Annotated in this window: 371 protein-coding genes, 28 tRNA genes, 20 rRNA genes, 5 pseudogenes and 2 riboswitches (1 of these 426 cut by a window edge); of the genes and pseudogenes, 227 read left to right on the forward strand and 197 right to left on the reverse strand. The window is 46.1% G+C overall.

All coding sequences use genetic code 11. The features are described 5' to 3' along the window. The 7 genes from BSZ04_RS22490 to BSZ04_RS22520 form a co-directional block, all read right to left on the reverse strand. Window positions 1-73, reverse strand: partial view of a type II secretion system protein gene (locus tag BSZ04_RS22490; protein WP_088881421.1) — the start only. It extends 434 nt beyond the left edge of the window; 73 of the gene's 507 nt are visible here — the first part of the coding sequence; the start codon lies at window positions 71-73; the stop codon falls past the left edge of the window. 3 nt (window positions 74-76) lie between these two features. After that, window positions 77-1,270 (reverse strand): type II secretion system F family protein, encoded by a 1,194-nt coding sequence (locus BSZ04_RS22495; RefSeq protein ID WP_088881422.1) that lies wholly within the window; start codon window positions 1,268-1,270, stop codon window positions 77-79. Beyond that, window positions 1,270-2,958, reverse strand: coding sequence for a GspE/PulE family protein (locus tag BSZ04_RS22500; RefSeq protein WP_088881423.1), 1,689 nt, complete (start codon window positions 2,956-2,958; stop codon window positions 1,270-1,272). Before BSZ04_RS22500 ends, BSZ04_RS22495 begins: the two co-directional genes overlap by 1 nt. 131 nt (window positions 2,959-3,089) lie before the next feature. Continuing rightward, entirely contained in the window at window positions 3,090-3,494 is a 405-nt protein-coding gene (gspG, locus tag BSZ04_RS22505) for a type II secretion system major pseudopilin GspG (protein ID WP_088881424.1), read from the reverse strand. Between the two features lie 9 nt (window positions 3,495-3,503). After that, window positions 3,504-4,481, reverse strand: a complete 978-nt coding sequence (locus BSZ04_RS22510) for a Wzz/FepE/Etk N-terminal domain-containing protein (protein WP_231896310.1) — start codon at window positions 4,479-4,481, stop codon at window positions 3,504-3,506. A gap of 109 nt (window positions 4,482-4,590) precedes the next feature. Beyond that, window positions 4,591-7,413, reverse strand: coding sequence for an SLBB domain-containing protein (locus BSZ04_RS22515; RefSeq protein WP_088881425.1), 2,823 nt, complete (start codon window positions 7,411-7,413; stop codon window positions 4,591-4,593). A gap of 15 nt (window positions 7,414-7,428) precedes the next feature. Beyond that, on the reverse strand, window positions 7,429-7,944 hold the full coding sequence (locus BSZ04_RS22520) for a porin family protein (RefSeq protein ID WP_231896311.1): 516 nt from the start codon (window positions 7,942-7,944) through the stop codon (window positions 7,429-7,431). Window positions 7,945-8,303: 359 nt separating this feature from the next. On the opposite strand from BSZ04_RS22520, the gene BSZ04_RS22525 reads away from it, so the two are divergent. From BSZ04_RS22525 to BSZ04_RS22575, 11 genes and pseudogenes are all read left to right on the forward strand, one after another. Continuing rightward, a complete protein-coding gene (locus tag BSZ04_RS22525) occupies window positions 8,304-8,528 on the forward strand; it encodes a hypothetical protein (RefSeq protein WP_088881427.1) in 225 nt (74 codons plus the stop codon). A gap of 93 nt (window positions 8,529-8,621) precedes the next feature. Continuing rightward, window positions 8,622-9,308: a YjbF family lipoprotein gene (locus BSZ04_RS22530; RefSeq protein WP_088881428.1), complete on the forward strand. Its 687-nt coding sequence runs from the start codon at window positions 8,622-8,624 to the stop codon at window positions 9,306-9,308. Beyond that, on the forward strand, window positions 9,305-10,036 hold the full coding sequence (locus BSZ04_RS22535; protein ID WP_088881429.1) for a capsule biosynthesis GfcC family protein: 732 nt from the start codon (window positions 9,305-9,307) through the stop codon (window positions 10,034-10,036). Before BSZ04_RS22530 ends, BSZ04_RS22535 begins: the two co-directional genes overlap by 4 nt. Continuing rightward, window positions 10,036-12,240: a YjbH domain-containing protein gene (locus tag BSZ04_RS22540; protein ID WP_088881430.1), complete on the forward strand. Its 2,205-nt coding sequence runs from the start codon at window positions 10,036-10,038 to the stop codon at window positions 12,238-12,240. The genes BSZ04_RS22535 and BSZ04_RS22540 overlap by 1 nt, the downstream gene beginning before the upstream one ends. A 109-nt stretch (window positions 12,241-12,349) precedes the next feature. Continuing rightward, entirely contained in the window at window positions 12,350-13,291 is a 942-nt protein-coding gene (gene rfaD / locus BSZ04_RS22545) for an ADP-glyceromanno-heptose 6-epimerase (RefSeq protein WP_088881431.1), read from the forward strand. Window positions 13,292-13,380: 89 nt separating this feature from the next. Beyond that, window positions 13,381-14,126, forward strand: a pseudogene (locus BSZ04_RS22550) (LpxL/LpxP family acyltransferase). After that, on the forward strand, window positions 14,123-14,842 hold the full coding sequence (locus BSZ04_RS22555; protein WP_088881432.1) for a glycosyltransferase family 25 protein: 720 nt from the start codon (window positions 14,123-14,125) through the stop codon (window positions 14,840-14,842). Before BSZ04_RS22550 ends, BSZ04_RS22555 begins: the two are co-directional and overlap by 4 nt. Before the next feature lie 3 nt (window positions 14,843-14,845). Beyond that, window positions 14,846-15,388, forward strand: a pseudogene (waaF, locus tag BSZ04_RS22560) (lipopolysaccharide heptosyltransferase II); the annotation flags it as partial. Between the two features lie 15 nt (window positions 15,389-15,403). Then, a pseudogene (gene waaF / locus BSZ04_RS22565) lies at window positions 15,404-16,170 on the forward strand (lipopolysaccharide heptosyltransferase II); the annotation flags it as partial. Continuing rightward, on the forward strand, window positions 16,164-17,450 hold the full coding sequence (gene waaA / locus BSZ04_RS22570) for a lipid IV(A) 3-deoxy-D-manno-octulosonic acid transferase (protein WP_088881433.1): 1,287 nt from the start codon (window positions 16,164-16,166) through the stop codon (window positions 17,448-17,450). The pseudogene waaF (BSZ04_RS22565) and the gene waaA, both read left to right, overlap by 7 nt. Before the next feature lie 31 nt (window positions 17,451-17,481). Continuing rightward, window positions 17,482-17,646 (forward strand): glycosyltransferase family 25 protein, encoded by a 165-nt coding sequence (locus BSZ04_RS22575; RefSeq protein WP_231896312.1) that lies wholly within the window; start codon window positions 17,482-17,484, stop codon window positions 17,644-17,646. Window positions 17,647-17,663: 17 nt separating this feature from the next. Here the strand turns inward: BSZ04_RS22575 and tnpC are convergent. After that, window positions 17,664-19,059, reverse strand: a pseudogene (gene tnpC, locus BSZ04_RS25495) (IS66 family transposase). Between the two features lie 90 nt (window positions 19,060-19,149). Between tnpC and BSZ04_RS25330 the strand changes: the two are divergent. Beyond that, entirely contained in the window at window positions 19,150-19,371 is a 222-nt protein-coding gene (locus BSZ04_RS25330; RefSeq protein WP_231896313.1) for a hypothetical protein, read from the forward strand. A 221-nt stretch (window positions 19,372-19,592) separates the two neighbouring features. Here the strand turns inward: BSZ04_RS25330 and BSZ04_RS22590 are convergent, their stop codons facing one another. From BSZ04_RS22590 to BSZ04_RS22635, 10 genes are all read right to left on the reverse strand, one after another. After that, window positions 19,593-20,432, reverse strand: a complete 840-nt coding sequence (locus BSZ04_RS22590) for a polysaccharide pyruvyl transferase family protein (protein WP_088881435.1) — start codon at window positions 20,430-20,432, stop codon at window positions 19,593-19,595. 8 nt (window positions 20,433-20,440) lie between these two features. Beyond that, the gene (locus tag BSZ04_RS22595; protein ID WP_088881436.1) at window positions 20,441-21,289 is read right to left on the reverse strand and encodes a glycosyltransferase family 2 protein; all 849 of its coding nucleotides are present in this window, start codon (window positions 21,287-21,289) and stop codon (window positions 20,441-20,443) included. A 45-nt stretch (window positions 21,290-21,334) separates the two neighbouring features. Next, entirely contained in the window at window positions 21,335-22,156 is an 822-nt protein-coding gene (locus BSZ04_RS22600) for a formyl transferase (protein WP_088881437.1), read from the reverse strand. Next, window positions 22,149-23,114 carry a hypothetical protein gene (locus BSZ04_RS22605; protein ID WP_088881438.1) on the reverse strand — a complete coding sequence of 322 codons (966 nt, stop codon included), beginning with the start codon at window positions 23,112-23,114 and terminating at the stop codon, window positions 22,149-22,151. Before BSZ04_RS22605 ends, BSZ04_RS22600 begins: the two co-directional genes overlap by 8 nt. Then, the gene (locus tag BSZ04_RS22610) at window positions 23,111-23,800 is read right to left on the reverse strand and encodes a WbqC family protein (protein WP_088881439.1); all 690 of its coding nucleotides are present in this window, start codon (window positions 23,798-23,800) and stop codon (window positions 23,111-23,113) included. Before BSZ04_RS22610 ends, BSZ04_RS22605 begins: the two co-directional genes overlap by 4 nt. 21 nt (window positions 23,801-23,821) lie before the next feature. Then, complete coding sequence (locus BSZ04_RS22615; RefSeq protein WP_088881440.1) at window positions 23,822-24,904, reverse strand: DegT/DnrJ/EryC1/StrS aminotransferase family protein; 1,083 nt, start codon at window positions 24,902-24,904, stop codon at window positions 23,822-23,824. Beyond that, a complete protein-coding gene (gene rfbA, locus BSZ04_RS22620; protein ID WP_088881441.1) occupies window positions 24,894-25,778 on the reverse strand; it encodes a glucose-1-phosphate thymidylyltransferase RfbA in 885 nt (294 codons plus the stop codon). Before rfbA ends, BSZ04_RS22615 begins: the two co-directional genes overlap by 11 nt. Continuing rightward, the gene (gene rfbB, locus BSZ04_RS22625) at window positions 25,778-26,842 is read right to left on the reverse strand and encodes a dTDP-glucose 4,6-dehydratase (protein WP_088881442.1); all 1,065 of its coding nucleotides are present in this window, start codon (window positions 26,840-26,842) and stop codon (window positions 25,778-25,780) included. The genes rfbA and rfbB overlap by 1 nt, the downstream gene beginning before the upstream one ends. An 80-nt stretch (window positions 26,843-26,922) precedes the next feature. Next, complete coding sequence (locus BSZ04_RS22630; RefSeq protein WP_088881443.1) at window positions 26,923-27,636, reverse strand: 3-deoxy-D-manno-octulosonic acid kinase; 714 nt, start codon at window positions 27,634-27,636, stop codon at window positions 26,923-26,925. 10 nt (window positions 27,637-27,646) lie between these two features. Next, window positions 27,647-28,027, reverse strand: coding sequence for a diacylglycerol kinase (locus BSZ04_RS22635; RefSeq protein WP_025547167.1), 381 nt, complete (start codon window positions 28,025-28,027; stop codon window positions 27,647-27,649). Between the two features lie 127 nt (window positions 28,028-28,154). On the opposite strand from BSZ04_RS22635, the gene BSZ04_RS22640 reads away from it, so the two are divergent. The 3 genes from BSZ04_RS22640 to BSZ04_RS22650 are packed head-to-tail and all read left to right on the forward strand — an operon-like array spanning window position 28,155 to window position 30,799. Continuing rightward, window positions 28,155-29,210 carry a glycosyltransferase family 9 protein gene (locus BSZ04_RS22640; protein WP_088881444.1) on the forward strand — a complete coding sequence of 352 codons (1,056 nt, stop codon included), beginning with the start codon at window positions 28,155-28,157 and terminating at the stop codon, window positions 29,208-29,210. 36 nt (window positions 29,211-29,246) lie between these two features. After that, window positions 29,247-30,014, forward strand: coding sequence for a glycosyltransferase family 2 protein (locus tag BSZ04_RS22645; RefSeq protein ID WP_088881445.1), 768 nt, complete (start codon window positions 29,247-29,249; stop codon window positions 30,012-30,014). Further along, entirely contained in the window at window positions 30,011-30,799 is a 789-nt protein-coding gene (locus tag BSZ04_RS22650; RefSeq protein WP_088881446.1) for a glycosyltransferase family 2 protein, read from the forward strand. Before BSZ04_RS22645 ends, BSZ04_RS22650 begins: the two co-directional genes overlap by 4 nt. A 41-nt stretch (window positions 30,800-30,840) precedes the next feature. On the opposite strand, the gene BSZ04_RS22655 is transcribed toward BSZ04_RS22650, so the two are convergent. The 10 genes from BSZ04_RS22655 to BSZ04_RS22700 form a co-directional block, all read right to left on the reverse strand. Continuing rightward, a complete protein-coding gene (locus tag BSZ04_RS22655) occupies window positions 30,841-31,776 on the reverse strand; it encodes a glycosyl transferase family 90 (RefSeq protein ID WP_088881447.1) in 936 nt (311 codons plus the stop codon). Then, window positions 31,763-32,245 (reverse strand): pantetheine-phosphate adenylyltransferase, encoded by a 483-nt coding sequence (coaD, locus tag BSZ04_RS22660; RefSeq protein WP_029388862.1) that lies wholly within the window; start codon window positions 32,243-32,245, stop codon window positions 31,763-31,765. Before coaD ends, BSZ04_RS22655 begins: the two co-directional genes overlap by 14 nt. 9 nt (window positions 32,246-32,254) lie before the next feature. Beyond that, window positions 32,255-33,007: a glycosyltransferase family 25 protein gene (locus tag BSZ04_RS22665; protein ID WP_088881448.1), complete on the reverse strand. Its 753-nt coding sequence runs from the start codon at window positions 33,005-33,007 to the stop codon at window positions 32,255-32,257. A gap of 22 nt (window positions 33,008-33,029) precedes the next feature. Next, on the reverse strand, window positions 33,030-33,839 hold the full coding sequence (gene mutM, locus BSZ04_RS22670; RefSeq protein WP_088881449.1) for a bifunctional DNA-formamidopyrimidine glycosylase/DNA-(apurinic or apyrimidinic site) lyase: 810 nt from the start codon (window positions 33,837-33,839) through the stop codon (window positions 33,030-33,032). A 105-nt stretch (window positions 33,840-33,944) separates the two neighbouring features. After that, window positions 33,945-34,421, reverse strand: a complete 477-nt coding sequence (locus BSZ04_RS22675) for a hypothetical protein (protein ID WP_088881450.1) — start codon at window positions 34,419-34,421, stop codon at window positions 33,945-33,947. Between the two features lie 81 nt (window positions 34,422-34,502). Beyond that, on the reverse strand, window positions 34,503-36,035 hold the full coding sequence (locus BSZ04_RS22680; RefSeq protein WP_088881451.1) for a phosphoethanolamine transferase: 1,533 nt from the start codon (window positions 36,033-36,035) through the stop codon (window positions 34,503-34,505). Between the two features lie 88 nt (window positions 36,036-36,123). Next, window positions 36,124-36,294 (reverse strand): 50S ribosomal protein L33, encoded by a 171-nt coding sequence (rpmG, locus tag BSZ04_RS22685; protein ID WP_004410866.1) that lies wholly within the window; start codon window positions 36,292-36,294, stop codon window positions 36,124-36,126. A gap of 13 nt (window positions 36,295-36,307) precedes the next feature. Further along, the gene (gene rpmB / locus BSZ04_RS22690; RefSeq protein WP_005467944.1) at window positions 36,308-36,544 is read right to left on the reverse strand and encodes a 50S ribosomal protein L28; all 237 of its coding nucleotides are present in this window, start codon (window positions 36,542-36,544) and stop codon (window positions 36,308-36,310) included. 303 nt (window positions 36,545-36,847) lie between these two features. Next, on the reverse strand, window positions 36,848-37,522 hold the full coding sequence (radC, locus tag BSZ04_RS22695; RefSeq protein ID WP_088881452.1) for a RadC family protein: 675 nt from the start codon (window positions 37,520-37,522) through the stop codon (window positions 36,848-36,850). A gap of 113 nt (window positions 37,523-37,635) precedes the next feature. Beyond that, window positions 37,636-39,309, reverse strand: coding sequence for a methyl-accepting chemotaxis protein (locus tag BSZ04_RS22700; RefSeq protein WP_088881453.1), 1,674 nt, complete (start codon window positions 39,307-39,309; stop codon window positions 37,636-37,638). A gap of 207 nt (window positions 39,310-39,516) precedes the next feature. Here BSZ04_RS22700 and coaBC point away from each other — a divergent pair, with 207 nt between their 5' ends. From coaBC to BSZ04_RS22715, 3 genes are all read left to right on the forward strand, one after another. Further along, entirely contained in the window at window positions 39,517-40,719 is a 1,203-nt protein-coding gene (gene coaBC, locus BSZ04_RS22705; protein ID WP_088881454.1) for a bifunctional phosphopantothenoylcysteine decarboxylase/phosphopantothenate--cysteine ligase CoaBC, read from the forward strand. 169 nt (window positions 40,720-40,888) lie between these two features. After that, the gene (gene slmA / locus BSZ04_RS22710; protein WP_043046348.1) at window positions 40,889-41,479 is read left to right on the forward strand and encodes a nucleoid occlusion factor SlmA; all 591 of its coding nucleotides are present in this window, start codon (window positions 40,889-40,891) and stop codon (window positions 41,477-41,479) included. 5 nt (window positions 41,480-41,484) lie between these two features. After that, window positions 41,485-42,435, forward strand: coding sequence for a Kdo(2)-lipid IV(A) acyltransferase (locus BSZ04_RS22715; RefSeq protein WP_088881455.1), 951 nt, complete (start codon window positions 41,485-41,487; stop codon window positions 42,433-42,435). Between the two features lie 188 nt (window positions 42,436-42,623). On the opposite strand, the gene pyrE is transcribed toward BSZ04_RS22715, so the two are convergent. Next, window positions 42,624-43,265 carry an orotate phosphoribosyltransferase gene (pyrE, locus tag BSZ04_RS22720; protein ID WP_005379384.1) on the reverse strand — a complete coding sequence of 214 codons (642 nt, stop codon included), beginning with the start codon at window positions 43,263-43,265 and terminating at the stop codon, window positions 42,624-42,626. A gap of 104 nt (window positions 43,266-43,369) precedes the next feature. Continuing rightward, the gene (gene rph, locus BSZ04_RS22725) at window positions 43,370-44,086 is read right to left on the reverse strand and encodes a ribonuclease PH (RefSeq protein ID WP_038883426.1); all 717 of its coding nucleotides are present in this window, start codon (window positions 44,084-44,086) and stop codon (window positions 43,370-43,372) included. A gap of 174 nt (window positions 44,087-44,260) precedes the next feature. Here rph and BSZ04_RS22730 point away from each other — a divergent pair, with 174 nt between their 5' ends. After that, window positions 44,261-45,127 (forward strand): YicC/YloC family endoribonuclease, encoded by an 867-nt coding sequence (locus BSZ04_RS22730; RefSeq protein WP_088881456.1) that lies wholly within the window; start codon window positions 44,261-44,263, stop codon window positions 45,125-45,127. Window positions 45,128-45,193: 66 nt separating this feature from the next. Here BSZ04_RS22730 and BSZ04_RS22735 read toward each other — a convergent pair whose 3' ends face one another. The 8 genes from BSZ04_RS22735 to BSZ04_RS22770 form a co-directional block, all read right to left on the reverse strand. Then, entirely contained in the window at window positions 45,194-46,147 is a 954-nt protein-coding gene (locus BSZ04_RS22735; RefSeq protein ID WP_088881457.1) for a DMT family transporter, read from the reverse strand. A 198-nt stretch (window positions 46,148-46,345) separates the two neighbouring features. Continuing rightward, window positions 46,346-46,717: a hypothetical protein gene (locus tag BSZ04_RS22740; RefSeq protein ID WP_050910382.1), complete on the reverse strand. Its 372-nt coding sequence runs from the start codon at window positions 46,715-46,717 to the stop codon at window positions 46,346-46,348. 170 nt (window positions 46,718-46,887) lie between these two features. Further along, entirely contained in the window at window positions 46,888-47,313 is a 426-nt protein-coding gene (locus BSZ04_RS22745) for a phosphate-starvation-inducible protein PsiE (protein ID WP_010445065.1), read from the reverse strand. Between the two features lie 162 nt (window positions 47,314-47,475). Then, window positions 47,476-48,315 carry an ABC transporter ATP-binding protein gene (locus BSZ04_RS22750; RefSeq protein WP_010445064.1) on the reverse strand — a complete coding sequence of 280 codons (840 nt, stop codon included), beginning with the start codon at window positions 48,313-48,315 and terminating at the stop codon, window positions 47,476-47,478. A 36-nt stretch (window positions 48,316-48,351) separates the two neighbouring features. After that, window positions 48,352-49,209 (reverse strand): ABC transporter ATP-binding protein, encoded by an 858-nt coding sequence (locus BSZ04_RS22755; protein WP_010445063.1) that lies wholly within the window; start codon window positions 49,207-49,209, stop codon window positions 48,352-48,354. Window positions 49,210-49,218: 9 nt separating this feature from the next. After that, window positions 49,219-51,048 carry an extracellular solute-binding protein gene (locus BSZ04_RS22760; RefSeq protein ID WP_088881458.1) on the reverse strand — a complete coding sequence of 610 codons (1,830 nt, stop codon included), beginning with the start codon at window positions 51,046-51,048 and terminating at the stop codon, window positions 49,219-49,221. A gap of 38 nt (window positions 51,049-51,086) precedes the next feature. Beyond that, window positions 51,087-52,130: an ABC transporter permease gene (locus BSZ04_RS22765; RefSeq protein ID WP_010445061.1), complete on the reverse strand. Its 1,044-nt coding sequence runs from the start codon at window positions 52,128-52,130 to the stop codon at window positions 51,087-51,089. Window position 52,131: 1 nt separating this feature from the next. Further along, a complete protein-coding gene (locus BSZ04_RS22770; RefSeq protein WP_010445060.1) occupies window positions 52,132-53,157 on the reverse strand; it encodes an ABC transporter permease subunit in 1,026 nt (341 codons plus the stop codon). An 826-nt stretch (window positions 53,158-53,983) separates the two neighbouring features. Here BSZ04_RS22770 and BSZ04_RS22775 point away from each other — a divergent pair. The 13 genes from BSZ04_RS22775 to BSZ04_RS22835 all read left to right on the forward strand — a co-directional run bounded on the left by BSZ04_RS22775 (window position 53,984) and on the right by BSZ04_RS22835 (window position 69,785). Next, a complete protein-coding gene (locus BSZ04_RS22775) occupies window positions 53,984-56,584 on the forward strand; it encodes a TonB-dependent receptor plug domain-containing protein (RefSeq protein WP_088881459.1) in 2,601 nt (866 codons plus the stop codon). Window positions 56,585-56,656: 72 nt separating this feature from the next. Next, a complete protein-coding gene (locus BSZ04_RS22780) occupies window positions 56,657-57,421 on the forward strand; it encodes a DUF3450 domain-containing protein (protein ID WP_088881460.1) in 765 nt (254 codons plus the stop codon). 3 nt (window positions 57,422-57,424) lie between these two features. After that, window positions 57,425-58,786, forward strand: a complete 1,362-nt coding sequence (locus BSZ04_RS22785; RefSeq protein WP_088881461.1) for a MotA/TolQ/ExbB proton channel family protein — start codon at window positions 57,425-57,427, stop codon at window positions 58,784-58,786. A gap of 9 nt (window positions 58,787-58,795) precedes the next feature. After that, window positions 58,796-59,323 carry a MotA/TolQ/ExbB proton channel family protein gene (locus tag BSZ04_RS22790; RefSeq protein ID WP_005430146.1) on the forward strand — a complete coding sequence of 176 codons (528 nt, stop codon included), beginning with the start codon at window positions 58,796-58,798 and terminating at the stop codon, window positions 59,321-59,323. 25 nt (window positions 59,324-59,348) lie between these two features. Beyond that, window positions 59,349-59,756, forward strand: a complete 408-nt coding sequence (locus BSZ04_RS22795; protein ID WP_010445055.1) for an ExbD/TolR family protein — start codon at window positions 59,349-59,351, stop codon at window positions 59,754-59,756. A 4-nt stretch (window positions 59,757-59,760) separates the two neighbouring features. Further along, on the forward strand, window positions 59,761-60,393 hold the full coding sequence (locus tag BSZ04_RS22800) for an energy transducer TonB (protein WP_088881462.1): 633 nt from the start codon (window positions 59,761-59,763) through the stop codon (window positions 60,391-60,393). An 11-nt stretch (window positions 60,394-60,404) separates the two neighbouring features. Then, window positions 60,405-61,619, forward strand: coding sequence for a tetratricopeptide repeat protein (locus tag BSZ04_RS22805; RefSeq protein ID WP_088881463.1), 1,215 nt, complete (start codon window positions 60,405-60,407; stop codon window positions 61,617-61,619). Window positions 61,620-61,937: 318 nt separating this feature from the next. Continuing rightward, complete coding sequence (gmk, locus tag BSZ04_RS22810) at window positions 61,938-62,561, forward strand: guanylate kinase (protein WP_071234844.1); 624 nt, start codon at window positions 61,938-61,940, stop codon at window positions 62,559-62,561. A gap of 215 nt (window positions 62,562-62,776) precedes the next feature. Next, window positions 62,777-63,049, forward strand: coding sequence for a DNA-directed RNA polymerase subunit omega (gene rpoZ / locus BSZ04_RS22815; RefSeq protein ID WP_005379346.1), 273 nt, complete (start codon window positions 62,777-62,779; stop codon window positions 63,047-63,049). Between the two features lie 39 nt (window positions 63,050-63,088). Next, window positions 63,089-65,209 (forward strand): bifunctional GTP diphosphokinase/guanosine-3',5'-bis pyrophosphate 3'-pyrophosphohydrolase, encoded by a 2,121-nt coding sequence (gene spoT / locus BSZ04_RS22820; protein ID WP_038883414.1) that lies wholly within the window; start codon window positions 63,089-63,091, stop codon window positions 65,207-65,209. Between the two features lie 53 nt (window positions 65,210-65,262). Next, window positions 65,263-65,946 carry a tRNA (guanosine(18)-2'-O)-methyltransferase TrmH gene (gene trmH / locus BSZ04_RS22825; RefSeq protein ID WP_088881464.1) on the forward strand — a complete coding sequence of 228 codons (684 nt, stop codon included), beginning with the start codon at window positions 65,263-65,265 and terminating at the stop codon, window positions 65,944-65,946. A 131-nt stretch (window positions 65,947-66,077) separates the two neighbouring features. After that, complete coding sequence (gene recG / locus BSZ04_RS22830) at window positions 66,078-68,159, forward strand: ATP-dependent DNA helicase RecG (protein WP_088881465.1); 2,082 nt, start codon at window positions 66,078-66,080, stop codon at window positions 68,157-68,159. 234 nt (window positions 68,160-68,393) lie between these two features. Beyond that, the gene (locus BSZ04_RS22835; protein WP_009698969.1) at window positions 68,394-69,785 is read left to right on the forward strand and encodes a uracil-xanthine permease family protein; all 1,392 of its coding nucleotides are present in this window, start codon (window positions 68,394-68,396) and stop codon (window positions 69,783-69,785) included. A gap of 78 nt (window positions 69,786-69,863) precedes the next feature. On the opposite strand, the gene envZ is transcribed toward BSZ04_RS22835, so the two are convergent. Together envZ and ompR are read right to left on the reverse strand one after the other, a co-directional pair. After that, window positions 69,864-71,156, reverse strand: a complete 1,293-nt coding sequence (gene envZ, locus BSZ04_RS22840) for a two-component system sensor histidine kinase EnvZ (protein WP_005448471.1) — start codon at window positions 71,154-71,156, stop codon at window positions 69,864-69,866. Window positions 71,157-71,281: 125 nt separating this feature from the next. After that, entirely contained in the window at window positions 71,282-72,001 is a 720-nt protein-coding gene (gene ompR, locus BSZ04_RS22845) for an osmolarity response regulator transcription factor OmpR (RefSeq protein WP_005430151.1), read from the reverse strand. Between the two features lie 524 nt (window positions 72,002-72,525). Between ompR and greB the strand changes: the two genes are divergently transcribed. After that, window positions 72,526-73,011 (forward strand): transcription elongation factor GreB, encoded by a 486-nt coding sequence (gene greB / locus BSZ04_RS22850; RefSeq protein WP_009698970.1) that lies wholly within the window; start codon window positions 72,526-72,528, stop codon window positions 73,009-73,011. 71 nt (window positions 73,012-73,082) lie between these two features. On the opposite strand, the gene BSZ04_RS22855 is transcribed toward greB, so the two are convergent. Beyond that, window positions 73,083-74,963, reverse strand: coding sequence for a putative ATP-dependent zinc protease (locus tag BSZ04_RS22855; protein WP_162531084.1), 1,881 nt, complete (start codon window positions 74,961-74,963; stop codon window positions 73,083-73,085). A gap of 212 nt (window positions 74,964-75,175) precedes the next feature. Here BSZ04_RS22855 and BSZ04_RS22860 point away from each other — a divergent pair, with 212 nt between their 5' ends. Continuing rightward, complete coding sequence (locus tag BSZ04_RS22860; RefSeq protein WP_088881467.1) at window positions 75,176-77,494, forward strand: Tex family protein; 2,319 nt, start codon at window positions 75,176-75,178, stop codon at window positions 77,492-77,494. 87 nt (window positions 77,495-77,581) lie between these two features. Here the strand turns inward: BSZ04_RS22860 and BSZ04_RS22865 are convergent, their stop codons facing one another. Beyond that, window positions 77,582-78,046 carry an ATP-dependent Lon protease gene (locus BSZ04_RS22865; RefSeq protein ID WP_088881468.1) on the reverse strand — a complete coding sequence of 155 codons (465 nt, stop codon included), beginning with the start codon at window positions 78,044-78,046 and terminating at the stop codon, window positions 77,582-77,584. 126 nt (window positions 78,047-78,172) lie between these two features. Then, window positions 78,173-78,943: a pimeloyl-ACP methyl ester esterase BioH gene (gene bioH, locus BSZ04_RS22870; protein ID WP_038883400.1), complete on the reverse strand. Its 771-nt coding sequence runs from the start codon at window positions 78,941-78,943 to the stop codon at window positions 78,173-78,175. A gap of 79 nt (window positions 78,944-79,022) precedes the next feature. Here bioH and BSZ04_RS22875 point away from each other — a divergent pair, with 79 nt between their 5' ends. From BSZ04_RS22875 to BSZ04_RS22895, 5 genes are all read left to right on the forward strand, one after another. Continuing rightward, a complete protein-coding gene (locus BSZ04_RS22875) occupies window positions 79,023-79,745 on the forward strand; it encodes an amidophosphoribosyltransferase (protein ID WP_038883398.1) in 723 nt (240 codons plus the stop codon). A gap of 97 nt (window positions 79,746-79,842) precedes the next feature. After that, window positions 79,843-80,427 carry a Fe-S biogenesis protein NfuA gene (nfuA, locus tag BSZ04_RS22880; RefSeq protein WP_010445007.1) on the forward strand — a complete coding sequence of 195 codons (585 nt, stop codon included), beginning with the start codon at window positions 79,843-79,845 and terminating at the stop codon, window positions 80,425-80,427. Window positions 80,428-80,578: 151 nt separating this feature from the next. After that, window positions 80,579-81,148, forward strand: coding sequence for an ADP compounds hydrolase NudE (gene nudE / locus BSZ04_RS22885; RefSeq protein ID WP_088881469.1), 570 nt, complete (start codon window positions 80,579-80,581; stop codon window positions 81,146-81,148). Window positions 81,149-81,191: 43 nt separating this feature from the next. Further along, window positions 81,192-82,019, forward strand: a complete 828-nt coding sequence (gene cysQ, locus BSZ04_RS22890; RefSeq protein ID WP_045386207.1) for a 3'(2'),5'-bisphosphate nucleotidase CysQ — start codon at window positions 81,192-81,194, stop codon at window positions 82,017-82,019. A 486-nt stretch (window positions 82,020-82,505) separates the two neighbouring features. Then, window positions 82,506-84,704: a DUF7151 family protein gene (locus tag BSZ04_RS22895; protein WP_231896314.1), complete on the forward strand. Its 2,199-nt coding sequence runs from the start codon at window positions 82,506-82,508 to the stop codon at window positions 84,702-84,704. 53 nt (window positions 84,705-84,757) lie between these two features. Here BSZ04_RS22895 and BSZ04_RS22900 read toward each other — a convergent pair whose 3' ends face one another. From BSZ04_RS22900 to gspC, 12 genes are read right to left on the reverse strand one after another with little or no spacing between them, the layout of a single operon-like run. Continuing rightward, the gene (locus tag BSZ04_RS22900) at window positions 84,758-85,519 is read right to left on the reverse strand and encodes a type II secretion system protein N (protein ID WP_088881471.1); all 762 of its coding nucleotides are present in this window, start codon (window positions 85,517-85,519) and stop codon (window positions 84,758-84,760) included. 1 nt (window position 85,520) lies between these two features. Then, window positions 85,521-86,012 (reverse strand): type II secretion system protein M, encoded by a 492-nt coding sequence (locus BSZ04_RS22905; protein WP_045386204.1) that lies wholly within the window; start codon window positions 86,010-86,012, stop codon window positions 85,521-85,523. A gap of 7 nt (window positions 86,013-86,019) precedes the next feature. Beyond that, window positions 86,020-87,219 carry a type II secretion system protein GspL gene (gene gspL, locus BSZ04_RS22910; RefSeq protein ID WP_162531085.1) on the reverse strand — a complete coding sequence of 400 codons (1,200 nt, stop codon included), beginning with the start codon at window positions 87,217-87,219 and terminating at the stop codon, window positions 86,020-86,022. After that, window positions 87,188-88,198, reverse strand: a complete 1,011-nt coding sequence (gene gspK, locus BSZ04_RS22915; RefSeq protein ID WP_010444994.1) for a type II secretion system minor pseudopilin GspK — start codon at window positions 88,196-88,198, stop codon at window positions 87,188-87,190. The genes gspL and gspK overlap by 32 nt, the downstream gene beginning before the upstream one ends. Beyond that, complete coding sequence (gene gspJ / locus BSZ04_RS22920) at window positions 88,191-88,868, reverse strand: type II secretion system minor pseudopilin GspJ (RefSeq protein ID WP_045386201.1); 678 nt, start codon at window positions 88,866-88,868, stop codon at window positions 88,191-88,193. Before gspJ ends, gspK begins: the two co-directional genes overlap by 8 nt. Beyond that, window positions 88,855-89,250 (reverse strand): type II secretion system minor pseudopilin GspI, encoded by a 396-nt coding sequence (gene gspI / locus BSZ04_RS22925; RefSeq protein WP_161493764.1) that lies wholly within the window; start codon window positions 89,248-89,250, stop codon window positions 88,855-88,857. The genes gspJ and gspI overlap by 14 nt, the downstream gene beginning before the upstream one ends. After that, window positions 89,231-89,830: a GspH/FimT family pseudopilin gene (locus tag BSZ04_RS22930; protein WP_088881473.1), complete on the reverse strand. Its 600-nt coding sequence runs from the start codon at window positions 89,828-89,830 to the stop codon at window positions 89,231-89,233. The genes gspI and BSZ04_RS22930 overlap by 20 nt, the downstream gene beginning before the upstream one ends. 31 nt (window positions 89,831-89,861) lie before the next feature. Continuing rightward, window positions 89,862-90,305 carry a type II secretion system major pseudopilin GspG gene (gspG, locus tag BSZ04_RS22935; RefSeq protein ID WP_010444986.1) on the reverse strand — a complete coding sequence of 148 codons (444 nt, stop codon included), beginning with the start codon at window positions 90,303-90,305 and terminating at the stop codon, window positions 89,862-89,864. A gap of 60 nt (window positions 90,306-90,365) precedes the next feature. Next, the gene (gene gspF / locus BSZ04_RS22940) at window positions 90,366-91,586 is read right to left on the reverse strand and encodes a type II secretion system inner membrane protein GspF (protein ID WP_010444985.1); all 1,221 of its coding nucleotides are present in this window, start codon (window positions 91,584-91,586) and stop codon (window positions 90,366-90,368) included. Continuing rightward, window positions 91,586-93,085, reverse strand: a complete 1,500-nt coding sequence (gene gspE, locus BSZ04_RS22945) for a type II secretion system ATPase GspE (RefSeq protein ID WP_010444984.1) — start codon at window positions 93,083-93,085, stop codon at window positions 91,586-91,588. Before gspE ends, gspF begins: the two co-directional genes overlap by 1 nt. Continuing rightward, window positions 93,085-95,109 (reverse strand): type II secretion system secretin GspD, encoded by a 2,025-nt coding sequence (gene gspD, locus BSZ04_RS22950; RefSeq protein ID WP_088881474.1) that lies wholly within the window; start codon window positions 95,107-95,109, stop codon window positions 93,085-93,087. Before gspD ends, gspE begins: the two co-directional genes overlap by 1 nt. A 36-nt stretch (window positions 95,110-95,145) precedes the next feature. Then, entirely contained in the window at window positions 95,146-96,069 is a 924-nt protein-coding gene (gene gspC, locus BSZ04_RS22955; protein WP_038884241.1) for a type II secretion system protein GspC, read from the reverse strand. 250 nt (window positions 96,070-96,319) lie between these two features. Here gspC and hslR point away from each other — a divergent pair, with 250 nt between their 5' ends. The 4 genes from hslR (at window position 96,320) to BSZ04_RS22975 (ending at window position 101,882) form a co-directional block, all read left to right on the forward strand. Then, complete coding sequence (gene hslR / locus BSZ04_RS22960; protein WP_029560895.1) at window positions 96,320-96,706, forward strand: ribosome-associated heat shock protein Hsp15; 387 nt, start codon at window positions 96,320-96,322, stop codon at window positions 96,704-96,706. A gap of 31 nt (window positions 96,707-96,737) precedes the next feature. Next, complete coding sequence (hslO, locus tag BSZ04_RS22965) at window positions 96,738-97,613, forward strand: Hsp33 family molecular chaperone HslO (RefSeq protein WP_010444980.1); 876 nt, start codon at window positions 96,738-96,740, stop codon at window positions 97,611-97,613. Window positions 97,614-97,949: 336 nt separating this feature from the next. Beyond that, complete coding sequence (gene pckA / locus BSZ04_RS22970) at window positions 97,950-99,578, forward strand: phosphoenolpyruvate carboxykinase (ATP) (protein WP_010444979.1); 1,629 nt, start codon at window positions 97,950-97,952, stop codon at window positions 99,576-99,578. A gap of 120 nt (window positions 99,579-99,698) precedes the next feature. Beyond that, window positions 99,699-101,882 (forward strand): AsmA family protein, encoded by a 2,184-nt coding sequence (locus tag BSZ04_RS22975; RefSeq protein ID WP_088881475.1) that lies wholly within the window; start codon window positions 99,699-99,701, stop codon window positions 101,880-101,882. Here the strand turns inward: BSZ04_RS22975 and BSZ04_RS22980 are convergent. The 3 genes from BSZ04_RS22980 to BSZ04_RS22990 all read right to left on the reverse strand — a co-directional run bounded on the left by BSZ04_RS22980 (window position 101,868) and on the right by BSZ04_RS22990 (window position 104,244). Continuing rightward, entirely contained in the window at window positions 101,868-102,785 is a 918-nt protein-coding gene (locus tag BSZ04_RS22980; protein WP_038884236.1) for a bifunctional GNAT family N-acetyltransferase/hotdog fold thioesterase, read from the reverse strand. The two genes, BSZ04_RS22975 and BSZ04_RS22980, sit on opposite strands and share 15 nt — an antisense overlap. Before the next feature lie 108 nt (window positions 102,786-102,893). After that, on the reverse strand, window positions 102,894-103,328 hold the full coding sequence (gene dtd / locus BSZ04_RS22985; RefSeq protein ID WP_038884235.1) for a D-aminoacyl-tRNA deacylase: 435 nt from the start codon (window positions 103,326-103,328) through the stop codon (window positions 102,894-102,896). Continuing rightward, complete coding sequence (locus BSZ04_RS22990; protein ID WP_010444975.1) at window positions 103,300-104,244, reverse strand: virulence factor BrkB family protein; 945 nt, start codon at window positions 104,242-104,244, stop codon at window positions 103,300-103,302. The genes dtd and BSZ04_RS22990 overlap by 29 nt, the downstream gene beginning before the upstream one ends. Before the next feature lie 35 nt (window positions 104,245-104,279). On the opposite strand from BSZ04_RS22990, the gene BSZ04_RS22995 reads away from it, so the two are divergent. Next, on the forward strand, window positions 104,280-104,921 hold the full coding sequence (locus BSZ04_RS22995; RefSeq protein WP_005448522.1) for a DUF2959 domain-containing protein: 642 nt from the start codon (window positions 104,280-104,282) through the stop codon (window positions 104,919-104,921). A gap of 95 nt (window positions 104,922-105,016) precedes the next feature. Here the strand turns inward: BSZ04_RS22995 and BSZ04_RS23000 are convergent, their stop codons facing one another. Together BSZ04_RS23000 and typA are read right to left on the reverse strand one after the other, a co-directional pair. Beyond that, a complete protein-coding gene (locus tag BSZ04_RS23000; RefSeq protein ID WP_088881476.1) occupies window positions 105,017-105,568 on the reverse strand; it encodes an AAA family ATPase in 552 nt (183 codons plus the stop codon). Window positions 105,569-105,643: 75 nt separating this feature from the next. Beyond that, window positions 105,644-107,473, reverse strand: a complete 1,830-nt coding sequence (gene typA / locus BSZ04_RS23005; RefSeq protein ID WP_010444969.1) for a translational GTPase TypA — start codon at window positions 107,471-107,473, stop codon at window positions 105,644-105,646. Window positions 107,474-108,003: 530 nt separating this feature from the next. Here typA and glnA point away from each other — a divergent pair. From glnA to add, 6 genes are all read left to right on the forward strand, one after another. Continuing rightward, window positions 108,004-109,413 carry a glutamate--ammonia ligase gene (gene glnA / locus BSZ04_RS23015; protein ID WP_010444964.1) on the forward strand — a complete coding sequence of 470 codons (1,410 nt, stop codon included), beginning with the start codon at window positions 108,004-108,006 and terminating at the stop codon, window positions 109,411-109,413. 197 nt (window positions 109,414-109,610) lie between these two features. Further along, entirely contained in the window at window positions 109,611-110,198 is a 588-nt protein-coding gene (locus BSZ04_RS23020; RefSeq protein ID WP_088881477.1) for a DUF4124 domain-containing protein, read from the forward strand. A gap of 157 nt (window positions 110,199-110,355) precedes the next feature. Further along, complete coding sequence (gene glnL, locus BSZ04_RS23025) at window positions 110,356-111,366, forward strand: nitrogen regulation protein NR(II) (RefSeq protein WP_216604290.1); 1,011 nt, start codon at window positions 110,356-110,358, stop codon at window positions 111,364-111,366. A gap of 60 nt (window positions 111,367-111,426) precedes the next feature. After that, a complete protein-coding gene (gene glnG, locus BSZ04_RS23030; protein ID WP_088881478.1) occupies window positions 111,427-112,830 on the forward strand; it encodes a nitrogen regulation protein NR(I) in 1,404 nt (467 codons plus the stop codon). Window positions 112,831-112,927: 97 nt separating this feature from the next. Continuing rightward, window positions 112,928-115,474, forward strand: coding sequence for a phosphodiesterase GepA (gene gepA / locus BSZ04_RS23035; RefSeq protein WP_088881479.1), 2,547 nt, complete (start codon window positions 112,928-112,930; stop codon window positions 115,472-115,474). A 112-nt stretch (window positions 115,475-115,586) separates the two neighbouring features. Beyond that, the gene (add, locus tag BSZ04_RS23040) at window positions 115,587-116,591 is read left to right on the forward strand and encodes an adenosine deaminase (protein WP_010444953.1); all 1,005 of its coding nucleotides are present in this window, start codon (window positions 115,587-115,589) and stop codon (window positions 116,589-116,591) included. 66 nt (window positions 116,592-116,657) lie between these two features. Here add and hemN read toward each other — a convergent pair whose 3' ends face one another. The 5 genes from hemN to BSZ04_RS23065 all read right to left on the reverse strand — a co-directional run bounded on the left by hemN (window position 116,658) and on the right by BSZ04_RS23065 (window position 121,270). Next, on the reverse strand, window positions 116,658-118,049 hold the full coding sequence (gene hemN, locus BSZ04_RS23045; RefSeq protein WP_010444951.1) for an oxygen-independent coproporphyrinogen III oxidase: 1,392 nt from the start codon (window positions 118,047-118,049) through the stop codon (window positions 116,658-116,660). A 183-nt stretch (window positions 118,050-118,232) separates the two neighbouring features. Further along, a complete protein-coding gene (locus tag BSZ04_RS23050) occupies window positions 118,233-118,721 on the reverse strand; it encodes a DUF2489 domain-containing protein (protein ID WP_010444949.1) in 489 nt (162 codons plus the stop codon). Window positions 118,722-118,728: 7 nt separating this feature from the next. Next, entirely contained in the window at window positions 118,729-119,271 is a 543-nt protein-coding gene (yihI, locus tag BSZ04_RS23055; protein WP_010444947.1) for a Der GTPase-activating protein YihI, read from the reverse strand. Further along, entirely contained in the window at window positions 119,271-119,909 is a 639-nt protein-coding gene (locus tag BSZ04_RS23060; protein ID WP_038884225.1) for a class I SAM-dependent methyltransferase, read from the reverse strand. Before BSZ04_RS23060 ends, yihI begins: the two co-directional genes overlap by 1 nt. Window positions 119,910-120,652: 743 nt before the next feature. Continuing rightward, entirely contained in the window at window positions 120,653-121,270 is a 618-nt protein-coding gene (locus BSZ04_RS23065) for a c-type cytochrome (protein WP_010444943.1), read from the reverse strand. 159 nt (window positions 121,271-121,429) lie between these two features. Between BSZ04_RS23065 and yihA the strand changes: the two genes are divergently transcribed. Continuing rightward, window positions 121,430-122,089 carry a ribosome biogenesis GTP-binding protein YihA/YsxC gene (gene yihA, locus BSZ04_RS23070; protein ID WP_010444941.1) on the forward strand — a complete coding sequence of 220 codons (660 nt, stop codon included), beginning with the start codon at window positions 121,430-121,432 and terminating at the stop codon, window positions 122,087-122,089. Window positions 122,090-122,605: 516 nt separating this feature from the next. On the opposite strand, the gene spfP is transcribed toward yihA, so the two are convergent. The 4 genes from spfP to hemB all read right to left on the reverse strand — a co-directional run bounded on the left by spfP (window position 122,606) and on the right by hemB (window position 127,865). Further along, window positions 122,606-122,653 (reverse strand): small protein SpfP, encoded by a 48-nt coding sequence (spfP, locus tag BSZ04_RS25500; RefSeq protein WP_438356636.1) that lies wholly within the window; start codon window positions 122,651-122,653, stop codon window positions 122,606-122,608. A 193-nt stretch (window positions 122,654-122,846) separates the two neighbouring features. Beyond that, window positions 122,847-125,639, reverse strand: coding sequence for a DNA polymerase I (polA, locus tag BSZ04_RS23080; protein ID WP_088881481.1), 2,793 nt, complete (start codon window positions 125,637-125,639; stop codon window positions 122,847-122,849). A 604-nt stretch (window positions 125,640-126,243) separates the two neighbouring features. After that, a complete protein-coding gene (locus BSZ04_RS23090) occupies window positions 126,244-126,678 on the reverse strand; it encodes a GNAT family N-acetyltransferase (RefSeq protein ID WP_162531086.1) in 435 nt (144 codons plus the stop codon). A gap of 125 nt (window positions 126,679-126,803) precedes the next feature. Next, entirely contained in the window at window positions 126,804-127,865 is a 1,062-nt protein-coding gene (gene hemB, locus BSZ04_RS23095; protein ID WP_010444934.1) for a porphobilinogen synthase, read from the reverse strand. A 186-nt stretch (window positions 127,866-128,051) separates the two neighbouring features. On the opposite strand from hemB, the gene BSZ04_RS23105 reads away from it, so the two are divergent. Continuing rightward, a complete protein-coding gene (locus BSZ04_RS23105; RefSeq protein WP_088881482.1) occupies window positions 128,052-128,813 on the forward strand; it encodes a TatD family hydrolase in 762 nt (253 codons plus the stop codon). A 57-nt stretch (window positions 128,814-128,870) separates the two neighbouring features. On the opposite strand, the gene tatC is transcribed toward BSZ04_RS23105, so the two are convergent. The 7 genes from tatC to rmuC form a co-directional block, all read right to left on the reverse strand. Continuing rightward, complete coding sequence (gene tatC, locus BSZ04_RS23110) at window positions 128,871-129,620, reverse strand: twin-arginine translocase subunit TatC (RefSeq protein WP_005429982.1); 750 nt, start codon at window positions 129,618-129,620, stop codon at window positions 128,871-128,873. Window positions 129,621-129,688: 68 nt separating this feature from the next. After that, the gene (gene tatB, locus BSZ04_RS23115; RefSeq protein ID WP_005430029.1) at window positions 129,689-130,087 is read right to left on the reverse strand and encodes a Sec-independent protein translocase protein TatB; all 399 of its coding nucleotides are present in this window, start codon (window positions 130,085-130,087) and stop codon (window positions 129,689-129,691) included. A 3-nt stretch (window positions 130,088-130,090) separates the two neighbouring features. Next, window positions 130,091-130,339 (reverse strand): Sec-independent protein translocase subunit TatA, encoded by a 249-nt coding sequence (gene tatA / locus BSZ04_RS23120; protein WP_005429959.1) that lies wholly within the window; start codon window positions 130,337-130,339, stop codon window positions 130,091-130,093. A 48-nt stretch (window positions 130,340-130,387) separates the two neighbouring features. Beyond that, window positions 130,388-132,022 carry a ubiquinone biosynthesis regulatory protein kinase UbiB gene (gene ubiB / locus BSZ04_RS23125; RefSeq protein WP_010444921.1) on the reverse strand — a complete coding sequence of 545 codons (1,635 nt, stop codon included), beginning with the start codon at window positions 132,020-132,022 and terminating at the stop codon, window positions 130,388-130,390. Then, entirely contained in the window at window positions 132,019-132,654 is a 636-nt protein-coding gene (locus BSZ04_RS23130; RefSeq protein ID WP_010444919.1) for a ubiquinone biosynthesis accessory factor UbiJ, read from the reverse strand. The genes ubiB and BSZ04_RS23130 overlap by 4 nt, the downstream gene beginning before the upstream one ends. Before the next feature lie 11 nt (window positions 132,655-132,665). Then, window positions 132,666-133,445, reverse strand: a complete 780-nt coding sequence (gene ubiE / locus BSZ04_RS23135) for a bifunctional demethylmenaquinone methyltransferase/2-methoxy-6-polyprenyl-1,4-benzoquinol methylase UbiE (protein WP_010444918.1) — start codon at window positions 133,443-133,445, stop codon at window positions 132,666-132,668. 78 nt (window positions 133,446-133,523) lie between these two features. Further along, the gene (rmuC, locus tag BSZ04_RS23140) at window positions 133,524-135,056 is read right to left on the reverse strand and encodes a DNA recombination protein RmuC (RefSeq protein WP_088881483.1); all 1,533 of its coding nucleotides are present in this window, start codon (window positions 135,054-135,056) and stop codon (window positions 133,524-133,526) included. A 169-nt stretch (window positions 135,057-135,225) separates the two neighbouring features. On the opposite strand from rmuC, the gene BSZ04_RS23145 reads away from it, so the two are divergent. Both BSZ04_RS23145 and BSZ04_RS23150 read left to right on the forward strand, forming a co-directional pair. Continuing rightward, on the forward strand, window positions 135,226-136,131 hold the full coding sequence (locus tag BSZ04_RS23145; RefSeq protein ID WP_010444912.1) for a DMT family transporter: 906 nt from the start codon (window positions 135,226-135,228) through the stop codon (window positions 136,129-136,131). 199 nt (window positions 136,132-136,330) lie between these two features. Beyond that, a complete protein-coding gene (locus BSZ04_RS23150) occupies window positions 136,331-138,778 on the forward strand; it encodes a sensor domain-containing protein (protein ID WP_088881484.1) in 2,448 nt (815 codons plus the stop codon). A 42-nt stretch (window positions 138,779-138,820) separates the two neighbouring features. Here the strand turns inward: BSZ04_RS23150 and BSZ04_RS23155 are convergent, their stop codons facing one another. The 3 genes from BSZ04_RS23155 to ftnA form a co-directional block, all read right to left on the reverse strand. Next, window positions 138,821-140,014: a BaiN/RdsA family NAD(P)/FAD-dependent oxidoreductase gene (locus tag BSZ04_RS23155; protein WP_088881485.1), complete on the reverse strand. Its 1,194-nt coding sequence runs from the start codon at window positions 140,012-140,014 to the stop codon at window positions 138,821-138,823. Window positions 140,015-140,216: 202 nt separating this feature from the next. After that, window positions 140,217-140,540 carry a universal stress protein UspB gene (gene uspB, locus BSZ04_RS23160; protein ID WP_010444905.1) on the reverse strand — a complete coding sequence of 108 codons (324 nt, stop codon included), beginning with the start codon at window positions 140,538-140,540 and terminating at the stop codon, window positions 140,217-140,219. A gap of 90 nt (window positions 140,541-140,630) precedes the next feature. Then, on the reverse strand, window positions 140,631-141,158 hold the full coding sequence (ftnA, locus tag BSZ04_RS23165) for a non-heme ferritin (RefSeq protein ID WP_010444903.1): 528 nt from the start codon (window positions 141,156-141,158) through the stop codon (window positions 140,631-140,633). 210 nt (window positions 141,159-141,368) lie between these two features. Here ftnA and uspA point away from each other — a divergent pair, with 210 nt between their 5' ends. Both uspA and BSZ04_RS23175 read left to right on the forward strand, forming a co-directional pair. Then, window positions 141,369-141,794, forward strand: coding sequence for a universal stress protein UspA (uspA, locus tag BSZ04_RS23170; RefSeq protein WP_010444901.1), 426 nt, complete (start codon window positions 141,369-141,371; stop codon window positions 141,792-141,794). A 70-nt stretch (window positions 141,795-141,864) separates the two neighbouring features. Continuing rightward, window positions 141,865-142,743 (forward strand): carboxylate/amino acid/amine transporter, encoded by an 879-nt coding sequence (locus BSZ04_RS23175; protein WP_088881486.1) that lies wholly within the window; start codon window positions 141,865-141,867, stop codon window positions 142,741-142,743. Window positions 142,744-142,816: 73 nt separating this feature from the next. Here BSZ04_RS23175 and BSZ04_RS23180 read toward each other — a convergent pair whose 3' ends face one another. The 3 genes from BSZ04_RS23180 to BSZ04_RS23190 all read right to left on the reverse strand — a co-directional run bounded on the left by BSZ04_RS23180 (window position 142,817) and on the right by BSZ04_RS23190 (window position 147,625). Next, on the reverse strand, window positions 142,817-143,416 hold the full coding sequence (locus BSZ04_RS23180) for a hypothetical protein (protein WP_088881487.1): 600 nt from the start codon (window positions 143,414-143,416) through the stop codon (window positions 142,817-142,819). 207 nt (window positions 143,417-143,623) lie between these two features. Beyond that, entirely contained in the window at window positions 143,624-144,403 is a 780-nt protein-coding gene (locus BSZ04_RS23185; protein ID WP_088881488.1) for a class I SAM-dependent methyltransferase, read from the reverse strand. A gap of 96 nt (window positions 144,404-144,499) precedes the next feature. After that, window positions 144,500-147,625, reverse strand: a complete 3,126-nt coding sequence (locus BSZ04_RS23190) for an ABC transporter substrate binding protein (protein ID WP_088881489.1) — start codon at window positions 147,623-147,625, stop codon at window positions 144,500-144,502. Window positions 147,626-147,741: 116 nt separating this feature from the next. Here BSZ04_RS23190 and asnC point away from each other — a divergent pair, with 116 nt between their 5' ends. Then, the gene (gene asnC, locus BSZ04_RS23195; RefSeq protein ID WP_010444891.1) at window positions 147,742-148,206 is read left to right on the forward strand and encodes a transcriptional regulator AsnC; all 465 of its coding nucleotides are present in this window, start codon (window positions 147,742-147,744) and stop codon (window positions 148,204-148,206) included. Window positions 148,207-148,288: 82 nt separating this feature from the next. Here asnC and prlC read toward each other — a convergent pair whose 3' ends face one another. Then, entirely contained in the window at window positions 148,289-150,331 is a 2,043-nt protein-coding gene (gene prlC / locus BSZ04_RS23200; protein ID WP_088881490.1) for an oligopeptidase A, read from the reverse strand. A 403-nt stretch (window positions 150,332-150,734) separates the two neighbouring features. On the opposite strand from prlC, the gene BSZ04_RS23210 reads away from it, so the two are divergent. The 3 genes and pseudogenes from BSZ04_RS23210 to gorA all read left to right on the forward strand — a co-directional run bounded on the left by BSZ04_RS23210 (window position 150,735) and on the right by gorA (window position 154,043). After that, window positions 150,735-151,574, forward strand: a complete 840-nt coding sequence (locus tag BSZ04_RS23210; RefSeq protein WP_010444885.1) for a 23S rRNA (adenine(2030)-N(6))-methyltransferase RlmJ — start codon at window positions 150,735-150,737, stop codon at window positions 151,572-151,574. Window positions 151,575-151,726: 152 nt separating this feature from the next. Next, window positions 151,727-152,414 (forward strand): annotated as a pseudogene (locus tag BSZ04_RS23215) (glutathione S-transferase family protein). 273 nt (window positions 152,415-152,687) lie between these two features. Then, window positions 152,688-154,043 (forward strand): glutathione-disulfide reductase, encoded by a 1,356-nt coding sequence (gorA, locus tag BSZ04_RS23220; protein ID WP_010444881.1) that lies wholly within the window; start codon window positions 152,688-152,690, stop codon window positions 154,041-154,043. A gap of 120 nt (window positions 154,044-154,163) precedes the next feature. On the opposite strand, the gene BSZ04_RS23225 is transcribed toward gorA, so the two are convergent. Next, window positions 154,164-154,775, reverse strand: coding sequence for a bifunctional 4-hydroxy-2-oxoglutarate aldolase/2-dehydro-3-deoxy-phosphogluconate aldolase (locus tag BSZ04_RS23225; RefSeq protein ID WP_042600482.1), 612 nt, complete (start codon window positions 154,773-154,775; stop codon window positions 154,164-154,166). A 9-nt stretch (window positions 154,776-154,784) separates the two neighbouring features. After that, window positions 154,785-156,161 carry a GntP family permease gene (locus BSZ04_RS23230; RefSeq protein ID WP_071234810.1) on the reverse strand — a complete coding sequence of 459 codons (1,377 nt, stop codon included), beginning with the start codon at window positions 156,159-156,161 and terminating at the stop codon, window positions 154,785-154,787. 152 nt (window positions 156,162-156,313) lie between these two features. Between BSZ04_RS23230 and BSZ04_RS23235 the strand changes: the two genes are divergently transcribed. Together BSZ04_RS23235 and edd are read left to right on the forward strand one after the other, a co-directional pair. Then, window positions 156,314-156,835: a gluconokinase gene (locus BSZ04_RS23235; protein WP_010444873.1), complete on the forward strand. Its 522-nt coding sequence runs from the start codon at window positions 156,314-156,316 to the stop codon at window positions 156,833-156,835. Then, the gene (gene edd, locus BSZ04_RS23240) at window positions 156,832-158,628 is read left to right on the forward strand and encodes a phosphogluconate dehydratase (protein ID WP_088881491.1); all 1,797 of its coding nucleotides are present in this window, start codon (window positions 156,832-156,834) and stop codon (window positions 158,626-158,628) included. Before BSZ04_RS23235 ends, edd begins: the two co-directional genes overlap by 4 nt. A gap of 298 nt (window positions 158,629-158,926) precedes the next feature. On the opposite strand, the gene BSZ04_RS23245 is transcribed toward edd, so the two are convergent. The 9 genes from BSZ04_RS23245 to BSZ04_RS23285 all read right to left on the reverse strand — a co-directional run bounded on the left by BSZ04_RS23245 (window position 158,927) and on the right by BSZ04_RS23285 (window position 168,479). Next, on the reverse strand, window positions 158,927-159,256 hold the full coding sequence (locus BSZ04_RS23245; RefSeq protein ID WP_010444869.1) for an SMR family transporter: 330 nt from the start codon (window positions 159,254-159,256) through the stop codon (window positions 158,927-158,929). Window positions 159,257-159,258: 2 nt separating this feature from the next. Next, on the reverse strand, window positions 159,259-159,636 hold the full coding sequence (locus BSZ04_RS23250; protein ID WP_010444867.1) for an SMR family transporter: 378 nt from the start codon (window positions 159,634-159,636) through the stop codon (window positions 159,259-159,261). Window positions 159,637-159,839: 203 nt separating this feature from the next. Further along, complete coding sequence (locus tag BSZ04_RS23255) at window positions 159,840-160,766, reverse strand: LysR family transcriptional regulator (RefSeq protein ID WP_010444865.1); 927 nt, start codon at window positions 160,764-160,766, stop codon at window positions 159,840-159,842. A gap of 39 nt (window positions 160,767-160,805) precedes the next feature. Then, a complete protein-coding gene (locus BSZ04_RS23260; protein WP_088881492.1) occupies window positions 160,806-161,813 on the reverse strand; it encodes a substrate-binding domain-containing protein in 1,008 nt (335 codons plus the stop codon). A gap of 133 nt (window positions 161,814-161,946) precedes the next feature. Continuing rightward, complete coding sequence (locus BSZ04_RS23265) at window positions 161,947-162,873, reverse strand: SPOR domain-containing protein (RefSeq protein ID WP_088881493.1); 927 nt, start codon at window positions 162,871-162,873, stop codon at window positions 161,947-161,949. Window positions 162,874-163,021: 148 nt separating this feature from the next. Further along, window positions 163,022-163,978: an ABC transporter permease gene (locus BSZ04_RS23270; RefSeq protein WP_010444859.1), complete on the reverse strand. Its 957-nt coding sequence runs from the start codon at window positions 163,976-163,978 to the stop codon at window positions 163,022-163,024. Window positions 163,979-163,980: 2 nt separating this feature from the next. Then, complete coding sequence (locus tag BSZ04_RS23275; protein ID WP_010444857.1) at window positions 163,981-164,958, reverse strand: ABC transporter permease; 978 nt, start codon at window positions 164,956-164,958, stop codon at window positions 163,981-163,983. Window positions 164,959-165,104: 146 nt separating this feature from the next. Beyond that, on the reverse strand, window positions 165,105-166,658 hold the full coding sequence (locus tag BSZ04_RS23280) for an ABC transporter substrate-binding protein (RefSeq protein ID WP_038887253.1): 1,554 nt from the start codon (window positions 166,656-166,658) through the stop codon (window positions 165,105-165,107). 105 nt (window positions 166,659-166,763) lie between these two features. After that, window positions 166,764-168,479 carry an ABC transporter ATP-binding protein gene (locus BSZ04_RS23285; RefSeq protein WP_005434636.1) on the reverse strand — a complete coding sequence of 572 codons (1,716 nt, stop codon included), beginning with the start codon at window positions 168,477-168,479 and terminating at the stop codon, window positions 166,764-166,766. A 686-nt stretch (window positions 168,480-169,165) separates the two neighbouring features. Between BSZ04_RS23285 and BSZ04_RS23295 the strand changes: the two genes are divergently transcribed. Then, the gene (locus BSZ04_RS23295; protein ID WP_088881494.1) at window positions 169,166-169,891 is read left to right on the forward strand and encodes an HAD family hydrolase; all 726 of its coding nucleotides are present in this window, start codon (window positions 169,166-169,168) and stop codon (window positions 169,889-169,891) included. A 338-nt stretch (window positions 169,892-170,229) separates the two neighbouring features. On the opposite strand, the gene BSZ04_RS23300 is transcribed toward BSZ04_RS23295, so the two are convergent. From BSZ04_RS23300 to BSZ04_RS23320, 5 genes are all read right to left on the reverse strand, one after another. After that, window positions 170,230-170,306, reverse strand: a tRNA-Pro gene (locus BSZ04_RS23300). Window positions 170,307-170,370: 64 nt separating this feature from the next. After that, window positions 170,371-170,446 (reverse strand) — tRNA-His (locus BSZ04_RS23305). A 48-nt stretch (window positions 170,447-170,494) separates the two neighbouring features. Then, window positions 170,495-170,571 (reverse strand) — tRNA-Pro (locus BSZ04_RS23310). Between the two features lie 76 nt (window positions 170,572-170,647). Further along, a tRNA-His gene (locus BSZ04_RS23315) sits at window positions 170,648-170,723 on the reverse strand. A 33-nt stretch (window positions 170,724-170,756) separates the two neighbouring features. Then, a tRNA-Arg gene (locus BSZ04_RS23320) sits at window positions 170,757-170,833 on the reverse strand. Between the two features lie 361 nt (window positions 170,834-171,194). On the opposite strand from BSZ04_RS23320, the gene BSZ04_RS23325 reads away from it, so the two are divergent. After that, the gene (locus BSZ04_RS23325) at window positions 171,195-171,608 is read left to right on the forward strand and encodes a c-type cytochrome (RefSeq protein WP_010444846.1); all 414 of its coding nucleotides are present in this window, start codon (window positions 171,195-171,197) and stop codon (window positions 171,606-171,608) included. Between the two features lie 72 nt (window positions 171,609-171,680). Here BSZ04_RS23325 and rep read toward each other — a convergent pair whose 3' ends face one another. Then, window positions 171,681-173,696: a DNA helicase Rep gene (rep, locus tag BSZ04_RS23330; protein ID WP_088881495.1), complete on the reverse strand. Its 2,016-nt coding sequence runs from the start codon at window positions 173,694-173,696 to the stop codon at window positions 171,681-171,683. Between the two features lie 170 nt (window positions 173,697-173,866). On the opposite strand from rep, the gene BSZ04_RS23335 reads away from it, so the two are divergent. The 4 genes from BSZ04_RS23335 to ubiK all read left to right on the forward strand — a co-directional run bounded on the left by BSZ04_RS23335 (window position 173,867) and on the right by ubiK (window position 179,090). After that, window positions 173,867-174,448 carry a TetR/AcrR family transcriptional regulator gene (locus BSZ04_RS23335; RefSeq protein ID WP_010444841.1) on the forward strand — a complete coding sequence of 194 codons (582 nt, stop codon included), beginning with the start codon at window positions 173,867-173,869 and terminating at the stop codon, window positions 174,446-174,448. A gap of 18 nt (window positions 174,449-174,466) precedes the next feature. Next, on the forward strand, window positions 174,467-175,573 hold the full coding sequence (gene vmeC, locus BSZ04_RS23340; protein WP_010444839.1) for a multidrug efflux RND transporter periplasmic adaptor subunit VmeC: 1,107 nt from the start codon (window positions 174,467-174,469) through the stop codon (window positions 175,571-175,573). A gap of 11 nt (window positions 175,574-175,584) precedes the next feature. Further along, window positions 175,585-178,707, forward strand: a complete 3,123-nt coding sequence (vmeD, locus tag BSZ04_RS23345) for a multidrug efflux RND transporter permease subunit VmeD (RefSeq protein ID WP_038887247.1) — start codon at window positions 175,585-175,587, stop codon at window positions 178,705-178,707. Window positions 178,708-178,838: 131 nt separating this feature from the next. After that, complete coding sequence (gene ubiK / locus BSZ04_RS23355) at window positions 178,839-179,090, forward strand: ubiquinone biosynthesis accessory factor UbiK (protein ID WP_005427244.1); 252 nt, start codon at window positions 178,839-178,841, stop codon at window positions 179,088-179,090. A 468-nt stretch (window positions 179,091-179,558) separates the two neighbouring features. On the opposite strand, the gene ilvC is transcribed toward ubiK, so the two are convergent. After that, the gene (gene ilvC, locus BSZ04_RS23360; RefSeq protein WP_071236557.1) at window positions 179,559-181,043 is read right to left on the reverse strand and encodes a ketol-acid reductoisomerase; all 1,485 of its coding nucleotides are present in this window, start codon (window positions 181,041-181,043) and stop codon (window positions 179,559-179,561) included. 142 nt (window positions 181,044-181,185) lie between these two features. Between ilvC and ilvY the strand changes: the two genes are divergently transcribed. Further along, window positions 181,186-182,076: an HTH-type transcriptional activator IlvY gene (gene ilvY, locus BSZ04_RS23365; RefSeq protein ID WP_010444829.1), complete on the forward strand. Its 891-nt coding sequence runs from the start codon at window positions 181,186-181,188 to the stop codon at window positions 182,074-182,076. A gap of 203 nt (window positions 182,077-182,279) precedes the next feature. On the opposite strand, the gene BSZ04_RS23370 is transcribed toward ilvY, so the two are convergent. The 12 genes from BSZ04_RS23370 to BSZ04_RS23435 form a co-directional block, all read right to left on the reverse strand. Continuing rightward, a tRNA-Trp gene (locus tag BSZ04_RS23370) sits at window positions 182,280-182,356 on the reverse strand. Between the two features lie 68 nt (window positions 182,357-182,424). Then, window positions 182,425-182,501, reverse strand: a tRNA-Asp gene (locus BSZ04_RS23375). Between the two features lie 32 nt (window positions 182,502-182,533). After that, window positions 182,534-182,650, reverse strand: a 5S ribosomal RNA gene (gene rrf, locus BSZ04_RS23380). Window positions 182,651-182,737: 87 nt separating this feature from the next. After that, window positions 182,738-185,627 (reverse strand): 23S ribosomal RNA (locus BSZ04_RS23385). 296 nt (window positions 185,628-185,923) lie between these two features. Continuing rightward, window positions 185,924-185,999, reverse strand: a tRNA-Val gene (locus BSZ04_RS23395). Window positions 186,000-186,037: 38 nt separating this feature from the next. Further along, window positions 186,038-186,113: transfer RNA gene (locus BSZ04_RS23400), tRNA-Ala, on the reverse strand. Window positions 186,114-186,122: 9 nt separating this feature from the next. Then, window positions 186,123-186,198: transfer RNA gene (locus tag BSZ04_RS23405), tRNA-Lys, on the reverse strand. A 2-nt stretch (window positions 186,199-186,200) separates the two neighbouring features. Beyond that, window positions 186,201-186,276: transfer RNA gene (locus BSZ04_RS23410), tRNA-Glu, on the reverse strand. An 89-nt stretch (window positions 186,277-186,365) separates the two neighbouring features. Beyond that, window positions 186,366-187,918, reverse strand: a 16S ribosomal RNA gene (locus tag BSZ04_RS23415). 450 nt (window positions 187,919-188,368) lie between these two features. Continuing rightward, the gene (gene hemG / locus BSZ04_RS23425) at window positions 188,369-188,896 is read right to left on the reverse strand and encodes a menaquinone-dependent protoporphyrinogen IX dehydrogenase (RefSeq protein WP_038885257.1); all 528 of its coding nucleotides are present in this window, start codon (window positions 188,894-188,896) and stop codon (window positions 188,369-188,371) included. A gap of 9 nt (window positions 188,897-188,905) precedes the next feature. After that, complete coding sequence (locus BSZ04_RS23430; protein WP_038885256.1) at window positions 188,906-190,363, reverse strand: TrkH family potassium uptake protein; 1,458 nt, start codon at window positions 190,361-190,363, stop codon at window positions 188,906-188,908. 46 nt (window positions 190,364-190,409) lie between these two features. Next, entirely contained in the window at window positions 190,410-191,033 is a 624-nt protein-coding gene (locus BSZ04_RS23435; RefSeq protein ID WP_038885255.1) for a YigZ family protein, read from the reverse strand. A gap of 268 nt (window positions 191,034-191,301) precedes the next feature. On the opposite strand from BSZ04_RS23435, the gene fadB reads away from it, so the two are divergent. The 3 genes from fadB to acuI all read left to right on the forward strand — a co-directional run bounded on the left by fadB (window position 191,302) and on the right by acuI (window position 195,910). After that, a complete protein-coding gene (gene fadB, locus BSZ04_RS23440; RefSeq protein ID WP_088881498.1) occupies window positions 191,302-193,473 on the forward strand; it encodes a fatty acid oxidation complex subunit alpha FadB in 2,172 nt (723 codons plus the stop codon). Between the two features lie 14 nt (window positions 193,474-193,487). Beyond that, window positions 193,488-194,663 carry an acetyl-CoA C-acyltransferase FadA gene (gene fadA / locus BSZ04_RS23445; RefSeq protein ID WP_005426042.1) on the forward strand — a complete coding sequence of 392 codons (1,176 nt, stop codon included), beginning with the start codon at window positions 193,488-193,490 and terminating at the stop codon, window positions 194,661-194,663. Between the two features lie 266 nt (window positions 194,664-194,929). Further along, complete coding sequence (gene acuI / locus BSZ04_RS23450) at window positions 194,930-195,910, forward strand: acrylyl-CoA reductase (NADPH) (protein WP_010444809.1); 981 nt, start codon at window positions 194,930-194,932, stop codon at window positions 195,908-195,910. 73 nt (window positions 195,911-195,983) lie between these two features. Here the strand turns inward: acuI and BSZ04_RS23455 are convergent, their stop codons facing one another. Beyond that, window positions 195,984-196,925, reverse strand: a complete 942-nt coding sequence (locus BSZ04_RS23455) for a LysR family transcriptional regulator (protein ID WP_088881499.1) — start codon at window positions 196,923-196,925, stop codon at window positions 195,984-195,986. A 167-nt stretch (window positions 196,926-197,092) separates the two neighbouring features. Continuing rightward, entirely contained in the window at window positions 197,093-197,275 is a 183-nt protein-coding gene (locus tag BSZ04_RS23460) for a hypothetical protein (protein ID WP_045386113.1), read from the reverse strand. 132 nt (window positions 197,276-197,407) lie between these two features. Here BSZ04_RS23460 and tusA point away from each other — a divergent pair, with 132 nt between their 5' ends. Further along, window positions 197,408-197,656 carry a sulfurtransferase TusA gene (tusA, locus tag BSZ04_RS23465; protein ID WP_010444805.1) on the forward strand — a complete coding sequence of 83 codons (249 nt, stop codon included), beginning with the start codon at window positions 197,408-197,410 and terminating at the stop codon, window positions 197,654-197,656. A gap of 43 nt (window positions 197,657-197,699) precedes the next feature. Here tusA and BSZ04_RS23470 read toward each other — a convergent pair whose 3' ends face one another. Both BSZ04_RS23470 and BSZ04_RS23475 read right to left on the reverse strand, forming a co-directional pair. After that, window positions 197,700-197,960 (reverse strand): hypothetical protein, encoded by a 261-nt coding sequence (locus BSZ04_RS23470; protein WP_088881500.1) that lies wholly within the window; start codon window positions 197,958-197,960, stop codon window positions 197,700-197,702. 160 nt (window positions 197,961-198,120) lie between these two features. Next, entirely contained in the window at window positions 198,121-198,675 is a 555-nt protein-coding gene (locus BSZ04_RS23475; protein ID WP_010444803.1) for a TMEM165/GDT1 family protein, read from the reverse strand. A gap of 483 nt (window positions 198,676-199,158) precedes the next feature. Between BSZ04_RS23475 and glyQ the strand changes: the two genes are divergently transcribed. The 5 genes from glyQ (at window position 199,159) to BSZ04_RS23500 (ending at window position 206,642) form a co-directional block, all read left to right on the forward strand. Further along, window positions 199,159-200,076 carry a glycine--tRNA ligase subunit alpha gene (gene glyQ, locus BSZ04_RS23480; RefSeq protein WP_038885249.1) on the forward strand — a complete coding sequence of 306 codons (918 nt, stop codon included), beginning with the start codon at window positions 199,159-199,161 and terminating at the stop codon, window positions 200,074-200,076. Between the two features lie 13 nt (window positions 200,077-200,089). Next, on the forward strand, window positions 200,090-202,156 hold the full coding sequence (gene glyS / locus BSZ04_RS23485) for a glycine--tRNA ligase subunit beta (RefSeq protein ID WP_088881501.1): 2,067 nt from the start codon (window positions 200,090-200,092) through the stop codon (window positions 202,154-202,156). A gap of 217 nt (window positions 202,157-202,373) precedes the next feature. Beyond that, window positions 202,374-204,458 carry an alpha-amylase gene (locus BSZ04_RS23490; RefSeq protein WP_088881502.1) on the forward strand — a complete coding sequence of 695 codons (2,085 nt, stop codon included), beginning with the start codon at window positions 202,374-202,376 and terminating at the stop codon, window positions 204,456-204,458. A gap of 117 nt (window positions 204,459-204,575) precedes the next feature. Continuing rightward, window positions 204,576-205,256: a response regulator transcription factor gene (locus BSZ04_RS23495; RefSeq protein WP_088881503.1), complete on the forward strand. Its 681-nt coding sequence runs from the start codon at window positions 204,576-204,578 to the stop codon at window positions 205,254-205,256. A gap of 3 nt (window positions 205,257-205,259) precedes the next feature. Beyond that, window positions 205,260-206,642, forward strand: a complete 1,383-nt coding sequence (locus BSZ04_RS23500; protein WP_088881504.1) for an ATP-binding protein — start codon at window positions 205,260-205,262, stop codon at window positions 206,640-206,642. Here the strand turns inward: BSZ04_RS23500 and BSZ04_RS23505 are convergent. The 14 genes from BSZ04_RS23505 to BSZ04_RS23570 are packed head-to-tail and all read right to left on the reverse strand — an operon-like array spanning window position 206,639 to window position 218,026. After that, window positions 206,639-207,274, reverse strand: a complete 636-nt coding sequence (locus BSZ04_RS23505; RefSeq protein ID WP_052439726.1) for an OmpA family protein — start codon at window positions 207,272-207,274, stop codon at window positions 206,639-206,641. The genes BSZ04_RS23500 and BSZ04_RS23505 overlap by 4 nt on opposite strands. Before the next feature lie 11 nt (window positions 207,275-207,285). Further along, window positions 207,286-208,614, reverse strand: a complete 1,329-nt coding sequence (locus BSZ04_RS23510) for a pilus assembly protein TadG-related protein (RefSeq protein ID WP_161493765.1) — start codon at window positions 208,612-208,614, stop codon at window positions 207,286-207,288. 1 nt (window position 208,615) lies between these two features. Next, window positions 208,616-209,185 carry a tight adherence pilus pseudopilin TadF gene (gene tadF, locus BSZ04_RS23515; RefSeq protein WP_045380178.1) on the reverse strand — a complete coding sequence of 190 codons (570 nt, stop codon included), beginning with the start codon at window positions 209,183-209,185 and terminating at the stop codon, window positions 208,616-208,618. After that, complete coding sequence (locus BSZ04_RS23520) at window positions 209,160-209,645, reverse strand: TadE/TadG family type IV pilus assembly protein (protein WP_045371880.1); 486 nt, start codon at window positions 209,643-209,645, stop codon at window positions 209,160-209,162. Before BSZ04_RS23520 ends, tadF begins: the two co-directional genes overlap by 26 nt. Next, entirely contained in the window at window positions 209,635-210,399 is a 765-nt protein-coding gene (locus BSZ04_RS23525; RefSeq protein WP_088881505.1) for a tetratricopeptide repeat protein, read from the reverse strand. Before BSZ04_RS23525 ends, BSZ04_RS23520 begins: the two co-directional genes overlap by 11 nt. Further along, complete coding sequence (locus BSZ04_RS23530; RefSeq protein WP_088881506.1) at window positions 210,392-211,279, reverse strand: type II secretion system F family protein; 888 nt, start codon at window positions 211,277-211,279, stop codon at window positions 210,392-210,394. Before BSZ04_RS23530 ends, BSZ04_RS23525 begins: the two co-directional genes overlap by 8 nt. Next, on the reverse strand, window positions 211,279-212,196 hold the full coding sequence (locus BSZ04_RS23535) for a type II secretion system F family protein (RefSeq protein WP_088881507.1): 918 nt from the start codon (window positions 212,194-212,196) through the stop codon (window positions 211,279-211,281). The genes BSZ04_RS23530 and BSZ04_RS23535 overlap by 1 nt, the downstream gene beginning before the upstream one ends. 3 nt (window positions 212,197-212,199) lie before the next feature. Further along, window positions 212,200-213,483 (reverse strand): TadA family conjugal transfer-associated ATPase, encoded by a 1,284-nt coding sequence (locus tag BSZ04_RS23540; RefSeq protein ID WP_088881508.1) that lies wholly within the window; start codon window positions 213,481-213,483, stop codon window positions 212,200-212,202. Between the two features lie 11 nt (window positions 213,484-213,494). Further along, window positions 213,495-214,718 (reverse strand): CpaE/TadZ family protein, encoded by a 1,224-nt coding sequence (locus tag BSZ04_RS23545; protein ID WP_088881509.1) that lies wholly within the window; start codon window positions 214,716-214,718, stop codon window positions 213,495-213,497. 18 nt (window positions 214,719-214,736) lie between these two features. Continuing rightward, a complete protein-coding gene (locus tag BSZ04_RS23550) occupies window positions 214,737-215,207 on the reverse strand; it encodes a hypothetical protein (RefSeq protein ID WP_045380197.1) in 471 nt (156 codons plus the stop codon). Continuing rightward, window positions 215,204-216,532: a type II and III secretion system protein family protein gene (locus BSZ04_RS23555; RefSeq protein ID WP_088881510.1), complete on the reverse strand. Its 1,329-nt coding sequence runs from the start codon at window positions 216,530-216,532 to the stop codon at window positions 215,204-215,206. The genes BSZ04_RS23550 and BSZ04_RS23555 overlap by 4 nt, the downstream gene beginning before the upstream one ends. Before the next feature lie 8 nt (window positions 216,533-216,540). Continuing rightward, window positions 216,541-217,347 (reverse strand): Flp pilus assembly protein CpaB, encoded by an 807-nt coding sequence (cpaB, locus tag BSZ04_RS23560; RefSeq protein ID WP_088881511.1) that lies wholly within the window; start codon window positions 217,345-217,347, stop codon window positions 216,541-216,543. A gap of 7 nt (window positions 217,348-217,354) precedes the next feature. Continuing rightward, entirely contained in the window at window positions 217,355-217,792 is a 438-nt protein-coding gene (locus BSZ04_RS23565) for an A24 family peptidase (protein WP_167381317.1), read from the reverse strand. A gap of 9 nt (window positions 217,793-217,801) precedes the next feature. Further along, on the reverse strand, window positions 217,802-218,026 hold the full coding sequence (locus BSZ04_RS23570; protein ID WP_088881512.1) for a Flp family type IVb pilin: 225 nt from the start codon (window positions 218,024-218,026) through the stop codon (window positions 217,802-217,804). Between the two features lie 327 nt (window positions 218,027-218,353). Between BSZ04_RS23570 and BSZ04_RS23575 the strand changes: the two genes are divergently transcribed. Then, window positions 218,354-219,607, forward strand: coding sequence for a valine--pyruvate transaminase (locus BSZ04_RS23575; protein ID WP_088881513.1), 1,254 nt, complete (start codon window positions 218,354-218,356; stop codon window positions 219,605-219,607). A gap of 141 nt (window positions 219,608-219,748) precedes the next feature. Here BSZ04_RS23575 and BSZ04_RS23580 read toward each other — a convergent pair whose 3' ends face one another. The 5 genes from BSZ04_RS23580 to dnaA all read right to left on the reverse strand — a co-directional run bounded on the left by BSZ04_RS23580 (window position 219,749) and on the right by dnaA (window position 226,744). Next, window positions 219,749-220,186 (reverse strand): Hsp20 family protein, encoded by a 438-nt coding sequence (locus BSZ04_RS23580; RefSeq protein WP_005426066.1) that lies wholly within the window; start codon window positions 220,184-220,186, stop codon window positions 219,749-219,751. Window positions 220,187-220,653: 467 nt separating this feature from the next. Beyond that, on the reverse strand, window positions 220,654-223,071 hold the full coding sequence (gene gyrB, locus BSZ04_RS23585) for a DNA topoisomerase (ATP-hydrolyzing) subunit B (RefSeq protein ID WP_010444796.1): 2,418 nt from the start codon (window positions 223,069-223,071) through the stop codon (window positions 220,654-220,656). Between the two features lie 13 nt (window positions 223,072-223,084). After that, window positions 223,085-224,164: a DNA replication/repair protein RecF gene (gene recF / locus BSZ04_RS23590; protein WP_088881514.1), complete on the reverse strand. Its 1,080-nt coding sequence runs from the start codon at window positions 224,162-224,164 to the stop codon at window positions 223,085-223,087. 9 nt (window positions 224,165-224,173) lie between these two features. After that, on the reverse strand, window positions 224,174-225,274 hold the full coding sequence (gene dnaN, locus BSZ04_RS23595; protein WP_010444792.1) for a DNA polymerase III subunit beta: 1,101 nt from the start codon (window positions 225,272-225,274) through the stop codon (window positions 224,174-224,176). A 63-nt stretch (window positions 225,275-225,337) separates the two neighbouring features. Then, window positions 225,338-226,744, reverse strand: a complete 1,407-nt coding sequence (gene dnaA, locus BSZ04_RS23600) for a chromosomal replication initiator protein DnaA (RefSeq protein ID WP_010444790.1) — start codon at window positions 226,742-226,744, stop codon at window positions 225,338-225,340. Between the two features lie 430 nt (window positions 226,745-227,174). Here dnaA and BSZ04_RS23610 point away from each other — a divergent pair, with 430 nt between their 5' ends. From BSZ04_RS23610 to glmU, 23 genes are all read left to right on the forward strand, one after another. After that, on the forward strand, window positions 227,175-227,936 hold the full coding sequence (locus BSZ04_RS23610) for an amino acid ABC transporter substrate-binding protein (protein WP_088881515.1): 762 nt from the start codon (window positions 227,175-227,177) through the stop codon (window positions 227,934-227,936). A 105-nt stretch (window positions 227,937-228,041) separates the two neighbouring features. Then, window positions 228,042-228,713 carry an amino acid ABC transporter permease gene (locus BSZ04_RS23615; protein ID WP_010444786.1) on the forward strand — a complete coding sequence of 224 codons (672 nt, stop codon included), beginning with the start codon at window positions 228,042-228,044 and terminating at the stop codon, window positions 228,711-228,713. After that, window positions 228,710-229,447: an amino acid ABC transporter ATP-binding protein gene (locus tag BSZ04_RS23620; RefSeq protein WP_010444784.1), complete on the forward strand. Its 738-nt coding sequence runs from the start codon at window positions 228,710-228,712 to the stop codon at window positions 229,445-229,447. The genes BSZ04_RS23615 and BSZ04_RS23620 overlap by 4 nt, the downstream gene beginning before the upstream one ends. Before the next feature lie 243 nt (window positions 229,448-229,690). Continuing rightward, window positions 229,691-229,825, forward strand: coding sequence for a 50S ribosomal protein L34 (gene rpmH, locus BSZ04_RS23625; RefSeq protein WP_005378825.1), 135 nt, complete (start codon window positions 229,691-229,693; stop codon window positions 229,823-229,825). Between the two features lie 46 nt (window positions 229,826-229,871). Next, the gene (gene rnpA / locus BSZ04_RS23630; RefSeq protein WP_009699098.1) at window positions 229,872-230,195 is read left to right on the forward strand and encodes a ribonuclease P protein component; all 324 of its coding nucleotides are present in this window, start codon (window positions 229,872-229,874) and stop codon (window positions 230,193-230,195) included. Then, window positions 230,162-230,419, forward strand: coding sequence for a membrane protein insertion efficiency factor YidD (yidD, locus tag BSZ04_RS23635; protein ID WP_005451046.1), 258 nt, complete (start codon window positions 230,162-230,164; stop codon window positions 230,417-230,419). Before rnpA ends, yidD begins: the two co-directional genes overlap by 34 nt. 2 nt (window positions 230,420-230,421) lie before the next feature. After that, window positions 230,422-232,044, forward strand: a complete 1,623-nt coding sequence (yidC, locus tag BSZ04_RS23640; protein ID WP_088881516.1) for a membrane protein insertase YidC — start codon at window positions 230,422-230,424, stop codon at window positions 232,042-232,044. A gap of 132 nt (window positions 232,045-232,176) precedes the next feature. Then, window positions 232,177-233,538: a tRNA uridine-5-carboxymethylaminomethyl(34) synthesis GTPase MnmE gene (gene mnmE / locus BSZ04_RS23645; RefSeq protein WP_038885239.1), complete on the forward strand. Its 1,362-nt coding sequence runs from the start codon at window positions 232,177-232,179 to the stop codon at window positions 233,536-233,538. A gap of 101 nt (window positions 233,539-233,639) precedes the next feature. Beyond that, window positions 233,640-234,080, forward strand: coding sequence for an FMN-binding protein MioC (mioC, locus tag BSZ04_RS23650; RefSeq protein ID WP_010444763.1), 441 nt, complete (start codon window positions 233,640-233,642; stop codon window positions 234,078-234,080). A gap of 469 nt (window positions 234,081-234,549) precedes the next feature. After that, on the forward strand, window positions 234,550-236,445 hold the full coding sequence (gene mnmG / locus BSZ04_RS23655) for a tRNA uridine-5-carboxymethylaminomethyl(34) synthesis enzyme MnmG (protein WP_088881517.1): 1,896 nt from the start codon (window positions 234,550-234,552) through the stop codon (window positions 236,443-236,445). Further along, window positions 236,445-237,080, forward strand: a complete 636-nt coding sequence (rsmG, locus tag BSZ04_RS23660) for a 16S rRNA (guanine(527)-N(7))-methyltransferase RsmG (protein WP_010444760.1) — start codon at window positions 236,445-236,447, stop codon at window positions 237,078-237,080. Before mnmG ends, rsmG begins: the two co-directional genes overlap by 1 nt. Window positions 237,081-237,090: 10 nt before the next feature. Beyond that, window positions 237,091-237,864, forward strand: a complete 774-nt coding sequence (locus BSZ04_RS23665; RefSeq protein WP_010444758.1) for a ParA family protein — start codon at window positions 237,091-237,093, stop codon at window positions 237,862-237,864. A 23-nt stretch (window positions 237,865-237,887) separates the two neighbouring features. Further along, window positions 237,888-238,769, forward strand: coding sequence for a ParB/RepB/Spo0J family partition protein (locus tag BSZ04_RS23670; RefSeq protein ID WP_010444756.1), 882 nt, complete (start codon window positions 237,888-237,890; stop codon window positions 238,767-238,769). A 189-nt stretch (window positions 238,770-238,958) separates the two neighbouring features. Next, window positions 238,959-239,348, forward strand: coding sequence for a F0F1 ATP synthase subunit I (locus BSZ04_RS23675; RefSeq protein WP_010444753.1), 390 nt, complete (start codon window positions 238,959-238,961; stop codon window positions 239,346-239,348). An 8-nt stretch (window positions 239,349-239,356) separates the two neighbouring features. After that, window positions 239,357-240,169: a F0F1 ATP synthase subunit A gene (atpB, locus tag BSZ04_RS23680; protein WP_010444751.1), complete on the forward strand. Its 813-nt coding sequence runs from the start codon at window positions 239,357-239,359 to the stop codon at window positions 240,167-240,169. Window positions 240,170-240,224: 55 nt separating this feature from the next. Beyond that, on the forward strand, window positions 240,225-240,479 hold the full coding sequence (gene atpE, locus BSZ04_RS23685) for a F0F1 ATP synthase subunit C (protein WP_002540812.1): 255 nt from the start codon (window positions 240,225-240,227) through the stop codon (window positions 240,477-240,479). A 71-nt stretch (window positions 240,480-240,550) separates the two neighbouring features. Continuing rightward, a complete protein-coding gene (gene atpF, locus BSZ04_RS23690; RefSeq protein ID WP_005451032.1) occupies window positions 240,551-241,021 on the forward strand; it encodes a F0F1 ATP synthase subunit B in 471 nt (156 codons plus the stop codon). A gap of 14 nt (window positions 241,022-241,035) precedes the next feature. Further along, window positions 241,036-241,569: a F0F1 ATP synthase subunit delta gene (gene atpH / locus BSZ04_RS23695; protein ID WP_010444722.1), complete on the forward strand. Its 534-nt coding sequence runs from the start codon at window positions 241,036-241,038 to the stop codon at window positions 241,567-241,569. Window positions 241,570-241,582: 13 nt separating this feature from the next. Further along, window positions 241,583-243,124 (forward strand): F0F1 ATP synthase subunit alpha, encoded by a 1,542-nt coding sequence (gene atpA / locus BSZ04_RS23700; protein ID WP_005451027.1) that lies wholly within the window; start codon window positions 241,583-241,585, stop codon window positions 243,122-243,124. A 44-nt stretch (window positions 243,125-243,168) separates the two neighbouring features. Next, entirely contained in the window at window positions 243,169-244,035 is an 867-nt protein-coding gene (gene atpG, locus BSZ04_RS23705) for a F0F1 ATP synthase subunit gamma (protein ID WP_010444718.1), read from the forward strand. A gap of 35 nt (window positions 244,036-244,070) precedes the next feature. Then, on the forward strand, window positions 244,071-245,474 hold the full coding sequence (gene atpD / locus BSZ04_RS23710) for a F0F1 ATP synthase subunit beta (protein ID WP_010444716.1): 1,404 nt from the start codon (window positions 244,071-244,073) through the stop codon (window positions 245,472-245,474). A gap of 18 nt (window positions 245,475-245,492) precedes the next feature. Beyond that, on the forward strand, window positions 245,493-245,915 hold the full coding sequence (locus BSZ04_RS23715; RefSeq protein ID WP_005429758.1) for a F0F1 ATP synthase subunit epsilon: 423 nt from the start codon (window positions 245,493-245,495) through the stop codon (window positions 245,913-245,915). Window positions 245,916-246,062: 147 nt separating this feature from the next. Beyond that, complete coding sequence (gene glmU / locus BSZ04_RS23720; RefSeq protein ID WP_010444711.1) at window positions 246,063-247,424, forward strand: bifunctional UDP-N-acetylglucosamine diphosphorylase/glucosamine-1-phosphate N-acetyltransferase GlmU; 1,362 nt, start codon at window positions 246,063-246,065, stop codon at window positions 247,422-247,424. 85 nt (window positions 247,425-247,509) lie between these two features. On the opposite strand, the gene BSZ04_RS23725 is transcribed toward glmU, so the two are convergent. Next, window positions 247,510-248,250, reverse strand: a complete 741-nt coding sequence (locus BSZ04_RS23725) for an amino acid ABC transporter permease (RefSeq protein WP_045386089.1) — start codon at window positions 248,248-248,250, stop codon at window positions 247,510-247,512. A gap of 102 nt (window positions 248,251-248,352) precedes the next feature. On the opposite strand from BSZ04_RS23725, the gene BSZ04_RS23730 reads away from it, so the two are divergent. Then, the gene (locus BSZ04_RS23730; protein ID WP_088881518.1) at window positions 248,353-249,129 is read left to right on the forward strand and encodes a transporter substrate-binding domain-containing protein; all 777 of its coding nucleotides are present in this window, start codon (window positions 248,353-248,355) and stop codon (window positions 249,127-249,129) included. A gap of 83 nt (window positions 249,130-249,212) precedes the next feature. Here BSZ04_RS23730 and punC read toward each other — a convergent pair whose 3' ends face one another. Then, on the reverse strand, window positions 249,213-250,418 hold the full coding sequence (punC, locus tag BSZ04_RS23735; RefSeq protein WP_010444706.1) for a purine nucleoside transporter PunC: 1,206 nt from the start codon (window positions 250,416-250,418) through the stop codon (window positions 249,213-249,215). Between the two features lie 153 nt (window positions 250,419-250,571). On the opposite strand from punC, the gene punR reads away from it, so the two are divergent. Next, on the forward strand, window positions 250,572-251,474 hold the full coding sequence (gene punR, locus BSZ04_RS23740; protein ID WP_010444705.1) for a DNA-binding transcriptional activator PunR: 903 nt from the start codon (window positions 250,572-250,574) through the stop codon (window positions 251,472-251,474). Window positions 251,475-251,512: 38 nt separating this feature from the next. Here the strand turns inward: punR and ilvA are convergent, their stop codons facing one another. Genes ilvA through ilvG form a run of 5 tightly spaced genes read right to left on the reverse strand, consistent with a single transcriptional unit; the run spans window position 251,513 to window position 257,794 of the window. Continuing rightward, the gene (gene ilvA / locus BSZ04_RS23745) at window positions 251,513-253,042 is read right to left on the reverse strand and encodes a threonine ammonia-lyase, biosynthetic (RefSeq protein ID WP_010444704.1); all 1,530 of its coding nucleotides are present in this window, start codon (window positions 253,040-253,042) and stop codon (window positions 251,513-251,515) included. A gap of 3 nt (window positions 253,043-253,045) precedes the next feature. Then, a complete protein-coding gene (gene ilvD / locus BSZ04_RS23750) occupies window positions 253,046-254,887 on the reverse strand; it encodes a dihydroxy-acid dehydratase (protein WP_010444703.1) in 1,842 nt (613 codons plus the stop codon). Window positions 254,888-254,900: 13 nt separating this feature from the next. Continuing rightward, window positions 254,901-255,839, reverse strand: coding sequence for a branched-chain-amino-acid transaminase (gene ilvE / locus BSZ04_RS23755; protein WP_005429790.1), 939 nt, complete (start codon window positions 255,837-255,839; stop codon window positions 254,901-254,903). 12 nt (window positions 255,840-255,851) lie between these two features. After that, window positions 255,852-256,136, reverse strand: coding sequence for an acetolactate synthase 2 small subunit (gene ilvM, locus BSZ04_RS23760; protein WP_005429819.1), 285 nt, complete (start codon window positions 256,134-256,136; stop codon window positions 255,852-255,854). An 11-nt stretch (window positions 256,137-256,147) separates the two neighbouring features. Next, the gene (gene ilvG / locus BSZ04_RS23765) at window positions 256,148-257,794 is read right to left on the reverse strand and encodes an acetolactate synthase 2 catalytic subunit (protein ID WP_088881519.1); all 1,647 of its coding nucleotides are present in this window, start codon (window positions 257,792-257,794) and stop codon (window positions 256,148-256,150) included. 462 nt (window positions 257,795-258,256) lie between these two features. Here ilvG and BSZ04_RS23770 point away from each other — a divergent pair, with 462 nt between their 5' ends. Beyond that, window positions 258,257-259,780: a YifB family Mg chelatase-like AAA ATPase gene (locus BSZ04_RS23770; RefSeq protein ID WP_071236256.1), complete on the forward strand. Its 1,524-nt coding sequence runs from the start codon at window positions 258,257-258,259 to the stop codon at window positions 259,778-259,780. 49 nt (window positions 259,781-259,829) lie between these two features. Here the strand turns inward: BSZ04_RS23770 and BSZ04_RS23775 are convergent, their stop codons facing one another. Then, entirely contained in the window at window positions 259,830-260,780 is a 951-nt protein-coding gene (locus tag BSZ04_RS23775) for a DUF2860 domain-containing protein (protein ID WP_088881520.1), read from the reverse strand. 164 nt (window positions 260,781-260,944) lie between these two features. On the opposite strand from BSZ04_RS23775, the gene BSZ04_RS23780 reads away from it, so the two are divergent. Next, the gene (locus BSZ04_RS23780; protein WP_071236254.1) at window positions 260,945-261,823 is read left to right on the forward strand and encodes an acyltransferase; all 879 of its coding nucleotides are present in this window, start codon (window positions 260,945-260,947) and stop codon (window positions 261,821-261,823) included. Window positions 261,824-261,864: 41 nt separating this feature from the next. On the opposite strand, the gene BSZ04_RS23785 is transcribed toward BSZ04_RS23780, so the two are convergent. The 5 genes from BSZ04_RS23785 to BSZ04_RS25115 all read right to left on the reverse strand — a co-directional run bounded on the left by BSZ04_RS23785 (window position 261,865) and on the right by BSZ04_RS25115 (window position 265,825). Beyond that, entirely contained in the window at window positions 261,865-262,467 is a 603-nt protein-coding gene (locus tag BSZ04_RS23785; RefSeq protein WP_071236253.1) for a thiol:disulfide interchange protein DsbA/DsbL, read from the reverse strand. Window positions 262,468-262,504: 37 nt separating this feature from the next. Beyond that, window positions 262,505-263,488: a serine/threonine protein kinase gene (locus BSZ04_RS23790; protein WP_088881653.1), complete on the reverse strand. Its 984-nt coding sequence runs from the start codon at window positions 263,486-263,488 to the stop codon at window positions 262,505-262,507. Window positions 263,489-263,536: 48 nt separating this feature from the next. Continuing rightward, on the reverse strand, window positions 263,537-264,958 hold the full coding sequence (gene ccoG, locus BSZ04_RS23795) for a cytochrome c oxidase accessory protein CcoG (protein WP_071236252.1): 1,422 nt from the start codon (window positions 264,956-264,958) through the stop codon (window positions 263,537-263,539). A gap of 310 nt (window positions 264,959-265,268) precedes the next feature. Beyond that, the gene (locus BSZ04_RS23800) at window positions 265,269-265,535 is read right to left on the reverse strand and encodes a YihD family protein (protein ID WP_005429763.1); all 267 of its coding nucleotides are present in this window, start codon (window positions 265,533-265,535) and stop codon (window positions 265,269-265,271) included. A 122-nt stretch (window positions 265,536-265,657) separates the two neighbouring features. After that, a complete protein-coding gene (locus BSZ04_RS25115) occupies window positions 265,658-265,825 on the reverse strand; it encodes a hypothetical protein (RefSeq protein ID WP_010444690.1) in 168 nt (55 codons plus the stop codon). 295 nt (window positions 265,826-266,120) lie between these two features. On the opposite strand from BSZ04_RS25115, the gene BSZ04_RS23810 reads away from it, so the two are divergent. Continuing rightward, a complete protein-coding gene (locus tag BSZ04_RS23810; protein ID WP_010444688.1) occupies window positions 266,121-266,927 on the forward strand; it encodes a sporulation protein in 807 nt (268 codons plus the stop codon). A gap of 71 nt (window positions 266,928-266,998) precedes the next feature. Then, window positions 266,999-267,652 (forward strand): PAQR family membrane homeostasis protein TrhA, encoded by a 654-nt coding sequence (trhA, locus tag BSZ04_RS23815; RefSeq protein WP_010444687.1) that lies wholly within the window; start codon window positions 266,999-267,001, stop codon window positions 267,650-267,652. Window positions 267,653-267,690: 38 nt separating this feature from the next. Here trhA and BSZ04_RS23820 read toward each other — a convergent pair whose 3' ends face one another. The 6 genes from BSZ04_RS23820 to def all read right to left on the reverse strand — a co-directional run bounded on the left by BSZ04_RS23820 (window position 267,691) and on the right by def (window position 274,115). Next, window positions 267,691-268,329, reverse strand: coding sequence for a DUF3157 family protein (locus BSZ04_RS23820; protein WP_010444686.1), 639 nt, complete (start codon window positions 268,327-268,329; stop codon window positions 267,691-267,693). A 25-nt stretch (window positions 268,330-268,354) separates the two neighbouring features. Then, window positions 268,355-269,800, reverse strand: coding sequence for a TrkH family potassium uptake protein (locus BSZ04_RS23825; RefSeq protein ID WP_088881521.1), 1,446 nt, complete (start codon window positions 269,798-269,800; stop codon window positions 268,355-268,357). A 9-nt stretch (window positions 269,801-269,809) separates the two neighbouring features. Beyond that, window positions 269,810-271,186 carry a Trk system potassium transporter TrkA gene (gene trkA / locus BSZ04_RS23830; RefSeq protein ID WP_010444684.1) on the reverse strand — a complete coding sequence of 459 codons (1,377 nt, stop codon included), beginning with the start codon at window positions 271,184-271,186 and terminating at the stop codon, window positions 269,810-269,812. A 64-nt stretch (window positions 271,187-271,250) separates the two neighbouring features. Further along, on the reverse strand, window positions 271,251-272,534 hold the full coding sequence (gene rsmB / locus BSZ04_RS23835) for a 16S rRNA (cytosine(967)-C(5))-methyltransferase RsmB (protein ID WP_088881522.1): 1,284 nt from the start codon (window positions 272,532-272,534) through the stop codon (window positions 271,251-271,253). Window positions 272,535-272,615: 81 nt separating this feature from the next. Next, window positions 272,616-273,563, reverse strand: coding sequence for a methionyl-tRNA formyltransferase (gene fmt, locus BSZ04_RS23840; RefSeq protein WP_038882824.1), 948 nt, complete (start codon window positions 273,561-273,563; stop codon window positions 272,616-272,618). Window positions 273,564-273,596: 33 nt separating this feature from the next. Next, window positions 273,597-274,115: a peptide deformylase gene (def, locus tag BSZ04_RS23845; RefSeq protein ID WP_038882825.1), complete on the reverse strand. Its 519-nt coding sequence runs from the start codon at window positions 274,113-274,115 to the stop codon at window positions 273,597-273,599. 138 nt (window positions 274,116-274,253) lie between these two features. On the opposite strand from def, the gene BSZ04_RS23850 reads away from it, so the two are divergent. From BSZ04_RS23850 to BSZ04_RS23865, 4 genes are read left to right on the forward strand one after another with little or no spacing between them, the layout of a single operon-like run. Beyond that, complete coding sequence (locus BSZ04_RS23850) at window positions 274,254-275,348, forward strand: LysM peptidoglycan-binding domain-containing protein (RefSeq protein ID WP_088881523.1); 1,095 nt, start codon at window positions 274,254-274,256, stop codon at window positions 275,346-275,348. Next, window positions 275,332-276,441 carry a DNA-processing protein DprA gene (gene dprA, locus BSZ04_RS23855; RefSeq protein ID WP_088881524.1) on the forward strand — a complete coding sequence of 370 codons (1,110 nt, stop codon included), beginning with the start codon at window positions 275,332-275,334 and terminating at the stop codon, window positions 276,439-276,441. The genes BSZ04_RS23850 and dprA overlap by 17 nt, the downstream gene beginning before the upstream one ends. A 2-nt stretch (window positions 276,442-276,443) precedes the next feature. Further along, window positions 276,444-276,923, forward strand: a complete 480-nt coding sequence (locus tag BSZ04_RS23860; protein ID WP_005429833.1) for a DUF494 family protein — start codon at window positions 276,444-276,446, stop codon at window positions 276,921-276,923. A 22-nt stretch (window positions 276,924-276,945) separates the two neighbouring features. Beyond that, window positions 276,946-277,515 (forward strand): DNA topoisomerase family protein, encoded by a 570-nt coding sequence (locus BSZ04_RS23865; RefSeq protein WP_005535498.1) that lies wholly within the window; start codon window positions 276,946-276,948, stop codon window positions 277,513-277,515. Window positions 277,516-277,579: 64 nt separating this feature from the next. On the opposite strand, the gene BSZ04_RS23870 is transcribed toward BSZ04_RS23865, so the two are convergent. Further along, window positions 277,580-278,713 (reverse strand): 5-(carboxyamino)imidazole ribonucleotide synthase, encoded by a 1,134-nt coding sequence (locus BSZ04_RS23870; RefSeq protein WP_088881525.1) that lies wholly within the window; start codon window positions 278,711-278,713, stop codon window positions 277,580-277,582. A 4-nt stretch (window positions 278,714-278,717) separates the two neighbouring features. Next, window positions 278,718-279,203, reverse strand: coding sequence for a 5-(carboxyamino)imidazole ribonucleotide mutase (gene purE / locus BSZ04_RS23875; RefSeq protein ID WP_005440742.1), 486 nt, complete (start codon window positions 279,201-279,203; stop codon window positions 278,718-278,720). A gap of 199 nt (window positions 279,204-279,402) precedes the next feature. Here purE and tsaC point away from each other — a divergent pair, with 199 nt between their 5' ends. From tsaC to BSZ04_RS23895, 4 genes are all read left to right on the forward strand, one after another. Further along, a complete protein-coding gene (tsaC, locus tag BSZ04_RS23880; protein ID WP_005429817.1) occupies window positions 279,403-279,960 on the forward strand; it encodes an L-threonylcarbamoyladenylate synthase type 1 TsaC in 558 nt (185 codons plus the stop codon). 34 nt (window positions 279,961-279,994) lie between these two features. After that, window positions 279,995-280,912 carry an oxygen-dependent coproporphyrinogen oxidase gene (hemF, locus tag BSZ04_RS23885; protein WP_051119340.1) on the forward strand — a complete coding sequence of 306 codons (918 nt, stop codon included), beginning with the start codon at window positions 279,995-279,997 and terminating at the stop codon, window positions 280,910-280,912. Window positions 280,913-280,998: 86 nt separating this feature from the next. Then, window positions 280,999-281,832, forward strand: a complete 834-nt coding sequence (aroE, locus tag BSZ04_RS23890) for a shikimate dehydrogenase (protein ID WP_088881526.1) — start codon at window positions 280,999-281,001, stop codon at window positions 281,830-281,832. A 3-nt stretch (window positions 281,833-281,835) separates the two neighbouring features. Further along, window positions 281,836-282,099, forward strand: a complete 264-nt coding sequence (locus tag BSZ04_RS23895) for a DUF1488 family protein (protein WP_010444662.1) — start codon at window positions 281,836-281,838, stop codon at window positions 282,097-282,099. Window positions 282,100-282,113: 14 nt separating this feature from the next. On the opposite strand, the gene BSZ04_RS23900 is transcribed toward BSZ04_RS23895, so the two are convergent. Then, window positions 282,114-282,665, reverse strand: a complete 552-nt coding sequence (locus BSZ04_RS23900; RefSeq protein ID WP_088881527.1) for a gamma carbonic anhydrase family protein — start codon at window positions 282,663-282,665, stop codon at window positions 282,114-282,116. A gap of 507 nt (window positions 282,666-283,172) precedes the next feature. On the opposite strand from BSZ04_RS23900, the gene BSZ04_RS23905 reads away from it, so the two are divergent. The 15 genes from BSZ04_RS23905 to thiH all read left to right on the forward strand — a co-directional run bounded on the left by BSZ04_RS23905 (window position 283,173) and on the right by thiH (window position 297,401). Continuing rightward, a 16S ribosomal RNA gene (locus tag BSZ04_RS23905) occupies window positions 283,173-284,725 on the forward strand. Between the two features lie 89 nt (window positions 284,726-284,814). Beyond that, window positions 284,815-284,890 (forward strand) — tRNA-Glu (locus tag BSZ04_RS23910). Window positions 284,891-284,892: 2 nt separating this feature from the next. Next, window positions 284,893-284,968, forward strand: a tRNA-Lys gene (locus BSZ04_RS23915). 30 nt (window positions 284,969-284,998) lie between these two features. Beyond that, a tRNA-Val gene (locus BSZ04_RS23920) sits at window positions 284,999-285,074 on the forward strand. 319 nt (window positions 285,075-285,393) lie between these two features. Beyond that, window positions 285,394-288,283: ribosomal RNA gene (locus BSZ04_RS23930) — 23S ribosomal RNA — on the forward strand. Window positions 288,284-288,370: 87 nt separating this feature from the next. Further along, window positions 288,371-288,487 (forward strand): 5S ribosomal RNA (gene rrf, locus BSZ04_RS23935). Between the two features lie 32 nt (window positions 288,488-288,519). Next, window positions 288,520-288,596 (forward strand) — tRNA-Asp (locus tag BSZ04_RS23940). A gap of 261 nt (window positions 288,597-288,857) precedes the next feature. After that, entirely contained in the window at window positions 288,858-290,240 is a 1,383-nt protein-coding gene (locus BSZ04_RS23945; protein WP_088881528.1) for a multicopper oxidase family protein, read from the forward strand. A 124-nt stretch (window positions 290,241-290,364) separates the two neighbouring features. After that, window positions 290,365-290,748 (forward strand): fluoride efflux transporter CrcB, encoded by a 384-nt coding sequence (gene crcB, locus BSZ04_RS23950; RefSeq protein ID WP_005535872.1) that lies wholly within the window; start codon window positions 290,365-290,367, stop codon window positions 290,746-290,748. Window positions 290,749-290,809: 61 nt separating this feature from the next. Beyond that, a riboswitch (TPP riboswitch) is annotated at window positions 290,810-290,908 on the forward strand. Window positions 290,909-291,072: 164 nt separating this feature from the next. Beyond that, entirely contained in the window at window positions 291,073-293,013 is a 1,941-nt protein-coding gene (gene thiC, locus BSZ04_RS23955; protein ID WP_088881529.1) for a phosphomethylpyrimidine synthase ThiC, read from the forward strand. After that, window positions 293,013-294,428, forward strand: coding sequence for a thiamine phosphate synthase (locus BSZ04_RS23960; RefSeq protein WP_088881530.1), 1,416 nt, complete (start codon window positions 293,013-293,015; stop codon window positions 294,426-294,428). Before thiC ends, BSZ04_RS23960 begins: the two co-directional genes overlap by 1 nt. Continuing rightward, window positions 294,415-295,188, forward strand: a complete 774-nt coding sequence (locus tag BSZ04_RS23965; RefSeq protein WP_088881531.1) for a HesA/MoeB/ThiF family protein — start codon at window positions 294,415-294,417, stop codon at window positions 295,186-295,188. The genes BSZ04_RS23960 and BSZ04_RS23965 overlap by 14 nt, the downstream gene beginning before the upstream one ends. Before the next feature lie 38 nt (window positions 295,189-295,226). Next, window positions 295,227-295,481: a sulfur carrier protein ThiS gene (gene thiS, locus BSZ04_RS23970; protein ID WP_005447251.1), complete on the forward strand. Its 255-nt coding sequence runs from the start codon at window positions 295,227-295,229 to the stop codon at window positions 295,479-295,481. 5 nt (window positions 295,482-295,486) lie between these two features. Continuing rightward, window positions 295,487-296,254 (forward strand): thiazole synthase, encoded by a 768-nt coding sequence (locus BSZ04_RS23975; RefSeq protein WP_005397059.1) that lies wholly within the window; start codon window positions 295,487-295,489, stop codon window positions 296,252-296,254. Between the two features lie 34 nt (window positions 296,255-296,288). Further along, window positions 296,289-297,401: a 2-iminoacetate synthase ThiH gene (gene thiH, locus BSZ04_RS23980; protein WP_088881532.1), complete on the forward strand. Its 1,113-nt coding sequence runs from the start codon at window positions 296,289-296,291 to the stop codon at window positions 297,399-297,401. A 140-nt stretch (window positions 297,402-297,541) separates the two neighbouring features. Here thiH and BSZ04_RS23985 read toward each other — a convergent pair whose 3' ends face one another. Both BSZ04_RS23985 and BSZ04_RS23990 read right to left on the reverse strand, forming a co-directional pair. Next, entirely contained in the window at window positions 297,542-299,332 is a 1,791-nt protein-coding gene (locus tag BSZ04_RS23985; RefSeq protein WP_088881533.1) for an aminopeptidase P family protein, read from the reverse strand. Window positions 299,333-299,535: 203 nt separating this feature from the next. Further along, on the reverse strand, window positions 299,536-300,477 hold the full coding sequence (locus tag BSZ04_RS23990) for a LysR substrate-binding domain-containing protein (protein ID WP_088881655.1): 942 nt from the start codon (window positions 300,475-300,477) through the stop codon (window positions 299,536-299,538). 107 nt (window positions 300,478-300,584) lie between these two features. On the opposite strand from BSZ04_RS23990, the gene BSZ04_RS23995 reads away from it, so the two are divergent. Then, window positions 300,585-301,778 carry a multidrug effflux MFS transporter gene (locus tag BSZ04_RS23995; RefSeq protein WP_197697131.1) on the forward strand — a complete coding sequence of 398 codons (1,194 nt, stop codon included), beginning with the start codon at window positions 300,585-300,587 and terminating at the stop codon, window positions 301,776-301,778. A 91-nt stretch (window positions 301,779-301,869) separates the two neighbouring features. Next, window positions 301,870-302,151, forward strand: a complete 282-nt coding sequence (gene tsrA, locus BSZ04_RS24000) for an H-NS-like global regulator TsrA (protein ID WP_010444595.1) — start codon at window positions 301,870-301,872, stop codon at window positions 302,149-302,151. Window positions 302,152-302,182: 31 nt separating this feature from the next. Here tsrA and BSZ04_RS24005 read toward each other — a convergent pair whose 3' ends face one another. The 4 genes from BSZ04_RS24005 to BSZ04_RS24020 form a co-directional block, all read right to left on the reverse strand. Continuing rightward, the gene (locus BSZ04_RS24005; protein ID WP_088881534.1) at window positions 302,183-302,638 is read right to left on the reverse strand and encodes a DoxX family protein; all 456 of its coding nucleotides are present in this window, start codon (window positions 302,636-302,638) and stop codon (window positions 302,183-302,185) included. A gap of 10 nt (window positions 302,639-302,648) precedes the next feature. Then, on the reverse strand, window positions 302,649-303,407 hold the full coding sequence (locus BSZ04_RS24010) for an HvfC/BufC N-terminal domain-containing protein (protein WP_088881535.1): 759 nt from the start codon (window positions 303,405-303,407) through the stop codon (window positions 302,649-302,651). Then, window positions 303,404-304,276 (reverse strand): MNIO family bufferin maturase, encoded by an 873-nt coding sequence (gene bufB, locus BSZ04_RS24015; protein ID WP_088881536.1) that lies wholly within the window; start codon window positions 304,274-304,276, stop codon window positions 303,404-303,406. Before bufB ends, BSZ04_RS24010 begins: the two co-directional genes overlap by 4 nt. An 85-nt stretch (window positions 304,277-304,361) precedes the next feature. Continuing rightward, a complete protein-coding gene (locus BSZ04_RS24020; RefSeq protein ID WP_010444586.1) occupies window positions 304,362-304,622 on the reverse strand; it encodes a BufA1 family periplasmic bufferin-type metallophore in 261 nt (86 codons plus the stop codon). 280 nt (window positions 304,623-304,902) lie between these two features. On the opposite strand from BSZ04_RS24020, the gene uvrD reads away from it, so the two are divergent. Next, window positions 304,903-307,077: a DNA helicase II gene (gene uvrD / locus BSZ04_RS24025; RefSeq protein WP_088881537.1), complete on the forward strand. Its 2,175-nt coding sequence runs from the start codon at window positions 304,903-304,905 to the stop codon at window positions 307,075-307,077. Between the two features lie 743 nt (window positions 307,078-307,820). On the opposite strand, the gene ggt is transcribed toward uvrD, so the two are convergent. From ggt to rarD, 4 genes are all read right to left on the reverse strand, one after another. Continuing rightward, window positions 307,821-309,587, reverse strand: coding sequence for a gamma-glutamyltransferase (ggt, locus tag BSZ04_RS24030; RefSeq protein ID WP_088881538.1), 1,767 nt, complete (start codon window positions 309,585-309,587; stop codon window positions 307,821-307,823). 111 nt (window positions 309,588-309,698) lie between these two features. Then, on the reverse strand, window positions 309,699-310,358 hold the full coding sequence (locus BSZ04_RS24035; RefSeq protein ID WP_088881539.1) for a LysE family translocator: 660 nt from the start codon (window positions 310,356-310,358) through the stop codon (window positions 309,699-309,701). 91 nt (window positions 310,359-310,449) lie between these two features. After that, window positions 310,450-311,247, reverse strand: a complete 798-nt coding sequence (locus tag BSZ04_RS24040; protein ID WP_088881540.1) for an AraC family transcriptional regulator — start codon at window positions 311,245-311,247, stop codon at window positions 310,450-310,452. A gap of 73 nt (window positions 311,248-311,320) precedes the next feature. Beyond that, a complete protein-coding gene (gene rarD / locus BSZ04_RS24045) occupies window positions 311,321-312,235 on the reverse strand; it encodes an EamA family transporter RarD (protein ID WP_005440031.1) in 915 nt (304 codons plus the stop codon). Window positions 312,236-312,411: 176 nt separating this feature from the next. Here rarD and recQ point away from each other — a divergent pair, with 176 nt between their 5' ends. From recQ to BSZ04_RS24060, 3 genes are all read left to right on the forward strand, one after another. Next, complete coding sequence (gene recQ, locus BSZ04_RS24050; RefSeq protein WP_088881541.1) at window positions 312,412-314,247, forward strand: ATP-dependent DNA helicase RecQ; 1,836 nt, start codon at window positions 312,412-312,414, stop codon at window positions 314,245-314,247. Window positions 314,248-314,256: 9 nt separating this feature from the next. Further along, window positions 314,257-314,562: a DUF3630 family protein gene (locus tag BSZ04_RS24055; RefSeq protein ID WP_010444574.1), complete on the forward strand. Its 306-nt coding sequence runs from the start codon at window positions 314,257-314,259 to the stop codon at window positions 314,560-314,562. Between the two features lie 234 nt (window positions 314,563-314,796). Next, window positions 314,797-315,471, forward strand: coding sequence for a 7-cyano-7-deazaguanine/7-aminomethyl-7-deazaguanine transporter (locus tag BSZ04_RS24060; protein WP_038868584.1), 675 nt, complete (start codon window positions 314,797-314,799; stop codon window positions 315,469-315,471). Window positions 315,472-315,675: 204 nt separating this feature from the next. Here BSZ04_RS24060 and gppA read toward each other — a convergent pair whose 3' ends face one another. Next, complete coding sequence (gene gppA / locus BSZ04_RS24065; protein ID WP_071236525.1) at window positions 315,676-317,169, reverse strand: guanosine-5'-triphosphate,3'-diphosphate diphosphatase; 1,494 nt, start codon at window positions 317,167-317,169, stop codon at window positions 315,676-315,678. A gap of 19 nt (window positions 317,170-317,188) precedes the next feature. Then, window positions 317,189-318,502 (reverse strand): ATP-dependent RNA helicase RhlB, encoded by a 1,314-nt coding sequence (gene rhlB, locus BSZ04_RS24070; protein WP_088881542.1) that lies wholly within the window; start codon window positions 318,500-318,502, stop codon window positions 317,189-317,191. A 111-nt stretch (window positions 318,503-318,613) separates the two neighbouring features. Between rhlB and trxA the strand changes: the two genes are divergently transcribed. The 12 genes from trxA to BSZ04_RS24135 all read left to right on the forward strand — a co-directional run bounded on the left by trxA (window position 318,614) and on the right by BSZ04_RS24135 (window position 330,303). Further along, a complete protein-coding gene (gene trxA, locus BSZ04_RS24075; RefSeq protein WP_005458583.1) occupies window positions 318,614-318,940 on the forward strand; it encodes a thioredoxin TrxA in 327 nt (108 codons plus the stop codon). Between the two features lie 196 nt (window positions 318,941-319,136). After that, complete coding sequence (gene rho, locus BSZ04_RS24080) at window positions 319,137-320,396, forward strand: transcription termination factor Rho (RefSeq protein WP_005440042.1); 1,260 nt, start codon at window positions 319,137-319,139, stop codon at window positions 320,394-320,396. Window positions 320,397-320,501: 105 nt separating this feature from the next. Further along, window positions 320,502-321,494 carry a hypothetical protein gene (locus BSZ04_RS24085; protein ID WP_088881543.1) on the forward strand — a complete coding sequence of 331 codons (993 nt, stop codon included), beginning with the start codon at window positions 320,502-320,504 and terminating at the stop codon, window positions 321,492-321,494. 136 nt (window positions 321,495-321,630) lie between these two features. Beyond that, entirely contained in the window at window positions 321,631-323,484 is a 1,854-nt protein-coding gene (gene ubiD, locus BSZ04_RS24090) for a 4-hydroxy-3-polyprenylbenzoate decarboxylase (protein WP_088881544.1), read from the forward strand. Continuing rightward, a complete protein-coding gene (locus BSZ04_RS24095; RefSeq protein ID WP_009696789.1) occupies window positions 323,481-323,750 on the forward strand; it encodes a 2Fe-2S iron-sulfur cluster-binding protein in 270 nt (89 codons plus the stop codon). The genes ubiD and BSZ04_RS24095 overlap by 4 nt, the downstream gene beginning before the upstream one ends. 14 nt (window positions 323,751-323,764) lie before the next feature. Further along, window positions 323,765-324,478 (forward strand): NAD(P)H-flavin reductase, encoded by a 714-nt coding sequence (gene fre / locus BSZ04_RS24100; RefSeq protein ID WP_010444558.1) that lies wholly within the window; start codon window positions 323,765-323,767, stop codon window positions 324,476-324,478. Between the two features lie 485 nt (window positions 324,479-324,963). Beyond that, window positions 324,964-326,515, forward strand: a 16S ribosomal RNA gene (locus tag BSZ04_RS24105). Window positions 326,516-326,583: 68 nt separating this feature from the next. Continuing rightward, window positions 326,584-326,660, forward strand: a tRNA-Ile gene (locus BSZ04_RS24110). A gap of 39 nt (window positions 326,661-326,699) precedes the next feature. After that, window positions 326,700-326,775: transfer RNA gene (locus BSZ04_RS24115), tRNA-Ala, on the forward strand. Between the two features lie 259 nt (window positions 326,776-327,034). Then, a 23S ribosomal RNA gene (locus BSZ04_RS24125) occupies window positions 327,035-329,924 on the forward strand. 87 nt (window positions 329,925-330,011) lie between these two features. Beyond that, window positions 330,012-330,128, forward strand: a 5S ribosomal RNA gene (rrf, locus tag BSZ04_RS24130). Window positions 330,129-330,212: 84 nt separating this feature from the next. Then, window positions 330,213-330,303 (forward strand) — tRNA-Ser (locus BSZ04_RS24135). A gap of 708 nt (window positions 330,304-331,011) precedes the next feature. On the opposite strand, the gene BSZ04_RS24140 is transcribed toward BSZ04_RS24135, so the two are convergent. From BSZ04_RS24140 to hemC, 4 genes are read right to left on the reverse strand one after another with little or no spacing between them, the layout of a single operon-like run. Continuing rightward, window positions 331,012-332,193, reverse strand: a complete 1,182-nt coding sequence (locus BSZ04_RS24140; RefSeq protein ID WP_088881545.1) for a heme biosynthesis protein HemY — start codon at window positions 332,191-332,193, stop codon at window positions 331,012-331,014. Then, a complete protein-coding gene (locus tag BSZ04_RS24145; protein ID WP_010444547.1) occupies window positions 332,193-333,404 on the reverse strand; it encodes a uroporphyrinogen-III C-methyltransferase in 1,212 nt (403 codons plus the stop codon). The genes BSZ04_RS24140 and BSZ04_RS24145 overlap by 1 nt, the downstream gene beginning before the upstream one ends. 17 nt (window positions 333,405-333,421) lie before the next feature. Continuing rightward, a complete protein-coding gene (locus BSZ04_RS24150; protein WP_029560890.1) occupies window positions 333,422-334,150 on the reverse strand; it encodes a uroporphyrinogen-III synthase in 729 nt (242 codons plus the stop codon). Window positions 334,151-334,152: 2 nt separating this feature from the next. Then, window positions 334,153-335,091 carry a hydroxymethylbilane synthase gene (gene hemC / locus BSZ04_RS24155; protein ID WP_045393314.1) on the reverse strand — a complete coding sequence of 313 codons (939 nt, stop codon included), beginning with the start codon at window positions 335,089-335,091 and terminating at the stop codon, window positions 334,153-334,155. A gap of 347 nt (window positions 335,092-335,438) precedes the next feature. Between hemC and BSZ04_RS24160 the strand changes: the two genes are divergently transcribed. Continuing rightward, complete coding sequence (locus tag BSZ04_RS24160; RefSeq protein ID WP_088881546.1) at window positions 335,439-337,967, forward strand: class I adenylate cyclase; 2,529 nt, start codon at window positions 335,439-335,441, stop codon at window positions 337,965-337,967. Between the two features lie 59 nt (window positions 337,968-338,026). Here the strand turns inward: BSZ04_RS24160 and cyaY are convergent, their stop codons facing one another. After that, window positions 338,027-338,341 carry an iron donor protein CyaY gene (cyaY, locus tag BSZ04_RS24165; protein WP_010444537.1) on the reverse strand — a complete coding sequence of 105 codons (315 nt, stop codon included), beginning with the start codon at window positions 338,339-338,341 and terminating at the stop codon, window positions 338,027-338,029. A 74-nt stretch (window positions 338,342-338,415) separates the two neighbouring features. Between cyaY and lptM the strand changes: the two genes are divergently transcribed. The 7 genes from lptM to BSZ04_RS24200 all read left to right on the forward strand — a co-directional run bounded on the left by lptM (window position 338,416) and on the right by BSZ04_RS24200 (window position 345,677). Further along, window positions 338,416-338,532, forward strand: a complete 117-nt coding sequence (gene lptM / locus BSZ04_RS25485; RefSeq protein WP_010444536.1) for an LPS translocon maturation chaperone LptM — start codon at window positions 338,416-338,418, stop codon at window positions 338,530-338,532. 60 nt (window positions 338,533-338,592) lie between these two features. Continuing rightward, complete coding sequence (gene lysA, locus BSZ04_RS24175; protein ID WP_038887316.1) at window positions 338,593-339,846, forward strand: diaminopimelate decarboxylase; 1,254 nt, start codon at window positions 338,593-338,595, stop codon at window positions 339,844-339,846. Window positions 339,847-339,856: 10 nt separating this feature from the next. After that, window positions 339,857-340,687: a diaminopimelate epimerase gene (gene dapF, locus BSZ04_RS24180; RefSeq protein WP_010444534.1), complete on the forward strand. Its 831-nt coding sequence runs from the start codon at window positions 339,857-339,859 to the stop codon at window positions 340,685-340,687. Between the two features lie 20 nt (window positions 340,688-340,707). Then, a complete protein-coding gene (locus BSZ04_RS24185; RefSeq protein ID WP_038887323.1) occupies window positions 340,708-341,412 on the forward strand; it encodes a DUF484 family protein in 705 nt (234 codons plus the stop codon). Next, window positions 341,378-342,319 carry a tyrosine recombinase XerC gene (gene xerC / locus BSZ04_RS24190; protein ID WP_071236457.1) on the forward strand — a complete coding sequence of 314 codons (942 nt, stop codon included), beginning with the start codon at window positions 341,378-341,380 and terminating at the stop codon, window positions 342,317-342,319. Before BSZ04_RS24185 ends, xerC begins: the two co-directional genes overlap by 35 nt. 14 nt (window positions 342,320-342,333) lie before the next feature. Beyond that, complete coding sequence (gene yigB / locus BSZ04_RS24195; protein WP_088881547.1) at window positions 342,334-343,050, forward strand: 5-amino-6-(5-phospho-D-ribitylamino)uracil phosphatase YigB; 717 nt, start codon at window positions 342,334-342,336, stop codon at window positions 343,048-343,050. A gap of 140 nt (window positions 343,051-343,190) precedes the next feature. Beyond that, on the forward strand, window positions 343,191-345,677 hold the full coding sequence (locus BSZ04_RS24200; protein WP_088881548.1) for a bifunctional diguanylate cyclase/phosphodiesterase: 2,487 nt from the start codon (window positions 343,191-343,193) through the stop codon (window positions 345,675-345,677). Window positions 345,678-345,757: 80 nt separating this feature from the next. On the opposite strand, the gene BSZ04_RS24205 is transcribed toward BSZ04_RS24200, so the two are convergent. Beyond that, window positions 345,758-346,354 carry a tRNA-uridine aminocarboxypropyltransferase gene (locus BSZ04_RS24205; protein WP_088881549.1) on the reverse strand — a complete coding sequence of 199 codons (597 nt, stop codon included), beginning with the start codon at window positions 346,352-346,354 and terminating at the stop codon, window positions 345,758-345,760. Next, window positions 346,354-347,904 carry a COG3650 family protein gene (locus tag BSZ04_RS24210; protein ID WP_088881550.1) on the reverse strand — a complete coding sequence of 517 codons (1,551 nt, stop codon included), beginning with the start codon at window positions 347,902-347,904 and terminating at the stop codon, window positions 346,354-346,356. The genes BSZ04_RS24205 and BSZ04_RS24210 overlap by 1 nt, the downstream gene beginning before the upstream one ends. Before the next feature lie 41 nt (window positions 347,905-347,945). On the opposite strand from BSZ04_RS24210, the gene BSZ04_RS24215 reads away from it, so the two are divergent. Continuing rightward, window positions 347,946-348,416, forward strand: coding sequence for an EVE domain-containing protein (locus BSZ04_RS24215; RefSeq protein ID WP_088881551.1), 471 nt, complete (start codon window positions 347,946-347,948; stop codon window positions 348,414-348,416). Window positions 348,417-348,486: 70 nt separating this feature from the next. Here the strand turns inward: BSZ04_RS24215 and BSZ04_RS24220 are convergent, their stop codons facing one another. Both BSZ04_RS24220 and BSZ04_RS24225 read right to left on the reverse strand, forming a co-directional pair. After that, window positions 348,487-349,311, reverse strand: a complete 825-nt coding sequence (locus BSZ04_RS24220) for a Cof-type HAD-IIB family hydrolase (protein WP_010444517.1) — start codon at window positions 349,309-349,311, stop codon at window positions 348,487-348,489. A 173-nt stretch (window positions 349,312-349,484) separates the two neighbouring features. Beyond that, window positions 349,485-350,474 (reverse strand): alpha/beta fold hydrolase, encoded by a 990-nt coding sequence (locus BSZ04_RS24225; RefSeq protein WP_088881552.1) that lies wholly within the window; start codon window positions 350,472-350,474, stop codon window positions 349,485-349,487. 65 nt (window positions 350,475-350,539) lie between these two features. Between BSZ04_RS24225 and rhtB the strand changes: the two genes are divergently transcribed. The 6 genes from rhtB to arsJ all read left to right on the forward strand — a co-directional run bounded on the left by rhtB (window position 350,540) and on the right by arsJ (window position 355,871). Then, window positions 350,540-351,157, forward strand: coding sequence for a homoserine/homoserine lactone efflux protein (gene rhtB / locus BSZ04_RS24230; RefSeq protein WP_088881553.1), 618 nt, complete (start codon window positions 350,540-350,542; stop codon window positions 351,155-351,157). A 25-nt stretch (window positions 351,158-351,182) separates the two neighbouring features. Further along, window positions 351,183-352,406, forward strand: a complete 1,224-nt coding sequence (locus tag BSZ04_RS24235) for an EAL and HDOD domain-containing protein (RefSeq protein WP_088881554.1) — start codon at window positions 351,183-351,185, stop codon at window positions 352,404-352,406. A gap of 102 nt (window positions 352,407-352,508) precedes the next feature. Then, window positions 352,509-352,844 carry a metalloregulator ArsR/SmtB family transcription factor gene (locus tag BSZ04_RS24240; RefSeq protein WP_045393339.1) on the forward strand — a complete coding sequence of 112 codons (336 nt, stop codon included), beginning with the start codon at window positions 352,509-352,511 and terminating at the stop codon, window positions 352,842-352,844. 43 nt (window positions 352,845-352,887) lie between these two features. Further along, window positions 352,888-353,889: an ArsJ-associated glyceraldehyde-3-phosphate dehydrogenase gene (locus BSZ04_RS24245; protein ID WP_071236451.1), complete on the forward strand. Its 1,002-nt coding sequence runs from the start codon at window positions 352,888-352,890 to the stop codon at window positions 353,887-353,889. Between the two features lie 11 nt (window positions 353,890-353,900). After that, window positions 353,901-354,395, forward strand: a complete 495-nt coding sequence (locus tag BSZ04_RS24250; protein WP_088881555.1) for a cyclin-dependent kinase inhibitor 3 family protein — start codon at window positions 353,901-353,903, stop codon at window positions 354,393-354,395. A gap of 258 nt (window positions 354,396-354,653) precedes the next feature. Beyond that, window positions 354,654-355,871, forward strand: coding sequence for an organoarsenical effux MFS transporter ArsJ (gene arsJ / locus BSZ04_RS24255; RefSeq protein ID WP_088881556.1), 1,218 nt, complete (start codon window positions 354,654-354,656; stop codon window positions 355,869-355,871). 89 nt (window positions 355,872-355,960) lie between these two features. Here arsJ and BSZ04_RS24260 read toward each other — a convergent pair whose 3' ends face one another. Continuing rightward, window positions 355,961-356,341, reverse strand: coding sequence for a cystatin domain-containing protein (locus BSZ04_RS24260; protein ID WP_088881557.1), 381 nt, complete (start codon window positions 356,339-356,341; stop codon window positions 355,961-355,963). Between the two features lie 249 nt (window positions 356,342-356,590). On the opposite strand from BSZ04_RS24260, the gene BSZ04_RS24265 reads away from it, so the two are divergent. Then, a complete protein-coding gene (locus tag BSZ04_RS24265) occupies window positions 356,591-357,604 on the forward strand; it encodes an acyltransferase (RefSeq protein WP_088881558.1) in 1,014 nt (337 codons plus the stop codon). Between the two features lies 1 nt (window position 357,605). On the opposite strand, the gene BSZ04_RS24270 is transcribed toward BSZ04_RS24265, so the two are convergent. Then, a complete protein-coding gene (locus tag BSZ04_RS24270; RefSeq protein WP_010444499.1) occupies window positions 357,606-357,935 on the reverse strand; it encodes a DUF2500 domain-containing protein in 330 nt (109 codons plus the stop codon). 241 nt (window positions 357,936-358,176) lie between these two features. On the opposite strand from BSZ04_RS24270, the gene BSZ04_RS24275 reads away from it, so the two are divergent. The 4 genes from BSZ04_RS24275 (at window position 358,177) to BSZ04_RS24295 (ending at window position 361,144) form a co-directional block, all read left to right on the forward strand. Further along, entirely contained in the window at window positions 358,177-358,542 is a 366-nt protein-coding gene (locus tag BSZ04_RS24275; RefSeq protein WP_010444498.1) for a hypothetical protein, read from the forward strand. Window positions 358,543-359,535: 993 nt separating this feature from the next. Next, window positions 359,536-360,156, forward strand: a complete 621-nt coding sequence (locus BSZ04_RS24285) for a lysoplasmalogenase (RefSeq protein ID WP_045393357.1) — start codon at window positions 359,536-359,538, stop codon at window positions 360,154-360,156. A 69-nt stretch (window positions 360,157-360,225) separates the two neighbouring features. Further along, window positions 360,226-360,447, forward strand: a complete 222-nt coding sequence (locus BSZ04_RS24290; protein ID WP_010444493.1) for a YecH family metal-binding protein — start codon at window positions 360,226-360,228, stop codon at window positions 360,445-360,447. A gap of 112 nt (window positions 360,448-360,559) precedes the next feature. After that, the gene (locus tag BSZ04_RS24295; RefSeq protein ID WP_010444492.1) at window positions 360,560-361,144 is read left to right on the forward strand and encodes a YhgN family NAAT transporter; all 585 of its coding nucleotides are present in this window, start codon (window positions 360,560-360,562) and stop codon (window positions 361,142-361,144) included. 66 nt (window positions 361,145-361,210) lie between these two features. Here the strand turns inward: BSZ04_RS24295 and BSZ04_RS24300 are convergent, their stop codons facing one another. Then, window positions 361,211-361,477: a DUF1145 domain-containing protein gene (locus BSZ04_RS24300; protein ID WP_010444482.1), complete on the reverse strand. Its 267-nt coding sequence runs from the start codon at window positions 361,475-361,477 to the stop codon at window positions 361,211-361,213. 25 nt (window positions 361,478-361,502) lie between these two features. Further along, entirely contained in the window at window positions 361,503-362,102 is a 600-nt protein-coding gene (rsmD, locus tag BSZ04_RS24305) for a 16S rRNA (guanine(966)-N(2))-methyltransferase RsmD (protein WP_010444480.1), read from the reverse strand. 223 nt (window positions 362,103-362,325) lie between these two features. Here rsmD and ftsY point away from each other — a divergent pair, with 223 nt between their 5' ends. The 6 genes from ftsY (at window position 362,326) to glpG (ending at window position 367,835) form a co-directional block, all read left to right on the forward strand. After that, complete coding sequence (gene ftsY / locus BSZ04_RS24310) at window positions 362,326-363,579, forward strand: signal recognition particle-docking protein FtsY (RefSeq protein WP_088881559.1); 1,254 nt, start codon at window positions 362,326-362,328, stop codon at window positions 363,577-363,579. Between the two features lie 22 nt (window positions 363,580-363,601). After that, window positions 363,602-364,276, forward strand: a complete 675-nt coding sequence (gene ftsE / locus BSZ04_RS24315; protein WP_010444476.1) for a cell division ATP-binding protein FtsE — start codon at window positions 363,602-363,604, stop codon at window positions 364,274-364,276. Further along, a complete protein-coding gene (gene ftsX / locus BSZ04_RS24320; protein ID WP_010444474.1) occupies window positions 364,266-365,228 on the forward strand; it encodes a permease-like cell division protein FtsX in 963 nt (320 codons plus the stop codon). The genes ftsE and ftsX overlap by 11 nt, the downstream gene beginning before the upstream one ends. A gap of 175 nt (window positions 365,229-365,403) precedes the next feature. Further along, window positions 365,404-366,261: an RNA polymerase sigma factor RpoH gene (gene rpoH / locus BSZ04_RS24325; protein ID WP_038884842.1), complete on the forward strand. Its 858-nt coding sequence runs from the start codon at window positions 365,404-365,406 to the stop codon at window positions 366,259-366,261. A gap of 411 nt (window positions 366,262-366,672) precedes the next feature. Then, window positions 366,673-366,993, forward strand: coding sequence for a thiosulfate sulfurtransferase GlpE (gene glpE, locus BSZ04_RS24335; protein WP_038884844.1), 321 nt, complete (start codon window positions 366,673-366,675; stop codon window positions 366,991-366,993). Then, a complete protein-coding gene (glpG, locus tag BSZ04_RS24340; RefSeq protein WP_088881560.1) occupies window positions 366,993-367,835 on the forward strand; it encodes a rhomboid family intramembrane serine protease GlpG in 843 nt (280 codons plus the stop codon). Before glpE ends, glpG begins: the two co-directional genes overlap by 1 nt. 68 nt (window positions 367,836-367,903) lie before the next feature. Here glpG and BSZ04_RS24345 read toward each other — a convergent pair whose 3' ends face one another. Continuing rightward, window positions 367,904-368,314 carry a flagellar basal body-associated protein FliL gene (locus tag BSZ04_RS24345; protein WP_010444471.1) on the reverse strand — a complete coding sequence of 137 codons (411 nt, stop codon included), beginning with the start codon at window positions 368,312-368,314 and terminating at the stop codon, window positions 367,904-367,906. Window positions 368,315-368,467: 153 nt separating this feature from the next. Here BSZ04_RS24345 and BSZ04_RS24350 point away from each other — a divergent pair, with 153 nt between their 5' ends. Then, entirely contained in the window at window positions 368,468-369,007 is a 540-nt protein-coding gene (locus BSZ04_RS24350) for a chorismate lyase (protein ID WP_162531087.1), read from the forward strand. Beyond that, window positions 369,008-369,862 carry a 4-hydroxybenzoate octaprenyltransferase gene (gene ubiA / locus BSZ04_RS24355; protein WP_071236443.1) on the forward strand — a complete coding sequence of 285 codons (855 nt, stop codon included), beginning with the start codon at window positions 369,008-369,010 and terminating at the stop codon, window positions 369,860-369,862. It abuts the gene before it with no gap. Between the two features lie 89 nt (window positions 369,863-369,951). Here the strand turns inward: ubiA and plsB are convergent, their stop codons facing one another. Beyond that, on the reverse strand, window positions 369,952-372,378 hold the full coding sequence (gene plsB, locus BSZ04_RS24360; RefSeq protein ID WP_088881562.1) for a glycerol-3-phosphate 1-O-acyltransferase PlsB: 2,427 nt from the start codon (window positions 372,376-372,378) through the stop codon (window positions 369,952-369,954). Window positions 372,379-372,746: 368 nt separating this feature from the next. Here plsB and lexA point away from each other — a divergent pair, with 368 nt between their 5' ends. From lexA to dinF, 3 genes are all read left to right on the forward strand, one after another. Continuing rightward, a complete protein-coding gene (lexA, locus tag BSZ04_RS24370) occupies window positions 372,747-373,367 on the forward strand; it encodes a transcriptional repressor LexA (RefSeq protein WP_005438488.1) in 621 nt (206 codons plus the stop codon). 211 nt (window positions 373,368-373,578) lie between these two features. Continuing rightward, window positions 373,579-374,373, forward strand: coding sequence for a class I SAM-dependent methyltransferase (locus BSZ04_RS24375; RefSeq protein WP_010444461.1), 795 nt, complete (start codon window positions 373,579-373,581; stop codon window positions 374,371-374,373). Between the two features lie 307 nt (window positions 374,374-374,680). Next, window positions 374,681-376,024 (forward strand): MATE family efflux transporter DinF, encoded by a 1,344-nt coding sequence (gene dinF, locus BSZ04_RS24380; RefSeq protein WP_162531088.1) that lies wholly within the window; start codon window positions 374,681-374,683, stop codon window positions 376,022-376,024. Between the two features lie 68 nt (window positions 376,025-376,092). Here dinF and sthA read toward each other — a convergent pair whose 3' ends face one another. Then, a complete protein-coding gene (gene sthA / locus BSZ04_RS24385) occupies window positions 376,093-377,523 on the reverse strand; it encodes a Si-specific NAD(P)(+) transhydrogenase (RefSeq protein WP_259346561.1) in 1,431 nt (476 codons plus the stop codon). Between the two features lie 264 nt (window positions 377,524-377,787). On the opposite strand from sthA, the gene fabR reads away from it, so the two are divergent. Further along, window positions 377,788-378,429 carry an HTH-type transcriptional repressor FabR gene (fabR, locus tag BSZ04_RS24390; RefSeq protein ID WP_010444457.1) on the forward strand — a complete coding sequence of 214 codons (642 nt, stop codon included), beginning with the start codon at window positions 377,788-377,790 and terminating at the stop codon, window positions 378,427-378,429. Further along, entirely contained in the window at window positions 378,429-378,794 is a 366-nt protein-coding gene (locus tag BSZ04_RS24395) for a YijD family membrane protein (RefSeq protein ID WP_038884856.1), read from the forward strand. Before fabR ends, BSZ04_RS24395 begins: the two co-directional genes overlap by 1 nt. Before the next feature lie 68 nt (window positions 378,795-378,862). Here the strand turns inward: BSZ04_RS24395 and trmA are convergent, their stop codons facing one another. Further along, complete coding sequence (trmA, locus tag BSZ04_RS24400; RefSeq protein ID WP_088881565.1) at window positions 378,863-379,972, reverse strand: tRNA (uridine(54)-C5)-methyltransferase TrmA; 1,110 nt, start codon at window positions 379,970-379,972, stop codon at window positions 378,863-378,865. A gap of 184 nt (window positions 379,973-380,156) precedes the next feature. After that, a riboswitch (cobalamin riboswitch) is annotated at window positions 380,157-380,357 on the forward strand. Window positions 380,358-380,415: 58 nt separating this feature from the next. Here trmA and BSZ04_RS24405 point away from each other — a divergent pair. The 3 genes from BSZ04_RS24405 (at window position 380,416) to murI (ending at window position 383,904) form a co-directional block, all read left to right on the forward strand. Further along, window positions 380,416-382,290 carry a TonB-dependent receptor domain-containing protein gene (locus BSZ04_RS24405; RefSeq protein ID WP_088881566.1) on the forward strand — a complete coding sequence of 625 codons (1,875 nt, stop codon included), beginning with the start codon at window positions 380,416-380,418 and terminating at the stop codon, window positions 382,288-382,290. A gap of 83 nt (window positions 382,291-382,373) precedes the next feature. Further along, complete coding sequence (locus BSZ04_RS24410; RefSeq protein ID WP_088881567.1) at window positions 382,374-383,057, forward strand: Dph6-related ATP pyrophosphatase; 684 nt, start codon at window positions 382,374-382,376, stop codon at window positions 383,055-383,057. A 40-nt stretch (window positions 383,058-383,097) separates the two neighbouring features. Further along, window positions 383,098-383,904: a glutamate racemase gene (gene murI / locus BSZ04_RS24415; RefSeq protein ID WP_088881568.1), complete on the forward strand. Its 807-nt coding sequence runs from the start codon at window positions 383,098-383,100 to the stop codon at window positions 383,902-383,904. Here the strand turns inward: murI and BSZ04_RS24420 are convergent. Then, window positions 383,867-384,322, reverse strand: a complete 456-nt coding sequence (locus BSZ04_RS24420) for an RNA-binding protein (RefSeq protein WP_010444441.1) — start codon at window positions 384,320-384,322, stop codon at window positions 383,867-383,869. The two genes, murI and BSZ04_RS24420, sit on opposite strands and share 38 nt — an antisense overlap. Before the next feature lie 552 nt (window positions 384,323-384,874). On the opposite strand from BSZ04_RS24420, the gene BSZ04_RS24430 reads away from it, so the two are divergent. The 15 genes from BSZ04_RS24430 to BSZ04_RS24505 all read left to right on the forward strand — a co-directional run bounded on the left by BSZ04_RS24430 (window position 384,875) and on the right by BSZ04_RS24505 (window position 401,069). Further along, window positions 384,875-386,427: ribosomal RNA gene (locus BSZ04_RS24430) — 16S ribosomal RNA — on the forward strand. Between the two features lie 277 nt (window positions 386,428-386,704). After that, a 23S ribosomal RNA gene (locus BSZ04_RS24435) occupies window positions 386,705-389,593 on the forward strand. 87 nt (window positions 389,594-389,680) lie between these two features. After that, window positions 389,681-389,797 (forward strand): 5S ribosomal RNA (rrf, locus tag BSZ04_RS24440). Window positions 389,798-390,112: 315 nt separating this feature from the next. After that, window positions 390,113-391,665 (forward strand): 16S ribosomal RNA (locus BSZ04_RS24445). Between the two features lie 90 nt (window positions 391,666-391,755). Then, window positions 391,756-391,831 (forward strand) — tRNA-Glu (locus tag BSZ04_RS24450). Window positions 391,832-391,833: 2 nt separating this feature from the next. Next, window positions 391,834-391,909, forward strand: a tRNA-Lys gene (locus tag BSZ04_RS24455). A gap of 30 nt (window positions 391,910-391,939) precedes the next feature. Further along, a tRNA-Val gene (locus tag BSZ04_RS24460) sits at window positions 391,940-392,015 on the forward strand. Window positions 392,016-392,333: 318 nt separating this feature from the next. Next, window positions 392,334-395,223: ribosomal RNA gene (locus BSZ04_RS24465) — 23S ribosomal RNA — on the forward strand. Between the two features lie 87 nt (window positions 395,224-395,310). Continuing rightward, window positions 395,311-395,427, forward strand: a 5S ribosomal RNA gene (rrf, locus tag BSZ04_RS24470). Between the two features lie 330 nt (window positions 395,428-395,757). After that, window positions 395,758-397,310, forward strand: a 16S ribosomal RNA gene (locus BSZ04_RS24475). A 68-nt stretch (window positions 397,311-397,378) separates the two neighbouring features. Next, window positions 397,379-397,455 (forward strand) — tRNA-Ile (locus tag BSZ04_RS24480). A 39-nt stretch (window positions 397,456-397,494) separates the two neighbouring features. Continuing rightward, window positions 397,495-397,570 (forward strand) — tRNA-Ala (locus BSZ04_RS24485). Between the two features lie 259 nt (window positions 397,571-397,829). Beyond that, a 23S ribosomal RNA gene (locus BSZ04_RS24495) occupies window positions 397,830-400,719 on the forward strand. Between the two features lie 87 nt (window positions 400,720-400,806). Next, window positions 400,807-400,923: ribosomal RNA gene (gene rrf / locus BSZ04_RS24500) — 5S ribosomal RNA — on the forward strand. Between the two features lie 69 nt (window positions 400,924-400,992). After that, a tRNA-Asp gene (locus BSZ04_RS24505) sits at window positions 400,993-401,069 on the forward strand. 571 nt (window positions 401,070-401,640) lie between these two features. Here BSZ04_RS24505 and pssA read toward each other — a convergent pair. Continuing rightward, entirely contained in the window at window positions 401,641-402,981 is a 1,341-nt protein-coding gene (pssA, locus tag BSZ04_RS24510; RefSeq protein ID WP_088881570.1) for a CDP-diacylglycerol--serine O-phosphatidyltransferase, read from the reverse strand. A 71-nt stretch (window positions 402,982-403,052) separates the two neighbouring features. Beyond that, window positions 403,053-403,484 carry a GNAT family N-acetyltransferase gene (locus BSZ04_RS24515; protein ID WP_162531099.1) on the reverse strand — a complete coding sequence of 144 codons (432 nt, stop codon included), beginning with the start codon at window positions 403,482-403,484 and terminating at the stop codon, window positions 403,053-403,055. A gap of 101 nt (window positions 403,485-403,585) precedes the next feature. Between BSZ04_RS24515 and murB the strand changes: the two genes are divergently transcribed. Together murB and birA are read left to right on the forward strand one after the other, a co-directional pair. Beyond that, window positions 403,586-404,629: a UDP-N-acetylmuramate dehydrogenase gene (gene murB / locus BSZ04_RS24520; RefSeq protein ID WP_088881572.1), complete on the forward strand. Its 1,044-nt coding sequence runs from the start codon at window positions 403,586-403,588 to the stop codon at window positions 404,627-404,629. Further along, entirely contained in the window at window positions 404,626-405,591 is a 966-nt protein-coding gene (birA, locus tag BSZ04_RS24525; RefSeq protein ID WP_088881573.1) for a bifunctional biotin--[acetyl-CoA-carboxylase] ligase/biotin operon repressor BirA, read from the forward strand. Before murB ends, birA begins: the two co-directional genes overlap by 4 nt. Before the next feature lie 16 nt (window positions 405,592-405,607). On the opposite strand, the gene coaA is transcribed toward birA, so the two are convergent. Continuing rightward, complete coding sequence (gene coaA, locus BSZ04_RS24530; RefSeq protein WP_038887814.1) at window positions 405,608-406,531, reverse strand: type I pantothenate kinase; 924 nt, start codon at window positions 406,529-406,531, stop codon at window positions 405,608-405,610. Between the two features lie 206 nt (window positions 406,532-406,737). On the opposite strand from coaA, the gene BSZ04_RS24535 reads away from it, so the two are divergent. The 13 genes from BSZ04_RS24535 to rpoC all read left to right on the forward strand — a co-directional run bounded on the left by BSZ04_RS24535 (window position 406,738) and on the right by rpoC (window position 420,695). Next, window positions 406,738-406,813 (forward strand) — tRNA-Thr (locus tag BSZ04_RS24535). A 36-nt stretch (window positions 406,814-406,849) separates the two neighbouring features. Further along, window positions 406,850-406,934, forward strand: a tRNA-Tyr gene (locus BSZ04_RS24540). A gap of 35 nt (window positions 406,935-406,969) precedes the next feature. After that, window positions 406,970-407,044: transfer RNA gene (locus BSZ04_RS24545), tRNA-Gly, on the forward strand. Window positions 407,045-407,057: 13 nt separating this feature from the next. Next, window positions 407,058-407,133, forward strand: a tRNA-Thr gene (locus BSZ04_RS24550). A 101-nt stretch (window positions 407,134-407,234) separates the two neighbouring features. Next, entirely contained in the window at window positions 407,235-408,419 is a 1,185-nt protein-coding gene (tuf, locus tag BSZ04_RS24555; protein ID WP_088880292.1) for an elongation factor Tu, read from the forward strand. Window positions 408,420-408,685: 266 nt separating this feature from the next. Then, a complete protein-coding gene (gene secE / locus BSZ04_RS24565) occupies window positions 408,686-409,066 on the forward strand; it encodes a preprotein translocase subunit SecE (RefSeq protein WP_005451121.1) in 381 nt (126 codons plus the stop codon). Between the two features lie 13 nt (window positions 409,067-409,079). After that, window positions 409,080-409,628, forward strand: a complete 549-nt coding sequence (gene nusG / locus BSZ04_RS24570; protein ID WP_005451123.1) for a transcription termination/antitermination protein NusG — start codon at window positions 409,080-409,082, stop codon at window positions 409,626-409,628. A 142-nt stretch (window positions 409,629-409,770) separates the two neighbouring features. Further along, on the forward strand, window positions 409,771-410,199 hold the full coding sequence (rplK, locus tag BSZ04_RS24575) for a 50S ribosomal protein L11 (protein ID WP_005451125.1): 429 nt from the start codon (window positions 409,771-409,773) through the stop codon (window positions 410,197-410,199). A gap of 4 nt (window positions 410,200-410,203) precedes the next feature. After that, the gene (gene rplA / locus BSZ04_RS24580) at window positions 410,204-410,905 is read left to right on the forward strand and encodes a 50S ribosomal protein L1 (RefSeq protein ID WP_010444406.1); all 702 of its coding nucleotides are present in this window, start codon (window positions 410,204-410,206) and stop codon (window positions 410,903-410,905) included. Window positions 410,906-411,185: 280 nt separating this feature from the next. Next, the gene (gene rplJ, locus BSZ04_RS24585) at window positions 411,186-411,680 is read left to right on the forward strand and encodes a 50S ribosomal protein L10 (protein ID WP_010444404.1); all 495 of its coding nucleotides are present in this window, start codon (window positions 411,186-411,188) and stop codon (window positions 411,678-411,680) included. A gap of 57 nt (window positions 411,681-411,737) precedes the next feature. Then, entirely contained in the window at window positions 411,738-412,106 is a 369-nt protein-coding gene (rplL, locus tag BSZ04_RS24590; RefSeq protein ID WP_010444402.1) for a 50S ribosomal protein L7/L12, read from the forward strand. Between the two features lie 251 nt (window positions 412,107-412,357). Further along, complete coding sequence (rpoB, locus tag BSZ04_RS24595) at window positions 412,358-416,386, forward strand: DNA-directed RNA polymerase subunit beta (RefSeq protein WP_010444401.1); 4,029 nt, start codon at window positions 412,358-412,360, stop codon at window positions 416,384-416,386. A 106-nt stretch (window positions 416,387-416,492) separates the two neighbouring features. Beyond that, window positions 416,493-420,695 (forward strand): DNA-directed RNA polymerase subunit beta', encoded by a 4,203-nt coding sequence (gene rpoC / locus BSZ04_RS24600; protein WP_045390538.1) that lies wholly within the window; start codon window positions 416,493-416,495, stop codon window positions 420,693-420,695. 299 nt (window positions 420,696-420,994) lie between these two features. Here the strand turns inward: rpoC and BSZ04_RS24605 are convergent, their stop codons facing one another. Further along, window positions 420,995-421,486, reverse strand: a complete 492-nt coding sequence (locus BSZ04_RS24605) for an Rsd/AlgQ family anti-sigma factor (protein WP_010444396.1) — start codon at window positions 421,484-421,486, stop codon at window positions 420,995-420,997. Window positions 421,487-421,664: 178 nt separating this feature from the next. Here BSZ04_RS24605 and nudC point away from each other — a divergent pair, with 178 nt between their 5' ends. Next, complete coding sequence (nudC, locus tag BSZ04_RS24610; RefSeq protein ID WP_088881574.1) at window positions 421,665-422,447, forward strand: NAD(+) diphosphatase; 783 nt, start codon at window positions 421,665-421,667, stop codon at window positions 422,445-422,447. A 262-nt stretch (window positions 422,448-422,709) separates the two neighbouring features. After that, window positions 422,710-423,777, forward strand: coding sequence for a uroporphyrinogen decarboxylase (gene hemE, locus BSZ04_RS24615; protein ID WP_005433634.1), 1,068 nt, complete (start codon window positions 422,710-422,712; stop codon window positions 423,775-423,777). A 239-nt stretch (window positions 423,778-424,016) separates the two neighbouring features. Here hemE and BSZ04_RS24620 read toward each other — a convergent pair whose 3' ends face one another. Continuing rightward, window positions 424,017-424,589 (reverse strand): uracil-DNA glycosylase family protein, encoded by a 573-nt coding sequence (locus tag BSZ04_RS24620; protein WP_012126541.1) that lies wholly within the window; start codon window positions 424,587-424,589, stop codon window positions 424,017-424,019. Window positions 424,590-424,596: 7 nt separating this feature from the next. Beyond that, window positions 424,597-425,520 carry a D-2-hydroxyacid dehydrogenase gene (locus BSZ04_RS24625; RefSeq protein ID WP_088881575.1) on the reverse strand — a complete coding sequence of 308 codons (924 nt, stop codon included), beginning with the start codon at window positions 425,518-425,520 and terminating at the stop codon, window positions 424,597-424,599. A 66-nt stretch (window positions 425,521-425,586) separates the two neighbouring features. Between BSZ04_RS24625 and BSZ04_RS24630 the strand changes: the two genes are divergently transcribed. Next, window positions 425,587-426,174 carry a YjaG family protein gene (locus BSZ04_RS24630; RefSeq protein ID WP_010444388.1) on the forward strand — a complete coding sequence of 196 codons (588 nt, stop codon included), beginning with the start codon at window positions 425,587-425,589 and terminating at the stop codon, window positions 426,172-426,174. Between the two features lie 80 nt (window positions 426,175-426,254). Here the strand turns inward: BSZ04_RS24630 and BSZ04_RS24635 are convergent, their stop codons facing one another. Then, window positions 426,255-427,388 carry a CNNM domain-containing protein gene (locus BSZ04_RS24635; protein WP_010444386.1) on the reverse strand — a complete coding sequence of 378 codons (1,134 nt, stop codon included), beginning with the start codon at window positions 427,386-427,388 and terminating at the stop codon, window positions 426,255-426,257. Between the two features lie 253 nt (window positions 427,389-427,641). Between BSZ04_RS24635 and hupA the strand changes: the two genes are divergently transcribed. Then, complete coding sequence (hupA, locus tag BSZ04_RS24640) at window positions 427,642-427,914, forward strand: nucleoid-associated protein HU-alpha (RefSeq protein ID WP_005433627.1); 273 nt, start codon at window positions 427,642-427,644, stop codon at window positions 427,912-427,914. A gap of 39 nt (window positions 427,915-427,953) precedes the next feature. Continuing rightward, window positions 427,954-428,652, forward strand: a complete 699-nt coding sequence (locus tag BSZ04_RS24645) for a DUF1481 domain-containing protein (protein ID WP_162531089.1) — start codon at window positions 427,954-427,956, stop codon at window positions 428,650-428,652. A gap of 84 nt (window positions 428,653-428,736) precedes the next feature. Here the strand turns inward: BSZ04_RS24645 and purD are convergent, their stop codons facing one another. Further along, the gene (purD, locus tag BSZ04_RS24650; protein ID WP_088881577.1) at window positions 428,737-430,026 is read right to left on the reverse strand and encodes a phosphoribosylamine--glycine ligase; all 1,290 of its coding nucleotides are present in this window, start codon (window positions 430,024-430,026) and stop codon (window positions 428,737-428,739) included. Window positions 430,027-430,145: 119 nt separating this feature from the next. Beyond that, entirely contained in the window at window positions 430,146-431,738 is a 1,593-nt protein-coding gene (gene purH, locus BSZ04_RS24655) for a bifunctional phosphoribosylaminoimidazolecarboxamide formyltransferase/IMP cyclohydrolase (protein ID WP_088881578.1), read from the reverse strand. A gap of 33 nt (window positions 431,739-431,771) precedes the next feature. On the opposite strand from purH, the gene BSZ04_RS24980 reads away from it, so the two are divergent. The 7 genes from BSZ04_RS24980 (at window position 431,772) to BSZ04_RS24700 (ending at window position 444,090) form a co-directional block, all read left to right on the forward strand. Beyond that, window positions 431,772-431,948: a hypothetical protein gene (locus BSZ04_RS24980; protein WP_005533821.1), complete on the forward strand. Its 177-nt coding sequence runs from the start codon at window positions 431,772-431,774 to the stop codon at window positions 431,946-431,948. A gap of 57 nt (window positions 431,949-432,005) precedes the next feature. Then, window positions 432,006-432,404 carry a Zn(2+)-responsive transcriptional regulator gene (gene zntR, locus BSZ04_RS24665; protein WP_088881579.1) on the forward strand — a complete coding sequence of 133 codons (399 nt, stop codon included), beginning with the start codon at window positions 432,006-432,008 and terminating at the stop codon, window positions 432,402-432,404. 156 nt (window positions 432,405-432,560) lie between these two features. Further along, window positions 432,561-434,132 carry a lysine decarboxylation/transport transcriptional activator CadC gene (gene cadC / locus BSZ04_RS24670; RefSeq protein ID WP_088881580.1) on the forward strand — a complete coding sequence of 524 codons (1,572 nt, stop codon included), beginning with the start codon at window positions 432,561-432,563 and terminating at the stop codon, window positions 434,130-434,132. A gap of 812 nt (window positions 434,133-434,944) precedes the next feature. Beyond that, a complete protein-coding gene (gene cadB / locus BSZ04_RS24685; protein ID WP_010444364.1) occupies window positions 434,945-436,291 on the forward strand; it encodes a cadaverine/lysine antiporter in 1,347 nt (448 codons plus the stop codon). Between the two features lie 117 nt (window positions 436,292-436,408). Beyond that, window positions 436,409-438,544 (forward strand): lysine decarboxylase CadA, encoded by a 2,136-nt coding sequence (locus BSZ04_RS24690; protein ID WP_038887659.1) that lies wholly within the window; start codon window positions 436,409-436,411, stop codon window positions 438,542-438,544. 833 nt (window positions 438,545-439,377) lie between these two features. Next, window positions 439,378-440,930, forward strand: a 16S ribosomal RNA gene (locus tag BSZ04_RS24695). Between the two features lie 277 nt (window positions 440,931-441,207). Further along, a 23S ribosomal RNA gene (locus BSZ04_RS24700) occupies window positions 441,208-444,090 on the forward strand. Window positions 444,091-444,203: the final 113 nt, after the last annotated feature.

The following is a 444,203-nucleotide window of genomic DNA, read 5'->3' on the forward strand; positions in this document are numbered from 1 at the left end:
TCAGCACTAATAACTCCAACTCAATATCTGACGTCTGGCTATTGGATGCTTGTATATTGTTCACCAATTGCATGGGTTAGCCAAAATCGTTAATCGATACAATGCTCAGTAGCATAATGATTACAACAGAGCCAACAATACCAGCCATTGCTAGGATCAGCATTGGTTCTAATAAATTGGTTACTTTGGTTGTCCAACCTTCAAACTCACTCTTTGAGCGATTTGCTATTTCATCAAAAGCAATAGCCATGTTGCCACTCTCTTCTGCAACTTCCAGCAATGAGATAAAAAAATCAGGATAAACCGATGACTTTGATAATGTTTCGGTCAGTTTTGCGCCCTGACGAATTTGCTTTTGAATAGTCAATAACTCACTACGGATCTGCCCGTTTTTAACACTTTCAGCAGCAAGCAATAGGGCTCGGTCAATCTGCACGCCGGACGATACCATCATCGCCATGGATGAATTGAATCGGATCCGTTCTAACAAAAGTACCATTTTACTGCTCACTGGCATTTTTAGCAGCAAACGCTCTAGGGCGAGCTTAGAGGCTGGCTGAGCTAAAGCTTGCTTAAAACCGAGAGCAACAGCGATTAGCACAAATGGAAAGAAGATCTGGTACTGAATAAAGAAATTGCTGGTTGAAAGCAGAATTTGAGTATAAACAGGTAACTCTTTTGCACTTTCAAATAAAGTAGATAACTGTGGTACGATAAAATTGAACACGAACACAATACACGCCACGCAGACAAATAGAATCACTGATGGGTACGTAAGTGCTTGCTGAGTTTTTCGTTTGAGGTCTTTTCTAAATTTGAGGTCATTCGCGAGACGGCGGAATACACTCGCAAGCGTGCCAGTCTCTTCACCTATTTTTACTAGGTTGATATAAAGAGCATCAAAGTGTTGTGGGTATTTTTCAAGCGAGCTTGATAGAGCAACCCCTTGCTTTAAATCGCCTTCCAGCTCTTTGAGCAGTTGGCGCAATGCACTATTGCTTTTACTTTTAGCAATGATACCAATGCCACGATCGATCTTCACTCCACTCTCCAGTAATAAGGAGATCTCTGCGGTGAAGAATTCGATGTCGTCAACAGAGACTCGCGCATTAAATAGGCTGACCGCCAAGCCCTCTGCAGAAGAGAGCTTAGTAGGGTTAATGCCTTTTTCTGACAATAAGCGCTGAGCTTCTGCTTGATCATTGGCTTCGATCTCGCCTGAGCAGAAGTGACCATCGTGGTCATATGCTTGATATTTGTAGAGTGTCACTAGCCTGCTACCCTTGCCACTTCTTCAATCGTTGTCTGTCCACGTAAAACCTTATAGATACCATCTTCAAACAGTGTTCTAAATCCTTTACTTGCGTTGTGTTTGCGAGCTTGCTCTAAGAAGGTATCATTCTTTGGTAAGTTGGCAATCGTGGCGTCACACGCTAGGTACTCGATAATCGCCATTCGGCCTCGGTAACCCGTATTCGCACAATGTGGGCAACCGACTGCTTTTTTGAAATTGACATTTTGAATGTCATAACGCGGATCTTGCAAGTTAATGTGGTAACGCTGCACCGCTTGCGCTTCCTCATCAGCAGACATAGGCTGAGCACAATGACATAGTTTACGTACCAAACGCTGTGCCATGACAGAGACAACTGCAGCATTAAGCAGGAACTCTTCTACACCAAGATCTATCATACGAGTGAACGCACTTGGTGCATCATTGGTATGCACGGTACTAAATACCAAGTGACCAGTTAAAGCTGATTGCAAAGCGATCGTCGCGGTTTCTTGGTCACGGATTTCACCAAGCATGATGACATCTGGATCTTGACGAACAATGCTCCGTAGACCCGCAGCAAAGTCAAAATTGATGTCTGAGTTAATTTGTACCTGGTTAATACCTTCAAGTTGGTATTCTACTGGGTCTTCTAATGAGATAATTTTAACTTTTTCATCATTCAACTCATTGAGCATAGTGTAAAGCGTCGTCGTTTTACCTGAACCAGTCGGTCCTGTGATGAGGATGACACCGGAGGTTTTCTTAATGTCGCTCATCATTGCATTCATTACATCATCAGATACACCAAGCACATCCATGTCGTAGCGAATTGAATCTTTACGTAACAAACGTAACACCACACTTTCCCCTTCGTTGAGAGGGAGTGCTGATACACGTACATCGAGTTCTTGACCTGAAATTTTCGTTTCAATTTTGCCATCTTGCGGGCGGCGTTTCTCTGCGATATCCATCCCTGATAAAATTTTGATACGTGAAATCAATGGCAATTGTAGGCCTTTTACTATGGTGTCAGCTTCGGAAAGCACCCCATCGACACGAAAACGAACACGATAGCTGCCTTTTACAGGCTCGAAGTGAATATCTGATGCACCACCGTTGAGCGCTTTACCGAGAATTGAGTTAAACAGGTTAACAACCGGTGCCTCACTGGCTAACTCTCTAAGTTTCGATTCTTCTAGGTGGTCGAATGACTCAGACAACAGTTGGTCACTGGATTGTTTTGACGCGAGTAACGAAATCAGGTTGTCTATACGTGAGCGGCCAGCAAGGTATACCACATATGGCTGTTTTAGCTCAGATAAACGCTGAAAGGCATCAAGAGATAGTGGGTTGTCCGTGACAAAGCATAATTTATCTTCGTCATGTGCCAGAGCAAGCCACCGATGTTCAGCCAAGGATTGAATGTTAAATTGATCCAAATGACTTACTAGATGTTCTTCTCGGATGTCCAGCTCTGGAAGTAGGGCATAACCCAGTGTTTGATGATAAATAGTTGGCAAAGCTTCTTCTGAGAGACTACCAAGATTCACAAGTACCAGTTCTAAGCGGCCACCAAATTTGCTTTGGTAATTTTTGGCTTTTTGAATGTCACTGTGAGCAACGCCCTGCTGTTGCAAGGCGTTTTCTAATGTTTCTAGATATTTGTTGGTATTTTCTATCATCGGTGCGCTTTGTATGCTTTGTTATTCCAAGATCAGTTGGTGCTCACTCTGTCGCTTGTATGGCAAAGCGACAGAGTCATACTAATCACGGTTTCTAGGGGCTACTCTCGGCATTCGCCCCTAAGAACATGTTATTGATAAATAATGTCTTCCGCCTCGTCATTCCCACCGGCTTGACCATCAGAACCAAAGCTCATCAGACTATACGGCGCCCCATCTTTACCTGGCACCGTGTAGATGTAGTCGTTATTCCAAGGGTCTTTTGGAATTTCGCGCGGTAGATATGGGCCATCCCATCCTGGTGCTGTCGAGCTGCGTAGCTCTTGAAGATTCTCAGGGTAACGGCCAATGTCGAGTCGATATGTATCTAACGAAGTCGATAACATTTGCATTTGTGCCATGGCAGTTTTTTGTTTTGATGAACCAACTTTTGAGAACATAGTCGGTGCAACCAGAGACATAAGTAAGCCCATAATCACGATAACAATGAGTAGCTCAATGAGCGTGAAACCATATCGTTTTTTTGTATTTTTCATTTTTACTACCTAACGCTTCAGTGCAAAGCGAGCTAAAAGAAATAGAGTGGATAATATACCACCAATGAATACTGCAAGTATGCATATTAGCGGACGACTTGGTCCGGCTTTTTCTTCAGGTACCACCGCAGGATCGATCGTTTTAAAAAGATACTCTTTCTCAGCATTGGCTAGCATCAGCTTTTTCGTCTGCTCTTCAATTAGTTGATAAAACACCGTTTGCATCTCTGCCAATGGTGTATTTTCTAACTCTTGATTTAAAAACGCAATGTTGTGCTCAGCTTCTGATTTGGCTTTTAATCGCATCCACTCATTTAGATCATCTACGATCGCCTGCCCCCATTCTTTCACCAACTTAGGAGAAAGATGAGTAATCGTAATCGTAATTAACCCTGTTGACTTGTCCTCGCTATACTGAACAAGATCTTGGTAGTATTTATATGCTTCCCAATCTGTTGGAATAATAGACATACCTGGGTCTACTTTTCTTACCCATTGTTGGCTTGTTTCGTCATATAGTTCTGGATCGATGAGCAGTGTATCCGTGTCTCTATCCCATTTTTCTGATGCCATGAGAGGCACTAACGCTTGATGCTTCTCAATAAAATAGCGAGCAAAAACACGTGACTGCAATGTTGCTAAGGCGAGTGTTTTTTCATCCGAAGCTCCACTTCCTCCTAGGTTAATACCCGCTAATGAAGCGATACCACCAAACTGAGAAGCCATCCCCGCTAGGCCTGCCCCCCCTTCTTTATTCTGTGGGGCTACCACTACGTTTGCTTTATAGTAGTTTGGTTGAGATAAAGCGACCATCACACCAATAACAGCAAAAACGATACAGGTTGCGATGACTAACCATCGACCGCGCCATACTGCGTTTGCCCACTCTTTGAAATCGATTCGTTCTTCCTCCTGGTAAGGACTATATGGTGATGGTGTCATTGTCATAGGCGGTTCAACGGGTTGGCTTGGTTTATCTTGTTCCATTCTCTTTTTCTTTAAGTCAGCCCAAGCAAGGAACTCAGTGCCCTTAAAACTTGGTAGTAAAGGGGCGATTGCCCCTTTTATGTGTTTTAACTTGTAGTACTCAATTCGATTACTTGATTGCGCTCCACGCAACACCTGCTTGGTAGAGAATTTGCGTTGCTGCCGACCATGTACTCAGTGCGTCACGGAAGTCCGTATCAACAGGAACTACGATCGTGTCACCAGGCTTCAGCTTTTGTTCATCTCGACCAAACCAATAGCTTGAGCTCGGTTTAAATACTGAACCATCAGCACGAACAACAAAGATACGATCTTCATCCGCTTGCTTCTTCAGGCCACCCGCTTTGTTTAGGTAATCTTCGACATCTAGCTTTTGGTCTAAAAGATAAGTAATGGATACCTGAACTTCCCCCATAATGGATACGGTATTTCGGAATGTTGGTATAAAGAGGAAATCGCCATCTTCTAATACAAAGTCTGCAGAACTCTCTTTCGCTAAGATCTTTTGCAACTGCACGACCATTCGACCTAACGCTTTACTCTTACTCGCCTCTTCAACAAAGCTTAGTGTTTTCTCCGGATCCGAGATCATTGAGCTAATGTTGCCATCTGAACGGAAGGTTTTCTTCGCGGCTTCTTTGCGAATGTCCGCGGCGTAATCATTGAGCAGTTTTTGCTCTTGTAGTCGCAGAGCTTCACGCGTAAATACAGCACCTTCCGGGTGAGCAAACTCAGTGAGACCACCTGCCCGAGTAATCAGCTCACTCATGGTTTCACCTGGTTTAATGGTATACGTACCAGGGAATAGAACCTCACCTTGCAGCACGACCGTGCTTTGCTGCTTGGCACTTGGCTTCTCAAAAATGTTGAGTCGATCTCTTGGTTGAATTGCTAAGTTATGTTGAGCATCCCCTATCAACGCATCGCGTAAGTTAATTCGACGAATTTGCGTTTGCGCTCGCTCATCTCTTTTATTCACTGCACTTCTCGCCAATTCTGCATTGATCGAATATGCATCATAAGTAAGACCACCTGCAGCCGTGATTAGGCTTTCTACGTTCGCTGTTTCGTCAATCGGATAACGACCAGGGTAACGCACCTCTCCAAAGACTTCTGCTATTTGAGGCGCTAAACCCAAACGAGCCTGACGCTGTAAACGTATAAGTACTGGAGCCAGCAGCTCACGACGAGTGTTACTCTTGATTTCATCGTATTCTTCTCGCGTAATCTCACGCCCTTGAAAAATAACGTTCTCCTGAGGAAGAGATGGTAACTGAGCCATATTGAGCATCGCCGGATCTACCATGCCCTGACTATGGGTCATTTGAGCATTATTAGAGTTCGAAGGTGATTGCCCTTGTTGCTGGTTGTTCGTATACGACTGAGAGTTAGTCATTAGGATTGACTGATTTGGCTCTTGCTCCGGACTAACCAAAGCAGACTCTTGCTTAAGGCGTTCGCTTAAGGCTTGTTGCTGAGCTTGCTCTAATGATTTGGCTTTCTGATTACGATCGCTATCCGCGATGGAATCAAATTCAGCTTGGCTAAATCGATTAAAGACGATGACGCGATCTTTAGAATGAAGAAGAATATTATCAGCACCGTTTGGGGCTAAGATCGCTTTTGCCAGGCTAATTTGTTTTACCGTAATATCTCGGCGTGCGTTGATTTCACGAACAACAACCGCGTAATCGATATCGGCAGTTGGATTGAACGATGTATCCAGAGACTTAAATAGGTCTGCGACACGTAAGCCTTTACGCCATTGCTGATAACCTGGATGACGGACATCACCTTCCACCTCAACATAAGTATCAAGTAACTCACTCTTTTTAAGTATTACGATGTCGTCGCCACCCTTAGCTTTCTGCTGACGTTGCTTTGCATCATGCATATTGATGGTTCGTACAATCCTACGACCATCATTCGTATAGTGTTTCACTTCTACACGTTCTTCCAAGCCACTAGATGCCAGACCACCTGCAATTTTTAGAATGTCTTCGTAGCTTTCACCTTGGCGTAGCTCATAAATAGCTGGACGATTTATCTCACCGTCGATAGTAATGGTGTCGCCGACGGCACCAATCAGAACAACGTCATCCGGTATCAAGCGAATATCATCACTGGCATCACCTTTTAGGAGTAAATCATAAAGATCGAGGTGACGAATGATTTTACCATTGCGCTTTAATTGTATATTTCTTAACGCTCCGTTTTCTGCAAAACCACCACTGTAGTATATAGCTTGAGAGATGGTAGTTAAGGCACTTACACTGTACGCGCCTGGCTTGTAAGCATCACCCATTACAAAAATTTGCATTGAACGCATTTTTCCAAGTGTAATGTCGGCCTTTACACCAATCATTTGCGATTCAACTCTGTGAGTTAATGATTCTCTCAATTGCGCAAATGTTGAGCCTGCCACTTGAATAGGGCCAAGCGAAGGGAAGTTAATACTTCCTTCTCCGCTAACTACTAGGTTGTACGTTGCATTGTTTTTCCCATACAGTTGTACAACTAATTCATCTCCGATTCCAATAGTGTAATCCGCTGGTACCGGTACGTTATTAATTGGTGCAAATGTCGTTGGTGAGCCTTCAAACAGATCGAGACCAAAACGCTTAAGAGGCTTATCTTCTTGTTGCGTTAAATTTTCACCAGCTGCTAGCTTTTTTTGCATTTCGATGAGTTCAGCAGACATGCGTGGAATTACAACATTCTTATCAGTAAATTGCTGAATAGTACCTGCACCACTGTTATTTAGACCTGTAGGAAGAGTAATGCCATATTTGCTAGCCAGTGCTTGCTGCTGCTCTGGTGGCAAGCTTTGAAACATTTGAAGTTGCTCGGGCGTTGGATTCATGGCATGTGCACTTGTAGCCACCATTGCCACTGCCTGAAGCGTTGCTAAGAGTGTTTTCCTGTTAAACATATTTTCTGTTTGCCACTATTCGAATCGATGTTGAAAGCCAATTGAGAACGTACTTAAATTGATGTCATCGCTGTTTACATTGTTAGAAAACTCCAAAGTAATCGCATTGCTACTACTCAGAGCATAATGAAAGCCGACACCAAAACTAAAGCTCCCTTGTTTAGCATCGGAAACGTTCTTCACATCAACTTTGGTATGGGAGTAGCCAGCAAGTCCATACATTGCAATGCGCTCGGTTACTGGGACATTGCCTTTGATGTAACCACTCACTAAACTATCAACCGCTAAATCCCCATCACGTTGCACACTTGTACCGTAGCGACCTTCTAACGCAATATAATCATTAATGAAATATCCCAGTTGAGCCTGTACAAGATAAGGGTTGGCAGTATTAGTCTGAGTATTGATTTGGTATTCTGTATCTGCGTAGCTTGCGATAAAACCAGCGTACATATCAGCGGAAGCTGTGAAGGGGCTAAGGCCTAAGAGCAAAACGCTGAATGCTGGTAGGGATTTACTGTTGAGTGTCACGGTTATCGTCCTGAAATTAATACGTTGGATCGTTCTTCTGCTAATTAAATACAGATAAGCGTTGGTCGCACCTGACAAGCACAAGCAATAAGTTCTTAAACCGTGCCATGTCATTGGAGTAAAGAGGCAAGATTATGCACGCTAATTGCCGAATCAGCAACCAGACTTATCCCTTTACCCTAAGGCCTTTTTGAGCATAAAAAGTTCCACTTTCCTTTGCATTTCTAGCGTTTGGAAGGGTTTCTTCGCTATTGTTTAAATAAGAAACTATTTACAGTTAGGTAGGTTATTATCTAGAATAACGACGAAGTCTAGGCTTCAACATCGATGTTTTAATTCCGGATATGTAAGGATTTACAATGAAAAACACAGCACTAGCAATCTTGATGGCACTTAGTGCATCAACTGCTTTCGCTTCAACTGAAGCTGGCTCTGCTGGCGCAGCAGCTTCTACTGCAACAGGTACGACAGCGGTAGCTGTTGGTGCTGCTGCAGCCGTAACTGTAATTGCCGTTGCAGCTAGCGATAGCGACTCTTCATCTACTACTACTTCTACTTCTACTTCTACTTCTACTTCTAAGTAAGTATTTGTTTGTAAAGTATGTATTAAATCGCCCTGAATTTTTCAGGGCGATTTTGTTTGTCCACTTACATTACCCGAGCTAAGGAATAGATGGATGTTCAAGGCACTTAGTATAGGCAAGGCTTTTCTGCTTTTTTTATTGTTATTTCAAGTTGGGTGTACACAAAAGTTTCAAGACGTCTCTGATACCGTCGCTGCAGCCTACGACAGCTATGTTGATGTTGAACTCTCAAAACAAGATATTTTAGCTATTCCTTACGCAAGCTCTTATCTCAGACTCGGTAATCAAAAACAAATTGTTGTTGTTTTAGCTTTCGCTGACGATATGACTTTTATTAATAACAAAAAAACAAAGCACAAACAGCTTAAGTGGGTCAGTGCCGATCGAGCAATGACAGTGACAGAACAAGGCCGACTGACTAAAACTTTAAACTTTCCTTACAATAATTTAAACCGAGTTTCCGGAGATGTCCCAGCATTCGATCTAAATCAGAACGCACCAATGACCTTTACTCTTACCTATGATTGGGAAAAACATTACCGCTACGGATTTTCAGCAACGGTAACACGCACCAAGCTAACCAATGAGACTGTTGTTACACCACTCGCAACGACCCAAACCACACTGTTTGTTGAAAGAGTTGAGTTTCCGACGTTAAGCAGCACATTTGATAACTACTTTTGGGTTGATAAAGATGGCAATACCATTAAATCTATCCAACACTTGGGCCCAAATATGATGCCTGTAGAGCTGACAACCTTACAAGGGTATTCATCATGAACAAAATCAAACACTTTTTAGCTCTTTCTTTTCTCCCTGCGCTACTTTGGTCTCAAATGGTGCATGCATCAACGTCCCCAGAGCGTCCTTTAACAGTATCAATCAAGAATGAAGAAATATTATTGCAGTTTAAACAACCTGTTAGATTGAACGATGTCATAATCAACGCGGAGGCTAACGGCGTCGTAATTTCATACCCTCTTGCGTCTTCTTTGGTAGATGAATCGGATAGCACCAGAAGCAAATTAAACCAGTTAAAAGTGTCAGTTCTAAATCGTATGATGCAAAAGAACTTAACTTCATCACTGTTTTATAAATTCATTAAGAAAAGTCGCTTTGATAAAAAGGTAATCCCTGCCATAGATTTCGATAAAGTAAGACTTGAAGATAAAAATAACCCGCTTCTCAATGGTCAATATGGTTTAGTTACCCCCCGCAGAGATGAGCACGTTTTTTTTCTTGGTGATATTGATACATCAGCCTTGGTTGTCAACACATCATCAAAACCTTTAAGCGCTATGCTTGAAAGCCTAGAGACTGAGCTTGGCGAAAAAACGCCTGACCCAATATTGATTTACCCGGATGGTAATGTGGTTACGCCAAAACTTGGGATCTGGAGCACTTCTCGCTATTACCTTCCTCCATTGACCATGGTTTACTTTCCGTTTGATGATTCTGAACTCGATAACGATATTATCCAACTGCTGACTCAAGTAAGGTTTGATTAATGAATTACAAAGCCTTTAATGTTCTTGCCTTGGCTGCTTTCTCAGCTACAACATTTGCTGAAGACGTACCGTTCGAACCACCAATACTTGAGCCATCTCAAATGGATTTTGGTGGTGTCGGCCTTATCCAGATGCCCACTGGCCGTATGGCCAAAGAAGGTGAGTTTAATTTTAGTGTCACAGCGAGCAGTGAATACCACTTCTACAACGCTTCTCTTCAGGTACTGCCATGGTTAGAAACAACGATTCGATATACCATCGTTAATGACCTTCGCTACGGAGAAGAAGCATTAGCAGGTGACAACGAATATACCGACAAAGGCATTGATTTTAAGTTTCGCCTTTTAGAAGAAAGTGAATGGCTACCAGAGTTATCTTTGGGTGTTCGCGATTTTGCTGGTACTGGCCTGTTTGACGCAGAGTTTTTTGCAGCGACTAAACGCTTCGCTTATCGCGACCTGGGAACCTTTGATGTGACTTTGGGCTTGGGTTGGGGGTACTTGGGAACAAGGGGAAATATCACTAATCCGGCTTGTAAAGTGTCTGACAAATATTGCGATCGTCCGTCGGACTACTTAAACACGGGTGGGACAGTCGAGTTTGAGCGAATGTTCAAAGGGGATGCTGCTCTGTTTGGTGGTATTGAATACCAAACGCTTCATAAGCCATTGCGCCTAAAACTTGAGTATGACGGCAATGACTACAGCCAAGACTTCCCTGTGATGTTTGGTGAAGTTGATATGACGCCAAAACACCCTTGGAACTTCGGCATACTATATCGCTTAGGAGACATGGCTGATCTACGATTAAGCTATGAGCGAGGTGATACGTTAGTCGCTGGTGTAAGTCTATACACTAATTTCAATGAAATGCCATCGGTATGGCTAGACTCAGACAAGAGCTCTGCTGAAGCTATTGAATCAACAGTACAGATTTCTAATGATGATTGGCAACGAGTAACGGAAGAGCTTGAAAAAGTAGCAGGTTATGAATCTAACCAAATCTATATGAACGACAGCACTATTACCGTTGTTGGCGAACAAAAGAAATACCGTGATCGTGACATTGCACTTGAAAAGGGAGCATCGGTTCTGAATGCAACACTTCCAAAAGAAATTGATACTTTCGACTTTAAAGAGAGAAGTTCAGGCTTAACAGAAAGCACTATCAGCATAAGCCGCCAAGAGTACCTAGATGTTGCCAACTACAATTATATTGACCCACATATTTCGGACGCCATTGTAAATACGGAAGATGCATCTCCAGACAAGTCAGAACTAGTCTATGATGGCTTTGAACGATTTGACTGGGGGTTCGCTCCTAAGCTAGCACAAACCTTTGGTAGCCCAGAAGCCTTCTATTTATTCAGTGTTGGACTAAATGCGAAGGCTTCATACTGGTTTACAGAGCAGCTTGAATTGAGTGGTGTTGCTTATTGGGATTGGTATAACAACTACGACCAGTTTAACTATATTACTCCTCCTGATGGTACCTCAGTACCACGAGTGAGAACTATGTTTCGTGCCTATACCAACGAACATGATATCACGATGACAAACCTCCAGCTAACCTGGTTCCATGAATACTCCAAAACACTCGATCAGCAAATTTATGCTGGTTATTTAGAGAGTATGTTTGCTGGAATTGGTACAGAATTTATCTATCGCCCTGATAACTCCAATTGGGCATTTGGATTTGACGTCAATGCCATTGCACAACGCGACCCTCAAAGCTACTTCGGAGTTTATAATGACAGTTGGCAAGACATTAAAGAATACGGCCGTCCTTTTGAAGTAATAGATCGAGGCGTGACTGGCTTTGTATCAGGTTACTATTACCCACAGTGGGAATTTCTATCCGACATGATGATTCAAGTCGATGTAGGCCAGTTTCTAGCTGGTGATGTGGGTACACAAATCAATATTTCAAAACAGTTCAAAAGTGGTGTGATTGCTGGAGCGTTTGCATCATTTACTGATCTATCGGCGGAAGAGTTTGGGGAAGGCAGTTTTACCAAAGGGTTCTACATATCCATTCCGTATGACATTATGACCGTCAAACCAAGTACCAACCGTGCCAACTTTAGCTGGCAACCTCTTACAAGAGATGGTGGCCAAAAGCTTGGTAAAAAGTACAACCTGATTGAATTAACTGATCAGCGCAATCCTTGGTATCAACGACCAAATACTTCGGACGAAAAATAATCAAAAGGGAGCACATGCTCCCTTTTTTGTTTATCAGGGTAACTCTGGCGTCTAAAGGCCTAACTCTGCTAAACTTCTGGAGAAAATTTTAACCTATGGTGGAAGTTCTATGATCATCGTAACTGGTGGTGCTGGCATGATCGGCAGCAACATTGTGAAAGCGCTAAACGAAGCGGGTCTCAACGATATTTTGGTTGTCGACAACCTTAAAAATGGTAAGAAGTTTAAAAACTTAGTTGACCTAGACATCACTGATTACATGGACCGCGATGATTTCCTTACCCAAATCATGGCTGGTGATGACTTCGGCCCTATCGAAGCTATTTTCCATGAAGGCGCCTGCTCTGCGACCACTGAGTGGGACGGCAAGTACATGATGCTAAACAACTATGAGTACTCAAAAGAGCTTCTACATTACTGTTTAGATCGTGAGATTCCATTCCTATACGCTTCATCAGCTGCTACGTACGGCGAAACAGAGACGTTTATCGAAGAGCGTGAGTACGAAGGTGCATTAAACGTATACGGTTACTCGAAGCAACAATTCGATAACTATGTACGCCGTCTATGGCAAGATGCCCAAGAGCACGGTGAAACACTGTCTCAAATCACTGGTTTCCGTTACTTTAACGTATACGGTCCACGTGAAGATCACAAAGGCAGCATGGCGTCGGTTGCGTTCCATCTAAACAACCAAATCAAGGCAGGTGAAAACCCTAAGTTGTTTGCTGGTAGCGAGTCGTTCAGACGTGATTTCGTCTACGTAGGTGACGTATCTAAAGTGAACCTTTGGTTCCTAGAAAATGGCGTATCAGGTATTTTCAACTGTGGTACTGGCCGTGCAGAGTCTTTTGAAGAAGTAGCGAAGGCTGTGATCACTCATCATGGCAAAGGCGAAATTCAAACTATTCCTTTCCCTGAACACCTACAAGGTGCTTACCAGGAATTTACCCAAGCCGATCTGACCAAGCTTCGTGCTGCTGGCTGTGATGTCGAATTTAAGACTGTTGCAGAAGGCGTTGCTGAATATCTAGCAATCCAAAACCAGTAACCTGTCTCGTTAGCCTCTGGCCCTTTGCTAGAGGCTAACTTTCTATAGGCGTATCGCAACGACTTAACACCGAAGAATTGAGCTCATTAATGACTATTCAACGAGACGATTACGACCCTAAAGCATACAATCCCGAATTCGCACGCCACTTCTTGGCGCCTAAATACTGGGGCTCTTGGTTAGGTGTCATTCTATTTCTGCCTCTTTCCCTTCTTCCTTTTGGCCTGCAAAAATGGCTGGCTAAAACACTGGCAGCAAAATTAGCAAAATCACATAAAGGCCCTGCTCATCGCGCAAGGGTAAACTTTGAGCTTTGCTTTCCAGAAAAAAGCTTCGAAGAAAGAGAACAGATGATCGAGAAGACACTGTTCACAGCAGCCATCTTCTTTATCCGCTTTGGCTTACTGAGCCTTCGCTCCTCTAAGTGGTTGCAAAACAACTGTGAAATTCGCGGCTTAAATATTTTAAAAAATCATATCGATAACGGTGAAAATGTCATTCTCATGGTGCCTCACTCTTGGGCTATTGATGTTCCTGCGATTTTACTGGCTTCAATGGGCATGCCAGTATCTGCGATGGCGAAGAAACAGAAAAATGAAGTCACAGACTGGTTGATGCACAAACAACGTGTTCAGTACGGTGGTCGAGTTTATGAACGCTCTGGTGGTATCAAGAGCAAGACGCGAGAACATGTAACCAAGCGATTGAATACTTTGCAAAAGATAAGCCAGAACAGTACATGTGGGTGTTGCAGCTACTGCATTCGCAAGAAAATGGCGATAACTACTACAACTTATTCAAGACCCGATACAACGACGATTGGAAAATACAGTGAAAGTGATTGTTATTAGTTTGAAGCGCTCTATTGAACGTCGAGAGCGAATTAAGGAGCAACTCGACCAAGCGGGAATTGAATTTTCCTTCTTAGATGCAGTTGATGCAAAAGAAACTAATTTCCCATATTCGGAGCGAAGAAACGATCGTTTAACAAGGAAACGATTTGGTTATAAGTTGGTTGATAGCGAAGTGGCATGCTTTGCGAGTCACTTTAAGGCTTGGAGCGCGGCTTTAGAATTGAATGAGCCTCTACTTGTTTTAGAGGATAACTGTGACCTTTCCACAGAATTTTTTGAATATTACCAACATCTCCCAGAGATCGCAGCTGGGTTTGATTTCTTGAAGCTATGCGCGACAAGCCCTAAGAAGTTCAAGAACATCAAGGAGGTTGATTCAAAAGTAAAAATCATCCGTTATTACCGACGAACGTGTGGAATTATGGGCTATATCATTTCACCAAAAGCAGCACAGTCATTCATTCAAAATGCAACTCAGTTTATCGAACCTGTCGATGACTATATGGAAAAACCATATAAACACGGTATTTTCACATACTGCCTCAAACCAGATTTAGTTACTCGAGCAAAAATAGATTCAACTATTGGCAGCTCAAGGAAGAACAAACAAGGTATAACTCTTGTCGACAAGCTTTATATTGAGTCTTTTAGGCTTTATGAACAAATAAAAGACTTTTCTATGAGAGCACCGGATTAAACAATGAAAATACTCATTATCGGCCCTTCATGGGTTGGCGATATGGTGATGTCACAGTCACTGTACAAAGTCATTAAACAGCAACACCCAAACTGCACTATCGATGTTATTGCGCCGGGTTGGTGTAAACCGATTCTTGAGCGAATGCCAGAGATTAACCAAGCGATTGATATGCCGATCGGCCATGGTGAATTAAACTTGTTAGGCCGCCGTGAAATCGGTAAGTCGCTGCGAGAGAAGCAATACGATCATGCTTATATTTTGCCAAAATCTGCGAAGTCTGCCTTAATTCCGTGGTTTGCTAATATCCCGCTAAGAACTGGCTGGAAAGGCGAGATGCGCTTTGGGCTGTTGAACGACTTACGCCCAAATATGAAGTCTTTTCAGTATATGGTTGAGCGCTATGTCGCCCTTGCCTACCCTCAAGCCGAGATGAAGGACTCTTCCTCATTGGGCGGACTGGAAACACTGCCTCGTCCAAGCTTGTTTATTGACAAGAAAGAGCAAGGTGCAACGATCGCTAAGTTTAATCTGAATCAAGAATCTCCTGTGGTTGGTTTGTGGTTTGCTAATATCCCGCTAAGAACTGGCTGGAATGCGCTGGGCTTTGGGCGAACGCTTAAATATGCCCAAATATGGTTGAGCGCTTTCAGTATATGGTTGCCCTTGCCTATGTCGCCCTTGCCTACCCTCAAGCCGAGATGAAGGACTCTTCCTCATTGGGCGGACTGGAAACACTGCCTCGTCCAAGCTTGTTTATTGACAAGAAAGAGCAAGGTGCAACGATCGCTAAGTTTAATCTGAATCAAGAATCTCCTGTGGTTGGTTTGTGCCCTGGTGCGGAGTTTGGACCAGCTAAGAAATGGCCTGAAGCACATTACGCAGAAGTGGCGACTCAGATGGCGAAGCAAGGCAAACAAGTATGGTTGTTCGGTTCGCAAAAAGACCTAGACACTTGCAACAACATAAAGAACCTAGTCCCTCAAGAATTGCATGAGCGCATTTACGTACTCGCAGGGCAAACTAGTCTTATCGAAGCCGTAGACTTACTGGCTGCATGTCGCACCGTGGTTGCGAATGATTCAGGCTTAATGCACGTTGCTGCCGCTGTTGGTTGTAACCTTGTTGCGGTTTATGGCTCAACATCACCCAAGTACACACCACCACTGGCAGAGAAGGTTGAAATTGTTCATACCGATATCGAGTGCCGTCCTTGCTTTAAGCGCGAGTGCCAATTTAAACATCTCAAGTGCTTAACAGAGTTATCACCAAAGCAAGTACTCGATAGCATTGCAAAGTTAGACGCGATAGAGGTAAGCGTATGCTAGTGCGTGCACTGTATACCTTAATACTTACACTTGCTGCACCATTGCTGTTGTTTGGCTTATATAAAAGTAAGCCAAACAAACCTAAATTTGGCCAACGTTGGAAAGAACACTTTGGTAGAACACCAGCACTAGATTGCAAAGAACGGCCAATTTGGATTCATGCAGTTTCTGTTGGCGAGTCTATTGCGGCGACACCTTTAATTAAGGCATTAAAGCAGCAGCACCCTGACCAGCCAGTCTTGGTGACAACCACCACCAGCACAGGCGCTGAGCAAATAGCCAAGCTCGGTGATTTGGTTGAGCATCGATACATGCCTGTCGATTTTTCTTTTGCAGTAAAACGCTTCTTAAAGGTCATTCAGCCAAAGCAAATGTTGATCATTGAAACTGAGCTTTGGCCAAACACGCTCCATGAAGTACACAAGGCTGGAGTGCCAATCACAGTTGTTAATGCTCGACTTTCTGAGAAATCATGCCTCAACTATGCCAAAGTTCAGCCCCTGTTTAACATACTAAACGCATGCTTAACTCAAATAATGTGTCAAACAGAATCAGACGCAGCGCGCTTTGAACGTTTAGGCGTTGAACAAGATAAACTACTCATTACTGGTTCAATTAAGTTTGATATTCATATATCAGACGAAGTAAGAGAAAAAGGAAAAGCACTGAGAGCAATACTTGGTGTAAACCGCCCAGTTTGGATTGCGGCAAGCACACATAAAGGCGAAGATGAGCAAGTTTTAGAAGCCCATAGACAAGTGCTAAGAGCAAACCCTAATGCACTGTTGGTTCTTGTTCCTCGCCATCCTGAACGCTTCGATAGCGTATTCGAACTTTGTCAAAAGCAAGGGTTCGACACAATTCGTCGTACAAGTCAATCAACGGTGATGGAATCAAATCAAGTTTACCTTGGAGATACCATGGGGGAGATGTTGGTTTTGATGGGGGCCGCCGATATCTGCTTTATGGGCGGTAGCCTAGTTGGTAATAAAGTCGGTGGGCATAATGTGCTAGAACCTGCAGCTTTGGGTGTGCCTGTTATTACAGGACCAAGTTATTATAACTTTCAGGTTTTGGTCGACACAATGGTAGGCAAGAAGATAATCGAAATCCTTGGATCACCTGATGCTATGTCACATTATATTGGCAACCTCTTTCATCAACCACATATTAGAAAAACGATTCAGCAGGAACTTCTTAGCTTTACAACTGAAAACACAGGTGCTCTATCCAAAATAATTAACAAACTGGTAATAATAAATGAAAGTTTTTGTGGTTAACTTAAAGCGTTCAATTGAAAGGAAAGTTCGAATGGAGAATACACTGAGTAATGCAGGCATCCCGTTTGAGTTTTTAAAAGCGGTTGATTCTTCCTTCCCAGGTTTTCTTTACTCTGAGCGCCGTAATGAAGCACGAACTCGCAAGAGCTTTGGTTATAAGTTAATTGGGAATGAAATTGTAAGCGTTCACCAGTAGGTACTTGACCTGATGAATTACAGGCTAAAGACGTTGGGGTATGGTTGGCGGAAGGTAACGGCCTGCACGATTTCGGTTAGAGCTGACAAGGTCGGCATGCCTCGCTTATTGCAGCAATATGCAACCTCACACACTTAAACCCTGAACTTGTCACCAGCATCAGATGTGATACCGAAGCTGATCTTTCGTTGAATGACGCAACCACGTATTCGCCGCTCTGCCTCGTTATTGGTGAGTGGTATGGAGATATCGGTTAAGAACATCCATAGGCTTTGCTGGTGGATTTGTAGTTTTTCACATCGGCCTTTGTAACGCTGCACGACTATTCCACTTCCTTTTTGAAGCCAGTAGTCGAACGACTTTCGAAGCCGGTTCATGCGGCAGATATACTGGTCGTACTGGATTTCTGCATTTTCCAAGCGGTGACGCGTTCTAAAAACCATATTCGCGATAAGTGTCAGGCGCTGTCCTACAAAGGCAGTATAACAAGCACCGCTGTAATCGGCTATTTACTGCAGATTTCGCTTCACATGCGACCAACACAGCTGGTGTTTTTCTGGCTTGAGCCAGTTATAGCTTGGGCATTGGTCGGTTACAACCAGACCAGTATAGTTCTCACCTAACATGGTCTTAGCTGAGTGTGCGGAGCGAGTGAACAAGATCTTCTCGTAGACAAGAGCTTCACTGGCAACGAGCCAGCACCACCGTAAACTTTCTTCGCCATTGCGAGGATGAGAGGTTTCGTCAACATGAACCAACGGTGCTGTTTGGATACTATCTCGGATAGCATGTTGCAAAGGGGTCAGCATTGAAGCTACTTTGGTCTGTGCTTCGCTAATGGCCCCAACAGAGAATGTGGTCCCCAATTGCTCTTTTAACAGTGAACGGATTTTGCGGATACTTAAATGATATTGTCCTGCCAGTACGCCGATATAGCTGAGCAGGTTAGGCCCCATGATACCTTGAGGAGCATTATCGGGCTTCGTCGCTCTAACAATCTCATTGCAGGCCTGAAAATAATCGGTACTCAGTGATATCGACCGTTGGTTTTGGTATCTCGTGCACTTGGTGCCGATAAAACGGCTTATCGTGAACAAAGATTTCTGATTTGCCGCTGCACGAACAAGTTGAGTTAGGTAAACAATCAACGACTACATCGGTTTCCTTTAGCTTCGAGAGTTGTCGTTGACGCCCTGTGTGACCCTGTTTAGCTCTTCTCGGATTGCGGCCACCAGAGCTTTGAGCTTTTTTCTTTCCGCCCGCTCTTTGGTGCCATCGGAAGACGGTGGTTTTGATGAGTTTGAGCAACTGTTTTTCAGTTTGCTCCCACAATTCCTCAATGAGTGCGTTAGCTTCATTAATATCAGAGGCAACTGGTGGCGCTTCTGCGAATTTTGATTTTTTCTTTTTCATATGTCCAGCATGAGAGCTGAAAATGATCACTCAAGAAGAAAAAGTGGATCAAATGCGATGAGTCACACTTGATTTGTCAATGCGGGACTGGTGAACGGATACCAAAAATATGATTTCCTCAAACTTGCAGCAACTAAACCTAAATCCTATAAGATCATCTCCTCAGTTGATGAAAATACCAATGTTGTTCGTTTTCTTAGACGCACATGTGGCATCATGGGCTATATCCTTACCCCCTATGCTGCCTCAAAATTTATAGAAAATGCAATAGCGTTTATTGAACTTGTTGATGACTATAGAGATGCCTTATAAACATAGAATATCCACATGTGTTTTAAACCCAGATATCGTCAAAAGAGCCGATATTCCATCTACGATTGGTTGTTCTCGAAAAGACAAATCAGGATCAACCTTATGGAACAAGATGTACATTGAACTTTTTCGGCTCTATGAACAAATACAAGATGGCCTTGTAAAACATCCCGATAGATAGGTTAAGACAAGCCCCGAAACGTTCATTTTGGGGCTTGTTTTTATTTTTTGAATGGGCAACTATCTAGAAGAGGTTGAGTATCTATATTGATGTCGTAATGCTTTGGTAAAGCATATAAGTCTTCAAGGCGAGTGGACTCTGATACTTGGATTGGCAAATTGCAATCTCGTCCTACAGAAAGGTAATAATCGAAGAATTTAAACTCTCCCCCCTCCACAGAATCATCAAATGAAATGTGGTGAGCAGGCACACCGTAAGCATCAGCAATGATAATTCCATGCAGAGAGCTTGAAACAATGAGCTCACAAGATGCAATTTCATCGATAAACACCTGAACATCATCCGTTTCGATATCAATTATTTTTACATCGTCAGGAAAGTTTTGTTTGAAGAATACATCACTCTTATTATTATAATGCGGAATAATACCTAACTTATACACGGTATCTGAATCGTTAGGCTGTATTAGCGAAGGCAGAACCAAAGCGGGATCACCATAAACCTCTGGGCATTCGATCCCCCGAGCGAGCAAGACTTCTCTTGTCTTAGGTCCTCGAACTGCATAAACTTTCTTGGGCTTAAATAGTGGCATTTTTCTGTCCGATATAATACCACTCCCCCACACGATCGCATTATCATTGGAAGACTGTAAGACAGAGCCAATGACCAGATGATGCTCTTTATCAGATTTATCAGATGACCAAATTGCTCTCTTACCAGATAGCTTTTCTACGATAAATTTGTTTACAACATCACCAAAATTAAGACGACCATTCCACCAATGCAGAGCGATTTCAGAAGACGAATCAACTTCTTTAGATTTATCATATTGATATGACAAACGCTTTAAAAAACCACGAAAGCATTTATAGTTTTTCATCCTACCTCCTACTTAAAGATAGATTTAAGTTTATCTTTATAAAACTTAATGTTTCGTTTGTAGTAAAGCTTTAGAAATAGAACAAAATATTTATTGTTATATATTTTATTCAGTTTCCACAGCCTTTGATTCGCTGCTTTAAATTCTCTATCTCGTTTTTTTTGATCAAGGCTTTGCTGTAAAGACCAAGAACCTTCATGCATACTTCTATACACACACATCTTAGCAGGACAATAAATTGCACCTTTACCCAAAGTCATCACCGTTTGTAAGATAGAATGATAGAAGTTTCTCTTAAAGAAGTCTTCATTCTCTGACACCATATCTAATAAAGGCTGGGCGCGTAAAAATATCGATGCCATGGGCATCAAACCTCCTCCTTTTAAGATAACTCTGTTATAGTCAACAACCTGCTCCTTGTCGCCAATATAGCCGTATCCAGAATCCTTTATTTCATCTCCGTACAAGGTAAGTGATGGGTGAAAAGATATATCTACGGATTTCTCTTTTTGCAAGATTTCATATTGTTTCTGAAGCTTATCATTATCAATCCAATAATCATCACCCTCACATATTGCGATATACCTACCTTCCACCTCTGGCAACATAAACGGAATTGGGGAAAAACCTTTAGAGTATTGATTCTCTTCAGGGAAGATGATTTTTATTTTACAATTTCCATTATAGTTCTCCACAACAGAATTTATTATGTCTCTACTATTATCCGTTGAAAAATCATCATATATGATTAATTCAAAATCAAAATTTACGACTTGCTGAAGAATTCCATCCAATGCTAATTTAATGTACTCTTGATGATTGTAACAAGTACAAAGAACTGAAACTTCGCTTTTCATATTTTACCCTATATCTCGGGAGTTATATCACTCCCGATTACAACCTCATGATAAGTTAAACCTAAATAAACCATCGGTAAGTTTAATTAATACAAAACTATCGTTTATCAAGCAACTACTTCCAACTTCAATGTTGCTATAACGAGCAACATAAAATGGATTTGTAACCTTTTGACCAGAGAATGCTTTTATAATAAAACTTCCACATATCACTTCGACTCCCTGAGTTTTATGAGAAAATGCTCGTAAGTAACGCCCAACCTCTTCTGAAGACACTCTTTCAGCATCGAGGCTCAATCGTTCAGGTCTTGAATAATATGAATCTTGACTACTTTGTGCTGTTCCTTGAATTGCAGTCCCGTACTCTTCCATATTGTTTAAGACTTTGTTAAACAATTCGTTTTCTAATTCGAATAGCACTGGGTACAAGAGCTGAACATCTAAATCATCTGTAACTTCGAATGCTTCTTGCGCTAAGATATCCCCTCCATCCAACTCATCGGTTAGATAGTGGATCGTAGCACCTGCTATTTTTTCATTCGACAAGATTGCATGGTTAATGGGGTGACGTCCCTTACCAAGAGGAAGAGGAGATGGGTGGCAGTTAATGTATACCGCTTTGGGGATCTGCTTTTTCAGTAGTAGGTATGGACAACCAGCAGATACGCAAAGTTCAAAATCAAGCTCTGCAAGCTCACTCAATAAACGTGACTTTTCTCCATTCGCCTTCAATATGGTATGTGGAATCTTATCTAACCCAGGTAGATTTTCGTCCGTAACAAATGCATGCACCAAGTTATAGTAAGGGTTGGCAATAAGTGAAGATAGGATCAGGGTACGGTTCCCAATAAAAACAACATTAATCATGCTCAGACCTATTTATCATTTCAATTATGTAGTTCATATCATCACTATCGTAGCGGTGATCAATAGGAATACAAACCAAGTTATCAACCAAGTCTTGCTCCCAAGACTGCTCTAAAACTCGGTCACTAACTTCTTGCCAATATGTTGCTACAAAGATGTTATTTCTAATTAAGTACTGCTTCAGTACTTTGCTAGACAAGTAAGGGTAACACAGCGGTGATTCTGGCGTATTCGGTATTTTTAGGCGGTTTCTTACAGCAAGGCTTTGGTGTAATAGTTCATAATTATTACGGCGTATACGTTCAATGTTCGAGAGGTCTGCGCTCTTCATAATAAATCTAGAATAGTTTGACATGCTAAGTGGATTATATTCACTTAGGTTAGCCTCTGCTTGCAAATAACACTTATAGCCAGCTTTAGCTCCCTTTTCTGCGCGGAGTATCATATGTTCTAACATTGGATAAAAAGTGTTATCTGGTTCGGAAAAATTCAAAGAAGAAACTAAACAGCCACCATCTGCCACCGGCAAAAACTTTCTCGGAGAGTAGATACTAGCCAAAGCTTTAGAGCTAGGTGGAATAAAGAACCCTTGCGCATTATCAACAATTACTCTAGCCCAATAATCCTTAGGCAAATCAGGCAAACGTAAGCCAAAGTAATTAACTATATACAATATAGACGCATTCTTCACTTGTTCATTTATTAATGGTTGCAATTTTTCATCGATATCATACCAAATAATATCACATGGATAGTTTTTGACGACATTTACAACACTATCACATATAAACTTAGGAAGTGCGATACTATCAGGATTCTTTTCTTCCAATATTTTACCGACACATGCCCGACAAGATTGATAATAAACACCATTTTCGAATGGCATTTCCCATCTATCACATGCCTTCCGATATACATCATCTAGTATAGAAAAATAGCCACCTATTTCTTTTTTCATACTAAATAATCCATCAACTTGTCCTGAGGCACATTGAAAATTACATCAAGTATCGAAAGTGCTGGCTCAAATTCAGCTACCTGCACCTGTGAATATGACTTCAATGACACATCTAGAAATTCAAGGGTTAAACCTTGTGCTTGAAAATCTGATTCATTGTATAGATCTCTTCCACCTGGAGGGTTGATATAATTTTTTCCACCCAACTTAACACAACTATCTATAACTCTTTCTTGCGCTTTAAGGTTACGGTTATCTAGACTCGAAGACAATTCAATTTCCGTATCAATACCTAAATATAATTTTATTTTTTCTATAGAGTTGAGAATAAAAAGAAATAGATTATCTTCTTCATTCAACAGAATATCACTAAAAAGCTGATATCCTTCATTAAAGTTCGGGGATTTTCGATAAGACTCTCTTATCTTATTTAATAGTTTGGTTCTTTCTTTCAAGAACGTTGGAGATATAAAACGCTCTCTAACATCAAGGTAATCAGAATCTTTCTTAATAGGAATGGTGAAAGTCTCTACTTTCCCTGAAGCACTTAAGTAACGATTACGATTTATCCAGCCTTTCTTGGTATACTGAATATCATCATAAACAACAAACTTATCTACAGAAGCCAAGAGCTGCCAGTAGCCAATATATGGTAAAAAATAAGGCTGCATAATAGCAATTTTCATACTATGAGAACTCTCACACGGTTAATTTAATATCAATTCTAAAACTTTACACACTGCTTCAACATCATTTGAAGACATACTGGCATGTAGCGGTAGACAAATAATTCCTTTGGATATCTGCTGGCTTACAGGGCATCCAAAACTCAGATTTTCAGGGTAAGCAACATCTAAAGATGGTGTAAAATATCGTCGATGTTCAATATTATGCGCAGACAAGGCATCAAGTAGTCTTCCCTGCTTGTCTTCATCTCTAACGAAAATTGGCATATAAGCACCGTTATACGACGCTTCGGGTAGCCAAAGAGGTAATTCAACATAAGGCTCTAAAAGCGTCCGATACAAACTAAACAGGTGAGATCGATGCTCTATCACCTCTTCGATCTGATCAAGTAGTGTTAACCCTACCGCACATTGATATTCATTCAATTTAGCGTTGATACCAGGCTGCCCTAAAGAGCCATTACTCTGTATGCCAAAGTTAATGAACTCTTTCGCACGTAAATAATCTTCATGGCGCTTGAATATAATTGCACCACCTTCGACTGTATGGAATATCTTAGTAGCATGAAAACTCAATGTACTAGCATCGCCAAAGTTTAAGAGAGACTCCTGACCAACCTTAACTCCAAATGCATGAGCAGCGTCGTATAGAACTTTGACCTTATATTGCTCTGCAATTTCTTTGAAGCTCTCAACTTCACAAGGATTTCCATATACATGCGTTGCAACAACACCATCTACTTGAGAGTTTTCTTTAAGAGCAGCTCTCACAGCATCTGGAGATAAGTTATAAGATTTTGAATCGATATCGCAATAGCTCACATCGATACCTTGCCACATCAACGCTGATGAAGTTGCAACAAAGCTAAATGGTGTAGAGAGCGCAGACTCAATTCCTAAAACCTTACATGCCACCTGAAGTGCCAGCGTACCATTAGAAACTAGCAATAAGTTTTTAACACCCAAAAACGTTTCAAGTCGTGTAGTAAGCTGTTGATGCAATGGCCCGAAATTAGTATACCAACCACTCTCATTTACTTGAGATAAATATTTTGAAAGCTTAGTTAAGTCTGGAGCTAACGGGTTGTTAAGTTTAATTGTCATCTTCGCTCACAATGCTTGATAGGTAGATACCATAATTGTTCTTCTTAAGGGCATCCGCTGCCGCCATTAACTTCTGTTTGCTAATCCAACCATTGTTAAAGGCAATTTCTTCCAAACATGCAATTTTATAGCCTTGTCGTTTCTCTATCGTCGAAACAAATTGAGCAGCATCGAGCAAGCTTTCGTAAGTACCTGTGTCTAACCAAGCAAACCCACGCCCTAGCATTTCTACATTGAGTTCGTTTGCTGTTAGGTACATTTGATTTAATGTGGTGATTTCCAGTTCACCTCGCTCTGATGGTTCTACTTGCTTAGCTCTACTCACGACTTGGTTGTCAAAGAAGTACAGCCCAGTCACAGCATAATTACTCTTTGGTTTAGCTGGTTTTTCTTCGATAGAGATTGCTTTTCTGTCAGCATCAAACTCAACCACACCAAAGCGTTCAGGGTCTTTCACTTGGTAGCCAAACACCGTAGCCCCATTACCGCTCTCTGCCGTCTCAACCGCTTTCTTTAACTTTGGAGAGAAGCCTTGACCATAAAAGATGTTGTCACCAAGCACTAAACATACAGAGTCAGTACCGATAAACTCTTCACCAATGATAAAAGCTTGTGCAAGCCCTTCTGGAGATGCTTGAACTGCATACTCAAGTGAAATGCCAAAATCACTCCCATCGCCAAGCAATCGCTGAAAGCTTGATTGGTCTTCAGGAGTGGTAATCACCAAAACCTCACGAATACCAGCAAGCATAAGTACTGACAGTGGGTAGTAGATCATTGGTTTATCGTATACAGGCAGTAACTGCTTAGATACGCCTCGCGTGATTGGGTATAGACGAGTACCAGAACCACCAGCCAGAATAATTCCTTTCATTATTCCCCACCTCCCAATCGCTCTAAGCTATAGGTGCCATCAAGCACTCGCTGCCACCATTGCTGGTTATTTAAATACCATTCAACGGTCTTACGAATACCGCTTTCAAACGTTTCTTCGGGTGTCCAATTCAGCTCTTGAGCTATCTTTGTTGCATCAATGGCGTAACGCACATCATGACCTGGGCGATCTTTCACATAAGTGATCAGAGCTTCATAAGAGTCGATACCTTCCGGTTTGTTTGGTCGAAGCTCTTCAAGTAACGAACAAATGGTTTTCACGACTTCAATGTTCGCTTTTTCATTGTGCCCACCGATGTTGTATGTCTCGCCAATTTCACCTTCTGTCACAACTTTGTAGAGTGCGCGAGCATGATCTTCGACGAACAGCCAATCACGGATTTGCATACCATCACCGTACACAGGCAACGGCTTGCCATCCAAGGCATTTAGAATCATCAATGGGATTAACTTTTCAGGGAAATGATAAGGGCCATAGTTGTTTGAGCAGTTAGTAACTAATGTCGGGAAGCCGTACGTGCGCTGCCATGCGCGAACCAGATGGTCACTGGACGCTTTAGATGCGGAGTACGGACTGCTCGGCGCATAGGATGTCGTTTCGGTAAATAAATCATCCGTACCTTCTAGATCGCCATACACTTCATCGGTAGAAATATGATGGAAACGGAAAGCAGCTTTGCGTGTCTCATCCATTGTCGACCAATATTGACGAGCCGCTTCAAGTAGGTGATACGTGCCCATTACATTGGTTTCAATAAATGCCGCAGGTCCGTCAATGGAACGGTCTACGTGAGATTCAGCCGCAAGGTGCATCACGCGATCAGGTTGATGCTGAGCAAATACACGATCAAGCTCAACGCGATCACAAATATCGACTTGCTCAAAGTAGTATCGCTCGCTGCTATCGATCTCGGACAGGGACTCAAGATTGCCAGCATAAGTCAGTTTATCTAGATTAATAGCAACATCTTGCGTGTTACGAATAATATGACGAATCACAGCCGAACCGATAAAACCGGCTCCACCTGTCACTAAAATTTTCATTCTCTTCATTGCCTATCGTTTGAGCTTCACCTTGGTGTATATGCTCCAAGTGAATATTTTTGAGCCTTCAATTACCGAGTTCAACGTCGAGTTGCTTGGTAACCATCGAGCAAGGCTTCAAAGTCAATTTCTTGCCACTTTATCTGGCGTTTATCTTGCTCTTTCAAAAATGAACGCTTCAATCGCGATATATTGGCGCTTTGCCATCCAGTGCTGTGCTCAACCTGACACTTGTCAAAATCAATAATCCATACATTTTCATTGTTATCTATCAGTATGTTATGGATATTAAGGTCAGTATGATTCACATTCTCGTTATGCATCTTGGCAATTTCCTGCCCAATTTTACGATACATCATTTCTGAAAGTGATTTCTCTTGCAAGATACTGACCAAGTCTGAAGCATTTGGAATTCGTTCACTGATTAGATCTGCTTTATAAAATAGACCTACTTTGGTTGCTTGCGCTGCAATTGGACGCGGAACATTAACGCCAGACTCACTTAATCGCAATAACAGCTTGAACTCTTCAATCGCTCGGGTCTTCTCCCATCCAGTAAACCAATAGTGATCTTTGACAAGCTTGCCGAACAAGCCGCCACGTCGATAATGACGCAACGCGGCTTGCAGCTGTTGCAATTGAACAAACCATGTTGTGCCCCTTCCCGTCGCACTCCCAACAATCTTGCCTTCTTTACGCCAATGTTCAGCGTCAAAAACAGCTTGAGACGTTGCATCAATGAGGTCAGGGTTGAACCACAAGCATTGATTATTCGTCTGTAACTTCTCAATCATAAGCTACCCGTTAAAACAAATAATGGCTTGCGAGGATGTAAGCCCAGGTAAAACCAGCAAAACCAAGAGCAACCAGAACCGCGGCAGAGCCAATATCTTTTGCTCGCCCACTGAGCTCGTGATACTCGACACCAACTCGATCGACGACAGCCTCTACCGCAGAGTTTAGCAACTCAACAATTAAAACAAGGACGACAACGCCTAACATTAGGATACGTTCAACCATAGTTACATCAAATAGACTAACCAAGACGATAGCGAACACTAGCAACCCTAACTCTTGGCGAATGGCTGCTTCATGTTTAAAAGCGGCTTTAAGCCCTTGAATAGAATAACCTGTCGCTTTCACAATGCGTTTGATGCCAGTATTACCTGGTTTCCCCGTCGTCATTACGTTTTCCTAGTTCATTTCTGCCTTAGAAAGGCATGTCGTTTATTAACAGCAAAGTGGTGTATTTTACATTTATCTTGGGTGTCTGCATAATCTACTGGTTCTTTTTTACTCTTCAGGCACTTGTATGTTCCCTTCTGCTCCAAAATCACTTTGCGTATTACGACTTTCTGCCATTGGTGATGTCTGCAACACCATTGCTGTTATTCAGTCTATTCAAAAACAGTGGCCAGAAACTCAAATCACATGGATCACAGGAAAGCTCGAAGCTCAGTTACTTTCTGCCGTTGAAGGTATCGAAGTGATTACTTTTGATAAGAAAGCAGGCTGGAAAGGCTATCAAGCGCTATGGGAACAGTTGAAGGGAAGAGAGTTTGATGCCTTACTTCATATGCAATATGCGATTCGCGCTAGCATCGCCACGTTAGGAATCAAAGCAAAGTATAAACTGGGCTTTGATAAAGCACGCAGCCAAGATTTTCAGACTTTCTTTACTAATGTAAAAGTCCCTTCTCCGCACTCTTTGCATGTCGTTGATGGATTGATGGCTTTTGCATCAAAAATTGGCGTAACTGAGACCAAGCCATTGTGGTCATTGCACTATCAAGAGGAAGATCTTCAATGGGCGCTACCTCACCTTGATAGCAATAAGCCAAATCTGCTCTTAGTTCCTGGTGCAAGTAAGGCCTACAAAAACTGGAATGCCAATGGCTATGTACAAGTCATTCAACACGCAAGAGCAAAAGGCTGGAATGTGATTCTTGCCGGTAGTCCTGCAAAAGTAGAAATCGATTTGGCGGAGCAGATTCAAGCTCAGCTACCCGAACCTTGTTTGAACTTAGTTGGCCAGAGCAGCCTGCTGCAGATGCTGGCTTTGATTGATAAAGTTGATATGGTCATTGCACCCGATACAGGACCTGCACACATGGCCAATGCGATGAATACGCCAATCATTGGTTTATACGCGCACCATAACCCTCTTCGCGTGGGCCCTTATCGCTACCTAGACTATGTTGTTTCCGTCTATGAAGAGGTCATCTTTGATGAAACTGGGAAACACAGCCAAGATTTGTGTTGGCGCACGCGCGCTAAAGATGAAAATGCCATGAACCGCATCACCAGCGATCAAGTTATCGCTATGTTTGAACGCATGTTAGAAGATTTGTTTCCACAATATCAGTAAACTGCAACTGTATAACACGTAAAGAAGGAAGCTCTCTTGCCTAAACCAACCTTAGCCGTCGCTCTTATTGTAAAAAATGAAGAAAAACACCTTCAAGCTTGTCTCGATACCGTTAAAGATTGGGTCGATGAAATCGTCATCCTCGACTCGGGCAGCACCGACAGCACGGAGTCTATCGCAAGACAGTATACCGACAAGTTTTATACCAATACCGAATGGCCTGGGTTTGGTAAACAGCGCCAGCGAGCACAACAGTATGTCACCGCCGACTATGTACTTTGGTTAGATGCAGACGAACAAGTCACACCAGAACTGAAAGAGAGCATCTTAAAAGCGGTGGAAGCCGACAAGCCCAATGTGGTTTACAAAGTAAACCGTTTGAGCGCTGCATTTGGTAAGTTCATCTATCACTCAGGTTGGTCTCCAGATTGGATTGTACGCTTGTACCGCACCTCCTACACGCACTACAACGATGCATTAGTACATGAGAAGGTTGAAGACAAAGGCCACTCAGCCATCAAGCTTGATGGCCGTTTGCATCACTACACTTACGAACATTTGCATCACTACATCAATAAAACCACAGGCTACCTAAAAGCATGGACTGATGAGCGAGAAGGAAAGAAAAAATCCGGCCTTAGCACAGCTATTCTTCATGCATTAGCCAGCTTCCTAAAAATGTATGTACTTAAACGTGGCTTTTTAGATGGCAAACATGGGTTTATTTTGGCTTGGCTTAGCATGCATTCTACGTTTGTGAAATACATCGACCTTTATTTACGGGAACAGGCAAAGAAACAATGAAAACAACTTTAATTATCACGACTTACAACTGGAAAGAAGCCCTGAAATCCGTGTTGGAAAGTGTCAAACGCCAAACCGTATTGCCTGATGAAGTTATTGTTGCTGACGACGGGTCTCGAGAAGACACCAAAGCGATGATTGACCAAATGCGTGAAGGTTTTCCTGTTCCACTTTTACATAGCTGGCATGAAGATAATGGTTTTCAATTATCTATGAGCAGAAACCGTGCAATTGCGAAAGCGTCTGGTGATTACCTGATTATGATCGATGGTGACATGGTGTTATCTCAAACCTTTATCGAATCACATAAGCGTGTAGCAAAACCCAATTGGTTCGTCCAAGGTGGTCGAGTACTAACTGACGAAGCATGCAGTCGTGAAATCATGGAAAATGGGCTCGTACCTTCTGTCTTCAGTAAAGGCATCCGCAACCGCAAGAACTGCATTACCAACTCGCTATTGTCGAATTGGTTTTCCTACGAGCGTAACAACGATAAGGCAACCCGTGGCTGTAACATGGCTTTTTGGCGACAAGATGTCATTGAAGTCAACGGCTTCAACCAAGATTTTGTTGGCTGGGGACGTGAAGACAGTGAGTTCGTCCATCGTATGCTGAATTCGGACAAGTCACGCCTTTACCTGAAATTCGCTGGCGTGGGCTACCATCTATATCATGTAGAAAACTCACGCGCGTCGCTGGGTCAAAACGATGAGATCTTGGACAATACGATCAAGAATAAACTGAAGCGCTGCGAAAATGGTGTTGAGCAGTTCCTTAACGATTAAGGCGCTCTCGAATAGTGGAAAAGGGGCATTATGCCCCTTTTTTATTTTTGTTCAGACAGCTGGAAGTACTTATCTGCAACCATCAAAGAAATTAAGCGCTCTCGCTTTAGATCTTTAAACTGTTCTACCCATTGATGGGCATTCGCTACGATGTCTAATGCTTCTTGCTCATGCTCAAGGTAGTAATCCATCTTCTCAATTAAGTCAGAGTAATCCTCTTTGACTTCAACATAATGAATACCAGCCTGTAGACGACCTTCCATAAACCAAGTCTCGTACTTAGGTTTAGACATGATCACCAATGAGTTTGAAGACATGGCCCACTTTAGGTTAGTTGCAACATCATTTCCCTCAATACAGAGAAGAAATTTATACTGCAATTGTTCTTCAATGCTCATGAAGCCCTTTTCCCAAGGTTGCCCTTCTTCAGGTCGAGTTTGACCGATGTTACAACGAGGGTGATCATAAAAAGCTTCAATCACTTTACGTCGATGAGGCTGAAACCCGACACCACGCCATGCCACCATATTTTTTTTGCCTTGATAAGCCATGTTATCGTCAACAAACTTAAAGTGACGAACTTGATTCAGTTTCAGTACGATGGAGTTTTGATTCTCATCGCTGATCGGACGGCTTTTAATAAAACTTGGGACGTTTGGTACATGCACCACGTCACCATTTAAGTAATTAAAAGAGTAATCAGGAGAGAAATAACGAACCACCTGTTTAATATCGAAGTAGTAAGTCCAACCCTTGGTCTTTTTAAATGAGCTAATTTTCGCAAAGCTCTCTTCATTAGGATCGACTGAGAATGCTTGGTTGCACTTATTGTAATAAGCAACTCGATCCAAAAGGTAATCTTGCTCAACTTTACTGACACTAGAGAGCATGCGCTTCGCCTGCATTCGATAAACGAAACCCGGAATTAGTAGCGCTAATGCATTAGAAAAGTAGTAAGGAAATTTACTGTCTTTCATTCAATTTCTTCTCGATTGCCTTAGCCACTGGCGCTGGTACAAACTGATCAATGTTTCCACCATGAATAGCAACCTCACGAACGATTGTCGATGAGAGGAATGCAAACTCTTCTTCTGGTGTTAAAAATACACTTTCAAGGCCTGGTAGCAACTTCCTGTACATATTGGTTAAACCAAATTCGTATTCAAAGTCGACCGTTGTACGTAATCCTCGAATCAACACTTTTGCCTGTTCATGCTTAGCAAAATCGACCAGTAGTCCTGAAAAACCTTTTACGCTTACACCAGGAAGATGAGCAACAACCTCTTCCATCAAAGCGACCCGTTCTTCAAGGCTAAACATAGTATTTTTGGATGGGCTAGCAGCAACGCCAATGATGACTTCATCAAACATCTCATGCGTCCGCTCGATCAAATTTAAATGCCCATTAGTTACGGGATCAAAGGTGCCTGGATATATCACTTTCATTGGCTTTACTCAGTATCTTTTTACATTTTCAAAGCTAGCTAAACGCTTTTTACTCAAGTTGGTCACAATGTAGCGCTGATAGCCATCACGAAAGAAAGAGGTCAGCCCGGTAAACTTACTCTTTTTTCTTTGGCTCAATTCACTTTCGAATGCACCGTTTTTACTGCCTTGAAACACCACCGGAGGATCCATCCAAAACGTATTGTAGTTCAAGACATCACGCATATGTGTTTGGAATGCATCGATTGGTAAGTCAGTTTGGTTAGACTCAAAAAAGCCGACGATTTTCTTCGCGACATCCAAATGAATGACATATCCACCGCAGCGTTTTGTATGTGATGCCAGATAACACAACTGCCCTGGTTTTTTTACCTTAAAAGGAACGGAGCGGTTGCTATGTTCAATGTTCACAATGAAGTTCACTTCATCACGCATTTCTTCATCAACGCGTTGCAACTGTGCCAATGTATCGTTCGCCAAAAAAGCATCATCTTCCAGAACTAAGGCACGCTCAATACCTCGCTTGACCATTTCTTCATAGACAAGAATATGCTTATAAGCACAAGACAGCTCTGGTAGCTTGTCGTTGCCTGTGAAGTACTTTGCTTTCACTTCTGGAGTCAGATCTTTGATATCGCCACGAAGCATATATTCAAAGTTAGCAATCCCTCTCTCTGGAAGGTGCTTATCAATATGGTGTCTGCGCTCTTCATAGCCTTCACTAACATGAATAACAAACACGTGATCTAGAAAACTGGTCATGGGATCTATTTCTCTAAGAGGATTACTGCTGACACTGAGGACAGAAAAACGTATTTCTTTGCCCTATTTTTACGGTTTCGATAATCGTACCACATTCAGGACATGGCTCTCCCTCTTTACCATAAACTTGAAGCTCTTGCGCAAAATATCCTGGCTTACCATCAGCTTGAGCGAAGTCTTTTAACGTAGTGCCACCTTGGTTTATCGCCACCTCGAGTGTCAGCTTGATGTTTTTTACTAAACGCTGCCACTCCTCTTGGGTTAACTTGCCAGCAGGGCGAATTGGGTGGATATGAGACTTAAACAAAGACTCGTTGGCGTAAATATTACCTACCCCCACCACCACTTTATTGTCCATAATGAACTGCTTAACCGCAACACGCTTACTTTGGGCTTTCTCCGCCACGTAATCCGCATTGAACTCTTCCGTTAAAGGCTCTTGCCCCATATTATCTAATACCGCATGTGACTCATTGGGAGCGCTCCACAGCCATGCCCCAAAACGTCGAGGGTCGTTATAGCGTAATATCTTGCCATTGAGTAACTTAAGGTCGACATGATCATGTTTACCAGCCGGAAAATCAGCATCTAACACGCGCAATGATCCCGACATTCCTAAGTGAACAATCGCGCTACCCTCATCCGTTTCAATCAATAGGTACTTTGCGCGGCGACTGATATTGCGAATCACCTGCCCCTCTAGCTTTTTAAGTTCTTGAGGAATATCCCAGCGCAGTTTCGGGGTCCGGAACACAAATGCCTTGATTGTTTGCCCAAGCATATGCGGACTAATCCCCATTCGGCTAACTTCAACTTCGGGTAATTCAGGCATTTGATTCTCCTTAACAGCACTAAGCTCTACATTAATGAGCGATTAGCATAATAGAAAAGCATCACTACAAACACAGCTTTAACAAAGGGTTATTCTATCCTGCCTTTACTTTGGCATGATGTAGCTGCCGTCTACAGAAATGGCTATCCACTTATCTTGCCAATTGTAAAATAGCCAAAAGTCGTTGAGGCGATAAAAAGTGATTCGCTGTGGTTCTTCCAATCCTTGGTACCAAACTTCAATGCTCTCAGGAGAAGAAAGACGCGGCTTTAACTGCTCATATTGTTCAGAGGTAAGCTCAGTTCCCTCTAATGATTGCCAGCGAGTGATGATTTCTTGTACGGGGATATGGGCCTTGATGTTCGATTGCCACTGACCATTTTGCTTCTCGACTTCCCAGCCAGCAAAATAGATAGCACTCACTTCATGATCAGAGCGCAGTAAGTTCGGATAAAGATCGACTTGCTCATCGATAAGGTAGGTTTTGATCCAGTTGGGTGCATTGAGAATCACCATGAAGGCAATAATGCCCAAGATTAGAATGTTATTCCAACGTCGACGTCGCTGAACTCTGCGTGGCATACCGTTACCTCACTTCTTGGGCGCTTAACCAGCAGCGACTCTCAATGATGTAACTGCTGGTTCTTCTTAATCACCTTTCATTCATGATTGAATAGGATCATCGTTAAGCGTGTTGAATTTGATTAACTCACCTTCACCATTATTCACTTCTGGCTCATCAGCATGCGAAGAGAAGAAAGATGGTAGAGCATCCAAACGCTGACTAGAGACTCCCATCATTTCAGAAATGGCTTTCACCATAGTAAATCCGTTGCGAGGATAATCAATAACTTCCCTTGCCGTAAACTCAGAGCCTGTGAAAAATAGCGGTACTTCGTAAGCCGCTTTCACTGAAGGATCATGACGTAGGTTTTGTCCATCATCCCGATGTCCTAAACCATGATCTGACACATAAACCAAATTGTAAGGAATCGGCTGTTGTTTCGCCATCTCATCGATACGTTGGATTAACTGGTCGGTCTGTTTAATCGACTCTATATAGCAAGATATCTTGTCGCCATTAAAATCGAATTCAACTTCTCCTTCAATACGGTCACAAAAACGTGGATGAGAGCCAATCAAATGCACCACGATTAGCTTGGATTTCTCATTCGCAGTTAGTGCTTGTTGAACTCTTGGTAGAAGCGTTGAGTCATAAACATTAGAATCTCTAAAGCTTCCACTGCGCGTAAACGAAACATGCTCAGCATAGTTAGCTATCGCACTGATCCCAGTATCAAACTGGCCCATACGACCTTGGTTAGAGATCCAGAACGTTTCAACCCCAGCTTTTTCAGCCAGCGTATTAATGTTGTTGTTCAACTCAACATTAATACCATCATTCATCGTCACGTAGCGCATCACCGAAGTGAATGTATTGGGGCCCGGTGATAAAAACTCCGTCCACACCTGTCCTTGCGCACTCGACATAAACGGTGTGTTTTGGAGTGGTAGACCATAAGCGTTCATATAATCTTTGCGAACACTTTCACCAATAATAAAGATTGTATTCTTCGCGGAAGTTGGCTTCTTGGTAATCACCCAAGATGACGGCACTTCTTTCTGAGCCATTATTTCCGCATTGTATTGGTAGTACTTGTCGTAAGAATCATACCAATCAAAGAAGAATCGTACCGGCGGGTAACGCATGTAAGACAGCAGTGCGTGGGTGTAATTGGCATTAACGTTACGGTCGATAATGGTTCTTACTGGCTTACTCAACAAGAGAAATGAGAATAAGATTAAGCAAACCGCTGATGTTTTCCGGCCTCTTAGCGGCGGAACAAACTTGAACATGAAGAAACCAAAAAAGGCAAAAATAGCCGCAATGACCAGCGTTTTAATCTCTAGGTCATTAAAAAACTCGAAAGCTTCTGATGGGTTGGTTTCAATAAGAGAAGAGGTAATTGTGAGGTTTGGGTAACCATAATTCCATGAGACGGGAATGTAACAAGCGGCGATGATGACGAAAGCACCAAATAACCACTGCCCAACTCGGTAGTTCTTTAAAAATGCGATGGTAATTGATAACAGAATCAAACCATCAGCTTTAACTTCATACCCCAAAGCGATGGTCAGCATTAACGCTAGAAGTACCAGTATCACGAACTGCAAGGCTTTAAATCCAAAATGCATATTAGTTCAGCTCCTAATAACTACTGCTTATAATAAAAAACCCAGCTCGAGAGCTGGGTTTTTTTAATCGTCAAAGAGACTCAATCAATTACTTGATTTTCGCTTCTTTGTACATAACGTGCTGGCGTACAACTGGATCAAATTTCTTGATCTCAAATTTGCCTGGCATGTTACGCTTGTTCTTATCAGTTGTGTAGAAGTGGCCAGTACCTGCTGAAGATACTAGACGGATTTTCTCACGAACGCCTTTCTTTGCCATTGCCTATTTCCTCTTAAACGTTTTCGCCACGTGCACGAATATCAGCAAGAACAGTATCGATACCTTTCTTGTCGATGATGCGCATACCTTTTGCAGTAAGGCGTAGTTTAACAAAACGTTTTTCGCTCTCTACCCAGAAACGATGAGTTTGTAGGTTCGGCAGAAAACGACGCTTAGTAGCATTTCGTGCGTGTGAACGGTTGTTACCCGTTACTGGACGCTTACCAGTTACTTGGCATACTCGTGACATGAATGTCTTCTCCAAAATCGTTTCAGCTCGATATCAACCTTGGTGGCCGAACCTCTCTATTTCTTGGAAAGAAGTTAGAGGTTAAGAACCGCTATGGAAAATCCATACAAGGCTATCAAAGGTCGCGCATTATACTAACTTGATATGCATTGCTCAAGACCCGAACAGATCCTTTTTACAGGTTTTCGTGATCTTTTTTTAGACAGCAGGTTTTTTCTAGCAGTCCAAGCTGAATTCAGTTAAAAATTTAGTGGCGAGGATGATAGCAGATTTTTAGCAACTAACAACCTAAAAAATGCACAGTTATATCCACCCTCTTTCTGCAAAAGAAACGCTTTCACCATCACCGATAACGAAATGGTCCAAAATTCGAATATCCACCAGCGCTAAAGCGTCGATTAAACGCCGGGTAATCCTTCTATCTGCTTGGCTAGGTTCCGCCACACCTGACGGGTGGTTGTGAGCCAAAATCAATGCAGCGGCGTTGTGGTGCAAGGCGCGTTTGACTACTTCTCTTGGATAAACCGAGGCTGCATCGAGTGTTCCTTCGAATAAAATCTCATCTTTTATTACCCGATGTTGGTTATCTAGGAAAAGAATGTAAAAAGCCTCTCTTTGGCGATCTCTTAATATAGAAGAAAGATAAAGTTTAGTTTGCTCTGGGCTGGTTAATGCGTCACCACGCTTTAGTGTTTCTGCTAAATAGCGTTGCGTCATTTCCAGAACAGCTTGTAATTGAACGTATTTAGCTTGTCCTAACCCTTTATGTTGGCAGAACTCTTGCTCTGAAGCTGAAAATAACTGGCGCAGCGAACCAAAATCTTGAATGAGAAAATCTGCCAGCTCAATGACATTCATTCCTTGCGTGCCAGTACGAAGGAAGATAGCCAGTAGCTCTGCATCGCTCAATGCTTGTGGCCCTCTGCGCAGCAGTTTCTCTCTTGGCATCGATTCACTGGGCAAGGTTTTAAGTATCATCAATGGGACCTGTTCGTTAAACTGCCCCTATTGCACTAAATAAAAAGCGAAAGCCGAAGCCGACTTTCGCTTTTTTCGTTAGCCACTACTTTTCTATGTAATAAAGAGATCAATCAGAGTTTGAAATGCCCTACAAGATCGTGCATTTCAGATCCTGATCGAGATAACTTGGTACTAATATGCTCTGAGTTCTGCAATGTATCATTAATTCGATTCACAATTTGCTGTATCGCCACCAAATTCTGATTAATGTCTTCAGCCACAGCACTTTGCTCTTCTGCAGCTGAAGCCGTTTGAATCCCCATGTCACGAATAGTACCGATGGAATGATGCACATCAGATAACGACTGCTGGATCAGCGATGACTCCTCTACCGTCTTTACTCCTCGCTCTTGGCTAGCCGCCATCGTCGTTACCGCTCTAGAGACACCACTTTGCAACTGCTTAAGCATATCGCCAATTTCATGAGTGCTGTTCTGTGTTCGACTCGCCAGTGAACGTACTTCATCTGCAACCACAGCAAAACCACGGCCTTGTTCACCCGCTCGTGCTGCTTCAATAGCGGCATTCAAAGCCAATAAGTTGGTCTGCTCTGCAATCTCACCAATCACATCCAGCACCTTGGTGATTTGCTCAGTTTGTTGGCTTAATTCAGAAATCGCTTCAGACGTACTATTCACTTCTTCGACCAACTTGCTGATACCATCAATGGCTTGATCAACTTCACGCTGCGCTTCCGTCACCTGAACATTGGCATCATCGATCGCCTGCGCCGTCGCATTCGTATTGGTCGCGACCTCTTTCGCGGTCATGCTCATCTGCGTCACAGCCGTCACTACCTTTTCCGTTTCTAAGCAGTGATTTTGCATCTGCCCACTCGCTTGAGATGTTTGCTGATCAAGTTCACCCGATACGGTTTGCACCGTGGTGGCAGAACGATGAATATCCTGCATAAGCGGGTGAAGCTTATCCATGAACTCATTAAACGCCGTCGCGACTTCACCTACTTCATCTTTGCTTTCGATTTTCAGACGTGCTGTTAGGTCCCCTCCACCAGCAGCAACATCTTTCAGTGATGTCGCTATGTGTTGTAAAGGTTGAATACCTTTAGTCACAGCGATACTGGTTAGAATACTTGTGATGATCAAACCAATAACTGAGATCGTAACTGCCGACAACGTATGCTCATTCAGCTCTTGTGTCCGCAATTCACGCTGCATGGCCACTTGCTGATCGATATCATCAATATAAATCCCTGTTCCCAGTACCCAATCCCATTTTGATAAATACTCTGCATAGCCAAGCTTTGGAGCCTGTGCATCAATTGACGGTTTATGCCAAGAGAAGTACAGGAAACCATCGCCATTTTTAGAGGCGTCAATCAACCCTCCAATGACTGCGACACCATTTTCATCTTTCAAGCCAATAAGGTTTTTGCCTTCCAAAGATGGTTTAATCGCATGCAGCGTGTTCACCCCTTTAGAATCGTAAGCAAAGAAATAGCCATCACTCTCAAAGCGCATTGCTTTGAGGATTTCTTTTGCCGCTTCTTTGTTGCTGCCATTCACATCCGCATCGTAAAGCGGTTTTATCGCCGTCACCCCCATCATCATATAGGCTTGTAGTTCTTTCTTACGGCTGTCTATTAACTCCTGTCTATCTCGAGCTAACTCTGCCTCTAAGCTATTACTGCTGTTGATGTAGTACACCACAGAGATCAATGTGGTGATCAATAGCAAAGGGATCAGAGTGACCAGCAGCAATTTACTTCTACTTTTCAATACCATTTTTATTTTCCACTACCTTGTTATCGTTCTTTTCTCTCTATCTTGCCGAGCACACGAGAATTGTCTGTGAAGTAAACAAAACTTTTATATAACGTCCGGTCACTATTATTCTGTTGTTTGATGTGGATTAGCTTCTGGACAGATTTGCCTGGGCGACGAAAGATTCACTTGTGCTAAACTCATCGCCAGAAAAATTGGAGATCTCACATGCAAACACTAGCAGGAAAGAAAATTCTACTCGGCATCAGTGGCGGTATTGCCGCGTATAAATGTGCGGAGCTAACCCGTCGCCTAATAGAAAGAGGCGCGCAAGTTCAAGTAGTGATGACCAAAGCGGCGAAGGAGTTCATCACTCCATTAACCATGCAGGCTGTTTCTGGCCGTCCAGTATCGGATAGCTTGTTAGACCCAGCAGCAGAAGCATCGATGGGTCACATTGAACTGGCAAAATGGGCAGATTTGGTTCTTCTTGCTCCTGCGACTGCCGACTTGATTGCACGTATGTCGGCTGGCATGGGTAACGATTTACTGACTACGCTCGTACTTGCGACAGATTCACCAATCGCGGTATCTCCAGCAATGAATCAGCAGATGTACCGCAACATCGCCACCCAAGAAAACATCGCGACCCTAGCACGCCGCGGTATGCACATTTGGGGTCCGGCGGCAGGCGAACAAGCATGTGGCGATGTAGGCCCAGGTCGAATGCTAGAACCAATGCAACTTGTCCATCTGTGTGAACAGTTTTTCCAACCAAAACTGTTAGCTGATAAGTCGATTCTGATCACTGCGGGTCCAACCCGAGAAGCCATTGACCCAGTGCGTTACATCTCTAACCATAGCTCAGGCAAAATGGGGTTTGCGTTGGCGAATGCTGCTGCACAATTGGGCGCTAACGTGACACTTGTCAGCGGTCCAGTAAGCTTGAGCACGCCAGTCGGAGTAGTGCGAATTAATGCGGCTAGCGCACAAGAGATGCACGATACAGTAATGGCTCACGCGGCAAAGCATGATGCCTTTATTAGTTGTGCAGCCGTAGCCGATTATCGCCCTGAAGATGTCGCGTCTCAAAAGTTGAAAAAGACCGAAAACAATGATCAGATGACCATCAAAATGGTCAAAAACCCTGATATTGTTGCGGCCGTTGCAGCGATGACCGAACAACGCCCATTTACGGTGGGGTTCGCTGCCGAAACGAATGACGTTGAGACGTACGCACGTGGCAAACTGGTGAAAAAGAACCTTGATATGATTTGCGCCAACGATGTTTCAGTCGAAGGTCAAGGGTTTAACAGCAACTACAACGCCATTACTTTATTCTGGCCACAAGGTGAACAGGCATTAGCATTGGAATCCAAAGAAGCCCTAAGCTTTAGAATTTTGGAAAAAATGTTCGAGTTGATGCCATAACGGCTCGAAACACCATTCTGTTTTCATCAAAAACTGGCACAAATTTGGTACAAAGATGACAAGTGAGGGTGTTAAAGCTCCCATTACACCCTCGCTGGTCTAGTGTGATGCCAAATAGCGTCTTATAATCCCCTCCGCTCAACTTTGTATTTTGAAAGGAAGTAACTAAATGGCCGGCAGTAAAAAATCCAATCGTCGTGAAGAAATCTTGCAAGCACTCGCACAGATGCTTGAATCTACAGAAGGCGCTTCACGCATTACTACGGCAAAATTGGCGAAACAAGTCGGGGTGTCAGAAGCCGCGCTTTACCGCCACTTCCCTAGTAAAGCTCGCATGTTTGAAGGTTTGATTGAATTCATTGAAGAAGCTTTGATGACTCGAATCAACCGCATTTTGGATGATGAGAAGGATACGCTAGAGCGCATTCGCATGGTGATGCACCTTATTTTAGCATTCTCAGAACGTAACCCTGGCCTGACACGTATTCTTTCTGGCCATGCTTTAATGTTTGAAAATGAGCGCCTACGTGAACGTATCAACCAACTGTTTGAGCGTATTGAAACACAACTTCGTCAGATCCTGCGTGAACGTAAGATCCGTGAGGGCAAATCCTTCCCAGTCGAAGAACGCATTCTAGCCGCTCAAATCCTTGGACAAGTTGAAGGTAGCCTAAACCGCTTTGTTCGCAGTGATTTCAAATACCAACCTACCGCGAATTTTGACGAATATTGGGCTCTTCTTAGTGCACAAATAAAGTAGAGACTATGAGTAAAGAAAAATACACGAAACCCGAGTTTTCTTTTTCCCTTCTCCACCCTCGTAATTGGGGAGTTTGGCTCGGGTTTGGCGCTTTAGCCATTGTGGTCAATCTCCTCCCATACCGCTTATTGCTGTCACTAGGCCAAACTCTTGGTCATATCGGTATGCGTTATGGTCAAAAGCGAGTCCATATCGCCAAGCGAAACTTAGAGTTAGCCTTCCCAGATAAAACAGCAGAAGAAATTCAATCCATCGTTGAAGAAAACTTCAAAAATACCGGCATGGCATTGATTGAAACTGGCATTACTTGGTTTTGGCCAACATGGCGTTTCAAAAACCTGATCGTTGAAAAGGACCTTGCTGCGCTACGTGCAAAAGCGGCAGATGGAAAAGGTGTCTTACTATGCTGCGTTCACGCACTGAACTTAGAAATCACTGCTCGTGCTTTTGCGGTATTAGGTGTTGCAGGGTACGGTGCATTCCGTCCACACGACAATCCAGCCTACAACTTTATTCAGTATTGGGGACGTACGCACAATGGCAATAAACTGATTGACCGTAAAGACGTTAAGCAGATGATTCGTGTGCTGCGTAGCGGTGAACGTTTGTTCTACTTACCAGACCACGATTACGGTCGTAACAAGTCAGTGTTTGTGCCTTTCTTCGCAGTCGAAGATGCATGTACTACAACTGGTACCAGCATTCTGGCTTACACGTCTAAATGTTCAATTATTCCGGGTTCTGGTTTCCGTAATGAAGATGGCAAATATGAAATCATTGCTGATAAGTGCATTGAAGCCGATTACCCGAAAAAGGACGAAGTTGCCGCAGCGGCCTATATGAACAAGTTTGTAGAAGAAGTGATTCTGCGTGCACCAGAGCAATGGATGTGGCTACACAAACGCTATAAAACAATGCCTGATGAAAGCACGCCGAAAGGCATTCGCTACAAATAGGCGACGTCGACAGATTAAAAAGGGGCTGATGGATATCCACCAGCCCCTTTTGCTTTTTGGCAAAACCAGACTCCCAATTCGTCGTTCTTCCTCTTGAAAATGACGATTACCAATGAGCAATCTCATTAACGTCATTTCCTACAGTGAGGAACGAACGTGATAGGAAATCTCGCTTTTCAAATTCAGAATTAAATGCCGTATTCCGCGCGGTACGCTTTTACTGCTTCTAGGTGCTCTTTGTCTGTACCTTTCTCTTCAAGGAAAGTCACAAGGTCAGTCAGGCTCACGATTGAAATGATTGCACAACCAAAGTCGCGTTCCACTTCTTGAATCGCTGATAACTCGCCCTTTCCTTTCTCTTGGCGGTCAATCGCAACCAACACACCCGCTAGGTCTGCACCGTTTGCTTGGATGATTTCCATTGATTCGCGAATTGCGGTGCCTGCTGTGATTACGTCATCTACCAGCATGATACGACCTTCAAGCGCCGAGCCTACAAGGTTACCGCCTTCACCGTGGTCTTTTGCTTCTTTACGGTTAAAGCAGTAAGGCGTGTCGATATCGTGGTGATCCGCTAGCGCTACTGCTGTTGTAGTCGCGATTGGGATACCTTTGTACGCAGGGCCAAACAGTACATCAAACTCAATGCCTGAATCTGCAAGTGCTGCTGCGTAAAAACGACCAAGACGCGCTAGATCACGACCAGTATTGAAAAGACCAGCGTTAAAGAAGTACGGGCTTTTACGGCCAGATTTCAAAGTAAACTCACCAAACTTAAGAACTTCTTTCTCAAGTGCAAACTCAATAAATTCACGCTGGTATGCTTTCATTATTTTCTCTCTATATCCTTGGTTTCTTGTGTCTCTTCTCGACAATCATTCATTTCTCTGTTGTCGAGATAAAAAAATAGCCCCCATAATGGGAGCTATCTAAATCAATTGGCTAACGCCGCCTTCTGCGCTGCGACAATTTCCGTAATGCCGACTTTCGCCGACTCTAACAGAGCCATCAGCTGCTCATGACTGAACGGTTCACCTTCTGCGGTGCCCTGAATTTCAATCATCTTGCCTTCTTCCGTCATTACGACGTTCATGTCTGTGTCTGCCGCTGAATCTTCAACGTACTCAAGGTCACACAGAACATCATCACCTAGCAAACCAACGGAAACTGCCGCTACGTGGCCTTTCATTGGGTTTGCTTTTAGCTTGCCGCTATCCACTAGGTGTTGGAACGCATCCGCTAGAGCAACGCTTGCGCCGCTGATAGATGCTGTACGAGTACCACCGTCTGCTTGGATAACATCACAGTCAACCGTGATCATAAACTCACCCATCGCTTGTAGATCAACCACTGCGCGTAGGCTGCGTGCAATCAAGCGTTGGATTTCCATTGTACGGCCACCTTGCTTACCGTTCGCAGCTTCACGACGAGTACGCGAGTGAGTCGCACGAGGTAGCATGCCATATTCAGCGGTTACCCAGCCTTTACCTTGACCTTTTAGCCAACGAGGCACAGATTCTTCAACGGTCGCATTACACAACACTTTGGTGTTACCAAATTCAACTAACACAGAGCCTTCAGCGTAAGCTGTGTAGTTACGAGTAATTTTGATTGGGCGAACTTGGTCCGCCTTGCGATCGTTTGGACGCATGGGCATCTACCTTAAGTAATGAGGAGAAGACGATTTGGTTGGGCGCAGATTATAGCGGAATCGATTAAATAAAGCTATCTGGACAATCTCTACACAGAATAGCACAGCCACAACTCTCTGGCTGTGCTACTATTGCGGGGTAATTTTCAGCAAATTAGAAGACAGGAAAATTCGATGATTTACAGTATGACAGCGTATGCGCGCAAAGAGGTAAAAGGCGATTGGGGTAGCGCAGTGTGGGAAATCCGCAGTGTGAACCAACGCTACCTAGAAACTTACTTCCGCATGCCAGAACAATTCCGCGCTCTTGAGCCTGTACTGCGTGAGCGTTTTCGTAAGCGCCTAGCACGCGGTAAAGTAGAATGTAGCCTACGCTTTGAAGCAAACCCAGCCGCAAAAGCGGAACTTAGCATCAACGAAGCACTGGCAAACCAAGTGATCAAAGCGGCAGAACAAGTCATGCACATGACGGGCGAACTAAGCCGCATCAACCCATTCCAAGTAATGCAATGGCCAGGCGTGATGGAGACGCCAGAGCAGAACATGGATGAGGTAAACAAAGAACTGCTTGCTGCATTTGATGAAGCAATTAGTGAGTTCATTGAAGCGCGTGGCCGTGAAGGCGACAACATGAAAGCGCTGATCGAGCAACGTCTCGAAGCGATCACAGCTGAAGTGGTAAAAGTTCGTGCACGCATGCCTGAAATCCTAGAATGGCAACGTGAGCGTCTGTTCTCAAAATTTGAAGACGCAAAAGTTGAGCTAGACCCATCTCGCGTTGAGCAAGAGCTGATCCTTCTGGCACAAAAATCAGACGTAGCGGAAGAGCTAGACCGTCTAGATTCTCACGTAAAAGAAACCACAAACATCCTGAAGAAAGGTGGCGCAGTAGGCCGTCGTCTAGATTTCATGATGCAAGAATTCAACCGCGAATCTAACACGCTAGCGTCGAAATCTATCAGCACAGACATCACCGCATCAGGTGTTGAACTAAAAGTTCTGATTGAGCAAATGCGTGAACAGATCCAGAACATCGAATAATAAACCTTTCGATTTATCTTCTAAAGCCCTGCATTGCAGGGCTTTTTTAATAAACTTTAGTCTGTGTTAGGCATTGAGATTCTTCATACAATGCTCACATAGCACAGGCTTTTTCTCAGCAGGTTTTAGGCGAAAGCGCTGCCAGAAAGCAGGCTCGGCTTTCGTTACAAAAATACCGCCAAGTAATGGCAGCAGCAGGGCAACAGAAACCAACGACAAACTGTTACCCGCAATCCATGTTGAAAGGCTAAGCGCAATCAACGGGAAAAACAGAAAACAAATCGAGGCAGTAAACGGCGTCGACACCTGTCCAAGTTTAAAGTACGCCACAATGCCACCTACGCTGGCAAACATACCAAGGTAAATCACCGCCGTAATCGAATCCATCGAGAACTGAGAAATGTCTGGCCGTTCAACAAGCAGTGAGGTGATAAACAACAATACGGAAGCGACAAAGCTAGGAAAGGCGTTGTAAGTCAGTACTGGAATGCCCTTGCAGAACTTTTCGACAAACACATACATCACCGAATGAATTGCGACCGCCCCACCTAAAGCGAGAAAGCCCAGTAGATAATCCTCGCCACCTAAACTCATCTCTTTAGCCAGAATCAGAATTAAGCTCAGAACCGCCACCAAAAGACCAGCAATCTGCGATTTACGTAACCTAAGCCCAAGGAACAAGCTCGATGTCACCATGACTGCAATTGGCATATTGGCGAAGATGATCGAAGCAAGACCTGATGAAATGTACTGTTCGCCAAAAATCATCAAGGTAAATGGAATCGCGAAATAGAAAATCGCGACCACGAACATCCAAAATACTTTTCCCTTAGGAAAGAACAGAGGCTGATTGAGGTGTTTCGCCAACATGATTAATAGCGGCGCTGCAATCAAAAAGCGCAGTCCGGTAGCAAAAATGGGCGGAATAGTTTGCACCGCCACTTCCATCGCAAACCACGTGGTGCCCCAAATTAAACACACAGACACAAACAAGATGATCGGTAAATGCTTATGCGTCATGGCGACCTCCCGCTTTTAGGTTGATAATAAGGCTTGGCAGGTGCGCAGCAAGGTGCTCGTTACGAGCAATTGGATTAGTTTTCATTTTTCATTCCCATCACAGGATGGTGCAAATAGAGAGCTATTCACACGCATAACAAATTCACACGGCAATTCGTGCAGTAACATTGTTGGCAGCGATACGCTGCGAGATAGGAATTAAGCTATCGGAGGACGATAGTGAGAGTGCATGTCTGCACTGGTGTAGAGCGCGGCTTTACTTACCGCCATTTCATCTCGGAATGGAGCCTCATAAGATCTTGGCTGAGTTTCAACAACAGCTGTACCCGATGCGTGGCCATGGGAGCAACACTGCTTTTCAAAGCATGTTCCGCCAGGTTCACAACAACCCGGTTCGTCCTGTTTAGCTGAACCAAAGGTTAAGTCACAGTAGCTAATATGCAGAGACTCAGCCGTCGTGATGTGGCTCACTGTTGATGATATTTCTGCACGAGCGATACCGCTTGAAAGCGCAAATGCAATCAAGACACTCAACAGAAAATAAATTGTCGATGTGCTTTTCGCCAACATCACAATATCTCATCAGAACAAGTAAAAAGGTTAGTGTGAAGATACTCATCAATTAGACAAGAAACAAGATGGCTTGAGATGACTTTACACTTTTTTACCCCAATGCCATTTGGAGGTGATTTCCCTTCACACAAAAAATTAAGCCTCGCACTGAGCGAGGCTTAATAACATTATTCGTCTTTTTCGGCGGTTTGATTATCGATATACGGCCAATAATGATGACCGACTCGAATAACCAAGGTTGCCGCAGCCAGAATAAACGCGGCTAAAGAAAGCCATACGATCATCACGGAGTCGAGTTCTTTCATGCCAAGCGTGATGTAACGAGCAATGGCCATCATAGCAATGTAAATTGGATAACGAACCGGTATCTTACCGTTCATCACAAACTGCCCGACCATGGCGAGCACTTCGAGGTAGATAAACATCAATAAGATGTCATCAAGTGAAACACGCTTTTGTACATAAATATGGATAAACTCTTCCACCATCGCCCACACGGTCGCCAAAGTAATGGCAACCAATAGAACGGCTTCAAGCAGATGAAAAAGTTTCAGAAATGGACGACTGAATGATTTAGGTAAATGCGACGGCATGGCCAACTATCCAAAAAATCAAAGGAATAAGTTTGCAGTGTAGCACGCTATTTTACAGAAGCTGAAGGCACGTGCGTTCTCCCGCTATAAAAATACGCTCATAATAAAAACGCCCCAACTAACTGGAGCGTTTTTGATGATAATTTTACTCAGCAGATGGCGCTACGCCACTTGCTGCTTTTTTTCTGCTAAGCGCTTTTTCTTGCGGTATTTCGGGTGCGTAATCGGAATCGCCGATAAAAGCTTTTTGGTGTAATCGTTCTGAGGGTTCGCGTAGATCTCCTTCGCATTTCCGGCTTCTACTACTTTACCAAAGTACATCACTGCCACTTTATCAGACACATGCTTCACTACAGACAAGTCATGGGAAATAAAGATGATTGCAAGGTTCATCTCTTGCTGGAGTTGCAGTAGCAAGTTCAAGATCTGCGCCTGGACCGATACATCCAACGCTGAAACCGACTCATCACAAATCAGCAGTTTAGGCTTTAGGGCAATCGCACGAGCGATACCAATACGCTGACGCTGACCACCAGAGAATTCATGTGGGTAACGGTTTACTGCGGTTTCAGGCAGACCTACTTTAACCAGTAGCTCTTTAACCCACTGCTTACGCTCTGCAGATGTGCCCACATTGTGTATCACGTACGGCTCTTCGAGAATCATGCCAATTGTATGACGCTGATTAAGTGATTCCATTGGGTCTTGGAATACGATCTGCATATCTTTACGCAGAGAACGCATCTGCTTTACGGATAACTTGGTGATGTCTTTGCCTTCAAAGAAAATCTTGCCCTCAGTTGGCTCATACAACTTGAGAATCGTGCGGCCCAAGGTACTTTTACCACAACCAGACTCGCCTACTAGGCCAAGAGTTTCCCCCTCGCCTACTGATAATGACACACCATCAACCGCTTTAATGGTGTAGCCTTTCTTAAACAGCCCTTTACCAGATACAAAGTGCTGCTTAAGATCTTCAATTCTTAATACTTCTTTAGCCATAACATCCTCTTTTATGACGTGCTCACTTTGCACCTGTTAGCTAGCAAACATGCTGGCATCAATTGGCTTAATGTCGATCATCTGTTTTGGTTCATTATCCAAACTAGGCATCAACCCCATCAAGCGCTCTGTGTAAGGGTGTTGTGGATTATCAAATAGCTCAAAAATCTCCGCTTTTTCGACAATACGACCACCGTACATCACCGCCACGTCATCACACACTTCGGCAACCACACCAAGATCGTGGGTAATGAAGATCATCGCCATGCCTGTCTCTTCTTGAAGCTCATTCATTAAGTCAAGGATAGACGCTTGAACGGTTACATCCAGTGCAGTAGTTGGTTCATCACAAATCAAAATGTCAGGCTTACATGCCAACGCCATCGCAATCATCACACGCTGACGCATACCACCTGATAAGTTATGTGGGTACTCGTTCAAGCGCTTTTCTGGCATTGGAATTTTAACTTTCGCCAGCATTTCAATGGCATAAGCTTCCCGCTCTTTTTTCCCTAATTCTGGGCGATGCAGTTCTAGCACTTCACAAAGCTGGCGACCGATAGAATGCACCGGGTTCAGTGCCGTCATCGGATCTTGGAAAATGATCGAAATACGGTCACCACGCATGGCGTACATCTCTTCTGCTGGGAGCGTCACGAGATTAGTGCCACGATAGTTAATCTCACCATTAATGATATTACCGTAAGGCTTAGGTAACAGACCCATGATGGACATTGAGGTCACACTCTTACCACTGCCCGACTCACCTACCAAACCAAGCGTACGACCTGCACGAACATCAAAGTTAACACCATGAAGTACCTTTACCGGGCCATCGTCGGTCGTGAACTCTACTTCTAGATCTTTAACACTTAGGATTACATCGTTTTCCATAACACATCCTTACAGCTTATAAGTGTCGTCAACAACCACACTCGGCTCAAAAGTTTTACCCGACTTCAGCGCCTTTTCAGTTTGTTTCTTAATCTCTTTGTCGATCCAGAACACACCAAGACCCGGAGAGAATGCATTAGGGAAAAGCATCGCTGTTCGTTTCGTCATTGGTTGCTCAGGATACTTCATCCAACGCCAATGACCTTCGCGGGTGTATGGAACCATATATCCAGGAACAATCACGGCAGCGTCATTAATAATGGTTTGGATTTGACGAGAAATTGCGCGCTTTTTATCGATATCAAACTCATGTTTGAAATCCATAATAAGTGCATCTAATTCTGGAGAACTGTAATTAGCATGGCTGTTAGTTTGCGGTTTGTTCGCATTCACTGAATGGAAATACTCCCAGTATGCCGGAACTTCTGCTGTTCCCATCGTTAAGAATGCCACCTCGTGCTTCTTCTCTAAGATGTATTTAAACGCCGATGAACCGTCCACCAAGTTCAATGTGTACTCAAGCCCGGCTAACTTGGCTTGTTCTTTAAGAAATGACATTCGCGGTGTATGACCCGCAAAGCTATACGTGATGGCAAAGCTTAAGCGCTGACCTTTATCGTTGACACGGATGCCGTCCTCAGCAATTTGGTCAAATCCCGCCGCCTTAAAGTACTCCACTGCTTTTTCAGGCTCAAACTTTGGCGGTACCGCATCTTTCAAATCATAATCACCGCGCCCTACGCCTAAGGCATTCGGTTTGCGAACATAATCCCCACGAGTGAGTTTTTCGATCATGCCATCAAAATCGCTCGCCAATGCGACACCTTTTCGCACATTTAAGTCGCTTAGCATTGGATTGGCGGTATTCAGCCATAAGCCGCCAGCCCCTTCTGGATATTGATTGTAACCCCAGAATTTAGTGATATAACCTTTCTCGTATGGCGCAGTTTTGGTCTTGTCATGCCAAAGGATTGGCCTAACTAAACCAAAAGAATCAAGCTTACCTTTTTCAAAGTGCTTCATCGCGATATCTGCATCTCGGATCACGGTAAAGCGCACTTTTTCTACATTGTAGCGATTCTTATAGTATGGATTAGAGTAACCCCACCAATCCTCTCCGACGTGCTTAAAAGTAACACTTTTGCCTTTTTTGACTTTATCTAGGTAGTAAGCAAACGTCGTTGGCTCACTCTTAAAGTTGTATTTGCGAACAAAGTTATCATCGATGCCGTCGCCATTTTCATCTTTCGATGGATTGGCATAAAAATGCGCAGGTCTGGGGGTCAAAGAGCCAAGCGTATACAGCAGATCTTCTTGGTTTTTCTCTGAGCCAGAAACGAAAGCCAAAGTGTGGTCATCGTATTTGATGACATCAGCGATCACATTGGTGTAGTACTCGTTATACCATGGTGCAACGATGTCTTTAGAGCGGTAGAACTTAAGCATGAAGACAAAATCATCAGCAGTAACCGGCTTGCCATCAGACCATTGAGCTTTTGGATTTAGCTTGAAATAGATAGTCTTGTTATCGTCATCGAATGCCCACTCATTAGCTAGGTCAGGAATCCACTCTAGCGTGTTTGGGTGCTTTCGAACTAAGTTTGGTGCATCATCGGCAAACCATCCGCGTAGACCAGAGTTAGAATCGGGGCCAACACTGCGAAGTGTCTGGGGGAAACTAGACATGAAGGTACGATAAGTGCCACCAAATTGCGCTTGTTCAGACGCATATAATGGTGCATCCCAATTTGTATGCCAGTTTAAGTCAGTCGGAAGCGTCTCTGACATCGCACCAAAACTCAGGGCGCTCAGCGTAGACGCTAAAAATAATTTATTCATAAAACTTCCCTTTTTTATGTTTTGCTCACAATGCTTGCTTAAACATAGCGTGTGAATTTTTTCGGGTCGAACGCTGCTCGAATCGCTTCACCAATAAAGGTCACCATGACCAATACCAGTACAATCGAAGCCACAACTGATGAAACAATCCATGGCGAGTCTAAATTCGACTTACCTTGCTGCAACAGCTCGCCCCAACTTGGAGTTGGTGGCATCAAGCCAAGGCCGAGGTAGTCCAGAGCCGTTAGCGCGGTGATGTTTGCTGCGATAGTAAATGGTGCAAGCGTCACAATCATTACCATCGTGTTTGGCAGAATGTGGTTAAACAGAATACGACCAGTTGAAGCCCCCAATGCACGAGCCGCCATTACGTATTCACGCGCAGACTCTTTATAAGTCATGGTTCGCATGTACCAAGTCATCCCCATCCAGCCAAATAGGACGTTAATGGCGACGAATAAGGTAAAGGTAGGCTGAACAATCGATACTAAGATCATGATGACATACAGGAATGGCACCATTGACCAAACTTCAATTAAACGCTGAACAAATAGGTCAAACTTTCCGCCCCAGAAACCCATTGCACAGCCAACTGCGGTACCGATAGCATAAGAAATAGCCATCGTTAGTAGCGCGAAACCCATTGCGGTGCGGAAGCCATATACTAGTCGAGCTAAAATATCACGGCCGATAACATCGGTACCCAAATAGTGTTTGTCTTCAGCACTTGGCGCCGTTGGAGGAAAGTCACCACTGAAGTCTTGCTCATATGGGTTCCAAGGCACGATAGGTAGAATTACGAAGTTATCACTGCCTTCCGCGGCAAATACTTTCTGTAGTTCTCGGTAATCCGCTTCGCTAGAGGACGCTTGTCCAAAATCACTTCCCAAACGTACATCGCTCACAACAGGGAAGTAGTAACTACCATCGTACTTTACTACCAATGCTTTGCTGTTGATCAACAACTCCGCAAACAGCGATAAAACCAACATGGTCGATAAAATAAGAAATGACCAGTAACCACGTTTTATATCTTTAAAGTGGCGGATTTTCTTTTGAGTTAATGGGCTAACTTTAATCATATTACGCTCCAAACTTCACACGAGGGTCGACTAAAGCAACACAAATATCAGAGATGATGTTACCTATCAGAAGCAGCATCGCGTTGATAGCGACAATTCCCATTACTACTGGGTAGTCACGCTCCATAATCGATTCATAACCAAGCAATCCGATACCATCGATATTGAAAATAACTTCAATCAAGAATGCCCCGGTCATAAAGAACAATAACGAGTTACCAAAGTGAGAAGCGATAGGAATCAAGCTATTGCGTAGTGCGTGTTTGCGTACTGCTTTCTTAAACGGTAAGCCCTTGGCAATCGCAGTACGAATGTAATCTGACGACAGGTTTTCCATCAGGTTATTCTTCATCGTCATGGTTAGCGTTGCAAAATCACCAATCAAGTAACAAATAAGAGGCAGCACTGCATGCCACATAATGTCTTTAGCACGCTCAAAGAAGGTTTCATAGTCGTCAAAGTCGTCCCCGACAAAGCCTCCCATTGGGAACCACTCTAGGTGATAACTGAACAACGTAATCAGCAAAACACCAACTACATAGCCAGGTAAGGCATAGCCAACAAAGATAAGAATAGAAGAAGCGGAATCAAACACGGAACCATGCTTCAACGCTTTGTAGTAACCGAGCGGAATTGAAATGAAGTAACTAATAAAAAACGTCATTCCACCATAAAATAGTGAGACTGGCAGGCGCTCAGCGATCATGTCTGAAACAGGTTCGTAGTAACGGGTTGATTCACCGAAGTCTAAAACCAATAATCGGCTTAACCAATCGATATAAGCCTCTGTTACAGGCTTATCTAGACCGTAAAAAGCATTCAGCTCAGCGATTTGATCCTCAGAAAGTGCAGTATTACCCCCCGCAGAGGTCATAGCCGCGGCACCGTCTCCCTGCGACTGCATTTGAGACAGCATTCGCTCAACTGGGCCACCGGGTACAAATCGAGTGATAGCAAAAATTAGAATAGTAATTCCCAAGAATGTTGGAATCACTAATGCTAATCGGCGTAAAAAATACGACAGCATATACAACTTACTCCATGTCTACTGTCCATTGTTAGGCGGGTTCGGGGAGGAGGTTTCCGGCCCAAAATGGTGCAATTCGATAACGTAGCAACTGAAGCTATTAAAACGCACTCCCTGAGTTTCAATAACTAGTTTTTTCCACTACTGCAACAATTTCAGCGTCATATTTATCTTGAAACTCCGCGCGCTTCAAGTGTTTGAGCCCAAAACATGACAAACTTCCTTCAATGTCGAAAAATGAAAATGTTTTTGTAAAAAAATATAAAAAACCACAAAAGTCATTCATACAGCATATCAATCTAGGCACTTTAGAGTGAAAACCTTACATAAACATGCACTAACAGTGACTATTAAGACACTTAAACCAAAGGTTAATTTGACGTCAAAATATCAATGAGCCCTTTTATCACAATGGGTATCATAATTTGATACCACCCATTGCGATCGAGTTAACATGTCGCCCATTCCATAAAATGAATGCATAAGAACAATATGCTGCATATACCCTAGTTTCCAGCATTCAAAGCCCACTTAAAAACCATAGACAACATAAGACATTACTGTTTACAAGAAACACAAAATACGGTGTTTTATTAAAATTTGATCTCGTTTTATAAAGATCTCACAGGAAAATATTCTGTGATTTGTGTCACCTTTAGGTTTTTACATCTTTTTTACATTTACTTATCTCCTTTTACCACTGGTTTGACTTCCTTTTTTCATCTCAGGTATACATGCCATTAGCGTTAACGAAATATTAACGTCATAAAAAGTCGGTAAGCACCCGACACAGGAAATAATAAGAAACGGAAACGGAGCAACAAGGATGTATAAAAACACAACCGCTTTGTCTGTTGCGATTAGCATCGCACTAGGTACAGTTGCAGTGGCACCTATTGCAGCACAAGCAGAAGAGCAGCAAGTTGAAAAACTTCAGAAAATGAAAGTTACTGGTTCACGTCTTACACGTGCATCTATGGAAGGAAGCACTCCAGTAGCGGTTATTGGTCGCGCCGAAATTGAGCGTGCTGGTGACATCTCTATCGCTGATGTACTACGTAAATCTTCATACAACTCTTTCGGTTCATACAGTGAAAGCTCTGGTAGCTCATGGCAGAGTCAAGCAACTATGTCACTACGTGGCTTAGGCGCATCTCGTACTCTTGTTCTAATCAATGGCAAACGACTACCTGGTTCAGCAACCATGGGTGGTGGTGCCGCTAACTTGAACGTAATCCCAGCAGCAATCGTTGAGCGCGTTGAAGTAATGGCTGACGGTGGCTCTGCAGTATACGGTTCAGATGCCGTTGCTGGTGTAGTAAACGTTATCTTAAAAGATGAGTTTGAAGGCGTTAACGTAACTGTGGGTGCAGGTATCCCATCACAAGAAGGCGGTGACGAGCAAAACTTCTCTATCGTTACGGGTACATCTGGTGATAAAGGTAATATTTATTTCTCTTTTGAGCATGATTCAAAAGGTGAGATCTACCTACGAGATCGTGATTACCTGAGCTCAAAAAATACTAGCTCATCAAACTACTTCGACATGTCTGGTGTTAGTATCTACGGCCGCAACGTATATCATGATGGCAAACTTAAGCCTCTAAATGGCTACGAAACCGATGAAAAATGTGATTCATCAAAAGGCTTTGTTGGTATTACCGAATACCCAGGTCTTGGCCCAATGTGTGGCTATGATTACACAGCAGAAGCCGCGCAAACTGCTTCTCTCGAACGAAACACTGTATTTGTAAATGGTAATATTTTCCTATCAGATACCACAACGTTCAACGCACAGATGCTATTGAGCCGTAACGAAAGTTTTGGTCGTTTTGCTCCAGCAGCAGGTTATTTCCAAATTGATCCAGACACTGCGGGCGGCGCTGATTTCTTCGCAGAAAACGGCCTTGATCCAACTAAAGGCCCTGCAAGTGTTTACTATCGTTTCACCAACGTTGGTACTCGTGACACAAACGTAACTGACTTCCAAGCGGATATGAAAGCGGGTCTTGATGGCTCTTTCTACACCGATGGTTTTGGTGAAGTTATCTGGGAAGCTGGATACCACCTGAACTATTCGAACAGTAACGAACGTGGTACTGGCTATGTACTGAGAACACCAGCAGAAGCGCTTGCAAACGATGGTAAATTTGTAAACGGTGAGTTTAGTGCTGATGCCACCGCAGATTTAGCAGCAACAACAGCTCGCGAATCTCAAATGGAAATGCACCAGGTAAACGGTGGCCTACAGTTTGATGTCGCAGAAATTGGCGATATTACTATCCCTGTATACATCGGTGCTGAAGCAACAACGTACAGTTACTTTGACCAATACGATTCACAAAGTGAAGCGGGTAATATCATCGGTAGTGCAGGTAACTCAGCTGCAGGTGACCGTGAGACATACGCATTCTTCGCAGAATCATTGGTAGCGTTTACTGATGAGCTAGAAATGAACGTAGCACTGCGTTACGACCATTACAGTGATTTTGGTAGCGCTGTGTCTCCAAAAGCATCGTTCCGTTACCAGCCACTAGATAACCTAATGTTCCGTGCTGGTGCTGGTATGGGCTTCCGTGCTCCGTCTCTAAGTAACCTATACGGTGCAGATAGTGAGTCTAACGATTACGCGAAAGATTATGTTTACTGTGAAGACCAAGGCATCTCTGATGCTGATTGTCCAGAGAAACAGTACACAACAACGCGTACTTCAAACGATGAGCTAGATGCAGAGACTTCAACATCATTTAACTTTGGTGTTAGCTATTCACCAATTGAAGACCTATCTGTAACTGCGGACTACTACAACATCCGTATTGAAGACACCATCGTAATGAATACGCTGCAAAGCATGATTGACCAAGAACGTAGCAGTGGCCAGTCAAACTCAAACATTACGCGTGACGCTGCCGGCAGCATTACACATGCAACGGTTCCTTTATCAAACATCGGTACTCTCGAAACATCAGGGCTCGATTTGAAAGTGAACTACTTGTATGACTTTGATGTAACGACAGTTCGATACGACTTCGCTGGTACTTATGTTCTTGATTACAGCAGCCCTGAGTACGTAGACGGTCCAACAAACAACAAAGTTGGTCGTAATGGCCTACCTGAGTACCGTTTCCAGACAGGTATTGGTTTCAACGTACTGAGTGACCATGACATCTACTTCTCAGCAGACCACATTGCGTCTCAAGCACAAGATGTTGACAAGAACTACAACAAAACAGGCAAAATCCCAAGCCACACTACGTTCAACGTAGCATACAACTACATGGCACCATGGGATGCGAAGCTAACAGCAGGTGTACGTAACCTAACAGATGAAGATCCAGCATTTGAATCTGACGGCGTTACTTACAATGATGAGCTGTACAGCATTCAAGGCCGAGTATTCTTCTTGAACTACTCTCAAAACTTTTAATTAAAACTTTTGGCGCAGGAACTTTTCCTGCGCCCTATTCGACTGACTTTATACACTGACAAGGATGCTACTATGACGTTAAAGGAATTTGGCGTAAGTGCAATTACTGCCGCGATTCTAACGGTAAGTGGATCAGCACTCGCTGCTGACTCAGGAACTGTGGTCGCAACTCAAGCAAAAGCAACAAAATCTTCTGAGGCTTCTCAAAAGAAAATCGATAACTACGCCGAAAGTGCAGAAAGCATGCTGGCAGAATACAAAGGTCTTCTGCGTCAAATCGACAGCATGAAAGTCTACAATGAGCAGATTAACCGCATGGTTCAATCACAGCAGGGAGAGCTGGACTCATTAAACAACCAAATCGCTCAAATTGATCAGACTGCAACCGAAGTTGTACCGCTGACTCTTAAGATGATCGATGCTCTCGATGAATTCGTGACACTTGATCTACCTTTCCAAAAAGAAGAGCGTAATAAACGTGTAACTGAACTACGTGACCTAATGGATCGCGCAGACGTTACCACTTCAGAAAAATTCCGTAAGGTGATGGAAGCGTATCAAATCGAAGAAGGCTTCTCTCGCTCAATTGAATCTTACAAAGCCAGCCTAGAACGCAACGGCGAGACTGTAACTTACGACTTCCTACGTATCGGTCGTACTGCGCTTCTATTCCAATCTCCGGACGGCGGTGAAACAGGCATGTGGAATCAACAGACCCGCCAATGGGAATCACTACCTGAAAACTACCGTATCGCTGTACAGCAAGGCCTTCGCATCGCGAAGAAGCAAGCGCCACCAGCGCTAATCAAATTGCCTGTGTTTGCTGGGGAGGAATAAGAAATGAAAGGATTCAAAACTGTAGCAGCTGGTTTACTTGCTAGCTTATTTATGATTTCTGGTGTTCAAGCTGAAACACCTCAAACGCTTTCTGAACTACTGAAAAACGTAAAATCAGAGAGTATCGTTGAATCAAAAGAAAACAAAGCTCGAGAAGCTGCATTTAAAAAAGATCGTGACCAACAAGCGGCCTTGCTACAACAAGCTCGTGAAGAGCTAGCATCGCAGCAAGCGCTTGGCGACCAATTAAAAGCAACGTTTGACGAAAACGACAAACAACTCACTGAGCTAACCGAAACACTGCGCGTTCGTTCTGGCACGCTAGGCGAAATGTTTGGCGTCGTTCGTCAGTACGCGGGTGAGTTTAAAGGTCTATTCGCGGCTTCACAAAATGCGGTTCAATTCCCAGAGCGTGACGCATTGCTTTCAAAACTAGCAGAAAGTAAAGAACTGCCTTCTACGCAAGAACTTGAAGCATTCTGGCACACTATCTTGCAACAAGTTGTTGCTTCTGGCGATACAACAACGACTCCTGCAACAGTCGTATACGGCGAAGGTAAAGAAGCCGTTCGTGACGTCACTCTAGTGGGTGAGTTTAACGCAATCGCAGACGGCAAATACGTAACTTACGTACCTCAAACTGGTAAGTTCGAAGAGCTATCACGTCAACCGAGCAAGAACATCACTCGCCTAGTTGGCGGTTTTGAAGCGGCAGACGGCACTTACGAACCACTGTTTATCGACCCATCTCGTGGTGTGATTCTGTCTCTACTAGTACAAAGCCCTACCGTTCAGGAGCGTATTGACCAAGGTGGTATCGTTGGTTACGTAATCCTAGCTATGGGTGCTGTTGGTGCATTGATTGCGCTCGTTTGTTACCTACGCCTACTCGTTATCGGTGGCAAAATGCGTAAGCAAGCGAAATCAGACACCGTTATTCCTGGCAACCCTCTGGGTGAAGTTATCCAAGCTTACCAAGAGCACAAAGGTGACAACCTTGAAGATCTTGAAGCGAAACTGGACGAAATCATCCTACGTAACGCACCGAGCATTGAACGCTTTATCAGCTCAATCAAACTGTTCGCTTCTGTAGCACCACTTCTAGGTCTACTGGGTACGGTTATGGGTATGATCGGTACGTTCCAAGCAATCACACTATTTGGTACAGGTGATCCGAAGCTAATGGCTGGCGGTATCTCAGAAGCACTTGTTACTACGATGCTTGGTCTGGTTGTCGCAATTCCTCTACTGTTCCTGTACACCATCGTACACAGTAAAGGTCGTCGTTTGGTTCAAACTCTTGAAGAACAGAGTGCAGGCTTCATCGCTCGCTATCAGGAAAAACTGCATAAAGCCGAAAGCTAAGGAGGCATTATGTGGTGGTTAGTTGGAGAACTTGAATCAATTAGGCGCTTCTTGGGAATGGGTGGCGACGTACTTGTCGTCATCTTTATCCTCAGCTTCATGTTGTGGGCAGTATTGCTAGAACGTTGGTTTTACTTCGCTGCCGTCGCTCCAAAAGCAATGAAAAAAGCCGTTAGCTTTTGGGAAGAGCGCTCAGAACATAAAAGCTGGAACGCTAAGATGATCCGACAAGAAATCGTTTCTCGTCAGGATATTGAGAATAAGAAAGGGCTGCCAATCGTTAAGGTACTGATTGCACTTTGTCCCCTACTTGGTCTACTCGGCACTGTTGTCGGTATGATTCAAGTATTCGATATCTTAGCGGTTACAGGTACAGGAAGCCCTCGAGCAATGGCCTCGGGGATCTCAAAGGCAACAATCCCAACATTAGCGGGAATGGTGGCTTCTCTATCAGGACTTTTCTTTAGTACTCGTCTTGATCATTTAGCCAAAGTCACCACGCAGAAGCTTGAAGACAAGCTAAAGCACATTGCCTGAGTAAACGGAATTAGAGGTATAGGTCATGAAGAGACGCTATAGCAGTGATAGCAGCGAAGAAGCCGCTATCGATATGACACCGATGCTAGACATCGTATTCATCATGTTGATCTTCTTTATCGTAACAACATCGTTTGTTAAAGAAGCAGGTCTAGAAGTAAATCGTCCTACGGCAAGCTCAGCGCAAACCGTGAAGAAAGGTAACATCATGGTTGCCATCGGCGCAGCCGGAGATGTTTGGGTTGATAAGCGCCGTATCGAAGTTGATGCTGTACGTGCCAACATCGAGCGTCTACGAGCTGAAAGCCCAGATGGTGCGGTTGTTATCCAAGCGGATACCGAAGCTAATGCTGGCGTAGTCGTGAAGGTAATGGACCAGATTAAGATGGCAGGTGTAGAAAGCATCTCCATTGCCGCAACCAATAAGGATTAAGCTTATGCGGTATCTGGCCTCAATTGCACTGGCGCTCATTGTCTCCCTCGGATTGTTCTGGGGGATGGACAAGCTAGTAAACAAAGAGCGCCACGAGCTAGTGTCGAATGAAGACCTTCGTATGGTGGAATTTATTCGCATTAAACCGGACGAAAAAATACAGGAGAAGAAACGCGAACTCCCGAAACCACCACCGCCTAAGCGACCGCCGCCACCTCCAGAGATGAAGGTTACGTCTACGGTTAAACCGGTGATGGATCAAGTCCCGATGGATATGCCAAAACTCGACCTACCAGTAAACGTAACTGGTGGTTCAGTACTTGGCCACTACTCACAAGGTGGGGGGGCTAAGCTGGCAGGTGGCGGAGGTCCTGTACCTCTAGCGACATTCCAACCTCAAATGCCTCGTAAAGCGGCTCGAGCAGGGATTGAAAAAGGTATTGTATTAATCGAATTTACCGTCAACGAGCGTGGTAGCGTTCAAGATGTCAAAGTCTTGAAAGAGACCCCGCGTAAGTTGGGCTTGGGTAAAGCAGCGAAGAAGACTGTCTCTAAGTGGACCTTCAAACCTAAGATGGTTGATGGACAAGCGGTTAGCTCTCGCCTTTCTCAAGAAATCGAGTTCTCTACCAATTAAGGAGTCGCAATATGAAAGCATATACTAAGTTGTTGGCTTCTCTATTAGTAATGGCAGGCGCGTATAGCGCGTCTGCTGTTGCCAATACACCTGAGTTGTCTGACAGAACCTTTCGAACGGTAAATAAAGTTCAAGAGTTGATTGCAACAGAGAAATATTCTGAGGCAATTTCCAAACTCAACTCTGCTTTAGAAGGCAGTAGTAAAAAACAATACGATCGAGCAGTACTTTTACAGCAGATGGGTTTTCTTTATTCCTTAAAAGATAACTACCCTAAAGCAGCGAAGTATTTCGCAGAAGCGCTAAAGCTCAATGCTTTACCGGTTCCAGTAGCTCAACAAGTTCGTTATAGCTTGGCACAGCTTTATTTGGCAGAAGGTAAATTTAAGCAATCGGTAAGCACGATGAAAGAGTGGTTCAAGATTGCTGAAACGACCGAAGAAAAGCCTCAAGCTCATGCCTATATCACGTTAGCAAGTGCTTATGTTCAGTTGGAGGATTACAAGAATGCAATTCCTCCAACGAAGAAAGCCATTGCGATGACAAAGAATCCAAGTGAATCTTGGTATCAACTTCTTATGTCATCACACTACGAACTGAAACAGTTCAAAAGTGTTGCTGGTGTGCTGAAAATCTTAACGACGAAGTATCCGAAAAATAAGCGCTATTGGACTCAGTTATCCGGTATTTACATGGAGCTCGACCAAGAGCGAAATGCACTTTCAACTCTCGAGATGGCACATAAGATGGGCTTGTTTGATGATGAGAAAGAGTTCGTTCGCTTAGTCAACTTCCAAGCGTACAAAGGCGTTCCATTCCGCGCAGCAAAAACGCTGGAAGAAGCAATGGAAAAGGGTTACGTCGAGCGTAGTGTAGGCAATTTAGAGAAACTGGCAGAGTTTTGGCAACAGGCTCAAGAACTAAGCAGCTCGATAACAGTTTATCAGCAAGCTTATAACCTAGAGCCAAAAGCAAAAACACAGATAAAAATTGCCCGCTTGATGATTTTGGACAAGCAATACACTGAAGCCGCGAAGTTCGCTAAAACGGCAGCTCCGGATGCAAAACGAGACCAAAAAGGCGAGTTATCTTACATTAGAGGTATGGCCTATTTCGAACTGAAGCAGCCAATGAATGCCTTAAAAGCGATGAAGAGCGCAGCTCAATCTCCAGACATGAAAGCGGTTGTCAGTCCGTGGATCAACTTCTTGGAGACGCAAGGATAACCTGAATAGTTGAGAAAACTTGCTTGATTATGAAAGGTTTAAGTGTGAGTCAGTCGCACGCCTGGGGAAGTGAGAGCTTCCCCTTTTTTCGTTGTTAATCTGATAGGCTTGAGTGGCCCGCCACTTGATTTAGATCCGACAAGATCAACTGGCAACCCATTAAAGATCGTGATACTCTTCGCCTCCATTTTTCTGGCGGGATTATCACCAATCTCAATCCCTTTGGTGGTGAAACCATCATTGCCAGTGCTATCGTTATTACATTGTCGATACTTTCTCTCGGCACTTACTCAATCCAACCAAAAGTGGAACAGTACAATGGGCAAAGGTACTCTCTATATCGTATCTGCACCTAGCGGCGCAGGTAAATCTAGCTTGATCTCAGCAATGTTGGAACGTAATCCGACATACGCAATGAAAGTGTCTGTGTCTCATACAACCCGCGGCATGCGCCCAGGTGAAGAAAACGGTGTCCACTACCATTTCGTTGCTAAAGAAGAGTTTGAAGCTCTGATTGCAAAAGGCGATTTCCTAGAATACGCAGAAGTGTTTGGTAACTACTACGGCACATCACGCGTATGGATTGAAGAAACGCTAAACAAAGGCATCGACGTCTTTCTAGACATCGACTGGCAAGGCGCACGCCAAATTCGTGAGCAGATGTCGGAAGCGAAGAGCATCTTTATCCTGCCTCCGTCAAACGGTGAACTAGAACGTCGCCTAAACACTCGTGGTCAAGACAGTGAAGAAGTGATCGCGAAACGTATGGCAGAAGCAAAGTCTGAAATCTCACACTACAACGAATACGACTATGTGATCGTAAACGATGATTTCGACACCGCATTAATGGATTTCAAAGCCATTCTGCGCGCAGAAAGATTGAAGGAAGAAAAACAAGCTGCTAAATATAAAGGCATGCTTGATGCACTTCTAGCAGAATAAAACTGCTGATATCTAAGCGTCTTCTTCGAGCCGGAATTTATAATTCCAACCCGCTTAGATATAAAAATGAATTTTTGCTTCTTTATTACGGTAAGGAAGCTTATATTGCTTATATAGAAAGTCATTGTTGTTACACGTCTTATCGCTAGCAAATACAGCCTTGAGACTGTATACTTTCTCGTCATTCAAAATTTAGTTAACTATTTGGAGTCCTCATGGCACGCGTAACTGTTCAAGACGCTGTTGAAAAAGTTGGCAACCGTTTCGACCTAGTACTGATTGCGGCTCGCCGCGCTCGTCAAATGCAAACTGGCGGTAAAGATGCACTAGTGCCAGAAGAGAACGATAAGCCAACGGTTATCGCTCTACGCGAAATCGAAGAAGGTTTAATTACTAAAGAAGTTCTAGACGCTCGTGAACGTCAAGAACAGCAAGAGCAAGAAGCGGCAGAGCTAGCGGCAGTAAGCAGCATCGCTCACAACCGTTAATTCTGACTTTAGAATTCAACAACCTCCCGGGCCTATAATTTGTATCTATTCGATAGCCTCAAAGACGTTGCCCAAGAATACCTAACAGAGCCTCAAATTGAGGCTCTGCGTCAATCTTATGTGGTAGCAAGAGATGCCCATGAAGGGCAAACCCGCTCTAGCGGTGAACCATACATCATCCACCCCGTTGCTGTAGCCAGAATTTTGGCTGAAATGCGCCTAGATATCGAAACCCTTCAAGCAGCTTTACTGCATGACGTCATCGAAGACTGTGATGTTACTAAAGAAGACCTTGAAGAGAAGTTTGGCAATACCGTGGCAGAGCTGGTTGATGGTGTATCTAAACTGGACAAACTCAAATTCCGCGATCGCAAAGAGGCGCAAGCTGAGAACTTCCGCAAAATGGTACTTGCCATGGTGCAAGACATTCGCGTCATTCTCATCAAGCTAGCTGACCGCACGCACAACATGCGCACGTTGGGAGCCCTACGCCCGGATAAAAAGCGTCGTATTGCCCGCGAAACACTAGAGATCTACTCTCCACTCGCTCACCGTCTTGGTATTCACAATATCAAAACGGAACTCGAAGAACTTGGCTTCGAAGCGCTTTACCCAAACCGCTACCGCGTCCTAAAAGAAGTGGTACGAGCGGCGCGTGGTAATCGTAAAGAGATGATCCAGCGTATTCATAGCGAAATCGAAGGTCGACTGGAAGATGTTGGCTTGAATGCGCGCGTGTTAGGTCGTGAGAAGAACCTGTTCTCCATCTACAACAAGATGAAAACCAAAGAACAGCGCTTCCACACCATCATGGATATCTACGCTTTCCGAGTGGTTGTTGATACTGCCGATACTTGTTATCGCGTTCTAGGCCAAGTACACAGCTTGTATAAGCCGCGTCCTGGTCGCATGAAAGATTATATCGCGGTACCAAAAGCGAACGGCTACCAATCGCTACACACTTCTATGGTCGGCCCACACGGCGTACCTGTTGAAGTTCAGATCCGTACCGAAGATATGGATCAAATGGCGGACAAAGGTGTTGCTGCGCATTGGTCTTACAAAGACAAGGGCGACAGATCTGGCACGACAGCGCAAGTGAAAGCTCAGCGTTGGATGCAAAGCCTGCTTGAGCTACAACAAAGTGCTGGTAACTCATTCGAATTCATTGAAAACGTAAAATCGGATCTGTTCCCAGATGAGATTTACGTCTTCACACCAAAAGGTCGTATCGTTGAATTGCCATTAGGCGCAACAGCAGTCGACTTTGCCTATGCCGTACATACTGATGTCGGTAACTCTTGTGTTGGTGCTCGTGTTGACCGTAACCCTTACCCACTAAGTAAGGCACTGAAGAATGGTCAGACAGTAGAAATCATCAGTGCACCAGGTGCGCGTCCAAATGCAGCTTGGTTGAACTATGTTGTAACTTCTCGTGCCCGCACTAAGATTCGTCAAGTGTTGAAGACCATGCGTCGTGAAGAGTCGATTACCCTAGGTCGTCGTCTACTGAATCACGCTTTGGGTCGTCATTCGATTGATTCAATCTACCCAGAAAACATCCAAGAAGTGCTGACTGATCTGCGCCTAGAAAGCGTCGATGATCTGCTAGCAGCCATTGGTTTGGGTGAATTGATGAGCATCGTCATCGCGCGTCGCCTACTGGGTGACACTGATGAATTGACCACCACAAGCTCGATTCCAAACGAATCTAACAAGAAACTGCCAATCCGTGGTGCAGAAGGTCTGCTACTGACTTTCGCAAATTGTTGTCACCCTATCCCAGATGACCACATCATTGCCCACGTATCACCAGGTCGTGGTCTTGTGGTACACCGTGAAACGTGTCCAAACGTACGCGGATACCAGAAAGAACCAGACAAATACATGGCAGTCGCTTGGTCTGAAGAGTACGACAAAGAGTTCATTGCTGAACTGAAAGTCGATATGCTCAATAACCAAGGTGCGTTAGCGGAATTGACCAATGTGATTTCGAAAACCGGTTCGAACATTCACGGTCTCTCAACCGAAGAACGCGACGGTCGCTTGTACACCGTTACTGTTCTACTAACCACCAAAGATCGTGTTCACCTTGCTGGCATAATGCGTAAGATTAAGACCATGCCACAGGCGACTCGAGTCAGACGAAGAAAGAACTAAACTCTATCGCCACCCACACTCTGGGTGGCGATTTTTTTATATCCCTATTTATTATGAATTTAGAACGTTACAACCGCATCCATCAGGTGTTAAAAGCACGCCAAACCGACCTCACCCTGTGCCTTGAAGAAGTTCATAAGCCGAACAACGTTTCCGCCGTGATCCGTACCGCTGACGCAACAGGCTTACACAAAGTTCATGCGATTTGGCCAGACAAAATGCGCACACTGACCCACACCTCAGCAGGTGCGCGCAACTGGGTTGAAGTGGATACTCACGATTCGATTGAAACTGCGATTACCGAGCTCAAAGCGCAAGGCATGCAAGTTCTGGTGACTAACCTTTCGGACACCGCGGTCGATTTTCGTGAAATCGACTACACCAAGCCTACGGCAATCATTCTTGGTAGCGAAAAAATTGGCGCTTCAGAACAGGCGAAGAAACTCGCAGACCAAGACATCATTATCCCAATGGTCGGTATGGTGCAGTCTTTGAATGTTTCAGTCGCCAGTGCTGTGATTCTTTATGAAGCGCAGCGTCAGCGTGAAGCCGCTGGTATGTACGAACGTGATGAAAGCGCACTGCCAAAAGAGACCATCAACCGCATTCTGTTTGAGCGAGGACATCCGGTCTTAGCAAAAGTAGCGAAACGTAAAGGGCTAGAATATCCACAACTTGATGACGAAGGCCAAATTGTGGCTGACGAATCGTGGTGGAAAGAGATGCAAAGTAAATAATCAACTTTTGTTATCCTGAATAGCGGCGAAGGAGCGAAATTCGACTCCTCACGAAGCTGTATTTTTCCCTGTACAAAAACACAGCTTCGTGGTTAACATACTGCTATGTTAACTATTTTCTTGAGCCCACTATGTCTGCCCAAATGTTATCTGCTGTTCCTTTAACTTCTCTGTCTGGGGTTGGCGCTAAAGTCGCAGAAAAACTCGCCAAAGTTGGTTTGCATAGCGTTCAAGATCTACTGTTTCACCTTCCTCTTCGTTACGAAGATCGCACTCGCATTTACCCAATCGCCAAACTGCATGCTGGGCTTTGGGCGGCGGTACAGGGCAAAGTCATGGCTGTCGATACTACTTTCGGCAAACGCAAAATGCTGACGGTAAAAATCAGCGACGGCAATGGCACCATTACCCTACGCTTTTTTAACTTTACTGCCGCGATGAAGAACAATTTCTCGAATGGTAAGTTAGTACACGCTTACGGTGAAATTAAGCGTGGCGGTATGGGCTTAGAAATAGTTCACCCTGACTACAAGTTTTATGTAAGTGAACAAAAGCCGGATGTGGAACAGAGTTTAACCCCCGTTTATCCAACCACCGATGGATTGCGTCAAATCACTTTGCGTAACCTGACGGAACAAGCTTTATCACTCCTCGATAAAGCCGCAGTACAAGAATTGCTACCTTCTGGTTTGTACAATCACCAGATAACCATGTCGCAAGCGCTGCATACGATTCATCGTCCACCGCCAACTATTAATTTGGATGAGTTTGATGAAGGCAAGCACCCTGCTCAAATTCGTTTGATCATGGAAGAGTTACTGGCGCAGAACCTCTCTATGTTGGCAGTGCGCAGCAAAGGGCAACAGGACGTTGCATTGCCTTTGGCGTCGTGCGACTCACTGAAAAAGCAACTACTGGCTCAATTGCCCTTCTCGCCGACCAATGCTCAAGCACGAGTCGTTAAAGAAATTGAAGCTGACTTAGAAAAAACGCACCCAATGATGCGCCTTGTTCAAGGTGACGTAGGCTCGGGGAAAACTTTAGTTGCTGCGCTTGCTGCCGTCAGAGCCATTGAACACGGCTATCAAGTCGCTTTAATGGCACCGACCGAACTGCTCGCCGAGCAGCACGCGATTAACTTCGCTAATTGGTTTGAGAAAATGGGCATTCAGGTCGGTTGGCTTGCAGGCAAATTGAAAGGTAAAGCCAAAGAAGCCGAACTAGCCCGAATTGCCAGTGGTGAAGCGAAAATGGTTGTGGGCACTCACGCCCTTTTCCAGGAGCATGTTGAGTTCCATCATCTTGCTTTGGTCATTATTGATGAACAGCACCGCTTTGGCGTCCACCAGCGCTTAGAACTACGAGAGAAAGGCGCGAAACAAGGCGCTTATCCACATCAGCTCATCATGACAGCAACGCCAATTCCGCGAACATTAGCCATGACAGCTTATGCTGACTTAGAAACGTCGGTGATTGATGAGTTACCGCCAGGTCGAACACCAATCCAGACCGTCGCGATTCCAGACACTAAACGCGATGATATCGTCGAACGAGTGCGCAATGCTTGCTTAAACGAAGGCAAACAAGCGTATTGGGTATGTACCTTAATTGATGAGTCCGAAGTCTTGGAGGCTCAAGCCGCCGCCGACACTGCAGAAGAGCTGCAACGTAAACTTCCTGACGTAAAAATTGGTCTCGTGCACGGACGAATGAAACCCGCAGAGAAGCAAGCGGTGATGCAAGACTTCAAAGACAACAAGCTGCATTTGCTAGTCGCAACGACCGTGATTGAAGTTGGCGTAGACGTACCCAATTCTAGCTTGATGATCATCGAGAACCCAGAGCGTTTAGGTTTAGCTCAGTTGCACCAGCTTAGAGGTCGTGTTGGTCGAGGTTCAGTGGCAAGCCATTGTGTGTTGCTGTATCACTCGCCACTATCAAAAACCGCGCAAAAACGTTTAGGCGTATTACGTGAAAGCAACGACGGCTTTGTGATTGCACAGAAAGACTTAGAGATTCGTGGCCCGGGCGAACTTCTTGGTACCAAACAAACTGGCTTGGCAGATTTTAAAATTGCCGACTTGGTGCGAGATCAGCGCTTAATTCCAGAAGTTCAACGCATTGCGCGCCACATTCATGACAATTACCCAACTAATGCAACAGCGATCATTGACCGTTGGCTAGGTGAACGCGACATTTACTCCAAAGCGTAAGAGATTAAGGCGAGCAATTTGGTTCGCCTTTTCTATTAACACCAAAGCAAACGTTTGCTTTTTGAATAAATCCATCTATAATCCCGCACAAAATTTATGGTGTGCGCCTTGTCACATCAAACCAACCTGAGTTGACACTGATTAACAGCAATCACAGGTCATAACGTCAACTCCACCCAGCACTCCCATTCAGCGAGCTCTGGGGCAAGAATTATTGCGACTAGCGAGACAAACATGACAACTTCAAACCGAACTTCGGAACTGGTCTATCAGTTAAACGATCGTCCACCACTACCTCAGACCATTTTTGCTGCACTTCAGCACTTATTGGCGATGTTCGTAGCCGTTATTACCCCTTCTCTGATCATTTGTCAGTCTTTGGGTGTGCCTGCTGACCAAACCAACACCATCATCAGCATGTCGCTGTTTGCATCTGGCGTATCTTCCTTTATTCAAATTCGAACCTTTGGCCCTATCGGCTCTGGCTTGCTTTCAGTGCAAGGCACCAGCTTCAACTTCCTTGGTCCAATCATTGGTGCGGGTCTTTCTCTTAAAGCCGGCGGCGCGGACATCAGCACCATGATGGCAGCGATTTTCGGTACTATCTTGGTAGCGTCTTTTGCAGAAATCCTGCTATCTCGCGTTTTAGAACACGCACGCCGCATCATCACTCCATTGGTATCTGGCATCGTCGTGACGCTTATCGGTCTGACGCTTATTCAAGTGGGTTTGGTGTCAATGGGCGGAGGCTATGCGGCAATGGGCGATGGCTCTTTCGGTAGCCTAGACAAGTTAGCTCTTGCTGGCACAGTACTTGGCTTGATCGTGATTCTTAACCGCTCAAAGAACCCATACCTACGTGTTGCATCAATTGTAATTGCAATGCTGGTTGGCTACGTCATGGCGTACTTCATGGGCATGGTCGACACGTCAACACTGGGTGAAACTGACCTCATCGCACTGCCGATACCAATGCAATACGGCTTAAGCTTCGACTGGTCGCTGTTTATTCCACTGGTTCTGATTTTCTTCATTACGGCACTAGAAGCCATTGGTGACATTACCGCGACATCTGAAGTTTCCGGTGAGCCAGTGAAAGGTCCGGTTTACATGAAGCGCATCAAAGGCGGCGTATTGGCTGACGGTCTGAACTCAGCGATTGCAGCAGTATTCAACAGCTTCCCGAACTCTACCTTTAGTCAAAACAACGGCATCATTATGCTCACTGGCGTAGCCAGCCGTTACGTAGGTTACTTTATCTCAGGCATGCTAGTGATTTTGGGGCTGTTCCCGGGTGTGGCAAGTTTTGTGCAGTTGATTCCTGAGCCAGTTCTGGGCGGCGCGACTATCGTGATGTTCGGTACCATTGCCGCAGCGGGCGTACGCATCATCTCTCGTGTCGACCTCGATCGCCGCGCAATCCTGATTATGGCGCTGTCATTCTCAATGGGCTTGGGCATTGCACAAAAGCCAGAAATTCTGCAATTTATGCCTGAGTTCATTAAGAGCATTTTCTCAACAGGCGTGGCGGCAGGCGGCATCACCGCTATCGTATTGAACCTACTGCTTCCTGAGAAGTTGGAAGAGGAAGATGAGCTGGTTGCTCAAGAGGTAAAAGAATCCTAACCTTGCACTAGGATGATCGGAAAGCCCAACCAGACTTTGGTTGGGCTTTTTTATTGGAATCAGTTGAGCGAAGAGAGCTTACTTGGTTGGGAAGCTGATTTGTGCGCTTAGCCCGCCTTCACTGCGGTTACGCACCACAACCGAGCCAGAGTGTTGACTGACAATACGTTTAACAATGGCCAAGCCCAAGCCTGTTCCTTCACTACCACGTGCAGTATCACCACGAGTAAAAGGTTCAAACAAGCGTGCGATTTGCGATTGCTCAATACCCGGACCGTTATCTTCAACGCAAACCCACACCAACTGTTTGTCGGCGGTGACGCCCGTACTGATTTTCACCCAGCCATTACCATAACGCAGAGCATTAACCACAAGGTTACTCACCGCACGCTTAATTGCGATTGGGCTCCCCTTAGCGGTTGGCATCGTAGGGTTGAGGTCAGTTTCGATTTCGACTTCATAGCCCCCTTCCGACGTTGCTACATCGCTGGTGATGGTGTTGATATCCACCTGCTCAAACGACTCTTTGTTTACCGGCTTGAGGTAGTCCATAAACTGGCTGATGATCTCGTTACACTCTTCGGTATCACTGATGATGCCTTCGGCTAAGTAACTGTCTTCAGGTGACATCATTTCTGTCGCGAGGCGAATACGCGTCAATGGCGTGCGTAAGTCATGGCTGATGCCTGCCATCAGTAGCGCACGATCTTCTTCCAGTTCTTGAATGCCTTTCGACATCTGGTTGAATGCGCGAGTTACAGATCGAATTTCCGAGGCCCCCTTCTCTGGTAATGGCGGAGGAATTTCACCTCGACCAACCCCTTTCGCGGCTTTTTCTAGCGCAATCAAAGGTCGGTTTTGCAAACGGATAAACAACCAGCCACCAGCAATGATAAGAAGCGCCATGATTAAGCTGTTACGGAACAGCGGAGCAAAATCTTCTTCTTGCAGTTCAGAGAGCGGAATACGGATGATGGAGTTCGGCAACTGATCGATACGCATCCACAGAATGTAGCTTTCACTGCCAAGTAGTAAACGCACTTCCGTTGGAGAACCGAGCTCTTGCGTCATCTCTTCTGACATCAAATCAATCGACATCGCATGATTGAACTCATTCATCATCTCGCTATCGACGCTATGTACCGTCACACCCAAGTTTTCCAGCAGTTGATGGCGCAGTGGCGCATCGGACTTGAGTAAGCCATCTTCATCGAGCACCAGATTCAATTCATGGGCGAGAATTTTGTTGAACTGCTGCAAACTTGGCATCAACGCGTAGTTAAAAACGGCGTAGTAAGAGAAGACTTGGCTAGCGAGAAGCAAAGAGATGAACAGCAGAATGGATTGTGTAAATGAACTTCGGATTCGCATGGAGAATTCCTAATGGACTGTTCCTATTGAACAACATTAATTGCGAGTTTCCAGCCCTCAAACAGGAAGGAAGTTTGAGGGTGGAATATGAGCAGCCGTATATTATCGGCAGACCTTAGAGGATATTACGCTTCTTTGCCGTCTGGGACGAACACGTAACCTAAGCCCCACACAGTTTGGATGTAGCGCGGTTTACTTGGGTCGTCTTCTAGCATACGGCGTAGACGCGAGATTTGAACGTCGATAGAACGCTCCATCGCTGAGTATTCACGACCACGAGCCATGTTCATTAGCTTATCACGTGACATCGGCTCACGAGCGTTGGTCACAAGTGCTTTCAGCACCGCGAATTCACCTGAAGTCAGTGGCATCGCTTCGTCACCACGGAACATTTCACGCGTACCTAGGTTCAGACGGAAGTCGCCGAACTCAACCACTTTCTCTTCCGTGCTTGGCGCACCTGGCAGTTCAACCGTTTGGCGGCGAAGTACTGCTTTAATACGAGCCAGCAGTTCACGCGGGTTGAACGGCTTTGGTAAGTAATCGTCTGCACCCACTTCAAGACCAACGATACGATCAACTTCATCGCCTTTCGCCGTCAGCATCAGAATAGGTAGCATGTTGTTAGCATGACGTAGACGACGACAAATCGATAAGCCATCTTCGCCCGGCAACATTAAATCCAGCACCATAAGGTGGAAGTTTTCACGGGTCAGAAGACGGTCCATCTGCTCGCCGTTAGCGACACTTCTCACTTGAAAACCTTGCTCAGAAAGGTAACGCTCCAACAGAGCACGCAAACGAGCATCGTCATCAACCACTAATATTTTATGATTTTCCTGCATTGAAACATCCTTTCAGAGGCATCTATAGTCAAAAATGTATCACTGTTTTTTCAAACGTGCTTGTTCAAATTGTTACTCTTTTTATCTTAGCCACGGTTTTGATGGATTATTTCGATGTTTCACGTCGTTTTTCTTCTCATCACAACAATTTACAGTCAGACAAAATAAAGGCTGCTATACCCAAGTGACTTCAAGATACAGGATTCAGAGCGCTGTCATTGATTCCCTGTTTATCGAAAGTAAGCAAGGAAAACAACGCAGTGTAATAGCCAGCTCTTTCCAAGTTGTTTGACGCAGCCATTGGTTTAATAAAAAAGCGGGTCAATTACACGCTCCCGAAGGGCACTCTTTACAAATGGTAAGGCTCTTGGCTTGTATACTTTGTTGCCGATTCTTGATTTAGGCCCACTAGACCTTTAAATCGCCGCCGCGTCTACAAACCAAGTCATTCTCGCTGAACCTAGCATCTTGAGGTTACTTGGGTATATGATCAACAGAATCCAATAACGGCTGATTTACTTCTAATGAAAACCAATTTAATTACCCGTGAAGGCTACAATCGCCTAAAAACAGAACTCGACTTTTTATGGCGAGAAGAACGTCCAGAAGTCACCAAAAAAGTTACTTGGGCAGCAAGCTTGGGCGACCGAAGCGAAAACGCAGATTATCAGTACAACAAAAAACGCCTGCGTGAAATTGACCGTCGTGTCAGATACTTACGTAAGCGCCTTGAGCAAGTCAAAGTGGTGGATTACTCACCTCAGCAGGAAGGCAAAGTGTTTTTTGGTGCTTGGGTGGAAATTGAGAATGAAGCGGGCGATGTGAAGAATTTCCGCATCGTTGGTCCCGATGAAATCTATGGTGATGCAAAAGGCTATATCTCGATTGACTCCCCAATGGCGCGTGCGCTATTAAAAAAAGAAGTCGATGATGAATTCGCAGTAAGAACGCCGGAAGGTTACAAAGAATGGTTTATCAACAGCATTCGCTATCAAGCCGAACAACATTGATTCTGTGACCCGATAAAAGAAAGCCGCACTTAAGAGTGCGGCTTTTGCGTTTTAGATAGCTACCTTGAGGACTACTCTTCGTAATCAGGCTTCTCGGTCACAATGTAGTTGGTGTCGCTGGCAACGATCGCACCGTGCTTCAAGAAGTTCTTACCCAGAATCATGCTGTAATGGAAGCGGCTACGGTCTTGCAAGTTAACGCGAACCTTCTTCTCTAGTTCGCCAAGCCTAACATGCATTTCCACCACCGGACGGACGTTGGCTTTCTCACCTTTCTTGGCTTTAATGCGCATCACGTCGACAACGGGTTTGGTAAATTCCTTCTTCATGCCGCTGTCGTTCTCATAGGTGAAGCTCACCATGTCTTTGCCATCTTTCTTGAACTGTTTGATGTTCTTGGCATTAATTGAGCTCACATCCGCGCCCGTATCCAATTTCACCGGGAAAGACATGCCTTCCACTTCCGCCACTTCAATATGACCGGCTTTAAACAGCGGACGCGCATCCAATAAGTGATCAGCGCGTGTATTCAACAGCACACCGCCTTTCGCCATGCTGTGGCCGAAGACAAAGAACGGCTGTTCTTGATCGTCTTTCTCCAATACATCAATGGCAAATTCGATGCTCTTCTCTTCATCACCAAATAGGAAGTCACCTTCAACGACTGGGCGAACCGAGTCACCCACTTTGAGCTTCTTCAATACGTGTTTAGTGATTTTCTCTTCCTTGCCTTTCGCGCTTGGCAGATAGAAGGTCACGACTTCTTTCTTGTCTTTTTCCGTCAATTCAAAGCCATCCACACGCAACAATGGCGTTTTAACCGCGAAGGTTGGATACGCAGGCAGTACATGACCATCAATATTGACTGACTCTTCAGGTGAGATAACCAATGGCTTAGATTTCAGAGCATTCTTAAATGACTTCTCAACGCCACCGAGCAAGTTCTCTTTGTCGGTGTCAATCACGAAGTGCTGGCTTGCAACGTCTTTACCCAGGCGAATTTGCGAGCTAAAGCTGCTGCGATCGCGCAAGTAAACCAGCCATTGTTGCGTCTCGGTTTCACTCACTTTCACCGGAAGATAAACCAAAGGACGCTCACTCTTGCTGGTTTTCAACATACGTACTAATGGCAGGGTCATTGGATGACGCTTGCCGTTCTCACCTTCTAAAGTGAAAGAAACTTGTTTTTTCTTCTTATCCACTTTGATATTCAGCGCATGTACGTTGGTGTAACGGCTAGAAGTTGAAATGCTCACCTTGTATGGCACTCCTTCCACTTCAACCGTTTCTTTCTTACCGATCATCTGCGCCTTTTGTTGCTCTTGCAGGTAATCGTAACCAGCAAACACCCACGCGTTGTTGTCGAGGTAAGTCTTACCGATCAAGATAGGTGCTGAGAATTGAGTACGCTTGGTCAGATTAACCACGGTGTCCACAGTGTGTCCTGCAATGGTCATCGGCATTTTCACCGTCGGGCGTAGAATTGGTTTTTCGCTGGTACGGCTGCGGATCGCACTGATGCGTTCAAGATCATCAGTGATCTTAATTTCTTTGCCTGTGTACGGATGATGAATAGTGAAACTCACGGTCACTTGGTACGGCTTAAAACTGTCAGCATCCCACTTGGCTTTGGTGCCACCAAGATCATCAATGATTGCCCACATCAGCTTGTTATCTTTGAGGCTTTTGTATTCTGGGTTGCTGCTGCTGACGTGAATGTTTTCTGCGTGCATTGAGGTCGTGTCGGCGCCGGTATCAATCTTGCCGATAAAAGGAACATCACTTAGCTCTGGAATCTCGCTGTAATAAACGCTTTCAACACGACCGAGAACCACTTTGCCGTCAAGTTGATAGATTGGATATTGAGTAGTCGCAGATAAAGATTGCGACCAAGAAAATGGAGCGACTAACAAGGCACCTGAAAGCGCCACAGCCAAAGACATTTTTTTCATTATTGTTTTCCGTAAGTGCCAAGGTACAGAATATAGGCAGTCATTTTTGAATAAGTTCTGAATTTAATTACAGTTTTGACACAAAATTGACCAATGTCCACCGACGCTCAGTAAATTTTTGAGTTACTAGTTTAAAACATTGCAAATTCCATGAATGACCCCAATGTTCTATACACAACCAATACCCAAACAGAATTAAAGAGAATACACGGATGAGCCAAGCTATCTGTCGCATGATTGCTCAAGAGCTGAATGTTCGCCCTGAGCAAGTCAATGCCGCTGTAACCCTTATCGATGACGGTAACACAGTCCCATTTATTGCTCGTTACCGTAAAGAGGTGACGGGCGGCCTTGATGATACCCAACTGCGCACTCTAGACAGCCGTCTGTCTTACCTTCGTGAACTGGACGATCGCCGTCAAACCATCCTGAAATCGATCCAAGAACAAGGCAAACTCACGCCAGAACTCGAACAAGAGATCACTCAGGCAGACAGCAAGACTCGTCTTGAAGACTTGTACTTACCTTACAAACCAAAGCGTCGCACCAAAGGTCAGATCGCGATTGAAGCCGGTCTTGAGCCACTTGCAGACCAGCTTTGGAATCATCCGCAAACTGAGCCAGAAAGCGAAGCAAGCAAATACCTTGATGCAGACAAAGGCGTGGCAGACACCAAAGCCGCACTGGATGGCGCGCGCGCGATCATCATGGAACGCATCGCTGAAGACGCGAACCTGCTAGAGAAAATTCGTGGCCACCTAAACCGCAATGCGGAAATGAGCGCTCGCGTCGTTGAAGGCAAAGAGCAAGAAGGTGAGAAGTTTAAAGACTACTTCAACCACAACGAACCACTAAGCAAAATACCATCACACCGTGCGTTGGCGATGCTGCGTGGTCGCAATGAAGGCTTCCTGACATTGGCAATGAATGCCGATCCAGAGCAAGAAGAAGGCGTACGTCAGTCTTACTGCGAAACCATTATTGCTGACCACTACGGCGTGACACTCAGCAGCGCACCGGCGGATGCATGGCGCAAGCAAGTGATCAGCTGGGCATGGCGTATCAAAGTATCGATGCACATGGAAACCGAGCTAATGGGCGCAATGAAAGAGCGCGCAGAAATCGAAGCTATTGAAGTATTCGCCACCAACCTAAAAGACTTGTTGATGGCTGCGCCTGCGGGCCCTCGTGCAACACTTGGTCTCGATCCGGGTCTGCGCACAGGCTCGAAGATCGCTATTGTCGATCCGACTGGTAAAGTGCTTGCAACCGAAACCATCTACCCTCACCCACCACAAAAGCAATACGACAAGTCAGCGCAAATCGTTGATCAGTTGGTGCGCAAGTACAACGTCGATTTGATTGCGATCGGTAACGGCACGGCTTCACGTGAAACCGACAGCTTTGTCGCAGACGTCATCAAACGTGGCAACTTGAAAGTTCAGAAAATCATCGTGAGTGAAGCGGGCGCATCGGTTTACTCAGCGTCTGAGCTTGCAGCAAAAGAATTCCCAAATATGGACGTGTCTCTGCGTGGTGCGGTGTCGATTGCCCGTCGTCTACAAGACCCGCTAGCGGAACTAGTGAAAATTGATCCTAAGTCGATCGGCGTGGGTCAGTATCAGCACGACGTTAGCCAATCAATGCTGGCAAAACGCCTAGATGCGATTGTGGAAGACTGTGTAAACGCGGTCGGCGTAGACGTGAACACCGCTTCTGCAGCATTACTGACGCGCGTAGCGGGCTTGTCGAGCACCATCGCGCAGAATATTGTCGACTTCCGTGATGAAAACGGTCGTTTCGAAGCACGTACAACCTTGAAGAAAGTGCCTCGCTTGGGTCCTAAGGCGTTCGAGCAGTGTGCAGGCTTCCTACGAATCATGGATGGTAAGAACCCACTTGATGCGTCTGCGGTTCACCCAGAAGCGTACCCAGTGGTAAAAGCAATCTCGGAGAAGAACAACAAAGACATCAAAGCACTGATTGGTGATTCAAGCTTCCTAAAAGGTCTACATGCGGTGGATTACACCGACGATAACTTCGGTGTGCCAACCATTACCGACATCATTAAAGAGCTAGATAAGCCAGGTCGTGACCCACGTCCAGAATTCAAAACGGCGACGTTTGCAGAAGGCGTAAACTCGGTATCTGACTTGGAGCCGGGTATGATTCTAGAAGGCGTAGTATCGAACGTAGCAAACTTTGGTGCCTTCGTTGATATCGGCGTTCACCAAGATGGTCTCGTACACATCTCAGCACTGACAGACCGCTTTGTGTCTGATCCACGTGAAGTGGTAAAAGCGGGCGACATCGTCAAAGTGAAAGTGATGGAAGTCGACGTACAACGCAAGCGTATCGCTCTATCCATGCGTTTGAACGATGAACCTGGCCAAGACAACCGTAGCCAACGTTCCGCTGCGCCGCGTCGTAATGACCAGCCACAACGTCGCCAGCCTCGCCGTGATGATGCAGCCTCAAACAACGCAATGGGTGGTGCATTTGCAGCCGCGTTTGCTAAAGCGAAAAAGTAATCTCGCCTAGGCCTCACAGCTAAAAAGAAAACGCTCCAATCAGTCAGCCTGCTTGGAGCGTTTGTGTTTGAATAGGATATTGAGTCGTCATAATACTGCTATCACTTCTGACGGTGTATGGGGCGCAACCGAATGACCATAATGAAACTTGATCACCTTCCTGCGTTTTTCCATTAATCCTTCTTTGACCGCAGCATCCAAAATGCGCTTAGGCAAGCGGAATCGAATCGCGTAACTCTTTCCTTGGCTGTTACTATAAGTACTCAGTGCGAGAAGGTCGAAAAGTCGCGCTAAGGCATCTTTCGGTTCCTCATGATATCGAGTATCAACCTCTGTCTCCATTTCATAATCGGGATGCTCGGAAGGATCCCAAGAAGACTGACGTCGCCTTTTATCATCACTTTTGACTTTTCTTTCAGCGTTGGTTTTCGCTAAAGCGACCGTTGGTGCAACAGGTTCACGAACTTTATTATCTCGTGCAGCCTGCTCCGTCTGCACATTCACGGATGGGGCGATCAGTGGCACACTCACAGTGGTCGGTGACACAATCATTGCGAATCCTCCTCAAAGAATCGCCCAAACTCGCCAATTCAGCCAAAACACAAAAATGACACCTTGCGCTTTAGCAACTTCTTTATCGACCAAATTTTATACAACTTTAGCAACTTGTTGCACCAATTATCGTTCAGTGACAAATTCAATAAGCTGATCGCAAAAAGACTTCGATTCCGTCATAAAGGGAGCATGAGATGATTGAGCAAAAATATATTGCTTCGAGTCCGGCATAACCTCTTGTAGATCGTGCGCTACTTTGATCGGAACCAACCCATCTAAACGACCGTACAAACGCAATACAGGCATTGCTAATTGCGCAAGCTGATCGCGCAAATCGACATCCGCCAAAATATTTAAGCCTACCAGCAGAGAGTCTGGATTTGGTTGAGGTCGAGATAGCACGGCTTGTTTAAGCTGCCTAACATCTTGACGAGCAGAAGGGCTACCCATCGCCTGCAACGCCATAAAACGCTCAATCGTTTGTGAGAAGTCTTCCATTAACTGTTCAGTAAACGCACTCAGCACATTAGGTTGAATACCACGCCATGGACGTTGTGCCGCGAACTTAGGCGAGCTTGCTACCGTAATTAACTTATTCACTCTGTCTGGCGCATTCAATGCCACATGCGTAGCCACTAATCCACCTAATGACCATCCGAGCCACACCGCCTTTTCTGGTGCGCCTTGAAGTACCATTTCTGCTATCTCAGCGAGATCTTGCGCATGACTGCTTGCACTATGTCCATAGCCGGGTAAGTCCACAACATGCAATGTAAACTGAGACTGAAGCGCTTCTACCGTTTGCTGCCAAACCGCGCCATTCATGCCCCAGCCATGAAGCAATACTAAATCCGGCCCTTGGCCAAACGACTGCCAGTGCAATTTCGTGCTCATGCTCTCAACCTCTCCTACTAATTTGAACGGATAACCATTTCAATGCTGATAAGCTAGTTTTCTCACTAAAGGAAACTGTATGTTATCTCATCACTGGCAAAACATCATGTTTCGCCTTCTCGGTAGCCAATGTGCACTTTGCCAGTTCCCGCTCGAAAGTGGGCAACCTTCCATTCTGCGTTGGTGTTCCAGCTGTACTGAACTACTACAACCTCAGCCAAGGTGTTTGCGCTGCGGACTCCAACTTCACTCTACAGATTCAGAGCAGGTATTAGTCTGCGGCGCTTGTTTAGCGGATCCACCACCCTGGCAAAAACTCTACACCTTAGGTGATTACAGCTTCCCACTGGCTGGGGAAATTCAGCGATTTAAAGATCGCCGTGAATTATGGCAAGTGTCGGGGCTTTGCCATCAACTTGCAGAGCAAATCTCGGACCCTGCCCCACTATTGACAAGCGTCCCCATTCATTGGAAACGCTACCTCACCAGGGGCTTCAATCAAAGTGCAATCTTAACGCGCTACCTTGCACAAAACTTATCGCAAGCACACGATACTCAACTTTTTAGCAAAGTGCGTTATACCCGCTCGCAACGACACTACCGAAAACAGCTTAGAAAAGAGAATCTCGCTCATGCCTTTAAGCTAAATCGAATCCCAGAACAAAAACACATCGCCATTGTTGATGATGTGGTTACCACAGGCAGTACGGTCCGACAATTATGTCAATTACTACTTGAAGTTGGGGTCGAAAGAATTGATATTTACTGCATCTGCCGAACTCCTGTTCCAAATACGATCTAGAACGCTTTGCCATGCCTTAGTAGCAAAAATACTAGACCGTTACGCTAACAAGAGTAAAATAGCAGCAATAGCCTACAAAATTACTCAGGTATTCGTCGTGTCAAATATTACTATTACAGAAACAGCGCAAACACATTTCGCTAACCTTTTGGGCCAACAGCCTGAAGGTACTAACATTCGAGTGTTCGTCGTTAATCCAGGAACACAAAACGCTGAATGCGGCGTATCTTACTGCCCACCTGAAGCGGTTGAAGGTACTGACACTGAAATCCCTTACAGCGGTTTCTCTGCATTCGTTGACGAGCTAAGCTTACCGTTCCTTGAAGATGCTGAAATCGACTTCGTGACAGACAAGATGGGTTCACAACTGACCCTTAAAGCGCCTAACGCCAAAATGCGCAAAGTGTCTGACGACGCACCGCTTGTAGAGCGTGTTGAGTATGTCATTCAAACTCAAGTGAACCCACAGCTAGCAGGTCACGGTGGCCACGTAAACCTAGTTGAAATCACAGAAGATGGTATTGCTATCGTCGCATTTGGTGGTGGCTGTAATGGCTGTTCAATGGTTGATGTCACTCTAAAAGAGGGCATCGAAAAAGAACTGCTAAACCAATTTGTTGGTGAACTAACAGCAGTTCGTGATGCGACTGAACACGATCGCGGTGATCACTCTTACTACTAAGCTAATTTAAGCTAAGTAAAAATAAATTAGGGAGGCATTTGCTTCCCTTTTTTATTATTGGCGTTTTATCAAACTAGAAACTCAAGCGTTCTTTTCATATATTAGGAAATCTCACTGACTCAGTGAGCAACCGACACAAAGGAGCCACCGCATGTCGAAACGGACCCCACCAGAGATACTCTCTTGTCAGACGGTCGCACAATCTAAGCTGTTTGCCGTGGAAGCCCTCGACCTTCGCTTCTCCAATGGTGAGCTTCGCACTTATGAACGTATGAAGCCAAGTGGCCGTGATGCCGTGATGGTTGTCCCGGTGACAGAGCAAGGAGACTTGCTCCTTGTTCGAGAATTCGCAGCTGGCACCGAACGCTACGAACTGGGCTTTCCGAAAGGATTGATTGACCCAGGAGAAACGCCACACCAAGCCGCAGATCGAGAGCTCAAAGAAGAAATCGGTTTTGGTTCGAAAGTTCTCACACCATTAAAGCAAGTCATCCTTGCTCCTTCTTACTTCTCAAGCAAGATGACTTTGTTCTTGGGACAAGGTTTATACCCTGAAAGACAACAAGGTGACGAGCCAGAACCATTAGAGGTCGTTCGCTGGCCGCTAGCACAAGCAGAAGAGTTACTTACTCACCTCGACTTTTGTGAGGCACGTAGTATCACTGCACTGATGTTGGCACTAAAGCACTTACCAAACACCACTCACAACCAAAATCAATAAGGCCAACCAGGCGCGCAATAATTGTGAGAAAGGACTATTACTTATGCCAATGACAAAAGATCTATCACATTTACTTCCACAAGTTATCGAGATCGCTCGCAGTGCGGGTCAACTGATTCTCGATATCTACGAAAACAAGCAATATGAAGCGTATACCAAAAGCGACGAAACCCCAGTCACTAGTGCCGACATTGCTGCTCATAAACTGATTACGAAGCAATTGAGTGAACTAACACCCGATATCCCGGTACTTTCAGAAGAAGCCGCAGATATCAGTTTAGAACAGCGAGCAAAATGGGATCGATACTGGCTCGTCGATCCACTTGATGGCACACAAGAGTTCATCGCACGCAGTGGCGACTTTGCGACCATCATTGCACTGATCGACAACAACAAACCAACCATGGGTGTGGTTTATGGTCCTGTTTCTGGTGTCACTTACTATGCCTACAGTGGCAAGGGAGCATGGAAAATTCCTGACATGTCTGAAAGCGTGAAAATTCAGACTCACAAGCACGAAAGTCCGGGGCAAAACATCGCTATCGCCATCAGTCGTCGTCAAGATATCAACCGTATTACTGGTCGCATGAGCAGCGCTTGGAACTATGACTTGATCCCACTCGGTTCTGCCGCGCTTAAAGCGTGTCTTGTTGCTGAAGGCGCTGTGGACTGTTACTTACGTCTAGGTCCAACTGGCGAGTGGGATACTGCTGCTACGCAATGCATTGTTGAAGAAGCGGGCGGACGTATACTCAGCACACAACTTGAGCCGCTGTCTTACAATGAGCGCGAGACGTTGGAGAATCCAAACTTCATCGTACTGGGTGATGCGGATTTACCTTGGGACGAGATTCTACAGCGCAAGGATTGATCACAATCCAACCTTGATTACTAGAATTTAAAAAGGCCACGAATCGACTTCGTGGCCTTTCTTTTTGCGTCTTGTACAGCGATAGGAGTATTTAGCCTACGACAACCCAAATGCTTTTTTAGCTGTACGCATTCATACTATTAAGTTAAAAATCATAATCTTATATAAGTAGCCAATCATCTGCTGAATTTCTTGTACAGCGAATTGAGGATTTGGCCTACTATGATCCAAAAGCAATCCTTAGTAACAACCCAACTTTACCAATCTCTCGCATACCCTCCTCACGCCATTCAGCAAATTAAGCCCTAAATATAAGACGCTCGTTCAGATGTTAAACAAATAAAATGACAATTTTGTTATTAATCAAACATTTATACAGATCAAATTTTCAACATGTAAATAGAATATTCTGTTTACAAAGTGATACTCATTTCATAAAAACATAACTCAAATAAATGCTTACTCTCTTATCAAATGGATATGGTAATGAATATAAAAAATCAGTTGTCTAAAAAAACCATCATTGCAACCTCGGTTGCATCTGTCTTATTAGCTGGTTGTGGGGGTGGCGGCGACTCTTCAAGTAGCAATTCAAATCAACCTGAACCGCAAAAAAATGCGCTAGTTAAAAGTCTTAGTTTGTCAGCGGGCAGTAGCGAATGTTCAAATGGCGGATTGAAGGTCATTGCAGGCTACGATGATGACAATAATGGGGTTCTTGATGACAACGAGTTCGTTTCAAATCAAATTATTTGTCACGATGGTACAGGTACAACTCAGGACGAAGGGCACGAGATTTTCCAACAAGCGTTAGTATCAATTGCATTAATAGCAAAAACAGACACCCGATGTGATGCTGGTGGTCAGCAAGTTAATATTGGTATAGACAAAAATAGTAACTCAATCCTTGATACCAATGAGATTGAAACCAGCGAGGTACTATGCAGCATCGGTGGCAATTTTGCCCCAAGCGCAGTCATCAACTCAATCACTGCAAGTCCTGCCGTTGTAGCTGTAGGCGCAAATACACGGTTAACAGCAACGATCTCCAATATAAGCCCTAGTGACAAAATTACTTGGAAAGATGCTGCTGGAAACACTCTGGAAACAAATGCCAATACGCCAGAGCAAGTCGAAGTCACCGTGGGAAATACTGTTGGGCAAGAAGTCTTTAACCTTACTGTAGAAACCACCAACGACAATGGGCAAACCGTAACACAGAATAAGGAAATCATTGTTACTGTTGCTGAAGCACCATCTCCGACTCAATCAGTGGTTCTAGACAGTAAGCAAGTTTTTTTACCTGATGGGTTCACGACCAGTGCGCTGACTGGTGATGTGACTGGTACCATTATTTACGCTAAAGCGATTTCAGGGTCAGGAGGAGAAAACGCTCTCCCAACGCCAAATAATACTGAACTGGCTGGGTTTGTCGCCGAAAGGGCTTCAATGCAGGCAGGGCAAAGCTCTGAAGAGATTCTAACATCGAGTGTTAGTGCATTCGCATCGCAAGTCCCTGGCTCAGTGACTCAAACTTCCCAAACCATTCTGAGTAATGGTGATATCAACGCCACTTACAAACTGTCGCTGTATTCCGGTAAAAAACTCACTGAGCTATTGGACACCCTTGTAAACCAGGTGGCTGTTAATAAAATTGGCGGAGTGGCTAGCTCACTTGTACCAGCAGCTTCTGAAACCGCTCAGCTTGAATATCAACTCGATATTACTGTTAGCTACGATCCAATTACAGATACGGCGATTATTACAAGCACTCTAGTGCAAAGCGATAAAGTCAGCTTGTATTCAGATCTTATCGTATCGACAACCTCAGAAAGTATTCAAGCATCTAAAAGTGCTACTCTCACGCTACACAACGATTCCTTCACTGCAGTCGATCAAACCTCATCAAAAGCAGACTTCTTATTTGTTATCGATAACTCTGGAAGCATGGCCGGAGAACAGCAAGAGATCAGTGATTTGACCCAAGCATTCACTGACACCATCAGTAAAGCGGGCGTAGACTTTATGGTTGGCACAATCACCACGGATTCAGATGTGTTGCGAGGTCAAGGCTTTACTAACGACATAACCCAGATCGCCAGCGACTTTAAGCCAGGTATATACGGCAGCTCGAGGGAAAGAGGTATTTACTACTCGGAAAAAGCACTGAGCCCTGGTGGTACTGTTGAGTTAGCAGGTTACCCAAGACCAGGCGCATCACTTTCTGTGGTAATCATGAGTGATGAGAGAAGCCAATACCAAAGGTACAGCTCAGACCCAGCATTCGATCCAAAGAAAAACCTATTTGTTGATAATGGATATCGTGTTTATGCGATCGTTACTCCATCTCATGCATCAAAAAGTCAATACGATGATCTCGCAATATCTACTCTTGGTAGAACTTTGAACATACAAGTTACAAGTGAGTATCACTCTTTTATTAAAGGCATGGCCCTTGATGCTGGCGCGACTAGTGCAGGCTATAAACTAACGAAGGCAGAGACGAAGCACATTCTCTCATCGTCTATAAATGTTTTAGTTAATAATCAACCTATCGACCGACAAACAGCAGATGGGTGGCAATATTACCCGCTTGCTGAGTCTATCGTATTTACAGGCTCCGCCATTCCAAATAAAGGCGACAAGATTACTGTGGCATATCAATACGTAGAAGACGTTAAATAGAAAAAAGGGTCAGAGATTTTATCTCTGACCCTTTCATTTACTCCACAATTACGCTAAAAGCGCCCTTGATAATTAAACTCGTATTGGCCTTGAGCATTTGGATTACCTAGCCACTTAAGCTGCTCACCCATGCTCGATGGAAATTCCGCACCAGGTTTGAACCAAGCTTTAGTTGAATAGCGCTGATTTGGCATTAGCTCAGCAGAAAACGCTGCTGAAACTTGCTTACTCTTCTGCTCGCCCGATGTCGATAATACGCTGTCTTTGCAACTCAGGTCGGCAATAACAGGACCAAGCTCAAGGCTGCCTAGCGGGCTTTGAATGCCACTTGCACTCCAAACTAACGTACCTTCGCCTGTCTTACACCAAGGAGCCGCATACGTCGCATGACGTATATTTAGCTCAAGTTGACCATCTACGCTAACTGGAACTGGAAGGCGTGTCTGCTCAACCACTTTTGCTGCGGGGATAGAAGCAACCACATTTTCCGCATACGGACCGCTGCCGAGACTGTAGCCAACCAAACCACGCCCACGAACATCCATATCGCTACCACGACCAAAACGTACAGCAAACTCTGCTTTACCTGTAAATAAGCCCGATAGTTGAAAATCCCAGTTAACTTCACCTAAGTTTTGGCGCTGCCAATACACGGAAGAGGCTTTACCCTGCCACACGGTGCCGTGAGCGTTTTGAATATCCAGCCCTCTCACCTGAGGTACCTGTTGCAGAACCCAAGATACAGGCAACCCTGCAACTAAACTAAATGAGAAAAAGGCAACAAATATAAAGACGTAAAGAAGTACTCGCTTCACCCTAACCTCGCTTAAACTGCAAACGGTTGACATCAATCATACCGGCTTGCTCGGTACGATCGATATCCAAAAACTCCACTTCAATACCCTGTTGTTCTTTTAGGTAACGGAGCCAATCCACGAATTGATTAAACGCAAGTGGTTTAATCCACACTTGCACACTTTCATTTCGTGGCTGGACTCGAATCAGCTCAACCTTATAACGACGAGCAGAAGAAGAGACAATCTGGTTCAGTGGTTGAGTGGAATAGCTTACACCGCCACTTCTACGTAAAGCAGTAATATCATCGGCTTTATCTTCGACCCAACTAAGCAACTGTTTTTCAGTTTGAATTCGAGATTGAGCTAACTCGGCTCTTTGGGTGATAGGTTGCAATATCCCCCAGTAGATAAGCCCGATGGTCACCAAAGCACCGCATCCCAGCACCAACCGTTGCTCACGTTGCGAGATGCCACTCCACCAAGCCTGAATCGACATGATTAAATTTTTCATCCTGACCTCACAAACGCTTCAATACAAAGCTACCCATCACAACATTATCACTGCGATTGAGCTGCCCTTGTTCTACATTGAATTTTTCTGACAACTTCACTCTTGCTTGTTCGAATGGTTGGAAATCAGAGCTTCGAGCTTGAATTCTTACTTCACCTCGATTGCCATCATATTTAAAGCTTGTGATCTCTAAATCTTTTACTTGCCCCAATGTAGACGGCAGCGCAGCTAGCCACGCCATCATGGCCTCACCACCAGCACCACCTGATAAGCGACGCTCTTCATCGTTCATTTGACGCTTTAAGTAGCTCACGGTTGGTATGCGCTTTTTACCGGGGAAGACTTGTCGGAAGATGCGTTCACTTTCAGCGCGATAGGCTTGGGCTTGCGCTTCATACTTGTGTACAGTAAAGAGCTGTTGAGCCACCAAGACCACCAGCAGAACTCCAGCGGCCACCGCTGTTTTTTGCCATACTTTCCAGTGCTTACCCCATGATGATTTGGGCTTGAACTCCCCAACCAGTACGTTGACATTGCTTTGCACACTGCCTTTTGCTAGCAAGGCCATTGGCATTTCAACTGGCTTTGCCCCCCATACCTCAGGTACGTTGTTATCTGGGATGGTACTGTAGCTTTCGAGTTTCCACTCTGTTTGCTCTTGCCCATAGGCAGAAAGATAAAGATCAAGCCATGCGCTATCTACTGCAGCACCGTGGTATTCGTTATGACGAATCAACCATTGCTCTCCCAGTGATACAGCCGTACTGTGCTCACTGACTGGCAGTGCCAAGACATCAGGAAGGATACGTTTGATAGTCAAACCTTGGCTAGTAAAACGCTGCAAAATGGTATGAATCCAAGCGCGCTCCACAGCACAAACATGAGCACTATTCGCTTGCTTCTCTAAAACAGTAAAGTGCAGACTATCTACATCCTGTGCCACTTCATCTTCAACCAAGTAAGGCAGCATGCTATCAAACTGACGTGCAGCTCCCGGAGGAATATCCACCTCGGTCAGCACGACATCGCTAGCAGCAAGTAATGCAATGATCTGACGTTGCTCTGCGTAAGCCGCCAATTCATCTAAGTGTTCCCAACCAGCTAATTCTCCGCTGGCGATCACTTCCTGCTGTTGTGTAGACCATACCACCCAAGGTATGGTGCTTTGTTGTTCGCTACTCAGCCGAACGGTCAGAAACTCGCTCACTGATCCCTCCAAAACGACGGCGGACAACCGTCACTGTTTCTCGATTCGTACTTTGCAAAAGACTGCGGATTCGCACACGCGATTCATCCACTAAGACCTGAGCATCCAATTCAAAATAAGCACTATCTACACCCAGATAGCCTTTTGCTTTCTTCTTAATATCACCGCTGACGCCTGTCAGTTCAGACTCAGCCAAAAAATCATCAATACTGTCCCACCCATCGAACGGTCGCTTCTCTATCAGTTGTACAGCTTCACTGCTGCTCAACCCCGGAGAAAACATCGCAACCAATATCGGTGCTTGCTCAACTTCAATGGTATTCACGTTCAGTCGCCAATCGTCTGTCGGTATCGCACAAACCATCGGCGCAACATTTTGATATATCTCGCCACTTACTTGGTAAATTGAGCGGAGTTCGCTACTGTCGGCCATCAATCCATTGGGTGGCAAATAAGCAGGGTTCATACTTTCATAAGTGCTATCTTCAACCCCGGCAGTCGAACGTACCGAAGTGTCACTGTCAACATACTCCCATGTAGAGTCTGCGATCACCTCAGCTTGATAGGGCTCAACATTCGCTTCTTCCAAAAGTTTCAACCACGTTTGTACTAAGTATGGCCGAGCGGTTGGATCATTCGTTGGTTGAACACTAGCGAGAGCATTAAGGTTAAAGCACGCCTGTTTATCAACGATTCTTCCCGCAGCTTGCCCATAATCCAACGGATAGATTTGATCTTTTATTGCCCATGGTTGGCTCAAATTGATGGTGTCACTGTCTTTGTAACTCTGCTCTATACCAATTTTAGCTAACGCTTCTACACCTAGACTGTACCAATAGGCTTGCTGGTAGTTTATTTGGTTAGTTGCGCGCTGAAATTGCAAAAACAACCGTTCAGACATACTGGCAGCAACCGTCGCCATGATTGCTAGAAGCATCAATACAATAATTAAAGCAACACCACGCTGACGATTAGCCATTGTTGTTGCCTCCTGATTCACTCTTCTCTCCCGATTGGAATTCACCATCTGGAGTAAGATACGTTCGGCTGATCTCACCATAATCCTTTAGCGTCAGCACAACAGACACCGCTTTGGGTAGCGAATCGGCGGAATCCCAGTCTTTTTTCCACTGTTTACCGTCATAAAATCGGAGGTTGAACTCTTCAACCTCTGTCAGCAAAGGCGTCACAATACCTTGTTGAGCCACTGGTGTATCAGGATAGCGCCACCACACTCGCTGAAGAACGTTATCTTTAATCCGATAGCCGACTTTTGTCACTTCACCGCGCGGAAACTGCTGTTGCGGATTATGCCAACCTAAACGAGTAAACATGACGCCTTTGGCGTCGGAATCTAATAAGTAATCTGACCAAAAAATCAGCTGCTTTGCAGGCTCTTCACCATTTGTACGACTGTGTCTGATGGCCATTTGGCGAAAGTCATTATCCATCATGACCATCGCTCGTTGCAGCTCATTAAGGCGTTGGATCTTTTCTTGCGATAAAACGTCACTGCGCTGAACCTGACTAACCACTTGGTATGCAGCAACACTTAAACTGGCAAAAATAGCAATGGATACCAACACCTCAATTAAGGTGAAACCTTTATGGCGAGCGGTTCGCCTCACCGTGTATTTACTTGTCCACATAACTTCGTACCGTTACGATTGGACTGGCGCTTTTTTCTACCGCAACACTGACATCAAATGCTTTCAGCAATGGCTGCGTTGTCGCAACTGGCGTCACTTTCCAATACCACGTTCGACCGGCAAGTTCTTCGGTGCCCTTTTTCGCTTTCAACGCACTGCTGTCTAACATTACGTTGGCCATTTGGTTATCAACAACCATTGCTGCAAACATTTTTTCTTCTAAATAACTGACGGTATTAATGTGTTGGCTGACTGAACGAATGACACTGATCGCTGCCGTTGCAAAAATGGCTAATGCAACCAATACCTCAAGTAAAGTCATGCCTCTAGCTCGGTGATGCGATATCCCCATAATGCTTGCTCTAGAAGGTCGCATTGTCATCCTCTTCCACCTCGTCACCAGGAGCGTATAGTTTTATTTCCCCAGTTTCTTTACCAATAACACGCCAACCGTCGTTCTCTGCATCACCGTCTTGTGGATAAAATGACAACGTGAAAGGGGTTAGCTCGGCACTGGAAAAGATAAACACTTGTGGTGGTTTCTCTTTCTTCTTTTCCTCTTCATCAGCAAACATATCTTCATCAAATAATGATCCCAGCTCAAATAAGCGGTCATCTTTATCCCAAGCACCACCACCTAATTCAAGTTGGATTGCGATTCCATCTTCCAACTTGGTACTACTTGGAATCTGCTTCAACTCCAAAGGTTGCCAGCCATCCTGAGTTAGGTTTAATAAAGCATAGGTTGATTTTGCGTCATCAACGCGAACGCCAAAGTCTTTACCACTCAACACGGCTTCTTCATTTAGCAATTGCACTCGCTGATAAAAGCTTTGTGCGTATTGTTTGGATAAATCTTTCTGACTGGTAGGTAAAGTAGTAATAACCGCCACAGCGGTAAGAGATAACAAAACCAGCACCAATAGAATTTCTATTAATGTAAAACCGAGGTGTTTTTGCATTCGCTTCATCAGTGCTGGTTTAAGCTAGGGCTTATTGGAAATCTTGCATGTTCCAGTTGCCAATATCAGCAGCTGGACCTTCACCACCCTCTTGACCATCTGCACCTAACGTGAAGATATCAATGGTGCCATTGTCACCAGGGCTTAGGTACTGGTACTCGTTACCCCATGGGTCATTTGGTAGACGCTTGATGTAGCCACCATCACGGTAGTTGCGAGGCTCTGGGTTAGACGGCTTAGAAACTAATGCTTCCAAACCTTGATCCGTTGTTGGGTAAACGCTGTTATCCAACTTGTACATGTCTAATGCGTTTTCTAATGCCACGATGTCGGTAATCGCTTTTTGTTGATCGGCTTTCTCTTTATTACCTAGCAAGTTAGGCACAACAAAGCTTGCCAAAATACCCAAAATAACAACAACAACCATCACTTCTAACAGCGTAAAGCCCTGTTGTTTACTACGTTTCATTTTCATTATTTTCTCCGAAAGTTAGATTCAAGCCATTGTCACTATAGACAAGCCTTGACCCAGAATTTATCCACTCATTAAGTTATTCATTTCAAGCATTGGCATCAATGTCGCCATAACAATAAACAGTACGAGTCCTGCCATCAAAGCAATCAGGGCTGGCGTAAAGATGCCTAATGCAATATTGACCGTCGATTCAAAGTTCTGATCTTGGTTGTCCGCTGCACGCGTCAACATACTCTCCAACTCACCACTTTGCTCACCACTGGCAATCATGTGCAGCATCATTGGCGGGAATAAACGAGTTTGATCTAAGGCTTTACGTAAGCTGGCGCCTTCACGCACATTGTCTGCGGCTAATAAGACTTGCTGCTTTACAAAGCGGTTTGACATTACGTCAACAGCCACTCTCATACCCTCTAAGATAGGGATGGCACTAGATGTACAGATAGATAATGTACGAGCAAAACGAGCCGTGTTGAGCCCTTTCGAAATTTTTCCAAGCAAAGGTAAGCTAAGGATTTTTCGATCCCATGCTAGGCGGAAGTTAGGTTTTTGTAGTGCTAATTTTAAACCGTAGAATAACACCACCAGCACGACAAAAATCACTAGCCCCCACTCTTGAACAAACTCACTGGCAGCCAGCAAAATTTGTGTAGACTGAGGTAACTCTTGTCCCATCTGAATGATTGGTTCAATGATCTTTGGCACCACTGTTGCCAGTAGGAAGGAGACAATACCGACAGCAAATACCACCAACACCACAGGGTAAATCATGGCTTGCATCAGCTTAGAACGCATTTTCTGACGATTTTCTACATAATCAGCCAAGCGTTCTAGAACCGTATCGAGATGACCAGACTTCTCACCTGCGGCCACCATTGAGCGAAATAGCTCATCAAAGATATGTGGATAATCAGCCAAGCTGTCCGCCAACGGATAGCCTTCCGTCACTTTAGAGCGCACAGCAGCGATCATGGTGCGAATACGAGGCTTTTCTGCTTGTTCAGATACCGCTTTTAAACACTCTTCCAGTGGCATACCAGACTGAACCAATGTCGAAAGCTGACGCGTGATAAGCGCAAGCTCTGCGGTTTTAATACCACGTTTGAACCCACCGGAAGCGCCTGAAGACTTAGCAGCTTTCGCTTTAGCTTCAACGACTTCAATCGGCACCATTCCTTGTTCTTTCAAACGCTGACGGACTTGGCGAGCGTTGTCACCTTCAATAGTGCCTTTCTTTCGCTTCCCCGTCGCATCGAGTGCTTTGTACTCAAAAGCCGCCATTACGCTTCCTTAGTCACCCGCATCACTTCCTCTAGAGAGGTGATACCACGGCGCACTTTGCTCAAGCCATCACTGCGAATACTTGGCGTATGTGAACGAATCATTTTTTCAATTTCTTGTTCACCCGCTTCGCGATGAATCAATTCTTGAACGTTCTCATCGAGCATCAAGAGTTCATGAATACCAGTACGGCCGCGATAGCCTTTTTGGTTACAGGTTTCACACCCTTTCGCGCGATGCAATGTCAGTGAGTCATGCTCTGTTAAACCAAATAACTTCTTCTGTTCATTGTCGGCTTCATAAGGTTCTTTACAGTCTTGGCAAAGTGTTCTTACCAAACGCTGAGCAAGGACACCAAGCAATGAAGAAGATATTAAGAATGGCTCGATCCCCATATCACGCAGACGCGTTATCGCGCCAACCGCGGTATTGGTGTGCAGAGTCGACATAACCAAGTGACCAGTCAAAGACGCTTGTACCGCGATCTGTGCGGTTTCTAAGTCACGAATCTCACCAACCATTACCACGTCCGGGTCTTGACGAAGAATCGCACGTAGACCACGAGCAAACGTCATATCAACTTTCGGGTTCACTTGCGTCTGGCCGATACCATCAATATCAAATTCGATCGGGTCTTCTACAGTAAGGATGTTGCGTTCGTTGCTGTTGATCTCTTGTAAGCCAGCATACAAAGTTGTTGATTTACCTGAACCTGTTGGACCAGTAACCAAAATAATGCCGTGCGGACGACCAATCAGATGACGGAAGTTATCATGAACAGAAGGCGTCATGCCCAAACTGTGTAAGTCTAAACGAGTCGCGTTCTTATCTAACAAACGCATTACTACTCGCTCACCATGCGATGAAGGCATGGTAGAAACACGAACATCGACAGCTCGGCCACCAATACGCAGAGAAATACGACCATCCTGTGGCACGCGCTTTTCTGCAATATCCAGTTTTGCCATTACTTTTACACGAGACACAAGTAATGGCGCAAGTTTACGACTTGGAGCTAAGACTTCACGCAAGACACCATCTACCCGAAAACGGATAGACAATGTTTTTTCAAACGTTTCGATGTGAATATCCGATGCCCCTTCTTTGATTGCTTCGCCAAGCATGGCGTTGATCAATTTAATAATGGGCGCATCATCTTCCGACTCTAGCAAGTCTTCATTTTGCGGCAGCTCTTCAGCTAATGAGAAGAAGTCATCATCGGCACCAATGTCTTCCATCAGTTGACGCGCTTCTGAAGAGTCACGTTGATAAGCTTCAGTCAGTTTTTTGTCGAACGCCTCTTTATCAAGGGGCTGAGGGACAAATGCATGTTTCAGCACGCGTCTAACTTCAACCAAAGCCGCTGCACTAAGCGGCTCTACGTAATACAGCACTGGAGGGCGCTCAGGGTGTTCTGTCTCCAATACCAGTTTAAAGCGGTTAGCAAAACTGAATGGCAGACGACGCAAGCTTGGCGCGGTGTCTAGCATATCAACCATTACTTCACTTCCATTTGATCGATAAAGGCTTGGATTTCAGGCGCCAATTGACGTTCATGGCCAAACTCAGGCATTACCGGAATCTTAGAATCTTCCATCAACTTCAAGCCTTCTTGCGCTTTGTATAGCTGCTCTGCACGGATAAAGTTGTACTTACGCTGGGTAATACCATCGGCGGTCATACCATCACGAATAATCGTTGGCTTGATGAAAACCATCAGATTGCGCTTTTCAGTTTGAGTACTGGTTGACTTAAACAAGTGACCAATCACTGGGATGTCACCCAGTAGTGGCACTTTAGACTCACTTTCTAACGCGCGCTCATCAACCAAACCACCAAGAACTAACATTTGACCATCTTGAATCATGACCGACGTGTTTAGCTGACGTTTAGCAAAGCGAACGTCTACTGCACCATTTGCGCCCAGTACATTTGATACTTCTTGTTCAATGTTTAACTGAACAGAATCGCCTTCGTTGATCTGTGGTACTACCTTCAACTTGATGCCCACTTCTTTACGATCAACCGTTTGGAATGGGTTATCGTTGTTCGAGCCAGCAGTTGAACCAGTAATAACCGGAACTTCTTCACCAACGATGAATGACGCTTCACCATTATCCATTACAGTAATACTTGGAGAAGACAGAATGTTTGAGTTTGAGTCAGAAGCAACGGCACTGATTAATGCAGTCCAGTCACCCATAACAATACTCATCGCAGCGCCATTCACACCACCCAGAGCGGCCGCTAGCGTTGAGTAATCGCCTTGCTCTGTCGTCGTTTCGTTACGTAGGAAGTTACCATCAGTATCATAAACGGCTTTCGTGGTTGTGGTGTCTTTCGCTTCTTCCAAACCAACCATGACCTGGCCAATCGGAGCACCAGTATTGCCATACTGAATCACCGCACCCGTTTCTAGCGAGCCCCACTGAACACCTAAGTTAATGCCATCACCTTCGGACATTTCTACAATCAGTGCTTCAATCAAAACTTGAGCACGACGAATATCCAGTTGAGAAATTACGTCTTGGAGTGCCATCATGATATCTGGCGGCGCCGTCAACACTAGAGAGTTGGTTGCTTCATGGGCAGCAATCACCACTTCACCACGCTTGGCAGAAGAGGCACCTTTTTGACCCGCTTGTTTTTCCGCTTGCAGGTTATCAGATACGCCTTTCAGTACATCCACCAAGTCTTCCGCTTTAGCATACTTAAGGTAAACCACACGGTTGTTGCCTTTGGTTGCCATTTCCACGTCAAGTTGGCGAATCAAACGTTTCAGACGCGCGCGGACTTTAGGGTCACCAGAAATCAGAATCGAGTTAGTACGCTCATCCGCTACGATTTTTGGCTCTAAGAACTCTGGCGTGCTCTTTTGATTAGTCGTTTTATTCAACGCTTCAACGATACGTACCATCTCAGCGGCTGAAGCATTACGTAGTTCTACCAGCTCAATTTCTTTATCACCCGCTTGGTCAACACGCTTAATGATTTCAGCAAGACGGTTTACGACCGCAGCACGTCCTGTGATCAAAATGATATTCGCAGGGTCGTAATGGACCACGTTACCAGCACCAGCGTTATCGATCAGCTGGCGAAGCAAAGGAGACAGCTCACGTACAGACACATTACGTACCGCAACAACACGTGTAATCACACTGTCGCCTTTGGCACTCGCATCGCCGAGTACAGGAATAGCCGACGTTTTAGAGTCTTTCGCTTTGATAACTTTTAATACGCCATTGTCCATTTCCACAACTGCGTAACCGTACACTTCAAGTACGTTAAGAAAGAAGCTGTAATATTGCTCTTCATTCAGTACATCGTAGCTGCGTACGTCGATCTTACCGCGCACCGATGGATCAACAATAATGGTCTTCTCTAGATTTCGACCAACAATGTTAATGAACTCTTGAATGTCCGTGCCTTTGAAGCTCGCGCTAAAATCATTCGCGATTGCGCCTGGGGTGCAGAGTAGGCTGCCAGCAAGTAGCCACGCGCTTTTGCTTAACCAATGTTTCACGTATGTCTCCCTGAACTTACGCTTAGTGCCTAAGTATTAAAATTGGATATAGATGTCGTACTGTTGGCCATCTCGCTCAACAGTTAAGTTCAATTCTTGCAGGTTACTCATTTCCTGAGCGAGTTTTGCTAGTGAGGAAGGATCACGTAAGTCGATACCATTTAGCTCCACAGCAATATCACCTGCTTGTAAACCTACATCATTAAATAAAGAAGCTTCACGCCCTGGTGAAACGCGATAGCCAATCGTACTGCCATCCTTCTTTACTTCTGAAATGCTGATGTAGTTAAAAACTCGTTTAGGGTCACGTGCAATCTCAGCACGGATCTGATCCAGCTTCTCTTCAGAAACAGAAGCCTTTTCAACATTACTTTTTGCCACGGGTCTTGATTGTGCGCTCTGGGAGAGCTTCTTGTACTCAACCCCTTCAAGCATCAAGGTTTCATCTCGTCCTTGGTTATCGATAATCACACGATCTACCAAGACAGCTTTTAACTTCGCTCGAGTACCTTCAATTTCCTCACCAATACCATAAGTCGCTTGTTTACCACGATTGGCAATAACCGCGAGACTGGTATTCGCATTCGAACTTGCTACAGCACCTACCAAGGTAAGGTTCAAACGCGTTTTAGGGGCGTCTTTTACGATCGGTTGCTCAACCACAACGGGCTTTTGCTCATTGTACTTTCCAAATAGGTTGGCATTTTGGATCGCTGAGAAGTCGATGGCATCAGATTTATTGGTACTGACCGAAGAACTAGAAGATGGCTGCCATTTAGCAATGCCAGAGGATTGAGGCATTGCAAGCCAAACCAATTGACCTAATACCCACCCGATCATTGCAATCAATATGCACGTTGCTACCAAACTGAGTTTAGATTGAATAGCGAGATTGTTGGACTTAATCCGAGCCAATAGCGGGCTACTCAACAATCCAGCATTTAGCTCCAAACGCTTCACTTAATAAATTCCTTTATTGTTACGCTCGCCGATGAACACTCAAAATGACCGACGTTACCCTGAAAAATTTGCAACAACTTTACTAGTCAACAAAGAGCAGTGAACTATATCACAAGATAGTTTTTGCTCTGTTTTCTTATGCCGTTTTTGCCAACTCCCTTGAAAAAATTAGGCCTTGACTCCATTTGTAGGTGAATAATCCACCACTCGATATCACATTTATCGCAGTGATTAGATACGACAGAGTTATATGAGTTCCATAAATGAAGCCGTAAGGCTAGATAAATGGCTGTGGGCGGCCAGATTTTACAAGACACGCTCCATCGCTCGGAATATGGTCGATGGCGGCAAAGTCCATTATAATGGACAACGAAGCAAGCCAAGCAAGATCGTTGAACTTGGAGCCGAGGTGCGCTTACGCCAAGGTAATGAAGAGAAAATCGTGATAATCGAGAAAATCTCAGATCAACGTCGTGGTGCACCGATCGCTCAAACGCTTTACAGCGAAACCACTGAAAGTATAGCTAAACGTGAAGAACACGCTAAGCAGCGTAAGCTTAACGCCCACAATCCAAGTCCGGAACGCCGCCCTGATAAAAAGCAGCGCCGAGACATCATTAAGTTCAAACACCAATAAAAGCCGGAATTACTGACGAGGAAAGCACTCCATGGCAAACAATGTTTTAAACCGCTACTTATTCGAAGATCTTTCAGTACGTGGCGAGTTGGTACAATTGGATGAAGCATACCAACGTATTATCTCCAGCAAGGAATATCCGGCAGCACTACAAAAACTGTTGGGTGAGCTACTCGTTTCGGCCACTCTTTTAACTGCAACTTTGAAGTTCGAAGGCTCAATCACTATCCAGCTGCAAGGTGATGGTCCTGTATCACTCGCAGTAATCAACGGCGACCACGATCAGAAAATCCGCGGCGTTGCTCGCTGGGAAGGCGACATTGCTGATGATGCAAGCCTGCACGACATGATGGGTAAAGGTTACCTAGTGATCACTATTGAGCCGAAGAAAGGCGAACGTTACCAAGGTGTGGTTGGCCTAGAAGGCGAAACATTGGCTGACGTAATCGAAGGCTACTTCGCAAACTCAGAGCAGCTAAAAACGCGTTTGTGGATCCGCACTGGTGAACACGAAGGCAAAGCGCACGCCGCTGGTATGATGATTCAAGTCATGCCTGATGGTACTGGCACGCCAGAAGACTTCGAACACCTAGAGCAACTCACGGACACGGTAAAAAATGAAGAGCTGTTCACGCTACCAGCAAACGAACTGCTATACCGTCTCTACAACCAAGATAAAGTTCGTCTATACGAACCACAGCCTGTGGAATTCCACTGTGGTTGTTCTCGTGAGCGCAGTGGTGCAGCGATCATCACGGTTGATAAAACTGAAATTTATGACATTTTAGCAGAAGAAGGATCAATTTCTTTACATTGTGATTACTGCGGCACGTCATACACGTTCGACGAATCTGAAGTAACGGATCTGTACACTCAGTCAACTCCAGACAATAAAATCGTGCATTAATTTTCATAGCTTAACAAGCTTGTAATTTACCCTTCAAAAGGCCAGCATCATGCTGGCCTTTTTGTGATCAAACCCACGTATAACCTTGCTTCCAACGTAATAAAGCAACTGCTTAATTTTAAATAATTAATAATTATTTTGCTCTGGCGCAAAGGTTTGCGCGCACGATAAACTATTCGTACCGATATGTGACGGGTTACCTAAAACCACAATGAAATCATGGATATTTTTTGAGCTATCTCCCTGTTTTCTCCCCGCCCCGTTGCTAGCATGGTGAGCAGATAAAATTAAAACATTCTTACAAAATCCCTACAAAAATCCTTATAAGGAGCACCTATGACCGTTATGGAACATACAAAGGCTGCAACACTTGATCTAACCAAACACGGATTGCACAACGTGAAAGAGGTTGTTCGCAACCCAAGCTACGAAATGCTGTTCGAGGAAGAGACCCGTGCTGACCTAACTGGTTATGAACGTGGTGTAGTTACAGAACTCGGCGCGGTTGCCGTAGACACTGGTATCTTTACTGGTCGCTCACCAAAAGATAAGTACATTGTTAAAGATGCAACGACAGAAGAGCACATGTGGTGGACTTCTGACGCAGTGAAAAACGACAACAAAGCAATAAACAAAGAAGTATGGGACGACCTAAAAGAGCTAGTGACTAACCAGCTTTCAGGTAAGCGCCTATTTGTGATTGACGGTTATTGCGGTGCAAACCCAGACACTCGTTTGAGCATTCGAGTGATCACTGAAGTCGCATGGCAAGCACACTTCGTGAAAAACATGTTCATCCGCCCAACAGAAGAAGAATTGGCAACGTTTGAGCCTGATTTCGTGGTAATGAACGGTGCGAAATGCACCAACGAGAAGTGGGAAGAGCACGGTCTGAACTCAGAAAACTTCACTGTATTTAACCTAACAGAGCGCATGCAACTGATCGGTGGTACGTGGTACGGCGGAGAAATGAAGAAAGGTATGTTCGCCATGATGAACTACTTCCTGCCGCTTAAAGACATCGCATCGATGCACTGTAGTGCAAACATGGGTGAAGAAGGCGACGTTGCGATCTTCTTCGGTCTATCTGGCACAGGTAAAACCACCCTATCAACTGATCCTAAACGCGCACTGATTGGTGATGACGAGCACGGTTGGGATGACGACGGCGTATTCAACTTCGAAGGTGGCTGTTACGCTAAGACCATCAAGCTATCGAAAGAGGCAGAGCCTGATATCTACAACGCGATCCGCCGCGACGCACTACTAGAGAACGTTACGGTTCGCAGCGATGGTTCTATCGACTTTGATGATGGTTCTAAGACTGAGAACACCCGTGTGTCTTACCCACTTCATCACATCGACAACATCGTTAAGCCAGTATCGAAAGGTGGCCACGCAAACAAAGTGATCTTCCTATCGGCTGACGCATTTGGCGTACTACCTCCAGTGTCTAAGCTGACACCAGAGCAAACTAAGTACCACTTCCTATCTGGCTTTACTGCTAAGCTAGCGGGCACAGAGCGTGGTATCACGGAGCCAACGCCTACCTTCTCAGCGTGTTTCGGTGCAGCATTCCTAACACTACACCCAACTAAATATGCTGAAGTACTAGTAAAACGTATGGAAGCAGCAGGTGCTGAGGCTTACCTAGTCAACACTGGTTGGAACGGTAGCGGCAAGCGTATTTCTATCCAAGATACGCGCGGTATCATTGACGCCATCCTAGATGGTTCGATTGAAAACGCTCAAACTAAACATATCCCTATCTTCAACCTAGAAGTGCCGACTGCTCTACCAGGTGTAGACCCAAGTATTCTTGATCCACGCGATACTTATGTTGACCCACTACAATGGGAAAGCAAAGCCAAGGATTTAGCAGAACGCTTTATCAATAACTTTGATAAATACACGGATAATGCAGAAGGCAAATCACTTGTAGCTGCTGGCCCGCAAGTCGACTAAGCTCAACGTGATTTAGTTACAAAAACACTTCACAAGCCCCTCTTTTGAGGGGCTTTTTATTGAAACCTCTTCAATATTGATACACTCTAAGCAGCAAGCTGGCCAAAGGTTCTCAATGGAATGAAGACAGTAATAAGGATTCTCACACTCGCTCTTGTCATATTGATTTGTGTACCAATCGTACTCGCGGGCTTGTTAACGACATCATACGCACCACAAACATGGCAACTTATCTCACAGCCATTATCCCTTGATTGGCAAGCCAAAAGTGTCCATTACCAGTTTCCTTATCATGTTTCTCTGCAGGGGGTAACAACATCCTCAGAGCAAATACCCTACATTGAGCAAATCGACCTCTGGTTCAATCCAGATATCAGACGCGATAACCTATGGATACTAGACAGCCTGTTAATTGATGGCGTTGAAGCGCAGCATGGTCTGCCAGAAATCCAAGTTCCAAGCAATATTTTGCTTCACCAACTCGCTCTAAAGAACATCAACTACGCCGATGACCGTTATACTGCTCGAAACGTAAATATTCAGATCCAAGATCCAACCTGGCTAACAAAAACACAAACCATACCCTATGGTGAGATTCAGTTGTCTGCTGACCAACTCTACTGGAAAGGGGAAGCGTTCAATCAACTACTGCTTGATATCGATTACAAAGCGCAAGACAGCACGCTTTATGGCGCTTCATTTAGCTGGCGTGGCAGTGAGGTCTCCGGTCAGGGAGAGCAGTACTCACAAGGCTGGTCACTGGTAAATGTGACCGTAGATAAACTGAAAATCGATAACCTACAACTGCAATCTTTACTCACCAAACCATGGCAAGCACTGCCAATTAATATCAATCATATCAATAGCCTAGATCTATTGAACGCAGATATCGAGTACGGCGATTGGCACTGGCAAAACCTAGAATTGTCTCTCGAAAATGCCTCCCTACCACTGTCACTATGGAACACAACGGCACAGATTTCTCTGCAAGCAGACAGTGTCAGCTTTCAAGATCAAACTGCGGTAGAGCCTCGCTTGAATGCCCAGTTCAAACCGGGGGCGATTCAACTGCAAGAGCTGAGCTTGGATTGGCAACAAGGCACAATACAGCTATCAGGCATGTTTGAGCCAAAGCATTGGACAATTAACAACGCCACCGTCAGTGGATTAAAATGGGCTATCCAGCCTGATGATAAAACCGACTGGTGGCAAATCACCACAGAAACGCTCCAGAAAGTCAATGTGAAGCAATTAGAGATTGAACGCAGCCAAGTTATCCAGTTATCTAAACAACCTTACTGGCAGCTTTCTGGGTTGAATTTGGAAGGTAACCAACTCGAAATAAAACACAGCAATGACAATTGGGGTATTTGGAACGGCAAGCTTGATGCTAGCGTTGTTAACGCCAGCTACGATCAAGTCATCACATCACACGCAGCAATTTCAACACGAAGTGATAATGGCTTGTGGCAACTGACGCGTTTGTTCGCCCCTCTGGAGCAAGGCTATATTGAAGGCTTAGGACAAATCGACCTTAGCACCACCAGCCAACCTTGGACGCTTAACCTCAACGCCGATGGACTCCCTCTGCAACTGTTCCACCCTTACTTACCAACGGTGCTCGCGGTCAATGGTTTCTCTGACTTAAGCCTCGACTTAAAAGGCTTAGCCGGCGATCAAAATATGCTTGCTTTCAGCTTGTCAGGCGAAGTGGAAGCCAATCTGCGCGATACCACCTTAAAGTCACAAGCTGATGATTCACTCAAGGCGCTCACCTTCAGCCCGCTGCGTTTACGTGCCCAACGCGGCGAAGTGAAGTTTCAACCAGTGACCATTTCAGGCAAAGCCATCTCGGGTAACCTTTCCGGAGAGTTTGATATGGCGAACAACCCAATTAGTGGTGTGATTTATCAGCTCAGAGAAACATGTGGTTCGATTCAAGGTGACCTGCTGAGTGGAGAAGTCAAAGCAAATGAATGCGTCAATATGTCAAAACAGACTGAGCCAGAAGAACCCAAACAGAGTTCACTGAAAGCGACGAACAGCACCAGCATTAAACCAATCAACTTAGAGCAATATGAGGAAGAATTAAGTGAAGAAGTGGTAGAAGAAAAAGAACCTACTGCTGCGCCGCCCTCAGAAGAGCAGCTTATCTCTGTTCAAGAAAGCTCCCTTATCGAAGAAAAGTCATCTGAAGAAAGCGCTACTTCAGAAGCAGATAACTCCAAGATAGAACCGGGCGCATCGCAAGAACAGGATGCGCCACAAGAAGTACTAAAATCAACGGACCTAACAGCTGAGTAGCTTAGAGTAATTCGGCAGCAACATGTACGTACCAACAAAATCCACCGCAGGCACGTCGCCACTGTAAATCACCACGTGGATAACAATGCGCGCTTTACGCCCTGATGCGAGCCTGTCCAAATCACCACTGATACCATCTAGTGATGTACTCGCGACAGGGTTCTCTTCGACAGGATGGCGATAACGAATCGAACTGTCTGCCAATACAATATCACCGTGCAAACCACGCTCTTTCATTAACAACCACGCCATCCCCCACCCTGTAAGCGTCGCCAAGGTAAAGGCTGAACCAGCAAACATGGTATTATGTGGATTCAAATTCGGGTTAAGCTGTGCGCTGCATTCAAACTGATAGCCGGTATATTGGTTAATTTTAATCCCCATTTTATCGGCAATTGGGATCTGCGCTTCCCAACGTTGTTGCAGCTCAGTACACCATTCAGGTCGACGAAGCACATCGGCCATCGGATCAAGCGGCTTTACCATTTGTTGGTGACGTACTGGACCGCGCTCGTCTGTCAGTTCACCGCGACGCTCAAAACCATTTTTTTCATAGAAGGCAATCGCGTCTTCACGGGCATTACACACCAGACGCTTCGCCCCTTCTTGCCGAGCTAACGACTCAAGCGCCACCAGCACCAGTGAACCCATGCCTTTGCTGCGACGGTTGTTTTTTACCGCCATGTAACGGATCTGACCGTCGTTATCTGGGGTTATGTACAAACGACCGATCGCCATCGGACGGCCACGACCGTCGGTAATCATCCGGTGATGGCTCATACCATCATACTCATCACGCTCAGAGCCTACAGGCATGCGCCATGGTTCTCGCAGCATCTGCCAACGAAATTGATAGTACTTGTTAAGCTGATTTTCAGTTTTTGGAGTTATAAGTTTGAACATATCAATCCTTTGAAAGCACAAATCAAATACAAGCCATAAGGCAAATAACCCAAGTAAAATCAATTCACTTGGGCTTAAAGCTTAGACTATGCAGCTAAGGTTTCCAGATTAGACCTGTAACCAAAAAGTCACCGGGCCGTCATTAATCAATGACACTTTCATGTCTGCTGCAAAGCGGCCACGTTGCGTTGGCAGTACTTCCTCACACAGATCTGAAAAGTAGTCATATAAACGCTCTGCATCCGCAGGATGCGCGCCGCGAGAAAAGCCTGCGCGAGTGCCCTTTTTGGTGTCGGCTGGTAACGTAAATTGAGACACCACCAAAACCTTACCGTTCACTTGTTTGACGTTGAGGTTCATTTTGCCTTCATCATCTTCAAACACACGATAAGTGGTTACACGCTCCATCAAACGTTTTGCTTTTGCTTCATCATCGTCCTTTTCTACTCCAAGTAGGACAAGTAGACCTTGGTCGATTTCACCGACAACTTCACCGTCTACACGAACGGCGGCTTCACTGACTCGTTGAATTAGCGCTATCACGACTCTCGCTTCCTTCATCTGTTAATTGCAATTCAGCGGTCGAGTGTATCATTTCTAGGTCGTCACTCCAGTGCTCTCTTTCGCCCAGAGCGGCCGTGACTTCCGCGCCAATCAATACGATCAGCCAACACAAATACACCCACACAAACAGGATCGGAATCGCGGCAAGTGCGCCGTAAATCAGCTGGTATGACGGGAATTGGGTAATGTAGAACGCAAAGCCTTTCTTACTCAATTCAAACAGCACCGCGGCGATAGCTGCACCAATGGCACCGTGAGACAGATAAACTTTTTTGTTTGGCACTAAGAAGTACAAACCCATGAATGCAAAGAATGACAATAACAATGGCAGCCAGCGCAAAAACAGGTTGTAAGCGCCCGATAAGGTTTCGTTTTCAATCAGCTTAAGCGATGTTACGTAAGAGGTTGCAGCAATACTCGCACCGACCAGAATCGGACCAAGGGTCAGCACCATCCAATACATGGAGAAAGAAAACACTGGGCGACGTTTGTCTTTCACTCGCCAGATGTAGTTTAAGTTCTTATCGATGTTGGAGATCAGCATCAGGGCTGCAACAAACAAAAACGCACCACCCACGGCGGTCATCTTGCCTGTGTTTGAGACAAACTCTTGCAGCGCGGTTCTGACTGCATCACCAGAAGCGGGGACGAAGTTATCGATGATGTAACCCTGCAGCACTTCGCCGACATTCTCAAATACCGGAAACTTTGACAAAATCGACAGTAATACCGTCAACATCGGCACAATAGACAACAAAGTGATGTAAGCTAGATAGCCTGCATTAACGTTAACGCGATCGTGCGTCATACGCTTGAGCAAATATTTGAAAAACGCGACGCTCCCCGGCACGAGCTTGCTCAATCTCACCTTGTAACTCTCTGATAACTGGTTCATAGTTCATCCCATAAATTAGCGTCGAGGACATAAGAATGCCTTATTTATTAGCAATTGTACTATCAATTTTCACTTTGACAGGATGTCAGTCCGCATATTATTCAGCAATGGAGCAAGTGGGTTACCACAAGCGCGATATCATGGTAGATCGCGTGGAAGACGCCAAAGAGTCACAACAAGATGCACAAGAAGAGTTCACCAGTGCATTAGAAGCACTTTCTGCGCTGACCAACTTTGATGGTGGTGAATTGGAAAGCGTCTACAACAACATTAACGATAAATACGAAGACAGCGAAAAAGCGGCGCAAGACGTGCGCGACCGTATTGCTGCGATTGAAGATGTATCGGATGCCCTATTTGATGAGTGGCAAGGCGAGCTAGACCTGTACACCAGTGCGAAACTGCGTCGCTCTAGCGAACAGAAGTTACGTGAAACCAAAGCGTCTTACAAAACCATGCTTAACGCAATGAAGCGTGCGGAAGACAAGATGACACCGGTTCTGAATACACTGCGTGACAACACGCTTTACCTCAAGCATAACTTGAACGCGAGTGCGATTGGCTCACTGAAAGGTGAATTCTCTAGCTTAGAGAAGGACATTCAATACGCAATTAAGCAAATGAATGCCGCGATTGCTGAATCAGACAAGTTCCTACAGCAGCTGAATCAAAAGTAATTCGATAAAGCCTCCTCCTCGTGAGGAGGTTTTGCTATTTAGCGGAAGAGCTAACTTATTCACCACGTAGTCACCCGTTTATCTTCCGAGCTCTATCAGCGTTTCTCACCTTCTACCTCAGCAACTAAGCCCATTACTTGTCGAACAAACGCCACTCGTTCAGCTACGCTTCCCCATGGCACTTCAACCACGTCATACCCCAGTTCAGTATAGGTATCGACTAAGGTTTGATGAATTTGTAGCGCCTCTTCAAAACTGTGTGGACGCACATCATCTTGAACATAAATAGAGGCTTCAGGTCGGCATGTGAGCACCTTACTCTGGTAGCCAGCACTCTCAATCAAGAAGGTGTGTTCAACGGGACAACCGCCTACCTGTAGGTATGCCACGATGTCTGGGATAGCACGGTCAACAAAAGCCACATCATAATTGAGCGCTTCTCGCTTTTGCTTCCCCATTAACTCAAGGCATAAGTTGGCGAACTCCGACAGATTCGTCCAAGGCAAAATACCGTTGTCCAACTGGCTTTGCTGCTCAATCAAGCTACGAGAACCTTCAGCAAAGGTGGCATAGCCCAACTGACCTAAAGCATTCAACAAGGTGGTTTTACCTGCACCCGGACCACCGGTAATCACGATTGGCTTCATAGTGTTATTCCTTCAGATACAAAAAGCCCCGAGCATAACTCGGGGCTTGTTCTTAATCGAATCTGTTACAGCAGATTATTTTGCTGAACGTGAAGCACGCTTACGATCGCTTTCCGTTAGGAATTTCTTACGGATACGGATGCTTTCAGGTGTTACTTCTACTAGTTCGTCATCATCGATGAACTCTAGTGCTTGCTCAAGAGTCATCTTGATTGGCGGAGTAAGAACCTGTGCGTCATCTGTACCAGATGCACGAACGTTGGTTAGCTGCTTACCTTTCAGTGCGTTTACTGTTAGGTCGTTGTCGCGGCTGTGAATACCGATAACCATGCCTTCGTAAACTTCAACACCGTGACCGATAAATAGACGACCACGCTCTTGAAGGTTGAATAGTGCGTTAGTTAGCGCTTTACCCATCGCGTTTGCGATTAGTACACCGTTTACACGTTGACCGATGTTACCGCCTTTGTGTGGCGCGTAGCGATCGAACGTATGGTAAAGAAGACCAGAACCAGAAGTCAGCGTCATGAACTCAGTTTGGAAACCGATCAGACCACGAGATGGCATTTCGAAGTCCATACGTACACGGCCTTTACCATCTGGAGACATGTCTTTCAGCTCACCTTTACGCAGGCCGATGTTCTCCATGATGCCGCCTTGGTGCTCTTCCATAACGTCGATAGTTACTGTCTCGAACGGTTCCATTAGCTGACCATCTTCTTCTTTGATGATTACTTCTGGACGAGATACAGCAAGCTCGAAGCCTTCACGACGCATGTTTTCGATCAGGATAGATAGGTGAAGCTCACCACGGCCTGATACGCGGAATTTGTCTGGATCGTCTGTTTGCTCTACGCGCAATGCAACGTTGTGTACCAGCTCCTTCTCTAGACGCTCAAGGATGTTACGTGAAGTAACGAACTTACCTTCTTTACCAGCGAATGGAGACGTGTTTACTTGGAACGTCATTGTTACTGTTGGTTCATCAACAGACAGCGGCGGTAGTGCTTCTACTGCGTTTTGTGCACAGATAGTGTCAGAGATTTTTAGCTCGCCAAGACCAGTGATCGCAATGATATCACCCGCGTTAGCTTGCTCAACTTCGTGACGCTCTAGGCCAAGGTAGCCCATTACTGTACCTACTTTACCGTTGCGAGTTTTACCGTCAGCACCGATAACAGTTACTTGTTGGTTTGCTTTCACGCTACCACGAGTTACACGAGCAACACCGATAACACCAACGTAAGAGCTGTAGTCTAGCTGAGAAACTTGCATCTGTAGTGGACCGTCTAGGTCAACTTCTGGAGCCGCTACTTCTTCAACGATAGTTTCGAATAGTGGTTCCATGTTTTCGCCAGTTTCGCCCTCTTCTAGAGTAGCCCAACCGTTTAGTGCTGAAGCGTAAACCACTTTAAAGTCTAGCTGTTCGTCAGTTGCACCTAGGTTGTCGAATAGGTCGAATACTTGATCCATAACCCAATCAGGACGAGCACCCGGACGGTCAATCTTGTTGATTACAACGATTGGCTTAAGGCCGTGAGCAAATGCTTTTTGCGTTACGAAACGCGTTTGTGGCATTGGGCCATCAACAGCGTCAACGATAAGTAGTACTGAATCTACCATCGACATGATACGTTCTACTTCACCACCGAAGTCCGCGTGTCCCGGAGTATCTACGATGTTGATACGGTAATCATTCCAGTTGATTGCTGTGTTCTTAGCAAGAATGGTAATACCACGTTCTTTTTCGATGTCGTTTGAGTCCATGACTCGCTCTTCAGCTTCGCCGCGAGACTCTAGAGTACCTGATTGTTGTAGTAGTTTATCAACCAGTGTTGTTTTACCGTGGTCAACGTGCGCGATGATCGCGATATTTCTTAATTTATCAATCTGTGGAGTAGCCATGGATTAGATTCACTTAGATAGATGAAATGCCCCCACGCTGAGAACGGGTGCTCTCTGGTGACATTTGCTGATTAAAAAAACGGCCATAATGTACCAGATTTTAGCAAAAAGCCTAGAAATATGTGATCTACTCCCGAGCTTTTCTGCGAAATTTACGCTTAATGCCCACTTTCCCGAGCAAAGCGAATTGATTCAAAGCAATTTTATTCCAATCGTTGCTTATTAGAAATTGACTCTTGCTCAAAAACTGGGCTAGATAAGCAACGTAGTTGTCACATTGTGGTGCAATAATCAAAAGATGCACCATTACAGTGCAATTAAAGATCATTTTGGTGCAATCGTTTGCACCAAACTTGCTCCTTAAAACATAATTCCTTGAAATTAATGGAATAATTTTTTTGGCACGGTTTTGGCTTTAGAGAAACCAGCATCGATTAATAAAATTTCAAGCAAATTAATCAATGCTGGATTTAATCAAGAACTCATAAATCGAGCTTTTACCGCTTTATTAACACTGGAGGTTATCCAAGATGTCAGTAGAAAACGTTTTATCACTGATCCAAGAAAACGAAGTTAAGTTTGTTGACCTACGCTTCACTGATACAAAAGGTAAAGAGCAGCACATTTCTATTCCTGCTCACCAAATCGACGCAGACTTCTTCGAAGAAGGTAAAATGTTCGATGGTTCATCAGTTGCTGGCTGGAAAGGCATTAACGAATCAGACATGGTTATGATGCCAGACGCATCTTCTGCAGTGCTTGACCCATTCACTGAAGATGCAACACTAAACATCCGTTGTGACATCCTTGAGCCTGCAACAATGCAAGGCTACGACCGCGACCCTCGCTCTATCGCTAAGCGCGCTGAAGACTTCATGCGTTCTACAGGCGTTGCTGACACAGTACTAATTGGTCCTGAGCCAGAGTTCTTCCTATTTGACGACGTTAAGTTCGCAACTGACATGTCTGGTTCTTTCTTCAAGATCGATGACGTAGAAGCAGCTTGGAACACAGGTTCTGATTACGAAGAAGGTAACAAAGGTCACCGTCCAGGCGTTAAAGGTGGTTACTTCCCAGTAGCGCCAGTTGATTCATCTCAAGACATCCGTTCTGCTATGTGTCTAGTAATGGAAGAGATGGGCCTAGTTGTTGAAGCGCACCACCACGAAGTAGCAACTGCGGGTCAAAACGAAATCGCAACTCGCTTCAACACGCTAACAACTAAAGCTGACGAAATCCAAATCTACAAGTACGTTGTACACAACGTTGCGCACGCATTTGGTAAGACGGCGACATTCATGCCTAAGCCACTAGTTGGTGACAACGGCTCTGGTATGCACGTACACCAATCTCTAGCAAAAGATGGCGTAAACCTATTTGCTGGTGATAAGTACGGCGGCCTATCTGAAATGGCACTTTACTACATCGGTGGTATCATCAAGCACGCTCGCGCAATCAATGCGTTTGCTAACCCATCAACTAACTCGTACAAACGTCTTGTACCAGGCTTCGAAGCGCCAGTTATGCTTGCTTACTCTGCACGTAACCGCTCTGCTTCAATCCGTATCCCAGTGGTACCAAGCCCGAAAGCACGTCGTATCGAAGTTCGTTTCGGTGACCCAGCGGCTAACCCATACCTATGTTTCGCAGCAATGCTAATGGCTGGTCTTGACGGCATTAAGAACAAGATCCACCCAGGCGAAGCGATGGATAAAGACCTTTACGATCTACCAGCTGAAGAAGCAGCAGAGATCCCAACAGTGGCATACTCACTGAAAGACGCGCTAGAAGAACTAGATGCAGACCGTGAGTTCCTAACTGCTGGCGGTGTATTCTCTGACGACTTCATCGATTCTTACATCGACCTTAAAGCGCAAGATGTAGAGCGAGTAAACATGACAACTCACCCACTTGAGTTTGAACTTTACTACTCTGTATAAGGTCTCAACTGTGTAAAATGTAAACACAGAAACAAAATATTAGGCTCGCCTCGCAGGCGGGCCTTTTTTGTATTCGCCTGATTAACCCAGACCTTTAGCATGGAGTGATAATGAGAATATGCCAAGTCACCCTCACAGAGCCAATCGCGGGAAGTTACTTGGGTCAATAACGTGGAATCATAAAAAGAAGGTGAGCAATGAAAGTTCAGCTTTTACCAACCTTAATCATACTCGGTGGCCTAGTCACGGCTGCATCTCCCTTCGCACAAGTTGCATACACATGGGTCGATAAAGATGGCGTAATACACTTCAGCGATACGCCTCAAAATGGAGCAAAGGCAATCGCTTTACCTGACTTACAAGGTCAGGCACCAGCACCAAAGGTAGAAAGTACCGAAGCGCTTTCTACGTCACCACCACCCAACCCGGTAAAGAAAGATAAACCAAAACAGCCAGAAGCTCCTAAGCCTCTGTCTTTAGCTATGCTGACCCCTATGCATGACGAGACGATTCGTAGCAATCAAGGCTTGATTAACATCCAATTGGAAGCCAACCGCAAACTAGGTATTGGAGAACAACTGCAGCTAATGCTCGATGGAAAGCCGTACGCAGCCCCACAAACTCGACTCACTTGGCAAATTAACAATATCGATCGAGGCACCCACACCCTTGCTGTTCACGCCAAAAGAAGCGGCAAGCTTATTGCATCTACTAGCCCTATAACAGTGCATTTACATAGAGCGAGTGTGAAGCCTAAATTACCAAGGCCGAAACCAGAAAAATAGCGCAAATAACAGATGCTCTGAGTGCTATTTTACTTTTTCTTCTGAGATTTATTCGCCATACTTACGTTCTATCGCACCAATTTGGTGCAACGCACAACAATAACGCAAACAAGGACGTAATGTGGATACCAGTCTCTCCAGTGCCATTCTCAATAACATGGTGGCAGCAACGTTGATTCTTGATGACGGATTAGCGGTGCGCTATGCCAACCCTGCGGCAGAGTTATTGTTTTCGCAAAGTGCTAAACGCATTGTTGAGCAGTCGCTGTCTCAGCTAATTCAGCATGCGTCATTGGATCTCGCGCTACTCACCCAACCACTACAAAGCGGCCAAAGCATTACTGACAGTGACGTTACCTTTGTCGTCGATGGGCGCCCTTTGATGCTGGAAGTGACTGTCAGCCCAATAACTTGGCAGAAACAATTAATGCTGTTGGTAGAGATGCGCAAAATTGACCAACAACGCCGTCTCACTCAAGAGCTTAACCAACACGCCCAGCAACAAGCGGCAAAGCTGTTAGTGCGTGGGTTGGCGCACGAAATAAAAAACCCACTCGGCGGTTTACGCGGGGCGGCACAACTATTAGAAAAAATGCTTCCCGATCCTTCATTGAAGGAATATACCCAAATCATTATCGAGCAAGCAGACCGATTAAGAGCCTTAGTCGATCGTCTGCTCGGGCCGCAAAAGCCGGGTAAAAAGACCCAAGAAAACCTTCACCAAGTACTGGAGAAAGTGCGCCAGTTAGTGGAGTTGGAATCTCAACATTCGATTGTGATCGAGCGCGACTACGATCCGAGCTTGCCAGAAATCTTGATGGATGCTGACCAAATCGAGCAGGCGATGCTCAACATCGTCAGTAACGCAGCACAGATTCTGTCCCACCAAGAACACGGAAAAATAACCATACGCACCAGAACGGTGCATCAAGCTAACATTCATGGTCAACGCTGCAAACTCGCCGCACGTGTTGAGATCACGGACAACGGTCCGGGTATTCCACCAGAACTACAAGATACCCTTTTCTATCCAATGGTCAGTGGTCGAGAAGGCGGTACGGGTCTTGGCCTGTCTATTTCACAAAATCTGATCGACCAGCATAACGGCAAGATTGATGTCGAAAGCTGGCCCGGTCACACCACTTTTACGATTTATTTGCCAATCTGACTTGATTAAATGGCTTTTCGATTCGTCAGTTTTTAGGCTTTTGCTGCAAGGATTTATTACATGAGTAAAGGATATGTTTGGGTCGTCGATGACGACAGTTCGATTCGCTGGGTAATGGAGAAAACCCTTTCCTCCGCCAACATCAAATGCGATACCTACGCGGATGGAGAAAGTGTGCTGATGGCGCTGGAACGTGAAGTACCAGATGTGTTGGTTTCCGATATACGCATGCCAGGTATCGATGGTTTGGAGCTGTTAAAGCAAGTTCAACGTGATTATCCCGATTTACCCGTGATTATCATGACGGCGCATTCCGATTTAGATGCTGCGGTGAACGCTTACCAAAAAGGCGCGTTTGAATACCTACCTAAGCCATTTGATATCGATGAAACACTCACGCTGGTAGAGCGAGCGATAGCTCATAGCCAAGAAACCAAGCGTGAGCAGATGTCTCACGAAGAGCTCCCAACCGATACGCCAGAAATTATCGGTGAAGCGCCAGCCATGCAAGAAGTGTTTCGTGCAATTGGCCGCTTGTCTCGCTCTTCCATCTCCGTATTGATCAACGGTGAATCAGGCACGGGTAAAGAGTTAGTTGCTCATGCCCTGCACCGTCATAGTCCGCGCGCCAACAAACCTTTTATCGCCCTCAATATGGCCGCGATTCCAAAAGACCTGATTGAATCCGAGCTGTTTGGCCACGAAAAAGGCGCGTTTACTGGTGCAAACAGCGTTCGACAAGGCCGCTTTGAGCAAGCCAATGGTGGCACACTGTTTCTAGATGAAATTGGTGATATGCCACTAGACATTCAAACCCGATTATTGCGCGTATTAGCAGACGGACAGTTCTATCGCGTAGGGGGCCACTCTCCTATTCGCGTTGACGTGCGTATCGTCGCTGCCACACACCAAAACCTTGAAAAGCTGGTCCATGAAGGTGATTTCCGCGAAGATTTATTCCATCGACTCAATGTAATTCGCGTTCAGATCCCCGCCCTAAGAGAGCGAAAACAAGACATTGAGAAACTCACTCAACACTTTCTCGTTCGCGCAGCCGATGAGCTAGGCGTTGAAACAAAAACACTGCATCCATCTTCAGTCGAAATCCTTAACCGCCTTGATTGGCCGGGCAACGTCCGCCAATTGGAAAACATCTGTCGTTGGTTAACAGTCATGGCCAGTGGCAGTGAGGTGCTACCTAACGACCTGCCGCAAGAATTACTAGAAGAAAAGAAAGTCAAATCGGAGTCTGCTGGGGAAAGCTGGCAAGAACAACTAGCTGACTGGGCAAAACATGCTCTCGAAGCAGGGGATAAAGAGCTATTATCTTATGCATTACCTGAATTTGAGCGAATCTTACTAGAGGCTGCGTTAGAACATACTAAAGGTCACAAACAAGATGCCGCTAAAGTATTAGGCTGGGGAAGAAATACATTAACCAGAAAACTAAAAGAGTTGTACTAGTTTGATATTTAGTCACTAAGCGAGTAAAAATTGACTCGCTTGGTGACAAGAACGCCAGTACAATTACAGTATAGCAACCCATAATAAATACTAGGCCATGTCATCACCGACTACACAAATCACTTTACGCACTGCTGTTTTGATTCCTTTCTTGCTGATATTTCTGTTTGCAATCGGGGTGATCATTTTTGTCCAAAAGCAGAGCTATGAAGAGGTCGTCACTGACATCAGTAACAAACAGCTGACGGTGTTAACGGAAGGCGTTCATGATCACCTGAATGACTACCTAAGAAAACCATTTGCAGCGGTTCAAGCACTGGGCCATAGCGTCAGCTTTCACAATCTATTCCACCCAAATAATACTGCCGATATTGAATCGTATTTATTAAGCGCCTTCCAAGATCTTTACAGCTCCATTCCTCAGTTGGATGTTATTGGCTTTGGTTCGATCACCGGAGACTATGCCGGCTTTCGTCGCGAAGCAAACGGTGAATACACCTTAATGATTCAAGACAAGCGAACTGATGGTAATTTAGCAATCTATAACGGGAAGACGCCAAGTACAGGTTTACGATCGGTTATCTCACAGTATGACCCCCGAGTTCGGCCTTGGTATACGCCCGTGGCAGAAGCCCATCAGCCGACTTGGTCGCCAATCTATGCGAACGCAGATGAACGTCAAGAAATCACGCTATCCGCGATGACTCCTGTTTTCGAGCATGGCGACTTTGCTGGTGTGCTCGTCACAGATATTCGCATCAACACACTCAATGCCTTCTTAAGAGAGCTGCAACAGAATACCAAAGCTTCCGTGTTTATTATGGATGAAGAGCATCGCTTAGTAGCGCAATCAAGTGCAGGTAGCGTCGTTTCTTGGGGAACCAAATTCACACATAAGGGCCAGCGCTTGCTTGCTAAAGAAAGCACCGACTCAATCATCCAAATCAGTGCATCTAGGGTGAGTGCACTTGCTTTAAACTCAACTTCACAGCCTTATACTTTTCAGCTAGAACACTCGGGTGAACGCTTGTTTAGCCGAATCACACCTTACACTGATGATTATGGACTCACCTGGTTTATTGGTATTTCTGTCTCTGAATCAGATTTAGTTGGGACACTTCCGAACAGCCAAAGAAAAAGCTGGTTGGTGGGTTTACTTGTGACCCTACTGGGTATTTCGATCACTTGGTTTATCTTTAACCGAGTCACTCGTCCGATCAATGCTACTGCCTCAGCAGCGCAAAACCTAGCCAAAGGCAACTGGGATGGCTCAATGCCTCGTCCTGGCTACGTTTATGAAACCACGACGTTGGTGCACGCGTTCAACGAGATGGCGAATAACCTAAAGGTATCGTTCAAAGCATTAAGAGAGCAGTTGATATACGACTCATTGACCCGCCTGTATAGCAGACAAGGCTTAATTGAAATCAGCAGTACCATGCCAAGCCAACAAGGTGGCAGTGTATACCTGCTCGGAATTAACCGCTTCAGAGATATCAATGACAGCGTCGGTCACCATAATGGTGATCAACTATTGCTCCGTATTGCAGAGCGACTCGATCAGCAGTTTGGTGATGAGTTTGTATTAGCTCGTATTGGTGGTGATGAATTTGCAGTTTACGTACCCAACTTGCAAAAAGAGCAGGAAGTTCGCCTAACCGTTAGACGGCTGCAACAAGTCTTCGCCTCTCCGTTTCTCTGCGCAGATGAAACTGTCATCATGAATATTGCCATTGGTGTTGTGGAAACGCAGCCTGAATACCAAATGCAGCAATGGTTACGTAATGCCAGTATTGCATTGAGTTACGCCAAGCAAGAAACCCATTCTGGGGTGTGTTATTACAGTCCAGAAATGGCCAGCGCCTCTAAGTTCCGAACTCAGATGATTGCCAAAATACAGCAAGGTATTGAGCAAAAAGAGTTTATACCGTATTACCAATCAATTATTGATTTATCTAGTGGTGAGGTTGTTGGTGCAGAGGCTCTAGCACGTTGGCACAGTGCCGATGGCGTAGTCTCGCCTTTGGACTTTATTGCTCTTGCTGAAGAGAGTGGCATGATCAAACAAATCGGTCACCAAATCTTACTTAAGGCCTGTCAAGAAACTCAAACCGCAATTGAAAATGGTCGTTGGCACAAAGATTTCCAACTGCACGTGAATGTTTCAGTCAACCAACTTTCATGTCCAGAGTTCATCACAGATGTTGCCCAAATATTATCTCAGACAGGATTGTGCGCTCAAAACCTCACACTTGAAATCACTGAGTCCAAAATTGTTGGCGGAGACCCAACAACCCTAGACAATATGCTCAAGCTACGCGAAATGAACGTTGGGATTGCCATTGATGATTTTGGCACAGGCTACTCCTCGCTAGCGTACCTAGATAGCTTGCCATTTACTTGTCTGAAGATAGACAGGACGTTCACTAATAGATTAAACCCAAATAATCTGGAAAACTCCGTTTTCGCCGCAATCATTACCATCACTAAAGGTTTGAAAGCAAACGTGGTCGCGGAAGGTGTGGAGACGGCAGAACAAGCACGGCTTTTACGCTCATTAGGCTGTACACAGGTTCAAGGGTTCTATTACAGCCGTCCATTACCGATCGAAGAATGGCCAACACATTTGGTTAACATGAAGTAGAAAAGAGCTGAAATTGTTGATTTCGTAGTCATCCTCTACTGACAATCTACCGAACTGTTATTTATACTTAATTGCAATTCTATTCCTGTTCACAATTATCTGGATCGACATAATGATAACTAAGAATCTACCCCTAACAGATTTGCACCGTCACCTCGACGGTAATATCCGCACTCAAACGATTCTCGAACTTGGCCAAAAGTTCGGTGTAGCGCTTCCGGCATACGATATTGAGTCTCTTACACCACACGTTCAAATTGTCGAAGCAGAACCATCTCTTGTGGCTTTCCTTTCTAAGCTAGACTGGGGTGTAGCGGTATTGGGCGATCTAGATGCATGTCGCCGTGTTGCCTACGAAAACGTAGAAGACGCACTTAACGCACAAATTGATTACGCAGAACTTCGCTTCTCGCCTTACTACATGGCAATGAAACACAAACTACCAGTAGCTGGCGTAGTTGAAGCGGTCGTTGATGGTGTACAGGCTGGCATGCGTGACTTCGGTATTAAGGCAAACCTAATCGGTATCATGAGCCGTACTTTTGGTACAGATGCTTGTCAACAGGAACTGGAAGGTATCCTAAGCCAGAAAGATCACATCGTAGCTGTAGACCTTGCTGGTGATGAACTTGGTCAACCTGGCGATCGTTTTGTTTCTCACTTTAAACAAGTGCGTGATGCTGGTCTAAACGTCACGATTCACGCAGGTGAAGCAGCAGGCGCGGAAAGCATGTGGCAAGCAATTCAAGAGCTTGGTGCAACGCGTATCGGCCATGGCGTTAAAGCAATCCAAGATCCTAAATTGATGGACTACCTTGCAGAAAACCGCATTGGTATTGAATCGTGCCTAACATCAAACTTCCAAACTAGTACGGTTGAGTCACTAGCAAATCACCCTCTGAAGCAATTCCTAGATCACGGTGTGCTAGCGTGTCTAAACACGGACGATCCAGCGGTTGAAGGTATTGAGCTACCTTACGAGTACGAAGTGGCAGCACCAGCAGCAGGTCTAACCCAAGAGCAAATTCGCCAGGCGCAAATCAATGGCCTAGACATCGCTTTCCTATCAGATGCAGAAAAAACTGAACTGAAAGAAAAAGTGAAAGATCGCGTTTAATTGCCGTAAAAACATAAAAAATGCCAGCATCTGCTGGCATTTTTTGTATCCGGAATCTGTAAGAGATTAAATCACGCGAGAGAATTGCTGCTGACGTGCCTTCGCGCGCAGGTACTTGTCGAAACACATACAGATGTTACGAATCAATAGACGGCCACGAAGAGTTACGCGAATTTCGTTGTCATCCACTTCCACCAGCTCATCATTGATAAAAGTTTGTAGCAACTCTAAATCTTCTTTGAAGTATTGCTCGAACTTCACGCCAAATTCAGACTCAATCGCTGTCTTATCTAGCTTGAAGTTACAGATAAGCTGTTTGATGACTTCACGACGTAGTAAATCGTCGGCATCCAAAGACACCCCTTTCCACAGCGCATGACGCAGGTCATTCACTTGCGCGTAGTATTTCTTCAACTCTTTTTGGTTTTGCGCATACGCATCACCAATCATTGAAATCGCCGAAACACCAAAGCCTACCAAGTCGCATTCGCCTTGTGTGGTGTAGCCTTGGAAATTACGATGCAAAATGCCTTCACGTTGAGCGACAGCCAGTTCGTCATCTGGCTTAGCAAAGTGATCCATACCGATGAACTGGTAACCTGCACCCGTTAGCGTTGCGATGGTGTCTTGCAGAATCGCCATCTTCTCTTCTGCTTTAGGTAGGTCTTCGTCTTTAATCTTGCGTTGTGCAGCAAACAGTTGAGGCATGTGCGCGTAGTTAAACACGGACAAACGACCCGGCTGCATTTCTAGCACTTGCTCTAATGTCTTAGCAAAAGACGCCTTAGTTTGCTTAGGTAAGCCGTAAATCAAATCAAGGTTAGTAGAGCGGAAGCCAAGTTCTTTCGCACGCGCAACCATAGCAAAGATAAATTCTTCATCTTGTTCACGGTTCACAAGCTGTTGAACTTCTTTGTTGAAGTCCTGCACACCGATGCTCAGGCGATTGAAACCTTCACCACGTAGATGATCCAGCATAGTTAGCTCGATTTCACGTGGGTCGACTTCAATACTAATTTCCGCATCAGCGCTAAAAGAGAACTCTTGGCGCAGCAAGTTCATCACTCGCGTGATTTGCTTTTCAGATAGGAAAGTTGGCGTACCACCACCAAAGTGCAATTGAGTGACTTTACGCTCCCCCAGCAACGATGCACGTTGACGGATCTCGTGCTCAAGTACATCTAGGTATTCGTCTGCTTTGTGCGAATGGCGAGTAATCACTTTATTACAGCCACAGTAGTAGCAAAGCTTATGACAGAACGGAATATGAACGTACAGTGATAACGGACGCTCTGGGTACTGAGTGCATGCCATATCGTAGTCCGAAATGGTGAATGCTTCATGAAACTCCAGTGCCGTTGGGTACGAGGTGTAACGCGGACCGGAATAGTTGTACTTATCCAATACCGTTTGGTCCCAGACGATTTGCTGTTTCGATTCAATATGTTGATTCGACATGGTGGTACTTTCCGTTAAATGCTAGGGAGACGAAAGCCGTCACCCGATATTCAGAAACCGTTATTTTGCCATACCATGATGACAACTACGGTAACCACTGGCGGCTTTTTAAGTATAAAACCAAAGAAGTGCTAGCGTGATCACGTACCCCCGTGACGATAAAGAAACCGTTGGGGGTATCAGTTAGATCATCTGAATATTGATTTGGTTATTCAGTGGCTGAACGTTTTTCTGCAACACTTTGAGCTCTTCGATGATCGCATCTGTTAAGCGCTGTTCTGCTTTATGACGCGTCAGGTTCTGCTGCATACGCTCTTTCTTCGCAAGTTGCTGACGATCTTCGCCACGCGCCATATCTTTCACAACATGGTAAAGCTCAGAAATCGCAGGATATGTGGCGTCGAAATCGACACGGTCTTCACCTTGAACATAGTCCATGATGTTGTAAACACGGATACTGATTTCAGACAAATCACACTGACCTTGGATTCCCGCCTGACACAGGGTATGCACGTTCTCAAAAATGTTGGCATTACGCTTATCAATCGCCAACTTTTGATGCTTCAGCTGCAATTCCTTTTGCTTTTTCAATTGAAGCAGAAGGTAACCTGCATAAGAAGCCAGCGCGATAATGATCACTGCACCTGCAATCGCTAATAAGGTTACATTCATGAATTACTTATCCTTTGTAGTCGTCGAAGTTGATATCGTCGAAGTCTGCAAGTAAATCGTCATCGTTACGAGAACCTTTCGCTGCTGGTGCAGTGAAGTCTTCCTCTTCTTCCGGCTCTAGTAGACCTAGTTGGTCCATCAGCTTCTCGATGCGATCTAGCTTCTCGTCTACATATTTCTGTAAACCAGTACCTAGGTTCTCACCCGCTTCGATACGATCCAACAACACGTTCAATTGCGCATCGTTTTCTAGCATCTCTAGCTCTTGCTCAGCAGATAGACGACGCTCTTGTTTGGTTTGCTTCTTCGCTGGCTCAACAATCAGAGGAATCTTCTTCTTGCTACCTAGGCGAGGATCGCGTTTTTGCGCTGCTGCTTGTTTCTTCTGCTCTTCAGCGTCAGAGTTACGGCTACCGGTCTTCAAGCCTTTACGCTTTTTCGCGCGCTTGCGTAGACGGCCTTCTACATCTGATTCTGTACGGTTACGAGTTACAACAAACTCAGGTGCGCCAGAGGCACCCGGCTTTCTTGATTTCTTTTTACGGCTCATTACTGGGTCTTCCTCAGTAAAATTACATCATTACCAATAAATTCGAGTTCGAGCTTATCCCGCTCTGCTAGGAACTGGAACGTGTCACGGCTAAAGAACACCACATGCGTAGGATCGTTCTTATAGTGCCATGTCCGAAAGGCTTCTACGTCGATGACCATTTTCGTCATCAGGCCTATCCAGCCACCTGGCTTAACTAAATTCAACCATTGCTTCCACACCATATCTGGGTGGTAGAGGTGTTCGATCACCTCTGTTGCTGTCATGAAATCATACTGCCTTTCTAGCACCGATGTATCTGGGTGGTAGTAAAGATCGTACAACGCCATGTTGTGCCCCGCTTCTTCTAACATTAAGGAAAGCGTTGGGCCCGGACCACAACCAAAGTCGATTCCGTTCGATTGTGGTGAAATTCGCTCTGCGACTGGGTCAGCAATTCGCGCCAAAAAGCGGCGATATCCCATATCCTCAGGATTGTTCTCATGCAGATCATAGTGAGCTTTTTCAGTTTCCGCATCCAAACGTTGGTCTGGATTGACGAATACCAAACTGCACTGCTCACACTGAAGATACTCGCGTTGCTTGTCTTCAAAAAAGTGGTGAGTGCGCTGATTCTGGCATAAAGGACAGGTGTGCATGCTGACTTCCTCAAACAGGGATGCGAAACATACCAGAAAGTAGACTCAGATTGGAGTGTTACTGGATACTTTTTCAGCAGTTTTTGTTAAAAAAGTTTTTATCGGAATTGAAGATATAAAAAAAGCGACAGTGAGACTGTCGCTTTCTGAATGCCACCTATAGCGGCGAAACTGTGTTGCACTCATTTGGTGCACCAAGAATCCTTTTGTTTTTCAAGCTTTCCCTGCCAAAAAGTGTTGTTCTTCATCTTCCTGATGAGTTTTGGCTATCCGTTCACTTCCTGTCTACTGAGCTACTTCCTGAGCTTGATCCATTTCACTGTCTTAACCGTTAGACGAGATGACCATCCATATCTGATAGGCTCCTTGCCTATCTAAGTCCCTTTTCCGACTACCAAACGTCCTTCGTTTGCGTCCTTGGAGACCTTATATCCATGGTCTAAATTCCTGTGATTCACTCCTTGTGAACAGCTTCTACTTTACAGATTGGATAAAAACCAACAAGTCATGGAAAGAAATTATTGATAGGATTTTCTCTTCCAAAACAAATTACCCAACCTATCAACAACTTAAAACAAGAAGCGAGAAATCACATCGATCAAGTATGGCGAATGTCTCACAAAGTACCGAGCTAACTACGCTTTTGGAGGGAAGTTCACGAGTGATCAAGATCACGAACAAAAATGCCCCAGCGAAAACGCTAGGGCATATTTGTATAACTGTGCTCGAACTTTGTAGGGGATTTAGTGCAGACCGCCAACGTATTTCGACAGAGTTTCGATATCTTCATCTGTCATTTTTTTCGCGATATCACGCATCATGGCGTTCATATCGTTTTCACGATTACCATCGCGGAATTTGATCAGCTGAGCTTTGATGTAGTCAGCGTGCTGACCAGAAATTTTAGGGAAACCTGAAAGCTCAGTGCCGTTACCACGAGGGCCGTGACATGCGATACATGCGGTTAGACCGCGCTCTGCATCACCAGCTGTGTACAGTGTTTTACCTTTAGCCACCACATCTTCTGGTGTTGACTGCTCTGAAATAGGCAGCGAGGCATAGTACGCAGAAAGATCAGCGATATCTGTATCGGTTAATGGCATAGCCATGCCACTCATAACCGGGTCGTAACGACCTTGTTTACCACCGCTTGTCATACCAAGCTTTAGATCTTTCAACTGCTTCTCAAGATACTTAGCGTGCTGACCTGCTAGTTTAGGGTACATTGCGATTGCACTGTTGCCATCTGCTCCATGACAGGCGACACAGGTTTGTGATTTTGCTTTACCAGCTTCAATACTACCTTGGGCCCATACTGAGCAGCTGGCTAAAAGACTCAAAATTAGCGCTAATTTCTTCATGACATTCCATTATAATTATCAAGCTTCCAGTACCACGGAATGTGAACATACCGTGTACACTCATGGTACAATAGGCGACCTTATGCCGAGCACGGTTATTTTACACAATTTCACAAAAAAGTAATCAACCGACTACACAAAGTCGAGATGGAGTTAACAGTGAGCGTAAAAATTCATTACCAAAACACGCATTTCATCACCAGCGCACCCGATATTCGTCACTTACCAGAGGACGAAGGTGTCGAAATTGCGTTTGCAGGACGCTCAAACGCTGGTAAATCGAGTGCACTTAACCGTCTAACTAACCAAAAGAGCTTAGCCAAGACATCAAAGACCCCTGGTCGTACTCAATTGATCAACCTTTTCAAAGTGGAAGAAGGTTGTCACATTGTTGATTTGCCTGGGTACGGTTTTGCTCAAGTTCCTGTTGAGATGAAAAATAAGTGGCAGAAATCACTAGGTGAATACCTGCAAAAACGCGAATGTCTGAAAGGCTTAGTGGTTCTGATGGACATTCGCCACCCAATGAAAGATCTCGACCAGCAAATGATCTTCTGGGCTATCGACAGCCGCATCCCTGTTCAAGTTCTTCTGACTAAAGCAGACAAACTGAAAAGCGGTGCTCGCAAACAAACGCTACTAAAAATCCGCAAGCAAGTGGAGACATTTGGTGGTGACGTATCAGTTGACGTGTTCTCTTCACTGAAAGGTCTGGGTGTCGATCAGCTGCGTGCCAAACTGGACACTTGGTTTGCACCTGCATTTGCACACTTGATTGAAGAAGACGAGCAAGATGCTCAAGAGAGCGGCGAAGAATAATTAACAAAATTTGTTAAAATTTTTCGACACAGCCCTGCCTTTTGGTGGGGTTTTTGTTTATCTGCTACCCAAAACTGTGAATTTCAGGCAATAAAAATCCCCACCTTCCTGGCAGGGATAACGGGAGAGAAAAATTGGTAATTATTGTTATGTGGCGAAGCATTACCGAACTAAGATTCGATTTCAATAGGTTAAAAAGCAATCTTATTTCCTGCCTCGAGCCAAATACTCCCACCCCAAACTTACAATAATTTTAATATTCAGATAGTTAAGTCAGATTGAACATCAAAAATGCGTCACTTAGTTTCTTTCAAGAAAAAATAATAGTGTGACTGGTGTAAATTTACAGGATGAATAACGCAATAAATTTGAGGGAAAAATCGAGACTTTGCAGTGACTTAGAAAGGTCAGAAGAGAAGATTTTTGAGGGTTTAATTTAAATTACTGATCAAAAAGAAAAATTTTCTTTCGCCCAATAAAAAACGCCCCAGTCAAAAACTGACTGGGGCGGCTGAATCAGCCTAATCCAATAACGTGAAACAAAAGGTCTGAAAGATAGAACATCTTACCTCTGTACCCTACGAGAGATAATGTACAACAATTGGTCAGATTTGCAAAGAACTTTTGTAGTTTTTTTTCATTAATCTTTTATTAAGCAACAACAATTATCACAATCAAATCGCTTTTTTATTAGCACAAAAAAGCCAGCGTTTGTGCGCTGGCTCATAATAAATCGGCTAAATTGGCTTAAAAATGACTAGTGTGCTTGATCCCAGTTATCACCATGACCAGCATCAGCGACTAGAGGCACTTTCAGCTCTGCTGCAGATTCCATCAAATTCTGTACTTTACTTTCAATTTCGGACAAAGACGACTCTTCAACTTCAAACACTAATTCATCGTGCACTTGCATCAGAAGTTTCACACGACCGTTGCCTTCTTCTTGAATCCACTGATCAACCAGTAGCATCGCTTTCTTGATGATATCCGCTGCGGTACCTTGCATTGGTGCGTTGATCGCTGCACGCTCTGCCGCTTTACGGCGCATACCGTTACGCGATTGGATTTCAGGCAGGTGCAGGCGACGACCAAAGATAGTTTCTACATATCCTTGGGCAGAAGCAGCACTGCGCGTGTCTTCCATGTATTGCATCACGCCCGGGTAACGCTCAAAGTACTTGTCCATGTACGCTTGTGCTTCACCACGCGGAATACCTAGCTGCTTCGCCAAACCAAATGCACTCATGCCGTAGATAAGGCCAAAGTTAACCGCTTTTGCGCGACGACGCTGCTCGCTTGAAACATCCTCAATTGCAACGCCCATGATTTCTGCTGCCGTTGCCGCATGGATATCTTTGCCATGGCGGAATGCATCAAGCAGCGCTTGGTCATCCGATAAGTGCGCCATAATACGCAATTCAATCTGCGAGTAGTCGACAGCCAGAATCTTGTACCCCGTAGGAGCAATAAATGCTTGGCGAATACGGCGACCTTCTTCGTTACGAATTGGGATATTCTGCAAGTTAGGATCGGTCGATGATAGACGACCCGTTGCGGTTACCGCTTGATGATAAGACGTGTGTACACGACCCGTTGATGGATTGATCATCTTCGGCAATTTGTCAGTGTATGTGGATTTTAGCTTCGCCAGACCACGGTACTCCAAAATCAGTTTTGGTAGTGGGTAGTCCAAAGCCAGCTCTTGCAGCACTTCTTCATTGGTAGAAGGCGTACCTGAAGGCGTCTTCTTAATAACTGGTAGACCCATTTTCTCAAATAGGATTGCTTGCAGCTGCTTAGGTGAGTTCATGTTGAACTCTTGTTCCGCAATCTCGTAGGCTTTTTGCTCAAGCTCTTCAAGACGAGCTGCGATTTCTACCGACTGCGCGCCCAACTTCATGTCATCAATCAGCACACCAGTGCGCTCAATACGAGACAACACTGGCACGAGTGGCATTTCAATCTCTTCGTAAACCGTTTTTAGCTTTTCATCTTGATCGATGTTCGCCGATAGACGGTTGTGTAGACGAAGTGTCACGTCCGCATCTTCTGCCGCGTATGGAGAAGCTTCATCAAGCTCAATTTGGTTGAAGGTTAGCTGGTTCTTACCTTTGCCTGCGATTTGTTCGAATGAAATACAGCTGTGCTGCAGGAATCGCAGTGCCAAGCTGTCCATATCGTGTTTACCGCCAACACTGTTGTATACGTAAGACGCCAACATGGTGTCGTGCTTGATGCCTTTCATCTCAATACCGTAGCGAGCCAGCACCGACGCGTCGTATTTTAGGTTCTGACCGACTTTAGCTTGAGCCTCATCTTCAAGAATCGGCTTTAGCTGTGCCAATACCCAATCACGATCCAGTTGCTGCGGCGCATCTAGGTAGTCGTGAGCCACTGGTACATAAGCAGCAATGCCTTCATCTGTTGCAAATGACAAACCAACCAAGTTTGCCACCATGTAATCTAGGCTGTCGGTTTCAGTATCAAACGCGAATAACTCCGATGCTTTTAGTTTGTCTAACCAAGCATTGAATGAAGCTTCATCTAGGATGGTTTCGTATTGGCTACGGTCGATTTTTACCGCTGAGGTATCCATATCGGCTTTAGATGAAGCAGAACCACCACGCGCTGCGCCAGTTGATTCATCCGCTTCAACCACGCCTGTGCCGCCTTCTAAGAGCTCATTTAGCCAAGATTTAAACGTCAACTGACCGTACAGTTTGATCAGCTCATCTGTGCTTGGTTCTGCTTTTAGCAATGATTCTGGCATCCCATCCAGCTCCACATCAAGCTTGATGGTGGCAAGCTCGTAAGACAGCATGGCATTGTCTTTGTTGTCGACTAGCTTCTTCGCCATGGTTTTCGAGCCACGGAAGCCAAGTGCAGCGATATCATCAAGGTTTTCGTACAGCTTTGTCAGACCGCCAATGCCTTGTAGCAGAGCCGTTGCGGTTTTGTCACCGACACCCGGAACGCCAGGAATGTTATCAACTTTATCGCCCATCAACGCTAGGTAGTCGATGATCAATTCTGGTGGGATACCAAACTTCTCAACGACACCTTCGCGATCCATCACGACGTTGGTCATGGTGTTGATCAAGGTAACGTTGTCATCCACCAACTGCGCCATATCTTTATCGCCAGTACTGATCAAAACAGGCATGCCTTGCTGCGATGCCTGATAAGCCAGAGTACCGATCACATCATCGGCCTCTACACCAGGAATACAGATTAGAGGCAGACCCATGGCACGAATGACGTTGTGCAGTGGTTCAATCTGGCAACGAAGATCATCCGGCATTGGTGGGCGATTCGCTTTGTATTCCGGGTACATATCGTCACGGAAGGTTTTACCCTTCGCATCGAAAACCACCGCGATACGATCAGAAGCGAACTGGCGCATCATGCTGCGTAACATGTTCACCACACCGTAAACAGCGTTAGTTGGGATTTCACCGTTACTCATCGTGCCAGGGTAAGCGTGAAAAGCGCGATATAGATAAGAAGAGCCGTCGATCAGAATCAACGGATTTTCAGGAATACTTGCCATAATTGTCTGTATCCAAATCAGTACTTAATAGATCTGCTTAGAATGCCATGACTACTGATCCGAATCTATCTTGTTCGCTCGATCCAGCTCTCGGAAATATCCCCGTTTCATACAAACAAAAGCCACCAAGCTGTGGATAACTCTGTTAGTAGAAATTATCCACTGGTTTTCCTCAACTTAAAAAAACTGCAAAATAGCAATTTAAATCCTTGTTTTTTAATGAAATATTTATAAAAAGACGAAAAGATCAACGATCCTGAAATGATCATGTTATGTGGAAAAGTTAAAAATGATGGCGTCAAATAGAAAAATTAGAAAAGAAAAAGCGACCCATATAGGGTCGCCTAGCAGAAGCGGTAAAGCTATTTCCATTTGTATGGCAGCTTGACCAAGAAGCTATAAATTACACTGGAAGCAATGTGAGCAATGTCGTGTCAAAAAGAATTCGTGCAAGTTCTGGGAAAATGTTTCATTACCTTCTCAACACTTGGTTAATTAGCAATTCAACGTCCTTGTGAACTTTCCTCATTCCCTAAGACAGGTTTAATAATAATGATTCTCATTTAACAGTCAATAGCTAAATGAGAGAAAATCTCATTTATTTTTATAGCGCCTTAATAAAGTGGACTCGAGACTCACGCAAGTTAGGTTTTTCTTCAAATTTTTCAATGATGTAATCATTTCTTAGCAACAAACGGAGCATGGCAGGAAATTGGTTACGTGATTTCACTTTTAAGGTTTTATAGCCCTGTTCAGCGACCCAGTCCTCTTGAGCTTCTAATAACATCTGCGCAACACCCTCATTGCGCGCTTCTGGCGCTACGCCACCAAACCAGCTGTAGAAGGTGTAATCATCTAATTCGTAGCCAATTTTAAAACCAAGGATCGTCCCAGCTTTCTCAGCCACTAAGATTAAACTTTTTTTATCTCCAAGGCGCCCTGCCATGGATTCAACCGTCTCACCACGTGCAAACTCAGTAACACGAGCCACCACTTGGATCGTTTCTTCCAGCGTGCCTTCACGAATCAACATTGTCATTGTCTTACTCTCCAGAAATAAATATACCCAAGTAACTTCAAGCCGTGTGTATTCCGTCTTGAGGGTACTTGGGTATATTCAGACCGACAACAATTGTCGGCCTGGCTTTTCTCATTGAGCGATAATTACTCTTCTGTCGCTTCTTGAGTCTTTACTAGGTGCTCCGCAGCTTGTGCGTTTTCTTCCGCTAGCCACTCAGCTACGTCTTTCGCGAAGTAAGTCAGGATGCCATCAGCACCGGCACGTTTGAAACAAAGCAGAGATTCCATCACGGTCTCACGCTCTTTCAACCAGCCATTCATGATGGCCGCTTTGTGCATCGCATACTCACCAGAAACTTGGTAAGCGAATGTTGGAACTTGAAGCTCAGTCTTAACACGGCGAACCACATCAAGGTAAGGCATACCAGGCTTAACCATCACCATGTCTGCGCCTTCATTGATGTCGAGTGCTACTTCATGCAGCGCTTCATCGCTGTTTGCAGGATCCATTTGGTAGTTTTTCTTGTTGCCACCTTTTAGGTTCGATGCTGAACCGACCGCATCACGGAATGGACCATAGTAGTTTGATGCGTACTTCGCAGAGTAAGCCATGATTTGAGTATGGATGTGACCCGCTTCTTCTAGTGCTTCACGAATTTTACCGATACGGCCATCCATCATATCTGATGGTGCAACTACATCTGCGCCGGCTTCTGCGTGAGACAGTGCTTGTTTTACAAGGACTTCGGTTGTTTCATCATTCATCACGTAGCCATCTTCATCGATGATGCCGTCTTGGCCGTGTGTAGTGAATGGGTCGAGTGCCACGTCTGTGATCACACCGATTTGAGGTACGTGCTCTTTTAATGCACGTACTGCGCGCTGAACCAAACCTTCAGGATTGTAGGCTTCAGCCGCACATAAGCTTTTAGCGTCTTGGTTTACGACAGGGAAAAGCGCGATTGCTGGTACGCCTAGGTTCGCTAGGTATTGTGCTTCTTCTAGCATTAAATCAATCGACAAACGCTCTACACCCGGCATCGATTCAACACTTTCACGGCGATCTTTACCCATTAAAACAAACATTGGGTAAATCAGATCGTTTACTGAAACTTGGTTTTCAGCCATCAGACGACGACTAAAATCGTGCTTACGCATACGACGCATACGGCGTGCAGGGAATGGACCTTGAATTGATACAGACACCACTTTCTCCTTGTCTGGAAGGTTAAGATGATCAAATCATCTGGTGGCAAAATCATATCACTCTTGATGTACCTTGCGAGCAGCAATATGGAAAAACGGCATGAAAAAAACTGAAAATGACCCAGCACTCACACTCAAGTATACTTCTCACTAATTCCATATACCGATAAACCATAGAGACCAACGATGATCGATACTCACGCTCATATTTACGCTAGCGAATTTGATAACGACCGCGACGAGGTGGTGAAGCGCGCTTTAGAACAAGGCATTGATAGAATTCTGCTGCCAAACATCGATCTTGAATCTATTGAGCCGATGCTAAAAACCGAAGCAACTTACCCTGAGGTTTGTCGTTCAATGATGGGACTACACCCTTGTTACGTGGACGGCAATGTGGAACAAACACTGGAAATCATTCGTGGCTGGTTTGATAAGCACAACTTCATTGCAGTGGGCGAAATCGGTATCGATCTTTACTGGGATAAAACTTTCCGCGCAGAGCAAGAGATGGCGTTTGTGACTCAGTTAAACTGGGCTAAAGAGATGGATTTACCTGTCGTTATCCATACACGTGACTCTATTGAAGAAACACTGACCTTACTTCGTCAAGAACAAGACGGTCGCTTACGTGGTGTATTCCACTGTTTTGGCGGTAGCGTAGAAGAAGCGCAAGCGATCAACGAGCTAGGATTCCACTTAGGTCTGGGTGGTGTCTCTACGTTTAAAAATGGTGGTATGGATAAGGTCATCCCGCATCTGGATATGGACTGGGTAATTCTAGAAACAGACTGCCCATACCTAGCGCCTGTACCACATCGTGGTAAACGTAACGAGCCGGCTTATACTTCGTTGGTGGCAGCTCGCGTAGCGGAATTACGCGAGGAAAGCGTTGAAGCGATTGATGCTCTGACGACCCAAAATGCTGAAACCTTGTTTAAAGTGTAGGAAACATCAAATAAAAAGCGGCTATATAAGCCGCTTTTTTAATGCTGAAATGTGGAATTACTCTTCCACTTCTTCTTGTTCGTCGTCTTTACGTGTGTAGAAACGCGCGAAGAACAAACCCACCTCAAACAGCAAACACATCGGAATTGCGAGTAGGGTTTGCGAGATCATATCCGGCGGCGTCAATAGCATGCCGACAATAAACGCACACACAATAATGTATGGGCGCTTCTCTTTCAGATCTTGTGGTGTGGTTGCGCCAGTCCAACATAGCAAGATAATCGCTACAGGCACTTCAAACGCAATACCAAACGCCATAAACAACGCCAGAACAAAATCAAGGTAACTCGAGATGTCGGTTGCGAACTCTACCCCACCAAGAGAGATAGCAGTAAAGAAGCCAAACACCAGCGGGAATACCACGAAGTAGGCAAACGCCACGCCGCAATAGAACAACAGTGAGCTCGAGAACAGCAGTGGCATGATCAATCGACGTTCATGCTTGTACAAGCCTGGCGCAACAAATGCCCACACTTGGTACAAGATAAACGGCACCGCAATAAACACCGAAGCAATCAAGGTTAGCTTCAAAGGCGTGAAAAACGGTGAAGCCACATCAGTAGCAATCATCGTGGCACCTTCAGGTAGACGCTCTACCAAAGGCGCTGAGACAAACTCGTAAATGTGGTTAGAGAAGTAAATTAGTCCAACAAACACCACCAATACTGCAGCAATGGCTTTAAGCAGTCGGTTGCGAAGTTCTAATAAATGACTAATTAAAGGTTGTGTCTGCTCGACGGTAGACATGGCAAACCTCTTTTTTAAAACCTGATCAAAAAGGAGCTACCAATCACTAGTAGCTCCTCCTAATGAGACTATTCGGCTTTCTTATCTGCCGCTGTAACCTTAATCTCTTCCGCTTTCTCAACGGTTTCAGTCGCAGGTGCCTCTTGTTTAGGCTCCGCTTCTGATTTGGTTGGCTCCGCGTAAGGGCGGTTTACAGATTGCGCCGCTTTCTTCAACTCTTCGACTGAAGATTTCAGCTCAGGAGATAGATCATCCATCCCCATTTGCTCAGCTTTGCGCAAGTTTTCTTGCAGTTCTTGAACTTTCAGCTCGTGTGACAACTCGTCTTTGACGCTGTTTGCCATACTCTTCGCTGCTCCGACAAAACGAGAGACACTGCGGATGGCATGTGGCAAACGCTCGGGACCAAGAACAACCAGACCAACAACAGATATTAATACCAGTTCCCAAAAACCGATATCAAACACGTTTTACGCCTGCTCTTTGTCTTTTTTCGATTCAGGAGCTGCTTCTTTCTTTTGCTGCTCTTCTAGACTTTTTGGCTCGAAGTCTGCGTCTTTGTCGTCTTTCTTCGCAGGCTCATCTTCGCTCATTGCTTTTTTGAAGCCCTTAACGGCACCACCCAGATCGCCACCGATACCGCGTAGTTTCTTAGTTCCGAATAGCAATACAACAATTACAGCAATGATTAGAAGTTGCCAAACACTGATACCACCCATTCTTTTTACCTCGGGTCTTTAAACAAATTTATTTCAAGAGTTTAACGTCTATCGACGATAAGCTCGCCAACTAAGCAACCAAAATGTGACCCCTGCGATACCGCAGGCCATCGATAGCTGCTCATAAGCGTTATCCACCAATATTGCCGAGCATACGACTAAAGTGGCTCCAACACCAAATAAAAACTTTCCTGTCGCCTGCTGACGCTTACTCTGACGGTAACCTTGATAAAGCTGATCCATGCGTTGATTCATGGCTTTGCCTTGTTTGAGGCTATCGTAAAGCAGCTCCGGCAGTTCCGGTAACTTCTCTGCCCAAAACGGCGCGCGGTCTTTAATGGCATTCACTAAAGCTTGCGGACCGACTTGGTTCATCATCCATTCTTCAAGGAAAGGTTTCGCGGTCTCCCACAAATCAAGTTGCGGGTACAACTGGCGACCCAGTCCTTCGACGTACAACAGCGTTTTTTGTAGCAACACAAGCTGCGGTTGCACTTCCATGTTGAATCGACGCGCAGTGTTGAACAGGTTCAACAGTACGTGACCGAAAGAGATTTCACACAGTGGTTTAGCAAAGATTGGCTCACACACAATGCGAATCGCAAATTCAAATTCATCGACATTGGTATCGGCAGGCACCCACCCCGAATCAACGTGTAATTCCGCTACGCGGCGGTAATCACGATTGAAGAAAGCGAGGAAGTTTTCCGCCAGATATCGTTTGTCTTCACTATTAAGTGTACCAACGATCCCGCAATCGAGCCCAATCCACATTGGATTCTCTGGATGCTCCGGCTTAACAAACACGTTGCCTGGGTGCATGTCGGCATGGAAAAAGCTATCTCGGAACACCTGAGTGAAGAACACACTCACACCGCGTTCCGCGAGCAGTTTCATATTGGTGCCATTCGCTTCCAAGCCTTCAATATCAGAGACTTGGATGCCATATATTCGCTCAGAAACCATGACAGTTTCATTACTAAAGTCAGGAAAAACTTCTGGTACGTAAAGCTCTTCACTGCCTTCGAAGTTGCGACGCAGTTGAATCGCGTTCGCCGCTTCGCGACGCAAATCGAGTTCATCAAGTAAGGTTTTTTCGTACTCACGAACCACTTCGACCGGTTTTAAACGACGTGCTTCAGGCATCGCTCCGGCGACTATACGCGCCATTCGGTGCATCAGTTTTAGATCTGAATCAATCACCGGACGAATATCTGGACGGATGACCTTTAATACCACTTCTTGGTTAGTGTCTTTTAAACGCGCCGTATGCACTTGGGCAATCGACGCAGACGCTAACGGTTTGATATCAAATTCCGTGAACCAGTTCTCTAATGGACCACCCAGTGCCAGTTCCATTTGCTCCTTCGCAAGCTGCCCATCAAATGGCGCAACTTGGTCTTGCAAAAGCGCAAGAGGATCGGCGATATGCGGAGGGAAAAGGTCACGGCGGGTCGACATCATCTGACCAAACTTAATCCAAACCGGGCCAAGTTCTTGCAGAGCGAGACGAAGACGCTCACCTAACGGTTTATCTGGGTGCTTGTTCTTAATCCAGAATAGGCTTTTGCGCATCAAAAGCGGTGCTTTGGTCAGTTGATGATCAGGCAACAACTCATCCAAGCCGTATTCCAGCTGAACTTTAATGATTTGGTATAAGCGCTTTATTTCTGCTGGCGTCATGAGTTCTCCAGCGCAGACTTATCCGAGTCGAATTTGTTTAGTAGTGCGTTTAGGCGCGCTTCAACGCGAGAAGCTTGGCTGCGAACGTCATCCACTTGGTCACAGAAGTGGGCGATTTCCAGCGGTGCTGGCGCCAGTTTCCACTCTTCTGTTACCACTTGAGCAAGATGACGCTGATGTTTTTCTGCTTGAGAAGCAAAGAAACCGCCGACGTTTTTGGTGCCTTGCACAAAAGTATGTGCCACGACATCACCCGTCACGCGAGACAGCCACTCTTCGATATCGGGTTTGCAATCCACCATCAATTGAGAGAATTTCTGTGCCAATTGAATGTCACCTTCAAGCTCAAGTTTATCTTGCTTGATAAGGCGAGTGATGTTGGCTTGATCGCGCAACTCAGGCAGTACGCTTAGATTCAGTGACAGATAACAATCTGGCTGACCTTCGTAATTACCCAAAACATCGATTTGCTGGCTGAAGATGAACGTCAGCGTCTTATTGATTTCTTTCAGATGAATTTGAATCACCTGACCTTTAAGACGTGACAAACGACGACCCAATTCAGGATCGTCTTTAATCAGCGTATTTAATGTCGTTTCAATAACGGCAGTGATAAGAGGTTCAAATGGCATACCGCTTATCCTTAGAATTTGTAGCCGCGGTGCAGCGCCACAATACCACCCGTTAGGTTGTAGTATTTGGTGTTTTCGAAGCCTGCTTCTTTCATCATGCCTTCCAGCGTATCTTGATCTGGGTGCATGCGGATAGATTCTGCTAGGTAACGGTAGCTGTCTGCGTCATTTGCCACTAGCTCACCCATTTTAGGCAATAGGTGGAAAGAGTACGCGTCGTACACTTTTGATAGCGGCTCTAGAATTGGTTTTGAGAACTCAAGCACCAACAGACGACCACCTGGCTTCAATACGCGGAACATAGAGCGCAGTGCTTTGTCTTTATCAGTTACGTTACGTAGACAGAAGCTGATAGTGATCACGTCAAAGTAATCATCTGGAAAAGGCAGTTCTTCTGCATTCGCTTGCACGTAATGCACGTTACCTACAATGCCGTTGTCGCGTAGCTTGTCACGACCTACATTCAGCATTGAGTTGTTGATGTCCGCTAGGATCACGTGGCCTTGATCGCCAACAATGCGCGAGAATTTCGCCGTCAGGTCGCCAGTACCACCACCTAGGTCAAGAACACGTTGACCTGGACGAGCGCCACTGCAATCAATAGTAAAACGCTTCCAAAGGCGGTGAACACCACCTGACATCAGGTCATTCATGATGTCGTATTTTGCTGCCACTGAGTGGAAAACTTCGGCAACTTTGGTCACTTTTTCGTCTTTTGCCACTGTGGTAAAACCAAAGTGGGTAGTGTCATTTTCTAACGCTGTATTTGATTGCACGCTTGTGTCCGTCATTCTGATTCCTCTTGGGCAGCACTTTCTCACTTCGGGGCGGTTGCTGACAAATATAGTCGCCCACTGTACTGCGGGCGATTAGTTTACTTTATCCTCAGCCGGATGTCTTTCTACTAAAGAAGCATTTTCCGAAAATGACTCACTCTGCGCTAACTGGGCAAGATCAGGAGAAATAGGACGTTTCACCTCAACGCCGAGTTGCTTAAAGCTTTCCGCCTGACGGATCACGTTGCCACGCCCTGTCGCCAACTTATTCATCGCCCCTTGGTAAGTTTGGTTGGCTTTGTCTAATGCGCCGCCAAGCCCTTCCATATCGTCTACAAACAAGCGCAGTTTGTCATACAGCTTCGCCGCTCGTTCAGCGATCAATTGGGCGTTTTCGTTTTGGCGTTCGTTACGCCACAAGTTATCTATCGTACGTAGCGCCACCAGCAAAGTGGTCGGGCTGACCAAAATAATGTTTTGTTCCATCGCATCTTTAACCAAACTTGGATCGGCTTGAATCGCAACTTGGAATGCAGGTTCCACCGGAATAAACATCAGCACGTAGTCTAAGCTCTGGATGCCTTTTAACTGGTGATAATCTTTAAGGCTCAAGCCTTTGATGTGCGCACGCAGCGCGGCTAAGTGATCACTTAGCGCCTGCTCACGTTGAATGTCGTTCTCTGCGTTGAAGTAGCGCTCGTACGCCACTAACGCCATTTTCGAATCGACCACCACTTGCTTGTTTTGCGGTAAGTGAACAATTACATCCGGTTGATAGCGTTTGCCCGCTTCATTTTGCAAGCTCACTTGAGTCTGATACTCGTGCCCTTCACGCAAACCAGACTCTGCCAAGACGCGAGCCAGAACCACTTCACCCCAGTTACCCTGCTGTTTGTTGTCACCTTTCAGCGCTTGAGTCAGATTGACCGCTTCTCGGGTCATGTGTTCATTCAAGCGTTGTAGGTTTTTAAGCTCGTGCACCAAGGTGTGACGCTCTTTGGCTTCTTGGCTGAAGCTGTCGTTAACTTGTTTTTTGAACCCCTCTAACTGCTCTTTAAGTGGAGACAGCAAACCTTCCAAACTCTGGCGGTTTTGCATGTCGACTTTGGCGGTTTTCTCTTCAAACAACTGATTCGCTAAGTGCTCAAATTGCTGCTTCAAACGCGTTTCTGCTTGCTCAAGAATTTGCAGTTTTTCCGCATTGGCTTGGTTGATTTGCTCGTGGCGCGCTTGCTGCTCACGAAGCTGAGTTTCAAGGCGCGATTTGTGCTCTCGCATCTGCCCTAGCTCATCAAAATACTGCTGGCGCTCTTGTTTTACTGCTTCGAAATAGCGCAACTTTTCCATCGCCGCCATCAATTTACCATGGGTTTGGCGCACCTCGAATGCTGCTTTATCGCGTTCATCATCGAGTTCATCTAGTTCTTGCTGCGCCTCAGCAAGGCTTTGCTTCACTTGCTCAAGTTGTTGTTGATGAAGTTGTTTTTCAGAAAAGAGCTGTTGTTCAAGTAGCTGGGTTTGCGTGGCAAAACGTTGTTTGACCCACCAACCCACTGCAATGCCGCTAATAGTCGCGGTAAAAAGAGAAGACAAAATGAGAGATTGATGCTCAAGAATCCATTGCATAATAGCGAGTTAGCCTGTGTTTTTTATCTTTAACAATGGTATTTACATACTGGATAAATGTCCAGTTTGTTGGATGAAAAATCCTCGCATACACTAGGTGCTCCGTACAACATACTCACACCAGCTCAAACCAACAACAATGAGCGGTACTTCATCACACAGAGGCATCATGAACGAGCGTCGCGCCCTAGGATTTGGGCTATCAGCGGTATTACTTTGGTCAACAGTAGCAACCGCATTTAAATTGACTTTAGCGGAATTCACACCAATTCAGATGCTGACCATGGCGAGTATTGTCTCAGCCATCGCACTCATCATGGTGTGTGGTGTGCAGGGTAAGCTCAATCAGCTCAGCTCGACGTTTCTTTCTAATCCTTGGTACTACTTACTGCTCGGTTTAATTAACCCACTGGCCTACTACCTGATTTTGTTCAAGGCCTATGATTTGCTACCCGCCTCCCAAGCACAGGCGATCAACTACAGTTGGGCGATCACCTTGACTTTAATGGCGGCGGTTTTCTTAGGCCAAAAAATCCGAAGTAAAGACTGGATCGCATGCTGCTTTAGTTATTTGGGAGTCATCGTGATTGCCACCAAAGGCAATGTGTTAGGGATGGATTTTGAAAGTCCGCTTGGTGTCGGGCTAGCTCTGCTCTCGACTCTGCTTTGGGCAAGTTACTGGATTCTCAATACCAAAAACAAAGCCGATCCTGTAATTGGCGTACTCCTTGGCTTTTTGGTTGCCATCCCATTTGCGATTGGCTTGAGTATCTACGAAGGTGCAGACTGGGGCCAAATCACCGCGAAAGGCTGGGCGGCAGTAACCTACGTGGGTCTGTTTGAGATGGGGGTCACCTTCGTACTTTGGTTATCAGCACTGAAGCTAACCGAAAACACTGCTCGCATTAGCAACCTGATTTTTGCCTCACCGTTCATCTCTTTAATGCTACTTGCCACCATCATTGGCGAAGAGATTCATCCATCCACTTTGATAGGCTTGGTGCTGATCATCAGCGGCTTGGTGATCCAACAAGTAAAATTTGGCAAAAAGCAGCTTTCAGAGCCCCAGCAATAAATAAAGCGAAACTTTACAAAACCAAATGCAATTTCGTTAAAAAGAGAGATAGCTAACAAATTACTCATCTTATCTCTCATTCTTGACTTGGATTTATGGGGGCTTTGGATACGATATAACCAAAGCCCCAAATTAACTACTCATATTGGTGCACGTGGTAGCGCGCCAAACAGGGGCATGTCAGGATAATTAATTTAATATGTTTCGCTTTGCAATTTCACCAGACCAACTTAATACTTGGCAAGCAGCCCTTGAGCAGTGCTGCCAAGCTTATCAAGCCCAAGGTCAGTTATTTACTTTTAGCTACACTCGCCAATGGCAGTTAAGTGAAGTTAAAACCACCACTGGGCACAGTCGCGATATTGCTGTCCAGCTCGCTTCTGCAACAAGCGATTTCCAAGCTCCAAGTTTAACTGTAGAAAGTATCAGCTTTGCCAATCAAGTATTAAGCTACTGCCCTATCTGGTTGCCCGATGAAACGCTATTTGCAGCGATTGCTCTTGTTCATGATAACCATAACTGCACTGAGTTAGAGGGCTGGCTATCTTCACTCGCAGGGCGCATTAGCTTTGATGCGGGCACTTGCTTTCATCGCGAACAATCAAGACACCTGCACCAAGACACGTCGCTGCTACCAAGCTTGCAAGAGTTTGTTGATTGTCTTGATGATCATACATGGATAAAGAGCATTGATGGCCGCTACTCTTTGACCAATCGCAGTGTGGAACAAGCATGGAACATGACCAGCAATGACATTGTCGGGAAAAACGACTTTGAGTTATTTAGCCAAGCTCGCGCGGAAAAGTTCATCGATACCGACCAGTTGGTGATCGCGACAGGCAGCCAAAACACTGTTGAAGAGTGCTCTTTGATTGATGACAACAATAACCCGACTTGGCTAGAAACCATCAAATCACCCGTCCGCAACCATGCTGGTGAGCTGATTGGTATTTTGGGTATGACACGCAACGTTACCCGCAGGAAGATGATAGAAACGCAACTTTCTCTCGCTTCAAAGATATTCAATAACTCTCAAGAAGGGATGGTGATCACCGATCGTCGTGCCAATATCTTAGACGTTAACAGCGCATTTACTCATATCACGGGTTACTCAGCCGCAGAAGTGATAGGAAAAAACCCTAATATTCTTCGTTCTGGACATCATGATGACCGCTTTTATCAAGAGCTGTGGCATCAGCTAGAAACAAAAGGGCAATGGAAAGGCGAATTTATCAATCGCAAAAAGGATGGGTGTATCTATCCGCAGTTAGCGACCATCAGTGCAGTAAAAGATGATAAGAATCATCTGATTAATTATATCTGTGTATTTGAAGATATTACCGTTCGCAAAGCGCATGAAGAGAAGCTTCAACGCATGGCATTTTATGATCCGCTCACTAATCTGCCAAATCGTACACACCTAATCACTCTGCTAGAACAACACATTGAAAGCGGACAAAAAAACCAACAGTCTTTTGCTACGCTATTCCTTGATATTGACCACTTCAAGCATATCAATGACAGCTTAGGTCATTTTTGTGGCGACCAATTGCTAACAAAACTTGCGGAAAGACTGCAACATGTCCTAGATCTATCGGCTCATGTAGCTCGAATTGGTGGTGATGAATTCGTGATCATTTTGCCAGAGATCGATGACAATGAGCACCTAATCACGACGATTAAAGACATTCTCACTGTCTTCAAAAAGCCTTTTTCATTGGCAAACCACGAATCACTGAGAGTATCAACCAGCATCGGTATTGCGCTCTACCCTGAAGATGGTCGAGACAGTGAAACCTTACTTAAAAATGCCGATACGGCTATGTACCTTGCTAAGAAGAATGGACGAAATGGTTATGCTTTCTACTCTCCAGAGCTAACCGATAAATCGGTATCTCACGTCCGCCTGCAATCTGCTTTGCACGAAGCCATTGAGAAAGACGAACTGTATCTCGTGTATCAGCCACAATATCAACTCAGTAATAAAAGCCTAATCGGCGTAGAAGCCCTACTACGTTGGAAACATCCAGAACTTGGCCAAGTTTCTCCAGCGGATTTCATCCCAATCGCTGAAAAAACAGGTTTGATTCAAGTGATTGGTCCTTGGGTCATGGAGCAAGCATGCAAACAAGGCCGATACTGGTTAGATAAAGGCATCGCCTTCGGAAAAATGGCGATCAACGTTTCAGCACTTCAATTGCAAAAAAACGGCTTTATTGAGCGATTGAAAGACATTCTCGAACGCACTCAATTTCCTGCAAACTTGTTGGATCTAGAAATTACCGAGAGCTTTTTGTTGAACGACCCGCGACATGCCATTGAGTCGTTAAACCAACTAAGAGAGCTCGGCGTTGAGATTTCACTGGATGACTTTGGTACTGGCTACTCTTCATTGTCATACCTAAAAGGTTTACCTATTACTAAGCTCAAAGTAGACCGTTCATTCGTCTCTGATGTGCCAAGTAATGAAGATAGTAAAGCCATTGTTGATGCCATCATCGCAATGAGCAATAGCTTGTCATTGAAAGTAGTCGCAGAAGGTATTGAAACAGACGAACAAGCAAAATATCTAAAAGAGAAAGGATGTTTGTACGGGCAAGGCTACCGATTTAGCGCTCCAGTACTGCCAGAAAGGCTGTTTCATTAATAAAAAGACCGAGCACTAGCTCGGTCTTTTTATTCGATCTAATTAAACCCACTGCCCAGCGACAAAGCCGCTCGACCAACACCACTGGAAATTATAACCACCTAACCAGCCAGTTACGTCCATCACTTCACCGATGAAGTACAAACCTTTGATGTTCTTACATTCCATGGTTTTTGAAGACAGGTGATCAGTATCTACGCCACCCAATGTGACTTCCGCGGTGCGGTAGCCTTCTGTGCCGTTTGGTGCCACAGCCCAGTTCTCTAGACGTTCAACGATGTTTGCCATCTCTTTCGGGTTGAACTGTTTAAGTGGTTTATCTGCTAATTCTTTACGCTCGATCAGCACTTCAACTAAACGCTTTGGCAGCACTTTCGCCAGTGTATTCTTTAGGGATTGGTTCGGATGCTTCTCACGGCTGCGTTCTAGCAACTCTGCGATGTCGTCGTTTGGCACGAGGTTAATTGTCACCTTCTGACCCGCTTTCCAGAACGAAGAAATCTGCAAAACAGATGGACCAGATAAGCCGCGGTGAGTAAACAGCAGCGCTTCTTTGAACATGGTGCCGTCTTGCGCGGTGATTTCTGCCGGGATCGCAATGCCCGATAGCTCAGCGAAATCTTCTTTGTCTTCTTTATGCAGTGTAAACGGCACTAGACCTGCCGTAGTGGTAATCACTGGAAGCTCGAACTGCTCAGCAATCTTGTAGCCAAATGGCGTCGCGCCAAGCTTAGGCATCGACAGACCGCCGGTGGCAACCACCAAAGATTCACATTCGATAGTTTCAGTACCGGCATGCAGACGGAAGCCCGCATCGGTTTTCTCGATCGAATGTACATCACATTGGTAGCGTTGTTGGATGTTTGGCATGTCGCATTCTGCTAGTAGCATCTTAACGATGTCTTTTGCGGTAAACGCGTCAACACAGAATAGCTGTCCGTGATCGCGCTCTTCAAACTCGATACCATGCTTACTGACCATCGAAATAAAGTCCCAGTTGGTGTACTGCGACAGCGCCGATTTCACGAAATGCGGGTTTTGGCATAAGTAGTTGTTTGCGGAAACATCGTAGTTAGTGAAATTACAACGACCACCACCTGAGATAAGGATTTTACGTCCTGGCTTTTTCGCATGATCCAGCACGAGCACACTGCGTCCGCGCTTACCTGCTTCCGCAGCACACATCAAACCTGCCGCGCCAGCGCCAATTACAACAACATCAAATTTCTTACTCATCGGTAACGCTCAATTACTTATTTAAATTGGTTTATACCCAAGTAACCTCAAGATGCTTGGTTCAGCGAGAATGACTTGGGGTATATAAGTCCAAAAATAAAAAAGGATGTGCGTAATGCACATCCTTGCTTTCTGCGGGCGCTATTCTAACGACAAAAGTCGAGCGGGAAAAGCGCTTAAATTCCAAGCACTGCTTGCTGGCTTATAGAATGAAGGCAGCCAGTAGGGTTACACCGAGTAAAGCGGTCGATAAAATGAAGAGTCCACGTACCCTCTCACACTTCCCCGTAAAGATCTCATCGTGGTGATGGTCATATTCTTTACTTTTAATGTAATGGAACAACCTCACTTGTTTGGTGACGTTGCCATGAGTAGTGAAAAATCCATTACCATCCACTTGCTGATACAGCAAAGGATGTGCTTCACGCATGATGTAAATTAGAGAACGAAGAGCGGTTAAGTAACGAACCATATTCAGTCCCGTTACAACCATTAGCGCAAATAAGATTGTGTCTCCACTGATCATCTTTTCCTCCCTACATCTTCAATGATGCTCAAGAGAAAAAGACGACCAATGCTTCGTCCTTTACCCGCTACTTATCGCGTTGAGAACGCGTTATGCAGCTGGAGCATCCATAATTGAAGATGAACCTTCTTTTGCCATTTGTGCTAGATCTTTATCGATGAAGAACAATGCCTTACCATCTTCACCAACCAATTCGATCTTGTCTAAAATCCCTTTAAATAACTTCTCTTCTTCGTGCTGTTCAGCCACGTACCACTGTAGGAAGTTAAACGTTGAGTAGTCTTGGCTTGTAAATGCAACATGCGCTAGTTTGTTGATTTTTTCCGTGATCATTTGCTCATGTTCATAGGTTTCACGGAAAACATCACCTAGGCTCGCAAAATCATGCTTTGGTGCTTCAATTGCACCCAGGATTGGCATTGAGCCAGTTTCACTCACATAAGTGAAAAGACGTTGCATGTGCTCCATTTCTTCTACGGCGTGAGCGCGTAAAAATTCAGCCGCACCTTCAAAACCTTTGTCTTCACACCAAGCACTCATTTGTAAGTATAGATTGGATGAGAAAAATTCTAGGTTAATTTGCTCATTCAATTGTTCAACCATAGTTTGAGACAGCATGTTAACTCCTATTTATGTGCATGCAATATACCCAAATGACCTCAAAAGAGATGGTTCAAAGACAACAAAGTCACTTGGGTATAACGCCACTATAACATGATTCCTTTGCCATGAGATTCTACCTACTAGATTGATATGAGATCACTTCAGCAAAATTATCTTAGACTTAGTGCTAATCTGACAGTATGACCTTATCAAGGAGATGGCAATATGAGTTACAAACACATACTTGTGGCAGTTGACCTATCAGACGACAGTAAAGTGTTGATTAAGAAAGCCGTATCACTGGCTAAACCTCTGGATGCGAAAGTCTCTTTCATTCATATCGATGTGAATTACGCCGAACTTTACACCGGGCTTATCGATATCAATATGGCGGAGGCGCAACACCAAGCAATGGAAGCGTCGCGCACACAATTGGCCAACTTTGAGGAATATGCGGGATACCCAATCACGCATACTTTGGTTGGTAGCGGTGATTTAAGTAACGAACTGTGCGATACCATTCAAGACTACAGTATCGATTTGGTCGTTTGTGGTCATCACCAAGACTTCTGGAGCAAGATTCTCTCATCGACTCGTCAGCTCATTAACTGCTCACCAGTCGACATGCTGGTCGTACCGCTAAAAGACTAATTTGCATTGGCGTGACCTTAAAACTTGGTTAGACTGCGGGCATATTTGTTGTTGATAAAGATTCTCATCCATGGCTTATCTATCCGCAGTTACCCTACTTTGGGCATTCTCATTTAGCCTGATCGGCGTTTACCTAGCCGGTCAGGTAGATTCTTGGTTCTCCGTTTTCATGCGCGTTGCGTTGGCGAGCCTTGTCTTCATCCCTTTCTTAAAATTCCGTGGCGTAAGCAAGTCTCTGATTGCAAAGCTGATGATCGTCGGCGGCTTCCAACTCGGTTTGATGTATTGCTTCTACTACCAATCTTTCCTACTCCTTTCTGTACCAGAAGTACTGCTGTTCACCGTATTCACACCTATTTATGTCACCTTGATTTATGACTTTTTGAAAGGTCGTTTTTCACCTTGGTATTTGGTTACCGCTGCTATTGCGGTGCTAGGCGCGGCGTGGATTAAGTTTGCAGGCATCAATGAAAACTTCTTGATGGGCTTTTTGGTCGTACAAGGGGCAAACCTGTGTTTTGCCATCGGTCAGGTCGGCTACAAGTACATTATGGAAACCGAACCAGTTGAGCTACCACAGCACACGGTGTTTGGTTACTTCTACTTAGGAGCATTGTGCGTGGCGACTGTTGCTTTTGCTCTGATGGGGAACTTAGACAAGATGCCAACCACAGCAACGCAATGGGGTATTTTGACGTACCTAGGCTTGATCGCATCAGGCTTTGGTTACTTTGCGTGGAACAAAGGCGCGACTATGGTCAATGCTGGCGCACTTGCGGTGATGAACAACGCGCTTGTCCCTGCTGGATTGATTGTGAATATCGTGATTTGGAACCGCGATGTTGATGTGACGCGACTTGCTATTGGCGGCGCGATCATCATGCTGTCGCTGTGGATCAATGAGACTTGGGTGAAAAAGCGCGTAGAGATGAGTTACGCCAACAAGTAACACATCGATCCCAACAAACATTCCAACCATAAAAAAACGCTCTCCAGTTGGAGAGCGTTTTTTGTTGATTCGATTAATGCACTTTGGCTTGCGAGCTTGTGCTCATCAACGCATTAGGTGGTGTTGGTAGCAGCACCTCAAGTTTGGCATTACGCGCTTCAAGCTTGCGCTGGCGTTTGAGCAATTTTTGCTGCTTTTTGGCTAATTTAAGCAACTTTTTCTGCTGCTTATAGTGTTTCTTAACCGCTTTTTTCGCCTTTTTCAGCGCTTTCTTATCTGATAAATCAAACATCGCTGACGTCTCTAGCTGAGTGGCAGGGGTTACGGCTGCTACTTTCGCTGCCAATTTTTTCTCTTTCACTCGTTCCACTACGCGCTTCACGATCGCCGCTTTCTCTGCGCTTTGCTCAGGCGCCATAATGATTGGCGTATCTTGTGTAAGGGATGGAGTTGGTAGCGCCTCTGCCAACAAACCACATGCTTGCTGTTCAGACAACGGCTTATCTTGGCATTTTTGAGGAGGAATCGCGGCTGGCTTACATAAGGTATCTTTCGAGGCAGAAGAGCGAGCACAAGAGCGGCAGACAAACTTAGGTGCTACCACCAAGCGGTGAATGTCACCCAAACTCTCAGCAATCTGTTTGCGGCTCATCTTACATAATCGTTTCGCCATGCTACTACTCCAGCTTCCCAATTCTCGACTGTCTTACTCTACGACATCACACAAGTGTAATAATAATAATTCTTAGTTAGATATACAGTCAGTATGCCGAATTAGCAAGAGAAAAGTATCAATAAGCGGAGCGAACGCCAGATACAAATACAGCGCCAAATCAGGCGCTGTGAGAAGAAGCTTTTTGTCGTCAGGTGTTTAGGCGAGTTAAGCCATTGATGCCTTCACATACACATCGAAACGGTTCTTTTTGGTTTCGATTGCCATGCTTGGCTTTTGCTCATCAAGCCAGTCCGCATAATCAGGGCGCTTAACCACCACACGCTTGCTCGCCAATGCCATTGCTGGTGCCAGCAAACCATCTGCATCAAGATCTGCACCGACCAAAGATTGGAATACGCGCATCTCTTTCTTTACTAATGCCGATTTCTTTTTGTTTTCAGGGTGTGGGTACATCGGGTCGAGATAAACCACATCTGGCTGAACGAAGTCTTTATCTTGCGCCAATTGTTCCAACGCATCATGGCTAGAAGCGTGAATCAAAGACATGCGCTCTGATACCCAAGTGCCAATTTCTGGATCGTGTTTCGCACGTGCCAAGCCATCATCCAGCAATGCAGCAACCACTGGGTGACGTTCAACCATTTGCACTTTACAGCCTAACGACGCCAATACAAACGCATCACGCCCTAAACCCGCTGTGCCATCCAGTACCGTTGGGGTTGCACCTTTGTTCAAACCCGCGGCTTTCGCGATTGCCTGACCTTTACCGCCACCAAACTTGCGACGATGACCTACTGCGCCACCAATCAAATCCACAAAGATCGCACCCAGCTTTGGCTCATCCACTTTACGCAGCTCTAAACGCTCTGTCGTGAGGACTAAGGCAAAGTCACTGTCATCTGTGTGAGAAAGCTGCCAACGCGCAGCGAGTTCATCAAGGTTAGACTGTTGAGATGGGTCTTCACAAATCAATTGCAGTTGCAAAAGGAGGCTCCAGTAAAAATCGGTTTAACTGACGCTGAGTGTATACCTAATGGCCGGTGAATTGCTAGGCTAGCCTATTCACTCACTCTAGCACGATCACTCTTGTTCAAGCTCTTCGACTAACTGCGCCAGAGGTTTGGGATGCCCGATAACATAACCTTGTCCATAATCGACACCAAGTTCTAGTAAATGATCGATAATCTGGCTGTTTTCAACAAACTCAGCGACCGTCACTTTACCCATCTGTTTAGCAAGATCATTAATCGAACGAACCATGACTCGATCTGTTTCATTCTTATCCATATCTTTCACGAATAAGCCGTCAATTTTCACGATATCTACTGGAAGTTTCTTTAAATAACCAAAAGAAGATAGGCCAGATCCAAAATCATCCAAAGCAATCATGCAGCCAAGCGCTTTCACTTTGGTAAAAAATGCGATCGCTTGATCAAGGTTACGCATTGCCGCTGTTTCAGTGATCTCTAAACAGATTTTATCGCAAGGCATAGAAGACGTTTCCAAACGTTCTAATAGAAAATCGATAAATTCCTGATTGCCCATTGAGTGACCAGATAAATTTATCGAGCATCGTCCAAGATTCTCCACCTTTTCTGGTCTTTGCTCGAACCACTCCAAGGTTTGATTCACCACTTGTTTATCAATCCAGTGAGCGATGTTGTAGCGCTCTGATGCTGGCATAAAGATACCGGGAGAGATGTATTCTCCTTGAGAATTGCGGATCCGCACTAATATCTCAAAGTTCATCTTCGAATCTTCGTGCTGTAGACAAAGAATGCGTTGCGCGAATAGCTCCAAACGTTGACCAGCTAGAGCATCGTGTACCAAATTAACACTTTGCATTTCTCGCTGTCGTTGCTGTACTTCTTCATTATCGTGGCTAAACAAGTTGTAGCGATTCCGCCCTAGCTCTTTGGCAACATGACAAGCTGAATCCGCTTGCGCATGCACCATTTGCGGTGTTTCAGCTGTGTGGTCAATAACCCGAATACCAACGGAGCAACTCATATGCAAACGAATATCTTCCCAAATGAATGGCTGTTTACTCAGTGTCGAGATAATCGATTTTGCAATCATGATCGCCCCATGTTCACCACAATCTTTGAGTAGTACAGCAAACTCATCACCACCCATTCGTGCCAAAATGGCACTATAAGGCAAGACCTCTTCCAACATACTGGCACAAAACTGAATCGCCGCATCACCAGCATCATGACCCGCGGTATCATTGAGCACTTTCAACTGATCAAGATCGAGATACAACATTGCGTGCACACGGCGATGACTTTCCACTTCTCGCAGTGCGGTTTGCAGCTCTAGTTCGAAGTGGTTGCGATTGTAAGTGTCAGTCAACAAGTCATAACGTGCTTGATATTCTAGCTGTTTGGCCAGTTTTTTCGTTTCTGAGATGTCTTCACCCACGATCAGTAACTGGTCAGAATCTCGTAACGGACGAATATTTTCGCGAACCCAGACGGAATGACCGTCCGCATGAAGATACTCTATCTCTCTTCGCCACACACCATGGACAACATGGTTTGGCTGAAGCAAAACTTGACGCGGAAACAGTGCCTTGTCGTCTGAATAAAACTCTCGCAAGCGATGACCAAGCATGTCCAGCGGTTGATACCCCAACAGTTGCTGAGCAAAGCGGTTTACTTCTTGGATGCAATTATTGCTGTCCAATGTCACCATCATCACTGGTTGCTGTTCGTAGTAATTACGTAGGCTCGCTTCACGCTGATAAAGCTTGTCTTCCATAAGTTTACGGCTGGTAATATCACGTGCCTCGAACAAGTATTGGTTTTCATTTCCGACCTTCTGAGAGAAAGGCTTGAGTGAAACTTCCAACACCATCGCACCATGCTCTTTACTCCAAATATCCGCTTCAAAAGTCGTCACTTGTCGGTGATGATTCTGAAAGAATTCAGATATTTTCTGGCGTGCATCGACACTCCAGTGCTTGTGGTGCCACAGTGGACGATCGAGTCGTAAATCTTGATGATAGAGGAGAGACTGTAGACGATCGTTACCGGATTTTAATAAACCGTGTTGGTCGAGTATGCCCATATACTGCATGCTTTGGTCGAAAACCGATTCTAAAATCGTTTGAGCCTCGCGAGCAGACGCTTCGCTACGACGGATACGCTGTAAGTAATAACTCAATAGCAAGATTACAATGGACATCAGCACAAATACGCTGCCAAAGACTTTGATTTCTTTTGCAAAACGTTGTGAAAATGGCATCGGCTTATTAAGAAATACACCCGTCGGCTCTTGCTCTACGCCAAGACCCCAGCGAACCACCGATTGATAATCTAATTTTATTTCTGATTCGCTTTTTATTACGGATGGTAACGGTGCTTTAGGGTTATCTAACACTTGCTCAAGCAGTTGAGCTGCCTCAAACCCCTGTCGGTAACCGCTCTGGATTACGCCTCCGACAGCACCATGTCCTAAGCCGACATCGTGCACCATAAAGAGAGGAGCATTCGAAGCTTGGTTCACCTCACGCCAATCACGATCGGTACTAACTACGCCATGTTTATCTCGGTAATAGGTCCAAAACAACACGACGTTGTCTTGGGTTAATTCTGACACCTGTTGTTTGAGCTCATCGATAGTATCTGGCACTAAATGTGTCACTTTGTGGCGATATTTGGGCGTTTGTTCGAGAAAATCGGCAACCTGAGCTCTAAGTGCTGCCCCAGTAACCGAGTGGTCACTAACAATCAGAATTTGTTGGAATTTAGGATGCAGTCGCTCAATCAGCTCTAGGTTTGCAGCGAGATCAATATCTTCAATAACGCCAGTCGCGTTAAGATTTTGATGAAGTGAAGCATGATAATTGTTGATACCACTAAAGATAACTGGCGTGTCTTTAATTACGGGCGCTAAACGCTGCATTAATGCCAACGCATTGTTGTCGCTAACGACAATCGCATCAAAACGCTCTTTGGACAGCTTAGTGCGATACAGAGAGTCAAGCTGTTGGAAAAAAGTTGGGCTTTGGTTGCGCTTCGAGTCTAGATACAAAACGCGCATATCCAACGACCGATCAGCCACTTGCTGCGCAATTCCCCTCTGAATAGAGTCCGTCCAGAAAAAGCCTTGATGATAGGAATGCACAACAAGAACTTTTTGCTCTTGCGCGATGGCAACGCTACTCCAGCATATCGCAATAAAAATCAGTAAAACCTGCACATCATCTCCGTGATATCAGAGCCAACTCTCGGTTATCTCTGCTTAAACCTTGTGAATCCTATTCATGGTGAGTATAAAATGAACTCAAAGCCTCATATCCTAACGGAATTACTAATATGAACGCGAGTCTACCTAAACTCGATGACCTTGATCGTGCCATTTTAAAAACGCTGATGGCCGATGCACGCACACCGTATGCAGAGATGGCAAAGCAATTTGATGTTAGCCCTGCCACCATCCATGTTCGCATCGAGAAAATGAAAGCGGCCGACATCATCGAGGGAACAGAGGTTATCGTCAATACTAAAAAGCTAGGATACGATGTATGTTGCTTTATTGGCATCAACCTTAATGCTGCACGCGACTATCACTCAGCACTAGAAAAGCTCAACGCTCTCGATGAAGTGGTAGAAGCTTACTACACCACGGGCGCGTATAACATATTCGTTAAATTGATGTGCAAGTCAATTGAGGAGCTGCAATTTGTATTGATTGATAAGCTTCAAGCGATCGACGAAGTGCAATCTACCGAGACGCTGATTTCACTGCAAAACCCAATCAATCGCAACGTAAACCCATAACAAGTTGAATCAATAAACAAAAAACGAATCTGAAAATAAAAAAGGGCAGCCACTTGGCTGCCCATCTTGATTCTCAATGAGATTACGCTGCGATACCAGAATGGCGCAGTAGCGCATCGATTTCAGGCTCACGACCACGGAAGCGCTTAAATAGCTCCATTGGTTCTTCACTACCACCCATTTCTAGGATGTTGTTCAAGAAACTTAGACCGGTTTCTTTGTTGAAGATGCCTTCTTCTTCAAAGCGAGAGAACGCATCTGAAGACAACACTTCTGCCCATAGGTAGCTGTAGTAACCTGCGCTGTAACCACCCGCGAAGATATGACCAAAGCTGTGTGAGAAACGCGCCCACTCAACCGCTGGTACAACTGCCACTTTCTCTTTCACTTCTGCCAAGGTTTCAAGCACACGAGCACCCACTTCTGGGTCGTATTCTGTGTGCAGAGTGAAGTCGAACAAACCGAATTCTAGCTGACGTAGGATGCCCATCGCCGACTGGAAGTTCTTCGCTGCTAGCATTTTGTCTAGCATCGCTTTTGGTAGCGGTTCGCCAGTCTCATAGTGACCAGAAATAAACGCCAGCGCGTCTTCTTCCCAACACCAGTTTTCTAGGAACTGACTTGGTAGCTCAACCGCATCCCAAGGCACACCGTTGATGCCCGATACCGCGCCTGTTTCTACTTGCGTCAGCATGTGGTGGATACCGTGACCAAACTCGTGGAACAGAGTCACGACTTCATCGTGCGTAAACAGTGCAGGCTTGTCGCCCACAGGACGGTTGAAGTTACACGTTAGGTAAGCAACCGGTGTTTGTAGCTCGCCCGCTAGCGTCACACGACGACCTCGGCAATCGTCCATCCACGCACCGCCACGTTTGTGTTCGCGTGCGTATAGATCTAGGTAGAAGCTGCCGCGCAGTGTGCCTTCGCCATCGAAGATATCAAAGAAACGCACTGATTCGTGCCAAGTATCCACGCCTTCACGCTCTGTCACTGTCATACCAAACACGCGGTTTAGCACTTCAAACAGACCACTTACCGCTTTTGATTCAGGGAAGTAAGGACGCAGTTCTTCATCCGAAATTTGGAACAAGTGCTGCTTTTGCTTCTCGCTGTAGTACGCGATGTCCCATACGTTTAGCTCGCTGACACCAAATTCCGCATTCGCAAACTGGCGTAGCTCTTCGATTTCGCGCTCACCTTGTGGTTTCGCTTTGGTTGCCAAATCGTTCAAGAAGCCAAGAACTTGCGCAGGATTCTCTGCCATTTTAGTTGCCAGAGATTTCTCGCTGTAAGTGTTGAAACCCAACATACGAGAGATTTCATGACGCAGTTTTAGCTGCTCAGTGATGATTTCTGAGTTGTCCCATTTACCTGCATTTGGACCACGGTCAGAAGCGCGCGTTACGTACGCTTCGTACACTTCTTTACGTAGGTCTTGGTTATCACAGTACGTCATAACCGGTAGGTAAGATGGGATATCTAGCGTGATTAGGTAGCCATCGAGCTCTTTTGCCTCTGCTGCTGCTTTTGCTGCTGCAAGTGCAGATTCTGGCATACCCGCTAGGTCTTTTTCGTCTGCAACGTGCTTAGTCCAACCCATGGTTGCATCTAGCACATTGTTGGAGAATTTTGAGCTCAGCTCAGACATGCGCTTGCTGATTTCGCCGTAGCGATGTTGCTCGTCTGATGGTAAACCGATGCCCGAAAGCTCGAAGTCGCGTAGTGAATCCGAAATGGTCTTCTGCTGTGCACGCGTTAGCGTCGCGTACTCTTCGCTTGCTTTGATCGCTTTGTACGCTTCGTAAAGACCTTTATGCTGACCAACCCAAGTACCGTACTCAGACAGGATTGGTAGGCAGCTTTCATACGCTTCACGCAGCGCTTCGCTGTTCACTACTGAGTTCATGTGACCCACTGGTGACCAAATGCGGCTCAAGCGGTCATCCGCTTCTTCAATTGGCGCGATCACACTGGTCCAGCTTGGGTTTGTGTTGTCTTTTAGTACCTCGTCAATCTTGGCACGACAATCCGCAATCGCCTGCTCCACTGCAGGTTTAATGTGTTCTGGTTTGATTTGCGAAAACGGAGGAAGATCCGTAAACGTAAGAAGTGGATTAGACATGAATAATTCCTTTTGTGTTTTGGCTCTGTATTTGCCCATTCGCATTTGCATAGAAATAGGCGAACTCAATGCACAGGCAAGCCAACAACATGGATGGGGGGATCTCCGTTCCCTTTCTCGATGCAGCAATGACCAAATCGGTCAAAGAGTGCTTACTCTGTCCTTGAGTCTTGTTATGCCTAAGTCAGGTTTCGCACTCTATTGGAGCGGTGCAATCCCACTTAGGTTCAATTTGTTTACTCATACTAAGTATGGGTGACTTAAAGAAATTTCAATAGCGAATCCCTATCAGTGATACTGATTTGAATCGAAGTTCTACTTCTTTAAGTTACTTGAGTATAATACCGCCATATCGCGAAAATCACAGACCACACTCAGTCAAAGAGTGTTTCGAGAGTTTAATTTGTTAAGTTACCGCCACAGCTTCCACGCTGGCAACCATGCTGACGTGGTAAAACACATCGTTCAAAGCCTCATTCTTGATGCACTAAAGCAGAAAGATAAGCCGTTTGTTTATCACGATACCCACTCGGGTGTGGGACGCTACGATCTGACTCACGAATGGTCTGAAAAAACGGGCGAATACAAACAAGGCATCGCGCGCATTTGGGACAACCCAAACATTCCTGAAGACATCGCAAGCTACATCGATTCAATCAAAACATTGAACAACGGTGAAAAGCTGCGTTTCTACCCTGGTTCACCGCGCGTTGCACGTGCGCAAATCCGCCCACAAGACCGCATGGTTCTGACTGAGCTGCACCCAGCCGATCACCCACTGCTGGAACAAGAGTTCCATCGCGATCGTCAAGTGAGCATCTACAAAGAAGATGGCTTCAAGCGTCTGAAAGGCAGTCTGCCACCGCAAGAACGTCGTGGTTTGGTGCTAATTGACCCACCATACGAGCTAGCGAAAGAGTACCGCGACGTCGTGCAAGCGATTTTCCAAAGCCATAAACGTTGGGCAACAGGCATCTACGCGATTTGGTACCCAGTGGTAAACCGCTGTGATATCGAAGACATGATTGAAGGCTTGGAAGGGCTTGGCATTCGCAAAATCCTGCAAATCGAATTGGGCGTCTCTCCAGATACCAACGAGCGTGGCATGACGGCATCGGGCATGATCGTGATTAACCCACCGTGGAAACTGGAAAGCCAGATGAAAGAAATTCTGCCATTCCTGCAAGAAGCAATCGCGCCAGCAACCGGCCACTGGAAAGTCGACTGGATCGTTCCAGAATAAAAAACACTGAATTTCAGAATCTTAAAGCGCAACGATGACCTCGTTGCGCTTTTTTTATTTATTTTTTCAAAAATTTTCGTCTGCGCTTCGTCTTTTCTTTTTTGCCTGCGTCTTAGGGATGTAAACAAGCTAAAACATAGAGAGAAATGACCATGCTTAAAGTTATCAGTTTTAAAATTTGCCCATTTGTTCAACGCGTAACAGCAGCACTAGAACCCTTACGAGATTGAATACATCAGCCTAAAAGACAAACCACAATGGTTCCTAGACATCTCACCAAACGGCCAAGTACCAGTGATGGTGACAGAATCTGGCACGGCGCTGTTTGAATCGGATGCGATCATCGAATACATCGAAGACGAATACGGTCCATTAGAGCAAGGTGTGACAAACGAACAACGTGCACTGGATCGCGCATGGAGCTACCTAAGTTCAAAACACTACTTGCCTCAGTGCGGCACCATGGGCAGTAAAGACCAAGCAACCTTTGAAGAGCGCGCAGAGAAGCTGATCAAAGCGTTCCAAAAAGCAGAAAACCAACTGTCTGGTGAAACCAAGTTCTTTAAATCCGATGAACTAAGCAATGTAGACATGGCTTGGTTGCCGCTTCTGCATCGTGCTGCCATCGTCAAAGCGCACTCTGGTTATGACTTCTTCTGTGGTCTGCCAAAAATGCAGGCATGGCAAAAGCACATCCTAGAATCAGGATTAGTAGAGAAGACAGTATCGGAAGACTTCGTGCAGCTGTTTAGCGATTTCTACCTAACCAACACTTATCTTGCGGATGGTAAAGACGTGCAAGCCCAGTCAGGCTGTGGCACATCAAGCTGCTGCGGTTAATGAACTTTCCTTACCCTAAGCATGAAAAACACCAAGCGGAATAGCGCCTTATTCCGCTTTGCTATCCTCTCATCGCTATTTGTCATAAGTAATGTCACTTTTTCCCATTTAGGAAATTGCTAGACTCGATTTATGATAGGGACAACGGATCATGCTTAAGTCACTTCAACAGGCTTAGGCAGGTAACAATTTATTTAGGGATGTTGAGTTCATCACCCACTACCCCAATGTAATTGTTGTCAGACAAAAATTAATAAGCTCTTGGAGAAAGTAATGGCGACTCATTTTGATTATATCTGTATCGGTGGCGGCAGCGGCGGCATTGCATCAGCAAACCGTGCGGCAATGTACGGTGCTAAAGTAGCGCTTATCGAAGCTCAAGACCTTGGCGGTACCTGTGTAAACGTTGGTTGTGTGCCTAAAAAAGTAATGTGGCACGGCGCGCAAGTTGCAGAAGCAATGAACCTGTACGCAGAAGACTACGGCTTCGATGTAGATGTAAAAGGTTTCGACTGGAGCAAACTGGTTGAGAGTCGTCAAGCTTACATTGGTCGTATCCACCAATCTTACGATCGCGTTCTTGGCAACAACAAAGTAAATGTTATCAAAGGCTTTGCTAAGTTTGTTGACGAGAAAACGGTAGAAGTAAACGGTGAACACTACACAGCGGATCACATCCTGATCGCAGTGGGTGGTCGTCCAACGATTCCAAACATTCCAGGCGCAGAATACGGCATCGATTCAAACGGCTTCTTCGAGCTTACTGAGCAACCAAAACGCGTTGCAGTGATCGGTGCAGGTTACATCGCGGTAGAAATCGCCGGCGTTCTGCATGCACTAGGCACAGAAACACATCTATTCTGCCGTAAAGAATCACCACTGCGTAGCTTCGATCCAATGATCATCGAAACGCTAGTAGAAGTGATGGACGCAGAAGGCCCAACGCTACACACCCACTCTGTTCCAAAAGAAGTGGTAAAAGAAGCAGACGGCAGCCTAACTCTGCACCTAGAAAACGGCGAGAGCCAAAACGTTGATACCCTAATCTGGGCAATCGGTCGTCACCCAGCAACTGACGCTATCAACCTAGCATCAACTGGCGTTGCAACGAACGATCGTGGCTACATCAAGGTAGACGAGTACCAAGAAACTAACGTGAAAGGCATCTACTGTGTAGGTGACATCATGGAAGGCGGTATCGAGCTAACACCAGTGGCTGTTAAAGCGGGTCGTCAACTTTCTGAGCGTTTGTTCAACAACAAACCAAACGCGAAGATGGACTACGATTTGGTACCAACTGTGGTATTCAGCCACCCACCAATCGGCACTATCGGTCTAACGACTCAAGAAGCAGAAGAGAAGTACGGCAAAGACAACATCAAAGTCTACACGTCTGGCTTTACTGCGATGTACACAGCAGTCACTAAGCACCGTCAACCATGTAAGATGAAGCTAGTATGTGCTGGCGAAGAAGAAACGGTTGTTGGTCTACACGGCATCGGCTTTACCGTTGATGAAATGATTCAAGGTTTCGGCGTAGCAATGAAGATGGGCGCAACCAAAGCAGACTTCGACTCTGTTGTGGCTATCCACCCAACGGGTTCTGAAGAGTTCGTGACGATGCGTTAATCACACGCGAATCACTTTGCTGATTTAAGCAGATAAACAAAAAGGGTCATCAATTACTTGATGACCCTTTTCTATTCACGTTTTAAACGTTAGGGGGGATTTAGGAGTCGTTTGCGCGTTTTACTTAACTGCGCGAACCAATTCAGCAATACCTTCCCAATCGCCATTGTCCATCATAGCGGTTGGAACCATCCAAGTACCGCCACAAGCGACAACCGATTTCAGCGCTAGGTAATCTTCCACGTTAGATGGGCTTACACCACCTGTAGGCATGAACTCCACTGGGTAAACTGCAGTTAGTGCTTTAAGCATGTTTACGCCGCCTGATGGCTCAGCAGGGAAGAACTTCAGAGTACGTAGACCCATTTCCATTGCTTGCTCAACCAAGCTTGGGTTGTTCACACCCGGTACGATTGTCACGTTGCGTTGCTGACAGTATTTCACTGTCGTTGGGTTGAAACCAGGGCTCACGATAAAGTCCACACCAGCGTCAATCGCGATGTCCACTTGCTCAGTTGTCAGTACTGTACCAGCACCGATCAGCAGTTCTGGGTACGCTTCACGCATGATGCGGATCGACTCAGCCGCCGCTTCAGTGCGGAATGTCACTTCCGCACATGGTAAACCGTTTTCTACCAACACTTTTGCCAGTGGCAGAGCGTGTGCTACATCGTTGATTGCGATAACTGGGACGATTTTGATTTCTCTTAATCGTTGTTCAAGTGTTGTCATGGGTAACCTCTAAAGAATAAAGCTTAATGTTGCTACGATAATAAATGCGATACCACCAAGTAAAGTTTCCATTACCGTCCAAGTTTTTAGCGTTGTTTTCTCATCCATCTCTAGTAGACGAGATACTAACCAGAAACCAGAATCGTTGAAGTGAGAAAGCACTGTTGCACCACCTGCAATCGCGATAACGATAAAGCACAGGTCTAGCTCGCTCAAACCAGTTGATGCTGCCACTACTGGCGCGATAAGTGCTGCAGTTGTCGTTAGTGCCACGGTTGCTGAGCCTTGAGCAACGCGCAGACAGGTAGAGATAACAAACGCCGCTACGATCACTGGCATGCCAGTGTCAGTTAATACGTCTGCAAGTGCATCACCGATACCACTTGCACGCAGTACGCCACCGAACATACCGCCCGCACCAGTTACTAGGATAACGCCACAGATAGGCGCCAATGAATCGCCACACAGCTTCTCAAGTTTCGCCATGCCGTAGTCTTTTGCAAACACAGCAAGACAGACGATTAAGGTAATCAGTAGTGCAACTGGCGTTTTACCTAGCATACGTAGGAACTCAACCAGTGCTGTTTTGCCATCAATCACACCCGCAACTGCTAGCGTGTTCAATACTGTGTCTAAACAGATTAGCAGTACAGGCAGCACTAGGATGGTCATTACTGTGCCAAATTTTGGCAGTTGTGCATCTTCAACTTGCGTATCACCGTTGAAGAAGGCTTTTGATAGCGGGATATCGAATTTCTTGCCTGCATACAGACCAAATAGGTAAGCACCTAGGTACCAAGTTGGAATAGCCACTAGGATACCAACAACAAGCAGTAGACCAATGTTTGCGCCTAGGAATTCTGCTGCTGCAACTGGACCTGGATGCGGAGGAACAAAGCCGTGCATCACTGCAAATGCACCTGCTGCTGGTAGTGCGTATTTGATTGGCGAACCACCAAAGCGTGCTGCCACACTTAAGATGATTGGCATCATTACGACTAGGCCAGCATCAAAGAAAATTGGGAAGCCGAACAGCAATGACGCGACACCCAATGCAAATGGTGCGCGCTCTTTACCGAAGCGCCCAATCAAAGTATCTGCCAGCACTTTTGCGCCGCCAGTCACTTCTAAAATTTTACCGATCATTGCACCAAGACCAACCAGCAAAGCAACAGATGCCAGTGTGCCACCGAAACCACTCATCATGGTTGGAACTACTTGGTCAGAAGATACACCAGTCGCCAGCGCTGTACCTAAACTTACTACCGTAAGCGAAGCAAACGCGTGCACTTTGAGCTTAATAATCAATACAAGTAACGCCGCAATCGCGAGGACTGCAATCGTTAGTAGGAACGTAGGGTCTGGAGCTTGGGTTAGCTGTTCCATGGGTTCACCTTTAAGAATTATTGTTTGTGTTGTGGTTCACATTTATTTGAGTTACCGGTAACATGTTACCGATAACATGAATAAGATAAACCCATATTTTAAAGTGAATTCAAAAATTGAGATCACGCGCAAATTTGTTATGAGGATAAGTTATGGCTGGTAGTAGTGTCGTCGTTATGGGCGTTTGTGCGAGTGGCAAAACCACAATTGGTGAGCACTTGGCGAAGAAGCTGGGACGTAAATTCATTGATGGTGATGATCTTCACCCACGAGCAAACATTCAGAAAATGGCATCAGGTCAGCCTCTGAACGACGACGACCGCAAACCTTGGCTAGAACGTATCCGCGACGCTGCTTATAGCTTAGAAAGCAAAAACGAGCACGGCATTATTGTCTGTTCGGCACTAAAAAAGATTTATCGTGACCAAATCCGCGAAGGCAACGAGAACGTAAGCTTCCTCTTCCTAGACGGCAGCAAAGAACTGATCCTTGAGCGCATGCGTGCTCGCCAAGGTCACTTCATGAAAGAGAACATGGTCAACAGCCAATTTGAAACGCTAGAGCGCCCAGAAGATGAGCCTCGCACCATTTTCGTCAGCATTGATGCAACCATCGAAGAAGTCGTATCGAACGCTGCGGAACTCATCCTAACGCAAGATGAGGCGATGGCATGACTCATCAAGTAGTTTTAGACGTTACTCAACGCTTAGTTGAGCGCAGCCAAGAAGCACGTGCGGCGTTTCTTGCTCGCACCGAAGTCCAAGCAGAAACAGGTAAAGGTCGCGTCGGCCTATCTTGTGGCAACCTCGCTCACGCTGTTGCAGCATCCTGTTCGTCTGAAAAGAAAAATATTCTGGATTTCACTCATTCCAATGTGGCGCTGATCAGTGCTTACAATGATATGTTGAGTGCCCACCAGCCGTACCAACACTACCCTGATCAAATCAAGCAAGTACTGTCTGGTTATGGTCACACCGCACAAGTTGCTGGCTGCGTTCCGGCAATGTGTGATGGCGTGACTCAAGGTCAAGCGGGCATGGACATGTCACTGTTTTCTCGTGACTTAATTGCTCAATCGACGGCACTTTCACTGAGCCACAATGTGTTCGATGCGACCTTGCTGCTGGGTATCTGCGACAAAATCGCACCGGGACAACTGATGGGCGCGCTGTCTTACGCACATCTACCAACGGCGTTTGTGCCAGCAGGTTTGATGGCAACAGGCATTAGCAATGAAGAGAAAGTAGACGTTCGCCAAAAATACGCGGCGGGCGAAGTAGGTAAAGACGCACTGCTTGATATGGAGTGTCGTGCTTACCACTCGGCGGGGACGTGTACCTTCTACGGAACCGCAAACACTAACCAACTTGTGTTTGAAGCCATGGGTTTGATGCTGCCAGGTTCAGCATTTATCCATCCACATACTGAGCTACGTAAGGCGCTGACTGATCACGCGGCTCTTAAAATCGCGGCAATGAATGCAGGTTCAGTCAATTTCCGTCCATTGTCTGAAGTTGTCACAGAAAAGAGCCTCATCAACGGCATTATCGCGCTGTTGGCATCGGGCGGCAGCACCAACCACACTATCCACATGTTGGCGGTGGCGCGTGCTGCGGGTTTGATTCTGACATGGCAAGACATCAGTGACCTATCTGAAGTGGTGCCACTGTTGGCGCGCGTTTACCCGAACGGTCCAGCTGACATGAACGCGTTCCAAGAAGCGGGCGGCGTACCTGCTCTATTGCATCGTTTGGACGAGTCTGGCTTGCTTCATCGTGACGTGAAACCAGTATTCGGCGAATTCAAAGACCAAATGACGCTACCTGCGCTAGTCGACGGAAAACTAACTTGGACACCATGTGGTGGCAGCCAAGACGGCGAAGTGATTGCTGCGCCAACGCAAGCTTTCCAAAACACCGGTGGTACTCGCGTACTTCACGGTAACTTGGGTAAAGCCGTGGTGAAAGTATCTGCGGTAAAAGAAGATCAGCGCATCATCGAAGCGCCAGCGATCGTATTCCAATGCCAACACGAAGTGGAAGCGGCATACAAACGCGGTGAGCTAAACCAAGATTGCATCGTGGTCGTGACGCACAATGGTCCTGCAGCGAACGGCATGCCAGAGCTGCATAAACTGATGCCAATTCTCGGCAACGTGCAGAAAGCGGGCTTTAAAGTCGCGCTAGTGACGGACGGTCGACTATCTGGTGCATCGGGTAAGATTCCATCAGCAATCCACGTATCTCCAGAAGCGATTCGTGGCGGCGCGATTGGCTTGGTGCGCAATGGCGACATCATCCGCGTTGATTGCCAAACTGGCGAACTGAATAACCTAAGCGACGTTACGGGTCGGGAACTGTTAGAGGTGGATACTGAAGCCAAGCAACAGACTTGGGGTCGTGGTTTCTTTAGCGTGATTCGTCAAAGCGTTTCGAGCGCAGAAGAAGGCGCAAGCTTTATTGTTTAAGACGGAGAGAAAGATCCCGCCATTCCGACGAGCTTAGGCGAGATCAGGAATCTAATATCAGAGTGCTGTGAAGCGAGAGGAAACATCTCTGCCACAGCACTTTTTGTTGGTAGATTCTGAATCACGCTCGTCCCTCGCCGTTCAGAATGACGAGCCTAAGCGAGATCAGGAATCTACTATCAAAGTGCTGTGAAGCGAGAAGAAACATCTCTGCCACAGCACTTTTTGTTGGTAGATTCTGAATCACGCTCGTCCCTCGCCGTTCAGAATGACGAGCTTTGGGATTCAGCAAACGACATCAAGCCGTCTTCATCACCACAACCGCCGCAATCACAACAAAGATACCAAACCAGCCAATCGGCTTAAGCTTTTGTTTGAACAGCAAAGCACCACCAATCGCGGTACCTAAGATACCTATCGCCCCCCAAGAGGCGTAAGCGATAGCAAGATCGATCTCTTTTACGGCTTGGGCAAGTAAGGTAAATGCCGCCATCACTAGCACTATTGCGATAACGCCCCAGCCTTTGTGCTCAAAGCCTTTCGAGCGAGTCAGCGCCATGTTCGCCATGATATCGACTAACGCCGCCAACACCACAAATCCAAATGAAACGGTAAAGAATTGGCTCATGATTAACACCTCGCATTCGATGAGTGCGGCAACTCAGCTTTTTGTTGAGGCTGACCGTGTGATTCGCCTAGCGTCACACACACGATACCGACTACTGCCAGCGCCAAACCAAGCAACTGCTGTGTGCTTAAATTGGCATCAAACAAAACGATAGAAACGAGAGTAATCAAGGCAATACCTACGCCTTCCCATGTCGCGTACGCCACACCGATGGAAATTTTCTTTGCCGCAATTGATAAGAAATAATAAGAAATGGCGATCAGAACATACATCACCAAATAGCCTTCCCATGCGTTACTTTCACCGATAAATGACATGGTACTGGTACCGGCCACTTCAGCAACGATGGCGAGCAATAAAAATAGACGTGCAATAAGCATGGTTCATCCTCCCCAGAAATTAAAAAACTGCATAACGGAGAATGGTGAATGCCTTTCAATGATCAGACACTCAAAGAATTGATAAGATAAAAAGAGCCGCTTCTCCTGACTATTTGTAGTCAGATTAGCCCTTCTTCAGCGAAACAGACAGGTAATTGAGATATTCATTTTTGAATATCTTCAGGGATTGTTTGTCTATGAGATCACGTTAATGGTGTATTGAGGGTTTGTTGGACCACTTGATGCAAATGACGATGCAATGGATGGTTACGATACGTCTGCAAATAGCCACCCGAGACAACAAATTGGCTGAATTCGCGGTTTACCATCGGCATTGGATAAGAGGCGAGTTCATGCATCAAATGCGCAGTGCTTTGGCTGGCGTACATAATGGCATCAGTCTCAAGCAGCATTTGGCAAGCAACACGCAAATTGTAGGACTTGAGCAGTACCACAGGTTCGTAACCCATGCGACGATATTCCGATTCCACTGTACACAGCGGATTGTATGACGCAGGCCCAGGTAGCGATACCAGCGGCAATTTCGACACCGTTCCCCAGTCATTACTGACTTGCGACAATGTTGGATGGTCTTTACGCGCCAAAATCACGCGCTTCTCGACAAACAGAGGGCGCATGTAGATGTCTTTCGACAATTCAGTTTCTTGATCGAGAATACAGTAGTCGTGTTCGCCCTCTAACATCTCATCTTGGGAATAGATGTTCCAACTTGAGAAAGCAAACGAGGCTTGAGGAAACGCCTGATGGCAGCCGCGCAGAAGGCGTTGACCTTGTTCGTCCATCAGATATGGATCCGTCACAATCGCAATCTGACCTTGGTAGTCGAGTGGATCAAATTCAGAGAACTCCTGCACCACTTTTTCCAGCGGTGATAGCATGTTATCGAACTCTGCCGCTAAGCGAATCGCCATTGGTGAGGGCTCAACCCCATGAGCTTTGCGCACGAACAGTGGATCATCAAATACATTTTTGAGTTTCATCACCCCTCGACTAGCACTCGGCTGTGAGATACCAAGCTGCATTGCCGCCAACTTGATACTGCGGTTTTCCACCACGGCTTTGAGCAGGCGCATTAAATTAAGATCTAGCGCATCAAGTTGGTGTGGCATATAAGTACCTTTGTCAAAGATAGAGAAAACTAGGGTGAGTTAGACGCTCTCGCCTGCGGTTATTTGATAGCCCATATCGACAATGGTATCAGCTTGCTCCTCACCCTTGAGGCGTGATATCAGCAGTTCAGCACTCTTCTCTCCGATTGCAAAACGCGGAGTATCGACACTGGTTAACTTGGGACTAATGGCTTGACCGATATCTAATGCGTTATAGCCAACAATGGCAAGTTGCTCTGGTACTTTGATATTAAGTTGCTGTGCATTTAATAAAGTACCGATTGCGATATCATCATTGGTACAAAATACACCGTCCAGATCTGGATAGGTTTTTAAAGCGCGTTCTAGTAGATCAGATGCCAAAGAGAAACTTGAGTGTTCGCCAGTTAATATATGCTTGGGCTCTAAACCTGCTTCTGTCATCGCACGATCATAACCTTTCATACGTAGCTTGGTACGCGTATCTAGGCGAGCTCCGAAGTAGACTATCGTACGTTTTCCCGACCCCAACATACGCTTCACCACGTTATAAGCCGCATCTTCATGATCCAACCCCACTGCCATATCAATCGGGTATTCTGGCAATTCCATCGTTTCCACTACTGGTACGCCTGCATTCTTGATCATCTGCAACGTGCGCTGAGTATGATGGCTTTCCGTCAGGATTAAGCCGTCGACTTGGTAAGAAAGCAAAGAGGCAATCTTGCGCTCTTCTTCCAATTCATCATAGCTAAAGTGTGCAAGGAGGGTTTCGTAGCCATTGGCTTTGGTGACTGTTTCAATGCCCTGAACAAAAGACGCAAAAATTTGGTTGGACAATGAAGGCAGCAAGATGCCGATCGCTTTACTGGAAGACTTCGACAACATCGCTGGCGCTCGGTTCTCGATGTAACCCATCTCTTCAATCGCCGCAGCAATCTTCACCCGTGTTTTTTCTGCCACGGAGTCTGGGTTACGCATATAACGCGAGACCGTCATTTTAGTTACGCCAACTTTATCTGCGACATCCTGTAGCGTCGTTCGTGCTTTCTTATTCTGTTGAGCCATAAATATCTAAATTATCAGTAATGTTACATGTAACATTATGCCCAGTCAGTCAAACTTGAACAAGCAGCGCTGTTCTTTTATGCAAGCTAGTAAGTAATAAGCCTCGCATTGCGAGGCTTATATCGGGACTGCGTTATTTGACGCACATGACATTGAGTAGTGATATGCCTGTTAATGGGTTCGGCTCACGATCAGCGAATAATCCCAACCGATTCTCTCCCCAATAAGGCAGTTGCAGAGGCCATTCATTCTTTTCCATCACTCCAGAATCGCGTAAAGCTTTGAACTCAGATGAAGATACTAAGCCCATCCCTAACTCACCACATACTTGTTGTGAGCTTGCATAACTCAAGCGATTCCATGGCTTGCCATATTCCATGTAAAACTGATTTCCTGCATCAAGCAAGTAAGGTACGACGTAAGTTTTACCTTGTAAGATGGCCTTCAATCGCACTTCAACATTGTTGCTGACACTCACAGGTTCTGCTGGCTTCACTTTTGTAGAAGGGGTTGCCTCCGGCACGTTTACAGCAGCCGGCTTTGGCTCGAACGCAGAGGTATTCTTAGCCACTGGCTTCGGCTTGCTTACGCTCTTAGTCTTCTTCACTGGCTCAGAGATGTTTGCTCCCACCACACGAATAAAGGCTTCTTTATAACCAGATACGGTCCTAACTTGGACTAAATCTGTGCTCGCTTGCTCAAAACTTTTGTACGGCCCAATCAAACAGCGGAACCCTTTGTCTTCCGGCTTCATCCAAACATCAGTACTGATTTTGTTATAGAGTGGCTTAGCTTTGGCTAACGGCATTTTTTTAGGTAACAAACCGCATTGAACCCAAAATAAATTGCCTCCTTGCGGCACTTTCTTTCCCCATACTCCCTTCCCAATAGGACAAGTCTTATCCAGAACAGGCAACTCTTGGTGACTCGCTTGCGTCGCCTGGCACAGGAATTCTTGTGCACTCACCGTCTCTGCGAACGGCGCACAGGCTAGCAGTATAGCTAAGCTCAAAGTTGGATGGGCGATACGTGATGGCTTAAGCGCCTTCTTCATTTCCATACGCTTCACTCTAATAAGGTTTAGTGATGAAATTATCGCGACAAAGCGTCAATAAAACATGAATGATAAAACAACAAGCAAAAAAAGAGCCGGATTTTCATCCAGCTCGTATTTTATACTCAACTTGTTGTTTTCTTAACTACTGAGATCAACCTTTATAAATTTTGGGGTTGAATACATCACGTAACCAGTCACCCAAGAGATTGATCACCAACACTAGTGTTACTAGTACGATACCTGGGAAGGCAGTAATCCACCAAGCACCTGAGAAGATGTAGTTAAAACCGATGCTGATCAACGCACCCAGTGACGGCTGGTCGACTGGCAGACCCAGACCTAGGAATGACAGTGCCGCTTCCGACATGATTGCGTTTGCTACCTGTACCGTCGAGATAACCAAGATTGGCGATAGACAGTTCGGTAGGATATGGCGGAACATGATGCGAGGTGCTTTAAAGCCCATAACACGCGCCGCTTCGACGTATTCTTTCTTCTTCTCAGCCAGTACCGAAGCACGAATGGTACGTGCGTACTGCGGCCATTCTGCCACCCCGATGATCACCACCAGCATGACTACCGCGTATTGGCTATAGAAATCACTGCCAAAACTGGCTTTGAAGATAGCTGACACGATGATCGCTACCATCATGGTCGAGAACGACAACTGTACGTCTGCAAAGCGCATCAGGAAGCTATCGATACGACCGCCGAAGTAACCTGCAGACAAACCAATGATGATACCCAGTACCAACTGAAGACCAACCGCAAGGAAGCCGATAGTCAGAGACAGGCGAGAGCCGTAAAGGATGGTCGATAAAATATCGCGGCCTTGCTCATCAGTTCCCAACACAAAACGCTCATCGCCATCTTCCATCCAAGACGGTGGCAACTCAGAATCCATGATGTCGATAGACGTCAGATCATACGGGTCTGTCGGTGCCAGAATTGGCGCAGCCAACGCCAACACTAAGAACATCATAAAGACGGTAAAACTCGCCATCGCAACTTTGTCGCGTTTGAAGTAGTACAAGAAATCCGACTCTTTGAAACGTTGCCACGCCGATGGAGCGGCTTCCTGAGCTGGTGTTACACTTGATTGGCTCATGATTAAGCTCCTTTTCCAGTTAGGTTCACAGTTGGGTTGATGATGCCGTACAGCAGGTCAACGATGGTATTAGTTACCACGAAGATCAGACCAACAAAGATAACGTAGGCAGTGATCAACGGTGTATCTACACGGTTGATTGCCTCTAGGAAAAGAAAGCCAGTGCCCGGCCATTGGAACACGGTTTCCGTCAGGATGGTGTAAGCCACCATAGTACCAATCTGCACACCGCCAACCGTCAGAACTGGTAGCATGGTGTTCTTAAGTGCATGTTGGTAATAAATTTTGTTTAAGTTCAGGCCTTTTGCTTTGGCGAACTTAATGTATTCCGAGCTCAGTACTTCCAGCATTTCTGAACGGACCAAACGGATGAACAACGGCAACATGATCGAAGCCAGTGCCACACAAGGTAGAATCAAGTGCTTGATGCCATCAATGGTAAAGAAGCCTGATTCCCAACCGAGCACATTAGCGGTTTCACCCCGCCCGTAGGAAGGTAGCCAACCGAGCTCTATGGAGAAGACGTACATCAGCATGATCGCAGTTAAGAACACCGGAATCGAGATACCGACACTACTCATCGCCATAACGAATTTAGTAAAGATACTCTTCGGATGAATCGCAGAGTACACCCCAAGCGGAATCGATAAAAAAACAATAATCAGCGTCGCACCAAATACGAGCTCTAATGTTGCCACCAGCTTGTCGAGAATCACCTCAACTGCAGGTCGCTTGAAGAAGTAAGATGTACCTAAATCACCTTGTAGCGCATTGCCCACAAAGCGAGTGTACTTTGTGATAAAGGGATCGTTCAGGCCCAATTCATCACGCAGCGCTTGGCGCTCCGATTCTGAAACCGACTGACCTACAAGCTCACGCAGCGGGTCACCCAGGTTATCCTGAATGGCAAACGCCACCAAACTGATCACAAACATCACTATCAGTGCCTGAAACAGGCGCTTGACCAGAAACGAAAACATTCCTTGCCCCTTAACTATCCATAGATCTCTATTCAGAGAGAAAATTCAGTCTGTAAAACCAACTCAGTCCGACTGAAACAAAACTGAGTCGAGTGCTTTAAGTTGAGGAGGGACACCTATCCCTCCTCAAAATCGACTAACCGTGATTATTCAACCACTAGGTCACCGAAGTAAGGCATTACCATTGGGTTAACGATGTCAGCTGCTTTCACGTTAGACTTCGCGCCCCACGCTTCACTTTGCCAGTGTAGCGGTACGAATGCTGCATCGTTGTATAGCGTCGCTTCTACACCTTTCAGCATTTCAGCGCGTTTCGCTGGATCCGTTTCTACGTTTGCCGCTTCAACCACTTTGTCCATTTCTGGGTTTGAGTAGTAACCACAGTTGTACTGGCCACGGCCCGTTTCTTCGTTACGAGTCATGGTTAGGAACTCGTTGAAGTTCGCTGAATCTTCCGTATCTGAGTGCCAACCAATCATCAACATGTCTGCCGCACACTTGTCGAACTCAGGCCAGTATTGCGCTTTAGGCATCGTCTTCAGATCAACCTTGATGCCGATCTTAGACAGCATTGCTGCCGCCGCTTGCGCAACTTTCGCATCGTTCACGTAACGGTTGTTTGGCGCCATCATGGTCAGCGTAAAGCCTTTCTCATAACCCGCTTCTTTCATCAGCTGTTTCGCTTTCTTCAGATCGTAGCGAGGAACCAATTTGTCATCGTGACCTACGTAACCAGCAGGGCTCTGTTGACCAGCTGCCGTAGCGAAGCCTTTCATAATCTTCTTCACGATGCCTTCGTTATTGATTGCGTGAACAATCGCTTGGCGAACGCGAACATCTTTCAGTGCTTCATTGCTGTTTTGGTTCATTTGGAATGTGATGATACGCGTACCTGGTAGCGTCACTAAATCGATGCCGTCTGCATCTTTCACACGTTTGTGATCGTTTGGTGCTACTGGATGAATCATGTCAACGCCACCAGAAAGCAGTGCTGCTACACGAGTCGCGTCTTCTTTGATCGGAACAAGCGTTAGCTTATCAACGTTACCTTTCGACGCTTTATCCCAGTAATCTTTAAAGCGTTCGAATTCCACTTTTACGCCCTGCTCACGTGAAGTCACAATGAATGGCCCCGTGCCAGATACGTTAGTCGATGCAAATGAGTTACCGTGCTTCACTAGCTCAGACTTATCTTTGCCGTCTGCCGTCTGACCTGAGTAGAACTTGCTGTCCATTGGGAAAATGTACGTTGCGGTTTGTAGAACTAGTGGGTATGGCCCCTTAGTTACTAGATCAAACGTAAAATCATCCACCTTCACGATTTTCTCGTACGGGTCGAAGATCGCTTTGAAGTCTGGAGAGCTTTGTAGACGCTCAAAAGTCCACACCACATCATCTGCTGTTAGAGCATTGCCTGAGTGGAACTTAACACCTTGGCGAAGCTTGAAACGTACCGTTGTATCGTTCACACGCTCCCAGCTTTCTGCTAGACGAGGTTCAAAATCCATTTCTTGAGTGAAACGAACTAGTGGGTCAAATACCATGTGTGACATTTGCAGCGTACCGCCTGATAGCTGCTCATGCGGGTCTAGCGATACTGGGTCAGCGGCGTAGCCAACTTTGATATCTGCTGCCAATGCGTTAAAGCTTAGACCTGCTGCCATTAGCGCCACTGCTAATTTGCTTTTCATGGTTTTCATTTGCATAACTCCTTCATGCGGGAATTCGAATCCCTTGTTGTGTTTGCGTCTTTGTTATGACTAAGGTTTGTTGACCTTGATGGTCAGCCAAGCGAAAAACTTGGTTTATGCCGTTTTGATCTCTTCTCTCAAACCTGTGAACTCAGGCATCAGAGAAATCAGTTTCTTACTGTATTCATGCTGAGGAGCAGTAAATAGCTGCTCGGTTGGCGCTACTTCCAGTAGCGTACCCATCTGCATCACACCCACTCGGTCACACATCTGACGAATCACAGGTAAATCGTGACTAATAAACAGCATGGTAAGGTTGAGCTCACTTTGCAGATCTTTCAGCAAGTTTAGAATCTGTGCCTGTACCGATACATCTAGCGCTGATGTCGGTTCGTCACAAATCAGTAGTCGAGGACGGGTCGCCAGTGCACGCGCAATTGAGATACGCTGACGCTGACCACCGGAGAATTCATGAGGGTATTTCACGCCAGCCATTTTGCCCAAACCTACGTGATCAAGTAGGTCATTCACAATCTGACGCGTTTCCGCTTCATTCTTAGTGAGCTTATGGAAACGAATTGGCTCCGCGATGATGTCGAAAATCTTCATACGCGGGTTCATTGAGGTGTATGGGTTTTGGAAGACCATCTGCATTTGACGACGCAGCGGACGACGCGCTTTTTCTGATTTCAGTGCCGTTAGGTCAATGCCTTCAAAACTTACTTGTCCTGAGTTTGGTTCGTACAAACCAGCAATCACACGTGCAATGGTCGATTTACCTGAGCCAGATTCACCCACCAAGCCAAACGTCTCGCCTTCGTGCACTTCAAAGCTGACATTGTTCGAGGCCTGCACGTATTCGCGGCGGCTTTCAAACAACGAATCTTTGGTCACAAAGCGCAGATTCACGTTCTTCACGTCCAATAGAGGACCCGTGTACTCACGCTGATCTTGGCTTTGACCTAGCCAGTGGTTCTTAATGTCCAGTTCTTGTAGCTCTGTCGCTTCTTCGATATAGCTTACCAACGGGAAGCGATCGAGTTTGATATCAGAACGAGGAACGGCTGAAATTAGGCTGCGTGTGTATGGGTGATCAGGATCGCCCAATACCTTAGCGGTTGGACCAAACTCCACCAAATCACCGCGATACATAACCGCAACACGGTCAGTCACGTTTGAAACCACACCCATGTCGTGCGTCACCAACATACAACCGACGTTGTTCTTGATACACAGTTCGCGGATAAGGTTTAGGATTTGGTCTTGGATTGATACGTCGAGTGCCGTGGTTGGTTCATCGGCGATGATCAAATCTGGCTCCCCAGCCAGTGCGATAGCAATAACCACACGCTGACGCATACCGCCAGAGAATTGGTGTGGGTACTGTTTTAGGCGGTTTTCCGGTTGAGGAATGCCAACCTGCTGCATAAGAGAAAGTGCGCGTTGATACGCCTCTTCATCCGACACCTTCATATTGGCGTGGATGGTCTCTTTCAGTTGCTGCTCAACCGTAAATAGAGGGTTAAGTGAGGTCATTGGATCTTGGAAGATAAAGCCAATCTTAGAGCCGCGAACCTTACGCATCGCTTCCGGTGTTAAACCAGAAATTTTCTCCCCATCAAGGTACACATCGCCACTAGCAACGCGTCCCGGGGGACTAAGCAAATCAATAACGGCGTTACCAACGGTGGATTTACCCGCACCTGATTCGCCAACAACACCCACTATCTCGCCACGATCAATATGAAAGGAAAGCGACTTCACGGCCGCATGGACACCGTGACGGGATGGATATTCAATACGAAGGTTTTTCACCTCTAATAGTGACATTTCAGACCTCTACTGCCTTGTCTGTGGTATTAAATCGCGCCATAAAAGCGCCATTCATCACCTGAATGAATCCGTTCAAATTCAGAATAATACTCTGAAATCTTAATGCGGAGACAATTTGGCAAAAATTACACAAAAAAGCAACAATTAAAGTATATTCCGCCGAAAAAACATTAATTACACGCACAATGAGCGAATAGAAATGCATTAACAAGTATTTAACCATTTTCATAACACACCATTTTTGTGCGCCACGCACCATTAAAAACAGAAAAATGCTCTAAATTTACGCATAAGCTCACTATTGATAGTATCCCTATTATTCACGTGTCATCATTAACATTTACCAAACAATATTCCGTTCTTATTAGGACTTTTCGACATAAAATGTTACTAACAAAATAGTCTGCATACATAAAAAGCCAAAATTCACTCACCAACGGTAAGGCTAAAACGTGAGCAGTTTTGCAAAACACATGAAATATGCCATCGAACTTAAGTTATGCGTCTGTTATGCGGTTTTGTGATTAAAGCAATTTTGTTGCTGTCAGAAATTCGGAGTGGCCTACCTAATTCAAGGTAAAAAATCACAAGTTGAAGCGGTAATTTTGCGCATTCCTCTGTCATTTTGGATGAGATAAGAGATAATCAAACTTCAACGCTGAGTAGTGAATAAAGGAGCCCTTGTGCTTAAAGCGATTTTTTTTGATATGGACGAAACTTTATGTGGCACATCCCAAGCCGATAAAGTGGCAGGACAAGAGTTTGCTGATTGGATAGCTCGAACATACCCACAAGTCGCCGATTCAACTGCCTTTGTTCAGCGCTACTTGCAAGGCGTATACAAAAAGCTCAATGACGAATTTCCTCAGCTGATTGCTCTATTACCAGATGAAAATGCTTTCCGCTGTGGTTTAATTCAAACCATCCTGGCAGAGCAAGGGATCGAGATCGACGGCGAACAAGCGCAGCAGGCACAAAGCTTCTTCGACTCAGCTCGAATGGGCGCTTTTACCTTCTTCCCTGGCGTGAAGGAGATGCTGACCGAGCTTCGCCAGCACTACAATTTAGTGGTGATCACCAACGGGCCGATCTTCTCCCAGCATCCTAAGCTCAAAGCGACGCAGATGCACGAATGGGTGGATCACATCATCGTGGGTGGCGAAGAGCCAGAAGAGAAGCCTGCTGCAAGCATCTTCCAAAAAGCACTCAACCTTGTTGATGCGAAACCAGAAGAAGCGATTCATATTGGTGATTCTCTACCCGCAGATATTGCGGGAGCCAACAACATGGGCATTCTGAGTGTGTGGGTTAACGAGGCAGGCACAGCGAATCCAACCGATGTCAAACCAAGCTATGAAGTGAAAGAGACGGTTGAGCTCAAAGAAATTCTAAAAACGCTCGCTCAATAAAGCGCTCAACTCAAGAAATACAAAGCCCCAGCTATCGTGCTGGGGTTTCTTTTATCAGCTCGAAAAGCATTTGGATCATGGGTGGTCAAAAGCTCCCAGAGCTGTACATTTGTGGTGACTTTGAAATGGAATGCAGATTTTTGAGGGTGGGAAATGCAAAAAAGCCCCAGTCTTTCGACTGGAGCTTTAAATCGTAGTCGGTGAAGAGCCATATTCTAACTTCAGGCGAACCCCCACTTGGGTTCAAATCCATTGAAATATCGCCGACTAATCTAGTCAAAGCGAGATCATAAGCTCTAAAACGACGAAAGCCTGCTAAAAAGCAGGCTTTCTAATAGTGGTCGGTGAAGAGGGATTCGAACCCCCGACCCTCTGGTCCCAAACCAGATGCGCTACCAAGCTGCGCTATTCACCGAACTGTATTTGCTGATTCTCTCAAATCAGACTGGATACTTCAACTAAGAAGTCACCTAAATTAATGGGGTGGCTAACGAGATTCGAACTCGCGACCACCGGAATCACAATCCAGGGCTCTACCAACTGAGCTATAGCCACCATCAATTTTTACTGTTTACCGCTCTATTATAGCCATAAACTAAATAGTGGTCGGTGAAGAGGGATTCGAACCCCCGACCCTCTGGTCCCAAACCAGATGCGCTACCAAGCTGCGCTATTCACCGACGAATTTTGTTTCGACTCTTGGGATATCTGAATCAAAACTGGAAACTTCATTAATTTAATGAGTTACCTAAATAATGGGGTGGCTAACGAGATTCGAACTCGCGACCACCGGAATCACAATCCAGGGCTCTACCAACTGAGCTATAGCCACCACTATTTTGTGCCGTTAATTTGTATTCCGGAATGGCACGCCCGAAAGGATTCGAACCTTCGACCTTTGGCTCCGGAGGCCAACGCTCTATCCAACTGAGCTACGGGCGCATGCCCCATCGGCGGAGAGGAATAATACGGATATCACACTATGCCGTCTAGTACTTTTTTTACTTTTTTTCTCGTTTGGTCTCTTTTTCGACAGTTATCTGCCTTTAAAGTGAATTTTTGATGTGATTCACGCCCTGTCATGGATAACTTGTTGTTTATTGCAACAACTTATCGGGATATAATCACCCATTATTTACATTGATTTAACAGTCGCAACCAGATTGTTCAATCACTTTAGACTGTTAGAGATGGTATTCTGCATAGTATTCAAGCCATGCATCGAAACTGTCTCTAACCGCGCTAAATACTCTAACTATATAAATAGGTAAGTCACTTACCTTTGGAATGTGAAGTGGGTTTAATGGATATGTCTCGACGAATGATTAGCGTTTTGTTCGCTGCCTTAACTTTTTCTACGGCAGCTTTAGCTTCTGACATCAGCCAAACTGAATACGATGCGATCGCAGAACGCATCAAGCCTGTCGGTGATGTTTATCTTGCAGGTGCAGAACCAGTAAAAGCAGAACCAACTGGTCCCCGCGATGGCGCGTCAGTTTATGGTACTTTCTGTATTGCTTGCCACGCATCTGGCGTAAACGGCGCACCGAAGACTGGTGATGCTGGAGATTGGGCGCCGCGTATTGCACAAGGCAAAGACGTGTTGAACAACCACGCAATCCAAGGCTTCAATGCAATGCCTGCAAAAGGCACGTGTATGGATTGTTCTGATGACGAAATCATCGCGGCAATCGACCACATGATTGAAGGTCTATAATAAAGACATCAACGAAAAAGGCTTGCCACTTGGCAAGCCTTTTTGTTTTAAGCAAGTTAGAACAACGTTGTTCTACTTCTTAAACATAGCTCGAATATTGGCGATGTGTGCTTGGCCCTTTGCCATGCGTTCTTCTGCCGACACTGGCTTCTTGTTTGCTTCCCATTCAACATCATCAAATGGCAGTTCATCCAAGAAGCGGCTTTGAGTTGGTTTAAGCAGCTCACCAAACTGTCGACGCTCTTTACACATAGTAAAGGTAAGCTCACGCTGAGCTCGAGTAATGCCCACGTACATTAGTCGACGTTCTTCTTCAACGTTGTCTTCATCAATACTGGTTTGATGCGGCAAGATACCCTCTTCCGAACCAATCAAGTAAACATAAGGAAATTCTAGACCTTTCGACGCGTGCAATGTCATTAGCTGAACGGCATCGCTGTCTTCGTCCTCCTCACCCCGCTCCATCATGTCACGCAGAGTAAGGCGTTGAACGACCTCTTTTAACGTTTTCTCTTCTTGGTCATAGTTGTCGCCTTCTAAATCCGCCACAATCCACGAGTAGAGATCAGAAACGTTCTTCATGCGCATTTCTGCCGCTTTCGGACTTGCTGAGGTTTCGTATAGCCAATCTTCATAATGAATATCACGCACAAGCGAACGCACCGCTTCGACCGTATCACCACGCTCTGCTTGATCAGCAATCGCCACCAACCATTGCGTGAAACGGCGCAGGTTTTCTAAGCCACGGCCAGTAAGGTGCTGCTCCAGTCCCATCTCAAAGCTGACTTCAAACAGGCTCTTACCACGCATATTGGCGTAGCTGCCTAGCTTCTCTAGAGTCACGGGACCAATTTCACGACGGGGCGTATTCACAATACGTAGAAATGCATTGTCATCATCTGGGTTCACCAACACGCGTAGGTAAGCCATGATGTCTTTGATTTCCGCACGAGCAAAGAAAGACGTGCCGCCAGACAGTTTGTATGGCACACGGTTTTGCATCAGTGACTTTTCAATCAGACGTGACTGGTGGTTACCACGGTATAGAATCGCGTAATCTTTATAATCGGTGCGGTTTAGGAACTTGTGCGCAATCAATTCACCCGTTACGCGTTCTGCTTCGTGCTCTTCATTCTTCGCCAACAGCACTTTGAGTTTTTCACCGTCAGGAATTTCCGAAAACAGTGATTTCTCATACACGTGAGGGTTGTTGGCAATCAAGATGTTTGCCGCACGCAGAATACGACTGGTCGAGCGGTAATTCTGCTCCAACTTAATCAAGCGCAAATTTGGATAATCTTCACCAAGCAATACTAAGTTTTGCGGTTTAGCACCACGCCATGAATAGATAGATTGGTCATCGTCGCCTACTACGGTCAAACGACCACGCTCGCCAACGATTAACTTCACCAAGTCATATTGGCTAGTGTTGGTATCTTGATATTCGTCCACCAATAGGTAACGAATGCGGTTCTGCCAACGTTGACGCACTTCTTCATTGTTACGTAGCAATTGCACTGGCAGAGAAATCAGGTCATCAAAGTCGAGCGCGTTGTACGCCTTCATCTGCTTCTGATACATATCAAAACAGAACGCAAACAGCTGTTGTTGCTCACCTTGAGCCAACGCTTTGGCTTGCTCTGGTGTCAGCATGTCGTTCTTCCAGTTAGAGATACAACTTAGCAACTGACGCAGCAGATCTTTGTCGCCATCTAGCTGCTTTTCTGTCAGTTCTTTAAGAAGCGCAAGCTGGTCTTGATCATCAAACAGTGAGAAACCGGCTTTTAAGCCGAGATGTTTGTACTCACGCTTGATGATGTTGAGCCCCAAAGTGTGAAAGGTCGAGACCATCAGACCTTTCGACTCACTCTTACCCAACGTCTGACCAACGCGCTCTTTCATTTCACGCGCCGCCTTGTTGGTAAAGGTTACCGCAGCAATATTGCGAGCCTTATAGCCACACTGCTGAACCAAATAAGCAATTTTATTGGTAATTACACGAGTTTTACCCGAACCAGCCCCAGCAAGCACCAAGCATGGGCCTGATACGTACTTAACGGCTTCGTCTTGTCTAGGGTTCAGCTTCATAAAAATTCTCTGCGGGTGGAAATAGTGGCGCCTATGATAAAGGGGTGACCGTGGGAAAGCTACGCTGATTTTCTCGTAAATTTTACACGGATAGTTGCAACATTTTGTTGCATAAGTGACCAGTCTTTACGCTATAATGAATGAACGTTCATTCATTGGGTGGTGGGGTTATGACCAATAACACTACTGGAGATAAATACCAGCAAATCATTACAGCTGCTGAACGCTTAATCGCTGAGTCAGGTTTTCATGGTCTTTCCATGCAAAAACTTGCGACTGAAGCCGGTGTCGCTGCAGGCACGATTTACCGATATTTCTCAGATAAAGAACATCTTTTGGAAGAAGTTCGTCTTACTGTTACTAAACGTATCGCGGACGCCGTTCAAGCAGATGTGACTGACGATATGCCATTGAAAGAGCGTTACCGCACTATGTGGCTCAACATTTGGCACCTTGCTGGTTCAAACTTAGACACTTTAAGCAATCGTGTCCAATATGAATCACTGCCTTGTGCAAGTCGTGGAAATACTAGGGAACTTGAACGACAAATGTTTGCCCAAGTAGATCGTCTTTTTAATCAAGGCAAAGCGGAAGGGGTATTCAAACCTCTTGATAACGAAATTCTTTCAGGGTTGAGTTTCGAAGCTAGTGTTGCGCTTGCTAGAAAACATGCTTTGGGATTTTATCAGCTGGATGACGATGCGCTGGAAGCAGCCGTTGAAGCCAGCTGGGATGCAATTATTAAACACTAACTTGGAGTTCTTAATAGAATGAAAAAGTGGACTTTCTTTATGTTGCTTATCGCAATTCTACTATTCGGTAGCGTGATAGGTTTCAACTTATTCAAGCAACAGAAAATTGCTGAATACATGGCGAATCGTCCAGAGCCAGAATTTCCAGTAACCGTCACAGATGTAAAAGCGGTTGATTGGATTCCGGTGATCGAAGCGATTGGTTTTATCGAGCCGAACCAAGGTGTCACTGTTGCGAATGAAACCAGCGGTGTCATTGATAAGATTTCTTTCGATTCAGGCACTCAAGTTGAAGAAGGCCAACCTCTAGTACACCTAGATTCTGAGGTAGAAAAGGCTAACCTTAAGAGCTCTCAAGCAAAATTACCAGCAGCTCAAGCGAAGTACAAACGCTACCAAGGTCTTTTCAAGAAAGGCTCTATCTCTAAAGAAGCGTATGACGAAGCTGAAGCAAACTACTTCTCACTTAAAGCGGATATCGAGAGCCTGAAGGCAACCATCGACCGCCGTGAAATCAAAGCACCTTTTGCTGGTGTTGTTGGTATTCGTAACGTTTACCTTGGTCAGTACCTACAAGCAGGTACCGATATCGTACGCCTTGAAGACACTAGCGTCATGCGTCTGCGCTTCACTGTGCCGCAAACAGATATCTCTCGTATCACACTTGATCAAGAAGTGGATATCTTCGTTGATGCTTACCCAGACAGACCTTTCAAAGGTTCTATCTCGGCAATCGAACCTGCGGTTAACGTTCAAAGTGGTCTGATCCAAGTTCAAGCTGACATTCCAAACAGCGATGGCAAACTTCGCAGCGGTATGTTTGCGCGTGCAAACATTATTCTGCCTAAGTTAGAGAACCAAGTAACGCTACCGCAAACGGCTATCACGTTTACGCTTTACGGTGACAACGTGTACATCGTGACTGAAGAAGATGGTGAAAAACGCGTTAAACAACACGTAGTAAAAGTTGGCGAACGCACTAAAGACATCGCGCATATTCTAGAAGGCGTGAAACCAGGTGATGTGGTGGTAACTTCGGGGCAAATCCGTCTAAGTAACCATGCGAAAGTGACCATCGTTGAAGATTCGGCACTGACACCACCTGCTGAAACACCAATGCTTTAATTGGAGGCATCATGCGCTTTACTGATGTTTTTATTAAACGTCCAGTTTTAGCGGTATCGATCAGCTTTTTGATTGCGTTACTTGGTTTACAAGCCGTTTTCAAAATGCAGGTTCGTGAATACCCTGAAATGACAAACACGGTAGTTACAGTAACTACTAGCTATTACGGTGCTAGCGCCAACTTGATCCAAGGCTTTATTACCCAGCCTTTGGAGCAAGCGGTGGCTCAGGCCGATAATATCGACTACATGACTTCACAGTCGGTACTTGGTAAATCAACCATTACCGTCAACATGAAGTTGAACACCGATCCGAATGCAGCACTATCTGATATTCTGGCCAAAACCAACTCGGTTCGTTCACAGCTTCCAAAAGAAGCGGAAGATCCAACAGTAACCATGTCTACGGGTTCAACAACGGCGGTTCTGTATATTGGTTTCACTAGTGATGAGCTGTCTTCAAGCCAGATCACCGACTACCTTGAACGTGTAATCAACCCACAGCTATTCACGGTTAACGGTGTATCAAAAGTTGACCTATACGGTGGTATGAAATACGCATTACGCGTATGGCTAGATCCAGCGAAAATGGGTGCACTTAAGCTGACCGCAACAGATGTGATGGGCGTTCTAAATGCCAATAACTACCAATCAGCGACCGGTCAAGCAACAGGTGAATTCGTTCTTTACAACGGTAGTGCTGATACTCAGGTATCGAATGTTGCCGAGTTAGAAGCACTGGTTGTAAAAACGGGTGACGGTGACGTAATTCGTCTTGGCGATATTGCAAAAGTAACGCTAGAGAAGAGCCACGATGTTTACCGCGCAAGTGCAAACGGTCAGGAAGCGGTGGTTGCTGCGATTAACGCGGCACCAAGTGCCAACCCGATCAACATCGCTGCAGATGTGCTAGAGCTACTGCCTCAGTTAGAGCGTAACTTGCCAAGCAACATCAAAATGAACGTGATGTACGACTCTACTATCGCTATCAACGAATCAATTCACGAAGTTGTGAAAACCATTCTTGAAGCGGCGATCATCGTACTGGTGGTTATCACCCTATTCCTTGGTTCATTCCGAGCGGTAATTATCCCTATCGTTACTATCCCACTATCATTGATTGGTGTTGCGATGGTAATGCAGGCGATGGGCTTCTCGTGGAACTTGATGACACTTCTGGCAATGGTACTCGCCATCGGTCTGGTGGTGGATGATGCGATCGTGGTTCTTGAGAACGTCGACCGCCACATCAAGGAAGGGGAATCGCCGTTCCGCGCAGCCATCATCGGTACACGTGAGATTGCGGTACCAGTAATTGCAATGACGCTGACACTAGGTGCGGTATACGCACCGATCGCGCTAATGGGCGGTATCACAGGCTCACTATTTAAAGAGTTCGCGTTAACCCTAGCTGGTGCGGTATTTGTGTCTGGTATCATCGCTCTGACTCTGTCGCCGATGATGTGTTCAAAAATGCTTAAGGCAAATGAAGAGCCAAGCAAGTTTGAACAAAAAGTACATCACGTATTGGATGGCATGACCAACCGCTACGAGAAAATGCTGACCGCTGTTATGGCGCACCGCCCAGTGATCATCGCTTTCGCGATCATCGTATTCGCAACGCTCCCAATTCTGTTTAAGTTCATTCCAAGTGAATTAGCTCCTTCAGAAGATAAAGGCGTTGTCGTACTGATGGGTACTGCACCATCAAACGCGAACTTGGATTACATCCAAAATACCATGAATGACGTAAACAAGATTCTGTCTGATCAACCAGAAGTGGAATACGCTCAGGTGTTTAACGGTGTACCAAACTCCAACCAAGCGTTCGGTCTTGCGACTCTAAAACCTTGGAGTGAACGTGAGGCGAGCCAAGCAGAGATAACTAAACGCGTAGGTGGGCTAGTTTCTCAGGTACCGGGTATGTCTGTTACTGCATTCCAGATGCCAGAACTTCCTGGTGCAGGTTCAGGTCTGCCTATTCAGTTCGTTATTACTACGCCAAATAGCTTTGAAAGCTTGTTTACGATCGCAAGTGATATTCTAGCGAATGTGTCAACTAGCCCGATGTTTGTCTACTCGGACTTGGATCTAAACTACGATTCAGCAACGATGAAGATCAGCATTGATAAGGACAAAGCTGGCGCGTACGGCGTGACCATGCAAGATATTGGTGTAACGCTAAGCACTATGATGGCGGATGGTTACGTAAACCGTATCGACCTAAATGGTCGTTCTTATGAGGTAATCCCTCAGGTTGAACGTAAATGGCGTCTAAACCCAGAGTCAATGAAGAACTACTACGTACGTTCTGTTGATGGTAAAGCTGTGCCACTTGGTAGCTTGATTACTATTGATGTGGTCGCAGAGCCTCGCTCTCTACCTCACTTCAACCAGTTGAACTCTGCTACAGTTGGTGCAGTACCATCACCAGGTGTTGCGATGGGTGATGCCATAAATTGGTTCGAAGATATCGCACAGAGCAAGCTACCTGCAGGCTACAACCATGACTACATGGGTGAAGCTCGTCAGTTTGTAACGGAAGGTAGCGCACTATACGCCACATTTGGTTTGGCACTGGCAATCATCTTCTTGGTACTGGCAATTCAATTTGAATCTATCCGCGATCCAATTGTAATCATGGTATCGGTACCACTAGCAGTATGTGGTGCATTGATCGCTCTGGCGTGGGGTACGGCCTCGATGAATATCTACTCGCAGGTTGGTTTGATTACTCTGGTTGGTCTGATTACCAAGCACGGTATCTTGATCTGTGAGGTAGCGAAGGAAGAGCAGTTACACAACAAACTGTCTCGTATCGATGCGGTAATGGAAGCGGCGAAAGTTCGTCTACGTCCGATCCTGATGACAACGGCGGCGATGATTGCAGGTCTGATCCCACTGATGTATGCAACGGGTGCAGGTGCGGCTCAGCGCTTCAGTATCGGTATCGTAATCGTTGCTGGTCTAGCGATCGGTACACTGTTTACGCTATTCGTACTTCCTGTGATTTACAGCTACCTAGCTGAGAAACACAAGCCACTGCCAGTATTTGTTGAAGACAAAGACTTGGAAAAGCTAGCTCGAGTGGATGAAGCAAAAGCTGCTCATCGCGAATTAGCTGATAACAAGTAAGCATAAAGCACTAAGAAAAAGGTCACTTCGGTGACCTTTTTTATTGCTGCTCTCTTTTTTGCCATCTAAATGGCGACTTTCCCGTATCATTTACATAGAATGTGGGCAAATCAAAAGGAGTTTTAGCCACTATGTTTGACCCAAAGAAATTAGAGCAAATCGCTAAACAAATTCACGAATCAATGCCACAGCCAGTAAAAGAACTAGGCGCGGATGTTGATCAAAAAGTTCGCCAAGTAATCCAAGGTCAGCTAAACAAGCTAGACGTAGTTAGCCGCGAGGAATTCGACGTACAAACTCAAGTTCTGCTGCGTACTCGTCAAAAGCTGACAGAAATGGAAAAGAAATTGGCAGAGCTTGAAGAAAAGCTAGCTGACAAATAAGCGAGAAGCGACAAGAAAATTCTAAGGGTTGATGTGAGAACGTCAGCCCTTTTTGCTTATTGGGATTCGGTTCCATTTTGTCTTTTTAGTAACAAATTCAGTCAACTCCTCCCAAATTAAGGCTTTGACCCAGAATCTCCGAAATACCCCTATAGATTTCCAAAGCCAAGCATTCCCGCATCTCGAAAGATGAAGTCCGTCTCTCTCAAAAACAAAAAGGCTTGGTCAACGGAGACCAAGCCTTTTAATTAGATGTTGTGTTTTATTTTGTATTTATTGACCCCAGTCTATCTGGAGTTCTTCCTGCTTTGCTTTAATGCAATTATGCAGATTGTATATTCGAAGCTAAGAGCTTTAGTCCCTTAAACGAATTGCGCTGAATTAAGGTTTCATTTCTAGGAGAAGGCGCGGAGTTTACGATAGTAAATGAGCACCTTCGACACCGAAATGGAACCTTAAGGCAAGTAATTAGCCGCCTACAGCGATGTTCTTCATATCAGTCATATACCCACGTAGCTCTTCACCAATGTACTCCACTGGGTGGTTACGGATAGCATCATTTACAGCGATAAGAGTCGCGTTATCTACTTGGTTAGAAGCTTCACCTAGCCCCTTACCAATTACGTCAGTATTTACTGCTGGCATAAACTTCTCACGTAGAAGCGGTGTTGCTACGTTAGCGAACAGGTAGTTACCGTATTCCGCAGTGTCTGAGATAACCACGTTCATCTCGTATAGGCGCTTACGTGCGATAGTGTTCGCAATCAGTGGTAGCTCGTGTAGAGACTCGTAGTAAGCAGACTCATCGATGATGCCAGATGCCGTCATTGCTTCAAACGCTAGCTCAACACCCGCACGAACCATAGCAACCATCAGGATACCGTTGTCGAAGTACTCTTGCTCAGAGATTTCTACGTCAGTTTCTGGGTAGTTTTCGAAAGCAGTTTCACCTGTTTCTGCACGCCAGCCTAGTAGGTTCACATCGTCGTTTGCCCAGTCAGCCATCATAGTGCTAGAGAAGTGACCTGTGATGATGTCATCCATGTGCTTGTTGTATAGCGGACGCATCAGCTCTTTTAGCTCTTCAGAAAGCTCAAATGCTTTCACTTTTGCAGGGTTAGTTAGGCGATCCATCATGTGAGTGATACCACCAAACTTCAGTGCCTCAGTGATGGTTTCCCAACCGTATTGAAGAAGCTTACCTGCGTAGCCAGGATCGATACCATCAGCAATCATCTTCTCGTAACATACGATAGAACCAGCCTGTAGCATGCCACAAAGGATAGTTTGCTCACCCATTAGGTCAGATTTCACCTCAGCAACAAAAGAAGACTCTAGACAGCCAGCACGGTGACCACCTGTTGCTGCAGCCCAAGCTTTAGCGATATCCCAACCTTCGCCTTTAGGATCGTTCTCTGGGTGAACAGCGATAAGAGTCGGTACACCAAAACCACGCTTGTATTCTTCACGAACTTCTGTGCCCGGACACTTAGGTGCAACCATTACTACCGTTAGGTCTTTACGGATTTGCATGCCTTCTTCAACAACATTGAAACCGTGTGAGTAACCTAGTGCTGCGCCTTCTTTCATTAGCGGCATTACTGTCTCAACAACGTTTGTGTGCTGCTTATCTGGAGTAAGGTTTACTACTAGGTCAGCTTGTGGAATTAGCGTTTCGTAGCTACCTACTTCAAAACCGTTGTCTTTTGCGTTTTTGAATGACTGGCGTTGCTCATCAATCGCGGCTTGGCGAAGCGCATAAGCAACGTCTAGACCAGAATCGCGCATGTTCAGACCTTGGTTAAGGCCTTGAGCACCACAACCTACGATGACCACTTTCTTACCTTTTAGGTAATCTGCTTCTGATGCGAATTCTTCGCGGTCCATAAAGCGACAACGACCAAGTTGGTCCAATTGCTCACGCAAGTTTAGGGTATTGAAATAGTTAGCCATCTGGGCGCTCCTTAACATTCTTCCATAGAGGTCGGTATTTGTGTTACCGAATGAGTTCATACTAAAACAGACATCCTGTTGCTGAAAGTGATATATTCACAATTACTTATTGCAATTAATGCAACATGGAAGTGAAGATTTAATGAACATCAAAAGCCTGCAATTATTCATTCATCTATGTGATAGTAAGAGCTTCGCTAAGACAGCAGCAGCAATGCATATCAGCCCTTCAGCACTGAGTCGACAGATCCAGAAACTAGAAGAAGAAACACACCAACAACTGTTCTTGCGTGACAATCGAAGCGTTGAATTAACGGTTCAAGGTAAGAAGCTATTACCTGTAGCCCTAAAGATCTTAGGTGAGTGGCAGCAATACCAAAGTTACGTCAAAGGAACAGAAGACGAGTTAAAGGGTGAGATACGTTTATTTTGCTCGGTAACCGCCAGTTACAGCCACCTCCCAGAGCTTATTTCTGAATTCCGCCTACAGCACCCATTTATTGAATTCAAACTTTCTACTGGTGATCCAGCTCAAGCCATCGATAAGATATTAGCGGATGAAGCTGATATCGCTATCTCTGCTAAACCTGAACAACTTCCAGCAAAAATTGCATTCGAGCCGATCAGTGAAATTCCGCTATCTGTTATTGCTCCTCTCGGGGTCAGTAGCTTCGCTGAAGAACTCCAAAAGGAAAGCCCAGACTGGTCAACGATCCCCTTTATCTTGCCAGAAGCAGGCACCGCTAGGGAAAGAGCTAACGTGTGGTTTAAACAAATGAAGATTAAGCCGAATATCTATGCTCAAGTTTCAGGGCATGAGGCTATTGTCAGTATGGTAGCTCTAGGCTGTGGTGTTGGCATCGCACCTGATGTGGTAATCAACAACAGCCCCGTCAGAGAAAAGATAAATAGGCTTAAAGTGCTTCCAATTAAGCCATTTGAACTCGGTGTCTGCTGTACTAAAAGTCAGTTAGAAAACCCATTAGTCAAAGCTCTTTGGGAGATAGCAGAAAGCAAATACATCTCCTTATAAGCCAAAGGCTTCTTATGAAGATTGCGAGTAGCTTTGGTCAGTGATGAAAAATGACAAAAGTAGCCAAGTAAAAGCAACGCCTAGCAGAACAAGAAAGGCTCCAGTATTTCTGCTAGAGCCCTAAATATGGCAGGGGTAGATAAGCTGATAGTTTTTATTCAGACGTAAAAAAGCCCCAACATTGCTGCTGAGGCTTTAGAAGATGGCAGGGGTGGAGAGATTCGAACTCCCAACACGCGGATTTGGAATCCGCTGCTCTGCCAATTGGAGCTACACCCCTGTAGAAACTACAGTTTATCACATTGTAGATTCAAAAAAACCTCGCATAAGCGAGGTCTTTGAAATAAGTGGCGGAGCGGACGGGACTCGAACCCGCGACCCCCGGCGTGACAGGCCGGTATTCTAACCAACTGAACTACCGCTCCGCACTGGTTAGACATTTAAGTCTAAATTTAAAGCCTGGCGATGTCCTACTCTCACATGGGGAAGCCCCACACTACCATCGGCGCTAATTCGTTTCACTTCTGAGTTCGGAATGGAAATCAGGTGGGTCCAAATCGCTATGGTCGCCAAGCAAATTCTTTAATTCGGAAAGCTGTTTTCAGTTCTTAACACATTCAATGTTCTTACATTGAGTCCATCAAAACCCCTTGGGTGTTGTATGGTTAAGCCTCACGGGCAATTAGTACAGGTTAGCTCAACGCCTCACAACGCTTACACACCCTGCCTATCAACGTTCTAGTCTCGAACAACCCTTTAGGATACTTAAAGTATCAGGGAAGACTCATCTCAGGGCTCGCTTCCCGCTTAGATGCTTTCAGCGGTTATCGATTCCGAACTTAGCTACCGGGCAATGCGTCTGGCGACACAACCCGAACACCAGAGGTTCGTCCACTCCGGTCCTCTCGTACTAGGAGCAGCCCCCTTCAATCTTCCAACGCCCACGGCAGATAGGGACCGAACTGTCTCACGACGTTCTAAACCCAGCTCGCGTACCACTTTAAATGGCGAACAGCCATACCCTTGGGACCGACTTCAGCCCCAGGATGTGATGAGCCGACATCGAGGTGCCAAACACCGCCGTCGATATGAACTCTTGGGCGGTATCAGCCTGTTATCCCCGGAGTACCTTTTATCCGTTGAGCGATGGCCCTTCCATTCAGAACCACCGGATCACTATGACCTGCTTTCGCACCTGCTCGAATTGTCATTCTCGCAGTCAAGCGGGCTTATGCCATTGCACTAACCTCACGATGTCCAACCGTGATTAGCCCACCTTCGTGCTCCTCCGTTACGCTTTGGGAGGAGACCGCCCCAGTCAAACTACCCACCAGGCACTGTCCGTAACCCCGATAAGGGGTCGACGTTAGAACATCAACACTACAAGGGTGGTATTTCAAGGACGGCTCCACCAACACTGGCGTGCTGGTTTCAAAGCCTCCCACCTATCCTACACATGTAGGGTCAATGTTCAGTGCCAAGCTGTAGTAAAGGTTCACGGGGTCTTTCCGTCTAGCCGCGGGTACACTGCATCTTCACAGCGATTTCAATTTCACTGAGTCTCGGGTGGAGACAGCGTGGCCATCATTACGCCATTCGTGCAGGTCGGAACTTACCCGACAAGGAATTTCGCTACCTTAGGACCGTTATAGTTACGGCCGCCGTTTACCGGGGCTTCGATCAAGAGCTTCGACCGAAGTCTAACCCCATCAATTAACCTTCCGGCACCGGGCAGGCGTCACACCGTATACGTCATCTTACGATTTTGCACAGTGCTGTGTTTTTAATAAACAGTTGCAGCCACCTGGTATCTGCGACTCTCAATAGCTCCATCCGCAAGGGACTTCACCGTCGAGAGCGTACCTTCTCCCGAAGTTACGGTACCATTTTGCCTAGTTCCTTCACCCGAGTTCTCTCAAGCGCCTTGGTATTCTCTACCCGACCACCTGTGTCGGTTTGGGGTACGATTCCTTACAATCTGAAGCTTAGAGGCTTTTCCTGGAAGCATGGCATCAATGACTTCACTACCGTAGTAGCTCGACGTCGTGTCTCAGCCTTAGAAAGAGCCGGATTTACCTAACTCTTAAGCCTACGCACTTGAACCTGGACAACCGTCGCCAGGCCCACCTAGCCTTCTCCGTCCCCCCATCGCAATTGTAAGAAGTACGGGAATATTAACCCGTTTCCCATCGACTACGCCTTTCGGCCTCGCCTTAGGGGTCGACTTACCCTGCCCCGATTAACGTTGGACAGGAACCCTTGGTCTTCCGGCGAGGAGGTTTTTCACCCCCTTTATCGTTACTCATGTCAGCATTCGCACTTCTGATACCTCCAGCAAGCTTTACAACTCACCTTCAACGGCTTACAGAACGCTCCCCTACCCAATGAAGTAAACTTCATTGCCGCAGCTTCGGTTTATAGCTTAGCCCCGTTACATCTTCCGCGCAGGCCGACTCGACTAGTGAGCTATTACGCTTTCTTTAAATGATGGCTGCTTCTAAGCCAACATCCTAGCTGTCTAAGCCTTCCCACATCGTTTCCCACTTAGCTATAATTTGGGACCTTAGCTGGCGGTCTGGGTTGTTTCCCTCTCCACGACGGACGTTAGCACCCGCCGTGTGTCTCCCGGATAGTACTTACTGGTATTCGGAGTTTGCAAAGGGTTGGTAAGTCGGGATGACCCCCTAGCCTTAACAGTGCTCTACCCCCAGTAGTATTCGTCCGAGGCGCTACCTAAATAGCTTTCGGGGAGAACCAGCTATCTCCAGGTTTGATTGGCCTTTCACCCCTAGCCACAAGTCATCCGCTAATTTTTCAACATTAGTCGGTTCGGTCCTCCAGTTGATGTTACTCAACCTTCAACCTGCCCATGGCTAGATCACCTGGTTTCGGGTCTATATCCAGAGACTGAACGCCCAGTTAAGACTCGGTTTCCCTACGGCTCCCCTAGATGGTTAACCTTGCCACTGAATATAAGTCGCTGACCCATTATACAAAAGGTACGCAGTCACACCACGAAGGTGCTCCTACTGCTTGTACGTACACGGTTTCAGGTTCTATTTCACTCCCCTCACAGGGGTTCTTTTCGCCTTTCCCTCACGGTACTGGTTCACTATCGGTCAGTCAGTAGTATTTAGCCTTGGAGGATGGTCCCCCCATATTCAGACAGGATATCACGTGTCCCGCCCTACTCGATTTCACTGAATGTGCGTTGTCAACTACGGGGCTATCACCCTGTATCGCCGGACTTTCCAGACCGTTCGTCTAACGCATATAAAGCTTAAGGGCTAGTCCAATTTCGCTCGCCGCTACTTTCGGAATCTCGGTTGATTTCTTTTCCTCGGGGTACTTAGATGTTTCAGTTCCCCCGGTTCGCCTCCTGTTGCTATGTATTCACAACAGGATACTTGCTTATGCAAGTGGGTTTCCCCATTCGGAAATCCCAGACTCAAATGGTTTTTACTACCTAATCTGGGCTTATCGCAAGTTAATACGTCCTTCATCGCCTCTGACTGCCAAGGCATCCACCGTGTACGCTTAGTCACTTAACCATACAACCCGAAGGAGTTTCGAGTTGATGAACAAGTCACCAAAGTTGTCTGCAATTTTTATACATGATGCAGACTCGATTTTGCCGGACTCAATTTTTCTTCTACCTTACTTTGAAAAAGTAAGACAAAAGCCAAGAACACTTGAATGTGTTTTATTGGTGTTTGTCTTAAAGACAAACATTGAGAACTTTACAATCAACAATAAATTGTTGATTTGTCAGCTTTCCAAATTGTTAAAGAGCAGATTTTCTAATGAAAACCATTTTTAAAAACTCTCAAGAGAGAATGTTTAAAGATGGTGGGCGATACCGGGCTCGAACCAGTGACCCCCTGCTTGTAAGGCAGGTGCTCTCCCAACTGAGCTAATCGCCCACATTAGTTTTACTTCTTGTGGAAGAAGGTTTTCAAGATGGTGGAGCTATGCGGGATCGAACCGCAGACCTCCTGCGTGCAAGGCAGGCGCTCTCCCAGCTGAGCTATAGCCCCAGCTTGAAATGGTGGGTCGTGCAGGATTCGAACCTGCGACCAATTGATTAAAAGTCAACTGCTCTACCAACTGAGCTAACGACCCAATGGTATCCCGTAGGGGAGTCGAACCCCTGTTACCGCCGTGAAAGGGCGGTGTCCTAGGCCTCTAGACGAACGGGACACTGGATTGAAGATATTGGGATATCTTCGTCTCTTTTACTTATAAACCGTATCAATCTGTGTGGACACTCATCGTGAGTAATCATCGTATAAGGAGGTGATCCAGCGCCAGGTTCCCCTAGCGCTACCTTGTTACGACTTCACCCCAGTCATGAACCACAAAGTGGTAAGCGTCCTCCCGAAGGTTAAACTACCTACTTCTTTTGCAGCCCACTCCCATGGTGTGACGGGCGGTGTGTACAAGGCCCGGGAACGTATTCACCGTGGCATTCTGATCCACGATTACTAGCGATTCCGACTTCACGGAGTCGAGTTGCAGACTCCGATCCGGACTACGACGCACTTTTTGGGATTCGCTCACTCTCGCAAGTTGGCTGCCCTCTGTATGCGCCATTGTAGCACGTGTGTAGCCCTACTCGTAAGGGCCATGATGACTTGACGTCGTCCCCACCTTCCTCCGGTTTATCACCGGCAGTCTCCCTGGAGTTCCCGACATTACTCGCTGGCAAACAAGGATAAGGGTTGCGCTCGTTGCGGGACTTAACCCAACATTTCACAACACGAGCTGACGACAGCCATGCAGCACCTGTCTCAGAGTTCCCGAAGGCACCAATCCATCTCTGGAAAGTTCTCTGGATGTCAAGAGTAGGTAAGGTTCTTCGCGTTGCATCGAATTAAACCACATGCTCCACCGCTTGTGCGGGCCCCCGTCAATTCATTTGAGTTTTAATCTTGCGACCGTACTCCCCAGGCGGTCTACTTAACGCGTTAGCTCCGAAAGCCACGGCTCAAGGCCACAACCTCCAAGTAGACATCGTTTACGGCGTGGACTACCAGGGTATCTAATCCTGTTTGCTCCCCACGCTTTCGCATCTGAGTGTCAGTATCTGTCCAGGGGGCCGCCTTCGCCACCGGTATTCCTTCAGATCTCTACGCATTTCACCGCTACACCTGAAATTCTACCCCCCTCTACAGTACTCTAGTCTGCCAGTTTCAAATGCAATTCCGAGGTTGAGCCCCGGGCTTTCACATCTGACTTAACAAACCACCTGCATGCGCTTTACGCCCAGTAATTCCGATTAACGCTCGCACCCTCCGTATTACCGCGGCTGCTGGCACGGAGTTAGCCGGTGCTTCTTCTGTCGCTAACGTCAAATAATGCAGCTATTAACTACACTACCTTCCTCACGACTGAAAGTGCTTTACAACCCGAAGGCCTTCTTCACACACGCGGCATGGCTGCATCAGGCTTGCGCCCATTGTGCAATATTCCCCACTGCTGCCTCCCGTAGGAGTCTGGACCGTGTCTCAGTTCCAGTGTGGCTGATCATCCTCTCAGACCAGCTAGGGATCGTCGCCTTGGTGAGCCATTACCTCACCAACTAGCTAATCCCACCTAGGCATATCCTGACGCGAGAGGCCCGAAGGTCCCCCTCTTTGGCCCGTAGGCATTATGCGGTATTAGCCATCGTTTCCAATGGTTATCCCCCACATCAGGGCAATTTCCTAGGCATTACTCACCCGTCCGCCGCTCGACGCCGTTATCGTTCCCCGAAGGTTCAGATAACTCGTTTCCGCTCGACTTGCATGTGTTAGGCCTGCCGCCAGCGTTCAATCTGAGCCATGATCAAACTCTTCAATTTGAGATTTTGTTCGGCTCAATGAATACTGAACATTACATAAGTAATGTTTGAATTGACTGTGCTGAATCTTTCGATTCAATGGTCACTTCGTATCATTGAAACCTAATTTGAAACCGAAGTTTCTAATTGGATTATCATCAACGAGTGCCCACACAGATTGATAGGTCTATATTGTTAAAGAGCTTTCCTATTGAGCCTTGCTCAAATCGGACGGCCATTTTAGCGAGTTAAAGTTTAGTGTCAATCACTTTTTTCAAACTTTTTTCAAGCGTTTCCGCTTGGCTAATTGGCTTGCTAACTCAACCTCGTTTCTTTCGAAGCGTTGCCGTGTCAGCGAGGTGGCATTATAGAGATTGCGATCACATTGGCAAGCCCTTTTTGACGTTTTTTTTGATTTTTTTATTGTTCGGGCAAAATTTCATCAAAAGCAGTCAAAAGAGCACGTTATTTCTACAGTTCTTTGAATTTATCTGCGAAAAGAGCCACTTTTTCCCAATTGGTGTATTCAACTTCTTTGGTTGTATCGGTTTCACCACCTGTCATCGACATAATAAACTTAATCATGGTTTTGTCGAACCAGCTATAACGTGGGTAATAAAGCGCACCAGCGAACACACCTATTAACGTTGGCTTCCAAGGTGACTTAATTAGGAACTTGCGGATGTAAGCACTGCCTTCTGGCGTATCCTTTCCTTGGTCTTCTTTACGAGCAGTTAGGTTTACGCAGAAAAACGCCACTTTACTTTGCTCTAGTTGACCCAGGTTTCGCTCAATAAACTGGTATAGCTTCTTATTAAGGTGGCCATAACGAATAGAAGCTCCGATCAGTACTCTGTCGTATAGGCTAAAATCAATCGTCTCTACATTATGTAAATCCACCAGCTCGCAATCGAAGTCTGGTAGTTGCTCATCTATATAGTGGAGAATTTTTTTTGTCTGCCCTTCACGGGAAGAGTATAGAAATAACGCTTTTGCCACGATTTCCCCTTAGCTACGCCAAAACGTCGGCGTAAGTAGAATAAGTAAGGTAAAGATTTCCAAGCGGCCAAACAGCATAGAAACGATCAATACCCATTTTGCTTTGTCATTCACGTCACCAAAGTGAAGTGCCACTTCCCCCAAACCTGGGCCGAGGTTGTTTAGAGTCGCCGCCACCGCCGAGAACGCACTTAGCTCGTCCATCCCAGTTGCAATCAAACCCAACATACAAACCACAAATACCAGTGCATATGCAGAGAAGAACCCCCACACCGCATCAACAACACGTTGCGGTAGAGCACTACCACCCACTTTGATGGTGTAAACCGCACGAGGGTGGACCAAGCGCTTCAGCTCACGAGCACCTTGTAAGGTCAGTAACAGAATACGGATCACTTTCATACCGCCACCAGTCGAACCAGCACAACCGCCTATAAAAGACGAGAACAACAGCAACACTGGTAAGAACAACGGCCAATCAGCAAAACCGGTTGTAGTAAAACCAGCAGTAGTAGATATAGACACGGTTTGGAATAGCGCCTGATCAAAAGCGTCATATGGCGAGTCATATGAGTGGTGATTCAACAATAATAGGAAGCACACCAAAAATAAGACAACTTGTATGAAGATGAACGCACGGAACTCTGGATCTTTCCAATAGTATTTAGGATGCACGCCGCCGGACGCAAACGCGGCGAAGTGCAAAGAGTAGTTACATGCCGAAATCAACAAGAAGACAACGGTAATCATGTTAATCGCATAGCTATCGAAATAGCCCATGCTGGCATCGTGGGTAGAGAAACCACCGATGGCAATGGTTGAGAAGCTGTGACTGATGGCATCAAATGGCGTCATGCCCGCCAACCAAAACGCCACAGCACACGCGATGGTCAAACTTAAGTAGATGTACCACAGCGCTTTTGCTGTTTCTGCAATACGTGGAGTCATCTTAGTGTCTTTGACTGGACCCGGTATTTCAGCTCGATACAGCTGCATACCACCGATACCAAGAACAGGAAGAATCGCTACCGCCAATACGATGATACCCATACCACCAAACCACTGTAGAAGCTGGCGATAAAAGAGAATCGCTTTTGGTAGTTCGTCCAGTCCGACAATAACCGTCGCGCCAGTAGTCGTTAAGGCAGAGAAAGACTCAAAAAATGCATCAGTCACAGATATATTGGGATTATCTGAGATCAGAAAAGGGATAGAGCCTGCACTACCAAGTACGGTCCAGAAAAGAACCACTATAAGAAAGCCATCACGCGCTTTTAGCTCATGCTTATGCCTGCGGTTTGGGAACCAACATATCCCACCACACAATAAAAGCACGAAGAAAGTCGTGACAAATGGTACACCGGCACCATCCCGATAGATAAGCGCTACCAGTGCTGGTGCGAGCATTGTGACACTAAAAAGCGCGAGCAATAGCCCGACGATTCGAATAATTGAACGAAATTGCATGGATTGATTGACTAGCGAAGCTGTCCCTGTGGCTTCCTATTTTTCATTATTGTCCGTCTAGTGGGGTGACAACTGCCTTTGCACCACTTTTGTTGATGATAGCTTGGGTAAACGCGCTCACTTCACGTAGCTCAATTTCCACCACTAATACCACCTGATCGCTGTATTCAGCATCCACTTCAACCGCGCCAAACTGGGGCATGAGTGACTGTGCGATAGGCATAAACCCATAGTCTAACTCTAGTCGGAGTTTTGTGGTTATTTTTTTCTCAATTGTTTGAAGCAGCTTGAGCGCTTGTTGCACACCACCACCATAAGCTTTGACCAAACCACCCGTACCAAGCTTGATGCCGCCAGAATATCGAGTAACCACCGCGGTGATCTCACCAACTCCAGAGCCAGACAGCTGAGCGAGGATCGGTTTACCAGCCGTCCCTGATGGCTCTCCATCATCACTAAAGCCCCACTTCATCGAATCTTCTGGTCGACCAGCAACAAATCCCCAGCAGTTATGCCTTGCATCAGAGTGTTTGGTTTTGATCTGCTCAACGAATGCCTTCGCAGCTTCCACGCTGGGCGTATGAGCTAAGTAAGTAATAAAGACACTCTTTTTGATCTCTTCTTCAAATTGAGTGGGCTGGGCAGGAATCAGATAAGGCAGGTCATTCATAGGATTAGGTCACTTTTCTCTTTGTTCAAAGTCTATCACGAGACGGAATTGTGAGTCGCATAAGATCTGCACCAGCGCACAATGTTAAACACTTGTTTAAAAAATGTATTGAAATTAACCAATCCGAGGTCCAAACTAACTCCACTGGTCAAACCAGAACAACAAATATAACGACTTTCCTCTATATCTATTTGTTGCCCTACAGGCGCTCAGCCCGCATCAAATCGGTATACAGACAATCCAAGATTGTATGTCATGGAGATAGACAATGATTTACCAAGCCGAAACCCTACAGGTAAAGGAAGTACAAGATGGCATTGCAGAGCTTAGCTTCTGCTCTCCAAAATCCGTTAACAAGCTCGACCTAGCGACACTAGAGTCACTCGACAAGGCCCTTGATGCACTAAAAGCACACCAAGGACTGAAGGGCTTGATGCTCACCTCAGATAAAGACGCGTTCATTGTTGGCGCTGATATCACCGAATTCTTAGGACTTTTTGCAAAGACAGACGCTGAGCTCGATCAGTGGCTGCAATTTGCTAACAGCATCTTTAACAAGCTGGAAGACTTGCCTGTCCCAACTATCTCGGTACTAAAAGGCCACACGTTAGGTGGCGGTTGTGAGTGTGTGCTTGCAACTGATATGCGAATTGGTGACAAGACCACCAGCATCGGTCTACCAGAAACAAAACTGGGCATCATGCCGGGCTTTGGTGGTTGTGTGCGTCTGCCACGAGTTATCGGTGCCGATAGTGCGATGGAAGTGATCACTCAAGGAAAAGCGTGTCGTGCGGATGAAGCGTTAAAGATTGGTCTTCTGGATGCGGTTGTCGATAGCGACGCACTTTACGAGTCAGCACTCAAGACACTGATCTCGGCAATCAACGAGAAGTTGGACTGGCAAGCTCGTCGTAAGCAAAAGACATCACCACTTACGCTAAGTAAGCTCGAATCAATGATGAGCTTTACCATGGCGAAGGGTCTAGTGGCACAAAAAGCAGGTCCTCACTACCCTGCTCCAATGACAGCCGTTATTACTATTGAAGAAGGTGCTCGCTTTGCTCGTAACGAAGCACTCGACATTGAACGTAAGCACTTCGTAAAACTGGCTAAGTCTGAAGAAGCAAAATCACTGGTTGGTTTATTCCTCAACGACCAATACATCAAAGGGCTTGCTAAAAAATCAGCTAAGTCAGCGAGTAAAGACACGCAACGTGCAGCTGTACTTGGTGCAGGTATCATGGGCGGCGGCATCGCTTACCAATCTGCATTAAAAGGCGTGCCGGTGTTAATGAAAGACATCGCGCAACCTTCACTCGATTTAGGCATGACTGAAGCATCTAAGCTGCTGAATAAACGCTTATCTCGTGGTCGTATTGATGGCTTTAAGATGGCTGGTATTTTAGCGTCTATCACACCGAGCCTACATTACGCAGGCATCGAAGAATCAGACGTGATTGTTGAAGCCGTAGTAGAAAACCCGAAAGTAAAAGCAGCAGTTTTGAGTGAAGTCGAATCACATGTCGGTGAAGACACGGTTATCACCTCAAACACCTCGACGATTCCAATCAATCTATTAGCGAAATCGCTAAAACGTCCAGAAAACTTCTGTGGCATGCACTTCTTCAACCCAGTGCACCGCATGCCTCTTGTTGAGATCATCCGTGGTGAACATACCTCTGATGAAACCATCAATCGTGTTGTCGCCTACGCAGCGAAAATGGGCAAATCACCAATTGTCGTCAATGACTGCCCTGGGTTCTTTGTAAACCGCGTATTGTTCCCATACTTTGGTGGCTTTAGCATGCTACTTCGTGATGGCGCGGACTTTACGAAAATCGACAAAGTCATGGAACGTAAGTTTGGCTGGCCGATGGGACCTGCATACTTGCTCGATGTCGTTGGTATTGATACTGCTCACCACGCACAAGCCGTTATGGCGCAAGGTTTCCCAGAGCGTATGGGTAAACAAGGTCGTGACGCGATCGATGCACTGTTCGAAGCAAGCAAATACGGTCAGAAGAATGGCAGTGGCTTCTACAGCTACACCATAGATAGAAAAGGTAAGCCGAAGAAAACCTTCTCTGAAGAGATCTTGCCGGTGCTCGCTGACGTTTGTGCCGATAAACAGGACTTTGACGAACAAACCATCATTCAACGCATGATGATTCCAATGATCAACGAAGTGGTACTGTGTCTACAAGAAGGCATCATTGCCACTCCACAAGAAGCGGATATGGCTCTGGTTTACGGTCTTGGTTTCCCTCCATTCCGCGGTGGCGTATTCCGCTACCTAGATAGCGTAGGTATTGCTGAGTTTGTTGCAATGGCAAAACAATACTCAGAGCTCGGTGCAATGTACCAAGTACCACAGATGCTGATTGATATGGCGGCGAAAGGTGAAAGCTTTTACGGTGCACAACAGCAAGGTTCTATCTAAGGAGGGATTCTAAAATGACTAATCAAACAAGAAATGTTGTCGTAGTCGATTGTCTACGTACTCCAATGGGTCGCTCTAAAGGTGGTGCTTTCCGTCATACTCGAGCAGAAGATCTATCTGCGCGCCTGATGAAGGGCATTCTTGCGCGTAACCCACAGGTGAACCCAAGTGAGATTGAAGATATCTACTGGGGCTGTGTACAACAAACACTAGAGCAAGGCTTTAACGTTGCTCGTAATGCAGCGCTGCTTGCTGGCCTACCAATTGAGATTGGCGCCGTGACGGTGAACCGCTTGTGTGGTTCATCAATGCAAGCGCTTCACGACGGTACACGTGCCATCATGACGGGTGACGCTGAAATCTGCCTAATTGGTGGTGTTGAGCACATGGGACACGTACCAATGAACCACGGCGTGGACTTCCACCCTGGCATGTCAAAGACAGTTGCAAAAGCAGCCGGCATGATGGGCTTAACCGCTGAAATGCTTGGTAAGCTGCATGGCATTAGCCGTGAGCAACAAGACGAGTTTGCTGCGCGCTCTCATGCTCGTGCACATGCTGCAACCGTAGAGGGTCGTTTTAAAAACGAAATCCTACCAATTGAAGGTCATGCGGCTGATGGCACGCTGTTCACTCTGGATTACGATGAAGTCATTCGTCCTGAAACATCCGTTGAAGGTCTATCTCAACTTCGTCCTGTTTTCGATCCAGCAAACGGCACAGTCACAGCCGGTACATCATCAGCGCTGTCTGATGGCGCATCAGCGATGTTGATCATGAGCGAAGAGAAAGCCAATGAACTTGGTTTGAAGATCCGCGCACGCATTAAAGGTATGGCCATTGCGGGCTGCGATCCTTCCATTATGGGTTACGGTCCTGTACCTGCGACGCAAAAAGCGCTCAAGCGTGCAGGTCTTTCAATTGAAGACATGGATGTGGTTGAGCTAAACGAAGCATTTGCCGCGCAATCTCTACCATGTGCTAAAGACTTAGGTCTGCTTGATGTTATGGATGAAAAGGTCAACCTTAACGGTGGTGCAATTGCATTGGGTCACCCGCTTGGTTGTTCTGGCTCACGTATCTCAACAACGTTAATCAACCTTATGGAAGCGAAAGACGCGAAGTACGGTCTGGCAACCATGTGTATCGGTTTAGGCCAGGGTATTGCGACGGTATTTGAACGACCATAGTTTGTTGAAGAAACACTAGGTTGTAGTGTTCAATTCAACAATCACGAGCAAATACACCAATACTGAAAAGTTTTAGGTTTACACTTAAGGGCGGCATCTGATGTCGCCCTTTGTTTTACGCCAAACATTGCTCACATGCACAAAAAGCATACATAAAATGCTCAAGTTTCATTTTATTCATAGACAAAGAAGACATACACTTAGCAGCAGTTGATATCTTGCTGCATGTGACCCAGAGTCACGCTACCGCACAATCGGAGAACCTTATGTTTAATGCTCTAGTTCTAAATCAAGAAGACAAGCGTACTATCGCTAGCATCGAGCAAATCGATGAAACACAACTGCCTGAAGGCGACGTTCTGATTGACGTTGATTACTCATCGTTGAACTACAAAGACGGCCTTGCGATCACAGGTAAAGGTAAAATCATCCGTAACTTCCCGATGGTGCCGGGTATTGACCTAGCAGGTACGGTAGTAAGCTCAGAAGACGAGCGCTACCAAGCTGGCGACAAAGTTGTCTTAACTGGTTGGGGCGTAGGTGAAAACCATTGGGGCGGTATGTCTCAACGTGCTCGTCTAAAAGCGGATTGGCTAGTGCCATTACCAAAAGGTTTGGATAGCAAGAAAGCAATGATGGTTGGAACTGCTGGCTTCACCGGTATGCTATGTGTTCAAGCACTGCTTGATGCAGGCATCAAACCTGAAAATGGCGAAATCCTAGTAACTGGCGCAAGTGGCGGTGTAGGCTCAGTAGCCGTAACGCTTCTAGCACAGCTTGGCTACAAAGTGGCAGCCGTGACAGGTCGTGTTGAACAAAATGGCCCGCTACTGGAAAAGCTAGGTGCTAGTCGCATCATCGACCGTGTTGAATTTGAAGAGCCAGCACGTCCGCTTGAAAAACAAGTATGGGCAGGTGCGGTTGATACTGTGGGCAGCAAAGTACTAGCAAAAGTATTGGCACAAATGGATTACAACAGTGCAGTTGCGGCTTGCGGTCTTGCAGGTGGCTTCGATCTACCAACCACAGTGATGCCGTTCATCCTACGTAACGTTCGTCTACAAGGTGTGGATTCTGTTTCATGCCCATTTGAAAAACGTACTGCAGCATGGGAAAAATTGGTTGAGCTACTACCAGACAGCTACTTCGAACAAGCTTGTACTGAGGTAGAGCTAGCAGAAGCACCAAAATACGCTGAAGACATCACTAACGGTCAAGTAACTGGTCGCGTGGTTATCAAGCTATAAGCGTTAACTCTTTAATAGAATAAACAAAGCCGGGTCATCATCCGGCTTTTTGCTATTTGGATTCTAGGAAAAATTAGTCCAATCCCATATCTTCAATTCGTTTGGCAATAAGACGGCTACATTCTTCTCGAACCACCGCACGCAACCATTCTTGAGCGGGAGAGTGCTCGCAACGAGCATGCCAAATCATTGAGTATTCAAACGGCGTGAATTGGAATGGTAATGGCTTCACCACCAAGTCATAACGATCAGCAACCAAGTACGCTAAATCGGCTGGTACGGTAATGATGATTGGCAAAGTATCAACAATCGCCAGCGCCGCTTCCAAGTGATAAGCGCGTAATACCATCTGACGTTGCGGCTTCTCCACGAGCGCTTGTTCAATCAGCGCTTTAACCCCATCACTGATGGCGATCATGGCATGCGGGTGACTGAGATAATCATCCAGACTCATCTCTTTGTCAGCTAGCGGATGCTGCTTAGAGAGCAGACACAACACACCAACTCGCCCTAACACTTCACTGCGTAATGGTTCCACTGGACCTGTTGGACGACAAATCGCTAAGTCCGCGCCTTCATATGTTAATTGATCAGATAAGCGGTCGTGTTGCAGCGGCAAGAAGTTAAACGACACATTCGGTGCTTCTTGATAGATACGCGGCAAAGCAAAAGGCAAAATGGTTTGCATCGCGTAATCGGTGGTCGCGATAGTAAACGTCTGATCGCAACTGCGTGGATCAAACTCACGTGGAGAAAGTAATTGGCGCAGCGATTCCAGCGGTTCACCCAAAGAGCGATCAATTTCTAACGCTTTCTGGGTTGGGATCAAGCGCTGACCCTGGCGAGTAAACAGTGGGTCACCAAGCAGATCACGTAAACGCCCTAGCACACGACTCATAGCCGATTGGCTCAAATTCAAACGAGTGGCGGCTTTACTGACGCTGCTCTCTTCAATCAACACACGTAGTGCAACCAATAAGTTCAGATCTCGACGGTAGATGTCTTCTAATTCCACGATTTGCCACTTACCATGTTGGGGATTTAGATAAATTGTACTCTTCAGGCAAAAAAAATCCCGCCTTTCAGCGGGGAAGCCCAAGAAAAATGGGGATAGTGTCGGAATGAAGTGTCGTTAAACTTGGTGAGCGGTATATCAATAGGTTCCGATTACAGCAAGAAGCGCTAATTTTCTTGCTCAGATGCACCTGACCATTTGTGCATCTCAATCCAAATCCCAATAATGGTTGCACTCATGCCTAAAAGAGGCATCAATGAGGTTTCAGCTGGCGTTCGAAGCACTAATGCACAAAACGAGATGAAACATAAAACCGAATAGATGGTTAGTCTGTCTAACGCTGTTAACATCGTCTCTCCTTGCCAGTTGTTACCAAATTGTTAATTTAAGGTAAAACAAAAAAATCACTTTGCCAAGTGGTTATTGAATATTTTTTCAACGAAAGTAAAATTCACCGCTAAGTTAGTTACGAGAATCACATTATGAGTTTTAATCCTGAACTGGCGACCAAGACATTAGAGGCGGAAGGATTACGCTGCCCAGAGCCAGTAATGATGGTCAGGAAGACAATTCGAAACATGCAAGATGGTGAGGTATTGCTGGTAAAGGCAGACGACCCATCCACGACTCGAGATATCCCAAGTTTCTGTCGATTTATGGACCACCAGTTGGTTGCAGCGCAAACAGAACAGCTTCCATACCAATATCTAATTAAGAAAGGTTTGGAATAATCTCAGCAAGATCAAAAACGGCAGCCCAAAGGCTGCCGTTTGTTTATTCATCGTATTCTAGTGTGCGAAGTTCAGATTGTAGCTTATCTAATTGTTTTCTCATTGCACGCATCTCTTCGTGCATAGGAATAATATGCGCGACCCGAATCCATGCTTCTACCGTTAAGCCGGTAAGAATGAAGGTCCCTGCCACAATCGGCAACCACATATCAGTCAGCACCATCGCCAACAAGCACAGCGCCAAACCAAAGGTGAATAAATAACTCTGACTCTTTGGGGACATCCCCATATAACGTGTAAGCATAAACTTGCCCTCTCGCCATCATTCACACCATTAAAGTACCATGACAAGTATGGCACTAATATGTCACCCGTCACGGTCTTGAATGATTTTGAGCCAGAGTTTGAACTCGCGCATTACTTCACTAGTTATTGATAATTCAGACCATTTTATGTGCAATGAATCAGAACAATGCCGCTCCGATAGCTAGCGCGATAAACAGGAATGCGGTCACCTTACGAATCAACCCTAAAGGCATCTTATCCGCCGAGAGTTTGCCGATTAAAACCACAGGAACGTTGGCAAGCAACATACCAATCGTGGTACCAAGAATCACCCAACTCAATGCATCTGCGTATTGCGCACCCAAGATAGAAGTGGCGATCTGAGTTTTGTCGCCAATCTCTGCAACGAAGAAAGCAATAAAACTAGCAATGAATGGGCCTCGGTTAGAGATCTGCTCGTCATCATCTAACTTATCAGGGATCAGTACCCAAGCCGCCATGGCGACAAAACTGACCACTAGCACCCACTTAAGGACTTCTGGTGAAAGGTAATCGGCCACAACCACACCTAACCATGCAGCCAAAGCGTGGTTGGCAATCGTTGCCAAAAAGATTGCTGCAATAATTGGGATTGGCTTGCGGTAACGACTGGCAAGCAATAGAGATAGCAATTGGGTCTTATCGCCAATTTCTGCTAACGCTACAGTAGTAATTGAAATAGCTAAAACGCTCACGACATGCTCATTGGGGCGGGATAATTATTTTTAACCATAGACAAACCTCACGCCCCACCCCGGTTCGTGATGATTTGTCTAAGGTCTTGCTAAACCCATCAGGCTGATGAGTCTCGAGCGCCATGGTGATTTTGCACCAATTATGTTGACGAACGAACCGGATGAAACAGACATTTCATCGAGTAAGCTACTCCCCAAAGACAGGCGCAATTCTAGCCATGTTTCCCCACCATCTCAAGAGTGAAAGCCAGCGAAAACTCCCTTTTAGGAAAAATTCAGCAGATAAAGCGGTAAAAATCCATTAAAGGAGAAAATTGCCCACGAATTAATCAAGATTAGCTCTACTCCCATGCTCAATATCTGGGTATACTTGATCGTTATTTTATTCAACCGTCATTACTTTGAATCCTCACTGTTGAGGCTAGAAAACCCAACAATAGAGATGACTTCACAAGTAATAAGAGAATCGCGCGAACCTGACTTATGCAAAAATACGATATCAAAACCTTCCAGGGAATGATCCTCGCGCTGCAGGATTATTGGGCTCAAAATGGTTGCACCATTGTTCAACCGCTAGATATGGAAGTAGGTGCGGGTACCTCTCACCCAATGACATGTCTACGAGCACTTGGCCCAGAGCCAATGTCTACAGCTTACGTACAACCTTCACGTCGTCCTACTGATGGTCGTTACGGTGAAAACCCTAACCGCCTTCAGCACTACTACCAATTCCAAGTAGCGCTAAAACCATCGCCAGACAATATTCAAGAGTTGTACTTAGGTTCTCTAGAAGTACTTGGTATTGACCCACTTGTACACGACATCCGTTTCGTAGAAGACAACTGGGAAAACCCAACACTAGGCGCATGGGGTCTAGGCTGGGAAGTTTGGCTAAACGGCATGGAAGTGACTCAGTTCACTTACTTCCAGCAAGTTGGCGGCCTTGAGTGTAAACCAGTAACAGGTGAGATCACTTACGGTATCGAACGTCTAGCAATGTACATCCAAGAAGTAGATTCAGTTTACGATCTTACTTGGAACATCGCACCAGATGGCAGCAAAGTGACTTACGGTGATATCTTCCACCAAAACGAAGTAGAGCAATCGACTTACAACTTTGAACATGCTGACGTTGAATTCCTATTCAGCTTCTTTGAGCAATGTGAAAAAGAGTGTAAAGAGCTGCTTGAGCTTGAAAAGCCACTGCCACTACCAGCTTACGAGCGCATCCTTAAAGCAGGTCACGCATTCAACTTACTAGACGCACGTAAAGCGATCTCAGTAACTGAACGTCAACGTTACATCCTGCGCATCCGCAACCTGACGAAAGCAGTTGCAGAAGCATACTACGCATCGCGTGAAGCTCTTGGCTTCCCAATGTGTAAGAAAGAACAAGCGTAAGGGGTAGAGTAACATGGCAAAAGAATTTCTAATCGAGCTAGGTACAGAAGAGCTACCACCAACGCAACTTCGCACTCTAGCTGAAGCATTCGCAGCAAACTTCGAAGCAGAACTAAAAGGCGCTGAGCTTGCTCACGAAGGCGTAAAATGGTTCGCGGCACCTCGTCGTCTTGCATTAAAAGTAGCAGCACTAGCAGACAGCCAGTCTGACAAAGTTGTTGAAAAACGTGGTCCTGCGGTTTCTGCAGCGTTTGACGCGGAAGGTAACGCAACTAAAGCGGCTCAAGGCTGGGCACGCGGTTGCGGTATCACTGTTGACCAAGCAGAACGCATGGTAACAGACAAAGGTGAATGGCTACTGTTCAAACAAGAAGTGAAAGGTCAGCCAACATCTGACATCGTAGTTGAACTTGCAGCGAAAGCACTAGCAAACCTACCTATCGCAAAACCAATGCGTTGGGGTAATAAAACAACTCAATTTATCCGTCCAGTTAAGACGCTAACCATGCTAATGGGCAGCGACCTAATCGAAGGCGAGATCCTTGGTGTCGCTTCTGACCGCACTATTCGTGGTCACCGCTTCATGGGTGAGCAAGAGTTCACTATCGATTCTGCTGAGCAATACCCTGCGATCCTAGAAGAGCGCGGCAAAGTAATGGCAGATTACGAAGCGCGTAAAGCAATCATCCTAGCTGACGCACAAAAAGCGGCAGCAGCGGTTGGCGGTATCGCTGATCTAGAAGATGACCTAGTAGAAGAAGTTACATCTCTGGTTGAATGGCCAGTAGTACTAACAGCGAAGTTTGAAGAAGAGTTCCTAAAAGTGCCTTCTGAAGCTTTGGTTTACACCATGAAAGGTGACCAGAAGTACTTCCCTGTTTATGACGAAAACAAGAAGCTACTACCTAACTTCATCTTCGTATCGAACATCGAATCAAAAGAGCCTCGCTACGTAATCGAAGGTAACGAGAAAGTGGTTCGTCCTCGTCTTGCTGACGCAGAGTTCTTCTTCAACACAGACCGTAAGCGTCCACTTATCGACCGTCTGCCTGAACTAGAGCAAGCGATCTTCCAAAAGCAACTGGGTACGATCAAAGACAAAACAGACCGCATCACTGCACTAGCTGGCTACATTGCAAAACAGATTGATGCTGATGTAGAAAAAGCGACACGTGCTGGTCTACTAGCGAAATGTGACCTAATGACCTCTATGGTATTCGAATTTACGGATACTCAAGGTGTAATGGGCATGCATTACGCGAAGCACGACGGTGAAGATGAACAAGTTGCTTTAGCGCTTTACGAGCAATACATGCCTCGTTTTGCTGGTGACCAACTACCAAGCACAAACATCTCTTCAGCAGTTGCAATGGCAGATAAGCTAGACACTATCGTTGGTATCTTCGGTATTGGTCAAGCACCTAAGGGCTCGGATCCATTCGCACTGCGTCGTGCATCACTAGGTGTACTGCGTATTATCGTTGAGAATGGCTACAACCTAGACCTTGTCGATCTAATCCGCGAATCGAAAGTCCAGTTTGGTAACAAACTTACTAACGAGAATGTTGAGCAAGACGTGATTGATTTCATGCTAGGTCGTTTCAACGCATGGTACAAAGACGAAGGCTTCAGCGTAGACATCATTCAAGCAGTACTGGCGCGTCGTCCGACTAAACCAGCAGACTTCGACCAACGTGTTAAAGCGGTATCTCACTTCCGTGAACTGGAAGCGGCAGAGTCTCTAGCAGCAGCGAACAAGCGTGTTGGTAACATCCTAGCGAAATTCGACGGCGAACTAGCAGCAGACATCGATCTAGCACTTCTACAAGAAGACGCAGAGAAAGCACTAGCAGAAAGCGTTGAAGTAATGACAGAAGCGCTAGAGCCAGCGTTTGCAACTGGTAACTACCAAGAAGCGCTAAGCAAGCTAGCTGATCTACGTGAACCAGTTGATGCGTTCTTTGATAACGTAATGGTAATGGCAGACGACGAAGCACTTAAGAAGAACCGTCTGACTCTACTAAACAACCTGCGTAACCTGTTCCTACAGATCGCAGATATTTCTTTGCTTCAAAAGTAATTCATTACTCTTCGAAGTGATTAAGAAATAAGTAAAAGGGAAGCAGATGCTTCCCTTTTTTGTTGCCTTCAAACTGATGTGAGCGGCATTTATTATTCATTTTGTGAACAATACGAAAATTTGTAGGGTGAGATGCATTTAACTTCTCGGTGCAGAGCTCGGATTGTAGAGGCACAGTTTTGCTATAACTGGGCTGTTTATTCGGGGGAAGGACACAATGAAAAAAACAATTCTCGCACTCTCTATTGGTCTACTGAGCGCCTGCAGCCAGATTCCAGAAAATGCCATCGTATTAAGTGTTGGTGACGACACTACCGTATTCGAACAAAGCTCTGAAGGACTACTTATCGCAGAGCAAAAACTGGAAAAAGGCAGCTACACCTTTACCATTGCCGACAGCAAACAGAGCTGTGGCAGTAGCTTTGCCCTAGCAGAAGAAAGCCGCATCAAATTCAATCGTCCATTAAAAATGGATAATTGCGCCACAGATGTGCAAATGCCGCTGCGCATCTTCAAAGCCAATACCTATCAATTTACGCTCGACCCAACCACCAACGAGCTAACGGTAAAAATAAAACCAAAGCAGAGTCAGGACATTACCTACTCTTGCCCTGTCGCAACTGACACACCAAAAACCATCAATGTTGCCAACACCTTTACTGACGGCACGGTTGTTCGTGATGCCTTAACCGGACAAGAAACGACCGTCGCCAATGGCAGCGTAACCATGCAGCCGGGGCCTATGAGCCAAGGTCTGTTATTGATAGAAGAAGTTGAGCAGCAAGCCGAAAAACCGTTCAGCTGGGACAACGCGACGGTGTATTTCGTCATGACTGACCGCTTCTACAATGGCAACCCAGATAATGACAACAGCTACGGTCGTAGTAAAGACGGAAAATACGAGATTGGCACCTTCCACGGTGGTGACTTAGCGGGTCTGACGAAAAAACTCGATTACATCGAATCTCTTGGTGTGAACGCTATTTGGATAACCTCGCCACTGGAACAAATCCATGGTTGGGTTGGCGGCGGCGATAAAGGCGACTTTAAACACTACGGCTACCACGGTTACTACCATCAAGATTGGACCAAACTCGATGCCAATATGGGTACCGAAGATGAACTAAAAACCTTCGTCGATACCGCACATAAGAAAGGCATTCGCGTGATTTGGGATGTGGTCATGAACCACACTGGCTACGCGACATTAGCAGACATGCAGGAGTTCGGATTTGGTCAGCTTTACCTTGATGACCAAGAAGCCAAAGAAATCCTTGGTGAGAAATGGACCGACTGGCAGCCAAAACCAGGACAAAGCTGGCACAGCTTCAACGATTACATCAAATACGGTGATAGCGAAGCGTGGGAAAAGTGGTGGGGCAAAGATTGGCTTCGCACCGACATTGGCGATTACGATGCGCCGGGATACAACGACATCACCATGTCTTTGAACTACTTACCGGATCTCAAAACCGAATCAACTCAGAAAACCGGACTACCAAACTTCTTCCGCAATAAAGACACCAATGCGCAAGATGAACTGCAAACCCCGCGTGAGCATCTGATTACGTGGTTATCCGACTGGGTACGTGACTATGGCATTGATGGCTTCCGCGTCGACACCGCTAAACACGTTGAAATGGAAGCGTGGGCAGAGTTGAAAGCCAGCACCACTCAAGCGCTTGCCCAGTGGAAGCAAAACAATCCAGACAAAGCACTAGATGACCTGCCATTTTGGATGACAGGTGAAGTATGGGCACACAGCGTGGTGAAGAGTCCGTATTTCGATAACGGCTTCGATTCCATCATCAACTTCGAGTTCCAATCTGATGTCGCACCAAAAGCACTGAAGTGTTTTGCTCAGCTTGATGGAGACTACCGCCGCTATGCAGAACGCATCAACAGCGACACTGAGTTCAATGTGTTGAGCTACCTGTCTTCACACGATACTCAACTTTTCTGGGCGGCACGCAGCCGCAGTTTTGATGACCAAGCTCGTGCAGCCAATGCGTTGATGCTGGCGCCAGGTGCAGTGCAAATCTACTATGGTGACGAGATCGCCCGTGACTTTGGTGTTACCGGCTCGGACGCTCACCAAGGTACTCGCTCTGATATGCCATGGGATAAGATTAATGGCGAGCGTGAAGACTTACTGCAGCATTGGCAAAAGTTGGGGGATTTCCGTAAACGCCACCCAGCGGTTGCACAAGGCAAGCACATCACTCGCAATCAAGAAGGTTACTACGCGTTCGAACGCCAATACCAAGACGACAAAGTACTGATTGTTTACACCGGTGAGTAATGTGCTCAGCAACAAGAATATGGTGAATTAACAAGGTTTAAAGGGAAGCATGGCTTCCCTTTTTTTTGTTGAATGCTAAGGTTAATCCAGTTATGAAATCCATTGATTAGGTTGTTCATGTTAGTCGTACTGGTCGAAGACAACGAAATTCTCAATCACCATTTAGCTTCGCAGCTCAAAGATCGCGGTCATACCGTTTATGCCGATAAAACCGCATCCGCTTGCCTGCAAACCATTCAAAAACACCCCAATGCGGATGCCATGATCATTGACCTTGGCTTGCCAGACTTTGATGGTATCACCTTAATAAAGCAGATCCGCCGCAAAGAGATTAATGTCCCTATTCTCATCCTAACCGCTCGTGGCGATTGGCAAGATAAAGTAGAGGGGCTGAACTCTGGTGCTGATGATTACCTCACCAAGCCGTTTCAGTTCGAAGAGTTAATAGCTCGCTTAGAAGCCCTAGTCCGCCGCTATCAAGGCTTCTCCAATAGCACCATAAACGCAGGCGACATGACGTTAGACACACAAGCGAAAAGCATCAGCTACGCAGACAACGTACTGGATCTCACCGCATTGGAATATCAAATCTTTGAGTATCTTATCCGTCATCGCCAAAAAGTGATTTCAAAAGAACAGATTGCTGACTCACTCTACGATGCAGGAGAGAGCGTACAACTTAACAATATTGAAGTAATCATCTCGCGCCTGCGTAAAAAGCTTGCAGCCCATACCGATGACAAAATCATTAGCACCATTCGTGGTCAAGGCTATCGATTTGAGTTAGAGGCTAAATAGTCAATGAAACGATTGATATCTAGCACCTTTCGTCGGCGAGTTTTATTTATCACCTCTTTAGTGGGAATCGGCTACCTATTGACGATCAGTGCTTTTGTTTACCACCTAGAGAAAGATAAATTGTTCGAAGAGTATGCATTGGATGTCGCCAGTCACGTACCAGCAATTACCAATGAAATCATAGCTTCTGGGCAAGTCACGCCACTAGAAAAGTGGGACGAAGAATTCCCCTTAAACTCGTCCCATTTTTCTATGTTCATCTGTGATGAGAATAACAATGAACTTTGGCGTTCAATGAATGAGAAATCCCGTCAGCAGCTTCTAGAGAAAGGAATTAGTCCTCCAAAGATTGATAACTTCTGCCTAGACCCATTATTACCAACTAAAATAAATCAATTTAAGCTGGTTCAAACAGAACAAGGGGCTGCTTTCATTGCTCATGTTTTACCTTTGGATAAAACGCCTTACAACCCGAAGGGAAGAATCGTTTTGTTAAGGCGAATGGAAGATAAGGTTGCGTCACTAAATCAACTCAAAGTTAATGTAGCGATATTTTCCATTGTTGCCTCTGTCATTATTATGTGGCTAATTTTCCTTGTTTATCGTTGGAGCTTTAAACCATTCAAAGTTCTCGAAAACGAATTGATTGACGTAAAAGCGAACAGGAAAGAGAAGCTAATACACTCATACCCAGAAGACTTAATGCCGATCACAAGTGCTCTTAATGAACTGATGTTCCAGCAAAAAGAAAACGAACAGCGCTATCGCCGAGCATTAAACGATCTCGCACATAGCTTGAAAACACGAGTCGCTGTGTCGCAAGCCTTATTGGATGATATTGAAGAAGGCAAGATTCACGATATCAACCAACAGTTATTAGAAATGGATGATGTGATTCAAGGCCAACTTAAACGTGCATCACTTGGTGTGAAAGGCATCGTAGAGAACGCAACACCAATTAAACCAATCCTAAATAGCCTCCTGCTGATGTTTGATAAGGTCCACATGGATAAGGGCATTCGCGTCGAACAGTTTATCAATAATGATCAGACTCTGCCGATGAGTAAAGCGGACGTCATGGAAGTGTTTGGCAATATTTTGGAGAACGCATATCGCTACGCAGAAAAACGTATCGATGTGTTCATCAACAACACTGAAGGTGGGATTGTCATCACCTTTAACAACGACGGCCCTGCCGTGGATGAGTCTATAAGCGAGACATTATTTAAACGCGGTGTGCGTGCTGACGAGAAAAACCCAGGAACAGGATTAGGTTTGGCTCTGTGTGATGAGATCGTACACAGCTACAAAGGGGCAATATGGTTTGAAACACCAACTGACCCATCCATGGGTGCAAGCTTAAAAGTGCTCCTGCCTTACCGCTAACCCTGCTTCGGTAAACTGATATCAACGCGGCGATTTAACTCGCGCCCATGAGTATTTGCATTACTACTCACTGGGTGCGTTTCGCCATCAGAGCGCGAAGAAGACGCTACTTCATCATGGCCTTCAATATATTGAGCGACTGCGTCTGCGCGCTTTAGACCCAATGTTAGGTTATATCCATTACTGCCCTTAGCATCCGTATTACCAACCACCAGTAATGAAGATTGAGGTCTCTGCTTCAGTTGCTGATTCAACTGAGTGAGAATGAACTTCGATTGAGTGTTTAAGCTCGCTTCGTCAAACTCAAACAGCACTCGGGCAGCAAGTTCGCCCTGCTGACTCTCAGTTAGTTGTGCACGGCTCAATAGGTAGGTCGCACAGGATTTATCGATGCCAGTTTGTTCCAACTGAGACAGTAACATAGGTTCAAGCGCACTCTGTTCACCATCGACTGTAATTTGCATAAACGGACCTTGATGGTATTTCACTTCCGTTTGATGCCCGAAAGACGCCGATTCTTGGTACTGATTCTGCCCTTGCTGGCAATAGTAATACAGCGCTTGATTAGTGTTGTCTTGTGCGAATGATGGCATGGGTAAGCTCACGGCTAACGCCAGAATTAACTTGTTCATTGTATTACTCTCTACAAGGTTAGGTGACCGACTTCTTCGGTGATCAGAGATAAAATTTGATTCAGTATGTCGTCAGTGTTTTCTGCTTTGTAGACGTTGTCCGCCCCGACACAATTACGTAAGCCCACATTGGCATTCAGTTCATAATCAAAACCAATCACCGACATACTGGCACTCATCTGTTCGCCCTCTGGTGTTTTCATGCCTTGGCTCACGCCGTTAATGACCTCTATCGAATCACTGGCTCCATCTGCCGTCACTTTTCCACCATTAATCATATTGAGGATGTTCGAACACATACCACGATCCACGAGTTCTTCGGTTTGCCCAGCATAGTGATTGAAATCTTCACCATCGGACAAAATAATGATCAACTGCTTGGGGTTCTTTGCTAGTTGAGTGACGATTTGTCCTGCTCGAATAATGCCTTGCAGCGAAGCCGTACCACCGGAGGCTTTAAAACTATTCACCTGACGAGTAAAGCTATTAAAGTCCGTGGTATAGAAAATGTCATAGAACTCCGCTAAATCATCTTCATTTGGGATGCGCTTCGCTGCTCCCTTAACCACAAATTGGTTATTAATGGTCTTTTGCGGATAAAACGTATCGTCTTTGTCCCAACCATCCGCGTCATACTTAGTGATACGCTGATCGCGAATAATCAGCTTGTTGTTATTACCTGTATTGATAGTGCGGCGGTTGAATCCCGTGATAGCAACTCGATGTGGGTGCTCAACGTTTAATACATTGTATTGCTCTAATTCATCGGTTACTTTTTCGATGATGTCTTTGAGATCTTCGATTTTGGTTTTCTTACCACCGCTCCAGTTTTCATTCATCGAACCAGAGAAGTCGACGATAAAGGTAATGTCGACAGGCTGACCTTGATAACGTCGTGCTTTAGAGCTTCCAGTAACATCGAAAGTTTCTCCAAAACCAACCATCACCCCCTGACCAGGAAACCAAGATTTATGGCGAGTTTCCCCTGCGACACGATACTCAAAGTAACGCGCTTGCCCTTTTGACAACCCAGCTTGGCAAGCTGGCATCTCATCACAGGACAAACGCTGCACTTTTAAATTTTCAATTCCATCAACGTCATACACATAATGCTCAATATAGTTCTGTGCCAACGTGTGATTTTCGGAATCTTCCGCAGAAACCGCCAGCACCGCCGCTTCTGCTGCTTCTTCTAAGCGGGCTTTGGTCTGCAATGCTCTCGCCCCATCGGAGCCCAGCATGAAAACACCAAACAGGATAGGTATAATCATGGCGAATAACATACCGACATGACCGCTTTGCTTTTTCAAACTAGAGTGCTTTTGAATACTATGTGGCATGTTACCTCCCGATCACGACAGCATCAGATTCAACCCGCGTGAATTCAACACCCAGCAAACTGCCAATCCAGTTGTCGGTTTCATAGCAAACAGAAACACGATACAGCGGCATTTGGCGACCTCGGTTACTCACCACAGATAAGGAACCCAACGAACTGATGTGCTCCCCCACTTGGCAATCTATCGCGCCACGTTTTTCGATGATCACTGGATTAGGTTTATCCACTGCGGCAAAGCTTAACTCTTCAACTTGTAAGCCATACTGACTGACTTGAAAGTTACCAAACGTGCGTTCCAATGAGTGGCGAGTGATGGTATCGACATCATCGGCTTCTTCTTTTGAAAGCTCATAATCCGCACCATAAAGTTGAGTGCGCTCTTTCACCACATTCACTAGCGAATAGGTCAATCGGTCCAACTTCCCTTTTACCGACAGCTTAATAATCACATCACCACTGAAGGCCAATAATAAGCTGAAGAAAATACCGACAATGGCAAATTCAATACTGAAGGTGCCACGTTGTTTCTGTCGCCCTTGGCGATAATTAGATACCAAATTGAGATCGCTCATATTCTTGTACCACCACCATCTCTCGGCTCATGGTGCCTTGTAAGCCAAGAAAGTAGCTGAAGATAGGTTGGAAGTTGTAATCAATGTGATACACAGCCAAGGCTGCATTCTCCGCATCACCACACTCTTTACTGGCTTGCTCAGGCGCTAACTCGCACTGTTCGGTATAGGCTGTGAGTGATTCAATGTTGTCGAGGTATTGGATAGAAACACGAAAACGCTCAACATCTACCGCGGTATTCCAAATGCTGCCTTCTCGATTCAACACCGCTTGAACCGTTTGCATGTAATCGTCATTGCGCTTTTTGGCTGTGCGTGAAATCTCTGAAATTGCCAAATCGTTGATCGCCGAGATGTAAGACATATAGCTCATCTCAACCCACGCCATGCACATCAACCAAAAAGCAAAGAACCCAATTGCAAACTCAATACTGGCAACCCCGCGCTGCTTAGCTTTCACGATTAGCTCCGGATAACACTTGTACTTTTTGTTGTGCTTTTAATGGGCCATAACTGCGTAGAGCACGGTAAATACTGTCTATTTGATGGTTGCTGTACTTCTCACTCAGTAGTTGTTTTACAAACTCATACTGGCCTTCCTTTGCCATGCTCAGTGTCAGGTTTGCCATCACTTGTTCATCTGCCTGACCATTTTTATACAGTGGCAGTAAGCGCTGAATCGCTTGTTTGTACTGACCCTCAGCAATATCAAGTACCGCAAGATTGTTGTTGACCGTTACCCCATCAAAGAAGTGTTCGCGTGAACGCTCAAAATAGCGACGAGCCAAGTCATATTGGTAGTTATAGCCGTAGTAAGTACCAAGCAAGTTTTCTGCTTCCGCATTGGTCTCTTCAAGCGCGAGAGCGGCTTTTGCACTGCTGATCGCCGCAGGGTATTGCGCCAACTCACCATAAGCCTGCGCCTGAATGAGCAAGGTATCGACACTCACTGTTGACTGTTCGGTTAGAGGCTTGATGTAGAACAACGCAGATTCGGCATCACCTAACATCAAATAACTCTGTGCCAGTTTCTCACGCACTTGCGCATCATCGCTTTGTTGAAGTTGTTGTTTATACAAAGCCACCAATTGAGTGTGGTTGTTAGTTTTCTGGTAAATGGCTTCTTTGGAGTCTTGCTGTTGCCACGCTTGCTGGGTAGAACTGCACGCTGCGAGTATTGCTGGTAACAAACAAATCAGAATTTTTTTAAACATGGGACATCATCCTCATCACCCCAGGAGCGGTGATAACAAAAACAAGTGGAATCAAGATGAAAACAATCAACGGAATCGACATCTTGGCCGCCAACTTCCCTATTTGCTCTTCAAGCTCCAACATCTGCACTTCACGAATATCGCCGGACAATGTCGTCAACATGGTGTAGATGGATGAGCCGTGCTGCATGCTTTGAGTTAGCGTCAGCATAAAACTGCGCATCTCAGACGATGGCACTTGCTGATACAACTCTTGTAGCGCACGCTCCATACCCACAATTCGGGCACGCTGATTGGTGTTATCCAATAACTTGCCCAGCTCAGGGTTAAAACTTTGAATCTCTATCGCCAAGTATTTCAACGACGCTTCAATTGACATGCCGGTCTGAACACATATCGCCATGAGATCGATTAAATACGGCAAACTGCGACTGATACGTCGTTGACGGTTGACCTTACGCATCTCCAACCACATATCTGGCAATAAGATGGCTGCTATAGCCCAAGAGGCAGCAAGAGCAATCCAATAGTTAGTTGCGATATCTAACGTGAAGACCAACACGGCAATCAGCAATTCACCAAGCAGCAAGGCCGAATACTTCAATGGTGCAAACCAAGCGGCAACACTGGGGTTATCAATCCCAGCTAGGTGTAAGCGCTGTGACAAACTCGCATCTCGTTTCTCTACTAAGTTCGATAACGGAGACAATATCGACTCTAGTCGAGATTCTTCTTGTTGATCACCTTTGTGTTGGCGAACGATTCTTGCCACTCGGCGTTGATAGCCGAAGTAGTTTAGCACCCAGTAGACGAGCAGAAGTACGCCGAAACTGACACCAACGAGAGAGAAAAACAGCCAAAACGTCGCTTGTGTCATCATTACTTCACTCTCTTCATTAGTGCCCAAATGATCGCCATACCAATCGCTTCGCTAATTACTAAGTAATAAAGCAGCGGACGACCTTCGGGGTTAAACATCACGAACTCGAAGTTCTCAGGACTTAAAAACTGCAAAAAAAACAGAAAGAAAAACGGCGTCGCCGAAACGATTTTTGCTGAAATACGAGCCTCTGACGTCAACGCAAATTTCTTTCTCTCCACCGCTCGAGCTTCAAACATCTGACGGTTCAAACGCGTCATGATTTCTTTCAACTGACCACCGCGCTGCATATTGGCTCGCAGTGTAATCACGAAGAAATGGAAGTTCGGGTTTGGAAAACGCAGACAAGATTTACGAAACACCTCATCAATTGACTCGCCCATTTTTAGACGCTCACCCATTAACTTGAACTCACGTCCAACTTCACCCTCGAGATTGTCACCCACGTACATAATGCCGCGGCCGATGCTTTCTCCTGCGCTAATGGCACTCGCCAGCATGTTCAATGCATCCGGAAAGGTTTCATCAAACTGCTTTTGCTCACGCTTCTGTAGCCATTGATAACCAAACCACCAGCCAAATGGCACCGCAAAAGGCAATAGCTCATAAGCAGCAAACCGAATAAATGTGCTATTCACAACCAAAGCCAGCACAATGACCGCCATAGTGTAGAGCGCTATTTTTAGTAGCGCTAAACGGCCCAATTGGCGCTTTAAATTATCCCAACGCGTTTTCAAACCTTGACGTAAACTTTTGTCAGACAGGCTGGCAAAGTTCACTGCTTGATGAGTCAAAGTCGTTTCTAAACGGGTACGCTGTTGGTATTGAGTTAGGTAACTATCAAGACGTTTATTTTTTTCGCCCATTAAGGCGACAATAATCAGCGCAACACCACCGATTAAAATGAACCAATACATGGCTTACCCCACCGCTTCGATAGCGCTGATGGTGTCAGCAAGCTCTTTGTCCACTCCATAGAAACGTGCTTTTTCGAACAACACTGAGCGATTCATCACCCCTGTTGTTTCATAGCGGCCAGTGATTTTTCCATCGTTGTTATAAGGGTTTGATTGGAAACTGAATAACTCTTCCAACACGACATTTTTCCCCTCCATGCCGAGCACCTCAGTAATGCTCATGACTTTACGAGAGCCATCATGGAGTCTGTTAACCTGTACAATCAGATCGACCGCACTCACTAAAGAGCGACGTATCGCCTCTAGTGGCAAGTTATTGGTTGCCATCATGACCATAGACTCAACTCGAGCAAGGGCATCTCGCGGGCTGTTAGCATGCAGTGTTGACATTGAACCATCGTGGCCGGTATTCATCGCCTGCAACATTTCAAACGCTTCAGCACCACGACATTCACCAACGATGATGCGATCTGGACGCATACGCAGCGAGTTAATCATCAAGTCGCGTGAGTTCACTTCACCGGTACCTTCGATGCCTGCTGTTCGAGTTTCCATGCGAACCACATGAGGCTGGAGCAGTCTCAGCTCAGCGGTATCTTCAATCGTCACCACTCGTTCACCTTGCGAGATGTATTGCGACAGGGCATTCAATAACGTCGTTTTGCCTGAACCTGTACCACCGGCGACAAGAATATTCAGACGACAGCGCGCTGCTAATTGCAGTAACTTCGCCATTTCAGGGCTCAAAGCACCAAACTCGATTAAGTCATCAAAACCAATACTTTTATGCCGAAACTTACGAATCGATATTGCTGTACCATCTATAGCAATTGGAGGTAGAACAATATTCACACGGCTGCCATCTTCTAAACGCGCATCACAGGTTGGTGACGACTCATCAACACGACGACCAACACGACTAGCAATACGCTTGGCGATATCCGCCAATTGTTTTTCATCAAGAAAGTGCACATCCGCTTGCTGCACTAAGCCAAAACGTTCGACATACACTTGCTGGTGACCATTGATCATGATGTCGGTAATGGTGTCGTCATCCATCAGAACCTGTAGCGGCCCCAAGCCCACAAGCTCATGAATCATGCTCACGACATATTCACTTCTCGCTAGAGAGGAAACCGATAGCTGATCACGACTGACCAACATATCTACCGCGTTGCTCAACTGACGCTCTAGGTCAGTTTTCGATAAACTTTCTAGTACTGATGCATCCAAGGCATTAAAAATTTGGTCACGCAGATGAATGTAGGTTTGTTTTGAATGTTGCATTTCCTACTCCCTTAGCGATTAAACAGTTCTTGTACCCAAGAACGTTTTTGTTGCGGCTTATCACCCACCAACAATGCGACTAAGTCACTCAAGCCTTGCTGCATTTCTGATTTGGTATCCATCAGTTGTTGACCTTGAAGTAGGTAATGGTTCGCTTTGTGGTCAAACTCAATTTTGCAGTCGGCTTTGCGACCGAAATATTTGCTGACATCAGACATACTGATTGAGGCCGCATTGTCTGGGCGCGATTGATTCATCACGGTAAGAAGCGGTAGCTCTGGATAACGCATTTCTAACTCAGACACCACACGGTTTAGCTCTCGCAGTGACGATACCGTGGCATCAAACACCACCACTAACGTATCGATCTCAGCAACAGCACGGTCGAACTCTTCATTTGTGGTGACGGTATGAGAATAATCTTCAATCACGAATGAATGATTCTTAACTACCTGCTCTTTCAGTGCTTGGGTGTATTCATGTAGTTCAGAACGTGTAAACGCATCCGACTCCAAGCCCAAGATAGCTAGGTTTTGCCCCAGACTTTGCACCAAGCTAGTAGCAAAATCACTATCAATACTCGATACCAAAGTGCCTTTACGAACACTACGCTTACTGAATTTCTGCAAACCTAAAAGCACATCAATATTGCTACCGGTGTAAGTGTGATCAACCAACAAGGTTGGCGTTTTATGGTGACGACCTAAGGAGCGCGCCACTTCACTGGCAATCAAAGACGTTCCAACGCCGCCTTTGACGCCAAGAAACGCCACTTGCTTGGCTTTTCGGTTCGAAGCCACACCACTTTGTTGTTGACGGTTACGACGCACACCATGGTAGAACTCCATGATCTCTTTGTCGGTTGCAGGCCAAAATAGGTAATAGAAACCAAGCTGCTTTAGCGCACGAATCGTTGAGATCGCATCTTCACTGCCAACGACCACAACCGATACATGTGTAGGCAATTGGTGAGCAATGTTTTTTGCATCTTCAACCACGCTTTGGCTTTTATTTAGCTCAACAATCACCACATCTATACTTGAGTGTGCATGCAATTCCGGATAGTTTTTTTCTTGATTATTAACCGTAATTGGCTCGACTAAGCCTTCAAAGCGAAACGCCTTGTGAACTAAGTCTTTGCACGCAGCAGTTTGATACAAGAACGCACACTTGTTTTCTTTTTGTTGAGTGTGATTCGGCGTGCTTTTACTCAACTTATCGACTAAATCAAACATGATGAGTTTCCCCTAATATCAAAGCGCATTCTGCGGATTAACCATCGACTGCCAACGGCTGCCATCGGTATAACAACCTAGGTGACCCAAACCGTAATCACCGATAATCTCTTGGTGACACACTTCAAGCTGAGCTTGAAGCTGAATCACCGACACTTGCACATCAAAACGATGAGGCTCAGCACGATGTTCGAGAGCTAGCTGTTCGGCAGCCACCCCTTGTCGCAACAATGCCATGCGGTACTGCTGCGCCAACTTTTTACCTTGAGCGTTGTAGCTGGTGATCTGCCATTTACTGCCTGTTTGATTCGGATACTTACGAACAAACTGAGTGAGCTTATTCATGGCGTAAGCGTGATCCTGACTTTGTACCGCAAAGTTAAACTCGGTTGGCTTGAGTGCAATACTGGTCCCACGAGGTTCAACAATATGATCAGCGCAACCAGACAGTACCGTGACCGCCAGTAGAGTTAGCATCCAGTTTTTCATTGACGGAAACCTCCCGCGTTAAGAACTTCACCGGCCCATTGGTCTTGAGCTTTGTTATAACTACCATCAAGCGCGAAGAAGCGTCGTAGCGTGCTGGTTTTTTCCATGGTTGGTAGCTGGATCTGATTGGCTTTCACCGGTTTCACCAAGTTGACGGTTGCCACGATAATCAGCTCGGTTTTGTTGCGTTCTGTACCGGTATGACGAAATAACGCCCCCAAAACAGGAATGTCACCAATAAAGGGAATCCGTGTTAGTGACTCGCGCTCTTCACTATTGAGCAAACCACCCAGAACAAAGCTTTGACCATCACCTAATTCAACGGTGGTTTGTGCACGACGAGTTTTGAAAGCCGGTAAATCAAACACTTCGCTGGTGTAGGTGTTATCTAAAGAACTTACTTCTGGTGACAGTGCCAATTTGATTTTGTCATCACGCAGCACTTTCGCCATTAGATCTAAACGCACACCGAATTCTTTGTAATCAACATCACTAGCCCCATCGACCACCGTTACTACTGGCATTTCACCACCAACTAAGAAGCTTGCTTGCTCTCCAGAAATCACTGATAGGTTTGGCTCTGCCAGCACTTGGCCTACCTTATCGGACCCAACTGCTGAAATTACGGAAACAATGTCATCGGCACTAAAACTGGTTAACTGATCGACAAAGATGCCCACGTCACCACCAGAGCCCATCTTGATACCAAAGTCTTGAATAAAGCTGTGGGAGACTTCTGCAATGGTCAGTTTGACGTTGACTTGCTTAGTTGCAGTCACTTCGATGTTGTTCACCACGCCTTGATAGGTCGGGCGAGACATAAAGTCCACCTGAAGATCACCCGTCGAGCTATCAAGTTCAGGCATTTCAAAGTCATGATTTCTGGGAGACTTGCCCAACAACTCACCCACCAAGGTGTAGATGTTGTCGCGTTCATTGTCAGAAGGCGCACTGCCACTCAGCACGACGTTACTACCAATACCGTTAACCTGTACGTCAGAGTATGGGTACTGCACTTGAATCTGCTGCTCAATATTGCGGTAGCTTTTGCTGACAATCAGAGTTTGGTTGATGAGCTCTGAACCATCGCGATCAAACACGATGAATGATGCTTCACCTTCTGATTTACCCAGTAACACCACCTTGCGAGCATCGATAACTTGGTAGTCCGCCACTTTTTGGTTGGAAACGAACACCGAATCAACTTCGGCTTTAAACGATAAGGTTCTCGCGCCACCAGCAGAAAGCGTGGTAATGCCCTGAGCCTGTAAAGCCGTGGAAACAAGCATTAAGCAATAGATGCTAAATCGAGTTATGGTTTTCATCTTGCCTCCTAATTGAATCGATATTCTTTGATCGATTGAGTTTTCGTGGTTTGTCTTTCATCGGCGAAGTGAATTACATCACTTGAGTTCGCGTGCAGCTCATCCACATACTCCACACCAATCGATTTATGAACCGTAATTTCAGCGATGCGCTTTGCTACCGACAACTTAGCTAACTGACGGTTAGTTACTTGCAACACTAAAGTGACATCAGTGGTTTTCTGGTCGGTCAATGTACTGACTGAGCGCTGCTTTGAGGTCATGTACAATACAGGCACTTGAGCAATCAGTGGTGTCATGGTCAGGTGTTCAATATCCGACACGGTGTTGTCTGCCGAGAGGTTTTGATCCATGGTGGAAATAACAGAGATATCGACCAAATCACCTACGGCAATGGTCCCACCCACCACATCATCACCAGGCACCGTGATATTGAACGGCGCGTAACCAGGCTTAGCCATAGTAGAGAGATAATCGCTTTCTCCCGGCGAAGTTAGCCTCTCTTGCGTCACCCATTCACCTTGCTTCAGGGCTTCAACCGCAATAAGGTGCTTGCTCCAATCGAGCTTAATATCGCTATCAATCCCTTGTTGCGCAGCTTGTGACTCGGTTAAGTATTCAATCACCAAATCTCGACGTTGCAGTGCTTCACCTCGTTTTAGGTCGCGCTTTAACGTCCAGACTTTAAATTTTTTCTCTTCTTTCTGCGGCTGTTGAGTTTGCACAACTGGAGCGGTTGGCTGTGATTGAGTCACGCCATAGAGCCCGACCGAAATGGCAATCGCCGCCAAAACAAGAATGACTTTTGAATTCATGGTTCACCTATAAAGATGCAGCGATGCCAAACAGGCTTCCGAGACAAATGGGTACGCCATAGGGCACACCTCTTTCCATCCCAGCAGGATGATTACCGGTTTGGCTAACCAGCCACTGCGTTAGAGCGAGCACTCCGCCCAAAGTGACAATCAACCAAACCGTCAACGACAAGTACTTCGGCGCAATCATCAGTGCAAATGCAGCCAGTAATTTGCTGTCCCCCGCTGCGAGGATTCGTAGTTGAAACAGCACAGCACCTATCACCAATATCACCATTGAAGACAGTGCGTGACTGTACTCCCCTTTACTCAAGACAAAAAAAACACCCAGTAAAGCAACACTTAACGCCACTCCATTGGGTATTTTCCGGTATTTGATGTCTTGATAACTGGCTATAAAAGCCATGGTGGCGAGGGGAAGCAGCCACCATAGTTTTAACGGCATTGAAAATTATTAACCTTCAGTGCCAGGAGTTACTGTATTTGCATCTGTGATGTTGCTTGAAATCGTAGAAACAGCACCTTTTAGAGCGTCATAAAGTGCGTCATTAAATACCGCTAGTACGATTGCAGACATGCAAACACCTAGGATTGCGTATTCAATTGCCGTTACGCCGCGTTCGTCGTTTTTGAATGATTCGATAAACAGTTGTGTTTTTACAAATAGGTTAGTTAACATTTTGACTCCTCAATTTTTCTAACACGTCAAAAAGATGACGGAGCGAATGATAAGAATTGAGGGCTTTTTGAGCAAACCAAGACCACGCCGCCTGACACTGCTCTGACAGATAGCGAGATTTCATTCAGGTTGGATTCAGTTTTCGCATAGGAAAACGTTTACTTAATCACAACAAAAATCATTGTGGTCCGATTTTTTCTTTTTCGGCTTAATTCACACTTTGCGTCGTATAGACATTAAGGTAAGGTCAAGGATTATCCTATTGACCAGTCAAAGACTGGCGTTAAGACACATAAAGCAATCACAATGAATTAGGTATAACGACAAATGCAGTTCTCAAAGTTTGGTGAAAAATTTAATCAGTATTCAGGTATCACGCAGTTAATGGACGATTTGAATGATGGTCTGCGCACACCAGGTGCCATCATGCTCGGTGGAGGCAACCCAGCCGCCATTCCTGCCATGCTCGATTACTTTCGCCAAGCCAGTGAGGAAATGCTCGCCAGTGGAGAGCTTGTCGCCGCCCTCGCCAACTATGATGGTCCGCAAGGCAAAGACGCGTTCGTTAAAGCGTTGGCTCAGTTATTCCGTGAAACTTACGGCTGGGATATTTCCGAGAAGAACATCAGCCTAACTAACGGCAGCCAAAGTGGCTTCTTCTACTTGTTCAACTTACTAGCAGGTCAGCAGCCAGACGGTTCACACAAGAAGGTGCTACTGCCAATCGCGCCTGAGTACATCGGTTATGGTGATGCAGGCATTGATGAAGATATCTTTGTCTCTTACCACCCAGAAATCGAGCTGTTGGATCACGGTCTGTTTAAATACCACGTCGATTTTGAGCAGCTAAAAGTTGATGACTCTGTTGCGGCAATCTGCGCGTCTCGCCCAACCAACCCAACGGGTAACGTACTGACAGACGAAGAAGTACGTAAGCTGGACAAGCTAGCACGTGAGAACAACATTCCGCTGATCATCGATAACGCCTACGGTCTGCCGTTCCCAAATATCATTTTTGAAGATGTCGAACCGTTCTGGAATGAAAACACCATCCTGTGCATGAGCTTATCTAAACTTGGTTTACCAGGCGTGCGCTGTGGCATTGTGATTGCGAGTGAAGAAATCACGCAAGCGTTAACCAATATGAACGGCATCATCAGCTTAGCTCCGGGCAGTGTTGGTCCCGCTTTGGCAAACCACATCATTGGTAAAGGTGATCTGCTTAAACTGAGTTCAGAGGTGATTAAGCCGTTCTATAAGCAGAAGTCGCAACGTGCGGTCGAACTGCTCCAAGAAGCGATTACCGATGAGCGCTTTCGTATTCACAAACCGGAAGGCGCTATCTTCTTGTGGCTATGGTTTGATGAACTGCCAATTACGACAATGGAACTTTACCAACGCTTGAAAGCGCGTGGGGTCTTGATTGTTCCGGGTGAATACTTCTTTATTGGCCAGAAGGACGAGTGGGATCATGCACACCAATGCTTGCGTATGAACTACGTTCAAGACGATGAGATGATGCAAAAAGGCATTGCGATTATCGCTGAAGAAGTGGAAAAGGCTTACCGCGAAGGTAAATAGATGGATTAAACTCAGCCGTTGTTCTCTTTGAAATTACTGCTTTGAAATAGCGGATTTGAAAACCCCAAACTAAAAAGAGCGCCCATATGGCGCTCTTTCTCATTCTATAACCGGGTGGTTAACTGAAATGTCATCAGCTGATTAGCTGTTTTCAATCAGATTGTTGCCACCGATAGCAATCTTACGCGGTTGCATCGCTTCTGGAATTTCACGAACTAAATCGATATGAAGTAGACCGTTTTCCATTGATGCACCAACGACTTTTACGTAATCCGCAAGTTGGAATTTACGTTCAAAATCGCGCTCCGCAATACCTTGGTAAACGTAGTTTTTACCTTCTTCGGCTTTACGCTCGCCCTTCACGATCAACATGTTTTCGTTTTGAGTCAAATCGAGCTGATCTTCAGCAAAACCAGCGACTGCCATAGTAATACGGTAGTTATGCTCGTCTTTTTGCTCGATGTTGTATGGAGGGTAACCGCCAGAAGTGTTCTTCGCAGAGCTTGCTTCCATCAGGTTAAACAGACGGTCGAAGCCAATTGCATTACGGTATAGTGGTGAGAAATCTACATTACGCATAATCTATCCTCTTTTAAGCAATAGTCTTAGCCCAGATGAAGGTCATCCACGTGGAGCATTTATGCAAGAAAGCGCCGAGCTAAGGGATCCGATGATTCATTCCTCTGACCTACTCTTTAGGTGCGGGGACATGAAGTCGAATCTAGGGTCAAGTTGTGTGCTAAAACTGAGTATCCTCTCCTGAGCGATCTCGTTTAGCGATTCCAGAGGCGCTGTTCTTCTCTTGTTGAGCAAGCTAGCCATCCCTCTTCATAACTAGATATAAGGTCGAAAAATGGGCTTTCAAGGGCTCCAGTGAAAATATTTTAGATCTCCGACTCGGTCATTCCTCCCCCTCGAAGCGTTCCCATACTTATAGGCGCAGCCGCTCTCGTATCTCGACTCTTTTATCTCGTTTCTATCCCCATAAAAAAACGCCACCTCTTGCGAGATGGCGTTTTTAGTATGACTTGACTAAGTCTGTAAGACTACACGTCTAGGTTTGCTACTTTCAGCGCGTTCTCTTCGATGAAGTTACGACGCGGCTCAACTTGGTCACCCATTAGCGTTGTGAACAATTGATCTGCGCCTACCGCATCTTCAATGGTTACTTGCATCATGCGACGTGTCTCAGGATCCATTGTTGTTTCCCAAAGCTGATCTGGGTTCATCTCACCTAGACCTTTGTAGCGCTGTAGGCTTAGACCACGACGCGACTCTTTGATTAGCCACTCAAGTGCCGATGCAAAACTTGATACTGGCTGAGTACGCTCACCACGCTTGATGTAAGCGCCTTCTTCTAGCAGACCGTCTAGCGCTTCAGATAGATCCGCTAGCTTGCCGTACTCTTTCGAGTTCAGTAGGTCGATGCTTAGTGCGTAGTTGTGCGTCACACCGTGAGTACGTACGATGATCTTAGGTAGGTTTAGACCTAGCTCTTCGTGTTGCTCAACTTCGAAGCTGTATTGGCTTGCGCCTACTTCTTTCGCGTTTAGCTGTTCAACTAGCTGTTTTGTCCACGCTTCTACTGCTGCTGCATCGTGACATTGCTCAGCCGTTAGACGCGGCGTGTAGATTAGCTCATGAACTAGCGCGCTTGGGTAACGACGGCTCATACGATCCGCCAGTTTGATACCTGCGTTGTATTGCTGAACTAGCTTCTCTAACGCTTCACCTGCCAATGCTGGCGCTTCTGCGTTTACGTGTAGTGACGCGTTATCAAGAGCCAAAGCAACTTGGTATTGATTCATCGCGTCTTCATCTTTGATGTACTGCTCTTGCTTACCTTTCTTCACTTTGTAAAGTGGTGGCTGAGCGATGTACACGTAGCCACGCTCGATAAGCTCTGGCATTTGACGGTAGAAGAAGGTCAACAGTAGCGTACGGATGTGCGAACCATCGACGTCAGCATCGGTCATGATGATGATGTTGTGGTAACGCAGTTTGTCCGGGTTGTACTCGTCACGGCCGATACCACAACCTAGTGCCGTGATCAGCGTTGCTACTTCTTGAGAAGAAAGCATCTTGTCGAAACGCGCTTTTTCTACGTTAAGAATCTTACCTTTTAGCGGTAGGATTGCTTGGTTTTTACGGTTACGGCCTTGTTTTGCGGAGCCGCCTGCCGAATCACCCTCCACTATGTATAGTTCAGAGAGTGCTGGATCTTTTTCCTGACAGTCTGCAAGTTTGCCTGGTAGACCTGCTAGGTCTAGCGCACCTTTACGACGAGTCATTTCACGAGCTTTACGCGCCGCTTCACGAGCACGTGCTGCATCGATGATTTTAGTACACACCATCTTAGCTTCTGTTGGGTTCTCAATTAGGAACTCAGACAGTTTTTCACCCATTGCCGACTCAACCGCAGATTTCACTTCAGATGAAACCAGTTTGTCTTTGGTTTGGCTCGAGAATTTAGGATCTGGCACTTTAACCGAAACAACCGCAGTTAGACCTTCACGAGCGTCATCACCAGAAGTTGCCGTTTTCGCTTTCTTAGAGAAACCTTCTTTGTCCATAAAGGTGTTCAGTGTACGCGTTAACGCCGCACGGAAACCAGCAAGGTGAGTACCACCATCGCGTTGTGGAATGTTGTTAGTAAAACAGTAGATGTTCTCTTGGAAGCCGTCGTTCCATTGCATTGCTACTTCTACGGCAATGCCATCTTCACGTTCAAAATCGAAGTGGAAGATTTTCTCAATGATCGGTGTTTTGTTGGTGTTTAGGTGCTCAACGAACGCTTGAATACCACCTTCAAACATGAAGTGGTCGCTCTTGTCTGCTTCACGCTCATCAACCAGCTTGATAGAAACACCTGAGTTTAGGAAAGAAAGCTCACGTAGACGTTTTGCTAGGATATCGTAATGGAATTCGATATTTGTGAAGGTTTCAGCACTTGGCCAAAAGCGGATTTGTGTACCCGTTTGCTCAGTGTCACCTACTACCGCTAGTGGCGCTTGAGGCTCACCGTGGTGGTAAGTTTGCGTATGGATATGACCACCGCGGTGGATAGTCAGAACCACTTTCTCAGACAGTGCGTTTACTACAGAAACACCTACGCCGTGCAGACCGCCTGATACTTTGTATGAGTTATCATCGAACTTACCACCAGCGTGAAGTACCGTCATGATAACTTCTGCTGCCGATACTTGCTCTTCTGGGTGCATTTCTGTTGGAATGCCACGACCATCATCCGTAACTGAAACCGAGTTATCCTCATGAATTGTCACAACGATGTCTTTACAGTGACCTGCCAACGCTTCATCAATTGAGTTATCCACCACCTCAAAGACCATGTGGTGAAGACCGGTGCCGTCGTCCGTGTCGCCGATGTACATACCTGGACGCTTACGAACCGCATCCAGACCCTTTAGTACCTTAATACTCGATGAATCGTAATTTTCAGACATGAGTTTCTCTCTTCTAGTTTGACTCTATCCTGCCATGTTCCACATGAAACAATTTGCCCGTATCGTCCAACATATCGGCGATTTGGCTATCAGTGATAGAGCTTACAAATACTTGTGCGCCCGTCTTTTTTAAGCAGTCAGCAAGACGCTTACGACGTTGGCTGTCTAATTCCGACGCAAAGTCGTCAATTAGGTAAATACATTGTTTTCCGGTCATTTCGGTAAGGTGTTGTCCCTGCGCCACGCGCAATGCACACACCATGAGCTTTAATTGACCGCGTGATAGGACGTCCTCAACTGGCGTGCCATTCACTTTAATGCGCAGATCAGCCTTATTCGGCCCACTAAAGGTGTAGCCCAACGACTGATCACGCTCGAAATTTTTCTCTAGTATCTCATGATAGGGCGTGTCTTTGTCCCATCCACGATAATACTTTAATTGGATCTCAAATTCTGGCAAAAATGTCTGACAGATGGTTTCCGCTACGGTTTTCATCTGTTCGATGTAATGCGCTCGCCATTGGCTAATATTTTCTGCCAAACGTGCCATTTCCTGATCCCAGTAACTGAGTTCGCGATAACTTCTGGCAATTTTGAGTAAAGCATTGCGTTGCTTGTTAAGACGCTTAAAACGTCCCCATGCATCATAGAAAGCTGGCTCCGTATGAAACACGCCCCAATCAATAAATGCACGACGATGCTTTGGACCATCCGTAAGGAGATCAAACCCTTCCGGGTGTATCAACTGCAAAGGCAAAACTTGTGCAAGTTGCGCCAATTTTTGCCCAGATTGACCGCCTATTTTAACCTCTGTTGAGCCATCACGCTGCTTATTAATGCCAATAGGTAGCTCAAATTGATCCGAGTTCAAAAAACGACCATGAACAAACAGTTCATCGCACTCATTTTGGATAACTCGGCCAGTCAATGAGCTCTTGAAAGAGCGGCCATGTCCGAGCAAATAAATCGCTTCTAGGACGCTGGTTTTACCGCTGCCATTCGGTCCAATAAGAAAGTTAAAGCCTGCTGATAGGTTAATATCACAGGCTTTAATGTTTCGAAACTGCTGAATGATGAGGCGAGAAAGTGGCATTCAGATGACTTACAGACGGATTGGCATCACCACGTACATGGCACTGTCGTCGTCTGCATTTTCAATCAACGCACTGGCGTTGGCATCTGACATCGATATACGCACATTATCGCAACGTAGGGTGTTAAGTACGTCCAGCACATAACTTACGTTGAAGCCAATCTCAATAGCGTCACCTTCGAAGGTCACGTCTAGCATTTCTTCCGCTTCTTCTTGCTCAGGGTTATTTGCAGTAATACGCATTTCACTGCCGGCAAGATTCACACGAACACCACGGAACTTTTCATTAGAAAGAATCGCTGCACGAGAAAACGCTTGGCGTAATTCATCGCAGCTTGCTTCTAGTGTTTTGGTCGTACTTTGTGGCATTACGCGGCGATAATCAGGGAAACGACCATCAACAAGCTTAGAAGTGAAGATAAAGTTATTTACTTCTGCACGTACATTTGAACTGCCAATCTGTAGCACAACAGGCTGTTCTGGCGCGTCCATCAGTTTCACCAACTCTTGTACACCTTTACGTGGCACGATGATTTGCTTCTGTGCAAAGTCGGCACCCAATTGTGTTTGAGACACTGCCATACGGTGACCATCGGTTGCCACGCTGCGTAGCGTCGTACCGTCGATTTCAAACAACATGCCGTTTAGGTAGTAACGAACGTCTTGGTTCGCCATCGAGAATTGTGTTTTTTCAATCAGCGTACGTAGCTCAGACTGAGTCAGTGATACTTCAACTTCGCTTTGCCAATCTTCGATATTTGGAAAATCATTTGCTGGTAGTGTAGCTAAAGAGAAACGGCTACGGCCGGAACGAACTTGTACACGATCGCCTTCTAGTACGAAGGTAATGATCGCATCGTCTGGTAGGCCACGGCAGATATCGAGAAACTTACGAGAAGGAACGGTAATGCTGCCCGCTTCAAAATCCCCTTCTAGAGTCACTTTGCTCACCAATTCCACTTCCAAATCGGTTGCGGTCATTGATAACACGTTCTCTTCTACTTTGATCAGTAGGTTACCTAAAATTGGCAGGGTTGGTCGGCCACCCAGAGCGCCCGAAACCTGTTGTAGCGGTTTGATTAAATGACTACGTTCAATGGTAAATTTCATGCTTGGCTCTTTACGCTGTCAGCTCAATTAGTGATTTGCTTAGAATACTGCCATTCTAACCGATTACGAGGACAGGGTGCGAATCAAGTTAGAGTAATCTTCCTTAATATCGTGGCTCTCTTCACGCAGCTGCTCAATCTTGCGACAAGCATGTAGCACCGTGGTGTGGTCACGACCACCGAATGCATCACCAATTTCAGGCAAGCTGTGGTTGGTCAGCTCTTTTGCCAACGCCATCGCCAACTGACGAGGACGCGCAACCGATCGAGAGCGACGTTTAGATAGTAGGTCAGCCACTTTAATCTTGTAGTATTCAGCGACGGTCTTTTGAATGTTATCGATCGTCACCAGCTTCTCTTGCAGAGCAAGTAGATCGCGCAGCGCTTCACGAACAAAATCAATCGTAATTGGACGGCCAGTAAAGTTTGCGTTTGCGATTACGCGGTTCAGTGCACCTTCCAGTTCACGAACGTTAGAGCGTAGACGCTTAGCAATAAAGAACGCTACTTCATCCGCTAAGTGGATTTGGTGGTCTTCGGCCTTCTTCATCAAGATCGCCACACGAGTTTCTAACTCAGGCGGCTCGATCGCGACGGTTAGACCCCAACCAAAACGTGATTTCAGACGATCTTCTACACCGCTGATCTCTTTTGGATAACGGTCAGATGTCAGGATGATCTGTTGGTTGCCTTCTAGCAATGCGTTGAAGGTATGGAAGAATTCTTCTTGTGAACGCTCTTTATTAGCAAAAAATTGAATGTCATCGATAAGTAGCGCATCAACACTGCGGTAGTAGCGTTTGAACTCTTCAATCGCGTTATTTTGCAGTGCTTTTACCATGTCTTGTACAAAACGCTCAGAGTGCATGTACACCACTTTTGCGTTTGGATTGTTATCCACAATCGCATTACCCACAGCGTGCAAAAGGTGGGTTTTACCCAAACCTGTACCACCATATAAGAACAATGGGTTGTAGGCTGCGCCTGGGTTATCTGACACCTGACGTGCAGCGGCCAAACCCAGTTGGTTTGACTTACCTTCAACGAAGTTATTGAACTTGTGTTTTGGGTTCACGTTTGATCGGTGATTGATGTTCGCGATAGCTTGAGCGTCGTCATCCCACGTTTTGTGTACAGGTTTGCGTGCTTGCAGCTGTGCAGGCGCTGAAGATTCAGCAGCCACATCTGCCGGCGTACGTGTCGGTGCCGGTTTTGGAGCTGCTACAGGGCGACTGCCCACTTCGAAACGCAAGCTAGGGACGTCATTACCGCAGTATTCTTGCAGTAGACGATTAATGCTGTTCAGGTACTTGTCGCGAACCCAATCCAAAACAAAGCGGTTTGGCGCGAACAGAGTGAGAGTATTGTCATTGAGCTCCGCTTGTAACGGACGAACCCACATGCTGAATTCTGTAGCTGGTAGCTCTTCTTGAAGCTGCTGCAAACATTGCAACCAAAGCGAAGATGACACGGTGCCCCCACTGAGTATTTGAATTATCGGAAAAGACTGGCAATTTTACCTGTTGATAACCAAGATCGCCAGCGATTGATCGACGATCCAGTGAATAAGATCCAAGTTATTCACAATTATTTCGCTGGACATAGCAAGATCAACACATCTTGCCCCAAGATTGCCCACACAATGATCCACATTTAGGCAAAATCAACCAGATCCAGCAATTGGTGATAAGTCTGTGAATGAATTTTCCTTCACTGTGCTTTTTTCATTGCCAATCCAGTTCATTTCGATCGTTTTTTCATCATTTATCCCAATTTATCGCCTACTATCTATACCAAATACGATCTTATTACTCTCAGGTCTAGGTTATTGCACTTGGTTATTTATTTAATTGAGCTAACTAACAGTAGTATTTCCAACCATAAAAGTATGGAGATGTATTATGAAACACTGGATTAAGGTTGCCGTTGCAGCCATTGCTTTGTCTGCAGCAACCGTTCAAGCAGCAGTCGACACTGCAGCTACGGAAGTAAAAGTCGGCATGTCAGGTCGCTACTTCCCATTCACCTTTGTTAAGCAAGACAAGCTACAAGGTTTTGAAGTGGATATGTGGGATGAGATCGGTAAGCGTAACGACTACAAGATCGAATACGTCACAGCGAACTTCTCTGGTTTATTTGGCCTACTAGAAACCGGCCGTATTGATACCATCTCTAACCAGATCACCATGACGGAAGCACGCAAAGCCAAATACCTTTTCGCAGACCCTTATGTGGTAGACGGTGCACAAATCACGGTACGTAAAGGTAATGACAGCATTCAAGGTGTAGAAGACCTCGCCGGTAAAACTGTTGCGGTAAACCTAGGCTCCAACTTTGAGCAACTGCTGCGCGATTACGATAAAGACGGCAAAATCAATATTAAGACTTACGATACGGGTATTGAGCACGACGTAGCACTTGGCCGCGCTGATGCATTCATCATGGATCGCTTGTCTGCCCTAGAATTGATTAAGAAAACGGGCCTGCCACTAGAGCTTGCGGGTGAACCGTTTGAAACCATTCAAAACGCTTGGCCTTTCGTAGAGAACGAGAAAGGTCGCAAACTACAGGCAGAAGTGAATAAAGCACTTGCAGAGATGCGCGCCGATGGAACAGTAGAGAAGATTTCGGTGAAATGGTTTGGTGCCGACATCACTAAGTAACATTTCTCTTCTTTTAGGACGCTGAGTTTTATCTCGCGTCCTTTTTTAACTTAATGACAAGGTGGAACTTCGTATTCCACCTTTTCTTTTCTCAAGGTAAGTCGTATGGGATTTGATTTTAATTACATGTTGGAACTGCTGCCAATACTGCTCAAGTATCTTGGCACAACCATGGAAATGGCCACATGGGGATTGGTCTTTTCACTGATTTTAGCCATTATTTTAGCTAATATTCGTGTATTTAAGCTGCCTGTTCTCGACCAGTTAAGTCAACTTTACATCAGCTTCTTTCGCGGTACGCCACTTTTAGTTCAGCTGTTCTTATTGTATTACGGCCTACCACAAATCTTCCCGATCATGGTCGGCATCGATGCCTTCTCTGCTGCGGTAATTGGTTTAACATTACACTTTGCCGCTTACATGGCAGAGAGTATTCGTGCTGCCATCATCGGTATCGATCGCAGTCAAATGGAAGCGAGCTTGTCGGTGGGCATGACAACACCACAAGCGATGCGTCGTGTTATCTTGCCACAAGCCACACGAGTCGCGTTGCCTTCATTGATGAATTACTTTATCGATATGATTAAGTCGACTTCCCTCGCCTTCACCTTGGGTGTAGCAGAAATCATGGCCAAAGCGCAGATGGAAGCCTCTTCGAGCTTCCGCTTCTTTGAAGCTTTCCTTGCAGTCGCACTGATTTATTGGGGCGTGGTGGTGATTCTGACTCGAGTTCAAATTTGGGCAGAAGCGAAATTGAATAAGGCGTATGTACGATGATCAAATTAGAAAATATCCACAAGCGCTTTGGTGATACTGAAGTTTTAAAAGGCATTGATCTCAACATCAAACAAGGTGAGATCATCGTTATTATCGGTTCAAGTGGTACGGGTAAATCAACACTGCTGCGTACCGTTAACTTCTTAGAGCAAGCGGATCAGGGACGCATTACCATTGATGACATCTCCGTCGATACGCAAAAGCATACTAAAGCAGAAGTATTAGCATTACGTCGCCGGACAGGATTTGTTTTTCAAAACTATGCCCTATTTGCTCATATGACTGCGCGTCAGAACATTGCAGAAGGCCTGATTACCGTACGTGGCTGGAAGAAAGATGACGCACTAAAACGTGCACAAGAAATTCTCGACGACATTGGTCTTGGCGATAAAGGCGAAAGTTATCCAGCGGCGCTGTCTGGAGGTCAACAGCAGCGTGTGGGTATTGGCCGTGCAATGGCCTTACAGCCGGAACTGTTGCTTTTTGATGAGCCAACGTCTGCACTGGATCCTGAGTGGGTTGGAGAAGTTCTCTCATTAATGAAGAAGTTAGCTAACCAACACCAGACAATGCTAGTGGTAACGCATGAGATGCAATTTGCCAAAGAAGTGGCTGACAGAGTGATCTTTATGGCCGAAGGCAACATTGTTGAACAAGGTTCTCCACAGGATATTTTCGACAATCCACAAGATCCTAGATTGAAAAAATTCCTTAACCAAGTGGGAATAGAGTAAAGATCAAGCATTAGGATCAATCGATCCTTGAGATTTTACTCACACTACGTATAATCGCCCGGCCGGAATTTCATACACATGAGTCATTGACACATTATGTGAGTGTGATTACAATTCCGCCTCTTTGTTGAGAGGCGTCGGTTGTTCTTCTCTATATAAAGAGCTTCTTTATATAAAGAAAGCATATTGCCCACGCCGGGTTTAACAAGAACCTAAAACTACTGATCAGTAAAGGTAATTATCATGAAACGCACTTTTCAACCTACAGTTCTAAAGCGCAAGCGTACTCACGGCTTCCGTGCTCGCATGGCAACTAAGAACGGTCGTAAAGTTATCAACGCACGTCGTGCAAAAGGCCGTGCGCGCCTATCAAAATAATCGCTAGTTTATTTTGAACACGTACGCGTTTAATCGGGAGTTACGCTTGTTAACTCCCGAGCATTATCAAAACGTCTTCCAGCAAGCTCATCGAGCTGGCTCGCCTCATTTCACCATCATTGCTCGCAATAACAAACTTTCTCATCCACGATTAGGTTTAGCTGTTCCGAAAAAGCAAATCAAAACTGCTGTCGGTCGTAACCGTTTTAAGCGTTTGGCTCGTGAAAGCTTTCGTAACAATCAACATCAGCTTCCAAATAAAGATTTTGTTGTGATCGCGAAGAAAAGCGCGCAAGATTTAAGCAATGAGGAATTATTTAAGTTGTTTGATAAGCTATGGCATCGCCTGTCTCGCCCTTCACGTGGATAGCCATTGGGCTCGTTAATCTTTATCGCTGGTTTATCAGCCCTCTGATTGGTCCTCGCTGCCGGTTCACACCAACTTGTTCCACTTACGCACTAGAAGCTTTGAGAGCTCACGGTTTTGTAAAAGGATGTTGGTTATCAGGCAAACGTCTATTAAAATGCCACCCTTTGAATGAAGGGGGGTATGACCCCGTTCCACCAGTCCAAAAACAAGACAGAGATAACTAACGATGGATTCTCAACGTAATATCCTGCTCATCGCTCTGGCACTGGTTTCTTTCTTGCTGTTTCAACAGTGGCAAGTCGCAAAGAATCCAGCACCTCAAGCGGTTGAACAGGCTCAATCAAGCAGTACTCTACCTGCACCATCTTTTGCGGATGAGCTAGACCCAGTTCCTGGTCAACAGCAAGCTTCTGCAAAAACTATCACAGTAACGACTGATGTTTTAACTCTGTCGATCGACACCGTTGGTGGCGATGTGGTACATGCCGACCTGAACAAATACTCTGCTGAACTTGATTCATCAGACCCATTCGTTCTGCTAAAAGACACTAAAGGTCACCAGTTCATCGCACAAAGCGGTCTAGTGGGTCCTCAAGGTATCGACCTTAGCAGCACTAACCGTCCTCACTACAACGTGAGCGCAGATAGCTTCACTCTAGCTGACGGTCAAGATGAACTACGCGTTCCAATGACTTTCACTGCGAATGGCATCGAATACATCAAGACTTACGTATTAAAACGTGGCAGCTACGCGCTGAACGTTGAATACGATGTAGTGAACAACTCTGGTAACAACGCAACATTTGGTATGTACGCTCACTTGCGTCAAAACCTAATGGACGCTGGTGGTAGCATCACAATGCCTACTTACCGTGGCGGCGCTTACTCTACAGAAGACGTTCGTTACAAGAAATACAGCTTCGAAGATATGCAGGATCGTAACCTGTCTATCAACCTAGCGGATGGCCAAGGTTGGGCAGCAATGATCCAACACTACTTCGCAGCAGCTTGGATCCCACGCAACGAACCAGGTACTAACCTGTACACTCGCGTGATTGGTAACCTAGGCGACATCGGCGTGCGTATGCCAAACAAAACTATCGCAACGGGCGACCAAGCGAAGTTTGAAGCAACACTATGGGTTGGTCCTAAGCTACAAAACGAAATGGCAGCAGTGGCACCAAACCTAGATCTAGTAGTGGACTACGGCTGGCTATGGTTCATCGCTAAACCACTTCACTCACTGCTTGCTTTCATCCAAAGCTTCGTGGGTAACTGGGGTGTGGCAATCATCTGTTTGACCTTCATCGTTCGTGGTGCAATGTACCCACTAACGAAAGCGCAATACACGTCTATGGCGAAAATGCGTATGCTACAGCCTAAGCTGCAAGCAATGCGTGAGCGCATCGGTGATGACCGTCAGCGCATGAGCCAAGAGATGATGGAACTGTACAAGAAAGAGAAAGTGAACCCACTAGGTGGCTGTTTACCTCTTATCCTACAGATGCCTATCTTCATCGCGCTATACTGGGCACTAATGGAATCGGTTGAGCTTCGTCACTCACCATTCTTCGGTTGGATTCACGACCTTTCAGCACAGGACCCTTACTACATCCTGCCGCTACTGATGGGTGCGTCAATGTTCCTAATCCAGAAGATGAGCCCAACAACCGTAACAGATCCAATGCAGCAGAAGATCATGACCTTTATGCCGGTTATGTTTACCTTCTTCTTCTTGTTCTTCCCATCAGGCCTAGTTCTATACTGGTTGGTGTCGAACATCGTTACGCTTATCCAGCAAACTTTGATTTACAAAGCGCTGGAGAAAAAAGGCTTACACACTAAGTAACCTTGATAGAAAAGCATAAGAAAGGCGGCCAAAAGGTCGCCTTTTTGTTTTTGGCTGATTACAATTCAGCTAATTAATTGGTTCTGGCTCCCTAGGGGTGTAACCCTATAGCCCAGCTCAAAAGGCAAGATTATGACTACAGATACGATTGTCGCTCAGGCTACCGCACCCGGTCGTGGTGGTGTCGGCATTATTCGTGTTTCTGGCCCTAAGGCCAATCAAGTGGCGCTAGAAGTCACAGGTAAGACGCTAAAGCCTCGCTACGCAGAGTATCTGCCATTCCAAGCGGAAGACGGCACAGTGCTAGACCAAGGCATTGCCCTGTACTTCCCTAACCCACACTCGTTTACAGGCGAAGACGTACTTGAACTGCAAGGCCATGGTGGCCCTGTTGTAATGGATATGCTGATTAAGCGTATCTTGGGTATTGATGGCGTGCGTGCCGCGCGTCCTGGTGAGTTCTCTGAACGCGCCTTCCTAAACGATAAGATGGATCTTACTCAAGCAGAAGCGATTGCCGACCTGATTGATGCCAGCTCAGAAGAAGCGGCCAAATCAGCACTGCAATCACTGCAGGGTCAGTTCTCACAACGTATTCAAACGCTGGTGGAATCGCTGATCCATTTGCGTATTTACGTTGAAGCCGCGATTGACTTCCCTGAAGAAGAGATCGACTTTTTGGCCGATGGGAAAGTATCTGGCGACTTACAAGCCATCATTGATAACCTCGATGCGGTACGCAAAGAAGCGAACCAAGGCGCCATTATGCGCGAAGGCATGAAAGTCGTGATTGCCGGTCGCCCCAATGCAGGCAAATCAAGCCTACTTAACGCCCTATCAGGCAAAGAGTCTGCGATTGTGACCGATATTGCAGGTACCACCCGTGACGTACTACGTGAGCATATCCATATTGATGGAATGCCACTACACATCATCGATACTGCAGGTCTGCGTGACGCTTCAGACGAAGTCGAGAAAATCGGAATCGAGCGCGCATGGGATGAAATCGCCCAAGCTGACCGAGTGCTATTCATGGTGGACGGTACGACAACTGACGCGACGGATCCAAAAGACATCTGGCCAGACTTTGTAGATCGCCTACCTAACAGCATCGGCATGACAGTGATCCGCAACAAAGCGGATCAAACCAGTGAAGAAATGGGGATCTGCCATGTCAACGATCCAACCTTAATTCGCCTCTCTGCAAAAACAGGAGCAGGTGTGGATGCTTTACGCAGTCACCTAAAAGAATGTATGGGCTTCTCAGGTAACACCGAAGGCGGCTTTATGGCTCGTCGTCGTCACTTGGATGCACTAGAACGTGCTGCTCAGCATCTTCAAATCGGTCAAGAGCAACTTGAAGGCTTTATGGCTGGAGAAATCTTGGCAGAAGAGTTACGAATCACTCAGCAGCACTTGAATGAGATTACCGGTGAATTTAGCTCGGATGACCTATTAGGCCGAATCTTCTCCTCATTCTGTATCGGTAAATAACCAAAACGCGCGGTGTTAAGCATAAGTTTAACACCGCGTTTCTTTTTGTACTGACGCTAACAGCAATACTGGCGTCAGTATGGCTCAATAAAGGAAGACACATGATCCACATTATTACAGGCAGTACGCTAGGTGGCGCAGAGTACGTGGGTGATCACCTTAGTGATCTACTGAATGAAAACGGTTTTGAAACCACGATCCACAACCAACCTGAATTGGCATCAATCGAGAACCAAGGCACTTGGTTGCTGATTACTTCAACCCACGGTGCGGGCGAATACCCAGATAACATTCAGCCTTTCATTGCTGCATTACAGAATACGCCACCTAAGATGGCTGATGTGAAGTTTGCGGTGATTGCAATTGGTGACTCAAGCTACGATACCTTCTGCGCAGCAGGCCAGCACGCGTATGACCTACTCGAAGACATCGGTGCTACGCCTATTACAGACTGCTTGAAAATTGATGTGCTTAGCCACGACGTGCCAGAAGATGCTGCAGAAATGTGGCTAAACGAAAACCTGTCTCGATTTTCCGCTTAACTCCCCCCTCTCAGAGTCGAATCACGGCTCTGATTTTCCTCTTTGTGAACAACTCCTAGCAAAACCAATTGTTCAACCGCTCAAAAAACACTCAAACCATCTGTGGATAAGTCAGGGAAGATCCAGTGATTTTCCTTTAGTTATCCAAATAACAACTTGGATCCAATTTTACCCCTGTGTATAACCCACACTTTTGATCCCAGGTAATCCTCGATCAGATCAAATCATGATCACAAGATATGATCCAAAGAAGATCCATGATCTTGTTGATCATTTTCTAGTTATCCACAGAAACCTGCGATCCTAATAATAGATCCAATAAAAGATCATATATATAGATCTTATATATATAATCTTGAAGACTAAAATGTGAAAAGCGAGAAAACGATTCTCTCTCACAGATAAAAAAGGTAAAATACCGCTCTTTTTTATCTGTCCATTTAATCCTTTGAATACCTGAGGTCAGTTCATGCTTTATCACGAAAACTTTGACGTCATTGTTGTCGGTGGCGGACACGCAGGAACGGAAGCCGCGCTCGCATCTGCACGCACAGGACAAAAAACCTTACTCCTTACCCATAACATCGATACATTAGGCCAGATGTCTTGTAATCCGGCGATTGGTGGTATCGGTAAAGGTCACTTAGTAAAAGAAGTGGATGCTATGGGCGGTCTGATGGCTGAGGCCATTGACCATGCAGGTATTCAATTCCGAACACTAAATGCCTCTAAAGGTCCAGCGGTTCGAGCAACACGTGCTCAAGCTGACCGTGCATTGTACAAAGCGTATGTACGTAACGCGCTAGAAAACGCACCAAACCTTACTCTGTTCCAACAATCGGTTGATGATCTGATTGTGGACCAAGATCGTGTGGTTGGCGTTGTGACGCAAATGGGGCTGAAATTCCACGCAAAAGCGGTGGTATTGACAGTTGGCACCTTCCTTGGTGGTAAGATCCACATCGGTATGGAAAGCTCTTCTGGCGGTCGCGCTGGGGATCCACCATCGATCGCATTGGCGGATCGACTACGTGAACTGCCATTTCGTGTCGATCGTCTGAAAACAGGTACACCACCACGTATTGATGCACGTAGTGTGGATTTCTCAGTGTTAGAGGCACAACACGGTGATAATCCAACACCTGTATTCTCATTCATGGGTAAACGTGAGCACCAGCCACGTCAAATTCCATGTTTTATTACACACACCAATGAACAAACTCATGAGGTGATCCGCAACAACCTTGATCGCAGCCCAATGTATGCCGGTGTGATTGAAGGGATTGGCCCACGCTACTGCCCGTCTATCGAAGACAAAGTGATGCGCTTTGCGGACAAGAACAGCCACCAAATCTTCATTGAGCCAGAAGGCCTAACGACGCACGAGCTATACCCGAATGGTATTTCCACTAGCTTGCCATTTGACGTGCAAGTACAAATCGTTCGTTCTATGAAAGGTTTTGAGAACGCACACATTGTTCGTCCTGGTTACGCGATTGAGTACGATTTCTTCGATCCTCGTGATTTGAAGCAAACCTACGAAACTAAATTCATCAGTGGTTTGTTCTTTGCTGGCCAAATTAACGGCACAACTGGTTACGAAGAAGCGGCGGCACAAGGTCTGATGGCTGGTTTGAACGCAAGTTTGCACAGCCAAGGCAAAGAAGGCTGGAGCCCTCGCCGTGATCAAGCGTACATGGGTGTGCTGATTGACGACTTGTCGACCATGGGTACCAAAGAACCGTACCGCATGTTCACGTCTCGTGCCGAATACCGTTTGTTGTTACGTGAAGACAATGCCGATTTACGTCTGACAGAAAAAGCTCGTGAACTTGGTTTGATTGATGATGTGCGTTGGGCACGTTTCAACGAGAAAATCGATAACATGGAAACCGAGCGCCAACGTCTAAAATCGACGTGGATGAACCCGAATTCTGCAGGCATTGATGAGCTGAACAAGCTATTGAAAACACCAATGGCACGTGAAGCAAGCGGTGAAGATCTTCTGCGTCGTCCGGAGATCTCATACTCGCAACTGACGCAACTTGATGCGTTTGCACCGGCACTAGAAGATCAACAAGCGTCTGAGCAGGTAGAAATTCAAGTGAAGTACGATGGTTACATCAAGCGTCAGCAAGAAGAGATCGAAAAGTCACTGCGCCACGAGCACACTAAGTTACCAGCCGATATCGATTACAAAGACGTAAAAGGCCTTTCCAATGAAGTTGTGGCGAAGCTAACGGAAGCAAAACCAGAAAGCATCGGTATTGCATCTCGTATCTCAGGTATTACGCCTGCAGCGATTTCTATTCTGCTAGTGCACCTGAAAAAACATGGCTTGTTGAAAAAAGGTGAGGAAGAGTAATGAGCGCACTACGTACTAGACTGGATGCTCTGATCGCCAAAACCGATTTAGAAGTCTCTGATAAACAACGTGAGCAGTTAGTTGGTTACGTCGAACTGCTCGACAAGTGGAATAAAGCTTACAACCTAACGTCGGTTCGTGATCCTCTTGATATGTTAGTGAAACATATCCTTGATAGCATCATCGTTAGCACTCACTTACCAGGTGAGCGCTTTATTGATGTAGGTACAGGGCCTGGTTTGCCTGGTATTCCATTGGCGATAATGAACCCAGGTAAGACATTTTTCTTACTTGATAGTCTTGGCAAACGCATTCGCTTCATCAAGCAAGTTGTGCATTCGCTGGGACTGAAAAATGTGACGCCAATTCAAAGTCGCGTCGAAGAGTTCCAACCAGAAGAAAAATTTGATGGCGTTTTGAGTCGAGCTTTTGCTTCAATGACGGATATGGTGGAGTGGTGTCATCATCTGCCTAAACAAGATTCTGGGGTGTTTCTTGCGTTGAAAGGACAACACCCTAAAGATGAAATAGATCTGCTTCCTGAATGGTGTTGTGTGACAGAGATCATATCTTTAGCTGTTCCTGAGTTGGAAGGTGATCGTCATCTAGTAATCTTATCGCGCAAGGAAAATTAGCGAGGTAATCGTGGGTAAAATCGTAGCAATCGCCAACCAGAAAGGTGGGGTCGGCAAAACAACAACGTGCATTAACTTAGCAGCTTCGATGGCGGCAACAAAGCGCAAAGTTTTGGTGATCGATCTCGACCCTCAAGGTAATGCTACGATGGCCAGTGGCGTGGATAAGTACATGGTAGACGCAACGGCGTATGATCTTCTGGTTGAAGATACGCCGTTTGATCAAGTTGTGTGTACGCAGACCACTGGAAAATACGATCTGATTGCGGCGAACGGTGACGTGACCGCTGCGGAAATCAAATTGATGGAAGTATTCGCTCGTGAAGTGCGTTTGAAAAATGCCCTTGCGTCAGTTCGCGATAACTATGATTTCATCTTTATTGATTGTCCTCCTTCTCTAAACCTTCTTACAATCAACGCTATGGCCGCAGCAGATTCTGTGCTGGTGCCGATGCAATGTGAATACTTTGCGTTAGAAGGTTTAACTGCTCTTATGGATACAATCAGCAAGTTAGCGGCCGTGGTCAATGAGAACCTCAAAATTGAGGGCTTACTACGTACTATGTACGATCCACGTAACCGCCTGTCTAATGAAGTATCCGATCAACTGAAAAAGCACTTTGGTAGTAAAGTTTACCGTACTGTAATCCCACGTAATGTGCGTTTGGCCGAAGCGCCGAGCCACGGTAAACCAGCCATGTACTACGACAAGTACTCTGCTGGTGCCAAAGCGTATCTTGCTCTAGCAGGCGAAATGCTTCGCCGCGAAGAAGTCCCAGTTTAACACTAACCTAAGGAATTCATCCCATGTCTAAGCGTGGTCTTGGAAAAGGACTGGATGCGTTATTGTCGACCAGTTCGTTAGCGCGTGAGAAACAGCACATTGCATCTCAAAGTCAGGCTCTATCAGCGGATGGAGAACTGGCAGATTTAGCGATAGGCCAGTTACAGCCGGGTGTATACCAACCGCGTAAAGATATGGCTCCTGAGGCGTTAGAGGAGCTGGCAGCTTCGATTCAGTCACAAGGTATCATTCAACCTATCGTGGTGCGTCAAGTGGCGAGCGGTCAGTTCGAGATCATTGCTGGTGAACGTCGTTGGCGTGCGGCCAAGCAAGCCGGACTGAAGCGCGTGCCTTGTTTGGTGAAAAAGGTTGAAGACCGCGCTGCAATTGCGATGGCGTTGATTGAAAACATTCAGCGTGAAGATTTGAATGTGATTGAAGAAGCTCAAGCACTTGAGCGTTTGCAGGATGAGTTTACTCTCACCCATCAGCAAGTAGCCGATGTGATTGGTAAATCAAGAACCACAGTAAGTAACCTATTACGTCTTAATCAGCTAGAAATTGATGTAAAAGGTTTGGTTGCAGACAAAAAATTAGAAATGGGGCATGCTCGTGCGTTGTTGGCTCTAGAAGGCGAGCAACAAGTCGAAGTCGCAGAGCAGGTCGCAAAGAAACAAATGACCGTTCGTCAGACCGAACAGTTAGTAAAAAAGTGCTTAGCGCCACAAAATGAGCAAAAAGCTCAACAAGAAGATACCGAAGCAGAGCAAATGTCGCATAAATTGAGTCGACTGCTTGATGCTAAAGTTTCTTTAGTCCGTTCAGCGAATGGCAAAGCAAAAGTGACGATAAGTATTGATGAGCCTCACAAATTGGAGCAACTAATTGCCAAGCTTGAGGCCTAGATGAGATAATTGATTTAGGTCAATTAATCAAAATAATCGAATTTTGTGTGAAAGTTGTCGGTTTGTAAACAAAACTGTAAGTTTTTGCTGCAATTTAATTGCATTCAGTTGGACTGACCGTATAATTTTCGCCAATTTCCCTGCACAGAGAGTTTAGTGCGAAGTGGATATTACTAGAGGTACGAATACATGGTAGCTGCGTTAGCTAGACCAGGACGAGAGCTCGCAAGGCAATTGTTGATGATCCAGTCTGGCGCGGTTATTTTTGTGGCTGCAGGAATGGCGATAGCCGTGAATCCTGAATGGGGACTTTCAGCGCTGGTTGGTGGGGGCATTTTTGTTGTTGCCAACGCTGTCTTTGCGTTTTGTGCTTTTATGTTTAGTGGAGCTCGCGCTGCCAAGCGTGTCGCGGCCTCTTTCTACACAGGTGAAGTTCTGAAAATTCTCATCACGGTTGTGTTGTTCTACGTAGCCTACATGTATATGCAGGTGGAACTCGTTCCCCTCAAACTAACCTATTTGCTGGTACTAGGTATTAATATCTGTGCACCAGTGCTATTCATTAACAACAAAAAATAGGATGAGTTATGGCTGCGCCAGGTGAAGCGCTAACATCGTCCGGATACATTGCCCACCACTTATCAAACCTATCTTTAGCTAAGTTAGGCTTGGTAGCGGATGAAGCAAGTTTCTGGAACGTACATATCGATAGCCTGTTTTTTTCTTGGTTTACTGGTTTAATTTTCCTAGGAATTTTTTACAAAGTAGCGAAGAAAACAACAGCGGGTGTACCAGGTAAGCTTCAGTGTGCTGTAGAAATGATCGTTGAATTTGTCGCGGAAAACGTCAAAGACACGTTCCATGGACGCAACCCACTGATCGCGCCTTTAGCACTGACTATCTTTTGTTGGGTATTTTTGATGAACGTGATGGACTTAGTCCCGATCGACTTCTTACCATACCCAGCAGAGCATTGGCTAGGTATCCCTTATCTTAAGGTTGTACCGTCTGCTGATGTGAATATCACCATGGCTATGGCTCTAGGCGTTTTTGCATTGATGATTTACTACAGCATCAAAGTGAAAGGTCTAGGTGGATTCGCAAAAGAACTTGCACTACATCCATTCAATCACCCACTGATGATTCCGTTTAACCTATTGATTGAAGTGGTATCGCTACTAGCGAAACCTCTATCACTCGGTATGCGTCTATTCGGTAACATGTTTGCGGGTGAGGTTGTATTCATTCTTTGTGCGGCAATGCTACCATGGTACTTACAATGGATGGGTTCACTACCGTGGGCAATCTTCCATATCTTGGTTATTACGATTCAAGCCTTCGTATTCATGATGTTGACAATTGTTTACCTGTCAATGGCACACGAAGACTCTGATCATTAATTTTTTAAGCTTTTTATTTGGGCACTAAGCCAACAACTATAAATTGGAGATAGTAATGGAAACTTTACTGAGCTTTTCTGCAATCGCCGTAGGTATTATCGTCGGTCTTGCTTCTCTTGGTACAGCGATTGGTTTCGCACTACTAGGTGGTAAATTCCTAGAAGGTGCAGCACGTCAACCAGAAATGGCTCCTATGCTACAAGTTAAGATGTTCATCATCGCAGGTCTACTTGATGCGGTTCCAATGATCGGTATCGTAATCGCGCTACTATTCACATTCGCAAACCCATTCGTTGGTCAACTAGGTTAATCACCTTTAACTCGGGACGAGCTCAGGCTTGTCACTGATTAACACTAAGTCCAAATAGAGGGGTAGCTGTTGTGAACATAAACGCAACTCTGCTAGGTCAAGCAATCTCGTTCGCACTATTTGTGTGGTTCTGCATGAAGTATGTATGGCCACCGTTGATGCAAGCGATTGAAGAACGTCAGAAAAAAATTGCTGATGGTCTTCAAGCAGCGGAACGTGCTGCAAAAGACTTGGATCTAGCACAAGCCAACGCTTCTGATCAGATGAAAGAAGCGAAGCGCACAGCAACTGAGATCATCGACCAAGCGAACAAGCGTAAGTCTCAAATTATTGATGAAGCTCGCGAGGAAGCTCAGGCAGAACGCCAGAAAATCCTAGCGCAAGCGGAAGCAGAACTTGAAGCTGAACGTAATCGTGCACGCGATGAGCTGCGCAAACAAGTTGCTACTCTGGCTGTAGCTGGTGCTGAGAAAATCCTTGAGCGTACTATCGATAAAGACGCTCAGAAAGATATTCTCGACAACATTACTGCAAAACTTTAAGTCTGGGGGCGCATATGTCTGATTTGACTACAATCGCACGCCCCTATGCTAAAGCAGCTTTTGACTTTGCTGTAGACAAAGACCAGTTGGACCAATGGGGCCAAATGTTGTCTTTCGCTACTGAAGTTGCCAAAAACGAACAAATGAATGAACTTTTAACGGGTTCTGTTTCAGCTGATAAAATGGCAGAAATTTTTGTTGCAGTTTGCGGTGAACAAGTTGATGCGCACGGTCAAAACCTGATTAAGGTTATGGCTGAGAATGGTCGTCTGACGGCCCTTCCTGATGTTTGTGAGCAATTCTTCTTATTGAAGAAAGAGCATGAGAAAGAAGTCGATGTTGAAGTGATTTCAGCAAGCGAACTTTCTGATGAGCAGCTAGCAAATATTGGCAGCAAACTTGAAGCGCGTCTTGAACGCAAAGTGAAGCTGAATTGCAGCGTAGATGAGACCCTACTTGGTGGGGTTATTATTCGAGCCGGAGACCTAGTCATCGATGACTCAGCGCGTGGTCGTTTGAACCGCCTGAGCGATGCATTGCAGTCTTAATGGGGATTGGAGCATGCAACTTAATTCCACGGAAATTAGCGATCTAATCAAACAACGTATCGAATCTTTCGAAGTTGTTAGTGAAGCTCGCAACGAGGGTACTATCGTATCGGTAAGCGATGGTATCATCCGCATCCACGGCCTAGCGGACGTGATGCAAGGTGAAATGATTGAATTACCGGGTGGCCGTTATGCACTAGCACTTAACCTTGAGCGTGACTCGGTTGGTGCGGTAGTAATGGGCCCATATGCTGACCTTAAGGAAGGCATGAAAGTTACAGGTACTGGCCGCATTCTTGAAGTGCCAGTTGGTCCAGAACTACTAGGTCGCGTAGTAAACACGCTAGGTGAACCTATCGATGGTAAAGGTCCAATCGAAGCGAAACTGACTTCGCCTGTAGAAGTAATCGCACCAGGTGTAATCGACCGTAAATCGGTAGACCAACCTGTACAAACTGGCTACAAATCAGTTGACTCAATGATCCCTATCGGTCGTGGTCAGCGTGAGCTTGTGATCGGTGACCGTCAGACTGGTAAAACAGCAATGGCGATCGATGCGATTATCAACCAGAAAGACTCTGGTATTTTCTCAATCTACGTAGCAATCGGTCAGAAAGCATCGACTATCGCTAACGTAGTTCGCAAACTAGAAGAGCACGGCGCGCTAGCTAACACTATCGTTGTTGTTGCATCTGCTTCTGAATCTGCAGCGCTACAATACCTAGCGCCATACGCAGGTTGTGCGATGGGTGAATACTTCCGCGATCGCGGTGAAGACGCACTGATTGTTTACGATGATCTATCTAAGCAAGCGGTAGCTTACCGTCAGATCTCTCTACTACTAAAACGTCCACCAGGCCGTGAGGCATTCCCAGGTGACGTATTCTACTTACACTCGCGTCTACTAGAGCGTGCAGCTCGTGTAAACGAAGAGTACGTAGAGCGTTTCACTAACGGTGAAGTGAAAGGTAAGACTGGTTCTTTGACTGCTCTTCCTATCATCGAAACTCAAGCAGGTGACGTTTCAGCATTCGTACCGACTAACGTAATCTCGATTACCGATGGTCAGATCTTCCTACAAACTGAGTTATTCAACGCGGGTGTACGCCCAGCCGTTGACCCAGGTATCTCAGTATCTCGTGTAGGTGGTTCAGCTCAGACGAAAATCATCAAGAAGCTATCTGGCGGTATCCGTACTGCACTAGCTCAGTACCGTGAACTAGCGGCATTCGCACAGTTCTCGTCTGACCTTGATGAAGCGACGAAGAAACAGCTAGACCACGGTCAAAAAGTTACAGAACTAATGAAGCAGAAGCAGTACGCTCCAATGTCTGTATTTGACCAAGCACTAGTAATCTTCGCGGCAGAGCGCGGCTATTTAGCAGATGTTGAACTAAGCAAACTGCTAGATTTCGAAGCGGCTCTACTATCGTACGCTCGCGGTCAATACGCTGAATTCGCAGCTGAGATCGACAAGACGGGTGCATACAACGATGAAGTTGAAGCTCAGTTGAAGAAACTGACTGACGACTTCGTAGCAACCCAAACTTGGTAATTAGGTCGGTGGCAGTTTCTGCCACCAACTAACGGAGAGTAACGATGGCCGGCGCAAAAGAGATACGTAATAAAATCGGTAGTGTTAAAAGCACGCAGAAAATTACGAAAGCGATGGAAATGGTAGCAGCTTCAAAAATGCGTCGTTCTCAAGACGCAATGGAAGCTTCTCGTCCATACGCTGAAACAATGCGTAAAGTGATCGGTCATGTGGCTAACGCAAACCTAGAGTACCGTCATCCGTACCTAGAAGAGCGTGAAGCTAAACGTGTTGGTTACATCATCGTTTCGACAGACCGTGGTCTGTGTGGTGGTTTGAACATTAACGTGTTCAAGAAAGCCGTTACAGACATGCAATCATGGAAGGAGAAAGGTGCTGAAGTTGAACTGGCGGTAATCGGTTCAAAAGCAACAGCTTTCTTTAAAAATGGTGGCGCAAAAGTTGCGGCACAGGTTTCTGGTCTGGGTGATAACCCAAGCCTAGAAGACCTAATCGGTTCTGTTGGCGTAATGCTTAAGAAATACGATGAAGGTGAACTGGACCGTTTATACGTAGTGTTCAACAAGTTTGTGAACACTATGGTTCAGCAACCAACGATCGATCAATTGCTACCTTTGCCTAAATCGGACAGCGAAGAGATGCAGCGTGAGCACTCATGGGACTACATCTATGAGCCTGAGCCAAAACCTCTATTGGACACACTTCTAGTGCGTTACGTAGAGTCTCAGGTATACCAAGGTGTGGTAGAGAACCTTGCTTGTGAGCAAGCGGCTCGAATGATTGCGATGAAGGCTGCAACGGATAACGCAACCAACTTGATTGAAGATCTAGAACTTGTGTACAACAAAGCCCGTCAGGCTGCGATTACACAAGAACTATCGGAAATCGTTGGTGGTGCATCTGCGGTTTAAGCTTAGGTAAAACGAAATAGTTTAGAGGATTAACGATGGCTACAGGTAAGATCGTACAGATCATCGGTGCGGTAGTCGACGTAGAGTTCCCACAGAGCGAAGTACCAAGTGTATATGACGCTCTAAACGTTACAGAATCGAAAGAGCGTCTAGTTCTTGAGGTTCAACAACAGCTAGGCGGTGGCGTAGTTCGTTGTATCGTAATGGGTAGCTCTGATGGTTTACGTCGTGGCGTTGAAGTGGTTAACACTGGCGCTCCAATTTCAGTACCAGTAGGTACTAAAACTCTAGGTCGTATCATGAACGTCCTAGGTGACGCGATTGATGAGCGTGGTGAGATCGGTGCAGAAGAGGTTTACTCTATTCACCGTGAAGCACCAAGCTACGAAGAGCAATCAAACGAAACAGCACTTCTAGAAACTGGTGTTAAGGTAATCGACTTGGTTTGTCCATTCGCTAAGGGTGGTAAAATCGGTCTATTCGGTGGTGCAGGTGTAGGTAAGACCGTTAACATGATGGAACTTATCAACAACATCGCACTTCAACACTCAGGTCTATCAGTATTTGCTGGTGTTGGTGAACGTACTCGTGAAGGTAACGATTTCTACTACGAGATGCAGGAAGCGGGCGTTGTAAACGTTGAGAATCCTGAAGAATCTAAAGTAGCGATGGTTTACGGTCAGATGAACGAGCCACCAGGCAACCGTCTACGTGTTGCACTGACTGGTCTAACAATGGCAGAACGTTTCCGTGACGAAGGTCGTGACGTACTACTGTTCGTTGATAACATCTACCGTTACACGCTTGCAGGTACAGAGGTATCAGCACTGCTAGGTCGTATGCCTTCAGCGGTAGGTTACCAGCCAACTCTTGCAGAAGAGATGGGTGTACTGCAGGAGCGTATCACGTCAACTCGTCAAGGTTCTATCACGTCTGTACAGGCGGTATACGTACCTGCGGATGACTTGACTGACCCGTCTCCAGCAACAACGTTCGCGCACTTGGATGCAACGGTTGTACTTAACCGTAACATCGCAGCAATGGGTCTATACCCAGCGATCGACCCACTAGATTCGACGTCTCGTCAGCTAGACCCACTAGTAGTTGGTCAAGAACACTACGACACAGCTCGTGGCGTTCAGCAGACACTTCAGCGCTACAAAGAGCTGAAAGACATCATTGCGATTCTAGGTATGGACGAGCTATCTGAAGAAGATAAGCAAGTTGTATCTCGTGCACGTAAGATTGAGCGTTTCCTAACTCAGCCTTACCACGTAGCGGAAGTATTTACAGGTGACCCAGGCGTTTACGTACCTCTTAAAGAGACATTACGTGGCTTTAAAGGTCTACTAGCTGGTGAATACGATGACATTCCAGAGCAAGCGTTCATGTACTGCGGTACGATTGACGATGCTATCGAGAATGCGAAGAAGCTATAAGGCTAACTAGGAGGCGATATGGCACCAATAACCTTTCACCTAGACGTAGTAAGCGCTGAGAAACGTATTTTCTCGGGTCGCGTAGAAACGTTTCAGGTGACCGGTAGCGAAGGTGAGCTGGGTATTTTCCACGGCCACACTCCGCTGCTGTCCGCTATTAAGCCTGGTATGGTGCGTATTGTGAAACAGCACGGCCACGAAGAGTTCATTTATGTCTCTGGTGGTATGGTCGAAGTTCAGCCGGGTACTGCTACAGTACTGGCTGATACAGCGATTCGTGGTGAAGATCTAGACGCAGCGAAGGCAGAAGAAGCCAAGCGCCGCGCTGAGGAGCAAATCCAGAATCAGCATGGTGACATGGACTTCGCACAAGCGGCCAGTGAACTGGCTAAAGCCATTGCTCAGCTTCGAGTTATCGAGCTGACCAAAAAGCGTCGCTAAGCTCAATTAGCAACGTTGCATGTAAAAGGCGGCCATTAGGTCGCCTTTTTGCTTATTTTTTAAGGGAAATTTACCTTCCTACGTTAACTATTGCTTCTTAACTGACTACAATAGTCGACAGTTTTATTTCAGTTTAAAGGTAATTCGATGAAGTTTAGCGCGGTAATTCTTGCTGCGGGTAAAGGTACACGCATGTACTCCAACATGCCGAAAGTACTGCATACCCTTGCTGGCAAACCGATGGCGAAGCATGTGATTGATACATGTGCGACTTTAGGTGCACAAAACATTCACTTAGTTTACGGACATGGTGGTGACCAAATGCAGGCAGTGCTAGCTGATGAACCTGTAAATTGGATCTTGCAAGCAGAGCAGTTAGGGACCGGGCACGCTGTTGATCAAGCTTCGCCACACTTCGAAGATGATGAAAAGATCTTGGTTTTGTATGGTGATGTACCTCTGATTTCAGCGGAAACGATCGAAAACCTATTAGAAGCTCAGCCAAATGGCGGCATTGCACTTTTGACTGTTATGCTAGATAACCCGATGGGGTACGGTCGTATTATTCGACGTAACGGTCCTGTTATTGCGATTGTTGAGCAAAAAGATGCGACAGAAGAGCAGAAGCTCATCAAAGAATGTAACACTGGTGTGCTGGTGGCGACAGGTGGTGACCTGAAACGCTGGCTTGCTGGTCTAAATAATGAAAACGCTCAAGGTGAATACTATCTAACGGATGTTATCGCGGCTGCACATAGTGAAGGCCGAGCGGTAGAGGCTGTGCATCCGGTTAACTCTATTGAGGTTGAGGGTGTCAACGATCGTGCTCAATTGGCTCGTCTAGAGCGCGCATTCCAATCAATGCAAGCTCAGAAACTGCTAGAGCAGGGCGTGATGCTGCGTGATCCTTCCCGCTTTGATCTGCGCGGTGAGCTGCAATGTGGTATGGATTGTGAAATCGATGCCAATGTGATCATCGAAGGTAAAGTATCACTGGGTGATAACGTCGTGATAGGCGCTGGTTGTGTACTGAAAGACTGTGAAATCGACGATAACACGGTTGTCCGCCCTTACAGTGTGATTGAAGGTGCAACTGTTGGTGAAGAATGTACGGTTGGTCCATTCACGCGCCTACGCCCTGGCGCTGAAATGCGTAACGACTCTCACGTGGGTAACTTCGTAGAAGTGAAAAATGCGCGTATCGGTGAAGGCTCTAAAGCGAACCATCTGACTTACTTAGGTGATGCTGAGATCGGTCAACGTACTAACATCGGTGCAGGTACCATCACTTGTAACTACGATGGAGCGAACAAGTTTAAGACCATCATTGGTAACGACGTCTTCGTTGGCTCAGACAGCCAGCTTGTAGCGCCAGTGACGATTGCTGATGGTGCAACGATCGGTGCCGGCACGACATTGACTAAAGACGTTGCAGAAGGTGAGCTTGTGATTACTCGCGCGAAAGAGCGCAAAATCACCGGTTGGCAACGCCCGGTAAAACAAAAGTAAGCCTCAGCTGCTTTCTTTAACCGAAATAAACCAAAGCCGCTCATCTGAGCGGCTTTGTTGTATCTAGTGTTGTGAAAGAGAGAGCTTAGTGACTCGGGATCGCTATGCGTTTCTCTAACCAACGCACCGCTTGAGAGACCAAAAGAATCAGCAGCAGATACTCCAAAACGAGAAAGGTATAAATCTCTAACGGTAAGTACTCATTCACCACCAACTCATTGGCTCGTCTTGTTAGATCACTTAAACCAATCACGCTGACTAGTGAGCTCATCTTGAGAATATAGACAAATTGATTGCCCAGTGGCGGTAAGATTTGGCGAAATGCTTGGGGAAGAATCACCAATCGCATTTTTTGCCAGTAGTTTAGCCCAAGCGACTCTGCTGCTTCATGTTGTCCGCGGCTTATGGCTTGGATTCCTCCTCTAAACACTTCCGCCATAAAGGCACTTTCTGCAATGGTTAATGCGATCACACCTGCCCAAAAATGATTCAGGGATACATCAAGCAGCGTTGGCATGCCGTAGTATACCCAGAGTAGCAATACTAAGACTGGTATCGAGCGGATTATCTCGACATAGATTCTGTTTAGCCACTTAAGTGCAGGTGAATCAGATAAGGCTGGAAGGGCGACCAATAGCCCTAGACTCATCGCAAACAGCATGCTGAGTAGAGACACTTGGATCGTGTCATTAAAGCCTGCTATTAGAAACTTGATGTTGGTTAATCCCTGCTCCGTAGAAGGGTCAAGTATGTACCACCCCCATTGATAGTCAGAGCAACCTGTCAGTAATAGAGGGAAAAAGAGCCACAGCGTTCGATTATTCAACCTTCATTTCCTAACTTGACTAAAAAATGCCACTTGTTACTGCTATGTTATCAAGGTTGTGTTTGTAAATCTTGAATCAAAATAAGTATATAAGGAAATACAATGAAAAAGCTTATGTTTGCTGTTGTTCTTTGGTTATCGGTGATTACTCAATTTGCTCATGCTGAGAGCCGACTGCATGAAATACTGGATAGTGGCGTGTTACGAGTAGGGACGACTGGCGATTGGAACCCGATGACGATGAAAGACCCCGCTACCAATAGTTATCGTGGTTTTGATATTGACGTTACCACTGAGTTGGCCAAAGAGCTCGGTGTTAAGGTGGAATACATCGCGACGGATTGGAAAACGCTAGTTAATGGCATTACTGCCAATAAATATGATGTTACTGGTAGCGCTTCATTGAATATGTCGCGTGCCAAAGTAGCAGGTTACAGCCAACCATACTTCTATCTTGCGTTTGTACCCGTGGTACAAAAGAAAGATTTAGCTAAGTTCTCTGATTGGGCGGATTTTGATAAACCTGAAGTGAAGGTCGCTGCTACGCTTGGTACCGTGCAAGAGAAGATGGTCAAAGACTTTTTTCCATCCGCGCAGCACATTGTCATTGAAGCGCCAGCACGTGATTTCCAAGAGTTATTGGCTCGCCGAGCTGATGTTTCTGTGACATCTAATGTAGAGGCGGCAACGCTGGTGGAGAAATTCAAACAGTTGGCGATTGTCCCTGTGAAGGAGCCTCGCAAGCCAACACCTATTGCGATGTTGTTGCCTCAAGACGACCAAGTCTGGATTAACTATATTAACCACTGGGTTGAGTTGAAGAAAACCCAAGGCTTCTTTAAACGACTGGCTGAAAAATGGGGCTTACAGAGTATGTAAGTACTCTCTTTTGTATGCACATATAAAAACAAAGAGCCGCATAACGCGGCCCTTTGTTTGCTGTTCTACTGAGATTGGCAGAACTAAAGTTCGTCTTCACTCACCACGCGAGCATTATCTGGCGTCGTGAAGTGCTTGGATAATTCACGGTTAGACAGGATGTACCCCATCCACAGACCACCCATACAGATGATGATAGCGACGCCCGTTACCATCTGAGCTTGGCTTGCCATCGCTGCTACTAGTGCGCTTGATAGGCTGCTCACGGTAATTTGTAAGCTGTTTTGCAAACCCGCTGCGGTAGCAGGGCTTTGCTTCGCACTTGCCAATGCACGGTTGACTACGATTGGGTACAGCGCACCATTCGCTACCGCAATCAGACAGAAAGGCGCTAGGATTGGCCAGATTGACGTCAATTGCCATTGCGAAGCAATGAAAATTAGTAGTGCAGCAACGCTAAATAGACCAATTAACTGACGCAGAACTTTTTCGTCACCGAACTTGCGTACACCTACTTTACCTAAGTAACCACCCGCCATAAATGCGATCGTCTGAGGGATAAAGCTCAAACCAATGTCTTTAGCTTCGTAGCCCAGTTGTGCCATGATTTCAGGCATACCTGTTAGGTAAGCAAAGAACGCTGCAGAAGCAGTTGCAAACATAAATACGTTACCTAGGTATGTTTTAGAACCCAGTAATGCTTTGATATCTGAAGACATACTGGTTTGTTTGGCTTCTACTTTTTCATTTTTTTGCGCCATAGTCGCAACGACCAACAGCACACCCATAAGCGTTAGTGCAACGAAAATACTGTGCCAACCAAAGCTGTCAGCCAGTAGTACACCTAGCTGAGGAGCGAGCGCTGGAGACAGTGCCACCAGCGGCATGATAGTGGCAAAAATCTGTTGGCTCTGGCTTGAGTGACGTTTGATTACCATCGCTTGCCAGATTACAGCAGGAGCACAGACACCGATTGCTTGTACGAAACGCAGTGCCAATAACTGCCATACTTGTTCACTGAACGCTAAACCAAACGAGGCGATAGTGAATATCACTAGACCTGCCGCCAGCGTATTGCGGTGGCCGAATTTGTCTGAAGCTAAGCCCCACATCAACTGACCAAAAGCCATACCAACAAGAAATACAGTTAAAGAAAGTGCGATTTGTTCTGGACCAGTGGCAAAGTCTATTTCCATTGCTTTGAACGCTGGTAAGTACATATCCGTGGCAATAAAGCCAAGCATAGATAGGGCTGCTAGATAAACAAGCTGTAGTTTTGAGATTTTCATGATTCAACCAATCAAATTATTTAATCACTTTTTAGTCAATATCCGTTGGCGCCAACCCCGATTTATTTACCCTTCCATTCTATTTTTCGATTTTGAGAAAATAAAACGCTAAAATTATTAGTTATCAATCAAATTTTTTGAAAGGTTACGGCCGTGTTCTCGAAGTCTTCGTTAGAAATGCTAGATACTGTTGCTCGTTTAGGCAGTTTTACAGCGGCAGCTGAAGTTCTGCATAAAGTACCCTCTGCGATCAGTTATGGTGTTCGTCAAGTTGAGCAAGAGCTTGATGTCGTTTTATTCCGTCGACTGCCAAGAAAAGTGGAACTGACCCCTGCTGGTGAGTTGTTTATCGAAGAAGCTCGTCTGCTACTCAGACAAATGGCTGAAGTCAAAGCACAAACCCGTCGTGCCGCACATGGCTGGCAGTCAACGTTGAAGCTCACGCTAGATAATGTGGTTAAGTTAGATAAGCTCAAACCTTTGGTTGAAGACTTCTACCGTGAATTTGAGTTTGCAGAGCTGCAAATCAACATGGAGGTATTTAACGGCTCATGGGAAGCCATCGCCCAGGGGCGTGCTGATATTGTCGTTGGAGCAACATCTGCGATACCTGTTGGTGGGGATTTTGAGGTCAAAGATATGGGCGTATTGGATTGGGCATTCGTGATGTCGCCAGCTCACCCTTGTGTCCGCCAGCAAATTCTAACTGAAGAGTTTGTCAGTCAGTTTCCGGCTATTTGTCTTGATGATACATCGAACGTGCTACCAAAGCGTCATACTGGCCACTATCCTAAGCAGCGTCGTTTGCTGTTACCCAATTGGTACAGCGCAATTGAATGCTTGAAGAATGGCGTCGGAGTAGGGTATATGCCTCGTCATATTGCAATGCCGTTGATTCATGAAGGAACACTAGTGGAAAAAGTACTGCAAGATGACATGCCAATCAGTCAGTGCTGCTTGGTATGGCGCAAAGATGACAACCACAAGTTGATTCAGTGGATGGTAGATTACTTAGGTGCATCGAATAAACTGCACCAAGACTGGCTTCAATATTGATAACAAAGCCACTTTCAAGGAAAGTGGCTTTGTTGGTTCTAGGACAAGAAAAACTTATACGATGGGTTGTCTGTTTCGTCTTTGCATTGATAACCAAGTTCGCGCAAATGCGCAGAAAACTGGGCTAAATCGCTTTCATCTAACTCGAAACCACATAAAACGCGTCCGTAGTCCGCGCCGTGGTTACGGTAGTTGAACAAGCTGATATTCCAATGAGTACCGAGTGTGCTTAAGAACTTAAGTAGCGCTCCCGGATACTCTGGAAACTCAAAGCTGTAGAGGCGTTCTTTAAGCGGCTTAGACGGCTTACCACCAATCATGTAGCGCACGTGCAGCTTCGCCATTTCATCGTCAGACAGGTCAACCACAGGGTAGCCACCATCACGTAAATCATGAATGATGTTTTCTAGCTCTTCCTGACCGCCTTGCAAACGCACACCGACAAAGATATTTGCCAGTGCATCATCGTTGTAGCGGTAGTTAAACTCCGTTACGGCACGGCCGCCAATCAAGTTACAGAACTCAAAGAATGCACCTTGACGCTCAGGGATGGTAACGGCAAGCAAACCTTCCCGTTTCTCACCAAGCTCGCAACGCTCAGAAACATAACGCAGACCATGGAAGTTAGTGTTTGCACCAGACAGCACGGTGCCTAGATTTTTGCCTTCGAGTTTGTTTTGCTCAGCAAACTTCTTCAAACCCGCCAGAGCAAGTGCGCCCGAAGGCTCAGCAATGGCGCGAGTGTCCTCAAAGATGTCTTTTACTGCTGCGCAGATTTCATCGCTAGAGACTGCAATATGGCCATCAATGTACTTTTGGCATAGACGGAAAGTCTCTTCGCCAATGCGTTTTACAGCGACGCCATCGGCAAACATGCTGACTTGGTCTAGTACCACTGGCTCACCAGCATCCAATGCTGCTTTGAGGCATGACGAATCTTCTGGCTCAACTGCAATCACTTTGATTTCTGGCATGAGCTGCTTCACAAGCACCGCAACACCTGCAGCCAAACCGCCACCACCGACAGGGACGAAGATGTAATCAAGGTGACCATTTTGCTGCAGCATTTCCATGCCGATGGTGCCTTGACCTGCAATCACCAGTGGATGATCGAACGGTGGGACAAAAGTATAACCGTGCAACTCTGAAAGGCGTTCTGCCTCGGCTTTGGCCTCATCAAAGTTACTGCCGTGCAGCACCACGTTGCCACCGAAACCACGTACTGCATCGACTTTGATGTCTGGCGTAGTTTTTGGCATCACGATAGTGGTCTTAATACCTAGCTTAGTACCAGAAAGCGCCATACCTTGAGCATGATTACCCGCAGAGGCGGCAATCACACCTGCAGCTTTTTGCGCTTCAGATAGGCTTGCTACCATGTTGTATGCACCACGTAATTTGAACGAGTGCACGGGCTGGCGATCTTCGCGCTTGATTTGCACATTGTTACCAATACGCGCAGCAAGGCGAGGCATCTCTTGCAGTGGTGTTACCGTTGCCACTTCGTAAACTGGAGCGCGGAGAATTTGGCGCAGATAGTCTGCGCCAGTTTGTGATGTCAGAGTCATAAGCTAGCCCTCTAGCTTAGATTTGTCTCGTACTGCACCTTTGTCAGCACTGGTCGCCATACTTGCGTACGCTTTGAGTGCAAATGAAACTTCACGTTGGCGGTCTACTGGTTTCCAGCCTAATTCGTCTTGTTTTGCACGGCGCTCAGCAAGTTCTTGTTCAGACACTTGGAGTGAAATTGAACGGTTTGGAATATCAATCGCGATCATATCGCCTTGTTTAACCAGACCAATGGCACCACCGTTTGCTGCTTCAGGAGAGGCGTGACCGATAGACAGGCCAGATGTACCACCAGAGAAACGGCCGTCAGTCAGAAGTGCACACTCTTTACCAAGCCCCATCGATTTTAGGTAAGTGGTTGGGTAAAGCATTTCTTGCATGCCCGGACCACCTTTAGGGCCCTCGTAACGGATAACAACCACATCGCCTGCTTTGACTTTGCCACCCAGGATGCCATCTACGGCGTCTTCTTGGCTTTCAAATACTACGGCAGGGCCTGTGAACTTGTGAATACTCTCATCAACGCCTGCTGTCTTAACGATACAGCCATCCAGTGCGATGTTGCCTGATAGAACCGCTAGGCCACCTTCTTGGCTAAAGGCATTTTCTTTAGTTCGAATACAACCTTCTGCACGGTCGTCATCAAGTCGATCCCAACGGCAGTCTTGTGAGAAAGCTTGAGTGGTACGAATGCCTGCAGGGCCAGCTCGGAAGAACTTAAGTACGTCTTCGTCTTCTGTTTGAATGATGTCGTATTTCGCTAGCTGCTCTTTCATTGAAAGGCCAAGAACGGTGCGAGCTTGGTTGTGCAGTAGACCTGCACGGTCTAGCTCACCAAGAATCGCCATTACGCCACCAGCGCGGTGTACGTCTTCCATGTGATATTTCTGGGTAGATGGTGCCACTTTACATAGGTGTGGTACTTGGCGAGATAGGCGATCGATATCTTCCATATCGAAATCCACTTCGCCTTCTTGCGCTGCAGCTAACAGGTGCAAAATGGTGTTGGTTGAACCACCCATTGCAATATCCAGTGCCATCGCGTTTTCGAACGCATCAAACGTAGCGATGTTGCGTGGCAGTGCTGATTCGTCATCTTGCTCGTAGTAACGACGAGTCAGTTCAACGATACGACGACCTGCATTAAGGAACAGTTGTTCACGGTCAGCGTGCGTTGCCAGCATAGAACCGTTACCTGGTTGAGAAAGACCTAGTGCTTCTGTTAGACAGTTCATTGAGTTTGCGGTGAACATGCCTGAACACGATCCACACGTCGGACATGCGCTGCGTTCGATCTGCTCACTTTGCTCATCAGACACTTTTGGATCCGCGCCTTGGATCATTGCATCAACAAGGTCTAGCTTGATGATCTGATCAGAAAGCTTGGTTTTACCCGCTTCCATTGGACCACCAGAGACAAAGATAACAGGGATGTTAAGACGCATAGATGCCATCAACATTCCCGGAGTGATTTTGTCACAGTTAGAGATACACACCATGGCATCGGCACAGTGTGCGTTGACCATGTACTCCACAGAGTCTGCGATCAATTCACGTGAAGGTAGTGAGTACAGCATACCGCCGTGACCCATTGCGATACCATCATCAACCGCGATGGTATTGAATTCTTTAGCGATGCCGCCGGATTTTTCGATTTCACGTGCTACAAGCTGACCCATGTCTTTTAGGTGTACGTGACCCGGAACAAATTGAGTAAACGAGTTTACGACAGCGATGATTGGCTTACCGAAGTCTTCGTCTTTTACGCCTGTTGCACGCCACAGTGCGCGAGCACCCGCCATGTTACGACCATGTGTGGTGGTAGCTGATCTATATTTTGGCATTTCCTAATCCTTCTTACTTCTGTTCTGGGTACACATAGTCTAACCAGCCCCACTTATCTTCCGTGGTGCCGTTAAATAGGCCAAAGTAGGCCGCTTGTAATTCTTTAGTGATTGGGCCGCGTTTACCGGTGCCCACTTCAATTTTGTCGATGGTTGCTACTGGCACAACTTCGGCTGCGGTACCTGTCATAAAGACTTCATCGGCAAGGTAAAGTGCTTCACGCGCAATATTCGCTTCGCGCACTTCATAACCTTTATCGCGTGCGATGGTCATGATTGAATCACGAGTGATGCCCGGCAAAATTGCACTGGTTGCTGGTGGTGTGGTGATCACGCCGTCTTTGATAACAAAGATGTTTTCACCAGCACCTTCCGATAGATAACCGTCTACGCTCAGTGCGATACCTTCGTCGTAACCGTGACGACGCGCTTCACCACCGACTAGTAGCGAAGATAGGTAGTTACCGCCTGCTTTAGCCGCAGTTGGGATGGTGTTTGGCGCTGCACGGTTCCAGCTTGAAATCATTGCATCAACGCCAGCTTCTAGCGCTTCTTCACCCAAGTAAGAGCCCCAAGGGAAAGCGGCAATGATTAGGTCCATCTCTGTGCCAACAGGTGGGCACACGCCCAAGCCAACATTACCGACAAAACCTAATGGACGAATGTAAGCGCTGTCGAGTTTGTTCTGGCGCAGGGTTTCACGCGTCGCTTCCATGATTTCTTCTACAGAAAACGGGATCGGGAAGCGGTAAATCTTGGCAGAGTCTTTTAAACGTTGTGCATGTTCACGGTGACGGAAGACAATTGGTCCTTTCGGCGTGTTGTAGCAGCGTACGCCTTCAAATACAGAGGTACCGTAGTGCATCGCGTGAGTCAAAACGTGAACGTTCGCCTCTGCCCATGGAACCATCTCACCATTAAACCAAATGAAATCTGCAGTTTTCGTTGCCATTTATTGCCTTCCTTATGCACTCACATGTTGTTGTAAGTTGTGATTTGGGAGCTCATCGCTGCGGATTTTGAGTACCTCAACGGTGCGAATATCCCACAACTTCTCAATTTGATTGACCAAAAACGAGATAGGTCGATCGCTGTCGACGATGATCTCTACGCTGGCTACTTTGCTTTCGTGGTTTTGGGTAGCAGCGACTTGTTTGATCACAAAGCCTCGGTGACGAATCACACGAAGAACGCGCTCCAACAATACCGGTTTATCGTCGGCTTTGATGTCGAGTAAATATCTGTCCATGCGATTGTCTCCTAAGTGTTTTCCAACATATCACTGTTTGATGCACCAGGTGGTACAAGTGGCCACACGTTCTCTTCTTCGTCGATTAAAACGTGAAGCATGTAAGAAGTCTTACTTTCTAGCATCTCTTTGAGAGCCGGTTCGACTTCTTCTTTCTTGGTGATGGTTTTACCCGGGATATCGAACGCTTTTGCTAGCATCACGAAGTCTGGGTTGTCATCAAGAATGGTTTCGCTGTGGCGGCCGTCAAAGAACAATGACTGCCATTGGCGAACCATGCCAAGACGTTGGTTATTAAGAAGGACAATCTTCACTGGAATCTGACGACGCTTCAGCGTGCCCAATTCCTGCACGTTCATCATAAATGAACCGTCACCTGTAATAAGGATAGACTGATCATCAGGACGTGCGACAGCAGCACCCATAGCAGCTGGCAAGCCGAATCCCATGGTGCCAAGACCAGCAGAGGTGATGAAGTTTTGTGGATCACGCGGCTGGATGTGTTGCGCTGCCCACATCTGGTGCTGGCCGACGTCAGTCGACACAATTGAGCTATCAGGCATCATGTCAGACAGCTGTTTAAGCAATAGCGGTGCGTAGATCAATTCGCCTGGATGGTCGTAACGCCATTTGAATCCGCTACGCAGGCTTTCACTGTGATGTACCCAAGGGGTGATGTCTTGAGTCAGCTCTAATTGAGGAAGAATCTTACTGATCTCACCACGAAGTGGTGCATTGGCGTGGCGAAGCTTATGGATTTCAGCTGCATCGATATCGATATGAATCACTTTCGCATGCGGTGCAAACGTGTCGAGCTTACCTGTAACGCGATCATCAAAACGTGCCCCAACTACAATCAAAAGGTCACATTCTTGAACCACTAGGTTTGCGGCTTTGGTGCCATGCATGCCCAACATCCCCAAATAGTGTGGGTCATGACGTTCAATGGTCCCCAAACCTTTTAGCGTGCTTACTGCAGGCATTGGGTTTAAACGTAGGAACTCGCGTACTGAGTCTGTCGCTTTGGCAATTTGCACGCCACCGCCGACGTATAAAACTGGGCGAGTTGAAGCGGCTAGTACTTCTTGAGCGCGCTGGATATCGCCATCACTGACTTGTGGAGCGGTTGGTGGAACAAAAGGAGGCAGAAGTTCTGTGGGTGCTTGAGCAAGCTGAACGTCTTTGGCGATATCAACAATCACCGGACCAGGTCGACCTGTTTTTGCTACTTCGAACGCTTCGGCAAGCGTTGGGGCAAGGTCTTCAATCTCAGTCACTAGATAACTGTGTTTGGTACAGGCTAGAGACATTCCGATCACATCCATTTCTTGGAACGCGTCGGTACCGATATGAGAGCTAGCAACCTGACCTGTGATGGCTACTAGAGGAACGGAGTCTAGGAAGGCATCGGCAAGGCCAGTAACAAGGTTGGTGGCTCCTGGGCCGGAAGTGGCCATACATACGGCAACATCTTGCGTCGCGCGGGCCATCCCGATGGCGGCCATTGCAGCCCCTTGTTCATGACGGCATAAGATGTGTTCTACACCTCCGTCATACAACGCATCGTAGATTGGCATGATGGCTCCACCAGGATACCCAAACACCGTCTCGATGCCTTGCTGTCTTAAAGCGGCTACGACTAGTTCTGCACCGGTCATCGTAAACCTCCTTTGCTACGTTGTGGCTCGTAGCTATCGCCATGTGTTTTGCACTTCATGTGCACTCCCATTCTTCCCGTTAAGCTGTCTAAGGGTTAGACAGATGACAACTTGTAGTTGTAAAAAAACCCCCGGACTTTTCAGTGCGGGGGTTTTTTGTAATTTGTGGTTATCTTTCGCCCACAATACCCCGCGCGGTGCCAATAATGACCACGATAATCAGGGCTAGCAGTGAGTTGATGTGAGCGAATAAGTTCATCTGTCTGTCGTTCTTTTTTCGTTAATAAGTATTGTGTAATGTTCTACGAAAATGTTTGCGTCACTAGTGGTAACACACAAATCTGCTGCATGACAAGCAAAAAGTCATTCTTTTTTCACATTAAGTACCATTCTGGACAGGCTATATAACATATCCATATAAAAAACGTCTGGTTAGATAACGTACAAGAATTTGAGGAAATTATGGGGCTGGCAATCATTCATAGTCGAGCAAGTGTGGGTGTACAAGCGCCGTCGGTAAGCGTGGAAGTCCACATCAGTAATGGGATGCCGGGCTTTACCTTGGTGGGGTTACCTGAGACCACAGTAAAAGAATCCAAAGATCGCGTACGAAGTGCGATCGTCAATTCCAACTTTCAGTTTCCGGCGAAACGAATCACGGTCAATTTGGCTCCTGCGGATTTGCCCAAAGAAGGCGGACGCTTCGATTTGCCGATTGCATTAGGAATTTTGGCCGCTTCAGAACAAATCGCGACAGATAAGCTCAAAAACTACGAATTTGTTGGTGAATTAGCTCTTTCTGGTGGATTGAGAACAGTAAAAGGCGTGCTGCCAGCAGCGTTGGCCGCGAATAAAAAACAGCGTTGTTTAGTGGTGCCTCATGCCAATGGTGATCAGGCCGCACTTGTCGGTAAAGAGTTGCATAAATCTGCCCAATCACTATTGGAAGTTTGTGCAGAGCTTTGTGGTCAACATCAATTGAATTTGTACCAAACGCCCAAGAAGAAAGAACTCAAAGCACACGGTCGTGACTTGCAGGATATCATTGGTCAACAGCAAGGAAAGCGCGCTTTAGAAATTGCGGCAGCTGGCAATCACAACCTGCTTTTCCTTGGCCCTCCAGGTACTGGCAAAACCATGTTGGCTTCTCGATTATGCGATTTGTTACCTGAGATGAGTGATGAAGAAGCGATGGAAACGGCTTCTGTGGCGTCACTGACTCAAAGTGAAATCAATGAACACAACTGGAAGACGCGGCCGTTTCGCGCCCCGCATCATTCCAGCTCAATGGCGGCTTTAGTTGGTGGTGGGTCTGTGCCGAGACCGGGTGAAATCTCTCTAGCGCACAACGGCTTATTGTTTTTGGACGAGATGCCGGAGTTTGATCGTAAGGTGCTCGACTCTTTGCGTGAGCCATTGGAGTCCGGTGAAATTATTATCTCTCGGGCGCAAGGTAAGACGCGTTTTCCTGCTCGGTTCCAAATTGTAGGGGCGCTTAACCCGAGTCCGACAGGGTATTACGAAGGCAACCAAGCTAGAACGAATCCGCAAGCCATCCTGCGTTACCTCGGCCGATTATCAGGCCCACTTCTCGACCGCTTTGATATGTCATTAGAAATTCCCGCATTGCCGAAAGGAACCCTCTCTGAAGGCGGCGATAGAGGAGAACCAACGGCTGTCGTCAAAGAGCGGGTGAATCAAGCGCGTAACAGTATGCTGACTCGCAGTGGTAAGGTGAATGCGTTATTGGGCAGTCGTGAAATTGAAGCCTTCTGCCCGCTGCAAAAAAGCGATGCGGAGTTTTTGGAAAATGCGCTGCATCGCCTTGGATTATCGATTCGTGCTTATCACCGCATCATTAAAGTTGCGCGTACTATTGCCGATCTGGAGGGCTCGCCGCAAATTGAGCGAACGCACCTAGCAGAAGCTTTGGGCTATCGAGCAATGGATAGGTTACTTAAGCAGTTAACTGCGCAAGCTGTTTAAGGGATACTAGAACCGCAGAGAGCAGAGCGACTTACTACGATTCCAACGCTTAGAAGTTGTAGTTCATACCAACTGAAACTAAATATTCTTTCTCATCGTAGAAAGTGATATTCGAATCGGTATTGCTGTAGCCAGCCAGAGAAATGAACGACCAGTTTTGCCAATCAAATACGTATTCGTATGCCGCAAACAGACTCAATGTGTCGTCGTTACGTGTTTTACCAAAGGTATCGCTCGATGATTGGTAGTCTTTCATGGTGTAGCCTGCGGTTAAGGCAAAGCGATGACGATTCATAAATTGGAACCAGCTTAAGTCTAAACCATAAGAATCATATGATTCGGCATCACCAACCGCATCTTGATAAATGTAGGTAAAAGCAGGTTGCAGCATCGACGTACGACTGAGTGGAATGCGGTAATCACCTTTCACGTAGTAGACTTTTGCGTCACGAGCTAAAGTGCGGTCTGTGACTTCATCTTTTTCCACATCTTTGTCTGCGTACGCCAAATCAAGGTTAAAGTTGTCATCTAAGAGGCGCTTGATTTGGAAGCGGTACGCGTTGCCACCTTCATCGGTGGTTTGTCTTGCAGAGCCTGTTTTATATGGGTTACGCCACGTTTCTCCTTTTAAAACGGTGGGAAGGTAAGAGACGTCTAATATCGTGCCTGATGGCAACTGGTACTGATAACCTAATTGGAACGCTAAAGTACCCACTGCAATATCGGCACGGGTAGTACCAATGTATGCTTGCTGGTTAAGCTTGCTACCAAAGGTATAAGCAATATTGCCCAGTGGTGCGGCAATAAAGGAACTGTCACTCTCTGCACTTTCATTGAGAGAGTTGATGGTACTGCTGTTATCAGTATTAAAATGAGATTCTGATGAAACGAAGCCGGCATTGAGCGAAATTTCACCACTAAAACCTGCAGTCTCTGCAAGTTGAGCTTGAGCTGAACTGACGATAAAAGCCAAAGGCAGTATGGCTAGCCTTGGATTCATTCGCTTTCTCCTTATCTGTCGAATGAAAGATGTTATTTGAGCGTTGGTCCAGTTTTACAGTGAAACAAATCTGACCATTCTTACAAATGTTTCAATGTGGCAACGGATTCGTATAATTACACGCTGTTTTATTCTTCACGCGCACTAGTTACTGATTGGTTACCATGTTGGCATATTTGTTACTCATTTTTAACGCTTCTTTTGTGATTATAAATTCTGCGGTTTGTTCCATTGCAATTTGTATCATCGCGATTTTTAAGCTGTTGCTTCCAACTGCGAAGCTCAAAGCCAAAGGCACCGAAGCTGCCAACAAAATGATGTGGGTGTGGGCAACCGTCAATGCTGGCATCCTCGCGCTTTCCAATCGTGTTGAATGGGATGTTCAAGGCGGTGAAAACCTAAAGAAAGATGGCTGGTACCTGCTGATCAGTAATCATCTTAGTTGGACTGATATTGTTGTACTGTGTTGTGTGTTTAAAGATCGCATTCCGATGCCAAAATTTTTTCTAAAGCAGCAGTTACTCTATGTGCCTTTTATAGGAATGGCTTGCTGGGCATTAGATATGCCGTTTATGCGTCGCTACTCTCGAGAGTATTTGATTCGTAACCCACATAAACGCGGTCAAGATCTGCAAACCACGCGCCGCTCGTGCGCTAAATTCAAACATACGCCAACAACCGTAGTGAACTATGTCGAAGGCACTCGCTTTACTGCAGAAAAGCAACGCAAGAGTCGAGCTGGTTACCAATATTTATTGCAGCCTAAGTCTGGCGGCATCGCTTATACATTAGCGGCGATGGGTGAGCAGTTTGAGAATATTATTGATGTGACACTTGCTTACCCTGACAACACAAATCAGCCATTCAAAGACATACTAATGGGGCGCATGACTAAAATAGTAGTGCGCGTGAATGTCTTACCTGTTGATGAGCGTGTATTGGGTGATTACTTCAACGACAAACCATATAAGCGTCAATTCCAACAATGGCTTGGTGATGTGTGGCAAGAGAAAGACCAACTTCTACAAGACATTCACAAATAAAAAGGGGAGCAATAAGCTCCCCTTTTTAATACTGACCTGAATTACTTCAGTGTTAGCAAGTAGTTTACTAGTTCGAAGTACTCGTCCATCGATTTGATGCCTTGTGCTTGAACTAAGTACTTATTGTTGACGATAACCGCTGGAACGCCTGTTAGGCCGCTGTTTTCAAATTGCTTGTCCATACGACGAACCATTGAATCTACCGCAAAACCTTTGAATGCTGCGTCGAATTTCTTCGCGTCTACACCTTCATCTAAGAAGATCTGACGAAGCTCTGCATCGTCACGTGGTGCTTTACGCATATTGTGGATACGGTTAAACATCACTGGCACCATTTTGTCTTCAACTTTAAGTGCAACCATCGTAGCGTAGGCTTTGCTCATTGAAGGACCCATGTTGCCACCCATAAATGACACGTGGTTCTTTTGCAGTTTGACACCTTCAGGTAGCTGCTTTTTAAGTTGCTGGATGATTGGCTCAAACGTATTACAGTGTGGACAGTAGAAAGAGAAGAACTCTGTAACTACAGGTTTTTTTGATGCCTCTAGATCCAGAACTTTATAATATTCACCTTCTTTGAATTGCGCTGCATGTGCCGACAGGCTTAGCATTAGCATAGAAAACAGTGCGAACAGCTTTTTCATTTAAATATCTCCATTTTTAATTGTTCGGCCTGACTTACTATTGAGGCATTAAAGACAGTGGTGCTTCTTCTAAGTTGGCAATCTGCTCTTTAAATGCAAGGACCTGACCTTCCCAGTATTTTGGCTCATTGAACCATGGAAAAGCGAGCGGAAATGCCGGGTCATGCCAACGTTTTGCTAGCCATGCCATATAGTGCACCATTCGTAGACCTCGAAGTGGTTCGATTAGTTTCAATTCTGCCGAGTTAAAATCGCAAAACTCTTGGTAACCTTCTAAAACAATATCCAACTGCATTAGCTTGTCTTGGCGCTCGCCATTGAGCAGCATCCATAAATCTTGTACCGCAGGGCCATTACGTGAGTCATCCAAATCGACAAACATTGGGCCATCGCGCCATAATATATTACCCGGATGGCAATCTCCATGCAGACGAATGGTATTGAAGCCTTCTTGCCAGTGACTTTCAATGGACTTGATCAGCATATCCAAATCATTAAAGAAGCTGTTCTCCAAATGCATCGGAATCATGTTGGCGTTTTGTAGTATCTCTCTTGGCTGATAGAGATACTCTTGCAAGCCAATGGTTGGGCGATGTTGGAATGCTTGGCGGCTACCCACTTTGTGGATACGTCCTAGAAAACGACCGACACCTTCGAGTTGATCTAAGTTGTCGACTTCATATTGACGGCCGCCGACACTCTCAAATAAAGCAAAGCTATAGCCTTGATAGTGATGCAGCGTTTCACCGTTGATGAGTACAGGTGGTGCAACTGGGATTTCGTTATCAATCAACTCGAGCGTAAAGTCGTGCTCTTCTTGAATTTGCTCGTCGCTCCAACGCTCTGGGCGATAGAACTTTACCACGTATCGCTGGCGTTCTTCGTCAGTGAACTGGTAAACGCGGTTTTCATAGCTGTTTAGAGCAAGAAAGCCCGATTCTGCTCGAATGCCGATGCTCTCTAACGCGTACCACATAAAGTCGGGCGTGAGGGCATCAAAGTTAAAAGTACCTTGGGACATATAAATAAAAAGGCTCATTGCTGAGCCTTTTTCCATTGGTCATCGAAGTTATAGCTTCTTGATAAATCGGCTTTCTACTTCAATGGTGAATTCGTTGCTCTTATCGGTGAGTATAAACTGAATTGTTGTGATCGCAGAGTCTAGCTTGTCAGGATCTGCGCCGAGACTCATTGGTAAGTTCAATACCTCACCTGGTTCAACTTGGATGGTTTGTTTGCCATACCAACTAACGTCACTTAACCCTTCTACCTCCAAGTTGTATTCTTTAACTTGTTGGGTCTTGTTGATGACTTTGAGAGTATAGGTGTTTTCCACTTCACCTGAGCTATTCACTCGGAACAGTTGGTTGCGGTCACGAATGACGCTCAACCCAGCTGGGTCAACAGCCGCTATCTGGGCGAAGAACAAACCAATCATCATCAACAACACTGCCCCATAACCAAGCAGTTTAGGTCGCATCACTTTGGTGTGTTTACCTGATAGACGATGCTCCGTGGTGTAGTTGATCAAACCTTTTTCATAACCCATGCGATCCATCGTTTGGTTGCATGCGTCAATACAAGCGCCACAGTTGATGCATTCGTACTGTAATCCATCACGAATATCGATTCCTGTTGGGCATACTTGAACACACAAATCACAGTCGATACAGTCACCTAAACCTAATTGCTTTGGATCGGCCTTACGTGAACGTGGACCACGTTTCTCACCGCGTTTAGTGTCGTAGCCAACGATGAAAGTATCCTTATCAAACATAGCGGATTGAAAGCGTGCGTACGGACACATGTGAAGGCAGACAATAGAACGCATCCAACCAGCATTTGCATAGGTACAAACCGCAAAGAAAAGAACCCAAAAAACCGGCCAGAAGCTGGCGTTAAAGGTGAAAAAGTCTACCACTAGGTGTTTGACTGGAACGAAATAGCCAACAAAAGTAAAGCCAGTGGCAAGCGCAATAGCAAACCAAGCTATGTGCTTGATGGTTTTTCGCATCGCCAGATTCGCAGTGATCTTATTCGAATCTTGTTTGCGGCGCTTATTCGCACTTCCTTCAAGTTTTTCTTCAAACCAAATATACATGAAGGTCCAAACTGTCTGGGGGCATAAGTAACCACACCAAACTCGACCTAAGAAGGTAGTAATAAAGAACAATCCAAACGCGGCAATCATAAACAGCAGCGCAAGTAGGGTCAGGTCTTGTGGATAAAGAGTCGTACCAAAAAAGTTAAACTGTTGGTGGCCAATGTCTAAGAGTATTGCTTGGCGCTCTCCGTATGGAATCCACGGAACCAGTGCAAACAACAGCAACAAAAACCAACCACCATAACGGCGCAACTTTTGGAAGGTGCCTTTGCTTTCTCGTACGTAAATTCGATTATTGGGGTTGAAGCGATCCCCTTTTCCTTTATGGGTCTTTGGGTTAAAGGTTTTTGGAGTCACATCTTTGATATCGATCTTGTCCTGACTCATGTATACATCCTTCTTTAGGCTTTTATAATGTACGGCGACACTTCTATCGATGTCGCTCGATGACATTGCTGCTTTGTTCATGTCATATGTTATGACGGAACATAATTATTTTAGTAAATACTGATGAACGGCGATTATACAATCAATAACAATTCCGTTTCTTTAACGTAGTCAACGTTTAACAACAAAAGTCAGTACAGTTAACCTAATAAATGACTGAACAGTTATAACTAGCTTTTGAACTGTTTGGTTTAGTTATAAAAAAAGCGACTCAAAGGAGTCGCTTAGGAATACTAGGGTGCTGATTCGTTTACTTGATGATGCCACGTGCGCGTAGGATTGCGGTTTTAAAATCATCTTCTTGGTCTTTCTTTAGACCTGGGATCATTTCGTCTTTGCCGCTGTTACGCATTTTAAGGTGGTAGATCAGTACATCGTCGGTTAGATCTTCCAGTTTACCTTCATAGCCCGCTTCATTTGCTAGCTTCATGATGAACTGTAGCAAGTTCATTTCTTGGTCTTTATGCCACTCAGGCTCTAATAGCTCAAGCAACTCTTCAATACGATGACACTTCATTTCTTTCTCCACAGAATTTATAGGTGTTATTTGCTTCTAAAGGTATCAAATTGCATGTCGAACACCAAATAGGAAAAGGCTGGAAAGAAAGAAAAAAGCGCGGTGAGTGCCGCGCTTTTTAATTAAGCTGCTTTAATAACTTTGTTTGGAACACTCGGCATAATCGCTGTTTTCTCAACCAGAGTCATTGCTGGCGCAACTTGTTTTGCCTTAAGCGCAGTAGTGAAACCACTGCGACGGCGCATTGCACTACGATTAGTGTGTGCGAACCTGACTGTTGTTGGGCGCATTTAATTACCTAACTGCCAGGCATATCCATTGCCAATGTAATGGCCTGATGCATTATGAGTTGAGCTTCAACTGCTTGAAGGGTGGCTCTTTTGGCTCTCGCCAATCCAAATAATGAACCAGGAATAATGATATGCATGCATATCATGTATAGGTTAGCACTCCTGCTATAATTGGTCGATACTTGAGCAATTGAAATTGTTCAATTTTGCTATTTTCTTTCGAAGAACTGGGGTGAAAAGTTTGTTTTACCATCATGATCAACAGTAGTATGAGATCTCGACAAAGGAGGTGCGTATGTCATTTTTGAAAAAGACATTGGCGAGTTTTGGAATCGGCAGCGCCAAGGTAGATTCAGTTCTTAATCAGGATGTCCTTTATCCCGGTCAAAGTGTTGATGTATCAATTCATGTCTATGGTGGATCCAGTGATCAGGCGATTGATAACATTGATTTGAAGTTATGCTGTCGATACATCGCAGAAGTCCCTGATGATCGTGGTGCTCGTGAAGGCCATAGCTTACGCCGTCTTCCGCAAACCCATGTGCTAGCGAGTTGGAGCTTACCTTATGCTTTTACCCTACACCCAAGTGAAGAGCGTACTTTTGAAGTAAAACTTGATGTACCTTGGAATACACCAGTCACTATTGGTGATGCCAAAGTCTGGCTAGAGACTGGTTTAGATGTTGCGATGGCTCTCGACCCAACCGACAAAGACATTCTCACAGTTAGGCCCGATCCACTGATGGATGCCATTTTGTCTGCCTTTGAATCGCAAGGTCTGCGCATCCGCCAAGTCGAGTGTGAAGAAGTGAAAGGTTTTGATCTGCCATTTGTACAAGAGTTTGAGATGGTACCAACAGATGGGCCATATCATGGTGTATGGCGCGAGTTAGAATTTGTTGCTCATCGTGACGAGAACACTCTTAAGCTTTGGTTTGAAGTTGACCGAACTCGAAGTGGGGCGAGTGGTATGCTAGCGAGTCTATTAGGTAGCGGTAAACTCAAACGCGAGCTTTGTATCCCAGTGAATACTAAATTGGAAGAAGTCGGTCCGCTGGTTCTTAATTATCTTGAACAAACCACCGCTGCTCACGAACTCTAATTTAAGCTTACACGTGTACGCTTAATGTGCCATACTAGAGCGAATATTCAAACTCTAGTATAGGCACGTTCATGTCTTCACCTCAGAAAGCACAATACAGCCAGGGCGAAGAACTGGCCAACTCCATCACCCATGGTATCGGAATGATTTTCGGTATTGTAGGCTTGGTTTTACTACTGGTTAAAGCGATTGATCATCAAGCGGACACGCTGACCATTACCAGTATGGCAATCTACGGCTCTAGTATGATTGTGCTGTTTCTGGCTTCCACGCTTTATCACGCCATTCCATACCCGAAAGCCAAACGTTGGCTGAAAACCTTCGATCACTGTGCCATCTACCTTTTGATTGCAGGTAGTTACACGCCATTTTTATTGGTGAGTCTGCGTACTCCATTAGCGATTGGGCTGATGATTGTGATTTGGACCATTGCGCTGATTGGCATCATCATGAAAGTCGCGTTTGTCTATCGATTCAAAAAATTATCTTTGATGACGTATCTGGTGATGGGCTGGTTATCGTTGATCGTGATTTATCAGTTGGCGATAAATCTCGATATTGGTGGTCTGACACTATTGGCGGCTGGTGGATTGGTGTATTCAATTGGGGTGATTTTCTACGTTGCTAAGCGGATCCCTTTTAATCACGCAATTTGGCACGGCTTTGTGTTGGCGGGTTGTGTGTGTCACTTCTTCGCGATTTATTACTTTGTCGAGCCTATCTAGCTGATAGAGATAAACCCGACAAAGCATGTCGTATCGTATTAGCGAGTTTTCACTTCTAATACTTCTGCTGAGAACTGGTATTGCTGCGACTGTGGCACTGCCAGTTTGATCGCTTTACCTTGCTCGGCTTGTTGTGGGCGAAGGTAAGTATCAGCGATACGCTTAATGGATTGCCAAACGGTCACGTTCTCTTTCACTAACTGCTTACCAGACGTATCAAATACCTGAACTTCTACTTCTACCTGAATGACTGATTGTGAACTTTGGTTGGTGATAGACGTTGGAAAGATAAGTTCACCGTCTTCGTAGCTTGCAGAACCAATCAAGACATCAACACCCGAATCAGACAGCTGCATGGTTGGCTTCTTCGCGTTTACCACTACTGTAGTTCCGACTTTCTTGTTTACGACGGGAATTGTCGCAATCTCAGGTGCTTTAGTGGTTTGCGTGGTAACCGCTTCTAAGGCAGTTGTCGATGCAGCAACCGCAGACGCTTCTACCGCTTCGACTTTTTCTAGTGTGGTTTCTGTGGTGTTCGGCATTGCCTTTTTCACAACGTATTCCCACGTAAAGTCGTCGTTCAGTTTTACTTCGCGTCCATCCGCCAGTTTCACAACCTCTGCCGCGTAAACCGATGAAGTGGCGAGTAGGGTCGCCAGAGTGATCCATGTTTTCATTGTTATACCTTTTGTTTGAGTCTGTTTAACGGCGCCAAAACGCAGGGAAGAACAGGACAAGAATAGTCAGAATTTCCAGACGGCCCATTAACATACCAAAGCTTAATAACCACTTTGCAGTATCTGGCAGCGGCGCAAAGTTACCTGTTGGGCCAATCACGCTACCCATGCCAGGACCTACGTTTGCGACTGCGGTAATCGAACCAGAAATACTAGTTAGCGGATCAAGGCCGAGTGCGCTTAAGCAGCCTGCAATAAATATGATGGTGATAAAGAACATCAAGCCAAACGCTACGACAGAGCGAACGATATCGTCGTTCACAGGGCGTTGGTTGTAGCGTTGAACGAACACACCAGATGGGTGAATTAGCTTCATGATCTGCTTGTTAAGCAGCGTCATTGCGATCTGAAAACGGAAGATCTTAATTCCGCCTGCGGTTGAGCCTGAACACGCGCCCGCCATCATTAAGAAAGCAAATAACGTGGTAGGTAGGGCGCCCCATGCGGTGAAGTCTTCTAGACCAAAGCCCGTCGTGGTGACGACTGAGACGATGTTAAACATCGACACGCGTAGTGCATCCAAAATGGTGTAGCCATCGCGGATAACTAACCAAGCAGACACAACCAAACTCGAGAACAAAAATAGATAGGCAAAGCCGCGAACCTGCGCATCTTTCACCAATACATCGATACTACGTTTGCGTAATGCGACGACGAAAAGTAGAAATGGCAACCCACCAAGGAACATAAAGGTAGTGGCCACCCAATGAGCACCGTTAGAGAAGTGGTTCATTGAACCATCAGAAGTCGAGTAACCACCCGTCGATAGCGTCGTAAAGGCGTGATTGATCGCTTCAAACAGATTCATGCCTGTCAGCAAGTAGCCAATAATACACAAGCCAGTTAGCATCAAATACACCAATACGATGTTCTTCGCGACGGTTTTCGCTCTCGGGCTGCTTTTATCAGACCAATCAGAAGATTCGGTTTGGAACAGCTTCATACCACCAACGTTAAGCATTGGTAGGATGGCTACCGCCATTACGATAAAGCCAATACCACCCAGCCATTGCAAGATAGAACGCCATAGTAAGATGCTTGGCGCCATGTTGTCTAAACCACTTAACACGGTAGAGCCTGTAGTGGTGATGCCCGACATGGTCTCGAAGTAGGCGTCGGTAAAGCTGATGTGGTTAATGAACACAAATGGTAATGCAGCGAAGGCACTGGCTATGGTCCACACCAAACTGGTGATAAGGAACATATCACGAACACTGAGCTTGAACTTAGCAGTTCGACCGATCGTCAAACAGATGAATGCGGCTAGGTGGGTGATCACTACGGCTTGAGCGAAATCGAGGAATCCGCCTGTACCTGTGAAAAACGCGACCAAAGTCGGCACGTACATAAAAAGGGCTAGTTTGGATAAAACCAGCCCGATAACAAACAGTACGGGACGTAAGTTGACCATAGGAAAATCCTAGAGGAAGAATGGACTCGGCTGGAACAGCGCTTCGACGTCTGGTACATACTTTTTGTCGACCAGGAACATCACGACGTGGTCATCTTGTTCGATGACGGTACGATCGTGTGCGATAAGGACTTCTTCGCCACGAACGATAGCACCAATGGTGGTTCCTGGTGGGAGTTTGATATCGCCAATCGCACGGCCAACCACTTTAGACGTGGTTTCATCACCGTGTGCAACGGCCTCGATGGCTTCTGCAGCGCCACGACGCAGAGAAGATACGTTAACAATATCAGCACGACGAACGTGCGTCAGTAGAGCTGAAATAGTTGCTTGCTGAGGTGAGATCGCTACATCAATCACGCCGCCTTGTACAAGGTCGACATAAGCGCCGCGTTGGATCAATACCATCACTTTCTTCGCGCCCATGCGTTTTGCCAACATCGCTGACATGATGTTGGTTTCATCTTCGTTGGTTAACGCAATGAATACATCTACTTGGTCGATATTTTCTTCGGTCAGCAGTTCTTGATCAGCCGCGTCACCACAGAAAACGATGGTGTTTTCTAGTTGCTCAGACAGCTTCTCTGCACGCTGATAGTTACGCTCGATCAGCTTCACGCTGTAAGTTTGCTCAAGGCGTTTGGCTAAGCTAGCACCGATGTTACCACCACCGACAATCATGATGCGGCGGTAAGGTTTCTCAAGGCGCTGAAGTTCACTCATTACCGAGCGAATGTGGTTACTTGCAGCAACGAAGAACACCTCATCATCAGCTTCAATGATGGTAGTGCCTTGCGGACGAATCGGACGACCTTGACGGAAGATAGCAGCAACACGAGTATCGATATGTGGCATGTGCTCACGCAGGGCAGACAGTGCGTTACCCACCAGAGGGCCACCATAGTAGGCTTTTACTGCTACTAGGCTGACTTTCTGCTCGGCAAAGCTCACCACTTGTAGTGCGCCTGGATATTGGATGAGGCGTTCGATGTAGCTGGTTACCAGCTCTTCTGGTGCGATAAGGTGATCAACAGGAATGGCACCGGATTTAAATAGGGCTTCTTTTTCTGCCAGATATTCTGGAGAACGAATACGTGCAACACGGTTTGGCGTATTGTACAGAGTGAAGGCTACCTGACAGGCCGCCATATTGGTCTCGTCGGTGTTGGTTACCGCAACTAGCATATCTGCATCTTGTGCACCCGCTTCATGAAGTACGTCTGGGTGGCTGGCGTGACCGTTAACCACTCGTAAGTCGTATTTGTCTTGCAACTCACGCAGTCGGTCGCCATTTTTATCGACGATGGTGATGTCGTTATTCTCACCAACTAGGTTTTCCGCCAATGTGCCGCCAACCTGACCTGCACCAAGAATAATGATTTTCATACTCTTTACTCGTTATCTGAAAAAGGCGATTGAATTCACTTCAATCGCCCTATTTAGCATGCTGTTACGCGTGTTTTTTTGTTAGCACTGCGTAGTAGAAACCATCCATATCTTCTTCACCTGGCAGAATCTGACGACCAGGTTGCTTTGGATCGGAGTCCATCAATTGCGCATCAGCAGTACGTGCTAAGAACGCTTTTACTTGTTCCACGTTTTCTTGTGGCGTGATTGAACAAGTTGCGTAAACCATGGTGCCGCCAGGTTTCAGTTGCGTCCACATTGCGTCGAAAATTTCGCTCTGTAGCTCAGCAAGTGCGGCAATATCATCAGCACGACGTAGCCATTTGATGTCTGGGTGGCGACGAATTACCCCCGTCGCAGAACATGGTGCATCTAACAAGATGCGATCAAATTGTTCGCCCAGCCACCATTCTTGAGGATTACGCGCATCGCCGCAAACCACTTTTGCCTGAAGGTTGAGACGCTTCAGGTTTTCGTGCACACGTTTAAGACGCGTGTCATCGCAGTCGATGGCAACCACTTCGCTGCCAGACGTACGCTCAAGAATGTGCGCTGTCTTACCGCCCGGTGCTGCACAGCAGTCTAGGATTAGCTCGCCATCTTTTGGTTCAAGGTAGTTAATCGACAGCTGTGCCGCCGCATCTTGCACCGATACCCAACCTTTTTCAAAGCCCGGTAGTTTCATTACATCGCATGGCGCCGCCAATTTTAGGGCGTCCATTGCTTGTGAGTGTGGCGTGCTATCAATGTTTTCATTTTTGAGTAGCGCAAGGTAGTCATCACGAGTGTGGTGCTGGTGGTTTACACGCAGCCACATTGGCGCTTTCTGGTTGTTGGCTTCAACAATGCTTTCCCACTGCTCTGGGTAAGCTTCTTGAAGCAGTTTAAGTAACCAGCTTGGGTGGCCGTACTTACCCGCATTGTTGCTGACCGCCATTTGGTCTAGCTCTTCTTGGTTGCGCTGATAGTTACGTAATACGGCGTTAATAAGACCACGCAAGCGGGGGCCTTTCAGCTCTTTAGTACCTTCAACCGTTTCACCCACTGCAGCGTGCGCAGGAATACGCATGAAGCTCAATTGGTAAATACCAACCAAAATCAGGTGATGGAAAACACGTTGTTTGCCTTTTAGCGGCTTATCCATCAACTGGTTTGCAATCATTTCTAGGCGAGGGAGGTAACGTAGAGCACCGTAACAGATCTCTTGTAGAAGAGCGTGGTCACGTGGTCGTACGTTTTGTTGAGCCGCTGGAAGAGCGCTTGAAAGTGAGTGGCCCTTGTCGACGACAAGATACAAGACGTTGGCAGCCGCAGCGCGAACATTCATGATGAGTACCTTAAAGTAAAGGAGGGCATCTCTGCCCTCTAAAAGTTCGTATTATTGGTGTGTGACACTATTGCCTGGTTTTTAAACCAGTTGAGTGCCAACTTCAAACCAAGATGCACGTGAGTTCAGAATATCTTGAACTGACATGGCTTTTTTACCCGGAACTTGCAGTTGTTCCAGCACCAATACGCCGTTGCCTGTCACAACATAGATACCGGTCTTATCTGCTTGCACGATGGTGCCCGCAGGTTTGTCGCTGGTTTGCTCTGCAACACGGCTTTGCCATACCTTGATGCTGTTTTCAGCGGCTTCAAAGTGGCTCATTGGCCATGGGTTGAATGCGCGAACGCAGCGTTCAATGTGTGCCGCGTCATCATTCCAATCGATGCGTGCTTCTTCTTTGCTTAGCTTCTTCGCGTAGTTTGCTAGCTCGTCATCTTGCTTCACTGGCTCAGCTTTGCCAGCGGCGATATCCGCTAGACAGTCGATCAGGGCATCTGGGCCTAAGCCAGCCAGTTTCTCGTACATCGACGCACTGGTGTCACTTGCTTCAATCGGCAATGTCGCGATTTTTAGCATGTCACCCGTGTCCAGACCGATATCCATCTGCATGATGGTCACGCCAGTTTCTGCATCACCTGCCCAGATTGAACGTTGGATAGGTGCAGCACCACGCCAGCGAGGAAGAATCGAACCGTGTACGTTGATACAACCTAGTTTAGGTGTGTCTAGTACAACTTGTGGAAGTAATAAGCCGTACGCAACAACTACCATGATGTCGGCGTTCAGATCGGCAAGCTCTTGCTTTGCTTCGTCTGATTTGAAGTTTTCTGGTTGGTATACCGGAATGTCGTGCTCAAGCGCGATGGTTTTTACTGGGCTTGCAGTAAGTTTCTTACCACGACCCGCTGGGCGGTCTGGTTGAGTGTAAACCGCAATTACTTCGTGCTCCGAAGACAACAACGCCGCCAAGTGACGGGCGGCGAAATCCGGAGTACCTGCAAAGACAATACGTAAAGACTGACTCAAGGTAGGCTTCCTTCTAATTAAATTGTATCGAGATTAAGCGCTTTGCTGTTTCTCGTTAAAGCGTTTGATTTTTGCTAGCTTGTCTTGAATACGTTTACGCTTCAGTGGCGATAGGTAATCCACGAACAGTTTGCCCATTAGGTGGTCCAGTTCGTGTTGAACACAGATTGCTAGCAGATCGTCGGCTTCAAAGGAGTATTCTTTGCCATCGCGATCTAGCGCTTTAACCGTAACTTCAGCAGCGCGAGGAACAAGTGCACGTGCACCTGGTACCGATAGACAGCCTTCTTCGATGCCATCTTCGCCACGCTTTTCTAGAATCTCAGGGTTGATAAGCACCATAGGCTCATCACGAGTTTCAGAGATATCAATCACTACGATACGTTTGTGGATATCAACTTGTGTTGCAGCCAAGCCAATACCTTCTTCGTCGTACATGGTTTCAATCATGTCATCGACGATTTTTTGAATCTCAGGTGTCACCTCTTCTACAGGTTTTGCAACGGTACGCAGGCGATCATCTGGGAATGTTAATACTTGTAATACAGACATATTCACTCGAAATATTGAACTGTGCCGTAACAGCACAAACCTTGTTGGCTCAATTCTAGACATTTTATGACCTAAATGACAGCATCCCGATACCAATTTCCATCCCGATAACTGCCAAACAGACCAAGGAACAGGGTCATGAATCGAATTTTCTGCAGTGTTTCTCGTATTATGTTGCCGTTATTTTTCTCTTTCGGCGCTGCAGCAAACACGGACTTTCAACTGCTTACCGTCAAAGATGATGCGCCCAAAACTTACATTGTGGTCAAAGGTGACACGCTTTGGGATATTTCAGCAATGTATCTGGATAGCCCTTGGTTGTGGCCTCGTCTATGGCAGGTAAACCCAGAAATTGATAACCCACATCTGATTTACCCTGGCGATAAGTTGTCGTTAGTGTGGATTAATGGCCAGCCAGTTTTAAGCTTAAAACCGGTCAAAAAGCTCAGCCCAAAAGCCCGTATCACGGAAAAGAAAGCGGTACCGACTGTGGCGGAAGGGTTGGTGATGCCATATCTGAAGTCTGATCGTTTAGTTGATGATGAGACACTAGATAATGCAGCGAAAGTGATGGGTAGCAGCAAAGGCAATAAGTTCCTTACTGCAGAAGACACGCTGTACATCAGTGGTGAGCAAACTTTGACTGGGTGGGCCATCTATCGACCGGTGGAGACCTTTTCACGCGAGGATGTATCACAAAAAATTACGGCTCTGCGTTTGATTGCGAAAGGGGAGCTTGTTGAAGCATCCAGTGAGTTTTCTGGTTTGAAGATCACCACGCAACTGCAAGAGATTATCCGTAATGATATTGCTTTGCCGGTACAAGCGTTAGATAACGGCGACTTCACGGCGACGTTCTATCCTCTTCCATCCCCACAAGGCACCTCTGCCAAACTATTGGGTAACATTGAAGGTATTCGTTATAGCTCGACCAACCAAGTGGTGGTGATTGATAAAGGTACATCGGATGAACTTCGCCAAGGCAGCGTGTTTGATTTAAAAGAGGACGCGCATCCAGTATTCAAGAGTGGAGACGATTTTGCTAAAGACAACGGTGTACTCGATACTGAGATTACTTTGCCGCAAAGCAAAGTGGGTGAGTTACTTGTGATTCGCCCTTATGAATATTTCAGCCTTGCTTTGATTACTAATAGCACCAAGCCAATCAACAAAGAGGTATCTGTGGTTTCTCCTCTGGCTGAGGAATCAACCACTAATGAAACCACACAATGATACTGATCTCGCTGCCTGGTTAAAGCTTAGCTGTTTACCGGGCATTGGTGGGGTCAAGATGAATAAGTTGCTCAGTAAAGATACGCCGAGCAATATTGTCCAATACTCGACAGAGCAGCTTCAGCTTTTAGGTTTAACGGCAAAACAATTGCAAGCGTGGTCGCAGGTCGATAAAGAAGTCGATGCTTGTCTGGCTTGGGTTGCTGCATCTTCTCATCATCATATTCTTACTTTGGCGGATGCTTTGTATCCGCCACTCCTTAAACAAACGGTCGCACCGCCTCCTTTACTCTTTGTAAAAGGAGAGGCGAGCTGTTTGTCTCAACCTCAAATAGCCATGGTTGGCAGCCGTAATGCCAGTGTGGATGGGCTACAACATGCAAGAACTTTTGCATCTGATTTGGTGCAACACGATCTGATCGTCACCAGTGGCTTAGCATTGGGTATTGATGGTCATGCTCATGATGGTGCGCTGTTGGCTGGAGGTAAAACCATCGCAGTGCTCGGCTCGGGATTAGAACAAGTATACCCAGTAAGACACCGAGGTTTGGCGCAGCGAGTGACCGAAAATGGAGCGCTTGTTTCAGAGTTTCGTCCAGATGCTAAACCTCGCGCAGAAAACTTTCCACGGCGCAATCGAATCATCAGTGGCTTGTCGCTGGGTGTGTTAGTGGTAGAAGCGGCTGAAAAAAGTGGCTCCTTGATTACGGCGCGTTATGCTTTAGAACAAGGTCGAGAAGTTTTCGCTCTGCCAGCTTCGATTAATGCACCCAACGCCAGTGGCGGTAATCAATTGATTCGTAACGGGGCTTGTCTCGTACAAAATACTCAAGAGGTGCTGAATGAAATACAGTCTTTGCTCGACTGGTCTATTAATCAGAGCTTAGATTTATTTTCTGCGCCAATTGATGAAGAAGAATTGCCATTTCCTCAGCTGTTAGCTAACGTAGGAAATGAGGCTACACCAGTTGATATTCTTGCAAGCAGGACCAATATACCTGTCCAAGAAGTCATGATGCAGCTCTTAGAGCTTGAGCTTTCAGGGCATGTTGTTGCAGTATCCGGTGGCTATATTCGAAAGGGGAGGGGCTAGCTATGATGATGGATATACTTATGTATCTATTCGAAACCTACATCCATAGCGATGCAGAGTTACAGGTCGAACAAGACGAGTTGGAAGATGAATTGCTTCGTGCAGGCTTCCAGCAAAAAGACATCTACAAAGCCCTTGTCTGGTTAGAAGAGCTGGCGGCATTGCAACAAAGCGATGAACATTCAGCCATTTCAACCTGCATTGCATCGGCATCGACACGTATCTATACCGCATCTGAGATGCAGCGACTAGACCTCGAATGTCGTGGTTTTTTGTTGTTCCTAGAGCAAATCAATGTTCTGACCACAGAAACGCGTGAGATGGTCATCGACCGTGTGATGGGGCTTGAAACCAATGAGTTTGAGCTTGAGGACCTTAAATGGATCATCCTTATGGTGCTGTTTAATGTTCCAGGCAACGAAAACGCCTACACGCTGATGGAAGAGCTGCTGTACACCAAGGAACAAGGTATTCTTCATTAATATCTTCGTTTGAGCGGTGAGTATGAGTAGTAAAATCGATCACAACCTTTTCTCGGCACACGAGCATGCGCTTGAGCGCGAACCTTGCCCTAAATGCGGTGGGGAAGTTTCGCTTAAGCACGGTAAACACGGCCCTTTTCTAGGTTGCAGCCAATACCCAAGTTGCGATTACATTAAGCCGCTACACAGCAATGATGGTCACATCGTGAAAGAGTTGGGTGTGCCTTGTCCTGAGTGTGGCAACGAGTTGGTACTCCGCCAAGGGCGCTACGGCATGTTCGTCGGTTGTAGCCATTACCCAGCATGCCATCATATAGAGTCGATTAACCAACCTGAGCCACAGCAGCAAGCGAAAGAGCAACATGCTTGCCCCGAATGTGGCAAAGGGCATTTGGTTGAGCGTAAAACCCGATTTGGTAAAACATTCTACGCGTGTGATAACTATCCGAAGTGCAAGTTTGCGGTGAACTTGCCGCCTGTAAGAGGCCGCTGCGAGGAATGTGGATTTACCTTGTTGGTAGAAAAGAAACTTGCCAGTGGGGTTAAACTGCAATGCGCGAGCCGTAAGTGCCAGCATACTCAATCACAATAACTTTCAGTACGAATTAAAAAGGGTCGCATCATGCGACCCTTTTGCTATTTATTCCGATGCTTTTCTAGGCTTGCCACTGCTTGGCAAATTCATGCACAGCAGGGAAAGCCTGTTCATCCAGAACTTCTGCTAATGCACAAAGTTTGCGATTAAGTTCGCCAGTGTAGTCACCACATACGTTGATGTGGCCCATCTTGCGACCCGCACGTTTTTCTTTGCCGTACCAATGAATGTGGCAACCATTCATTGCTAGCAATGCTTCTGGTAGTGTGTCTTCACCAAGAATATTAATCATCGAGGTTTCACGAACCAGTTTCGTGCTACCCAAAGGCATGCCACACACGGCGCGTAGGTGGTTCTCAAACTGACAAGTTTCTGCACCCTGTTGAGTCCAGTGGCCAGAGTTGTGTACGCGTGGTGCGATTTCGTTAACCAGCAAAGTGCCGTCAACGTCAAAGAACTCCAGCGCTAACACGCCAACGTAATTCAAGCTGTTGGCAACGGCAGTGAACATCTGTTTTGCTTGCTCCTGCAACTCTGGCGCATCAATCGCAGTAGAAAGGCTCAATACACCATTGGTATGGACGTTTTCTGCAAGTGGGTACACTTCAATGCTGCCATCTTTACCTCGAGCACCAACCAGTGAAACTTCGCGGTTAAAAGGGACAAATTCCTCAGCAACAATCGCTTGAGTTGGTGTTGCTGCGATACACTCTGCCATCTCTGTCCAAATGTCTTCGACTTGAGAAGCTTCTTTTAAGCGCCACTGGCCTTTACCATCGTAACCACCCAATGCACTTTTCAGAACCATTGGCATTCCAACGTGCTCAATGGCGCGGTCAAAGTCTTCACGAGTTTCGATGACGTAGTATTTCGCGTTACGCACGCCGGCATCATCAAGTAATGCCTTTTCAATGCGGCGATCCCCACCTGCTTTGATGGCTTGTGTACTTGGTAGGAACTTGCCGCTCGCCTCGCAAACATCGAGCACATCATGTGGGATATGCTCGAACTCAGCAGTAATAACGTCGACTTGTTCAATTGCATTCTCTAAGCCGTTGCCGATCACGTGCTGAGTCAGTGGATGCACGATGTTACCGCTGCCCACATCGTAAGCTGAGATTTGAATATTCAGTGGCGCACCAGCCAGAGACATCATACGAGCTAGTTGACCCGCACCAAGAACCAGTACATGCATCTGATTAATCCTCAGCAGGGTTTGGGTTCGCCAATACGGTTTCCGTTTGTTCGTTACGGAACGCTTCGACTTTTGCCATGATCGCTTCATCATGTGTACCAAGGATTTGAGCTGCTAGGATGCCAGCGTTTGCTGCGCCTGCTTCGCCAATCGCCAATGTACCAACCGCAATACCTTTTGGCATCTGTACGATAGAAAGCAGTGAGTCCATGCCTTTCAGCGCACGAGACTGAACAGGGACGCCAAGTACCGGAACGCTAGTAAACGCCGCCGCCATACCTGGTAGGTGAGCAGCACCGCCCGCACCTGCGATGATGACTTTAATGCCGCGTTCTTTAGCACTGCTTGCGTAATCAGCCAGTAATTGAGGAGTACGGTGAGCTGACACCACCTTTGTTTCGTAAGACACGCCAAATTGATCCAGCATGTCTGCTGCTAGTTTCATGGTTGGCCAATCTGATTTAGAACCCATGATGATACCGACTTTCATCTCAAACTCCTTCAAGCTGCAAAATTAGGTGAGCTGATAAATTTGTGCGCATTATACGGGGATTTTTACCTCAAGCAAACGTTTGCGTGTGTTTGTAAATGCTATTGATACATTTTATAAACAAATTGCTTTAGTCTCTGAGAATGAATATTTGTACACTTAGTACAAACACAACAGAAAAGATTATCAGGAAGTATCGGTGGAGAACTTTGAACAGGTGCTAAAAGCACTACAAACAGGTGAAGTGATTGCCTACCCAACAGAGGGGGTGTTTGGTGTTGGATGTGACCCAGATAACCCGGAAGCGATTCAAAAACTGCTAGAGCTAAAACAGCGTCCAGTAGAGAAAGGTTTAATCCTTATTGCTGCGAGCTATGAGCAGCTTCTGCCTTATATTGACGAATCTCAGCTGACTCAAGAGCAATTAGATAAAGTCCATGCAACTTGGCCTGGGCCATACACGTGGATCATGCCTGCAAGTGACAAAGTTTCTCACTGGGTATCGGGACAATTTGATTCAATCGCAGTGCGTGTGACGGATCATCCTTTAGTACAAAAGATGTGTAATGCGTTCGGAAAGCCGCTAACCTCTACCAGCGCGAATCTTACTGGTCAGCCTCCTTGTATGACGACGGAAGAAGTTGAAGAGCAGTTAGGTGATAGACTTGTGGCGATCTTACGTGGTGAAACCAGCGGTCGTGACAAGCCGAGTGAAATTCGTGATGCTAAAACCTCGCAAATATTAAGACAGGGCTAACCCTGCTAGTCAGCAATCAATAGGTACTACACGTATGTCAGCAATCGATAAGCACGCCGTAAAGCAGTTCTTGATGTCCCTTCAGGATTCCATTTGTCAGCAACTAGAACAAGAAGATGGAAAGGCCGTCTTTGTCGAAGATGCATGGCAACGTGAAAAAGGAGAGCGTCTTGGTGGCGGTGGCCGTACTCGCGTATTGCGTGATGGTCATATCTTCGAGCAAGGCGGGGTGAACTTCTCCCATGTAGAAGGTAATGAAATGCCAGCATCCGCGACGGCACATCGTCCAGAGTTAGCGGGTCGCCGTTTTGAAGCAATGGGTGTTTCCTTGGTTATTCACCCTAAAAACCCTTATGTACCGACTTCGCATGCCAATGTTCGCTTCTTTATTGCAGAGAAAGATGGCGAAGACCCAATCTGGTGGTTTGGTGGTGGTTTTGACCTTACGCCTTTCTACCCATTTGAAGAAGATTGCCAATCATGGCACGACACAGCAAAACAGCTTTGTGCGCCATTTGGTGACGAAGTTTACCCAGAGCACAAAGCGTGGTGTGACAAATACTTCTTCCTTCCACACCGAAATGAAACTCGTGGTGTTGGTGGCCTGTTCTTTGATGACTTAAACCAGTGGGAATTCGACAAGTGTTTTGACTACATCAAAGCGGTTGGTGAGGGATACTGCCAAGCGTACTTACCGATTGTTTCTCGTCGTAAAGACATCGAGTTCGGTGAGCGCGAGCGTGAGTTCCAACTGTACCGACGTGGTCGTTACGTAGAGTTCAACCTAGTGTACGATCGCGGCACGCTATTTGGTCTGCAAAGTGGCGGTCGTACAGAGTCAATTCTTATGTCGATGCCACCACTTGCACGTTGGGAATACAGCTACGAACCACAGGCGGGTTCTCCAGAAGCTGAACTTTACGAGCGATACCTAACGCCGCGAGAGTGGTAAGCGCTGAATCTCCTTTTCTATATAGATAGATAGTGATAGGGTCATCGGTAATCAGATGGCCCTGTTTTCTATATAAAGGTAAGGAAATGACTCAGCAAATTGATCGTTATGCCGTGTTTGGTAATCCTATTGGACACAGCAAGTCGCCATTCATTCACACGTTGTTTGCTCGTCAAACCAATCAGTCGTTGGTGTACACCGCAGAAACCGCCCCTGTTGATGGCTTTGTTGAAGCTGCGAAAGCTTTTTTCGCTGACGGTGGTAAAGGGTGTAACGTGACATTACCTTTTAAAGAAGATGCTTATCGATTTGCCAATCGTCTTACCGAGCGAGCGGAGTTAGCTGGTGCGGTGAATACGCTGAAGAAGTTGGATGACGGAGAAATCATTGGTGACAACACTGATGGCGCGGGCTTGGTACAAGACCTACTGCAACATCAAGTTGTATTGGAAGGTGCGCGAATTCTGATCATTGGCGCTGGTGGTGCTGCGCGTGGTGTAATTAAACCACTCCTAGAACAGAAGCCTGCTTCTTTGACTATTACTAACCGTACTTTTAGTAAAGCACAACAGCTTGCAGACCTATTCGAGTCACACGGCTCTATCGTAGCGAAAGATATGACGACAATAGAAGAAGCGTACGATGTGATTATTAACTCAACTTCTGCTTCATTAAGCGGCGAGTTGCCCGCGATCTCTTCTGCTATCTTTTCCACTAACAGCACTAGCTACGACATGATGTATGGCAAGGGGTTAACAAGCTTTAACCTGTGGGCGAAAGAACACGGTGCGGCTCATGCATATGATGGTCTTGGAATGTTGGTCGGACAGGCGGCTGAAAGCTTTATGTTATGGCGTGGCTTGCGTCCCGGCGCAAAACAAATTCTCAGAGAATTAAGAAAGAACCTTGAAGGCCTATAAGCGATGAACCAATCTATTCTATTCCCAGACATGCAGTCGTGGGATGAAGTCTCTCAATCAGTAAACTTTGCTGCTCAACAGTCTGGCGCATTGATTGAGTGCTACGTAACCAAACAAAAATTAGAAAAGTTGAGTGGCTCAGCTATAGATAATGAGCAAGCAGCCATTGAGGCTTTCGTCGATTTTCGCTTTGATCTGGAAGAAATCGCAGAAGAGTTAATAGAAGATGAAGCCTTCAACGAAGAAGGCCATATCATCATCGACTAGCTGTTTAGTTTTAACTAACCTTGGATGTCTTCGACTTCAGTTAAGTAGTCATTTTTGTTTTGTACATAGTTGTTGGCAGACTTTTGTAAGAAAGTTCGCTCTTTCTCTGATAAAGGGCGAGCTTGTTTCACTGGGCTTCCAACATATAGATAGCCGCTTTCTAACCTCTTCCCTGGTGGGACTAAACTGCCTGCACCTATCATTACGTCAGATTCTACAACCACATTATCCAAAACTATCGCACCCATACCTACTAATACGCGATCGTGTATCTCGCAGCCATGCAACATTACTTTGTGACCAATGGTGACATCATTACCTATGATGAGAGGATAGCCGAGTGGGTTATCCGCATTCTTATGTGTCACATGAAGCACGCTGCCATCTTGAACGTTGGTACGGTCACCGACATGAATGTGGTTTACATCACCACGAGCCGCCACAAGTGGCCAAATACTAGAATCGTTGCCAATCCGGATATCACCAACTAAAACAGAGGTTGAGTCTACGTATACACGCTCCCCCAGTTGAGGGCGTATTCCTTTATAACTTCTAATTGAACTCATCTTTACTCCTTATAAAGCGCTAACTACGGTGATATCTAATGAGAAGAGTAGCAAAAACTCGCCTTTTAGAACAAAAAACATTCAAACAATAAAAAAAACAAAAAAAACGTCAAAAAGGGCTTGCCAATGTGATCGCAATCTCTATAATGCCACCTCGCTGACACGGCAACGCTTCGAAAGAAACGAGGTTGAGTTAGCAAGCCAATTAGCCAAGCGGAAACGCTTGAAAAAAGTTTGAAAAAAGTGATTGACACTAAACTTTAACTCGCTAAAATGGCCGTCCGATTTGAGCAAAGCTCAACAGGAAAGCTCTTTAACAATATAGACCTATCAATCTGTGTGGGCACTCGTTGATGATAATCCAATTAGATATTTCTTTCTTAACGGAAAGCGGTATCAAATTAGGTTTCAATGAAACGAAGTGACCATTGAATCGAAAGATTCAGCACAGTCAATTCAAACATTACTTATGTAATGTTCAGTATTCATTGAGCCGAACAAAATCTTAAATTGAAGAGTTTGATCATGGCTCAGATTGAACGCTGGCGGCAGGCCTAACACATGCAAGTCGAGCGGAAACGAGTTATCTGAACCTTCGGGGAACGATAACGGCGTCGAGCGGCGGACGGGTGAGTAATGCCTAGGAAATTGCCCTGATGTGGGGGATAACCATTGGAAACGATGGCTAATACCGCATAATGCCTACGGGCCAAAGAGGGGGACCTTCGGGCCTCTCGCGTCAGGATATGCCTAGGTGGGATTAGCTAGTTGGTGAGGTAATGGCTCACCAAGGCGACGATCCCTAGCTGGTCTGAGAGGATGATCAGCCACACTGGAACTGAGACACGGTCCAGACTCCTACGGGAGGCAGCAGTGGGGAATATTGCACAATGGGCGCAAGCCTGATGCAGCCATGCCGCGTGTGTGAAGAAGGCCTTCGGGTTGTAAAGCACTTTCAGTCGTGAGGAAGGTAGTGTAGTTAATAGCTGCATTATTTGACGTTAGCGACAGAAGAAGCACCGGCTAACTCCGTGCCAGCAGCCGCGGTAATACGGAGGGTGCGAGCGTTAATCGGAATTACTGGGCGTAAAGCGCATGCAGGTGGTTTGTTAAGTCAGATGTGAAAGCCCGGGGCTCAACCTCGGAATTGCATTTGAAACTGGCAGACTAGAGTACTGTAGAGGGGGGTAGAATTTCAGGTGTAGCGGTGAAATGCGTAGAGATCTGAAGGAATACCGGTGGCGAAGGCGGCCCCCTGGACAGATACTGACACTCAGATGCGAAAGCGTGGGGAGCAAACAGGATTAGATACCCTGGTAGTCCACGCCGTAAACGATGTCTACTTGGAGGTTGTGGCCTTGAGCCGTGGCTTTCGGAGCTAACGCGTTAAGTAGACCGCCTGGGGAGTACGGTCGCAAGATTAAAACTCAAATGAATTGACGGGGGCCCGCACAAGCGGTGGAGCATGTGGTTTAATTCGATGCAACGCGAAGAACCTTACCTACTCTTGACATCCAGAGAACTTTCCAGAGATGGATTGGTGCCTTCGGGAACTCTGAGACAGGTGCTGCATGGCTGTCGTCAGCTCGTGTTGTGAAATGTTGGGTTAAGTCCCGCAACGAGCGCAACCCTTATCCTTGTTTGCCAGCGAGTAATGTCGGGAACTCCAGGGAGACTGCCGGTGATAAACCGGAGGAAGGTGGGGACGACGTCAAGTCATCATGGCCCTTACGAGTAGGGCTACACACGTGCTACAATGGCGCATACAGAGGGCAGCCAACTTGCGAGAGTGAGCGAATCCCAAAAAGTGCGTCGTAGTCCGGATCGGAGTCTGCAACTCGACTCCGTGAAGTCGGAATCGCTAGTAATCGTGGATCAGAATGCCACGGTGAATACGTTCCCGGGCCTTGTACACACCGCCCGTCACACCATGGGAGTGGGCTGCAAAAGAAGTAGGTAGTTTAACCTTCGGGAGGACGCTTACCACTTTGTGGTTCATGACTGGGGTGAAGTCGTAACAAGGTAGCGCTAGGGGAACCTGGCGCTGGATCACCTCCTTATACGATGATTACTCATGATGAGTGTCCACACAGATTGATACGGTTTATAAGTAAAAGAGACGAAGATATCCCAATATCTTCAATCCAGTGTCCCGTTCGTCTAGAGGCCTAGGACACCGCCCTTTCACGGCGGTAACAGGGGTTCGACTCCCCTACGGGATACCATTGGGTCGTTAGCTCAGTTGGTAGAGCAGTTGACTTTTAATCAATTGGTCGCAGGTTCGAATCCTGCACGACCCACCATTCTTCTCCACGAAGAATTAAAACTTATGTGGGCGATTAGCTCAGTTGGGAGAGCACCTGCCTTACAAGCAGGGGGTCACTGGTTCGAGCCCGGTATCGCCCACCATTCTCTAAGTATTTTTGGATGACAATTCCAAACCACTTCAATAAAACGGATGTGGTTAGAATCCTCGACTCTGAAAGTCTTTAGAAAATGTACTTCCTTGTGAAGAAACATAGCTCTTTAACAATTTGGAAAGCTGACAAATCAACAATTTATTGTTGATTGTAAAGTTCTCAATGTTTGTCTTTATGACAAACACCAATAAAACACATTCAAGTGTTCTTGGAATTTGAGTCCGGCAAAATCGAGTCTGCATCATGTATAAAAATTGCAGACAACTTTGGTGACTTGTTCATCAACTCGAAACTCCTTCGGGTTGTATGGTTAAGTGACTAAGCGTACACGGTGGATGCCTTGGCAGTCAGAGGCGATGAAGGACGTATTAACTTGCGATAAGCCCAGATTAGGTAGTAAAAACCATTTGAGTCTGGGATTTCCGAATGGGGAAACCCACTTGCATAAGCAAGTATCCTGTTGTGAATACATAGCAACAGGAGGCGAACCGGGGGAACTGAAACATCTAAGTACCCCGAGGAAAAGAAATCAACCGAGATTCCGAAAGTAGCGGCGAGCGAAATTGGACTAGCCCTTAAGCTTTATATGCGTTAGACGAACGGTCTGGAAAGTCCGGCGATACAGGGTGATAGCCCCGTAGTTGACAACGCACATTCAGTGAAATCGAGTAGGGCGGGACACGTGATATCCTGTCTGAATATGGGGGGACCATCCTCCAAGGCTAAATACTACTGACTGACCGATAGTGAACCAGTACCGTGAGGGAAAGGCGAAAAGAACCCCTGTGAGGGGAGTGAAATAGAACCTGAAACCGTGTACGTACAAGCAGTAGGAGCACCTTCGTGGTGTGACTGCGTACCTTTTGTATAATGGGTCAGCGACTTATATTCAGTGGCAAGGTTAACCATCTAGGGGAGCCGTAGGGAAACCGAGTCTTAACTGGGCGTTCAGTCTCTGGATATAGACCCGAAACCAGGTGATCTAGCCATGGGCAGGTTGAAGGTTGAGTAACATCAACTGGAGGACCGAACCGACTAATGTTGAAAAATTAGCGGATGACTTGTGGCTAGGGGTGAAAGGCCAATCAAACCTGGAGATAGCTGGTTCTCCCCGAAAGCTATTTAGGTAGCGCCTCGGACGAATACTACTGGGGGTAGAGCACTGTTAAGGCTAGGGGGTCATCCCGACTTACCAACCCTTTGCAAACTCCGAATACCAGTAAGTACTATCCGGGAGACACACGGCGGGTGCTAACGTCCGTCGTGGAGAGGGAAACAACCCAGACCGCCAGCTAAGGTCCCAAATTATAGCTAAGTGGGAAACGATGTGGGAAGGCTTAGACAGCTAGGATGTTGGCTTAGAAGCAGCCATCATTTAAAGAAAGCGTAATAGCTCACTAGTCGAGTCGGCCTGCGCGGAAGATGTAACGGGGCTAAGCTATAAACCGAAGCTGCGGCAATGAAGTTTACTTCATTGGGTAGGGGAGCGTTCTGTAAGCCGTTGAAGGTGTGTTGTAAAGCATGCTGGAGGTATCAGAAGTGCGAATGCTGACATGAGTAACGATAAAGGGGGTGAAAAACCTCCTCGCCGGAAGACCAAGGGTTCCTGTCCAACGTTAATCGGGGCAGGGTAAGTCGACCCCTAAGGCGAGGCCGAAAGGCGTAGTCGATGGGAAACGGGTTAATATTCCCGTACTTCTTACAATTGCGATGGGGGGACGGAGAAGGCTAGGTGGGCCTGGCGACGGTTGTCCAGGTTCAAGTGCGTAGGCTGAAGAGTTAGGTAAATCCGGCTCTTCTTAAGGCTGAGACACGACGTCGAGCTACTACGGTAGTGAAGTCATTGATGCCATGCTTCCAGGAAAAGCCTCTAAGCTTCAGATTGTAAGGAATCGTACCCCAAACCGACACAGGTGGTCGGGTAGAGAATACCAAGGCGCTTGAGAGAACTCGGGTGAAGGAACTAGGCAAAATGGTACCGTAACTTCGGGAGAAGGTACGCTCTCGACGGTGAAGTCCCTCGCGGATGGAGCTATTGAGAGTCGCAGATACCAGGTGGCTGCAACTGTTTATTAAAAACACAGCACTGTGCAAAATCGTAAGATGACGTATACGGTGTGACGCCTGCCCGGTGCCGGAAGGTTAATTGATGGGGTTAGACTTCGGTCGAAGCTCTTGATCGAAGCCCCGGTAAACGGCGGCCGTAACTATAACGGTCCTAAGGTAGCGAAATTCCTTGTCGGGTAAGTTCCGACCTGCACGAATGGCGTAATGATGGCCACGCTGTCTCCACCCGAGACTCAGTGAAATTGAAATCGCTGTGAAGATGCAGTGTACCCGCGGCTAGACGGAAAGACCCCGTGAACCTTTACTACAGCTTGGCACTGAACATTGACCCTACATGTGTAGGATAGGTGGGAGGCTTTGAAACCAGCACGCCAGTGTTGGTGGAGCCGTCCTTGAAATACCACCCTTGTAGTGTTGATGTTCTAACGTCGACCCCTTATCGGGGTTACGGACAGTGCCTGGTGGGTAGTTTGACTGGGGCGGTCTCCTCCCAAAGCGTAACGGAGGAGCACGAAGGTGGGCTAATCACGGTTGGACATCGTGAGGTTAGTGCAATGGCATAAGCCCGCTTGACTGCGAGAATGACAATTCGAGCAGGTGCGAAAGCAGGTCATAGTGATCCGGTGGTTCTGAATGGAAGGGCCATCGCTCAACGGATAAAAGGTACTCCGGGGATAACAGGCTGATACCGCCCAAGAGTTCATATCGACGGCGGTGTTTGGCACCTCGATGTCGGCTCATCACATCCTGGGGCTGAAGTCGGTCCCAAGGGTATGGCTGTTCGCCATTTAAAGTGGTACGCGAGCTGGGTTTAGAACGTCGTGAGACAGTTCGGTCCCTATCTGCCGTGGGCGTTGGAAGATTGAAGGGGGCTGCTCCTAGTACGAGAGGACCGGAGTGGACGAACCTCTGGTGTTCGGGTTGTGTCGCCAGACGCATTGCCCGGTAGCTAAGTTCGGAATCGATAACCGCTGAAAGCATCTAAGCGGGAAGCGAGCCCTGAGATGAGTCTTCCCTGATACTTTAAGTATCCTAAAGGGTTGTTCGAGACTAGAACGTTGATAGGCAGGGTGTGTAAGCGTTGTGAGGCGTTGAGCTAACCTGTACTAATTGCCCGTGAGGCTTAACCATACAACACCCAAGGGGTTTTGATGGACTCAATGTAAGAACATTGAATGTGTTAAGAACTGAAAACAGCTTTCCGAATTAAAGAATTTGCTTGGCGACCATAGCGATTTGGACCCACCTGATTTCCATTCCGAACTCAGAAGTGAAACGAATTAGCGCCGATGGTAGTGTGGGGCTTCCCCATGTGAGAGTAGGACATCGCCAGGCTTTAAATTTAGACTTAAATGTCTAACCAGTGCGGAGCGGTAGTTCAGTTGGTTAGAATACCGGCCTGTCACGCCGGGGGTCGCGGGTTCGAGTCCCGTCCGCTCCGCCACTTATTAAGACAAAGCCCTAGCAGAAATGCTAGGGCTTTTTCGTATTTACCATTAAGTTCCCTTCTCCTCAAACCGATCTCTTTTACTTCTTAGTATATGTATGTAGGTGCTTACTACCTTTTTAGTGCCTATTAAATATGGATCTTAATTTATATTCCTGACTCTAAGCATCATTAGTGCACATCTTTAAAAGATAACTGAGAATCATTATTAATATTTAGTTACACTCACATCAATTGGAATAATAAGTGACTAAATACATGGATATATCTCGTCGACGCTTTCTTCAATCTTCCTTAGCGATCTCTGCGCTTACCATTCTGCCTGCATGTTCTCTATCTAGGAGCACTAACAAACAAGGTCAGCATATATACGACATCACTGCAGAGCCTTCTACTGCAGAATTAGTACCAGGATTTAACACGGATGTACTCGCGTTTAATGGTTCGATTCCTGCTCCTACGATTCGTTGTCGCCAAGGCGAGAGAGTTATTATTCGATTTACCAACAAGCTTTCAGAGCCGACTACAATCCACTGGCATGGCTTGCGAATCCCTATTGAAATGGATGGTGTCCCTTTCTTGAGCCAGCCGCCTATTATGCCGGGTGAAACATTCGTTTATGAATTTACACCGCCAGATGCGGGCACATTTTGGTATCACCCACACATGCATAGTGTTAAGCAGCTTGGGATGGGCTTAGTCGGGCTAATTATCGTTGAAGAGACAGACCCTGTTCAGTTTGATGAAGAGCATGAAGTCGTCCTCAAGCATTGGCATTTGGACAAACAAGGCCAGTGGAAGAATCTAATGTTGCCGCGCTTGAGTGCACGCATGGGAACGCCAGGAGAGTGGAGTAGCGTTAACGGTGTTCATGAGCCTGTTTATAAGCTGAAGCAGAATGCTACCACGCGATTAAGAATTGCTAATGTCGATAACACCATTACTTATCCGATCGCTCTCGAGGGAGCAGAAGCTTGGGTTATTGCTATTGATGGTAATCCTGTTAAAACGCCTTATAAGCTCACTCAACACAAAATTGGTCCGGGAATGAGGTTAGATGTCGGATTGATTGCTCCGAAGGCAGGAGAACGTGTTTATGTGCGTCAAAGGAAAGGGCGCTTCCCATTCCCTTTGTGTGAGTTCGAAGTTGTTGAGTCTGATCTGCCGACTAACCAGAAACTGCCTTCATTACCTCTCAACCCTGTGGCTGCTCTTGATTTAGAAAATGCAGAGCAAATCGATTATGTGTTCGAGTGGGAGGGGGCGATCACTCCTGCCGATAAATCAGGCAAAGCGATACCTAAGTTTTGGCTGATGAACAAACGAGCTTGGGAGGGAATGAGTAAAGATAATATTCCTGCGCCGCTTTCAACATTGGAGCTTGGAAAAACCTATATCTTCAACCTTAAGAACGTCACCCAATATCATCATCCTATTCATCTGCATGGACACACATTTACCGTTCTTGAATTAGACGGTAAAAAACTCGATGTACCGTTTCATACCGATACGGTCTTACTTGGAAAAAACGGCAGTGCGAAAGCGGCATTTGTTGCAGATAACCCAGGGCGTTGGATGTACCATTGTCATGTGATTGAACACATGAAGACAGGTTTGATGGGGTACATCGAAGTAAAGTGACTCCTGTAACTTTTTAAATCTTGATAAGTTTTAAGCGCTATTACTTTGCTGGATTCTAAGATTGTATAATCACTATTGTCGTAAATTTGATTACAATGTCGCCATTAACTTTTCTGGGGGAATTATGGGGCAACTATCCATTTTGGGTTTTATTGCATTAGGCGGCGCATTTGGTGCATGTTCTCGTTACTTAATTTCTGAACTTTGTGTGATGCTACTTGGTCGTGGTTTTCCATACGGTACATTAACGGTTAACGTTGTTGGCTCATTTATTATGGGTCTACTGATTGCTGCTTTTGAAACTGAGTTAATGGTCACTGACCCATGGCGTCAAATCATCGGCCTTGGCTTTTTGGGCGCATTAACCACATTCTCTACTTTCTCGATGGATAACGTGTTGCTTATGCAGCAGGGCGCTTTCTTTAAGATGGGCTTGAACGTATTGCTGAATGTCGTGTTAAGCATTTCAGCTGCGTGGATTGGTTTCCAATTATTGATGCGTAGCTAGCAAAAACACTCAAATCTTAATCAGGTCGGCTTGGTTTAACCAAGCCGTTTTTATATACTGATTTCACTTGTCGGAGTGCCATAAGGCTGAGACCGTTAATTCGGGATCCGTTGAACCTGATCAGATTAGAATCTGCGAAGGGAACAAGAGAAGATATCTACACCAGAGTTCTATCTGGTCGACCTATCAAATAGTCGAATGTTGTTATAGACGAGAGCATCCGCTCAACTTGTCCTTAATTCGATTCCTCTTGTCGCATCTATCCGCCAAGCATTTTTATCCCAATACTTTTTATCTAAGCATAACAAAGCAAGGAAAAATGCTATGTCGAGTCGCAAGCAAGCGAGACTGGAAGCAAAACAGTTCATTGATACACTCTCGGTACAACCGTACCCAAATTCAAGCAAAGTCTACGTAGAGGGTTCACGTCCCGATATTCGTGTGCCAATGCGTGAAATATCACTCGCTGATAGCCTTATTGGAGGTACAAAAGAAGCGCCTATTTTCGAGCCTAATGAGCCAGTACGCGTTTACGATACCTCGGGTGTATACACAGATCCAGAACACACCATAGACCTCTACAACGGCTTACCTAAGCTGAGAGAAGGGTGGATTGAAGAGCGTGCCGATACTGAACTACTTAATGAAGTAAGCTCGGTATACACCAAAGAGCGCCTAGAAGATGAAACTCTAGACGAGCTTCGTTACGGAAATCTGCCACGTATTCGACGTGCCAAAAATGGGCAGTGCGTGACTCAATTGCACTATGCTCGCAAGGGTATAATCACCCCGGAAATGGAATACATCGCCCTGCGTGAAAATATGGGGCGTGCTCAATACCGCGATGAAGTGCTGAATCAACAGCATCCAGGTCAAAGCTTCGGAGCGAATCTTCCAAAAGACATTACCGCCGAGTTTGTGCGTAAAGAAGTCGCCGAAGGTCGCGCTATCATCCCTTCTAATATCAACCACCCAGAATCCGAACCAATGATCATTGGACGTAACTTTTTGGTCAAAGTGAACGCCAATATTGGTAACTCATCGGTGACGTCTTCGATTGAGGAAGAAGTAGAGAAGCTAGTGTGGGCGACGCGCTGGGGTGGCGATACCGTTATGGATCTCTCTACTGGACGTAATATTCACGAAACTCGCGAGTGGATTCTACGTAATAGTCCGGTTCCGATCGGTACCGTACCAATGTACCAAGCGCTTGAGAAAGTGAATGGTGTGGCGGAAAACCTTAACTGGGAAGTGATGCGCGATACTCTGATTGAGCAAGCAGAGCAGGGTGTTGATTACTTCACCATCCATGCCGGTTTACTACTGCGCTATGTACCGATGACAGCAAAACGCGTTACCGGCATCGTTTCTCGTGGTGGTTCTATCATCGCGAAATGGTGTTTAGCGCATCACCAAGAAAGCTTCTTATATACTCACTTCCGAGAGATCTGTGAAATTTGTGCTAAGTATGATGTGGCACTTTCTCTCGGTGATGGTCTGCGTCCTGGCTCGGTTGCCGATGCTAACGACGAAGCGCAATTTGCTGAGCTTCGCACCCTTGGCGAGTTAACCAAGATAGCGTGGGAATACGACGTACAGGTGATTATCGAAGGTCCTGGTCATGTTCCAATGCATATGATCAAAGAGAACATGGAGGAGCAGCTAGAGCACTGCCATGAAGCTCCTTTCTACACCCTTGGTCCACTGACGACAGACGTCGCTCCTGGTTACGACCATATTACTTCAGGCATCGGCGCTGCCATGATTGGTTGGTATGGCTGTGCAATGCTTTGCTACGTAACTCCTAAAGAGCATCTTGGTTTACCAAACAAAGAAGACGTGAAAGTAGGCATGATCACTTACAAGCTTGCTGCGCACGCCGCTGATTTGGCGAAAGGACACCCTGGTGCACAAGTTCGTGATAACGCGCTTTCTAAAGCTCGCTTCGAGTTCCGCTGGGAAGACCAATTTAACTTGTCGCTCGACCCAGATACCGCTCGTGCTTTCCATGATGAAACCTTGCCTCAAGAGTCTGGAAAAGTTGCTCACTTCTGTTCGATGTGTGGACCAAAGTTCTGCTCGATGAAGATTTCGCAAGAGGTACGAGAATACGCGAAAGATACTGAGCAAGTTGCTGCGGACCAAGCTATCTCAATCAAAATGCTTGATGATCCTCTTGAGGGGATGCGTCAGAAATCGCAAGAGTTTAGAGACACAGGTTCAGAGTTATACCACCCAGCAGCACATGCCGAGGTAAGTGACTAATGAGCAAAATCCTTATTCCGTCATCATTGATTGAACTGACAGGTTTAGTTCAGCAATGTTTGTTGTTGGCGAAAGAACAGGGTTTTAGCATCGAAGACATTGAGTTGGGTGTGAGCCCAACTCAATCTATTCAGCTTGTTCGCGACCAACAGACCACACGCATAATGACAGATCTTATTGATGGTTATGACTCCGAGCATGAGAGTTCATTTGTGCTCTATTACCGCTCTGCTTTATCGGTAGAAGCGTGTGCTAAGCAACCGTCGAAAGCGATTTATATTGGCATTGCTGATACGCAGGTATCCGATGAAAAGGAGAAAGTTCTTCAGCTTGATATCTGGCGTCACCCAATTAACGACGAAGTGAGAGCGCTCTCTGTTAAGTCCAAACTCAACGCAATGTTCGATCCCGAACATCACCTTGCTTGGATTGTAACGCTGACAGTACTCGATTTTCCTATCGAAGATGCGTTAACACTTGCTCGAGGAATGCTAACTCAACAAGCGAATGTTTCACGTGAAACACTGTTGAATGACAACCTTGACGAGGGAAGATCTACTCAGTGGGCTGACCAATTTGATGATTTCCCCATACCTGTACTGGAAGATAACCGACTCGGTATTCAAGTTGGTTGGTCAGCACAAGGAGAGAGCGTTAGCTTTCCAACTTTAACTAAGCAAAGCCTAGGGCTCTATCCTGTCGTTGATGATGTTGCTTGGATTGAGCGTCTACTGCCACTAGGCATCAACACTATTCAACTGCGAATCAAGAACCCACAACAAGCCGATTTAGAACAACAGATCATTCGAGCAATTGAGCTAGGTCGTCAGTATCAAGCACAAGTGTTCATCAATGACTATTGGCAGTTGGCAATCAAGCATGGCGCTTATGGCGTTCACCTAGGACAAGAAGACATAGAAGAATCGAATTTGGCTCAGCTAACTAAAGCCGGCATTCGTCTTGGTCTTTCTACTCATGGTTATTATGAGCTACTGCGCATCGTACAAATTCATCCTAGTTACATCGCGCTAGGGCATATTTTCCCAACCACCACTAAACAGATGCCATCGAAACCACAAGGTTTGGTGCGCTTGGCTCTGTATCAAAAGCTGATTGATAGCATTCCTTACGGAAACAAAGAGCTAGCTTTCCGTCCTTCAAAAGACAAAGCAGTTAGTGACTATGTGCTTGGCTTTCCGACGGTCGCGATTGGTGGCATTGACCAATCTAATGCAGACCAAGTTTGGCAAACAGGTGTTTCTAGCTTAGCAGTAGTGCGTGCTATTACGTTGGCAGAATCACCTCAATCGGTCATTGAGTTTTTTGCACAACTGATGAAGGAAAGACAGCTAACGTTTACTGATCAGAATAGTGAATTGGTGCATAACAAGAGAGGCGAGCATGCTCACGGATAAGCAATTTCTTCGCTATCAACGTCAAGTCGCTCTGCCTGAAATTGCTGAAGTTGGGCAAGAGCGTTTGAGCAAATCGCATGTTCTGATCATCGGTTGTGGTGGATTGGGGAGCGCGGCAAGTTTGTACTTGGCATCCGCGGGCGTTGGTAAATTGGTTGTGGTCGATGACGATGAAGTTGATAGCAGTAACCTACAGCGTCAGATCATTTATCGTGAACAAGACCTTCAAGTTGCGAAAACAAAAGCGACTGTAAAGCAACTTACTGAACTTAATTCTATGGTTCAAGTTCGTGCTCTCAATAAGCGATTGGACAAAGCACAACTTCAGCTTGAGGTGATGCTAGCGGATGTGGTGCTCGACTGCACCGATAATATGCCAACGCGCCAGCTTATTAACCAAGTTTGTTTCGAGCAAAATACGCCGCTCATCTCCGCGGCGGCAATTGGTTGGCAAGGGCAATTCGCTGTTTTTGATTACCAAACATCAAGTGAACAAGAAGTACAGAGTAAAGCCTGTTACCGCTGTTTATATCCGTTTGACGAATTACCGCAAACGCAAAAGTGCAGTGAGAGCGGTGTCGTCGGCCCGGTGGTGGGCACACTAGGCAACTACCAAGCGATAGCGGCAATTCAAAAACTGGCGACGGGAAAGTTTCATGTCGAGACTGCCAAGTTACACCTGTTCGATGGATTGAAGCTGCAATGGCAAACCATGGCGATAAGTAAAGATAAACAGTGCCAAGTGTGTACTCAGATTTAGCTTACGAGTAATGGGCAGAATTAAGAGAGTTGGAAGCAATGACGTTATCAGAACAACAAACAACACAAATGACCGCTGCTGACTTAGATGTGATCACTATTGTCATCAATGACCAGTCACATCAAGTTGCCATTGAGTCAAATCTACAGCAAATCATTAGTCAATTTGCGCTGCCTGAAATGGGCTGTGTTTTTGCAATTAATAACAATGTTGTGCCGCGCAGTGAGTGGGCTAGCACAGTTCTTTCACAGGGAGATAGCATCTCTTTGTTTCAAGCGATCGCAGGGGGTTAAAGTCGATGCTAAAAATTGGTGATAAACAATTCGAATCAAGACTGTTCACGGGAACAGGGAAGTTTGCCAACAGCCGATTAATGGCAGAAGCGATTCAAGTATCGGGTTCTCAACTTGCGACCATGGCGTTGAAGCGTGTGGATGTGAACGACCAACAAGACGATATTTTGCTGCCGTTAGTACAAGCGGGTGTGAACTTATTGCCGAACACCTCAGGTGCAAAGAATGCTAAAGATGCTGTGTTTGCAGCACAATTGGCGAGAGAAGCGTTAGGTACAAACTGGCTAAAACTTGAAATTCACCCAGACCCGAAGTACTTGATGCCCGATCCAATTGAGACACTTGCGGCCGCTGAACAATTGGTTCGTGAAGGCTTTATTGTCCTTCCTTACTGTCATGCTGACCCGGTTCTGTGTAAGCGATTGGAAGAAGTAGGCTGTGCTGCGGTCATGCCATTAGGTGCGCCGATCGGTTCTAACAAAGGGATAGTTTCTCACGACTTTCTAGAGATCATTATCGACCAAGCTAATGTTCCTGTGGTTGTTGATGCGGGTATCGGCGCACCTTCACATGCCGCGCGTGCGATGGAAATGGGTGCGGATGCCGTGCTCGTCAATACTGCGATTGCAGCTTCGAGCGATCCTGTTGCGATGGCGAAGGCATTTAAGTTGGCGGTAGAGTCGGGGCGTATGGCTTATGAAGCCGGACTTGCTGGTAAGGTTTCTCATGCGGTTGCGTCGAGTCCACTGACGTCATTCCTAGATGAGCTTTAGTCCTAGATTGGTTTAGCTATTAAGCGAGGAAAACATGAGCTTCGTTGAACAATATAAGCAGCTGAATTGGGATGACATTTCGATGTCGATCTACGCGAAAACGGCACAAGACGTCGAGCGAGCATTGAATAAACCCAAACGTGATTTGGAAGACTTTAAAGCGCTAATTTCACCAGCGGCTGAAGCGTACTTAGAGCAAATGGCGCAGCTGTCATACTCGGCAACTCGCAAGCGTTTTGGTAATACCATGTCGCTTTATATTCCATTGTACCTTTCTAACTTGTGCGCCAATGCTTGTACTTATTGTGGCTTCTCGATGGAGAATAGAATCAAGCGTCGTACTTTGAATAGAGACGAAGTGGCTGCAGAAGTTGAAGCCATTAAACGCATGAAGTTCGACAGCGTATTGCTGGTGACTGGTGAACACGAAACCAAAGTGGGGATGAAATACTTTCGCGAAATGGTGCCGATGATTAAGCAGCGTTTTAACTATTTGGCGATGGAAGTACAGCCGCTAGATCAAGACGAATACGCAGAGCTCAAGATATTGGGTTTAGATGCGGTGATGGTCTATCAAGAAACGTATCATCCTTCGACTTACGCCGAGCACCATTTGCGTGGCAACAAGATGGATTTCGAATACCGATTGGATACACCCGATCGTCTTGCAAAAGCAGGCATCGATAAGATCGGTATTGGTGCTTTGATAGGATTGGAAGAGTGGCGTACCGATTGCTTTTATGTGGCAGCGCACTTGGACTATCTAGAGCGTACGTATTGGCAGACTCGTTACTCCATTTCATTTCCGCGTTTGCGTCCTTGTGAGGGTGCGCTCCAACCAAAATCAGTTATGACGGATAAGCAGCTTGTGCAGTTGATTTGCGCTTATCGTTTGTTGAATCCAGAAGTGGAGTTGTCATTATCGACTCGTGAATCACCGAAGTTCAGAGACAATGCATTACCGTTAGGCATCACCAGTATGTCTGCTGCATCGAAAACTCAGCCGGGTGGTTATGCGATGGATGATGTTGAACTCGAGCAGTTTGAGATCAGCGATGAGCGAAGCGCGGGTTCTGTGGAAGATATGATTCGAGCCAAAGGGTTTGACCCTGTATGGCGAGATTGGCACTCGGCGTATTCTGGTTAAGCAATAAATAAAGCCACTGGTCATCGTTATGTTTCACGTGAAACATAAGCAAAAAAGAGGGTTGATGTTTTACATCAACCCTCTACTTTTTCTAGCTTCTAGCTTCTAGCTTCTAGCTTCTAGCTTCTAGCTTCTAGCTTCTAGCTGTGTGCTACAGGTAGCGTTGCTTGACGAAGCCACTCTTTCACATCATCTTCAACTAGCGGGCTGATCTCATCCCATACTTTCTGATGGTAGTCATTCAGCCAAGCAAGTTCTGGACGAGTTAGCATATCAACGTTGATATTGCGCTTGTCGATTGGGCAGCGAGTTAGCGACTCAAATGATAGAACAGGGAAGTCACCGTTAGTCGGTGTTTCAACAACAAGTTCTAGGTTTTCAATACGGATACCAAACGCATCTGCACGGTAGTAACCTGGCTCGTTGGACAGCACCATTCCTTCTGTTAGAGGTACGTCGATTTGCTTCTTCGAAATGCTCGCCGGACCTTCATGAACACTTAGGAAGTGACCAACACCGTGACCGGTACCGTGATCGTAATCGTAGCCTTCTGCCCATAGGTGCTGACGAGCTAGTGTATCGATTTGGTAACCACGTGTACCTTTCGGGAAACGTGCACGAGCAACACCGATGTGACCTTTTAGTGCAAGAGTGAATTGTTTAATCATCTCTTGTGAAGGCTGACCGATCGCAATAGTACGCGTGATGTCGGTAGTGCCATCTAGGTACTGACCGCCTGAATCCACTAGGTAGAGTGTGTTCAGTTCTAGCTTGCCTGGTTCAGGTTGGTTTTCGTGGTTGTAGTGACACATTGCCGCGTTGCCACCTGCTGCTGAAATGGTATCGAAGCTAAGATCCATCAGGGTCGGGTCTTCGCCACGGAACGCTTCCAGTTTGTCTGCCAGCGTCGCTTCATCATGCAGGTTACCCGCAACGACTTCAGCATCTAACCAAGATAGGAACTTACTCATCGCCACGCCATCACGGATATGACATGCTTTCATGCCTGCGATTTCAACTGCGTTCTTCGCTGCTTTTGGCATTAGGCATGGGTCAGCTTTACTCACCACTGATGCGCCAGCATTTTGTAGAACCAGCTTAAACCATGCGTTACTTGTCGCAGGGTCAACCAGTACATTCTTGCCAGTTAGAGTTTCTAGTCGCGCTTGCAATGCTTCTGGGTGATGAACCGTCACGCCAGCACCAACGTGAGCGTCAAACTCAGCAGGTAGGCGAGCTGGATCTAGGAAGTATTCCACGCTTGAATCTGAGTGTAGAATCGCGTGAGAAAGCAGAACCGGAAGACGTGATACATCTAGACCACGAACGTTGAGCAGCCAACAGATAGAATCAAGTGCTGTGATCACTGCGCTGTCTGCACCGGCTTTTTTCACGAGCTCTGCGATTTCTTGACGTTTGCTTTCACTTGATTGACCAACTGCTTCTGTTGCCATTAGGCGAACATCAGAAACCACAGGAGCAGGGCGGTCGTGCCACAGCTCATCAATTGGGTTGCTGTCGAGAACCTTAAGCTCAAGTGCACCTGCAAGTTTTGCCTGTGCCATGTCGAGCCAAGCAGAGTTGTGCATGCGAGGGTCGATTGCAACAGACGCGCCATTTGCAAGATGGTCTTTAATCCAATCTAGCGCAGGCTCTTCAATCAGGTGGCGGTATTCGAATAGATCAGCAGGAACCTGCTTAGTGACTTGTACCGTGTAGCGACCATCAACAAAGATAGCGGCTTTGTCTTTGGTGATTACCGCAGCACCAGCAGAACCGGTAAAACCAGTTAGCCAATGTAAACGCTCGTTGTGCGCCGGTACGTATTCGCCCAAGTACTCGTCTTCATGTGGGATAAGTAGGGCATCAATATTATGTTGTGCTAGCCATTCGCGAATTGCATTCACGCGGCTTAGGGTATTGTTGTGCATCTGTGTTATTCCTTCAAATTACCGCTCCTTCATGCTCAGGTGTGGGAGCTGTTTCCATCTGCTTCATGCAGTTTTTGAGTCCATTGAGGTTCGCAATCACTTCAATAGAGCCGGAGTACAACAGGCCATAGATGAGCCAAAAAGGACTATCGACTGTTAAGCTACTCATATTACATTAATAGAGCAAATTGCGTTCAGGATTTTTATCTAAGATGATTGGTTTTTTTCGTGATCATGGTACGCAACCAAGTCAAAGCTGGGTCATTCTCTCTGTCTCGGTGCCAGAACAAAGTGTAAGCCATTGGAGGGAATTCGAGTGGAAGAGGCAGCAATGCCATGTCATGTTGTTTGGCTGCCAGCTTCACAAAGTGGCTTGGCGCGGTGAACACAAAATCGGTGTAAGAGCATAAACTGGCGGCGCTGTTAAAGTCCGGGACGGTTACCGCAATATCACGTTCACGACCAATGTCGGCTAAACGATAGTCGAGCAACCAACGGTCGTTGCCATCACAACGTACCTGAACATGACGCAGGGCTAGGTAAGCTTCTAAGTTCCAATTACCACTCAAAGCCGGGTGGTCTTTACGTACGATACACATCTGGTGGTCGCGATAGATTTCCTGTTCGCAAATGTCATCTGGCGGCAACATGGTTAGCTTGGCGTCGTTGATGTCGATATCTCGACCTGTCATGCCCAAATCGATCTCACCACGCTGAATCATCTTGAACGTTTGTTCCGACCAAGAGTGGGTACTGATGGTCACGCCTGGCGCTTGTTGGAATATTGCCGGTAAGAAGTGGGGCAGAATCAACGGGTAGACACTCTCTACCGCAGCTATTTGAAAGCGGTACTCGCTGCTCTGTGGTGAGAACTCTTCGGGTTGAGTCAGCACCTCAAGTTGGTTTATCAACAGATCCAGTTTCGGTTTAAGGAACAGTGCGCGTGGTGTTGGCGTCAATCCGTGTGAGTTTCGAGTGAATAGGGGATCATCAAATTGGGTACGTAATTTCGCTAAGGATTTGCTCACGGCAGACTGACTCAAGCACAGTCGGTGGGCGGCTCGGGTAACATTCAACTCTTCAATCAGCACTTTAAAACAGACCAGCAAATTGAGGTCGATACGTGCCAGTTTCTCTACGTTCACAGTGATTTTCCCCATTGGAATAATGGTCATGAGTATACATCATTTCCATTCATATCATCAGATGATTAAGCTTTGCTCAAAAGTTCTTGTTCAATTTGGAGTGTTTTGTGTCTAGCCATATTACAAATAGCAAAAAACAGATGGCGCTGTTGACCATGTTAGTTCTATTCAGTCCGCTTGCGATTGATATCTATCTACCTGCTTTGCCTCTTATCGCGTCCACTTTTCAGGTAGAAAATGCATTGGCACAAGACACCATCACTTGGTTCCTATTTGCTATGGGTGTTGGTCAGCTGTTCGCTGGTCCCTTGGCAGATAAACTCGGACGTCGAACTGTTGCATTGGGCGGCATCACCATCTACGCATTGAGTGCTTTATTGGCGTGGAGTGCTCAAAATATTGAGTGGATGTTGATGGCTCGTTTGCTACAAGGCTTAGGTGCGTGTGCAACATCTGTAGCAGCCTTTGCAACAGTTCGCGATATCTTTGGTCCGGAGAAAAGCGGCAAGATGATCAGCTACCTTAACGGTGCGATCTGCTTTATTCCGGCATTGGCACCGATTCTTGGTAGCTGGTTAACCCAACAATTTGATTGGCGTGCAAACTTCAGCTTTATGGCCGGTTTTGCTGTGATTGCGGGGGCGATGATGTTCCTTGGAATGAAGGAAACCAATCCTGCAACAGAAAAGCAGGCGGTATTTAAACTGAGCCGCTACTGGGCAGTATTGAGCACCCCATCATTCATCTTCCACGCATCACTGTGTTTGATGGCGATGGCAGTTATTCTTGCTTACGTAACGTCTGCACCAGTGGTGCTGATGACCGGAATGGGCTTATCGATGAATGAATTCACCTTCTGGTTTGGTCTCAACGCGGCGTTTAACATTGCTGCTTGTATGCTTGCGCCTAAGTTTATGGATCGCTGGGGCACGCATAACTCACTTGTGGTTGGTATCAGCTTACTGGCAATTGCTGGCGTGATCATGATGGTGATGAAAGAGCACTACACCGCGCTGTCTTTCATGCTACCAATTTTCATTTCATCGGTTGGCTTCGCTTGGATTCTTGGTGCCGCTGCAGGTAAAGCACTAGAACCGTTTGGAGATAAAGCGGGTACGGCTGCAGCGTTACTCGGCTTGTTCCAAATGAGTGGTGCTGGCTTGTTGGTGGGTACGCTACAGCGTCTATCGCTTGACCCACAAACACTGATTGCAATTCATATGTGGGTGCTGCTTCCTGCTTTGCTGATCCTGTTCAGTAAAGCTGGTAAGAAGTGGCATGCTAAATTAGCGAATGCGTAAAACTCGGTAATTTAGTATTTTCCAATGTACCTAACGCGTGTATATTTGTCGTTCAAACTATTCTCGACACCATAACGGAACTCATAAAGTAATGTCGTTAACCACGTATGAAATGGCTCGTATCTTAGAGCAAATGGAAGAATCACCTGAAAAGGTGATGTTTGGCAAGTTGCTTAACGAATTAGGTAACCAGAGCTCAGAGCGTGTTCGTAGTGCGGCAAAGCAAGTTCCACTGCCGATTTTGCGTGATCTTGTGTATCAGTTTCAACAAGTGATTGAGTCACGTAAAGGCGAGCAAGTAGAGCAAATGGCAAAAGACCTCGCTCAGCAGGGTATCTCAGCAGAAGAGTTACTAGCTTACTTAAACAAATAATAAAAAATCCCCGCTTCATGCGGGGATTTTTTTAGTTGGTAATTTTCTTCTTCAGTATGTGGTCGAGAGACAGTGGTCCTGGCCCCCACACAATCACAACAAGAATCATCAATCCCCAAAGTTGGTGATCATAGAAACCTTTCTCCCACAGCAGTGGATAAGAGACCACGGCGATGATGTTGAACACAAACAGAATCGCAGCCATCGGGCGGGTAATTAACCCTAGTGCCAAGAACACCGGTAGAACTAATTCCGCCGCCGTACCTAAGTAAGCCGCCAATTCCCATGGCAGTAAGGGCACTTGGTATTCCAATTCAAACAAATACAGCGTGCTATCCCAGGACGAGATCTTGATTAGCCCTGAATTGAAGAATACCCATGCAACCCACAAGCGACAAAAGAGAAGTAGCAAAGGGACAAAGCCAGCTTGTAGGGTACTGATTAAATCGTCGTACCGGTTCACTAAGTTTTTAACCGTATCCGTCATAGAGTGCTCCTTAGATTGATTTCAATGTAAAGCCGTCAACGAGATCGAGTGCCATGATGCTATTGAGATGAGCGAGTAAAACTTCAGGTATTTCGCTTAAACTCAGCTTCTGCTCTAAACATTGCAGCAGTTGGAACACATCGGCATCGAGTGCGTGACACAAGGCTTCTCCATTGGCTTGAATCGAGATGACACCTTGCTGTAATTGGTTGATATTAAGTTGTTCGAATTGCCCAGTTTGAATCGCACTAAACAAATCAAATACGGCGTAGTTAGAGTCAAAGCTCCGGCAGCCTTGCTTAAGGTGCAAAACCAAAGCGGGTTGTTGCTCTTCACTCACTTCGCCAAGTAATGCGAGCGATTTTAATTCCTGTGCATTGGATTGTTCATACTGCGCTTGACGAGCGAGGTCGATATGCCACTCGAAGCGTGCGACTTCAGGGCTGTAAGGTGCTTGTGCGATCACCTGACTGAACTGCATGATGGTGTCTTGAAAGCCTTCGCCATAATGAACTACATTTCCTTCTTCTAATGGGTAAGAGAGTACATGTTGGCGAGCCATCTGTTCAAAGCATTCTTCACCAAGCAGCGCTTCGACCATCGGGTAAGTCGCGGATAACACTTCGCTTAGGCTGACGATAAAATTATTGCGATAAATCTGCATGCGTTCATCAGCGGTAAACTCATCACTGGCAATATCGCAATCTTCACCGACTGCTTGATAGTGTAGGGCTTTAGCAAACTGGCTTTGTAAGGTGGCTAGATTCATGATGCCTTCCTCGATTCGCTTTGTTCACTTGGGATTGTGCCTTGCAACAGCACTTGCGATGCTTTGTGTGCTTCTCCGAGCAAGACTTCTGGCGCGGGGATATCCAAGTCCCATTCAATCAACGCATGGCGTGGACCGTGTTTTTTTGTCCACTGCGCGAACAGTTGCCAAACTTCATCACTAACTGGGCGGCTATGGGTATCAATCCATATCTCACCTTTGTCGAGTTGTTTGATGGTAAAACCTGCCAAGTGAATTTCATCCACTTTGTCGGCTGGAATCGCATCTAGGTATGTGTCGCAATCAAAACCGTGGTTAAACGCCGAAACATAAACATTGTTTAAATCGAGCAATAAACGACAGTCGGTGCGCTTTTGAACTTCGGTCAGAAACTCCCATTCACTAATGGTTGAATGTTGAAACTTCACATAACTAGATGGGTTCTCTATCAAGATCTCGCGTTGCAAATAATCCTGCACTTCATTCACGTTACGAGTGAACACTTTGAGTGCTTCTTCCGTGTATGGGAGTGGAAGTAAGTCGTTAAAGTAGTGGCCGCCGTTTTCACTCCAACTTAAATGGTCAGAAACAAGAATCGGATCGATTGAATCGATCAGTGCTTTCAGTTGCGCTAAATGTTTTTGATTCACACGCTCCACCGAACCTAATGACAAACCAATGCCGTGACAGCTAATTTGGTATTTCTCGCGCAGTGCTTGTAGCTGAAGACGTTCTGCAGCATTGGGCTGAAAATAGTTTTCACTGTGGATTTCTAACCAAGTTAACTCAGGTTTGTTTTGGTTAAAGTAATCGAGGTGAGGGGTTCTTAATCCAACGCCAACAAGGTCATGGAAGGTGTGGTGTTTCACGTGAAACTCCTTTTCAAAACGGGCGGTAAGAGGAGGATGCATTGGTGAGCGTCAACGCATCCTCATAGCAGCTAGCGATGAAAGATTATGAAGAAGTAGTGCTACCACCAGCTAATTTGTCGCATAGACCTTTAGGAACGACAACAAACGCGTCTTTCTGGTTATCTTCTTTAGCAGTACCTGCACATGAGCTGCTTTTCGTTGCACAGTCGTTTTTGCCTGCTTTAGAAACGCCGTAGCACTTCTCTTTCTCAGCAGCGACAGCTGGAGCTGCAGTTAGCATTGTGCCACCAAGAGCTAGAAGACCAGTAACAGCAGCAGTAACAGCTAGATTCGACTTTTTCATAATAAATTCCTCTGAATGATTTCCTTCACTTTAATTTGGCAAGATGAATCGCCTGTTTTGGCGTTTTTGTTCTCAACTTGCTTAACTTAAAAGATAGGAAATTGGCTAAAAAACTTTCAGAGAAATTTTCGAAACAAATGATTTTAAAGAGTGTGATTTATATAACTTATTGATGTTTGGAGTAAAAAAACGACGAATTTTTTATGAATTTTTGTCTAATCTGAACAGGTTGTTTAGGTTATAATCTATTTTTATGTATAAATAACCAGTAGCTCTCATCATGATGGATCCATCTCTATTACTCGACGGTTTGAACGATAAACAACGTGAAGCCGTTGCAGCACCTTTAGAAAACTTGCTCGTCCTTGCTGGTGCAGGGAGTGGTAAGACACGCGTTCTTGTTCACCGTATCGCTTGGTTGATGTCGGTAGAGCAGGCTTCTCCGTTCTCAATCATGTCGGTAACCTTTACCAATAAGGCGGCGGCAGAGATGCGTGGACGTATCGAAGAGCTAATGATGGGCAGTGCAGGCGGTATGTGGAATGGTACTTTCCACGGCATTTGTCACCGCATTCTGCGTGCGCACTATCTTGATGCCAAGCTACCGGAAGATTTCCAAATCATCGACAGTGACGACCAACAGCGTCTACTAAAGCGTTTGATCAAAGCGCAAAACCTTGATGAGAAGCAGTGGCCAGCACGCCAAGTGGCATGGTGGATCAACGGTAAGAAAGACGAAGGTCTGCGTCCGTCGCATATTGATGCGTACCATGATCCAGTGACCAAGACATATCTGCAGCTGTACACCGCTTACCAAGAAGCGTGTGATCGTGCTGGTTTAGTCGATTTTGCGGAAATCTTGCTGCGCGCACATGAGCTACTGCGTGATAACAAATTCGTCCGTGAACACTACCAAGCACGCTTTAAGCATATCTTGGTGGACGAGTTCCAAGATACCAACAACATTCAATATGCTTGGCTACGTATGATGGCGGGTCCTGAGTGTCACGTGATGATCGTAGGTGATGACGACCAGTCGATTTACGGCTGGCGTGGTGCAAAAGTTGAGAACATTGAGAAGTTTACGCTCGAATTCCCAAGCGTGAATACCATTCGTCTTGAGCAAAACTACCGTTCAACCAAGACCATTCTGGAAGCGTCCAATGCCCTGATTGCGAATAACACCGAGCGCATGGGTAAAGAGCTTTGGACAGATGGCGTTGTCGGTGAGCCTATCTCGGTTTACAGCGCTTACAACGAATTGGATGAAGCCCGTTTTACGGTAAACAAAATTAAAGAGTGGCAAGACAAGGGCGGTGCTCTGAATGATGCTGCGATGCTTTACCGTAACAACGCCCAGTCGCGTGTTCTGGAAGAAGCCTTGATTCAAGCTGGTTTGCCTTACCGTATCTACGGCGGCATGCGATTCTTCGAACGTCAGGAAATCAAAGATGCCTTGAGCTACATGCGTCTGATTGCCAACCGTAATGATGATGCGGCATTTGAACGTGTAGTGAATACGCCAACGCGTGGCTTGGGCGACAAGACGCTTGAAACCATTCGCTTTGCGGCTCGTGATCGTGGTTGTACCATGTGGGAAGCGAGTGTCGCGATGTTGGATGAGAAGGTACTTGCAGGTCGTGCTGCTGGTGCTCTGAGCCGTTTTATCGAGCTTGTTACGGCACTAGAAGACGACACCATCGAGATGCCGCTGCACCACCAAACTGACCATGTGATTAAATACTCGGGCTTGTTCGCGATGTACGAGCAAGAGAAGGGCGAAAAGTCTAAGGCGCGTATTGAGAACTTGGAGGAATTGGTGACCGCAACTCGCCAATTCGAGAAACCAGAAGAAGCCGAGGACATGTCACTGCTGACGGCATTCCTAACCCATGCGGCACTAGAAGCGGGCGAAGGACAAGCGGACGAGTTTGAAGATGCGGTTCAGCTCATGACATTGCACAGTGCGAAAGGTCTAGAGTTCCCATTGGTGTTTATGGTTGGTGTGGAAGAAGGCATGTTCCCAAGCCAAATGTCGGCAGAAGAAGCAGGGCGTTTAGAAGAAGAACGTCGTCTGTGTTATGTCGGCATGACCCGTGCGATGCAGAAACTGTACATCACTTATGCTGAAATGCGTCGCTTGTACGGTCAGGATAAGTATCATAAGCCGTCTCGCTTTATCCGTGAACTGCCAGAAACTTGCTTAGACGAAGTACGCATGAAGGCGCAAGTTAGCCGTCCCGCAAGCAGTGGTCGATTTAGCCAAACGGCGGTGAAAGAGAGCTTCAATGAAACTGGCTTTACGCTAGGTTCTCGTGTGATGCATCCTAAGTTTGGTGAGGGCACCATCATCAACTTCGAAGGCAGTGGTCCACAGAGCCGTGTACAGATTGCCTTTAACGGTGAGGGCATCAAATGGTTGGTGACTGCTTACGCTCGACTAGAGAAGCTGTAAGGTCATCAACTTAAGAGCTGCTTCGGCGGCTCTTTTTGTTGGTGCTGTTTGTATGTCGCTAATGCAGTAAAAAATGGCGTGCGAAAGCGCGATTTAACGGTGCAGCTGAGAAAAATTTTAGGCAAAGAAAAACCCCGAGGGCTTGCGCCCATCGGGGTTATAGTCTTACTCGCAGCAATCCGGCTACTAAGAGTGCTCCATGCATCTAATCCATGATAGTGTGCTGAATCCGTCAGCTTAATCCTTACGTCGCCTTCCTAGCGGTGTCCTTAATGACCTTATCCTGGTCTGCTAACCATCCTCGTTAGCTCTCATCACTTGTTCCCTGAGCGGTGTCCCTGACATCATCCTGATGTTCAAATCCTTGCCTCGTCCAGAGGTGTCCATTTCCCGTCCTTAGTAGCAACCATCCTAGTCACTATTGATTCCGTTCAATGTCCAATTTTGCAATCCATGCCCGACTATTCATCCTGAATAACCGTTTCTTCTTCCTGAAGTTCACCAAGTCCGTGGTGTTTCCTGTTCCATGTCAGCATCCTTCCGACAGGTTTAATATTACGTGTTTAACTGTTTCCAACAACGGACAAATCTCACATTTTTTTACTCTCTTAGCGTTCAAAAAAGATACATAACCATTTAAATCAATAGCTTATGGGTTTGTGTGCGCAGTTTTGCCATTAAAAAAGAGAGGTTTGCTCAACCCTTTGTGAGAGATCTCGCACAAGGGGTCGAGCGAAAGACTCTTACTGCCCGATAGCGGCACCTTCACGCCTTGGATCGGCTGCGCCCTCAAGACCGTCTTTTGTTATACGTATCGCATGCAGTCCAGAGTTCAAATCACGAACATCAGTTTTAAAACCCATCTTTTCCAACTCAGGCTGTAAGCCTTCTGCAGCAGTACCTTGCTCAATATCTAAGGTACCAAAACGGTTCAGTAATCGTGGTTGATTAATCGCGCTTTGGATGTCCATATCCCATTGCGTGTGGGCGATAATGGCTTGTGCGACGTAACCAATGATGCGGCTGCCACCCGGTGAGCCAATTGCCATGTAAGGTTTGTCGTTCTTCATCATAATGGTTGGTGCCATGGATGAACGTGGGCGTTTGCCCGGTTCTAAGCGGTTCGCGATTGGCACTCCATCTTGATGAGTGCGGAAAGAGAAATCAGTCAGTTCGTTATTGAGCAAGAAGCCACGCACCATCAAGCGTGAGCCAAAGGCGTTCTCAATAGTTGTTGTCATTGAAACCACATTGCCTTGCTTATCGACGATATTGAAATGGCTGGTGGAAGGCAGCTCGATTGATTGGTCCATGCTTAGGTTCATCGCGTGTGACCACGGTGGATTGCCGGCTTCAACCTTACGCAAGGCTTTACCGACTTGAATCAACTCAGCACGCTGTTTTAGATAGTCTTTATCAAGCAAGCCTTCGGTTGGCATTGGCACATAATCTTGGTCTGCCATGTATTTACCGCGATCCGCAAACGCAAGGCGAGACGCGTCGGCGATCACTTGCCATGATTTCGCGCTTTCGGCTCCCCAACCTTTAAGATCGTAGTGCTCGGTGATCGCAAGAATCTGTCCAACCGTCAGTGCGCCAGAGCTAGGTGGTCCCATGCCGCAGATGTCATAGCTTTGGTAAGCCGCACAAACCGGTTCACGTTGTTTGATTTGGAACGCATCAAAGTCAGGTTGTGCCAATACGCCAGGATTGCCCGGTGCATTCTGTACTGTCTTGATGATGTCTGTGGCGATATCGCCTTGATAGAAAGCTTTTGCTCCTTGCTCTGCAATTGCCGTCAGAGTTTGCGCGTATTCAGGGTTCTTCAACAACGTGCCTTCGGCTTTTGGTGAGCCATCTGGATTAAAGAAGTAAGCTTTAGTCGCAGGGAAGCGTGATAGACGCTTGGCATCTTTCTCAATCAGACTCGCGAGGCGAGGACTTACTTCGAAACCTTGCTCAGCCAAGGTAATCACAGGTTGGATGATCTTTTTCCATTCCAACTTGCCGTATTTCTGGTGCGTGTCCCACAGTAGTTTCACTGTGCCAGGAGTAGCAACGGAGCGCCCTCCGACAACCGCATCGTAAAATTGCAGTGGTTGTCCTTTGTCATCTAGGAAGAGTTTCGGCGTCGCGGCGAGCGGTGCGGTTTCGCGCCCATCATACGTAGTCAGTTTTTGTTTCTCACTGTCCCAATACACTAAGAAGGCACCGCCACCAATACCTGAAGATTGCGGCTCTACCAAGCCCAGCATCAGTTGTACGGCAACCATGGCATCAATAGCATTACCACCTTGTGCAAGAACATCCGCCCCAGCTTGGGTGGCAAGTGGGTTGGCTGCTGTGACCATATAATCTTTGGCTTTGACCAATTGCTTTTGCTCGAAGCCAGTACTGTGCTCCGGTGCAACCGCATCTGCTGCTTGGTTAGCAAAGGCTGAGGTAGATAAGACGAGTGGGGAAGTAAGAATAAGACCCGTGGTCACGAGTCGGTTGAACGTCCAATGCATGATGACTCTCCATGTTGCCAGTTTTGTGCTTTCAGCTTGGCAGTCATGAAGAGTCACGTCGAGTCAGCAATCTTAGAAATGTCGATTGTGCTACGCTTTTAAATCAGTACTTTATCCGATAAAAGTGCTGATGGTTTGGTACAAAATACTGCCGCCCACGAGAGTAAATACCACCCCACACAGACCGTCGATGTAGATGCCTGCTTGTTGCAATTTACGTTGTAAGCGCTGTGTCGACAGCATCCATGCAAGGCTAGAGAACCAGAATAGCGACAAACCAAACAAGATGACCAAAGCAATACTTTTGCCAGTGATCGACATACCTGCAGGGACTAAGCTCGACATCAAACTGATAAAGAACACCAAGGCTTTCGGGTTAAGAATGTTGGTCGCAAATCCTTTCGCAAATGCCTGACGTTTGTTGCTGATCACGAGGTTATTTTGCTTCTTAGGCTGATCCGCATGTGGATTTTTGATCATCGATATCACGGCGCGCAATGCACCAATACCTAAATAGAGCAGGTAACTACCACCGAGCAGTTGCACTACGGAGTACAACACTGGGTGCTGGTGGACGATATAACTCACGCCTGTCAGGCTGAACAAAGAGTGCAGCAAAATACCGACAGACAATCCCAACGCAATGTACAAGCCAGTTTGACGACCATGACGCGTCGCGTTTTGTACCACCAGCGCAAAGTCCGGACCTGGACTCATTAGGGCAATAAAGTGAATGCTGGCGAGTGTCAGCAATATGGTGGATTCATTCATAACACATCTCAAATATAACCAATGCGGCTATTGTCGTGGCAAGTCACCTGTGGCGCTTGTAAAAAACTGACAGCTTTCTCGGTAAATGAAATTAACGAGTCACTTGAGAAGGGGAAACGCCGTAGGTCTGCTTAAACGCTTTGCTGAAATGCGCTTGATCGTAGAAACCGATTTGATGGGCGACGTCGGTACCACATTGGCCAGATTGCAGTAACTTCATGCCTTGTTCAAGGCGCAGGCGTGCGAACCATGCGTAAGGTGTCATGCCAGTTTGCGCTTTAAAGTGGCGCTGGAACTGAGTTGGACTCAGCTGGCAAAGCTCTGAAAGTGAATCCAAACGCACCGCTTGGTCAAGGTTCGCCATCAGATAATCTTTTAACGTCCCAAGCGATTGGTTTCCTAGCGGCACCACTTTTTGTCGCTCAAGCGATCCGTAGCGATCAAAAAGTTGGTTAAATCCTTCAAAAGGAAGGCAGTCTTTGGTGAGTTGGCTGAGGTTTTCACGACGAAGTAGCCCGTGCAAGTTACTAAGTTGTGAAAACATCTGTGGATCCGAGATGATCAGCTCGTTGAAGTGTATTATTTGACCGTTTTGCTTAAGATCAGCCAGATCGCTCAATAGATGAGGTTCGATCGCAAACACATTTACTTCATAGCCACTTTCGAGCTTAGATTGCCCGTCGTGCAGCTCATCTGGCGGCATAATCACAATTTGCCCGTGACCAACTTGGTGGCTGTTACCTTGGTATTGGAACTTCTGCGCGCCATGCGTGATCAGACCGAGGTGAAAATCCAGATGGTAATGCCTTTGAAAAGCAAATTTCTGGTATTTCGCCTCTATCAGGCTCAAGTTGTCATGGTCGGTTGCGTAGTACTGAATATGTTCCATTAAATAAAAAAAAGCTTGGTCACATAATGACCAAGCTTATCCATCAATTTCTTAAATGTCTTGTAAAAAACGATCAGGCAGCACGAGCCGCTTTGCGTGACTTGCGGTTATTACGCAGACCATCAAAGCTAAACACCACCAAAGCACCCCAAATAAAGGCGAAGGTGATAGCTTTATCGCTAGTGAACGGTTCGCCGTAGATCAGCACCGCGAGCAAGAACATCAGACTTGGACCAATATATTGGAAGAAGCCTAACGTTGATAGCTTTAGACGGGTTGCAGCGCCAGTAAAACACAGTAGCGGTAGGGTAGTGATCACGCCTGCAGCAATTAACAAGGTATTCAGCTGCATTGGGTTATCAAGCATGTTGGACGTCGGTGAACTTGCAATAAACAGCAGGTAAATTGCTGCAGCAGGTAGCATCACCAAGGTCTCAATAAACAGTCCGGTTTGTGCTTCCACACTGACTTTCTTACGCAGCAAACCATAAAAGCCGAAACTCATTGCCAACGCTATAGCGACCACAGGCACCGAGCCAAATACGATCAGCTGCACTAATACGCCACAAGCGGCAAGGACAACCGCGAACCACTGAAGTTTACGTAGACGCTCGCCAAGGAAGACCATCCCGAGTAAGACGTTGATCAGTGGGTTAATGTAATAACCTAAGCTGGCATCGAGCATGTGATTCGAGTTCACTGCCCAAATGAAGATCAACCAGTTTGCACCGACCAAAATGGCAGTAGAAACCAGAAACATCATCTTGGTTTTGTTTTTAATGATGTCGCGAACCGAGCGCCAATGGCGACCAAAATGGAGGAGTGCGGCTAGCAAAAAGAAAGACCAAATCACTCGGTGGCTTAAGATCTCAAGTGGCGAGACTTCAGCAATCGATTTGAAGTAAATGGGTGCGATGCCCCACATGGTGTACGCGCCAATAGCAAGCAAGACGCCTTGCCGTGAGCGTTGTTGTTCTTCTGGTGTCATGGGATGTCACCTAATTGAGTTTTTATAGAGCAGAAAATCAGTATACGAGTCGTGAGCTGAATCACCTAGCAATTTGCGGTTTTATTCACCATGAAACCCCATTACAATGTGCCCTCACTTTGCGTGCTAGTGGCATGCATAAGCACCTCTTTTTAAGACCCAATCTGAGATTTTTCATGACCTCTACCTTGTTAGCCGAACAATCAGACTCGCCTGTAACGCCTCAACGTGTGTTGGAGGATGTGTTTGGTTACCAAGAGTTCCGTGATGGTCAGCAGTTGGTGATTGATGCTGCGGTAGAAGGTCGCGACAGCTTAGTTATCCTGCCTACTGGTGGCGGTAAGTCGCTGTGTTATCAAATTCCTGCTTTGGTTCGCTCTGGCATTGCTTTGGTCATTTCTCCGCTTATCTCGCTGATGAAGGACCAAGTGGACCAGCTTAAAGCCAACGGTGTAGCGGCTGAGTGTATTAACTCGACCATGCCTCGTGAGGAGCTGCTCAGCGTGTATAACCGCATGCACACAGGTCATCTTAAGTTGGTGTACGTCTCGCCAGAACGCGTATTGATGCGTGATTTCATTGAGCGCTTGGAAAACCTGCCGTTATCGATGATTGCTGTCGATGAAGCGCACTGTATTTCCCAATGGGGACACGACTTCCGTCCAGAATATGCCGCGCTTGGTCAACTTAAGCAGCAGTTTTCCCATGTGCCATTTATGGCGCTGACGGCGACGGCGGATGACGCAACGCGTCGAGATATTCTTGAGCGTCTGCAACTGAATAATCCAGAGGTTTATCTAGGTAGCTTCGACCGTCCTAACATTCGTTACAACTTAGTTGAGAAGCACAAGCCGGTTTCGCAAATCGTTCGTTATCTTGAAACTCAAAAAGGTAATTGCGGCATCATTTATTGTGGTAGCCGTAAGAAAGTTGAGATGGTGACTGAGAAGCTGTGCAACAACCATATTCGTGCTGCTGGTTATCATGCTGGTATGGATGCTGATGAGCGCGCTTACGTTCAAGAAGCCTTCCAACGTGATGACATCCAAATCGTGGTGGCGACTGTGGCATTCGGTATGGGCATCAACAAACCAAACGTGCGCTTTGTGGTTCACTTTGATATCCCGCGCAATATCGAGTCCTACTATCAGGAAACCGGTCGTGCAGGGCGTGATGGTTTACCTGCGGAAGCGATGATGTTGTATGACCCGGCGGACATCAGTTGGCTGCGTCGTATGTTGGATGAAAAAGACGATGGTCCACAGAAGCAGGTGGAAACCCATAAGCTGAATGCGATGAGTGCCTTTGCTGAGGCGCAGACTTGTCGTCGTCAGGTGCTATTGAATTATTTTGGTGAGTATCGCGAGAAGCCATGTGGCAACTGCGATATTTGCTTAGATCCACCGAAACACTTTGATGCCACGGAAGAAGCACGTAAGGCGTTGTCTTGTGTGTACCGAGTGAATCAGAGCTTTGGTATGGGCTACGTAGTGGAAGTGCTACGTGGCATGCAAAACATTCGTGTACGTGAAAACGGGCACGATAAGATTTCTACCTACGCGATAGGGCGTGATCACAGCCACGATTACTGGGTGAGTATCTTCCGTCAGTTAATCCATAAAGGACTGTTGTTCCAAAACATCACGCGTAACTCAACGCTGCAACTTACTGAAGAGGCGCGTCCGCTGCTGCGTGGCGATGTGACTCTGGAGTTAGCGGTTCCACGCTTAGACACCGCAGCACGTGCGGCTAAATCAGATAAACTGACCAGCAAGAACTACGACAAAAAGCTGTTTGCTAAGTTACGTAAGCTGCGTAAGTCGATTGCTGATGAAGATGGTTTGCCACCATACGTGGTCTTCAGTGACGCGACTCTGATTGATATGGCGGAAATTCTGCCAACGTCTTACGGCGAAATGCTGGCAGTTAGCGGTGTTGGTCAGCGCAAACTGGAGAAGTACGCCGACCCATTCCTCGATTTGATTCAAGAACACATTACTCACCATGGATAAGGAACCAAGATGCAAAAGGAATTTGGCTTAGCGGACTACATGGCACAAGAAGGGCGCTTAATCATTATCGCGCCGAGCTTTGACCTTGATAGCTTTCCTGCTTTAGGTGAGCGTTTAGTTAGCTTGCTTTCTGCTACTGTGGTGGAAAAGCAGTGGGATGCGGACATTCACTCTTGGCTGATCGATTTTGAAGGTTGCCGACTGTTTATGAAAGCAGAGCATTACAGCGAAGCGATTTGGTTTGAAGCTTTAGCGATTGAAGAGAGCAGGGAAGAGTTGGATTATCTCGCAGGATTGTTCCAACGCGGCTTCTAAAAATAGAATTTTTTTAGAAAGGGTGTTTCACATGAAACACCCTTTTTTATGCTCAAACGTTTGCGTAAAACAGACGACTTGCGGCAAAAAGTGGTTAATGTATAATCGCCCACCGCTTCGCTCGGAATGAGCCAAGCCAGTTTATTTTTCATTTTACATTGTTGGTAAGAGCCACTTTATTTAGTGACTCGATTTGGGTTCCCTCACCCCCAAACCAAACTAAAAAGGTATCGCATGAGTAACTTTACCCCTGCGCAGCAGCGCAACGCCCTTATCTATCTGGTTCTATTCCACCTAGTCATTATTGCATCTAGCAATTACCTAGTTCAGCTACCGTTTACTATCTTCGGTTTCCATACCACTTGGGGCGCATTTACCTTTCCATTTATCTTTCTAGCAACGGATTTAACCGTGCGTATTTTCGGTGCGAAAATGGCACGAAAGATCATCTTCTTAGTGATGTTGCCCGCTCTGGCTGTCTCTTACTTCCTATCGGTGGTGTTCTTCGAAGGTCAGTTCCAAGGTTTTGGCCACTTAGGTGAATTCAACTTATTTGTTGCTCGTATAGCGATTGCTAGCTTCATGGCGTACCTACTTGGTCAGATCATGGATGTACACGTGTTCAACCGCCTACGCCAAATGAAACAGTGGTGGGTGGCACCAACGTGTTCAACGCTTTTCGGTAATGCACTTGATACCATCGCTTTCTTCGCCATTGCCTTCTACCAAAGCCCAGATCCATTTATGGCGGAGCATTGGACGGAAATCGCGCTGGTGGATTACGGCTTCAAACTGATTATCAGTCTTGGTTTGTTCGTTCCTATGTATGGTGTACTACTGAATTACCTAATTAAGAAACTGACTGCGGTGAACCCTGACTTTAAGGTGACGACAAGCGTTCAGTCTTAATATCAGTGGGAACCCCGAAAGCCGCTTGCTCAAATCAAGCGGCTTTTTTGTGCCTGTTTACTTGGGTTTAGAGCGTTTTGTACAGCGTGGGGAGTAATTAGATCATGGGTGTCCAAAAGCTCCCTAAGCTGTACAAAGGTAAAAATGAGCAATAAAAAAGGCCCCAATAGGGACCTTTAACTAAGCAATAAGTTATCGTGAGATTTAACAAGTCACAATACTTAACGGCCAACCGATGTCTGTTTGACGGTTGGATTCAATTTCCAACTCAGCGGCCGTCAGCGGATTTGCATCTAACCATTTGGCTTCAATGCTGAGCGTTAGCTTGTCGCCTTCTGCTTTTAGAGTGACATTTGGTACTAGGTCTGGATTACGACGATGACTAAGTAAAACAGCCAAACGCAATAGACGTAATACACGTTTCGCACTGTTACCTGAAAGTGCATGTTGCTCCGGCAGGGAGGTGAGCTGTTCGCGGTAGCGGCGTGCAATTTCACCAATAAAGAACTTTTGCGCACGCGTATAACCAGGCAAATCTAAATGCTGCAGTAGGTAAGCGCTGTGCTCTCCACCTTTTTTGAAGTCGATAGTCAGACCGATTTCGTGCAGCTTAGCTGTTGTTTCCAGCAGGACTTTACCTTGAGGTTCTGCAACCCAAGTTTCACCACCGACTTGCTCAAGTAGATTATTAGCGAGGTTTGCCACTTGCTCACCGTACTGGCAATCCAATTGGTAACGGCTTTGTACGCTACAAATGGTACGAGCACGAATGTCGTTTTGACGAAGCTCGTCAACCATCTCATACACTAGCCCTTCACGCAGAGCGCCGCCAGCCAGTGTCATGGCATCAATTTCTAGTAGCTCAAAGATTGCAATTAAAATAGATAAGCCACTTGGAAATACCAGAGCACGTTCTAGGGTCAGACCTTCAATATCGAGCTCTTCTAAGTGATCAGCAAGCATCGCCTGCTTTTGTAGACGCTTAAGTTTGGAGTGAGTAATTACTTCGTCCATACCTTGCGCTAGCATTATTTCTTGCAGTGCTTGAACTGTACCTGAAGCACCCACACACACATCCCAACCTAGGTCGGTGTACTGTTCTAAGATTGGCTTTAAGGTTTGTTTTGCGCCTTCAATGGCAGACTCGAAGTTGCGTGCGTTCAACTGGCGGTCTTTAAAGAAGCTTTCCAACCATGTTACACAACCCATCTTAAGGCTAGTTAGCGCTTTCGCTTCGAAGCCCTCACCGATAATCAGCTCGGTACTTGCACCGCCAATATCGACCACAAGGCGGCGACCGCTGCCTCCCGAAGTGTGAGCAACGCCTTTATATATAGTGGCGGCTTCTTCTTCACCTGTGATGACTTCGATAGGTTGACCTAAAATTTGGTTCGCCTTCTCTAGGAAAACATCCACATTGGTTGCGGTACGCAAAGTCGCGGTACCGACAATACGGATGTTCTGTTTAGGAATATCCTGCAAGCGTTCTGCAAATAGACTTAAGCAGTCCCATCCTCGCTGCATAGCTTCCGTACTAAGAGAATTACGTTCATCCAAGCCCGCCGCTAGGCGAACTTTGCGCTTAATTTTAGCCATGGTTTGAACGCTGCCATCGATATGACGCACAACGAGCATGTGAAAACTGTTCGACCCGAGGTCGATGGCGGCGTATAGCGGTGATGATCCTGCTTGACTCATAAACGACTTCAGTTTCCTTTTATGATTGTTTTGGCGCTGATTGACGCGGTTGACGAGGACGACGTCCTTGCGGCTTGCGGTTACCAGAGCGAGTGCCACCTGTATTGGTGCGACGTTGTTGAGTACGAGGCGCGCGCATACGAAGTGGTGCAGGCAGATCTTGGATTAGAGCCGAAGCGTCGTAATCAGAAACTGGGATTGCGTGCTCAATGTATTCTTCGATTGGTGGCAAGTTGATTGCGTAATCTTCACAAGCGAAGCTGATAGAGTGACCACTTGCGCCGGCACGGCCCGTACGACCGATACGGTGAACGTAATCTTCACAGTCATCAGGCAGATCGAAGTTAAATACGTGTGTTACTTGAGGGATGTGTAGACCGCGTGCTGCAACGTCAGTTGCTACTAATAGGTCAACTTCACCGCGAGTGAATTGCTCAAGAATCTTTTCACGCTTCTTCTGCGGTACATCGCCAGTCAGTAGACCAACACGGTGGCCATCTGCTGCGAGGTGACCCCAAATCGATTCACACTTGTGCTTAGTGTTGGCAAAAACGATCGCGCGATCTGGCCATTCTTCTTCAATCAGGGTTTGAAGCAGTGCCATCTTGTCTTCGTTCGAAGGGTAGAAAAGCTCTTCTTGGATGCGATGACCGGTTTTTTGTTCTGGCTCAACCACAACGTGCTCTGGGTTGTGCATGTGTTCGAATGCCAGCTCTTGAACGCGGTAAGAAAGCGTCGCTGAGAACAGCATGTTCAAACGCTCTTTTGGTTCTGGCATACGGCGGAACAAGAAACGAATGTCTTTAATAAAGCCAAGGTCAAACATACGGTCGGCTTCATCGAGTACAACAGCTTGAATGTTGTTTAGGTTGAATACGCGCTGTTTGTAGAAATCGATAATACGACCAGTCGTACCAATCAGGATATCTACACCGTCTTGAAGCTTCGATAGTTGCTTATCGTAGCTTTCGCCACCGTAAGCTAAGGCAGCTTTAAGACCTGTACTCGCAATCAAAGGTTCCGCATCATTAAAGATCTGAATCGCTAGCTCACGGGTTGGTGCCATGATGATAGCACGCGGTTGAGTTGGCTTACGACCTTCATGCTCAGGTTTAGTCAATAGGTGGTTAAAGGTAGCAGTAAGAAACGCAAGCGTCTTACCAGTACCCGTTTGGGCCTGGCCTGCAATGTCTTGGCCGGTGAGCAGTACCGGCAACGCCAAGGCTTGAATTGGGGTACAAAATTCGAACCCTTTTTTCTCCAAACCTTCAGTAATTTGTGGATTTAATCCCAAATCGGCGAACTTTTGCTCTGTGATATGCGTCTTTTTCATGGCTATAGAATATCAGCTAAAGCTTGCAATACGAAAGTAAATACATTCCAATAGGGCATCTAATTACTGGTTATCATCCAACCAGTTTCAAAAAACACATTGGAGTGGAAGATGAGTGATAAGATTTTGCAGCTTACTGATGACGGTTTTGAAAACGATGTAATCAACGCTGCAGGCCCGGTTCTTGTTGATTTCTGGGCAGAATGGTGTGGTCCTTGTAAGATGATTGCTCCAATTCTGGACGAAATTGCAGAAGAGTACGAAGGCAAACTCACTATCGGTAAACTAAATATTGACCATAACGCAGGTACACCACCTAAGTTTGGTATTCGCGGCATTCCAACGCTACTGTTATTTAAAGACGGTAACGTGGCGGCAACGAAAGTTGGTGCACTGTCTAAGACTCAGCTAAAAGAGTTTTTGGACGCAAACCTATAATCACCAAGTGATTCAGAACAAAACCGTGCAAAGTGATAATGCACGGTTTTGTTTTTCTAACTCTGGACTAGAATATTAATTAGTGCTAACTTATCGCGCGTTAATTGAACAAATTTCTCTTCTTGGTCGATCCTGAGACCAAATCCATCTTAACTAGAAAATAGATCTTATTTTGACTAAACAAGCATCCACCACCATGAATCTTACTGAACTGAAGAACAGACCTGTGTCTGACCTTGTAAAGCTTGGCGAAAGCCTAGGTCTTGAGAACCTAGCTCGTCTAAGAAAACAAGACATCATCTTCGCTATTCTTAAAGCGCACGCGAAAGGCGGCGAAGACATCTTTGGCGATGGGGTTCTGGAGATTCTGCAAGACGGCTTTGGTTTCCTACGTAGCGCAGACAGCTCATACCTTGCTGGCCCTGATGATATCTACGTTTCGCCAAGTCAGATTCGTCGTTTCAACCTACGTACTGGGGATTCAATCGCTGGTAAAATTCGTCCACCAAAAGACGGTGAGCGCTACTTTGCTCTTCTTAAAGTCAATACGGTTAACGACGACAAACCAGATAACGCTCGTAACAAGATCCTATTTGAGAACTTAACGCCTCTACACGCTAATGAGCGTATGGTTATGGAGCGCGGTAATGGTTCAACAGAAGATATCACGGCACGTGTACTAGATTTGGCATCGCCAATCGGTAAAGGTCAACGTGGTTTGATTGTTGCTCCGCCTAAAGCGGGTAAGACAATGCTTCTGCAAAACATCGCTCAAAGCATCGCATACAACCACCCTGAGTGTGAGTTGATGGTACTTCTAATCGACGAACGTCCAGAAGAAGTAACCGAGATGCAGCGCCTAGTTAAAGGTGAAGTGGTTGCGTCAACGTTCGATGAGCCAGCTTCTCGCCACGTACAAGTCGCGGAAATGGTAATTGAGAAAGCAAAACGTCTTGTTGAACACAAGAAAGACGTAGTTATCCTGCTTGACTCTATCACTCGTCTAGCTCGTGCATACAACACCGTAGTACCTTCATCAGGTAAAGTACTAACTGGTGGTGTGGATGCAAACGCACTACATCGTCCTAAGCGTTTCTTCGGTGCAGCACGTAACGTAGAAGAAGGCGGCAGCCTAACTATCCTTGCTACTGCTCTTGTTGATACTGGCTCTAAGATGGACGAAGTTATCTACGAAGAGTTCAAGGGTACAGGTAACATGGAAATCCACTTGAACCGTAAGATTGCAGAGAAACGCGTATTCCCTGCGATTGACTTCAACCGCAGCGGCACACGTCGTGAAGAGCTTCTAACTAAGAACGAAGAACTTCAGAAGATGTGGATTCTGCGTAAGATTGTTCACCCAATGGGCGAAATCGACGCAATGGAGTTCCTCATCGACAAACTAGCGATGACGAAGACCAACGACGAGTTCTTCGATGCGATGCGTCGTCAATAGTCTCAGATAAGCAATTCTGCGAAGGGCCACCGTATATCGGTGGCTTTTTATTGCTTTCTCCCGAGATAAGCAGCAGAATGAAGGAAATGTTATCGGGAGGTTAACATGCAACAAGGAATGTTGTCGTCATTACTCCTGAGCTTGTCACTTATAATGCTACCAGCAACGTTATCTGCCAAGGAAATGCAGGAAACTGTGGTAGAGCAGTGGCTTCAGGATACCCAAATACAGACCAAAGTATCTGAACTGCTTGATTATGCCGTCAGAGACGAGGTTGACTCGCTTAAATTTGCCCTAGACCGACTTGCTTTCCCTCAACAAGAAGTCGTCCGCTTTCTTTTGCTCGAAAAGTTTGAACAACAAGAAATCATCCTCACGCCAAGAATGGCGATTTTTGTCGAATCTCAGATTAGTATTACTCCAACTTACCAAGTACTAGAGCGCGGCGACGGTTACGAATTCACCGTACCTGCTTTTAACTTTCCTTCTATTGCTAGTCGTCTGATTAAACGTTGGAAACAAGACCAAAGTACGTTGGAGTTTGTGTTAGCGGCAGAGCGCCAAGAACTTAATCTAAAAGATTGGTTAACAGGCACTTCGCAACATGTACAAACCAGAGAAGCGTTACTTATTCGTGAGCTGGACAGCTTATCGCCGGATGCACTTGAAGCTCTGATTAAACAATTAACTCATGCTAATGTGACTAGTTGGCTGCCATCAACAGCGGTGGTCGTGCGTTTGGCACAAGTCAGTCAAAGTGAGGCAATGTATGATCTGCTGTGGCGAATGCGTGCGGACTATAATAGCCAAACCGAGCTGGCAAGGCTTGCCGAGGTTGGTGACGAATTTTCATTGCAACAATTGATGAATTCCACTGCCAATCCAACCTTAAAACCTTATGCTATTGAGCTGCTCACCAGATCCAATCCACTCTCTCATGACGTAAAACAATTCTTAGTGGCCAAGATGGCACTTTCCGAAGAAGCCACTTTGGTTGCAAGAGAACTCGTAAAGCAAGGGCACCACTCGTGGTTGGAAGAGCTTGTTTCAAGCAATCGCCAAGTAAAAACACGACAGATTGCAGAATTCTTGGAATAACCGTTGTTGAAGCCATTGTTCTTTAAGTAACGATTCTTGTCGTTATCGAGTTCACATACCCACACAAAATAGGAGGATCTTAGCGTCCTCCTATTTGTTATACTGCGGACAGTTTAATCAGCCAGCATGAAGGCCTATGTGTTTTAAGGATTTACGCGAATTTATCGACCACCTAGAACAGAAAGGTCGACTTAAACGCATCACTCACCCCGTCGACCCCGCTTACGAAATGACAGAGATCAGCGACCGTACCTTGCGTGCTGGTGGCCCTGCGCTGTTGTTTGAGAACCCAATTGGCTACGATGTACCTGTTTTGACGAACCTATTTGGTACGCCAGAGCGTGTCGCGATTGGTATGGGACGTGAAGACGTTAAAGAATTAAGAGAAGTCGGTAAGCTGCTGGCTTATTTGAAAGAACCTGAGCCACCAAAAGGCTTCAAAGACGCATTGGAAAAATTGCCAGTGTTCAAGCAAGTATTGAACATGCCAGCCAAGCGCTTAAGAAAAGCATCGTGCCAAGAGATTGTGTGGCAAGGTGATGAAGTCGATTTGGATAAAATCCCGGTGATGAGTTGCTGGGCGGAAGACGTTGCGCCACTGCTTACGTGGGGCTTAACCGTGACCAAGGGTCCAAACAAGAAACGTCAGAACCTAGGTATTTATCGCCAGCAGAAAATTGCCAAGAACAAAATCATCATGCGTTGGTTGGCTCATCGTGGTGGTGCGCTTGACCTGCGTGATTGGATGGAAACCAATCCAGGTAAACCTTTCCCTGTTTCAGTCGCGTTTGGTGCAGACCCCGCAACCATTCTTGGTGCAGTAACGCCTGTGCCAGATACGCTATCGGAATACGCATTTGCAGGTTTGCTACGTGGCAGCAAAACGGAAGTCGTGAAGTCAGTCAGTAATGATTTGGAAGTGCCAGCGAGCGCTGAAATCGTGATGGAAGGCTATATCGACCCGAACGAGTTTGCTGATGAAGGTCCTTATGGCGACCACACTGGCTACTACAACGAAAAAGAAAAACACCACGTGTTTACCATTACGCACATTACCATGCGTAAAGACCCAATCTACCACAGTACCTACACAGGCCGTCCGCCAGATGAACCAGCTGTATTGGGTGTGGCATTAAACGAAGTCTTTGTGCCGATTCTGCAAAAGCAGTTTCCAGAGATTGAGGACTTCTACCTACCGCCAGAAGGTTGTTCGTACCGAATGGCGGTCGTCACTATGAAGAAGCAGTACCCAGGACATGCCAAGCGCGTAATGATGGGCGTATGGTCTTTCTTACGTCAGTTCATGTACACCAAGTTTGTTATTGTGTGCGATGAATCGGTAAACGCGCGAGATTGGAATGATGTCGTGAAAGCCATGTCAGAGCATATGGAGCCTGTACGTGACACCTTGATGATAGACAACACGCCAATCGACTCACTTGACTTTGCTTCGCCTGTGGTTGGTCTTGGCTCCAAGATGGGTTTAGATGCGACCATTAAATGGGATGCTGAACTGGCGACACGCATCAAGGTCAACGAACGTGACAATAAAGTGATTACCCAGTCTGATCTAGATACGCTAAAACAGCAACGCCCTGAGATTGTCGATATCTATCTACCAGCAACAGCAAATAACCAGTTCGCTGTTGTGACCATGAAGAAAGACCAAGCTGGTCAATCTCAAGAATTGATGGAATACCTGTGGGACTTCTTTGCTCAGTACACGGATAACAAATTCATTATCTTGTGCGACGATGACGTTAATGCACGAGATTGGAATGACATTATTTGGGCTGTGACAACTAGAATGGACCCAGATAGAGACACCATCCAAGTGCGTGGTAAGACTGATAGTTCATCCAAATTAGGGTTGGATGCGACCAACAAGTTCGAATCTGAAGTCAAGCGCGAGTGGGGAACACCTATCAAAAAAGATCCTAAACTTGTGGCTAAAGTCGATGAGATTTGGAACCAGTTAGGTATTCTATGAGTCATCAAGTCCACCTTCTACCGATGGACGTTACATTCCAAGTAAAAGAAGGGGAGACGGTGTTGGAAGCCGCGCTCAACAATAATATTCGCTTCCCCCACCGTTGCCAAGTTGGCGCTTGCGCCATGTGCATGTGTAAAAAGCTGACGGGTGAGGTGAGTTACCACCTCGAACCGATGCTAACCGAAAAAGAGCAACAGCAAGGTTGGATATTCCCTTGCCAAGCCTATACAGAAAGTAATTTAGTGCTTACTTTTGATGAGTAAGCGAGAGGAACACCATGACCATCCAATGTAAAGTAAAGTCTATTCAGCCGTTAGCTTGTAATACTTATCAAATCCTTCTTCACCCAGAATCACCTGTACCTTTTAAAGCAGGTCAGTACCTAATGGTTGTGATGGGTGAAAAAGACAAGCGTCCTTTCTCTATTGCAAGCAGTCCTTGTCGTCATGAAGGTGAACTTGAACTGCACATCGGTGCGGCGGAACACAACGCTTATGCACTAGAAGTTGTTGAAGCAATGCAAGCGGCATTAGAAACAGATGGTCATATCGAGATTGATGCCCCACATGGTGATGCTTGGGTTCAAGAAGAAAGCGAACGCCCACTATTATTGATTGCTGGTGGTACTGGCTTTAGTTACGTGCGTTCGATTCTGGATCACTGTGTTGCACAGAACAAAACCAACCCTATCTATTTATACTGGGGTGCGCGTGATAACTGCCAACTTTACGCTAAAGAAGAGTTGGTCGAGATCGCTGAAAAGTTTGCCAACGTTCACTTTATTCCAGTAGTAGAAGAAGCACCTACCGATTGGCAAGGTAAAGTTGGTAACGTGCTACAAGCGGTGAGTGAAGATTTCGAAAGCTTAGAAAACTACGATATCTATATTGCAGGTCGCTTCGAAATGGCTGGCGCAGCGCGTGAACAGTTCACTCAGAACAAGAAAGCTAAGAGTGAACGTATGTTCGCAGACGCGTACGCGTTCATTTAAATACGGCTTTTGAGGCAGAAAAAGAGGGTTTTTTACCCTCTTTTTTGCTTTTTTGATGAAATAGTCATCGAACAGTCAGTTTTTTCCATTTTTTTTCAAAAAAGGGTTGCGAACGGATCTGAGTTCCCTATAATGCGCATCCACCGACACGGCAGACGCGATAAGGCTTCAGCAGGGTCGGAGAGGTGAAAAGCTTCTGAGAAAATAAATTGAAAAAAGTGTTTGACACTCTCAATTATCTCGTTAGAATGCACCTCCGCTTTGAGAGAAAAACTTCTCGATAAGCAAGCTCTTTAAAAATATAGACCTATCAATCTGTGTGGGCACTCGTTGATGATAATCCAATTAGAAATTTCTCTTAATAAAGAGCGGTTTCAAATTAGGTTTCAATGAAACGAAGTGACCATTGAATCGAAAGATTCAGCACAGTCAATTCAAACATTACTTATGTAATGTTCAGTATTCATTGAGCCGAACAAAATCTTAAATTGAAGAGTTTGATCATGGCTCAGATTGAACGCTGGCGGCAGGCCTAACACATGCAAGTCGAGCGGAAACGAGTTATCTGAACCTTCGGGGAACGATAACGGCGTCGAGCGGCGGACGGGTGAGTAATGCCTAGGAAATTGCCCTGATGTGGGGGATAACCATTGGAAACGATGGCTAATACCGCATAATGCCTACGGGCCAAAGAGGGGGACCTTCGGGCCTCTCGCGTCAGGATATGCCTAGGTGGGATTAGCTAGTTGGTGAGGTAATGGCTCACCAAGGCGACGATCCCTAGCTGGTCTGAGAGGATGATCAGCCACACTGGAACTGAGACACGGTCCAGACTCCTACGGGAGGCAGCAGTGGGGAATATTGCACAATGGGCGCAAGCCTGATGCAGCCATGCCGCGTGTGTGAAGAAGGCCTTCGGGTTGTAAAGCACTTTCAGTCGTGAGGAAGGTAGTGTAGTTAATAGCTGCATTATTTGACGTTAGCGACAGAAGAAGCACCGGCTAACTCCGTGCCAGCAGCCGCGGTAATACGGAGGGTGCGAGCGTTAATCGGAATTACTGGGCGTAAAGCGCATGCAGGTGGTTTGTTAAGTCAGATGTGAAAGCCCGGGGCTCAACCTCGGAATTGCATTTGAAACTGGCAGACTAGAGTACTGTAGAGGGGGTAGAATTTCAGGTGTAGCGGTGAAATGCGTAGAGATCTGAAGGAATACCGGTGGCGAAGGCGGCCCCCTGGACAGATACTGACACTCAGATGCGAAAGCGTGGGGAGCAAACAGGATTAGATACCCTGGTAGTCCACGCCGTAAACGATGTCTACTTGGAGGTTGTGGCCTTGAGCCGTGGCTTTCGGAGCTAACGCGTTAAGTAGACCGCCTGGGGAGTACGGTCGCAAGATTAAAACTCAAATGAATTGACGGGGGCCCGCACAAGCGGTGGAGCATGTGGTTTAATTCGATGCAACGCGAAGAACCTTACCTACTCTTGACATCCAGAGAACTTTCCAGAGATGGATTGGTGCCTTCGGGAACTCTGAGACAGGTGCTGCATGGCTGTCGTCAGCTCGTGTTGTGAAATGTTGGGTTAAGTCCCGCAACGAGCGCAACCCTTATCCTTGTTTGCCAGCGAGTAATGTCGGGAACTCCAGGGAGACTGCCGGTGATAAACCGGAGGAAGGTGGGGACGACGTCAAGTCATCATGGCCCTTACGAGTAGGGCTACACACGTGCTACAATGGCGCATACAGAGGGCAGCCAACTTGCGAGAGTGAGCGAATCCCAAAAAGTGCGTCGTAGTCCGGATCGGAGTCTGCAACTCGACTCCGTGAAGTCGGAATCGCTAGTAATCGTGGATCAGAATGCCACGGTGAATACGTTCCCGGGCCTTGTACACACCGCCCGTCACACCATGGGAGTGGGCTGCAAAAGAAGTAGGTAGTTTAACCTTCGGGAGGACGCTTACCACTTTGTGGTTCATGACTGGGGTGAAGTCGTAACAAGGTAGCGCTAGGGGAACCTGGCGCTGGATCACCTCCTTATACGATGATTACTCACGATGAGTGTCCACACAGATTGATACGGTTTATAAAGTAAAAGAGACGATACTGGGTCTGTAGCTCAGGTGGTTAGAGCGTTCGCCTGATAAGCGAGAGGTCGGTGGTTCGAGTCCACTCAGACCCACCAATTTCCTTTGAAGTTGGTATACAGTATCGACACCTTGATGGGGCTATAGCTCAGCTGGGAGAGCGCCTGCCTTGCACGCAGGAGGTCTGCGGTTCGATCCCGCATAGCTCCACCATCTTTAAGTGCATTCAATGAGTGCTTTTAAAAATGGTTTCATTAAGAAATCTGCTCTTTAACAATTTGGAAAGCTGACAAATCAACAATTTATTGTTGATTGTAAAGTTCTCAATGTTTGTCTTTAAGACAAACACCAATACAACACATTCAAGTGTTCTTGGAATTTGAGTCCGGCAAAATCGAGTCTGCATCATGTATAAAAATTGCAGACAACTTTGGTGACTTGTTCATCAACTCGAAACTCCTTCGGGTTGTATGGTTAAGTGACTAAGCGTACACGGTGGATGCCTTGGCAGTCAGAGGCGATGAAGGACGTATTAACTTGCGATAAGCCCAGATTAGGTAGTAAAAACCATTTGAGTCTGGGATTTCCGAATGGGGAAACCCACTTGCATAAGCAAGTATCCTGTTGTGAATACATAGCAACAGGAGGCGAACCGGGGGAACTGAAACATCTAAGTACCCCGAGGAAAAGAAATCAACCGAGATTCCGAAAGTAGCGGCGAGCGAAATTGGACTAGCCCTTAAGCTTTATATGCGTTAGACGAACGGTCTGGAAAGTCCGGCGATACAGGGTGATAGCCCCGTAGTTGACAACGCACATTCAGTGAAATCGAGTAGGGCGGGACACGTGATATCCTGTCTGAATATGGGGGGACCATCCTCCAAGGCTAAATACTACTGACTGACCGATAGTGAACCAGTACCGTGAGGGAAAGGCGAAAAGAACCCCTGTGAGGGGAGTGAAATAGAACCTGAAACCGTGTACGTACAAGCAGTAGGAGCACCTTCGTGGTGTGACTGCGTACCTTTTGTATAATGGGTCAGCGACTTATATTCAGTGGCAAGGTTAACCATCTAGGGGAGCCGTAGGGAAACCGAGTCTTAACTGGGCGTTCAGTCTCTGGATATAGACCCGAAACCAGGTGATCTAGCCATGGGCAGGTTGAAGGTTGAGTAACATCAACTGGAGGACCGAACCGACTAATGTTGAAAAATTAGCGGATGACTTGTGGCTAGGGGTGAAAGGCCAATCAAACCTGGAGATAGCTGGTTCTCCCCGAAAGCTATTTAGGTAGCGCCTCGGACGAATACTACTGGGGGTAGAGCACTGTTAAGGCTAGGGGGTCATCCCGACTTACCAACCCTTTGCAAACTCCGAATACCAGTAAGTACTATCCGGGAGACACACGGCGGGTGCTAACGTCCGTCGTGGAGAGGGAAACAACCCAGACCGCCAGCTAAGGTCCCAAATTATAGCTAAGTGGGAAACGATGTGGGAAGGCTTAGACAGCTAGGATGTTGGCTTAGAAGCAGCCATCATTTAAAGAAAGCGTAATAGCTCACTAGTCGAGTCGGCCTGCGCGGAAGATGTAACGGGGCTAAGCTATAAACCGAAGCTGCGGCAATGAAGTTTACTTCATTGGGTAGGGGAGCGTTCTGTAAGCCGTTGAAGGTGTGTTGTAAAGCATGCTGGAGGTATCAGAAGTGCGAATGCTGACATGAGTAACGATAAAGGGGGTGAAAAACCTCCTCGCCGGAAGACCAAGGGTTCCTGTCCAACGTTAATCGGGGCAGGGTAAGTCGACCCCTAAGGCGAGGCCGAAAGGCGTAGTCGATGGGAAACGGGTTAATATTCCCGTACTTCTTACAATTGCGATGGGGGGACGGAGAAGGCTAGGTGGGCCTGGCGACGGTTGTCCAGGTTCAAGTGCGTAGGCTGAAGAGTTAGGTAAATCCGGCTCTTCTTAAGGCTGAGACACGACGTCGAGCTACTACGGTAGTGAAGTCATTGATGCCATGCTTCCAGGAAAAGCCTCTAAGCTTCAGATTGTAAGGAATCGTACCCCAAACCGACACAGGTGGTCGGGTAGAGAATACCAAGGCGCTTGAGAGAACTCGGGTGAAGGAACTAGGCAAAATGGTACCGTAACTTCGGGAGAAGGTACGCTCTCGACGGTGAAGTCCCTTGCGGATGGAGCTATTGAGAGTCGCAGATACCAGGTGGCTGCAACTGTTTATTAAAAACACAGCACTGTGCAAAATCGTAAGATGACGTATACGGTGTGACGCCTGCCCGGTGCCGGAAGGTTAATTGATGGGGTTAGACTTCGGTCGAAGCTCTTGATCGAAGCCCCGGTAAACGGCGGCCGTAACTATAACGGTCCTAAGGTAGCGAAATTCCTTGTCGGGTAAGTTCCGACCTGCACGAATGGCGTAATGATGGCCACGCTGTCTCCACCCGAGACTCAGTGAAATTGAAATCGCTGTGAAGATGCAGTGTACCCGCGGCTAGACGGAAAGACCCCGTGAACCTTTACTACAGCTTGGCACTGAACATTGACCCTACATGTGTAGGATAGGTGGGAGGCTTTGAAACCAGCACGCCAGTGTTGGTGGAGCCGTCCTTGAAATACCACCCTTGTAGTGTTGATGTTCTAACGTCGACCCCTTATCGGGGTTACGGACAGTGCCTGGTGGGTAGTTTGACTGGGGCGGTCTCCTCCCAAAGCGTAACGGAGGAGCACGAAGGTGGGCTAATCACGGTTGGACATCGTGAGGTTAGTGCAATGGCATAAGCCCGCTTGACTGCGAGAATGACAATTCGAGCAGGTGCGAAAGCAGGTCATAGTGATCCGGTGGTTCTGAATGGAAGGGCCATCGCTCAACGGATAAAAGGTACTCCGGGGATAACAGGCTGATACCGCCCAAGAGTTCATATCGACGGCGGTGTTTGGCACCTCGATGTCGGCTCATCACATCCTGGGGCTGAAGTCGGTCCCAAGGGTATGGCTGTTCGCCATTTAAAGTGGTACGCGAGCTGGGTTTAGAACGTCGTGAGACAGTTCGGTCCCTATCTGCCGTGGGCGTTGGAAGATTGAAGGGGGCTGCTCCTAGTACGAGAGGACCGGAGTGGACGAACCTCTGGTGTTCGGGTTGTGTCGCCAGACGCATTGCCCGGTAGCTAAGTTCGGAATCGATAACCGCTGAAAGCATCTAAGCGGGAAGCGAGCCCTGAGATGAGTCTTCCCTGATACTTTAAGTATCCTAAAGGGTTGTTCGAGACTAGAACGTTGATAGGCAGGGTGTGTAAGCGTTGTGAGGCGTTGAGCTAACCTGTACTAATTGCCCGTGAGGCTTAACCATACAACACCCAAGGGGTTTTGATGGACTCAATGTAAGAACATTGAATGTGTTAAGAACTGAAAACAGCTTTCCGAATTAAAGAATTTGCTTGGCGACCATAGCGATTTGGACCCACCTGATTTCCATTCCGAACTCAGAAGTGAAACGAATTAGCGCCGATGGTAGTGTGGGGCTTCCCCATGTGAGAGTAGGACATCGCCAGGCTTTAATATCGCTTTTAGATAAATCTAAAGGCAAAACTGAAATTTAGCATTATTTAAGTAAGACTAAATTTTAGTAACAATTTGTGGAGAGATGGCTGAGTGGTTGAAAGCACCGGTCTTGAAAACCGGCATACGTTAATAGCGTATCTAGGGTTCAAATCCCTATCTCTCCGCCACTATTAAGAAGCCTCGCTAGAAATAGCGAGGCTTTTTTCATTTCTACACGAGCTATGAAATGATAGGGATTTACTAAATCCCGATTCTCTGTCACTACATAGAAAGCCCGTTGACAATTCAACGGGCTTTCGTCGTTTCTGATACTTGCAAATCGGCGAAGTGATTTGAATCAACCTCCTAGCCGACGTTGCTCCAAACTAAGCACCTCTGCTCTCCACCTAATAAGCAGTCCCTTGAGGATTTCTGTTATCCTCACTTTATAGGGTTATAGGAACACATAGCTTTGTCCTCCACTAAAAGTTATTAAGCCTGTCCCTTACCCTTTCTATCTCTATCGGCTCAGTGTTTCTGTTAACAGAAGAGCGTTTCTACTCACTGCTGCCTTAAATATGTATAAGCGACGTTACGTACCCTCTGATGCTTATTGCCGATTACCGTGACTCTTTGCTTTAGCTTGTACAATAAATGCTATTCAATCGCTCTGCTTTGTAGAAAGTGACTGAGGTTGTTTCACATAGCTCTTGATGAGATGAAGAGTGGTAGTTTGGAGTGAACTATAGAGGCGTTGGTGATTGTCTCTAATGAAGAATAGTCAGTAGAGGGAACACAACTTTTGGGTAGTTAGTTGAAGCGATAAAGGGGCATGAGGAATGGCAGGCAATAAAAAAGCCGACAGTTTACTGTCGGCTTTCTACTTTCTGAATCGCTTAGTTGTTTTGAACTAGCGTCAGTGCTTTACGAGAGACCTCGTGAGCCGCTTTAGTCAGGTTTTGCTTCTCTAGTGTGTCTGCGAGGAAAGCATAGTCAGAGACGTCTGAGTGGAGCTTAAGAGCAACCTCGAACTGTTGTTGTGCGTCTTGCCATTTTTCTTGTCGGAATAGGAAGTGTCCTAAAGCACTATGAGCAGCGGCATTATCCGATTCACGCTTTAATACACCTTCTAAGAATACAACTACAGGATGGCTGTCTGACAAATTTAGCTCAGGCATTAGTCTGTATAGTTCAGGTGTTGGGTGTTTCTTTAGTGCTTCTTTGATAACCGTGAAGGCTTCAGAATCTGCTTTACGTGAAATGAGTTCTCGTGCGAAGCAAGCAATGAGGTGAGTATCTTGTTTTACTTTGCGTGGCAGACCGTTCCAGTGTGAGATCAGACCTTCGCTACCTTGTTGCTGCGCGACTTCGTGTAGTAAGCCACACTGTGCCTTCTGAATCAGTTCCGCTTGCTCTTCTTCTGTTACCAGCTTGGCTTTGGTTAGCTGAGGCATCAGATCGATCAGCGGTTGCCACAGCTTAAGCTGCATGTAAGTGGTCTTTAGCAGGTTAAGAACAATTGAGTTATTCGCGTACTGACCTTTCAGCGCTTGCAGAGTATCGAATGCAGATTCGAATTCGTTATCGCGAATGAACTGTTTCGCACGAGTCAGCTCTACTGCTAGGTGCGCATTCTCTTGCTGGCTTGCCAGTTCTAGGTACTGGTCCCGCTTAGCTTTGTCACCTTGACCTTGTGCAGCCTCTGAAGCCACTAGGTAGCATAGAAGAGGCATGTCGTGGTGATTTGCCCAGCGTGTCACTTTCTTCTCGGCACCTTTCCAGTCACCTTCAAGTAGCTTGATGATGCCTTCGTTGGTGTAGCGACGAGAGCGGCGCATTTTACGCACGCTGAAGTAGTTCCAAGTGCTTGAGCTTGCGTAAACCAGTTTCTTGACCACGTACTCTAGGAAGAACAGTGCTGCCAATGCTGCAATTACGAAGATCACTAGCGTGGTTACGCTCATCTCAATGGTTTTGTTCGCGATTGAAATCAGGACATAACCTTGCTGACCTGAGAACTGCGTGCCAACGAATAAGCCAGCACCAAGAACTACAAATAGGAAAATAAGACGAACCATTACTTATCCTCCGTACCTGTCATCGTGGTCACTTCACGACGTAGGCGTTCACGAATCACATCTGAGAGTTGGTTTTGGCTTTCTAGCTTCGCAGGGTATTCGACTTGAATGTCTTGCTTGCTCAGTTGGCTCAGTGTCTTGTTGAATTCTTTAACCGAGTTGTCGTCTTGGTTGAAGAATGCCATGGCCCATTTATCCGCTGTTTCCAACGAGGTGGTGTAGATCTCACCTTGCTCTTGGTATACCGCTTTGATTGCTGTCTCTAGCTTCGCTTTGATGTTTTCTTTCAAGTAGAAGTGTTGCTGTGGGGACAATAGAGGAATCACGTTACCATCGCGAGTGCGGAAGGTGATGAAGTTTTCTGAGAAATCTTTCAATGACGTCATCAGGTTATCTTGCCAGTTAGCAATGTCTTCTGAGACTTCTTGTTTTTCGACTGCTGCCGCCTCTGGTAGCAAGGCATTCGCTAGAGGTAGTTTATCTACCTGTTGCTGTAGCGCAGTTAGGCGTAATACCAAGCCATCACGGTCTACCAAAGGTACAACACGTAGCTTAGTAATGTCGTTTGCCATTGCTTTACGAAGCCCAACTAAACTTGGATCGTTTAGTGCGGCGATGCGTTGGTCTGCACTTTCCATCAATTGAGTCGCGCTTTCTACATCGTGCTCTAGGAACAACTTACGACCAGCGAGTTTTACTAGGTAGTCAGCTTCTGCTAGTAACCAGTCGTTTGGACGACGGCCTTTTACGTCAGCGACTGCTAGTTGCAGGCTTTCAATGCTCTTTTGCTGCTGACCCAGTACCACTTCTGCTTTGTGAGTGACTGTAGTCGCTTTTTCAATTGTCTCTTGTTTTACTTGGCTTAGCTCTTGTTTCATTGCTGATTGAGCTTGCTCTAGTTGGTTTTGAAGCTGAGCAATCTGAGTTTGGTATTCAGACTGCTGCTCGAGCATTTTGTAAGTCAGACCACCACCAAAAATAAGTGACAAGACGATTGCAACGGTACCCAGCTTGACGCCACGTTTACCTTGCTTCTCTTCAAATTCACCTTTGCTTGGCTCTGTTGGTTTGGTTGGTTCGGCAGGCTTTGATTCTGCTTTGCTCGATTCAGATTCCTTTTTAGGCGTGTCTTTTTCAGCTAGCGGTGCCGATGTGGTTTCTTCGGAAAGGTTTTTATCGTTATTCTTTTGATCGTTATTTTTACTTGTCATGCCTATATCCTGTGTAGCTAGGGCTGGAGAGCAGCCAGTAATTCTTGGTTGGATGCGCTTCCTGTGCATCTGACCTGAGTGAAGCCCCGTTGAATTGCGATGTCAGCGATTCGCTGACTGGGGATATACAACTCTTGTTGATTAAGCCAAGCCAATTGCTCTGGCGACAATTGGCGACACAAATAATCCAGTTGTTCACCACTGGTGATGATGATCTGGTTGATTTGCTGGGTTTTCCATTGTGAGACACAGCTTACTGGATCGAATGGGATAAATTCTCTCTTATAAGTCTCACAATAGTGAACTTTTGCTCCACGTCTCACCAATGCATCTTTTATCAGCTCTCTTCCACCGTTACCGCGAAGAATAAGAACGGTTTGTTTATCTACATTGTCTAATTCGGGAAGCTGCAACAAGTGCTCACTATCACTGACTTGTGGATAGTGTACTTTTTGTTGGGTACATTTGCTCAAATAGTGTGCGGTTTTTTGACCGACGGCAAGGTATATAGCTTGCTTAGACCATGATTTAGCGTGGTTTCGCAAGATTTGCTCTGCGCATTGCACCGCATGTTGGCTTACCGCAATGATGATTTGAGCACTTTCAATGTATTTGGAGAGTTGTGTGTCGCTGAGATCGGCGACGATGTCGATCAGTGGATGATGAATTGCAGTTATGCCGTGCCTTTCGAGCAGAGAGCAAAGCGCCATGCCTTGCTCTCCCGGACGAGTGACCAACACTGTCATGATTATTCGTGGTCTGCGTACAGTTTGGTTAGGATGTCGCGCGCACCGTTTTCAAGTAGCTCGTTAGCAAGTTGAACGCCTAGTGCTTCGGCATCGTTGCGGTGACCACGAATTTCACCACGTACAATTAGGCTACCGTCTGGTTCACCAACCAGTGCGCGAAGCCAGATGTTGTCGCCATCAAGCAGTGAGTAGCTGCCGATTGGTACCTGACAACCGCCCTCAAGAGTGAGGTTCATTGCGCGCTCACAGCGCACGCGATCTGCCGTATCTTGGTGATTTAGTGGCTCAAGCAGTTTTAGTAGGCGTTCGTCATCCACACGGCACTCAATGCCTACCGCGCCTTGGCCTACTGCTGGCAGTGATTGTTCTGGTTCGATAAAGCTGCGAATGCGCTCTTCTAGCTCAAGGCGCTTCAGACCTGCTGCTGCAAGAATGATCGCGTCGTATTCACCTGCATCTAGCTTACCTAGACGCGTACCAACATTACCGCGTAGCTCTTTGATGATCAGGTCTGGGCGGTATTCTTTCAACTGACACTGACGACGTAAGCTACAAGTACCAACAACCGCGCCTTGCGGTAGCTCATCAATGTTGTTGTAAGTGTTTGATACGAATGCATCACGTGGATCTTCACGTTCACAAATCGTCACCAAGCCAAGACCTTCAGGGAAGTCTACTGGTACATCTTTCATTGAGTGCACCGCAAGGTCTGCGCGACCTTCAAGCATTGCCACTTCCAGCTCTTTAACGAACAAGCCTTTACCACCGACTTTTGCTAGCGGCGTATCCAAAATGATGTCGCCTTTGGTCACCATAGTAACCAGCTCCACGTCAAGGCCAGGATGAGCGGCTTGAAGGGCATCTTTTACATAGTAGGCTTGCCATAGGGCAAGTGGGCTTTTTCGTGTTGCAATGCGAATTGGCGTAGATTGTGTCATGGTCTTCTCAATGCTGTTTTAGTTTTGCTTAATCCTACCACTCAACGCGTGAAAGTCTTAATGTTAGTTAGGCTTCTCTAGGGGTCATAAATGGAATTACACAACGTTATGAAAATAGTGTGACTAGATTCTCATTTAGACTAAGGACTATTATTAGTTATAGGCGAATACAAGCGACACTACGGCGCTATCAATTTTTGCGACTAGTGTGGGGTTTTTAGACCACAACTATTTGCGGGTGGAAATCTTTACCAACCCTGATGAAAGTGTTAAATTGATCACGTTTTTAAGCCGTTTTGGTTTAAAACATCAGCAAATTTCGTGATTGTTCAACCAAGGAACTTCCCTTGCAGGCTTACACCCAAAAACTTATTCAGCGATTAGATAATCTAAACCAGCAGCGTATTGAGCGCGCGCTGGCGCTTATGGATTCGCAAAGCCAGCAAGTATTCCACTTGATTCCTGCCTTGTTGAACTACAACCACCCTGTGATTCCGGGCTATTATGATGCCGATGTACCTTATGGTGTGTTTGGCTTTGAGTTGAATCAACTCCAGCAACAATTCCTTGAAGACACTCAATTGACGATTGGTCAGCCGCTCGAAACTGCTGAGCAACCTGCCATCCTTGGCTTGTACACCATGGGCAGTACCTCTTCTATTGGTCAAAGTACCTCAAGTGATTTGGATATCTGGGTGTGTATCTCGCCGGAGATGGATAACGACCAGCGTGAACTGCTTACCAACAAATGTTTGCTGATCACTGATTGGGCGCAAAGCCAAGGTGTGGAGGCGAACTTCTTCTTGATGGATGAAGAGCGTTTCCGTAGTAATCATTCAGAAGAGATGACCGGTGATAACTGTGGTTCTTCTCAGCATCTTTTATTGCTGGATGAATTCTACCGTTCTGCGGTACGTCTCGCAGGCCAACGCCTGCTGTGGCAAATCGTGCCGCCAGAAATGGAAGAGTGTTACGACGAGTACGTTGCACAGCTTTGTAAAGATGGCTATATCAACTGTGATGAGTGGATCAACTTTGGTCAGCTTAACCGCATTCCTGCTGAAGAGTACTTCGGCTCGAACTTATGGCAGCTGTATAAGAGTATCGATTCCCCTTACAAATCCGTGTTGAAAGCGATCTTGCTTGAAGCTTACTCGTGGGAATACCCGCACACACAACTTCTTAGTATCGACACCAAGCGTCGCTTCTTTGCCCACGAGCCTGACTTGTACGGCATGGATGCGTACTACTTGATGCTAGAGAAAGTAACGCGTTACCTAGAGCGAATCCAAGATGACACACGTTTGGATTTAGTTCGCCGCTGTTTCTATCTTAAAACCCATGAAAAACTGTCTCGCGAACCAGATGTCGGCTCTGTGGCTTGGCGTCGTGAAGCTTTGAGCGACATGACTGCGAAATGGGATTGGGATGCATCGGTATTGGCGGAGCTCGACGATCGCCGTAACTGGAAAGTAGAGCAAGTGAAAGTAGTGCACCATGCACTGCTGGATGCTTTGATGCAAAGCTACCGTAACTTGATCCAGTTTGCGCGCCGTAACGACATTACTTCGGCGATCAGCCCGCAAGATATCAGTATCCTCGCACGTAAATTGTACGCGGCATTCGAAGTGTTGCCGGGTAAAGTTACCTTGCTTAACCCGCAGATCTCACCAGATTTGCACGAACCCGACTTGAGCTTCATTGAAGTAAAAGAAGGCAGCGTAAACAAATCCGGTTGGTACTTGTACAAGCAACCATTGATTGCGCACCGCATTCTTGGTCAACCTTGTCTTGAGCATCACGAATACTTGAGCAAGCTGGTTTCTTGGGCGTTCTTCAACGGTTTGATTACTGAATCGACACGTTTACACGCGGTGGTGCGTGAAGCTCAGTTAGACATTGATAAGTTCTACCAAATGGTGAGTGACTTGCGTAACACCTTCTCGTTGCGTAAGCGTCGTCCAACCATGCAAGCATTAGCGAGTCCGTGTGAGATCAGCCAAATGGCAATGTTCATCAACTTCGAAAATGACCCGACGGCAGCATTGTCCGGTCGTTCACTGAAAGTTGATGTGAAGAATACAGACATCTTTAGCTTTGGTCCTGAGCAAGTCAACTTAGTTGGCAGTGTTGATTTGGTTTACCGTAATTCATGGCATGAAGTGCGTACACTGCATTTCAAAGGCGAAACCGCAATGCTGGATGCGCTGAAGACCATTCTGGGTAAAATGCACCAAGATGCGATTCCGCCAGAGTCGGTTGACGTGTTCTGTTACGCGAAGAACATGCGTGGTGTGATGCGCAATATGGTTTACCAATTATTAGCTGAGTGCATTGACTTACGTTTGAAGCCGGTTGAACAAGAGAAGCGTCGTCGCTTTAAAGCGATGCGTCTTGGAAATCAAACTTATGGTTTGTTCTTCGAACGTCGTGGCGTATCGGTACAGAAGTTAGAAAACTCAGTCGATTTCTACCGCAGTATTTCAACCAACAAGTTGAAAGGCTCACCGCTGTTGATGCTGGATCGTGAGCAAGAGTACCAACTGCCAGAAGTAGTGGATGGCTTTGCCAGTGAAGGTTTGGTGCAGTTTTTCTTTGAAGACACCGATGATGGCTTCAATATCTATGTATTGGATGAGTCAAACCAAGTTGAGGTTTACCATCAATTTAGCGGTTCGAAAGATGAAATGATTGCGTCGGTGAACAGTTTCTACACCTCGGTTAAAGATGACAGTCGTGTATCGTCGAAGTTTATTAACTTTAACTTGCCGCAGTACTACCAAATCATTCATCCGGAAGAAGGGAATACCTACATTATCCCTTATCGCAATGATGGTTGTACGCCAACTCGCCCAACCAAAGCGGTGAACGTGTAAAAATGAAAAAGAGCACAGGGTGCTCTTTTTTATTTCTGGCTTACTAGAATACTATTGGCTTATACCCAATCGATCGCTTCACCAGCGTGCTTTTCACACTCTTCTTTTACCATTGCAAATAGTTCCATGCCCGTCTTAGAGCAGGTCCATTTGTTATCGATAAGCTTGAAGTGGAAGCCACCCGACTTCGATGCTAACCAAATCTCATGCATTGGCTCTTGGCGGTTAATGATGATTTGGCTACGGTCTTCAAACTCCAATGTCATTACATTACCAGACACTTCGTAATCAATGTCTGCGCCTGATTCATCGATGGATTCTTCGATGATTTGCATCTGCGCATCCACCAGTTGATGAAATTCAGTATCGTTCATCCGTCTATCCTATTGCTTTTCCTGAGTGTGGTGCGATTATAGGGGGCATTGAATCAATAATCACGATATGCGAAATGAAAAAACTACTTACTGTGTTGTTTGTGATGATGGCTGCGACCTTAGCCGGTTGTGGGCAGTCGGGAGACCTTTACATTCCAGATGATGCTCAGAAGAATGAGCAATCACAATAACGAATTTATAGCATCATACATTTAGGGTTTAGCAGTCGAATTAATTAAGGGAAGCGAATTTTGGATTACTTCAACTATCAGGATGATGGCCAGCTTTGGGCCGAAGACGTCTCACTCCAAGCACTTGCCGAGCAACATGGCACTCCTCTTTATGTTTACTCACGTGCGACGCTGGAGCGTCACTGGAATGCGTTTGATAGCGCTGTGGGTCAGCATCCTCATCTTGTTTGTTACGCAGTAAAAGCAAACTCTAACCTTGGCGTATTGAATGCATTGGCTCGTTTGGGTTCAGGCTTTGATATTGTATCGGGTGGTGAGCTTGAGCGTGTTATCGCGGCAGGCGGTGATGCGAAGAAGGTGGTGTTCTCGGGTGTTGGTAAAACGCCAGCAGAGATGAAACGCGCACTGGAGCTGGGCATTAAATGCTTCAACGTGGAATCAGAACCTGAGCTTGAGCGCTTGAACAAAGTTGCGGGTGAGCTAGGTGTGGTTGCACCGATTTCTCTACGAATTAACCCTGACGTAGACGCAAAAACTCACCCTTACATTTCGACTGGTCTGCGTGATAACAAATTTGGTATCGCTTTTGATCGTGCTCCGGCGGTTTATCAATTCGCCCAGAGCTTACCAAACCTAAATGTACAAGGTATTGACTGTCATATTGGTTCTCAACTGACTGAGATTGAACCTTTCATTGATGCAACAGATCGTCTATTAGCACTGATTGATGACTTGAAAACACAAGGTATCAACATTCGTCACCTAGACGTAGGTGGTGGCCTGGGCGTGGTATATCGTGATGAATTGCCGCCACAGCCTTCAGACTACGCAAAAGCACTACTAGGTCGTCTTGAGAATCATCAAGATCTTGAACTGATTTTCGAACCCGGCCGTGCGATTGCTGCCAACGCAGGGGTCTTGCTCACACGTGTGGAGTTTCTCAAACACACAGAGCACAAGAACTTTGCCATTATCGATGCAGCAATGAACGACTTGATGCGTCCGGCACTATACCAAGCGTGGCAAGATATTGTCCCAGTCGCACCACGTGAAGGTGAAGCTCAGACTTACGACTTAGTGGGCCCGATCTGTGAAACGGGTGACTTCTTGGGCAAAGATCGAGCACTAGTACTGCAAGAAGGTGATCTACTCGCGGTTCGCTCTGCAGGTGCCTATGGCTTTGTGATGTCTTCGAACTACAATACTCGTACCCGAGCTGCAGAAGTAATGGTGGATGGTAAACAAAGCCACCTTGTTCGCCAGCGTGAGGAGCTGACCAGTTTGTGGCAGCTGGAACAGATTCTACCGGAGTAACACACAACAAATGCATTTCCACTTTTCCAAAATGCACGGTTTGGGCAACGACTTTATGGTCGTCGACTGCATTACCCAGAACGTGTTTTTCTCGCAAGATTTGATTCGTCGCTTGGCGGATCGACACACGGGGGTTGGTTTCGATCAACTGCTCGTGGTTGAAGCGCCATATGACCCAGAAACTGACTTCCACTACCGTATTTTTAATGCGGATGGCAGCGAAGTTGAGCAGTGTGGTAATGGCGCTCGCTGTTTCGCGCGTTTTGTGCGTTTGAAAGGACTAACTAATAAGTACAGCGTCAGTGTTAGTACCAAGAAAGGTAAGATGATTCTTGATGTCGAAGATGATGGTGATGTGACGGTTAACATGGGTGTACCCGAGTTTGAACCGAATAAGATTCCTTTCAAAGCTAAACAGAAAGAGAAAACCTACATCATGCGTGCTGGTGATAAGACCCTGTTCTGTGGTGCAGTGAGCATGGGTAACCCTCATGTAGTCACCGTGGTAGATGATGTTGATACGGCTGATGTGGAAGTTCTTGGTCCATTACTTGAATCGCATGAACGCTTCCCTGAGCGAGTGAACGCAGGCTTTATGCAGGTCGTAGATCGCAATCACATCCGTTTACGTGTGTTTGAACGTGGTGCCGGTGAAACACAAGCTTGTGGCAGCGGTGCATGTGGTGCAGTTGCGGTAGGCATTCTGCAAGGTCTACTGGACGAGAATGTGAAAGTCTCTCTTCCGGGTGGTGACCTACGTATTTCTTGGCAAGGCCCGGGTAAACCGCTGTTTATGACTGGGCCAGCAACTCACGTATTTGATGGTCAGTTGTCGTGCTAGTTGAAGAACAAGAAAACCAAATGTCAGAAGTAGAAGCGGATGCGTTGACGGCTGAAGTCGTCGCTCAGTATCTGAAAGACCATCCCGACTTTTTCGCTCAGCGTCCCGAACTGATCGATCGTTTATCAATGCCGCATGCAGATCTCGGCACGGTCTCGTTGGTTCACATTCAAATGAACCGCCAGCGCCAACGTATTGAAGAGCTGGAAGAAGAGATCACGACACTGATGTCATTGGCGGCGAATAATGATCGTACTTTCTACGAGTTCATGGACCTGCAAGGACAAATCCTAAAGTGTGGTGACTTTAAGCAAGTAATCAAAGCTATCGAACTGAAAGCCAAAGATCTTGGTTTGAGAGCTTATGTTCGTTTGTTAAGTCAGTGCGATGCATCGACTCAACTTAGCAAGGAAAATTACCAACGCTTTGCAACCAACCACCTAAATGGCAAAGAGGCATACTTGGGTCGCTTGCGTAAGGTGGATCGTGAAGCTTTGTTTGGGAATATGGATGTTCCAGAAATGGGTTCCTATGTGGTGTTACCGCTTGTGAAAAAGCAGACGCTTGGCGTTTTAGCATTTTCTAGCGAGGAGGGCGGTCACTTCCAACCAGATATGGACACTCTGTTTTTGCGTCATCTATCCTTAGTAGTGGCACATCTCGCTCAAACATTGGTATGGCAAAGTCACCATGACGATAACTCCCAACACTCCTCTGCCAACTAGCCTAACAAAGCCCCTTGAACGCTTCTATGAGTTCCTAAGAAGCGAAAAGGGGCTTAGCTTGCACACCCAACGAAACTACAAGCAGCAATTGGAAACCATGGCTCACCACTTGGCTGAGATGGGTTTGAAAGATTGGTCGCAAGTCGATGCGGGTTGGGTGCGTCAATTGGCAGGTAAAGGCATGCGTGAAGGCATGAAAGCCAGCAGCTTAGCGACGCGCCTATCTTCTCTACGCAGCTTTTTTGATTTCCTGATCCTACGTGGAGAAATGTCAGCTAACCCTGCCAAAGGGGTATCGGCGCCGCGTAAGAAACGCCCACTGCCGAAAAACCTCGATGTAGATGAAGTTAATCAACTGCTTGAAGTTAGCGAAGATGATCCGTTAGCGGTGCGTGATCGCGCGATGATGGAGCTGATGTACGGTGCTGGTTTGCGTTTGGCTGAACTGGTCAGTATTGATGTTCGTGATGTTCACCTAAGAAGCGGTGAACTGCGAGTCATAGGTAAAGGTGATAAAGAGCGCAAAGTACCGTTCTCTGGTATGGCAACCGAATGGGTTGGGAAGTGGTTGCGTGTTCGTGGTGATTTAGCCGCATCGGGAGAGCCTGCATTATTTGTTTCCAAGCTAGGTACGCGTATCTCACACCGTAGCGTGCAAAAGCGCATGGCAGAATGGGGCCAAAAGCAGTCCGTCGCGAGCCACATCAGTCCGCACAAATTGCGTCACTCATTTGCTACCCATATGTTGGAATCGAGCAATAACTTACGTGCGGTACAAGAACTGTTGGGGCACGAAAACATTTCAACTACCCAAATCTACACCCACTTGGATTTCCAACATTTAGCGCAGGCCTACGATCAAGCTCACCCCAGAGCACGTAAGAAAAGCGACGACAAGTCCGACTAACCCCAAGGAAAACCATGAAATTCTACCGCCGTATTGCGCCTGTAAAGGCGATGACGTTTGACCTTGATGACACCCTCTATGACAACTATCCAGTGATAGTTCGCATGGAGCGTGAGTTGCTCTCTTGGCTTAAACACCATCATCCGGCGGTTGCTCATATGGACAAAACCGATTGGTTGTCACTCAAGCAACGTGTCGCTGCGCAACAGCCTGAGCTGAAGAGTGACGTCACTTTGTGGCGTTTAATGCAACTTAAGCAAGCCTTCTCCCAAGTTGGTTATGATGATGTAGCCGCACACGCCGCCGCGCAAGCAGCAGTCGACGTCGCTTTAGATTGGCGCAACCGTTTTGAGGTTCCACAGCAAAGCCTCGATGTGCTTGCCGAATTAGCGCAAGCCATCCCGCTGGTGGCCATCACCAATGGTAATGTGGATTTGGACAGAATTGGACTAACACCATATTTTCAGCAAGTACTGAAAGCAGGGCCGGATGGCAGTGCGAAACCCGCACCCGATATGTTCACTAAAGCGCAGCAGTTTTTGGCGCTACCAAGAGAGTGTATTCTTCATGTCGGCGACCATTTGGTGACGGATGTTCAAGGTGCGAAACTGTCGGGCTTTGCCGCATGTTGGTTCAATAATATGAATAAAAATGTCATTAAACAGCCTCAAAGTCGTGCGTTGCCCGATGTCGAAATCAGTTGCTTACAACGCTTGCTCACACTTTTGTAACGACAATCGCATTAATGTATTGAGTCTTTAACATTAGTCTGGTCAAGCCCTATAAACCCACGTAAATTACTAAGCTAACAGTAAAAATGTCCTTGCACTAATACTAAAGGACGATAAGCGATAGGGTATCATTTCAATACATGCGAACTTATTCTCAGTTGATTCATGACCAGAATCAGCTCAATGATTTTTTAGGCACAATTTCGTGGCAAACAAGCAAGCAGTACTTGGTGCAGCTACTCTCTACGCAATCGCGAGAAGAAGCGACCAGTTTTGCTCAATGTTTGTTGGAAGTTGTACCTCATGCGCATGTTATTGGTCACAGTGCCCGAACACTGATTTATTCAGGCGATATATTTACCGATGGTAGTTTGCTGATTGTGAGCGAGTTGGTAGACACAACACTTACCTCTGCTGTTCAAACCTACTCTTTCTCTCCTGATATCGATGGCTACGATTTAAAGCAATCACTTGCTCTGCGTGATAACTCGAAAGCCATTATCAGCTTTTCTGTTCAAGTGGAACGTCGTGACTATCCTATTTATCGAGGCTTTTGTTCTGATGGGCCTCCGGTATCAGGAGGGTTAGCACAAGCCAATGAGGGTGGTTGCTGGGTTCTGTTTCAAACTCAGTGTTATGAACACGCCGCTGTCGCGGTTGCTATGCATAGCAATACACTAAAAACGTGGACTAATGCCTATTCGGAGTGGAACCCCGTCGGCATGCCTCACCAGGTGACGGAAGCAAAAGGGAACCGGCTGTTTAAACTAGGAAACAAAACGGCTTACGATGTGTATAAACGATACCTTTCGGATGGGCGTGAATTGACGTTTGGTCAATTAATTAATTTCCCTTTGTATCGAGAGTCTGTGGGTAAGAAAGAGGTTTGTGCAGTCGTAGAAATTCATTCTGATGGCAGTATGACGTTTGATAGGTCTTGGTGTGTTGGGGATGAAGTTCAGTTTTGTTACAACCACCCATCATTGACTCTTGAGCAGGTAAAGCATGGTGTCCTTGAGCTGATGATGCATCAGCCAGAGTCGGTGATGATTTACAATTGTGCGTCACGACTAGACTTCATTGATGGAAGCTCGGAGGTCAAAGCTTTCGCCGATATTGCCCCGACGCTAGGCAGTTATTGTATGGGTGAGCTGCATCGAAATAATGGCCAACAAGAAATATTGCACCATAGTTTGACCTACCTAGCACTGCGAGAAGGAGATGAGGTCGCCTCATTGAGTGTGCTTGGTGACGAAGTGAGTAGTTCCATTTCTCCTTTGTTTAGTTTAATAAGAAATGCGATTAGCGATCTCAATGAAATGAATACTCATATGGAGTATCAACTTGAGAGGCAGGCTAGGAAGTTACACGAGAGTTTTAGGCATGATACTCGAACAGGCTTAAAAAACCGTGTTGCTTTGCAAGAAGCGTTGAATGACTTGGATGACGAAGAACACCTTTTGACGTTAAAGCTGCTCAATTTTAGCCACATCAACGAAAAGTATGGTTATCGAGTCGGTGACCAACTACTTAATGACTTATCTCTTCATTTTAGTAACCGCCTACGTAAACGCTTGGGTAAACCCGCCGCCTTGCAGTTGTACAGTATAGGCGTGGGTGAGTGGGCATTTGTGTTTAAAGCTGATGCTAGCAGTGAGGTTATTAAGCAGCATTTCACTCGCTTTGCTGATGCGATTGAACAGACAAACTTTGAGCCGCGTGGTTTGCTTAATATTGATTATCTCACCGTCTCACTATGTGGCGGTTTGGTCAGCCGAAGAGATTTCCCTAATGCCACGCCAGATGAGCTGCTATTGAAAGCGATAGAAGCCCGCCGAGCTGGGGTAAGAAATAATACGCACATATGTAATGCCAAGGATGTAGAGGTAAATGAAGATGTGCGAAAAGAGCAGCTTGGTTGGCTGAGCTGTGTGAGTCGAGCCATACTGCAACAGAATATAGTCACTTACAGTCAGCCCATTGTTCATGCCTATAGTCATCGCCCTGCAAGCCAAGAGTGTCTAGTCAGAATTGTTGAGGAAGATGGTTCTATTATTCCTCCGGGACGATTCCTCCCGATCATTACCGATACTCACCTTTACACCCGATTGAGTCGTCATATGATCAGGAATACGTTGGGTTATATGCAGGACAAAGAGGGTGACTTCTCCATTAACTTATCGCCTCAAGACTTTTTCAGTGACAAAACGTTAGCAGTACTTGAGCGTTCGATATTAAAGCTCAATGACCCTCGGCGTTTAGGTTTAGAGGTATTGGAGTCAGAACAGATCAAAGATTATGGGCGAATGATTGAAGTATGTAGCCACTTTAGAAAGCTTGGAGCGCGCATTATTGTTGATGACTTTGGTTCAGGGTATTCCAATATTGATGAAATTCTTAAGCTGGAACCGGAAGTGATTAAGATTGATGGGAGCTTAATCAAGAATATTGATAAGGATCCGAAACAGCACAAGATTGCCTCGCAGTTAGTGCGTCTGTGTCAGGTGTTTAATGCTCAAACCGTAGCGGAGTTCGTGCACAACGAGGAAGTTTGTAATATTGCTCAGGATATGGGTGTGGACTATCTGCAAGGCTATTACTTGGGAGAACCAACGCGTTTGTTCTGAGGCTAACGCCTTGTTTCACGTGAAACAGCATCGAATAAAAAACGCAGCGTTAAAGCTGCGTTTTTTGATTCTTAAGAGTGTTAGGTTTTGAGCTCGTGACCACTTTTCTCGGCTTGGAAACGAGGCAGGTATTGCTCGAAGAACGCCGACATCTGTTGCTGGTTTTGTTTTTCACCCAGTTGCCCTAGCAATTGCGCAGCAACTTCAAAAGTGCATAAGTTGCCTTGTTGTTGGTTACGGCGCAGTTGATATTGGGAGCTCTCTTGGGTAGATAAGCCCATCATCGCGATACCCTCTAGCCATCGGCTTTTATTGATCATTTTGCGCGCTTCTTGCCAAGTTGCATCAAGAATGATGTACAGCGGTTGTCTGTTTTGCTGATTACTTTGTTGTTGTACTTGTTCAAGCGTCAGGCTCTCTTCACTTGGGAAAAGCAGTATCGGCAGCAGGCTTGGATTGGCAAGCGTTTCTAATAACTCCGCTGATGGCGCTTTACGATCCCAAACGACTTGGGTGACATTCAACTGGCACTGGGCGAGCAGTTTTCCTGTGTTGGTATCGCGCGTCAGTTCATTAGGGTGCATTAACAGCATCAGCGAGTGTTCACTGCTTAACTTCGGCAGCAGTGAACAGATGCAGTTGAACTGAAAGCCACATCTCGGGCAAGGCTGTGCCATTACAGGCGCACTCCTTCACGAACAGGGCTGATGCCATCTGAGAACAGACGCACGCCGCTGACTTGTTCTTTGCTCGCTTTTGGTGCCAAGCTTGGGTTGATTGGGTAACTTACGCCAGTGTATTGCATCACGTGTTGCCCAGGTGTTGCGTCACCACCACCGACATTAAAAATCAGATCTCGCCAACCGTGTGAGGTTTGTTGACCAAGCATGATTGGACTTTGCACTAACGTCATACGGCTGTTGAAACGCCACTCTTTCTCGTGGTTTTCGAATACCAGCAGAGTACAACCGCCAGAACCACACCAATCAAGTTGCACCAGCAATTCTTCATCCCCATCGCCATTCAGATCGTAAGTTAGCCAACGGTATTGGTTGTTACTTGGGTTGGTTTGGTGAATGAAGAAGTAGTTACGTACCGCAGCGTCCACCTTTGAGTTGAAGTCCGCACTAGAAGGAACATCAGCAGCGCCAATTGGATCGTTGTTGCGCTCGGCTGCTGGTTGCTCTGTGCCTGAGTTACGCACGGTTGCTGGGTATAGCACTAAACCGCCATCGGCGATAGGGTAAACGACATTCCCCACTTTTTCTTGTGTTGCTTTTAGTTGATTACCATCTCGCATAAACAAGCGCTCAGAAACGAGTCGCTGCCGTTGATGATGGGTCATCACCACTTGGACTTGCGATGGACTCAGTTGTTGCCAGTAGCCGCGCTCAACCAATGGTGGCTGGCCGTCTGAGTAGCTGTATTTGGTGATGGCACTGTGGTCGCTGTTCAGTGTCATCTGCACTTCGAAGCCTTGCGATTGGGTCGATGTCGCGACGTAAGTATTCACCCACTCCAATGTTGAATCTACGTTGGCGGTCATGCCACAGCCTTGGTAGGTTTTATCGCCATGCTCTAGTGTCGCCTTCCAACCGTAAAGGGAGTCACTCATGGTGTCAGAACACAAATTCTCGGTCATGCGCAACTCGCCGTTATCAAGTTGGTAAGTACGTTGGCGAGGTTGCAGTTTACTGCTGTCGATCTCGATCGTTTGTGTCGACTTGCCCATTTGCTGGAACTTAAGTGCGCCGCCTTCAAAAGTCGCCGCCCACGAAGGTTCATTACCGAAGATGCGAGTTGGTTTGCTGGTTTGTTTGCAGCGATGCGGATTTTCGGTAGTGAGGAAGTTCACTTGCTCAACCACAAAGTTAGCATCGAAATCTGCAGAAAATCCGTCGACGCCCGGTGGATTGAGATGACCAATCACTTCACCATACATGGTTTGATAAGGTTCATTGGTGATTGCCACTGCACGCTGAACTTGTTGTGGTGACAGTTGTAGCCAGTATTGTTTATCACTGCCACAAGGTGTGATGTATTGGCTTTCGTGTCCAATCACCACTTCGCCACGCAACATGAAGGTTTGAGGTAAGATGGTTTCCGGCTTATCTAGGGATGCAGGTGGAGTGGTTGGTGTGTCTGCATCGGACTTCTGCGGCTGCATGCTACATGCTTGCAGGACCAGCAGTGTGGCTAATGCCACTGGGTTTTTCAAAGCCTTCATGTTATATCTTCCTCATTACTCAATCTGCATCGGATGGCATTATGGCATATTGGTTATTTAAAACAGAACCAGATACCTTTTCTATTGACACGCTCCGAACCCAAAAGGTTTCATGTTGGGAGGGAGTTCGTAATTATCAGGCGCGTAATATGATGCGTGACCAAGTCAAATTGGGCGACTTGGTACTGATTTACCATTCCTCTTGTAAGAACGTGGGTGTGGCAGGTATTGCCAAAGTGACTCGTGAAGCGTATCCCGATCATTTTCAGTTTGACCTAGAGAGTGATTATTACGACCCGAAATCTGACCCAGAAAACCCGCGTTGGATAATGGTGGATATTGAGTTTGTGCGTAAGACTGATCGCTTGATTCCGTTGTCAGTCATGAAGGCGATGCCAGAGCTAGAAAACATGCCATTAGTGAAACGCGGCAATCGCTTATCGATCATGCCGGTGAGCGAAGAAGAGTGGCAAGCAATCCTCGGCAAAGAGAAGTTGCCGAGTCAGCGATAAAAGAAAAAGGGCTGCATGGTGCAGCCCTTTGTGATTTTGTCGATAACCAGTTGTTGATAACTAATACAGGTTATAGCAGATGATCTTGCAGGTAGTGTGCAACTGCATCGTCGGCGTTGCTGCCGATCACTTCGTTATTTGGCAGTGCTTTCATCACTTTCTCGTGAGAGGTGCCCATGACCAAACCTTTACCCGCCATCGATAGCATTTCTACGTCGTTCATGCCGTCACCAAACGCGATGGTGTTTTCCAGTGTTAGACCAATAGACTCTGCGACTGCCTTCAGGGCATCACCTTTAGAAACGCCAGCGCTCATCACTTCCAAGCACCAAGGTGTTGAGAAAGCGATGTTCAATCGGTCACCAAATTGTTCGCGCAGTTTGGTTTCGAAAGTCACTAAATGGTCGTGGTCTTGCGAAGGGTGGGTGAAGAAGATTTTCGCAATGCCGTCTGTAGGTGCGTTGTCTTCATCGTACAATTTGTAAGTGAACTCTTCGTGGAAATCACGCAGTTGTTCGTCGTCTTTGTTCAGCAACCAGTCGTCGTTTTGGTACATGTGGATAAGTATTTCAGGATCCGTTTTGATCGTGTCGATCACTGGCTGAACCAAATCCTCTGGTACGTTCTGGCTGTACATCTCTTGATCATTTTGGTCGTGCACACGTGCACCATTCGAAGTAATCATGTAAGCCGGAATACCTACCGTGCGACGAATGCTTGCGACGTCTACGTGGTGGCGACCCGTTGCAAAGACAAATGTGTAGCCTTGCTCATGCAGCGCTTTGAGTGTCTCTTTCGAGTAAGCGCTTAGCTGGTGGTTAGGTGCGAGTAATGTGCCATCCAGATCTGAGGCAACGATTTTAGTGATCTCTTTGCAAGGTAGCGATGTGCTCATGAAGCCCTCGTAAACGGTTCGGATAGAGTAGAACAGGTTGATTGCACACGGAGCGCAGCAGATTGACTAGGTCATACTGCTCCGCGTGCGGGGGAACATGGGGAAGTCTACGCCAAAATAAGGAAAAAAAAGAGGGTAAATCGATGAGCTCGTATTTCCTCTTTAATCTGTTTTTATTGGCTGTACTCGCGCATGAAGGCAAAGACGGCATCCAACGCTTGGTTACGATATTGATCTTTTTCGAATAAGATTTCGTGTTCTGCGCCGGCAATCGAAACTAGGCTCGCATTAGGGTTAGTCTTACTCAGCTTGTCGATAAAGCGCTGCTGAGCGGCATTACTCACGATACGATCGTTGCCTGGTTGGAGTAATAAAACCGGAACTTTAATTTGCCGTGTCAGCAAAATACACTGCTTTGCTGCCATCAAGCCTTGCCATACCCAACGTGTACTAGGGCCGCCCACTTGTAGCTCTGGTTTATCGCGGTATAAACCACGGAACCAATGGTAGCGATCGTAGCTTTGGCTGAGTGGGTTATCTTCAAACGGTTTTGGATAGTATTCCTTATGACCCGGTGCGTAGCTTGGCTGTGTGGATACCGCCGCAAGGATTTGCGTGACCGGAATCGCGATAGGACTGAGATACCAAGGCAAGTTGATACCAAACATCGGCGCACTCAGGATTAAACCGTCAAAGTTATGATTTGGGTGGGTTTGCAAATAACGCGTCGCAATTGCACCGCCCATTGAGTGAGAAATGATAAAACGCTGCTGATATCCGCTTAAATCAAGCTGCTGCAGCACCAATTCCATATCTTCAATGTAGTCATTAAAGTCATAGACGTGACCCATGTCTGAGTCTGAGACGAGTCGTTCTGATAAACCTTGTCCTCGGTGGTCAAACGAATACACGTCATAACCTTGTCGATACAGGTCGTAGAAAAGTTCTTGGTATTTCCAGGAGGCTTCAATGCGACCGTTGACGATCAGTACGGCTTTGGTGTGTTCGGGATTGGTGAGTTTGCACCAGTAGATGTTCTTTTTCTCTGTCCCTTTTACAAAGCCTTCTTGGCGTTCTTGCCAAAGTGCTGCGATCGGACCACCTATTGCTTGCTCAAATAAGGTCTCTTGAGTATAAGTCAAAGGTGAATGGTTAATAGCCATTAGTCGATTACCTGAAGATACGTTGCTTACGCGATGTATCATCGAAGAATTATTGAGGAAATGCAATGGATACCCATGTTTGGTTAGCCTATGTGGTAACAGCAATCGTTTTTAGTCTGGCTCCGGGATCTGGTACCGTCAACTCAATCAGCAATGGTTTGAGTTACGGCACGCGCAAGTCTCTGGGCGCTATTGTTGGTTTACAGATCGGTTTGGCAATTCATATTGCTCTGGTTGGTGCAGGTATTGGTGCTTTGGTCGCGCAATCGGCAACCGCATTTGCCGTTATTAAGTGGGTGGGTGCAGCTTACCTTGTGTGGCTTGGTATTCAAAAATGGCGTGATACGTCTAGTTTGGTAACACCAGAGACTCACAAAACAATGTCAGGTAAGTCATTATTGTACAAAGCCATTCTTATCAACCTGACTAACCCTAAATCTATTGTGTTCTTAGTGGCGCTGTTTCCACAGTTTATTGACCCAGCAAAAGATCAGCTAACCCAACTGCTTGTCTTGGGGGTGACGACTGTCGTTATTGATGCATGTGTGATGCTGGGCTACACCAGTTTGGCCGCACAAATGGGACGTTTTATTCGTTCAGATAAGATCATGGGCAAAATAAACAAAGTATTCGGTTCAATGTTTATGGGATGTGGTGCATTATTAGCGGCTGCGAAGTCATAAGCTACCAGAAGAGTTGTCCTTTAGCATGAATACAACGTATGTCGCTCGCCAGCCAATCTTTAACCGTAAAAGACAGACGCTGGGCTATGAATTGTTATTCCGTGATGGTGAGCGCAATGCTTACCCTTCTCATATAGATTCAAATCGAGCGACATACCGACTTATCGTCGAGAACTTTCTTTCTGTCGGCACTAACCCTGTTATTGCTTCATCACGCTGCTTTATCAATTTTCCTCATCAAAGCTTGGTGCGCAGATTGCCTCGCAGCTTACCCAAAAACAAAATTGTTATTGAGGTGCTGGAGACATGTCGTCCAACTGATGACCTTCTAGATGCAATTCGAGAGTTCTATCGAGAAGGTTATTTAATTGCTCTAGATGACTTTACGTTGACTCAGGAGTGGCGTCGATTTTTGCCTTACGTCCATATAGTGAAACTCGACATTATGGCTATGGGCCTAGATAAGGCATGCGAACTAGTCAAAAGTCATTTAGAGAAAAGAGTTAAGTACCACTTTCTCGCAGAGCGAGTTGAAACTGAAGAAGAATTTGAAGCGACTAAAGAGGCTGGCTTTAAGTTTTTCCAAGGGTACTTTTTTAGTCAGCCACTAATATCCCAAACGAAGTACGTCAGTCCTGAGCAGGTTCTTGCCCTGAAGCTGTTTCGTGAAGTATGTGTACCAGACCCTGATTTTGATCGGATTGAAAGTATCATTACTCAAGATGTCGCGTTGTCGTACAAGTTGTTGCGCTTTGTAAATACACAATCAAGCAATCTTGAGGTCGCTATTACCTCTTTTCGCCAAGCATTGATTTATTTGGGGCAAGAGAAGCTTAAGATGTTTGTCTCGTTGGTGGTGGCATCTTATATCTCGAGTAACAAACCCAGAGAATTGTACAATCTGTCTTTGCAACGTGCGCAATTTTGCCAGTTGATGTCTAGCTACCAGCCATTTTCGCACCTCAATGAGCAAGGCTTTATGGTCGGGCTATTGTCAATTCTTGATGCCATGCTCGATTTATCAGTAGATTCTCTTGTAGAGCAGCTACCACTTAGCCCCGCTTTAAAACAAGCGCTTTTGCATCGAGAAGGCGCTTATGGAGCACTCATTGCCCTAGAAGAATGTTACGAACGTGCTGACTGGAATGGTGTGGAAAAATTCTCTCAACAGCTTGGGCTCTCCTTTGACGATGTTAAGTCTCAGCTTGGTGAAGCGGTGCGCTTGAGCCAGACTTTCGTTGGCGCATAATCCGATCAAATATTAAACTTTTATTACAGTCGAGCGCGATCGCTTGACGGCATCCTAGTTTTAAATAAGTATATGCGCATATCCATATATAGGTATGTAACAATGCTTCCGCATCAATTCTTCAAACTTCTTTCCGATGAAACTCGTGTGCGCTGCTTAATGCTTGTTGTGCGCGAAGGGGAAACCTGCGTTGGTGATCTAGCCTATGCGCTACAAGAAAGTCAGCCAAAGGTTTCTCGTCATTTAGCTCTGTTAAGGTCGAATGGCATTTTGGTAGATAGACGCCAGGGACAGTGGGTGTTCTATCAATTGTCCCAACAGTTACCAGGATGGATGCAAAAATTGATTGATGACTTGGTCGCTTCGAACTGCTTAAAACAAGAGTACCAAGACGATATTTCACGATTGCACGATAAAACTCGTGCGGCTTGCTGCTAGTAGTAAGCGTTACCAGTTTATAGGTTTGAAAAGGTAGAAGATTATGACGATTAAAGTAGGTATTAACGGTTTCGGTCGAATTGGTCGCTTGGCACTGCGTGCTGCGTTTGATTGGCCAGAGCTAGAGTTCGTGCACATCAACGATGTAGCGGGTGATGCAGCGACGCTTGGCCACTTACTTGAGTTCGATTCAGTTCAAGGTCGTTGGAATCATGCAGTGCAAGTTGAAGGCACAGACATGGTGATCAATGGTAAGCGCATCACGACTTCACAAGAACGCGATATCGACGCTGTGAACTGGGGTCAATGTGATGTTGTGATTGAAGCAACGGGCGTTCATCGCAAAACCTCATTCCTAAACAAATACCTAGAACAAGGCGTAAAGCGTGTTGTTGTTAGCGCACCAGTGAAAGAAGAAGGCGTTGCAAACATCGTCGTTGGTGTGAACGACCACATCTTCGACCCAGCGCAGCACCGTATCGTAACCGCAGCGTCTTGTACAACCAACTGTATTGCACCAGTCGTGAAAGTGATTCACGAGAAACTGGGCATTGAACAATCGTCATTCACAACGATTCACGATTTAACCAATACACAAACGATTCTGGATGCGCCGCACAAAGACCTGCGTCGTGCACGTGCATGTGGTATGAGCCTGATCCCAACCACAACGGGCAGTGCGACCGCAATTGTGGAAATTTTCCCAGACCTAAAAGACAAGATTAACGGTCACGCGGTTCGTGTTCCTCTAGCAAACGCCTCACTCACAGACATCATTTTTGATGTGAAACGTGATACCACCGCAGAAGAGGTTAACGCACTACTGAAAGAGGCTTCAGAAGGCGAGCTAAAAGGCATCCTTGGTTTTGAAGAGCGCCCATTAGTTTCTATCGATTACAAAGGCGACCAACGTTCAACTATCGTCGACGCGCAATCAACCATGGTCGTGGGCTCTCGCATGGTGAAGATTTACGCTTGGTACGATAACGAGATGGGTTACGCGACGCGTACTGCGGAATTGGTTCGTAACGTTGGTATGGCATAAGGAGTTTTAAGATGTCTCATCCTACATGGCTATTAGATTTAGAAATGGGCGCATTGGTACTGACTCCATGTCCAGGTACCAAAGGTGTGGAACTGCAAGCTTCGCTAGAGCAGCTAAAAGCGCAAGGTGTAGAAGTGATTGTTACTGCCCTTGATGATGCCGAATTAGCGTCCAAAGACGTGTCTGCATTGGGCGATATAACCCAACAGTTGGGCATGAAATGGTTCCAAATTGAAATTGAAGATGACTGTGCTCCAGGCGAAGACTTCGCTGAAAAATGGTCACGAGCGAGCCCTGAACTGCACGCGATTCTTGCTCAAGGTGGCAAGGTTGCAATGCACTGTATGGGTGGTTCTGGTCGCACAGGCTTGTTTGCTGCGCACCTACTGCTAGAGAAAGACTGGGCGCTAGAAGATATCGTACGTGAAGTACAAGCTTTGCGCCCTGGTGCTTTCACTAAGCCAGTACAAGTTGAGTACATCGAGCGTGTAGCTAAAAGCGCTTGATCAGCTTGTAGAGCTTTTGGTGCATCATGATCCAAAAGCTCTCTTTATGCCGTAATGGCTTACCAATTTATGTGATTCTTGTTTATTGGTTTTGTGTTTAACTCATTGTTTATTAATAAATAATGTTTGGTTGTTTAATCAGTTCTTGTTTCACAATTTAGCGCCAGTATTGAGATGACTCAATGCTGGTGTTCAGGTTGTAGAGCATTTGGAACATCATGATCTAAATGCCCTAAACGCTGTACATCTGAGGTCGTTATGATTTCAAAACTAAGCAAAAGTATCCGTCAGTATATGCTGGTGACGTTCAACTATTGGAACTTCACCGTGACGGATGGTGCACTCCGTATGTTGGTGGTGCTTTACTTTCATGACTTAGGCTACTCAAGTTTAGCCATTGCTTCGCTATTTCTTTTCTATGAATTTTTTGGCGTAGTGACCAACTTGGTTGGAGGCTGGCTAGGTGCTCGACTTGGTTTGAACAAAACCATGAACGTCGGCTTAGGGATGCAGATTTTTGCCTTGCTGATGTTGGCAGTGCCTAATGCTTGGTTGACCATTCCTTGGGTGATGGCGGCGCAGGCAATCTCAGGTATTGCCAAAGACTTAAACAAGATGAGTGCCAAGAGCGCGATCAAAACTTTGGTGCCAGACGAGCAGCAAGGTGCGCTGTACAAATGGGTTGCGATCTTAACTGGCTCGAAGAATGCGCTGAAAGGTGCGGGTTTCTTCGTTGGTGGCTTGCTGCTATCAGCGTTTGGTTTCCAAACTTCGATGATCATCATGGCAAGTGTGCTGGCCGTTGTGTTTGTATGCAGCTTGATTTGGCTTGAGGCGGATATGGGTAAGGCGAAGAGCAAACCTAAGTTCCGTCAGATTTTTTCCAAGTCAGAGTCGGTGAACATTCTTTCCGCTGCACGTATGTTCCTATTTGGCGCTCGTGATGTGTGGTTTGTTGTTGCACTGCCAATTTATCTTGGCAGCGTGTTTGGTTGGGATCACCTGATGGTGGGTGGTTTCCTTGCGGCTTGGGTGATTGCTTACGGATTCGTTCAAGGTTTTGCGCCTCGTATTACCGGTAAAGCGCAAGGTCGAGTGCCAGATGGTAGTGCGGCATTGATTTGGGCGGGTATCCTTGCTGTCATCACTGGCGCGATTGCTTACGGCGTGCAAGTCGGTTGGCAACCAGAGCTGGTCATTGTGGTGGGCTTGATGATATTCGGTGCGGTGTTTGCGGTGAATTCATCTTTGCACTCTTACCTTATCGTCAGCTACGCGAAAGGTGATGGCGTTTCACTGGATGTCGGCTTCTACTATATGGCGAATGCGATGGGACGTTTGATTGGTACGGTTCTATCCGGTTGGATTTACCAAGAAGCGGGGCTGGCGGCATGTCTGTGGGTCTCTTTTGCCTTCTTAGCGCTGACAACTCTAATTTCTATCAAGCTACCAAAAGCCAAAGTGGCAACGGCTTAAATCGATTTACGATTCAGAATAAAAAATGGCTCCGCTTTGGGAGCCATTTTTGTTTTTACGATTCAGTATCGCAAATCAGTAAATCTTGCTTATGGGCAAATGCGGCCCTGTTGTGCTGGCTGCGTCATTTCCATATCACCTTTCAGTGAGCGGTAAACGATGGTGTTCCAAACTTCACCATTGTCCATTTCGAATTCAATCGCGTAGTTAAGGCCATTCACGACTTGAGTTCGTACGCTCAAGATTTCTTTTAGCTTCGCTGCGGTATTCATCTGACCAAGTACAAAGTCGAGTGCTTGTTGAGCCTCAGGTGTTACCTCTCCTTGTGACCAACCGCCAGCAAGGTTTTCAGCGTTGCAGATAGGGTTCGCTTCCGGTTGCGATTGTGTTGGTGCCACGGCCTCTTCCTTTTGATTACATCCAGCTAAAGCCACTACACAAACCAGTGACGCTAATAATGTTTTCTTCATAAAGACCTCTCTTAATAATTTAATTGGCATCCTAAAGGAACACAGAGTTTAAAGCTGTTTCATATCCGAGAAAGCTTAGGGTTACCGAATTCACTTCGCAATAGATGTTGGAGCGATTTATTTTGCAGATGAATGATGTTCTAGCGTCATTGTAGGGTTAAAAATAAGCAAAAACAGATTGTTAACTATTTCACTGGATGAAAATTGCCCTATGCTATAGGCGTGAAGTTACGCAAATTAGGAAAGGGTATGAGAGAAAGGGTTCTGTTTTTCGACTTATTACGTTGTGTGGCGGCGGTAGCAGTGATCGCCATCCATGTGTTAGCGCCATATCGTAATGAATTGGGCGTGATTCCATTTGACCAATGGTTAACCGCGGTGGGTGTGAACAGCGTGACGCGTTGGGCAGTGCCAGTTTTTATTTTGATCACGGGGGCATTGATGCTCAGCGATACGCGTCCTTTTGATGCCAAGTACTACTTCAAACGGCGCTTAGGTAAGGTATTAGTCCCTTTTATTATTTGGTCGATGTTTTATGCGTATTTGTCAGGCTGGACGGCGCAAGGCTTTGACTTTGCCACCGTTGAAGAAGTGGTGAGCAACAGTCCGCATCATGCAACCTACTACCACCTTGGATTCTTCTATTACTTTATTCCGCTCTATTTTGTGATTCCGTTGTTTCAATGGGTAGTCCGTAATTGTGATGACAGTGTCCTCTATGCGTATCTGGCGGTTTGGCTACTCACCAGCACTTTATTCTTATTCAAAATTGATGGACCGTGGAGTAATCAATACTGGCTTTATATGGGATATTTACCACTCGGTTATGTTTTGTTTAAGAAAGTACCGCTCAATCGTTCTATGGTTACAGCGTTTGCTGCGCTTGGGCTGGTGGCATTAGTGGTGACGTTTACTATGGTTGTCGCAAATAGCTTAGAGGCAGATAAATACACAGTGGGGCGTTGGCTATCATACAAAACATTGAATGTGATTTTAGCTGCGTCGATGATCTTTATGTTGTGTCGTTACTTTGGAGAAGGTTTGGCGCCAAAAGCGCAAAAAGTGGTGAGTGTTATTAGCCAACACAGTTTGGGTATTTATCTTCTCCACCCAATTTTCTTATGGCCGATGAAAGTGTTCGGTTGGTATCAAGGGCACCCTGCATGGGTGATTCCGGTGTGGATTGTATTAAGCGGTGCTGGAGCCTTGGCGATGAGCTATTTGTTCTCCAAGTCCGCCAAGACTCGCTGGTTGTTGCCGTAGTTTAGCGTTTTAGGGCGAAGTGTAAGAACTTGTCGCCACAGTAAGTCAGTGTGCCTTTATCACCGGGATTTAGAGCGTGGTAATAGTGCACACCGATTTGAAACTCGCGTTTTGGTCCAATCGAGCCGCGTTGTACATAAATCCAATATTCTTGGTCGTCTTGACCTGGCTCTGCTTCTGGCACTTCTATTACTTGCTTGTCTAATATGGTCACTTGAGCGCTTTGTTCAGGTGCGTCTTCGCCAAAGTAATGCTTGCTGTAGAAGCGGAAAAATACCCATGCACCAAGTGCAATTAGGGCGAATAGAGCCAAAATAAGTGAGATTGGCATGATAACCTCCAATGTTTCATTGGCGCCTATTTTACAGAACTCCCTGATTAAACTATGAGTTGAGATAAATTATTCGTGATCTAGTAAAAGCGTCGTAGATTTTATTCGGCGCACTTCACATTTTATATGCGTTCAAGAGCACAATTTAAAAGGAAATTTGCACCTTTTGACTCGAAAAAGTTCTAAATTTATAGAAGAATGAGATGACAGACAAAGGAATGGTCAAGTAAGGAGGGTTGCGATGTCAGATATTGAGAAAGTAGTCATGCGTACCCGAACCATCGAAAAACTTCTGCGTACGCAATATCATGCGGAAGGGAAGGGGTTGCATCAATTGATCAGCAGCTGTGAAGAACGTTTGCCACACGACGTTATAGCGAAATTACGCTTTATCGCAACCGTGCGCAATAAGATTGTTCACGAAGAAGACTATAAGTTGGACGACAGAAAAGGCTTTATGGCGGCATGTGATGCCTGTGAAAAGGAACTTACGCCAAGAAGTTCTCGCTTTATTTGGCGAGCGGCTATTTTGTTAATGGCCTTGATTACGCTTGCTGCTCTTGGCTTCTATTACATGCACTGGGATATTCTAAGTAAGCATTTGTAGACTACAAAAATTGAACAATAAAAAAGGGACGCGGAAGCGTCCCTTTTTTATTTTAAACAGTAACTTAGTACATCATTGGCAGTGTCATTAAACCAACAACCACTGCAATCATTACCAGCCCTTGTTTTTGAGAAGAAGAAATCATAACACTACCCCTAAAATCATTGATGAACTCGATGTAAATAATATAGCACTGTTTTTGGCTGTTGATCAACTTCAAAGCACAAAACTTTTCAAAACTAACACTTAACTTTCGTTTATTGACCCTTTATTGACTAATAAAACTGTGTTTTTTGTGCTGTTGTTAAAGTGTGCGACTTGTCTAATTCTTCTTCTTTTTGTTTTTAAGTTTATGATTTTTAAGTGTTAAATATGGTTAATGTGATGGTGTTATAGTGTTTATTGTCTCTAAGGTGTGTTTGGTGATCTATTTTTGCTGAATTTCTCAAAAGTTGAGAAAATTCTATTTAATGCTAGTTAGGTCGATTTAAATTAAGGGCTTTGGAAACGTATTTTCCTATCTGATGAGAAAATTACAGCCTCAAAAACGGATAGGCTCAGTCTTGATTGGCAATGGTTGGATTTTTTCGACTTATCTCCTTGATGGTTAGTTATATCAGTTACTTATGTTGATTTGTCTGAATTTTTAATCTACATGATTACTGGGCTGATAGCGGTTTATTCTTTATAGGTCAGGCGGTTTTGTCCCTCTTGGTGCGCAGAGGTCATGGATTTTAGTTTTGTGTTGGTTATTTACACATAGTGCTCGTGTGGTGAACAAAGTGGCGGTTTATTTTTCACAGTATTGTCTATGGTGAGCTGAAAGGCCGAGCTATTCTTAGAGGTGAATAGATTGTCACTTCGTTGATTGAGTCCGTGGTGATTACGAAATGTTTTGATTCGCTAGCGAGATCCAACTTTCATTGATTATGTCTTTACATCAAGATTGGTCTACCTAGACTAGCGGCGAGATTACGTGAAAGGTGTATCGGCATGTGGAGTTGGTTAGCGATTGGGCTATCGGGGATGTATTCCGTGTTGGGGGCAAAACAGGCCAATCCAACGCAGTCTCTAACATTTAAAATTTTTACTCTGCTATTGCTACTGATTTTGGCACTGACTGAGGGTTCTTCAGCACCACATACTTATTGGATCGTGGGTGGTCTCGTGGTCTCGATGTTTGCTGATACGCTCCATTCGTTTAAATCTCGTAAGCCTCTCTATTTTGCCGGTTATCTACTGGCACAAATTTGTTATAGCAAATCGTTCTGGGTTCAGCTCAATGGTGACATTGTGTGGTGGCTGTTAGCTTTACTGCTTGCTGCAAGTATTGTGGCTTTCTTCCTCTTGCTACCACAGTTAGATTCCATGGTCTTTCCGGTCGTGATCATGGGTATCATGCTGGTTCAACTGGCTTGGGCGGCGGGTGAGGTTTGGTTACAAGCGCCAAGCTTTGCTAATGCGATCGGGTTTAGTGGCACCTTAGTGATGATTTATTCTGCTTTAGCTTACGCGATACATGGTTATCGTAAGCCGATGAAGCGAGCCTATGTCTGGGTGAGCGGCAGTTACTTCTTAGCCCATGCATTAATTGTTGCTTCTATCATTTACTAACTTAGGTCAAAGCAATCGATCATGTTTTAGTTACACTGCCCAGACTAACTTTGAAGATTGGAATCGATGATGACTGAAATTCATGCACATAACTTGCTGAACCTACTCCGTGAAACCCCAATGAATCGTGATGAACTTGCTGCTCATTTCGGCACAGATGCGCGCTTTCATACCTGTAAGCTGAATGATCTAGACTTAGATGCATTGCTAGAGTTTTTGCTAAAGCGCGAAAAAGTACGCGAACTTGAAGGTAAGTTTGTGGTTAACATGGCGCGCGTTTGTAATCACTAAGTGGCGGCTAAGCGTTATTCGTTGAGGGCGGGAAATCCATTTCGCCTTCAACCATATATTCACGTATTCACTTTGTTATACTGGCCGCCAATTTTCCTGTCGAGGTCAGAACATGGACATTCTTTCTGCAGCGACCATGCTGTTTCTTATTATGGACCCGCTCGGCAATTTGCCGATTGTGCTGTCCATTCTCAAACACCTAGATGCTAAGCGTCGCCGTAAAGTGTTAATCCGTGAATTGTTGTTTGCCTTGATGATTTTGATGCTATTCCTCTTCGCAGGCCGAAGCATCATGAGCTTCCTTCATGTTCAACCTGAAACCTTGAGTATTTCTGGCGGTATTATTCTATTTATCATCGCGATTAAGATGATTTTCCCTAGTGCGGGCAGTATTACTGGTTTAGCGGCTGGCGAAGAACCATTCATTGTGCCGATGGCGATTCCGATGATAGCTGGACCATCTGTGATTGCTGCATTGTTGCTATTGTCTTCTCAGCACCCAGATAAGATTATGGAGCTGTCGGCAGCTGTGTTGATTGCATGGGGGGCGACGTTCTTTATCTTGATGTTCTACAGTTTCTTCCACCGTATTTTAGGGGAACGTGGTCTGAAAGCCGTCGAACGTTTGATGGGATTACTCTTGGTGATGATTTCTACTCAGATGTTCCTTGATGGCGTGAAGAGCTACATGGGTTAAGCCTTTGTCCACCGGATGAATACAAAAAAGCCGCTTTAGTGAGCGGCTTTTGTTTATCTGAGGTTTCTACATCATATGCTTGCGACGGATATCGAGCAGAGCAAATATGCCAAAAATCAAAATCGAGTATTTCTCCCAACTGCTCATCTTAATTTTGTCACCAAATGCACCGATGAAGATCGCCATTTGTAGACCATGCATAATGAACAAAAATGCCGCCATGATATACAGCGCAATGGCCGCTTTACCTGGAAAGGGCATAAAGATGTTGAGGATTAATATAAACCAGACAAAGGCGATGGCCGCTTTAGCCAGTATCAATAATGCTTTCATTTAACTATCCTTTTAAATTGAGGCTTTAAGCTGTTGCGCGTTCATATAAGCGGTAGCTGACTTGGCCTGCGGTTTTCTCGCGGTGCAGACGCCAGTTTTCTGGAAGCCCAGCAATGTTTAGTTCTTTCTCTGTTTCAATATAAATCATCGCATCTTCAGCCAGCCAGCCATTTTGCTCAAGCAAGGTCACGGTTTCATCCAATAAGCCTTTGCGAAACGGCGGATCGATGAATACTACGTGATGTGGCGTACCCGGTTGCTTCAAAAAGCTTAACGCATCGGTGTTCACTACATGAATATTACTAGTATTCAATGATGCAATGTTCTTTTGTAACTGCTGAAATGCTTGTGGATTTAGCTCCACCATGGTGACAAGCTCTGCTTGGCGAGAAGCGGCTTCAAAGCCTAAGCCGCCCGAGCCAGCAAATAGATCGAGGCATTTTGCTTGCGGCACATCTTGAGCTAACCAGTTAAATAGGGTTTCTTTTACGCGATCCGTGGTTGGGCGCAAACCTTCAGCGTCATGAACAGGTAGCTTTCTGCCTCTCCATAAACCACTAATAATGCGAACAAAGCCCGTTGTTGGCTTTTTTTGTGATGAGTTTTGCTGGCGACGTCTTACCATAGATTTTTTGACCGCTAATAAAGTGATACTATATCCAATCGCCCAAGCTTTGAGCTTGGATACAGCCCAGAATATTCAAGATGACAGAGTGTAACACTAATAAGATTAGATTCACCTAATTGGAAAGTTTTCACAACTTTGTCATTCGCCTTTTCTGTCAAGATAATATTCTTGTCAGAAAAGAGTCATTAATAGATAAGAAGACAATCTAGGATAGCCCCAGATGACGGAAAAAAAGAAGCGCGGATTACTTTCGTGGCTAGGTTTTGGTGATGAAGAGCAAAGCCAAAAACCGACAACTGAAGAATCAGTAAAAGAAGAAGCAGCGGAAGTACCTGCCGCCGAGCAACAATCTACAGAAGATGCTGCCGATCAAGCAGAAGAAAAAACAATTGTTGAAGAAGAAACTGAGAAGCCTGAGCCTGTCCTAGCAGAAGCAGAAGCAGAAGCAGAAGCAGAAGCAGAAGCAGAAGCAGAAGCAGAAGCAGAAGCAGAAGCAGAAGCAGAAGCAGAAGCGCCAGTTGTGCCTCGCATCCAAGAGCAAGAGAAGCCAACGGAAAGCTTTTTTGCTCGTCTTAAGCGCAGTCTAAGCCGTACTAAAGCGAACATTGGTGCAGGCTTCTTTGGTCTGTTCAGTGGTAAGAAGATCGATGAAGACCTTTTCGAAGAGCTAGAAGAACAACTGTTGATTGCTGATGTGGGGATGAATACCACCACCAAAATCATCGACAACCTGACCGAGAAAGCTTCTCGCGGTGATCTGAAAGATGGTGAAGCACTTTACGGCCTATTAAAAGAAGAGATGGCAGAAATCTTAGCTAAAGTAGAACAGCCTCTCGAAATCGACAGCAGCAAAACCCCTTACGTTATCTTGATGGTTGGTGTGAACGGCGTTGGTAAAACAACTACGATCGGTAAGCTAGCGAAGCAATTCCAAAACCAAGGCAAGAAAGTCATGCTCGCTGCAGGTGATACCTTCCGTGCAGCAGCGGTTGAGCAGCTACAAGTATGGGGCGAGCGTAACAACGTTCCTGTCATTGCTCAGCACACTGGTGCAGACAGCGCATCTGTTATCTATGATGCAATTGAAGCGGCAAAAGCGCGTGGCGTTGATGTCGTGATTGCAGATACTGCAGGTCGTTTACAAAACAAAGCTAACTTAATGGAAGAGCTACGCAAGATCGTGCGCGTGATGAAGAAGATTGATGATTCTGCACCGCATGAGATCATGCTGACGCTAGACGCGGGTACAGGTCAAAATGCCATTAGCCAAGCGAAACTGTTCAGTGACGTGGCCCCTCTAACTGGGATTACATTGACTAAGCTGGATGGTACGGCGAAAGGTGGCGTTATCTTTGCTATTGCTGATCAGTTCGAAATCCCAATTCGCTACATTGGTGTAGGCGAAGGTATCGAAGACTTGCGTCCTTTCGAAACTCAAGAGTTCATCGACGCTCTGTTTAGCCGTGAAGAGTAATTAGAGTTAGAGGTAATCAACGGTGATCAAATTTCAGCAAGTGAGCAAAGCATATCGAGGTGGTCGACAAGCCTTACAGAAGGTCGATTTTCATCTTAGGCGCGGAGAAATGGCGTTTTTAGGTGGTCACTCGGGTGCGGGTAAAAGTACTTTGTTGAAACTGATATGTGCAATAGAGCGCCCAACTGATGGAAAGATCCAGTTCAACGGGCACGACATTACGCGTATTCCAAGCAAAGACATCCCTTTTTTACGTCGTAATATTGGGATTGTGTTTCAAGATCACCGTTTATTGATGGACCGAAGCGTGTTCGACAATGTCGCGCTGCCGATGCGTATTGAGTCGATTTCTGAAAATGAAATCAAACGCCGAGTTTCTGCGGCATTGGATAAAACGGGTCTACTTGATAAAGCCCGTTGTCTACCTAGTCAACTCTCGGGAGGTGAGCAACAGCGTGTCGGTATCGCTCGTGCTGTTGTAAACCGACCAACGTTATTGGTGGCGGATGAACCGACGGGTAATTTAGATCCAGAATTGTCTAGTCGCGTTATTCGTTTATTTGAAGAATTTAATCGTGCTGGCGTAACGATTCTCCTTGCGACGCATGATATCGGGTTAGTAAATACTCGCCCTCAATATCGCCACTTTGAATTGAACCAAGGTTTCCTTAGTGAGGTAGAAGACTATGGTAGGTAATAAGCGCACCCAGAAGAAAGGGCGTAATACTGGTCGTGCAAATACCGATAGTTTTTTCTCCGTCCATCTGAAGCAAGCGAAAGCTTCTTTTCGTGCGTTATGGCGACGTCCTTTAGGTAATATCCTTACCCTTGCCGTGATTTCGATGGCGCTTTCCATGCCAGCATGTTTATACCTATTAGGTAAAAATGTAGCGGGCGCAGCCGAAGATGTAGCTTCACCATCGCAAGTTAGTGCTTACTTAGTTGAAGGGATGCCAGATGCTAGGGTGATGGTATTAAAAGATCAGATAGAAACTTGGCCTTTGGTAAAAGAGGTGGAATATATTTCGCCACAACAAGGTCTATCAGATCTAAGCCAATACGCTGGTTTTGACCAAGCGTTGAGCCTGTTGAGTGGTTATGCACTACCTGGTGTGTTGGTGATTACGCCAGATACCGAGTTAAAAAGTGATATCAAAGCGTTAGCGAAGGATGTCCGCCAACAGCAAGACGTTACCGATGTTAGGCTTGATGAGGATTGGTTAACCCGTTTAGATGCGATTAAAACCCTTGCTGGTATTATTGTCATCACCCTGACAATACTGATGTTAGGTGCTGTATTTTTAATCGTCGGCAATACATTACGTTTTAATGTATTAGCAAATAAAGAAGAGATTCAAACCATGAAACTGATCGGCGCGACCGACAGTTTTATTCTTCGTCCCTACCTCTATACAGGTATGTGGTTCGGAGTACTAGGCGCAGCAATAGCATGGTTGGTTACTGCATTAGTTACAGTGGTAATGAATAGTGCGGTAGAAGATTTAGCAGCGCTGTACGATAGTCAGTTCCGTTTGATTGGCTTGAGCTGGGATGAATCTCTGTTATTGATCATCACTGGCAGTTTATTGGGTTGTATTGCCGCACGAGTATCCGCGCAGCGACACCTAAAAGAAATTGAACCAGTTTAGGTGATAAAGGTCTTATACTTGGAATTTATTAGCACAAGCTAATTTTTCTCTCTTGTTTAGACGATTTGTTTATGGATAATTGCTCACCCTTCTTGCAACTTGTTCACTTTGAGTTCAAGATGGCGAAGCTAAATTGCAATGTATTGCTCCAGATCAGAGATTGATGAGGAATTGAATGTCAAACGAAGCGTATCCGATGGCCCTAGTCACGCAAGATAGCCTTGATAGCTATATCCGTTCTGTAAACAGCTACCCAATGCTGACACCAGAAGAAGAGCGAGGACTGGCAGAAAGATTACACTACAACGGTGAGATTGATGCGGCGAAAGGCCTGATCTTGTCACACCTACGATTTGTTGTTCACGTTGCTCGTGGCTACTCAGGCTACGGCTTGCCAATGGCAGACCTAGTTCAAGAGGGCAACATCGGTCTGATGAAAGCGGTTAAGCGTTTCAACCCAGAAGTGGGTGTTCGTTTGGTGTCTTTTGCGGTTCACTGGATCAAAGCAGAAATTCATGAATACGTGCTACGTAACTGGCGTATCGTGAAGATTGCGACTACAAAAGCGCAGCGTAAACTGTTCTTTAATCTGCGTAAGTCGAAAAAGCGCCTAGGTTGGTTCAACAATGGTGAAGTAGAAACGGTTGCACGTGAGCTGGGGGTAGAGCCTTCAGAAGTGCGTGAAATGGAATCTCGTTTGGCAGCAATAGATTCAACGTTCGATATGCCAACAGACGAAGACGACAGTTCGAATTCATATACAGCCCCAATGCTGTACTTAGAAGATAAGTCGTCAGATGTCGCGGACAATGTTGAAGCGGCTAACTGGGAAGCACATACCAATAACCGTTTGAGCCATGCATTAGCAAGTCTAGATGAGCGTAGTCAGCGTATCGTAAGCTCGCGTTGGTTAGACGACCAAAAAGCAACACTGCAAGATCTAGCGGATGAGTTTGGTGTATCTGCTGAGCGTATTCGTCAGCTAGAAAAGAACGCGATGAAGAAGCTAAAATTAGCTGTTGGTGAGTTCTAACTTCCAATCCTAATACAAAGTAAGATTTTCATAGAAAGCCGAGATCATGTGATCTCGGCTTTTTTATTGTCGATCTAAATTCGATGAAGTTTGCGATCCATTTTATCTGTGCTACCTGTGTATAACTCTGTGAAGTAATTATTCATCAACTGTTCGAAAGCCGGACAAAATAAGGCTTTATCGCCGTTTTTGTTTTGGGGATAGTTCTGAATATACACACAGTTAGATCAAGATCATCACTACATATTGTGGATCAAAAGATCCAAATGCACTTTATCAACGCAATTCACAGATTTATCCACAAACGGTTGGAATATGAACAGCTTTAAATGACCAGACTATCTCTGTGGCTAAGTTTGGCTTTGGATAGGTTACAATGACGTCAATTCTGAGAACAACATGAGAAAGTAAATGGACCAGTTTCAACACATTGATGTACAAAGTGCTCAAGCCTTGCTTAAACAAGGCGAAGCTAAACTTGTCGATATTCGTGACCCTCAATCTTTTGCAGTGGCGCATGCAGAATCCGCTTTTCATCTGACCAATGACTCAATCGTGGCCTTTATGGACGAAATAGAGTTCGAACAACCTGTTTTAGTGATGTGCTATCATGGCATCAGTAGTCAAGGTGCGGCACAATATTTAGTTAACCAAGGCTTCGAACAGGTGTACAGTGTGGATGGTGGCTTTGAAGCCTGGCAACGAGCAGAACTCCCAATAGTGAGAAGTTAATGAAGAGATTGGTAACGTTAAGTAATCCACGTATGGCGCAAGCTTTCATTGATTACATGGCATCGCGCAAAATTGAGATTCAGATGATGCCGGAAGGTGAAGGGCAGTTTGCGCTTTGGTTGACGGACGCGCAGCATGAAATAGAAGTCGACGCGGAGCTGAAGCAGTTCTTAGCCAACCCATCGGCTTCGAAGTACAGCGCGGCCTCGTGGTACGTTGCCGATACTCGCAAGAGTAAATTTCATTACTCCAGCCCAAGCATCATGGGAATGATCAAAGCCAAAGCGGGTCCTGTGACTTTATTGATCATGGCCGTTTGTACAGTTATCTACTTTTTACAGATGTTTGGTTTTGGTGATGGGGTGTTTGCACTGCTGCACTTCCCCGCTTTTGAAGGTCAGCAATGGCAAGTTTGGCGTTGGATAAGTCATGCATTGCTGCATTTTTCAGTGACACATATTGTGTTTAACCTACTGTGGTGGTGGCAGTTAGGTGGTGATATCGAACGTCGCCTAAGCTCCGGTAAGTTACTGCAAATCTTCTTTATCTCTGCGGCGCTGTCTGGCGCTGGGCAATTTTACGTAGAAGGGGCCAACTTCGGTGGCTTGTCTGGTGTGGTCTATGCGCTACTTGGTTACTTGTGGGTTCTTGGTTATCGCTGCCCACACCTTGGCTTAGCCCTACCTAAACCGATTATTGGCTTTATGCTGGTGTGGTTAGTACTAGGCTTTGTTCAGCCATTTATGGCGATTGCCAATACTGCCCACTTGGTAGGTTTGCTCTCAGGTATGGCGATTGCGCTGTTTGATTCAGGCAAACAGAAATACCAACAAGCATTGTGAGCACTTGATAAGAATAAAAAAGACCGCCGAAAGGCGGTCTTTTGTTTTACGAAGTAAACCTGCAGAGGTTATTGATAGAGATACTTGGTAAAGAGTAAATCAGCAATAATGGTCTTGCCTGTTTCTGGAAGAAGAATCTCATTGAGTTTTTCAACCAAGGTTTTACGTAAGTCTTCTCGGCCAGACAATGATTTAATCGTATCTTCAGTTTGTTTGCCCAGTAACTCTATAACCGCATCACGAATGAGCGGTTGATGATGTTCGACAACAGCAAGATCTTGTTGGCTCATGACCATAATATCGATACGAACTTGTACATAACCTAGCTTTTTGCCTTTGGTGTAAAAGTTAGTAGTTAAATCTGGCTCAAGAGTAAAATAGGCCAACTGAGGTCCTGTTTCTTCCGATTCTGCCCAACTAGGTGCAGAGATCAGCAAGCTCAATGCAAAAATAATTTGGGCTACATAACGTTTGTACATATTTCTAACTTTTCTTTCTCTGGATCGCGATACTCGAATCGCTTTAGTCTTGATACAATAGACCGTCTATAACAAATAACGGAACTTACAGTTTCAATAAGACGGTAAGTTGTTGCTTTATTGTACGCATAAAGCCACCAATTGAATACTAGTATGAATCAGCCGACATCACTCTATATTACTTCTTTAATGGAAGTAGAGTGGCAAAAACCCGAAGATTTCGCATTTCCCAATGAATTTGCTCAGCATTGGCTTGAGGAGCAAGGGTCTTTGTCACGCCGTTTGAAGCAGCACTGTCAGGAACTGACAGTGGAATTGCTGCATAACCAAATTGTTACTGCACAGACACTACGTGAAGATGAAAGTCTCTTGTTATCCGACCAAGATTGCCTGCTTAGAGAGGTGATTTTATGTGGTGACAATACAGATTGGGTCATTGGCCGCACGCTAATCCCACGCACAACTTTGGTCGATCAACAATATGACTTGGCTCAGCAGGGGGATATCCCGTTGGGGTTGACCGTATTCAGCGCTGATAATGTTGAACGCGATGCTCTGCAAATAGGGTGGGTTGATCTGCCACAAGGGCGCTTTTTAGCGCGTCGCTCAAGATTGTGGATGAATCACAAACCGATGCTGGTCGCTGAGTTATTCTTACCAAATTCACCCGTTTACGCTAAGGAGAAGGTGTAAATGTCCGCAGAAAAAGCCAAAGCATATTGGCAACTGATGCGAATGGATCGCCCAATTGGCTCATTGTTGTTGTTGTGGCCGACGGTTTGGGCACTTGTGATTGCCGCGCAGGGCATGCCAAATTGGGATGTACTCATCGTGTTTGTATTAGGCGTGTTCCTAATGCGCAGCGCTGGTTGTGTGATTAACGATTTTGCCGACCGTAAAGTCGATGGACATGTGAAACGTACCAAGCAGCGTCCTTTGCCATCGGGTAAAGTGACCTCGAAAGAAGCGATTGGTTTGTTTTTGGTTCTTGGTATCAGTTCGTTCTTATTAGTGCTAACTATGAATCCGCTTACGATTAAGCTCTCTTTTGCGGGTATCTTTTTAGCGTTCATCTATCCATTTATGAAGCGTTACACCCATCTGCCACAGCTGTTTTTGGGCTTGGCTTTTAGTTGGGCGATTCCGATGGCGTGGGCTGCGCAAACTGGCGACCTGCCTTGGATTGTGTGGTTTGTGTTTGTGATTAACGCGCTGTGGACCATTGCCTACGACACTCAATACGCGATGGTTGACCGAGACGATGACTTAAAGATTGGTATCAAATCGACGGCTATCTTGTTTGGCCGTTATGACAAACTAGTGATTGGTGTTCTGCAGTTAGTTACTTTGGCGATGTTAGTGCTGCTAGGTCAACACTATGAACTTGGACAGAGCTACTACTGGACGATTCTGGTTGCGGCTTCTTTGTTTGTATACCAGCAACACTTGATTCGCCACCGAGAGCGCGACTTGTGTTTTAAAGCCTTCCTTAACAACAACTATGTCGGAATGGTGATTGCGGTCGGTCTGTTTATCGCTTTCTGGTAACGGCGTAGTACAAACGTTCAGATAGAAAAAAGGCATCCAATTGGATGCCTTTTGTGTTTTTGTCGAGGTGAATATCGAGCTTAAGCAAGTTATGCTTGCAGCTGATGGATACTCTCTTCGATGGTCAACTTCACTTCTGGGTAAAGCAGAGCAAATAGCAGTTTGGCAAATTGCTGCGTTTTCTCAAGATCGCAGTTGCCGTCACTGTCTAGGTATTGCTGCTCTTTCAGCGTATTGAACATCGCAGCAAACACACCTTTGTCGAAGAATTCTGGCGCGTTAATACCGTGCAGACGCCCCAAACGCTGTGCAATGTCTTGGCTCTTCTGCTCAAGATCAGATTTACCCAGTTCTTGGTCAGCTACCAGTAAGTTCATCGCGATAGAGTAGCGTTGTAGCGTTTCAGTGATAGTACGACCCAACAGAACCAATGATTGGTTGTTTGATTGGTTGATTTCCAGCTTCTCACCGTCTTGGCAAACCATCTTCTGCTCAATGAACTCGTTTAAGATCTTCACGACCAGCTCGTTCAATTCTTCTTCCTTGTAGCTTAGGAACAGCTCTTTTTTCAGGAATGGGTAGATTTGAGCGACGTTTTCTTGAATCTTCTCTACGGTCACGTTGCGCTGACGAATAATCATCTGAGCAATCAATGATGGTAGGGCGAACAGGTGAATGATGTTGTTGCGGTAGTAAGTCATCAGAATCGACTGGCTACGATCCAGCGAAATGATGTCACCCATGGTGTCGGTTTCAATTACAAACTTATCGAGTGAGATAGCGTGATCCACCAACTCTTCAGCACTTTCTGTTGGAACGGTTGAAGTGTTTGAGTATGGGTTGTTCTTAAGTAGCTTCAGGTAGCATTCAATCTGGTTGATCAAAGAGTCACGAGACAACGCACGCTGACGAGAAGCCAATAGCGCGGTCGCACATAGAGTCAGCGCGTTAGTTGCTGCTGCATCGTTAATGTGCGTCATCATCTTGTTTGCTAGGCCGTTTACCACAGGGTTCATCCATTGTGGTTTGCTACCGCCCATGCGGTCGATGTCTTTGGTCCATTCTGGCGCGTGTTCATTCAGGTATTGGTTTAGCTGAATCGGCTCACCGAAGTTCACGTAACCAAGACCAAAGTTGCGCAGCTTACGCAGAGTACGCAGAACAAGACCTGCGTTTTCTTTCTCTTTGCGTGAACCGCGAAGCTCTTTGGCGTAAGTACCCACTTCCATTACGTGCTCGTAACCGATGTACACAGGCACTAACGTTACTGGACGGTTTAGACCGCGCAACATGGCTTGAATCGTCATTGCCAACATACCGGTTTTTGCTTGCAGCAGACGACCAGTACGTGAACGACCACCTTCACTGAAGTACTCAACCGAGTAGCCTTTAGCAAACAGCTCTGATAGGTACTCACGGAAAATCGTGGAGTACAGCTTGTTGCCTTTAAAGCTACGACGAATAAAGAACGCACCACCACGACGGAAGATTGGACCCGCTGGGAAGAAGTTCAGGTTGATACCCGCAGCGATATGCGGTGGTACCATACCTTCATGGTACAGAACGTAAGAAAGCAGTAGGTAGTCCATGTGACTGCGGTGACATGGCACGTACACGATCTCATGACCATCTTGCGCTAGGCGACGAACCGTCGAAGCGTTGTTGATGTGTAGACCTTGGTACAGCTTAGTCCACAACCAACCAAGAATACGATCGCCGTTTTTCACCAAACCATACGAGAAGTCTGCCGCAATCTCATCCATGATGTCATGGGCTTCTTTGCGAGCTTTCTCGATAGAAATGTTTTTGCTTTGCGCTTCGTCTTCAATCGCTTTTTCGATTGCAGGCGATTTCATTAAGCGTGCAAACAGCACTTGGCGTTGAGGTAGGTTTGGACCTGATGCCGCAAGTTTCTGACGAGAGAAGTGGATACGTGCAACGCGCGCTAGCTTGTGTGCAATAGCGCTGTCAGTACCGTGAGAGTCTGCCATGTAACGTAGTGAAACCACTGGGCTAAAGCGCACCAAGCAGTCACGACCCGCTGCCATTACCGCTTTTGCTTTTTGCGGACCGTTCATTGGTTGTAGGTACGGCTTGTGGTTTTCTTCTTTACCAGGCTTACGACCCCAAAGCACGGTCGCTGGGATCATTTGCACGTCTAGCTCGCTGTCGAGTTTGTGCAATTCAAGTAATTCAGTAAACAGAGAAACAGACTCACTCGGTACGTCGTTATCATTGCTCATCACGGTTGGACGAGAGGCAATAAACACGTAACGAGTCAGTTTTTTGCCATTGATTTCTAGCGGGCTAAGCGGGTCTGGTAGACCAAGGCTCAAAGCTTGTTTTTGTAGTGTCAGCAAATCCACGTTCGAACGGAACGGTAAGGCATACACAATCGGCTTCGCTAGGTCGATGTTGAGATCGTCAATTGGATTCGACGGGATTGTGGTGCCCTTTACCATTACCGATAAAGGTAGTTTTAGTAATGAACGTGAAAATGATTGTCCAGAAGACATAAAGTTCACAGCCTCAATAGGTATTCAAACAAGCCTAACCTTATTTCTGCGTCCGCTTTCCCTTCTTCTATAGGAAAGGAAATAGATACGGCAATAGAAATAAGCCTAGGCGATAAATTTTAAGCGCAGCAAGGATACCAGAAACTGGTCAAACCTTTTAATTTTATTGAGCGGAAATTAGCCGAAGCCCTAGGTTGTTGCTTTCATTAGACGAATTGGCTATTGCGTGTTTAAAACGCATACTCACTTGAGGTTTGTGGGGGGGATCTGAAACGGGCGCAAATAAATTAAAAAACAACCAATTGGGTTTTCATTTGTCCATTTACTGGATATACTCACAGTTAACTGTATAAAAAGACAGGTTACATATGAAGCCGTTAACGCCACGCCAACAACAAGTCTTCGATTTGATTAAAAGCAAAATCGAAGACACCGGAATGCCACCAACTCGTGCAGAGATTGCGCGTGAGCTTGGCTTCCGCTCTGCGAATGCCGCAGAAGAACACCTAAAAGCGCTTGCTCGTAAACAAGCGATTGAAATTATTCCAGGCGCATCTCGCGGGATCCGAATCCTGCTTGAAGATGCGGCAAACGACGATCAAGGTCTGCCTTTGATTGGTCAAGTTGCTGCTGGTGAGCCGATTCTGGCTCAAGAGCATGTGGAGTCTCACTACCAAGTGGACCCTGCTATGTTCAAACCAAAAGCAGATTTCTTACTTCGCGTAAACGGCGAAAGTATGAAAGACATCGGTATTATGGACGGCGACTTACTAGCTGTGCACAAAACCCAAGACGTGCGCGACGGTCAAGTTGTGGTTGCTCGTGTTGATGACGATGTGACGGTCAAGCGTCTAGAGCGCAAAGGTTCTACAGTTCTACTGCATGCAGAGAATGAAGAGTTTTCACCAATCCAAGTTGACCTAACGTCGCAACATCTGACGATTGAAGGTCTGGCGGTTGGTATCATCCGTAACACTGACTGGATGTAGGTTTCTTACCTCAAGCATTCTAATAAAGCCCAGCGCTCTGCTGGGCTTTGTGTTTTCTGTGCTTTCTATTTTTGTTTTCATTCCCTTCAAATTTATTACGCTCGCCACCGGTTGAGAATTTTGGTTATGCTGTAAAACTTGCAAGTGATATTGAGATTTATTATCATCTAAGTCTATTTAATCATTTTCTTTTCGGCGTAAGGAAATGCCCATGTCCAAGCCTCAACATCACGTACCCAATCATCTGTTGAAACCGTTGTTTTTACGCAGCCGCGAAAGCATGGTAGACAACGGTTTGGTGTACGATCCAATCGCCGCAAAAGCGTGTTTGAGCTGTAAGATGGCACCAGATTGTATTAGTGGTGATGTCGATCAGAAGCAGCTGCTGCACGTGACTTTAACTCAGCTGTGCGATCAGCAGGTCAGTCACTTTCTTCAACAACACTCAGACGCTTGGATCATTAATGTTGGTGCGGGCTTAGATACGCGTTTCTACCGTTTGGACAATGGCCGTTGTCATTGGATTGAACTGGATGTCACCGAGAATCTGGTTTGGCGTCAGCGATTGTTCCACAAAAACGAACGTTACGAGCATCGTTGCGGCAGCGTAGAAGACATGAGCTGGTTAGACGAACTGCGCATTCCTGAAAAAGCACCAGTACTGATCCTATGTGAGATGGCTTTACTCGATTGCGATGAATCGCGTGTTGCGACTTTCATCCAAACTCTGGGTCGCTATTTTGTATCGGCAGAAGTGTGCATGGTGCTAGCAGGTGACTTAACCGAAAGTAAATGGGGTCAGAAGCTCGGTTCAGATACGTATGCACATGGTTTTGAAGCACCAGCGCAACAAGTACTGCATTGGCTGCCATGGGCGCAATGGGTCAAAGCCTTCTCGCCATTCGACCGATTCTGCTCACGCTGGAAAGCATGGCAACGTTGGTTGAATAAGATCCCAATGTTGAAACATCGCCTCACGCCAGTCCTCGTTCACATCAAGTGGTAATTGGATAGGCTCGAGGGTCTGTTTACCTTTTGCGGTTAAATTTTGTTCGAGATAAAAGCGTTTTAATCGCGACGATAGGTTAGCCGCCTAGTCACTCTAAGCAATGACCTATCAACAAAGAGTAAAGCGCTTTTAGCCGAACCCTTGGGCAGCTTTGTGGCTCTCTTGTACTGAGTTACTGTATTTCAAACTTTTCTCTTTTTTGATTGAATAGTAAGAACCCACAAACAGCTGCAAAAATAAGCTCTAAAGGTCAACAGACCCTTAGTACTCAGGTACACTCGCTGATCTAAACAACGAGGTGCCTGTGACAAACTCTATCTTCTCTCTTTTATCGAATCCTCAAGTGCATCGCCAAGTGTTAGCGCTCGCTATCCCTATGGTGCTGTCGAATATTACTGTTCCACTCTTGGGCTTGGTTGACGCTGCGGTGATCGGTCACCTTGAGCACGCTTGGTATCTGGGTGGTGTTGCGTTGGGCAGCACCATGATCAGCGTGACGTTTTGGTTGCTTGGCTTCTTACGTATGTCGACCACTGGGTTAGCAGCGCAGTCCTACGGTGGTGAAGACCGAAAACAACTCGCTTTGGTGTTTATGCAAGGCTCACTCATGGCACTGCTGTTTGCGTTAGTCTTCCTTATTGCCCATAACCCGATCGCGGATCTGATCTTTGGTTGGAGTGATGCCAGTGCGGAAGTGAAGCACTACGGCATGCAATATTTTTCTATCCGAGTGTGGAGTGCGCCTGCTGCGCTGATGAACTTTGTGTTATTGGGCTGGCTGCTCGGAACGCAAAACGCCAAAGCCCCAATGTGGATGGTGATCATCACCAACGTGACCAATATTGCGCTCGATTTACTGTTTGTTATTGGCTTAGGCTGGAAAGTAGAAGGCGCAGCGCTGGCATCGGTAATAGCTGATTACTCAGGCATGGCGTTTGGCTTGATGTGTGTGTGGAAAACATGGCGATCACGTCAGTTGCCATCACCTAAGAGCCTGCTAACCGATACTCAACATGGGCTAGGGCGGTTCGTAAAACTCAATCGCGATATCTTCTTACGCTCGCTCTGTTTACAAGCTACGTTTAGCTTTATGACTTTCCAAGGTGCGAGCTTTGGTGATGATGTGGTTGCGGCTAATGCGGTATTGATGAGTTTCTTGATGATGATTTCCTATGGCATGGACGGTTTTGCTTACGCCATGGAGGCCATGGTTGGCAAAGCGATCGGTGCCAAAGACCGAGCGCAGCTCAGTGCATCATTGATTGGTACTTTCTTCTGGAGTCTGATCATCTGCTTAGGTTTGACTGCGGTATTTGGTTTGGCGGGATCGCACTTGATCGCCATGATCACTTCGATTGACGCGGTGCAGCAGCAAGCGTCAGTATACTTACCATGGTTGGTGGTCATGCCATTGGCCTCGATGTGGTGCTTCCTGTTTGATGGCATCTTTGTTGGTGCCACTAAAGGTAAAGACATGCGAAACAGTATGTTCGTGGCGACTTGTTGTTTCTTTGCGATTTTCTTTTTGTTCTCTGGCTGGCAAAACCATGCGCTGTGGTTTGCGATGACCAGTTTCATGGCAATGCGAGGGATTGGACTTGGCGCTATCTTCTTTTATCAATGGCGCAAGGGAAGCTTTCTTGCCTAGTTACACATAAAAAAACAGCAGGTCGAAACCTGCTGTTTTTGCTTTTGGATCATGGCAACCCAATTGAATTAGAATAATCGGTTCAAACCGTTCAGTGCCGCTACGCGATACGCTTCTGCCATCGTCGGATAGTTAAAGGTGGTATTGACGAAGTATTCAATTGTATTGGCTTCACCTTTTTGTTCCATGATGGCCTGACCGATGTGGATGATTTCTGCAGCGCGCTCACCAAAGCAGTGAATACCAAGAATCTCTTTGGTTTCGCGATGGAAGAGGATTTTCAAACTGCCGATATCTTTACCTGCGATCTGCGCACGAGCTAAGTGTTTAAATGAAGAGCGTCCTACTTCATAAGGCACTTTCGCCGCAGTCAGTTCTTGCTCGGTTTTACCCACTGAGCTGATTTCTGGAATGGTGTAGATACCCGTTGGGATGTCATCAATCAGATTTCCGTCAGCTTGTCCTTTCGTGATGGCTTGTGCCACGAAACGACCTTGGTCATACGCTGCACTCGCTAGGCTAGGGTAGCCAATCACATCACCGACTGCATAGATGTGTTCCACCTCTGTACGGTAGTTACCATCTACTTTAAGTTGCCCGCGAGAGTCGCTTTCTAATCCAACTGCAGGTAGGTTGAGTTTGTCGGTATTCCCCGTTCGACCATTAGCATACAGTAAGCAGTCTGCTTTCATCTTTTTACCTGATTGCAGGTGTACGATTACGCCGTCTTCGGTGCCTTCGATTTTCTCGAATGTTTCGTCGTTGCGAATCACCACGCCACTGTTCCAGAAGTGGTAAGACAATGCATCTGAGACTTCGTTATCTAGGAAAGAGAGCAGACGGTCGCGAGTATTAATCAGATCGGTTTTTACACCCAAACCACGGAAGATAGAAGCGTATTCACAACCGATAACTCCAGCACCGTAAATGATGATGTGGCGAGGGTCGTGTTTCAGGCTCAGGATAGAGTCACTGTCGTAGATGCGTTCATGCAAGAAGTCGACGTCGTTCGGTTGGTATGGACGAGAGCCTGTGGCGATAACAAATTTGTCCGCGGAGTACACTTCTTCTGTACCATCACTTTGCATCACCGCGATGGAGTAGTTATCGATAAAGCGCGCAGTACCAAACAACAGTGTGCATGAATTGCGGTCATAAAAGCCCTGACGAAGTCGAGTTTGCTTATCAATCACCGATTTCGCATGACCTAAAATGTCAGAAAATGTTGCATGAAGGCTGGTGTTATTACGACAGAATAGAGGGTTGCTATTGAACTCAATGATACGGCTAACCGCGTGACGCAATGCTTTCGATGGTATGGTTCCCCAGTGCGTACAACCGCCACCAACACTGCTTTCTTTTTCAACGATGGCAACATTCAGACCGGCTTTGGTCAATCCCATTGCCGCCCCTTCACCGCCAGGGCCACTACCAATTACGATCACGTCATAGTGATTAGCATGCGCCATGATGTCTTCCTTGTTATATTTAATTAACATTGCTGTAGCGGGATTTTAACTCATTTGCTCTACAGGTACACATCATCGCTGCTAGAGAGTGGAAGTGATCACGTAGAATCGACCAAAAGAACTAATTGGTATGCTGTATGTCTACAATTTGAAGCGAAACGTTTGCATTTGAACGTCGGGCAATAGTAACTTGCTCGCGCTTGCCTTAGTCGAGGCAACATATCTTTTTACGTAGGGGCTAATTGCGTTATATTGATGCTCTTGTACCCAATAGAAAAAAGAGCAAGTTTTAGAATGAAATCGATGGGAATCCGCGCGCAGCAAAAAGAAAAGACACGTCGATCATTGATCGATGCGGCATTTAATCAACTTAGTGCGGATCGCAGCTTTTCCAATCTCAGCTTGCGAGAGGTTGCCCGGGAGGCCGGAATAGCACCGACTTCTTTTTACCGTCACTTCAAAGATATGGACGAACTTGGTTTAACCATGGTTGATGAGGGCGGTCTACTGTTACGCCAACTGATGCGTCAAGCTCGTCAGCGTATTGTCAAAGAAGGCAGTGTGATTCGAACTTCGGTTGAAACCTTCATGGAATTCATTGAAAGTAGTCCTAACGTATTCCGCTTATTGTTGCGTGAGCGCTCTGGTACTTCCTCTGAGTTTCGTACTGCTGTCGCTCGAGAAATACAACATTTTGCGGCAGAATTGACTGAATATTTAATAAGCACCGGTATGACCAAGGAAGAGGCGTTTACTCAAGCTGAGGCGTCAGTCACTTTGGTATTCAGTTCAGGTGCGGAAGTTTTAGACTTAGATCGACGTGAGCGCGATGAACTCGCCGAGCGATTGATCATGCAATTGCGAATGATAGCCAAAGGGGCTTATTGGTATCGCAAAGAACGTGAACGTAACCGATTAAAAGGCGGGATAGAATAATGTCGAATGGAAATAAATCTGAAAAGAAAACGCTGATTTTGGCACTGGTTGCAGGTATGTGTGGTGATGCTTTGTTGTCATGGTTGACCATGAGCGAAGTATCTTTCTCAATCTTCCCTCTGATTGCACTCGTGCTAGCAGTACAGGCGCTTTACCAAGAATACCTTAACAACCCAGTATCGGAAGATATCCCACTTGTTGGTCTTGCGTGTTTCTTCGTGGGGGCATTTGGTCACTCTGCGTTTATCAAAGCACAATACCCAGAAGCAGGTTCTAACTTCTTCGCGATCCTAGTTTCAATGATTCTATTGGCTTGGGTTGGAAAAAAGCTAGGTTTCATGGAAAAGAAAACTTCTGCTGAGTAAGCCAAAAGAACTCAACAAAAAAGCGAGCTACTACTGAGCTCGCTTTTTTTATGCCTGACGCTGGTGGATTACGCTTTGCGTTCCAATAGTACGCCAGCTTCCATGTGGTGGGTGTAAGGGAACTGGTCAAACAGAGCAAAACGCGTCACGTTGTGTGTTTCACATAGAATGTCCAAGTTCTCTTTTAATGTTTCAGGGTTACAAGAGATGTACATAATGCGATCGTAACTTTGCACCATCTTACAAGTGTCAACGTCCATACCTGAGCGTGGAGGATCAACAAAAATCGTGTTGCAGTTGTAGCTCTTCAGATCCACGCCTGCATCTTGTAGACGACGGAACTCACGCTTACCTTCGATTGCCTGAGTAAACTCTTCCGCTGACAGACGTAGGATTTGTACGTTATCAATCTCGTTCGCTGCGATGTTGTATTGCGCAGAAACCACAGATGGCTTCGCTAGCTCAGTTGCTAATACGCGGTCAAAGTTTTGTGCCAGCGCTAGAGAGAAGTTACCGTTACCACAGTAAAGTTCTAGTAGATCACCCGTGCTTTCTTGAGTACAGTCGACCGCCCATTCCAGCATCTTCTCTGCCACTTTACCGTTTGGTTGGGTGAAGCTGTTTTCAACTTGCTGATAGATGTAGCTTTGACCATTCACATCTAGCTTTTCGATCACGTAATCACGGTCTAAAACAATCTTCATCTTACGTGCTCGGCCAATGATGTTTAGGTTGAAGCCCTCATCATTTAAGCGTTGTTTTAGTGCTTTTGCGTTTTCAATCCATTCCTCATCAAGTTGACGATGGTAAAGCAGTGAAACCAGAATCTCACCACTTAGGGTAGACAGAAAGTCCACTTGGAACAGTTTGCGACGTAATGATTCGTTGTCTTTCATCGCATCCACTAAAAGTGGCATCAAGTCGTTGATCAGGCGGCTGGCTGCTGGAAACTGGTCAACGCGGTATTTTGCACGAGTTTCTTGGTTGAACATGATGTAGTAAAGGTCTTCACCTTCATGCCAAACGCGGAACTCAGCACGCATGCGGTAGTGCTGCTCTGGTGATTCAAACACTTCCAGTTCTGGCACGTTGTATGGCGCGAACATATCGGTCAGACGTTCGACTTTTTCAGCCAGTTGTTCTTGGTAGCGTTGTGGGTTTACATCAAGAGTAGCCATGATCTTACCTTTTATGGTGCATTCAATTTAAGAGCGCAGATTTTATTCAATCTTAATAGGATGTCCAGTTTTGTACCCTAATTGATCTAAAGATAGTGTGTTCTGTGTCAGTTGATACTCAAATGAACCAAATCGTTACAATGGTCAGGGGGAATATTGGCTGGACAAATAATCAATAGCTTAATAGTATTTGCCACAAGCTGGTGCTATCTAGCAATCTAGATGGCTGAAATGGGAATCTGGTGAAAATCCAGAACTGACGCGCAGCGGTAAAAGAGAACGAACGCTCATCAAGACACTGCATTAGTTTATGTGGGAAGTCGAGCAAGTAGGTAGAACAACCTCGCTCTTAAGTCCGAATACCTGCCAGCAACTGAGCCACAGCACTGGACTGCTCAATAAGAGTAGGGCTCGGTAGGAATTACGCGATTTAGGACAATACAATGAGAAAAACTCTTCTTGCGATCACGTGTGCATCGCTGCTTTCACCTACTTTTTATTCACAGGCCCAACAAGCCTCCGCAGACGAAACGGTTGTGGTTACCGCAAACCGATTCCAGCAAATTGATGGTGCGGTTCTCGCACAAACTGTTACGGTAACCAAAGAAGACATTCAACGTCTTCAAGCAAATAGCCTATTTGATGTGTTCCGTACACTACCGAGTGTTGAAGTTGCCCAGTACGGTGGACGTGGTCAATCTGCATCTATCTACGTTCGAGGTGGTAGTTCATCCCAAGTTCTGGTTTTAGTAGATGGTGTACGTATGCCACGCGCTATCATGGGTGGTATCGACTTTAACCAATTTCCAATCAACTCGATTGAACGTATCCACTACATTCGTGGTGCGCGTGCTTCTATTTACGGTTCTGAAGCGATTTCTGGCGTAATCAACATTATTACTCGTGCGTCTATTAATGACGATTCAGGTCGAGTGTCTGCAGGTTATGGCTCAAATAACCATAAAAAAGGCACGTTTGTGGTCTCTAAACCTGTAGGCGAAGGTAAACACTTTAAGGGCGTGCTAGGTTACGAAAAAACCGATGGTTTTAATGTTAAACCTTTGCCGGGTGTGAACGACGGTGATGAGCACGGCTTTGAAACGCTCAACCTTAAACTAGGCTACCAACAAAACTTCTCTAATAACTTATCTGGTTACGTTGGGTTGAGTGCTTATAACAATGAGTACGACTACGATAACAGTAGCTATGGTAACCCTGCGTGGGGAACGGTTGATAAGCACGAAAAGAAAACCGGTGAAGTTGAGTATGTTGGCGCAGACCTGTCGTTGGAATATAACAGAGACGTTTACTCATCTGAATTGAAACTGGCTTATGGTCAGCAAGACAACTATGACCATAAATCAGGTCAAAGCAAATCAACCGGCGATCATGTTGCTATTGAACAGTTCAACGCAATTTGGCTGAACTCGTACAGTATTAACGAAGAGTTGAGCGTTGGTGGTGGTTTGGACTACCGTACTGAGAAGCTAGCCAAGGGCTATATTGCACCAAGTGACTGGGGACCAGCTAAAGACTACGATCCAGAAAAGAACCCAAGAACCAACTTTGGTGTTAGCGCTATTGCTCAATACGCTTATGACGTCTGGACGTTAGAAGCGAGTGTACGTAATGACGACAACAACCAGTTTGGTAATAACACCACGTGGCAAACCGCAGCGGGTTGGAAGTTTTACCAAGGTTATGAGTTGACGCTGAGTCACGGTACGGCCTTCCGCGCCCCGAGCTTTGTTGATTTGTATTATCCAGGCTACGAAATGCCAAACCTGAAACCGGAAGAGTCAGAAAATACTGAGCTATCGTTATCGGGTGCTGTATCTATTGTTGATTGGACGGTAACGGGTTACTACAACCAAATTGAAAACATGCTGATCTGGGAAGGTGCGGGCATGCAAAACGTTGGTGAAGCCGAAATTAAAGGTGTGGAGTTAGAGGTGAAATTCGATACAGATATCGTTTCTCACGAGTTCTACTTAGATTACAAAGACCCCGTCGATAAATCTGGTGCAGAAGATACTCAACTAGCTTACCGCTCTAAGCGCGGTGCCAAATGGAACGCTTACGCGACGTTTGACCAATGGACGCTAGGTTCACAGTATCTATACCAAGGCGAGCGCTTTAGTGGCAGTACAAGATTGCCGAGCTACAGCCTATGGAACTTCACCGCGTCTTACGCAGTAAGCCCAAACTGGGACATTAATGCGAAGCTAAGCAACGCCTTTGATAAAGATTACGAGATGTATGTGGGCTACGCGACACCAGGGCGTCAGTACTTTGTCTCGGCGGACTACCGCTTCTAATCGAATCCAACAAGACCGCCACATCGGCGGTCTTTCTTATTGTGAATAAAGAAGCTGGTGGAAATAGGCAACGAGGAAAGTTAATGACAAAAGCAAAACGGGTTGTGATCAGTTGGTCGAGTGGTAAGGACTCTACGCTAACGTTGGAGCGATTAAACGAAAATTCTCATTATCAGGTAGTAGGGCTATACACCACTTATGTTGAGAAAGAAGTGCCTTTTCAAGCAACGCCTTTAGAGGTTGTGCAAATGCAGGCCGACTTGCTTGGCCTTCCACTTGTTACTATTGAACTACCTGAAGTCTTCCCGAGTAACGACATTTATCAATCGACTATTGTCAGCGCACTACAACAGAGTGGGTTGAACGTGGAAGCGGTCGCATTTGGTGATATGTTTTGTAATGGTATTGCTGATTATCGTCGTAGCTATATAGAGCCTGCGGGATGGGAGTGTGTATTCCCACTACTCGGGGAAGAGAGCAAGGAATTGGCATTCGAAATCGTCGAACGCGGTATTCAAACCATGCTGATTACTACCGATGGAGAGGCTTTGGAGACCCAGTGGTGTGGTCGCTGGTATGACAAAGAGCTGATTGAGTCATTGCCCGCTCATATTGATCCCTGTGGAGAAGATGGCGAATTCCATACATTGGTGACATCAACGCCGTCATTTCAAGGACATATAGAACTGACTAAGCTTGAAGTGGAAATAGGGGAGCGATTCAGTCATCAAAGATACCAAGCCAAAGCATTGCCAAAACGAATCTAACCAGTATGATCGCCGAGTCTCTAATTTGCAGGTAAGACTCGTGCGAGCATCAAGTAAGAAAAAAGTCCTAGTGTTTGATTCCGGTGTCGGAGGGCTATCGGTCTTTCAAGAGATCCACCGACTTCTACCACATATGGATTACTTATATCTGTTCGACAATGAGGCCTACCCATACGGAGAGCTTGACCAAGAGGTGTTGATCACTCGCGTTAATAAGCTGGTGGCAGCGTTGGTTGAAGAGCATCAAGCCGACATCGTAGTCATCGCCTGCAACACCGCAAGTACTATAGTGTTACCATCACTGCGCGCGAATCTATCCATTCCGGTTGTCGGTGTGGTCCCTGCTATCAAGCCAGCATCGCTGCTTGCTTCTAAAGGTGTAGGACTTATTGCTACGCCTGCGACAGTGACCCGTCAATATACTCATGAACTTATCCGCGACTTTGCCCAAGGCAAACCTGTCGAGTTATTAGGCTCGACTCGCTTAGTAGATATGGCAGAAGAAAAGCTGCGTGGTGAAAGTATTTCTCTTTCAGAGCTGGAGAGTATTCTTCTCCCACTACGCAATAAAGTCGATGTTGCAGTACTAGGCTGTACTCACTTCCCTCTAATTAAAGACGAAATACATCAAGCATTGGGTGGTGAAGTAACGTTAGTTGATTCTGGTGAAGCCATTGCCCGACGAGTGAAAGCGTTAATATCGAGTGACACAAAGGAAGAGAGCAAAGATGAGGGGAGTAAGAAGATATATGCCAGTGCACCTCCTTGGCAAGAAGATGCACTGAATGTATGTTTGGCAAACCTAGGATTTAATCCTGTTCAGGTTTACCGCCATCCGGGTGTTTAGGATCGTTAGCAATACGTACTTTAAGCGTACGCTCCATATATTCCTTCTCATTAAGTTTTGCGATAGCAGGTTTTGCATCTGCTGCGGCCATCACTACAAAACCAAACCCTCTTCTTTTACCTGTGCGCTTATCTTTCATTAAGCGCACTGCATAGACCTGCCCATACTCAGCAAACAAATCACGAACGTGACTCTCATTTGCCTTATAGGGAAGGTTGCCGACATACAGTGTTTTAGTCGAAGGATCGGAATCCGAAGATTGAATAACAGGTGCCTTGCTAGAAAGTGAAAACAGAAAAGCAGTAGCGACAACACCGATAACAAAGCTCAAGGCTGGTGACACAGGCACTTGAGAGAAGATAACTCCTCCAAGAACCGCCAACCCAATACATAAGATCAGATTTTTTTTAGACGTCATTTTGATTACTACATATAGATGATAAATAGATAAGCTGCCTATTAACAAAATAGACACACGGATCTTACGTATATGGTTGGTGTTTTTCCAACCAATTGCTGTGATATGTCTCAAATGTGACGAAGAAATATGCAGATACCGCGTTATTGATGGATTAATAAGCGCTTGAAATGTTTTTTTCAAAAAAGGGTTGCGCTCATTTCTGGATTCCCTATACTGCGCATCCACCGACACGGAGTGAGACGAAAGTCACACAGCGAGTCGGGAAGAGAGAAAAAGAATTAAAAAAAACTCTTGACTCTCAGAATGGGAAGCGTAAGATACGCACCCCTAACGACGAGGCGCTGATGCGGCAAGTTAGTTAGAAAAAGCTCTTTAAAAATAAGAACCTATCAATCTGTGTGGGCACTCGTTGATGATAATCCAATTAGAAACTTCGGTTTCAAATTAGGTTCCAATGATACGAAGTGACCATTGAGTCGAAAGATTCAGCACAGTCAATTCAAACATTACTTATGTAATGTTCAGTATTCATTGAGCCGACAAAATCTTAAATTGAAGAGTTTGATCATGGCTCAGATTGAACGCTGGCGGCAGGCCTAACACATGCAAGTCGAGCGGAAACGAGTTATCTGAACCTTCGGGGGACGATAACGGCGTCGAGCGGCGGACGGGTGAGTAATGCCTAGGAAATTGCCCTGATGTGGGGGATAACCATTGGAAACGATGGCTAATACCGCATAATGCCTACGGGCCAAAGAGGGGGACCTTCGGGCCTCTCGCGTCAGGATATGCCTAGGTGGGATTAGCTAGTTGGTGAGGTAATGGCTCACCAAGGCGACGATCCCTAGCTGGTCTGAGAGGATGATCAGCCACACTGGAACTGAGACACGGTCCAGACTCCTACGGGAGGCAGCAGTGGGGAATATTGCACAATGGGCGCAAGCCTGATGCAGCCATGCCGCGTGTGTGAAGAAGGCCTTCGGGTTGTAAAGCACTTTCAGTCGTGAGGAAGGTAGTGTAGTTAATAGCTGCATTATTTGACGTTAGCGACAGAAGAAGCACCGGCTAACTCCGTGCCAGCAGCCGCGGTAATACGGAGGGTGCGAGCGTTAATCGGAATTACTGGGCGTAAAGCGCATGCAGGTGGTTTGTTAAGTCAGATGTGAAAGCCCGGGGCTCAACCTCGGAATTGCATTTGAAACTGGCAGACTAGAGTACTGTAGAGGGGGGTAGAATTTCAGGTGTAGCGGTGAAATGCGTAGAGATCTGAAGGAATACCGGTGGCGAAGGCGGCCCCCTGGACAGATACTGACACTCAGATGCGAAAGCGTGGGGAGCAAACAGGATTAGATACCCTGGTAGTCCACGCCGTAAACGATGTCTACTTGGAGGTTGTGGCCTTGAGCCGTGGCTTTCGGAGCTAACGCGTTAAGTAGACCGCCTGGGGAGTACGGTCGCAAGATTAAAACTCAAATGAATTGACGGGGGCCCGCACAAGCGGTGGAGCATGTGGTTTAATTCGATGCAACGCGAAGAACCTTACCTACTCTTGACATCCAGAGAACTTTCCAGAGATGGATTGGTGCCTTCGGGAACTCTGAGACAGGTGCTGCATGGCTGTCGTCAGCTCGTGTTGTGAAATGTTGGGTTAAGTCCCGCAACGAGCGCAACCCTTATCCTTGTTTGCCAGCGAGTAATGTCGGGAACTCCAGGGAGACTGCCGGTGATAAACCGGAGGAAGGTGGGGACGACGTCAAGTCATCATGGCCCTTACGAGTAGGGCTACACACGTGCTACAATGGCGCATACAGAGGGCAGCCAACTTGCGAGAGTGAGCGAATCCCAAAAAGTGCGTCGTAGTCCGGATCGGAGTCTGCAACTCGACTCCGTGAAGTCGGAATCGCTAGTAATCGTGGATCAGAATGCCACGGTGAATACGTTCCCGGGCCTTGTACACACCGCCCGTCACACCATGGGAGTGGGCTGCAAAAGAAGTAGGTAGTTTAACCTTCGGGAGGACGCTTACCACTTTGTGGTTCATGACTGGGGTGAAGTCGTAACAAGGTAGCGCTAGGGGAACCTGGCGCTGGATCACCTCCTTATACGATGATTATTCACGATGAGTGTCCACACAGATTGATAGTTCACAAGCGAAAGCTTGTAGCTAACATAGCTCTTTAACAATTTGGAAAGCTGACAAATCAACAATTTATTGTTGATTGTAAAGTTCTCAATGTTTGTCTTTATGACAAACACCAATACAACACATTCAAGTGTTCTTGGAATTTGAGTCCGGCAAAATCGAGTCTGCATCATGTATAAAAATTGCAGACAACTTTGGTGACTTGTTCATCAACTCGAAACTCCTTCGGGTTGTATGGTTAAGTGACTAAGCGTACACGGTGGATGCCTTGGCAGTCAGAGGCGATGAAGGACGTATTAACTTGCGATAAGCCCAGATTAGGTAGTAAAAACCATTTGAGTCTGGGATTTCCGAATGGGGAAACCCACTTGCATAAGCAAGTATCCTGTTGTGAATACATAGCAACAGGAGGCGAACCGGGGGAACTGAAACATCTAAGTACCCGAGGAAAAGAAATCAACCGAGATTCCGAAAGTAGCGGCGAGCGAAATTGGACTAGCCCTTAAGCTTTATATGCGTTAGACGAACGGTCTGGAAAGTCCGGCGATACAGGGTGATAGCCCCGTAGTTGACAACGCACATTCAGTGAAATCGAGTAGGGCGGGACACGTGATATCCTGTCTGAATATGGGGGGACCATCCTCCAAGGCTAAATACTACTGACTGACCGATAGTGAACCAGTACCGTGAGGGAAAGGCGAAAAGAACCCCTGTGAGGGGAGTGAAATAGAACCTGAAACCGTGTACGTACAAGCAGTAGGAGCACCTTCGTGGTGTGACTGCGTACCTTTTGTATAATGGGTCAGCGACTTATATTCAGTGGCAAGGTTAACCATCTAGGGGAGCCGTAGGGAAACCGAGTCTTAACTGGGCGTTCAGTCTCTGGATATAGACCCGAAACCAGGTGATCTAGCCATGGGCAGGTTGAAGGTTGAGTAACATCAACTGGAGGACCGAACCGACTAATGTTGAAAAATTAGCGGATGACTTGTGGCTAGGGGTGAAAGGCCAATCAAACCTGGAGATAGCTGGTTCTCCCCGAAAGCTATTTAGGTAGCGCCTCGGACGAATACTACTGGGGGTAGAGCACTGTTAAGGCTAGGGGGTCATCCCGACTTACCAACCCTTTGCAAACTCCGAATACCAGTAAGTACTATCCGGGAGACACACGGCGGGTGCTAACGTCCGTCGTGGAGAGGGAAACAACCCAGACCGCCAGCTAAGGTCCCAAATTATAGCTAAGTGGGAAACGATGTGGGAAGGCTTAGACAGCTAGGATGTTGGCTTAGAAGCAGCCATCATTTAAAGAAAGCGTAATAGCTCACTAGTCGAGTCGGCCTGCGCGGAAGATGTAACGGGGCTAAGCTATAAACCGAAGCTGCGGCAATGAAGTTTACTTCATTGGGTAGGGGAGCGTTCTGTAAGCCGTTGAAGGTGTGTTGTAAAGCATGCTGGAGGTATCAGAAGTGCGAATGCTGACATGAGTAACGATAAAGGGGGTGAAAAACCTCCTCGCCGGAAGACCAAGGGTTCCTGTCCAACGTTAATCGGGGCAGGGTAAGTCGACCCCTAAGGCGAGGCCGAAAGGCGTAGTCGATGGGAAACGGGTTAATATTCCCGTACTTCTTACAATTGCGATGGGGGGACGGAGAAGGCTAGGTGGGCCTGGCGACGGTTGTCCAGGTTCAAGTGCGTAGGCTGAAGAGTTAGGTAAATCCGGCTCTTCTTAAGGCTGAGACACGACGTCGAGCTACTACGGTAGTGAAGTCATTGATGCCATGCTTCCAGGAAAAGCCTCTAAGCTTCAGATTGTAAGGAATCGTACCCCAAACCGACACAGGTGGTCGGGTAGAGAATACCAAGGCGCTTGAGAGAACTCGGGTGAAGGAACTAGGCAAAATGGTACCGTAACTTCGGGAGAAGGTACGCTCTCGACGGTGAAGTCCCTTGCGGATGGAGCTATTGAGAGTCGCAGATACCAGGTGGCTGCAACTGTTTATTAAAAACACAGCACTGTGCAAAATCGTAAGATGACGTATACGGTGTGACGCCTGCCCGGTGCCGGAAGGTTAATTGATGGGGTTAGACTTCGGTCGAAGCTCTTGATCGAAGCCCCGGTAAACGGCGGCCGTAACTATAACGGTCCTAAGGTAGCGAAATTCCTTGTCGGGTAAGTTCCGACCTGCACGAATGGCGTAATGATGGCCACGCTGTCTCCACCCGAGACTCAGTGAAATTGAAATCGCTGTGAAGATGCAGTGTACCCGCGGCTAGACGGAAAGACCCCGTGAACCTTTACTACAGCTTGGCACTGAACATTGACCCTACATGTGTAGGATAGGTGGGAGGCTTTGAAACCAGCACGCCAGTGTTGGTGGAGCCGTCCTTGAAATACCACCCTTGTAGTGTTGATGTTCTAACGTCGACCCCTTATCGGGGTTACGGACAGTGCCTGGTGGGTAGTTTGACTGGGGCGGTCTCCTCCCAAAGCGTAACGGAGGAGCACGAAGGTGGGCTAATCACGGTTGGACATCGTGAGGTTAGTGCAATGGCATAAGCCCGCTTGACTGCGAGAATGACAATTCGAGCAGGTGCGAAAGCAGGTCATAGTGATCCGGTGGTTCTGAATGGAAGGGCCATCGCTCAACGGATAAAAGGTACTCCGGGGATAACAGGCTGATACCGCCCAAGAGTTCATATCGACGGCGGTGTTTGGCACCTCGATGTCGGCTCATCACATCCTGGGGCTGAAGTCGGTCCCAAGGGTATGGCTGTTCGCCATTTAAAGTGGTACGCGAGCTGGGTTTAGAACGTCGTGAGACAGTTCGGTCCCTATCTGCCGTGGGCGTTGGAAGATTGAAGGGGGCTGCTCCTAGTACGAGAGGACCGGAGTGGACGAACCTCTGGTGTTCGGGTTGTGTCGCCAGACGCATTGCCCGGTAGCTAAGTTCGGAATCGATAACCGCTGAAAGCATCTAAGCGGGAAGCGAGCCCTGAGATGAGTCTTCCCTGATACTTTAAGTATCCTAAAGGGTTGTTCGAGACTAGAACGTTGATAGGCAGGGTGTGTAAGCGTTGTGAGGCGTTGAGCTAACCTGTACTAATTGCCCGTGAGGCTTAACCATACAACACCCAAGGGGTTTTGATGGGCTCAATGTAAGAACATTGAATGTGTTAAGAACTGAAAACAGCTTTCCGAATTAAAGAATTTGCTTGGCGACCATAGCGATTTGGACCCACCTGATTTCCATTCCGAACTCAGAAGTGAAACGAATTAGCGCCGATGGTAGTGTGGGGCTTCCCCATGTGAGAGTAGGACATCGCCAGGCTTTATTTCGCACTTGCTTATTTAATAAGCAAGTCACCATAAAGTTCTAAATTATTTTAGAGTTTTATGTTGACTTTCAAAGTGGGAAGCGTATTATACGCACCTCGCTAAGACACTAACATGTTGAAAGCCAAGCTCTTTAACAATATAGACCTATCAATCTGTGTGGGCACTCGTTGATGATAATCCAATTAGAAACTTCGGTTTCAAATTAGGTTTCAATGATACGAAGTGACCATTGAGTCGAAAGACTCAGCACAGTCAATTCAAACATTACTTATGTAATGTTCAGTATTCATTGAGCCGACAAAATCTTAAATTGAAGAGTTTGATCATGGCTCAGATTGAACGCTGGCGGCAGGCCTAACACATGCAAGTCGAGCGGAAACGAGTTATCTGAACCTTCGGGGGACGATAACGGCGTCGAGCGGCGGACGGGTGAGTAATGCCTAGGAAATTGCCCTGATGTGGGGGATAACCATTGGAAACGATGGCTAATACCGCATAATGCCTACGGGCCAAAGAGGGGGACCTTCGGGCCTCTCGCGTCAGGATATGCCTAGGTGGGATTAGCTAGTTGGTGAGGTAATGGCTCACCAAGGCGACGATCCCTAGCTGGTCTGAGAGGATGATCAGCCACACTGGAACTGAGACACGGTCCAGACTCCTACGGGAGGCAGCAGTGGGGAATATTGCACAATGGGCGCAAGCCTGATGCAGCCATGCCGCGTGTGTGAAGAAGGCCTTCGGGTTGTAAAGCACTTTCAGTCGTGAGGAAGGTAGTGTAGTTAATAGCTGCATTATTTGACGTTAGCGACAGAAGAAGCACCGGCTAACTCCGTGCCAGCAGCCGCGGTAATACGGAGGGTGCGAGCGTTAATCGGAATTACTGGGCGTAAAGCGCATGCAGGTGGTTTGTTAAGTCAGATGTGAAAGCCCGGGGCTCAACCTCGGAATTGCATTTGAAACTGGCAGACTAGAGTACTGTAGAGGGGGGTAGAATTTCAGGTGTAGCGGTGAAATGCGTAGAGATCTGAAGGAATACCGGTGGCGAAGGCGGCCCCCTGGACAGATACTGACACTCAGATGCGAAAGCGTGGGGAGCAAACAGGATTAGATACCCTGGTAGTCCACGCCGTAAACGATGTCTACTTGGAGGTTGTGGCCTTGAGCCGTGGCTTTCGGAGCTAACGCGTTAAGTAGACCGCCTGGGGAGTACGGTCGCAAGATTAAAACTCAAATGAATTGACGGGGGCCCGCACAAGCGGTGGAGCATGTGGTTTAATTCGATGCAACGCGAAGAACCTTACCTACTCTTGACATCCAGAGAACTTTCCAGAGATGGATTGGTGCCTTCGGGAACTCTGAGACAGGTGCTGCATGGCTGTCGTCAGCTCGTGTTGTGAAATGTTGGGTTAAGTCCCGCAACGAGCGCAACCCTTATCCTTGTTTGCCAGCGAGTAATGTCGGGAACTCCAGGGAGACTGCCGGTGATAAACCGGAGGAAGGTGGGGACGACGTCAAGTCATCATGGCCCTTACGAGTAGGGCTACACACGTGCTACAATGGCGCATACAGAGGGCAGCCAACTTGCGAGAGTGAGCGAATCCCAAAAAGTGCGTCGTAGTCCGGATCGGAGTCTGCAACTCGACTCCGTGAAGTCGGAATCGCTAGTAATCGTGGATCAGAATGCCACGGTGAATACGTTCCCGGGCCTTGTACACACCGCCCGTCACACCATGGGAGTGGGCTGCAAAAGAAGTAGGTAGTTTAACCTTCGGGAGGACGCTTACCACTTTGTGGTTCATGACTGGGGTGAAGTCGTAACAAGGTAGCGCTAGGGGAACCTGGCGCTGGATCACCTCCTTATACGATGATTACTCACGATGAGTGCCCACACAGATTGATACGGTTTATAAAGTAAAAGAGACGAAGATATCCCAATATCTTCAATCCAGTGTCCCGTTCGTCTAGAGGCCTAGGACACCGCCCTTTCACGGCGGTAACAGGGGTTCGACTCCCCTACGGGATACCATTGGGTCGTTAGCTCAGTTGGTAGAGCAGTTGACTTTTAATCAATTGGTCGCAGGTTCGAATCCTGCACGACCCACCATTCTTCTCCACGAAGAATTAAAACTTATGTGGGCGATTAGCTCAGTTGGGAGAGCACCTGCCTTACAAGCAGGGGGTCACTGGTTCGAGCCCGGTATCGCCCACCATTCTCTAAGTATTTTTGGATGACAATTCCAAACCACTTCAATAAAACGGATGTGGTTAGAATCCTCGACTCTGAAAGTCTTTAGAAAATGTACTTCCTTGTGAAGAAACATAGCTCTTTAACAATTTGGAAAGCTGACAAATCAACAATTTATTGTTGATTGTAAAGTTCTCAATGTTTGTCTTTATGACAAACACCAATAAACACATTCAAGTGTTCTTGGAATTTGAGTCCGGCAAAATCGAGTCTGCATCATGTATAAAAATTGCAGACAACTTTGGTGACTTGTTCATCAACTCGAAACTCCTTCGGGTTGTATGGTTAAGTGACTAAGCGTACACGGTGGATGCCTTGGCAGTCAGAGGCGATGAAGGACGTATTAACTTGCGATAAGCCCAGATTAGGTAGTAAAAACCATTTGAGTCTGGGATTTCCGAATGGGGAAACCCACTTGCATAAGCAAGTATCCTGTTGTGAATACATAGCAGCAGGAGGCGAACCGGGGGAACTGAAACATCTAAGTACCCCGAGGAAAAGAAATCAACCGAGATTCCGAAAGTAGCGGCGAGCGAAATTGGACTAGCCCTTAAGCTTTATATGCGTTAGACGAACGGTCTGGAAAGTCCGGCGATACAGGGTGATAGCCCCGTAGTTGACAACGCACATTCAGTGAAATCGAGTAGGGCGGGACACGTGATATCCTGTCTGAATATGGGGGGACCATCCTCCAAGGCTAAATACTACTGACTGACCGATAGTGAACCAGTACCGTGAGGGAAAGGCGAAAAGAACCCCTGTGAGGGGAGTGAAATAGAACCTGAAACCGTGTACGTACAAGCAGTAGGAGCACCTTCGTGGTGTGACTGCGTACCTTTTGTATAATGGGTCAGCGACTTATATTCAGTGGCAAGGTTAACCATCTAGGGGAGCCGTAGGGAAACCGAGTCTTAACTGGGCGTTCAGTCTCTGGATATAGACCCGAAACCAGGTGATCTAGCCATGGGCAGGTTGAAGGTTGAGTAACATCAACTGGAGGACCGAACCGACTAATGTTGAAAAATTAGCGGATGACTTGTGGCTAGGGGTGAAAGGCCAATCAAACCTGGAGATAGCTGGTTCTCCCCGAAAGCTATTTAGGTAGCGCCTCGGACGAATACTACTGGGGGTAGAGCACTGTTAAGGCTAGGGGGTCATCCCGACTTACCAACCCTTTGCAAACTCCGAATACCAGTAAGTACTATCCGGGAGACACACGGCGGGTGCTAACGTCCGTCGTGGAGAGGGAAACAACCCAGACCGCCAGCTAAGGTCCCAAATTATAGCTAAGTGGGAAACGATGTGGGAAGGCTTAGACAGCTAGGATGTTGGCTTAGAAGCAGCCATCATTTAAAGAAAGCGTAATAGCTCACTAGTCGAGTCGGCCTGCGCGGAAGATGTAACGGGGCTAAGCTATAAACCGAAGCTGCGGCAATGAAGTTTACTTCATTGGGTAGGGGAGCGTTCTGTAAGCCGTTGAAGGTGAGTTGTAAAGCTTGCTGGAGGTATCAGAAGTGCGAATGCTGACATGAGTAACGATAAAGGGGGTGAAAAACCTCCTCGCCGGAAGACCAAGGGTTCCTGTCCAACGTTAATCGGGGCAGGGTAAGTCGACCCCTAAGGCGAGGCCGAAAGGCGTAGTCGATGGGAAACGGGTTAATATTCCCGTACTTCTTACAATTGCGATGGGGGGACGGAGAAGGCTAGGTGGGCCTGGCGACGGTTGTCCAGGTTCAAGTGCGTAGGCTTAAGAGTTAGGTAAATCCGGCTCTTTCTAAGGCTGAGACACGACGTCGAGCTACTACGGTAGTGAAGTCATTGATGCCATGCTTCCAGGAAAAGCCTCTAAGCTTCAGATTGTAAGGAATCGTACCCCAAACCGACACAGGTGGTCGGGTAGAGAATACCAAGGCGCTTGAGAGAACTCGGGTGAAGGAACTAGGCAAAATGGTACCGTAACTTCGGGAGAAGGTACGCTCTCGACGGTGAAGTCCCTTGCGGATGGAGCTATTGAGAGTCGCAGATACCAGGTGGCTGCAACTGTTTATTAAAAACACAGCACTGTGCAAAATCGTAAGATGACGTATACGGTGTGACGCCTGCCCGGTGCCGGAAGGTTAATTGATGGGGTTAGACTTCGGTCGAAGCTCTTGATCGAAGCCCCGGTAAACGGCGGCCGTAACTATAACGGTCCTAAGGTAGCGAAATTCCTTGTCGGGTAAGTTCCGACCTGCACGAATGGCGTAATGATGGCCACGCTGTCTCCACCCGAGACTCAGTGAAATTGAAATCGCTGTGAAGATGCAGTGTACCCGCGGCTAGACGGAAAGACCCCGTGAACCTTTACTACAGCTTGGCACTGAACATTGACCCTACATGTGTAGGATAGGTGGGAGGCTTTGAAACCAGCACGCCAGTGTTGGTGGAGCCGTCCTTGAAATACCACCCTTGTAGTGTTGATGTTCTAACGTCGACCCCTTATCGGGGTTACGGACAGTGCCTGGTGGGTAGTTTGACTGGGGCGGTCTCCTCCCAAAGCGTAACGGAGGAGCACGAAGGTGGGCTAATCACGGTTGGACATCGTGAGGTTAGTGCAATGGCATAAGCCCGCTTGACTGCGAGAATGACAATTCGAGCAGGTGCGAAAGCAGGTCATAGTGATCCGGTGGTTCTGAATGGAAGGGCCATCGCTCAACGGATAAAAGGTACTCCGGGGATAACAGGCTGATACCGCCCAAGAGTTCATATCGACGGCGGTGTTTGGCACCTCGATGTCGGCTCATCACATCCTGGGGCTGAAGTCGGTCCCAAGGGTATGGCTGTTCGCCATTTAAAGTGGTACGCGAGCTGGGTTTAGAACGTCGTGAGACAGTTCGGTCCCTATCTGCCGTGGGCGTTGGAAGATTGAAGGGGGCTGCTCCTAGTACGAGAGGACCGGAGTGGACGAACCTCTGGTGTTCGGGTTGTGTCGCCAGACGCATTGCCCGGTAGCTAAGTTCGGAATCGATAACCGCTGAAAGCATCTAAGCGGGAAGCGAGCCCTGAGATGAGTCTTCCCTGATACTTTAAGTATCCTAAAGGGTTGTTCGAGACTAGAACGTTGATAGGCAGGGTGTGTAAGCGTTGTGAGGCGTTGAGCTAACCTGTACTAATTGCCCGTGAGGCTTAACCATACAACACCCAAGGGGTTTTGATGGACTCAATGTAAGAACATTGAATGTGTTAAGAACTGAAAACAGCTTTCCGAATTAAAGAATTTGCTTGGCGACCATAGCGATTTGGACCCACCTGATTTCCATTCCGAACTCAGAAGTGAAACGAATTAGCGCCGATGGTAGTGTGGGGCTTCCCCATGTGAGAGTAGGACATCGCCAGGCTTTATTTCGCACTTGCTTATTTAATAAGCAAGTCACCATAAAGTTCTAAATTATTTTAGAGTTTTATGTTGACTTTCAAAGTGGGAAGCGTATTATACGCACCTCGCTGAGACGCTAACGTGTTGAAAGCCAAGCTCTTTAACAATATAGACCTATCAATCTGTGTGGGCACTCGTTGATGATAATCCAATTAGAAATTTCTCTTAATAAAGAGCGGTTTCAAATTAGGTTTCAATGAAACGAAGTGACCATTGAATCGAAAGATTCAGCACAGTCAATTCAAACATTACTTATGTAATGTTCAGTATTCATTGAGCCGAACAAAATCTTAAATTGAAGAGTTTGATCATGGCTCAGATTGAACGCTGGCGGCAGGCCTAACACATGCAAGTCGAGCGGAAACGAGTTATCTGAACCTTCGGGGAACGATAACGGCGTCGAGCGGCGGACGGGTGAGTAATGCCTAGGAAATTGCCCTGATGTGGGGGATAACCATTGGAAACGATGGCTAATACCGCATAATGCCTACGGGCCAAAGAGGGGGACCTTCGGGCCTCTCGCGTCAGGATATGCCTAGGTGGGATTAGCTAGTTGGTGAGGTAATGGCTCACCAAGGCGACGATCCCTAGCTGGTCTGAGAGGATGATCAGCCACACTGGAACTGAGACACGGTCCAGACTCCTACGGGAGGCAGCAGTGGGGAATATTGCACAATGGGCGCAAGCCTGATGCAGCCATGCCGCGTGTGTGAAGAAGGCCTTCGGGTTGTAAAGCACTTTCAGTCGTGAGGAAGGTAGTGTAGTTAATAGCTGCATTATTTGACGTTAGCGACAGAAGAAGCACCGGCTAACTCCGTGCCAGCAGCCGCGGTAATACGGAGGGTGCGAGCGTTAATCGGAATTACTGGGCGTAAAGCGCATGCAGGTGGTTTGTTAAGTCAGATGTGAAAGCCCGGGGCTCAACCTCGGAATTGCATTTGAAACTGGCAGACTAGAGTACTGTAGAGGGGGGTAGAATTTCAGGTGTAGCGGTGAAATGCGTAGAGATCTGAAGGAATACCGGTGGCGAAGGCGGCCCCCTGGACAGATACTGACACTCAGATGCGAAAGCGTGGGGAGCAAACAGGATTAGATACCCTGGTAGTCCACGCCGTAAACGATGTCTACTTGGAGGTTGTGGCCTTGAGCCGTGGCTTTCGGAGCTAACGCGTTAAGTAGACCGCCTGGGGAGTACGGTCGCAAGATTAAAACTCAAATGAATTGACGGGGGCCCGCACAAGCGGTGGAGCATGTGGTTTAATTCGATGCAACGCGAAGAACCTTACCTACTCTTGACATCCAGAGAACTTTCCAGAGATGGATTGGTGCCTTCGGGAACTCTGAGACAGGTGCTGCATGGCTGTCGTCAGCTCGTGTTGTGAAATGTTGGGTTAAGTCCCGCAACGAGCGCAACCCTTATCCTTGTTTGCCAGCGAGTAATGTCGGGAACTCCAGGGAGACTGCCGGTGATAAACCGGAGGAAGGTGGGGACGACGTCAAGTCATCATGGCCCTTACGAGTAGGGCTACACACGTGCTACAATGGCGCATACAGAGGGCAGCCAACTTGCGAGAGTGAGCGAATCCCAAAAAGTGCGTCGTAGTCCGGATCGGAGTCTGCAACTCGACTCCGTGAAGTCGGAATCGCTAGTAATCGTGGATCAGAATGCCACGGTGAATACGTTCCCGGGCCTTGTACACACCGCCCGTCACACCATGGGAGTGGGCTGCAAAAGAAGTAGGTAGTTTAACCTTCGGGAGGACGCTTACCACTTTGTGGTTCATGACTGGGGTGAAGTCGTAACAAGGTAGCGCTAGGGGAACCTGGCGCTGGATCACCTCCTTATACGATGATTACTCACGATGAGTGTCCACACAGATTGATACGGTTTATAAAGTAAAAGAGACGATACTGGGTCTGTAGCTCAGGTGGTTAGAGCGTTCGCCTGATAAGCGAGAGGTCGGTGGTTCGAGTCCACTCAGACCCACCAATTTCCTTTGAAGTTGGTATACAGTATCGACACCTTGATGGGGCTATAGCTCAGCTGGGAGAGCGCCTGCCTTGCACGCAGGAGGTCTGCGGTTCGATCCCGCATAGCTCCACCATCTTTAAGTGCATTCAATGAGTGCTTTTAAAAATGGTTTCATTAAGAAATCTGCTCTTTAACAATTTGGAAAGCTGACAAATCAACAATTTATTGTTGATTGTAAAGTTCTCAATGTTTGTCTTTAAGACAAACACCAATACAACACATTCAAGTGTTCTTGGAATTTGAGTCCGGCAAAATCGAGTCTGCATCATGTATAAAAATTGCAGACAACTTTGGTGACTTGTTCATCAACTCGAAACTCCTTCGGGTTGTATGGTTAAGTGACTAAGCGTACACGGTGGATGCCTTGGCAGTCAGAGGCGATGAAGGACGTATTAACTTGCGATAAGCCCAGATTAGGTAGTAAAAACCATTTGAGTCTGGGATTTCCGAATGGGGAAACCCACTTGCATAAGCAAGTATCCTGTTGTGAATACATAGCAACAGGAGGCGAACCGGGGGAACTGAAACATCTAAGTACCCCGAGGAAAAGAAATCAACCGAGATTCCGAAAGTAGCGGCGAGCGAAATTGGACTAGCCCTTAAGCTTTATATGCGTTAGACGAACGGTCTGGAAAGTCCGGCGATACAGGGTGATAGCCCCGTAGTTGACAACGCACATTCAGTGAAATCGAGTAGGGCGGGACACGTGATATCCTGTCTGAATATGGGGGGACCATCCTCCAAGGCTAAATACTACTGACTGACCGATAGTGAACCAGTACCGTGAGGGAAAGGCGAAAAGAACCCCTGTGAGGGGAGTGAAATAGAACCTGAAACCGTGTACGTACAAGCAGTAGGAGCACCTTCGTGGTGTGACTGCGTACCTTTTGTATAATGGGTCAGCGACTTATATTCAGTGGCAAGGTTAACCATCTAGGGGAGCCGTAGGGAAACCGAGTCTTAACTGGGCGTTCAGTCTCTGGATATAGACCCGAAACCAGGTGATCTAGCCATGGGCAGGTTGAAGGTTGAGTAACATCAACTGGAGGACCGAACCGACTAATGTTGAAAAATTAGCGGATGACTTGTGGCTAGGGGTGAAAGGCCAATCAAACCTGGAGATAGCTGGTTCTCCCCGAAAGCTATTTAGGTAGCGCCTCGGACGAATACTACTGGGGGTAGAGCACTGTTAAGGCTAGGGGGTCATCCCGACTTACCAACCCTTTGCAAACTCCGAATACCAGTAAGTACTATCCGGGAGACACACGGCGGGTGCTAACGTCCGTCGTGGAGAGGGAAACAACCCAGACCGCCAGCTAAGGTCCCAAATTATAGCTAAGTGGGAAACGATGTGGGAAGGCTTAGACAGCTAGGATGTTGGCTTAGAAGCAGCCATCATTTAAAGAAAGCGTAATAGCTCACTAGTCGAGTCGGCCTGCGCGGAAGATGTAACGGGGCTAAGCTATAAACCGAAGCTGCGGCAATGAAGTTTACTTCATTGGGTAGGGGAGCGTTCTGTAAGCCGTTGAAGGTGTGTTGTAAAGCATGCTGGAGGTATCAGAAGTGCGAATGCTGACATGAGTAACGATAAAGGGGGTGAAAAACCTCCTCGCCGGAAGACCAAGGGTTCCTGTCCAACGTTAATCGGGGCAGGGTAAGTCGACCCCTAAGGCGAGGCCGAAAGGCGTAGTCGATGGGAAACGGGTTAATATTCCCGTACTTCTTACAATTGCGATGGGGGGACGGAGAAGGCTAGGTGGGCCTGGCGACGGTTGTCCAGGTTCAAGTGCGTAGGCTGAAGAGTTAGGTAAATCCGGCTCTTCTTAAGGCTGAGACACGACGTCGAGCTACTACGGTAGTGAAGTCATTGATGCCATGCTTCCAGGAAAAGCCTCTAAGCTTCAGATTGTAAGGAATCGTACCCCAAACCGACACAGGTGGTCGGGTAGAGAATACCAAGGCGCTTGAGAGAACTCGGGTGAAGGAACTAGGCAAAATGGTACCGTAACTTCGGGAGAAGGTACGCTCTCGACGGTGAAGTCCCTTGCGGATGGAGCTATTGAGAGTCGCAGATACCAGGTGGCTGCAACTGTTTATTAAAAACACAGCACTGTGCAAAATCGTAAGATGACGTATACGGTGTGACGCCTGCCCGGTGCCGGAAGGTTAATTGATGGGGTTAGACTTCGGTCGAAGCTCTTGATCGAAGCCCCGGTAAACGGCGGCCGTAACTATAACGGTCCTAAGGTAGCGAAATTCCTTGTCGGGTAAGTTCCGACCTGCACGAATGGCGTAATGATGGCCACGCTGTCTCCACCCGAGACTCAGTGAAATTGAAATCGCTGTGAAGATGCAGTGTACCCGCGGCTAGACGGAAAGACCCCGTGAACCTTTACTACAGCTTGGCACTGAACATTGACCCTACATGTGTAGGATAGGTGGGAGGCTTTGAAACCAGCACGCCAGTGTTGGTGGAGCCGTCCTTGAAATACCACCCTTGTAGTGTTGATGTTCTAACGTCGACCCCTTATCGGGGTTACGGACAGTGCCTGGTGGGTAGTTTGACTGGGGCGGTCTCCTCCCAAAGCGTAACGGAGGAGCACGAAGGTGGGCTAATCACGGTTGGACATCGTGAGGTTAGTGCAATGGCATAAGCCCGCTTGACTGCGAGAATGACAATTCGAGCAGGTGCGAAAGCAGGTCATAGTGATCCGGTGGTTCTGAATGGAAGGGCCATCGCTCAACGGATAAAAGGTACTCCGGGGATAACAGGCTGATACCGCCCAAGAGTTCATATCGACGGCGGTGTTTGGCACCTCGATGTCGGCTCATCACATCCTGGGGCTGAAGTCGGTCCCAAGGGTATGGCTGTTCGCCATTTAAAGTGGTACGCGAGCTGGGTTTAGAACGTCGTGAGACAGTTCGGTCCCTATCTGCCGTGGGCGTTGGAAGATTGAAGGGGGCTGCTCCTAGTACGAGAGGACCGGAGTGGACGAACCTCTGGTGTTCGGGTTGTGTCGCCAGACGCATTGCCCGGTAGCTAAGTTCGGAATCGATAACCGCTGAAAGCATCTAAGCGGGAAGCGAGCCCTGAGATGAGTCTTCCCTGATACTTTAAGTATCCTAAAGGGTTGTTCGAGACTAGAACGTTGATAGGCAGGGTGTGTAAGCGTTGTGAGGCGTTGAGCTAACCTGTACTAATTGCCCGTGAGGCTTAACCATACAACACCCAAGGGGTTTTGATGGACTCAATGTAAGAACATTGAATGTGTTAAGAACTGAAAACAGCTTTCCGAATTAAAGAATTTGCTTGGCGACCATAGCGATTTGGACCCACCTGATTTCCATTCCGAACTCAGAAGTGAAACGAATTAGCGCCGATGGTAGTGTGGGGCTTCCCCATGTGAGAGTAGGACATCGCCAGGCTTGTATTTTATTTTCACTTTTTATGAAAAAGTGAAGACAAAAACTTAGACTTAAATGTCTAACCAGTGCGGAGCGGTAGTTCAGTTGGTTAGAATACCGGCCTGTCACGCCGGGGGTCGCGGGTTCGAGTCCCGTCCGCTCCGCCACTTATTCAGACAAAGCCCTAGCAGAAATGCTAGGGCTTTTTCGTTTGCGCTATTATTTTGGTCTACGGCCAACGAGTCCCGCTCGTGTGCGAGTCCAATTGAGTGCAAGCCCAGCCGCTCCGCCACTTATTTAGAAACCCAGTCCGAAGACTGGGTTTTGTCGCTTTAGAGCATAACAACTTCCCTTTCAGGGAACGAGTCCCGGTTGCCAGCAACTCTGGACTAGGCATCTTTATTCAGACAAGTAACAAGACCCCACCAAAGATTTGATCATAGTCTTTAAGCCTTTCTTCAAGAAATATTAGTCTCTGTTGAATTACACGCCTTCGGTTTACTCTCTGTAGATTCGTAAATACTGCATTTGAGTGGTTCATTGAAGCACGCTAGGCGGGTCGATAGATCTTTACTTGAGGGAGTGTGGCAATTGTATTATCAGGGCTATTGTTAATAGTGATGTTTCACTATTAGTTGAGCGTTTCGACTAGAACATATTTATCGAGGACTTCTACTGAAGAAATTTATGAGGATAGACAGAAGAGAAAAAGCCCAACTCACGTTGGGCTGAAGATTTTTATAGGATACGTTTTAGTACGCCATCTGCTTTTATACGAGTGATTTTGCGAACAAGTTTCTGCACTGCTTCAGGATAGTCTTCAACTTTTTCAAGTTGCTTATAAGTACAAATCAGCTGGGTGTGCTCTAATATTTTTGCCACTTCGTTCTCGAACTTTTCCGTCATCTTAGCAAAATTATCTTGAACTAGAAGACCGTTCTCTAAATCCAAAGACCACGCTCTCGGGTTTAGGTTGTTGCCTGTTAGTAACATGTAGCGCTTATCAACCCAAATGCCTTTTAAGTGGAAGCTATTGTTATCGTGCTTCCATAGATGGATTGAGAGTTTTCGAGCGGCAATGCTAGCTTCGTGCGACTTTGCAAAGCGACGTAGATTGAGCTCATATAGGTATGGCAGGCCGCCAATTGTTTTAAACTCTTCTTCTGGGGAAATGTAAAAGTCATTTGCGGTTTTATCGCCAACGACAATAGTTACTTTCACTCCGCGCTTTAACGCACGTTTTACTTCTCTGTTTAGAGCTTTAGGGAAGTTGAAGTATGGAGTACAGATGAAGATTTCATTTTGAGCGGCTGCTAATAGCTGCACAATTCTTTGGTTTAGGCTATTGCGACGTTTTCCTAAACCGACGAGAGGGGTCACTTTCACTTCTTCTTCTGAAGCCGATTCACTTTGAAAGTTATAATCAGCTCGTGATAAAGATGAGCGCAGCTGGCGAATGGCAGCTTTGATGTCCTTAGTCTCTGGCTTATCTCGATCTGCTAAATCATTTACAGCGGGATGAGCAATCATCTCACTCTGCACAAAATTAACCATACTATCTGCAAGTGATTTATGCCGAATAACATGATATCGATCGAAACGGTATCGGCCATTATATTGCAGGTATACGTTATTTAGGCTAGCTCCACTATAGATGACGGTATCATCAATAATAAAACCTTTAAGGTGAAGAACACCAAACACTTCTCGCCCGCGGACAGGAATTCCATAAACAGGAATCGCGTGCTGGTATTTCTTTGCATAAGCCTTATAAAGAGCTGAATTGCCCTCAGAGCTTTCTGCACCAATTAAGCCACGTTGTGCACGGTGCCAGTCTACACAGATGTTAATGTCGAGTCCTGGGTTGCGCTGCTTGGCTTCATAAAGAGCAGTCAGAATTTCTCTCCCTGCTTCATCATCTTCCAGATACAAAGCAACTAGGTAGATTCGTGATGTTGCTTTGCTAATTGCTTCAAGAAGACGTGTTCTAAAAGTTTCTGCAGCATGCAGAACTTCGAAGTCTTCTGGCTTTACCGCAAGACTTGGCAACTGCTCGAATGGATTCCTACTAACAATCATATCGGTGTGTGTACCTTAATTTAGTGCAATATTGCGAACCTGATATTTTACCAAAGATATGAATTATCTGGCTACAAAACCCCGCTCTTTAGAACGTTAGAATTGCTGAATTGCATTGGAATGAGATCTTTACCACTGTCTACATAGCGTAGATAAGCCATTTTTAATGAGTTTGGTAGTGTAGAACTATTAATGGTAGTAAATCCATGTCGAGCGTAATAATTCTCTAAATGCCTAAAAGCGAAGCAGTAGTCACCACTAGTGAAAACTGTGTTTTTGCAATGAGAAAGCAGCGCATCTCCTATGCCACTTCCACGGAACTCTGGAATCACTAACATCCCCGTGAGCAGTCGTGACTTTTCTACGGTTTTCATTCTCAGGAGAGCAATAATGCAATTTTCCACACTGGCGGTAATGATCAGCTCATCTCGTTTGGCCTTGCCAGCAGGGTAATGCGTTTTGTACAACCTCTTGATGAGAGGAAGTTTGATGGGATTTAACACTTCTATGATTAATGAGTCTGGTATTGTCACTGCGGCTAAAAGATAACTAAGGTAGAATGCTTACAGTTTAAGAGAATCTCATCAGGCGTTGCAAATCCACTATGGAAATTAAGAAACACGCGAGCCTTAAGGCTTTTCACACATTTGGTATAGAACAAACTTGTGCGTATTTAGCGATCGTTGAATCTGTTGACGACGTTATACAACTCTTCCAAGACAAAGCTTATCAAAACATACCTAAGCTCTTCTTAGGTAAAGGCAGTAATATGCTTTTTACTCAACCTTATGAAGGTATGGTTATCATCAACCGCTTAATGGGCAAAACCATTACCGAAGAAGATGAGCATTATTTACTGCATATCGCCGGCGGTGAGGATTGGCCGGATCTGGTTAAGTGGTGTGTAGAGCAAGGCATAGGAGGGGTTGAAAATCTGGCTCTTATCCCTGGTTGTGCTGGTTCGGCGCCGATCCAGAATATTGGGGCGTATGGTCTAGAGCTGCAGGATATCTGCGAATATGTCGATATCCTAGATCTCGACAGTTTCGAGATTAAGCGTATGAGTGCCGAAGAGTGTCAGTTTGGTTATCGTGATTCTATTTTTAAACATGAGCTGTATGAGAAGTGTTTTATCACTGCGGTTGGTCTTAAGCTGCCGAAGCAATGGCAGGCGATTAATCAATATGGCCCTTTGCAGAGTATTCCTGAAGAAGAGTTGAGTCCGCTTTCTATCTTTGAGCGTGTCTGTCAGGTACGAATGGAAAAGCTGCCTGATCCAGCCAAAGTCGGCAATGCGGGTAGTTTCTTCAAAAATCCAGTGATCAGCCAAGATCATTATGATCTCCTTATTCAGCAGCATAGCAATATGGTGGCTTATCCAACACAAAACGGAATGAAGGTTGCAGCAGGCTGGTTAATTGATCAATGCGGACTTAAAGGCGCATCGATTAAAGGTGCTCAGGTGAACCCTCTACAAGCTTTAGTACTCACTAATGTTAATAATTGTAGTGCTGATGATGTGGTTGAGCTTGCTTCTCTGGTTAAGAAGACCGTGTGGGACAAATACCAGATAGAGCTAGAACATGAAGTTCGATTTATGAATCGAACAGGGGAAACTAATCTCGCTGATATAGAGGCTGCGCAATGAGAAAGGAGCACTCCGCAAAGCTGCATATTCTAAAGGCATTAAGTGATGGCGACTTTCATTCCGGTGAAGCGCTCGGTCAGGAGCTTGGAATTTCTCGTGCAGCTATCGCTAAACATATCAAAGGCCTAAATGACTGGGGGGTTGATATTTATCGCATTCAGGGGCGTGGCTATCAACTCGCACATCCTTTACAGTTATTAGACGAGGTTAAACTCCAAGCGAAACTTAGTAGCCAAATTGAGCTGATTTCTGTCATTGATTCGACCAATCAGTATTTGCTTGAAAGAGTCAGTGAGTCGGAGAAAGGGCGGGTGTGTCTTGCTGAGTACCAAGCTAAAGGCAGAGGTAGGCGGGGGCGCCAATGGGTCTCCCCTTTTGGAACTAACCTATACTTATCCATGTACTGGAGGCTAGATGCTGGTATGGCCGCCGCGATGGGCTTAAGTTTGGTCGTTGGTATTGCCGCGGTGGAAGCTATAGAAAGCATGGGCATTCAAGGCGTGAAGCTGAAGTGGCCGAACGACATTTATTATCAAGATAAAAAGTTGGCTGGTATTTTGGTGGAAATGTCTGGTCAAGCCGGTGGTGCTGCACATTTAGTTATTGGTATGGGACTGAATATCGGTATGCCAGACTTGCAACCAGACATCGATCAGCCCTGGACAACACTCAATCAAGTCAGTGAAGGTATTGCGATTGACCGAACTCAGCTTGCGATCAACTTAATAGAGCATTGGAAGACCACGTTAGAAGAATATGAAATGACTGGGCTGGCTGGGTTTGTTGAGCGGTGGAATCGTTTAGATAACTTTATTGGTCGTCCAGTCAAGCTACTAATGGGGCCTAGAGAGGTTCATGGTGTTGTAAAAGGAATCGATCAGCAGGGCGGGGTTGTATTAGAAACTGATGATGGTTTGGAGACCTACATTGGTGGTGAGATCTCCCTAAGGAAAAGTGATTAGTGCGTATAGGTAGGCACTATTTCCGCAACGATACCTTATCAACCAAATGGCTTGGGCCTTTATGCAGGATTAAATGGGCTCTCTCTCGAGTCGGAAGTATATTATGTTCCAAGTTGAGTCCATTAATGCTTTGCCAAATGTCCTTTGCTTTGTTCTTCGCTTCATCTTCAGTGAGCTGAGTGTAATGACTAAAGTAAGAACCGGGCTTGGTAAATGCCCCGCCTCTAAACTTCAAGAAGCGTTCGATATACCATTGTTCGATAGTCTCTGTTTCAGCATCAACATAGATTGAGAAGTCTAGAAAATCAGAAACAAACACTCTATGCGGGTCATGCGGGTAATCCATTCCACTTTGTAAGACGTTTAACCCCTCAATAATCAATACGTCTGGACGATCGACTTTTTTCCGCTCATCAGTAATGTCATAGGTAATATGTGAATAGACTGGTACTTCTAAGTTTGGTTGACCAGCTTTGACATCAGAAACAAATTCCACCAAGCGTTTAATATCGTAAGACTCTGGAAAACCTTTACGGTGCATGATTCCTTTCTCTTCCAGAACTTTCTTTGGATACAAGAAACCGTCGGTTGTCACCAGCGCAACCTTTGGGTGGTTATCCCAACGAGACAGTAGTGCTCTGAGTAGTCGAGCTGTAGTGCTTTTGCCGACAGCCACACTGCCCGCAATACCAATAACAAATGGCGGAGCATGTTCTTCGGTATTAAGAAACTGCTGTAGTACTGTATTGCGACTTTGGCGAGCTTGAACATATAAGTTCAACAGGCGAGACAAGGGAAGGTAGATCTCTACCGCTTCCTCCATAGTGAGGTTTTCATTAATGCCTTGAAGCGCAGCTAGATCGTCTGCAGAGAGGGTCATCGGAACAGAATTACGTAATTCTGCCCACTCTGCACGATCGAATGACAAAAATGGACTCATGGATCTCTTTTATCCTTGGTTTCATCGAGAGCAAGAACATACAACAAGCTCTGGGCAAAGCAAACGACAAAGCTCGAAAGTTTGCTTTAAAAAGCGAGGTTTGTATGATTTTGCAGCAAACAAATCTAAAAAGAAGAAAATTACGTTTTTTTTTAAAATAGCTATTGCAACCTAGAAAATCATTCAATAGAATGCGCACCACTTATGCCGACTTAGCTCAGTAGGTAGAGCAACTGACTTGTAATCAGTAGGTCACCAGTTCGATTCCGGTAGTCGGCACCATTCTTTCCTTTAGTAGTTAGAATGGCTTTAAAATTTGGAGGGGTTCCCGAGTGGCCAAAGGGAGCAGACTGTAAATCTGCCGGCACTGCCTTCGATGGTTCGAATCCGTCCCCCTCCACCATATTCTTTAGGAAATAGCTCTCAGAGTTACGTGTTGCGGGCATCGTATAATGGCTATTACCTCAGCCTTCCAAGCTGATGATGCGGGTTCGATTCCCGCTGCCCGCTCCACTCTAATTTGAGTGCTGATATAGCTCAGGTGGTAGAGCGCATCCTTGGTAAGGATGAGGTCGGCAGTTCGAGTCTGCCTATCAGCACCAGCTCTCAAAGTTATCTCCTTTTGATATAAGATTTACCAATAATCTTTTTTGGTTGCGTGGTCAATTCGGGCCACCTAAATCCGTACCTAGAGGGACTACTCATGTCTAAAGAAAAATTTGAACGTGTAAAACCGCACGTAAACGTTGGTACTATCGGCCACGTTGACCACGGTAAAACAACTCTAACTGCAGCTATCTGTACAACACTTGCTAAAGTATACGGCGGTGCTGCTCGTGACTTCGCATCTATCGATAACGCTCCAGAAGAGCGTGAGCGCGGTATCACAATCGCTACTTCTCACGTAGAGTACGATACTCCAACTCGCCACTACGCGCACGTTGACTGTCCAGGACACGCGGACTACGTTAAGAACATGATCACTGGTGCTGCACAGATGGACGGTGGTATTCTTGTAGTTGCTGCTACTGATGGTCCAATGCCACAAACTCGTGAGCACATCCTACTAGGCCGTCAGGTTGGTATCCCTTACATCATCGTATTCATGAACAAATGTGACATGGTTGACGATGAAGAGCTACTAGAACTAGTAGAAATGGAAGTTCGTGAACTTCTATCTGAGTACGACTTCCCAGGTGATGACCTACCAGTTATCCAAGGTTCTGCACTAGGCGCACTAAACGGCGAAGAGCAGTGGGAAGCTAAGATTGTTGAACTAGCAGAAGCGCTAGATTCATACATCCCAGAACCAGAGCGTGCAATCGATCAGCCATTCCTAATGCCTATCGAAGACGTATTCTCAATCCAAGGTCGTGGTACAGTAGTTACTGGTCGTATCGAGCGCGGTATCCTAACTGTAGGTGACGAAGTAGAAATCGTAGGTATCAAAGAAACTACAACTACTACTTGTACTGGTGTTGAGATGTTCCGTAAGCTTCTAGACGAAGGTCGTGCGGGTGAGAACGTTGGTGCACTTCTACGTGGTACTAAACGTGACGAAGTAGAGCGTGGTCAAGTACTAGCAGCTCCTAAGTCAATCAACCCACACACTAAGTTCGAGTCAGAAGTATACGTACTTTCTAAAGATGAAGGTGGTCGTCACACTCCATTCTTCAAAGGCTACCGTCCACAGTTCTACTTCCGTACAACTGACGTAACTGGTGACATCTCTCTACCAGAAGGCGTAGAAATGGTAATGCCAGGCGACAACATCCAAATGCAAGTTGAGCTAATCGCTCCTATCGCTATGGACGAAGGTCTACGTTTCGCTATCCGTGAAGGTGGCCGTACAGTAGGTGCTGGTGTTGTTGCTAAGATCTTCGACTAATTCTTAACGAATTGCCGAATGTCTTCGGAAAATCTTGAATTAGATTTGACGAACCAGTAGCAAAAAGGGCATCATTTGATGCCCTTTTTCTGCACTCAACTTTTTTTTAGCTGTTTTCTTGTTCAGAATTTGGTTGAGAGCAGAGCAAGATTGGCCAGTGAGGCTTAATCTTAAGAGTGTAACGCTGATTTTTTCAGCGATATGGAGTTTGCCCTGCAACAGCGGGGTTGTTGTCGTCTATAGTAAGACTTGTGACAGGTTGGTTTATGAAAGCAAATAATGCTGAAACTCCTGATAGCTCAAACGCAGCCGATACGTTTAAGTGGATTGCCGCTTTCGTATTAGCAGCGGCCGCTGTTGTGGGTAATTACCTGTATGGTGAAATGTCTGTAGTGGTTCGCGCTGCAGGCGTTGTTGTTCTAATTGCAGCTGCTCTTGGCGTTGCAGCAACAACAACTAAAGGTAAAGCAGCGATCAGTTTTGCAAAAGAATCTCGTATGGAAGTTCGTAAGGTTGTTTGGCCTACTCGCCAAGAAACCATGCAAACAACACTGATCGTTTTAGCTGTAAGTATTGTAATGGCTCTAGCGCTTTGGGGTATTGACGGCATTATGGTTCGTCTAGTAGCTCTAGCGACTGGGGTATAGAGGGTTTTAATTCATGAGTGAAGCTCCAAAAAAACGCTGGTATGTGGTTCAAGCCTTCTCTGGATTTGAAGGTCGTGTAGCTCAGTCTCTTCGCGAGCATATCAAAATGCACAGCATGGAAGAGCTATTCGGTGAAGTACTGGTTCCTACTGAAGAAGTAGTGGAAATGCGCGCGGGTCAGCGTCGCAAATCTGAGCGTAAGTTCTTCCCTGGTTACGTCCTTGTTCAGATGATTATGAACGATGAATCATGGCACTTAGTACGCAGTGTGCCGCGTGTCATGGGCTTCATTGGTGGTACCTCCGACCGTCCAGCACCTATCACAGATAAAGAAGCTGACGCTATTCTTAACCGTCTTGAGAAGGCGAGTGAAGCTCCTCGTCCACGTACTATGTACGAAGCGGGTGAAGTGGTACGTGTTAACGAAGGTCCATTTGCTGACTTCAATGGTACTGTTGAAGAAGTAGATTATGAGAAGAGCCGCCTGAAAGTGTCTGTGTCGATCTTTGGTCGCGCAACACCAGTTGAGCTTGAATTTGGTCAGGTTGAAAAACTTGATTAAAAAAACACCTTTTTAAGGGTTGTCTAAGGCGCGAATTATGACTATAATTTCGCGCCTTTTTACTTCTCGTGAAGTAAAGAGTTTTTTCACAAACGGGGAGCTGATCAGTGATTAGCGTTTGTACCCAAACTTAGGAATTATCATGGCTAAGAAAGTTGAAGCTTACATCAAGCTACAAGTTGCAGCTGGTATGGCGAACCCAAGTCCACCAGTTGGTCCTGCACTAGGTCAACACGGTGTTAACATCATGGAATTCTGTAAAGCGTTCAACGCGAAAACAGAATCTCTAGAGAAAGGTCTACCTACTCCAGTTGTTATCACTGTATACAACGACCGTTCTTTCACGTTCGTAACTAAGACTCCACCTGCTGCTGTTCTACTTAAGAAAGCTGCTGGCGTTAAGTCTGGTTCAGGTCGTCCAAACACTGAAAAAGTTGGTACTGTAACTGACGCTCAAATCCAAGAAATCGCAGAAACTAAAGCTGCTGATATGACTGGTGCTGACATCGAAGCAATGAAGCGTTCAATCGCTGGTACTGCTCGTTCAATGGGCCTAGTGGTAGAGGGTTAATAAGATGGCTAAACTAACTAAGCGCATGCGCGTAATCCGCGAAAAAGTTGACGTAACTAAAGAGTACGAAATCAACGAAGCTGTAGCTCTTCTTCAAGAACTAGCGACTGCTAAATTCGTAGAATCTGTTGACGTTGCTATTAACCTAGGCATCGATGCTCGTAAATCTGACCAGAACGTACGTGGTGCAACTGTACTACCTCACGGTACTGGCCGCGAAATCCGCGTTGCAGTGTTCACTCAAGGTGCAAACGCTGAAGCAGCTAAAGAAGCTGGCGCAGACATCGTTGGTATGGAAGATCTTGCTGAGCAAGTTAAGAAAGGCGAAATGAACTTCGACGTAGTTGTTGCTTCTCCAGATGCAATGCGCGTTGTAGGTCAACTAGGTACTATCCTAGGTCCTCGCGGTCTTATGCCAAACCCTAAAGTTGGTACTGTAACTCCTAACGTTGCTGAAGCAGTTAAAAACGCTAAAGCTGGTCAGGTTCGTTACCGTAACGACAAAAACGGCATCATCCACACTACTATCGGTAAAGCAAACTTCTCTGCTGAGCAGATCAAAGAGAACCTAGAGTCACTTCTAGTTGCTCTGAAGAAAGCTAAGCCATCTTCAGCGAAAGGTACTTTCCTGAAGAAAGTAAGCATCTCTACTACTATGGGTGCTGGTGTTGCTGTTGATCAGGCTAGCCTGAACACTCAAGCATAATTTATTTGCTTAGGCGCAAAATTTGTGTATAATTTTGCGCCTAATATTTGTGGTTGGGGCTGAACTTTGGTTCTAAATGAATTAAGACCCAGTCTCCGTCCAAGACCGTAGGTGTCTGACTTTATTTTTAAATGAAGGCTTAATATTCCCTACGTAGATGGTGCCCGAACTGACAGAAAGCTCTATGTAAATAGTTACCTTTCTTCTGGGAAGCACCTGAATAACTCTCACTGTCGTGATGATAGTGAGTGGTGTAACGACAACCAGGAGTAAATCCAAGATGGCTTTAAACCTTCAAGACAAAAAAGCAATTGTTGCTGAAGTCAACGAAGCTGCCAGTGGTGCACTTTCTGCAGTTGTAGCTGATTCTCGTGGCGTAGAAGTTGGCGCTATGACATCACTACGTAAACAAGCTCGTGAAGCTGGTGTTTACGTACGTGTTGTTCGTAACACACTTATGCGTCGTGCGGTTGCAGGTACTGAGTACGAGTGTCTAACTGACACTTTCACTGGTCCTACTCTAATCGCATTCTCTAATGAGCACCCAGGTGCTGCAGCGCGTCTTTTCAAAGACTTCGCTAAAGAGAACAAAGACTTCGAGATCAAAGCTGCTGCATTTGAAGGCGCGCTAACTGACGCTGAAGTACTAGCGACACTACCAACTTACGACGAAGCTATCGCACGCCTAATGATGTGCATGAAAGAAGCTTCTGCAGGCAAGCTGGTACGTACTATCGCTGCACTACGCGACCAAAAAGAAGAAGCTGCTGCGTAAGCCTTGCTTTTCACTGGTTGCTATTTAAACTTATTGTTGATTTAAAAGAGAATTGTTATGTCTATCACTAACGAGCAAATCCTAGACGCAGTTGCAGAAATGTCTGTAATGCAAGTTGTTGAACTAATCGAAGCAATGGAAGAGAAATTCGGTGTTTCTGCTGCTGCTGCTGTTGTAGCTGGCGGCGCTGCTGCAGGCGAAGCTGCTGCTGAGCAAACTGAATTCGACGTAATCCTAGAATCTGCTGGCGGTAACAAAGTTGCTGTAATCAAAGCAGTACGTGGCGCAACTGGCCTAGGTCTTAAAGAAGCTAAAGCTCTTGTAGACGGCGCTCCAGCACCTCTTAAAGAAGGTGTTGACAAAGCAGAAGCTGACGCTCTTAAAGCTCAGCTAGAAGAAGCTGGTGCAACTGTTGCTGTTAAGTAATTATTGCATAGTTTCTTAGCCTAACGGCTAATTGGCTGGTGGTTTTTTAACCACCGGCCTTTTTGCGCTGTAGGGTATAGGCGAATTTTCCCGCTGTTTAAGCGCCTTATATCCATGCAAAAAACATTTCATTCTTTCGCAATGGAATGTCACTACAGTAAACAGCTATTTAGTCACTGTCCCTTACCCCCCTTAAGTAACTAGGAGCGGGCGGACAGTTTGGGTCACTTATCAGCGAGCTGAGGAACCCCATGGTTTACTCTTATACCGAGAAAAAGCGCATCCGTAAGGACTTTGGTACTCGTCCACAAGTTTTGGACATTCCATACCTGCTATCGATCCAGCTCGATTCGTTCGACAAATTCATCGAACAGGATCCTGAAGGTCAATACGGTCTTGAAGCTGCTTTCCGTTCTGTATTCCCAATTCAGAGCTACAACGGCAATTCTGAGCTGCAATACGTTAGCTACCGTCTTGGTGAGCCAGTTTTTGACGTTAAAGAATGTCAAATCCGCGGTGTAACTTACTCAAAGCCACTACGCGTAAAACTACGTCTAGTAATCTTTGATAAAGACGCACCAGCAGGTACTGTAAAAGACATTAAAGAACAAGAAGTCTACATGGGCGAAATTCCGCTTATGACAGACAATGGTACCTTCGTAATCAATGGTACCGAGAGGGTTATCGTATCCCAGCTGCACCGAAGCCCAGGCGTGTTCTTCGACAGCGATAAGGGTAAGACCCACTCTTCAGGTAAAGTTCTATATAACGCACGTGTAATTCCTTACCGTGGCTCATGGCTAGACTTTGAGTTCGATCCTAAGGATAACCTATACGTACGTATCGACCGTCGTCGTAAGCTACCAGCATCGATCATCCTTCGTGCACTTGGTAAAACGTCAGAAGAAATCCTAGATATCTTCTTCGAGAAAGTGAACTTCGAAGTGAAAGACCAAACTCTACTTATGGAGTTGGTTCCAGATCGTCTACGTGGTGAAACTGCGTCATTCGATATTGAAGCGAACGGTAAGACTTACGTTGAGCAAGGTCGTCGCGTTACAGCTCGTCATATCCGCCAACTAGAAAAAGATGGCGTTGATCACATCGAAGTACCAGTTGAGTACATCGTTGGTAAAGTTGCATCGAAAGACTACGTTAACGAAGCAACAGGCGAGATCATCGTAAACGCTAACCAGGAAATTAGCCTGGAAGCTCTAGCGAACCTATCTCAGGCTGGCCATAAAGCGCTAGAAGTTCTATTCACGAACGATCTAGACCACGGTCCATTCATGTCAGAAACGCTACGTATCGACAGCACTGTTGATCGTATTTCTGCGCTGGTAGAAATCTACCGCATGATGCGCCCTGGTGAGCCACCAACAAAAGAAGCTGCAGAAGCTCTATTCGAAAGCCTATTCTTCTCTGAAGAGCGCTATGACCTATCAACTGTTGGCCGTATGAAGTTCAACAGTTCTATCGAGCGTGAAGATGCTCTAGAACAAGGTACGCTTGACGAGCAAGACATCATCGAAGTGATGAAGAAGCTTATTGCGATCCGTAACGGTAAAGGCGAAGTGGACGATATCGACCACCTAGGCAACCGTCGTATCCGCTCTGTAGGCGAAATGGCTGAGAACCAATTCCGTGTTGGTCTTGTGCGTGTTGAACGTGCAGTGAAAGAGCGCCTAAGCCTTGGTGACCTTGATGCAATCATGCCTCAAGATCTAATCAACGCTAAGCCTATTTCAGCAGCAGTTAAAGAATTCTTTGGCTCTTCACAGCTTTCACAGTTCATGGACCAAAACAACCCGCTATCAGAAGTAACGCACAAGCGTCGTATTTCTGCATTGGGTCCTGGCGGTCTAACTCGTGAACGTGCTGGCTTCGAAGTACGTGACGTACACGTAACTCACTACGGTCGTCTATGTCCTATCGAAACGCCGGAAGGTCCAAACATCGGTCTGATCAACTCTCTATCTGCGTTTGCGCGTTGTAACGAGTACGGCTTCCTAGAGACACCATACCGTCGCGTTGTAGATGGCGTTGTTACAGACGAAGTAGATTACCTATCTGCAATCGAAGAAGGCCAATTCGTTATCGCACAGGCTAACGCTGCGCTAACTGAAGAAGGCGGTTTTGCAGATGAGCTGATCACAGCTCGTCAAAAAGGTGAATCTGGTCTACACCCTCGTGAGCACGCTCAGTACATGGACGTTGCGACAAACCAGGTTGTATCTATCGCTGCATCGCTTATCCCGTTCCTAGAACACGATGATGCGAACCGTGCATTGATGGGTGCGAACATGCAACGTCAGGCAGTTCCAACACTGAAAGCTGACAAACCGCTTGTTGGTACTGGTATTGAACGTAACGTAGCAGTTGACTCAGGTGTAACTGCAGTTGCTAAACGTGGTGGTGTAATCCAGTCAGTAGATGCTTCTCGTATCGTTGTTAAAGTGAACGAAGAAGAACTAGTACCAGGCGAAGCTGGTATCGACATCTACAACCTGACTAAATACACACGTTCTAACCAGAACACATGTATTAACCAGCGCCCATGTGTAATGCCAGGTGAACCTGTATCACGTGGTGATGTTCTTGCTGATGGTCCTTCAACAGACCTAGGTGAACTAGCGCTTGGTCAAAACATGCGTATCGCGTTCATGCCTTGGAACGGTTACAACTTCGAAGACTCGATCCTAGTATCTGAGCGCGTAGTTCAAGAAGACCGCTTCACGACTATCCACATTCAAGAACTTACTTGTGTGGCGCGTGATACTAAGCTTGGTTCTGAAGAGATCACTGCTGATATTCCAAACGTAGGTGAATCTGCTCTGTCTAAACTAGACGAGTCAGGTATCGTTTACATCGGTGCTGAAGTTAAGGGTGGCGACATCCTAGTTGGTAAAGTAACACCTAAAGGTGAAACCCAGCTAACGCCTGAAGAGAAGCTACTACGTGCAATCTTCGGTGAAAAAGCATCTGACGTTAAAGATACTTCACTACGTGTACCTAACTCTGTTTCAGGTACGATTATCGACGTTCAAGTCTTCACTCGCGATGGCGTAGAGAAAGACAAGCGTGCGCTTGAAATCGAGCAAATGCAGCTTAAAGAAGCGAAGAAAGACCTAACTGAAGAATTCCAGATTCTTGAGGGTGGCCTTCTAAACCGTGTTCGCGCTGTATTGATCGATGGCGGTTACTCTGAAGCGAAACTAGACGCAACTGATCGTAAGAAGTGGCTAGAACTAACGCTAGAAGATGACGCTCTACAAACTCAGCTAGAACAACTAGCAGAGCAGTGGGACGAGCTAAAAGCTGACTTCGATAAGAAATTCGAAACTAAGCGTCGTAAGATCACACAAGGTGATGATCTAGCACCTGGCGTACTGAAGATCGTTAAGGTTTACCTAGCGGTTAAACGTCGCATCCAGCCTGGTGATAAGATGGCGGGTCGTCACGGTAACAAGGGTGTAATCTCTAAGATCAACCCTGTTGAAGACATGCCATACGATGAAAAAGGTCAGCCTGTAGACATCGTACTTAACCCACTGGGTGTACCTTCGCGTATGAACATCGGTCAGATCCTTGAAGTACACTTAGGTCTGGCAGCGAAAGGTATCGGTGACAAGATCAACCAGATGGTTAAAGAGCAGCAAGAACTAGCGAAATTCCGCGAGTTCCTACAGAAAGTTTACGATCTAGGCGAAACTCGCCAGAAAGTAGACATTGCTTCTCTATCTGATGACGAAGTTCGTACTCTGATCAAGAACCTACGTGGCGGTCTACCAATCGCGACTCCAGTATTTGACGGTGCACCAGAAGCGTCTATTAAAGCGCTACTGAAACTAGCAGACCTACCAGAATCTGGTCAGCTAAAACTGTTTGATGGTCGCACGGGTGACCAGTTTGAGCGTCCTGTAACAGTAGGTTACATGTACATGCTGAAACTGAACCACCTTGTTGATGACAAGATGCACGCACGTTCAACTGGTTCGTACAGCCTAGTAACTCAGCAGCCACTTGGTGGTAAAGCTCAGTTCGGTGGTCAGCGTTTCGGTGAGATGGAAGTATGGGCACTAGAAGCATACGGTGCTGCTTACACTCTACAAGAAATGCTAACGGTTAAGTCGGATGACGTTAACGGCCGTACTAAGATGTACAAAAACATCGTAGACGGTAACCACAGCATGGAACCTGGTATGCCAGAATCGTTCAACGTATTGTTGAAAGAGATTCGCTCGCTAGGTATCAACATCGAGCTAGAAGACGAAGAGTAATCTCTTTCTCTCTCAGCCAAGGTTGAGAGAGATATAAAGCGATTATTTAGTAGAAGGTGCTCACTTTAGCGGGTGAGCTCCTTTTAACTCCTTACAGGAGCTGATTGTGAAAGACTTATTAAACTTTCTAAAAGCACAGCATAAGACCGAAGAATTTGATGCAATCAAAATCGGTCTATCTTCACCAGACATGATCCGTTCATGGTCTTTCGGTGAAGTTAAAAAACCTGAAACGATCAACTATCGTACGTTCAAACCTGAACGCGATGGTCTGTTCTGTGCGCGTATCTTTGGTCCAGTTAAAGACTACGAATGTCTTTGTGGTAAGTACAAGCGCCTGAAGCACCGTGGTGTTATCTGTGAGAAGTGTGGTGTAGAAGTTACACAAACTAAAGTTCGTCGTGACCGCATGGGCCACATCGAGCTAGCTTCACCAGTAGCTCACATCTGGTTCCTAAAATCGCTACCGTCTCGTATCGGTCTACTAATGGATATCCCTCTACGTGATATCGAACGTGTTCTTTACTTCGAAATGTACGTAGTAACAGAACCAGGTATGACTGATCTAGAAAAATCTCAGATGCTTACTGAAGAAGAGTATCTAGATCGTCTAGAAGAGTGGGGCGACGAGTTCACTGCTAAGATGGGTGCAGAAGCAATCAAGGACCTACTAGGTTCTATGGATATGCACGCTGAAGCAGAACAAATGCGTGAAGAGCTAGAAACAACTAACTCTGAAACTAAGCGTAAGAAAGTAACTAAGCGTCTGAAACTGGTAGAAGCGTTTATTCAATCTGGCAACAACCCAGAGTGGATGATCCTAACTGTACTTCCAGTTCTTCCGCCAGATCTACGTCCTCTAGTACCACTAGATGGCGGTCGTTTTGCGACTTCAGATCTGAACGACCTATACCGTCGTGTGATCAACCGTAACAACCGTTTGAAGCGTCTTCTAGAGCTAGCTGCTCCGGACATCATCGTACGTAACGAAAAACGTATGCTGCAAGAGTCTGTTGATGCGCTACTAGATAACGGTCGTCGTGGTCGTGCGATCACAGGTTCTAACAAGCGTCCTCTGAAATCTCTTGCTGATATGATCAAGGGTAAACAAGGTCGTTTCCGTCAGAACCTTCTAGGTAAACGTGTAGACTACTCTGGCCGTTCTGTAATCACAGTAGGTCCATACCTTCGTCTACACCAGTGTGGTCTTCCTAAGAAGATGGCACTTGAGCTATTCAAACCATTTATCTACAGCAAGCTAGAGACTCGTGGTCTTGCGACTACAATCAAAGCTGCTAAGAAGATGGTAGAGCGTGAAGAAGCGGTAGTTTGGGATATCCTAGACGAAGTAATCCGTGAACACCCAGTACTATTGAACCGTGCACCTACACTTCACCGTCTAGGTATCCAGGCGTTCGAACCAGTACTAATCGAAGGTAAAGCGATCCAGCTACACCCACTAGTGTGTGCGGCGTACAACGCGGACTTCGATGGTGACCAAATGGCGGTTCACGTACCTCTAACTCTAGAGGCACAGCTTGAAGCTCGTACTCTGATGATGTCGACAAACAACATTCTGTCGCCAGCGTCAGGTGATCCGATCATCGTACCTTCTCAGGACGTTGTATTGGGTCTGTACTACATGACTCGTGACAAGATCAACGTGAAAGGTGAAGGCATGTACCTTTCTGGCCCAGCAGAGGCTGAGAAAGCATACCGCACTAAGCAAGCTGAACTTCACGCACGCGTTAAAGTACGTATTACAGAAACAGTTGTAGACGAAGACGGCAACAGCACAACAGAGACTAAGATGGTTGATACAACTATCGGTCGTGCAATGCTATGGCAAATCGTGCCAGCAGGTCTACCGTACAGCATCGTTAACCAAAAGCTAGGTAAGAAGCAAATCTCTAACCTACTAAACGAGGCGTACCGTAAGCTAGGTCTGAAAGACACTGTAATCTTCGCTGACCAAATCATGTACACAGGTTTCGCATACGCGGCACTATCTGGTGTATCTGTTGGTATCGACGATATGGTTGTACCGCCAGCTAAGTACACTGAAATCGCAGAAGCGGAAGAAGAAGTACGTGAAATCCAGGAACAATACCAATCTGGTCTTGTTACTGCGGGCGAACGATACAACAAAGTTATCGATATCTGGGCATCGACCAACGATCGCGTAGCGAAAGCGATGATGGCAAACCTTTCATCTGAAACGGTAGTTAACCGTGACGGTGAAGAAGAGCAACAAGAATCGTTTAACAGCATCTACATGATGGCTGACTCGGGTGCTCGTGGTTCTGCAGCTCAGATTCGTCAGCTAGCGGGTATGCGTGGTCTGATGGCTCGTCCGGATGGTTCGATCATCGAAACGCCGATCACTGCGAACTTTAAAGAAGGTCTAAACGTACTTCAGTACTTTATCTCAACGCACGGTGCTCGTAAGGGTCTTGCGGATACGGCACTGAAAACAGCGAACTCGGGTTACCTAACTCGTCGTCTAGTAGACGTTGCTCAAGACGTTGTTGTAACTGAACATGACTGTGGCACTCACGAGGGTGTTGACATGATGCCTCACATCGAGGGTGGTGATGTTAAAGTTGCACTAACTGAGCTAGCGCTAGGTCGTGTAGTAGCTGAAGACGTTCTTAAGCCAGGTACAGAAGATGTTCTGATCCCACGTAACACTCTAATTGATGAGAAGTGGTGTCAGATCATGGAAGAGAACTCAGTAGACAGCATGAAAGTGCGCTCTGTAGTTACTTGTGATTCTGACTTCGGTTGTTGTGCACAGTGTTACGGTCGTGACCTAGCACGTGGTCACCTAGTGAACCAAGGTGAAGCAGTTGGTGTAATCGCTGCTCAGTCTATCGGTGAACCGGGTACACAGCTAACGATGCGTACGTTCCACATCGGTGGTGCGGCATCTACTGCAGCAGCAGAGAACAGCATCCAAGCTAAGACAACTGGTACAGTTAAACTGCACAACGCTAAGTTCGTAATCAACAAAGATAAGAAGCTAGTAATCACGTCTCGTGCATCTGAGCTAACTATCATTGATGAATTCGGTCGTACTAAAGAGAAGCACAAACTTCCTTACGGTTCGATGCTAAGCAAAGGCGACAACGATGCAGTAACAGCTGGCGAAGTTGTTGCTAACTGGGAAGCGCACACCATGCCAATCATCACTGAAGTGGCAGGTCGCATCCAGTTCGTAGACATGATCGACGGTGTTACAGTTTCTCGTCAAACAGATGACCTAACAGGTCTATCTTCAAGCGAAGTAACTGACCCAGCAGCTCGTCCAGCAGCCGGTAAAGATATGCGTCCAGCTATCAAACTTGTTGATGAGCAAGGTAACGATGTAATGATCCCTGGTACTGAAATGCCAGCTCACTACTTCCTACCTGGTAAAGCGATTGTAAACATCGAAGACGGCGCGGAAGTAGGTGTGGGTGATACACTTTCACGTATCCCTCAAAAGTCTGGCGGTAACAAAGATATCACCGGTGGTCTACCACGCGTAGCTGACCTATTCGAAGCTCGTAAGCCTAAAGAGCCTGCGATTCTTGCTGAGCACACAGGTACTGTGAGCTTCGGTAAAGAGACGAAAGGTAAACGTCGTCTAGTAATCACTCGTGACGGCGGTGACGCTTACGAAGAGATGATTCCTAAGCATCGTCAGTTGAACGTATTTGAAGGTGAGCGTGTTGAACGTGGTGACGTGATCGCAGATGGTCCAGAGTCTCCACATGACATCCTACGTCTACGTGGCGTACACGCTGTAACTCAGTACATCGCTAACGAAGTACAAGAAGTTTACCGTCTACAAGGCGTTAAGATTAACGATAAGCACATCGAGACTATCGTTCGTCAGATGCTACGTAAGTGTACAATTACTCACGCAGGTGACTCTGAGTTCCTACCTGGCGAGCAAGTTGAATACTCACAAGTTAAGATTGCTAACCGTAACCTAGAAGCTGAAGGCAAAGAGCCTGCACGTTTCGAGCGTGAGCTACTAGGTATCACTAAGGCATCTCTAGCGACTGAGTCGTTCATCTCTGCGGCATCGTTCCAGGAGACAACTCGCGTACTAACAGAAGCTGCGGTTTCTGGTAAGCGTGATGACCTACGTGGTCTGAAAGAGAACGTAATTGTTGGTCGTCTGATCCCAGCGGGTACTGGTTTCGCATACCACCAAGAGCGTCAAGCTAAACGTGCTGAAGAGCAAGAAGGTCCATCTGCTGAACAAGCAACAGATAACCTAGCTGCACTTCTAAACGCTGGCTTCTCATCTGACGAGTAATCGTTAAGAGCTTAAAAGAAAAGGCACCTTCGGGTGCCTTTTTTGTTTTTGAAGCAAGAGGTTAGACGCTATGATTCGAGAGCGCTTTGCTATAGGAGTTGAGAGGTGTTGTTTGAGGGCTAGTGCAAGACGTTTAGATAGAACTTGTCCTTAGAGAGGTAAAATGAACCGAATCCCAAAAAACAAAAAGGGTTGACGCACACACGCCAACCCTCAAGAATCGTTCTCGCTTCTCGCTTCTCGCTTCTCGCTTCTCGCTTCTCGCTTCTCGCTTCTCGCTTCTCGCTTCTCGCTTCTCGCTATGCGCCAGGAGGCATCGCAAGACTGTCAGCAATTAGCTTAATCAGATGATCTTCAACGGCAAAACGTGTCTCAATAATTTCCCCAATTAGAGACATATCACCATCAAACTCACCAAGTACATCGTCCTCGGATACATCTGAATATTTATCAGTGAAGTTAAGCAAAGGCTCAGTAGTCAGTACAATTTTGCCGTAGGTTTGGTTGATTTCATCAGTGGCAACAAAACCGGTTGCTTTCCATTTGTCCATGACCATCTCGTAAATTTTAAAATGGCCTTCGGAGATGTAATCTACAAGGTGTTGGCAGAAGTGTTGTAGTTCTTGAGGAGTAGGGAGTTCAATGACGTTAGTTTTTGAACAAGGTTGCAACGCAGCAAGTTTACAATATTCGACAATCAAAGATTGTCTCGTTTCAAGCCAATGGTCGATGACCTCACTCGAACCACCCCATTGTGCTTGTGTTTGTTTGAATTTTTTTAGCATGACCATGCCCTCATGATCTGAACGCCCAATGGCATTCGTATCCTTTGCAAAGCAAAGTTAGTAAATTGAATACAAACTCTTGTCCTTCCTAGAATTTATAGTTGCAGATTTGGCAAACAACAAACTCTGGTATGAAATTAGATTGCCAGTAAAATGGATGAACTGCAAGCAGAGGGAAGTAGTAATGTTAAGAAAAGGTGAAGCAAACCGTATGAAAGACGCCTATTGGTGTGTTGTCTCAGGAAGTGATATTTGGCTGGTGGATGGTGCTATTCCATTAGGTAGTGCGGAGCAATTCTCACTACCAGAAGCAAGTGCAAGGCAAATAGGGGACTACCAAGGCGCTCCTTTCATGTGGGTAAATTTATCTGATCTTGACCATGATTTAGAGCTTGTCTCTCTGCGCGATTGCCTCCATTTTCCTGAAGCCCTTTTTCTGCTGATCAGCAAAGCCATCCAGTATGGCCATATGACGCAAAGTCTGCGCTTTTGCCCACAATGTGGTGGTCGTAACTTCCTCAATAACAATCAATTGGCGATGCAGTGTGGCGAGTGCCGTACTTTGCATTATCCGCGTATTTTCCCATGCATCATTGTCGCTGTGCGCAAAGAAAAGCAGATCTTGCTAGCTCAGCACCCTCGTCATCGAAATGGCATGTATACCGTAATAGCGGGCTTTTTAGAGGTAGGAGAAACCTTAGAAGAATGTGTCGCACGAGAAGTGCATGAAGAAACTGGCGTACAGGTTAAAAATATTCGCTACTTTGGCAGTCAGCCGTGGGCATTTCCATCCAGTATGATGATGGCATTTCTTGCTGATTATGACTCTGGTGAATTGAATCCGGACTACACTGAACTGTCTGATGCTCAGTGGTTTGGTGTTGATGAGATGCCACCTGTCGCGCCAAAAGGGACGATTGCACGAGCGCTTATCGAAAAAACGCGACAAGATATCGAATCTAATTAGATGAAAAATAGATAAAAAAAACCCTCCGAGAGGGAGGGGGTAAGTAAGATGTCGTTATGAGATGCTGAGTACTGGGTACTCAGTTTATAATTGTAGTTTTCGCTAGCGAACAAATTTTTAACACTGATACCGATTGGGTGCAAATTAAGCACTGATTTAAAAGTTAATAACTTGATCCAGGTTGCAAAGCACGCAGCTATTAGCCTTAAATCAGTGATAGAATACCCCCTTTCAAAGAAAGCCTAACAATTGGAATTACGGAATGACTGAATTAAAAAATGATCGTTATCTGCGTGCCCTTCTAAAAGAGCCAGTAGATTACACGCCAGTATGGATGATGCGTCAGGCAGGTCGTTACCTACCAGAATACAAAGCAACTCGTGCGCAAGCGGGCGATTTCATGTCTTTGTGTAAGAACGCGGAGTTGGCGTCAGAAGTAACGCTTCAACCACTACGCCGTTTTCCTCTTGATGCTGCGATCTTGTTCTCTGACATCCTAACTATCCCAGATGCAATGGGTTTAGAACTTCGCTTTGCTGCGGGTGAAGGTCCGGTTTTCGATAAACCAATCACCTGCAAAGCAGACGTAGAAAAGATCGGTCTGCCAGATCCAGAAGGCGAGCTGCAATACGTAATGAACGCAGTGCGTCAAATCCGCAAAGATTTGAACGGTGACGTTCCACTGATTGGTTTCTCTGGTAGCCCATGGACACTGGCGACTTACATGGTTGAAGGCGGCAGCTCGAAAGCGTTCACTAAGATCAAGAAGATGATGTACGCTGAACCACAAACTCTGCACCTGCTTCTAGATAAGCTAGCAGACAGCGTTATCGAGTACCTAAACGCACAAATTAAAGCGGGTGCGCAATCGGTGATGGTATTTGATACATGGGGTGGTGTACTGACACCTCGTGACTACAACCTGTTCTCACTGCAATACATGCACAAGATTGTGGATGGTCTGATTCGTGAAAACGACGGTCGTCGCGTACCGGTAACGCTGTTCACTAAGAACGGTGGTATGTGGCTTGAGCAAATCGCAGCAACGGGCTGTGATGCGGTAGGTCTAGACTGGACCATCAACATCGCAGACGCGAAAGCGCGTATCGGTGACAAAGTGGCTCTACAAGGTAACATGGACCCATCAATGCTTTACGCTTCACCAGAGCGTATCCGTGAAGAAGTCGCGGGTATCCTAGAAGGCTTTGGCGATGCAGGTACTGGTCACGTGTTCAACCTAGGTCACGGTATCCACTTGGATGTGCCGCCAGAAAACGCAGGTGTGTTTGTGGAAGCGGTGCACGAGCTGTCTAAGCCGTACCACAAGTAACTTCGAATTTTTGAAATTAAATACCGGCCTTCAGTGCCGGTATTTTTTTACCTAAAATTCAGTTTTTTATCTGAAACGCAAGGTTGTACAGCTCTGATAGCATTTGGTCTACCATGATCTAAATACTACTCAAGCTGTTCGGCTGCTATTTAAGGTTTTTATAAACAATGAGTTAGAGTCTTGGTGCTTGTGCGCCAATTTTCTTGTACAGATAAACAAGCAATTAGATCATGGATAGCCTAAAGCATCGAATGGACACGCTTTTTAAGGTATGGCACGACGTCAGATTCAAACCAAGGGTTCTTCTTTAACCACAATGTGTTGCGTGGAGAAGGATGAGGAAGCGGGATAAAGTCAGGCTCCCAATCCTGCCATTGCTGAACAGTTTGCGTGAGCGTCTTTGGTTTGTTGGTGAGATAGTACTGCTGTGAGTACAGACCAATCAGTAGCGTCAGCTCTATATTGGGCAACTGATCTAGAATCTTTTTATGCCAAGCAGGCGCGCATTCTTTACGAGGAGGCAAATCGCCAGAGTTTCCTTTGCCTGGATAGCAGAAGCCCATCGGGACAATGGCAATTTTGTTTGGGTCGTAGAAAGTGTCTTTGTCGATATCGAGCCATTGCCGTAACCGATCGCCGCTTGGGTCATTCCAAGGTATCGAGGTTTTGTGTACGCGCGTCCCCGGTGCTTGTCCGATGATTAGGATGCGTGCGTCTTTTGCGGCTTGGACGACAGGGTTTGCACCCAAAGGTAAATCGTCTGCGCAGATCTGGCAGGCTCGTACTTGCTTTAGCAATGTTTCTAAAGACATAAGATGGTTAATATCCTTTATCGAAATCGACCTGATTATTTAGAGAGAACCCGTCTCGCCAACTCAAGTAGTTGTCTGCAAAAATGTCGACCACTTGCTCAGGGAAACTTAACGCCGCGATGTGGGGAGTGATGGTCACTTGAGAGAGCTTCCAAAACGGATGCTGCGTTGAGAGAGGCTCTTGCTCAAATACATCGAGAAATGCATGTTCCACCCAGCGATTCTTTAGTGCGAGCAATAGACCCGCATCATCAATCACATCGCCTCTTCCGACATTAAATAACAGTGCATGATTAAGGTGGCTTAACACTTCACTATTGAGTAAGCGCTGCGTATCCGGTGTGCTCGGCAGCGTATTCACTACAATGTCCGCTTGGTGAAAGGCGTTTGCCAGTTCATTGATATGAAAGGTTTGAGTAAATTCGCCACCAGAAGTTGGGATACCAGTACGATTGATCCCTACGGTCTTTATTCCCATCAATTGTGCTGCTTTACCTAAGTGGCTACCGATGCTGCCTGTACCAAGAATCACCATGGTTTTACTTTGCAGCGAGGTATACAGATGCGGTTGCCATTGCTTGCTCTGTTGTTGCTGGTGGTATTGCATAAAGTGACGGAAGTGAGCAATGCTGTAGCCAATCACATACTCGGCAATTAATGGGCCGAAAATACCGCGTACGTTGGTCAGAGTGTAATCTTGGCGCAGATCCGGTGACATTAAAGCGTTCACCCCCGCAAATGTGGATTGCACCCACTCAAGTTGCGAAAACTCGTCTAACCTTTGTGATAGCAATGGTGGATCCGCCAGTACGATCTGAGCTTCTTCAGGTTGGTCAGTGAGGCAAAGATCGGGCAAGTTTTTCTCTGCCAGTAACGTTTCGTAGGTGTCGCGATGCTCTGAGAGCAGGAAAATCTTATTTGGATGCTGCATTAACTTTTTTCCCTGTGATGAATCAAGTACACTTTCGCTGTTTTTTTCTTCAATGATTGAGTGACTATGCTTAAGAATCCTCTTCAGGTTCGTTTGGAAAAACTAGAACCTTGGCAACAAATTACCTTCATGGCGTGTCTGTGTGAACGCATGTATCCAAACTATGCGATGTTTTGTGAGAATACAGAATTTGCTGAGCCACGTGCTTACCGAGCGATTCTTGATAGTGTATGGGAAATTCTGACGGTTAAGAACGCGAAAATTAACTTCGAACGTCAATTAGAGAAGTTAGAAGAGTTGTTCCCAAGTGCGGACGAATTCGATTTTTACGGTGTTTATCCAGCGATGGATGCGTGTCAGAGCTTGTCGACGCTGCTGCATGGTCTGTTGGATCGCGACTACCTTTTCGATTCAATGCTTAAAGTGAGCCAACAGTCGGTAAAAACCGTTGCTGACCTAGAGCAAGCGCAGGGGGCAGAACCAATCACCAACGACAATCAAAAAGAAAATGAAGCCGTATGTGAAGAGTGGGATGTTCAGTGGGCTATCTTCCGTCCACTGCGTGAAGCGGTAGAGCGTGACATCTGCTTGATTAAAGATTTGCGTGAAGAATTACGCGAAGAAGCCGTGAGCAACATCGGCATCGCACTTTAATCGTTGAATAGATAAAACAAAGGCATCCAGATTGGATGCCTTTTTTGTTTTTGCGTTTGAGCGATTACGCCCAATGCTGATTACGATTCTTTAGATTCTGGTTTAGTTGGCTCTTGAGCGTCTTGCTCTTTGTCCTGTCTCTCCAGTTCTTCCTCTTCTTCATCGTCATCGCGGCTTTCAATTACGCCGTGTTTTTCTTTCCAGCTTTCCCAACGTTGGTAAGCCAGTTCTTGCATGTCAGTGCTCTTATCCGCTTCATCGATGATCTCTTCACCCAATAGGTGCTCAAAGATGTCTTCTAGCGTTACCAAGCCTTGTACTGTGCCGTATTCGTCAACTACAAGCGCTAGCTGCAGGCGGTGAGTCATCATCTGGTCGAACACTTTAGGTAGAGCCGTATTGTTCAATACCACTTGGATAGGACGCATGACCGAACCAAGTTGTTTTTGGCCGCTGCCTGATTGTTGCAGCTTGAACAGCTCTAGACGGTGCACAAAACCAATGATGTTGTCTTTCTGCTCACTGTAAACCAGTGGACGAGAGAAAGGCGTCTCTTTGTGCTTCTCTAGGAAGTCATTAATGGTCATGGTCGCGTCTACGCGGAATACTACCGGACGCGGTGTCATGACTTGCGTTACTGGCACATCTTGAATGCCAAGCAGGTTGCTCAGGATCTTTGATTCACCTTCTGCGAACTCACCACTTTCTTTTGCCAGGATGGCCATCGCAGACAACTCATCACGCATCTTCGGTGCTTCGTGGTTTCGAGCAAGGCGCTTAGTGATTTGTTCTGAGAACCATACGAACGGGGTGAGTGCCCATACCATCCAGCGCAGTGATACAGCAGCCGCTGGTGCAAGTTGGCGCCAGTACGTCGCACCAATCGTCTTAGGAACGATTTCTGAAAGAACAAGAATCGCCAGTGTCAGTACCGCAGAGAAGATGCCCAGAGCTTCACTACCAAAGACGACCGCCGCCTGTGCACCTGCCGTTGCTGCACCAATAGTGTGAGCAATGGTGTTCAGCGTCAGGATAGAAGCCAAAGGTCGGTCGATGTCTGCTTTCAGCTTGTCTAATTGAGCGGAAGCAGGGTGCCCCTGTTGTTTGAGCTGCGCAATGTAGCTCGGACTGATACTCAGTAGAACCGCCTCCAGTACCGAACAGATAAACGAAATGCCGATAGCAATAGAGATATAAATGGATAACAGCAGCATAGTTGCCCTTGAATGTAATGTGATAGTCGGGATTTTAAGCGATTATAACCGCAAAAGCGCCCTATAAATCGTTCTAATTGCGTTAGAAAGCAAGCGCTTTGCCCGTACAAGTAGTAACAAATTGTGAGTTATTACTCATATTATGGCTAAAACTACGTCAGAAAATCGAAAGATCGCTTACAAACCTTTGCCAGATGGGGCATTTATGTTTTAGAGTGAGGTGAATTCGATAACATATGAGAAGGGAAACCTAATGAACAAGACCCAATTAATCGACTTTATTGCAGAGAAAGCAGACCTATCTAAAGCACAAGCTAAAGCTGCTCTTGAAGCAACTCTTGAGGGTGTTACTGGCGCTCTTAAAGAGGGTGACCAAGTTCAACTAATTGGTTTTGGTACATTCAAAGTAAACCACCGTGCAGCGCGCACTGGTCGTAACCCTAAAACTGGTGACGAGATTCAAATCGCAGCAGCTAACGTACCTGCATTCGTAGCAGGTAAAGCGCTGAAAGAATCAGTAAACTAAGTTAAAATGCACCGAGGTATCCTGCCTCGGTGCAATTTCATGAAAAAACATCTACTCACTTCACTCCTTCTATCAAGCCTCGCTCTTGTTGGCTGTTCATCTGTAGAAACCCCAAACCTTGATCAGTTTACCCATTTTTCTGGCGGTAAAATTCTGGGTGATGCCACTAGTTTGTATTGGATGACCGAACGTTTGACACGCGTCAGCACAGCAGCAGACTATGTAACTATGGGCGATTACGGCTCGTACCAGAGTGATTATCGTTGGGATGACGGTGAGCTCAGAGAGTTGATTCGAAAAGGTGAGCAACTCGATGCCAAACAAGGATTGGTGCCTTTTCAAATCCACATTCGATTTAATAAAGATGGCGACGCGATTTATCAGCAATACCGTATGAACGGAAAAGTGCTGCCCTTACAGCGCGACCAGTTAGAGCGTTACAAGCAAGAGGCGAACGATGTCGTTACGTCTATCAAGAAACAATCTCGTGATGGCCAGAGCCTAATCCAAGGTTATTGGGATGGTGAAACGTTCGAAACCTGTAAAGGGCGAGAGTTTACGACGTTGGAATTCAATCAGACGTTGCCTAAGTTTGTAATTGATAGATTGGCGTCTGTGGACAGCTACATTGCGTTTATCGGTAAAGAGTCACGCAATACGGCAACTGTCGATGAGTTGCTGATGCTAAATGATGACAACTTTGATTGTATCCGGCGACCAAAACTGATCTCTGAGTAAGCTTCATGTTTTATGTCAGCGATTCACATAAATAAAAAAGGCGCTTGGTGCGCCTTTTGTCTTTTTAGCCAACTGAAGTTGTTTTTATTTATCTTGCTCACGTGCGATTGCACGGTAGCCGATGTCATTACGATGGAACATGCCATCCCAACTGATCTGTTTCGCGAGCTCGTAAGCACGTTGCTGCGCTTCTGATACGCTGTTGCCAAGTGCGGTTGCACAAAGAACACGACCACCGTTTGTCACGATGTCGCCATCTTTGTTATCTGTACCGGCATGGAAGACTTTCTCGCCTTCAATTTCAACTTGTGGCAGACCCGAAATTACGTCGCCTTTGTTGTACGAGGCAGGGTAGCCGCCGGCTGCTAGCACGATACCAATTGATGCTCGTGGATCCCATTTTGATTCCACTTGATCCAGTTTCTCGTCGATTGCCGCTAGGCATAGATCAACAAGATCCGATTCCATACGCATCATGATCGGTTGCGTCTCAGGGTCACCGAAGCGGCAGTTGTACTCGATCACTTTCGGAGTGCCGTCTTTGTCGATCATCAGACCCGCGTATAGGAAACCAGTGTAAGGGTTACCTTCAGAGGCCATGCCGCGTACCGTTGGGTAAATCACTTCTTCCATAATGCGGTTGTGGATTTCTTGTGTCACGACTGGAGCAGGAGAGTATGCCCCCATGCCACCTGTGTTAGGACCGGTATCTTTGTCACCGACACGTTTGTGATCTTGGCTGGTGGCCATTGGCAGAACGTTCTCACCATCCACCATTACGATGAAGCTTGCTTCTTCGCCATCTAGGAACTCTTCGATAACGACGCGGCTACCTGCATCACCAAATGCGTTGCCTGCTAGCATGTCTTTGATTGCTTCTTCGGCTTCTTCTAGTGTCATCGCAACGATAACGCCTTTACCAGCAGCAAGACCATCAGCTTTCACCACAATCGGCGCACCTTGTTCACGTACGTAAGCAAGGGCTGGTTCGATTTCAGTGAAGTTCGCGTATGCGCCCGTTGGGATTTGGTGACGAGCAAGGAAGTCTTTGGTAAACGCTTTAGAGCCTTCAAGCTGTGCTGCTGCTTGTGTTGGACCAAAGATTGGCAGACCTGCTTCGCGGAAAGCATCCACAACACCGATAACCAGCGGCGCTTCAGGACCGACAATAGTCAGTTCAACCGCTTTCTCTTTTGCAAAAGCAACCAAGCCAGCGATGTCTTCTACAGCGATGTTTACGTTCTCTAGTTTAGGCTCAAGTGCTGTGCCTGCGTTACCTGGAGCAACGAAGATAGTCTCAACATTTGGGTTTTGCGCCGCTTTCCAACCTAGTGCGTGTTCACGACCGCCTGAACCAATGATAAGAATATTCATAATATTTCCTTTGATTTCGCTCCTCCCTCTTATTAAGGGGAGGTTGGGAGGGGTAAGTCGTGTACGTACAACAGACCCCCTCTAACTCCCCCTTGTTAAGGGGGAGGGCCAAAAACTAATTAGTGGCGGAAGTGACGCATACCTGTGAAGATCATCGCCATACCATGTTCGTCTGCTGCTGCGATAACTTCGTCATCACGCATAGAGCCACCCGGTTGGATAACACACTTAATGCCTGCTTCTGCAGCTGCATCGATACCATCACGGAATGGGAAGAAAGCGTCAGATGCCATTACGCTACCTGCAACTTCTAGGCCTTCGTCTGCAGCTTTGATGCCTGCAATCTTCGCAGAGTAAACGCGGCTCATTTGGCCAGCACCTACACCGATAGTCATGTCACCTTTTGCGTAAACAATCGCGTTTGATTTCACGTATTTCGCTACCTTCCAGCAGAATAGGGCATCTTTCAGCTCTTCTTCTGTTGGTTGACGCTTAGAAACCACTTTTAGGTCGTCTAGGCTGACCATGCCTTGGTCACGGTCTTGAACCAGTAGGCCGCCGTTAACGCGTTTAACATCAAAGCCAGTTGTCTTCGTTGACCATTCGCCACACTCAAGTAGACGCACGTTCTTCTTCGCTGCAACCACTTCAATCGCTTCAGCAGAAACAGAAGGTGCGATGATTACTTCAACGAATTGACGCTCAACGATAGCGGTTGCTGTTGCAGCATCTAGCTCTTGGTTGAATGCAATGATGCCGCCGAATGCAGATGTTGGGTCAGTTTGGTAAGCGTGGTTGTATGCTTCTAGAATGTCTTTACCTAGAGCTACACCACATGGGTTCGCGTGCTTTACGATCACACATGCAGGCTCGTTGAACTCTTTTACACACTCAAGTGCTGCGTCAGTGTCTGCGATGTTGTTGTAAGAAAGGGCTTTACCTTGGATTTGGCGAGCAGTTGAAACAGATGCTTCTTGTGGGTTAGCTTCAACATAGAATGCGGCTGCTTGGTGGCTGTTCTCACCGTAGCGCATGTCTTGCTTCTTCTCGAACTGTTGGTTGAAAGTACGTGGGAATTTCGACTCTTCATCACCTTCTTTGTTCTCACCATAAGATGGAACCATAGTGCCGAAGTAGTTTGCGATCATGCCATCGTAAGCCGCAGTGTGTTCGAATGCAGCGATAGCAAGGTCGAAGCGAGTTTCTAGAGTAAGAGATTTGTCGTTTGCGTCCATCTCTGCGATTACGCGGTGGTAATCACCTGCGTTAACTACGATAGTTACGTCTTTGTGGTTTTTCGCTGCAGAGCGAACCATTGTTGGACCACCGATATCGATGTTCTCAACTGCATCAGCAAGCGTACAGCCTTCTTTAGCAACGGTTTCTGCGAATGGGTATAGGTTAACAACAACCATATCGATAGGGTTGATGCCGTGCTTTTCCATCACGTCATCATCTTGGCCACGACGACCCAGCACACCACCGTGAACTTTCGGGTGAAGCGTTTTAACGCGACCGTCCATCATTTCTGGGAAACCAGTGTAGTCAGAGACTTCTGTTACAGCGATGCCTTGTTCTGCAAGTAGACGAGCCGTACCACCAGTAGATAGGATATCGACACCGCGCTCAGCAAGAGCTTGTGCAAACTCAACAATACCTGTTTTGTCTGATACGCTGATAAGCGCACGGCGAATAGGACGAGCGTTGTTCATGCTTCCATTTTCCTCAAATTCACGGAGTTAAAGATGTTTGCCAAAAATGAACTTGTTTTTACCTCTTGGGGTAAAATATTGGCCAGTTTTGGTAAAGACCTTTGCGGGGCGTTTTCATGCTTAGAAAACAGTCTCCACTATTTGATGGCGCGTATTCTAACCAATTTATTACAAAAAAGCTCGCGCAATCGTTTGGCATCTCAAAAATAATTGCAAAAAACTCGATCTTTGGCTTTAAAAGTAACGAGATAGTTAATAAGGAAAGTTATGTTTCAGATAGGTGAACTGGCGAAACGCTGTGGTGTGACTGCCGACACACTCCGATTCTATGAGAAAAATGCGCTGATTAAACCCGCAGGACGAAGTGATTCGGGTTATCGCCTGTATAACGAAGAGAACCAAAAGCAGGTGCGTTTTATTCTCAAAGCGAAAGAGCTGGGCCTAAGTTTGGATGAAATAAAAGAGCTCCTTGAGATCAAATTAGAGGCAACAGAACACAGCTGTGCGGAGGTAAAAGCCATCACTTCTGCAAAGTTAACTTTAATTGATGAAAAAATCGCGGAACTGACAAAAATTCGTGCGGCATTAAAGAAGATAAATGACGCTTGCTGCGGGCATAACAATGACGATGCTAGCCATTGTTCTATCCTCGCAGCCCTTGAGTAGCGTGCTACTTAACTTAAGTTTGCATTTTTGACGGCTTGCTTTTCTAGGTTCAAGCCGTTTTCCCACCTATAATCTCGGCTTTAGTCGACTGTAAGAATGTGTAGTCCTATCTATTCCTAAAGCGACGCTGTCTATCAGATACGAGAGTTTTCATACATGGTTGGAGTCTATTTTCAAATCAATGACTGGGTTTTAAGCGTTGATGAAAATAAGCTGTATCGACAAGACAGGGAAGTTACCGTTGAGCCACGCTTAATTAATCTGCTGCATTTCCTTGCCGAGCACGCCAGTGAAGTATTCAATCGTGAAGAGCTAATCCAATATGTTTGGGCAGGCGCGATTGTGACTGACCAAGTGGTGACACAGTCGATCTTTGAATTGCGTAAGCTGTTACGTGATGGTCGAGAGGAAAACATCAGCTACGTTATTACTGTGCCTAAGCGCGGTTATAAGTTGGTGGCGAACGTTAAGCCAATGACGCACGAGGAATTCCTTGTATGCCGTCATTGCGATCATGATGATGACTTGCCATTTGTTGAAGCAAACGAAGAAGCGTTACCTGAAACGCCAGCACCAGCGGTAACCTTTCCGGCAGGGCCTCTGACTCGTGCGGTGTGCGAGATGTCGAAAGAGAAAAAAGCGCCGCGTAAACCAAACAAAATCAGCCCATGGCGATTGGGTTTTATGAACTTCATCTGGATTAGCATCTTAGTTGTGGTGATGGGCGTGTTTACGTATAAGCAATCAGAGGTGCGCATCACCCAAGCTATCGATACGCATTTAATAGAGTTTAAGTTCCAAGATAACTTCGGCAGGGATGATTTAAGTTACGAATTGGCCGATGGCTTTGCACAAAAGCTGATGGCTGATATTGCTCAGGTTAGTGACTATCGTGTGATGCTCAAAAAAGCTGCTTTTACCAACGGTATTGTTCCGGGTAAGTCGGTGTTGGTACGCGTTAGAGAAAACGATGGTGGTAACTTTCTTGAGGTGGAGTACCGTAATAATTCATCTGAGAAGGTGCTTTTTAGTCGTCAATATGCACTTATGAGCAACCACTTGAAGACGGTATTGCAGCAAGCTTCTTTGGATTTAATGACGGTACTGAAAGTGCCAGATGCAAAACTGAAGTCGAAAGTGCTGGTGGCTGGCATGCCCAATAATCCAGAAGCTCTAGAGTTGTTTATACAAGCTAACCATTATCTAAATGTTTCGGATGCAAACCAGTTTCAGCACGGCATTGATTTGATGGAGAAAATTCTCGAAGTTGAGTCGGATAATGCTTATGTTCAGGCTGAGCTGTTAATTGCCTACCATGTGCAGAGAGCATTAGACCCTGCATTGGAACTAAGAAAAGGCAGAGTGCAGCAACTGAGCGATAAGTTAGAGAGCAATACCAAGATGATGCTAGGGCCTATTCAGCCTCGGATTTATGAAGCTTTGGCGTTACATGAAACCATCATTGGTGATCTCGACTTGGCAAAGCGTCATTTGAATCAAGCGCTAGGGTTGCGTGATTCGGTTTTGTCGTACGTGATTCGTGGTAAGCATGCCGAGCTTGGTGGTGATTTGGATTTGGCGAGTGAGTCCTACAGTGAAGCCTTCTATATAGATACGTCTGTTGAGACCTATCTGTTGTGCGAAAACTTGGTTTTCCCAAGCAACATGAAGGCGATTGATTACGCCATGTATCGCGCAGTGCACCCTTCGGTAGTTCGTATGCTGTAATCAAACCAGTTTTTGATCGGCAAAGATACTGAGCTCTTCACTTCGGTGAGGGGCTTTCTTGTATCTGCACAATTAAAGCTTACCGCTGCTTCTTTCTTTAAATAGAACTTGCTTTACTGGGGGAGAGGGCTTTTCAATCTCTATTCTCTATTCTCTATTCTCTATTCTCTATTCTCTATTCTCTATTCTCTATTCTCTATTCTCTATTCTCTATTCTCTATTCTCTATTCTCTATTCTCTATTCTCTATTCTCGCTACCTTTATATCCGTTTGTCGCCAAGTAGAAGGTTGTCCTTGTGCGATTTGCTATACCCATCTTCCGTTTGTGCTTTTCAAGCAGCCCCGACACACTGTTATTTACCTGAAGTAGTGTGTGCATCTACGCATAGCAGAAGCAAAAAACCAAGGAACTTTGATGTAAGTCAATTGCTCTATTAGGGAAGGAAAAGGCTGTATCAACAGTTCAGGTAATTTGCTGGGCTTTGTCTTGATGTTGATAGTCGTTGATAAGGTTGATGGAAAATTTGTTGAGGTTGATGTTTTTAGATTTTGAAAGGAGGCGTTTTAGGTGTCAACTCTAACTCATTGTATTTATTCGTTTTATGTTTTTTGGTTTATCAGGTTTATCTCAACTTTATATCGATGGGCTAATTGTTTTATTGATAACCCCAAGTTTATTTTTTTCCCAGCTTTTGGGCGTAGTCTTCACTTCGAAATTTAGCGAGGTCGAGTGACTTCTTTCTCATAGCATCTCGCTAATTACCATTCAGTTTGAGTCATTGAGGCTCGAGTAGAATAGATTTGGAGATGTTATGTCATCGAATACAAAAAAAATCGGTCTAATCGCCTGTACGGGTGTTGTTGCCGGTAACATGATGGGAAGTGGTATTGCACTATTACCTTCTAGTCTTGCCTCCGTAGGCTCTGTTTCAATCTTCAGTTGGCTGATCTGTTTGATCGGTGCACTTAGTTTAGCGTTCGTTTACGCTCGTCTGGCAACCAAAAACCCACAAGAAGGTGGTCCTATCGCTTATGCTGGCGAAGTGTCTCCGGTATTTGGTTTCCAAACGGGCGTTCTTTATTACCACGCGAACTGGATTGGTAACCTAGCTATTGCCATTACAGGTGTTTCTTACCTTTCAGTATTCTTCCCTGTGCTTAACAACCCAATCCCAGCAGGTATTGCGACGATTGCATCGGTATGGATCTTCACTTTCGTCAACCTACTTGGTGGTAGCTGGGTAAGCCGTCTATGTACGCTTGGTCTAGTTCTTATCCTTATCCCTGTTGTTGGTACAGCAGCATTTGGTTGGACGCACTTCGACACTGCGCTTTACAGCCAAAACTGGAACGTATCAGCAGGCACTGACAGCCACGCGGTAGTAACTGCGGTTCTTATCTGTCTATGGTCATTCGTAGGTGTGGAATCAGCAGCGGTATCTACTGGTATGGTAGAAAACCCTAAACGTACCGTACCACTAGCAACTATGTTGGGTACTGGTATCGCAGGTGTGATTTACATCCTATCAACTCAAATGATTAGCGGCATGTTCCCTGCGTCAGAAGTTGCGGCATCAGGTGCGCCATTTGCACTAGCAACCACTGAGCTATTCGGTAGCTGGACAGCACCATTCGTATCAGCGTTTACAGCACTAGCATGTTTCACTTCGCTAGGTTCTTGGATGATGCTAGTAGGTGAAGCAGGTAAACGCGCAGCCAACGATGGCAACTTCCCTAAAATCTACGGTGAAACTGATAAAAACGGTGTGCCTAAGAAAGGTCTAATCCTTGCGTCAATCAAGATGACTGCGCTAATGGTTGTACTGATGTTCTTCAGCTCTAAAACAGCACACGCATCAGACCTGTTCAACCAGTTAACAACTGACGCAGTACTACTAACTATGCTGCCTTACTTCTACTCAAGCATTAACTTGATTCGCTTCGAAGGTATGACAACACGCAACGGCTTCGTAATGTTGTTCTCTGGTGTGGCTTGTCTGTTCTGCTTCATCGCACTAGCGGGTGCAGAGGGCGGTACGCTAACAGCAACCTTCATCGTGTCTCTTGTTATCTTGATGTTCTACAGCAAAAAAGCAGGTCTAGCTCAGTACATGAAGCTTCATGCTGACGAAGACGTAGCTGCTCAAGCAAGCAACTAATCCCCAAAACGCTGGCACTACGGTGCCAGCCCATAAAACCCAAATTCACGCGGCGCTCACCTTACTCATTGCCTGTAAATGGCAAAGAGCGCCCTCATTCGCCTTGGAGATGTCCAAATGAATATATTCGCTATCTTGAACCACATGGGTGTGTTCTTTAAAGAAGAGCCAGTTCGTCAACTTCACGCTGCTCTTGAGAAAGCGGGCTACGAAGTGGTTTACCCAGTAGATGATAAAGACTTGATCAAAATGATTGAGATGAACCCACGCATTTGCGGTGTGCTGTTCGACTGGGATAAATACTCACTAGAGCTATGTGAACGTATTAGCCAAATCAACGAAAAACTACCTGTTCACGCATTTGCTAACGAACAGTCTACTCTAGACATTTCACTAACAGACCTACGTCTAAACGTGAGCTTCTTCGAGTACGCTTTAGGTATGGCTGACGACATCGCTATCAAAATCAACCAAGCGACAGAGGCATACAAAGATGCAATCATGCCTCCATTCACTAAAGCACTATTCAAATACGTAGAAGAAGGTAAATACACCTTCTGTACTCCAGGTCACATGGGGGGTACTGCATTCCAGAAAAGCCCTGCTGGTAGCATTTTCTACGATTTTTACGGTCCAAACACATTTAAAGCGGACGTATCAATCTCAATGCCTGAACTAGGTTCTCTACTAGACCACTCAGGCCCACATAAAGATGCAGAAGAATACATCGCACGTACATTCAATGCAGACAGCTCTTACATCGTAACGAACGGTACGTCTACATCGAACAAAATCGTTGGCATGTACTCAGCGCCTGCGGGCAGCACAGTACTGATTGACCGTAACTGTCACAAATCTCTGACTCACCTAATGATGATGAGCGACGTGACACCAATCTACTTCCGCCCAACTCGTAACGCATACGGCATCCTTGGTGGTATTCCACAAAGCGAATTCAGCCGCGATGTGATTGCAGAGAAAGTAGCGAAAACACCAGGTGCAACTGCACCAAATTATGCTGTAGTGACTAACTCAACTTACGATGGTCTGTTGTACAACACGCAATTCATCAAAGAGTCGCTAGATTGTAAACACATCCACTTCGACAGTGCTTGGGTGCCTTACACTAACTTCAACCCAATTTACGAAGGTAAATGTGGTATGAGTGGTGAAGCGATGCCAGGCAAAGTGTTCTACGAGACACAATCAACACACAAACTGTTGGCAGCATTCTCACAAGCTTCAATGATCCACGTGAAAGGTGACTTTGATAAAGAATCTTTCAACGAAGCATTCATGATGCACACTTCAACTTCACCTCAGTACGGCATTGTTGCTTCTACTGAAACTGCAGCGGCAATGATGCGCGGCAACACCGGTAAGAAGTTGATGCAAGATTCTATCGATCGCGCAATCCGCTTCCGTAAAGAGATCAAACGCCTAGAAGCAGAAAGCGACAGTTGGTTCTTCGATGTATGGCAACCAGAAAACATCGATAGCACAGAATGTTGGAAACTAGACCCTAGCGACACATGGCACGGCTTCAAGAACATGGATGACAACCACATGTATCTTGACCCAATCAAAGTAACGTTACTGACTCCTGGGATGAATAAAGAAGGCGAACTAGAAGAATCAGGTATTCCTGCTTCGCTGGTGGCTAAATTCCTAGACGAGCGCGGCATCGTGGTAGAGAAAACAGGTCCATACAACTTGTTGTTCCTATTCTCAATCGGTATCGACAAATCAAAAGCAATGCAATTGCTACGCGGCCTAACTGAATTTAAACGTGGCTACGACTTGAACCTAACCATCAAGAGCTTCTTGCCTTCGCTATACAACGAAGATCCAAGCTTCTATGAAGGCATGCGCGTTCAAGAGCTAGCACAAGCAATTCATAACCTAACTAAGAAATACAACCTACCTGAGCTAATGTACAAAGCGTTCGATGTTCTTCCAGAAATGAAAGTAACACCACACGCAGCATGGCAAGAAGAGCTTCGTGGTAACGTGGAAGAAATCAAACTGGAAGAAATGGTTGGTCGCGTAAGTGCGAACATGATCCTTCCTTACCCTCCAGGTGTGCCATTAGTACTTCCTGGTGAAATGGTGACTCAAGAGTCTCGCCCTGTGTTGGATTTCCTAGAGATGCTTTGTGAGATCGGTGCACATTACCCAGGTTTCGAAACCGACATCCACGGTTTATACCAACAAAAAGATGGTAGCTACACCGTAAAAGTATTGAAGAACTAAGTTCCTCTCGAAGATGGCGCCATTGGGAATGCAAGCATGCTCCACTCTTACGAGCTCAATGTGTCATCGAACAACTGCGACATTTAGATATACCCCTAACTAATCTGTCGTAAAGAGAAGGGCAAGGATGCTCTGATCTTTTCTTCTATATATAGAAGAAACACTTTTCCAAGACTTCACCTGAAGTACCCCAAATAAAAAGCAAAGACCAAAGAGCAGTTCGTTATCGTTCTGCTCTTTTTTTTCGTCTTTATATAAACAGAAAGAGAAAAAGAACCAAGAGAGATAAGATCAGCAACCGAAATCATTAGGAAATCGACGATCTTCCAACTCAGAAATAAGACGTTTACTCATGAAAAGATCCTCTTCAACCTGAAAAATTAGACAAGATCGCTGAGTATCTATGCAGAGTGCTTGTTATTTGTTCGGTTGAAAGTTTTTTTGCAAAAAACGCTTGTGCTAATTTCTCAACCCCCTATACTGCGCATCCACCGACACGGAGTGAGACGAAAGTCACACAGCGAGTCGGGAAGAGAGAAAAAAGAATTTAAAAAAATGCTTGACTCTCTCACGGTGTGAAGTAAGATACGCACCCCTAACGACAAGTAACTAAGTTACTGAAAATGTTAGAAAAGCTCTTTAAAAATATAGACCTATCAATCTGTGTGGGCACTCGTTGATGATAATCCAATTAGATATTTCTTTCTTAACGGAAAGCGGTATCAAATTAGGTGTCAATGAAACGAAGTGACCATTGAATCGAAAGATTCAGCACAGTCAATTCAAACATTACTTATGTAATGTTCAGTATTCATTGAGCCGAACAAAATCTCAAATTGAAGAGTTTGATCATGGCTCAGATTGAACGCTGGCGGCAGGCCTAACACATGCAAGTCGAGCGGAAACGAGTTATCTGAACCTTCGGGGAACGATAACGGCGTCGAGCGGCGGACGGGTGAGTAATGCCTAGGAAATTGCCCTGATGTGGGGGATAACCATTGGAAACGATGGCTAATACCGCATAATGCCTACGGGCCAAAGAGGGGGACCTTCGGGCCTCTCGCGTCAGGATATGCCTAGGTGGGATTAGCTAGTTGGTGAGGTAATGGCTCACCAAGGCGACGATCCCTAGCTGGTCTGAGAGGATGATCAGCCACACTGGAACTGAGACACGGTCCAGACTCCTACGGGAGGCAGCAGTGGGGAATATTGCACAATGGGCGCAAGCCTGATGCAGCCATGCCGCGTGTGTGAAGAAGGCCTTCGGGTTGTAAAGCACTTTCAGTCGTGAGGAAGGTAGTGTAGTTAATAGCTGCATTATTTGACGTTAGCGACAGAAGAAGCACCGGCTAACTCCGTGCCAGCAGCCGCGGTAATACGGAGGGTGCGAGCGTTAATCGGAATTACTGGGCGTAAAGCGCATGCAGGTGGTTTGTTAAGTCAGATGTGAAAGCCCGGGGCTCAACCTCGGAATTGCATTTGAAACTGGCAGACTAGAGTACTGTAGAGGGGGGTAGAATTTCAGGTGTAGCGGTGAAATGCGTAGAGATCTGAAGGAATACCGGTGGCGAAGGCGGCCCCCTGGACAGATACTGACACTCAGATGCGAAAGCGTGGGGAGCAAACAGGATTAGATACCCTGGTAGTCCACGCCGTAAACGATGTCTACTTGGAGGTTGTGGCCTTGAGCCGTGGCTTTCGGAGCTAACGCGTTAAGTAGACCGCCTGGGGAGTACGGTCGCAAGATTAAAACTCAAATGAATTGACGGGGGCCCGCACAAGCGGTGGAGCATGTGGTTTAATTCGATGCAACGCGAAGAACCTTACCTACTCTTGACATCCAGAGAACTTTCCAGAGATGGATTGGTGCCTTCGGGAACTCTGAGACAGGTGCTGCATGGCTGTCGTCAGCTCGTGTTGTGAAATGTTGGGTTAAGTCCCGCAACGAGCGCAACCCTTATCCTTGTTTGCCAGCGAGTAATGTCGGGAACTCCAGGGAGACTGCCGGTGATAAACCGGAGGAAGGTGGGGACGACGTCAAGTCATCATGGCCCTTACGAGTAGGGCTACACACGTGCTACAATGGCGCATACAGAGGGCAGCCAACTTGCGAGAGTGAGCGAATCCCAAAAAGTGCGTCGTAGTCCGGATCGGAGTCTGCAACTCGACTCCGTGAAGTCGGAATCGCTAGTAATCGTGGATCAGAATGCCACGGTGAATACGTTCCCGGGCCTTGTACACACCGCCCGTCACACCATGGGAGTGGGCTGCAAAAGAAGTAGGTAGTTTAACCTTCGGGAGGACGCTTACCACTTTGTGGTTCATGACTGGGGTGAAGTCGTAACAAGGTAGCGCTAGGGGAACCTGGCGCTGGATCACCTCCTTATACGATGATTATTCACGATGAGTGTCCACACAGATTGATAGTTCACAAGCGAAAGCTTGTAGCTAACATAGCTCTTTAACAATTTGGAAAGCTGACAAATCAACAATTTATTGTTGATTGTAAAGTTCTCAATGTTTGTCTTTATGACAAACACCAATACAACACATTCAAGTGTTCTTGGAATTTGAGTCCGGCAAAATCGAGTCTGCATCATGTATAAAAATTGCAGACAACTTTGGTGACTTGTTCATCAACTCGAAACTCCTTCGGGTTGTATGGTTAAGTGACTAAGCGTACACGGTGGATGCCTTGGCAGTCAGAGGCGATGAAGGACGTATTAACTTGCGATAAGCCCAGATTAGGTAGTAAAAACCATTTGAGTCTGGGATTTCCGAATGGGGAAACCCACTTGCATAAGCAAGTATCCTGTTGTGAATACATAGCAACAGGAGGCGAACCGGGGGAACTGAAACATCTAAGTACCCCGAGGAAAAGAAATCAACCGAGATTCCGAAAGTAGCGGCGAGCGAAATTGGACTAGCCCTTAAGCTTTATATGCGTTAGACGAACGGTCTGGAAAGTCCGGCGATACAGGGTGATAGCCCCGTAGTTGACAACGCACATTCAGTGAAATCGAGTAGGGCGGGACACGTGATATCCTGTCTGAATATGGGGGGACCATCCTCCAAGGCTAAATACTACTGACTGACCGATAGTGAACCAGTACCGTGAGGGAAAGGCGAAAAGAACCCCTGTGAGGGGAGTGAAATAGAACCTGAAACCGTGTACGTACAAGCAGTAGGAGCACCTTCGTGGTGTGACTGCGTACCTTTTGTATAATGGGTCAGCGACTTATATTCAGTGGCAAGGTTAACCATCTAGGGGAGCCGTAGGGAAACCGAGTCTTAACTGGGCGTTCAGTCTCTGGATATAGACCCGAAACCAGGTGATCTAGCCATGGGCAGGTTGAAGGTTGAGTAACATCAACTGGAGGACCGAACCGACTAATGTTGAAAAATTAGCGGATGACTTGTGGCTAGGGGTGAAAGGCCAATCAAACCTGGAGATAGCTGGTTCTCCCCGAAAGCTATTTAGGTAGCGCCTCGGACGAATACTACTGGGGGTAGAGCACTGTTAAGGCTAGGGGTCATCCCGACTTACCAACCCTTTGCAAACTCCGAATACCAGTAAGTACTATCCGGGAGACACACGGCGGGTGCTAACGTCCGTCGTGGAGAGGGAAACAACCCAGACCGCCAGCTAAGGTCCCAAATTATAGCTAAGTGGGAAACGATGTGGGAAGGCTTAGACAGCTAGGATGTTGGCTTAGAAGCAGCCATCATTTAAAGAAAGCGTAATAGCTCACTAGTCGAGTCGGCCTGCGCGGAAGATGTAACGGGGCTAAGCTATAAACCGAAGCTGCGGCAATGAAGTTTACTTCATTGGGTAGGGGAGCGTTCTGTAAGCCGTTGAAGGTGTGTTGTAAAGCATGCTGGAGGTATCAGAAGTGCGAATGCTGACATGAGTAACGATAAAGGGGGTGAAAAACCTCCTCGCCGGAAGACCAAGGGTTCCTGTCCAACGTTAATCGGGGCAGGGTAAGTCGACCCCTAAGGCGAGGCCGAAAGGCGTAGTCGATGGGAAACGGGTTAATATTCCCGTACTTCTTACAATTGCGATGGGGGGACGGAGAAGGCTAGGTGGGCCTGGCGACGGTTGTCCAGGTTCAAGTGCGTAGGCTAAGAGTTAGGTAAATCCGGCTCTTTCTAAGGCTGAGACACGACGTCGAGCTACTACGGTAGTGAAGTCATTGATGCCATGCTTCCAGGAAAAGCCTCTAAGCTTCAGATTGTAAGGAATCGTACCCCAAACCGACACAGGTGGTCGGGTAGAGAATACCAAGGCGCTTGAGAGAACTCGGGTGAAGGAACTAGGCAAAATGGTACCGTAACTTCGGGAGAAGGTACGCTCTCGACGGTGAAGTCCCTTGCGGATGGAGCTATTGAGAGTCGCAGATACCAGGTGGCTGCAACTGTTTATACACAGCACTGTGCAAAATCGTAAGATGACGTATACGGTGTGACGCCTGCCCGGTGCCGGAAGGTTAATTGATGGGGTTAGACTTCGGTCGAAGCTCTTGATCGAAGCCCCGGTAAACGGCGGCCGTAACTATAACGGTCCTAAGGTAGCGAAATTCCTTGTCGGGTAAGTTCCGACCTGCACGAATGGCGTAATGATGGCCACGCTGTCTCCACCCGAGACTCAGTGAAATTGAAATCGCTGTGAAGATGCAGTGTACCCGCGGCTAGACGGAAAGACCCCGTGAACCTTTACTACAGCTTGGCACTGAACATTGACCCTACATGTGTAGGATAGGTGGGAGGCTTTGAAACCAGCACGCCAGTGTTGGTGGAGCCGTCCTTGAAATACCACCCTTGTAGTGTTGATGTTCTAACGTCGACCCCTTATCGGGGTTACGGACAGTGCCTGGTGGGTAGTTTGACTGGGGCGGTCTCCTCCCAAAGCGTAACGGAGGAGCACGAAGGTGGGCTAATCACGGTTGGACATCGTGAGGTTAGTGCAATGGCATAAGCCCGCTTGACTGCGAGAATGACAATTCGAGCAGGTGCGAAAGCAGGTCATAGTGATCCGGTGGTTCTGAATGGAAGGGCCATCGCTCAACGGATAAAAGGTACTCCGGGGATAACAGGCTGATACCGCCCAAGAGTTCATATCGACGGCGGTGTTTGGCACCTCGATGTCGGCTCATCACATCCTGGGGCTGAAGTCGGTCCCAAGGGTATGGCTGTTCGCCATTTAAAGTGGTACGCGAGCTGGGTTTAGAACGTCGTGAGACAGTTCGGTCCCTATCTGCCGTGGGCGTTGGAAGATTGAAGGGGGCTGCTCCTAGTACGAGAGGACCGGAGTGGACGAACCTCTGGTGTTCGGGTTGTGTCGCCAGACGCATTGCCCGGTAGCTAAGTTCGGAATCGATAACCGCTGAAAGCATCTAAGCGGGAAGCGAGCCCTGAGATGAGTCTTCCCTGATACTTTAAGTATCCTAAAGGGTTGTTCGAGACTAGAACGTTGATAGGCAGGGTGTGTAAGCGTTGTGAGGCGTTGAGCTAACCTGTACTAATTGCCCGTGAGGCTTAACCATACAACACCCAAGGGGTTTTGATGGACTCAATGTAAGAACATTGAATGTGTTAAGAACTGAAAACAGCTTTCCGAATTAAAGAATTTGCTTGGCGACCATAGCGATTTGGACCC

It is taken from the genome of Vibrio rotiferianus (assembly GCF_002214395.1).
In the GTDB taxonomy this organism is placed as follows: Bacteria; Pseudomonadota; Gammaproteobacteria; order Enterobacterales; family Vibrionaceae; genus Vibrio; species Vibrio rotiferianus.

What these genes read in the sequence shown, in the direction of transcription:
- BSZ04_RS23270 (WP_010444859.1), bottom strand. Translation starts at nt 163,978, where the DNA reads ATGAGCCAATCAAGTGTAACACCAGCTCAGGAAGCCGCTCCATCGGCG.
- BSZ04_RS24620 (WP_012126541.1), bottom strand. Translation starts at nt 424,589, where the DNA reads ATGTCTTTAGAAACATTGCTAAAGCAAGTACGAGCCTGCCAGATCTGC.
- BSZ04_RS24215 (WP_088881551.1), top strand. Translation starts at nt 347,946, where the DNA reads ATGGCATATTGGTTATTTAAAACAGAACCAGATACCTTTTCTATTGAC.
- BSZ04_RS22835 (WP_009698969.1), top strand. Translation starts at nt 68,394, where the DNA reads ATGACAACTTCAAACCGAACTTCGGAACTGGTCTATCAGTTAAACGAT.
- trhA (WP_010444687.1), top strand. Translation starts at nt 266,999, where the DNA reads ATGTCTTCACCTCAGAAAGCACAATACAGCCAGGGCGAAGAACTGGCC.
- BSZ04_RS22930 (WP_088881473.1), bottom strand. Translation starts at nt 89,830, where the DNA reads ATGCAAAAACACCTCGGTTTTACATTAATAGAAATTCTATTGGTGCTG.
- BSZ04_RS23430 (WP_038885256.1), bottom strand. Translation starts at nt 190,363, where the DNA reads ATGCAATTTCGTTCAATTATTCGAATCGTCGGGCTATTGCTCGCGCTT.
- dapF (WP_010444534.1), top strand. Translation starts at nt 339,857, where the DNA reads ATGCATTTCCACTTTTCCAAAATGCACGGTTTGGGCAACGACTTTATG.
- BSZ04_RS23525 (WP_088881505.1), bottom strand. Translation starts at nt 210,399, where the DNA reads ATGTTTAAAAAAATTCTGATTTGTTTGTTACCAGCAATACTCGCAGCG.
- tadF (WP_045380178.1), bottom strand. Translation starts at nt 209,185, where the DNA reads ATGAGCGATCTCAATTTGGTATCTAATTATCGCCAAGGGCGACAGAAA.
- ftsY (WP_088881559.1), top strand. Translation starts at nt 362,326, where the DNA reads ATGACGGAAAAAAAGAAGCGCGGATTACTTTCGTGGCTAGGTTTTGGT.
- ilvA (WP_010444704.1), bottom strand. Translation starts at nt 253,042, where the DNA reads ATGACTCTGACATCACAAACTGGCGCAGACTATCTGCGCCAAATTCTC.
- add (WP_010444953.1), top strand. Translation starts at nt 115,587, where the DNA reads ATGATAACTAAGAATCTACCCCTAACAGATTTGCACCGTCACCTCGAC.
- rep (WP_088881495.1), bottom strand. Translation starts at nt 173,696, where the DNA reads ATGAAGCTGAACCCTAGACAAGACGAAGCCGTTAAGTACGTATCAGGC.
- prlC (WP_088881490.1), bottom strand. Translation starts at nt 150,331, where the DNA reads ATGTCTAATCCACTTCTTACGTTTACGGATCTTCCTCCGTTTTCGCAA.
- BSZ04_RS23530 (WP_088881506.1), bottom strand. Translation starts at nt 211,279, where the DNA reads ATGATGACACAAGCGACGTTTTGGCTGTTTTTCTCTCTCGTTGGTGTC.
- uspA (WP_010444901.1), top strand. Translation starts at nt 141,369, where the DNA reads ATGAGTTACAAACACATACTTGTGGCAGTTGACCTATCAGACGACAGT.
- BSZ04_RS23975 (WP_005397059.1), top strand. Translation starts at nt 295,487, where the DNA reads ATGCTAAAAATTGGTGATAAACAATTCGAATCAAGACTGTTCACGGGA.
- rpoZ (WP_005379346.1), top strand. Translation starts at nt 62,777, where the DNA reads ATGGCACGCGTAACTGTTCAAGACGCTGTTGAAAAAGTTGGCAACCGT.
- BSZ04_RS23145 (WP_010444912.1), top strand. Translation starts at nt 135,226, where the DNA reads ATGAACGAGCGTCGCGCCCTAGGATTTGGGCTATCAGCGGTATTACTT.
- BSZ04_RS23065 (WP_010444943.1), bottom strand. Translation starts at nt 121,270, where the DNA reads ATGAAGAAATTAGCGCTAATTTTGAGTCTTTTAGCCAGCTGCTCAGTA.
- BSZ04_RS24275 (WP_010444498.1), top strand. Translation starts at nt 358,177, where the DNA reads ATGTCAGATATTGAGAAAGTAGTCATGCGTACCCGAACCATCGAAAAA.
- BSZ04_RS22875 (WP_038883398.1), top strand. Translation starts at nt 79,023, where the DNA reads ATGTTATCTCATCACTGGCAAAACATCATGTTTCGCCTTCTCGGTAGC.
- mnmE (WP_038885239.1), top strand. Translation starts at nt 232,177, where the DNA reads ATGACTACAGATACGATTGTCGCTCAGGCTACCGCACCCGGTCGTGGT.
- ftnA (WP_010444903.1), bottom strand. Translation starts at nt 141,158, where the DNA reads ATGCTGTCTCAAACTATGGTTGAACAATTGAATGAGCAAATTAACCTA.
- BSZ04_RS22680 (WP_088881451.1), bottom strand. Translation starts at nt 36,035, where the DNA reads ATGCATTTTGGATTTAAAGCCTTGCAGTTCGTGATACTGGTACTTCTA.
- BSZ04_RS24145 (WP_010444547.1), bottom strand. Translation starts at nt 333,404, where the DNA reads ATGACAAGTAAAAATAACGATCAAAAGAATAACGATAAAAACCTTTCC.
- fadA (WP_005426042.1), top strand. Translation starts at nt 193,488, where the DNA reads ATGACTAATCAAACAAGAAATGTTGTCGTAGTCGATTGTCTACGTACT.
- BSZ04_RS23435 (WP_038885255.1), bottom strand. Translation starts at nt 191,033, where the DNA reads ATGAATGACCTGCCTTATCTGATTCCTGCCCAGCCCACTCAATTTGAA.
- bioH (WP_038883400.1), bottom strand. Translation starts at nt 78,943, where the DNA reads ATGAGCACGAAATTGCACTGGCAGTCGTTTGGCCAAGGGCCGGATTTA.
- purE (WP_005440742.1), bottom strand. Translation starts at nt 279,203, where the DNA reads ATGAAAGTCGGTATCATCATGGGTTCTAAATCAGATTGGCCAACCATG.
- glnL (WP_216604290.1), top strand. Translation starts at nt 110,356, where the DNA reads ATGGTGGCAGCAACGTTGATTCTTGATGACGGATTAGCGGTGCGCTAT.
- glpE (WP_038884844.1), top strand. Translation starts at nt 366,673, where the DNA reads ATGGACCAGTTTCAACACATTGATGTACAAAGTGCTCAAGCCTTGCTT.
- ilvG (WP_088881519.1), bottom strand. Translation starts at nt 257,794, where the DNA reads ATGACCGGTGCAGAACTAGTCGTAGCCGCTTTAAGACAGCAAGGCATC.
- BSZ04_RS23325 (WP_010444846.1), top strand. Translation starts at nt 171,195, where the DNA reads ATGGATATGTCTCGACGAATGATTAGCGTTTTGTTCGCTGCCTTAACT.
- BSZ04_RS23470 (WP_088881500.1), bottom strand. Translation starts at nt 197,960, where the DNA reads ATGCTTACACGTTATATGGGGATGTCCCCAAAGAGTCAGAGTTATTTA.
- BSZ04_RS23770 (WP_071236256.1), top strand. Translation starts at nt 258,257, where the DNA reads ATGGGGCTGGCAATCATTCATAGTCGAGCAAGTGTGGGTGTACAAGCG.
- BSZ04_RS23235 (WP_010444873.1), top strand. Translation starts at nt 156,314, where the DNA reads ATGGCTGGTAGTAGTGTCGTCGTTATGGGCGTTTGTGCGAGTGGCAAA.
- radC (WP_088881452.1), bottom strand. Translation starts at nt 37,522, where the DNA reads ATGATACTTAAAACCTTGCCCAGTGAATCGATGCCAAGAGAGAAACTG.
- BSZ04_RS22655 (WP_088881447.1), bottom strand. Translation starts at nt 31,776, where the DNA reads ATGAAAGACAGTAAATTTCCTTACTACTTTTCTAATGCATTAGCGCTA.
- BSZ04_RS23540 (WP_088881508.1), bottom strand. Translation starts at nt 213,483, where the DNA reads ATGCAACATTCAAAACAAACCTACATTCATCTGCGTGACCAAATTTTT.
- BSZ04_RS23825 (WP_088881521.1), bottom strand. Translation starts at nt 269,800, where the DNA reads ATGGTCAACTTACGTCCCGTACTGTTTGTTATCGGGCTGGTTTTATCC.
- BSZ04_RS22790 (WP_005430146.1), top strand. Translation starts at nt 58,796, where the DNA reads ATGTGGTGGTTAGTTGGAGAACTTGAATCAATTAGGCGCTTCTTGGGA.
- ggt (WP_088881538.1), bottom strand. Translation starts at nt 309,587, where the DNA reads ATGCATTGGACGTTCAACCGACTCGTGACCACGGGTCTTATTCTTACT.
- ccoG (WP_071236252.1), bottom strand. Translation starts at nt 264,958, where the DNA reads ATGAGTCAGGACAAGATCGATATCAAAGATGTGACTCCAAAAACCTTT.
- lptM (WP_010444536.1), top strand. Translation starts at nt 338,416, where the DNA reads ATGAAAAAACTACTTACTGTGTTGTTTGTGATGATGGCTGCGACCTTA.
- BSZ04_RS23285 (WP_005434636.1), bottom strand. Translation starts at nt 168,479, where the DNA reads ATGTCACTATTAGAGGTGAAAAACCTTCGTATTGAATATCCATCCCGT.
- BSZ04_RS24625 (WP_088881575.1), bottom strand. Translation starts at nt 425,520, where the DNA reads ATGCAGCATCCAAATAAGATTTTCCTGCTCTCAGAGCATCGCGACACC.
- BSZ04_RS22740 (WP_050910382.1), bottom strand. Translation starts at nt 46,717, where the DNA reads ATGTTGGCGAAAAGCACATCGACAATTTATTTTCTGTTGAGTGTCTTG.
- BSZ04_RS23150 (WP_088881484.1), top strand. Translation starts at nt 136,331, where the DNA reads ATGTTTCGCTTTGCAATTTCACCAGACCAACTTAATACTTGGCAAGCA.
- BSZ04_RS23090 (WP_162531086.1), bottom strand. Translation starts at nt 126,678, where the DNA reads ATGACAATGTTGATTCGTGAAGGCACGCTGGAAGAAACGATCCAAGTG.
- BSZ04_RS24270 (WP_010444499.1), bottom strand. Translation starts at nt 357,935, where the DNA reads ATGCCAATCTCACTTATTTTGGCTCTATTCGCCCTAATTGCACTTGGT.
- BSZ04_RS23730 (WP_088881518.1), top strand. Translation starts at nt 248,353, where the DNA reads ATGAAAAAGCTTATGTTTGCTGTTGTTCTTTGGTTATCGGTGATTACT.
- gorA (WP_010444881.1), top strand. Translation starts at nt 152,688, where the DNA reads ATGGCGACTCATTTTGATTATATCTGTATCGGTGGCGGCAGCGGCGGC.
- BSZ04_RS24345 (WP_010444471.1), bottom strand. Translation starts at nt 368,314, where the DNA reads ATGTACAAACGTTATGTAGCCCAAATTATTTTTGCATTGAGCTTGCTG.
- BSZ04_RS23715 (WP_005429758.1), top strand. Translation starts at nt 245,493, where the DNA reads ATGGCACCAATAACCTTTCACCTAGACGTAGTAAGCGCTGAGAAACGT.
- BSZ04_RS23985 (WP_088881533.1), bottom strand. Translation starts at nt 299,332, where the DNA reads ATGCACAACAATACCCTAAGCCGCGTGAATGCAATTCGCGAATGGCTA.
- BSZ04_RS24635 (WP_010444386.1), bottom strand. Translation starts at nt 427,388, where the DNA reads ATGCTGCTGTTATCCATTTATATCTCTATTGCTATCGGCATTTCGTTT.
- hslR (WP_029560895.1), top strand. Translation starts at nt 96,320, where the DNA reads ATGAGTTCCATAAATGAAGCCGTAAGGCTAGATAAATGGCTGTGGGCG.
- sthA (WP_259346561.1), bottom strand. Translation starts at nt 377,523, where the DNA reads ATGTTAATTAAATATAACAAGGAAGACATCATGGCGCATGCTAATCAC.
- BSZ04_RS22895 (WP_231896314.1), top strand. Translation starts at nt 82,506, where the DNA reads ATGAATATAAAAAATCAGTTGTCTAAAAAAACCATCATTGCAACCTCG.
- BSZ04_RS23280 (WP_038887253.1), bottom strand. Translation starts at nt 166,658, where the DNA reads ATGAAAACCATGAAAAGCAAATTAGCAGTGGCGCTAATGGCAGCAGGT.
- BSZ04_RS22590 (WP_088881435.1), bottom strand. Translation starts at nt 20,432, where the DNA reads ATGAAAAACTATAAATGCTTTCGTGGTTTTTTAAAGCGTTTGTCATAT.
- glyS (WP_088881501.1), top strand. Translation starts at nt 200,090, where the DNA reads ATGGCAAAAGAATTTCTAATCGAGCTAGGTACAGAAGAGCTACCACCA.
- gyrB (WP_010444796.1), bottom strand. Translation starts at nt 223,071, where the DNA reads ATGTCTGAAAATTACGATTCATCGAGTATTAAGGTACTAAAGGGTCTG.
- gppA (WP_071236525.1), bottom strand. Translation starts at nt 317,169, where the DNA reads ATGAGTCAAGCAGGATCATCACCGCTATACGCCGCCATCGACCTCGGG.
- yidC (WP_088881516.1), top strand. Translation starts at nt 230,422, where the DNA reads ATGGATTCTCAACGTAATATCCTGCTCATCGCTCTGGCACTGGTTTCT.
- BSZ04_RS22975 (WP_088881475.1), top strand. Translation starts at nt 99,699, where the DNA reads ATGAAGACAGTAATAAGGATTCTCACACTCGCTCTTGTCATATTGATT.
- coaBC (WP_088881454.1), top strand. Translation starts at nt 39,517, where the DNA reads ATGCAAACACTAGCAGGAAAGAAAATTCTACTCGGCATCAGTGGCGGT.
- BSZ04_RS23800 (WP_005429763.1), bottom strand. Translation starts at nt 265,535, where the DNA reads ATGAAGTGTCATCGTATTGAAGAGTTGCTTGAGCTATTAGAGCCTGAG.
- BSZ04_RS23020 (WP_088881477.1), top strand. Translation starts at nt 109,611, where the DNA reads ATGAAAGTTCAGCTTTTACCAACCTTAATCATACTCGGTGGCCTAGTC.
- BSZ04_RS24245 (WP_071236451.1), top strand. Translation starts at nt 352,888, where the DNA reads ATGACGATTAAAGTAGGTATTAACGGTTTCGGTCGAATTGGTCGCTTG.
- rfaD (WP_088881431.1), top strand. Translation starts at nt 12,350, where the DNA reads ATGATCATCGTAACTGGTGGTGCTGGCATGATCGGCAGCAACATTGTG.
- BSZ04_RS22760 (WP_088881458.1), bottom strand. Translation starts at nt 51,048, where the DNA reads ATGAATAAATTATTTTTAGCGTCTACGCTGAGCGCCCTGAGTTTTGGT.
- BSZ04_RS23575 (WP_088881513.1), top strand. Translation starts at nt 218,354, where the DNA reads ATGCAGTTCTCAAAGTTTGGTGAAAAATTTAATCAGTATTCAGGTATC.
- BSZ04_RS23175 (WP_088881486.1), top strand. Translation starts at nt 141,865, where the DNA reads ATGGCTTATCTATCCGCAGTTACCCTACTTTGGGCATTCTCATTTAGC.
- BSZ04_RS23000 (WP_088881476.1), bottom strand. Translation starts at nt 105,568, where the DNA reads ATGAAGCCAATCGTGATTACCGGTGGTCCGGGTGCAGGTAAAACCACC.
- BSZ04_RS23335 (WP_010444841.1), top strand. Translation starts at nt 173,867, where the DNA reads ATGACCAATAACACTACTGGAGATAAATACCAGCAAATCATTACAGCT.
- BSZ04_RS24140 (WP_088881545.1), bottom strand. Translation starts at nt 332,193, where the DNA reads ATGGTTCGTCTTATTTTCCTATTTGTAGTTCTTGGTGCTGGCTTATTC.
- BSZ04_RS23535 (WP_088881507.1), bottom strand. Translation starts at nt 212,196, where the DNA reads ATGTATTGGTTCATTTTAATCGGTGGTGTTGCGCTGATTATTGTCGCC.
- BSZ04_RS24020 (WP_010444586.1), bottom strand. Translation starts at nt 304,622, where the DNA reads ATGAAAAAGTCGAATCTAGCTGTTACTGCTGCTGTTACTGGTCTTCTA.
- BSZ04_RS23545 (WP_088881509.1), bottom strand. Translation starts at nt 214,718, where the DNA reads ATGTTTGATTTAGTCGATAAGTTGAGTAAAAGCACGCCGAATCACACT.
- cysQ (WP_045386207.1), top strand. Translation starts at nt 81,192, where the DNA reads ATGCCAATGACAAAAGATCTATCACATTTACTTCCACAAGTTATCGAG.
- hupA (WP_005433627.1), top strand. Translation starts at nt 427,642, where the DNA reads ATGAACAAGACCCAATTAATCGACTTTATTGCAGAGAAAGCAGACCTA.
- atpH (WP_010444722.1), top strand. Translation starts at nt 241,036, where the DNA reads ATGTCTGATTTGACTACAATCGCACGCCCCTATGCTAAAGCAGCTTTT.
- BSZ04_RS24010 (WP_088881535.1), bottom strand. Translation starts at nt 303,407, where the DNA reads ATGAATCTAGCCACCTTACAAAGCCAGTTTGCTAAAGCCCTACACTAT.
- rsmB (WP_088881522.1), bottom strand. Translation starts at nt 272,534, where the DNA reads ATGAATGTTCGCGCTGCGGCTGCCAACGTCTTGTATCTTGTCGTCGAC.
- tatA (WP_005429959.1), bottom strand. Translation starts at nt 130,339, where the DNA reads ATGGGTGGTATCAGTGTTTGGCAACTTCTAATCATTGCTGTAATTGTT.
- vmeD (WP_038887247.1), top strand. Translation starts at nt 175,585, where the DNA reads ATGCGCTTTACTGATGTTTTTATTAAACGTCCAGTTTTAGCGGTATCG.
- ubiD (WP_088881544.1), top strand. Translation starts at nt 321,631, where the DNA reads ATGTGTTTTAAGGATTTACGCGAATTTATCGACCACCTAGAACAGAAA.
- BSZ04_RS23230 (WP_071234810.1), bottom strand. Translation starts at nt 156,161, where the DNA reads ATGGAACAGCTAACCCAAGCTCCAGACCCTACGTTCCTACTAACGATT.
- mutM (WP_088881449.1), bottom strand. Translation starts at nt 33,839, where the DNA reads ATGCCTGAATTACCCGAAGTTGAAGTTAGCCGAATGGGGATTAGTCCG.
- BSZ04_RS24375 (WP_010444461.1), top strand. Translation starts at nt 373,579, where the DNA reads ATGTCCAAGCCTCAACATCACGTACCCAATCATCTGTTGAAACCGTTG.
- cadC (WP_088881580.1), top strand. Translation starts at nt 432,561, where the DNA reads ATGGTTGGAGTCTATTTTCAAATCAATGACTGGGTTTTAAGCGTTGAT.
- BSZ04_RS23670 (WP_010444756.1), top strand. Translation starts at nt 237,888, where the DNA reads ATGTCTAAGCGTGGTCTTGGAAAAGGACTGGATGCGTTATTGTCGACC.
- yigB (WP_088881547.1), top strand. Translation starts at nt 342,334, where the DNA reads ATGAAATTCTACCGCCGTATTGCGCCTGTAAAGGCGATGACGTTTGAC.
- BSZ04_RS24040 (WP_088881540.1), bottom strand. Translation starts at nt 311,247, where the DNA reads ATGGAACATATTCAGTACTACGCAACCGACCATGACAACTTGAGCCTG.
- rplA (WP_010444406.1), top strand. Translation starts at nt 410,204, where the DNA reads ATGGCTAAACTAACTAAGCGCATGCGCGTAATCCGCGAAAAAGTTGAC.
- punC (WP_010444706.1), bottom strand. Translation starts at nt 250,418, where the DNA reads ATGAAAATCTCAAAACTACAGCTTGTTTATCTAGCAGCCCTATCTATG.
- BSZ04_RS23505 (WP_052439726.1), bottom strand. Translation starts at nt 207,274, where the DNA reads ATGAACAAGTTAATTCTGGCGTTAGCCGTGAGCTTACCCATGCCATCA.
- BSZ04_RS23580 (WP_005426066.1), bottom strand. Translation starts at nt 220,186, where the DNA reads ATGCGTAATGTAGATTTCTCACCACTATACCGTAATGCAATTGGCTTC.
- BSZ04_RS24085 (WP_088881543.1), top strand. Translation starts at nt 320,502, where the DNA reads ATGCAACAAGGAATGTTGTCGTCATTACTCCTGAGCTTGTCACTTATA.
- plsB (WP_088881562.1), bottom strand. Translation starts at nt 372,378, where the DNA reads ATGTCTTCTGGACAATCATTTTCACGTTCATTACTAAAACTACCTTTA.
- trxA (WP_005458583.1), top strand. Translation starts at nt 318,614, where the DNA reads ATGAGTGATAAGATTTTGCAGCTTACTGATGACGGTTTTGAAAACGAT.
- BSZ04_RS24200 (WP_088881548.1), top strand. Translation starts at nt 343,191, where the DNA reads ATGCGAACTTATTCTCAGTTGATTCATGACCAGAATCAGCTCAATGAT.
- secE (WP_005451121.1), top strand. Translation starts at nt 408,686, where the DNA reads ATGAAAGCAAATAATGCTGAAACTCCTGATAGCTCAAACGCAGCCGAT.
- polA (WP_088881481.1), bottom strand. Translation starts at nt 125,639, where the DNA reads ATGGCAAGTATTCCTGAAAATCCGTTGATTCTGATCGACGGCTCTTCT.
- glyQ (WP_038885249.1), top strand. Translation starts at nt 199,159, where the DNA reads ATGCAAAAATACGATATCAAAACCTTCCAGGGAATGATCCTCGCGCTG.
- cyaY (WP_010444537.1), bottom strand. Translation starts at nt 338,341, where the DNA reads ATGAACGATACTGAATTTCATCAACTGGTGGATGCGCAGATGCAAATC.
- BSZ04_RS23050 (WP_010444949.1), bottom strand. Translation starts at nt 118,721, where the DNA reads ATGAATGTAACCTTATTAGCGATTGCAGGTGCAGTGATCATTATCGCG.
- BSZ04_RS22860 (WP_088881467.1), top strand. Translation starts at nt 75,176, where the DNA reads ATGAGCCAAGCTATCTGTCGCATGATTGCTCAAGAGCTGAATGTTCGC.
- BSZ04_RS24095 (WP_009696789.1), top strand. Translation starts at nt 323,481, where the DNA reads ATGAGTCATCAAGTCCACCTTCTACCGATGGACGTTACATTCCAAGTA.
- BSZ04_RS22995 (WP_005448522.1), top strand. Translation starts at nt 104,280, where the DNA reads ATGCCTTATTTATTAGCAATTGTACTATCAATTTTCACTTTGACAGGA.
- BSZ04_RS22640 (WP_088881444.1), top strand. Translation starts at nt 28,155, where the DNA reads ATGTTCCCTTCTGCTCCAAAATCACTTTGCGTATTACGACTTTCTGCC.
- purH (WP_088881578.1), bottom strand. Translation starts at nt 431,738, where the DNA reads ATGAACAACGCTCGTCCTATTCGCCGTGCGCTTATCAGCGTATCAGAC.
- BSZ04_RS22730 (WP_088881456.1), top strand. Translation starts at nt 44,261, where the DNA reads ATGATTTACAGTATGACAGCGTATGCGCGCAAAGAGGTAAAAGGCGAT.
- BSZ04_RS23490 (WP_088881502.1), top strand. Translation starts at nt 202,374, where the DNA reads ATGAAAAAAACAATTCTCGCACTCTCTATTGGTCTACTGAGCGCCTGC.
- mnmG (WP_088881517.1), top strand. Translation starts at nt 234,550, where the DNA reads ATGCTTTATCACGAAAACTTTGACGTCATTGTTGTCGGTGGCGGACAC.
- BSZ04_RS22795 (WP_010445055.1), top strand. Translation starts at nt 59,349, where the DNA reads ATGAAGAGACGCTATAGCAGTGATAGCAGCGAAGAAGCCGCTATCGAT.
- BSZ04_RS23960 (WP_088881530.1), top strand. Translation starts at nt 293,013, where the DNA reads ATGAGCAAAATCCTTATTCCGTCATCATTGATTGAACTGACAGGTTTA.
- purD (WP_088881577.1), bottom strand. Translation starts at nt 430,026, where the DNA reads ATGAATATTCTTATCATTGGTTCAGGCGGTCGTGAACACGCACTAGGT.
- envZ (WP_005448471.1), bottom strand. Translation starts at nt 71,156, where the DNA reads ATGCGAATCCGAAGTTCATTTACACAATCCATTCTGCTGTTCATCTCT.
- rpmB (WP_005467944.1), bottom strand. Translation starts at nt 36,544, where the DNA reads ATGTCACGAGTATGCCAAGTAACTGGTAAGCGTCCAGTAACGGGTAAC.
- trmA (WP_088881565.1), bottom strand. Translation starts at nt 379,972, where the DNA reads ATGGCTACTCTTGATGTAAACCCACAACGCTACCAAGAACAACTGGCT.
- thiC (WP_088881529.1), top strand. Translation starts at nt 291,073, where the DNA reads ATGTCGAGTCGCAAGCAAGCGAGACTGGAAGCAAAACAGTTCATTGAT.
- edd (WP_088881491.1), top strand. Translation starts at nt 156,832, where the DNA reads ATGACTCATCAAGTAGTTTTAGACGTTACTCAACGCTTAGTTGAGCGC.
- gspI (WP_161493764.1), bottom strand. Translation starts at nt 89,250, where the DNA reads ATGACAATGCGACCTTCTAGAGCAAGCATTATGGGGATATCGCATCAC.
- rfbA (WP_088881441.1), bottom strand. Translation starts at nt 25,778, where the DNA reads ATGAAAGGAATTATTCTGGCTGGTGGTTCTGGTACTCGTCTATACCCA.
- BSZ04_RS24395 (WP_038884856.1), top strand. Translation starts at nt 378,429, where the DNA reads ATGTCGAATGGAAATAAATCTGAAAAGAAAACGCTGATTTTGGCACTG.
- BSZ04_RS24295 (WP_010444492.1), top strand. Translation starts at nt 360,560, where the DNA reads ATGGACATTCTTTCTGCAGCGACCATGCTGTTTCTTATTATGGACCCG.
- BSZ04_RS23620 (WP_010444784.1), top strand. Translation starts at nt 228,710, where the DNA reads ATGATCAAATTAGAAAATATCCACAAGCGCTTTGGTGATACTGAAGTT.
- BSZ04_RS22615 (WP_088881440.1), bottom strand. Translation starts at nt 24,904, where the DNA reads ATGACAATTAAACTTAACAACCCGTTAGCTCCAGACTTAACTAAGCTT.
- BSZ04_RS23785 (WP_071236253.1), bottom strand. Translation starts at nt 262,467, where the DNA reads ATGAAAAAGCTGTTCGCACTGTTTTCTATGCTAATGCTAAGCCTGTCG.
- BSZ04_RS24055 (WP_010444574.1), top strand. Translation starts at nt 314,257, where the DNA reads ATGCAAAAGGAATTTGGCTTAGCGGACTACATGGCACAAGAAGGGCGC.
- BSZ04_RS22905 (WP_045386204.1), bottom strand. Translation starts at nt 86,012, where the DNA reads ATGAAAAATTTAATCATGTCGATTCAGGCTTGGTGGAGTGGCATCTCG.
- BSZ04_RS24260 (WP_088881557.1), bottom strand. Translation starts at nt 356,341, where the DNA reads ATGAAGAAAACATTATTAGCGTCACTGGTTTGTGTAGTGGCTTTAGCT.
- ubiB (WP_010444921.1), bottom strand. Translation starts at nt 132,022, where the DNA reads ATGACGCCAGCAGAAATAAAGCGCTTATACCAAATCATTAAAGTTCAG.
- cpaB (WP_088881511.1), bottom strand. Translation starts at nt 217,347, where the DNA reads ATGAATTCAAAAGTCATTCTTGTTTTGGCGGCGATTGCCATTTCGGTC.
- BSZ04_RS24240 (WP_045393339.1), top strand. Translation starts at nt 352,509, where the DNA reads ATGCTTCCGCATCAATTCTTCAAACTTCTTTCCGATGAAACTCGTGTG.
- tsrA (WP_010444595.1), top strand. Translation starts at nt 301,870, where the DNA reads ATGTCGTTAACCACGTATGAAATGGCTCGTATCTTAGAGCAAATGGAA.
- BSZ04_RS24060 (WP_038868584.1), top strand. Translation starts at nt 314,797, where the DNA reads ATGAGTAACTTTACCCCTGCGCAGCAGCGCAACGCCCTTATCTATCTG.
- BSZ04_RS23565 (WP_167381317.1), bottom strand. Translation starts at nt 217,792, where the DNA reads ATGCCGTTAAAACTATGGTGGCTGCTTCCCCTCGCCACCATGGCTTTT.
- gspG (WP_010444986.1), bottom strand. Translation starts at nt 90,305, where the DNA reads ATGAAAATGAAACGTAGTAAACAACAGGGCTTTACGCTGTTAGAAGTG.
- recQ (WP_088881541.1), top strand. Translation starts at nt 312,412, where the DNA reads ATGACCTCTACCTTGTTAGCCGAACAATCAGACTCGCCTGTAACGCCT.
- BSZ04_RS22805 (WP_088881463.1), top strand. Translation starts at nt 60,405, where the DNA reads ATGAAAGCATATACTAAGTTGTTGGCTTCTCTATTAGTAATGGCAGGC.
- uspB (WP_010444905.1), bottom strand. Translation starts at nt 140,540, where the DNA reads ATGATCAGTGGAGACACAATCTTATTTGCGCTAATGGTTGTAACGGGA.
- BSZ04_RS23865 (WP_005535498.1), top strand. Translation starts at nt 276,946, where the DNA reads ATGAGTAGTAAAATCGATCACAACCTTTTCTCGGCACACGAGCATGCG.
- BSZ04_RS23790 (WP_088881653.1), bottom strand. Translation starts at nt 263,488, where the DNA reads ATGTCCCAAGGTACTTTTAACTTTGATGCCCTCACGCCCGACTTTATG.
- zntR (WP_088881579.1), top strand. Translation starts at nt 432,006, where the DNA reads ATGTTTCAGATAGGTGAACTGGCGAAACGCTGTGGTGTGACTGCCGAC.
- BSZ04_RS24630 (WP_010444388.1), top strand. Translation starts at nt 425,587, where the DNA reads ATGCTTAAGAATCCTCTTCAGGTTCGTTTGGAAAAACTAGAACCTTGG.
- ilvY (WP_010444829.1), top strand. Translation starts at nt 181,186, where the DNA reads ATGAACATCAAAAGCCTGCAATTATTCATTCATCTATGTGATAGTAAG.
- gmk (WP_071234844.1), top strand. Translation starts at nt 61,938, where the DNA reads ATGGGCAAAGGTACTCTCTATATCGTATCTGCACCTAGCGGCGCAGGT.
- BSZ04_RS22530 (WP_088881428.1), top strand. Translation starts at nt 8,622, where the DNA reads ATGTTCAAGGCACTTAGTATAGGCAAGGCTTTTCTGCTTTTTTTATTG.
- slmA (WP_043046348.1), top strand. Translation starts at nt 40,889, where the DNA reads ATGGCCGGCAGTAAAAAATCCAATCGTCGTGAAGAAATCTTGCAAGCA.
- BSZ04_RS24210 (WP_088881550.1), bottom strand. Translation starts at nt 347,904, where the DNA reads ATGAAGGCTTTGAAAAACCCAGTGGCATTAGCCACACTGCTGGTCCTG.
- rpoH (WP_038884842.1), top strand. Translation starts at nt 365,404, where the DNA reads ATGTCAAACGAAGCGTATCCGATGGCCCTAGTCACGCAAGATAGCCTT.
- ubiE (WP_010444918.1), bottom strand. Translation starts at nt 133,445, where the DNA reads ATGACGGACACAAGCGTGCAATCAAATACAGCGTTAGAAAATGACACT.
- BSZ04_RS23675 (WP_010444753.1), top strand. Translation starts at nt 238,959, where the DNA reads ATGGTAGCTGCGTTAGCTAGACCAGGACGAGAGCTCGCAAGGCAATTG.
- acuI (WP_010444809.1), top strand. Translation starts at nt 194,930, where the DNA reads ATGTTTAATGCTCTAGTTCTAAATCAAGAAGACAAGCGTACTATCGCT.
- ubiA (WP_071236443.1), top strand. Translation starts at nt 369,008, where the DNA reads ATGTCCGCAGAAAAAGCCAAAGCATATTGGCAACTGATGCGAATGGAT.
- tusA (WP_010444805.1), top strand. Translation starts at nt 197,408, where the DNA reads ATGAGTTTTAATCCTGAACTGGCGACCAAGACATTAGAGGCGGAAGGA.
- BSZ04_RS22610 (WP_088881439.1), bottom strand. Translation starts at nt 23,800, where the DNA reads ATGAAAATTGCTATTATGCAGCCTTATTTTTTACCATATATTGGCTAC.
- BSZ04_RS23850 (WP_088881523.1), top strand. Translation starts at nt 274,254, where the DNA reads ATGAATCGAATTTTCTGCAGTGTTTCTCGTATTATGTTGCCGTTATTT.
- rpoB (WP_010444401.1), top strand. Translation starts at nt 412,358, where the DNA reads ATGGTTTACTCTTATACCGAGAAAAAGCGCATCCGTAAGGACTTTGGT.
- BSZ04_RS22575 (WP_231896312.1), top strand. Translation starts at nt 17,482, where the DNA reads ATGGAGAATACACTGAGTAATGCAGGCATCCCGTTTGAGTTTTTAAAA.
- BSZ04_RS23130 (WP_010444919.1), bottom strand. Translation starts at nt 132,654, where the DNA reads ATGCCATTTGAACCTCTTATCACTGCCGTTATTGAAACGACATTAAAT.
- BSZ04_RS24690 (WP_038887659.1), top strand. Translation starts at nt 436,409, where the DNA reads ATGAATATATTCGCTATCTTGAACCACATGGGTGTGTTCTTTAAAGAA.
- vmeC (WP_010444839.1), top strand. Translation starts at nt 174,467, where the DNA reads ATGAAAAAGTGGACTTTCTTTATGTTGCTTATCGCAATTCTACTATTC.
- yidD (WP_005451046.1), top strand. Translation starts at nt 230,162, where the DNA reads ATGGCATCGCCTGTCTCGCCCTTCACGTGGATAGCCATTGGGCTCGTT.
- BSZ04_RS24205 (WP_088881549.1), bottom strand. Translation starts at nt 346,354, where the DNA reads ATGGCACAGCCTTGCCCGAGATGTGGCTTTCAGTTCAACTGCATCTGT.
- fabR (WP_010444457.1), top strand. Translation starts at nt 377,788, where the DNA reads ATGAAATCGATGGGAATCCGCGCGCAGCAAAAAGAAAAGACACGTCGA.
- tuf (WP_088880292.1), top strand. Translation starts at nt 407,235, where the DNA reads ATGTCTAAAGAAAAATTTGAACGTGTAAAACCGCACGTAAACGTTGGT.
- fre (WP_010444558.1), top strand. Translation starts at nt 323,765, where the DNA reads ATGACCATCCAATGTAAAGTAAAGTCTATTCAGCCGTTAGCTTGTAAT.
- BSZ04_RS25115 (WP_010444690.1), bottom strand. Translation starts at nt 265,825, where the DNA reads ATGCGCCCAACAACAGTCAGGTTCGCACACACTAATCGTAGTGCAATG.
- BSZ04_RS23810 (WP_010444688.1), top strand. Translation starts at nt 266,121, where the DNA reads ATGTCATTTTTGAAAAAGACATTGGCGAGTTTTGGAATCGGCAGCGCC.
- BSZ04_RS23550 (WP_045380197.1), bottom strand. Translation starts at nt 215,207, where the DNA reads ATGAAAAACTGGATGCTAACTCTACTGGCGGTCACGGTACTGTCTGGT.
- hemN (WP_010444951.1), bottom strand. Translation starts at nt 118,049, where the DNA reads ATGTCGAATCAACATATTGAATCGAAACAGCAAATCGTCTGGGACCAA.
- BSZ04_RS22665 (WP_088881448.1), bottom strand. Translation starts at nt 33,007, where the DNA reads ATGACCAGTTTTCTAGATCACGTGTTTGTTATTCATGTTAGTGAAGGC.
- BSZ04_RS24185 (WP_038887323.1), top strand. Translation starts at nt 340,708, where the DNA reads ATGTCAGAAGTAGAAGCGGATGCGTTGACGGCTGAAGTCGTCGCTCAG.
- rpmH (WP_005378825.1), top strand. Translation starts at nt 229,691, where the DNA reads ATGAAACGCACTTTTCAACCTACAGTTCTAAAGCGCAAGCGTACTCAC.
- BSZ04_RS24265 (WP_088881558.1), top strand. Translation starts at nt 356,591, where the DNA reads ATGAGAGAAAGGGTTCTGTTTTTCGACTTATTACGTTGTGTGGCGGCG.
- BSZ04_RS23225 (WP_042600482.1), bottom strand. Translation starts at nt 154,775, where the DNA reads ATGACAACACTTGAACAACGATTAAGAGAAATCAAAATCGTCCCAGTT.
- BSZ04_RS22755 (WP_010445063.1), bottom strand. Translation starts at nt 49,209, where the DNA reads ATGGAAAACGATGTAATCCTAAGTGTTAAAGATCTAGAAGTAGAGTTC.
- typA (WP_010444969.1), bottom strand. Translation starts at nt 107,473, where the DNA reads ATGGCTACTCCACAGATTGATAAATTAAGAAATATCGCGATCATCGCG.
- hemC (WP_045393314.1), bottom strand. Translation starts at nt 335,091, where the DNA reads ATGACACAATCTACGCCAATTCGCATTGCAACACGAAAAAGCCCACTT.
- gspF (WP_010444985.1), bottom strand. Translation starts at nt 91,586, where the DNA reads ATGGCGGCTTTTGAGTACAAAGCACTCGATGCGACGGGGAAGCGAAAG.
- ompR (WP_005430151.1), bottom strand. Translation starts at nt 72,001, where the DNA reads ATGCAGGAAAATCATAAAATATTAGTGGTTGATGACGATGCTCGTTTG.
- pssA (WP_088881570.1), bottom strand. Translation starts at nt 402,981, where the DNA reads ATGATTGTTAGTAGGAATCCATTCGAGCAGTTGCCAAGTCTTGCGGTA.
- glpG (WP_088881560.1), top strand. Translation starts at nt 366,993, where the DNA reads ATGAAGAGATTGGTAACGTTAAGTAATCCACGTATGGCGCAAGCTTTC.
- BSZ04_RS23495 (WP_088881503.1), top strand. Translation starts at nt 204,576, where the DNA reads ATGTTAGTCGTACTGGTCGAAGACAACGAAATTCTCAATCACCATTTA.
- BSZ04_RS24290 (WP_010444493.1), top strand. Translation starts at nt 360,226, where the DNA reads ATGACTGAAATTCATGCACATAACTTGCTGAACCTACTCCGTGAAACC.
- BSZ04_RS23965 (WP_088881531.1), top strand. Translation starts at nt 294,415, where the DNA reads ATGCTCACGGATAAGCAATTTCTTCGCTATCAACGTCAAGTCGCTCTG.
- BSZ04_RS24410 (WP_088881567.1), top strand. Translation starts at nt 382,374, where the DNA reads ATGACAAAAGCAAAACGGGTTGTGATCAGTTGGTCGAGTGGTAAGGAC.
- dnaN (WP_010444792.1), bottom strand. Translation starts at nt 225,274, where the DNA reads ATGAAATTTACCATTGAACGTAGTCATTTAATCAAACCGCTACAACAG.
- BSZ04_RS24150 (WP_029560890.1), bottom strand. Translation starts at nt 334,150, where the DNA reads ATGACAGTGTTGGTCACTCGTCCGGGAGAGCAAGGCATGGCGCTTTGC.
- BSZ04_RS22515 (WP_088881425.1), bottom strand. Translation starts at nt 7,413, where the DNA reads ATGTTTAACAGGAAAACACTCTTAGCAACGCTTCAGGCAGTGGCAATG.
- glmU (WP_010444711.1), top strand. Translation starts at nt 246,063, where the DNA reads ATGAAGTTTAGCGCGGTAATTCTTGCTGCGGGTAAAGGTACACGCATG.
- hslO (WP_010444980.1), top strand. Translation starts at nt 96,738, where the DNA reads ATGGCAAACAATGTTTTAAACCGCTACTTATTCGAAGATCTTTCAGTA.
- BSZ04_RS23260 (WP_088881492.1), bottom strand. Translation starts at nt 161,813, where the DNA reads ATGGCTCAACAGAATAAGAAAGCACGAACGACGCTACAGGATGTCGCA.
- BSZ04_RS23180 (WP_088881487.1), bottom strand. Translation starts at nt 143,416, where the DNA reads ATGGCGAAACGATTATGTAAGATGAGCCGCAAACAGATTGCTGAGAGT.
- rplJ (WP_010444404.1), top strand. Translation starts at nt 411,186, where the DNA reads ATGGCTTTAAACCTTCAAGACAAAAAAGCAATTGTTGCTGAAGTCAAC.
- atpG (WP_010444718.1), top strand. Translation starts at nt 243,169, where the DNA reads ATGGCCGGCGCAAAAGAGATACGTAATAAAATCGGTAGTGTTAAAAGC.
- BSZ04_RS24005 (WP_088881534.1), bottom strand. Translation starts at nt 302,638, where the DNA reads ATGACGGATACGGTTAAAAACTTAGTGAACCGGTACGACGATTTAATC.
- recG (WP_088881465.1), top strand. Translation starts at nt 66,078, where the DNA reads ATGTCTGCCCAAATGTTATCTGCTGTTCCTTTAACTTCTCTGTCTGGG.
- hemE (WP_005433634.1), top strand. Translation starts at nt 422,710, where the DNA reads ATGACTGAATTAAAAAATGATCGTTATCTGCGTGCCCTTCTAAAAGAG.
- BSZ04_RS23245 (WP_010444869.1), bottom strand. Translation starts at nt 159,256, where the DNA reads ATGAGCCAATTCTTTACCGTTTCATTTGGATTTGTGGTGTTGGCGGCG.
- BSZ04_RS22635 (WP_025547167.1), bottom strand. Translation starts at nt 28,027, where the DNA reads ATGACGACGGGGAAACCAGGTAATACTGGCATCAAACGCATTGTGAAA.
- glnG (WP_088881478.1), top strand. Translation starts at nt 111,427, where the DNA reads ATGAGTAAAGGATATGTTTGGGTCGTCGATGACGACAGTTCGATTCGC.
- BSZ04_RS23250 (WP_010444867.1), bottom strand. Translation starts at nt 159,636, where the DNA reads ATGCTTATTGCACGTCTATTTTTATTGCTCGCCATCGTTGCTGAAGTG.
- BSZ04_RS22785 (WP_088881461.1), top strand. Translation starts at nt 57,425, where the DNA reads ATGAAAGGATTCAAAACTGTAGCAGCTGGTTTACTTGCTAGCTTATTT.
- aroE (WP_088881526.1), top strand. Translation starts at nt 280,999, where the DNA reads ATGACTCAGCAAATTGATCGTTATGCCGTGTTTGGTAATCCTATTGGA.
- gspG (WP_088881424.1), bottom strand. Translation starts at nt 3,494, where the DNA reads ATGAAAAATACAAAAAAACGATATGGTTTCACGCTCATTGAGCTACTC.
- BSZ04_RS22800 (WP_088881462.1), top strand. Translation starts at nt 59,761, where the DNA reads ATGCGGTATCTGGCCTCAATTGCACTGGCGCTCATTGTCTCCCTCGGA.
- gspJ (WP_045386201.1), bottom strand. Translation starts at nt 88,868, where the DNA reads ATGTGGACAAGTAAATACACGGTGAGGCGAACCGCTCGCCATAAAGGT.
- BSZ04_RS22865 (WP_088881468.1), bottom strand. Translation starts at nt 78,046, where the DNA reads ATGATTGTGTCACCGACCACTGTGAGTGTGCCACTGATCGCCCCATCC.
- BSZ04_RS22510 (WP_231896310.1), bottom strand. Translation starts at nt 4,481, where the DNA reads ATGGAACAAGATAAACCAAGCCAACCCGTTGAACCGCCTATGACAATG.
- pckA (WP_010444979.1), top strand. Translation starts at nt 97,950, where the DNA reads ATGACCGTTATGGAACATACAAAGGCTGCAACACTTGATCTAACCAAA.
- BSZ04_RS23945 (WP_088881528.1), top strand. Translation starts at nt 288,858, where the DNA reads ATGGATATATCTCGTCGACGCTTTCTTCAATCTTCCTTAGCGATCTCT.
- crcB (WP_005535872.1), top strand. Translation starts at nt 290,365, where the DNA reads ATGGGGCAACTATCCATTTTGGGTTTTATTGCATTAGGCGGCGCATTT.
- rho (WP_005440042.1), top strand. Translation starts at nt 319,137, where the DNA reads ATGAATCTTACTGAACTGAAGAACAGACCTGTGTCTGACCTTGTAAAG.
- BSZ04_RS23570 (WP_088881512.1), bottom strand. Translation starts at nt 218,026, where the DNA reads ATGTTAACTAACCTATTTGTAAAAACACAACTGTTTATCGAATCATTC.
- BSZ04_RS23265 (WP_088881493.1), bottom strand. Translation starts at nt 162,873, where the DNA reads ATGGAAATGAAGAAGGCGCTTAAGCCATCACGTATCGCCCATCCAACT.
- BSZ04_RS22525 (WP_088881427.1), top strand. Translation starts at nt 8,304, where the DNA reads ATGAAAAACACAGCACTAGCAATCTTGATGGCACTTAGTGCATCAACT.
- BSZ04_RS23275 (WP_010444857.1), bottom strand. Translation starts at nt 164,958, where the DNA reads ATGTTTTCGTTTCTGGTCAAGCGCCTGTTTCAGGCACTGATAGTGATG.
- BSZ04_RS22500 (WP_088881423.1), bottom strand. Translation starts at nt 2,958, where the DNA reads ATGATAGAAAATACCAACAAATATCTAGAAACATTAGAAAACGCCTTG.
- BSZ04_RS24300 (WP_010444482.1), bottom strand. Translation starts at nt 361,477, where the DNA reads ATGAAAGCATTATTGATACTGGCTAAAGCGGCCATCGCCTTTGTCTGG.
- gspE (WP_010444984.1), bottom strand. Translation starts at nt 93,085, where the DNA reads ATGGTTGATATGCTAGACACCGCGCCAAGCTTGCGTCGTCTGCCATTC.
- BSZ04_RS22605 (WP_088881438.1), bottom strand. Translation starts at nt 23,114, where the DNA reads ATGAAAAAAGAAATAGGTGGCTATTTTTCTATACTAGATGATGTATAT.
- rplL (WP_010444402.1), top strand. Translation starts at nt 411,738, where the DNA reads ATGTCTATCACTAACGAGCAAATCCTAGACGCAGTTGCAGAAATGTCT.
- BSZ04_RS24235 (WP_088881554.1), top strand. Translation starts at nt 351,183, where the DNA reads ATGAATACAACGTATGTCGCTCGCCAGCCAATCTTTAACCGTAAAAGA.
- BSZ04_RS22990 (WP_010444975.1), bottom strand. Translation starts at nt 104,244, where the DNA reads ATGAACCAGTTATCAGAGAGTTACAAGGTGAGATTGAGCAAGCTCGTG.
- BSZ04_RS23900 (WP_088881527.1), bottom strand. Translation starts at nt 282,665, where the DNA reads ATGAGTTCAATTAGAAGTTATAAAGGAATACGCCCTCAACTGGGGGAG.
- BSZ04_RS23870 (WP_088881525.1), bottom strand. Translation starts at nt 278,713, where the DNA reads ATGCATGTACTGGTTCTTGGTGCGGGTCAACTAGCTCGTATGATGTCT.
- coaA (WP_038887814.1), bottom strand. Translation starts at nt 406,531, where the DNA reads ATGAGTCCATTTTTGTCATTCGATCGTGCAGAGTGGGCAGAATTACGT.
- ilvM (WP_005429819.1), bottom strand. Translation starts at nt 256,136, where the DNA reads ATGGACAGATATTTACTCGACATCAAAGCCGACGATAAACCGGTATTG.
- recF (WP_088881514.1), bottom strand. Translation starts at nt 224,164, where the DNA reads ATGCCACTTTCTCGCCTCATCATTCAGCAGTTTCGAAACATTAAAGCC.
- BSZ04_RS23775 (WP_088881520.1), bottom strand. Translation starts at nt 260,780, where the DNA reads ATGAATCCAAGGCTAGCCATACTGCCTTTGGCTTTTATCGTCAGTTCA.
- BSZ04_RS22540 (WP_088881430.1), top strand. Translation starts at nt 10,036, where the DNA reads ATGAATTACAAAGCCTTTAATGTTCTTGCCTTGGCTGCTTTCTCAGCT.
- ilvD (WP_010444703.1), bottom strand. Translation starts at nt 254,887, where the DNA reads ATGCCAAAATATAGATCAGCTACCACCACACATGGTCGTAACATGGCG.
- BSZ04_RS23820 (WP_010444686.1), bottom strand. Translation starts at nt 268,329, where the DNA reads ATGAAAACATGGATCACTCTGGCGACCCTACTCGCCACTTCATCGGTT.
- BSZ04_RS22855 (WP_162531084.1), bottom strand. Translation starts at nt 74,963, where the DNA reads ATGAAAAAAATGTCTTTGGCTGTGGCGCTTTCAGGTGCCTTGTTAGTC.
- BSZ04_RS24420 (WP_010444441.1), bottom strand. Translation starts at nt 384,322, where the DNA reads ATGACGTCTAAAAAAAATCTGATCTTATGTATTGGGTTGGCGGTTCTT.
- lexA (WP_005438488.1), top strand. Translation starts at nt 372,747, where the DNA reads ATGAAGCCGTTAACGCCACGCCAACAACAAGTCTTCGATTTGATTAAA.
- BSZ04_RS24225 (WP_088881552.1), bottom strand. Translation starts at nt 350,474, where the DNA reads ATGGCTATTAACCATTCACCTTTGACTTATACTCAAGAGACCTTATTT.
- asnC (WP_010444891.1), top strand. Translation starts at nt 147,742, where the DNA reads ATGAACGCGAGTCTACCTAAACTCGATGACCTTGATCGTGCCATTTTA.
- ilvC (WP_071236557.1), bottom strand. Translation starts at nt 181,043, where the DNA reads ATGGCTAACTATTTCAATACCCTAAACTTGCGTGAGCAATTGGACCAA.
- nudE (WP_088881469.1), top strand. Translation starts at nt 80,579, where the DNA reads ATGTCGAAACGGACCCCACCAGAGATACTCTCTTGTCAGACGGTCGCA.
- BSZ04_RS22700 (WP_088881453.1), bottom strand. Translation starts at nt 39,309, where the DNA reads ATGGTATTGAAAAGTAGAAGTAAATTGCTGCTGGTCACTCTGATCCCT.
- nudC (WP_088881574.1), top strand. Translation starts at nt 421,665, where the DNA reads ATGTTAAGAAAAGGTGAAGCAAACCGTATGAAAGACGCCTATTGGTGT.
- yihI (WP_010444947.1), bottom strand. Translation starts at nt 119,271, where the DNA reads ATGAGCCGTAAAAAGAAATCAAGAAAGCCGGGTGCCTCTGGCGCACCT.
- BSZ04_RS23105 (WP_088881482.1), top strand. Translation starts at nt 128,052, where the DNA reads ATGATCGATACTCACGCTCATATTTACGCTAGCGAATTTGATAACGAC.
- nusG (WP_005451123.1), top strand. Translation starts at nt 409,080, where the DNA reads ATGAGTGAAGCTCCAAAAAAACGCTGGTATGTGGTTCAAGCCTTCTCT.
- greB (WP_009698970.1), top strand. Translation starts at nt 72,526, where the DNA reads ATGAAAACCAATTTAATTACCCGTGAAGGCTACAATCGCCTAAAAACA.
- murB (WP_088881572.1), top strand. Translation starts at nt 403,586, where the DNA reads ATGGAAATTAAGAAACACGCGAGCCTTAAGGCTTTTCACACATTTGGT.
- gepA (WP_088881479.1), top strand. Translation starts at nt 112,928, where the DNA reads ATGTCATCACCGACTACACAAATCACTTTACGCACTGCTGTTTTGATT.
- rhtB (WP_088881553.1), top strand. Translation starts at nt 350,540, where the DNA reads ATGGATACCCATGTTTGGTTAGCCTATGTGGTAACAGCAATCGTTTTT.
- trkA (WP_010444684.1), bottom strand. Translation starts at nt 271,186, where the DNA reads ATGAAAATCATTATTCTTGGTGCAGGTCAGGTTGGCGGCACATTGGCG.
- BSZ04_RS22595 (WP_088881436.1), bottom strand. Translation starts at nt 21,289, where the DNA reads ATGAAAAGCGAAGTTTCAGTTCTTTGTACTTGTTACAATCATCAAGAG.
- rarD (WP_005440031.1), bottom strand. Translation starts at nt 312,235, where the DNA reads ATGACACCAGAAGAACAACAACGCTCACGGCAAGGCGTCTTGCTTGCT.
- BSZ04_RS22780 (WP_088881460.1), top strand. Translation starts at nt 56,657, where the DNA reads ATGACGTTAAAGGAATTTGGCGTAAGTGCAATTACTGCCGCGATTCTA.
- atpD (WP_010444716.1), top strand. Translation starts at nt 244,071, where the DNA reads ATGGCTACAGGTAAGATCGTACAGATCATCGGTGCGGTAGTCGACGTA.
- BSZ04_RS22535 (WP_088881429.1), top strand. Translation starts at nt 9,305, where the DNA reads ATGAACAAAATCAAACACTTTTTAGCTCTTTCTTTTCTCCCTGCGCTA.
- BSZ04_RS22765 (WP_010445061.1), bottom strand. Translation starts at nt 52,130, where the DNA reads ATGATTAAAGTTAGCCCATTAACTCAAAAGAAAATCCGCCACTTTAAA.
- arsJ (WP_088881556.1), top strand. Translation starts at nt 354,654, where the DNA reads ATGATTTCAAAACTAAGCAAAAGTATCCGTCAGTATATGCTGGTGACG.
- BSZ04_RS23555 (WP_088881510.1), bottom strand. Translation starts at nt 216,532, where the DNA reads ATGAAAACCATAACTCGATTTAGCATCTATTGCTTAATGCTTGTTTCC.
- BSZ04_RS23460 (WP_045386113.1), bottom strand. Translation starts at nt 197,275, where the DNA reads ATGTTAACAGCGTTAGACAGACTAACCATCTATTCGGTTTTATGTTTC.
- BSZ04_RS23895 (WP_010444662.1), top strand. Translation starts at nt 281,836, where the DNA reads ATGAACCAATCTATTCTATTCCCAGACATGCAGTCGTGGGATGAAGTC.
- BSZ04_RS22600 (WP_088881437.1), bottom strand. Translation starts at nt 22,156, where the DNA reads ATGATTAATGTTGTTTTTATTGGGAACCGTACCCTGATCCTATCTTCA.
- rsmD (WP_010444480.1), bottom strand. Translation starts at nt 362,102, where the DNA reads ATGGTAAGACGTCGCCAGCAAAACTCATCACAAAAAAAGCCAACAACG.
- pyrE (WP_005379384.1), bottom strand. Translation starts at nt 43,265, where the DNA reads ATGAAAGCATACCAGCGTGAATTTATTGAGTTTGCACTTGAGAAAGAA.
- BSZ04_RS22675 (WP_088881450.1), bottom strand. Translation starts at nt 34,421, where the DNA reads ATGCCACGCAGAGTTCAGCGACGTCGACGTTGGAATAACATTCTAATC.
- BSZ04_RS22630 (WP_088881443.1), bottom strand. Translation starts at nt 27,636, where the DNA reads ATGATTGAGAAGTTACAGACGAATAATCAATGCTTGTGGTTCAACCCT.
- BSZ04_RS24285 (WP_045393357.1), top strand. Translation starts at nt 359,536, where the DNA reads ATGTGGAGTTGGTTAGCGATTGGGCTATCGGGGATGTATTCCGTGTTG.
- BSZ04_RS22770 (WP_010445060.1), bottom strand. Translation starts at nt 53,157, where the DNA reads ATGCTGTCGTATTTTTTACGCCGATTAGCATTAGTGATTCCAACATTC.
- rpmG (WP_004410866.1), bottom strand. Translation starts at nt 36,294, where the DNA reads ATGGCAAAGAAAGGCGTTCGTGAGAAAATCCGTCTAGTATCTTCAGCA.
- ftsX (WP_010444474.1), top strand. Translation starts at nt 364,266, where the DNA reads ATGGTAGGTAATAAGCGCACCCAGAAGAAAGGGCGTAATACTGGTCGT.
- def (WP_038882825.1), bottom strand. Translation starts at nt 274,115, where the DNA reads ATGTCTGTATTACAAGTATTAACATTCCCAGATGATCGCCTGCGTACC.
- rsmG (WP_010444760.1), top strand. Translation starts at nt 236,445, where the DNA reads ATGAGCGCACTACGTACTAGACTGGATGCTCTGATCGCCAAAACCGAT.
- atpE (WP_002540812.1), top strand. Translation starts at nt 240,225, where the DNA reads ATGGAAACTTTACTGAGCTTTTCTGCAATCGCCGTAGGTATTATCGTC.
- BSZ04_RS24645 (WP_162531089.1), top strand. Translation starts at nt 427,954, where the DNA reads ATGAAAAAACATCTACTCACTTCACTCCTTCTATCAAGCCTCGCTCTT.
- rhlB (WP_088881542.1), bottom strand. Translation starts at nt 318,502, where the DNA reads ATGAAAAAGACGCATATCACAGAGCAAAAGTTCGCCGATTTGGGATTA.
- BSZ04_RS22980 (WP_038884236.1), bottom strand. Translation starts at nt 102,785, where the DNA reads ATGTTCAAACTTATAACTCCAAAAACTGAAAATCAGCTTAACAAGTAC.
- uvrD (WP_088881537.1), top strand. Translation starts at nt 304,903, where the DNA reads ATGATGGATCCATCTCTATTACTCGACGGTTTGAACGATAAACAACGT.
- BSZ04_RS22650 (WP_088881446.1), top strand. Translation starts at nt 30,011, where the DNA reads ATGAAAACAACTTTAATTATCACGACTTACAACTGGAAAGAAGCCCTG.
- BSZ04_RS23155 (WP_088881485.1), bottom strand. Translation starts at nt 140,014, where the DNA reads ATGAGTAAGAAATTTGATGTTGTTGTAATTGGCGCTGGCGCGGCAGGT.
- dprA (WP_088881524.1), top strand. Translation starts at nt 275,332, where the DNA reads ATGAAACCACACAATGATACTGATCTCGCTGCCTGGTTAAAGCTTAGC.
- BSZ04_RS22715 (WP_088881455.1), top strand. Translation starts at nt 41,485, where the DNA reads ATGAGTAAAGAAAAATACACGAAACCCGAGTTTTCTTTTTCCCTTCTC.
- ilvE (WP_005429790.1), bottom strand. Translation starts at nt 255,839, where the DNA reads ATGGCAACGAAAACTGCAGATTTCATTTGGTTTAATGGTGAGATGGTT.
- tatC (WP_005429982.1), bottom strand. Translation starts at nt 129,620, where the DNA reads ATGTCTACCGTCGAGCAGACACAACCTTTAATTAGTCATTTATTAGAA.
- glnA (WP_010444964.1), top strand. Translation starts at nt 108,004, where the DNA reads ATGTCAGTAGAAAACGTTTTATCACTGATCCAAGAAAACGAAGTTAAG.
- fadB (WP_088881498.1), top strand. Translation starts at nt 191,302, where the DNA reads ATGATTTACCAAGCCGAAACCCTACAGGTAAAGGAAGTACAAGATGGC.
- BSZ04_RS23780 (WP_071236254.1), top strand. Translation starts at nt 260,945, where the DNA reads ATGTTGGCATATTTGTTACTCATTTTTAACGCTTCTTTTGTGATTATA.
- BSZ04_RS24605 (WP_010444396.1), bottom strand. Translation starts at nt 421,486, where the DNA reads ATGGTCATGCTAAAAAAATTCAAACAAACACAAGCACAATGGGGTGGT.
- rfbB (WP_088881442.1), bottom strand. Translation starts at nt 26,842, where the DNA reads ATGAAAATTTTAGTGACAGGTGGAGCCGGTTTTATCGGTTCGGCTGTG.
- birA (WP_088881573.1), top strand. Translation starts at nt 404,626, where the DNA reads ATGAGAAAGGAGCACTCCGCAAAGCTGCATATTCTAAAGGCATTAAGT.
- thiH (WP_088881532.1), top strand. Translation starts at nt 296,289, where the DNA reads ATGAGCTTCGTTGAACAATATAAGCAGCTGAATTGGGATGACATTTCG.
- BSZ04_RS22775 (WP_088881459.1), top strand. Translation starts at nt 53,984, where the DNA reads ATGTATAAAAACACAACCGCTTTGTCTGTTGCGATTAGCATCGCACTA.
- cadB (WP_010444364.1), top strand. Translation starts at nt 434,945, where the DNA reads ATGTCATCGAATACAAAAAAAATCGGTCTAATCGCCTGTACGGGTGTT.
- BSZ04_RS23615 (WP_010444786.1), top strand. Translation starts at nt 228,042, where the DNA reads ATGGGATTTGATTTTAATTACATGTTGGAACTGCTGCCAATACTGCTC.
- rmuC (WP_088881483.1), bottom strand. Translation starts at nt 135,056, where the DNA reads ATGCAATGGATTCTTGAGCATCAATCTCTCATTTTGTCTTCTCTTTTT.
- BSZ04_RS24220 (WP_010444517.1), bottom strand. Translation starts at nt 349,311, where the DNA reads ATGAGCACATCGCTACCTTGCAAAGAGATCACTAAAATCGTTGCCTCA.
- atpA (WP_005451027.1), top strand. Translation starts at nt 241,583, where the DNA reads ATGCAACTTAATTCCACGGAAATTAGCGATCTAATCAAACAACGTATC.
- BSZ04_RS23060 (WP_038884225.1), bottom strand. Translation starts at nt 119,909, where the DNA reads ATGCACACCTGTCCTTTATGCCAGAATCAGCGCACTCACCACTTTTTT.
- mioC (WP_010444763.1), top strand. Translation starts at nt 233,640, where the DNA reads ATGATCCACATTATTACAGGCAGTACGCTAGGTGGCGCAGAGTACGTG.
- atpB (WP_010444751.1), top strand. Translation starts at nt 239,357, where the DNA reads ATGGCTGCGCCAGGTGAAGCGCTAACATCGTCCGGATACATTGCCCAC.
- hemF (WP_051119340.1), top strand. Translation starts at nt 279,995, where the DNA reads ATGTCAGCAATCGATAAGCACGCCGTAAAGCAGTTCTTGATGTCCCTT.
- BSZ04_RS24405 (WP_088881566.1), top strand. Translation starts at nt 380,416, where the DNA reads ATGAGAAAAACTCTTCTTGCGATCACGTGTGCATCGCTGCTTTCACCT.
- trmH (WP_088881464.1), top strand. Translation starts at nt 65,263, where the DNA reads ATGAATTTAGAACGTTACAACCGCATCCATCAGGTGTTAAAAGCACGC.
- BSZ04_RS23610 (WP_088881515.1), top strand. Translation starts at nt 227,175, where the DNA reads ATGAAACACTGGATTAAGGTTGCCGTTGCAGCCATTGCTTTGTCTGCA.
- ubiK (WP_005427244.1), top strand. Translation starts at nt 178,839, where the DNA reads ATGTTTGACCCAAAGAAATTAGAGCAAATCGCTAAACAAATTCACGAA.
- rplK (WP_005451125.1), top strand. Translation starts at nt 409,771, where the DNA reads ATGGCTAAGAAAGTTGAAGCTTACATCAAGCTACAAGTTGCAGCTGGT.
- BSZ04_RS22745 (WP_010445065.1), bottom strand. Translation starts at nt 47,313, where the DNA reads ATGCCGTCGCATTTACCTAAATCATTCAGTCGTCCATTTCTGAAACTT.
- xerC (WP_071236457.1), top strand. Translation starts at nt 341,378, where the DNA reads ATGACGATAACTCCCAACACTCCTCTGCCAACTAGCCTAACAAAGCCC.
- BSZ04_RS22735 (WP_088881457.1), bottom strand. Translation starts at nt 46,147, where the DNA reads ATGACGCATAAGCATTTACCGATCATCTTGTTTGTGTCTGTGTGTTTA.
- BSZ04_RS23860 (WP_005429833.1), top strand. Translation starts at nt 276,444, where the DNA reads ATGATGATGGATATACTTATGTATCTATTCGAAACCTACATCCATAGC.
- waaA (WP_088881433.1), top strand. Translation starts at nt 16,164, where the DNA reads ATGCTAGTGCGTGCACTGTATACCTTAATACTTACACTTGCTGCACCA.
- coaD (WP_029388862.1), bottom strand. Translation starts at nt 32,245, where the DNA reads ATGAAAGTGATATATCCAGGCACCTTTGATCCCGTAACTAATGGGCAT.
- rph (WP_038883426.1), bottom strand. Translation starts at nt 44,086, where the DNA reads ATGCGTCCAAACGATCGCAAGGCGGACCAAGTTCGCCCAATCAAAATT.
- BSZ04_RS23510 (WP_161493765.1), bottom strand. Translation starts at nt 208,614, where the DNA reads ATGCCACATAGTATTCAAAAGCACTCTAGTTTGAAAAAGCAAAGCGGT.
- gspK (WP_010444994.1), bottom strand. Translation starts at nt 88,198, where the DNA reads ATGGCTAATCGTCAGCGTGGTGTTGCTTTAATTATTGTATTGATGCTT.
- BSZ04_RS24350 (WP_162531087.1), top strand. Translation starts at nt 368,468, where the DNA reads ATGAATCAGCCGACATCACTCTATATTACTTCTTTAATGGAAGTAGAG.
- BSZ04_RS24035 (WP_088881539.1), bottom strand. Translation starts at nt 310,358, where the DNA reads ATGAATGAATCCACCATATTGCTGACACTCGCCAGCATTCACTTTATT.
- BSZ04_RS22750 (WP_010445064.1), bottom strand. Translation starts at nt 48,315, where the DNA reads ATGGCTAAAGAAGTATTAAGAATTGAAGATCTTAAGCAGCACTTTGTA.
- BSZ04_RS24980 (WP_005533821.1), top strand. Translation starts at nt 431,772, where the DNA reads ATGTTTGCCAAAAATGAACTTGTTTTTACCTCTTGGGGTAAAATATTG.
- thiS (WP_005447251.1), top strand. Translation starts at nt 295,227, where the DNA reads ATGACGTTATCAGAACAACAAACAACACAAATGACCGCTGCTGACTTA.
- BSZ04_RS23500 (WP_088881504.1), top strand. Translation starts at nt 205,260, where the DNA reads ATGAAACGATTGATATCTAGCACCTTTCGTCGGCGAGTTTTATTTATC.
- BSZ04_RS23255 (WP_010444865.1), bottom strand. Translation starts at nt 160,766, where the DNA reads ATGCCACACCAACTTGATGCGCTAGATCTTAATTTAATGCGCCTGCTC.
- BSZ04_RS24250 (WP_088881555.1), top strand. Translation starts at nt 353,901, where the DNA reads ATGTCTCATCCTACATGGCTATTAGATTTAGAAATGGGCGCATTGGTA.